The organism is Pseudomonas sp. FP1762 (assembly GCF_030687105.1).
GTDB lineage: Bacteria > Pseudomonadota > Gammaproteobacteria > Pseudomonadales > Pseudomonadaceae > Aquipseudomonas > Aquipseudomonas siliginis.
In genome coordinates this window covers 517,506-978,878 of the sequence record NZ_CP117458.1, presented here as the reverse complement: position 1 = coordinate 978,878, position 461,373 = coordinate 517,506, and the positions used below count along the sequence as shown (strand labels likewise).

Below are 461,373 nucleotides of genomic sequence, written 5' to 3'. Positions count from 1 at the left end.
AGCACCTGACCATCGCCCACGACATAGATGTAGTCGGCAATGCTCGCGGTTTCCGCCAGGTCGTGCGAGACGACGATGCTGGTGATTCCCAGTGCATCGTTGAGCAGGCGGATCAGGCGCACCAGCACGCCCATGGCGATCGGGTCCTGGCCCACGAAGGGCTCGTCGTACATGAGTATTTGCGGATCGAGGGCAATCGCACGGGCCAGCGCCACGCGGCGCTTCATGCCGCCGGACAGTTCGTCCGGCATCAGGTCGATGGCGCCACGCAGCCCCACGGCCTGCAATTTCAGCAGGACGATGTCGCGAATCATGTCTTCCGGCAGTTGCGTGTGCACCCGCAGCGGAAAGGCCACGTTCTCGAACACATCGAGGTCGGTGAACAGCGCACCGCTCTGAAACAGCACGCCCATGTGCTTGCGCGCATCGAACAGATCACTGCGCGACAGCGTCGGCAGGTTCTGCCCGTTGACCCAGACTTCGCCGCCGGACGGCCGCAACTGCGCGCCCATCAGGCGCAGCAGCGTAGTCTTGCCGCAGCCGGAAGGCCCCATGATGCCGGTGACCTTGCCGCGCGGGATGCGGATATCGACGTTATTGAAAATGCTCCGCGCACCGCGCTTGAAGGAGACTCCCTTCAGCTCGACCGCGTAGGCGTTATCGGCACTCATCTAAACTCCTTGCGATGCAGCCTCTCACTGGGATGCCAGACTTTCCTCGGAAACACCTGCATCCCGGGCAGGCCGAACTGGCGGCGAACTATATCACTGCAAAGGCTGAGCGCCCAAGCGAGAACCCGGCCAAGATCGCCGACTGAAGAGGGCCTGAGCGACTTTCAGAGGGTTTTGGTAACCAGTAATGACAAAGCACGTCGAACTTGCGTGAGGCTTTGCCACATACCCGCTATAATCGCCGCCTTTTCATCGGCCCATACGATTCTGACATGAGCAAAACCCGCGACCTGATTCAATCGGCACAACGCACCATCCGCCTCGAAGTGGAAGCCGTCCAAGGCTTGATGGCCCATATCGACGCCGATTTCGTACGCGCTTGCGAGATGATTCTGGCCAGCAAGGGCCGTGTGGTCGTAGTCGGCATGGGCAAATCCGGGCACATCGGCAACAAGATCGCCGCCACCCTGGCCAGCACCGGCACTCCGGCGTTTTTTGTGCATCCGGCCGAAGCCAGCCACGGCGACATGGGCATGATCACCCGCGACGATGTGATTCTGGCCCTGTCGAACTCCGGCTCGACCAACGAAATCGTAACGCTGCTGCCATTGATCAAACGCCTGGGTATCCAGCTGATCAGCGTCACCGGCAATCCACAGTCGCCATTGGCGAAGGCTGCCGAGGTCAATCTCAATGTGCATGTCGAGCACGAAGCCTGCCCGCTGAATCTGGCACCGACCTCTTCGACCACGGCCGCGCTGGTCATGGGCGACGCCCTGGCCGTGGCCCTGCTGGAAGCGCGTGGTTTCACCGCTGAAGATTTCGCGTTCTCGCATCCGGGCGGTGCCCTTGGCCGTCGCCTGCTGCTGAAAGTCGAAAACGTCATGCACGCCGGACAGGAGCTGCCGCAGGTACAACGCGGTACCCTGCTCAAGGACGCGCTGATGGAAATGACCCGCAAGGGTCTGGGCATGACCGCTATTATTGAGGCCGATGGCAAGCTCGCCGGGATCTTCACCGACGGTGATTTGCGCCGCACGCTGGATCGCGCCATCGACATCCGCAGCGCCACCATCGACCAGGTGATGACTGCACACGGCAAGACCGCCCGGCCCGACATGCTCGCCGCCGAAGCCCTGAAAATCATGGAAGACCATCGAATCAACGCCCTGGTAGTCGTCGACGAGGAGGATCGCCCGATCGGCGCCTTCAACCTCTCCGATCTGCTGCGCGCAGGAGTCATGTAATGAGCAACGATCTGCTGCAACGCGGCAAAGCGATCAAACTGGCAGTGTTCGACGTCGACGGTGTGCTCACCGACGGGCGCCTGTACTTCCTCGAAGACGGCAGCGAGTTCAAGACCTTCAACACGCTCGACGGCCAGGGCATCAAGATGCTGATGAATGCCGGCGTGCAGACGGCGATCATCAGTGGTCGCAAGACCCCGGTGGTCGAGCGCCGCGCGAAAAACCTCGGCATCCCGCATCTGTTTCAGGGGCGCGAGGACAAACTGGTGGTACTCGACGGTCTGCTCGCGCAACTGGGCCTAAGCTATGAAGAAGTCGCCTATCTCGGTGACGATCTGCCAGACTTGCCGGTGATCCGCCGTGTAGGGCTGGGCATGGCGGTGGCCAACGCTGCCGATTTCGTCCGCGAACACGCCCACGGCGTTACCCGCGCCCGTGGCGGCGAAGGTGCCGCCCGCGAATTCTGCGAATTGATCCTGCGCGCCCAGGGCCGCCTCGAAGCGGCCAACGCCGCGTACCTGTGAGCCTGACCATGTTTAGCAAAAAGTTTCGCAATTTCCTGCTGTTCGGCTGCATCGCGGCGATTTTCGCTGCGGTGGGCTACTGGAACATCAGCCCTGAGCGCTTCCTCGACAAGCCGCCGGTCTCGGCCGCCGAGAATCCGATCGACTGGTACGCGACCAACACGCACACCATTCAATACCTGCCCGACGGCAAGGTGCAGTACGAGATGACCTCCGACAAGGCCGAGCACGTCAAGGCCACCGATGTCACTCTGGTAACCAAGCCTGATTTGAACATGTACCGCGGCACCGACTTCCCGTGGCACGTGACCAGCGAGCGCGGCGAAGTGAATTCGGGCGGCACCGAAGTTGAATTGATCGATTCGGTACGCGTACAGCGCACCGATGAGAAACAGCGCGGAACCCTGATCACCAGCACCCGCATGACCGTGTTCCCGCAGCAAGAATATGCGCAGACCGCGCAACCCGTTAGAATCGAGGGCGCTGGCGGCGTATCGACTGGCGTCGGAATGAAAGCGTACCTGAAGGACAGCAGGATACACCTGCAATCGAACGTAAGAGGACAGTATGAGGCTCGTTAAAACCCTCCCTATTTTGCTCAGTCTGGGCGCAGCACTGGGAAGCGCGAGCGCCTGGTCCCTGCCGAACGATCAGCAGCAGCCTATCCGCATTCAGGCCGACGACGCCCAACTGGACGACAAGAATGGCATCGCCACCTATAAAGGTGACGTGATCATTACCCAGGGCTCGATGATCGTTAAAGGCAACACCGTGACCATGACGCGCGCGCCCAATGGCGACATCGACGTGGTGACCTCGGTAGGCAACCTGGCTTACTTCGAGCAGTTGCAGACCCAGGGCGACGCCAACCCGGTCAAGGGCTACGGCGTGACGATTCAATACCACGCCCAGCAGAACCGGGTGGTGCTGATCGACAAGGCCAAGGTTATCGACAAGGATAACAACGTCACCCAGGGCGAAAAAATCGTCTACGACACCGTGAAGAAGCTGGCCAGCGCCGGTCGCGCCACGGGCAGCAAGGTCACCGAATCGCGTCCGCGCATCGACATGGTGATCCAGCCGAAGAAGAAAACCGAAGAGAAATCCCAGTAATGGCAACTCTGAAAGCTCAGCACCTGGCCAAGGCCTATAAAAGCCGCCAGGTCGTGCGTGACGTCAGCCTGTCGATCGACAGCGGGCAGATCGTCGGCTTGCTCGGTCCGAACGGCGCCGGCAAGACTACGTGCTTCTACATGATCGTTGGCCTGGTGCAGGCAGATCAGGGCCGTGTGCTGATCGATGATCTGGACGTCAGCCACCAGCCGATGCACGGCCGCGCCAAGGCCGGTATCGGCTATCTGCCGCAAGAAGCGTCGATCTTCCGTAAACTGTCGGTCGCCGACAACATCATGGCGATCCTCGAGACCCGCCCGGAGCTGGACAAGGCCGGTCGTCGCAAGGAGCTGGAAAGCCTGCTGCAGGAATTCCACATCAGCCACATCCGCGACAACCTCGGCATGAGCCTGTCCGGCGGTGAGCGTCGCCGGGTGGAAATCGCTCGCGCCCTGGCCACTGCACCCAAGTTCATCCTGCTCGACGAACCGTTCGCCGGTGTCGACCCGATCTCGGTCGGCGACATCAAGCAGATCATCCACCACCTCAAGGCCAAGGGCATCGGTGTGCTGATCACCGACCACAACGTGCGTGAGACGCTGGATATCTGCGAAACCGCTTACATCGTCAACGACGGTCAACTGATCGCTGAAGGCGATGCCGAGACCATCCTGGCCAACGATCTGGTCAAGGAAGTGTATCTGGGTCACGAGTTCCGCCTGTAAGCGCGACAGCGCTGTATCGATTCAAGGCGCATTATCCGCTTTAATTGTTACAGCGCTCTAGGCAAACACTTCAGTTTCAGGCATATAATTTGCTTAAGTTTGGCGCTTCGGCGCCCTGTAGTGGATGGCGCAAAGCGCCGGCGAATAAGGTGTTAAGCCCCTGCCATGAAACCATCGCTAGTCTTGAGAATGGGCCAGCAGCTGACGATGACACCGCAGCTGCAACAGGCCATCCGCCTGCTCCAATTGTCGACCCTGGACCTGCAACAGGAGATCCAGGAGGCTCTGGAATCCAATCCGATGCTCGAGCGCCAGGAAGAAGGCGACGACTTCGACAACGCCGATCCGCTGGCCGACAACGCCGAACAGAAGCCCGCCGAAATCCAGGAACCCTCCTACCAGGAAACCGCCCCGACGGTGGATAACCTCGAGGATGGCGATTGGAACGAGCGCATCCCCAACGAACTGCCAGTGGATACTGCCTGGGAAGACGTCTACCAGACCAGCGCCAGCAGCCTGCCCAGCAGCGATGACGATGAGTGGGATTTCACCACTCGCACGTCGGCCGGCGAGAGCCTGCAAAGCCATCTGCTCTGGCAACTGAACCTGGCGCCGATGTCCGACACCGATCGCCTGATCGCCGTGACCCTGATCGACTGCATCAACAATCAGGGCTATCTGGACGAAACACTCGAAGAAATTCTTGAAGCGTTCGATCCGGAACTGGACATCGAGCTCGACGAAATCGAAGCCGTCCTGCATCGCATCCAGCAATTCGAGCCCGCCGGTATCGGCGCACGCAACCTCAGCGAATGCCTGCTGCTGCAATTGCGCCAGCTGCCTGCGAAGACGCCGTGGCTGACCGAGGCCAAGCGTCTGGTCGCCGATTACATCGACCTGCTCGGCAGCCGCGATTACAGCCAGTTGATGCGGCGCATGAAGCTCAAGGAAGACGAGCTGCGTCAGGTCATCGAACTGGTGCAGAGCCTCAATCCGCGTCCCGGCTCACAGATCGAGTCGACCGAAGCCGAATACGTCATTCCCGACGTGATCGTGCGCAAGGACAACGAGCGCTGGCTGGTCGAGCTGAACCAGGAATCGGTGCCTCGCCTGCGCGTCAACGCCCAGTACGCCGGTTTTGTGAAGCGTGCCGACACCAGCGCCGACAACACTTTCATGCGCAACCAGTTGCAGGAGGCCCGCTGGTTCATCAAGAGCCTGCAGAGCCGCAACGAAACCCTGATGAAAGTGGCCACGCAGATCGTCGAACATCAGCGCGGCTTCCTCGAGTACGGCGACGAAGCAATGAAGCCGTTGGTATTGCATGACATCGCCGAAGCGGTCGGCATGCACGAATCGACGATTTCCCGGGTGACCACACAAAAATTCATGCATACCCCGCGCGGTATTTATGAGCTGAAATACTTTTTCTCCAGCCACGTCAGCACCTCCGAAGGCGGCGAATGCTCGTCCACGGCGATCCGCGCGATCATCAAGAAACTGGTCGCTGCGGAAAATCAGAAAAAGCCGTTGAGTGACAGCAAGATCGCTGGTTTACTGGAGGCACAAGGCATTCAGGTGGCTCGCCGCACCGTCGCCAAGTACCGCGAATCCCTCGGAATCGCGCCTTCGAGCGAACGCAAGCGGTTGATGTAAGCCACGTTACAGCGTTCCAGTGGCAGGCTTTTCGGCCTGCCGCTTTATGCACTGGCAACGAAGGAGAAGCTGTATGCAAGTCAACATCAGTGGACACCAACTGGAAGTGACCCAACCTCTGCGTTCCTACATCGAGGAAAAACTCCAGCGACTGGAGCGACATTTCGACAAGATCACCAACGTGCAGGTCACGATGTGCGTCGAAAAGCTGAAACAGAAGATCGAAGCCACCTTGCATATTCCCGGCAGTGAAGTGGTCGCAAACGCAGAAGATACCGACATGTACGCTGCGATCGACTCACTTACCGACAAGCTGGATCGCCAACTCAAAAAGCATAAGGAAAAGACCCAGAGCCTCCTCCAGGGCGCGACCGGTCGTTAACACCCCTATCCATGATCCGACTTGAAACCATCCTGACCCCCGGCCGTTCCCAAGTGAACGCGCCGGGCGGCAGCAAGAAAAAAGCCCTCGAACAGATTGCCAACCTGATCCACCGCGAAGTGCCGGATCTGGCGATGCAGGATGTCTTCGAGGCGCTGATCGCCCGTGAAAAACTCGGCTCCACCGGTTTTGGCAACGGCATCGCCATTCCCCACTGCCGCCTCAAGGGCTGCGCGGGGCCAGTGAGCGCCCTGCTGCACCTCGAAGCCCCGATCGATTTCGACGCCATCGACGGCGCTCCGGTGGACCTGTTGTTCGTACTGCTGGTCCCGGAAGCCGCAACCGACGCGCATCTGGAGTTGTTGCGCCAGATCGCCAGCATGCTCGACCGCAAGGAAGTGCGCGACAAATTGCGCAGCGCTCCGAGCAATGAAGCCTTGTACCAGGTTGTACTGGACGAGCAGAACGGGCACTAATCATGCGTTTGATCATTGTCAGTGGCCGTTCGGGCTCGGGTAAAAGTACCGCCCTGAATGTCCTTGAGGACAACGGCTACTACTGCATCGACAATCTGCCGGCCGGTTTGCTGCCGGAACTGGCCGAGCGAGCGCTGATTCACACAGAACTGGCGCAGCCGCTGGTCGCCGTGTCGATCGATGCGCGCAACCTGCCCAGCCATCTGTCACGTTTCCCTGAGTTGCTCGAAGACGTGCGTGCCAAGCATATCAAGTGCGATGTGCTGTACCTGGACGCCGATGAAGAAACCCTGCTCAAGCGTTTTTCCGAGACCCGTCGTCGTCACCCGCTGAGCAACGCCAATCGCTCACTGGCCGAGGCGATTCACGATGAAACCTCCCTGCTTGGTCCGATCGCCGATCTGGCCGACCTGAAAATCAACACCACCAGCCTGAATCTGTATCAACTACGCGACACCATCAAGTTGCGCCTGTTGAATCAACCGGAGCCCGGTACGGCGTTTCTGGTCGAGTCGTTCGGCTTCAAGCGCGGCATGCCGGTCGACGCCGACCTCGTGTTCGACGTGCGCTGCCTGCCCAATCCGTACTGGAAACCGGAGCTGCGCGCGCAATCCGGCCTCGATGCCCCTGTGGCCGAGTACCTGGCGCAGCAGCCGGATGTCGAAGAAATGTATCAGGACATCTACGCCTACCTGAACAAGTGGCTGCCACGCTTCGCCGCCAGCAACCGCGCCTACGTCACCATTGCCATTGGCTGCACCGGCGGGCATCACCGCTCCGTCTACCTGACCGAACGACTGGGTCAGGCCCTGCAGAAAACCCTGAAGAACGTCCAGGTTCGCCACCGCGACCTCACCTAAAGGATTTACACCGCGATGCCTGCTCGTGAAATCGAAATCATCAATAAGCTGGGCCTGCATGCCCGGGCATCGGCCAAATTTGTCGGCGTGGCGGGTCAGTATCCAGACTGCACGATCCGAGTGGGACGCACACCTGAAACGACTGTCGACGGCAAGAGCATCATGGCAATGATGATGCTCGCGGCGGGTAAAGGCACCAAGATCCATTTGAGCACCGAAGGCGAACAGGCTCAGGAAGCCATGGACGCATTGGTCGATCTGATCGAAAGGTATTTCGACGAAGGTGAATAATCCTCGAGGCGGGGACACTGTTCCTCGCCTCCATTCACCCCAACGCCGTATCCATCACCATCATCAGACAAAACCCGATCAGAAGGCCCAGACTGGCCAGCTTGTCATGCCCATGACGGCGCGATTCCGGGATCACTTCGTGGGTCACCACCAGCAACATCGCCCCCGCCGCCAGTGCCAGCCCCAACGGCAACAGCACCTGAGCCAGACTCACGAGCCACGCACACAGCAGCGCAAATACCGGTTCGACCAGCCCCGACGCCGCGCCGATCAGAAACGCTCTGACCCGCGACATTCCCGCCCCGGCCAGCACCAGAGCAATCACCAGTCCTTCCGGCACATCCTGCAACGCAATGCCCATCGCCAGACTGTCGGCGTCCGCCATCCCGCCTCCGGCAGATACGCCAACCGCCATGCCTTCCGGAATGTTGTGCGCGATGATGGCGAACACGAACAGCCAGATTCGCGGTGGAATCACCGGATGCTCCAACGTGCCGACGAGCATCTCCGGCGAGGCACCGCAAATGCGCCGATCCACCAGATACAGACCGAACGCACCGAGCAGGATGCCGAAGCAGATCAGGCCACTGGCGGCCCACGGCGTCAGGCCAAGGCTCTCAGCTGCAGCTATGCCCGGCACGATCAGCGAAAACGCCGTCGCCGCCAGCATCACCCCGGCACCAAATCCCAGCAAGGTGTCGCTGAGTGCCTGCGGCATGCGGCGGATCACCAGCACCGGCACCGCGCCAAGCGCCGTGCCCAAGGCGCAGATGGCACCGCCCTGCAAGGCACGTAACAGCCTCGGTTCCAGATTCAGCCATTGCAAAGCGTGGGCGACCAGTAAAGTCATACCCGCCAACAGCAACAGCGAACCCACCGCGTAACGAAACATGCGCCCACTGCCAATCGCCAGTGTTTCCGTGCCCATAGTCAGCCCTGATTGTTTTTATTGAAGGCTTAAACCAGTGCGGCCTGATAGCGCGCAGCAACTTCCGGCCAGTTGATCACGTTGTAGAACGCGTTGATGTATTCCGGGCGACGGTTCTGGTAACGCAGGTAGTAAGCGTGCTCCCAGACATCGAGGCCAAGGATCGGGGTGTTGCCGTTCATCAACGGGCTGTCCTGGTTGCCGCTGCTTTCCACGACCAGTTTTTTATCCGGTGTCACGCTCAGCCACGCCCAGCCGCTGCCAAAACGGGTCAGCGCGGCTTTGGTGAACGCTTCCTTGAAACTGTCGAGTCCGCCCAGTTGCTCGTCGATGGCCTTGGCCAGCGCGCCGCTGGGCTTGCCGCCACCGTTGGGCACCATCACTTCCCAGAACAGCGAATGGTTGGCGTGGCCGCCGCCCTGATTGATCACCGCCGCGCGAAGTTTTTCCGGCAGTTGCTGCACGCTGGCGACGAGTTTTTCCACCGGCCACTCGGCGAACTCGGTGCCTTCCACGGCGGCGTTGAGGTTGTTGATGTAGGTCTGGTGATGCTTGGTGTAATGGATTTCCATGGTCTGCGCATCGATGTGCGGCTCGAGGGCATCGTAGGCGTAAGGCAAGGCAGGCAAGGTAAAAGCCATTTCAATGGACTCCATACTGATGAGAAGTTGAGGCGCGGCGGGCATTGCCGGTGTCCGGATGCAGCAGGCGCTGGGTGCGTGGGTATTCGCCGTGCTCGCTGATGAAGTTCAACAGTTCGACATAGGTCTTGCTGCTCTGGCGCAGCGCCGCCTCACGCAGGGCCGGACGCAAGCGCTCGTCCTGCATGGTCTGCAACAAACGTTGATGGATGGCACAGAGATATTCGGCGCTCTCCTCCGGTTGGTTCAGGCGCAAATGCAGGTCGGCGAGGTTGTGATGAGAGACGACGCAGGCCGCCACCGCTTCGTCGGCATCCGCCCAGCGTTCGAACAACACTTGCGCCAGGGCCAGGGCTTGCAGGTAAGCCTCGCGGGCGTCGATCAGTTCGCCCAGCATGAAGCAGCGATTGGCCCGTTCGATCGTGCGTTTCCAGTGCTCCATGATGAGCCTCCAAAGCGGTTGCGGGGTTTACACGCCGCCGGCGGTGAGTTTCTCGGGGTTGAGCAACTCTTTCAGCTGGCTGCGCGACAGGCGGGTGTGTTCCAGGGCGACGTCGATCACCGCACAGCCTTCCTTGCAGGCGTTAGCGCGCAACGGATCTGGCGACTCATCCAGCGCCGGCTTTCGAGGTAGGGCTGCTCGTGCAAGGCAGAACTCATGATCCGTGACTCGTCCGGAAATGAGATTTATTATTAGATGATAATGAGAACCAAAACAAGCGTTCGAGTTTGCGCTGTTCATTTGTGGGAGCGAGCCTGCTCGCGAATGCGCCGTGTCAGCCAGCACATTTGCAACTGATCCACCGCTTTCGCGAGCAGGCTCGCTCCCACAAAGAATTTGTAGCGAAGCGAATAAAAAAGGCGCGCCATCCACAACGGATGGCGCGCCTTTTTGGCTTGGCGGATTCGCGGCTTAGCTGCCGGCGACAGTCATCCGCTCGATCAACACAGACCCGGTGCGAATGTTGCTGCGCAGTTCCAGATCATTACCCACCGCGACAATCTGCTTGAACATGTCGCGCATGTTGCCGGCGATGGTCACTTCCTGCACGGCGAACTGGATCTCGCCGTTCTCGACCCAGAAGCCCGCCGCACCGCGCGAATAGTCACCGGTGACCATGTTCAGGCCGTGGCCCATCAACTCGGTGACCAGCAGTCCTCGGCCCATGCGCTTCAACAGCGCTGCCTGATCCTCATCACCGTGGGTGACGAACAGGTTGTGCACCCCGCCCGCGTTGGCGGTGCTCGGCATGCCCAGCTTGCGCCCGGAGTAGGTACCGAGGATGTAGGAGACCAACTCGCCCTTTTCGACGAATGGTTTCGCGTAAGTCGCCAGGCCATCACCGTCGTAGGAAGCACTGCCCATGGCACGCATCAGATGCGGACGCTCATCAATGGTCAGCCATTCCGGGAACAGCTTCTGCCCCAGTGTGCCTTCCAGAAACGACGATTTGCGATACAGGCTGCCGCCGGATACTGCCGAGAGGAAGCTGCCGAACAGACCGCCCGCCAGTTCGGCGGAAAACAGCACCGGCACTTCGCAGGTCGGCACCGGCCGCGCGCCCAGACGGCTCGCCGCCCGTTGCGCGGCACGCTGGCCGATGCTCACCGGATCGGCGAGCAGACTGCCCTGGCGATTGACGTCATACCAGTAATCGCGCTGCATCTGCCCGTCAGCTTCGGCGATCATCACGCAACTCAGGCTGTGCCGGGTCGACGCGTAACCGCCGATGAAACCGTGGCTGTTGCCATAAACCCGGCAGCCCTGATGGGTGCTGAGGGTGGTGCCGTCGGCGTTCTTGATCCGCGCATCGGCATCGAACGCCGCTGCCTCGCAGAGCAAAGCCTTCTCAATGGCCTGTTCCGGGGTGATGTCCCATTCGTGGAACAGGTCGAAGTCCTGCACATCCCTGGCCATCAGTGCGGCGTCGGCCAGACCCGAGGCTTCGTCCTCGGAGGTGTGTTTGGCTATCGCGAGTGCTGCAGCGACGGTTTCACGAATCGCCTCCGGCCCGGTGGCCGAGGTGCTGGCCGAGCCTTTGCGCTGGCCGACGTACAGGGTGATGCCAAAACCCTGATCACGATTGAATTCAACGGTTTCGACCTCGCGCTGACGCACCGAGGTCGACAGCCCCTGCTCCAGCGACACCGCGACTTCACAGGCGCTGGCGCCCTGGCGCTTGGCTTCGGCGATGATCTGCTCGACCTGTTCTTGCAGTGCCGGCAATGCCTGCGGGCCGACGCTTTGAACTGCACTCATGCTCATCTCCACTCAAATTCTGCTTTCGGCTGGGGTCATCGAGCGACCGGGCCGGACAAGCGGCCCCCGACTGGTTATCATGGCGGCGTTTCTTTGCGGACTGCCACCATGGTTGATTCTTACGACGACTCCCTCGATACGGGAGAAAAAAGCAAATCTCAGGTCAAACGCGAGTTGCATGCGCTGGTTGACCTCGGCGAGCGCCTGACCACACTCAAGCCTGATCTGGTCGCCAAACTGCCGTTGACCGACGCTTTGCGCCGGGCATTGGCCGATGCGCCCAAGCACACCGCGAACATCGCGCGTAAACGGCATTTGCAGTTCATCGGCAAACTGATGCGCGACCAGGACACTGACGCGATTCTGACTCTGCTCGATCAACTCGATGCCTCCACTCGCCAGTACAACGAGCGTTTCCATAATCTGGAACGCTGGCGTGACCGCCTGATCGCGGGCGATGACGCCGTGCTGGAGAAATTCGTCATCGAGTACCCGGACGCCGATCGCCAGCAATTGCGTTCCCTGATCCGTCAGGCCCAGCATGAGGTTGCGCAAAACAAACCACCTGCTTCGAGCCGCAAGATCTTCAAATACATTCGGGAGCTGGACGAGACTCAACGCGGTCTGCGTTGATAATCGCCACCGGGTGGCCGTCCTGCGCGCCACCCGAAAGCCCCACCGTTCTTATGCGCCCGTGCCACCCACGGTGATCGCATCGATTTTCAGCGTTGGCTGGCCGACACCTACCGGCACCGACTGCCCATCCTTGCCGCACGTACCCACACCGCTGTCCAGCGCCAGATCGTTACCGACCATCGACACCCGGCTCATCGCCTCGGGACCGTTGCCGATCAATGTCGCGCCTTTGACCGGTGCGGTGATTTTGCCGTCCTCGATCAGATAAGCCTCGCTGGTCGAGAACACGAACTTGCCGCTGGTGATATCGACCTGACCGCCGCCGAGGTTGGCGCAGTAGATGCCCTTCTTCACCGAGGCGATGATTTCCGCCGGATCACTTTCGCCACCGAGCATGTAGGTGTTGGTCATCCGGGGCATCGGCAGATGCGCATAGGATTCGCGACGACCGTTACCGGTGCGCGCCACGCCCATCAGCCGCGCATTGAGCTTGTCTTGCATGTAGCCCTTGAGTACGCCGTTTTCGATCAGCGTGGTGCATTCGGTCGGCGTGCCTTCGTCATCGACGCTCAGCGAACCGCGACGGCCGCTCAAGGTGCCGTCATCGACGATGGTGCATAGCTTGGAGGCAACCATTTCACCCATGCGCCCGCTATAGGCCGAGCTGCCCTTGCGGTTGAAATCGCCTTCCAGACCGTGACCGACCGCTTCGTGCAGCAGCACCCCGGACCAGCCGGAACCCAGCACCACCGGCAAGGTACCGGCCGGCGCTGGAATTGCTTCAAGGTTGACCAGCGCCTGGCGCAGCGCTTCGCGGGCATAACCCATGGCGCGGTCTTCGGCGAGGAAGTAGCGGTAATCGGTACGCCCGCCGCCGCCATGCCCGCCGCGTTCGCGCCGGCCGTTCTGCTCAACGATGACGCTGACATTGAAGCGCACCAGCGGTCGCACGTCGGCGGCCAGGCCACCGTCGGTGGAGGCCACCAGAATTCGCTCCCAGACCCCGGCCATGCTCACGCTGACTTGCTGAATCCGTGGGTCGAGCGCGCGGGTGGCGACGTCGATGCGTTTGAGCAACTCGACTTTTTCCGCGCGGCTGAGCACTTCCAGCGGGTTATCCGGCGCGTACAGTTGCGCGACGTCCTGGCTGGTGAATGCCTGCACGGTGCCGTTCTGTCCGGCGCGGGAGATCGAACGCGCGGCGCGGGCCGCTGCGCCGAGGGCCTCGAGGGTGATCGCGTTGCTGTAGGCAAAACCGGTTTTCTCACCGGACTGTGCACGCACGCCGACACCCTGATCGAGGTTGAAGCTGCCTTCCTTGACGATGCCGTCTTCCAGCGCCCATGACTCGGAAATCTGGCCCTGGAAATACAGGTCGGCGGCATCGATGCCCGGCCCGGCCAGATCGCCGAGCACGCCTTGCAGGCTCTCGATCGTGACACCGCCGGGTGCCAACAGGTGATCACTGACTGAGGACAACAACTCGCTCATAGGTTTACGCCTTAAATTCGTGTTCTGAAGCAGGCCGCTGGGCGCCCTGCGAGAAAAACCGCCGATGACGCGTCACCGGCATGCGCGCCCGGATGGACGCTTGTTCATCGCTGTCGCGGGCGGCCAGCAACACCGCCTCGCCTTGATCCTGTTGGGCCAGTACGCGCCCCCACGGGTCGACAATCGCCGCATGCCCGAAGGTTTCACGCGGTCCGGGATGGCTGCCGCCCTGTGCGGCCGCGAGGATATAACACTGTGTTTCGATGGCCCGCGCGCGGATCAGTACATCCCAATGCGCGGCGCCGGTTACGGCCGTAAACGCCGACGGTGCGGTAATCAATTCGGCACCGGCGGCACGCAATTCACTGTACAGCTCCGGGAAACGCAAGTCGTAACACACACTCAGACCGACTCGCCCCACCGGCGTATCCGCCACCACTACATTACCGCCATAAGCATAGTCATCGGATTCACGGTATTGGCCGCGATTGTCGGCGACATCGACATCGAACAGATGCAGCTTGTCATAGCGCGCGACGATCTCACCGTTATCGTTGATCAGCAACGAGCAGGCATTGGCTTTGGCCGTGGGTTGACCCAACGGTGGCAACGGCAATGTACCGGCGACTATCCATAAGGTGAGGTCGCGGGCGGTCTGTTTCAACCAGGGCAGGATCGGCCCTTCGCCCAAGGCCTCGGCGCGGCCGATATCGGCGACGTCGCGACGGCCCATGGCGGCGAAGTTTTCCGGCAGCACCGCGAGTTTCGCCCCGCCGGCGGCGGCCTGTTCGAGCAGGCGCCGGGCCTGGGCCAGATTGGCCGGCACGTCGCTCTGGCTGACCATTTGAATCACCGCTAAAGACATGGCCGCTCCTCGGGATTTGCATATGACTGTGTAGGAGCTGCCGAAGGCTGCGATCTGTTGATTTTTTTTAAGAGCCAGATCAAAAGATCGCAGCCTTCGGCAGCTCCTACAGGGGTAGTGTCTGCTAGTTAAAAAGGCTTGTCGAAGGTGATTTTCGGCTCTTTCCATGGGCCTTTGACGGTGTACTTGACGCTGGCGAAGCGCGCGACGCGGTCGCCGATCAGCTTGTCGATGAGGAACAGCGCGCCGCCGACCGCCGGTGCGCCGACGAGCAACGCGGCGATCGGCAGGTTGTTGGTCACCGGCAAGGTCACCAGCAATTTCGCATCGACCTTGTCACCAACCAGATCCAGCGTGCCGTCCAGCTCAAGGTTGCTCGAAGGCCCGGTCAGGCGAATCGGCTCACGTGTCACGTAGACACCATTGTTCGCCACCAGCAAACCTTTGACCCGGTCGTAGCTCAGGCCTTTGCCGAACAGGTCGGAGAAGTCCAGACGCAGGCGCCGGCCGATCGAGTTGAAGTTGAGCAGGCCGAACACCCGCAGCGCCTGAGCACCGCCTTCCACTTCAACGAACTGGCCTTTGTTCAGCGAGGCATCGAGGGTGCCGGAGAAGCGCTTGGTCGCCAGCCACGCCGGCGAGCCCGGCCAACGGCCGTCGACATCCATATGGAATTCTTCGCTGGTCACGCTCGGCGCGAAGCCCCAGCCTTTGAGCACGTCGGCCAGATTCTTGCCGCCAATGCGGCCCTTGTACCAACTGCTGGTCGCCCCCGGCGCGCCTTCCCAGCCGCCGTTGCCTTGCAGCAGGATACCCTTGAGGCCCATGTCGAGGTTGTTCAGCGCGATGCCCTTGGCGGTCGGCCGCACTTTCAGCGACCAGCCACCCACCAGGTCGGGGCCGAGGAATAATTGGTTGAGGGTTATATCCAGCGCCGGGATTTTCGTCGGGTCGACCGACGCCAATGGATCCGGCGCATTCTCGTCAGCCTGCACCGCCGGGTCCGGCGCCGGCAGTTTCACGTATTGCAGATTCACCGCAATCGGTACGCCCTTGGCATCCGGCAGGCTGGCGCTGCCCTTGGCCTGTTGGCTATCCAGCGCCAGGTTCCACGCGCCTGGCTTGCGATTGATCTGCACCGAAGCCTGATCCAGCGTGGTGCCGAACGCGGTCAATTTGCCGACCTTGATGTCAGCACTGCTGAGCAGTTGTTTGGCGCTGCCGCCCGGATCCCCGCCAGCGTACTTGCTGGCCAGATCCTGCCACGGCGCGACGTCCAGTTCCGACAGCACCCCGCGTATGCGCAGGCCCTTGGCGCCCGGCAACACCGCTTCGCCAGCACCGAGAAACAGTTCGCCACGGCCGTCGGCGAAATTGCTCGGCGGCGCGGCAAAAGTGAAATTGGCCAGTTGATCGTATTTGAACCAGTACCGCCGCTCCTGCCCTTGCAAGGTCATGCGGAATACCGTGTCGCGTCCGACATCGGCGGTCATGCCGAACGGCGCCGGCAGATCCACCGCCACGCCTTTGAGGCTGGAGCTGACCAACAACTGGCTGTCGGCCCCGGAAAGATTCAGCTGCAACTGATACGGAATCGTCCCGGACACCGGCAACGGCTGGGTCACGCCCAGCCAATCGGTGAGCTTTTTCACTTCAACCTGCCCCGACGCCGCAACCCGGGTCTTGATCTGGTTGGGGCTGCCATCAGCGAAGATCTGCGCAGTGACCGGTTTGTCGAAGGCCCGTGCAGAGATGTTCTGGCCGCTGAGGCCTTTATTGCTGTCGAAGCGGAAATCGCCCTTGAGCTGGCTCAGTTCGAGCTTCGGTTCGGCCAGTTTCAGCCGCGCGTTGGCCGTTTTGAAATCGACGAGGATTTTCGGCTGCTCGCCCTTGGCCAGCGGAATATCCAGCTTGAGCTTGCCATTCAGATCACCCGCGCCCTCCCAACCGGCAAAGGTCTCACCAGTGCCGATCGGCGCATCCTGAAGAATCTTCAAGCCGTCGCCCAGGCCACCGGCAAATGCGCCATCCAGGAACAAATGCGAGTTCTGCCCGGCCGGTACATGAGGAATATTGACGAAGACATCGCTGACTTGGGTGTCGAGCAACTGGCCTTTGCTGGCCCAGATGCGCACGCCGCTGTCTTCGATGAACACATCGCCGCTGACTTTGCTCACATGCGGCCAGCCCGGCTGAAAGGCCAGCTCGGCGTCGTGCACTTTGAAGAACAGGCTGATGCTGCGATCAGCCTCGCCAGCGTTCTTGCTCAGCGAGCCCTGATACTGGAAGAAGCCCTGGTCCACTGCGCCTTTGAGGATCGCTGTGCGCAGCCACTCATCAAGCGCCGGGCTCAACACCGCCGGCAGGTATTTCGCGGTGTAGCGACCGTCGCCATCAACCAGGCCGACGCGCAGGTCCATGTAGTCTTCCTGGCTATGGTCAAAGTGCAGGCGAATGAGGAAATCGCCGGCAATCTTGCCCTCCTCGCCCAATACCTTGAGGTATGGCGCAATCAGGGTGAAGCCATCCTTGTCGAGCTTCCAGGTCAGCCGCGCATTGGCCTGCAGGTATTGCCATGGCTTGGCGAAAATCGGATCGAGGTGCAGGACGAAATCCTTGCTGTCGAGGCGCAACTCGCCGCCGTCGAGGTTGCCGCTCAGGCTGCCACTGACATTGCGCGCCGCCGGAGCGCCGTGGTAGGCATCGAAACCGACATTGTCGAGGTTGGCGGCAAAGCCGAATTTGCTGCCATCGGTGGCGGTCGGGCGGAAGTCCAGCAGCACATTACGCAGGCCGCCGGTTACCTTCAAACGCTCGACCACTGTGGCGAAGCTTTGTGGCAACGGCCCCAGCGCATTGAGCAGCGGCGTGATCGGGGTCAGATCGAGGCGATCGGCCTGCAGATGCCAGAGCTCTTCAGCCTTGGCGCTGGCGCGAGTCTGCTGCACCTGCACATGGGATTCCCAGCGGGTTTCGCCGAAGCTCATCGCCAGTGAATCGAGGGTGACTTTCACCCCTTCGGCTGTGTTGCGGTAATAGGCGTTGAGCGCCAGATTGTTGATCTGGATCGGCTTGCGCTCGGCGTAGGCACCGGTCACTTGCGGCGCATTCAGGCGCAACGCGGCGCTTTGCAAAGCGCCTTCGGACCAATCGACCCAGAGTTCGCCGCCGGCCTTGATCTCGGAAAAATTCCATTGCTGGGTCAGGCGCTCGGGAAGCCATTTCGACCAGTCGCTCTGCGGCAGGCTGGCATAACCCTCGATGGCGCTGTTCTGCCATTGATCGGGACGCAGCTGGCTGCGCAGGCTCAGCGCGACAGGCTGGCCATCGGGCAAGGTCAGACGCGCGTCGAGACGCTGGCGGCTGGCGCCGGTACGCAGATTGAGGCCGACATAGGTGAGCGTCATGGGCGGGTGATCGAGCGGTTGCAGGGTCACCTGGCTGTCGAGCACCGACAATTGTCTGATCATCTGCGAGCGCTGGAACAGTTGCGCCGCATCGAACGGCTGATCCTTCTGCACCGGCAGCCCTTCCAGCGCCCAGGTACCGTCTTCGGCTTCCTTGAGGCTGATCTTCAAACCGTTGAGTTCGATATGCGCGAGGCGTACTTCGCGGGCCAACACGCTGCCCCACATATCCGGCACCACCCGCACGCGGTCGAGGCGCAGCGCGTTGGCGCCGTCGCCGACCATCACGTCATGGGCCAGCAGGATCGGCGCGAAACCGCTCCAGTTGCCTTCCAGCTCACCGATCTGCAAGGGCATGCCGAGGGCGGCGCTGGCCTTGTCTTCGATGTCGGCGCGGTATTCGGCCACCAGTGGCGTCAGCTCGCGGCCGAGGCTGACGTACAACGCCATCAACACCAGAACCAACGCGCACAGGCCCAGCCCCCAGCGGGTGAGTGCGGCCAGAATGCGTGTCAGACGCTCCATGTCAGTTGGCTCCCATGGCAAAAAAACTGCGAAAAGCTGAGGCCAGCCGCGTTGAATGAAGGGTGATGCAGGGTTTCAGAGCAGCACCACGTCATATTGTTCCTGGGAATACATGGTTTCCACCTGGAAGCGTATGGTGCGACCGATGAAGCCTTCAAGCTCGGCGACGTTACCGGACTCTTCATCAAGCAGACGATCGACCACCTTCTGGTTGGCCAGCACCCGGTAACCCTCGGCCTGATAGGCCCGCGCCTCGCGCAGAATCTCGCGGAAGATCTCGTAACAGATGGTTTCGGCGGTCTTCAGCTTGCCGCGGCCCTGACAACTGCTGCACGGTTCGCACAGCACCTGCTCAAGGCTTTCGCGGGTGCGCTTGCGGGTCATCTGCACCAGGCCCAACTCGGTGATGCCGATGATGTTGGTCTTGGCGTGGTCGCGCTCCAGCTGTTTTTCCAGAGTGCGCAGAACCTGACGCTGGTGCTCTTCATCTTCCATGTCGATGAAGTCGATGATGATGATCCCGCCGAGATTGCGCAGGCGCATCTGCCGGGCAATCGCCGTGGCCGCTTCGAGATTGGTTTTGAAAATGGTTTCTTCGAGGTTGCGATGACCGACGAACGCCCCGGTGTTGACGTCGATGGTGGTCATGGCTTCCGCCGGATCGATCACCAGATAGCCGCCAGACTTCAGCGGCACCTTGCGCTCCAGCGCGCGCTGGATTTCGTCTTCGACACCGTACAGATCGAAGATCGGTCGTTCACCCGGGTAGTGTTCCAGACGATCAGCGATTTCCGGCATCAGTTCGGCGACAAACTGCGTGGTTTTCTGGAAGGTTTCCCGGGAATCGATGCGGATCTTCTCGATTTTCGGATTGACCAGGTCACGCAGGGTGCGCAGGGCCAGGCCGAGGTCTTCGTAAATCACGCTCGGCGCGGCGATGGTCTTGATCTGCTCGTTGATCTGGTCCCAGAGGCGCCGCAGGTAGCGGATGTCCATGAGAATTTCATCAGCGCCCGCGCCTTCCGCGGCCGTGCGCAGAATGAAACCGCCGGCCTCCTTGATGCCTTCTTTGGCCACGCAATCACTGACCACCTGCTTGAGGCGCTCGCGCTCGGCTTCGTCTTCGATCTTCAGGGAAATGCCGACGTGGGCGGTGCGCGGCATGTACACCAGATAACGCGAAGGAATCGACAGTTGCGTGGTCAGGCGTGCGCCTTTAGAGCCGATCGGGTCTTTGGTGACTTGCACCACCAGACTTTGGCCTTCGTGCACCAGCGAACTGATGCTTTCCACCGCCGGGCCTTCACGCAGGGAGATTTCGGCGGCGTGAATGAAAGCTGCACGATCGAGGCCGATGTCAACAAATGCCGCCTGCATGCCCGGCAGGACGCGAACGATCTTGCCTTTATAGATGTTGCCGACGATCCCGCGTTTCTGCGTGCGCTCGACGTGGACTTCTTGCAGCACACCGTTTTCGACCACCGCCACGCGCGATTCCATCGGCGTGATGTTGATCAGAATCTCTTCACTCATGGCAGGATCTCGTTCAGGCATGTTCACGATAGTGGCCGCATCTGGATTCGTACGACGCTCAGGGCGTGTTCAGGTTTTGCCAACAGGGTATGCCGAAATGGCCCAACACCTCGCAGGTTTCGCACAACGGCAAGCCGACCACCGCCGAGTAGCTGCCTTCGAGCCCGGCGACAAACACCGCACCCAGGCCCTGAATGCCATAGCCGCCGGCCTTGTCGCGCGGTTCGCCACTGGCCCAGTAGGCAGCGGCCTCATCGCGGCTGATGGTGCGGAAACGCACGCGACTGCGCACCACCCGCGACTCGCAGCGCTCGCCTTCAAGCACGGCGATGGCGGTCAGCACTTCGTGTTCGTTGCCGGACAACATCATCAGCATGGCGCATGCATCGGCTTCGTCCACCGGTTTGCCAAGTATTTTGCCGTCGAGCACCACTGCGGTGTCGGCGCCAAGCACGCAGAACGGCTGATCAGAGACGACCGAACAGCGACCGGCCTCAGCCTTGCCACGCGCAAGGCGTTCGACATAGGCCGAAGGGGACTCTTCAGGAAGCGGGGTTTCGTCGATGTCCGCGCTGATGGCGGAGAACTGCACGCCGATCTGCGTGAGCAATTCACGGCGACGCGGTGAGCCGGAGGCGAGGTAAAGCAGTTTCATCAAAACATCTCCCTGTTCAGTGCCCTGCTTCACCGGCTCAATAGATTCTGTAGCGTCGGCACATCCCGCGAAGGGCGAAGCTGACCCACGGCCAGAGCAAGGCACTGACCAGCGCCGGCAAGACCAGCGCCAGGGTTGGCTGACGGTTGCCGGTCAGAGCGCTCAGCCACAGTTGCGCCAACTGTGCGAGGCCGAAGATCACCAGGATCACCAGGCACTGCTGCCACATCGGGAACATGCGCAGACGCTGCTGCAACGACAACACGAGGAAAGTAATCAGGGTCAGGATCAGCGCGTTCTGCCCGAGCAGGTCGCCCTGCAGGACATCTTCGGCCAGCCCCAGACAGAACGCCGTCACCATGCCGACCGTGTGCGGCATGTACAGCGCCCAGAAGGTCACGAGCAAGGCCAGCCACAGCGGGCGAAGGATTTCCATGAAGATCGGCAACGGTGAAACGCTGAGCAGGATGCCGACGAAGAACGTCAGCCAGATCATCCAGCTGTTTCCGGATTTTTTCGCGCCGACCATTATTCTCGTCCCCCGGTAGTCGCTGGCGGTTTTGCCGGTGGTTTGCTCGCGGCCGGCGGTTTGGCAGCGGCCGGAGCGGCAGCGGGCGGTTTGCTCGCGGCAGGCTTGGCAGGCGTGGTGGCAGGCGCCGCTGCTTCAGCGGCCGGCGCTGCGGTAGCGGTCGACGGCGTGGCAGGCATGATCAACGGTTTCGGCACGCTGGCCGGCAACATCGGGCCGCCGCCGTGGGCATCGAGCTGTTCCTGCGCCTGGGCGGCGTCATTGGCGCGTTCCTCGGCGGTGCGGCTGTCGCTGAACACCAGCAGCAGGTAGCGGCTGCGGTTCAGGGCGGCGGTAGGTACCGCACGGACAATGGCAAACGGTTGGCCGGAATCGTGGATGACTTCCTTGACCGTGGCCACCGGATAACCAGCGGGGAATCGCTGGCCGAGGCCGGAGCTGACCAGCAGGTCGCCCTCTTTGATGTCCGCCGTGTCGGCGACATGACGCAATTCCAGGCGCTCAGGGTTGCCGGTGCCACTGGCAATCGCGCGCAGACCGTTACGATTCACCTGCACCGGAATGCTATGGGTGGTGTCGGTCAGCAGCAGAACGCGCGAGGTGTACGGCATCAATTCGACCACCTGGCCCATCAGCCCGCGTGCATCGAGCACCGGTTGGCCGAGCACCACGCCGTCGCGCTCACCTTTGTTGATGATGATGCGATGGGTGAAGGGGTTGGGGTCCATGCCGATCAACTCGGCCACTTCGACCTTTTCATTGACCAGTGCGGAGGAGTTGAGCAACTCGCGCAGCCGAACGTTCTGCTCGGTCAGGGCCGCGAGCTTTTGCATGCGTCCCTGCAACAGCAGGTTTTCGGTCTTGAGTTTTTCGTTTTCGGCGACGAGCTCGGTGCGGCTGCCGAACTGACTGGCGACCCCTTCCCATAAGCGGCCGGGCAGGTCAGTGATCCAGTAGGCATCCATGAGCACCAGCGACGCTTGCTTGCGCGCGGGCTTGAGCAGGTCGAAACGTGCATCGACCACCATCAGCGCGACCGCGAGCACGGCCAGCACCAACAGGCGCACGCCCAACGAAGGGCCTTTGGTGAAAAGCGGTTTAATAAGCCGCTCCTCCCAGGCAAATGTTCTGTTTATTCATACGGCATCAAACCGGCCTGGATGAAGACTGACAGAAGATAAACGCCAACAGGCAGCACTGCAAAGTGCTGCCTGTGCGCTCACCCACGTATTGCATTCGAAGCTTATTCGCTCGAAAGCAGATCCATGGTGTGCTTATCCATCATTTCCAGCGCACGGCCACCGCCGCGAGCAACGCATGTCAGCGGATCTTCGGCAACGATCACCGGCAGACCGGTTTCCTGGGCCAGCAACTTGTCGAGGTCACGCAGCAGCGCGCCACCACCGGTCAGCACCAGGCCACGCTCGGCGATGTCGGAAGCCAGTTCCGGCGGCGATTGCTCCAGCGCGCTTTTCACCGCCTGAACGATGGTTGCCAGCGACTCTTGCAGAGCCTCGAGCACTTCGTTGGAGTTCAGGGTGAATGCGCGTGGAACGCCTTCGGCCAGGTTGCGACCGCGAACATCGACTTCGCGTACTTCGCCGCCCGGGTAGGCCGTACCGATTTCCTGCTTGATGCGCTCGGCGGTGGATTCACCGATCAGGCTGCCGTAGTTACGGCGCACGTAGGTGATGATCGCTTCGTCGAAACGGTCGCCGCCGACACGTACGGATTCGGCGTAAACCACACCGTTAAGGGAGATCAGGGCGATCTCGGTGGTACCACCACCGATGTCCACGACCATCGAACCGCGTGCTTCTTCAACCGGCAGACCGGCACCGATCGCAGCAGCCATCGGCTCTTCGATCAGGAACACTTCACGGGCACCGGCGCCAAGGGCCGATTCACGGATGGCGCGACGCTCAACCTGGGTGGACTTGCATGGAACGCAGATCAGCACACGAGGGCTGGGCTGCAGGAAACTGTTTTCGTGAACCTTGTTGATAAAGTACTGCAGCATCTTTTCGCAGACGCTGAAGTCGGCGATCACGCCATCCTTCATCGGACGAATGGCAGCAATGTTGCCCGGCGTACGGCCGAGCATGCGCTTGGCCTCGGTGCCGACAGCAACGACACTTTTCTGGTTACCGTGTGTCCGAATGGCCACAACCGATGGCTCATTCAGGACGATACCGCGCTCGCGCACGTAAATAAGGGTGTTGGCAGTGCCCAGGTCAATGGAAAGATCGCTGGAAAACATGCCACGCAGTTTCTTGAACATGGGAAAGGGACCCTAGGCAACGCGTGGGTAAAAAAGTGCGGCAAACTCTAACAACGACAGGGATTTTGGGCAAGGCGCCAATATGTTAAATTGGCCGCTTTTCTGTGCACCAAGCCCCACAATCGCGGCCTTATGACCGTAGAAGTGCGGTAGTGTTCCGACAATCTAACACACGGACGCCGTCCGTTCTGTTTTCCACTGGAGAATCCCGATGGCGCTAGAACGCTCCGACGTGGAAAAAATCGCGCATCTGGCCTGCCTTGGCCTCAACGATGCCGATCTTCCGCACATTACTTCCGCCCTCAACAGCATTCTCGGGCTGGTCGACGAAATGCAGGCCGTTGATACCGACGGTATCGAGCCGCTGGCCCACCCCCTGGAAGCCAGTCAGCGCCTGCGCGCCGACGTGGTGACCGAGACGAATAATCGCGAGGCCTACCAGTCCATCGCACCAGCGGTCGAAAACGGCCTGTATCTGGTTCCGAAAGTCATCGACTAAAGGGAAAGAGCCTGCAATGCATCAAATGACTCTGGCCGAGATCGCCCGCGGTCTCGCCGATAAAAAGTTTTCCTCCGAAGAGCTGACCAAAGTCCTGCTGGCGCGTATTACCCAGCTCGACCCGCAGCTCAACAGTTTCATCAGCCTCACCGAGGATCTGGCCATCGAGCAGGCGAAAGCCGCCGATGCACGCCGGGCCAATGGTGAGAGCGGCGCCCTGCTCGGCGCGCCGATCGCCCACAAGGACCTGTTCTGCACCCTGGGCATCCGCACCAGCTGCGGCTCGAAGATGCTCGACAACTTCAAAGCCCCTTATGACGCCACTGTCGTTGCGAAACTGGCCGCTGCCGGCGCCGTGACCCTGGGCAAGACCAACATGGACGAATTCGCCATGGGTTCGGCCAACGAGTCGAGCTGGTACGGCGCGGTGAAAAACCCGTGGAACCTGGAACACGTGCCGGGCGGTTCGTCCGGTGGTTCGGCCGCCGCCGTGGCCGCTCGCCTGCTGCCTGCCGCCACCGCCACCGACACCGGCGGTTCGATCCGCCAGCCGGCAGCATTCACCAACCTCACCGGTTTGAAGCCGACCTACGGTCGCGTTTCGCGCTGGGGCATGATTGCCTACGCGTCCAGCCTTGATCAGGGCGGTCCGTTGGCGCGCACGGCCGAAGATTGCGCGATTCTGCTGCAAGGCATGGCCGGCTTCGACCCGAACGACTCCACCAGCATCGATGAGCCGGTGCCGGATTACTCCGCCGGCCTGGGCGAGTCGCTGCAAGGCCTTCGCATCGGCGTGCCGAAGGAATACTTCAGCGCCGGTCTCGACCCGCGCATTGCCGAGCTGATCCAGAACAGCATCCAGCAGTTGCAGAAGCTCGGTGCGGTGATCAAGGAAATCAGCCTGCCGAACATGCAGCACGCCATTCCTGCGTACTACGTGATCGCCCCGGCAGAAGCGTCTTCCAACCTGTCGCGTTTCGACGGCGTACGTTTCGGCCACCGCTGCGAAAACCCGGAAAACCTCATCGACCTGTACAAGCGCTCCCGTGGCGAAGGCTTCGGCGCGGAAGTACAGCGCCGGATCATGGTCGGTGCCTACGCGCTGTCCGCCGGTTACTACGACGCCTACTACCTGAAAGCGCAGAAGATTCGTCGTTTGGTGAAGAACGATTTCATGGCTGCGTTCAATGAAGTCGACATCATCCTCGGCCCGACCACGCCGAACCCGGCCTGGAAGCTTGGCGCCAAGAACAGCGACCCGGTCGCTGCCTATCTGGAAGACGTCTACACCATCACCGCCAACCTCGCCGGCCTGCCGGGCCTGTCGATGCCGGCCGGTTTTGTCGACGGTCTGCCGGTGGGCGTGCAGTTGCTCGCGCCGTACTTCCAGGAAGGCCGTTTGCTCAACGTTGCGCACCAGTATCAGTTGAACACTGACTGGCACACCCGCACCCCAACCGGCTTCTGAGGAGACAAACATGCAATGGGAAGTCGTGATCGGGCTGGAGATTCACACTCAGCTCACTACCCGGTCGAAAATCTTTTCCGGTAGTTCCACCACATTCGGTTCCGAGCCGAACACCCAGGCCAGCCTGATCGACCTGGGCATGCCCGGCGTGCTGCCGGTGCTCAACCAGGAAGCGGTGCGCATGGCGGTGATGTTCGGTCTGGCAATTGACGCCGAGATCGGCCAGCACAACGTGTTCGCCCGGAAAAACTATTTCTACCCGGATCTGCCCAAGGGCTACCAGATCAGCCAGATGGAATTGCCGATCGTTGGCAAAGGCCACCTGGACATCGCCCTGGAAGACGGCACGGTCAAACGCGTCGGCATCACCCGCGCGCACCTGGAAGAAGACGCCGGCAAGAGCCTGCACGAAGAATTCAACGGTGCCACCGGCATCGACCTGAACCGTGCCGGCACGCCGCTGCTGGAAATCGTTTCCGAGCCGGACATGCGCAGCGCCAAGGAAGCCGTGGCTTACGTCAAGGCGATCCACGCGCTGGTGCGTTACCTGGGCATCTGCGACGGCAACATGGCCGAAGGCTCGCTGCGTTGCGACTGCAACGTCTCGGTACGACCGAAAGGCCAGGTCGAGTTCGGCACTCGCTGCGAGATCAAGAACGTCAACTCGTTCCGTTTCATCGAGAAGGCGATCAACTCCGAGATCCAGCGCCAGATCGAGCTGATCGAAGACGGCGGCAAAGTGATCCAGCAGACCCGCCTGTACGATCCGAACAAGGACGAGACCCGTCCGATGCGTTCGAAAGAGGAAGCCAACGACTACCGTTACTTCCCCGATCCGGACCTGCTGCCGGTGGTCATCGAAGAGTCGTTCCTCGGTGAAGTGCGTGCCACCCTGCCGGAACTGCCACCGCAAAAGCGCGAACGCTTCCAGAGCCAGTTCGGTCTGTCGGCTTACGACGCCAACGTGCTGGCCACCAGCCGTGAACAGGCGGATTACTTCGAGAAAGTCGCAGCCATCGGCGGCGACGCGAAACTGGCGGCGAACTGGGTGATGGTCGAGTTGGGCAGCCTGCTCAACAAGCAGGGCCTGGACATCGAGGATTCGCCAGTCTCCGCCGAGCAACTGGGCGGCATGCTGCAGCGCATCAAGGACAACACCATCTCCGGCAAGATCGCCAAGGTGGTGTTCGAAGCGATGGCCAATGGTGAAGGCAGTGCTGACGAGATCATCGAGAAGCGCGGCCTCAAGCAAGTCACCGACACCGGCGCGATCTCGGCTGTGCTCGACGAAATGCTCGCGGCCAACGCCGAACAGGTCGAACAGTACCGCGCGGCAGACGAAGCCAAACGCGGCAAGATGTTCGGCTTCTTCGTCGGCCAGGCCATGAAAGCCTCGAAAGGCAAGGCCAACCCGCAGCAGGTGAACGAACTGCTGAAAAGCAAGCTCGAAGGCTGACCACCAATGGAGCCAGATCCAAAGCCTGGCTCCATTCCCTGTGGAAGGGACCTGTGGCGAGGGGATTTATCCCCGTTGGGCCGCGAAGCGGCCCTAATTGCTGAGCTTGATTTGCACCAGATAAACCGAGTTCTCAGTTTTGGGACTGCTGCGCAGTCCAACGGGGATAAATCCCCTCGCCACAGGTCCCTCCTACATTTGATCCGGGATACCTTTGAATGAAGCGTCTGTTGCTGAGCAGCGCCCTGCTCTCTCTGCTGGCCGGTTGCGCCAGTACCGACACCATCGACCCGCACGGTTATGACCAGACCGGCGTCGCCTCCTATTACGGAGCCAGGCATCACGGTAAACGCACCGCCAGCGGCGAAGCGTTCAACCAGCATTCCCTGACCGCCGCCCACCGCCAGTTGCCGTTCGGCACGCGGGTGAAGGTCACCAATCTGAGAAACGATGAATCAGTCGTGGTCCGCATCAATGACCGTGGCCCGCACACCCGTGGCCGACTGATCGATCTGTCACGCGAGGCCGCCGATGAAATCGGCATGCTGCGCAGCGGCACCGCACGGGTTCGCGTGCAGGCCCTGGACTGATGGAGCGCCGACCATTTTCGGACTAGCCGATCTGCCGCTGATCAACGTCATCGAACTGCTCAGCGGCCTGTGTCTTTTGCTCATCGGCGCCGAGCTGATGGTGCGCGCCGCCGTGCGTCTGGCCGAGCGCCTGCATGTGCGTCCGTTGATCATCGGCCTGACCATCGTCGCCCTCGGCAGCAGCGCGCCGCAGATGACCGTGAGCCTGCAAGCGGCGTTGACCGACAACCCCGACATCGCCGTCGGCAGCGTGGTCGGCAGCGGCATCTTCAATATCCTCGTAACCCTTGGCCTGTCGGCACTGATCATCCCGCTGCGCGTATCGCGGCAACTGGTACGTCTGGATATCCCGTTGATGATCGGCGCCAGCCTGCTGGTATTCATCCTCGCCTGGAATAAAGACCTCGGGCGTTTCGACGGCGTCCTGCTGCTCGGTGCTTTGGCACTGTACCTCGGCTTGCTGTTGCGTCAGTCGCGACACTCGACCCGGCCCCATGGCGCACGACCACAGGATACGCAGCAATCCTGGTTGATCAGTGTGCTGATGATTCTCGCTGGCCTTGCCATGCTGGTGTTCGCCGGGCGTTTGCTGCTCGGCGCCGCCGTGGTCGTGGCCACCGACCTGGGCCTGTCGGAACGGGTCATCGGCCTGACCGTGGTTGCGGTCGGCACTTCGTTGCCGGAACTGGCGACGTCGCTGATCGCTGCGTTGCGCGGGCAGCGCGACATTGCCGTGGGCAACGTGATCGGCGCCAATCTGTTCAACCTGCTCGGGGTACTCGGCCTGACCGCCCTACTCGCACCGACGCCGCTTTCCGTCTCTCCCAACGCGCTGGATTTTGACCTGCCGGTGATGCTCGGCGTCGCTGCGCTGTGTCTGCCAGTGTTTTACTCGGGCTACCGCGTGACTCGAGCCGAAGGCTTGCTGCTGCTCGGTTTGTATCTGGTCTACGGGCTGCATGTGGTGTCGTTCACCACGGGCATGCCGCTGGCCGGCAAACTCGAGCGCTTGATGCTGTTTTATGTCCTGCCGGCGCTGCTGACGTTTCTGTTGTTCACGTCGATCCGCGCCTGGCGTCGCCAACACCACAAGAGAGATGTGCCATGAGCGAGTCGAAGCAGTCCGGGGTTGAAATCCGTCGTCAGGTCATGGGCGATGCGTTCGTTGATCGCGCCTTGGGCAACGCCACCGAGTTCACCCAGCCGTTGCAGGATTTCGTCAATGAACACGCCTGGGGTGGCGTGTGGAATCGCGAAGGTTTGTCGCTGAAAACCCGCAGCCTGATTACCCTCGCCGCGCTAACCGCGTTGAAGTGTCCGCAGGAGTTGAAAGGCCATGTGCGCGGTGCGCTGAACAACGGCTGCACGGTGGAAGAGATTCGCGAGGCGCTGCTGCATTGCGCGGTGTATGCCGGCGTACCGGCGGCGATCGATGCGTTTCGCGCGGCGCAGGAAGTGATTGATACCTACCAGAAACCTGAGTGATTCAGTGCTGCTGAAATAGCTTTCGCGAGCAGGCTCGCTCCCACACCTGGAATGCATTTCAAATGTGGGAGCGAGCCTGCTCGCGAAGAGGCCCTGACAGACACTGCAAATCCTTGTCAGATCCACCCACCCCACTGCAACACAAAGATCCCGACATTGGTGGTAATAGCCGCCATCAACGTGGTCATCACGATAATCGCTGCTGCAAGCTCATGATTGCCCTGCGCCGCCCGGGCCATGACGAAACTCGCCGCCGCCGTCGGGCTGCCAAAGTAGAGAAACAGAATCCCCAGCTCCGCGCCGCGAAAGCCCCACAGCCATGCCCCCAGTGTCGCCAGCACCGGCAGACCGATCATCTTCACCAGGCTGGAACTGAGCGCCATGTTGCCGCTCTTGCGCAGCGCCGCCAGTGACAGCGTGCCGCCGATACAAATCAGCGCCAGTGGCAACGTGGTCTGCGCCAGATACTGGCCGGAAGTCTCCAGCCAGCCCGGCAGTCCGATCTTGAAATAGGCAAACGGCGCTGCCGAAATCACGCTGATGATCAGCGGGTTGCTGAACACGCTTTTGCAGATGCTCCACGGATCGGACTTGATCACCGGGCTGTACACCGCCAGCACAATGGTCGACAGGGTGTTGTAGAACAGGATCACCAGCGCCGCGAGAATTGCCCCGAGGGAAATGCCGTAATCGCCGTACATGCTCGCGGCGAGCGCCAGGCCTATCACGCCGTTGTTGCCGCGAAACGCACCCTGGGTGTAGATGCCGCGATCTTCGCGCGGACACCTGAAAATCGCCCACCCCCAGGCCACAGCGAAACTCACCAGCGTTGCGAGGGAAAAGTAGATCAGTAGCGAAGGTTGCAGCGCGGCGTGCAGGTCGGCGTGGAGGATGCCGAGAAACAGCAGCGCCGGCATGGTCACGTTGAACACCAGCGACGAGGCGGTGTGGATGAAGTTGTCGTTGATCCAGTCGATGCGCTTGAGCAGCACACCGAGAAACAGCATGGCAAACACCGGCGCGGTGATGTTCAGGGTTTCAAGAAAGATTGCCAGCATGCCGGAGAGCCTTGGGTGAGCTTAGTCAGGGGGGCAATGATAAAGCAAAAGCCCCTCACCCTAGCCCTCTCCCAAAGGGAGAGGGAACCGATCGGGGGATATTTAAACAATCCACCGACCTGAAATGACATCGTCGAATCCATAATCGACCCGATTTGTCAGGTCGATGTATAGCGCCAAACAACTCGGTCGGCCCCCTCTCCCTCCGGGAGAGGGCTGGGGTGAGGGGCTTTTGATCTTCCATGAAACGATCAGGTAATCGGCGCCGGGTTGAACAAGGTGATGTCGTTATGCAGCTTGTGCTTCTCCGCCCAGGTCTGTTGCTTGCCACTGGCAACGTCCAGGTAATAGTGAAACAACTCCCAGCCGAGTTCTTCGATGGTCGCGCGCCCGGTGGCAATGCGTCCGGCGTCGATGTCGATCAGGTCCGGCCAGCGCTGCGCCAGTTCAGTACGCGTCGATACCTTGACCACCGGCGCCATGGCCAGCCCGTAAGGCGTGCCGCGACCGGTGGTGAACACGTGCAGGTTCATCCCTGCTGCCAGTTGCAACGTACCGCAGACAAAATCGCTGGCCGGCGTCGCGCAGAAAATCAGGCCCTTGTGCTTGAAACGCTCGCCCGGGCCGAGCACGCCATTGATCGCGCTGCTGCCGGACTTGACGATCGAGCCCAGCGACTTCTCGACAATGTTCGACAACCCGCCCTTCTTGTTGCCCGGCGTGGTGTTGGCGCTGCGATCGGCTTCGCCCTTGGCCAGGTAACGGTCGTACCAGTCCATTTCGCGCACCAGCTCTTCGGCGACGGTTTGCGTTTGCGCCCGTGAGGTGAGCAGGTAGATCGCATCGCGCACTTCGGTGACTTCGGAAAACATCACCGTCGCCCCCGCACGCAACAGCAAGTCCGAGGCATAACCCAGCGCCGGGTTGGCGGTGATGCCGGAAAACGCATCGCTGCCGCCGCACTGCATACCGAGAATCAGCTCGGAGGCCGGCACGGTTTCGCGGCGGCGCTGGTCGAGTTTCTTCAAACGCACTTCAGCCAGTTCCATGATCTGCTCGATCATTTCGGTGAAGCCGTGACTGGAATCCTGCAAGCGGTACAGCCACGGATCGCTGAGATCCACCGAGGCATCGTCCTCGTGCATCACCTGCCCGGCCTGCAATTTCTCGCAGCCCAGACCGATCACCAGCGCCTCGCCGCCCAGGTTCGGGTTGCGCGCCAGATTGCGCACGGTACGAATCGGGATGTAGGCGTCGGTCGCGGTAATCGCCACACCGCAGCCATAACTGTGGGTCAGCGCCACCACGTCATCGACGTGCGGGTACTTCGGCAACAACTCTTCCTTGATGCGCTTGACCGCATGATCGAGCACGCCGGTGACGCACTGCACGGTGGTGGTGATGCCGAGAATGTTGCGCGTGCCGACGGTGCCGTCGGCGTTGCGATAACCCTCGAACGTGAAGCCTTCCAGCGGTGCCTGCGCGTCCGGCACATCGGTGGACAGCGGCAAGCTGTCCAGCGGCGGCGCGGTCGGCATGCGCAGTTGATCTTCCTTGACCCAACTGCCGCGACGGATCGGCTGCAAGGCATAGCCGATGATCTGCCCGTAACGAATCACCGGGCCGCCTTCAGGAATATCCTCCAGGGTGACCTTGTGGCTCTGCGGTACGAAATCCAAGGTGACCAGGCCATCGGCAAACTCGGTACCGGCCGGTACGCCCTGATCGTTGACCACCACTACAACGTTGTCCCGCTCGTGCAGGCGGATGTAGCGCGGCGAGTCGGAATGTTCAATCAACTGCATGACGCCGCTCCTCAGGAATGCGCTTGAGACAAATTGCCGGTGGCTTCATTGCCGCCCTTGGCTGGCGGCTCTTTCAAGACCACACGCTTGATCGGGCCGACGATCACCAGATAGCTGAACACCGCGACCAGTGCGTTGGCACCGACAAACACCAGCGCCCACTTGAACGAACCGGTGGAGCTGATGATGTAGCCGATGACGATCGGCGTGGTGATCGAAGCGATGTTGCCGAAGGTGTTGAACAAGCCACCGCTCAGACCGGCGATCTGTTTCGGCGAAGTGTCGGAAACCACCGCCCAGCCCAGTGCGCCAACGCCTTTGCCGAAGAATGCCAGAGCCATGAAGCCCACCACCATCCATTCCACGTCAACATAGTTGCACGCGACGATGCTGCTCGACACCAGCAGGCCGGCGATGATCGGCGCCTTGCGGGCGAAGGTCAGCGAATGGCCCTTGCGCAGCAGGTAATCGGAAATCACCCCGCCGAGCACGCCGCCGATAAAGCCGCAAATGGCCGGCAACGAAGCGATGAAACCGGCCTTGAGAATGGTCATGCCACGCTCTTGCACCAAATACACCGGGAACCAGGTCAGGAAGAAATAGGTGATGCCGTTGATGCAGTACTGGCCCAGATACACGCCGAGCATCATGCGGTTGGTCAGCAACTGACGGATGTAATCCCACTTCGGACCGTCGGACTTCTTGCCCTTCTGATCCATGTCGACCATGCCGCCGTTGTCAGCGATGTGCTTGAACTCGGCCTCGTTGACCCGTGGGTGTTCGCGCGGGCTGTAGATGACTTTCAGCCACACCAGCGAGAACACGATACCGAGGATACCCATGACGATGAACACGTGCTCCCAGCCGAAGCTGTAGACGATCCAGCCCATCAACGGCGCGAACAGCACGGTGGCAAAGTATTGCGCCGAGTTGAAGATCGCCGAAGCGGTACCGCGTTCAGCGGTCGGGAACCACGCCGCCACGATGCGCGCGTTGCCGGGGAACGATGGCGCTTCGGCCAGGCCCACGAGGAAACGCAGCATGAACAGCGCAACCACTGCCGTGGACATGCCGAATTCACCGACAAAGCCTTGCAGCACGGTGAACAGCGACCAGGTGAAAATGCTCAGGGCATAGACTTTTTTCGAGCCGAAGCGATCGAGCAGCCAGCCACCGGGAATTTGCCCGGCCACGTAAGCCCAACCGAATGCGGAGAAGATGTAGCCGAGGGTGACGGCGTCAATGCCAAGGTCCTTTTGCAGGCTGGAGCCGGCAATGGCGATCGTGGCACGGTCGGCGTAGTTGATCGTGGTCACCAGAAACAGCATGAGCAGGATCAAATAGCGGACGTGAGTCGGCTTGGAGGATTGCATGCAGATGTACTCCCACTGATTATTTTTATGCGGGGTGAAGCTTCTTTGGTCTTGCATTTATTCCCTGCAGGAGCTGCCGAAGGCTGCGATTTTTTGATCTTGATCTTGAAAAAAAAGATCAAAAGATCGCAGCCTTCGGCAGCTCCTACAGGGGTACTGCGTGTATCAGGAGCCTACATAGGCGGTTTTCACCACGGTGTAGAACTCTTGTGCATAGCGGCCTTGCTCACGGGAGCCGTAGGACGAACCTTTACGGCCACCGAACGGTACGTGGTAATCCACACCGGCGGTCGGCAGGTTGACCATCACCATCCCGGCCTGGGAGTGGCGCTTGAAGTGGTTGGCGTACTTCAGCGACGTGGTCGCGATGCCGGCCGACAAGCCGAATTCGGTGTCGTTGGCCATTGCCAGCGCAGCTTCGTAATCGGCCACACGAACAATGTTGGCCACCGGGCCGAAGATCTCTTCGCGGCTGATGCGCATCGACGCTTCGCTGTCGGCGAACAGCGTTGGCGCGAGGAAGTAGCCCTCGGTGTCGCATGTCACCACACCGCCGCCGCTGACCAGACGTGCACCTTCGGACTGGCCGATGTCGATGTACTTCATGTCCTGTTCCAGCTGCGCCTGGGAGACCACCGGACCGATGTCGGTGCCGGCCTTCAGCGCGTGGCCGACCTTGATCGACTTCATGCGCTCGGCCATCGCTTCAACGAACTTGTCGTGAATGCCGGCGGTAACGATCAGACGGCTCGACGCAGTGCAGCGCTGGCCGGTGGAGTAGAACGCGCTCTGCACCGACAGCTCGACCGCTTGCTTGAGGTCGGCGTCGTCGAGAATGATCTGCGGGTTCTTGCCGCCCATTTCCAGCTGCACCTTGGCCTGGCGCGAAACGCAGTTGACCGCGATCTGACGACCCACGCCCACCGAACCGGTGAAGCTGATGCCGTCGACTTTCGGGCTGTTGACCAACGCCTCGCCAACCACGCGACCGCTGCCCATTACCAGGTTGAACACACCGGCCGGGAAGCCCGCGCGGGAGATGATTTCGGCCAGCGCCCAGGCGCAGCCCGGCACCAGATCGGCAGGTTTGAGCACGACGCAGTTGCCGTAGGCCAGGGCCGGAGCAATTTTCCACGCCGGGATGGCGATCGGGAAGTTCCACGGAGTGATCAGACCGACCACGCCCAGCGCTTCGCGAGTGACTTCGACGTTGACGCCCGGGCGTACCGACGGCACGTAGTCACCGGACAGACGCAGGCATTCACCGGCGAAGAACTTGAAAATGTTGCCGGCGCGGGTCACTTCACCGATCGCCTCCGGCAGGGTCTTGCCTTCTTCACGGGCCAGCAGCATGCCGAGCTCTTCGCGACGGGCGAGGATCTCGCTGCCGACTTTATCCAGCGAATCGTGACGAGCCTGGATGCCCGACGTGGAGTACGCCGGGAACGCAGCGCGAGCAGCGTCGATGGCGGCGTTGACCTGGGTCAGGTCAGCCTTGGCGTAATCGCCGATGGTGTCGCTGAGTTCTGACGGGTTGATGTTGGCCGAGTAATCGGCACCGGCGACCCATTCGCCATTGATGTAGTTGTCGTAGCGTTTTGCAGTTGTCACAGGGCAGCCCTCAACTCTAAAAGCCTTCACGCAAAAAGCCGCTGATTGCTCAGCGGCCTCGCTTTTCTCGCTTATTGCGCGCCTTGCTTGTCGATCAGCGCGGCGAGCATTTCGTACTCTTCGCCGGTCAGGTCGGTCAGCGGCGCACGCACCGGACCTGCGTCATAGCCGGCGATTTTTGCACCTGCCTTGACGATACTCACGGCGTAACCGGCCTTGCGGTTGCGGATGTCCAGGTACGGCAGGAAGAAGTCGTCGATGATCTTGCCGACGGTGGCGTGATCTTCGCGAGCGATCGCGTGGTAGAAGTCCATCGCGGTTTTCGGGATGAAGTTGAACACCGCCGAGGAGTACACCGGCACGCCCAAAGCCTTGTAGGCAGCGGCGTAGACTTCAGCGGTCGGCAGACCACCCAGGTAGCTGAAGCGATCACCGAGGCGGCGACGGATCGACACCATCAACTCGATATCGCCCAAGCCATCCTTGTAGCCGATCAGGTTCGGGCAGCGCTCGGCCAGACGTTCCAGCAGCGGCGCGTTGAGGCGGCAAACGTTGCGGTTGTAGACGACCACGCCGATCTTCACCGATTTGCACACGGCTTCAACGTGGGCGGCAACACCGTCCTGGCTCGCTTCGGTCAGGTAGTGCGGCAGCAGCAGCAGACCTTTGGCGCCCAGACGCTCGGCCTCCTGAGCGTATTCGATGGCCTGGCGGGTCGAACCACCAACGCCGGCGAGGATTGGCACGCTGGTTGCGCAGGTGTCGACGGCAGTCTTGATGATTTCCGAGTATTCGCTGGCGGCCAGGGAGAAGAACTCACCGGTGCCACCGGCGGCGAACAGAGCCGAAGCGCCATACGGAGCCAGCCATTCCAGGCGTTTGATGTAGCCCGCGCGGTTGAAATCGCCCTGCGCGTTGAAATCGGTCACCGGGAAAGACAGCAGGCCGGCAGAGAGGATGGACTTCAGTTCTTGTGGATTCATTATTCGAACACCCTGGTAGCAACGTTTTATTGTGAGTGGACCGTTCAGCCTTAGCCGAAGTTGTAGGTCATCGTACAACTTAAAAAATAACCGTCAACTGCATTTCATCGTTGGCAGGGCTTTTTTGTCGGACAAGATTGGCTTTTGCGCTTTATGAAATGGCTACAAGGCTCGCGCTTGACGCGTTCGAGGGCTGAAATATCTGGTCTGGATTCGTTTAATTCTGAGGCGACCTGCGGCTCGTAAAGTACGTCGACTGCCACGAAGGATCGTGGCGGACCACACAAAGGAAGCCGCTATGTCGATGCATTTTGCCGCCCCCACCCTCACCCACGTCGCCCCTGCGCAAGACGATTGCGTGACGCTTCAGCTCTCGCAATTGCCGGACATCCTCACCGTGCAGGTCCCGGATTCCAGCGATTTCGCAGCAAACTGGAGCGTCTACGCGGTCCTCGGCAGCGATGCCGAGGAACCTGAATGGGAAGGTGATGAGGTGGACACTGGCGCCTGGGACGACGCCGAGGATGAAATGGAAAAGTTGCTCGACATCGAGGTGCAGCTGCCGAAAGAGGCATTGCAACCGTACCTGAACCGCGAGGTGGAGCTGCGTTACAAGTTTCGCGATGAGTCGAGCATGGAGCCGTATTCGCTGCCGCTGCGATTGCGCATAGAGGCGTAAGACTCAGCTTCGCTGCGCCTGCGCCTCTTCATGGGCCTGGCGCAGTCTTTCACGGCTATTGGTCAGGTGCAGACGCATCGCCGCACGCGCGGCATCGGAGTCCTGACGGGCAATCGCGTCGTAGATTTCCTCGTGCTCGCGGCTCAGGCGGCTCATGTAGTGCTGTTGATCATCGTGGGCCAGCCGCGCCGAGTTCAGCCGCGTACGTGGAATGATGCTGGTGCCCAGGTGCGTCATGATGTCGGTGAAGTAGCGGTTGCCGGTGGACAGGGCAATTTCCAGGTGGAAAGCGAAGTCCGACGACACCGCATCGCTGGCATGGGAGGCGCTTTCGTTCAAGGCGTCGAGGGCGGCGCGCATGGTTGCCAGTTGCTCGGGACTGCGGCGTTGCGCGGCTAGGCCGGCGGACTCGACTTCGAGGCTGATGCGCAATTCGAGAATCGCCAGCACGTCACGCAGGGTGACAACGGTGGCCGGATCAATGCGGAAACCGCTCGGGCTCGGCGTATCGAGAACAAAGGTGCCGATGCCATGGCGGGTTTCTACCTGGCCGGCGGCCTGCAGACGGGAAATTGCCTCGCGGACCACGGTGCGGCTGACGCCATGGGCTTCCATGATCGCCGACTCGGTGGGCAACTTGTCGCCACGCTTGAGCAGGCCATCGCGGATCTGCTCGCTCAACACCGTAACCAATTCCTGGGCGAGGCTGCGGCGCTTGCGGGGGAGGCGCGGGGTGTCGATCAGCTTTTCCATGGTCTGCATCTTGTCTCGAAAGTTCGGCTTGGCGCCATCATAGCTCAAGCGGGTTGTACGATCACCGTCAACACGACCTCCATGTAGGAGCTGCCGAAGGCTGCGATCTTTTGATCTTGATCTTAAAAACCAAAAGATCGCAGCCTTCGGCAGCTCCTACAAGGGATCCGTGGGGTCAGGCAGTTACGGGTTGCTCCACCAGGTGCCCGCTGTCGATCCGCACGTGCCGTGGATGGAATCGTTTCAAACTGCTTCGGTGACCGACGCTGACAATGCTCAACCCCGGAATCTCATCGATCAACGCCTGATACAAGGTCGCCTCGTCCTCTTCATCCATCGCCGATGTAGCCTCGTCCATGTACAGCCATTGCGGTGCGTAGAGAAGCGCGCGGGCGAAGGCCAGGCGTTGTTGCTCGCCCGGTGAAAGCATGCGCTGCCAGTGATTGGCTTCATCCAGCCGCCCGACCAGGTGTGGCAGACGGCAAGTTTCCAGCACCTGTGCATAACGTTCCGGCGCGTAGGTGTCGCCCGGTTGTGGATAACTCAACGCTTCACGCAATGTGCCGATCGGCAGATAAGGCTTCTGCGGCAGGAACAGATAACGCGCCGCCGGCAAACGAATATTGCCGTGCCCCGCCGGCCACAAATGCCCCATCGCTCGCAGCAGTGTCGACTTGCCGCTGCCGGACCGCCCGCTGAGCATAACGCGCTCACCCGGTTCAACGGTCATGTCGGCGTCGGTCAGCAGGTGACGACCATCGGCCAGATCGAGGCCGAGGTTGTGCACCTGCAACTCACTGCCCTGGTTCTGCACGTCAATGGCCGGGGTGCGTTGTTCGTTGTCGCTCATGGCCTGACGGAAACTCAGCAAACGATCACAGGTGGCGCGCCACGCGGCGAGATCCGAGTAGGCGGTGATGAACCAGCTGAAATTCTCCTGCACGTTGCCGAACGCCGAGTTGATTTGCATCAGCTCGCCCAGTTCGATCTTGCCGGACAGATAGCGCGGTGCGGCGACGACAAACGGGAAAATGATTGCGATCTGCCCGTAGCCGGAGGTGAAGAACGTCAGGCGCTTGGACACGCGCATGATGTCCCAGAAATTGTGCCAGACCAGTCCGAAGCGATTGCTCAAGCGGCGGTTTTCATTGGGTTCGCCGTTGTACAAGGCGATGCTTTCCGCATTCTCACGCACGCGCACCATGGAAAAACGCAGGTCTGCTTCGAAGCGTTGTTGCTTGTTGTTCAGACCGATCAGACGGCGACCGATCAAATGCGTCAGCCAACTGCCGACCGCCGCGTACAACAGTGCGCACCAGAACATGTAGCCGGGAATCTCGATGCCGAACACTTCGATACTGCCCGACACGCCCCACAAAATGATCGAGAACGACACCAGACTGACAATCGTGCGCAGCAGCCCGAGGCCCAGGCTCAGGGTGTTGGCGGTGTAAGTGTTGAGGTCTTCGGAAATCCGCTGGTCGGGGTTATCGGTATAACCGCCCTGCTCCAGCTGGTAGTAATTCTTGTGGTCCAGCCAGCGCTTGAAGTGCTTTTCGGTCAGCCACGCCCGCCAGCGGATCGTCAGCATCTGCGTCAGATACAACCGATACACCGCGCCGAGAATCGCCACGGTCGCGATGCCGCAGAAATACAGAATCAACTGCCAGAACGCGGCTTCATCCTTTCTCTGCAAAGCGTTGTAGAAATCCTTGTACCAACTGTTGATCCACACCGAAATCGCCACGCTGAACAGCGTCAGCGCAATTACGGCAATCAGCAACGTCCAGGCCTTGCCCTTCTCTTCGCTGCGCCAGTAAGGCGTGGTCATCGCCCAGACTTTGCGAAAAAACTGCCCGCGCACAGCATCGTTGACCGCGGAGTATTCAGCGTTCTGATTCATGGATAAGGCTCGATAGTAAAAAGAACGGACACGCGCCGATCATAGATGATCGGCGCGATTCATCGCGAGGGCTGGCGATAGTCGTTCAGCGCAGGTTCAGCGACGCACCGGGCGCTTCTGCAGTTTGCGCTGCAGGGTGCGGCGGTGCATGCCCAGCGCGCGGGCCGTGGCGGAAATATTGCCTTCGTGCTCGGTGAGCACGCGCTGGATGTGCTCCCATTGCAGACGATCGACCGACATCGGGTTTTCCGGCACCAGACTGTCGAGATCGGCGTGCTCAGACAGCAGCGCGGCCAGCACGTCGTCGGCATCGGCGGGTTTGCACAGGTAGTTGCAGGCGCCACGCTTGATCGCCTCGACTGCCGTGGCAATGCTCGAATAACCGGTGAGGATCACCACGCGCATTTCCGGATCGAGTTCCAGCAGCTTGGGCAGCAGGACCAGACCGGAGTCGCCGTCCATTTTCAGGTCCAGCGCAGCGTAATCAGGCAGATCGGCCTGGGCGATGGTCAGGCCTTCTTCAGCGGAACCGGCAGTGCTGACGCGAAAGCCACGACGGGCCATGGCGCGGGCCATGACGCGGGTGAAGGTCGCGTCGTCGTCGACCAGCAGCAGATGCGGCAGTTCTTCGCCTTCGACTTGGATTTCGTCACTCATGTTGGTCTCCTCGGGCGCCGTGGGGCAGGCGCAGCTCGGTGAGCGTGCCGCCTTCCTCATGACTATAGAGTTTCACTGAGCCGCCGGCGCGTGTCACGCTGGCCTTGCTCAAAAACAGGCCCAGGCCGAAACCTTTGCCCTTGGTGGTAAAAAACGGCTTGCCGATCTGCTCGGCGATGGCCAGCGGCACACCGGCGCCGTGGTCGCGAATGCTGATCGTCAAAGTCTCTGCGTCCCAGTCGAGGGTCACCTGGAGATTTTCCGGGCAGGCGTCGGCTGCATTGTTGAGCAGATTCAGCAATGCCTGGGTCAGATCCGGCGGCGGCGCCATGCGCGGCACCGCCCCCTGACCGAGACGCTGGAAGCGATAACTGGCTTCCGGGCGCATCAGGTGCCAGCGGTTCAGCGCTTCGTCGAGCCAGTCGGTAACGTCCTGCATCTCCACCGCCAGACGCCGATTGGCCTCGGCGGCACGGACCAGTTGCTGCAAGGTTTCCTTGCACAGCTTGACCTGATCCTGCAGCACTTTCAGATCGTCCTGCAGCAGTGCATCGGGGTGATCCTGCTGCATTTCCTTGAGCAACACGCTCATGGTCGCCAGCGGTGTGCCCAATTCATGCGCAGCACCGGCGGCCTGGGTCGCAACGGCGAGCAGCTGCTGATCACGCAGCCCTTCCTCCCGACGAATCGCCCGCAGCTCTTCCTGCCGACGCAGTTCTTCAGCCATGCGCGCGGCGAAGAAGGTGATCACCGCAGCGGCCAGGGCAAAGCTCAGCCACATGCCGTAGATCTGCAGATTCTCACGGGCGACCGGCAAGGTTTCCAGCGGATAGAAACGCGTCAGCATCAGCGTGTACAGCGCCAGCGCGATGCCCGACAGAATCACCGAATAACGCCACGGCAAGGTCACCGCCGCGATGGTCAACGGCACCAGATAATAGGAAACAAAGGGGTTGGTCGAACCGCCGGAGAAATACAGCAGCGCACTGTGAATCACCAGATCGCAAGCCAGTTGCAGCGCGTATTCGAGCTCGGTCACCGGCCACGATGTGCGCAGGCGCACGGCAGTGAACACGCAGAGCAGAATCGAGCAGCCGAGGGTCATCGCCAGTTGCACCCACGGCAACGGCAACAATTGCAGCCAGTAGGCCAAGCCAACGGAGCCGGCCTGCGCGGCGAGCACCAGGGTGCGGATGAAAGTCAGCCGCCAGAGGTTCTGGCGAGTGGCGGAAGTCAGTTGTACGGGGGCGAGCATGAGCTCTCCTGATGAGCGCTCCAGGCGGATCGCACGGAGTATAACCAAGGCGCGGGGTTCAGAGGCGAAAGTGCGGCAAACGACCACATGGCGACGATGAAGAATTCATCTGAGTTGAAGAAAATTCCGAAGGCTATTGGAGATCATTGTGGCGAGGGGATTTATCCCCGCTGGGTGGCGGAGCCGCCCCAAATCATGCGACCTCATTTAACCAGACATACCGCATCAGCCGGATTTGCGACTGCTGCGCAGCCGAACGGGGATAAATCCCCTCGCCACAGAAGCACTCCCCACTGCGCGCAGGTATCTGTATAGAAGTTGTAACTGGGCGAACCGGATCATAGAAGTTAGAGTCTGATGGTTCACGCAGGCCGCGACTCATCACCTGCGCCTCATTCAAGGAGCCTTCATGCACACATTTCGCCGCAGCGCCGCCCTCCTCGCCCTGACCGTCGGCAGCGTCGCCAGCCTCCCGGTTCTGGCCGCCGATGAGCTGCACTACAACCAGATTTCCCTGCGCGCCGAAGTCAGCCAGGAAGTGGCCCGCGACCAGATGATCGTGACGCTCTACACCGAAGAGCAGAACACCGACCCGGCCAAACTCGCCGCCGCCATCAGCACCACCATGAACAAAGCCACCGCCCAGGCCAAGCAAGTCAAAGACATCACCCTGCGTACGGGCAGCCGCAACAGCTACCCGATCTACGACACCAAAGGCCAGAAAATCACCGGCTGGCGCGAACGCGCCGAACTGCGCCTGGAAAGCACCGACTTCGCCGCCCTGTCCAAACTCACCGGCGAGCTATTGACCGACCTGAAAATGGGCGGCATGGACTTCGCCATCGCCGACCCGACACGCAAGGCCAGCGAAGACCAGTTGCTCAAAGAAGCCGTCACCGCCTTCAAGACCCGCGCCCAACTGGCCACCGATGCACTGGGCGGCAAGGGCTACAAAATCGTCAACCTGAACCTCAACAGCAACGGTTACCCACAACCGTACCTGCGCGCGCCGATGATGATGAAAGCCGCAGCCATGGATTCCGCGCCAGTCACGCCGGAAGTCGAAGCCGGCACCAGCCAGGTCAGCATGACCGCTGATGGCTCGATTGAAGTGTTGATGCAGTGATTTGAGCTTGGCTGAATGAAGGACCGGCAATCAGTCAATGGTTGCCGGTTTTTTTTGTGCCCGGGTTTTGTAGTGAATGATCCACCGCTATCGCTGGCAAGCCAGCTCCCACAGGTTGAACGCATTTGAATGTGGGAGCGAGCCTGCTCGCGAAGAACGATGACGCGATCTCAAGCGTGCGGATCAACCCGATCCAGCGCCCGATTCACCGCCAGCTCCGCCAGCATGATGATCTGCTGAATCGCCAGCGCCGTATTGCGCTGCGGCCTACCAAGCTGATCGGCGAAATCGCTGGCCAGGGTGTTGGCTGAAGCGAGGGATTCACAGGCGTGGGCCAGCAGGCTTTCAGTGTCGATGTCGGGCCGGATCAGAAACATCGTGCCGGGTGAATGGGGTTTGCCGGGTGGCGGGCAGAGATAGAAATCGAGGGCACGCTTGATGGCTTCGCGGTTCTTCGCGAGATCGTCGGCACGCAGCGCGGCTTCAAGGGGGGTTGAGGTTTCTTCGGGTGGGTCGGGGACTGGTTTGCTCATGCGCTTCACCTATGAGGTTGAGCCATCTCGATGCCGTTTCTCACACGACGAAGAGGTGGCAGCTTTGTGCGGGGTGAGAAAACCGGTCATAGGCACCCGGCCGGACATAAGCCCGCCCGCACAGAGCCGCCATAACACACTTGCAGGCAGCAAACTTGCTGGCGGCAATTATGCGGATCTGGGCACTGAATGACTATGAATGTCGGGTTCTCACACCCGATCGCTGAACAACCAGCGACGACCCACGCCTAGAGAGCGGACGTCCGACGGACAACCTGAAAACCTTGTGGGAAGGTTCTGGCTGTTTCGCAGCGGATTTAAACAGCCAAAAAGCAAACCCTCACCCTAACCCTCTCCCAGAGGGAGAGGGGACTGACCGAGGTGTTTGGGGGAGATACGCCAACGCGAAACTCCGAGTTGAACTGAGGATTTGAAAAGCACACAAATCAGCCCCCTCTCCTCGGGGAGAGGGCTGGGGTGAGGGGCAAATCCACAACAAAAATAACGCCGAACACCCGCTCTTCACCACTCAATAGGCCGAGTGTCAGCTCGCCTGCTCTTGATCTTGATCCACCGGCGACGTCGGAAGGCTGAGTGGAGGGATTGATCCGGGCGTGGGAGCGCAGCGACCGTCTGGCGCAGCCAGACACAGCGGAAGGAGGTGCAGCGAAGCAAACCGGAGCCGCTGCGCCCGGATCAGTCCCGGAGCGAAGGAACCCGAGCCTGCGAGGGCCGAACGCAGGAGCTAGCGTTTTGGGTTACCTTTTTGGCGTTTGAAAAAGGTGACTCGCCGTAAGGGCGAAACCGCCAGCCGCCATACCGCAAAAAACGGATATTCACCCAAACCAACCAACACCCTGGTCGGCCCAAAGGCCGCCAAGGTGCCACCAATCGAAACACCCAGTTGCACCAAGTAAAACTCCCCAATCCCTGCCCCAATCCACCCCACCAAAGCCCACCCCGAAAACCCCTCAACCCCGCCCATCCCCAAGGGTATAAATAAGTAACACCAAGCCCCACCCCAGCGCACCCGACACCTCCACCGCACCATTTCAGTGCCCCGAATGCACCGCAAAAACCACCCGCAAACGGTCAAATGCGTCAAAAGTTATACGGATGCGACATTAAGGTACGTTCGTGCCACCGTTTAACGCCGCCGACCGCTCTGGATCTTGCATTGGGTATGGGGCCTGCATAAGTATCCGCAGGCACGACTCACGAGGTCGTACCTCACAACTAAAAAATGACAACAAATCATGAGGCCAACATGCTTAAACACGCGGTCATTCCGTTTCTAGTCGGCGCAGGCTTGTTAGCCTCCGCACCTTTCGCCACCGCTGCGACTAACCTGGTGTTCTGCTCCGAAGGGAGCCCGGCCGGTTTTGATCCAGGCCAGTACACCACCGGAACCGACTTCGACGCCTCAGCCGAAACCATGTTCAACCGCCTGACCCAGTTCGAGCGCGGCGGCACCGCCGTGATTCCTGGTCTGGCGACCAAGTGGGACATTTCCGACGATGGCCTGACCTACACCTTCCACCTGCGTGAAGGCGTCAAGTTCCATACCACCCCGTATTTCAAGCCGACTCGTGAATTCAACGCCGACGACGTGCTGTTTACGTTCAACCGCATGATCAACAAGGACGACCCGTTCCGTAAGGCGTACCCGACCGAATTCCCGTACTTCACCGACATGGGGATGGACACCAACATCACCAAGATCGATAAAGTCGACGACCACACCGTCAAGTTCACTCTGAAAGAAGTCGACGCTGCGTTCATCCAGAACATGGCCATGAGCTTCGCTTCCGTGCAGTCCGCCGAATACGCAGCGCAACTGTTGAAAGAAGGCAAACCCGCCGACATCAACCAGAAGCCGATCGGCACTGGCCCGTTCGTATTCAAGAGCTACCAGAAAGACTCGAACATCCGTTACACCGGCAACAAGGACTACTGGAAACCTGAAGACGTGAAGATCGACAACCTGATCTTCGCCATCACCACCGACCCGTCAGTGCGTATCCAGAAGCTGAAAAAGAACGAGTGCCAGGTCACCCTGTTCCCGCGTCCGGCCGATCTGAAAGCGCTGAAAGAAGACAAGTCGCTGAAGATGCCGGATCAGGCTGGCTTCAACCTGGGCTACATCGCCTACAACGTGATGGACAAGGTCAAGGGCAGCAACGAGGCCAACCCGCTGGCTGACCTGCGCGTGCGTCAGGCGCTGGACATGGCCGTGAACAAGCCGCAAATCATCGATTCGGTTTACCAGGGCGCGGGCCAACTGGCCGTCAACGCCATGCCGCCGACCCAGTGGTCCTACGACACCACCATCAAGGATGCCAAGTACGACCCTGAGAAAGCCAAACAGCTGCTCAAGGAAGCCGGCGTCAAGGAAGGTACCGAGATCGTCCTGTGGGCGATGCCGGTGCAGCGTCCGTACAACCCGAACGCCAAACTGATGGCTGAAATGCTCCAGTCCGACTGGGCCAAGATCGGCTTGAAAGTGAAGATCACCAGCTACGAGTGGGGCGAGTACATCAAGCGCTCCAAAGGTGGCGAGAACCAGGCCATGATCATTGGCTGGAGCGGTGACAATGGTGATCCGGACAACTGGCTCAACGTTCTGTTTGGCTGCGACTCGCTGAGCGGCAACAACTTCTCCAAGTGGTGCGACAAGAAGTTCGACGGCCTGGTGAAAGAAGCCAAACGCACTACCGACCAGGGCAAGCGCACCGAGCTGTACAAACAGGCGCAACACGTCCTTAAAGATGCAGTTCCAATGACACCTATCGCTCACTCGACGGTGTATCAACCCATGCGCGCCAACGTGCAGGATTTCAAGATCAGCCCATTTGGCCTGAATTCCTTCTACGGCGTCAGCGTCAGCAAGTAAGACATTGCAACGGCGGCGTTTCTGACGTCGCCGTTGCTTTATCTACCGGGAAAAAAGGAAAAGGCCTACACCCAAATCCGCCGCAGATGATTGCTTCGGTATAGGCGCGTCGACTTTTCCTACGAGCATTAAGGCAATTACGTATTTACTGCCAGAGGCACGGTGCCTACCGTCGCGTACTGACCAGTGTCTGCGTGGGCCACCGGTTTTGCCGTACGTATTGGATTGAGCTCAATGCGACCAGAAAGTCCCGGGATCGGGATCCAGGTGCATTGCATAACACTAAAAAAAGAGGGAGCGTCATGCGCCATACCTTGGTTTTTTCCGCACTGTTGGGCGCCGGCCTGTTGGCCGCCACGTCTGCAAGCTACGCCGCCAGCGACAGCCTGGTGTTCTGCTCGGAAGGCAGCCCGGCGGGTTTCGATACCGCGCAATACACGACGGCCACCGACAACGACGCCGCCGAGCCGCTGTACAACCGCCTGGTGGAGTTCGAAAAAGGCGCGACCAATGTCGTACCCGGTCTGGCAACCAAGTGGGACATTTCCGAAGATGGCCTGAAATACACCTTTCACCTGCGTGAAGGCGTGAAATTTCACACAACCCTTTACTTCAAGCCGAGCCGCGATTTTAACGCCGACGACGTGCTGTTCACGTTCAATCGCATGCTCGATGCGCAACAGCCGTTCCGCAAGGCCTATCCCACCGAGTTTCCGTACTTCAACGGGATGAGCCTGAACAAGAACATCGCCAAGGTCGAGAAGACCGGGCCGCTGACCGTGGAGTTCACGCTCAACAGTGTTGACGCAGCGTTCATCCAGAACATCGCCATGAGCTTCGCCGCCATTCTGTCTGCCGAATACGCCGACAAGCTGCTGGCCGACGGCAAGCCGAGCGACATCAACCAGAAGCCGATCGGCACCGGGCCGTTCGTGTTCAAGAGCTATCAGAAAGACTCGAACATCCGTTACACCGGTAACCCGCAGTACTGGGATCCGAGCCGGGTCAAGCTGAAGAACCTGATTTTCGCGATCAACACCGACGCGTCGGTACGTGTGCAGAAGCTCAAGGCCAACGAGTGCCAGATCACCCTGCACCCGCGCCCCGCCGATGTTGAAGCGCTGAAGGCCGACCCGAAACTGCAACTGATTTCCAAGCCAGGCTTCAACCTCGGCTACATCGCCTACAACGTGCGCCACAAGCCGTTCGATCAACTGGAAGTGCGTCAGGCGCTGGACATGGCGGTGAATAAACAGGGAATTCTCAACGCTGTTTATCAAGGCGCCGGCCAACTGGCCGTCAACGCCATGCCACCAACCCAGTGGTCCTACGACGACACCATCAAGGACGCCGCCTACAACCCGGAAAAAGCCAAGGAACTGCTCAAGGCCGCCGGCGTGAAAGAAGGCACCGAGATCACCCTGTGGGCAATGCCGGTGCAGCGTCCGTACAACCCGAACGCCAAACTGATGGCCGAAATGCTCCAGTCCGACTGGGCCAAGATCGGTCTGAAAGTGAAGATCGTCAGTTACGAATGGGGCGAGTACATCAAGCGCACCAAGAACGGCGAGCACGACGTCAGCCTGATCGGCTGGACCGGTGACAATGGGGATCCGGACAACTGGCTGGGCACGCTGTACAGCTGTGACGCCATCGGCGGCAACAACTACTCCATGTGGTGCGATCCGGCTTACGACAAGCTGATCAAACAGGCCAAGGTCGTCACCGACCGCGACCAGCGCACCGTGCTTTATAAACAGGCCCAGCAATTGCTTAAACAGCAAGTGCCGATCACGCCTGTCGCCCACTCGACGGTCAACCAGCCGTTAAGCACCCGGGTCGAAGGATTCAAAGTCAGCCCGTTCGGCCGCAACGTGTTCTCGGGTGTCAGTATCGATTAAGCCAACCGATTAGCCGCAATGCTGAGGGGAGCCGTCTACTCCCCTCACGCAAGCGCTTTGCCTAAATTCGCCAATCCGGCTTTTTGCAAACGTTTGCGATGTGTGAACGAGTTCTAAACCAATAACCGGCATACCAAAAAAAGCCGGGATAAAAAGAAAGTAAAGGAGCTTCACCCATGAAACTGAGCAGCACCGCGATACTGGCCCTGGCCATCAGCAGCATCACCGCCACGGCTTATGCGGAAACCCAGAGCCAGGCGTTCACCCCGGTGACCGTCAACACCAAGAGCGCCCAGGCTGAGGCCACTGGGTTCGTCGAAGGACAGTCGATCACCGGTACGACACGTAACTGGTACGCCAACGAGCAACTGAAGCGCGGCGGCAAATTCTCCTATAAAAAAAATGGTTCTCCGGCCGAAACTGACCGTCGGATCAACTGGGTGCAAGGGACCATCGTCAAGTACAACTCGGGTTTCACCGAGGGCACTGTAGGTATCAGCACCGAAGTTGCGGCATATAACGCAATTGCGCTTGAACGTGATCGTGAAAATCTGGCTTCCGGAAATGGCGGCGCCCCAAAGACGGGCGTGGGATCGGGTAACAACCGCACCCTGACGCACAAGAATAACGGTGAAGCCGTAGATCAGTGGAGCAAGGTAGGCCTTGCCAACATCAAGGCGCGCGTTTCCAACACCACTCTGACTGCCGGTCGTATGAGCTTCAGCAGCCCGCAGGTCGACGTGATCGGCAACCGTGCACTGCCTTCGAGCTTCGAGGGTGTCTCCCTGCACAGTGAAGAGTTGAACAATCTGTCCTTCGACTTGGCCACTTTTGATCGCGTCTCGCCACGATCGGAACAAAGCCTGCAGAAATTCCGCGCCGAGTATGCCAACGGCCGTGTCGAATCCGACAAGGTCAACACCGCCGGTATCAGCTATCAGCCGCTCGAAAGTCTGAAAACCAGTCTATGGGGCACGCAAGTTGAAGATCTGTGGAACCAGTACTACTTCGGCGCCACCCATGAACTGGGTGACAGCAGCGTCCTCGCCCTGACTACCGGTTTCAACTACTACAAAACCGTCGACGAAGGTAAGAAGCTGCTGGGCGACATCGACAACGACACCTACTCGCTGTCGTTCGGACTGACCCACCAAGCGCATAACCTGACCTTCTCCTACCAGCAAGTAAACGGTAACGAGTACTTCGATTACCTGCACGAGACTAACGGTATCTACCTAGCCAACTCCCTGCTGTCGGACTTCAACGGCCCGAACGAGAAATCCTTCCAGGTTTCATACGCCATCAATATGGCCGAGTACGGTGTGCCGGGCCTGAAATTCAACATCTATCAAGCTCGCGGCTGGGGAATCGATGGCACGCACTACAACGGCAACAAAGGCGTTGAAGGCAAAGGCTACGACGGCATCCAGGAACAGGATGGCGAGCACCACTATGAATACGGCATCGGTGCGACCTATGCGGTACAAAGCGGTCCTCTGAAAGCCACCACGATTCGCGGCACCTACACAGCCCACCGTGCGAGCGAGTTCCAATCGGACGGCAACATCAACGAGTTCCGTCTCGTAACCACCATCCCGTTCAACATTCTGTAAAAACGCCAACCGACGGCTGACTCACGATGAGTCGGCCGTTCGGTTTTCTGTCTTCAACCGATTGCAGAGGGTTATCGATGAAAATGCTTCCCCTACGTGCGGCCATCGCGGCTGCGTTGCTGAGTGTCGCTGTCGGCGCTTCGGCCAAACCCTTGGTGGTCTGCACCGAAGCCAGCCCGGAAGGCTTCGATATGGTCCAGTACACAACTGCAGTCACGGCGGACGCTGTGGCCGAAACCATCTTCAATCGCCTGGCCGATTTCAAGCCCGGCACCACCGAAGTGATCCCGGCGCTCGCCGAGTCCTGGGACATCAGCGAAGACGGCCTGACCTACACGTTCCACCTGCGCAAAGGCGTCAAGTTTCACACCACCGAATATTTCAAGCCGACCCGCGACATGAACGCCGACGACGTGGTCTGGAGCTTCCAGCGTCAACTGGACCCGAATCACCCGTGGCACAAACTGTCGAGCGTGGGCTTCCCGTACTTTGAAAGCATGGGCTTCAAGGAACTGCTCAAAAGCGTAGAAAAAGTCGACGACAATACGGTCAAGTTCACCCTGACCCGTCGCGAAGCGCCGTTCCTGGCCGACATCGCCATGGCGTTCTCGTCGATCTACCCGGCCGAGTACGCCGACCAGTTGCTCAAGGCCAACAAGACCGGCGATCTTAACAACAAGCCGATCGGCACCGGCCCGTTTATCTTCCAGCGCTACGCCAAGGATGCGCAGGTGCGCTTCAAGGCCAACCCGGATTATTTCCGTGGCAAGCCACCGGCCGACGCGTTGATCCTGGCGATCGCCACCGACAACAACGTGCGCCTGCAAAAGCTCAAGGCCAACGAGTGCCAGGTCGCGCTGTATCCGAAACCGGATGACATCCCGAGCATCAAGAAAGACAGCAACCTGAAAGTCGACGAGCTGGACGCGATGACCGTTTCGTACATCGCCATGAACACCCAGCACAAGTACATGAGCGACGTACGCGTGCGCAAAGCCATCGACATCGCGTTCGACAAGGAAGCCTACGTCAACGCGCTGTTCGGCAAGGGTAACGCGTCGGTGGCGGTCAACCCGTACCCGCCGACCCTGCTCGGCTACAACCATGATCTGAAAAACCCGCCACGCGACCTCGACAAGGCGCGCGCCCTGCTCAAGGAAGCCGGGGTTCCGGAAGGCACTACCTTCACCCTGTTCACCCGTAACGGCGGCGGTCCGACCAACCCCAACCCGATGCTCGGTGCGCAGATGATGCAGGCTGACCTGGCGAAAGTCGGGATCAAGATCGACATCCGCGTGATGGAATGGGGCGAAATGCTCAAGCGCGCCAAGGCCGGCGAGCACGACATGGTCTCGGCCGGATGGGCGGGCGACAACGGCGACCCAGATAACTTCCTGACGCCTATGCTCAGTTGCGAGGCCGCCAAGAACGGCGAAAACTACGCACGCTGGTGCAACGAGAAATTCCAGGCACTGCTGGATGAAGCGCGGGCTAAAGTAGATCCGGCCGAACGCGCCGCGCTCTACGAACAGGCTCAAGTGCTGTTTAATCAGGACCAGCCATGGATCAGCATGGCCCATACTCGGATGTTCACTGCAATGCGCAACAATGTAGAGGGCTACCACATCAGCCCTCTCACCACTAATAACTTCGCCACCACCCAGGTGAAGTAGATAAGAAACGCCCGGTGCTCCTGACCTATGGAACACCGGGCACGCCTAACCGGCTGATGAGGTACCACACAAGATGTTTAGTTTTATTGCCCGCCGACTGGGGTTGTTGATCCCCACGTTTTTCGGCATCACCTTGCTGACTTTCGCGTTGATTCGCATGATTCCGGGCGACCCCGTGGAAGTGATGATGGGCGAACGTCGGGTCGACCCCGAAATGCACGCTCAGGCAATGGAACGCCTGGGGCTGAACAAGCCGCTGTATGCCCAGTATCTGGACTACATCGGCAAACTGGCCCAGGGCGATCTCGGTGAGTCGTTGCGTACCCGTGAAAGCGTGTGGACCGAGTTCACCTCTCTTTTCCCGGCGACCCTGGAACTGTCCATGGCCGCCCTGCTGTTCGCTGGCATCCTCGGCCTTCTGGCCGGGGTGATCGCGGCACTCAAACGAGGATCGCTGTTCGACCACGGGGTGATGGGCATCTCCCTCGCGGGCTATTCGATGCCGATCTTCTGGTGGGGCCTGATCCTGATCATGTTCTTCTCGGTGAGCCTGGGCTGGACCCCGGTGTCCGGGCGCATCGACCTGCTGTATGACATCGAGCCGAAAACCGGCTTCATGCTGATCGACACGCTGCTGGCCGATGACGTCGGCGCGTTCTTCGACGCCCTCCATCACCTGATCCTGCCGGCCATCGTGCTCGGTACCATTCCGCTGGCGGTAATCGCGCGGATGACCCGTTCGTCGATGCTCGAAGTGCTGCGCGAAGACTACATCCGCACCGCCAAGGCCAAAGGCCTGTCGCCGTCGCGCGTGGTGTTCGTGCACGGTCTGCGCAACGCACTGATTCCGGTGCTGACGGTTGTAGGTCTGCAAGTCGGTACTTTGCTGGCCGGTGCGGTCCTGACCGAAACCATCTTCTCCTGGCCCGGCATCGGTAAATGGCTGATCGAAGCCATCGGCGCCCGAGACTATCCGGTGGTGCAAAACGGCATCCTGTTAATCGCCTGCCTGGTGATTCTGGTCAACTTCGTGGTGGACATCCTCTACGGCTTTGCCAACCCACGCATCCGTCATCAGCGCTGAGGTCAATACCCATGAGCACTCCAACATCCTCAGTAGCCACCGCCACGTCCGCCGTGGATCAAAGCCTGCTGTACCCGTCGCCGTACAAAGAATTCTGGCAAGCGTTCTCGAAGAACAAGGGCGCCGTTGCCGGCCTGCTGTTCATGCTGCTGATCATCTTCTGCGCGATCTTCGCGCCGTGGGTCGCGCCGCATAATCCGAGCGAGCAATACCGTGACTTCCTGCTGACGCCGCCGGCGTGGCTCGAAGGCGGGCAGATGCAGTTCCTGCTCGGCACCGATGAACTCGGCCGTGACCTGCTGTCGCGTCTGATCCAGGGTTCGCGCCTGTCGCTGCTGATCGGCTTGTCGTCGGTGGTGATGTCGCTGATTCCGGGGATCCTGCTGGGTCTGTTTGCCGGTTTCTTCCCGAAAGTGGTCGGCCCGACCATCATGCGTCTGATGGACATCATGCTGGCCCTGCCGTCGCTGCTGCTGGCCGTGGCGATCGTCGCCATCCTCGGCCCTGGCCTGATCAACACCGTGATCGCGATTGCTGTGGTTTCCCTGCCGTCCTACGTGCGTCTGACCCGTGCCGCCGTCATGGGTGAACTGAACCGCGACTACGTCACCGCCGCGCGTCTGGCCGGTGCCGGTCTGCCGCGTCTGATGTTCATCACCGTGCTGCCCAACTGCATGGCGCCGCTGATCGTACAGGCAACCCTGAGCTTTTCTTCGGCGATTCTCGATGCCGCCGCACTGGGCTTCCTCGGCCTCGGCGTACAACCGCCAACCCCTGAGTGGGGCACCATGCTGGCCTCGGCCCGCGACTACATCGAACGCGCCTGGTGGGTGGTGAGCCTGCCTGGTCTGACCATTTTGCTCAGCGTGCTGGCAATCAACTTGATGGGCGACGGCCTGCGCGATGCGCTGGACCCGAAACTCAAGAACGCCGCCTGAGGAGATTCAAATGTCACTGCTAGAAATCAAGAATCTCAACGTCCGCTTCGGCGACAAGACCGCGACCCCGGTGGTCGACGGCCTCGACCTGAAAGTCGACAAAGGCGAAGTATTGGCCATCGTTGGCGAGTCGGGTTCGGGTAAATCTGTGACCATGATGGCGCTGATGGGCCTGATCGAGCACCCCGGCATCGTCACCGCTGACTCGCTCAGCTTCGACGGCAAGGACATGCTCAAACTGAGCAACCGTCAGCGTCGGCAGATCGTCGGCAAAGACCTGTCGATGGTCTTCCAAGACCCGATGACCGCGCTGAACCCGAGCTACACCGTCGGTTTTCAGATCGAAGAAGTGCTGCGCCTGCACCTGAAAATGTCCGGCAAGCAAGCGCGCAAGCGTGCCATCGAACTGCTGGAAAAGGTCGAGATCCCGGGCGCCGCCAGCCGCATGGACGCCTATCCGCATCAACTGTCTGGCGGTATGAGCCAGCGCGTCGCGATCGCCATGGCGATTGCCGGCGAGCCGAAACTGTTGATCGCCGACGAACCGACCACGGCGCTGGACGTAACGATTCAGGCGCAGATCATGGATCTGCTGCTGGCGTTGCAGAAAGAACAGAACATGGGCCTGGTGCTGATCACTCACGACCTCGCGGTCGTGGCGGAAACCGCCCAGCGCGTCTGCGTGATGTACGCCGGTCAAGCCGTGGAAGTCGGTCAGGTGCCGCAACTGTTCGACATCCCGGCGCACCCGTACAGCGAAGCGCTGCTCAAGGCGATTCCCGAGCACAGCCTCGGCGCCTCACGCCTGTCGACCCTGCCGGGCATCGTCCCGGGCCGTTATGACCGTCCGCAGGGTTGCCTGCTGTCGCCGCGCTGCCCGTATGTGCAGGACAACTGCCGCACCCAGCGTCCGGGCCTTGATCCGAAAGCCAACAGCCTCGCCCGCTGCTTCTACCCGCTGAACCAGGAGGTGGCGTAATGGCCGTCGTACTTACCGCCCGCGACCTGACCCGTCACTACGAAGTCTCCCGTGGCCTGTTCAAGGGCCACGCCACCGTGCGCGCGCTTAACGGCGTGTCGTTCGAACTGGAAGCCGGCAAGACCCTTGCCGTGGTAGGCGAATCGGGCTGCGGCAAATCCACCCTCGCCCGCGCCCTGACCCTGATCGAAGAGCCGTCGTCGGGTTCGCTGCAGATCGCCGGCCAGGAAGTCGCCGGCGCCGACAAGGCCGAGCGCAAGCAACTGCGCAAAGACGTGCAGATGGTGTTTCAGAGCCCGTATGCGTCGTTGAACCCACGGCAGAAAATCGGTGATCAATTGGCCGAGCCGTTGCTGATCAACACCAAGCTGTCGGCCAGCGAACGTCGCGAGAAAGTCCAGGCGATGATGAAGCAGGTCGGCTTGCGGCCCGAGCATTACCAGCGCTATCCGCACATGTTCTCCGGCGGTCAGCGCCAGCGTATCGCTCTGGCGCGGGCAATGATGCTGCAACCGAAAGTGCTGGTCGCGGACGAACCGACTTCGGCACTGGACGTATCGATTCAGGCCCAAGTGCTGAACCTGTTCATGGATTTGCAGCAGGAGTTCAACACCGCCTACGTGTTCATCTCGCACAACCTCGCGGTGGTGCAGCACGTGGCCGATGACGTGATGGTGATGTACCTCGGCCGCCCGGTGGAATTGGGTCCGAAGAACGACATCTACGAACGCCCGCTGCACCCGTACACCCAGGCGCTGTTGTCGGCGACCCCGACCATTCACCCGGACCCGAACAAGCCGAAAATCAAAATCGTCGGCGAACTGCCCAACCCGCTGAACCCGCCACCGGGCTGCGCTTTCCACAAGCGCTGCCCGTACGCGACCGAACGCTGCAGCACGGAAGAACCGCTGTTGCGTGAGCTGGATAATCGGCAGGTGGCCTGCCACTACGCCGAGCAGTTTCTCGACGGCGCGGCGTAGGCCCACGAAATATCTCATGTGGGAGCGAGCCTGCTCGCGAAGGCGTCATTTCGGTCAACATCATCGGTGACTGATTAACCGCTTTCGCGAGCAGGCTCGCTCCCACAGGGAATTCGTGTTGATTCAAGAGTTCACGCGATAACAAAACCCCTTCCACCTCCATTGCGCATCAGTCGAGGCAGAAGGGGTTTTTCTTTGGCCGGCGATCTATGTCTGGCTATCGCCTTCGTCACCCGGATCATCGGTGTCCGGCTCGTCGGTCGTCGAGTCATCATCTTCGGCGCTGCCACCCTGATTCATATCCCCCGGCTCCGACTCGGATTTGGCCAGCATCAGCCCGCTATGCCCGACCTGCCCATTGAACGCCTGAGATTCGTGATCCTCGCACTCGGCCCAGGCCGTTGCCGTGCCGAGGGACAGCATCACCATCACTTTCAACAACATCAAAACCCGTAGCAATCTGCTTTTCATGGCCGACTCCATCCTGTTGCGCTAAGACATGCTTGCCGGACTGGCTCCGTGTGAAATCTAGTTGCGATCCGACCGGCTCACCACTTAGGACGCGACCGCGCAGGCAGAAATGCCATCGACCGCCAGATTGCTTTCGAATAATCCCGATAACCGAATCAGCTAAGCGCCGCGTGTGGCCTGCCAGGTCAGTGGAATGGAAATCAGCACCAGCAGCGCGCTCATCAACCAGACACTGTGCCCGCCAAACTGGCCATACAGCTGACCGCTGAGCACCGGCGACAACAGCGCGCTGGCACTCCAGCTCATGAAGAACAGCCCGAAGTACTGACCGCTCTTGCCGCTCTGCGCAAAGTGCATCGCCAGCACATTCAGTGGCGGCATGAACAGCGCCTCGCCCAGCGTCCAGATCAGCGTCGACAGACAGACAAAAGCCAAGCCGGAACCGAACGGCAACATGCCCAGCCCACAGGCCAACAGGACACTGCCAACGAGCATCTGCCAACGCGAGCCCCAGCGTTCGACCGAGTGCGACAGCGGGATTTGTAAAGCGATCACCAACAGCGCATTGAGCCCGAACTGCCAGCCGATCGCCTCTGTGCTCAGGTGGTAGTAGTCACGCAGATAATTACCCAGCGTGCTGTAGACCGTGTCGAACGCGATGCCGAGCACGGCCGTCGCCGCCAGCAACCAGAGGAACGGCTTGTCGCGAAGCGGCACGCTCGAGCCATCGGCGGATTCGTCTCCAACCACCAGCACCGGCCGCCGCCACGTCGTGCGCGCGAACCACAGCAACGCCAGCATCGTCATCGCTGCACTGGCAAAAAACACCCAACGAAAATCCGCCTGCGCCAACACCCCACCCGCCACCCCGGCAGCGGCCATGCCGAGATTACGCGCGACCCGACTCAGGGCCTGCGCACGCGAGCGTTGCGCGACTTCGCAATACTCCATGATCAGCCGCTGATGCAACGTCCGAATCGCCCCATCGATGACACCGCTAAGCAATAGCAAACCGGCGAGCCAAGGCACCTGCGTCACCAGCCCCAACAGCATCAACACCCACACCGAAACGAAAAACAACGCCGCCGTCAGCCGCGCCGTGCGCACATGATCACTGAGCCAGCCACCGAGCATCGAACCGACCAACAACCCCGCGCCATAGGCCGAAAGCAACCAGCCAACGGTTTCAATCGCCAGCCCCAGTTCCTGACGCAGGTACAGCGCCATGAACAACTTGACCATGGCGCTGAGGCGGTTGATGAACAACAGAGCCGCGAGGACCCAGGCCATGGGGGTGAAATAGCCGTTGGGGCGCAGGAGTTGGGTCAGTCCTTTGAGCATGTAACGTCCGATGGGCGCGAGGGTTTGATGAACAGTAGACGGCTTGGATTGGAATGTCGTGGGGGTGAGGTCAGCGGAAGTAAAAGCAGAGCATGGCTACGACGTAGAGGGAAAACGCCTTACGGAAAAATCGCCGCGCCCGGATTCAACTTGATTTTTCACGCGGCGTTAAAGATCAAAAGCCCCTCACCCTAACCCTCTCCCGGAGGGAGAGGGGACTGACCGGGTCGCTTGGGCAAGGTACGCCGACCTGAAATACCGAGCCGAACTCGGGATTTGAACAGATCATCAATCGGCCCCCTCTCCCTCGGGAGAGGGCTGGGCGGGCGGCGTTCCGATGAGGGGCGAATCCAACACAGATCCAAAGCAGACCACACGCTTCTCGCCACTCAAAACAATGAGCGCAAGCTCGAGTGCTTTTGATCTTGACTCACCGGCGACGTCGGAAGGCTGAGTGGAGGGATTGATCCGGGCGTGGGAGCGCAGCGACCGTTCGACGAAGTCGAACACAGCGGAAGGAGGTGCAGCGAAGCAAACCGGAGCCGCTGCGCCCGGATCGATCCCGGAGCGAAGGAACCCGAGCCTGCGAGGGCCGAACGCAGGAGCAAGCGTTTTTTGCTTACTTTTTTAGGCGCTTGTAAAAAAGTAAGTCGCCGTAAGGGCGAAACCGCCAGCCGCAGCCCCCGCAGCAACGGATATTCACCCAAAACCCCAAGAACATGGTCGGCCCAAAGGCCGCCAAGACCAAAACCGGCAGCCCATAAAAAAGCCCCCAAGGCCTACACCTCAGGGGCTTTCAGAAAAACACCTCAAACCTTAATGATGCTCACGCGTCGCGCGGAATTTCACATCCGGCCACCGCTCTTCCATCAACGCCAGATTCACCCGCGTCGGCGCCAGGTAAGTCAGGTGACCACCGCCATCGAGCGCGAGGTTCTCCACCGCCTTGTTGGAAAACTCCTCAAGCTTCTTCTTGTCGTCGCACTCGATCCAGCGCGCCGAATACACAGTGATCGGCTCATACGAGCACTCGACCTTGTATTCCTCTTTCAAACGGCTGGCGACCACATCGAACTGCAGCACACCGACGGCGCCGAGAATGATGTCGTTGCTGCGCTCGGGGAAGAACACCTGCGTCGCGCCCTCTTCCGCCAACTGCTGCAGGCCCTGACGCAATTGCTTGGACTTCAGCGGATCACGCAGACGCACGCGACGGAACAGTTCCGGGGCGAAGTGCGGAATACCGGTGAAACCGAGGACTTCGCCTTCGCTGAAGGTGTCGCCGATCTGGATCGTGCCGTGGTTGTGCAGGCCGATGATGTCGCCAGCGTAGGCTTCTTCGAGCTGTTCACGCTCGGAAGAGAAGAACGTCAGGGCGTCGCCGATGCGCACGTCCTTGCCGGTACGCACGTGGCGCATCTTCATGCCTTTTTCGTACTTGCCGGAGCAGATACGCATGAAGGCGATGCGGTCGCGGTGTTTCGGGTCCATGTTCGCCTGGATCTTGAAGATGAAGCCCGAGAACTTCTCTTCCACCGGCTCGACGGTACGCTCATTGGCCACACGGGCCAGCGGACGCGGCGCCCAATCGACGACAGCATCGAGCACGTGGTCGACACCGAAGTTGCCCAATGCGGTACCGAAGAACACCGGGGTCAGTTGGCCGTCGAGGAATTCCTGCTGGTTGAATTCGTGACAGGCGCCCTGCACCAGTTCCAGCTGCTCGATGAAACGATCGTACTCGTCGCCCAAGTGCGCGCGCGCCTCGTCGGAGTCGAGTTTCTCGATGATCTTGGTTTCGGTGCGCTCGTGACCATGACCGGCGGTGTAAACGATGATGTAGTCGTCGGCCAGGTGATACACGCCCTTGAAATCGCGGTAGCAACCGATCGGCCAGGTGATCGGCGCAGCCTTGATCTTCAGAACGGCTTCGATCTCGTCGAGCAGTTCGATCGGGTCGCGGATGTCACGGTCGAGTTTGTTGATGAAGCTGACGATCGGCGTGTCACGCAGACGGCAGACGTCCATCAGCGCAATGGTCCGTGGCTCTACACCCTTACCGCCGTCGAGCACCATCAAGGCCGAGTCCACCGCTGTCAGGGTGCGGTAGGTGTCTTCGGAGAAGTCTTCGTGGCCCGGGGTGTCGAGCAGGTTGATCATGTGTTCGCGATAGGGGAACTGCATGACCGACGTGGTAATGGAAATACCCCGCTGCTTCTCCATCTCCATCCAGTCGGATGTCGCATGGCGATCGGATTTACGGGATTTCACCGTACCGGCCACTGCAATCGCCTTGCCCATCAACAGGAGCTTTTCGGTGATCGTGGTTTTACCGGCATCGGGGTGGGAAATAATGGCGAAAGTGCGGCGTTTCGCGACTTCGGCGGCCTGTTGGGTCATGGGAAATCGCCTGGCGGTGATTCAAAAAAGGGCCGCGATTATAGCCCAACTCGATGCAATAACCGAACCGTTGAGCACATTAAGGGTGGCCAAATGCTGCCGCAGATGGGAACCTTTTAAAGCACGGAGACGTCCATCCCCTGTTACGAACTTTCGTCAGGGGCTGAAAAATCAGCAAGTTAGCCTGACGAGGCTGCGCTCATGGCTCGCTTTCGCACCGCTTGGCCGGTGCTGGAAAACGGCTACTTTTCGCGAACGCTGACTCCGGCAGCCAGGAATGGCTTGCCACGCGGAGCAGCGCTCGCCGACTACAAAAAAAGGAGTCCGCCTGTGGCTATCCGCTATGGCAAAGGGCTGATGGGAGGTGCGGTGGTGATCGCGCTCCTGGCCCTGCTGGTCCACTGGATCGGCATCAACACGATCGAACACTACCGCGACGATTTGTTGTTTTACCTGCAAGCTCATCTGATTCTCGTCCTCGCTTCCATGCTGGCCGCCCTTGTCGTGGGCATTCCCGCCGGTATCTTCCTCAGCCGCCCGACCATGGTCGGCCGCGCCGAACGCTTCATGCAGATCTTCAATATCGGCAATACCGTGCCACCGCTGGCCGTGCTCGCGATTGCGCTGGGCATCCTCGGCATCGGCAGTGGTCCGGCAATCTTCGCGCTGTTCCTCGCCTCGCTGTTGCCGATTGTGCGCAACACCTATGAAGGCCTGAAAAATGTTCAGGGCTCGCTGAAAGAAGCCGCTGTCGGCATCGGCATGACGCCGCGCCAAGTGCTGTGGAAAGTCGAATTGCCCAACGCCGTGCCGATCATCGTCGGTGGCGTGCGTGTCGCACTGGCGATCAACGTCGGCACCGCGCCGCTGGCGTTCCTGATCGGCGCCAACAGCCTCGGCAGCCTGATCTTCCCCGGCATCGCCCTGAACAATCAGCCGCAACTGCTGCTCGGCGCCGCGTGCACCGCGCTGTTGGCGCTGTTGCTCGATGGCGTGGTCACCCTTGCCAGCCGCCTATGGCTGGAACGCGGTCTGCGCCCGTCTTAAGGCTTTGCGAAGGAATATTTATGAAACGACTTAGCTTGATCTTAGGCTGCGTCCTGCTGTTCGCAGGAATCGCGCAAGCCGCTGAAAAACCGGTCATCCGCCTCGGCGCCCGGGTCTTCACCGAGCAGACTCTGCTCGCGGAAATCACCGCGCAATACCTGCGCAGCAAAGGCTACGACGCGCAGATCACCGGTGGGCTGGGCAGCAACCTCGCCCGCAGCGCCCACGAAAGTGGCCAGCTGGACATGCTCTGGGAATACACCGGCGTGTCGCTGGTGGCCTACAACCATGTCACGGAAAAACTCGACAGCGCGCAGTCCTACGCCCGGGTGAAAGAACTCGACGCGAAAAAAGGCCTGGTCTGGCTGACCCCGTCGAAATTCAGCAACACCTATGCCCTCGCCCTGCCGAAAAAGGTCGCCGAGGAGTACCCGCAGATCGGCAACATCAGCCAGCTCAACGAAGTGCTGCGCGCCGAGGCCAAGACCAACCACCTGGTGGCGCTGGATACCGAGTTCGCAAACCGCTCCGACGGTCTCGACGGCATGGTCAAGCTCTACGACATGAACCTGACCCGCAAGAACATCCGCCAGATGGACGCCGGCCTGGTCTACACCGCGCTACGTAACGGTCAGGTGTTTGCCGGTCTGGTCTACACCACCGATGGCCGCCTCAATGCCTTCGGCCTGAAATTGCTGGAAGACGACAAGCATTACTTCCCCGACTACACCGCCGCTCCCGTGGTGCGTCAGGCCACGCTGGACGCCAACCCGAAACTGGCCGAACAACTCAAGCCGCTGGCCGAACTGTTCGACGACGAAACCATGCGCCAGCTCAACGCGCGGGTCGACGTCGACCACGAAAGCCCATCGTCCGTTGCCGCCGATTTCCTGCGCCAGCATCCACTGAATTAAGAGAGGAGAAGTCATGGAATTTCTGAACGCCTTTTCCCATCTCGACTGGCAGCAGGTGATGCACCTGACCTGGCAGCACATCACTCTGGTCGGCATCGCCGTGACCCTGGCGATCGTCATCGGCGTGCCGCTGGGCATCCTGATGACACGCTTTCCCACCCTCGCCGGCCCGCTGCAAGCCAGTGCCACGGTGCTGCTGACCGTGCCGTCGATCGCCCTGTTCGGTCTGCTGCTGCCGTTCTATTCCAAGTTCGGCCAGGGCCTGGGGCCGCTGCCGGCGATCACCGCCGTGTTCCTTTATTCGCTGCTGCCGATCATGCGCAACACCTACCTCGCCCTGACCGGCGTTGAACCGGGCATCCGCGAAGCCGCGCGCGGCATCGGCATGACCTTCGGCCAGCGCCTGCGCATGGTCGAACTGCCGATTGCGGTGCCAGTGATCCTCGCTGGCGTGCGCACCGCCGTGGTGATGAACATCGGCGTGATGACCATCGCCGCCACCATCGGCGCCGGCGGCCTCGGTGTGTTGATCCTCGCCTCCATCAGCCGCAGTGACATGTCGATGCTTATCGTCGGCGCGCTGCTGGTCAGTCTTCTGGCGATCTTCGCCGACCTGTTTCTCCAATGGCTGCAACGCTCGTTGACTCCAAAAGGACTCCTGAAATGATCGAACTTCAAAACCTCAGCAAAACTTTCCAAAGCAACGGCAAAGATGTCAAAGCCGTGGATTCGGTAAGCCTGACCGTCAATGAAGGCGAGATCTGCGTGTTCCTCGGGCCATCGGGTTGCGGCAAAAGCACCACGCTGAAAATGATCAACCGCCTGATCAAACCGACTTCGGGCAAGATCCTCATCAACGGTGAAGACACCACCGATCTCGACGAGGTGACCCTGCGCCGCAACATCGGCTACGTGATCCAGCAGATCGGTCTGTTCCCGAACATGACCATCGAAGAAAACATCGTCGTCGTGCCGAAACTGCTCGGTTGGGACAAGCAGAAATGCCACGACCGCGCCCGCGAGCTGATGAGCATGATCAAGCTTGAGCCCAAGCAGTATCTGCATCGCTACCCGCGTGAATTGTCCGGTGGTCAGCAACAGCGTATCGGTGTGATCCGCGCCTTGGCCGCTGATGCGCCGCTGCTGTTGATGGACGAGCCGTTCGGCGCGGTCGACCCGATCAACCGCGAGATGATCCAGAACGAATTCTTCGAGATGCAACGCGCGCTGAACAAGACCGTGATCATGGTCAGCCACGACATCGACGAAGCGATCAAGCTGGGCGACAAGATCGCCATTTTCCGCGCCGGCAAACTGCTGCAGATCGACCACCCGGACACCCTGCTCGCGCATCCGGCGGATGATTTCGTCAGCAATTTCGTCGGTCAGGACAGCACGCTCAAACGCCTGCTGTTGGTGAAAGCCGAAGACGCGGCGGACAACGCGCCGTCGGTCAGCCCGGAAACGCCAGTGGCCGATGCGCTGGAATTGATGGACGAGCACGACCGTCGCTACGTGGTGGTCACCTGCGCCGAGAACAAGGCGCTGGGGTACGTGCGCCGTCGCGACCTGCATCGTCAGACCGGCACCTGCGCGCAGTTCCTGCGTGAGTTCAACGCCACCGCAGCGTACGACGAGCACCTGCGCATCCTGTTGTCGCGCATGTACGAGTTCAACCGCGCCTGGCTGCCGGTGATGGATGCCGAACGGGTATTCCTCGGTGAAGTGACGCAGGAGTCGATTGCGGCATACCTGAGTTCGGGACGTTCACGGGGGATGAAGACCAGTATCGTCTCGCCGGCTGAGACCGTGGTCGCGTAAACCATCTACGCGGTTGAAACCCGATCCCTGTGGGAGCGAGCCTGCTCGCGAAAGCGCAATATCAGTCGACGCTGATGGCGGCTGTGAAAATGCCTTCGCGAGCAGGCTCGCTCCCACAGGATCTACGTAATTTTGTTGATCTTCACTGGGTGACAAAGAATCTCAACAGCCTCTCCTGCAAGAGCGTCGTCAATTCAGCTTCTTCAAGGTTCAAATCCCCCTTCAAAAGACTCTCTCGCTGCCAACGTCGCCGATGTTGCCGCCATCACACTTACCAACGATCTAGCCGACAAAAGCCACGAACGTGCAGGTATTTTTAACACTCGAAAATTCGCCGGGAACATCTGCCCGTCATCTCGGTCGGGTAGAAGGAGTGATGAACGCGACGCACGTCAGAAGCGTGCAAAAACGCGACATTTTTAGTTGATCTCGCGCCCCTCACGCCCTAAAGTTCGCGCCGAACGTCCATGCTGGAAACGATCCATCCGGCTCAAGTACTGACGACGAGACAGCAAGGCCAAGGGATAGCTGCACATCTCTGGGCCTTTTTGCTTTCGGCGGCAATGCCTTGGGAAGTAGGCGAACCAAAGTGGGGATACGGAGGGCGTTCATGCACCCATTGTTTTTACGAGTTTGCCCATAGGAGCACCCAGCATGTCGATCCAGGTCGAAGACTATTTCGCGCGCGCTACATTCGACAAAATGAAGGCGTTCGCCGACAAACAGGAAACCCCGTTCGTGGTGATCGACACCGCGATGATCGCCCAGGCCTACGATGACCTGCGCGCCGGTTTCGAATTCGCCAAGGTCTACTACGCGGTCAAGGCCAACCCGGCCGTCGAGATCATCGACCTGCTCAAAGACAAGGGTTCGAGCTTCGACATCGCCTCGATCTACGAGCTGGACAAAGTCATGGATCGCGGCGTCAGCCCGGACCGTATCAGCTACGGCAACACCATCAAGAAATCCAAGGACATCCGCTACTTCTACGAGAAAGGCGTGCGTCTGTTCTCCACCGACTCCGAAGCCGACCTGCGCAACATCGCCAAGGCTGCACCGGGTTCGAAAGTCTATGTGCGCATCCTCACTGAAGGCTCGACCACTGCTGACTGGCCGCTGTCGCGCAAGTTCGGCTGCCAGACCGACATGGCCATGGACCTGCTGATCCTCGCTCGCGACCTCGGTCTGGTGCCGTACGGCATCTCGTTCCACGTCGGCTCGCAACAGCGCGACATCAGCGTCTGGGACGCGGCGATCGCCAAGGTCAAAGTAATCTTCGAGCGTCTGAAAGAAGAAGACGGCATTCACCTGAAGCTGATCAACATGGGCGGCGGCTTCCCGGCCAACTACATCACCCGCACCAACAGCCTGGAAACCTACGCCGAAGAGATTATTCGCTTCCTCAAGGAAGATTTCGGTGACGACCTGCCGGAAATCATCCTCGAGCCGGGCCGTTCGCTGATTGCCAACGCCGGTATTCTGGTCAGCGAAGTGGTGTTGGTTGCGCGCAAGTCGCGCACTGCTGTCGAGCGTTGGGTTTACACGGATGTGGGCAAGTTCTCCGGCCTGATCGAAACCATGGACGAAGCGATCAAGTTCCCGATCTGGACCGAGAAGAAAGGCGAGATGGAAGAAGTCGTCATCGCCGGCCCGACCTGCGACAGCGCCGACATCATGTATGAGAACTACAAGTATGGCCTGCCGCTGAACCTGGCGATTGGTGATCGTCTGTACTGGCTGTCGACCGGTGCGTACACCACCAGTTACAGCGCGGTCGAGTTCAATGGCTTCCCGCCGCTGAAGTCGTTTTACGTTTAAGAGGCAGCGGCAAGTTTCTAGCTGCTAGCTGCAAGTGAAAAGCCCATGACGTGTCATGGGCTTTTTTGTGTCTGTGCGTTCGACTTGAAGTTTTGCGGGGTACTTGAAACCGAGGCCCCTCACCCCAGCCCTCTCCCAAGGGAGAGGGAGCCGACCGAGGTGTAGCGCATCATGCACCGACCAGAAGGATCGAGTCGATTATGGATTCGGCAAAGCACTTTCAGGTCGGCGTACCTCTTAAACATCCCCCAATCAGTCCCCTCTCCCTCCGGGAGAGGGTTAGGGTGAGGGCTTGCGAATTCAGACGCGCTGCAATTCTGCATAGCGAAGCGAGAACCGAGCAGCCATCCCCTGGATTTTTGGATCTGTAGCACTTAACAGCGTTTCACTCGCCACCCGCAGAAAATTCAGATTGCCCCCGGCCAAGGCTTTCTCAAGCCAAACAACCGCTTCATCAACCCGCCCCTCAGCCGCCAACACCGCCGCATAACTGAACTGCCCACGAAAATCCCCTCCCTCAGCCGAACGCCGATACCAGTCACGCGCCGCCAGCGGATCCGCCGGACACACCTGCCCTTCCTCCAGATAGCGCCCCAGCAGGTTCATCGATTTCGCATGGCCCAACTCAGCTGCACGCCGGTACAACGCCAGCGCCTGCTGATGATCAACCGTCACCCCGCGCCCGGTGGCCAGTAGATTGGCCAGGTTGTACATCGCCCAGTCCAGCCCCGCCTCGGCAGCGATCCGATAATGCTGCGCCGCGACCGAGGCATCCGCCGCACAACCCCAACCATGCTCATGACAACGCCCGAGCATGTTGCGCGCCATCAGATGCCCGCGCCCGGCGGCGATACCGAACCAGCGCAATGCAAGCGGTTGATCCTGCGCGATGCCCTGACCGTCCAGCAGGATCTGCCCAAGCAGCGCCTGCGCTTCAACCTCTCCCTCGCCTGCCGCGAGCAAAATCGCCTGCGCAGCGCGGGCGGGACTTTCTTCAAGCATTACCGCCAACCCGGCGGCGTCGAGGACTTCCTCGCGGCGCAACTGGAAACTCATACCTCGACCCAGCGCCGCAGCAGGTTGTGATAAGTGCCAGTGAGGCGGATCAGCGAAGGGTGATCAGGCATGTCCTGCGTAAGCTGCTGAATCGCCCCGTCCATTTCGAACAGCAGCGCGCGCTGGCTGTCTTCGCGCACCAGGCTCTGCGTCCAGAAAAACGAGGCATAACGCGCACCACGTGTGACCGCATTGACCTTGTGCAAACTGGTGCCCGGATACAACACCATGTCGCCGGCCGGCAGCTTCACGCGCTGGGTGCCGTAGGTGTCCTGAATCTCCAGTTCGCCGCCGTCGTAATCTTCCGGCTCGCTGAAAAACAGCGTAGCCGACAAATCGGTGCGCACCCGCTCGATGCTGCCCTTGGGCTGGCGCACGGCGTTGTCGATGTGAAAATCGAAACTGCCGCCGGCCGTGTAGCAGTTCACTAGCGGTGGGAAGACTTTGTGCGGCAGTGCGGCAGACATGAACAGCGGATTCTTCCACAGCCGCTCGAGCATCGCCGCGCCGATTTCCTTGGCCAGCGGGTGGCCTTCGGGCAGTTGCAGATTGTGCTTGGCCTTGGCCGACTGGAAGCCGGCGGTGATCTTGCCGTCGGCCCAATCCGCTTGCTCCAGGGCCTGGCGGATGCGCTGCACTTCGTCTTTTGCGAACAGCCCGGGTATGTGCAACAGCATGGCGATGTCACCTGATGGCAAGAAGGCGGCAATGGTATTGATTCTTATTGACTGTGTAAAACCCCCGAGACGAACGAACAGGCAGAGACCGTAAGAGCAAATTGTAAAGAATGTAAATTCAATGCGAATAACAATGTTTCGCAATTGATACGAATACCTGTTTACCCTATATTCCGCCGCCTCAAATCCTTGGGGAGGGGAATAAAAATGGCACGTCAACACGCACAATTACCGGTCAGTTCACCACGTCTGCTCGCCTCGGCAATCGGTGTCGCAATCACCGCCGGCTCGGCTGGGCAGATGGTCTTCGCGGCGGAAAAAACCGAGAGCAAAACTTCCGGCAACGCCATTGCCCTGGATGCCACCGCCATCACTGGTGAAGCCCAGGACTCGACCTCCTATCAGGTCGAAAAAGCCTCCTCGCCCAAGTACACCGCACCGCTGGTCGACACGCCGCGCTCGGTCACCGTCATCCCGCAGCAAGTGCTCAAGGACACCGGCGCGCTGAATATGCAGGACGCCCTGCGTACCGTGCCGGGCATTACCTTCGGTGCCGGTGAAGGCGGCAACCCGCAGGGCGACCGTCCATTCATTCGCGGCTTCGATGCTCAGGGTGACACTTACCTGGACGGCGTGCGCGACACCGGTTCGCAGAGCCGCGAAATCTTCGCCGTGGAAAACATCGAAGTCAGCAAAGGCCCGAACTCGGCGATTGGCGGTCGCGGCGCCGCCGGCGGCAGCATCAACCTGGTGAGCAAGAAAGCGCACCTGGGCAACTCGTTCGACGGCGGCTTCACCTACGGCTCCGACCAGACCCAGCGCTACACCCTCGACGGCAACTATCAGTTCAGCGACAGCGCTGCCGGCCGTCTCAACCTGATGAGCCACGAGAGCAACGTCGCCGGTCGCGACAAGGTCGATTACGACCGTTGGGGCATCGCGCCGTCGCTGGCCTTCGGCCTGGGCACCGATACCCGTGTAAACCTCGACTACTACCATCTGGAAAGCAACGACACCCCGGACTCGGGCATCCCGTACACCATCCCAACCGGTGGTTCGGCCGCACGCACCAAGTCCAACCCGGACAAGCCATACGCCGGGGGCGATCACGACAACTTCTATGGTCTGGATCGTGACTTCCGCAAGGGCCGCACCGACACCGCGACCTTCGCCATCGAGCACGACCTCAATGATGCGCTGACCATCAAGAACACCCTGCGCCACGGCAGCAGCATGCAGGATTACATCCTCACCCAGCCGGATGACAGCAAGGGCAACGTCAACAACGGCAGCGTCTGGCGTCGGGCCAACACGCGGGTGAGCAACACCGAAACCACCACCAACCAGACCGACCTGTTCGGCACCTTCTACGTGGCCGGTTTCAAGAACAGCTTCTCCACCGGTGTTGAATACACCCGTGAGCAGAGCGAGAAATCCTCGTACAACGTCAACACCGACACCACGCCGCGTACGACCAATGTGCCTTCCAGCAGCAACTGCACACCGGCGATGATTGGCGCTTCGAGCGGTTACAACTGCACCTCGCTGTCGAACCCGAACCCGAACGATCCGTGGAACGGCGCGATCTCGCGTAACTACGCCGGTACCGACACCCAGGCCGACACCTACGCGCTCTACGTGTTCGACACGCTGGAGTTGTCCGAGCAATGGCTGGTGAACATGGGCCTGCGCTACGACCACTTCGACACCGACTACAAGACCTACAACGCCGCAGGCACCACCACCTCCAAGGGTGATGACACCAGCGAATTCGTCACCGGCCAGTTCGGCGTGGTCTACAAGCCGGCGGAAAACGGCAGCATCTATGCCTCTTATGCGACCTCGGCGACACCGCCGGGGAACACCTTGGGCGAAGGTCAGGAAGGCAACCCGCTGGGCGGCACACCGGATCGCAGCGGCAACCTGCTGAGCAGCGACATGGAGCCGGAAACCACCAAGAACTACGAGATCGGCACCAAGTGGGATCTGCTCAATGATCGCCTGTCGCTGACCGCCGACATCTTCCGCACCGAGAAGGAAAACGCTCGCGTGCAAGTCGATACCAGCTCCTACGAGAACGCCGGCAAGACCCGCGTGCAAGGCTTCGAACTGTCGGCCAGCGGCAAGATCACCGACAAGTGGCAGGTGTTCGCCGGTTACGCCTTCATGGACAGCGAACAGGTTGGCGGTGGTCCGTTGGGTCGCGCCAACGACGGCAACGATCTGCCGAACACGCCGAAAAACAGCGCCAGCCTGTGGACCACGTATCAGGTCACGCCAAAGCTGACGATCGGTGGTGGCGCGTTCTACGTCGACGACGTCTACGGCAGTGTCGCCAACACGACGATGGTCGATTCGTACGTGCGTTACGACGCGATGGCGGCCTACAAGCTGACCAAGAACGTCGACCTGCAACTCAACGTGCAGAACCTGACCGACGAAACCTATTACGACAAAGCCTTCTCGACCCACTTCGCCAATCAGGCGGCGGGACGCACGGCGCTGTTGAGCACCAATTTCCACTTCTGACCAATGGGAATACCTGTGGGAGCGAGCCTGCTCGCGAAGGCAATCTTTCAGCAACATCGATGCTGACTGACACACCGCTTTCGCGAGCAGGCTCGCTCCCACAGGGAATGTGCCGCGAGGCTCGGCCCCGTTCATTCAGTTGAACGGGGCTTTTGTGTGTTACGCAAAACGCTTCTTGATAACCCACGGCATAATGCGCGCCGTGATGACAATTTCCGAACGGACGGCGAGTGACGTGTTGAAGAAAACCCTGTTCCAGTTGCACTGGTTTTTTGGCATCACCGCAGGGCTGGTGCTGGCCCTGATGGGCATCACCGGCGCGGCCTATTCGTTTCAGGACGAGATCCTGCGCGCGCTCAATCCGTCCGTTCTGCAGGTGGAAAAACAGGTAGCCGGCGTGCTGCCGCCAGTGGAACTGGTGGAGCGCATCGAAGCCGCCTCCGGCAAGAAAGTCGCGATGCTCTGGGTCGAGACCGACAGCGGTCACGCCGCACGCGTTTACTTCACCCCACCCAAAGGCGAACGGCGTGGCGAGATGCGCTACTTCGATCCGTACACCGCCGAGTTCAAGGGCGACGCCACCGGTCAGGATTTCTTCGGCCTGATGCTGCAACTGCACCGCTTCCTCGCCATGGGCGACACCGGGCGCAACATCACCGGCGCCTGCACCTTGATGCTGTTGTTCTTCTGTCTCTCTGGCCTGTATTTGCGTTGGCCACGCCAGTGGAACAGCTGGCGCGTGTGGTTGACCCTGGACTGGAAAAAGAAGGGCCGCGCGTTCAATTGGGATCTGCACTCGGTGGCCGGCACCTGGTGCCTTTTGGTCTATCTGCTGCTGGCGTTGACCGGGTTGTCATGGTCGTACGAGTGGTACAACAAGGGCCTGACCCGACTGCTTTCCGACGCGCCGCAAAACGAACGCATACGCGGCGGTCGCGGCCCGGCGCCGGAAGGTCCGGCACCGACCGCCGACTACGCAGCGATGTGGAGCAGCATCTACAGCGCTGCCGGCCCGGGTCTGGCCGCGTACAACATTCGCATGCCGGCGGTGGCCGGCCAGCCGGCGACGGTGTTCTACCTGCTCGACAGCTCGCCCCATGACCGCGCGCTGAACCAGATCACCCTCGACCCGGCCACCGGCGTGGTCAAACGCGTCGACCGCTATGCCGACAAAAGCTTCAAGGCCCAATTGCTGACCAGCATTTATGCGCTGCACGTGGGCAGCTATTTCGGCCTTGTCGGGCGCATCATCGTGACGATCGCAGCAGTGTGCATGCCGCTGTTTTTCATCACTGGCTGGCTGCTGTATCTGGACCGTCGGCGCAAGAAAAAGCAGATCAAGGATGCCCGCCAAGGCCTCGCGCAACCGTCCGCCGAGGCTTCGGCCTGGCTGATCGGTTTCGCCAGTCAAAGTGGTTTCGCCGAACAATTGGCGTGGCAGACCGCCGGGCAATTGCAGGCCGCCGGGCTGCCGGTCAACGTGCAGCCGCTGGCCAATCTGAGCGAACAGGATCTGCGTGAGTCGAACAACGCATTGTTCGTGGTCAGCACCTTCGGCGACGGCGAAGCACCGGACAGCGCCCGTGGTTTCGAGCGCAAAGTGCTGGCCAAGGCCTCGACACTCGACAGCCTCAACTACGCCGTGCTCGGCCTCGGCGATCGGCAGTACGCGCACTTCTGTGGCTTCGCCAAACGCTTGCATCAATGGCTCGGCGAGCACGGCGGCAAGACGCTGTTCGCCCCGGTGGAGGTCGACAGCGCCGATCCCTACGCGCTGCGTCACTGGCAAACGCAACTCGGCCAGCTCACCGGACAGGCGCCGAGCGAAACCTGGCAAGCACCCAGCTACGACAACTGGACGCTGGTCCGTCGCGAACTGATGAACCCCGACAGCAGCGGCGCGCCGGTCTATCTGCTCGGCCTCAAAGCCCCGGACACCCGCAGCTGGCTGGCCGGTGACCTGGTCGAAGTGCTGCCACGCAATTGCCCGTGGGCGATCGAGCATTTCCTCGACGGCCTCGGCATCCGTGGCGAAACACCGGTGAAGGTCAACGGCATCGACGAACCACTGGAAGTGGCCCTCGCCTCACGCCAACTGCCCGAACACCGCGCGCATCTGGTCGGCTTGCATGCGCAGTCGCTGGTCGACGCGATGGTGCCACTGGCGATGCGCGAATACTCGATCGCCTCGATTGCCGCTGACGGTTTGCTGGAGCTGATCGTGCGTCAGGAACAGCACAACGACGGCAGCCTCGGCATCGGCTCCGGCTGGCTCACCGAGCATGCGCCTGTGGGCGGCAGCATCAGCCTGCGCGTGCGGCGCAACAGTGGTTTCCACCTGCCGAACGAACCCGTGCCGATGATCCTGCTGGGCAACGGCACAGGTCTCGCCGGCCTGCGCAGCCTGCTCAAGGCACGCATTGCCGATGGTCAGCAACGGCAGTGGCTGCTGTTCGGCGAGCGCAACCGCGAGCACGACTTTCTCTGCCGCGCCGAGCTCGAGGAGTGGTTGGTCAATGGTGATCTGGCGCGGCTGGATCTGGCGTTTTCGCGGGATCAGGCTGAGAAGGTTTATGTGCAGGATCGCTTGCGTGAGTCGGCGGATGAACTGAAGAAGTGGTTGGCTGATGGTGCCGTCATTTATATCTGCGGCAGCCTTCAAGGGATGGCCTCAGGCGTAGACCAGGCGCTCAACGATATCCTCGGCAGCGCCGAAGTCGAACGCCTGATCGAACAGGGCCGCTATCGCCGGGATGTTTACTAACGCCTGCGAAAACCCCCTCACCCTAGCCCTCTCCCAATGGGAGAGGGGACCGATTGGGGGATGCTCGAGATCGACGCCGACCTGAGCGTTCTTCACTGAATCCATAGCCATAATCACCTCGGTCGGCTCCCTCTCCCTCTGGGAGAGGGCTGGGCGGGCGGCGTTCCGATGAGGGAAATGGGCTACTGTTAAATCTCCACTCAACTTCACAAGGACCGTGAAGCCATGCCAAGCCGCCCTACCCTCGCCCAATTCGCCCGCCACTTGCGCACCAACCAGACAGATTGCGAACACCTGCTCTGGCAGCGCCTGCGTTCCCGGCAGATAGCCAACCTGAAATTTCGCCGACAGTTTCCATGTCCGCCGTTTGTGCTGGATTTCTATTGTGTGGAGTTGAGATTGGCGATTGAGCTGGATGGTGGCCAGCATTATGAGACGGCCGGGGTGGTTCACGATCGGCGCCGGTCGAACTTCCTGTCTCAACAAGGCATCGACGTCGTGCGATTCAGCAATCTTGAGGTGCTTCAGCAGATGGATGACGTGTTGGAGCAGATCATCAGAATTGCGGCAGAGCGGAAAATGCCCTCACCCTAGCCCTCTCCCAGAGGGAGAGGGGACTGATTGGGGGATGCTCGAGATCGACGCCGACCTGAGCGTTCTTCACTGAATCCAAAGCCATAATCACCTCGGTCTTCCAGGTCGATGCTTAACGCGAGACACCTCGGTCGGCCCTCTCCCTCCCAGAGGGCGAGGTGACTGATTGGGTGATGCTTGAAATCGACGCCGACCTGAGCGTTCTTCACTGAATCCAAAGCCACAATCACCTCGGTCTTCCAGGTCGATGCATGACGCAAGACACCTCAGTCGGCCCTCTCCCTCCCAGAGGGCGAGGTGACTGATTGGGTGATGCTTGAAATCGACGCCGACCTGAGCGTTCTTCACTGAATCCAAAGCCACAATCACCTCGGTCTTCCAGGTCGATGCATGACGCAAGACACTTCGGTCGGCTCCCTCTCCCTCCGGGAGAGGGCTGGGGTGAGGGGCTTTTGATCCAGCGTGATTAAACAGGCTGCAACTTCTGCTCAAACACTGCTACACCATCCAGATCCCGCAACACCACGCTCATCTCGCCGCTCTGCCCTTCGATATTCACCTCACCAAAAAACTGAAACCCGGCAAACGGCGAAGTGTTCTGTGCGGGCGGTGCTTTCTCGAACACCACCTCTGGGCCAAACGTCTTGTCCAACGGATTCGGCCCGAAACTGCCGGCGTTCAACGGTCCGGCAACAAATTCCCAGAACGGTTCGAAATCCTGAAACGCCGCGCGGTCCGGATGATAGTGATGCGCCGCGCAGTAGTGCACGTCCGCCGTCAGAAACACGAAATTGCGCACCTGCTGCGCACGTAAAAATCCGAGCAGCTCGGCGATTTCCAGCTCTCGCCCCTGCGCCGGGCCGGGGTCGCCGTTGGCCACGGCTTCCCAACGCGCAACGCCCGCACTGACCTCGCCGTCCGGCACGCCAAGGCCGATGGGCATGTCGGCGGCGATGACTTTCCACTGCGCCGTCGATGCCTGCAACTCACGCTTGAGCCAGTCCAGCTGCTCGCGGCCGAGAAACGGTTTTGCCGCGCCCAGGTTGGCATCGTTGGCCTCGCGATAGCTGCGCATATCCAGCACGAATACGTCGAGCATCGGCCCGTAGCTGAGCTTGCGATAAATCCGCCCGCCGCCGTCCGCCGCTTGCAAACGCATCGGCGCATATTCCAGCCACGCCTGCCGCGCGCGGCCGACCAGCTTGTGGATATCTTTCTCCTGATAGCGTTCATCCAGCTGCTTGCCCGGCGACCAGTTGTTGACCACTTCGTGGTCGTCCCACTGCCAGATCTGCGGCACCTCGGCGTTGAAGCGGCGGATGTTTTCGTCCATCAGGTTGTAGCGATAGTTGCCGCGATAATCGTCGAGGGTCTGCGCGACTTTGCTTTTGGCTTCAGTGGTGACATTGCGCCAGATGCGCCCGCTTTCTGTGGTCAGTTGCGCGGGCACCGGGCCGTCGGCGTAGATGGTGTCGCCGCTGTGGATAAAGAAGTCCGGCAGACGCAGGCGCATGGCTTCGTAAATGCGCATGCCGCCGATGTCCGGGTTGATCCCGAAGCCTTGGCCGACGGTGTCACCGCTCCAGACAAAACGGATGTCGCGCCTGGCCGTCGGCACGCTGCGCAGATGGCCGAACCACGGTTCGCTGGCGACGCCGCTCTGGGCATCTTCGAAGTGCACGCGATAGAAAATCGCCTGGTTGGCCGGCAGGCCGGTGAGTTCGACGCGGGCGGTGAAATCGCTGCGCGCATCGGCCAGTGGCGAGACGAATTTGCGCGGGTTGCCGAACAGGCTGCCGGTGTCCCACTCGACCACCATGCGCGCCGGCCGATCGCTGCGGCTCCAGATCATCGCGCGGTCGCCGAGCAGGTCGCCGGACTGCACGCCGTCGGTGAGCTGCGGACGATCCTTGACCGAGGCAATCACCGCCGGCGCCAGCCCCGGCAGCAACAGCCCGGCGCCGACCGCTTGCATGACGCGACGCCGACCGAGATTGAAATCGCTCATGGTGTTCTCCCTGCAAAAGGGAAAACTTAAGCACGGGTGTATGAATCCGCTATGACAATGCAGACTCCTGTGGGAGCGAGCCTGCTCGCGAAGGCGTCCTGCCAGCTACCACATCTTCAGCTGACACTCCGCTTTCGCGAGCAGGCTCGCTCCCACAGGGTTTGGCGGGTATCAGGCGTTGACGGGTTCGACTGCCAACTCGACAGCCTCAGGCCGTTTGAGCAGCGCATACACCACCGCCGTGACCAGGCTCCCCGCAACAATCGCCAGCAGATACAGCAGCGCATGGTTGATCGCATTGGGGATCGCCAGCACGAACAAGCCACCGTGCGGCGCCATCAGTTTGCAGCCGAAGTACATCGACAAGGCACCGGTCAGCGCGCCGCCAGCGATGCTCGCTGGAATCACCCGCAGCGGATCTTTCGCGGCAAACGGAATCGCCCCTTCCGAGATAAAGCACAGGCCCAGCACGAACGCTGCTTTGCCGGCCTCGCGCTCGGTCTGCGTGAACTTGCGCCGGGCAATGAACGTGGCGATGCCCAGACCGATCGGCGGCACCATGCCGGCGGCCATGGTCGCGGCCATCGGTGCGTAACTCTGCGAGGCCAGCAGCCCCACCGAAAACGCATAGGCAGCCTTGTTGATCGGCCCACCGAGGTCGACGCACATCATGCCGCCGAGCAACACGCCGAGCAGAATCGCGTTGGTGGTGCCCATGCTGTCGAGGAACTGCGTAAGCGCGGCGAGCATGCCGGCGACCGGTTTGCCGACCACGTAAATCATCACCAGGCCGGTCACCAGACTGGCCAGCAACGGAATGATCAGAATCGGCTTCAACGCTTCCAGGCTCTGCGGCAATTTCACATAGCGGGCGATGGCTTTGGCGGCATAACCGGCGATGAAACCGGCAATGATCCCGCCGATGAATCCGGCGCCCAGAGTGCCTGCGAGCAAGCCGCCGATCATCCCCGGCGCCAGGCCCGGACGGTCGGCGATCGAGTAGGCGATGTACCCGGCGAGCAGCGGCACCATCAGCTTGAACGCGGTTTCGCCGCCGATCTGCATCAGCGCCGCCGCCAGCGTGCCTTCTTCCTTGTAAGCGGTGATGCCGAACACGAACGACAATGCGATCAGCAAACCACCCGCCACCACCATTGGCAGCATGTGCGACACACCCGTGAGCAGGTGCTTGTAGACGCCGGTTTTCTCGGACTTGGCCGGGGCCTTGCCGTCGCTTGCCGCACTTTCGACAGCGCCTTCGGCCAAGGCTTTTTTCAAAGTCGCTTCAGACTGCTTCAGCGCAACGCCCGTGCCGCAGCGATAGATCTTTTTGCCGGCGAAACGCTCGGTGGCGACGTCGATATCCGCCGCCAGCAACACCACGTCAGCCTCGGCGATGGCCGTTGCGCTGAGCGGGGTTTTCGCGCCGACCGAGCCTTGGGTTTCGACCTGCAATTCATAGCCCAGACGCTTGGCGGTCTGCTGCAACGCTTCGGCGGCCATGAAGGTGTGGGCGACGCCGGTCGGGCAGGCCGTGATGGCGACGATGCGCGGCGCACGTGGCGCATCAATGGCCGGTTCGACTGCGCTGGCCACGTAGACTTCGGCTTCTTCAGCACCGCGACGCAGTACCGCTTCGACATCCTGCAGCGCCTGCGCCGGAGCGATCTGGAACACGCGCTTGCCGACGAAGCGACTCATGTCCACCGCGCCAGTGGTGACCAGCAAGACCCACTCGGCGGCTTCGATGGTCGCCGCCGACAACTCGCGTTCCGGGTGTGCCGGATCGACCACTTCAACGCTGGTGCTCCAGCCCTGGCGCTGCGCCGCTGCATCGAGCAGGCGCGCGCACAGCACACTGGTGACCATGCCGTTCGGGCAAGCCGTAACAATGGCTAACTTCATCACAAACCCTCTTATTGTTCTGTCAGGGGACGCACGCGCACGCCCTGTTCGAGCTGCGCCAGTTGCGCAGCGTCGTTGATGCCAAAACCGATCTGGGTCACCGCCATTGCCGCAATCGCGGTGGCGGTGCGCAGGGTTTGCTCGGGGGTGTCGGCGCTAAGCAGACCGTGGAGCATGCCTGCCAGCAAGGAGTCGCCGGCACCAACCGTGCTGGCCACGCTGACCTTCGGCGGCGAGGCATGCAGGGCCGAGCCGACACTGAACCAGTTGACCCCGTCGGCGCCGTGGGAGATCACCACGTGCTCGATGCCTTGCGCATGCAAACGTGCGGCGGCTTGTGCTTCGGCGATCGGCGACACCACTTCGCAGCCGAGGGCGTGGGCCAATTCTTCGGTGTTCGGTTTGATCAGCCAGGGGCTGGCCTGCAACGCGGCGCGCAAAGCCTCACCGCTGGAATCAAGGGCGACTTTCAAGCCGAGCGCGTTCAGCCGTTCAATCAGCTCGCGCAACCATTGCGCAGTGACGCCACGCGGCAGACTGCCGGCGACCACCACCGCATCGTGCCCCGGTGCGATCTGCAGCAAGCGATCAAGCAAAGCTTGCTGCGCCATTGCATCGACCATTGGCCCCGGACCGTTGATGTCGGTGATGCGTCCGTCCTGTTCGGCGACCTTGATGTTGCTGCGCGTCTCGCCCGGCACGCGGATGAACGCGTCGACAAAACCACGCTTGGCGAACAGGGTTTCGAACGCTTGCAGATTGTCTTCGCCGAGAAAACCGCTGACGGTGACCTGATGGCCGAGATCCGCCAGCACCTGGGCGACGTTGACGCCTTTGCCCGCAGCGTGGGTGTGCATCTCCTCGCTGCGATTGACCTGACCGGCATCCAGCCGCGACAGCTCGACGGTGAGGTCGAGTGCCGGGTTGAGTGTCAGGGTGAGAATCTTGGCCATTACAGGGCCTCCACTAATGCGCGCACTTCATTCGCGCTGCCCACGGCCAGGGCCTGTTGAGCGAGGGTTTGCGCCTGGGGCAGGCTGAGTTCACGGATGCGCGCCTTGACTTCGGCAATGCTGCGCCCGGACACGCTGAGCTCGTCGACACCGAGGCCAACCAGCACCGGCACCGCCAGCGGATCCGCCGCCAGCTCGCCGCAGACACCCACCCATTTGCCATGGGCATGGGCGGCACGCACGGTGATGTCGATCAGTTGCAGGACCGCCGGGTGCAGGCCGTCCGCTTGTGCAGACAGCGTCGGATGACCACGGTCGATGGCCAGGGTGTATTGGGTCAGGTCGTTGGTGCCGACGCTGAAGAAATCCACTTCCTTGGCCAGCACTGGCGCAAGCAACGCGGCGGACGGCACCTCGATCATGATCCCCAGTTGCAGGTCGGCGACTGGAATTTCCAAACGCAAGCGTTCGGTCATGTCGCGGGCCTGGCGCCACTCTTCGACGCTGCCGACCATCGGGAACATGATCCGCAGCGGACGGTTGTCGGCCGAACGCAGCAAGGCGCGCAGTTGCGCTTCCATGATCTGCGGCCGCTGCAGGGTCAGGCGAATGCCGCGCACGCCGAGGAACGGATTTTCTTCCTTGGCGATCGGCCAATACGGCAGCGGTTTGTCGCCGCCGACGTCGAGCGTGCGCACCACCAGCGGCCGTCCGGCCAGACCATCGAGGACGCGACGGTATTCGGCTTCCTGGGTCGCCTCATCCGGCGCCTGCGGGTGGGCCATGAAAATCAGTTCGGTGCGCAGCAGGCCAATGCCTTCGGCGCCCTGCTCCACCGCGCTGGTCACCCCAGCGCTTTCGCCGATGTTGGCGAACACTTCGACGGCGTGGCCGTCGGTGGTGTGTGCCGGTTGATGGCGTTGTTCGGCGGCGATCTTCAGGCGTTGCTCGCGGGTGTCGCGCTCTTCAGCGGCACGTTTGAGGGTCGCGGCATCGGCGTCGACATGCAGACGGCCACGCTGACCGTCGAGCAATAGCGGCGTGCCCGGCTCGAGCAACAGCACCGCTGCACCCGCGCCGACCAGTGCTGGAATACCGAGCGCGCGGGCGACGATGGCGCTGTGCGCGGTAGCACCGCCGCGCGCGGTGAGAATCCCCGCAACCCGCGCAGGATCCAGACGCGCGACATCGGACGGGCCGACTTCGTCCATCACCAGAATGTACGGTTGCTCAGGTTCGTTCGCGGTCTGCACGCCACATAGCTGCGCCAGCACGCGACGGCCGATGTCGCGCAGATCGGCGGCACGCTCGGCGAGCAAAGCGTCCTGCAGCGATTCCTGCTGTTTGGCGGCGGCTTCGATCACCGCCATCCAGGCCGCTTCGGCGCTTTCGCCTTGCTTGAGGCGGGTGTCGACTTCGTCGGTCAGATCCGGGTCGTCGAGCATTTCCTGGTGAGTGATGAAAATCTCGCGGATGGCTTTGGCTTTGCTGCGCTCGATCAGGCCCTGAATGTCGCGGCGCACGTCGCTCAGGGCTTGCTTGAGGCGCTCGCGCTCGATGGCCGCCGACTCGCCGCGCAACGGGTAATCGATGGCTTGCAGCACCTGAATGTGCGCAGGGCCGATGGCGATGCCCGGTGCGGCAGGAATCGCCTGCAACAGGCTGCCGGAGGCCGGCGCGATCAGCACTTCGGCGATGTCGGCGATCACTTCGCGCTGCTGACTCACGGCCGGCAGCGGCTCGACTTCCTCACCGAGGCCTTCTTCAATCGCCGCGAGCAAGGCCGGCAAGGCATCGCTGGCGATGCTCGGTTCGGCAATCAGCTCCAGCACCTGACCGCGGCGGGCGCCGAGGCTGAGCAGTTTGCTCAGGCTTTTCACCGACACGGCGCTGTCCTGGCTGTCGACGATGCGCACGCGAATTTCGCCGTCAAAACTCTTCGCCAATTGCGCAAGAATCTTCGCTGGTCGTGCGTGCAGACCGTGGGCATTGGCCAGGGCAATACGTGCACTCGGCCAGTCGGCCGGCAGTTCACCGCCGAGCACTTCAAGGACTTTGCGGCTGCTGGTGGCGCGGCCCAGTTCGTGGCCGCGACCTTCGATCAGCAACGCGCACAAACGCTCGAGCAGCGCCTGATGCGCTTCGCCCAGACTCGCCAGGCAGAACAGTCCGCTGAGCGGCTGGCCGAGGTAGCGCATCGGTTTGTCCGGGGTGACGAACGCCAGTCCCGGACGCTTCACGGTCTGCTCGCTGTGCAGCCACCACAGGCCGTCGCCCAGTGGCAGCGCTTCAACCTGCTGCAACACGCCGGCAAAGCCGTTGCTCACACAATCGGCCTGACGCAGCAGACGGGCGCCGCGCCAGACCAGTTCTTCGAAATCGTCGGCCGACACGCCGAGGCCGATCATCTGCGCATCGAGCGCCAGTTCCTGCGGCGCGCCTTGCAGCAGCTTCAGCAGCGCTTCGGGCGAGCTGGCGCGACGCAGGGCCTGGCCCAGATCGGTCTCGCCGAGGGCGCGGGTCAGCAGTTGCAGCAGGCGCAGGTGTTCATCGGATTTCGCCGCGATGCCAATCGCCAGATAAACGGTCTGGCCATCGCCCCAATCGACGCCGTCGGGAAACTGCATCAGGCGCACGCCGGTGGCGAATACCTGATCGCGGGTTTCCGGCGTACCGTGGGGAATGGCGATGCCTTGACCGAGAAAGGTCGAGCCCTGGGCTTCCCGGGCCTGCAGGCCGGCGAGGTAGCCGTCGGCAACCAGACCATCGGCGACCAGATGACTGGCCAGCAATTGCAGGGCAGCGGGTTTATCCACGGCCGACTGGCCCATGGATATCTGCTCTATAGTGAGCTCGAGCATGCGATCTCCTTTTTGGCGCAGTTCAACGCCAGGTATTGTTTTGAATGGTTCACAGCTTAGGCGCTCTGCCGCGCTTTTCAGCGGCAGTTTTGGCGGTTTCACGGCAGGACCGGCCAAAGGCGTCTAAAACGTAGAAAATACGCTTGCTGAAACGTTTAATCTAGATTGATCGGCACGTTACTCGATAATGTCTCATCCTTGAAGTCCAACTGGTCGGATCTGCCCAGGCAATAAGTCGACTGCCCTTATCGGGTAGGATTGGCGAAAATGTCGCGGCATGCTCGAAAAAACAAGGAAATACCGGGTTGAAACTCAGTGATATCGCGCGGTTGGCCGGCGTCTCCGTCACCACCGCCAGCTACGTCATCAACGGCAAGGCCGAACAGCAACGCATCAGCAACGCGACCGTCGAGCGCGTGCGCGCGGTGGTCGATCTGCACGGCTTCACGCCCAATCCGCAAGCGGCTGGCCTGCGCAGTCGGCACACGCGCACCTTGGGCTTTATCCTGCCGGATCTGGAAAACCCCAGTTACGCGCGGATCGCCAAGTTGCTCGAACAAGGCGCGCGGGCTCGCGGTTATCAATTGCTGATCGCCAGCTCCGACGATGCGCCGGACAGCGAGCGCCAGTTGCTGCAACTGTTCCGCGCGCGCCGTTGCGATGCGCTGATCGTTGCCAGTTGCCTGCCGGCCGGTGATGACAGCTATCGCCAGTTGCAGGCCAAGGGTCTGCCGATCATCGCCATCGACCGGGTCATGGAACCGGAGCATTTCTGCTCGGTGATCAGCGACGACCGCAAGGCCAGCCTGCATCTGACCCAGAGCCTGCTCGATCCGCAGCCAAAGCAGATCGTGCTGCTCGGCGCACGCCCGGAGCTGAGCATCAGCCAGGAGCGTGCCGCCGGTTTCTGCGCAGCGCTCAAAGACTTCAAAGGTGAGGTGCTGGTCGAGCACGCCGAGTCGTTCAGCCGTGAGTGCGGCAAGCAATTGATGGAAGAACTCCTGCAGCGTCTAGGGCATTTGCCTGACGCGCTGGTGACCACTTCCTACGTGCTGCTGCAGGGCGTGTTCGATGCGCTGTATGATTTCCCGCTGAAATCGCGGCCGCTGCGCTTGGGCACGTTCGGCGACACGCAGTTGCTGGATTTCCTGCCGTTGCCGGTCAACGCCATGTCCCAGCAACACCAGTTGATCGCCGACAAGGCCCTGGAACTGGCCCTGGCCGCCGTCGAGCAGGACGACTACCAACCGGGCGTGCAAGCCATTGCGCGGACCTTCAAGCAGCGTATTCATCGGGACTGAAGCGTGGAGCTGATCGACAGCCACACCCACCTCGACTTCCCCGACTTCGAAGCCGATCGCGCAGAGTTGCTGGCCGAAAGCCGCGCCCTCGGCGTGCGGCGCATCGTCGTGCTGGGGGTGCATCAGGGCAACTGGCAACGGGTGTGGGACCTGGTGCAGAGCGATGCCGACCTGTACGCCGCGTTCGGTCTGCATCCGGTGTTCCTCGATCAGCATCGCTCCGAGGATTTGCTCGCACTGGGTGACTGGCTGACACGCCTGCGCGGGCATCGGCAGTTGTGTGCGGTGGGCGAGATAGGCCTGGATTACTTCATCGAAAACCTCGATCGCGAGCGGCAACAGTCGTTGTTCGAAGCGCAGCTGCAACTGGCGGCGGACTTCGAGCTGCCGGCGCTGATCCACGTACGCCGCAGCCACGCGGCGGTGATCGCCACGCTCAAGCGCTTCAAGCTCAAACGCGCCGGCATCATCCACGCCTTCGCCGGCAGCCGTGAGGAAGCGCGGGAATACCTCAAGCTCGGGTTCAAACTGGGTCTCGGCGGTGCTCCGACCTGGCCGCAGGCGTTGCGCATGCATCGGGTCCTGCCTGAACTGCCGCTGCAATCGGTGGTGCTGGAAACCGACTCACCGGACATGGCCCCCGCCATGTTCCCCGGCCAGCGCAACAGCCCGGCGCATCTGCCGGCGATTTGCGCGGCGCTGGCCGAGCTGATGAATATCACGCCTGAACAACTCGCCGCTGCCAGCACCGCCAACTGCTGCGAAGTCTTCGGCTGGTAACACGTACCCGGGCACTCGTCAGCTCCTACAGAGGGATGATGTGGGATTCAGACGCGAAACGCGCTGATCAGTTGTTTGAGTTCAACCACCTGCGCCGACAGCGCGCGGCTGGCATCTTCGGTCTGGTGCGCGCCTTGCGCCGTGCGTTCGCCGGCACGGTTGATCTCGACGATATTCTGGTCGATGTCGTGGGCCACGGCGGTCTGCTGTTCGACGGCGGCGGCGATCTGCTGGTTCTGATCGACGATCATGCCCACCGCGCCAAGGATGTTTTCCAGCGCCTGCTGGACCTTCTCCGATTGGCCCACCGTGCCGTTGGCCATCTGATGGCTGACGCCCATGGCCTTCACCGCCGCGCCGACGCCACCGTGCAGCTTGGCGATCATCTGCTCGATTTCTTCGGTCGATTGTTGGGTGCGTTTGGCCAAGGTGCGTACTTCGTCGGCGACCACGGCAAAACCGCGCCCCTGCTCGCCGGCTCGCGCGGCTTCGATCGCCGCATTGAGCGCCAGCAGGTTGGTCTGTTCTGCGATGCTCTTGATCACCTCAAGCACACGGCTGATCGACTGGCTGTCGCTGGCCAGTTGATTGATCACCAGCACCGACTGATCGATTTCGCTGGCCAGCGCGGCAATGCTGCCCTGCTGCGATTCCACCAGACCACGACCGCTGAGGGTTTCGTCGTTGACGCTGTGGGCGCTGCTCACCGCGGCCGCAGCACTGCGAGCGACTTCCATTGAGGTCGCCGACATCTGGTTCATCGCCGTCGCCACTTGTTCGATCTGCGAGCGCTGCCCGGCCACGGCCTGATTGCTCTGCGCCGACACGCTCTCCACCTGCCCGGCCTGGCGCTCGACCTCACCCACGGTGTGGCCCACGCGTTCGATCAAGTCGTGAATCTTCTTCACCGTACCGTTGAACACCTCGCCCAACTCGCCCAGTTCATCACGGCTGCTGGCCTTGAAGTTGACGGTCATGTCACCGGCCGCGACCTTGTCCATCATCGCGCCCAGGCTTTTCAGGGTGGTCCGGGTCGAGGCGTAGAAACCGCCATAAAGATAGAAAATCAGCACGAACACCACCGACAACGCCGAGGCTTGCAGAATCATGTGCGTGCGGTTCTGCGCCAGACGCTGCTGCAACTGGCTGTCGAGGAATTTCAGCGTGGCCTGATTGAGCTGGTAGGTGTGTTCCATCAGCCCGGTGACCTGATCGTAGAATGCCTGCCACGGCGCATCGAGGGTGTCGGCCATCACCACTTGCTCTTCGAACAGTTCGCTGGCCCGCTTGAGCGAAGCCTTGCTGGTGTCGGCCTGGGCAGTGAGGGATTCGCGTGCGGCGCTGCTGGAGCCGAGGGCGTCTTGCAGTTTCAGGGCGTACTCGGCCTGGAGTTTTTCGATCTGCACCAGCAACTCGTCGAAACGCGTGCTCGAGGAACTGTTGAGAAAGCCCTGGCCCAACGAATACGAACCCATCGCCCGGCCTTCGCCGAGGGTTTGCGTGACGCTGGGGGTGATCAGCGTAACCAGTTCGCTGAGCTGACGAATGTCGCTCTGGTTGTCGCGGCTCAACCCGGCCTGACTGGTGATGATCTGGCTGAAAATCTGCGCACTGGCCAGCAACTTGCCGATCAACGCGCTTTTGCTTTGCAGCGAGCTCTCTGCTTGCTGGGCCTTGAACGCGGCGATCATTTCATCGCGCTTGGCCTCGAATTGCTTGATCTGCTCGGGGTCTTCGGTCATCGCCGTCAGCCCTTCGAGCCGCGCGAGCAAAGCCTGCTCCAGCGTCTGGATCTGCGCTTCGACATTGCCGGCCTTGCCGGACTGGCCGAGGGTAACGTCGATCTGCACCAGATTGTTCAGGGTCTCCAGATCCCGGCGCAGGTTCAGGCTGCTGCCCAGCAGGTCGAGGCTCTGCAATTCGACGCGTGTGCCCTGAAATTCGCGATAGGAATCGCGTACCAGATAGAAATTGGTCACCAGCATCGGCACCAGGAACAGCACGCTGATCAGGCTGAACTTCATGCCGAAGCTCAGACGGTTCATCAGCGAGACGGCGGGATAGAGCAAGCTCTTCACTGGAAGTCTCCCTTGGTTTTTCTTGTTTTTATTGGCAGGCGCGGGACGAGAGCAGATAGCCACTATCGGGCGCTATCTCTGTATAGCGTAAATCGGCGGGAGGTTTTGTAACTTAAGGTTAATGGCAATGCAGTGATCGCCAAATCAAAAGCAAAAAGATCGCAGCCTTCGGCAGCTCCTACAGGGAAATGCGTTCCAAGGTAGGAGCTGCCGAAGGCTGCGATCTTTTGATCTTGCTGTAATCAGTGAACCAGAACCGTCCACAAGGCAAACCCGGCATACCACAGCACCGCCGCACGCAGCAGCAGTTCCCAAAGGCAATCGAGGGTGTTGATGCCGTCCGGGCCGACCACTGGCGGTGGAACTTCCCCGGCTGCCAGGCCGACCTTGTTGATCAACTGCGCAGCGCTGATGTTCCAGTTCAGCAGCTCATGCAGCATCACCCGGCTGACCGCAACGAAGTTGCCGACCAACGCAAGACTCGCCGCCAGCAAGCGCACCGGCACCCAATCGAAGGCATGACGCAACTGCGCAGCACGCTCGACCAGCGCCGGATTGCAGCCGTGCTCTTCGGCTAGCGCCAGCAGGCGATAGGCCAATGCCGCCACGGGGCCGAGGAGGAAGTACCAGAAGATCACCGCGAAGAAACTCTGATAGGCCTGCCACAGCAGATGCCCTTGCACCCGCTCGAGCAACTGCTCGCCGTTGTCGGCGCAGATATCCAGATCGCGCTTGGCGACGTGCGCCGCCGCTTGCAGATCCTCACGGCGCCAGGCATCGCGGAACGGGCCGAGGCCGCCGAGCAGATCGCCGCGTCCGAGGCTGTAGATCACCACCAGCAAATGCACCGGCAGCGCCAGCAAACCGTACGCCACAGGTTCCAGCACCAGCAGCAACAGCGCCAGCAACGCCACCGGGCACAGCACCAGAATCGTCAGCACCAGCCACGGTTGCCTGGCCAGCCGTTTGCTGTTTTCGAGTTTGTGCAGTTCGCGGATCCATCCGCCGTCGCGTTGAAGCCGATGGCGCAGAGCCGAAAACTTCTCGATCCACAGCGCCAGCAGTAACACCAGAAAACTCATTGTCCTTCCTCTTTTGCCAGGGCGGCGCGGTAGCGTGCCCAGTCGAATGCCGGTCCCGGATCGGTCTTGCGCCCCGGCGCGATATCGCTGTGGCCGCAGATGCGCTGATCGGTGATCGCCGGAAAGCGTTTCTGCAACTGCCGGGTCAGCGCAGTCAACGCGCGATATTGCTCGTCGGTGAACGGCAGATCATCGGTGCCTTCCAGCTCGATGCCCACGGAAAAATCGTTGCAGGTTTCACGGCCTTCGAACATCGAAACGCCGGCATGCCACGCCCGTTCCAGACAGGAGACAAACTGGGTGACGTTGCCGTCACGTTCGATCAGAAAATGCGCCGAGACGCGCAGGTCAGCGATGCCTGCAAAGTACGGGTGTTCGGTGACATCCAGACGATTCTGGAAAAATTCCTGCACCTTGCCCGTGGCGAATTGCGCCGGCGGCAGGCTGATGTTGTGGATGACCAACAGGGACACTTCGCCCGCCGGGCGCTCATTGAAGTTGGGCGACGGGCAGATCTGCACGCCATGACACCACCCGCTCGCGGGATCCAACTGCATACCGATTCCTTCAACGCCGACCATGTGGGCGCCCAGTATGCCGCGATCCGCCCTCACCGCGCGATCACTTGCCGCGATTGAGTCGCCGCAGGTCGCCCAGCACCGATTCCAGTGCGCGGTCGAACAGCAAGGTGTCATCCAGTGCGCGCGCGGCGCCACGGCTGAAAGCCAAGGCGAGGTCGGTGCGGCTGTGCTCCAGCACTTTCGTCCCGGTGCGGTCGACGAAGACATATTTGCCGGTCTCTTCGATGATCGCGGCGAGTTTGCAACGCAAGGTCTGTTCCTCGTCTGCGTCGAACACCACCCAGTTGCCCACACGCAACTGCTCGACCTGAGACAGAGCGGCAGCGTCTTGCGCCAGGCGCGGCGCCGGGGTGGCTGCTGCCTGGTCGGCAATGTGCTGCAAGACCTCGGGCGTGACTTCGATCAGCGGCATGGCGCTGTGCTCGGCATCGTCGGAACGTTCCAGCACGCGTACGTGCAGAGCCTCCAGTTCGCTGAAAAATTCGCTGGTGGCAAACGGGTCGAACGCGGTACTGCTCAGGCCATCGCGCAGCGACTTGAGCAAGCCCGGCACCAGCGCCAGCAGGCGCAGGCTGGATTCGCCGTCGTCATGGCGCTGCACGCTCCAGACCAACTGCTCCATGGTCTGCACGTCGGCGTGCCATTCGGCGGACTGATCACCGTGCTTGAGGCAGGTCAGCAACAGCACTTTGCTCCAGGCCTGCTGGACGAAACTGACCACCGTCGCCGGCAGCACCTGGCCCAGCAGAGCCTGCTGCAACGCCTGTGCAACGCGATGCTGAGCCAGTTCGGCTTTTGCCCGGCCTTCCTCGGCATCACGCAAGCGTTGTTCCAGCAGTTCAGTGCGACGACGTTCTTCCTGAGTGAAGGCGAGGAAGTCGGCGAGCAGTTCGGAGAAGATCGCCGGGTCGTCGACAAACTCGCTGAGCAAGCGCTGTACCACTTGCTCGATGCGCACATAGAGGTTGTCGCGCTCAGCGCCGTCGCAATCGCTCCAGCCCATTGCGGCCTCGGCGATTTCGTTGAGCAGGCGCCGCGCCGGGTGCGTGCTGCGGCTGAAGAAACTCTTGTCCAGCACCGCAACCTTGAGCATCGGAATCTGCAATCGGCCGATCAGCGCCTTGAGCGCATCGGGCACATTGCGATCGTCGAGGATGCAGTCGAAAACCATGGCGATCAGGTTGATCACATCTTCGTCGGCAGTCGCGACAACGCGGGACCTGCCGCTTCTGACGCTGACCCGGGTCAGCAACTGTTCGAGCTGATGACGCAGATCGAAATCTTCCTGAGCCTCCAGCGCCGGTACGTATTGCTGCAAGTGCGACAACAACCGCAGCAGGTCGCGGGTGTTGATCGGATGCGCCGGTGCGCCGGGCTCCAGGGTCGGTGTGACGCGGCCGCGGACCTGGGCGAGCAATTGCTGCATCGCGGCGAACACTTCCTCGATGCCTTCGTCCGCTGGCGGCTCGTCGAGATCTTCAATCAATGTGTCGCTGTCCGCAGGCTCGACCATGCGACGAGCCACGGCGGGTTTCAGATGTGGCAACACGCCGGTGGCGAGCAACAACTGATTGGCCTCGCCATACAACTGTTCGGTGTCAGCCAGCACATAGCGTTCGAACAGCTTGAGCAGGATCAGCTTGACCTTGATCTCGACGCCGAGGTTACGTCCGGCCTGCAGGAAATATTCGCAGAGCATCGCCGGACTCAGCGGGTTGTGCTGATCGTCCAGACGCTTGCCGAGCATCGAGCTGAAGCGTGCGGTCAGTTGGTCGAGAGCGAAGCCGTCGCGCTTGAGCACACGGCTGACCATGGTCTGCACGGCGACGGTGCGCTCCATGGCATCGGTGCGCGGCGCCGACTCTTCGACCACCGGCGTGCGTGGCAGGGTGTTGGCGGCGGGGTCGTATTGGGTAAGGCCGGCGAAGGCTTCGAAAAACAATTCGAGAAAGCCACGCTCGATGTTCTTGCGCTTGAGGCGCAGGTCGCGCATGGCTTCAAAAAAAATGTTCTGATCGACATCGTTGCGCGCCCGGTCGGCCATTTCGAACAGCGTGTCGTCAGCGTTATCGAACAATTCCTGCAAATCGTGGCGCAGCTGCTGCGCAGCCTTGTCGCGAACCTGCAGCAGAATCACCGGCAAGCGGGCAAGCGGCGAGTGGTCCGCCAGATCGGCAGTCGCCCGGTGCAAAGGCACCACTTTCCCGTCGTTGCGCATCCAAGCCTCCTGGAACGGTGATTCGGTTCGTCGCTTTCGACACTGCCCCAGCGGAGTCGTTCGTCAAAGCCATGACGTCAAATACAAGGCGGATTATCTGGCAAAAGAGGCCGACGATGCTATAGGCCTCAGGGTTTCCCCTATACACCATGCCTCTCGCACTCAGCGCAGGAAAATCGACCAGATGCGTCAGGCACGAACGTTCTCGCCTTGGGTTGGCTCGCGCCCTGCCCCTATAATCGAACCACTTTGTTTGTGGAGTCCGTTATGCCGAATCTACGTCTCGCCGATCTGACCGCCGAAATCGAAAACAACGTGCGCCGTGCGTTGCTCGAAGACATCGGCAGCGGCGACATCACCGCGCAACTGATCCCGGCCGAACGCCTGGCCAAAGCCACCATCATCACCCGTGACGACGCCGTCATCTGCGGCACCGCGTGGGTCGATGCGGTGTTTCGCCAGCTCGATCCGCGCGTGGCGGTGCATTGGCAAGTGGTCGACGGCCAGCGGGTCAAAGCCAATCAGCCGCTGTTTCACCTGGAAGGCCCGGCGCGCTCACTGCTGACCGGTGAACGCAGCGCGTTGAACTTCCTGCAGTTGCTGTCCGGCGTAGCGACGCGCGCGCAGTACCTGGCGGACTTCGTCGGCGAGACGCAGGTCAAGTTGCTCGACACGCGCAAAACCTTGCCGGGCCTGCGGATGGCGCAGAAATACGCAGTGACCTGCGGCGGCTGTCACAACCACCGGATCGGTCTCTACGATGCCTTCCTGATCAAGGAAAACCACATCGCCGCCAGTGGTGGCATCGCCGAAGCCGTGGCCGCCGCGCACAAGATCGCCCCGGGCAAACCGGTGGAAATCGAAGTGGAAAGTCTTGAGGAATTGAAGCAAGCGCTGGAAGCCGGCGCCGACATCATCATGCTCGACGAACTGAGCCTGGATGACATGCGCGAAGCCGTACGCCTGACCGCCGGCAAGGCGAAACTGGAAGCCAGCGGCGGCATCAACGAAAGCACGCTGCTGCCGATCGCCGAAACGGGCGTGGATTACATCTCGATCGGCGCGATGACCAAGGATGTCAAAGCGGTGGATCTGTCGATGCGACTAAGCCTCTAAACGCAGCGGCAAGCGGCAAGCTGCAAGCCAAGCGACTCTGCTTTGACTTGCAGCTTGTAGCTAGAAGCTCGCAGCTGCTCTTATACGACGAGATTGTTCATCTCGCAGTACTCTTCCCACTCGACACCCAATACTTCCGCCGCTTCCTTGTGCAGCACGAGGCGCTGCGCCTCGAACTCCTCTGGCGTGCTCGTGTACTTGAGGGTCAGCTCCCACGGCTGCAAGCCCTGCGCTTCGGCTTCGTCTTCGAAGGCCCACTGGATCTGGTCTTTTTGATCATCGGGACTCAGGTCCTTGATCTCATCCTTCAGGTCCGGCACATCCAGAAGGTATTTTTCCAGCGCTTGTTCGTGGCGTTGCTCTTGGGTCAATTCAGTCATGGGGTTCTCGCTGATCTTAGGAATGGAGGATGGATCTGGATCATCAAGGATCTCTCTGACGCAGGAAGCCATTGGAAGCTCGGTTTTTCCTGGCCTTCAGGACCATTCGTGGATCATATGAAAACAACGGTGCTTGCTTGTCTGGTACGAAGGAATCCTAACAGAGACGCAAGCCAGTGCAACCGGGGGAATGAAATGAAGGGTGGTATGCGCTTGGTTACAGTTTCCGGTTTCCATGCGCGAAATTCACTGCGTATAAATCCTCGCCATCGCCTTTGAGGTCAAGGCGAACGAAACCTTCACATTGACCGCCCAAAAACAGGCAACTATATTCAGTTGCAATCATAGGCCAGCATGTCAAAGACTGAAAAACTTCTCGCCAAACTTGTCAACGGCCAAAGCGCATTCACATGGTCCGAGCTTGTCACTCTGTTGGCGCGTCTTGGTTACTCTCAGCTGGAAGGATCCGGTAGCAGGATCAAATTCGACAACGGGAATCCGAGCGCAATGATCAACCTGCACAAGCCACATCCCGGAAATGAAATCAAAACATACGCAAGACGCCAGATTATCGAGCAACTGAAAACAGGAGGCCTGATTCCATGAGTTCCCAGCTGCACTACAAAGGCTATGTTGGCTCTATCGAGGCGAGCACGGAAGATAAGTGCCTGTTCGGAAAACTCCTTTTCATCAGGGCGCTGGTTAATTATGAAGGACAAACGGTGGCTGAACTGGAAGCAGCCTTTCGCGAGGCGGTAGATGACTATTTACAAACCTGTCAGCAGCTCGGGCAGAAGCCTGAAATCCCATGCAAAGGATCGTTCAATGTTCGCATAGGTCACGATCTGCATTTAGCAGCGGCTCTGGCGGCAACCCGTCAAAATGTGTCGTTGAATGATCTGACACGTCAAGCACTGAACGAATACCTCCAACACCACGCATAAAACCGAAGGCGAAAATTTTTTGCCCGAGACAGGAATCGAACCTGCGACCTTCGCGTTACGAGTGCGCTGCTCTACCGGCTGAGCTACACGGGCGGTGGGCTAAACCTAGCACCGGTCTCGAGCTCCGGCAAATTTGTGGGTTGTCTGATGGTTTTCTTTTGAGAACCACATTTGTGGCGAGGGGATAAATCCCCTCGCCACAATTTCTTTATTTCAGATAAAAAAATGCCCCCGCCGTTTGCACGGCGGGGGCATCTTCATTGCGCTAAAGCGTTGGGGCGATTAAACGCCCGAAGCCTTGGCAGCTGCCACGTCTTTGATGGACAGCTTGATACGGCCGCGGTTGTCCACGTCCAGTACCAGCACTTCCACTTCCTGGCCTTCTTTCAGGATGTCGGTCACTTTCTCAACGCGAGCGTCGCTCAGCATCGAGATGTGCACCAGACCGTCCTTGCCCGGCAGGATGTTGACGAATGCGCCGAAGTCGACGATGCGCTCAACCTTGCCGACGTAGATCTTGCCGATCTCGGCTTCTGCCGTGATGCTCAGAACGCGCTGACGCGCTGCTTCTGCGGCATCCTTGGTTTCGCCGAAGATCTTGATCGAACCGTCGTCTTCGATGTCGATCGAAGCCTTGGTTTCTTCGCAGATCGCACGGATGGTCGCGCCACCTTTACCGATAACGTCACGGATCTTGTCGGTGTCGATCTTCATCGCGATCATGGTCGGAGCGTTGGCCGACAGTTCGGTACGCGACTGGCCAATGATCTGGTTCATCTGGCCGAGGATGTTCAGGCGCGCTTCAAGGGCCTGGCCCAGAGCGATTTCCATGATCTCTTCGGTGATGCCCTTGATCTTGATGTCCATCTGCAGCGCAGTAACGCCTTTGGCGGTACCGGCTACCTTGAAGTCCATGTCGCCCAGGTGATCTTCGTCGCCGAGGATGTCGGTCAGGACGGCGAACTTCTCGCCTTCTTTAACCAGACCCATGGCGATACCGGCCACCGGTGCCTTCATCGGTACACCAGCGTCCATCAGTGCCAGGGAAGCACCGCACACGGAAGCCATCGAGCTCGAACCGTTGGATTCGGTGATTTCCGACACCACGCGGATGGTGTACGGGAACACGTCAGCGGCTGGCAGCATGGCCGAAACCGAACGACGGGCCAGACGGCCGTGACCGATTTCGCGACGACCGGCGCCACCCATGCGACCACACTCGCCTACCGAGAACGGCGGGAAGTTGTAGTGCAGCATGAACGGGTCTTTCTTTTCGCCTTCCAGGGTGTCCAGCAGTTGCGCATCACGGGCGGTGCCCAGTGTTGCAACAACCAGTGCCTGGGTCTCGCCACGGGTGAACAGAGCCGAACCGTGAGTCTTTGGCAGGACGCCGACTTCGATGTTCAGCGGACGTACAGTCTTGGTGTCGCGACCGTCGATACGTGGCTTGCCGTTAACGATGTTTTCGCGAACGGTGCGGTATTCGATTTCGCCGAAGGCTGCTTTGACTTCAGCAGCGCTTGGCTGGCCTTCCTCACCGGACAGCTTGGCGACCACTTGGTCCTTCAGCTCACCCAGGCGAGCGTAACGGTCGGCCTTGATGGTGATGGTGTAAGCCTGGGAGATCGCTTCGCCGAACTCGGCACGGATAGCGCCCAGCAGTTCGGTGGCTTCTGGCGCAGGAGCCCAGTTCCAGGTTGGCTTGGCGGCTTCGGCAGCCAGTTCCTTCACAGCGTTGATCACAACCTGGAATTCGTCGTGAGCGAACAGTACCGCGCCCAGCATCTGGTCTTCGGTCAGCTCTTTGGCTTCCGATTCAACCATCAGCACGGCGTCGGAAGTACCGGCAACGACCATGTCCAGGCTCGAAGCGGCCTGCTGCTCGTAAGTCGGGTTCAGCAGGTAGCCGGTGCTTTCGTGGAAAGCCACGCGAGCGGCGCCGATCGGGCCGTCGAATGGAATGCCGGAGATGGCCAGGGCAGCCGAGGTACCGATCATCGCAGCGATGTCCGGATCGGTCTTCTTGCTGGTGGAAACGACGGTGCAGACAACCTGCACTTCGTTCATGAAGCCTTCTGGGAACAGCGGACGGATCGGACGGTCGATCAGTCGGGAAGTCAGGGTTTCTTTCTCGGAAGGACGGCCTTCACGCTTGAAGAAACCGCCAGGGATCTTACCGGCGGCGTAAGTCTTTTCCTGGTAGTGCACGGACAGAGGGAAGAAACCCTTGCCCGGATCGGCTTGCTTTGCACCGACAACAGTCACCAACACGCTGACGTCGTCGTCAACGGTGACCAATACTGCGCCGGAGGCCTGACGGGCGATACGGCCTGTCTCGAGGGTAACGGTCGATTGACCGAACTGGAATTTTTTGATTACCGGGTTCACGGTGTCCTACCTTCTTTGTGGCTCTTGGGGGAAACGGTTTCTTGCGAATTCTTGGGCAATCTCGGGAATCGGCCCGATGGCAATTGTCCGGGTGCTACAGGTAAAGCCATGCTGCAGATAAAACTTGAGGCTGGGAGCCTGCAAGACGCCAGCGGAAAACCGCTGACGCCCGACAGACCACCAACCTCATAGCGCAATCGCTGATTAGCGACGCAGACCCAGGCGAGCGATCAGCGCGGCGTACCGGCTTACGTCCTTGCCTTTCAGGTAGTCCAGCAGCTTGCGACGCTGGTTAACCATGCGGATCAGACCACGACGGGAGTGGTGATCTTTACCGTTGGCCTTGAAGTGACCTTGCAGTTTGTTGATGTTGGCGGTCAGCAGTGCAACCTGCACTTCTGGCGAACCAGTGTCACCAACAGCTTGCTGGTAGTCAGCAACGATTTGAGCTTTTTCTTGAACGTCGAGAGCCATGAGGCAATCCTTCCTTATCAGGAAACTGTTTCAGGGAAACAGCTTCAACAGGCCAGGGACAAATCCCTGTATCTATAAATGAGTAGTGACCATGCCTGTTAACAGCCACACTCGCCGGCCCGCTTAACGCAGACCGGTTCCGGTCATTCTGACCGAATCAAGCGACGCGGCGCGATGCGCCCGTCTTCGCTCACTTCACCGATACCGATGAAGCGACCATTGTGATCCTGTACTCGTACCATGCCGAACTTCGGTGCATCCGGGGCACGTACCGGCTGGCCGTTGAGCCAGTAGAACGCACTCGCTTCCGAGAAATGCAGCAGCGGCCAATCCTGCAGGCCGCTGTCCGATGGCATCAGGAAGCGATCGACCGCTTCGTTGCCGCCTTCGGCATGTACCGCTTCCAGCTCTTCGAGGGTCACGGTCTGCGCCAGGGTGAAAGGCCCGGCCTGGGTCCGACGCAATTCTGCGACGTACGCACCACAACCGAGTTGCTCACCGATATCCTCCACCAGGGTGCGAATATAGGTGCCCTTGCTGCAGTCCACCGCAAGCCGCGCAGTATCGCCTTCGAAGGCCAGCAATTCCAAGCGCGCAATAGTAACAGAACGCGGTTCGCGCTCCACTACTTCGCCTGCACGTGCCAGTTTGTACAGCGGCTGGCCATCACGCTTGAGTGCCGAGTACATCGGCGGTATCTGACTGATTTGCCCACGAAATTTCGGCAGAACCGCCTCGACATCGGCGCGACCAACGGTCACCGGACGCTCCTGCAAAACCTCACCTTCGGCATCGGCCGTGGTGGTGGTCTTGCCCAGTTGCGCCAGGGTCTCATAGCCCTTGTCGGAATCGAGCAGGTATTGCGAGAACTTGGTCGCCTCGCCGAAGCACAGCGGCAACACGCCGGTGGCCAACGGGTCAAGGCTGCCGGTGTGTCCGGCCTTCTCGGCATTGAGCAGCCAGCGCACTTTCTGCAAGGCAGCGTTGGAGGTGAACCCCAACGGCTTGTCGAGCAGAATGATGCCGCTGACGTTACGACGGATACGTTTGACCTGAGCCACCGAATTACTCCTTGGAGTCTTCAGGTGCTGGAGCGGCAACGTGCTGATTGTCTTCAGCGACGGCGCGCTCGATCAGCGCCGACAGGTGCGCGCCACGCACGACGGATTCGTCGTAGTGGAAGTGCAGTTGCGGCACGCTGCGCAGCTTCATTTCGCGGGCCAATTGCATGCGCAGGAAGCCTGCGGCGGCATTGAGCACCTTGATGCTTTGCGCGATGTCTTCAGCGTTGTCCTGACCCATCACGGTAATGAAAATCTTCGCGTGACCGACGTCACGGGACACTTCCACAGCAGTGATGGTGACCAGACCGACGCGCGGGTCTTTGACTTCGCGACGGATCAGTTGCGCCAGCTCGCGCTGCATCTGATCGCCGATACGTTGGGTACGGCTGTATTCTTTTGCCATGATTTGTTACCTGTTACTGCCCAGCGGTGAAACCCGCAAGGTCTGAAAGCGGCAAACGCCCGGCCTGACAAAAGCCAGACCGGGCGTTGCGTTTAGAGTCCGGACGCTGTGCCGTGCATTTGCATGCGACGGCCCATCGTGGCCCTTGAAGTGCGCGAGTCAGAGGCTGCGAGCAACCTGAACCTTCTCGAAGACTTCGATCTTGTCGCCGACTTTGACGTCGTTGTAGCTCTTCACGCCGATACCGCATTCCATGCCGGCACGTACTTCGGAAGCGTCATCCTTGAAGCGGCGCAGGGATTCCAGCTCGCCTTCGAAGATAACGATGTCTTCACGCAGTACACGGATCGGACGGTTACGGTGCACGACACCTTCGATCACCATGCAACCGGCGATCGCGCCAAACTTCGGCGAACGGAACACGTCACGCACTTCGGCGACACCCAGGATGTTCTCGCGAACATCGCTGCCGAGCATGCCGGTCAGGGCTTTCTTGACGTCTTCGATGATGTCGTAGATCACGTTGTAGTAACGCATATCCAGACCTTCCTGCTCGACGATCTTGCGAGCGCCGGCATCGGCACGCACGTTGAAGCCGAACAGTACAGCGTTGGAAGCCAGTGCCAGGTTGGCGTCGGATTCGGTGATACCACCGACACCGCCACCCACGACGCGCACTTGTACTTCGTCGTTGCCCAGGCCATTCAAGGCACCGTTCAACGCTTCCAGCGAACCACGGACGTCGGATTTGAGGACGATGTTGAGCGTCTTCTTCTCGGCCTGACCCATGTTTTCGAAGATGTTTTCCAGCTTGCCGGCGTGAGCGCGAGCCAGTTTGACTTCGCGGAACTTGCCTTGACGGAACAGAGCCACTTCACGGGCTTTCTTCTCGTCGGCAACCACGCTCATCTCGTCGCCAGCGTCCGGTGTACCGTCCAGGCCGAGGATCTCGACAGGGATGGATGGACCGGCTTCCTTGATCGGCTTGCCGTTCTCGTCGAGCATGGCACGTACACGGCCGTAGTTCGAACCGACCAGAACCATGTCGCCTTGACGCAGCGTACCGTCCTGAACGAGCACGGTTGCCACCGGGCCACGACCCTTGTCGAGACGCGATTCAACCACCACACCACGGCCAGGAGCCGACGGAGTAGCTTTCAGTTCGAGAACTTCGGCCTGCAGCAGAACGGCTTCAAGCAGCTCGTCCACGCCAGTACCCATCTTCGCCGAAACCGGAACGAATGGCGTGTCGCCACCCCAGTCTTCGGAAGTCACGCCGTGAACCGACAGTTCGCTGCGGATGCGATCGAGATCGGCGCCCGGCTTGTCGATCTTGTTCACTGCTACCACCAGCGGCACGCCAGCTGCCTGAGCATGCTGAACCGCTTCGATGGTTTGCGGCATCACGCCGTCGTCCGCTGCAACCACGAGGATCACGATGTCGGTCGCCTTGGCACCACGGGCACGCATTGCGGTAAACGCAGCGTGACCCGGGGTGTCGAGGAAAGTGACCATGCCGCGATCAGTCTCAACGTGGTATGCACCGATGTGCTGGGTGATACCGCCGGCTTCGCCAGCAGCTACCTTGGCACGACGGATGTAGTCGAGCAGGGAAGTCTTACCGTGGTCAACGTGGCCCATTACGGTCACGACTGGTGCACGGGAGAACGACTCACCTTCAAATTTCAGGGACTCGGCCAGGGAATCTTCCAGAGCGGTATCGCTGACCAGGGTCACTTTGTGGCCCAGTTCTTCGGCTACCAGTTGAGCAGTTTCCTGATCAAGCACCTGGTTGATGGTCGCTGGGGTACCCAGTTTGAACATGAACTTGATGATTTCAGCCGCTTTGACCGACATCTGATTGGCCAGATCGCCAACCGTGATGGTCTCGCCGATCTGCACATCACGCACGACAGGGCCGGTCGGGCTCTGGAAACCGTGGGCGTTGCGTTTCTTCAGCTTGGCCTTGCCGCGACCACCACGACGGAAGCCATCGCTTTCTTCGTCGGTAGTGCGTGGCGCCACACGTGGTGCCGGGGCTTTTTCTTTGACCGATGCGCGATGCGGAGCGTTTTTGCGCTCGCCATCACCGCCGCCGCTGCGACGATTGTTATCGTCGGCACGTGGCTTGTCCGGACGGCGCTGTTCGTTCTGCTTGTTGCGAACGTCAGCCGATGGAGCAGGAGCAGCAGCCACCGGTGCGCTTTCGCGAACAGGTTCGGCAGCAGCCGGTGCCGCAACGGCGTCGCTGGCAGCGGTTTGCGCAGCAGCAGGCTGGCGACGCGCTTCTTCTTCGGCGCGCTGCTTGGCTTCTTCTTCAGCCTTCTGACGGGCAGCATTTTCTACTGCGCGACGCTCATCCAGTTCACGCTTGCGCTCGGCTTCGATTTCTTCCGGGCTGCGCTGTACGAAAACTTTCTTCTTGCGAACTTCAACGCTGATGCTCTTGCTACCAGCCACACGCAGGGTGCTGGTGGTTTTACGCTGCAGCGTGATCTTGCGTGGTTCTTCCACTTTCGCCTTGTGACTGCTCTTCAAGTGAGTCAGCAGGGATTGCTTCTCACTGTCAGTCACATTTTCGTCGGCGGCGGTGTGCGGCAGACCTGCCTCACGCATCTGCTGCAACAGGCGCTCTACCGGTGTTTTGACCTCATCGGCCAGTTGTTTCACCGTGACTTGCGTCATGCACTTCTCTCCTCAGGCCGCGCCTAATTACTCGAACCAGTGGGCTCGGGCGGCCATGATCAACTTGCCGGCACGATCATCGTCAATGCCGTCGATGTCGAGCAGGTCGTCAATAGACTGCTCGGCCAGGTCTTCGCGGGTAATTACGCCGCGCACCGCCAGTTCCATCGCCAAATCCTTGTCCATACCCTCAAGCGAGAGCAGGTCTTCGGCCGGATGGGCGTCTGCCAGCTTTTCCTCAGTAGCGATGGCTTTGGTCAACAAGCGATCCTTGGCGCGAGCACGAAGCTCGTTGACGATGTCCTCGTCAAAGCCGTCGATGTTGAGCATTTCCTCCACCGGTACGTAGGCAATCTCTTCCAGGCTGGTGAAGCCTTCATCTACCAGCACCTGAGCCAGTTCTTCGTCGACTTCCAGCTCGTCGATGAAGTTGCGCAGGATGTCGCCGGTTTCTGCTTGCTGCTTAGCCTGGATGTCCGATTCGGTCATCACGTTCAGGGTCCAGCCAGTCAACTGGCTCGCCAGACGCACGTTCTGACCACCGCGACCGATGGCCTGAGCCAGATTGTCTGCGCCAACGGCGATGTCCATGGCATGGGCATCTTCGTCAACGATAATTGCCGCAACCTCGGCCGGGGACATGGCGTTGATCACGAACTGGGCCGGGTTGTCGTCCCACAGCACGATATCAACACGCTCACCGCCCAACTCACCCGATACCGCCTGAACGCGCGAACCGCGCATACCGATGCAGGCACCTTGTGGGTCGATGCGTTTGTCCTTGGAACGGACGGCGATCTTGGCACGCGAACCCGGATCACGGGAGGCTGCCATGACCTCGATGAGGCCTTCGGCGATTTCCGGCACTTCAATACGGAACAGCTCGATCAGCATTTCCGGCGCGGTACGCGACAGGATCAGCTGCGGGCCGCGGTTCTCGGTGCGGATTTCCTTGAGCAGCGCACGCAAACGCACGCCGACACGGAAGGTTTCGCGAGAAATGATGTCTTCACGGGCCAGCAATGCTTCAGCATTGTTGCCCAGATCGACGATCACGTTGTCGCGGGTAACTTTTTTCACGGTGCCAGAGATGATTTCTCCCAGGCGCTCGCGATAGGCGTCAACCACTTGAGCGCGCTCGGCTTCGCGAACTTTCTGCACGATGACCTGCTTGGCAGTCTGTGCAGCGATGCGGCCGAACTCGATGGATTCGATTTTCTCTTCGACGACGTCACCGACCTTGGCACCAGGATGCGTTTCGGCAACCTTGCTTGGCCAGGTCTCGATGGCCGGATCGTCGAGATCATTCTCTTCGACGACCGTCCAGCGACGGAAGGTTTCGTAAGAACCGGTGTGGCGGTTGATTTCCACACGCAGGTCCACTTCGTCTTCAAAACGCTTTTTGGTAGCAGTGGCCAGAGCCAGCTCCAGCGCTTCAAAAATTACGCTTGCCGGTACACCCTTTTCATTGGATACCGACTCAACAACCAGCAGTACTTCTTTGCTCATCGTACGCCTCGCCTTTCGCAAGCCATTGGATCCGCGGGATCCGCGTCTCAGTCAAAACTGGGAATAATGTTGGCCTTGTCGATCATATCGATCGGCAACAGGAACTCGTGGTCTTCTACCTGCACCACGACGTCCTGCTCTTCTACACCGCGCAGAAGGCCCTGAAAGTTGCGTCGACCTTCGAAAGGCGAGCGCAGCTTGATCTTCACTTGTTCACCGGCAAATTTGGCAAACTGCTCAAGAGTGAACAGCGGGCGCTCCATGCCAGGCGAGGAAACTTCAAGGGTGTATTCAACGGAGATTGGATCTTCAACATCCAGGACACCGCTGATCTGACGGCTGACAATGGCGCAGTCGTCCACCAGCACGCCACCCTCTTTATCGATATAAACGCGCAACATCGAGTGCCGACCCTGAGCCGAAAACTCGATACCCCAGCATTCATAGCCCAGGGCCACGACCACCGGGGCCAGCAAGGCCTGCAACTCTTCTAGCTTGCTCGACACCTGAACCCCCTAGTGCATGATATGTGCATGCTTTGCAAAATAAAAAAATGGGCATAACGCCCATCCTTGAAACGCCGTCGAACAGCGGCGTTGAAAGTATCCAGCTAACAAAAAGCCCCTTAAAAGGGGCTCCTTAAACTGGTTGCGGGGGCCGGATTTGAACCGACGACCTTCGGGTTATGAGCCCGACGAGCTACCAGACTGCTCCACCCCGCGACAAAGCTGGGGCGGAAGTATACGACCGATCCCTTTTAGGGTCAATGTAACCTTCCACCTGCAAGAAAGCCCGCAACAGCGGGCTCTCCTGACTAATTGGTACCGAGAAGGGGACTCGAACCCCTACACCCTATGGGCACAACCACCTCAAGGTTGCGTGTCTACCAATTCCACCACCTCGGCAATACTACGTTTGAAACCCTTCTTACTTCTGCTCTTGAGCTGGAGGCACGTCAGTCGCTGGAGTAGCCGACTTTTGCTCTTGAAGCACCGGGACATCATCAGAAGCCGGTTGTTGCTTAGGTACTTCCAACACTGCTGGATCTGGAAGACCTGCTTGAGTCAGCTGATGAGCTTTCTCTTTAGCAAAGTAACCTAACCCCAAGCTGGTTATGAAGAAACCGGCGGCAAGTATAGCAGTAAACTTACTAAGAAAGGTAGAGGAACCTTGGCTTCCGAACACAGTATTTGAAGCACCTGCTCCGAAAGACGCGCCAGCGTCCGCACCCTTACCCTGCTGCAGCAAAACCAGAGCAACTACGCCCAATGCACCCAGCAGATGAAAAACGACTACGACTGTTTCCAGCATTTTTTCAGTTTCCCGCGGCGCGACAAATCGCACCGAACTCATCTGCATTCAGGGAAGCTCCACCAATGAGCCCCCCATCGATATCCGGCATGCCGAACAGTTCGACCGCATTGGCCGCCTTCACGCTGCCGCCGTATAGAAGCCGCACACCTCGTGCGACTTCAGAATTCTCTGCCGCCAACTGCTCGCGAATGGCCTTATGCACATCCTGAGCCTGTTGCGGCGTTGCAGTCAGCCCGGTACCAATGGCCCAGACCGGCTCGTATGCAATCACTGCCTTGGCAAAGGCACCGACACCCAGCTCCTCGATGATGCTGCCCAGCTGACGCCCGACAACTTCAAGAGTTTTTCCGGCTTCGCGCTGCTCAAGGGTTTCCCCTACACACAACACCGGAGTCAAGCCACATGCCTGTGCCGCTGCGAACTTGCGATTCAGCATCCCGTCTCGCTCGCCCATAATCTGGCGGCGTTCGGAGTGCCCGACAAGCACCAGGGAACAACCTGCATCCACCAGTTGGCTGGGAGCAATCTCACCAGTCAAGGCACCTTGCATGGCTTCCACCGCAGAATTCTGCGCGCCGACCGAAATCGACTTGCCTTTCAAGCCATCAATCACTTGATTGATATACAAGCAAGGCGGGAACACCGCGACATCAACACCGCTAGGCAAGGCCAGATGACGAAGGCCGTTGATCAGCTCAGCGACGCTGGCGCGGGTACCGTGCATCTTCCAGTTACCAGCTACCATAGGGCGACGCATGCTGTACCTCGTCGGTCAAAGTGGGCGCAGATGTTACCCAACACAATCATGGCTTGCAAGCCGTATCAGGCAGAAACTTCGGTTACCAGTTTTGCCAGCTCTTCGGCATAGCCGCGAACCTGGTTTTCGTCCTCGCCTTCGACCATTACGCGCACCAGAGGCTCTGTGCCGGACTTGCGCAGAAGCACGCGACCGCGCCCCGCCATCGCCTGAGTTACACGGGCACTGGCTTCCTTGACAGCCGGATGCTCCAGCGGGCTTTCACCGCCGCCAAAGCGAACGTTGATCAGCACCTGAGGGCACTTGCGCAACGCCTGCCGGGTTTGTGCCAAGCCTTCGTTGCGGGATTTCAGAGCCATCAACACCTGCAGAGCCGCGATGATCGCGTCGCCCGTGGTGGTGTGGTTGAAGCAGACCACATGCCCGGAGTTTTCCCCACCAACGAGCCAGTTGCGCTCTTGCAGTTCGGCAATCACGTAGCGGTCACCGACATTGGCGCGAACGAACGGGATCGACAGATCCGCAAGGGCCAGTTCCAGACCAAGATTGCTCATCAACGTACCGACGACGCCACCCTGCAACTTGCCACGCTCATGCAGATCGCGGGCAATGATAAACAGCAGGTCGTCACCATCAACAATGGCGCCGGTGTGATCGACCATCAATACCCGATCGCCATCACCGTCGAAGGCGATACCCAGGTCCGCATGCTCAGCCAGAACGGCGGCCTGCAATGGCCCCATATGCGTGGAACCGCAGTTATCGTTGATGTTCAACCCATTCGGCTGGGCAGATAGCACGACAACTTCGGCACCCAGCTCACGGAAGACGCTCGGTGCAACCTTGTAAGTCGCACCATGCGCGCAGTCGATGACGATCTTCAGGCCGGCGAAATTGGAGCCAGTAGGAACGCTGCTTTTGCAGAACTCGATGTAGCGACCCGATGCGTCATTGATTCGCGACACCTTGCCGATCTTGCTCGACTCGACGACGGTCATTGGTGTATCGAGCAACTCTTCGATCATCAACTCCAACTCATCCGGCAGCTTGGTGCCTTTACCAGAGAAGAACTTGATGCCGTTGTCATCATGCGGGTTGTGCGAGGCACTTATCACGATACCGGCTTCAGCCTGGAACGTACGCGACAGATAAGCGATGGCAGGCGTCGGCATCGGGCCGAGCAGCATCACATCGGCACCCGCCGAGGTCAGCCCGGCCTCGAGTGCCGATTCGAACATATAACCGGAGATCCGCGTGTCCTTGCCGACCAGCACCTTGCAGGCCCCCATCTTGCGGAAAGCCATACCAGCCGCCCAGCCGAGCTTGAGCATGAAGTCAGGCGTGATCGGGTATTCACCAACACGACCGCGAATGCCGTCGGTACCAAAATATTTCTTGCTCATAAGTGCTCCATCATTCTTATTCGGCTGATTCAACGGCCGCGATCATTCGCACAACATCGACGGTTTCCGCCACATCGTGGACGCGCAATATACGTGCGCCTTTAACTGACGCCAGCGCCGCCAGCGCCAGTCCGCCGTGCAGGCGCTCGCCCACGGGACGGTTCAACGCGTGGCCAATCATACTCTTGCGCGAAACACCTACCAGCAATGGCCGCCCCAGCGCATGCAGGGCCTCCATGTGTTTGAACAAGCTTAGATTGTGCTGCAGGGTCTTGGCGAAGCCGAAGCCGGGATCAAGAATGATCCGCTCGGCGGGAATACCCGCCTGCGCGCACTGTTCCATGCGCTCGGCGAGAAACTCAGCGACCTCGCGAGTAACATCCTGATACTGCGGATTATCCTGCATATCGCCCGGTTCGCCGAGCATGTGCATGAGGCAGACCGGCAATCCGGTAGCCGCCGCCGCATCCAGCGCGCCATCGCGACGCAACGAACGCACATCGTTGATCAGGCCGGCACCGAGCCGTGCGGTTTCGCGCATGACTGCCGGGGTGGAAGTATCGACCGAGATGATGACATCCAGCTCGCGATTGATCAGCTCGACAATCGGCGCGACGCGCTCAAGTTCCTCCAGAGGAGAGACCGCTCGCGCACCCGGCCGGGTCGATTCGCCGCCGACATCAATCAGCGTCGCGCCAGCCAGCACCATGGCTTCGGCATGGCGCAGCGCCGCATCAAGCTGGCTGTAGCGGCCGCCGTCGGAAAAGGAATCAGGAGTGACATTGAGAATGCCCATGACATGCGTCTGGGCCAAATCAAGAACCCGGTTGCCACAAGGCAACCGGGTCAGGGACTGTACAGAAGTCATTTCAAGCCTTAAACGTCAGCAGCCGGACCGCCAATCGGTTTTTCCGGACGCTCATCCTGCACGACAGGCGGCGGAGGCGTACCGGTGCCACCCGACCAGTCGCGAGGTTCGCGAGGTGTGCGGCCGGCCATGATGTCGTCAATCTGCTCGGCATCGATGGTTTCGTACTTCATCAGCGCATCAGCCATGGCATCCAGCTTGTCACGGTTATCCGTGAGGATCTGCTTGGCGGTGCCGTAGCACTGATCAATGATGCTGCGCACTTCGGAGTCGATCAGTTTGGCTGTCTCACCGGAGAAGCTGGCAGCCTGACCACCACCACCGCGACCGAGGAACACTTCGCCTTCTTCTTCGGCGTACATCAGCGGACCGAGTTTTTCCGACAGACCCCATTTCGTCACCATGTTCCGGGCAATCTGACTTGCACGCATGATGTCGTTGGAGGCCCCGGTAGTCACACCATCGAAGCCCAGGGTCATTTCTTCAGCGATACGGCCACCGTACAACGAGCAGATCTGGCTGATTAGCGCACGTTTGGACAGGCTGTAGCGATCTTCTTCCGGCAGGAACATGGTCACACCCAGCGCACGACCGCGCGGAATGATAGACACCTTGTAGACCGGATCATGCTCGGGAACAACGCGACCGACAATGGCATGGCCAGCTTCGTGGTAGGCCGTGTTCTGCTTTTCTTTCTCGGACATGACCATGGATTTGCGCTCGGCGCCCATCATGATCTTGTCTTTCGCCAGTTCGAACTCTTTCATCTCGACGATGCGTTTGCCGCTACGTGCAGCGAACAACGACGCTTCGTTGACCAGGTTTGCCAGGTCAGCACCCGAGAAGCCCGGAGTACCACGTGCGATCACTGCCGGAGCAACGTCGTCGCCCATTGGCACTTTGCGCATGTGCACTTTCAGAATCTGCTCGCGACCGCGAATGTCTGGCAAGCCAACCACCACCTGACGGTCGAAACGGCCCGGACGCAGCAGCGCAGGGTCGAGTACGTCCGGACGGTTGGTCGCAGCAATCACGATGATGCCGTCATTCATTTCGAAGCCGTCCATCTCTACCAGCAACTGGTTGAGAGTCTGCTCACGTTCGTCGTGACCGCCACCCATGCCGGCGCCACGATGGCGACCTACGGCATCGATTTCGTCGATGAAGATGATGCAAGGGGCGTGCTTCTTGGCCTGCTCGAACATGTCGCGGACGCGGCTCGCGCCGACACCGACGAACATTTCGACGAAGTCAGAACCGGAAATGGTGAAGAACGGCACTTTGGCTTCGCCGGCAATCGCCTTGGCCAACAAGGTCTTACCGGTACCCGGTGGGCCGACCATCAATACGCCGCGCGGAATACGACCGCCCAGACGCTGGAATTTGCCCGGATCACGCAGGAACTCAACCAGCTCGCCGACTTCTTCCTTGGCTTCGTCGCAACCGGCAACGTCGGCCAAAGTAGTTTTCACCTGATCTTCGGAGAGCAGGCGTGCCTTGCTCTTGCCGAAGCTCATCGGCCCGCCCTTGCCGCCGGCACCACCCTGCATCTGGCGCATGAAGAACATGAACACCGCGATGATCACCAGGATCGGGAAGCTGGCCACCAGGAGCTGAGTCCAGATGCTTTGCTGTTCAGGCTGCTTGCCTTCAACCACAACGTGATTGTCGACCAGATCGCCGATCAGGCCATTGTCCTGAATTGCCGGACGAATGGTCTTGAAGCTGTCGCCATCGGTGCGCTTGCCGGTAATCACATAGCCGTCAACGGCTACGCGTTCGACCTTGCCATCCTTGACCTGCTGGATGAAGTCGGAATAGTTGAGGGTCTGCGGCTCGTTAGGGCTGGAGAAGTTGTTCATCACCGTCACCAGGACTGCCGCGATGATCAACCACAGGATCAGATTCTTTGCCATATCGTTCAATTAACTACCCTCTGAAGCAAGCTCCGCTACTGGCGCGCGCTTCGCATGATATTCACCGGCCTAACTTACTACATTACCTACAACTCTGGCAGGCGCCGTCTGTAACCCTTTGTGAAACACTTTCTACACAATATTCGCTTATGCACGCAGAGCGAAATATGAAAAACCTATCGCCCCGCCGAAAAACCTCGTTTCACGCATCACCACCGCGATAACCCCAGGCCAGCATGTACTGCTCTCGGGAGCTGCCACGGGAAGAGTCTGGCTTGATCATCTGGATCTTGTCGAATTTCTTCCGAGCATCCTTCAGATAAACGTCGAAGCCCTCGCCCTGGAAAATCTTGATGACGAAGTTGCCACCGGGCTTGAGGATCCGTTCCGCCAGGTCCAGAGCCAGCTCGCACAGGAACATGGCCTTGGGCATATCCACTTCGGGCGTACCACTCATATTGGGGGCCATATCGGAAATCACAAGGTCCACCTGCGAATTACCCACAGCCTCAAGGATTTGAGCCAGCACCGAGTCCTCAGTGAAGTCACCTTGAATGAAGGTCACGTCCGGAATGCCGTCCATTTCAAGAATGTCCGAAGCGATCAGACGCCCCTGGCCACCGATCAGCCGACTGGTCACCTGCGACCAGCCACCCGGCGCCGCGCCGAGGTCGACCACGCTCATGCCCGGGCGGATCAATTTGTATTTTTCCTGGATCTCCAGCAGCTTGTAACTTGCACGCGAGCGGTAGCCATCCTTCTGCGCCTGCTTCACATAAGGATCGTTGACATGTCTTTTCAGCCAACCAAGGCTTGTCTTGGAACGCGCCATTGGGCACCTCGATGATTAGGGTCGTGATTAGTTGGGCGGATCCACGAACCCTCGGGTAAAATGGCCGCCATTTTACAGAATCCAGACGAAAGGGTCAGATTATGCCGCTCACTCCAGAGCAGAAGAAACAGTACAAATCCATCGGCCACCACCTCAAACCAGTGTTGACGGTAGCGGACAACGGTTTGACTGAAGGTGTTTTAGCCGAACTTGAACGCGCCTTGGCCGATCACGAGCTGATCAAGATCAAGCTCAATATCCTCGATCGCGAGTCGCGCCTGGCGCACATCGCCGAGCTGTGCAAGGTCGGCAAAGCGGACCTGGTTCAGGTCATCGGCAAGATGGCTCTGGTCTACCGCAAGAACTTCAGCGCCAACAAGCAGCTGTCGAACGTTCATCGCTTCAAGTGATGCGCAGGGTCAAGGGTGTGCTTCGCGCACCCTGCCACCCCATCCCGGCACCGGCTGCATGACCAGCACCAGCCCGGAAAATCCCAGCACCAGATAACTGAATACCTGCCAGCGCTGCGCATCCGGCCAGCCGACACGCACAGCGACATACATCGCGCACGCGTACAACGCCATCAACAGCACCTGCCCGCGAAAATCCCGCCATAGACTGGCAAGGCCCTCGGCCTGTACCAGCACCAAAGCCTGAAAGATCACGCACAGAGCGGCGAACCCCACCACCAGCACTTCGAATGCACTGGCGACTTCGTCGATCAACAGCGGCGCCAAGCCGATCTGGCCCAGCGCCGGCTGCAAACCGACATGAATCAACCATAGCCCACCGACCCAAAGCATCTGGGTCAGTTGCCAAAGCATGGCGCCCGCATGCAGCGGGCGCCTTCTTTCAGATGTGACGAACTTCGACAATCTCGTACTCGATCACGCCGCTTGGCGTTTTGACGGCGACAACGTCACCCTCTTCCTTGCCAATCAAGGCGCGGGCCAGCGGCGAACCGACGGAGATCTTGCCGAGTTTGAAGTCAGCCTCATCCTCACCCACGATGTGGTAAGTGACGCTTTCATCAGTCTCGACGTTGGCGATCTCGACGGTGGTACCGAAAATCACTTTGCCGGTGTGAGGAATGGTCGTGACATCGATGATGACCTGATTCTGAATCCGGCCTTCGATATCACGAATACGCGCTTCGACCATGCCTTGCTGTTCGCGGGCAGCATGGTATTCAGCGTTTTCCTTCAAGTCACCCAACTCGCGGGCCGTACCGATGTCCTGGCTGAGCTTCGGACGGACGACCTTGGTCAGGTGAGCATGCTCCTCTTCCAGGGCGCGAGCGCCCTGAACAGTCATTGGGTACTTGGTTATGCTCATGCCTTCAATCCTGCGTGTAGATCCTGCAAGCGGCGCACGGTCTTTTCCGGACCGAACTTCAGCGCTTCGCAGATCGCTTCGCCCGCAGCAATAGTGGTGGTGCAGTAGATCTTGTGCTGCAGGGCGTTGCGACGAATGGAGTACGAATCGGCGATCGACTGACGACCCTCGGTGGTGTTGATGATCAGCGTGACTTCGTCATTCTTGATCATGTCGACCACGTGCGGACGACCCTCGGTCACCTTGTTCACGCGGCGCACTTTCAGGCCTGCGGCTTCGATCAGCTTGGCAGTGCCGGCAGTGGCGACCACTTCGAAGCCCAAGTTGATCAGATCACGGGCCACGCCTGCAACCAGTGGCTTGTCGTCATCGCGCACGCTGATGAACGCGGTACCGCCGGTCGGCAGAACTTCGCTGGCACCCATCTGCGCCTTGGCGAATGCTTCGCCGAAGGTGTCGCCGACGCCCATCACTTCACCGGTCGACTTCATCTCTGGGCCGAGGATCGGGTCAACGCCAGGGAACTTGGCGAACGGGAACACCGCCTCTTTCACGCTGTAGAAGTTCGGGATGATTTCCTTGGTGAAGCCGATTTCCTTCAGGGTCTTACCGGCCATCACGCGCGCAGCGATCATGGCCAGGGAAACACCGATGCACTTGGAAACGAACGGTACGGTACGCGAGGCGCGCGGGTTGACTTCGATGACGTAGATGTCTTCGCCCTGCAAAGCCAACTGCACGTTCATCAGGCCGACAACGCCCAGTTCCAGAGCCATTTTCTTGACCTGTTCGCGCATCTCGTCCTGGATGTGTGCCGGCAGCGAGTACGGCGGCAGCGAGCAAGCGGAGTCACCGGAGTGAACGCCCGCCTGTTCGATGTGCTGCATGATCGCGCCGATCACTACATCTTTGCCGTCGCAGACCGCATCCACGTCCATTTCGATGGCGCAGTTGAGGAAGTGGTCGAGCAGCACCGGGCTGTCGTTGGACACTTGCACCGCGTCACGCAGATAGCGCTTGAGTTCGTCTTCCTTGTAAACGATTTCCATCGCACGGCCGCCCAACACGTAGGACGGGCGCACCACCAGCGGATAACCGATCTTCGCCGCAGCACGAACGGCTTCGTCTTCGCTGCGCACAGTGGCGTTTGGCGGCTGACGCAGGTTCAGACGCTCGACCATTTGCTGGAAGCGCTCACGGTCTTCGGCGCGGTCGATGGCGTCAGGGCTGGTGCCGATGATCGGCACGCCAGCAGCTTCCAGTGCGCGAGCCAGTTTCAGCGGAGTCTGGCCGCCGTACTGGACGATCACGCCTTTCGGCTTCTCGACGCGGCAGATTTCCAGTACGTCTTCCAGGGTTACCGGCTCGAAGTACAGACGGTCGGAAGTGTCGTAGTCGGTGGATACGGTTTCCGGGTTGCAGTTGACCATGATGGTTTCGTAGCCGTCTTCGCGCAGGGCGAGAGCAGCGTGAACGCAGCAGTAGTCGAACTCGATGCCCTGGCCGATACGGTTCGGACCGCCGCCCAGAATCATGATCTTGTCGCGACCCGACGGCGCGGCCTCGCACTCTTCCTCGTAGGTCGAGTACAGGTAAGCGGTGTCGGTAGCGAACTCGGCGGCGCAGGTGTCAACGCGCTTGTAGACCGGGAACACTTCCAGCTTCTGACGATGCGTACGCAGGTTTTTCTCGGTGACGCCCAGCAGTTTCGCCAGACGCTGATCGGAGAAGCCTTTGCGCTTGAGCTTGAACATCAGGTCGCGGTCGATCGAGGACAGACCGAGGGTCTTGACCTTCTCTTCGTCCTTGATCAGGTCTTCGATCTGCACCAGGAACCACGGGTCGATCATATTCATGCCGAAGATGTCTTCGACCGACAGACCGGCGCGGAAGGCGTCAGCCACGTACCAGATACGCTCGGCGCCCGGCACGGTCAGTTCGCGCTTGAGCACGCTCATGCTGTCCGGGTTGCTCAGATCGAGCTTCTCGTCCAGACCGCAAACGCCGACTTCCAGACCGCGCAGGGCTTTCTGCAGGGATTCCTGGAAGGTCCGGCCGATGGCCATGACTTCACCGACCGACTTCATTTGCGTGGTCAGGCGCGCGTCAGCCTTGGCGAATTTCTCGAAGGCGAAGCGTGGCAGCTTGGTAACGACGTAGTCGATCGACGGTTCGAAGGACGCCGGGGTCTTGCCGCCGGTGATGTCGTTCGACAGCTCATCAAGGGTGTAGCCCACAGCCAGTTTGGCCGCGACCTTGGCGATCGGGAAACCGGTGGCTTTCGAAGCCAGTGCCGAGGAACGCGAAACACGCGGGTTCATTTCGATCACGACCATACGGCCAGTGTTCGGGCAGATACCGAATTGAACGTTGGAACCACCGGTCTCGACGCCGATCTCGCGCAGTACCGCCAGCGAGGCGTTACGCAGGATCTGGTATTCCTTGTCGGTCAGCGTCTGGGCTGGAGCTACGGTGATCGAGTCGCCGGTGTGCACGCCCATCGGGTCGAAGTTTTCGATCGAGCAGACGATGATGCAGTTGTCCTTTTTGTCGCGGACAACTTCCATTTCATATTCTTTCCAGCCGATCAGCGATTCGTCGATCAGCAGCTCTTTGGTCGGCGACAGGTCCAGACCACGGGCGCAGATTTCTTCGAACTCTTCACGGTTGTAAGCGATACCGCCACCGGTGCCGCCCATGGTGAAGGACGGACGGATGATGCACGGGAAACCGAGGGTTTCGAGGACCGCGTTGGCTTCTTCCATGCTGTGGGCGATGCCGGAACGCGGGCACGCCAGGCCGATGGATTTCATCGCCTTGTCGAAACGCGAACGGTCTTCAGCCTTGTCGATGGTGTCGGCGTTGGCACCGATCATCTCTACGCCGAACTTCTCCAGAACGCCTTCGCGCTCCAGGTCCAAAGCGCAGTTCAGAGCGGTCTGGCCACCCATGGTTGGCAGCACGGCGTCCGGACGCTCTTTTTCGATGATCTTGGCCACGGTCTGCCACTTGATCGGTTCGATGTAGGTGGCGTCGGCCATGTCCGGGTCGGTCATGATGGTGGCCGGGTTGGAGTTCACCAGGATGACGCGGTAACCCTCTTCGCGCAGGGCTTTGCAGGCCTGGGCGCCGGAGTAGTCGAATTCGCAGGCCTGGCCGATCACGATCGGGCCAGCGCCGAGAATCAGGATGCTTTTAATGTCTGTACGTTTTGGCATGGTTTGTCACTCAAATCCGCAGGTCAGTCGGCAAGCCGTCTTGATCGATTTCTGAAGTCCCGAAGGGGCCGCCGGTACCGGGGCCGCCCTCGAGGCCTTCTCTCTACAGTCTCAAGGCGAACGCTTAGCGTCGCTTGGCCATCTCGTTGATGAAGCGGTCGAACAGTGGCGCGACATCGTTCGGGCCCGGGCTCGCTTCAGGGTGACCCTGGAAGCTGAACGCGCTCTTGTCGGTGCGCTCGATGCCTTGCAGGGTGCCGTCGAACAGCGATTTGTGGATCGCGCGCACGTTGGCTGGCAGGGTGGCTTCGTCTACCGCAAAACCGTGGTTCTGGCTGGTGATCATCACCACGCCTGTGTCCAGATCCTGCACCGGGTGGTTGGCACCGTGGTGGCCGTGGCCCATTTTCAGGGTCTTGGCGCCGGAGGCCAGAGCCAGCAGTTGGTGGCCGAGGCAGATGCCGAATACCGGCGTCTCGGTTTCCAGCACTTCCTTGATCGCCTGGATCGCGTAGTCGCATGGCTCCGGATCACCAGGGCCGTTGGACAGGAACACGCCGTCCGGCTTCAGCGCCAGCACATCGGCGGCTGGAGTTTGCGCAGGCACCACGGTGACGCGGCAGCCGCGCTCGACCAGCATGCGCAGGATGTTGACCTTGACGCCGTAGTCGTAGGCGACCACGTGATATGGCAGCTCGGAAGCTTCGATGGTCGCGTGGCTGTCGGTTTTCAGATCCCAGACAGTCGAGCGCCATTCGTATTGGGTCTTGGTGCTGACGACTTTCGCCAGGTCCATGCCCTTCAGGCCCGGGAAGCCCTGCGCAGCGGCGATGGCTGCTTCTTCGGAGATGTTGTCGCCGGCCATGATGCAGCCGTTCTGAGCGCCTTTTTCACGCAGGATGCGGGTCAGGCGACGGGTGTCGATACCGGCGATTGCCACTACATTGTTGGCTTTCAGGTAATCAGACAGGGACATCGTGTTGCGCCAGTTGCTCGCTACCAGCGGCAGGTCACGGATGACCAGGCCAGCGGACCAGACGCGGTCGGACTCGGCGTCTTCCGGCGTGGTGCCGGTGTTGCCGATGTGCGGGTAAGTCAGGGTAACGATCTGCTGGGCGTAGGAAGGATCGGTAAGGATTTCCTGATAGCCGGTCATTGCGGTGTTGAACACCACCTCACCAACGGTCTGACCGTCGGCTCCAATGGCTTCGCCGCGAAAAATGCTGCCATCAGCAAGGGCGAGTATGGCTGGCTTAGTCAAGAAGACCTCCCGTAAATAACGCATGAAAGGGCAATCGCAGGTTGTAAAAAAGCGGAGTGACGTATGGACACGTCACCCCGCTTCTTCACTGAAATTATTCTGCGCGCTTTTAGTGGACACACTAAAGCTGTAGCTTACAGAAAAGGGCGTTTTTGGTCCACCGCTAAAGAGCCTTAAAGGCCGGAGAATGCGACAGGTCGTCGCCAAGCGGTAAAAACCGGCGCAAAACGGGACGTTTGCGCCGGGTTCAGCAACGACTCAACGCAGGTCGAGTACGTCTTGCATGTCGTACAGGCCCGGCTCGCGACCATCCAGCCACAGCGCCGCACGCACCGCGCCCTTGGCGAAGGTCATGCGGCTCGATGCCTTGTGGGTAATCTCGACGCGCTCGCCATCGGCAGCGAACAGCACGGTGTGATCACCGACGATATCGCCAGCACGCACGGTGGCGAAACCAATGGTTTCACGCTCACGCGCACCGGTCTGGCCTTCGCGACCGTAGACCGCGACCTTCTTCAGATCACGCCCCAGCGCATCAGCAATCACTTCACCCATGCGCACCGCCGTACCGGACGGAGCATCGACCTTGTGGCGGTGATGGGCTTCCATGATCTCGATATCGACATCGTCGCCCAGCACGCGCGCAGCGGTGTCGAGCAACTTCAGGCACAGGTTGACGCCGACGCTGAAGTTGGCGGCGAAGACGATCGGAATGTCCTTGCCCGCATCGGCCAGCAATTGCTTCTCTTCAACACTGAAACCGGTGGTGCCGATGATCATCGCTTTGCCGTGTTTGCGGCAGAACGCGAGATTCTTCAGGGTCACGGTCGGGTGAGTGAAGTCGATCAACACATCGAACTCTTCAACCACACGATCCAGATCACCGGACAGCGGCACGCCGATACGGCCCAGCGCTGCCAGCTCACCGGCATCCGCGCCGACCAGCGTGCTGTCGGGACGATCGACCGCCGCCGTCAGACCGGCGCCCGGCGTCTGCTGCACCGCTTCAATCAGGGTCTTGCCCATGCGCCCGGCGGCGCCCATCACTGCAATACGTCGCATGCCGACTCCTTACAAATCGCCGAAGAAACGCTTCACACCGTCGAACCAACCGGTGGTTTTCGGCGAGTGGCTGTTGTCGTCGGCCAGGGAGCTGCGGAATTCTTCCAGCAGCTCACGCTGACGACGGTTGAGGTTGACCGGCGTTTCCACAGCGACACGGCACATCAGGTCGCCGGCACCGCCGCCACGCACTGGCGCAACGCCTTTGCCGCGTACGCGGAACTGCTTGCCGGTCTGCGTGCCTTCAGGGATTTTCAGTTTGACGCGACCGTCGAGGGTCGGAATCTCCAACTCGCCGCCCAGTGCAGCGTCGACGAAGCTGATCGGCACTTCGCAGAACAGATGCTTGCCGTCACGCTGGAAGATGTCGTGTTCGCGCACATTGATCACAACGTACAGGTCGCCAGTCGGCCCACCCTGAGTACCCGCCTCGCCTTCGCCGGACAGACGAATACGGTCGCCAGTATCAACACCGGCAGGCACTTTGACCGACAGGGTTTTGTACTCTTCGACGCGACCGTCGCCGTGGCAGGAGTCGCACGGATCGGAAATGATCTTGCCCTGGCCATGGCAGCGCGGGCAGGTCTGCTGCACCGAGAAGAAGCCCTGCTGCATGCGCACCTGGCCGATGCCGCCGCAGGTCGGGCACGTCGTCGGCGACGAGCCTTTCTTGGCCCCCGAACCATCGCATGGCTTGCAGTTGACCAGTGTCGGAACGCGGATATTCACCGACGTGCCGCGCACCGCTTCTTCCAGATTCAGCTCCAGGGTGTAGCGCAGATCGCTGCCACGCTGAGCGCCGCCACGGGCACCACCGCGACCGCCACCGAAGAAATCACTGAAGACATCGCCGAAGATATCCGAGAAGTTCTGGCCACCGAAACCGGCACCGCCGCCACCCATGCTCGGATCGACGCCGGCATGACCATACTGGTCGTATGCCGCGCGCTTGCTGGCGTCGGACAACACTTCATAGGCCTCGTTGGCCTCTTTGAATGCTTCTTCGGAAGCTTTGTCGCCGGGATTACGGTCGGGGTGGTGCTTCATAGCCAGGCGGCGATAGGCCTTCTTCAGGTCCGCTTCGCTCGTGCCCCGCTCGACACCCAATACTTCGTAATAGTCACGCTTTGCCATAAGTTCTTTGCACTCTTAAGGACGTTCGGCAAACCCCTCCTGAGCCTCGCCAAACTCGTTGAGCCCCCATTAAGGCCCGGACCCAACTCACGTCAATTCAACGATCCTGGTCTTGATTGATGCGGTATCTGCGGCGCGAAAAGCAGGAGCATTCCCGGCCATACCGCCAACATCCGAACGGTGTCGCATGCTGTAAAAATTCGCGTATTCCAGATACGCCAACGCGGGAGGCAAGCTCCCGCGCGGCGACATCCTACCAGTCACCGCCGCAAGGCAGTCAACCGGGCGACCAACAACTTACTTGTGGTCTTTGACTTCTTCGAACTCGGCGTCGACAACGTCGTCAGCCTTCTCAGCCGATTCGCCTTGCGGGGCCGCGCCATCAGCTGGCTGAGCCTGTTCGGCGTACATCTTCTGAGCAACCGGAGCGGAGACTTTCGACAGCTCTTCAACCTTGGCTTCGATGGCAGCCTTGTCGTCGCCTTTGACGGCGGCTTCCAGCGCAACCACTGCAGCTTCGATTGCAGTCTTCTCTTCGGCGGTGACCTTGTCGCCCGCGTCAGCGATCATCTTGCGAGTCGAGTGCACCAGTGCATCACCCTGGTTACGGGCAGCGGCCAGTTCTTCGAACTTGCGGTCTTCCTCGGCATTCGCCTCGGCGTCACGCACCATGCGCTCGATTTCTTCGTCGGACAGACCGGAGTTGGCCTTGATCACGATCGACTGGGTCTTGCCGGTAGCCTTGTCTTTCGCGCCGACGTGCAGGATGCCGTTGGCGTCGATGTCGAAGGTCACTTCGATCTGCGGCACGCCACGTGGAGCTGGTGGAATGTCGGCCAGGTCGAACTTGCCCAGCGATTTGTTCTGTGCGGCTTGCTTGCGCTCACCCTGCAGAACGTGAATGGTCACAGCACCCTGGTTGTCGTCGGCAGTCGAGAACACTTGCGATTTCTTGGTAGGAATCGTGGTGTTTTTCTCGATCAGCGCGGTCATCACGCCACCCATGGTTTCGATACCCAGGGTCAGCGGGCTGACGTCGAGCAGCAGCACGTCTTTCACGTCACCGGCCAGAACAGCGCCCTGGATCGCAGCACCCATGGCAACAGCTTCGTCCGGGTTGACGTCTTTACGCGCTTCTTTACCGAAGAAATCGGTAACCAGCTTCTGCACCAGCGGCATACGAGTCTGACCACCGACCAGAATCACGTCGTTGATCGCGCTGACGTCGATACCGGCGTCTTTCATGGCAATGCGGCAAGGTTCGATGGTGCGCTGAACCAGGTCTTCAACCAGTGCTTCGAGCTTGGCACGGGAGATTTTCACGTTCAGGTGCTTAGGACCGGTCGCGTCTGCAGTGATGTACGGCAGGTTGACGTCGGTCGACTGAGCGGACGACAGCTCGATCTTGGCTTTCTCAGCGGCTTCTTTCAGACGCTGCATGGCCAGCGGGTCACCTTTGAGGTTCATGCCGCTTTCTTTCTTGAATTCGTCAACGAGGTAGTCGATCAGACGAATGTCGAAGTCTTCACCGCCGAGGAAGGTGTCACCGTTGGTGGCCAACACTTCGAACTGGTGCTCACCGTCAACTTCAGCGATTTCGATTACGGAAACGTCGAAAGTACCGCCACCCAGGTCATAAACGATCACGGTGTGATCGCCCTTGGCCTTGTCCATACCGTAAGCCAGAGCGGCTGCGGTTGGTTCGTTGATGATGCGTTTTACGTCCAGACCAGCGATGCGGCCGGCGTCTTTGGTGGCTTGACGCTGGCTGTCGTTGAAGTAGGCCGGAACGGTGATCACCGCTTCGGTCACTGCCTCGCCGAGGTAGTCTTCGGCGGTCTTCTTCATCTTCTTCAGAATTTCAGCCGAGATTTGTGGCGGTGCCATTTTCTGGCCGTTCACTTCTACCCAGGCGTCGTTGTTGTCAGCCTTGACGATCTTGTAAGGGACCATCTGGATGTCTTTCTGCACGACTTCTTCGTCGAAACGACGACCGATCAGACGCTTTACCGCGTACAGGGTGTTGTGCGGGTTGGTTACAGCCTGACGCTTGGCCGACTGACCTACCAGAATTTCGCCATCGTTGGCGTAAGCGATGATCGACGGCGTGGTACGCGCGCCTTCAGCGTTTTCAATAACTTTGGCTTTGCCGTTTTCCAGCACGGAGACGCAGGAGTTGGTAGTCCCCAGGTCGATACCGATAATTTTGCCCATGTTCACTCTCCCGAAACTTTGGATTTTGTTGCCGCAGCAGTGGTGGCTGACTGCGGTAGCACTTAAACGCTTGACTTCTAAATGGGGGCCTTGCGGCTAATTTCAAGCCTGCTCGTCAATCGAAGGCGAAACCGGTGCCGGCGCCTTGCTGACCACGACCATCGCCGGGCGCAGCAGGCGACCATTGAGCTGGTAGCCCTTCTGGAAAACCTTCAACACGCTGTTCGGCTCGACGTCGGCACTTTCCTGCATGGCCATCGCCTGATGGTGAACGGCGTTGAACGGTTCGCCATGCGGATCGATCGCTTCAAGCTGGTAGCGCTTGAGGGTGTCGTGGAACATTTTCAGGGTCAGCTCGATGCCTTCGCGCATCGGGCGGATGCTTTCGTCGTCCGGGCTCGACAGCTCGAGGCCGCGCTCCAGGCTGTCGACGATCGGCAGCAGGTCGCTGGCGAATTTTTCCAGGGCAAACTTGTGCGCCTTCTCGACGTCCTGCTCGGCACGGCGGCGAACGTTCTGCAGATCGGCAGCAACACGCAGAGACTGATCCTGCGCGGCGGCCAATTGCTCTTCGAGCACTTGCACACGGGTCGCCAGGTCGTCACCCGAACCTTCGGGCGCCTGATTGGCATCTGGGTTTTGCGTATCTACTGTCTGTTCGTCAGCCATAGAATTCTCCTTTCAATTTCGTCCGCGAGCCTGACTCGCGCTTCTGCCCCGATATATGGGGCCGCAAAATCAGGCTTCAAGGGCTGAAAACAATTGTCCCTACAAAAAAGTGCTGAATACTCATTCTTGAATGCGCTAAGAAAACTTTTCGATCAAGCAAATCGAGCTAAGGGCGGGCATTGTCAGGCCTGAACAAAACACTGTATAAATAACCAGACCTCAAGCCTGGGAGCTGCCTTTATGCTGGTGCACCTGTCCGTACACAACTACGCCATCGTCGAACATCTCGATCTCGAACTTGATCGCGGGATGAGCGTGATCACAGGGGAAACCGGCGCCGGCAAGTCGATCATGCTCGATGCCCTGGGCCTCACCCTGGGTGATCGCGCCGACAGCGGCGTGGTTCGCCCGGGCGCTGATAAAGCCGACATTCTCGCCACCTTCGATCTCGCTGATATCCCTGAAGCCAGCGCCTGGCTGGCCGAGCGCGATCTGGAAAACGACGGGCCGTGCATCCTGCGCCGGGTCATCACCTCGGAAGGTCGTTCGCGCGGTTATATCAACGGCACGCCCTGCCCGCTTGGCGACCTCAAAGCCCTCGGCGAGCTGCTGATCGATATCCACAGCCAGCATGAACATCAATCGCTGCTGAAAACTGATACTCATCGCCGCCTGCTCGACGAGTACGCCGGCGCCACCGACCTGGCGCGTCAGGTGCAGCTTGCCGCGCAACGCTGGCGTCAGACCCGCCAGGAACTGGAGCGGCTGTCCAACTCCGGCGACGAACAACGCGCACGTCATCAGTTGCTCAGCTATCAGCTTGAGGAATTGGAGAACCTCGGCCTCGGCGAAAATGAACTGGAGCAACTGGAGCAGGAACACAAGAACCTGACCAACGCCGAAACCTTGCTGGGCATTTGCCGGCAAGTGGTCGAGCAATGCAGTGAAAGTGATTCAGGGAATGTCCTGAATGCACTGACCGCCAGCCTCAATCGTCTGTCCAGTGTGAACAGCTCGGTGGGGGCGCTGGGAGAAGCCAGCAGCCTGCTGACCAGTGCACAGATTCAGGTAGAAGAAGCAGTCGGCGAGCTCAACCGCTTCCTCGACAACTTTGATGCCGACCCGGCTCGCCTGCAATACCTGGAAGAGCGCCTCGACGCGATCTACACCCTGGCGCGCAAACACCGGATTCAACCGACCGAAGTCGGCGAGATGCAGCAAAAGCTGCTCGATGAAATCGAAACCCTCAACGCCAACGATGAATCCATCGAACGCCTGGGTGAAGAACTGGCGTCCTACGCCCGCCACTATCAGGAGAAAGCCCGCGAGCTGAGCGACCTTCGTCATCAAGCGGCCGGCAGCCTCGCCAGTGCGGTGGAGCAGGAAATCCAGCGCCTGGGCATGCCCGGCGGCCGATTCACCATCGAACTGAAAGCCAACAGCAGCGACGAGTTGCTGCCGAACGGGCTGGAACAGGTCGAACTGCTGGTCAGCGCCAACCCCGGCCAACCGCTCAAAGCGCTGGCGAAAGTCGCCTCCGGCGGTGAGCTGTCGCGGATCAGTCTGGCGATTCAGGTCATTACCGCCCAGACCTCCCGCGTGCCGACGCTGGTGTTCGACGAAGTGGACGTAGGTATTGGCGGTCCGACTGCCGAGATTGTCGGCCAGTTACTGCGCCGTCTCGGTGATCGCGGCCAGGTCCTGACCGTGACGCACTTGCCGCAAGTGGCGGCGCAAGGGCATCAGCATCTGTTCGTGCACAAGGTTCGCGACGAGAAGGCGACTCACACCGCTGTCGCGAAGCTGACAAAGAACGAGCGCATCGAAGAAGTCGCGCGCATGCTCGGCGGCATCGATCTGACCAAGGAATCCCTGGCTCACGCGAAAAAAATGGTGGTGACCGCCAAGGCGTAACAAATAGTAGAAAGCACGAAGGCGACCCTTGGGTCGCCTTCGCTCGTTTCGCGAATGTGAAATTCGCGCGACATGCTTACTTTTTCTTGCGCACGTACAGCACCAGGTTGTGATCAACCATTTCGAAGCCATGCTTCTCGACGATCGATTTCTGAAGTTTTTCGATTTCTTCGTCGAAGAATTCGATCACTTCACCCGATTCCACGTTGACCATATGGTCGTGGTGGCCACCGTCAGCCAGTTCGAAGACCGCGTGGCCGCCGTCGAAGTTGTGGCGGACCACGAGGCCGGCCGCTTCGAACTGGGTCAGTACACGGTAAACCGTGGCCAGACCAACGTCCTCACCAGCTTCCATCAACGCCTTGTAGACGTCCTCGGCACTCATGTGGCGCTGCTCGGTAGAGTCGAGCATTTGCAGGATCTTGACCCGTGGCAGGGTCACTTTGAGGCCGGCTTTGCGTAGTTCGCTATTTTCAACCATGGTCAGCTTTCTCGCGATGCTGCTTCGCAGCTTCTCTTAATGCGGGTATGATCGGCGTTTACGTTGTCCCAGCCAAGATAGTGGAAGTCGCCCACCGATGCAAAACACCAAGCTCTTGCTAACCAGTTTCACCTTTGTGGGACTGCTCGCACTCGCCGGTTGTTCATTCCCCGGGGTTTACAAAATCGACATCCAGCAGGGCAATGTCGTCACGCAGGACATGATAGACCAGTTACGCCCGGGAATGACCCGGCCGCAAGTACGGTTTATCATGGGCAACCCTCTGCTTGCCGACACGTTCCATGCCGATCGCTGGGATTATCTGTACAGCCTGCAACCGGGTGGCGGTGAACGCCAGCAGGAACGAATCAGCGTTATCTTCAACTCCAACGACCAGCTTGTCAGCCTGTCCGGTGACTTCATGCCCGGCGTGAGCCGTGATGAAGCCATTCTCGGCAAGGACAGCGGTACTACCGTGACCGCGCCTGCTGAAAACGCCGACAAGCCAGAAGCCGAGAAGCCAGCCAAACCAGGCTCTTTGCTGGATCAGATCCAGAAGGACGTCGATGGTGTGGAAACCGTACCGGTTCCGACACCAGAGCCGCTGGACACCTCGCCGCAGTAATAGGCGAGGCATTAAAAAACCCGGAGATTCCGGGTTTTTTATTGCCTGCCGTTTGGCTTAATCAGGAATTACGTGCCTTTGCCTCGGCAGCCTTGGCCGCACGCAGGCGTCGAACCTCTTTGGGATCAGCCAGCAGCGGTCGATAAATTTCGATCCGGTCGCCTACCTGAACAGGGCGAGAATCCGCGTCAGTCACGACCTTGCCAAAAATCCCCAGCGGGCACTGCGCCAGATTCAGCTCAGGAAACTCGGCCGCGATGCCCGATGCGTGCACCGCCGCCCGAACGCTAACGCCTTCAGCGACGCTGATCGCACGCAGAACCTGCCGATCAACCGCCGCGTACACGACTTCTATCTCGATCACCGGCTCAACCATGCATCTGCTTGGCGCGCTGGCAGAAAGCATCCACCAACTGATTGGCCGCCTGATTGAACAACGGCCCCAGAGTTGCGCGCACCAACGGCCCGGCATAATCGAACGACAGATCCAGACTGATCTTGCAGGCCTTTTCGTTCAGCGCCTTGAAGACCCAGATGCCGTGCAACTGAGTGAACGGGCCTTCTTCAAGATTCATCTCGATCGACTGCCCCGGCACCAGCGTGTTGCGCGTGACGAAATGCTGACTGAGGCCACCCTTCGCGACGCCGACACTGGCGCGCATGTGTTCCGGCGAGCTTTCCAGCACTTCAGCCTCCGAGCACCACGGCAGAAACTCCGGGTACCGCGCGACGTCGTTGACCAGGTCGTAGAGAAACTGCGCCGGGTACGGCAGAAGCGCGGATCGTTGGATATGTGTCGTCATGTAAGCGTTACTTCCAGAGCTGAGCGGCAAAGACTACAAGAATGCCGATAGGCGCCACGTAGCGCATCAAGAACAGGGACAGAGCAAACAGAACCGGGTTACGGATGGACAATTCATCCCGCACCGCCTCACGCCCCATCACCCATCCCGCGAACAGCACGAAACACAAGCCACCGAGGGGCAACATGATCCGCGAGGTGAAGAAATCGATCACGCCGAAGAAGTCGAGACCGCTCTGCGCACCCCATTGATAGAGGCTGAACGTCCCGCCTTCGTTCACGAAAAACTTGGCTTCCTTCCAGATATTGAAAGAAAACACGGTGCCCAGACCAACAAACCAGCAGGTGAACGCCAGCCAGAACGTGACCCAGATGCGGCTGATTTTAGTGCGCTCTACCAGGTAAGCCACCATTGGCTCAAGCAGCGAAATCGCCGAACTCCACGCTGCCACCGCGACCAACACGAAGAACACCACGCCCATCAACTGGCCGAAAAAGACATTACCAAAAGCAAATGGCAGGCTGACGAACATCAGCCCTGGGCCTTCGCTTGGGTTCAGGCCAGCGGCGAACACAATCGGAAACAGTGCCAGGCCGGCGACCAGCGATACGAAAGTATCCAGCAGCGCGACACCGACCACCGTGCCCGACAACGAGGTGTTCTTTGGCATGTAGGCGCCGTAGATCATGATCGAACCGACGCCGACGCTCAGCGAGAAGAACGCGTGCCCCATCGCCGGCAGCAGGCCGTCGAGGACTTTTTCCGGGTGGAAGTCGAACATGAAATGCACGCCTTCCATGAAATGCCCGGTGGTCATGCTGTAGCCCAGCAGCACCAGAATCATCACGAACAGCAGCGGCATCATGATTCGCAGGCTGCGTTCAAGCCCGGCGACCACGCCTTTGGCGATCACGAAGGCCGACAGCAGCATGAAAATCGTGTGCCAAAGTGTCAGGCGCCATGGATTGGAAATGACATTGCCGAAATAGGCGCCGACCTGATCAGCCGTCGCGCCCTGGAAATCGCCACGACCCATGTCGACGATGTAGTCCAGCGACCAGCCGCCGACCACACTGTAGAAAGACAGGATCAGCAGGGCCGTGATCATCCCGGCAAACGCGCCCCAAGACCATTTGGCCGAGTGTCCGGCTTCCAGTGCCAGCACCTTCAAGGCGTTCGCCGGACTTTGCCGGGCGCGCCGGCCGATCAGGGTTTCCGCGAGCATGACCGGCACGCCGATGAGCGCGATGCACGCCAGGAACATCAGCACGAAAGCGCCGCCGCCGTAGACCCCGACCATGTAGGGGAACTTCCAGATACTACCCAGTCCCACGGCCGAACCGGTCGCGGCGAGTATGAATACCCAGCGGCTAGCCCAACTGCCGTGGACAGAAACCTTGTCTGTCGACATCGTTTATCACGCCCAAGCGTTAGAAAAAGAGGCCGCATTGTCCGGGATTCACTCAACCTGCTCAAGCACGCAGCAACACCGTAGCCGACAGCCGAACAACTCCATATAATGCCGCCCCTATGGCTAAACAGAAGAAACACCCAACAGGGACCATCGCGCAGAACAAAAAGGCGCGACACGATTACTTCATCGAGCACAAGTTCGAGGCTGGTCTGGTCCTGGCCGGCTGGGAAGTAAAAAGTCTGCGGGCGAGCAAGTTGCAGCTGGTCGACAGCTATGTGCTGCTCAAGGACGGCGAAGCATGGTTGCTCGGCAGCCACATCACGCCGTTGATGACCGCAAGCACCCACGTCATCGCCGACCCGGTGCGCACGCGCAAACTGCTGCTCAACCGCCGCGAGCTGGACAAGCTTGCCGCCGCCGTGCAGCAAAAGGGTTACGCCTGCGTCTGCCTGTCCTGGTACTGGAGCAAGCACATGGTCAAGTGCGAGATCGCTCTGGGCAAGGGCAAGAAGGAATACGACAAGCGTGACACCGAGCGCGAGCGCGATGCCGGTCGTGAATTGCAGCGTGCGGTGCGCAACAAGGGCAAGGAAGACTGATCTTCCTCCTTTAGCGCCAATTCGCGAGCAGGCTCGCTCCCACCTTGGAATGCATTTCAAAGGTGGGAGCGAGCCTGCTCGCGAAAGCTATTTCAGCATCAACACAAACACACCTGATCACATCCCCTTGCGCCGCTCCGCCCGAGCCATGCGCTGCACCTCCTGACGCACCTCTTCCAGCACTTCCTGCACATACAGAATATGTCGGCTGGACACTTCCCTCGCCTGCTCGGCACGCCCTTCGATAATCGCCAGATACAATTCCCGGTGCTGCGAGATCAGCATGTCGCGAGTTTCCGTGCGCTGTTTGTACATGCCGCCGATGTTGGTCACGACGTTGCGCTTGAGCAGATCGAACAGTCCGCGAATCGTATGCAGCAACACCGCGTTGTGGCTGGCTTCGGCAATCGCCAGATGAAATTTTGCATCTGCCGCGCCTTCTTCCGCCCGGCTGACTTCTTCATGGCGCGAGTAGCAATCCTGCAGCTCTTCGAACGCAGCGGTCAGGCGCTCACGATCGACATCGGTGGCGCGCAAAGCGGCGTAGTAGGCACACGATGCCTCCAGGGTGTGCCGGAATTCGAGCAAATCACGCTGCGCTTCGGGATTGCTTTCAAGCAATTGCAGCAGCGGATCGCTGAACGTCGAACCCAGGCCCTCCACCACATAATTGCCGCCGCCCTGGCGACTGACCAGCAAGCCTTTGGCCGCGAGTTTCTGAATCGCCTCGCGCAACGACGGGCGTGATACGCCAAATTGTTCGGCCAGCGTGCGCTCGGCCGGCAGACGTTCGCCCGACTTCAGCGTGCCCTCGAGGATCATCCCCTCGAGGCGCTCGACAATATCGTCAGACAAACGGCGCTGACGTATCTGATCAAAGCCCATAACTCATTTCTCCACGATCCCGACCGCTCGCCGGGGTGTCTATTCTGGCCTATCCGCGCGCCGCCGACACCTGCCAGACGCCACTTCGCCAAAGCGGATCAGTTGCCCTCTGCACCGCATCTTCGACGAAAGTTTCAGAGCGGCAAATTGACACACCGCTACCAAGGCTTTTACCCTAGCCAACAGCGCTTGTAAATTGGTATTACCAATTACCCAAGATTGCTCACAGTGCCTGACCAACAACAATTAGGGGCCACCCCACCATGCAAACCTGGCAACAGCTCTACAGTCCGCTCGGCAGTCTCGGCGTCTCCGCTCTCGCGGCCGTCATTCCCATCGTGTTCTTCTTTCTCGCCCTGGCGGTGTTCCGTCTCAAAGGCCATGTGGCCGGCAGCATCACCCTCGCGCTTTCGATTGCCGTGGCGATTTTCGCCTTCCAGATGCCAGTGGACATGGCGTTCGCCGCCGCTGGTTATGGTTTCGCTTATGGTCTGTGGCCGATTGCCTGGATCATTGTCGCGGCAGTGTTCCTCTACAAGCTGACGGTGAAGAGCGGTCAGTTCGAGGTCATCCGCAGCTCGGTTCTGTCGATTACCGATGACCAGCGCTTGCAGGTATTGCTGATCGGTTTCTGCTTCGGCGCATTTCTGGAAGGTGCCGCCGGATTCGGCGCGCCGGTAGCGATTACTGCCGCACTCCTTGTAGGACTGGGCTTCAATCCGCTGTACGCCGCCGGCCTGTGCCTAATCGCCAACACCGCTCCGGTGGCGTTCGGCGCGCTGGGGATTCCGATCATCGTGGCGGGCCAGGTCACTGGCATCGACGCCTTCAAGATCGGCGCCATGACCGGTCGCCAGCTGCCACTGCTGTCACTGTTCGTGCCGTTCTGGCTGGTGTTCATGATGGACGGCCTGCGCGGTGTGCGCGAAACCTGGCCGGCCGCGCTGGTGGCAGGTCTGAGTTTCGCCATCACCCAATACTTCACCTCCAACTTCATCGGCCCGGAACTGCCAGACATTACCTCGGCACTGGCCAGCCTGATTTCCCTGACCCTGTTCCTCAAGGTCTGGCAACCACGTCGCGCCGCCGGCCAGCACATCGTTGGCGCCGTATCCGCTTCGGTGGTCAGCGCCAGCGTCGGCGGTTTCGGCCAGAAGCGCACCACCGTGGCGTCGCCCTACAGCCTCGGGGAAATTTTCAAGGCGTGGTCGCCGTTCCTGATCCTCACTGTGCTGGTGACCATCTGGACGCTGAAGCCTTTTAAAGCGATGTTCGCCGCCGGTGGTTCGATGTACAGCTGGGTGTTCAACTTCGCGATTCCGCACCTTGATCAACTGGTGATCAAGACTGCGCCAATCGTGGCCAACCCGACCGCGATTCCAGCGGTGTTCAAACTCGACCCGATTTCCGCCACCGGCACGGCGATTTTCTTCTCCGCGCTGATTTCGATGCTGGTACTGAAGATCAATTTCAAAACTGGTCTGACCACTTTGAAAGAGACCTTCTACGAACTGCGCTGGCCGATCCTGTCGATCGGCATGGTGCTGGCATTCGCCTTCGTCACCAACTACTCCGGCATGTCCTCGACAATGGCCCTGGTGCTGGCGGGTACTGGCGCGGCGTTCCCGTTCTTCTCGCCGTTCCTCGGTTGGCTGGGCGTGTTCCTCACCGGTTCGGATACTTCGTCGAACGCCCTGTTCAGTTCGTTGCAAGCGACCACCGCCCACCAGATCGGCATCAACGACACTTTGCTGGTGGCGGCCAATACCAGCGGCGGCGTGACCGGCAAGATGATCTCGCCGCAATCGATCGCCGTGGCCTGCGCCGCGACCGGTCTGGTCGGCAAGGAATCGGATCTGTTCCGCTTCACCCTCAAGCACAGCCTATTCTTTGCAACGATTGTCGGTTTGATCACCTTGGCTCAGGCCTACTGGTTCACCGGCATGCTGGTGCACTAAGACTACAAGAAGCATGGAAATAACCGACGCCGGCCCGTGATCCGGCGTCAGCAATTCACCACCGGGTCTGTAAGGCTGCTGAAAGCAATGCGCTTTATATTCGGCAGCCGCAGCAGACGGATAATCGGGCCTACCCGGAGACACGCCTGATGAGCGAGCTTTTTTACAACGCTGTGCCGAACGCGACCCGCGTGGCACCGCCACTGCCCGAACCTCGGCAATACCCCAGCGAGAAACCGTCGCGGGTCTACCTGTTCGGCACGTGTGTGGTCGACCTGTTCTACCCCGAAGCCGGGATGGACGCGATCCATCTGCTGGAGCGCGAAGGGATCCGGGTCGAGTATCCGCAAGGCCAGAGTTGCTGCGGCCAACCGGCCTACACCTCGGGTTACACCGAGCAGGCGCGGACGGTAGCGCGCTCGCAATTGGCGTTGTTTGCCGGAGATTATCCGGTGGTGGTGCCCTCGGGTTCCTGCGCCGGCATGCTGCGCGAGCATTACGCCGACTTGTTCAAGGACGAACCGGAAACGTTGAAACAGGTGCAGGCCCTTGCGGCTCGCACTTATGAGCTGGCCGAGTTTCTGCTGTTCGTCTGCAAGGTGCAGCTCAAGGACAGCGGCGAACCGGTGAAAGTCGCGCTGCACACCTCGTGTTCGGCACGCCGCGAAATGAACACCCACCTGCACGGCCGCGAGTTGTTGGCGCAGTTGAGCAATGTGGAGCGGGTCAATCACGACCACGAAAGCGAATGCTGTGGCTTCGGTGGGACATTCAGCGTCCGTATGCCAGACATTTCCGGCGCGATGGTGGCTGACAAGACCCGCGCGTTGAAAGAGTCCGGCGCACACAAGGTACTGAGTGCCGACTGCGGCTGCTTGATGAACATCAACGGCGCGCTGGAGAAACAGCAGCAAGCGTTGCGCGGGCAACATCTGGCGAGCTTCCTCTGGCAGCGAACCGGAGGTGCACAATGAGCACCTCAACGATTATTCCTACGGTCGCCGTAGAAGAAGATTTCCGCACCCGGGCACACAACGCCCTGGGTGATCAGCAGCTGCGGAACAACTTCCGCACTGCCATGGATTCACTGATGACCAAGCGGGCAGCGGCTTTCAGCGATGCCCACGAAAGAGAACACTTGCGCGCACTGGGCAATTCGATCAAGGCCCGCGCGCTGTCCAAGTTGCCCGACCTGCTCGAGCAACTGGAACAGAACCTGACCCGCAACGGTGTGACAGTGCACTGGGCGGAAACGGTGGACGAAGCCAATGGCATCGTCTTATCGATCATCCGCGCTCACGAGGCGCGGCAAGTGATCAAGGGCAAATCGATGGTCAGCGAAGAGATGGAGATGAACCATTTCCTCGAGGCTCGGGACATTGAATGTCTGGAGTCCGACATGGGGGAGTACATCGTCCAGCTCGACCACGAGAAGCCTTCACACATCATTATGCCGGCGATCCACAAGAATGCCGGTCAGGTCGCGTCCTTGTTCCACGACAAACTTGGCGTGGAATACACCAAGGACGTTGACCAACTCATTCAGATCGGTCGCAGGGTCCTGCGGCAGAAATTCTTCGAAGCCGACATCGGCGTCTCCGGCGTCAACTTCGCCGTCGCCGAAACCGGCACCCTGCTGCTGGTGGAAAACGAAGGCAACGGGCGCATGACCACCACCGTGCCGCCGGTGCATATCGCCGTCACCGGCATTGAAAAAGTCGTGGAAAACCTGCGCGACGTGGTGCCGCTGCTGTCACTGCTGACGCGCTCGGCGCTGGGCATTCCGATCACCACTTACGTCAACATGATCTCCGGCCCGCGCAAAGAACACGAACTCGATGGCCCGCAGGAAGTGCATCTGGTGTTGCTCGACAACGGTCGCAGCCAGGCCTTTGCCGACAGCGAATTGCGCCAGACCCTGAACTGCATCCGCTGCGGCGCCTGCATGAATCACTGCCCGGTGTACACCCGAGTGGGCGGCCACACTTATGGCGAGGTCTACCCGGGGCCGATCGGCAAAATCATCACCCCGCACATGGTCGGCCTGGCCAAAGTTCCGGATCACCCGAGCGCGTCCTCACTGTGCGGCGCCTGCGGTGAAGTCTGCCCGGTGAAAATTCCGATCCCCGCCATCTTGCGCCGTCTGCGCGAGGAAAACGTCAAAGCTCCGGACGCACCGAATCAGGTGATGCGCGGCCAAGGCAGCAAGTATTCGCGCAAGGAACGCTTCATCTGGAACACCTGGGCCAGACTCAACAGCTCACCGACGCTGTACCGCTTGTTCGCTTTTTTCGCCACGCGCCTGCGCGCCCTTACGCCGAGCAACGTCGGCCCGTGGACGCAAAATCACAGCGCACCAAAACCGGCCGCGCGTTCGTTGCATGACATGGCCCGCGTACATCTGGCCAAACAGGGAGAGCATCGATGAGCGCCAAGCAAAATATCCTCGGCAAGCTGCGGAAAAGTCTGGCCGGCACCACGCCAATCGCCGACAACTTCGACGTCGATCTGGTCACACAGCCCTACACCTACAGCGCCGAGCAACGCATCCCGCAACTGCGCAAACTGATGGAAGCGGTGCACACCGAAATCCACCTGACCTCGGGCGCCGAGTGGCCGGCATTACTGGCGCAACTGCTGCGTGACCGCCAGTTGCCGAGCCTGCTGATCGCTCCGACAACAACTCACGGGCAACGCATCACACAGCACTGGGCGAATAATCCCGAACTGCCAGCACTGAAGTCCTACGACCGGCCAATGGAAGAGTGGAAAGCCGAACTGTTCAACGACACCCCGGCCAGCCTCACCGGCACCCTCGGTGCGATCGCCGCGACCGGCAGCCTGATTATCTGGCCAACCCGTGAAGAACCGCGCTTGATGAGTCTGGTGCCGCCGGTGCATTTCGCCCTGCTCAAGGCCAGCGAAATCCGCGACAACTTCTATCAGGTGCAAGAGGAATTCGAATGGGCGCAAGGCATGCCGACCAACGCGCTGCTGGTCTCCGGCCCGTCGAAAACCGCCGATATTGAACAGGTGCTGGCGTATGGCGCGCATGGCCCGAAAGATCTGGTCGTGCTGATTCTGGAGGATCAATGAGTCTTCCTGCTGCTTTCCTGCGAGATGCCGAGCGACTGATTCCAGCAGACCGGCGTTTCGACGATCCGCTGTCGACCCTAGCCTTCGGCACCGACGCCAGTTTCTATCGGCTGATCCCGAAACTGGTGATCCGCGTCGAGTCTGAAGACGAAGTCGTGGCGCTGCTGCAACTGGCCCAGCGCGACAAGGTGCCGGTGACCTTCCGCGCTGCCGGCACCAGCCTGTCCGGGCAGGCGATCAGCGACTCCGTGCTGATCGTGCTCGGGGATAACTGGAATGCCCGCGAGATTCGCGGCCAAGGCGCGCAGATCCGCCTGCAACCAGGGGTGATCGGCGCGCAGGCCAATGCCTGGCTGGCACCGTTCGGGCGCAAGATCGGCCCGGACCCGGCGTCGATCAATGCCTGCAAGATCGGCGGCATCGTCGCCAACAACGCCAGCGGCATGTGCTGTGGCACCGCGCAGAATACCTATCACACCTTGGCCGGAATTCGGCTGGTGCTGGCCGACGGCACGCGCCTCGACAGCGAAGACCCTGCCAGCGTCGCGGCATTTCGTTCAAGCCACGGCGAACTGCTCGAACAACTGGCGACATTGGGACGCGAGACCCGCGCCAATGCCGAACTGGCCGCGAGAATTCGCCACAAATACCGTCTGAAAAATACCACCGGCCTGTCGCTCAACGCCCTTGTGGATTTCGACGAGCCTGTGGATATCCTGAGCCACCTGCTGGTCGGCTCCGAGGGCACCCTCGGCTTTATCAGTGCGGTGACTTACGACACCGTCATCGATCACCCGAACAAGGCCTCGGCGCTGATCGTGTTCCCCGATGTCGAGACTTGCTGCAACGCGGTGACCGTGCTGAAAAGCCAACCGGTATCCGCCGTGGAACTGCTCGACCGACGCAGTCTGCGCTCGGTGCAGGATAAAAAAGGCATGCCCGCTTTCGTACAGCTGCTGTCGGAAAATGCCTGCGCGCTGCTCATCGAATCCCGCGCGGCTTCGTCAACATTGCTGCAGGAACAACTGGCGCAAATCATGGCGTCGCTGCGCGATTTCCCCGTAGAGAAGCAGGTCGACTTCACCGAAGATCCGGTGGAAAACGCCCGCCTCTGGGCCATCCGCAAAGACACCTTCCCCGCCGTCGGCGCCGTGCGCAAAACCGGCACCACAGTAATCATCGAAGACGTGACCTTCCCGGTCGAACAACTGGCCATCGGCGTCAATCGCCTGATCGAGCTGTTCGACAAACATGCCTACGACGAAGCGATCCTTTTCGGACACGCACTGGAAGGCAATCTGCACTTCGTCTTCACCCAAGGCTTCAACAGCCCGGAAGAAATCGCACGCTACCAAGCGTTCATGGACGACGTCGCGCAACTGGTTGCAGTGGAATTCGGCGGCTCGCTGAAAGCCGAACACGGCACCGGCCGCAACATGGCGCCGTTCGTGGAACTGGAATGGGGCAGCGACGCCTATCAACTGATGTGGCAGCTCAAACGCTTGCTCGACCCCAACGGCATTCTCAATCCGGACGTGGTGCTCAGCGAAGATCCGCAGATCCACCTCAAGCACCTGAAACCGCTGCCAGCGGCGGACGAGATTGTGGACAAGTGCATCGAGTGCGGTTTCTGCGAACCGGTCTGCCCCTCGAAAGGCCTGACCCTTAGCCCGCGCCAGCGCATCGTCATCTGGCGCGATATCCAGGCGAAAAAGCGCGCCGGCGTCGACACCACCGACCTGGAAAAAGCCTTCGACTATCAAGGCATCGACACCTGCGCCGCCACCGGCCTGTGCGCGCAACGCTGCCCTGTAGGCATCAACACCGGCGAGCTGGTGAAAAAGCTCCGTGGCCGACACGCCACGCATCAGAAAACCGCTGACTGGATCGAAGGAAATTTCGCCAAGACCCTACAAGGCGCGCGCTTCACCCTGCACGTCGCCAACGGTGCACGAATGATGCTCGGCGCACCGCGTCTGGCGAAGTTGTCGGCGACGCTGACGCGCTTGTCCAAAGGCCAAGTCCCGTTGTGGACCAACGCCATGCCACAGCCGGAAAAAGCCATTCGCTTCAGCCCGAGCGTGGCCGACGAGCGCCCGCGCGTGGTTTATCTGGCAGCTTGCGTGTCGCGGGTCATGGGCCCGGCGGCGGGTGACAAAGAGCAGATGTCGCTGTACGACAAAACCCGTGGCCTGCTGGAAAAGGCCGGTTACCAGGTAGTCTTTCCCGATGATCAGGACAACCTCTGCTGCGGCCAGCCGTTCGCCTCCAAAGGCTACGCCGAACAGGCCGAGCACAAACGTCAGGAGCTGATCAGCGCCCTGCTCCACGCCAGTCGCGGCGGCCTCGATCCAATCTATTGCGACACCAGCCCGTGTACGTTGCGACTGGTTCAGGACATCGGCGAAACACGACTGGATCTGTACGATCCGGTGCGCTTCATCCGTACGCATCTGCTGGATCGTCTGGACTTCACACCCCAGGAAGCGCCGATTGCCGTGCACGTGACCTGCAGCACTCAACACTTGGGCGAAAGCCAGGCGCTGATCGATCTGGCGCGCAAATGCAGCAACACCGTGGTGATTCCTGAAGGCATACATTGCTGCGGATTTGCCGGCGACAAAGGCTTCACCACACCGGAGCTGAACAGCCATTCGCTGCGTTCGCTCAAGGACGCCGTACAGTACTGCAGCGAGGGCATTTCCACCAGCCGCACGTGTGAAATCGGCCTGACCCAGCACGGTGGCATCGACTACCACGGGCTGGTTTATCTGGTGGATCGGGTGACACGGGCGAAAGCCTGCTGAGGAAAAAATCAGAACCCTTGAGCGAGGCGGTAGTCCACTGCACATGCCCCGGACGATTCGGGGCCTGTTCAACGGTCAGCGAAGTCTGAACCCTCAGTTCAAGGAGATACACATGAACCGCTCTGTAATGTTAGGTCTGTTTGTCACTGCCTCGATGATGGCGTCCACTTCGTTCGCCGCTGAAAAACCTGCCGATTTGTGCGATGCCAATCTGCAGAGAATCGATAGCGCAAAATCCCAATACCAGACGTCGACAGACCTGAATGCGCGCGTATCGGCCAGTGTCAACAAAGCCCGCAAACTCAAGGACCAAGGCAGGATTGATGACTGTGTCGCTGAGACCCAGCAAACCCTGCTGGACATTCAAAACGCTACCGGTGACACCAAAAAATGATTTATGCGCCGACCTTTTACAGGTCGGCTGCATCGGCACCTGGCCAGACCGATCTGGCCTTTTGACATTCGTTGCAAATAAAACCGAATTCCTGCGCAGCGAAGCGGTCAACCAGACAGGTCCTATACTGACCTCGCTTGTCTTGACCTCGGCATCGCGGCCAAACCGTCCGGCAGCACCGAGCCCCCATCGTTCAAGGAGATACCCATGAAGCATTCTGCAATTGCTGGATTGTTTATCACTGGTGCACTTCTGGCCTCGCCGGTGTTCGCGGCGGACAAAGACCTCTGCGCCGGGAATCTTCAAAGCATCAAAGATTTCGTCACCAGCCAGCCGTCCCTTCCTGAAAGCTCCATGAATAACATCAAGGAAGCACAGGAAAAAGCCACTGCGGCCCAGGCGTCCGGCAACGACAAGGAATGCATCGAGGTTACCAACGGCATCATCAGCAAGATGCAGATCCGTAACCCGACGCGTAACTGATGTCCCGCAGGCCAACCTTCGGGTTGGCCTGCCAAGCGTTTTGACGTACACTGTGCACGCTTGTTGCCCGAACAGATTCACCGGGCAATGAGTTCGGGGCCGTTTAGGATTCGACGCCGGTTGCGAAACTCTAGGTGCATGCCGACTTGGTAACAGAAGTCGTAAATCCACTGTTGCAACTACTTATAGTTGCCAATGACGACCAATACGGTGTTGCTCTCGCTGCTTAATTGCAGCTGACAATGCTCCTGGTACCTTCGGGTCCAGCAATCATCAGGGGATGTCTGTAAACCCGAAATGATTGTCATATAGAACAGAATCGCCGTGCAGTACGTTGTGGACGAAGCGGCTAAAACTTACACAACTCGCCCAAAGCACCCTGCCCGTCGGGTCGCTGAGGGTTAACTTAATAGACACGGCTACGCATGTAGTACCGACAGCGGAGTACTGGCGGACGGGGGTTCAAATCCCCCCGGCTCCACCAAATAATCATCTAAAGACGTCCACGGACGTCTTTTTTTGTGCCTGAAATCCAGTAAATACGGGGGTTTCAGGGCCATTGAGCTCCACAGCGCTTCAGGCAGATCCATTTTGAACTGTATTCCAAGGCGTATTCCAAGCCCGTGACTGGTAAATTTTGGAATACACAAACAGCGTTGGAGTACCCATGGGAGCCCGAGCCACACGCCTTTCAGACCTAAAAATCAAAGCCGCCAAGCCCAAGGACAAAGACCCACCAACTCTCAACGACAAAGCCCGCCCAGTGCGGGCTTTGTCGCATCTGGGGTTAGTCGAATGGCCGCCCATTTCCTTCACATTCTCAAGCCTGCCGGTGGCTGTGAATGTTCGACGTTGTACAAAAGGACGCTGGGGCGGCACCGATTCGGCTCACTCTCCAATTAAACGAAACCAATTTGGCTGTAAGACGATTGCGCTTGTGTGATAGCAAAACCACAGCCATCCCCTTACCATTCCGCGGCTGGCTGGACGCCTCGCAGAGAAAACCGGTTCGCATGTGGAAACTCAACCTGCACAAGGAAGGCAATAAACCATGAGCTTCATCGAAACAATCCAATCCAAGGAAGTCGATATCTACATATCGGCGTTCTTCACCATCCTCGGCCTGATTCTGGGAGCCATTCTGGATCGGGTACTGAAAGGCGATTCTCCACAATCCACCAATCAGCCGGGCCATTCGGTAAACCTGACCTTCAACACGGTGGTCAATCCACCGCTGGGCGTGAACGCCGCCAGCACAAGCCAGGATATGACTCCAGTCATCTTCATGATGATGGTGATTGCCGGGCTGATTTATGTGTTTTTCCGGGCCGAGATACTCAACCTGCTTTCCTGGATCACGCTATTCACCATTTCACTATGGGCTGGCGGCACCTTGCATAGCCTTTACCGAGGCTTCTTCGCGGGCATTAAGTGGATCGTTGCGCTGTTGTTTTGCTTGGCATTTTGCGTGGCCGCGACGTATGTCACCGACGAAGCTTTTATGCCCACCCTAGCGCCGCAAAACTTTCAGTACAGCCAGCAGATCATCAATGAGCAGGGCCTGACGGGAATAAAAAAATATTTCGTCTTGCTGGACATGCACTGGTTCTTGCTACACCTGATAGGCGTACTGCTGTTTATCTATACCAGCCTTCGGATGATGCTTTTTTCAACCTACTTCATCGTTGCGGGTGCACATGCCAATAACAACGGTACTCACGAACCTTGGCTTTCCAGAAAAACCCGCAAGTACGCCAATCTGCGCAAAAACATCATCTTCATGCCTATCCTGCTGGTTCTCGCGTACCTGCTTACCTCGGGTCTTGCTTTCGACTGGTTCATCCACACGATGCCAAATCAGGTCAATGCGTTGATGAACACGGTGCTGTATGGGCGCTGATATTTTCATCGTGCGCTGGAGATCGACTGTCGGGACATCAACCCGGTCGGCAGAAGCGAGATGAACTTTTCTTCACTACGCCCACCCGACCAATCCCATAAAATCCCCCCGCTCATTCAAGAAACTACGGTTCGCCCGCGCTCCTAGCGGGCTTTTTTTCGCCTCGGCTTCTCCATATCTTGCCGCTCCCCACCATATGCGCGACTCTGCCTGCAGATCCCTCGCCAAGGAGCGCTCGATGCCGCTGTTATCCCTGCCCTGCCCGCGCCTGACCCTTGCCATCCTCTCTCCCGATCAAGCCGAGCTCGAAAGCGCGTTCTACCAGCGCAACCTCCGCCACCTGGCGCCGTGGTCGCCCATCCGCACCACCGACTACTTCTCCACCGCCAACATCCGCCGTCGCCTCGAGATCCAGGCCAGTGCTTTCGAAGCCGGGTTAGCCATGCATTTCGCGCTGCTGTCGCCGGACGGTCAGCAGATGATCGGGGCGTGCAATTTCAGCGGGATTATTCGGGGTGCGTTTCAGGCGTGTTATTTGGGTTATCACATCGATGAGGCGCATCAGGGGCAGGGTTTGATGCAGGAGGGGCTGGAGGCGGGGATTGGTTATATGTTCGATGTGCAGAATCTGCATCGGATCATGGCCAATTACATTCCGGGCAATGAGCGCAGTGCGCGGTTGCTTGAGCGCTTGGGTTTTGAGCGCGAGGGCTATGCGAAGGCGTATCTGAACATCGCCGGACGTTGGCAGGATCATGTGCTGACGGCGCTGGTCAATCCGGGGTTCGAGGCGCCGGATCAGCGCTGGTCGCGGCGCCTGGGTTGAGTTGCGCGAAACCTGTCAGACAAAAATCCTTTCAGCTCTCGGGTTTGCGGCCGATACAGACCTGCTAACACCCCTGCTGGCTCAAAAGAACAACAATCTTCCAGCTTAACTGACGACCAAGAAACCCAACGTTTCTGGAGGATTTGCATGAATAGCTGGTTCGGTAACATCAGCGTGAACATGAAACTCGGCCTGGGCTTCGGCCTGGTGCTGGCCCTGACCTGCGTTCTGGCGCTGACCGGCTGGACCAGCCTCGGCGGCCTGATCGACCGCAGCAACTGGATGAGCGACATTACCCAGCTCAACGCTGGCCTGACCAAACTGCGCGTGGTGCGCCTGCAATACATGCTGACCAACGGCGACGAAACCGCCGCGCAGAATGTGCAGACCACCCTGGAAAGCTTCGCCGCTCAGCAGCAGGCGTTGATCAGCAAATTCAAGAGTCCGGAGAACGTCAAACTGCTCAAGCAGCAGGCGGCGACCATCGCTGAATACCAGACCTCGCTGAACAAAATGCGCAACGCCTATCGCACCGGCAACAGCGCCCGCGACACCATGAGCGTCAATGCCCAGACTGCGTACAACCTGATCGAATCGATCAGCCAGCGCGTGCAGCAGATGGAGTTGAGCGATCAGCGTTTCGAGCAGTTCCAGGCGGTTACTGCAGCGAAGGAAGCCTTCATCCTCGCGCGCTATGAAGTGCGTGGTTACACCGCGACCAGCAACGCCGAGACCGAGCAGAAAGCCGTCGGCCAGATCGACGCGGCCATCGCCAGTCTCAAGCCACTGAATGCGCAATTTGCCGCGACTCAGCAGGATGCCCTGCGCCAATTGGAAACCGCGCTGACCAGCTATCGCAGTGCGTTGATGGCGTACAAGAACGCCAACACCGAGGCGGTGCAGGCGCGTAAGGAAATGACCGATCAGGGCACCACCATCGTCGCCCTGAGCGAACAGCTGTACCAGATCCAGCTTGATCGCCGTGACGCCGAAAGTGCCCAGGCGCGCACCTTCCAGTTGATCAGTACGTTGCTGGCGCTGCTGGTTGGCGTGATTGCGGCGGTAATCATCACCCGTCAGATCACCCGTCCGTTGCAGGAAACCCTCGCCGTGGTCGAGCGCATCGCCAGCGGCGACCTGACCCAGAATGTCACCGTTACCCGCCGCGACGAACTCGGCGTGTTGCAGCAAGGCATCGCGCGCATGGGCGTGACCCTGCGTGACTTGATCAGCGGCATCCGCGACGGCGTCACCCAGATTGCCAGCGCCGCTGAAGAGTTGTCGGCCGTGACCGAGCAGACCAGCGCCGGTGTGAACAGCCAGAAAGTCGAGACCGATCAGGTCGCCACGGCCATGCACGAAATGACTGCCACTGTGCAGGAAGTTGCGCGCAATGCTGAGGAAGCGTCGCAAGCCGCCGCCGCGGCAGATGGCGAAGCCCGTGAAGGCGACAAGGTTGTCAATGAAGCGATTGCGCAGATCGAGCGTCTGGCCAGTGAAGTGGTGCGCTCGACCGAAGCGATGAGCGTGTTGCAGCAGGAAAGCGACAAGATCGGCAGCGTCATGGACGTGATCAAGGCTGTTGCCGAACAGACCAACCTGCTCGCGCTCAACGCCGCGATCGAGGCGGCACGTGCCGGTGAAGCCGGGCGTGGGTTTGCCGTGGTGGCCGATGAGGTGCGCGGTCTGGCTCAGCGTACGCAGAAGTCGACTGAGGAAATCGAAGGTCTGGTCGCCGGTCTGCAGAACGGCACCCAGCAGGTTTCGGCAGTGATGAACAACAGCCGCGCGCTGACCGACAGCAGCGTCGCCCTGACGCGCAAGGCCGGCGCCTCGCTGGAAAACATCACCCGTACAGTGTCGAACATCCAGTCGATGAACCAGCAGATCGCCGCCGCTGCCGAACAGCAAAGCGCCGTGGCCGAAGAGATCAGCCGCAGCATCATCAACGTGCGCGACGTGTCCGAGCAGACCGCAGCGGCGAGTGATGAGACGGCAGCGTCGAGTGTTGAACTGGCGCGGTTGGGTGGTCAGTTGCAGCAGATGGTCAGCCACTTCCGCGTATGACGTTGGTTTTGCGCTGTAGCTGAAACCGAATCGCGGGCAAGCCCGCTCCCACAGGTTTTCGTGATCGAGCACTGTTGATGTGTTCACCTCGATAACTGTGGGAGCGGGCTTGAACGCGAAATCGGTGGATCAGCCAAATTAACAGTGCCTGACACTCCGTCTTCGCGAGCAGGCTCGCTCCCACATTTGGATTTATGTGGGTCACAGGATTTGAGCACACCGCAGATCCCTTGTGGGAGCGGGCTTGCCCGCGAAGGCGGTGGGTCAGTCAAATCAACATTGCCTGACACTCCACCTTCGCGAGCAGGCTCGCTCCCACATTGGATTTGTGTGGGTCGCTGGATTTTGAGCACACCGCAATACCCCTGTGGGAGCGGGCTTGCCCGCGATGGCGGTGGGTCAATCAAATCAACATTGCTTGACGCTGCGCCTTCGCGAGCAAGCTCGCTCCCACATTTGGATTTGTGTGACTCACCGGATTTTGAGCGCACAGCAAAATCCCTGTGGGAGCGAGCCTGCTCGCGAAGGCGGTGGATTATTCAGATCATCATTGACTGACACTCCGCCTTCGCGAGCAGGCTCGCTCCCACAGGGGTCTAGGGTGTCGGGACTATTCGGGATACCCGGTGATTTTGCGGATGCTTTGGTACAGCGGTTTGAGCTGCCGGTACATGCGCAAATACACCTCTTTATACAACTGCTCATAAACCTTCTGCGCCTCAGGCTGCGGTGTGAAAACCGCTCCAACCCGAGTCATCGCCGCAATGGCCGATGGGAAATCCCTGTGCAGTCCCAACCCCACCGCGCAGCATATCGCCGCCCCCAACCCGGACGCTTCATACACATGCGGGCGTTCTGCCGGCAGGCCGAAGATGTTGGCGGTCAGTTGCATGGCGGCGTCGCTTTGTGAGCCGCCGCCGGCGACGCGCAGGCGTTTGATCGAGACCTTTGAGCGTCGCTCGATGTTCTCCATGCCCTGGCGCAGCGCGTAGGCCAGGCCTTCGAGAATCGCGCGGTAGATGTGCGCGCGGGTGTGTACGTCGCCGAAGCCGATCATCGCGCCTTTGGCTTCCACGCCCGGTTCGCGGATGCCCGGTGACCAGTAGGGTTGCAGCATCAGGCCCATCGAGCCCGGTGGCACTTCGTTGACCAGTGCGTCGAACAGTTGCTCCGGTTCGATGCCCTGCTCTTTTGCCTGCTGCATTTCGCGCAGGCCGAATTCGTTCTTGAACCAGCTGACCATCCAGTAGCCGCGATAGATCATCACTTCGCAGTTGTACTGATCGGGCACGGCCGAGGGGTACGGCGGGATCAGCGGGACGATTTCCAGGTAGCGCGAGCGGGTGCTGGTGATGGTCGCGGTGGTGCCGTAGGACAGGCACACGGTGCGCGCATCGACCACGCCGGAGCCGATCACTTCGCAGGCCTTGTCTGCGCCTGCGGCAATCAACGGCAGGCCCTCGGGGATGCCGGTGTGGCGGGCGGCTTCGGCTGTGATGTAGCCGAGGGTTTCGCCGGGTTTGTGCAGGCTCGGCAACTGCTCCGGGCGCACCGCCAGTGCCTGCCATTTCCAGTCGCGCGGCGCCGCCCACTTTAGCCGTTTGAAGTCGAAGGGCAGATAGCCGACGCAACAGCCGATGGAGTCGACGAAGCGCCCGCACAAGCGATGGGTGAGAAAACCCGAGAGCAGCAAAAACTTGTCAGTCGCCGCCCACACTTCGGGCTGATGCCGGGCGATCCAGTTGGCCTCGGCCTGGGCGCGAAAATAATCCACCGTCGCTTGGGCGCCGATCAGTTTGAACAGCCAGCCCCACGGCCCTTTGATGCCGCCCTCGACCTCAGCCTGACGTTGATCGAGCCAGACAATTGCCGGGCGCAGCGGTTTGCCCTTGGCGTCCACGTTGATCACTGTGCCGCGCTGGGTGGTCAGGGACACGCCGGCAATCTGCGCACGGTCGATGCCGGTCTGCTGCCAGAGTTGCTGGCAGGCCTCGCCGAGTTTCGCCCAGTAATATTCCGGATCCTGCTCGGCCCAACCGGGTTGCGTCGAGTAGTACGCCTGCAAGTCGACTTTGCCTTTGCCGAGCAGATTGCCCTGCAGATCGAAGAGCAACGCGCGCACGCTCTGGGTGCCGTTGTCGATCGCCAGTAGGTATTTCATGGCGTGATCTCCGGCAAGCCGTGATCGCGCAGCCACAACAACCGATAACGCTGAGTTTCCGCATGCCAGCGCTCATCATCCCAGGCCAATCGTGGCTGGCACAGCGTGCGGATCGCAGACAAATAATCCTCGCCACCGCGCGGCAGCAACAGGCCCAAACGGGTGCGGCGTAGCAGCAAATCATCCAGGTGCAGAATCATTTCCGCCTCGCAGGCGAACGCCAGTTCTGCCCACAAAGTATCGGTGGCGCCAACCGTTTCCGGACCGAGTTCGCCGAGCAGTTGCGCCAGCCTCGGCAGGTCTCGACCGTGACGCCCGGCTATGCGTCGCCATTGATTGCCGCTCAGTCCCGCAATCGTCAGCGGCGGCACAGCGGCGAACACCGGCGCGCCGTCATCGATAAAGGAACGCCCAAGCATCGCCGCACACGCCTTGAGCACTTCGATCGCTTGCGGGCGAAATGTGGTCAGTTTGCCGCCGGCCAACGTCACGCAACCCGGCTCCTGCCACAACACATGTTCGCGGGTCTCGTTGGACGGTTTGCCCTGCTGCGCACCCGTTGCGCTGCCCACCACCGGACGCACGCCTGACCAGGTCGACAGCACGTCGTCGACGCCCACTTCGGCGCCGGGAAATTGCTGCTGGCACGCGGCGAGCAGATAGTCGAGTTCGTCGCTGGAAATGCGCGCGCTGTGGTCGAGGTCCTCGCGATGATCGAGGTCCGTGGTACCGACCACCGTCGCGCCTTCCCACGGAAACACGAACACCGGGCGCCGGTCGCGCTGATGCAGAAAAGTGAACGCCTGCGCCACTGGCAAACGCCAGCCCGGCAGCAACAGATGACTGCCGCGCAACGGTCGCAATTGCTTCGCGGACTCAACGGGACGCAAGCGCTCAGCCCAAGCGCCCGTAGCCACGGCCAGCACGCCAGAGCGCAATTGCAGCGTGGCGCCGCCCTCGCCATCTTCGATCTCAACCCCGCACACGCGCCCGCCTTCACGCAGCAGTTGCGTGACGCGCACACCATTGAGCACCACCGCGCCGTCGGCCCGGGCCTCGCGCAGTACGCGCATCACCAGCCGCGCGTCATCAGTCAGCGCATCGACAAAACAGCTGCCACCGAGCAAACCGTTTTCCTTCACCCCCGGGGCGAGAAAACGCAGTTGCTGGGCGTCATGAAAAGCATGGTTGCGCCGCCCCGCCAGCGCGTCGTACACCGAGAGCAGGCCGCCCATGACGCGCGGCCCGGGAAAGCCGCCGCGATAGTGCGGCATCATGAAACTCATCGGCTCGACCAGCCCCGGCGCTTCGTCGAGCAGGCGCTGACGCTCGCGCACCGAATCGCGGGTCAGGCGCCACTGGCCCTTGGCGATGTAACGCAAACCGCCGTGGACCATTTTCGACGATCGGCTGGAGGTGCCCCAGGCAAAATCGCGCTGCTCCAGCAGCAGACAACGCCAGCCCCGGCGCGCCGCTTCGCGGACGATCCCGGCGCCGCTGATGCCGCCGCCGATGACGATCAGGTCCCAGGTTTCATCCGCCAGCGTCGGCAGAATCTGCTCGCGCCATTGCGCGTTCCAGTCCGCATTCATGGCTTTGACTCTGGCAACAGCGTGCCGGGATTGAGGCGCCCTTCCGGGTCGAAATGTTCACTCAGCGCCTGCAACGTCTGCATCGCCAGCGGGCCTTTTTCGCGCAGCAGATACGGCGCGTGATCCTTGCCGACGCCGTGCTGATGGCTGATGGTGCCGTGGTTGTCGACGATAGTCTGGCTGGCCGCGTGTTTGAGCACCCGCCAGCGCGCCAGCGTCGCGGCATAGTCGGCGGCCGGGCGAAACACGTAAGTGGTGTAAATGCTCGAGCCTTCGCCGTAGACGTGCGAGAGATGAGTGAACACATGCACGCGCTCGCCCTCGGCGGCCAAGGCGTCGCGCAGGCTGTTTTCGATGAGGCTGAGCAAGTGGTCGACGTTGCTCCAGTCGGTGGCCGTTTCGAGGGTGTCGACCACGTAGCCGGCGTTCCACAGGTTCTCGCGCAGGTAGGGAAAACGGAAGCGGTTCTGCGCCCACTTCTTGCCCAGCAGGGTGCCGGTGAACACGCCGCCGAAGGCTTTCAGATGTTGGCGCGCGTGTTTCAGTGACAGTGCGTTTTGCTGGCGATTGCCGGTGACGCCGAAGGTCAGCAGGCATTTGCCGTCGCCGGCGCCGCGCAGCTTGAGGTACTTCTCCAGCCAGGCGATCTGTTGCGGATGGCCGGCCAGCGCCAGTTGCGTTTCGGTTTCCACCGCGTTGGACAGGCGCAGCATCGACAGCGGTACGCGCGCCTGCGCCAGTTGCCGGATCGCTTGCAGCGCCTGCGGCCAGTCGGGCAGGAACACACCGTAAAAACGTTCGTCCGCCGGCAACGCGCTGACTCGCACTTTGACTTCGGAAATGATCCCGAAACGGCCCTCGCAACCGAGCACCATTTCACGCAGATCGGGACCTGCCGCCGACGCCGGAAAGGTTGGAATCTGCAGAGGCCCGGCGAATGTTTCCAGGGTGCCGCCAGCGAACAATTGCTCGATCCGCCCATAGCGCAACGACTGCTGGCCACTGGAACGACTGGCCACCCAACCGCCCAGGGTCGACAGCTCCCACGACTGCGGGAAATGCCCCAGCGTGTAGCCGCGCGCGCGCAATTGGCTTTCGACTTGCGGCCCGCTGGCGCCGGGGCCGAATGTCGCCAGCAGGCTCTGTTCGTCGAGGTCGGTCAGGCGATTCATTCGCGCCAGCGACACCGTCAGCACCGGCCGCGCGGAGTTCGGCGGATTGATGTGCCCGGCCACCGATGTGCCGCCGCCATAGGGAATCAGGCACAGATCCTGATCATGGGCGAGGGCCAGCAATTGGCGGATTTGCTCAGCGGTTTCGGGAAACGCCACGGCATCGGGATACGTGCCGAGTGCGCCTTCGCGCAACGCCAGCCAGTCCGGCAGGCTCTGGCCGCGCGCGTGCAGCAGGCGATCGTGAGTGTCGACGCTGTACAAGCGATGCGGCACCAGGCGCGAGGTCGGCACTTGCGCCAACGCCGCTGCCAATGTCGCATCGGGCAATGCCCGGCCAGCGCCCAAGCGTTCGTGGAGAAATGTCGCGCCCTGGGCCGGCAGTTCGACCACCGTGCCTGCCTCTCCCCAGCCGTTCCAGCGTCGCATGCGTGTGTCCTTTTTCTGCCGTTGGATCAAGCTTGCATACTAGTCAGCGCTGGAGATCTGTCACGGTCGCATCCGGCCAGAACCTGTAGCCAATGGCGCCAAACGTCCGGGCATTTACTTTCGCCGGGCAATCCACTTACCTTGCGCCATTCATTCGCTCACGCGCCGTCGATCAAAGGACCGCGACCATGCCATCGCTCGGCTTCACTTCCGTTCCGCCGCTGCTCAAATACCTGCGTCATGCCGAACAGTTGGGCATGGCCATCGAGCCTGCGTTGGCGGCGGCCGGGTTGCAGGCGCAGCAGTTGAGCGACAACACCTTGCGCCTGCCGGGTGAGGTTCACGAGCGCTTGCTGGATTATTTCTGCGAGCACTCCGGCGATGGGTTGTTCGGGCTGCATGCGGCGAATTTCGTCCTGCCCAATTCGTGGAGCGTACTCGGTTACATCACCATGAATTGCGCAACGCTGGGCGATGCGATGAGCCGGATCATGCCGTTCGAAAAACTCGTCGGCGATATGGGCGTCAGCCGCGCCGAGGTGCAGGGCGAGCACGTGCATCTGATCTGGACCTGCCGCTACCAGCGGCCACGGATTCGTCGGCATCTGGTGGAAAACGTGCTCGGTTCGTGGCTGCACTACGCGCGCTGGATCGCCGACACGCAGCTGTCACCAGCCTGCGTATGGCTGGAGCATGCGCGGCCGGATGCGGTGACGCAGGCCGAGTACGAGGCGTTTTTCGGTTGCCCGGTGCTGTTCGATCAGGGGTATTCGGCGCTGGTGGTGCCGCTGGCGTATTTGCAGTTGCCGTTGCGCCAGGCCGATGCGCAATTGCTGCGAACCCTGGAAGAACACGCGATGGGCTTGCTGGCGACGCTGGAGGATGTGTCGCTGGCGCAGCAGGTGAAAAACATCCTGCGCGGTTTGCTCAAGGAGGGCTTGCCGCGCAAGGAGCAAGTGGCCGAACAGCTCAGCATCTCGGTGCGCACGTTGCAGCGGCAGTTGCAGCAGGTCGGGACGTCGTATCAGCAGATTCTCGATGAGCTGCGTCAGGAACTGGCGGAGCACTATTTGCTCAACAGCACGTTGCCGATTCAGGACATTGCGCAGTATCTGGGTTTTACCGAACCGCGCTCGTTTCATCGCACCTTCAAGAGCTGGCGCGGGATGCCGCCGGGGGAGTTTCGGCTGCGGAATCGGCGGTGATGCTGATGGCCTCTTCGCGAGCAGGCTCGCTCCCACAGTAGTTCTCGGTTGCCTGCATTTCCGAGTTCACCGCAGACCCCTTGTGGGAGCGAGCCTGCTCGCGAAGGCGTCATTCGCCACACCGATTAAACACGTCTTGGCACAACTGTTTAAAGCCGCCAGACATTCAGCGAAACCACCCACAATTCCTTGCGCCGCTGCCTACGCCTGCGCCAGAATCCGCCGGCTTGTGCGCCCCAGACCTCATCGCTACTGTGATTGCGTCACTGCCTATCAGTGATCGGGTTTAGTAGCCCGGAGTATTTGGGGTGCATCGTTCATCAGACAGTCAGGTCTCGCCTGAGCTTTATGGTGGCTGTGCGCAGGGCGCTCTCGGGCGCGCCGGTTTCCCAGATCCCCGGTCTACTAACCTGCGCACAGCTGCCTCCACTTCCTTTAGTAGGGAAGCGGTGGCCAGCCAAAATGAGGATCTGGATATGTTCAAAGTAACCCCAAACCCGCCAACCACCGGCCCGGCATCCCCCTACGAATCCGTCGACTCGAAGAAATTCCACGAAGCCGCCGACCGCGCCCTCGACCATTACCTCGGCCCATCCAGCGCCGAATTCATGGCCCCGCCCTACAAATCCAACACGCTGTACATGGCCAATCCCGAGGCCGACAACGAATCGCTGCTGGCCGATGCCTGCGAAACCCTGGGGTCGGCGACGGTGATGCTCAACGATCAGGCGGGGCTGGTGAACGGCTCGCAGCGCAAGACGTTGCAGGGCATTGCGCAGATTGTGATGGTCGCGGAGATGGCGGTGAATCGGGTGCTGGATCGGTTGGTGCCGACTGATTGAGGGTTTTTGAGGAATTTGGTGTGGGCTGGTTTTGGTGGGGTGTCAGGGATTGCCCTCACCCCAGCCCTCTCCCAGAGGGAGAGGGGGCCGACCCGGTTGTCTTGCGTTGTCCGTCGACCTGAAAGACCGAGTCGATTGTGGATTCGACGCCATGCATTCAATTCGATTATGGATTCAGCACAGCACATTCAGGTCGGCGTAACTCCCGAGCATCCCGCAATCGGTCCCCTCTCCCCCCGGGAGAGGGCTAGGGTGAGGGGCTTTTGATCTTGGGCGCCAAGCTCAAAGACTGATCGCATTGGTAAACACCAACCGATTGCCAAACGGATCGGCAATGGTCATGTCCTGACTGCCCCACGGCATCGCCTGAATCTGCGGATGCGAGAACTTGTAATCCTTGGCCATCAGTTGCTGCTGAAACGCCTCCAGCTCATCGGTCTCGATACGCAGCGCCGAACCCGGGCAGGCATCGCCGTGATGCTCGGACAGATGCAGCACACACTCGCCCCGTGACACCTGCAGATACAGCGGAAAATTCGCTTCGAAGCGATGCTGCCAGTCGATCTTGAAACCAAGAAAATCGACGTAAAACTCGACAGCCTTGGCCTCATCGAAGATCCGCAGGATCGGGGTGGTTTTGCCGAAGCTCATGGGGTGCTCCCTGACTGATTGGCCCCACAGTGTAGACGGGGAGGATGTCAGCAAATCGGCTTGTGGATGGCTTTCTTTAATTGCACAGTGCCACTATTAGACATGGATCAAAAGATCGCAGCCTTCGGCAGCTCCTGCATTGGAATGCGATCTCCTGTAGGAGCTGCCGAAGGCTGCGATCTTTTGGCGCCATCATCATCAATAAAATCCTTCGCGCAAATTACCTTCGCGAGCCAGAAACCGCCCTGCCCTGCTGCCATTCGCCTGTCCGTCGCGATAACTCAAAACGCCGTTGACCCACACCCCGTCAATCCCCTGCGCCGCCCGCTGCGGATCGTTGAAATCGGCCACGTCACGCACGGTCGCCGGATCGAACAACACCAGATCGGCCCAATGCCCTTCACGAATCTCGCCTCTTTCCTGCAAGCCAAAACGCGCCGCCGACAGGCCGGTCATTTTGTGCACGGCGGTGTGCAGCGGAAACAGGCCGACGTCGCGACTGAAGTGGCCCAGCACCCGTGGGAAAGCGCCCCACAGGCGCGGATGCGGGAACGGGTCTTCGGGCAGTCCGTCAGAGCCGACCATCGAAAGCGGATGGGCGAGGATTCTTCGTACATCCGCCTCATCCATGCCGTAATACACCGCCCCGGCCGGTTGCAGACGTTTCGCGGTTTCTTCCAGCGACAGTTTCCATTCGCCAGCAATGTCGATCAGGTCGCGCCCGCTGACTTCCGGATGCGGTGTTGACCAGGTGATGGTGATGCGATGGGCATCGGTGACTTGCTTCAAATCCAGCGTCGAGGAACTCGCCGCATAGGGATAGCAATCGCAGCCGACCGGATGGGTTTTCGCTGCCTCTTCCAGCGCTGCGAGCAATTGCGGACTGCGCCCCCAGTTACCGACGCCGGCGCATTTGAGGTGGGAAATGATCACCGGTGATTGCGCGTGGCGGCCGATCTGAAACGCTTCGTCCATCGCCTCCAACACCGGGGCGAATTCGCTGCGCAGATGGGTGGTGTACACCGCGCCGAACGCCGTCAGTTCTTCGGTCAGTTGCATGACTTCATCAGTGGACGCGTTGAAGGCGCTGGCGTAGGCCAAGCCTGTGGATAAGCCCAACGCGCCAGCCTCGAGACTGTCGCGCAGTTGCTCGCGCATGGCGGCGATTTCGCCGGGTGTCGCGGTGCGGAACAAGTCGTCGAGGTGATTGCTGCGCAGCGCCGTGTGGCCGACCAGTGCGGCGACGTTCAACGTGGGGTTGGCCGCTTCGACGGCGGCTCGGTAGTCGCTGAAACGCGGGTAAACGAACGCCGCTGCGCTGCCGAGCAGGTTCATCGGGTCCGGCGGATTGCCCTTCAAGGTGACCGGCGAAGCGCTGATGCCGCAGTTGCCGACAATCACCGTGGTCACGCCTTGGCTGAGCTTGGGCAGCATCTCGGGTTGGCGAATGACCACGGTGTCGTCGTGGGTGTGCACGTCGATGAAACCCGGCGCCAGCACCCGGCCGGCGGCGTCGATTTCTTCGCTGGCGCGGGCGTCAGACAGGTCACCAATGCGCTCGATGCGGCCATTGAGAATTGCCACGTCTGCGCGGTAGCCCGGCGTGTTGTTGCCGTCGATAACCAGCGCGTTGCGGATCAGGGTGTCGTACTGCATGTCAGTCTCCCAGCGGCAGGTGATCGTCGCCGCCACGGTATTCGTCGAGGGCGAGTTTGATTCGCCGCAGACGTTCTTGATTGTCTTCAGGGCTGGCCAGCGCCAGTTCGGTGGCGAGCACGTCGATGGCCAACAGCATGCCGTAGCGCGCCGCCGTCGGTTTGTAGATGAACGAGGTTTCCGCGCCTTGCAGCGGCAGGACGACGTCGGCCAGTTCGGCCAACGGTGAATCGCCGCGAGTGATGGCGAGGATGCGCGCGCCGTAGTTGCGCGCCAGCTCCACGGTTTCCAAAAGCTCCGGAGTGATGCCGGTCAGCGAGCAGGCGATCAGCACTTGCTCGGCGTTCAAACTGGCGGCGGTCACGCGCATCATCACCGCGTCATGACACACCGCAATCGGGTAACCGAGGCGCACCAGGCGCACCTGCAATTCATCGCTGCACAGGGTTGAGCAACCGCCCATGCCGAACGCGTGAATCATCCGCGCCTGGCTGAGCAATTTCACTGCGTCGGCGAAGCGCGATTCGTCAAATCCGGCCAGATGCTGGCGCAGGGTGGTTTCGATGTCGCCGACGATCTGCCCGTAGAACGCCGACTGCTCGGGCGTGCCCGCCGGGTCGAGAAACCGGCTGCCAACGCCGCTGGCCTGGGCCAGTTGCAGGCGCAGATCACGCAGGTCGCGGCAGCCGACCGTGCGGGCAAAGCGCGACAGCGTGGCGGTGCTGACCTCGGCGCGTTGTGCGAGGTCTTCGAGGCTGGCGCTGGCGGCAAAGCCGACATCGTCGAGCATCAACCGCGCAATGCGCCCCTCGCCGGCGCTGAAGGAATCCTGGCGGGCGCGGATCTGGTAGAGGATGTCCATGGGCGGCGGGCTCCGGTTACAGCAGGTAGGAAAGGCCGACGGTCAGCGCGAAAGCGACCAGCGAAATCAGCGTCTCGAGCACCGTCCAGGTCTTGAACGTCTGCGCGACTGTCATGTTGAAGTATTCCTTGATCAACCAGAAGCCGCCGTCGTTGACGTGGGAAAAGATAACCGAGCCTGCGCCGGTCGCCAGCACCAAAAGCTCAGGGTGTGGATAACCCAGACCGATGGCCACCGGCGCAACGACGCCTGATGCGGTGGTCATCGCCACGGTTGCAGAACCGGTGGCGATACGCATCAGCGCGGCGAACAGCCAGCCCATGATCAGCGGCGACAGGTGGAATTCGTGAGCGAGGCCGACGATCTGATCGGTGACGCCGGCATCCACCAGAATCCGGTTCAAGCCGCCACCCGCGCCGACCAGCAAGGTGATGCTGGCGGTGGGCGCGAGGCATTCGTTGGTGAACTTGAGGATCGATTCGCGGTTGAAACCCTGAGCAATGCCCAGCGTCCAGAAGCTCAGCAAAGTCGCCAGCAACAGCGCGATCACCGAATTGCCGATGAACAGCAGGAACTGGTTGAACGCGCTGCCGGGGGTGGAAATCAGGTTAGCCCAGCCGCCGATCAGCATCAGCACCACCGGCAGCAGAATGGTTGCCATGGTGATGCCGAAACCCGGCAATCTGTCGCGCGGCTCGCGCTCGAGAAATTGCTTTTCCAACGGATTGTCCGCCGGCAATTGAATGCGCGGCACGATGAACTTGGCGTACAGCGGCCCGGCGATGATCGCGGTCGGAATGCCGATCGCGATCGCGTACAACAAGGTCTGCCCGACCGACGCCTGATAGGCCTGCACCGCGAGCATCGCCGCCGGGTGCGGCGGCACCAGCGCATGCACCACCGAGAGCCCGGCAACCATCGGCAGACCGACCATCAGAATCGACACGCCAACGCGGCGGGCGACGGTGAAGGCGATTGGCACCAGCAGGACGAAACCGACTTCGAAGAACAGCGGCAGACCGACCAGAAACGCGATGCAGACCATCGCCCAGTGCGCGTTCCTCTCACCGAATCTGTCGATCAGCGTGCGCGCCATCTGCTCGGCACCGCCGGACTCGGCCATCATCTTGCCGAGCATCGTCCCCAACGCCACCACCAGCGCAATATGCCCCAGCGTCTTGCCGACGCCCGCCTCATACGCACCGACCACCGCCGACGGCGGCATCCCGGCCACCAGCGCCAGGCCCAGGGAAATCAGGGTGATGACAATGAACGGATTGAGCCGGTAACGGGCGATCAACACGATCAGCGCGATGATGGCCACAGCGGCGTAGACCAGCAGCCAATAGCCGAAGGAAGGCGTCATGCGGTACTCCTCGAAAGGGTCACGTTCGAATGGGTTGTGAAACTCATAAATCATTTCGAGATCGAGATTTCAAACCGCATGAAAGTAATTTTCGTGGAGAGACAAGGTGTGTCGCTGGTGGGTATGGGGTGTCGTGATTAATGAAAATCGGAGGGCGGGATTTTCATGGCTTCCTGGCCACCACAAAGTCCCTGTGGGAGCTGGCTTGCCAGCGATGACGGCGCCACGTTCAACATGGGTGGCGACTGATCCACCGCTATCGCTGGCAAGCCAGCTCCCACAGGAATTACATTTTTCCAGGCAGAACGCGGTCACCTGTGGGAGCGAGCCTGCTCGCGAATGGCTTCACTCGGTGCGCGCTGGACTCACACCATTTCGTTACGAATCCATTCCACCACCGACGTGCGCTTCGGCGTCCAGCCCAGCAGTTCCCGGGCGTGTTTGCCGCGTACGCGGCTGTTGGAGCCGAGGCCGTAGTTGGCCATTTCGTAGCCCCATTCGGCTTCGGCGTCAGGCAATGGCCAGTCTTGCGGTTTGCCCAGATCGAGGGCTTCGGCCATGGCGGTGGTCATGTCGATGAACGAGGCTTCACCGCTTTCAACGAAGTAGAAAGTGCCCGGCACATTCCTAGTCAGCGCCAGCCGATACAAGGCGACGACGTCTTCGATGTGCACGTTGGACCAGATGTTCTGCCCTGTCCCGACGTGGCGCACCACGCCGCTCTTGCGCGCCTGTTTCAGCAGTCGCGGCAATTGCACGCTGTCGCGTTTGACGCCCAGGCTGTGGCCGTAAATCAAGGTATTGCAGATCACCGCCGAGTTCACTCCATCCTTCGACGCAGCGAGCACCAGGTTGTCGATGGCTACGCGATCGGCCTTATCGACAGTCGGTTCCGGCAGGTGGTCTTCGTAGTAAATGACATCGCTGGATTTGCCGCCGGAGGCATCGCCAACGATGCTCGAACCGCTGGTGTGCAGAAAGACTTTATTAGAACCGCGCAAAGCGTCGAGCAACGCTTCAACCGCACCGCGATGATCGCTGCTGGCAGCGTTGATCACCGCATCGGCGGCACGCGCCTGTTGCGCCAGCAATTGGCTGTCATCGAGGGTGCCGATTACCGCGTTCATGCCTAATGCTTTCAGCTCATCAGCCTGCTCCGCGCTGCGCACCAGACCAGTAACTGTGTGCCCGGCCTGCAACAGGCCGGTGGCGATGGAACCGCCGATAAAACCAGCCGCGCCGGTAACGAATACGTTCATGGAGAAACTCCCTGCGTGAATAAGTGATGCAGCGAGTATCGGCCGATGAAACCCGGCGAAAAACCCGCCCTCGGCCAATTCACTCTTGCGCAGGGATCACGAATCAGCCCTTGAATTCGGCGCTGGCGTAGGCGGCAAGTTTGCCCTGGATAAAGTCGAGGAAGCACTGGATACGCAACGCCAGTTGCGAGTTGCGGTAGTACACGGCGTTGATCGGCTGGCGGTAGCCACTGTTGAATTCGCCGAGCAGGACTTTCAGGCGCCCGGCACGGATGTCGTCGATAGTCATAAAGTGCGACAGGCAGGCGATGCCCTGCCCCTCCAGCGCCAAATGGCGCACGGTCTCACCACTGGAGGCGCTGATTGCCGGAGTGATCGGCCAACGGTCGCCATGCACATAGCGCAGCGGCCACTGGTTGAGGCCTTCGTTCTGGGTAAAGCCGAGCAACGTGTGTTCGCTCAAATCCGCCACTTGTCGTGGTGCACCGTGCTTCTTCAAATAGGCGGGGCTGGCAACAATCATCAACGGACTGCAACCGAGCGAACGCGCATGCAGCGTCGAGTCGGCGAGAGTGCCGATGCGGATGGCGACGTCGGTGCTTTGTTCCAGCAGGTCAATGATCAGGTCATTGCTGTTGAGTTCGAGTTGGATGTCCGGGTACAGCTGCCGGAATTCGTCGATGTAGGGGACGATGGCGTGGAGCATGAACGGCGAGGCGGCGTTGATGCGCAGGCGCCCGGAGGGAGTTTGCTGGCGCGAAGACAGACGCTCTTCGAGTTGATCCATCTGGTCGAGAATCAGCTTGGCCTGTTCGAAGAAATACTTGCCCTCCTCGGTCAGGTCCATGCGTCGCGTGGTGCGGTTGATCAGCGTGGTGTCGAGCTTGGCTTCGAGCTTCGACAGCGTGCGACTGACGGCCGACGGCGTCTGGCCGACCTGCTCGGCGGCGGCGGAGATCGAACCGCACTCGATCACGCAGACGAAAATCTGCAACTCATCGGATCTGGCTTTCACGGGTTCCCTCTTTGAAATCGCCAAGATCGCAGCCTGCGGCACCCCTACATTGGAATGCATTCCCCCTGTAGGAGCTGCCGAAGGCTGCGATCTTTTGCTGTGACCCCGATATTAGCCTGAAAGCCTCAAGCCTTGAGGCCAAACACCTCAGTCAGATGCTGCTCATAGCGCACCACATCATTCTCGATATTCGGACGCTTCATCACGTCGACGCAGAGGAAGGTCGGCAACGCGGTCATGCCCAGAAACTCGTTGGCCTTGTGGAACGGGAAGTACACCGCGTCCACGCCTTTGGCTTCGAAGAAATCCGTCGGGTCATCGAAGGCTTGCTGCGGCGCGTTCCAGGTCAGCGACAGCATGTATTGCTTGCCCTGAATCAGACCGCCACTGCCGTACTTCTGCGAGGCATCGGAACGGGTGCGGCCGTCGCTGGCGTAGAGGCTGCCGTGCCCTTCGGTGAAGACTTCGTCGAGGTACTTTTTCACCGTCCACGGCGCGCCCATCCACCAGCCCGGCATCTGATAAATGATGACGTCGGCCCAGAGGAATTTCGCCACTTCTTCGGCAACGTCATAGCCCTCGTCGATAAACGTGGTCTTGACGTCGACACCGCCGCGATCGAGCACGCTCAGCGCGGTTTCGTGCAGGGTGGTGTTATAGCGGCCATCGGAATGGGCGAATTTTTTACCGCCATTGAGCAACAGCACTTTCTTCATCGGAAAACCTCGGCGCAGCCTTCAAGGCTGGATTGAAACAGGAATTGGAATGGCGGCAGATTAACCATCGATCTCGCGCGGAAACAGCCACATCGACGCAAAATACATTTGATCAAAACGCACGAATCGATCGCCAATTGTTGCCGTAGCATCGCCGCTTTCTGCTTTTGAGGAAGTTGTGATGAGTGAACGCCAGGGTTTTATCCTGCACGCCAAGACCCGCCCGGAAAAAGCCGCCGAGTTCGAAGCGCTGTTCCGTGCTTACGTGGAGCCGAGCCGCGCCGAACCGGGCTGCATCGAGTACCACATGCTGCGCGACAAGGAAGATCCGACGCTGTTTATCTTCTACGAGATCTGGGCCAGCCAGGCGCATCTGGATGTGCACTCGGCGTTGCCGCACATGAAAGCGTTTTTCGCCAGGCGCATGGACTATCTGGAGCGCGATTTCGATATCCGCCCGATCGACATGCTCAGCGAATCGTCGGCTAGCCGCTGATCAGCAAATGGGCGCCGAGCGTGCCCAGTCCGATAAAGAAGACCCGCTTGAACAGCACCGCACTGATGCGCTGACGCAGCCACTGACCGAGCAACATGCCAAGCATGGCCGGGATCAGCGCCAGCAGCGAGGCGCTCAATTCGCCACCGCCGAGTGCGCCGTGCCAGAGCAGCCCAGCGGCCAGCGCCAGGGTCGAGACGGTGAAGGACAGGCCGAGCGCCTGCACCAGCTCATCGCGGCTCAGCCCCAGCGCTTGCAGGTACGGCACCGCCGGAATCACGAAGACGCCGGTGGCGGAGGTGATGACGCCGGTGATAAGGCCACACAGCGGGCCGAGCCAGCGTTCATGTCGCGGGTTGACGTGCAAAGTCGGCAGAAACAGTCCGCTCAATGCATACAGCAACAGCGCCGCGCCAAGTCCGCGCACCACCCAATGGCCGCCGGCCATCCCGATCCACAGGGTGCCGATGCCGGTGCCGAGGAAGATCATCAGCAGCATGGGCCAGAGGCGTTTGATCAATCCTTGCAGATGACCGCCGAAGGCCAGTTGCCAGAGGTTGGTCAGGGTCGCCGGAACGATCAACAGCGCGGCTGCCTGCGCCGGCGCCATAGCCAGACCGAGCAGGCCCATGGCAACAGTGGGCAGGCCGAGGCCGATCACGCCTTTGACCGTGCCCGCAAGCAGGAAGGTGGCGATGACCAGTAGCGACAGGGTCAGGCCGAGGGTTTGGTAGAAGTCGGTCAGTGTGTGCATTGGGGTAATGTGCACTGATCCGGGCTGGGGGAAAATCTGCCATATACTTAGGCAGCCTCTTCCTTTGCAAGAGGCTGATCTTTGTAGTGAGGCATCTGGCCTCATCGCTGGCAAGCCAGCTCCCACAGAATCTCGGTTGTTCATCCATTTAGAGATCAACAAGAAACCTGTGGGAGCTGGCTTGCCAGCGAAAGGGCCAGCCCACACACCATAAAAATCAGAGGCAAACTCCATGCATTTCGACCTCACCGACCTGCGCCTCTACCTGCACATTCTCGACACCGGCAACATCACCGCCGGCGCCGCCCGCAGCCACTTGTCCCTCGCCGCCGCCAGCGCCCGAATCCGCGCGATGGAAGCCTCGCTGGGCGCCGAATTCCTCGAGCGTGGTCGGCGCGGCGTCACCCCGACGCCTGCCGGCAAAGCCCTCGCCCGCCACGCCCGCATTCTTTTGCAACAGGCCGAACGCATGCAGCAGGATCTGGCCGATTACGCGCATGGCGTCAAAGGCCAGGTGCGGCTGTTGTGCAACACCACGGCGATCACCGAGTACCTGCCAGAAGTGCTCGCGGATTTCCTGCGCAGCCATCCCAATCTCGACATCGATCTACAGGAACTGCCCAGTGCGCGAATTACCCATGCCTTGCGCGAAGGCGCAGCGGACTTGGGCATCGTCTCCGACGCGGTCGACACCAACGGCCTGCAGACCCAGGCGTTTCGTGATGATCCGCTGGTGCTGATTCTGCCGCTTGATCACCCGTTGTCTGACGTTGCCGAGGTCAGTTTCAGCGACGCGTTGCAGCACGATTTTGTCGGATTGAGCGCCGACAGCGCATTGGCGATTTATCTGGAAGAACAGGCGCTGCACAGCGGCGCGCGGATGCAGGTGCGCATTCGCGCCGATGGCTTTGATGGCGCGATGCGTATGGTCGCAAGAGGGGCGGGACTGGCCATCGTGCCCTTGGCCGCTGTCGAACGTACGGCGCTCAAACGGTTCCAGTGCGTGACCCTGAATGAGCCGTGGGCGCGCCGCGCGTTATTGCTCTGCGCGAAAGACTTCGCCGCGCTGCCGGGTTATGCCCAAGCGCTGTTACAAGCACTTATTGCTGCGCGCGTTTCTGAGCACTCCGATGTCGACCCCAGACAACTGAGCGGCGACCGGCCGCTATAGGGTGCGACTTCAATTCTCAAGTCCACCTGCCCGGAGTCCCCATGACCGCGACCGCCCCTATCACCGTTCTGCGCGACACCCACCCGCTGCCAGTGCTCGACGCCTGCAAATGGGAAAAACTCGAAGGCGACCCGCACACCGTCAACCTCAATGCCTACACCAGCGAAGACGGCAGCAAGATCATGGGCACCTGGATCTGCACACCGGGCAAGTGGCGCGTCGATTATGTGAAATGGGAGTACTGCCATTTCCAGGAAGGCTACTGCGTGATCACCCCGGACGGCATGGCGCCGATTCATCTGCGTGCTGGCGATATCTTCGTGGTTGAGCCGGGCATGAAAGGCACGTGGGAAGTGGTCGAGACCGTGCGCAAGTATTTCGTCTTCGCCTGATGCAAAAAAGCCGGGAAATCACCCGACGTGATTTCCCGGCAAATATCCCGGCGTTGCTAAAACCTGTGGCGAGGGGATTTATCCCCGCTCGACTGCGCAGCAGTCGCAAACCCTGAGCACTCGGTTTACCTGACACACTCCAGGGGGCTGCTGCGCAACCCAACGGGGATAAACCCCCTCCCCACAAAGGGCTGATCGCGATTACTGCGGCTTGCGATAGCTGTTGATGATCGCCGAGAAGTCTTTCCCACCGTCACCGCGCTGACTCATCGCCTGATACAACTGCTGCGCCACCGCGCCGAGCACCACCGGCTGGTGCGCCTGCCGCGCCGCTTCCGTGGCCAGCCCGAGATCCTTGAGCATCAGTTCTGCACCGAACCCGCCGGTATAACCGCGCGAGGCCGGCGCCGTTTCGACGATGCCCGGCCAGGGGTTGTACATCTCCGAACTCCAGCAACGCCCGGTCGAGCTGTTGATGATCCCGGCCAGCACACCGGTGTCTATCCCCAGCGCATCGCCCAACGCCATCGCTTCACTGACGCCGACCATCGAAATCGCCAGCAGCAGGTTGTTGCAGATCTTGGCGATCTGGCCGGTGCCGACTTCACCGCAATGCACGATGTTGCGGCCCATCTGCGCCAGCACCGGTTGCAGGGTGGCGAACAGTTCCGAGGTGGCGCCAACCATAAAGGTCAACGTGCCGGCAGTCGCTCCACCGGTGCCACCGGACACCGGCGCATCGGCCATGGACACGCCTTGTTTGGTCGCCGCCGCTGCCACATCGCGGGCGGTCTGTGGATCGATAGTGCTGCAATCCACCGCCGGCACACCTTTGCCGATACCAGCAAGTACGCCGTCTTCACCCAGCCAGACACTGCGCACGTGCACAGCCGCCGGGAGCATGGTGATCACCAGTTCGGCATCCTCCGCCGCCTCGCGGGCTGAAGCGCGGATGGTGCCGCCCAGTTGCTCGAGTTCCGCCAGCACGGTTTTGTTCAGGTCGACCAGATTCAGCGAGTGGCCGGCCTTGATCAGGTTGCGCGCCATCGGCGCGCCCATGTTGCCCAGCCCGATAAATGCGATTTTCATGATCGAATCCTCAGCGCAGGTTGATGGTGGTGTTCACGCCGTCGTTGACGCTGTCATCATCGAACCAGCGCGCCGTGACCGTTTTGGTCTGCGTGTAGAACTGCACCACTTGCTTGCCGTACGGGCCGAGGTCGCCGAGTTTCGAACCGCGCGAGCCGGTGAAGCTGAAGAACGGTACCGGTACCGGAATCGGGATGTTGATACCGACCTGACCGACGTCGATTTCCGTCTGGAATTTACGCGCCGCCGCACCGCTCTGGGTGAACAGGCCAGTGCCGTTGCCGAAAGGATTGGCGTTGACCAGCGCAATCGCCTGGTCGAGGGTGTCGACTTCCAGCACCACCAGCACCGGGCCGAAGATTTCCTGGGTGTAAATCTGCATGTCGGTGGTCACACCGGAGAACAGGGTCGGGCCGACAAAATTGCCTTGTTCATAACCCGGCACGCTGATGTCACGACCATCGAGTTCAAGCTTGGCGCCTTCCTTGATGCCGCTTTCGATCAGTTCGAGGATCCGCGCCTTGGCTTTTTTCGAAATCACCGGGCCGACATCGGTACCCGGCTCGCTGCCGGCGTTGACCTTGAGCTTCTGCGCCAGCGCTTTCAGGTCTGGCAGCCACTGTTTTGCGGCACCGACCAGCACCACCACCGACGTGGCCATGCAACGTTGCCCGGCGGCACCGAAACCGGCACCGACCAAGGCATTCAGCGCTTGCTCGCGATTGGCGTCCGGCAGTACCACGGCGTGGTTTTTTGCGCCCATCATCGACTGCACGCGTTTGCCGTGTTTGCCGGCCAGGTCATAAACGTGGGTGCCGACAGCGGTCGAACCGACGAACGACACGGCTTTGATGTCCTTGTGCGTGCACAGGCCATCGACCACATCCTTGCCGCCGTGAACCACGTTGAGCACGCCAGCAGGGACGCCCGCTTCGATCGCCAGCTCCACCAGCAACATGGTCGACAGCGGATCCTGCTCCGAAGGCTTCAGGACAAAGGTGTTGCCGCAGGCGATCGCCATCGGGAACATCCACAGCGGAATCATCGCCGGGAAGTTGAACGGCGTGATGCCGGCGCACACACCGATCGGCTGGCGCAGGGTGTAAGTGTCGACGCCGCCGGCGACGTTCTCGGCGAATTCACCCATTTGCAGGGTGCCGATCGAGCACGCGTGCTCGACCACTTCCAGGCCACGGAAAATATCGCCCTCGGCGTCGGCAATGGTCTTGCCCTGCTCGGCGCTGAGGACCACGGCGATGCGCTTGGAGTGCTCGCGGATCAGCGCTTGCAGCTTGAGCATGACGCGCATCCGCGCGCCGATCGGAGTCAGTTTCCAGGTCTGGAACGCGCGCTGCGCGGCGCTGACAGCGGCATCGACCTCAGCGGCGGTGGCGAACGGAACCTTGGCCAGCACTTGCTGGGTGGCCGGGTTGACGATGTCGTGCCACTCGGTGGTCCGCGACTCGACCCACTCGCCGTCGATCAGCAGTTTGACCTTTTGCAGCGTGGTGTCGTTGGGCGTAAGCGATGCGTTCATGCTGGTCTCCAGAACTTGTTTTTATCGTAGGAGCCAAGGCGAAAGGTTCGCCTTGAGATGAGGCGTGTGTCGCGAATTGGTTGTCGGACTGTTTTTGGAGTATAGATGTGCAAACTTCTAATAAGAACGCACATATAAGCCCGACCATCATGCAAAAAAACATCACCTCGCTAGGCTCGCTGAACTGGGACGACCTGAAGTTTTTCCTCGAAGTCGCCCGCACCCGCAAGGCCAGTACCGCCGCCAAACGCCTGGCCGTCGACTACACCACAGTGTCGCGACGGATCAGCTCGCTGGAAGCGGCGCTGGGCACATTACTGTTCGAAAAGTCCCGCACCAGCGGCTTCGTCCTGACCACCGAAGGCCAGCGCTTGCTTGGTTATGCCGAGTCGATCGAAAGCACATTGCACATGGCTTGCGAGCAGGTTTCTGGCTCGGGCGTGGCCCTGTCCGGCCATGTGCGCATGGGCTGCACCGAAGGCTTCGGCAGTTTTTTCATCACTCCGCAACTGAGCCATTTCGTCGACGCCTACCCGGCAATCTCGGTGGACATCCTGCCGCTGCCGCACTTCATCAGCCTGTCCAAGCGCGAGGCCGACATCGTCATCGCCCTCGAGCGGCCGGAGCACGGGCCGTACGTCTGCTGCAAACTCTGCGACTACCATTTGCAGCTGTACGCAACCCAGGACTATCTGGACAAACACCCACCGATCCGCCGCCCGGCCGACTTGAGCAAGCATCAATTCATCAGTTATGTGGATGATCTGGCGTTCAGCTCGGAGCTGCTCTACCTGGCCAACGTGCTGCCCGGCGCCAGCGCGCATTTGCGCAGCACCAGCGTGATCGCGCAATACGTCGCCGCACAGCAGGGGCGCTCGCTGGCGATCCTGCCGTGCTTCCTCGCCGCACAAGACCCGCGATTGCTGCCGGTGCTGCCGGAGGAAATCGACATCACCCGGCAGTTCTGGATGTACTGCAGGGAGGATTTGCGCAAGCTCAAAAGAATCACTCTGTTATGGGATTACATAAGAGAGGTGACTGAGCTCAATGGCCCGCTACTGCTGGGCGAAACGCGTGTCCTACTGTTCGCAGACGGAGAATCTACAAGGAGTAAGGGAGACCTATCCTAACGGCCTCATCAGGCTCTTGGCAACGACTTGTGACAGGGGTTGTGACACCGTTTATGACAGTCGAAAGGGTTCTGACAGTGGCGCACACAGGCGCGATAAGGACCCCACGCGGGCATCTGCGAGCACCTACGCGAGGGCCACACGGGGGAAGCTGAGCCTGTCAATGCAATGAGGTGGTCTCTCAGATTTTTCTGTCAGATTCTCGTTAAGGTCCCTTGAGGTGCCCGAACAGCCAAAAGGCCAGATGGACAGCCACGCAGACCAGATAGGCAGCCTGTAGGGTGTCCATGAGGTTCTCCTTTGGGATTCGATTAGATGGCCTTGAGGCCAAGCTGAGCTGCTCGTGCCGGTGTCAGGTTGCCCTTTGCTACAGCAGCGTGCAGACCCTACTGGGTGTTCTTGTGGGGAACCTTAAGGGCCTTCCAGTCACAGCGGTCATTGAATACATGACGCTCAAAGACGGCAGCGCTATGGTGATTGCCCATACTGCGCATCTTGTCGGCAACAATGAGAGCGACCTCAGGCATCTCAAGGATGGCCTCGAAGGCGTCATAAACCATGTCCTTAAATTCATCGGAGACCCAGCCAGCGAACTCAATGGTTGCTCGTTTGGTCGCGAGGGTCTGAGCAGCACGGCCTTGGATGACCTGCAAATTTTGCATGTCTAAAAACCGCTGAGCTTGCTTGGTTCGCCACTGTGCTGGTGCTTTACCCTTGGGTAGCTTCAAGGTCTGCCAGATGTCAGTCAAATCCCACATACCGAAGTCGTTAGCCTTGAAGGCCTGACCCTCGATGATGATGACGTGGGAGGCGTGCTTGTGTTGGATGTCGATTGTCATTTCATGATTTCCTTTTGTTTGCTCTCTGAGTTCGCTCCCACAGACCAGCACACAGGCCCCATGACGGGCTCTGATCGGTGGCTTAGAGAGCAAACAGAAAGACTGTGTTTGATGGATGCCCAGCGACGGGCGAAGGTTTGAAGCGAGGTTGACTGGCTTTGATACGGATTACGGTTGCCCGTCCCCGAGGGTGAGGGTTCTTGATTGCTGTGAAGCGGTGCCCCTGCCAATCCCTCTCGGGTCGGTCTTACGGGGCTTCCAAAGGATATTTCTCAGGTCAGCTTGATGTTGGTAATCATCGGGAAGGCCACAGCTTCGGTCTGGAGACCATCAGCGGTCAGCTTCACGCGGACCTTGCCGTTAGCCACGATGTCTACGGTGGTCATGATCTCAACGTCCCAGCACTGATGGGCACCATTACGGGTCGCTTGGATCTTCCAGATGTCTCCGTTACCACCTTCGCGATAACTCAGCGAGGTGAACATCTTAGGCAGCAAGAACAGCCCGTAGTCAGTGCCGCTATAAGGTTGCACAGAGGCACCGATCAGAGACTCGATGTCTTCAACACCTGCACGCTGAGCAGCACGCTCAAGAACCGCGAGCAACGACACCGGCAGCAGAACCACAAAGTCCGACAGGGAGCTACCTACGGTCTGGTTGATGTTCATCGTCAAGATGTCGATCAGATCCTCAGCGACCTCCACAGGCTTACCGGTTGGCTTAGTCTCGGAGACGCTTTCGGTGCTCGGAGCTGTAGCCAGAATGCCAGCGATCTTGCCAGCGGCCTCATGCTCAATGTCTCGTAACAGCTTCTCACCGGTCTGGTGCAAGGAGCCCTCAGTGAAGCCCGCCATTAGGTTGTGGTCGAGGATGGTGAAGCGCTTGCTGATTACCAGAGCTTTATCGGTGGGCTCGGTGAAGATCACAGACCCGGCCTGGACTTCGCCCTTCGAGATGGTTTCGTTATCCCAGTTCTTACGAGGGTCGAAAGTGACGGAGCGATCAGCCATCGTGATGATTTGCTGACCGGTAGCCTCGGAGCCAGCCGGGCGGAATTCACAAGGCGTATGTTCGATTGCCGCTTGGCGCCACTCGTCACCGTTGAGGTAATCGTCGAGGGCCTCTGTAAGGGCTTCAACATAGACGGACACATCGGTAGCCGCTTGGGTCTCCACACGGACATCAGCCGTATTGAAGCGGATCGACCCGTTTTGACTATCGGTGAGAGCAGTGCTGTAAGTCGATGGTTTGACGTATTGGTTAGGCTGTTTCATTGGAATAGGTCTCCTGAAGAAAAGTAGGGAAGTGATTGGTGCAGGTCTGGAGCTATCAACCGTTATTACGGGAGCGTGCTGCCAAAACCCTTTGAGCTTGTTCACGGATGGCAGCAGCACGGGCCTCTCTTTCAGCTTTCGCTTGGGCCAGTTCGCGGGGAGTTCGCTCGCGTAAACGCTCAGCACGCTCATCAGCTTCTCGCTGGAGTTGCTCACGGGTCTCTTTCTGCTCCCGCTTGGTCATGAAGTAGACCTGAGCGTCCTCTTGGATGGCCTTGAGGGACAAACCGGCTTCCTCGAAAGCTTTGATAACGCCGAACTTGGTGCCGTTGTTCCGGCCACACTGGGCCATCAACAAGGGCAACATGACGCTTTCGACGTACTCACGATTGAGGGTCTGCCCCGACACAGTTACTTCGTTCTTCAGGACTTTGGTGATGGTGATATTCATGGGTTTGGATCTCCTGTGAGGTGACCCTTTGATCGACCTTGGCGCCATAGACGCGCACGACAAGACGGCAAGGAGGGAGCCGCATGGGCATCTTCCAAGGTCGATCAAAAGGTTCTTGGTTTGGGTTATGTGGCTAATGCTGGATCAGGACATGGCAAGCCTGAAGGCATCTGAAGGGACAACCGTGGCGACGGCTGGGAGCTGCTGCTATCGATGAGAATTATTTTTGAGAGTATTTCTACCGGGTAGCCATAGTGAGGGTTTTTAAACGTCACTGGACGGAATGCTCATTACCTGAGTGAGATTCGCTCAGTTCCACCCATGGGAATCTTCAAGGGTGTCGTTGCGACAGCTTGGAGGCAGACCCCTCGATTTATGAGAAGGGACACCCGCTCAGCCGTCTTTAAGGAACACTTCAAGCGAACCTCAGTGAGCATTGCTTCTTGTTCGATAGAGACCAGACCATGAGCGTAGGCTCTCCAAGAGGCCCTTCCATTGTTCAGGACACCACGAAGCGCTATCAGGTGAGACCGAGTTGGAGTTGGAAAGAGTTCAGAAAGGATCTCAGCGTCCGCTTCGGTGAGCTTGGAGATGGCTGGGTAAGACAGGATGGGCATAATTGATGAGCCTCCTTTGCGTTGCTCTTTAAGATTTCTTGAAGGGAGGGGTGATTAATATCACTACCCCTCTCTCATTGAGGCGGGTCGATGAGCTGAAACGTGGTCATTGAGATGTTTTTATTAACATACGACGTTAAGTCGGAGACGCCCGATATAGAGCCTCTACAGCCAGCTCAGCCTCCAGCGCTGCCTTAATCTTCGGGTGTCTCTCCACATACGACGAGATCCCGTGGGCGGCATGTCGGGCAGCCTTGGCGATGCGCTGGGCGGTGCGTAGGGTGTACTCGCTGGTCCGGCAGGATTCCGCTGAGATCTCCGAGAGGAACAAGGCGGCGACCACACAGAGAGACTTGACATTTACCTTGCCGCTGGTGGTGTTGGTCTCCGCGCTTGTGTAGATCGACCCGGTGATGATGTCGTCTGCCCAGTTCGGCAGATGCGGCGTCGCAAGGAAAGGCATGAAGGCAGCCGCTGGGTTTGTAAATACGGTCTTTGGTCGGCCACGCTTGATAGGCTCAGCCTCGACAACTGGGACAATAGCCTCAGACTTCTTAGCGGCAACTTGGAGTGTGGCGTAGTCGGCACTCAGGTCTTCGCTTCGGCGCTGGGCAGCCCATGCTTCAAACTCAGCTCTTGGGTCCTTGCGTCGAACTATCTCCTTACGAGCGACGATTGCGCCTGTGACTGGATCAACGTGGAGGATGTGCCCCGTCTCCTGATCGACGTGGCGGTGTGGCAGGTTGGCGGTGAAGCTGGTCATAGTGTCGTTCTCCTGTGTAATGGGTAGCCACAGTGAGGGGTTTTGCGACAACGAACTTTGGACCAGCAAACACAGGCCTTCAGGGCATCTTTAGGATTCTACGAACACGCTCCTACGCTCAAGTAGCAAGGCCAGGACCCAGCGAGTCGATTAGATTTCACGTAGGAGCTCCCTAAATTTGAATCTGGAGTAATCGCTTCAACCGACGAGCTTATATGCCATCCAGATTTTAGCCGTCACATATAGGACGAATCCTAAAGCTATCAAAGAGTTTCTTACGTGACGGTGGAGAATTGTTGACTCAGCATAGTCATTAGCGAGGCGACGACCCTCTAAAAATTTCGCCTCATTTCTATTTTCAAACCCCTCCAGAAACATCGCATTGTACTTTATGACCTGCACAGCATTTTCTACTCGTCGATATGCAAAGAATGCCGCAAGGCCCAGCACAATTAAGTCGATCAAAAAAAGGGTTTGGGGATTCATTCCTAATGGAGCATACGGATTGCTCTGTGCCAGATAAGCGCAGGCCGCGACGATTGCACCCAGTAAAAAATGGTCCGCTTTTGAATTGGCGTCTAAATACTGCTTGTGCATCTCATTGCTGGGTGTGCTCATTAGCTTCCCTCTAAATCGATTAACGATGCCCGATAGTCTCCTTTGTTGGAGAGACCCAGGCCAATCGAGTGCTTACTGTTGAACCGGACACACCTGTGAAAACGCTTTGACGAGTGCCTCAGCCATCCGCCCAATCTCCACAGCACTCCCCGCCCCGTAAAGATCAAAGCTGATTGATCCCGACGAATGCCCCAAGATTAACTCAGCGGCTCTCAAGGTGCTCACAAAGCAACCTATTGAGCATCTCAGCGACAACCTCTACCGGGACACCTGAGCCGTAAATATCAAATGTTACCGTTCCCGAGGCGTGCCCCATGACAGCTTGGGCATGAGTCGTAGGAACACCTTTGGCCTGCATGAGGGAAGCCAATGAGTGGCGCAATGAGTGGAACACTAAGCCCCTTACATAGGACTCCCCAAGAGCCTGAGGGATTGCCTGCTGGTTGACCCATTCGCCTGCTGGTCTGTAGCCGATCTGTGCCAACGAATCGTTCCCGCTCTGTTTGCAGGTCTCGACATACCGCAGGAAGGCTTGAAGGTCGAACCCATAGGCACCATCAGTCAATGGCACCAGCCTCTCACTACGCTTGTTCTTGATGGATTTACCCTCACCAACCTCATTGATGTGGATAACGACGATGCCTGATGTGAGGGTCTGAATGTCGCTGACGCTCAACTGAGAGATTTCATTGAGTCGGCCACCAGTGATGATGCCAAGGCTCAGCAGCCAGCGTTTCCATGACGCCTCAGGGAGCTTATTCGCATAGGCCATGAGGCTGCCTATCTGGTCCTGAGAGAACGCCTTACGGGTGGACTCAGTGCCTTTAGTGAACTTGAGTTTCTTGTCGAATGACTTTTCGAGATGACCATTCTCAACCGACCAGTTCAGTACAGCAGAGAGCTTCATCAGCATCTGGTTTACCGTTGATGGTTTCCGCGTGGTCGCAAGCCTATCCCTCAGGGCCACAAGATCCGCCCTTGTGTGCTTCCTCAGGTCCAAAGCTCCTAACTCGGCACATAGGACGCCATGAGTGAACTTGGTTGAGCTGAGGGTGCTGGCTTTCTGTTCTCCTGCCCGGTCAGCCATGTAGAGCCCAGAGAGGACCTCAAAGGTTAGTGGAGGAGCGAAAACAGATAGGGACAGAGGCACGTCATTGGCATGCTTCAATGCATCGTGAGAGCCTCCTTCGAGATCCCTAATGATCTTGACCAATGGCACTGAGTCACCTTGTAGTCGAATCTGAGCAGCAGCCATCACATCCTTAGCTTTAGACACATGCTCATGCTGATCGACGTTAAGCGGCATCGTTGCGGCGATCTCCGTCAGGTTCGTCCTAACGTCCTCATACAGGTCGCCCCAGTCACGCAGCGAGTGAACATCATGGGAACAGGACAAGAGACCCTCAGCGACCCACAGCAAATGCTCGCGAAGCTCACTCCAAGTTGCCTCAGGGTGATCCAGATGGAAAGACTTGATGGTCTCGGCAAGTCGTCTTGAAGCGTCCATAGCGGCCTTTCTATCGGTAGTCTTAAGGGATACGGAGGTAGCCTGCGTGGTGCTGCCGGTCTCTCTGAGGCGTAGATAGTAGATGCCGTTGCGCCTGTAGTGATAGGGCTTAGCGAGCCTCGTGGTCGGCCTGAGAGTTAGAGCAGAGTTTGTGACAGCACTTGTAACAGGATAGGGCTTGGAAGTGGTCATCATGGCGTTAGGGTCCCGTGATCATTGGGTGGAACCCCTACGTCCTGTAGTTCTGGATGTACTGCAGGGAGGATCTGCGCAAGTTGAAGCGGATCACCTTGTTGTGGGATTACATCCGTGAGATGACTGAACGCAATCAGGCGTTGTTGATGGGTGAAACGCGGGAGATGCGCTTTGCCGATTAGTCGGCGCTGACCACGATCGACACCCGGCGATTTTCCGTGCGCCCCGCTGCGGTGTCGTTGGAAGCCACCGGTTCGCTGCTGCCCAGGCCTTGCAGCTGGATGTTTTCCTGCTTCATGCCGACCGTGCCGAGGACGTTGCCGACGCTCTTGGCCCGACGCAGCGACAGTTGCTGATTGTAGGTTTCCTTGCCCGACGCATCGGTGTGGCCATCGACGCGCACCCGCTCGATTCCCACGCCGAGCAACGCCTTGCCGATGCGTTCGACGATTTCCGTGCTGGCTGCATTCAGGCTTTCGACATCGCTGCCAAACAACACTTTGCCCGACAGGCCGAACTCCCAGCCGTCGTCGGTCAACTCGAAACCCTGCTGTTTGAGCACGGCGACCTGCGCCGGTGTCAGGCCCTTTTGCGGGGCGGTCTGGCAACCGCTCAGGGTCAGCGCGGCCATCAGCAGCAATGCGGAAAACAGTCGAAAGGGAAGTGTGAACACGGGCATCAGCTCCTGGTGTGAACGGAATCGACCGGGCGCTCCGACCCGGCGGTGAATTGCGCGCCACGCGACAGGCGCTTGGCCTGGTACATTGCCGCGTCGGCTGCGTTGAGCAAGGCACCCGGCGTGGCGCCATGATCGGGGTAAACGGCGATGCCGATACTCAGCGAGGTCACCACACTGCTGTCGCCGGGCAGGGTGATCGGCATGTCCATGCTGGCGAGAATCTTGTCAGCGATGTGCTCAGCGTCTTCGACCGTGTGCAGTGGCGCGAGCAGCACGGCGAACTCGTCGCCACCCAGCCGCGCGACCAGATCATCCTCGCGCAATTGCGCTCGCACGCGATTGGCGATGGCCACCAGCACTGCGTCGCCCGAGGCGTGGCCGAAGTTATCGTTGATGCCTTTGAAGCGGTCGCTGTCGAGAAACAGCACGGCGACCCGCTCATCGTGTTTTTTGCCGTTGCGCAAGGCGCGGATCAAGCGGCCTTCGAAAAACGCGCGGTTGGGCAAACCGGTGAGGCTGTCATGGGTCGCTTGGTGAGCGAGAGTTTCGTTTTCGTTTTGCAGATGGGTTTGCCACGACTCGAGTTCGCCGAGCAAGGCATTGAAGTCGTTGCCCAGATTGTCCAGTTCGGCGATTTGCGCCGGCGGCACGCGCCGATCCAGCGCTCGCTCACTGCGCGCGGCGTGGGCGACGGAGGCGAGGCTGTGCAATGGGCCAATGATCGCGCGCAACTGCCGCCGCGCCAGATAGAGCGCGACCCAGGCGCTGATCGCGGTGCACAGCACAATCCCGGCGAGGCCGCTAAGCAGGAAGCGCATCAGGCTGCCGCCGTGACCGATGAGCAGGACGCGACCGATTTCGCGGTCCTGATGCTCAATCGGCAGGCTCACCGGTTTTTCCAGAAGAGCGCGGGTGATCTGCATTTCCAGCTCGGAGAACAAGCCGGTTTCAGCGCGCTGCCATTGCGCGATCAATTGGCCTTGCGCGTCGAGCACTCGGGCATCCGCTACTTCCTCGGTGGCGGCGATGATCGCCAGCGCCTCGGTTGCCGCCGCTTTGTCATTGAACACGACGGCCGCTTCGACGGTGTAGCTGATCGAACGGGCGATCAAATGCAGGTTGTGATCGGCATACACCCGCAGCGCGAGCACGCCCAGCAAGGTCAGCGAAACACTGGCCATCGCTACCGCCACCAGCGCGACAATCAAATGCCCACGGCCAATGACCGAACCAAGGGTGGGGCGAGCCTTCCAACTGAACAGCTTCATGGCGCCGCCGCTTTGCGACGGGACAACTGCAGGACGCTGGGGTGTATGCGCACACCACTGCGAGCCACGGAGTCGAGATTGACCTCGAACGACACTTGTTCATCGCCAACGCGCAGGCAGAACAGACTGCCGACGGTGCATTGATCGTCTGCTTCGCTGATGCTCAGCACCGGATGCCCGATCAACGATGCGAACAGGCGACTGCGTTCATCGGCGGTCAGCTTGCCGATGTACACCGCGTCGCATTCGCTGACGATGGCCGGGTTGTCCGCCAGCAGACGCCGCACAGCCACCGGCCGACCCGTGGCTTGGGTGGTGCCTTTGACCAGGTCATCGGTGTATTCGGTGGGGCCGACGATGCACAGACGCAATTGCGCTGGTTCCACCGGCCAGCGTGCATAACTGAGGATGCCAAGAACCACTTGTGTGACCGCTTTGGCCCGTTGCTCGGCCGGCCCGGTTTGCGCTTGGGCGATGGCGCTGCCCGTCAAAAACCAGAGCAAAACGATCAGCAATGCGTGCTGGCAGGCCACCACACGCTGTGTCGCCCAGACGGCCACCTTCATGGAGGGATTCTCTTGGAGCGTAACGAAATGATGCCGCAACGATAGCACAGCGCTAGAACACCAGCGAGGCGCCTGCCTCTGACCGGTTGGTCAGTATTCGTTGTCGGTCATTCAGCACTTCATCCCTGAGACTCGGCACCCTCCTCCAGCTCCAGCATCAGCCCGCTCAGCCGCTTCACCTTGCGCAGCACCGCCTCTTCAAACACGCCGGCACGCGGCTCGATCAAGGTGAACCAGTGCCGGGCGCGAGTAATCCCGGTGTAGATCAACTCTTTGGTCAGTACCGGATTCAGCGCATCCGGCAGGATCAGCGCCGTGTGGGCGAACTCCGAACCCTGGGACTTGTGCACCGTCATGGCGTACACGGTTTCGACATCATTGAGTCGACTCGGCAACACGAAGCGCACGCCGCCCTGACCATCGTTACGCGGGAAGGCCACGCGCAGAACCGTTTTGCCGATTTCTGCGCCTTCACGCTCGGGCAGTTTCAGGGCGATACCGATGTCACCGTTCATCAGGCCCAGACCATAGTCGTTGCGTGTCATCAGCACCGGCCGACCTTCATACCACTGCTGATCGCTCTCGATCAGACGCGCCTTGAGCAACGCAGCGGTGATGCGCTGGTTCAGACCTTCAACGCCCCATGGCCCTTTGCGCACGGCGCACAGCAACTGGAACGTGTCGAACGCCTGCAAGACTTCCCGCGCCCAATCGGTCCAGGCCGCATGCTCAAGGGGCCGCGTCGACGGTGGACGCTGATCGCGCAGTACGCTCAGGTAATGGCGGTAACCTTGCGGGCCGTTGCCGTGACCTTCGAGCAGCAGACGTTCGAGCTTGAGATCGTGCTCGCCTTTGAGCGGCAGCGAATACACGTCGTCGTAGCCGCCAGCGGCGAGCAACTGTCGCGCCTCGTCGGCCAATTGCTGATTGACCCGGCGCGCAAGCTGACCGATACCGCTGCCCTCGCCGAAGCGGCGCGAGTGACGCAGCATCACCACTTGTTGCGCCAACGGATGGGTGCCGTCGCGATCTTCATGCAAACCGCTGCCCTGCAACGACTCGCCACTGACAGACTCCAGCCATTGTCGCGTTTGCGGGCTGTACCAACCGCCCTCGGCGTCACGGCACAGATCGCCCAGTACCGCACCGGCCTCGACCGAGGCCAACTGATCCTTGTCGCCCAGCAGCACCAGCCGAGCATGGGCCGGCATGGCGTCGAGCAAGTTCGCCATCATTTCCAGGTCGATCATCGACGCTTCATCGACCACCAGCACATCCAGCGGCAGGCGGTTGCCGGCATGGTGACGGAAATGCCGGGTGCCCGGTCGACTGCCGAGCAGACGGTGCACGGTGGTCACATCGCTGGGGATCGCCGCGCGCACCGCTTCGGCGACTTGCAGTGATTGCACTTGCTGACTGATCGACTCGGTCAAACGCGCAGCGGCCTTGCCGGTCGGTGCGGCCAGACGAATGCGCAGCGGATGGCCAGCCTCGACGGCCGGTGCCTGCAGCAACGCGAGCAAGCGCACCACCGTAGTGGTTTTCCCGGTGCCCGGGCCGCCAGTGATGATGCTGAAGGCGCTGCGCGTTGCGATGGCGCAGGCGAGTTTTTGCCAATCGATGACAGCTGCGGATTCCGCGCCGCCGAACAATTCGTTCAGACGCTGCGGCAGATCATCCGGCGTCGGCTCCTGCTGCATCAAGCGTTGGCGCAACGCTGCATCGATGCGGCGTTCGTAGGTCCAGTAGCGGCGCAGGTACAAGCGTTTCGAGGACAGCACCAGCGGACGTGTCTGCGCTGTTTCACTCGGGTCAGCGGCCAGGGCCACCAATGGACTGCTTGCCAGCACTTTGCACCAATGGGCTCCATCGAGCGTTTCGAGCAATTGCGAGGGCAGCAACAACACACCGCCCTGCACGTCGCCTTCGGGCGGCAATGACAGTGCAAAATCCGGCGCCTTGAGGGTTTCAAACAGGTCCAGACACACATGACCATGGCCGAGTTGGTGACTGGTCAACGCCGCCGCGAGCAACACCAGCGGATCGGTCTCGGGCTCGAGTTCATGCAGGAACGCGACAAAGGCGCGGTCCAGCGCGCGCAGCCAGCCGCGCTCGACCCAACGGCTCAGCAACAACAGCAAATCATCGGCGCGGGTCAGCGGCGAGAGTTTCGACAGGCTGTCCGCTTCCAGCGGCGTCGGCAGCAGATCGGCGAATGTGCGGCTCATAGCAGGACTCCCTGTTCCCAGGCGGGTTCGGACTTGGGTTCGGGTTTGCCCTGGAACATCCGGTCGAGGCGTTCGATCAATTCCCGTGGCGGACGCACGAAGTACATGCCACGACTTTCCGCACGCGTACCGCGCAGAAACAGATACAGCGCCCCGCCGATGTGACGGTCGTAATCGTAATCCGCCAGCCGCGCCTTCAACTGGCGATGCAGTGCCAGCAGATACAGCACGTATTGCAGGTCATAACGGTTGTCGAGGATCGACTGCTCCATCGCCTGCACCGTGTAGGCCTGATCATCCACGCCGAGCCAATTGGATTTGTAATCGGCGACGTAATAGCGGCCAGCGTGCTCGAAGGTCAGGTCGATAAAGCCCTTGAACATGCCGTTGAGTTGTACCGGCTCCGCCGACACCCGGGCGACGCCATTGTGGGTGTGCTGGCGCACCTGTTCGTCGAGTTTGAGCACGTCGACTTTGTGACTGGCGAACCAGAACTCCATCTCGACGCGGTATTGCGTCAGCTGCTCAAGAACCACCGGCGGTTGCCCGCCAGCGATCGGCAACGGTGACTTGAGCAAATGCTGCAGCCAGTCAGTCAGCGTGGTGATCCAGCCTTGCCAGCCGCGCAGGTTGCAGCGCCGGGCAATTGCATCTTCCAGCGCTTCGCGGGTAACCGAAAAACCTTCAGCGCCCGCCCATTCGAGCAAGCCATGCAAAAACGTGCCGGGATTCGGTCCGCGAGGAAAACGGTGGATATCGGCGCCACCGCTGCTGATTTCATGTGGCGCGTCGGGATCGAGGCGCTCGTCGTCGAAGAGCTTTTGCGCCTGCGGACTGTCCGGTGCTTCATCGCTGCCGACGCTCAATATGTCGCTGATGCGCAAAGCGCTATAGGAAGCGATCCACCAGTTTTCACTGGCTTTGCGCTTGGGCCGTAGCGTGGCTCGCAGGACTGCTTCATTGAGCGGCGGCTGGTAATGCTCCTCAGTGGGATGAGGCATTTCGCCGATGCCGATGGCCGGGCAGTCCTGCTGCAGATCCCGCAGCCAGCGATTCAATTCGCTGGACTCGCCCAAAGCGGCACCGCCACCGAGCAAGTAACCCAGCGCAGACAGGTGCAACACCGAGCTGTTGTTATTGCCGCGCTTGAGATCAGTAACGCCCAGCCAACAGGCATGCTGCGCGCGGGTTAACGCGACATACAGAAGACGCAGATCTTCGGCCAGACGCTCATCGTCAGCCAGGGCGATCAACTCGGGGGTCGGCTTGAGGCTGATCTGCGCCTTGCCCGCAGCGTCGTGGTAATGCAGCGGCAAACGGCTGCCATCCACCGGTTTCGCCGAGCAAATGAATGGCAGGAACACCAGCGGATATTCCAGCCCCTTGGATTTGTGGATGGTCACCACTTTGACCAGTTGCTCGTCGCTTTCCAGACGCAGAATCTGCTCTTCACCGGCCTGACCGGACAGTGCCAGCAGCTCGGCCAGATGGCGGATCAGCGCTTGCTCGCCGTCCAGTTCAGCAGCGGCTTGCTGCATCAGCTCCGACAGGTGCAAAAGGTTGGTCAGCACGCGTTCGCCGTCACTGCGCTGCATCAGGGTTTGCGGCAGGTGGAAGTCGTGAAGCAGGCGGCGCAACATCGGCAACACGCCCTGTTTGCGCCAGAGCTCTCGATAGCCGCGGAACTGCATGACCCGGGCTTCCCAGACCATTTCATCCTGGTTCAGGCGCTCCAGCTCGATCAGCGGCAGGTTCAGGGTGGTGCAGGCCAGCGCAGCCTTGAGCGAGCGTTCGACATCGGGTTCGGCGCAAGCCTTCAGCCAGGCCAGCAGATCGTGCGCCTCTTGGGCGGCAAACACCGAATCCTTGTCCGAGAGATAAACACTGCGCACACCTCTGGCGGCGAGTTCGGCGCGTACGGCTTGGGCTTCCTTACCGTCGCGGACGAGGATCGCGATGTCCGAAGGGCGTAAACCTTTGAAGTCGTCTGCTTGAAAGAAACCAGCGCTGCCGGTTTGCCCGCCATTGAGCAGTGCGGTGATTTGACTGGCGCAGGCGGCGGCCATTTGCTGGCGATAGACCGCGCCGGACAGCGGCTGATCGCTGGGCAGTAGCCAGACATTCAGTGCTGCGACGTCTTGCCCGGCAATCCGCAGCGTTTCCTTGCGTCCCTGAGACTCGACCGGCAGGAACGGTACCGGGTTCTCGCCGGTTTTCTCCCGAAACAAAAACGCGCCGCGCCCCTGCTCTCGGGACTCGGCGCGTTCGAATACGTGATTAACCGCTGTCACCATGCCGTGGCTGGAGCGGAAGTTGGTGCCTAGTGTATGCAAACGGCCGGTAGTGGCCTGACGTGCGCGCAGATAGGTGTAGATGTCGGCACCACGAAAGGCATAGATCGCCTGCTTGGGGTCGCCGATCAGGAACAGGCCGGTGTCAGGGTGATTGTCTTCGATGCGGTAAATGCTCTCGAAGATGCGGTACTGAACCGGGTCGGTGTCCTGGAATTCGTCGATCAGCGCGACCGGGAACTGCTCGCGGATCAGCGTTGCCAGACGCTCGCCGCCCTCCGATTGCAGCGCGGCATCCAGACGTAGCAACATGTCGTCGAACCCCATTTCTGCGCGACGGCGCTTCTCTTCTTCAAAACGCGCGCCGACCCACTTGGCAGCGTGTTGCAGAACAGCAGCATCGGGCGTCGGCAAGGTATCCAGGCTCGACTTGAGTCCGGACATGGCGTCCAGCCCCGGATGACTGGGAGCCTGGCCTTTCCAGGCCTCGGCCATGCCATCGGGCGTCAATCGGGTGAAGCCGGTGCCAATGTCCAGTTGTTCAAGCGTCTCGTCTTCGGCCCAGGTCTTGAGTTTCTCGAACCAGGGCTCGAAATAACGCGCCTGCATTTTGCGGCCATCGACGGTTTTGCTGGCGACGCCTTCATGGCAGAGAGCAAGCAGCTCGTCTGCCCAGTCACGCCAAGGCATTTTCAGTTCGACCAACGCCGCTCGCCGCTCCAGCAAACACTCCTCGATCAGCTCCGCGGGCGCCTTGCCTTCATCGGTGTCACGCTCGCTGGCAAACAAGCCGCGCACCCGAGGCAACAACGCGGCGGGGCCACCCCAATTGCTGCGCACCCAGTTCAGCGCATCGCCCTGCATCGGGTAGCAGAACAGTCGCCAGTAATCGCGCAACACTTCGCCAAGCAGATCGCTGTGATCGGTTTCCAGGGATTGCGTGAACAGGCTGCCGCTGTCGAACGCATGCTCGCGCAGCATGCGCTGACACCAGCTGTGAATGGTCGAGACGGCGGCTTCGTCCATCCACTGCGCGGCGATATCGAGGCGGTTGGCGCAGCCCGGCCATTGCTGCGGATCGAACTGATCGCGCAGCTCGGCAATCAGTCCGTCCGGGGCAACAATTTCGTCGCGGAAGAACCGCGCGGCCTCAGCCAAGCGTGTCCGAATGCGTTCACGCAGCTCTTTGGTAGCAGCGTCGGTAAACGTCACTACGAGGATTTGCGGCGGCAGTAATTCTCGTGCAAAACCGCTTGTCTCGCCGCCATGGCCGAGAATCAGCCGCAGATAAAGTGCCGAAATCGTAAAGGTTTTACCGGTGCCGGCGCTTGCTTCGATCAACTGACTGCCGCGCAGCGGGAAGGCCAGAGCCAACGGTGTTTTGGTATTCATGCGCGCGCACCTTCGCTGGACAAGGAACGCCACGGCGCTTCGAATAATGGGCGGTACAACGCGTCGCACCAGCCGGTGAAGGTTTCGTCTGCCAACAATGCATCGAAGTCGGGATATTGCCGGAGCAGTGCCGGGCTTTCACGCCGCTCGCCGTTGCTGGTCTGGCCGTCACCGTCATAGGCTTTTCGCGCAGCTGCTTCGGCTTTGACCGGGTCAGTTTGAGACAACCAGGCGAACGCGGTTTTTATCGCAATCGGCAGGGGTTGGCGCATGCCTGATTGCCAGGCAAGAAGCAGGTCACCGAGCAAACGCAACGCTCGGTCTCGCTCCATTGGCTCCAGCAACAACGTGTCGTCACTGGCGACCAATGCCGTGGTCAGCGCATGCTCGCTGGCGCAGGCGACCAGATGGGTAACCCACGATTTGGTCAGCCGATGCCACTTGCGAGTTTTGATCGAGCCGATGCTGTTGGGAATGGTCGTGACCGACAGCAGGCCGCCATCTTCACGTCGGTGCAGGCTCGAGAGCCAGCCTTCCAACCGCAAACCCTGCAAGTCGAGACTGACCGGGATTGCACTACTCAATGGCGTCGGCCATAACGTCAGCAACTGTTGATAACGCTGCAGAAGATCCGGTAGCGGTTCGATCAACTCTCGCTGCAGACACTCGCCAAAACCGGCCATCGGCAACAAACCACTGTTTTGCAGGCGCAGCGCCCGGGCGTGCAGTGCCTGATCGACATCGTCCGGCTGACTGAGTGCGGCCTCCAGCAAACTGTCGCTCAGCGTGTAGCGCTGTAGGGCGTCCAGCACGAAAGGTTCTTCATCTGCCAACGGCGCTTGCGCCGCCTCGAAATAGACCTTGAGACGCTGGGTGAAAAAATGCCGAACCGGATTACGCAGAAAATCCTGCAGCAATGCCAGCGTCAACGGTTCCTCTTGAACATATGGCGCGAGTAACGGCGCTTCGCTTTGCTGCGTTTTCTCTTGATGCAACACCTGCCACTCGCTGGCGTAGCTGAACAGTTGCTCGCCTTCGTGGAAATAGCGGGCACTGAAAGGTTGCAGGGGGTGTTCTTCGGTCAGCGCTTCCAATAGATCCTGGGTAGGGTCGATTGAACGCCAGCCGCTGGCGAGGTGATCGCGCAACTGGCCGATGAGCACCGAGGCGGGTCGTTCGCTGTTGTCACGGATGCTGCGGCCAACCCAACTGATGTAGAGCTGAGAGCGCGCGGACAACAGCGCTTCAAGTAACAGATAGCGGTCGTCCTCACGTCGTGAGCGGTCGCCAGGCCGGTAATCGCTGCCCATCAAGTCGAAGTCCAGCGGTGGCTGGGCGCGCGGATAATCGCCGTCGTTCATGCCCAGCAGACATACCAGTTTGAAAGGAATGGCACGCATCGGCATCAAGGTGCAGAAATTCACCGCACCGGCGAGGAATCGTTGTGACAAACGGCCCTGATCGAGCCCGGCGAGCCAGGCTTCGCGCACGACAGTCAGCGGCAGTTCGTCAGTCAGGCCGACCGCCTCGCAGGTCTCCAGCCAGGTCTCGCGAAGCTCTTCGAGCTGAGTCAGCAGGTAGTCGTCGTGCTCGTTGCTCGCCTGAAAGAACACTTGCATCAGCGCCTGCAAGCGCAGCCCCCACTCTTTCGGTTGAGCCGGTTGCGTGAGTTGCTGATGAGCGATTTCCAAGGCATCCAGCAGCGCCACCAATGGCCCGATCAGGGCAGCGTCAAGTCCACCAATTTCGTCGTAAGGCTCGATACCTGCACATGCATCGGCACTGCCGACGGCGTAGCCCAGCAGCATTCGGCGTAGACCGAAATGCCAGCTGTTCTGCTCCAGTTCCTCAGGCAATCCGAGACCGGCCCGTTGTTCCGCGCTCATGCCCCAACGCACGCCGGCACCCTCGATCCAGCGGTGCAGGGTTGGCAGGTCACGTTCCTCTACGCCAAAGCGAGCACGCAGAGCTGGAACATCGAGCAGGTCGAGAATCTCGCTGACCGGGAAACGGCTGTCCGGCAGCTTGAGCAGGTGCTCGACGGCGATCAGTAATGGATCACGTCCTCGCTGGCCCTGGTCCGCCAAAGTGAACGGAATGAAGCGCGGGTCAAATCGATCGAGCTGACCGAAAACCGCGCGGATATGCGGGGCGTAGCTGTCGATATCAGGGACCATCACGATCACGTCCCGTGGGCGTAGAGCCGGGTCGGCGCTGAAACGCGCCAGGAGTTGATCGTGCAGGATTTCGACTTCACGCTGGGCACTGTGGGCGATGTGAAACCGGATCGATTGGTCCTGCGTCAGGTCGACAGCGGGCCAGAGCGCACGAGTCTCGTTGAGGGGGCGCAATTCGAGGATGTCGTCCTGAAGCTGGTTAAGCATGTTGTGCGGCTGGGCTTCGCTGAACAGGTCGATGCGGCCGTCACGAAAGGCTGCGCGGTAGCTGTTGGGATCGTCGTAGCTGTCGAGCAGGTTGATATAGTCGCGACCTTGTTTGCCCCAAGCGGCCAGCAACGGATGTGCGTGCTGATGCAGGGTCTCGGCATCAAGTACAACGGGCATCCCGCTTTTGCGTTGTTGCCGCTTGTATTGATGTCGCAGCAGGTCCTTGTCGGCGACGATATCGGCCCAGTGATGGCGACAGGGGTTGTGTACGCAAAGCAGAACCTGACTGAAGCGCGCCAGACCGGCGAGCGCTTCAAGAACTTGTGCGGGCAATGAAGAAATGCCAAAGACGATCACGCGCGGCGGCAGCGCAGCCGGGGCCTTGTCGAGTATGTTGATGCGTTCCATGAAGCGTTGATGCACGCCGGCACGACTCTGCGCCATGCCCTGTTCGCCGACGTCATCCAGCAGCGCTCGCCACAACTCTGCCTGCCAGCAACTGGTCGGTGGCAGCGGCTTTATTTCACCTCTGACATTGCGCAGTTGATGACGCCCTTCAGCCCAGTCCTCGAGCCAGTCGGCCCGATAAACTTGATATTGGTCGAACAGATCGGCCAGACGCTCTGACAATTGATAGCGCTTGCGCAGATCGCTGTCATGGGTGAGGAAGCGTTGCAGCGGCTCGAAATGGGGGCGATCGATTACCTGTGGCAAGAGGCGCATCAGACGCCAGGTCAGCGGAGCTTTATCGAGCAGGGATTTCGCCGGAATCTCTTCTCGTCCCAATACCATGCGATACAGCTGCCACATGAAACTGCCGGGTAGTTGAACGTCAATCGCCGCAGCGATCCCGCAACCGCCAAGGTCATCGTCTTCAGGATCTTCGGCCAATGCGAGTTTGAGCCATTGGGCGATGCCGTTGCTTTGCACCAAAGCGATTTCGTTTTCCAAGGGTGCCAGTGGGTAGCGCCGCATGATGCTGACCACAAGACTGCGCAGCTCATCGAGACTGTTGCTCTGAACCACCATGAATGCAGCGTTGAGGGACTGGGCGTCCGACATATGGATTCCTTGGAAAATCGCTAAAGCCGAGGCAGAACCTTAGCATTGTCGGCCGGCTGTGACAGCCGGACGAGGTCTGCGAAGCCTGTAAGAACTTTCTCGCAGGCAAAACAAAACCCCAACTGCTTTCGCAATTGGGGTTTCGGAATTTAATCTTGACGATGACCTACTCTCACATGGGGAAACCCCACACTACCATCGGCGATGCATCGTTTCACTGCTGAGTTCGGGATGGGATCAGGTGGTTCCAACGCTCTATGGTCGTCAAGAAATTCGGGTACTGACTCGGGACCGGATGGCCTCGCTTCAGCAAATTGGGTATGTGACAGCTGGTGTTTGTGCGTTTCGAACTTTCGGTTCGTTTCGTCTTCACACACCGCAATCTGGTGCCTTTTCAGGTCAGCAAATTGCTTGGGTGTTATATGGTCAAGCCTCACGGGCAATTAGTATTGGTTAGCTCAACGCCTCACAGCGCTTACACACCCAACCTATCAACGTCGTAGTCTTCGACGGCCCTTCAGGGAACTCAAGGTTCCAGTGAGATCTCATCTTGAGGCAAGTTTCCCGCTTAGATGCTTTCAGCGGTTATCTTTCCCGAACATAGCTACCCGGCAATGCCACTGGCGTGACAACCGGAACACCAGAGGTTCGTCCACTCCGGTCCTCTCGTACTAGGAGCAGCCCCTCTCAAATCTCAAACGTCCACGGCAGATAGGGACCGAACTGTCTCACGACGTTCTAAACCCAGCTCGCGTACCACTTTAAATGGCGAACAGCCATACCCTTGGGACCGGCTTCAGCCCCAGGATGTGATGAGCCGACATCGAGGTGCCAAACACCGCCGTCGATATGAACTCTTGGGCGGTATCAGCCTGTTATCCCCGGAGTACCTTTTATCCGTTGAGCGATGGCCCTTCCATACAGAACCACCGGATCACTAAGACCTACTTTCGTACCTGCTCGACGTGTCTGTCTCGCAGTCAAGCGCGCTTTTGCCTTTATACTCTACGACCGATTTCCGACCGGTCTGAGCGCACCTTCGTACTCTCCGTTACTCTTTAGGAGGAGACCGCCCCAGTCAAACTACCCACCATACACTGTCCTCGATCCGGATAACGGACCTGAGTTAGAACCTCAAAGTTGCCAGGGTGGTATTTCAAGGATGGCTCCACGCGAACTGGCGTCCACGCTTCAAAGCCTCCCACCTATCCTACACAAGCAAATTCAAAGTCCAGTGCAAAGCTATAGTAAAGGTTCACGGGGTCTTTCCGTCTAGCCGCGGATACACTGCATCTTCACAGCGATTTCAATTTCACTGAGTCTCGGGTGGAGACAGCGCCGCCATCGTTACGCCATTCGTGCAGGTCGGAACTTACCCGACAAGGAATTTCGCTACCTTAGGACCGTTATAGTTACGGCCGCCGTTTACCGGGGCTTCGATCAAGAGCTTCGCGTTAGCTAACCCCATCAATTAACCTTCCGGCACCGGGCAGGCGTCACACCCTATACGTCCACTTTCGTGTTTGCAGAGTGCTGTGTTTTTAATAAACAGTCGCAGCGGCCTGGTATCTTCGACCGGCATGAGCTTACGGAGCAAGTCCTTCACCCTCACCGGCGCACCTTCTCCCGAAGTTACGGTGCCATTTTGCCTAGTTCCTTCACCCGAGTTCTCTCAAGCGCCTTGGTATTCTCTACCCAACCACCTGTGTCGGTTTGGGGTACGGTTCCTGGTTACCTGAAGCTTAGAAGCTTTTCTTGGAAGCATGGCATCAACCACTTCGTGTTCTAAAAGAACACTCGTCATCAGCTCTCGGCCTTAAGATCCCGGATTTACCTAAGATCTCAGCCTACCACCTTAAACTTGGACAACCAACGCCAAGCTGGCCTAGCCTTCTCCGTCCCTCCATCGCAATAACCAGAAGTACAGGAATATTAACCTGTTTTCCATCGACTACGCTTTTCAGCCTCGCCTTAGGGACCGACTAACCCTGCGTCGATTAACGTTGCGCAGGAAACCTTGGTCTTTCGGCGTGGGTGTTTTTCACACCCATTGTCGTTACTCATGTCAGCATTCGCACTTCTGATACCTCCAGCAAGCTTCTCAACTCACCTTCACAGGCTTACAGAACGCTCCTCTACCGCATCATCCGAAGATGATACCCGTAGCTTCGGTGTATGGTTTGAGCCCCGTTACATCTTCCGCGCAGGCCGACTCGACTAGTGAGCTATTACGCTTTCTTTAAAGGGTGGCTGCTTCTAAGCCAACCTCCTAGCTGTCTAAGCCTTCCCACATCGTTTCCCACTTAACCATAACTTTGGGACCTTAGCTGACGGTCTGGGTTGTTTCCCTTTTCACGACGGACGTTAGCACCCGCCGTGTGCTCCCATGCTCGGCACTTGTAGGTATTCGGAGTTTGCATCGGTTTGGTAAGTCGGGATGACCCCCTAGCCGAAACAGTGCTCTACCCCCTACAGTGATACATGAGGCGCTACCTAAATAGCTTTCGAGGAGAACCAGCTATCTCCGAGCTTGATTAGCCTTTCACTCCGATCCACAGGTCATCCGCTAACTTTTCAACGGTAGTCGGTTCGGTCCTCCAGTCAGTGTTACCTAACCTTCAACCTGCCCATGGATAGATCGCCCGGTTTCGGGTCTATTCCCAGCGACTAGACGCCCTATTAAGACTCGCTTTCGCTACGCCTCCCCTATTCGGTTAAGCTCGCCACTGAAAATAAGTCGCTGACCCATTATACAAAAGGTACGCAGTCACAGAACAAAGTCTGCTCCCACTGCTTGTACGCATACGGTTTCAGGATCTATTTCACTCCCCTCTCCGGGGTTCTTTTCGCCTTTCCCTCACGGTACTAGTTCACTATCGGTCAGTCAGTAGTATTTAGCCTTGGAGGATGGTCCCCCCATATTCAGACAAAGTTTCTCGTGCTCCGTCCTACTCGATTTCATGACTAAGAGATTTTCGCGTACAGGGCTATCACCCACTATGGCCGCACTTTCCAGAGCGTTCCGCTAATCTCAAAGCCACTTAAGGGCTAGTCCCCGTTCGCTCGCCACTACTAAGGGAATCTCGGTTGATTTCTTTTCCTCAGGGTACTTAGATGTTTCAGTTCCCCTGGTTCGCCTCTTGCACCTATGTATTCAGTACAAGATAACCATCTTATGATGGCTGGGTTCCCCCATTCAGACATCTCCGGATCAAAGTCTGTTTGCCGACTCCCCGAAGCTTTTCGCAGGCTACCACGTCTTTCATCGCCTCTGACTGCCAAGGCATCCACCGTATGCGCTTCTTCACTTGACCATATAACCCCAAGCAATCTGGTTATACTGTGAAGACGACATTCGCCGAAAATTCGAATTTCTCAACTAAGAGAACTCACAAATTTTACCTTAGCCTGATCCGTTACCAGTGAAAGTAACGTTCAGTCTATCTTTCTATCACATACCCAAATTTTTAAAGAACGATCTAATCAAAAGACTAGAAATCAATATTCAGTACGAATATTCATTTCTAAACTCTCAAACTTCGAAGCAGTTTATGGTGGAGCCAAGCGGGATCGAACCGCTGACCTCCTGCGTGCAAGGCAGGCGCTCTCCCAGCTGAGCTATGGCCCCATAACAAAATTGGTGGGTCTGGGCAGATTCGAACTGCCGACCTCACCCTTATCAGGGGTGCGCTCTAACCAACTGAGCTACAGACCCAATTTCGAGCTTGTAACTGTTAGCTCAGAGCTATCAGCTTGGAGCTTAAAGCTGCTTCTATCGTCTTCTTCAATGAATCAAGCAATTCGTGTGGGAGCTCATGCAGCAGCTGATGTCGTCGATTAAGGAGGTGATCCAGCCGCAGGTTCCCCTACGGCTACCTTGTTACGACTTCACCCCAGTCATGAATCACACCGTGGTAACCGTCCCCCCGAAGGTTAGACTAGCTACTTCTGGTGCAACCCACTCCCATGGTGTGACGGGCGGTGTGTACAAGGCCCGGGAACGTATTCACCGCGACATTCTGATTCGCGATTACTAGCGATTCCGACTTCACGCAGTCGAGTTGCAGACTGCGATCCGGACTACGATCGGTTTTATGGGATTAGCTCCACCTCGCGGCTTGGCAACCCTTTGTACCGACCATTGTAGCACGTGTGTAGCCCAGGCCGTAAGGGCCATGATGACTTGACGTCATCCCCACCTTCCTCCGGTTTGTCACCGGCAGTCTCCTTAGAGTGCCCACCATTACGTGCTGGTAACTAAGGACAAGGGTTGCGCTCGTTACGGGACTTAACCCAACATCTCACGACACGAGCTGACGACAGCCATGCAGCACCTGTCTCAATGTTCCCGAAGGCACCAATCCATCTCTGGAAAGTTCATTGGATGTCAAGGCCTGGTAAGGTTCTTCGCGTTGCTTCGAATTAAACCACATGCTCCACCGCTTGTGCGGGCCCCCGTCAATTCATTTGAGTTTTAACCTTGCGGCCGTACTCCCCAGGCGGTCAACTTAATGCGTTAGCTGCGCCACTAAGAGCTCAAGGCTCCCAACGGCTAGTTGACATCGTTTACGGCGTGGACTACCAGGGTATCTAATCCTGTTTGCTCCCCACGCTTTCGCACCTCAGTGTCAGTATCAGTCCAGGTGGTCGCCTTCGCCACTGGTGTTCCTTCCTATATCTACGCATTTCACCGCTACACAGGAAATTCCACCACCCTCTACCATACTCTAGCTTGCCAGTTTTGGATGCAGTTCCCAGGTTGAGCCCGGGGATTTCACATCCAACTTAACAAACCACCTACGCGCGCTTTACGCCCAGTAATTCCGATTAACGCTTGCACCCTCTGTATTACCGCGGCTGCTGGCACAGAGTTAGCCGGTGCTTATTCTGTCGGTAACGTCAAAATTGCAGAGTATTAATCTACAACCCTTCCTCCCAACTTAAAGTGCTTTACAATCCGAAGACCTTCTTCACACACGCGGCATGGCTGGATCAGGCTTTCGCCCATTGTCCAATATTCCCCACTGCTGCCTCCCGTAGGAGTCTGGACCGTGTCTCAGTTCCAGTGTGACTGATCATCCTCTCAGACCAGTTACGGATCGTCGCCTTGGTGAGCCATTACCTCACCAACTAGCTAATCCGACCTAGGCTCATCTGATAGCGCAAGGCCCGAAGGTCCCCTGCTTTCTCCCGTAGGACGTATGCGGTATTAGCGTTCCTTTCGAAACGTTGTCCCCCACTACCAGGCAGATTCCTAGGCATTACTCACCCGTCCGCCGCTGAATCCAGGAGCAAGCTCCTCTCATCCGCTCGACTTGCATGTGTTAGGCCTGCCGCCAGCGTTCAATCTGAGCCATGATCAAACTCTTCAGTTCAAACATCTTTGGGTTTTTAAGAAACCCTAAACTTGGCTCAGCAATCGTTGGTTACATCTTTGATTTCTCGCGGAGTAACTTGTGATGCTGACAATCTTGTTGACTATCAGTCTGACTGCACAAGCACCCACACGAATTGCTTGATTCAGTTGTTAAAGAGCGTTTGGTTAAGATCTTTCGTCTCAACCGAGGCGCGCATTCTACAGCAGCCTCATTTGCTGTCAAGTGATTCTTTTCAGAAGTTTTCGAAGAATTCTTCAACAACTTCAACCACTTGCGCTTCCGATCTCTCGTTAGCGGGAGGCGAATTCTACAGCGTTAATCGCTGCTGTCAACACCTCTTTTTCTCCGCTTTCGACCGAGAAGATCGAACCGTTAAAAGATCTACACATCACTGCTCTTTCAACTCCTTCCAGGCTTCGATAATCTGAAGCAAGCCACTGTCGAGAACCGCGTAACTCTTTGAATATCAAGGAGTTTTCCGTTTCGACTGCGCCGGAAGTGGGGCGAATTATAGACCTCTGGAATTTGCCGTCAACACCTATTTTCATATTTCTGTCATATCGGTCAAAAAGCCCCGAAAACGCGAAGGCCGACCTGAAAGGTCGGCCTTCTGCACATCCAGCTACTTATAAGCTAGGGAATGCGAACTGCGAAGCTTCATGGCTTGCACGCTGCGGCCAACGCTGGGTGATCGCCTTGCGACGAGTGTAGAAGCGCACGCCATCCGGACCATAGGCGTGCAGGTCGCCAAACAGCGAACGCTTCCAGCCGCCGAAGCTGTGATAAGCCACCGGCACCGGCAGCGGCACGTTGACGCCGACCATGCCGACTTCGATCTCGTCGCAGAACAGCCGCGCCGCTTCGCCGTCACGGGTGAAGATGCAGGTGCCGTTGCCGTATTCGTGATCATTGATCAGTTGCATCGCCTCTTCCAGGCTGTTCACCCGCACCACGCACAGCACCGGCCCGAAGATCTCTTCTTTATAGATGCGCATCTCAGGGGTGACGTTGTCGAACAGGCAGCCACCGAGGAAGAAGCCGTCTTCATGACCGGCGACGCTCAGACCGCGACCATCGACCACCAGGGTCGCGCCCGCCGCCACACCGTCATCCACATAACCGCTGACCTTGTCACGCGCCTGACCGGTAACCAACGGCCCCATGTCCAGACCGCACGAGGTACCCGCGCCGATTTTCAGCGCTTTGATCTGTGGAACCAGTTTCGCCACCAGCGCGTCCGCGACCTGATCGCCAACACACACGGCCACCGAGATGGCCATGCAGCGTTCGCCGCAGGAACCGTAAGCCGCGCCCATCAGTGCACTCACCGCATTGTCCAGATCGGCATCCGGCATCAGTACCGCGTGGTTCTTCGCGCCGCCCAGTGCCTGAACGCGTTTGCCGCGCTTGGTGCCTTCGGCGTAGATGTATTCGGCAATCGGTGTCGAACCGACGAAGCTCAGCGCTTTGACTTCCGGCGCTTCGATCAACGCGTCCACCGCTGTCTTGTCACCATGGACCACACTCATCACGCCTTTCGGCAATCCTGCTTCCAGCAGCAACTGGGCGATCAGCAGCGTCGAGCTTGGATCGCGCTCGGATGGCTTGAGGATGAAGCAGTTGCCGCAGACGATCGCCAGCGGGTACATCCACAGCGGGACCATGGCCGGGAAGTTAAACGGAGTGATGCCGGCAACAATCCCCAACGGCTGGAAGTCCGACCAGGCATCGATGTTCGGGCCGACGTTGCGGCTGTACTCGCCCTTGAGGATTTCCGGGGCGGCGCAGGCGAACTCGACGTTCTCGATACCGCGCTTCAATTCACCGGCGGCGTCTTCCAGGGTCTTGCCGTGCTCTTCGCTGATCAGTTGCGAGATGCGTGCTTCGTTCTGCTCCAGCAGCTGTTTGAAACGGAACATCACCTGGGCGCGCTTGGCTGGCGGCGTGTTGCGCCAGGCCGGGAACGCGGCCTTGGCGGCATCGATGGCTTTCTGAATGGTGGCCTGGCTGGCCAATGGCAGTTTATGGATCGCCTGGCCGGTAGACGGGTTGAACACATCCACCGCGCGACCGTTCTCGGTCACCAGTTCGCCATTGATCAAATGCGGGATAACACTCATCGAACACTCCTGAATTCTTGTGCGCAGACGCCCGCTACAGACACCTGCTAATTGCATAGCTATATAGAAGGAAAAATCAGTCGAGCTTGTTCAGCACTTCGCCGACCGCGTCGAACAGACGATCAAGGTCTTGCGGCTTGCTGTTGAAGGTTGGGCCGAACTGCAGGGTGTCGCCGCCGAAGCGTACGTAGAACCCGGCTTTCCACAAGGCCATGCCCGCTTCGAAAGGACGCACGATGGCATCACCGTCGCGCCCGGCAATCTGGATCGCGCCGGCCAGGCCGTAGTTGCGGATGTCGATGACGTTCTTCGAGCCTTTCAGGCCGTGCAGCGCGTTTTCGAAATGCGGCGCGACTTCGGCGACGCTCTGCACCAGGTTTTCCTTTTGCAGCAGGTCGAGTGCGGCAAGGCCAGCGGCACAGGCCACCGGGTGTGCCGAATAGGTGTAGCCGTGAGGGAATTCCACGGCGTATTCCGGCGTCGGCTGGTTCATGAAAGTCTGGTAGATCTCGGAGCTGGCAATCACCGCGCCCATCGGGATCGCACCGTTGGTGACTTGCTTGGCGATACACATCAGGTCCGGGGTTACGCCGAAGCTCTCGGCGCCGAACATCGAACCGGTGCGGCCGAAACCGGTGATCACTTCATCGAACACCAGCAGGATGTTGTGCTGATCGCAGATTTCGCGCAAACGCTTGAGGTAACCCTGTGGCGGAACCAGTACCCCGGCGGACCCTGCCATCGGTTCAACGAACACCGCAGCGATATTGGAAGCGTCGTGCAGCTCGATCAACTTCAGCAGATCATCGGCCAAAGCAATACCGCCCTGCTCCGGCATGCCGCGGGAAAACGCATTGCTCGCCAGCAGTGTGTGCGGCAGGTGATCGACATCCATCATCGCCTGACCGAACAGCTTGCGGTTGCCGTTGACGCCGCCGAGGCTGGTGCCGGCGATGTTCACGCCGTGGTAGCCACGGGCGCGGCCGATCATCTTGGTCTTGGTCGCCTGGCCTTTCAGGCGCCAGTAGGCACGGACCATTTTCACCGCAGTATCGGCGCACTCGGAACCAGAGTCGGTGAAGAACACGTGGTTCAGATTGCCCGGGGTCAGTTCAGTGATTTTCTCTGCCAACTGGAAAGACAACGGATGGCCGTACTGGAAACCCGGCGAGTAATCGAGAGTGCCCAGCTGTTTCGCAACGGCTTCCTGAATTTCCTTGCGGGTGTGCCCGGCGCCGCAGGTCCACAGACCGGACAGCGAGTCGTAGATCTTGCGGCCCTTGTCATCGAACAGCCAGCTGCCCTCAGCGCCGACGATCAGACGCGGGTCGCGCTGAAAGTTGCGGTTGGCGGTGTACGGCATCCAGTGCGCGTCCAGCTTCAGTTGACTGGCCAGTGGCGACGGCGCGTTTTCAGGCATGTTCATCGGGCAAAACCTCGCAGGGCATAAGCGTCAGGGAGATGGAAAGCGTTGTTGCAGCTAAATTGCCACGGCGATAAAGTCGGTGAAATCCAACTCTTCTAACCTTCAGTTAGATCATCGCTAAACAAAGAGAACAAAAAATGAGCAGCCGCCGCGCCGATCCACTGGCTCAGGTCAGTGACTTTGATATCCGTCTGCTGCGGATTTTTCGCAGCGTCGTGGAATGTGGCGGCTTCTCCGCAGCGGAAACCGTGCTCGGCATCGGGCGTTCGGCGATCAGCCAGCAGATGAGCGATCTGGAACAGCGCCTCGGCTTGCGCTTGTGTCAGCGTGGCCGGGCCGGATTTTCCCTGACCGAGGAAGGTCGTGAGGTGTATCAATCGGCACTACAGCTGTTGAGTGCACTGGAGAGTTTTCGCACCGAGGTCAACGGTCTGCACCAACACCTGCGCGGCGAGCTGATCATCGGCCTGACCGATAACCTCGTCACCCTGCCGCACATGCGCATCACCCATGCCCTCGCGCAGTTGAAGGAGCGCGGGCCGGACGTACAGATCCAGATCCGTATGATTGCACCGAACGAAGTTGAACAAGGTGTGCTCGACGGGCGCCTGCACGTTGGCGTGGTGCCGCAGGCCAGCGCCTTGTCAGGACTGGAATATCAGCCGTTATACAGCGAGCGTTCGCTGCTGTATTGCGCGGTGGGTCATCCGCTGTTTTATGTCGACGACAAGCAACTCGACGATCAACGCCTCGACAGTCAGGACGCGATTGCGCCGACCTTTCGTTTGCCGGCGGAGATTCAGGCGCATTATCAGGCGCTCAACTGCACCGCCAGTGCCTCTGACCGTGAGGGCATGGCATTTCTGATTCTGACCGGGCGCTACATCGGTTATCTGCCGGATCACTACGCCAGCCTTTGGGTGCAGCAGGGGCGTTTGCGTGCGCTCAAGGCCGGCACGCGTTTTTACGATTTGAGTCTGGCATCGGTCACGCGCAAGGGGCGGCGCCCTCATTTGGTGCTGGAAAGTTTCCTCGAGAGTCTGGCCGCGACGCGATAGATAAGCGCGCAGAGCCCAGCCCGGCAGGGCCTCATCGACAGAATCCAGGAATAACCTGAGCAAGTGGACAGGTTTTTGCAGTGAAGGGCTGACTCGTCCTTCAACAAGAAGCCAAAACCATGCAGCCAGATTCCGATTCGTCCAGTGAACTGATCTACGGCCTCAACGATCGCCCCAAACCACTCGCCGCCATTCTCGCCGCACTGCAACACGTGCTCGCCAGTTTCGTCGGCATCATCACCCCGCCACTGGTGATTGGTTCGGCGCTCGGGCTGACCGCGCATCTACCGTACCTGATCAGTATGGCGTTGATGGTCTCGGGCGTCGGCACCTTTATCCAGGCGCGACGACCGTTCGGCATCGGCGCGGGGATGATCTGTCTGCAAGGCACCAGTTTCGCGTTTCTCGGTGCGGTGCTGTCGGCCGGGTTTCTGGTCAAGCAGCGCGGCGGCAGCCCGGAAGATATCCTGGCGATGATTTTCGGCGTGTGCTTTTTCGGCGCAATCGTGCAGATCGTGCTCAGCCGTTTCATCGGTCAGTTGCGCCGAGTGGTCACACCGCTGGTGACCGGCATTGTCATCACGCTGATCGGCATCAGCCTGATCAAGGTCGGCATCACCGATCTGGGTGGCGGCTTCAACGCGCCGGACTTCGGCGCGCCGGGCAATCTGGCCTTGGGCGTGTTCGTGCTGCTGACGATCATTCTGCTCAACCGTTCGAACACGCCTTGGGTACGACTGTCGGCGATCATCATCGGACTGGTGCTAGGCAGTCTCGCTGCGTGGTTCAGCGGAAAATTAGTGCCACAGCCGTTGCCTGACTTGCCGCTGGTGAGTTTTCCTACGCCGTTCAAGTTCGGATTCAACTTCGACTGGACCGCTTTCCTGCCGGTCGCGCTGATTTATCTGATTAGCACCATCGAAACCGTCGGCGACCTCACCGCCAATTGCATGCTCGCCCGCCAACCGATCAGCGGCCCTTCTTATATAAGCCGCTTGCGCGGTGGCGTGCTCGGTGACGGCGTGAGCTGCATGATTGCGGCGACCTTCAGCGCTTTCCCCAACACAACGTTCGCGCAGAACAACGGCGTGATCCAATTGACCGGCGTTGCCAGCCGCTACGTCGGTCTGTACATCGGCGCGATCCTGTTCTGCCTCGGCCTGTTCCCGATGATCGGTGCGGTGCTGCAACAGATCCCGAAACCGGTGCTCGGCGGTGCGACGCTGGTGATGTTCGGCGCAGTGGCGGCGGCGGGCGTACGCATTCTCGCGCAGTCACCGCTGGACCGGCGCAGCATGTTGATCATCGCCACTTCGTTCGGCGTCGGCCTTGGCATCGCCGCGCAACCGAACCTGCTGCACCTGTTGCCGAAACTGGTGCAGAACCTGTTCGACTCGGCGATCACCAGCGGCGGGTTGACGGCAATCTTCCTTTGTCTGTTGTTGCCGGAAGGCAAAACCGCCGAGACAAAAAGCCCCGCGTCATTGAACAAGATCGAACAGGCGTAACTGTTTTTCCGCGCAAGGACTTGTCGGATGCCTGTGGGTGCGCTATCAACGCAACTGGTTGCACCCACAGACAATCCCGGAAGTGCCTATGACCTTTGAAGTCCCAGCCCACGGCGGCAAACCCGCCAGCCGCATTCGTCAGAAGAACGAAGAGACCATTCTCAAAGCCGCCGAAGACGAGTTCGCCCGTCACGGGTTCAAAGGCACCAGCATGAACACCATCGCGCAGAATGCCGGGCTGCCCAAGGCCAACCTGCATTACTACTTCACCAACAAGCTCGGTTTGTATGTGGCGGTGCTGAGCAACATCATCGAGTTGTGGGACAGCACCTTCAACACCCTCACTGCCGAGGATGACCCGGCCGAAGCGCTGACCCGCTACATCCGCGCGAAGATGGAATTCTCCCGGCGCCAGCCACAGGCTTCGCGAATCTTCGCCATGGAAGTGATCAGCGGCGGCGAATGCCTGAGCGAATATTTCAATCAGGATTACCGCACCTGGTTCACCGGGCGCGCGGCGGTGTTTCAGGCGTGGATCGATGCGGGCAAGATGGATCCGGTCGATCCGGTGCACCTGATCTTCCTGCTGTGGGGCAGCACCCAGCATTACGCCGACTTCGCCACGCAGATCTGCCGCGTCACCGGGCGCAGCAAGTTGACCAAGCAGGACATGGAAGACGCCGGCAACAACCTGATCCGCATCATTCTCAAAGGCTGCGGCCTCACTCCTTCTCTATAAGACGTTTATGCCTTTCACCCTCAGCGGTTTTTGCGAGTACCGCGAAGAGATTCGCAAAAGCCGCTTCATCACTCTGGCGACGCCGATCAGCAGCCCCGCCGACGCGCAGGCATTTTTCGAGCAGCACAGCGATTTGAATGCCACGCACAATTGCTGGGCGTGGAAACTCGGCGCGCAATACCGCAGCACTGACGACGGCGAACCTGGCGGCACCGCAGGGCGCCCTATTCTCGCGGCGATCGAAGCGCAGGACTGCGATCAGGTCGCGGTGCTGGTGATCCGCTGGTACGGCGGCATTCAACTGGGCACCGGCGGCCTGGCCCGGGCCTACGGCGGTGGCGCCAACAAGTGCCTGCAAGCGGCGGAAAAAATCGAGCTGATCAGCCGCGTGCCGCTCAGTTGCGCCTGCGGATTTGCCGAGTTGGCGCTGGTGAAGTTGCGCGTGGCGGATCTCGGTGGATTGGTGGTGGAGGAAAACTTCACGGCCAATGGGGTTGAGTTGAAATTGGCGGTAGGAGAAGCGCAGATCGAAGTGCTGCAAAGTCAGTTGGCGGATCTGAGCCGTGGGCGGATTTTGTTGCAGCGCTAATCCAAGATCAAAAGATCGCAGCCTTCGGCAGCTCCTACAGGGGGATCGCATTCCACCTGTAGGAGCTGCCGAAGGCTGCGATCTTTTTGGGGCATTACATGCATTCCATTTTCTGCCGACTTGCCCACATCGGCTGTGCACCCGACTGTGGATAACCTGAGCACACACCGCTGTAACCCTTCTGTCATGCGGCTTTGCGCGATTTGTTCACTTTTCGTTCAATTGATCCGACGAAACGAAAAATCGGCGTAAAAACAGATAGTTAACATCGTTTATCACCATTAGAAGAAAGCATCGCAGTGCTTATGCCCGACCTCGGCGCTTGCGCACAATTACTGTGGAACAACCTGTGGATAAGCCGTTCATGACCGTCGCTGTCGCTGGATCTGCCTAGGCCCCAAGTGATTGCTCGTTTTTTAACCAGCGTAGCGCGAGCAAAACTGGAGCCTGTTCAATAGCTTTGCGCTGAATTGGTGCTCGATAGAAAGACAAAACGCCCGCCGATGCGCTGCTGTCGGCACTTGCGGACTGGCTATGCAAGCGTTCCTGACTCAATGGCCAGGAAATTGCTTCATCCACAGGCACAACTCCAAGTCAGTCGAGCCTGTCATGTCCATCGCCCCTTCCCCGCCGCGCCTGCAACTGCGCCAGATCAGCAAACGCTACCCCGGTTGTCTGGCCAACGACGCCATCGACCTGAGCATCGCGCCGGGTGAGATCCATGCCCTGCTCGGTGAAAACGGCGCAGGCAAAAGTACGTTGATGAAAATCATCTACGGGGTTACCCAGTGCGACAGCGGTGAAATGCTCTGGCAGGGGCAGCGCGTGCAGATCCGCAACCCGGCACAGGCGCGGCAGTTGGGCATTGGCATGGTGTTCCAGCATTTCTCGCTGTTCGAAACCCTCAGCGTCGCGCAGAACATTGCCCTGGCGATGGGCGCGGCGGCCGGCACGCCGAAACAACTGGAGCCGAAGATTCGCGAAGTATCGCGGCGTTACGGCATGGCGCTGGAGCCGGAGCGACTTGTCCACAGCCTGTCGATCGGCGAGCGGCAGCGGGTGGAAATCATTCGTTGCCTGATGCAGGACATCCGCCTGCTGATTCTCGATGAGCCGACCTCGGTGCTGACCCCGCAAGAGGCTGACGAATTGTTCATCACCTTGCGACGCCTTGCCGACGAGGGCTGCAGCATTCTGTTTATCAGCCACAAGCTCGGTGAAGTGCGCGCCTTGTGCCATAGCGCCACGGTGCTGCGCGGCGGTCGGGTAGCCGGGCATTGCCTGCCGGCGCAATGTACGGATCAGCAACTGGCACAACTGATGGTCGGCGAAGCGGCGGGATTGATTGGCGAGTATCCGAAGGTCAGCGGTGGCGCGGCGTTTCTGCAGGTGCAGGGTTTGAGCTGGCACAACCCGGATCCGTTCGGTTGCTCGCTGACAGACATCGACCTGCAAGTGCGCAGCGGTGAAATCGTCGGCATCGCCGGGGTCGCGGGCAATGGTCAGGATGAGCTGCTCGCCCTGCTCAGTGGCGAACAAACCTTGCCCCGGGCGCAAGCGGCGACCCTGCGCTTCGCCGAGCGAAACGTCGCTGACCTGCGCCCGGACGCGCGGCGCAAACTCGGTCTGGCCTTCGTGCCGGCCGAACGCCTCGGCCACGGCGCGGTGCCGGAGTTGAGTCTGGCCGATAACGCCCTGCTCAGTGCTTTCCAGCAAGGACTGGTCAGCCACGGGTTGATCCAACGCGGCAAAGTCGAAACCCTCGCGCAGCAGATCATCCAGCGTTTCGGCGTGAAGACCCCGGACACGCAAACCGCTGCGCGCAGCTTGTCCGGCGGCAACTTGCAGAAATTCATCCTCGGCCGGGAAATTCTTCAGCAACCGAAACTGCTGATCGCCGCGCACCCGACCTGGGGCGTCGACGTCGGTGCCGCCGCCACCATCCATCGCGCCTTGATTGCCCTGCGCGATGCCGGCGCGGCGATTCTGGTGATTTCCGAAGACCTCGATGAGCTGTTCCAGATCAGCGATCGCCTTGGCGCGCTGTGCGGCGGGCGTCTGTCGGCACTGCAAGACACCGGCCTTACACAACTGAGCGATGTCGGCGCGTGGATGGCCGGCCAGTTCGATCACTCACCTGGCGCCGCCTCGGTTTAACGGAGTTCCAACCATGCTGCTTTCTCTCGAACCCCGTGGCCAGCAATCGCGCCTGATGCTGTGGTGCTCGCCGTTATTGGCGGCGGCCCTGACCCTCGGCTGCGGCTCGCTGTTATTCATCGCTCTGGGCCACGACCCACTGCAAACCTTGCACACGCTACTGATCGCGCCGGTCAGCGATTTGTATGGCGTGTCCGAATTGCTGGTCAAGGCGCTGCCGATTCTGCTCTGCGCACTCGGCCTGGCCGTGGCCTATCAGGCGCGGATCTGGAACATAGGCGCCGAAGGCCAACTTCTACTTGGCGCCTTGGCCGGCAGTGCTCTGGCAGTGAACGTTATCGACATGCAAAGTCGCTGGGCGCTGGTGCTGATTCTGCTGACTGGCACGCTGGCCGGCGCCGCATGGGCCGGGCTCACCGCATGGCTGCGCACGCGCTTCAATGCCAATGAAATCCTTACCAGCATCATGCTCAATTACATCGCGCTGAACCTGCTGCTGTTCTGCGTGCACGGGCCGTTGAAGGATCCGGCGGGCTTCAATTTTCCCGAGTCGGCGATGTTCGGCGACGCCAGTCGTTTGCCGCTGCTGCTGGAGGACGGCCGCGTGCATGCCGGCGTGTATTTCGCCCTGCTCGCGCTGGTTGCGGTGTGGGTGCTGTTGCAGAAAAGCTTCATCGGCTTCCAGATCAAAGTGCTCGGGCTGGACAAACGTGCGGCAGGTTTCGTCGGCTTTCGCGAGAAGCGCCTGATCTGGCTGGCGCTGTTGATCAGCGGTGCTCTGGCCGGACTCGCCGGAGTCTGCGAAGTGACCGGGCCGATCGGCCAACTGGTGCCGCAGGTGTCGCCGGGCTATGGCTACGCGGCGATCACCGTGGCGTTTCTGGGACGGTTGAATCCGCTCGGCATTCTGTTCTCCAGTCTGCTCATGGCGCTGCTGTACATCGGCGGCGAGAGCGCGCAGATGTCGCTCAATCTGCCGCAAGCGATCACCCAATTGTTCCAGGGCATGATGCTGTTTTTCCTGCTCGCCTGTGACGTGCTGATTCTCTATCGGCCACGCCTGAAACTGCGCTGGAGCCGGCGCGCCTCGACCCCTGCCGTAACCGCCGGAGCGCTGTGATGGATATCGATCTACTGAGCAATATTTTCTACGCCATGGTCCGCTGCGGCACGCCGCTGTTGCTGGTGGCATTGGGTGAGTTGATCTGCGAGAAAAGCGGCGTCCTCAACCTCGGCCAGGAAGGCATGATGCTGTTCGGTGCGGTGATCGGTTTTATCGTCGCGCTGAACAGCGGCAACCTGTGGCTGGGTGTGCTGTTGGCGATGTTAGCCGGGATGTTGTTGTCGTCACTGTTTGCCCTGGTCGCGCTGGTGTTCAACGCCAATCAGGTGGCCACCGGGTTGGCGCTGACGATCTTTGGTGTCGGACTTTCGACGTTTGTCGGCGCGGCATGGGTGGGTAAGCCGCTGGCGGGTTTCGAGCCTCTGGCGATTCCGTATCTGAGTGAGATCCCGCTGATCGGGCGGATGCTGTTTGCCCAGGATCTGCTGGTGTATCTATCGTTCGCGCTGTTTGCGCTGGTGGCGTGGGTGATCATCAAAAGTCGTGTCGGCCTGATCATTCAAGCGGTCGGTGAAAACCCGGATGCGGCCAGCGCGATGGGCTTGCCAGTGCTGACCGTGCGTACCTTGGCGGTGTTGTTCGGCGGAGCAATGGCCGGGCTGGCCGGGGCCTATCTGTCGCTGGCCTACACGCCGATGTGGGCGGAAAACATGACCGCCGGGCGCGGCTGGATTGCCCTGGCACTGGTGGTGTTTGCCAGTTGGCGGGTGTGGCGGTTGTTGCTCGGGGCGTATCTGTTTGGCCTCGCCAGCATCCTGCACCTGGTGGCACAGGGATTGGGACTGGCGATACCTTCGAGCCTGCTGGCGATGCTGCCGTATTTGGCGACGATCTTGGTGCTGGTGTTGCTGTCCCGCGATGCCGTACGCACTCGGTTGTATGCGCCGGTTTCGTTGGGGCAGCCGTGGCAATCGGGACATTAGTTGATGTCAGAGCGGGCCTCTTCGCGAGCAGGCTCGCTCCCACAGGGGATCTGAGTGAACGCGGGCATATGTGGGAGCGAGCCTGCTCGCGAAAGCGTCCGCACAGGCAACACTTGAACCACGCCTCATGATTGTTTCTGATTAAACACCCTCGAGAAACTCAAGAAGCCTGGAGTATGCTCCGGGGTCAAAGCCTGTTTTCGCCAAGCGCTGCAACTGTGGCGCGGTCAGGCGTGTCCATTGAATCCTGAATGCTGACTTTCAAGGAAACCCATCATGTCTCAGGCAAAAAACGCACTGATCATCGGCGCCTCCCGGGGCTTGGGCCTCGGTCTGGTGAAGACCCTGCTGGGCGATGGCTGGCAAGTGACCGCGACAGTGCGCAATCCGCAGAAGGCCGAGGCGCTGCAAGCGCTGGGTGACGTGCGCATCGAGAAGCTCGACATGGACGATCAGCAAGCGGTGATCGCTCTGAGCCAGAAGCTCAAGGGCGAAACCTTCGATCTGTTGTTCGTCAACGCCGGGGTCAAAGGCCCGGACGTGCAGACGCCCGGCGGCGCGACCCTGGCCGAGGTCGGGCAACTGTTTTTCACCAACGCGGTGGCGCCGATCAATCTGGCCCAGCGTTTCGTCGGGCAGATTCGCGACGGCAGCGGCGTGCTGGCGTTCATGAGTTCGGTACTCGGCAGCGTGACCATGCCCGACGCGCCGGAACTGGCGCTGTACAAGGCGAGCAAGGCGGCGCTGAATTCGATGACCAACAGTTTCGTCACGCAACTGGGCGAGCAGAAACTGACCGTACTTTCGCTGCACCCGGGCTGGGTGAAGACCGACATGGGCGGCGAAGGCGCCGATCTCGACGTCGAGACCAGCACCCGCGGGCTGATCGATCAGGTCAATGCGTTTACCGGCAAGGGCGGGCATCACTTCGTCAATTACAAGGGTGAAACCATTCCCTGGTAAGCACTGATAATCCCGATGTGGGAGCGAGCCTGCTCGCGAATACGATCTGTCAGGTAAATCTGTATCGACTGACATGACGCCTTCGCGAGCAGGCTCGCTCCCACAGGGGGATGATGGTGAATGGTCGGGTGGCGCTTGCCCGATGGGGCGATTTGTTTGAAACTGCGCGCCTCGTCCTTCGCGGCGACCCTGGATCAGCAGACAGGGCAACACTGAGCTGGCAACCCTGAACCCAACTTTCAGAGGAGCCGGCCACAATGCCTGCGACCCGTACCTGGTTAAAAAATCCCCTCGCCATTTTCACCTCCAACGAGCTTGATGCCCGTGGCGGCCTTGTCGTGCAAGACGGTGTCATCGTCGAAGTCCTCGCTGCCGGTCAGCAGCCGTCGGCGCCGTGCAATGAAGTGTTCGATGCCCGCGAGCATGTGATCCTGCCGGGCCTGATCAACACTCACCATCACTTCTATCAAACCCTGACCCGCGCCTGGGCGCCGGTGGTCAATCAGCCGCTGTTCCCGTGGCTGAAAACCCTGTACCCGGTATGGGCGCGGCTGACCCCGGAAAAACTCGCCCTCGCCACCAAAGTGGCGCTGGCCGAATTGCTGCTCTCGGGTTGCACCACGGCTGCCGACCATCACTATCTGTTCCCGGACGGTCTGGAAAACGCCATCGACGTGCAGGTCGAAACGGTGCGCGAACTGGGCATGCGCGCCATGCTCACACGCGGCTCGATGAGCCTTGGCGAGAAGGACGGCGGTCTGCCTCCACAACAAACGGTGCAGGAAGGTCAGGTGATTCTCGACGACAGCCAGCGGCTGATTCACGAGTATCACGAGCGTGGCGATGGCGCACAGATCCAGATCGCTCTGGCGCCATGCTCGCCATTCTCGGTGACCCCGGAAATCATGTCGGCCAGCGCTGATCTGGCGAACAAGCTCGATGTGCGTCTGCACACCCACCTCGCTGAAACTCTCGATGAAGAAGACTTCTGTCTGCAACGCTTCGGCCTGCGCACCGTCGATTATCTGGATAGCGTCGGCTGGCTCGGCCCGCGTACCTGGCTGGCCCACGGCATCCATTTCAACCCCGACGAAATCGCCCGCCTCGGCCAGGCCGGCACGGGCATCTGCCACTGCCCAAGCTCGAACATGCGCCTGGCGTCCGGCATCTGCCCGAGCATCGAGCTGACCGACGCCGGCGCGCTGTTCGGTCTTGGCGTCGACGGTTCGGCGTCCAACGATGCCTCGAACATGATCCTCGAAGCGCGTCAGGCTCTGTACATCCAGCGCCTGCGTTACGGCGCCGAAAAGATCACCCCGGAGCGCGTGCTGGGCTGGGCGACCAAGGGTTCGGCGAGCCTGCTCGGCCGCACTGACATCGGCGAAATCGCCGTGGGCAAACAGGCGGATCTGGCGTTGTTCAAGCTCAATGAACTGCGCTTCTCCGGTAGCCATGATCCGATTTCGGCGTTGCTGCTGTGCGGCGCCGATCGGGCGGATCGGGTGATGATCGGGGGCAAGTGGCGTGTGGTTGATGGGCAGGTCGAAGGGTTGGATCTGAAAGGTTTGATTGCCGATCACAGCCAGGCGGCTCGGCAGTTGATTGCCGGCACCTGAGTCACCGCCGTTCAAAACTGTGGGAGCGAGCCTGCTCGCGAAGAGGGAGTGTCAGACAACATGTTTGTTGGATGACACACCGCTTTCGCGAGCAGGCTCGCTCCCACATGGGTATCAGCCAGCCCTAAAGGCCCAGTAGCGACAGCATGATAAAGGTCGCAAACAGCACAAAGTGCGTCATGCCCTCAATGGCGTTGGTCTCGCCGTCATTGAGGTTGATTGCGCTGACGATCAGGGTGATGAAGATCATCACCGTTTGCACCGGGGTCATCGCCATTTGAAACGGCTGGCCGGTGTACAGCGCCATCGCTTCCATCACCGGTACGGTCAGAATCACCGTCGACAGTGACGCCCCCATCGCAATGTTGACCACCGACTGCATGCGATTGGCCAGCGCCGCTCGTAATGCGGTGAGAATCTCCGGCGCGGCGGAAATCGCTGCCACCAGAATCGCCGTGATTACCGGCGGCGCGCCCGTGCCTTCCAGGCCCAGATCGAGGGTCTTGGACATCACCTCGGCCAGTGCGCCGATGATCACCACCCCCGACACCAGAATGCCGATCGACAGCGCCAGGCTGACCGGTTTCGGCTCCTGCTCGACCGGCTCTTTCTTGCGACGTTTGTCCGGGTAGCTGTAGCTGAAAAAGTAACTGTGCGGGCCGACCTGCATGCGCAGGAACAGCGCGTAGAGCACCATCATTGCGCCGATGGTGAACGCCGAATACATCTTCCAGTTGGCCTCGGGAATGAACTCCGGGACCACCATCGACACCCCCATCGCGGTGAGGATCATGACGCTGTAGCTGCGCGCCGAATCGTCGTTGTAGGACTGTTCGCCGTGTTTGATCCCGCCCATCAAAGCGGCGAGGCCGAGGATGCCGTTGATGTCGAGCATCACCGCTGAATAAATCGTGTCGCGCACCAGTGTTGCCGAGGCTTCGTTGCTCATCATGATCGCCAGGATCACCACTTCGACCAGCACTGCCGAGAGTGTGAGGATCATCGTGCCGTAGGGATCACCGACTTTTTCCGCCAGCAGTTCGGCGTGATGAGCGACGCGCATTGACGCGGCGACGATGAAGGCAATCAGCAGCAGACCGCCGCCCAGCGCGACGATCTGGCCGCTGTGCAGCAGCCAGTGTTCCAGTGGATAAGCGACGCACGCGGCAAGGACTGCCAGCAGCAGGAAGCTTTCTTGTTTGAGGATCGAGAGCATGACGGGCCTTTTGCCGAAAAGAGCTGATGAAGCTACTGACTGCCGCGCGCCGCTAACGTTTCGTTACATCTTTACGCACCACGCGATGGCAGCTGGATTCAGGCATGCACTTTTATTGGCCTTGCCGGCCTCTTCGCGAGCAGGCTCGCTCCCACATTGAAATGCGTCCCTGTGGGAGCGAGCCTGCTCGCGAAGGCCGCACCGCGTTTTCAAATGAGTTTGTTGTCCTGTTGGTCAGCAGTTTGCATTGGCCCTGAGCACACACAACAAAATGGAGTTCGGGTTCATGCCAATACGTCCGCTGCACAAACTGCTGTACGCCGCCATCGGTCTGGGAATCAGCCTGAGCGCCAGCGCTGCCGATCCGCTGAAGGTCGGTTTCGTCTACATCGGCCCGATCGGTGACCACGGCTGGACGTATCAGCACGAACAGGGGCGCAAGGCCCTGGCGGAAAAACTCGGCACGCAGATCACCACCAACTACGTGGAAAACGTCGCCGAGGGCGCCGACGCCGAGCGGGTGATCCGCAACATGGCCAAGGACAAATATGACCTGATCTTCACCACGTCTTTCGGCTACATGAACCCGACAGTGAAAGTCGCCAAGCAATTTCCCAAGGTGACGTTCGAACACGCCACCGGTTACAAGCAGGACAAGAACCTCGGCACCTACCTGGCGCGCACTTACGAGGGCCGTTACGTCGGCGGTTTCCTCGCGGCGAAGATGACCAAGACCAAGAAGATCGGCTACGTCGCCTCGTTCCCGATTCCGGAAGTGATCCGCGACATCAACGCCATCCAGCTGGCCTTGAACAAGTACAACCCTGGCACCGAAATCAAAGTGGTGTGGGTCAACTCCTGGTTTGATCCGGGCAAGGAAGCCGACGCCGCCAACGCGCTGATCGATCAGGGCGTCGACGTGGTGTTCCAGCACACCGACAGCCCGGCGCCGATCCAGGCTGCCGAACGGCGCGGCGTGTATGCCGTGGGCTACGCCTCGGACATGGCCCACTTCGGCCCGAAAGCGGTGCTGACCTCTATCGTCAACGACTGGGCGCCGCACTACATTCAGACGACGCAGAGCGTGATCGATCACACCTGGAAATCCCAGGATTACTGGGGTGGGTTGAAGGAAGGCACGGTGGAACTGCCGATCAGCGACCTGGTGCCGGCGCCGGTGAAAGCCGAAGCCGAGCAGTTGATAGCCGACATCAAGAGCGGCGCATTGCAGCCGTTTACCGGGCCGATCAAGGATCAGGCCGGTGTAGAAAAAATCCCGGCGGGCGTGAGCGCGACCAATGCGGAACTGGCTTCGATGAATTATTACGTTGAGGGCATGAAGGCCGAGATGCCGAAGTAGTCCCCCGATTCACCACACAAAACCCTGTGGGAGCGAGCCTGCTCGCGAAAGCGGTGTGTCATTAAACAAAAATGTTGTCTGACACTCCCTCTTCGCGAGCAGGCTCGCTCCCACATTGGAAACACAGCGTATTCAAGGATTGTGTATGGATCAGCTTCCGATCATTGATATCAGCCCGCTCTACAGCACCGATGAAAATGCCTGGCCCGCCGTGGCCGAGCAGATCGACCAAGCCTGCCGCGAGTGGGGCTTTTTCTATATCAAGGGCCATCCGATCTCGGCGCAACGCATCGACGATCTGCTCGGTCACGCCCAGCGCTTCTTCGCCTTGCCCGCCGCAGAAAAACTCAAGATCGACATCACCCAGACCCGCCATCATCGCGGCTACGGTGCGATTGCCACAGAGCAACTGGACCCGGACAAACCCAGCGATCTCAAAGAAACTTTCGACATGGGCCTGCATCTGCCGGACGAACATCCCGAGGTGCTCGCGGAAAAACCCTTGCGCGGCCCCAATCGGCACCCGGCGCAACCCGGCTGGGAAACGCTGATGGAGCAGCATTACCTCGACATGCAGGCGCTGGCGCAAACCCTGCTTCGAGCGATGACCGTTGCGCTGGGCATCGAGCGCGACTTCTTCGATACGCGTTTTGTCGAACCGGTCAGCGTGTTGCGCATGATCCATTATCCGCCGCGTCACACCGCCAGTTCCGCCGAGCAACAAGGTGCCGGCGCCCATACCGATTACGGCTGCATCACCCTGCTCTATCAGGACAGCGCCGGCGGTTTGCAGGTGAAGAACGTCAAAGGTGAATGGATCGACGCGCCACCGATTGACGGCACGTTCGTGGTCAACCTCGGCGACATGATGGCGCGCTGGAGCAACGACCGTTATCGCTCGACGCCGCACCGGGTGATCAGCCCGCTGGGCGTGGATCGTTATTCGATGCCGTTCTTCGCCGAACCGCACCCGGACACGCGCATCGAATGCCTGCCCGGCTGCCAGGACGCGCAGCATCCGGCGAAATATCCGACCACCACCTGCGCGCAATTCCTGCTGTCGCGTTTCGCCGATACCTACGCCTATCGTCGCGAGCAAGAGGCGGTTTGATCGATCACCTGGTCAGGTTTTGCCAATTGTTGCGGCCAGCCTCTGTAGAATGCCGGCATTGCACCTGATGAGAAAAGACTATGTACGACTGGCTCAACGCCCTGCCCAAAGCCGAACTGCACCTGCATCTGGAAGGTTCGCTGGAGCCTGAACTGCTGTTCGCCCTGGCCGAACGCAACAAGATCGCCCTGCCGTGGAGCGACGTCGAAACCCTGCGCAAGGCCTACGCCTTCAACAATCTGCAGGAATTTCTCGACCTGTATTACCAGGGCGCCGATGTGCTGCGCACCTCGCAGGATTTCTACGACCTGACCTGGGCCTACCTGCTGCGCTGCAAAGCACAGAACGTGATCCACACCGAACCGTTCTTCGATCCACAGACCCACACCGACCGGGGCATCCCGTTCGAAGTGGTGCTCAACGGCATCGCCGCCGCACTCAAGGATGGCGAGACGCAACTGGGCATCAGCAGCGGTTTGATCCTCAGCTTCCTGCGCCACCTCAGCGAAGACGAAGCACAGAAAACCCTCGATCAGGCGCTGCCGTTCCGTGATGCGTTTGTCGCGGTCGGGCTCGACAGTTCCGAGATGGGCCACCCGCCGAGCAAGTTCAAACGCGTCTTCGATCGCGCCCGCGACGAAGGCTTCCTCACCGTCGCCCACGCTGGTGAAGAAGGCCCGCCGGAGTACATCTGGGAAGCCATCGACCTGCTGAAAATCCAGCGCATCGACCATGGCGTGCGCGCCATCGAAGACGAGCGCCTGATGCAGCGGATCATCGACGAGCAGATCCCGCTGACCGTGTGCCCGCTGTCGAACACCAAGCTCTGCGTGTTCGATCACATGTCACAGCACAACATCCTCGACATGCTCGAGCGCGGCGTTAAGGTCACGGTCAACTCCGATGACCCGGCGTATTTCGGTGGGTACGTGACCGAGAACTTCCATGCGCTGCACGAGCATCTGGGCATGACCCAGGATCAGGCCAAGCGTCTGGCGCAGAACAGCCTGGATGCGCGGTTGGTAAAACCGTAAGCAACACCGCAAAACCAATGTGGGAGCGAGCCTGCTCGCGAAGAGGGAGAGTCAGTCAACATTTACGTTGAATGACACACCGCTTTCGCGAGCAGGCTCGCTCCCACATTCATATCGATGTTCACTCGGTAAGCTCTTCCAGGGTCTTGCCCCGCGTTTCCATCCCGAACAGCCACACCACGCCCGCCGCGATCGCAAAGCACGCCGCGCCCAGCGCGAACACCCCGCCCTGCCCGGTAATCGGGAACACCAGCCCGGTCACCAATGGCCCGAGCAGAGAGCCGACGCGGCCGATGGCCGAGGCGAATCCCGAGCCGGTTGCCCGTGCGGACGTCGGGTACAGCTCCGGCGTGTAGGTGTAGAGCACCGCCCACATGCCGAACAGGAAAAACTGCATCAACAGCCCGGTGCCGATCAGCAACGCCACGTTGCCGCCGAACACCGCACTCTGCCCATACAGAAACGCCATCACCCCGCCGCCCAGCAGGGTGACGATGCACACCGGTTTGCGCCCCCAACGCTCGACCAGCCACGCCGCCATGAGGAAGCCGGGAATCCCGCCGAGCGAGATCAGCACCGTGTAGTACACCGACTGCGTCACGGCGAAACCCGACTGCTGCAGCAATGCACTGAGCCAAGAGGTCAGCCCGTAGAAACCCAGCAATGCGAAGAACCACAGACTCCAGATCATCGTCGTGCGCTGGCGATATTGCGGCGACCAGATCTGCTTGAGTGCCGAGAAGAAATTACCCGGCGGCGTCACCGTGCGTGGCAAACGAACCGGTTCCGGCAAGCCTGCACCGCCCAGCGAAGCACGCACTCGCGCTTCGATGCCGTTCAACACCTTGTCCGCGTCGACGTCGCGCCCGGCCTGTTCCAGCCAGCGCGGCGACTCAGGGATGAAAAAGCGGATCGCCAGAACGAACACCGCCGGCACCGCCAGTACCAGGAAGATATCGCGCCAGCCAATCAGCGGCAGCAGGAAGTACGAGAGTACGCCCGCCGCGACAAACCCCAGCGGCCAGAAGCCGTCCATCAGGGCGATATAGCGCCCGCGCCGTTGTGCTGGAATCAGCTCCGAGAGCATCGATTGCGCGATGGGAAACTCCATACCCATGCCGATTCCGAGCAGGATGCGGAACAGCGTCAGCGTCTCCACCGTCTGCGCCGTCGAACACAGGTAACTGGCCACGCCCCACAACACGATGCTCCACTGAAACACCGGTTTGCGCCCGAAGCGGTCGGCGAGCATCCCAGACAACGACGCCCCGAGCACCATGCCGAAAAAGCTCGAGCTGGCCAGCAACCCCGCTTGCGCACTGCTCAGGCCGAACTCGGCTTTGATCGAGCCGAGCAGGAAAGTCATCATCGCCAGATCCATGGAATCGAAGAAAAACGCCAAGGCGATGATGATGAAAATGACGCGGTGATAGCCGCTGAGCGGCAGCCGTTCCAGGCGTTCAGCCGCACTAAAGCGTTGTGTATTCATGTTGTGCTCCCCCATCCGGAAAATCCCCGGATCGAGTGTGCGCGATGGTCATGCAGAGGTCGTACTGGATGCGACCTGTTCACAGCCGTGGACGACGTCAGCCTTCAGCTCATCGCCGAGCAACGCTCTAGAACGCTGTTTCCAGCTCGGTTTCCTTGGCAAAGCGATGGATTTCGCGCTGGCCCGTCGCGGTCAACTGCAAGGCGCGGGAATCGTTGGGCAAGGTCAGCCAGCCGGACTGCATGAATAACTGCAACAGCGCCGCGCCCAGTGAGCCGCCCATGTGCGGACGGCGCTCGCTCCAGTCCGGGCAGGCGCAGGCGACCTGCACGTTGCGGTGGGCCAGGGCCTGGATGAACACGCCGCGCTGCGCCAGTCGGGTGGAGCCCTTGTGCGTCACCACCACCCGCTGCTCAAGCTGTTCGATCCAGCCGGCGTCGAGCAGGCGCTGATACAGGTCGGCCGCCAGGGTGCCGCCCAGATGATCGTCGCAGAACCGCGCGCGCAACAGCGAAGACGGCGCCGCCTGCGGCCTGACCATGGGAGTCGTGCGTTTCAGCGCATCAGGGATTTGCCGTGGCGCGCTGGCAATGGTGGCGCTGGCCAGTGCTTCGATTGCCGCGCCGATTTCCGGCGCCGCCAGGCGAAAGAAGCGTTTGCGCCCACGCATTTCGATGTTCAACAGCCCCCCTGCGGACAGGCGTCCCAGATGCGCACTGGCCGACGACGGCGAGAGCCCGGCCAGCAGCGCCAGCTCTTCGGCTTGCCGGGCCGAGCCATCCATCAACGCCCACATCATCGCGCTGCGCTTGGGGTCGGCCAGCAATGTCGCGATCTGGCTGATGCACGGTGCATGTTCCATATGTTCACTCCCTGTTGAATCGTATCGTCTACCGCTCGGAGACATCCTGGCCGGTTATGGGGCATCGGCCAACACGCGAAAATCGCCCGGGATCGGTGGCAAGGGATGCCACCGACACCAGCTGCTCCGGCACACAACCTGGCAGCAGAAGTAGCAACCGTCACCAAAAGCCGGCAACGCGTTACGGGGTCTGCGCGCCGGGTGTCAGTGCAGGCATGAGGCGGGCGCTAGTATAAGCGGGTTAAGCCAGACGTCCTGCGCCTGGGCCTGGGCAGGTGGCGATTGTTCCTGACAGAAATTTCTCTAATTGCCTGCGACTAATGATCAACTTTGAGGAAACCGGGAAATTGGCTACTCAATTCGGCGCATCGGCTGGCGAGCATCTCTCTCAGAAGGTTCACCGGCTTACTCAACTGTGCGCGATGGGCGCACAACAGATTCAGCGGTGCGCGCTCACAGAGCAGTTCCGGCATCAGCACTTTGAGGCGTCCGGCGAGCACATCGGCGCCGACGTCGAGCCAGGATTTGTAGGCAATACCGGCACCGGCCAACGCCCATAGCCGCACGACGTCGGCGTCATCGCTGAAGCGGTCGCCGCTGACGGTCAGGCCGACTTCGCGCTTGCCATCGTGAAAACTCCAGTGGTCGTGGACGCGGCTGCCGAGCATGTACAAAAGGCAATTGTGCTGGGCCAATTGCTCGAGATGGCGCGGCTCGCCCTGCCGGGCCAGGTAATCGGGGGATGCGCACAACACCCGGCGATTGTGTGGGGCGATGGGCAAGGCGATCAGGCTGGAATCCTCCGGCTCGCCGTAGCGCAGGGCGATGTCCACCGGTTGCCGGAACAGGTCGGCGATGCGGTCGCCAAGCAGCAGGCGCACCGTCAATTTCGGGTGTTCACGCTGGAACGCGTCGAGCCACGGCAGCAGCAGATTGCGACCGAAGTCCGAGGGCGCCGACAACTGCAGAATTCCGCTGACCTGGTCCTGACCGCTGGCGAGCAGGCGACGCCCTTCGTCGAGATTGCTCAGGGCGGCGCGGGCATACTCAAGGAAGCCTTCGCCCTCGGCGGTCAGGCGCAGGCTGCGGGTCGAACGCGCCAGCAGCCGCGCACCGAGTTGCTGCTCTATGCGCTTCAACGCTGCGCTGGCCACCGCCGCAGACATGTCCATCACCCGTGCCGCCGCCGACAGGCTGCCCAGATCCGCCGCGCGGACAAACAACTGCAGGTCATCAAAACGCAGCATGCGCAGCCTCGATTATCAAAAAAATATTGAAAGAGACTGCTCTTTTAGCCGGTTTTATCGCGCAGAGAAATAGCCAATGATGGCCTCCATCGAATTCATCCCGATTCTGGAGTCCGCGCATGTCCCAGCCCTTTACCGCTATCGCCACCCTGACCGCCAAACCCGGTCAGCAGGACGTTCTCGAACAGGCGCTGCGCGCCCTCGTCGAACCGAGCCGCGCCGAGCCCGGTTGTGGCCAGTACGACCTGCACCGCGACCTTGCCGATCCGCAGGTTTTTTATGTCATCGAACAGTGGGCCAGTGACGAGATTCTTGAGGCGCACAACGCCAGCGCGCATTTTCAGAAGTTTCAGGCCAGCGCCGGCCACACCATCGAACACTTCCAGCTCAAACGCCTCGGCAAGATTGCCTGAATCCTTCTTCTATCAACTGTACGGAGCCATTTATGAAAGCCATTGCCTATTACGCTTCCCTGCCGATCAGCGACGCCAAGTCCCTGCAAGACATTGAACTGCCAGAACCGGTCGCCGGCCCGCGCGACCTCTTGGTGGAAGTCAAAGCCATCTCGGTCAACCCGGTCGACACCAAAGTGCGGCAGAACATGGCGCCGGAAAACGGCGCGGCGAAAGTGCTGGGCTGGGACGTTGCCGGTGTGGTCAAGGCTGTCGGCAGCGAAGTCACCCTGTTCAAGGCGGGCGACAAGGTGTTTTACGCCGGTTCGATTGCCCGGGCCGGTGGCAACAGCGAGTTGCACGTGGTCGATGAGCGCATCGTCGGTCACATGCCCAAGTCCCTCGGTTTTGCCGAAGCCGCCGCGCTACCGCTGACCGCCATCACTGCGTGGGAATTGCTCTTCGAGCGCCTGCAAATCAGCGAAGGCAGCAATGATGAGGGTCAGAGCCTGCTGATCGTTGGCGCGGCGGGCGGAGTGGGCTCGATCCTTACCCAATTGGCCAAGCAGTTGACCGGCCTGAAGGTGATCGGCACCGCTTCCCGCCCACAGACCCGTGACTGGGTCAGCGAACTCGGTGCCGATCTGGTCATCGATCACAGCCAGCCACTGAGCGAAGAATTGAAGCGCGCCGGCATCGACAGCGTGACCCACGTCGCCAGCCTGACCCAGACCGATCAGCATCTGGCGCAACTGGTCGAAGCCCTCGCGCCGCAAGGCAAGCTGGCGCTGATCGACGATCCGAAGTCCCTCGACATCAGCCTGCTCAAGCGCAAGAGCCTGTCGCTGCACTGGGAGTTCATGTACACCCGCTCGCTGTTCGAAACGCCGGACATGATCGAACAGCACAAGCTGCTCAACCGCGTCGCCGAACTGATCGACGCCGGCACTTTGAAGACGACTTTGGGCGAGCACTTCGGTGTGATCAACGCAGCCAACCTGCGACGTGCCCATGAGCTGCTGGAAAGCGGCAAGGCCAAGGGGAAAATTGTTTTAGAAGGTTTCTAAAAAAATAAAGCCCCGCAACCGCTCGTGATGCCAGAGCGGTTGCGGGGCTTTTTGCCGTCAGTCGGTTGCTTGACCCTTGTCACAATTACGCGGGTATCGAGGTCTACAATCGAAGCCTCTGCGATACATCTTTTACGCAAGGGAGGTCAGCAATGAAGATCCTGATAAAAGAAGTGGCAAAGTCTCAATGGCAGGTGCGCCTGGACCAGCACGTCGTAACCTTTCGCAGTGAAGCCGAGGCTCTGGCCTTCACTCGCACCCTCGAAGCGCGACTCTGCGCGCCCCACCGAATCCCCGAACCCAGCCAGCAGCGCGCCGCCGGCTGAGCTCCAAAGTCGAGCGTTCAGACCTGGGCTTGCGCCAACGCCCGGGCATTCTGCAAACGCCGGGTGAGCAGCGCGACGCTCACCACCAGCAAACCGCACAGGCTGATGACCATCGCCATCGGCACGGCGCTGCCATCGTGCAACACCCCCACCAACGCGGCGGCACCGGCGGCGATGCTGAATTGCAGGCAACCGAGCATTGCCGATGCACTGCCGGCACGGGCGCCCTGACCGTTCATTGCGCAAGCTGAGGCGTTGGGAATGATGCAGCCGAGGCTGGCAATGCAGATGAACAGCGGAATCAGCAACGGCCACAACGCCTCTGGACGCATCGCGCTGACCGCCAACAGCGTCAGCCCGGCGAGGAAATACACCCACACCGCGCGCACCAGCAAGAACGCCGGGCCACGCTTGGCCAGCAGACGCGCATTGACCTGCGCCACCAGAATGAACCCCGCCGCGTTGGTGCCGAACAGCCAGCCAAAATGCTCGGCGGGTACACCGTAGAGCTTGATGAACACAAACGGTGAGCCAGCGATGTAGGCGAACATGCCGGCGATCGCGATGCCGCCGGTCAGGGCGTGGCCGAGGTAGACCGAATCCTTGACCAGTCGCGCGTACTGGCGCAACGCACCGGACAACGGCTGGCGCGGCACATGGGCCGGCATGCTTTCCGGCAGCCCCAACGCCACCGCCAGACCCGCCGCCGCACTGAACCCGGTGAGCACCAGAAAGATCGACTGCCAACCCGTGGTATTGACCAGCAGCCCACCGAGCATCGGCGCCAGAATCGGCGCCAGGCCCATCACCAGCATCAATTGGGAAAACACCTTCGCCGAGCCCACCGCGTCGCACTTGTCGGCAACCACCGCGCGGGAAATCACCATCCCCGCACAGCCACCGAGTGCCTGGACGAAACGCGCGCCGATCAGCCATTCCAGGCTCGGCGCGTAGGCGCAGGCCAATGACGCCAGGGTGAACAGAGCAACGCCGCTGAGCAGCGGAAGTCGCCGGCCGAAACGATCGGAAATCGGCCCGTAAGCCAGTTGGCCCAGCGACAGACCGAGGAAGTACGCCGCCAGCGTCAGCTGGACATGCTGCTCATCGGTGCCGAACGCCAGCGCCATGGCCGGGAAGGCAGGCAAATAGAAGTCGATCGCCAAAGGACCGAAGGCGCTCAAGGCGCCGAGTATCAAAATCGTGCGGAAATTCATCAGGCATCCAGGTGGGCAAGTCGCAGCCCGACAGTCTAGCCGCGCCCGGACGCCTTGAACATTCCGATAGCTCGCTAACGATCAATTTCAGACGAGCTTCACCTCATAACCCTCTTCGCGGATCGCTGCGATGACCTGATCGGCACTCAGCGCACTTTCGACGCCGACTTCCTTGGCCGCCAGATCGACGCGCACACTGGCCGCCGGATCCAGCGCCTGTACCGCAGTGGTGATGGCTTTGACGCAATGACCGCAGGACATGCCTTGAACGTTGAACACTTGCATGGGAAGACTCCTTTGAGTGAGGTTGCCGGCAGTCTCGAGCTTGCCACGATGGCAAGGTCAAGTTCTGCGAAAAACTGCCGGGCTGGCAATCGGCGCCGCGCTCGGCCAAGCTGCGTGTATCAATGACTGGAATTCAGGAGATTCAGCCATGCGCTGGTCAGCTTTGGGCCTGTTTGGCTTGCTCAGCCTTTTCGCCGCCGTCCCGCAGGTGCAAGCCGCCGGCGAGGATTACGCGGTACTGATCATTTCCCGCGAGCGCCTCGAAGTGGCGACCTCGTGCGAGATCGGCGTGTACATCCAGGATCAGCTCTCGGCACGCCTGTTCCAGGAGCAGAGCACTTCGTTCAACCTGCCGCCGGGCAAGGTTTCGCTGCGCTTGAAGCTGCTGCCGGGCCAGGCGCCGGGTTGTAATCCCGGCATGCTCGCACCGGGTTCGCAGGAAGTCGTGCTGCACGCCGGGGATGTGCTGAAGTTCCGCCTGGCAATGAATGCCGAAGGCGTGTACCTGAAGCCGGCTGGCCTGGGTTACTGAGCCAAGCGCCGACCCGTTGCCGATCGTTCCCACGCTCCCGCGTGGGAATGCAGCCATGGGCGCTCTGCGTCCCGAAGCGTGACGCGGAGCGTCACAGGAGGCATTCCCACGCGGAGCGTGGGAACGATCAAGCAGGCTCGCTCCCACAAGAATGGTGCTTGACCTTGCCCGCATGGCAAGGTTGATCCTGTAGACATCCACTACAGGGAGCGCGACCGATGTCCGAATCCACCACTTTCGATCTGCCAATTGCCGGCATGACCTGTGCCAGTTGCGCCGGGCGTGTCGAGCGAGCCCTGCGCAAGGTCAGCGGCGCCAGCACCGTCAGCGTCAACCTCGCCACCGAACAGGCTCGGGTGCAGGCGCCCGGCGACAGCCTGCCGGCGCTGATGCAAGCCGTGGAGCGCGCCGGTTACAGCGTGCCCCGGCAAACCGTCGAATTGAGCATCGACGGCATGACCTGCGCGTCCTGCGTCGGTCGCGTCGAACGTGCCCTGAGCAAAGTCCCAAGCGTGAGCAGCGTCAGCGTCAATCTGGCCAACGAACGTGCGCACCTCGAATTACTCGGCCAGGTCGATACGCAAACCCTGCTCGACGCGGTGAGCAAGGCCGGTTACTCGGCCAGCGTCTGGCAAGCTGAACGGCCACAGTCCGATGACCAGCAAAAACGCCTGCATCGCGAGCGCTGGGCATTGATCTGCGCGATCGCCCTCGCTCTGCCGCTGGTGTTGCCGATGTTGCTGCAGCCGTTCGGCATTCATTGGATGCTCCCGGCCTGGGCGCAATTCGCCCTCGCCACACCGGTGCAATTCATCTTCGGCGCACGCTTTTATGTTGCGGCGTGGAAAGCCGTGCGCGCCGGTGCCGGCAACATGGACCTGCTCGTCGCCCTCGGCACCAGCGCCGGTTATGGCCTGAGTGTCTATGAATGGGCCAGCGCCGCCGGACGCATGCCGCATCTGTATTTCGAGGCCTCGGCGGTGGTCATCGCTTTGGTGTTGCTCGGCAAATATCTCGAAAGCCGCGCCAAACGCCAGACCGCCAGCGCCATCCGCGCTCTTGAAGCGTTGCGGCCGGAGCGGGCGATTCAAGTCATCGACGGGCGTGAGCAGGACGTTGCGATCAGCGCCCTGCGCCTCGACGATCTGGTGCTGGTCAAACCCGGCGAACGCTTCCCGGTGGATGGCGAAGTCGTTGAAGGCCAGAGCCACGCCGACGAAGCGCTGATCAGTGGCGAAAGCCTGCCAGTGCCGAAACAGCCGGGCGACAAGGTCACCGGCGGCGCGATCAATGGCGAAGGTCGTTTGCTGGTGCGCACCCAGGCGCTCGGCGCGGAAACCGTGCTGGCGCGGATCATTCGTTTGGTCGAGGACGCGCAAGCGGCGAAAGCGCCGATCCAGAAACTGGTGGACAAGGTCAGCCAGATCTTCGTGCCGACCGTATTGCTGATCGCCCTGGCCACGCTGATCGGCTGGTGGCTGTACGGCGCACCGCTGGAAACTGCGCTGATCAATGCCGTCGCCGTGCTGGTGATTGCCTGCCCGTGCGCCCTCGGCCTCGCCACCCCGACGGCGCTCATGGCCGGCACCGGCGTCGCCGCACGCCACGGCATTCTGATCAAGGACGCCGAAGCGCTGGAGCGCGCCCATGAAGTCAGCAGTGTGGTGTTCGACAAGACCGGCACGCTGACCTCGGGTACGCCGCGTATCGCGCACTTCAGCGCGGTCGATGGCGACGAAAACAATCTGCTGGCCTTGGCCGGTGCGTTGCAGCGCGGCAGCGAGCATCCTTTGGCCAAAGCGGTGCTGGATGCCGCCGCCGAACGCAGCTTGAACGTGCCCGACGTCAGCGACAGCCAGTCGCTGACCGGACGCGGCATTGCCGGCACGCTGGATGGCCGGCGCCTGGCGCTGGGCAACCGGCGGATGCTCGACGAAAGCGCCTTGAATGCCGGTGAATTGAGCACATCCGCCGAAGCGTGGGAACGCGAAGGTCGGACACTGTCGTGGCTGATCGAACAAAGTCCTGAGCCGAAGGTGCTGGGCCTGTTCGCCTTCGGTGACACGCTGAAACCCGGCGCACTGCAAGCGGTGCAACAACTCGCCGCGCGGGATATCCAGAGCCACCTGCTGACCGGCGACAATCGCGGCAGCGCACGGGTGGTGGCCGAGGCCTTGGGCATCCGCAATGTTCACGCCGAAGTGCTGCCTGCCGACAAAGCCGCGACGGTGGCCGAGCTGAAGAAAACCGGCGTGGTTGCCATGGTCGGCGATGGTATCAACGATGCCCCGGCCCTCGCCGCCGCAGACATCGGCATCGCCATGGGCGGCGGCACCGACGTCGCCATGCACGCGGCCGGCATCACGTTGATGCGCGGCGATCCGCGACTGGTGCCGGCAGCGCTGGAGATCAGTCGCAAGACCTATGCGAAGATTCGCCAGAACCTGTTCTGGGCCTTTGTCTACAACCTGATCGGCATTCCGCTGGCGGTGTTCGGCTTCCTCAATCCGGTGCTGGCCGGTGCGGCGATGGCGCTGTCGAGCGTCAGCGTGGTGAGCAATGCGCTACTGTTGAAAACCTGGAAACCCAAGGACCTGGAGGAACACCGATGAACATCGGCCAAGCGGCCCGACAAAGTGGCCTGAGTGCAAAAATGATCCGCTATTACGAATCGATCGGCCTGCTCAAAGCGGCCAATCGCACCGACAGCGGTTACCGCGTGTACGGCAGCGATGACCTGCACACGCTGGCGTTCATCAAGCGCTCGCGGGATCTGGGCTTTTCCCTGGAAGAGGTCGGCAAGCTGCTGACCCTCTGGCAGGATCGCCAGCGTGCCAGCGCCGATGTGAAAGCACTGGCGCGCCAGCACATCGATGAGCTGAATCAGAAGATCCGCGAGCTCGGCGAGTTGCGTGACACCCTGCAGGATCTGGTCGAGCATTGCAGCGGCGACCATCGCCCGGACTGCCCGATCCTCAAGGAACTGGCGTCGGGCTGCTGCGCGCAACCCGCCCGCGCCTGATCCGCAACAGCGTCACCACGCACAACGTACCCAGGGGAATGCCGTGGAACAGCATGACCACGGCCCCCGGCGTCCACCACGCATAGAACGGCGCAGCGACCAGCATGCCGATACCGAAACCGCTCATCTGCAGCAAGGTCAGCACGCTGAAAATCGGCAGGCGCAACGCCGCAGGTTCCCGTTGCAAACGTGACATCAGGCTGACTTCGGAAACCCCGTCGCCAAGCCCCGCCGGCAAGGCGAACAGCAGCAGACCGTAGAGGCTGTGCTGCTGGAACATCAGAATGAAACCGCACGACATCAGCGCCACGCCGCAGAAAAATCTTCTTTCGAGGTGGCTGTTCTCCGAGCCCTTGAGGTGACTGGCGATGCGTGCGCCGAGCAGTTTGCCGCTGGCCCATACCGCAAGCGCCAGGCCCAAGGTCGTACTCGCCGCCTCCGGCGTGAGCAGTTTCGAAATGATCGGGAAGCCGACGTTATGCGCAGCGCTGCCCAAGGTGTCGGCCATGGTCACCGCGAGCATGGCCGCGACCACTGGCGCCGAACGCAGGCCCTGCCGCAGCGCAAACCATTCACCGCGCTCCGGCTGTTCGCTGACATCGGTTTTTTCGAAACGCAGCGGTACGATCAGCAGCGCCGCAAGCAAATAGGTCAGCGCGTTGAGGGCGAAGACCGTTTCGAAACCAAAAGCAGCCACCAGCAACCCCGACACCAGACTGCCGCCGACCATCGCCGCAGAAGAAGCTGAAGTGATCCAGGCATTGGCCCTGAGCAATTGCGCCGGCGCGATCAAACGCGGCAACTGGCTGTTGAGGCCGATGGCGAACATCGAATTGCCCAGGCCGAGGCCGAAGGCAATCAACGGCAACAGCCATGCCTGCTGACTCGCCGGTGTGATCAACAGCAGCCCCAGCACTGCCGCACGCAACAGATCGAACGCAATCAGCGGCGCGCGGCCCTGCCAGCGTCGGTAGAAGCGTGTGCCGATCAGGCTGGCGAAAATTCCGCCACTGACACGGCTGGCGAGGAAGATGCCGACGCTCATGGCGCTGTTGCTCAGCAAATAAACGTAAGTGGCCAGCGCGACCATGTTGAGGAAGGCGCCGAAATCGGAGATCAGCCGGGCGGTTACGATCAGGTGGGTGTTGCGTAGGGTGGTCACATTCAGTTCTTGAGTGTGGTTGGAGCGCTGGACAGTAGACGCGAATAAGCCAGGATCCGAAAGCCCCCTCACCCTAGCCCTCTCCCAAAGGGAGAGGGGACCGATTGGGGGATATTTGGGAGATACACCGACCTGAACGTTTTTCTTTGAATCCATAATCGACTCGGTTTTTTCAGGTCGATGTATGGCTAAAGACACCTCGGTCGGCCCCCTCTCCCTCCGGGAGAGGGCTGGGGTGAGGGTGCTTTTTGACTCAAACAAAAAACCCGGCCGAAGCCGGGTTTTTCATCACGCGATCACTGCATCCACGGCGGTGGAGGCGGTTCTTCGGGTTTGCCTTTCGGCGCGTCGTCCGCCGCGCGAATGGCCTGCTTGCGTTCCTCGTCGAGGCGCGCCGCTTCGATTTCGCGCAGCACCCCGCCGACATCCGCCAGGTCCTCCGGATCGTCGAACTCGCCGGTCAGCACACTGTTCGGGTGCAAGGTGCCGGCTTCGTACAACGCCCACATTTCCTTGGCATATTTGGTCTTCTTCAATTCCGGCGCGAAGCGACCGAAGTACGAAGCCATGTTGCCAACGTCACGCTCGAGCATGCTGAACGCGTGGTTGTTGCCCGCAGCGTCGACTGCCTGGGGCAAGTCGATGATGACCGGGCCGGTTGGGGTCAGCAGCACGTTGAACTCGGAGAGGTCACCGTGCACCAGACCGGTACACAACATCAGCACGATCTGCGAAATCAGGAACGCGTGATACTCGCGCGCCTGATCAGGCTCCAGCACCACATCGTTCAGACGCGGCGCAGCGTCGCCGAATTCGTCAGCCACCAGTTCCATCAACAGCACGCCGTCGAGGAAGTCATAGGGTTTGGGCACTCGCACGCCGGCGCCGGCCAGACGGAACAGCGCCGCCACTTCGGCGTTCTGCCAGGCGTCTTCGGTCTCTTTGCGACCGAACTTGGACCCCTTCGCCATGGCCCGCGCCTGACGACTGTTACGAACCTTGCGGCCTTCCTGATACTCGGCCGCCTGGCGGAAACTGCGTTTATTCGCCTCCTTGTAGACCTTGGCGCAACGTAACTGATTGCCGCAGCGCACTACATAAACAGCTGCCTCTTTGCCACTCATCAGTGGACGCAGCACTTCGTCGACCAGACCGTCCTCGATCAGGGGTTCAATGCGTTTTGGAGTCTTCATCAGCTTTTATTGTGGGTCCTTTATTACCAAACACGCGAATGTCACTCGTTATACGGCAATCCTCGCCCGACGGGGAGGGGTTGCCGACCTGTGAACCTTGAGGATGCACACACTGTGCCGGATCAATCGCAGCGACCCGGGCGAATCATAGCCGAGACCGTGGCATTGATTGGTATCGGTCGGCAAGGGCATTTGCGACAGAATCTGACATGCACATGCACCGGAGCACCTGTGGGAGCGAGCCTGCTCGCGAAAGCGCTCTGTCAGCAGAGAATGATGGCGACTGACACGGCGCCTTCGCGAGCAGGCTCGCTCCCACATTGGAATACTGCTTAGCGTTCAATGATCGCGGTGACACCCTGCCCGCCCGCCGCACAGATCGAAATCAACCCTCGCCCCTTACCCGCCGCATCCAGCAGCTTGGCCAGATTCGCGACAATGCGCCCGCCCGTTGCGGCGAACGGATGCCCCGCCGCCAGCGAACTGCCTTTTACATTGAGCCGACTGCGATCAATCGAACCCAGCGGTGCCTCGAGCCCCAGGCGGGTTTTGCAATATTCGGGATCTTCCCAGGCCTTGAGCGTGCACAGCACTTGCGCGGCGAAGGCTTCGTGAATTTCGTAGTAATCAAAATCCTGCAAGGTCAGGCCGTTGCGCGCCAGCAAGCGTGGCACGGCATACACCGGCGCCATCAGCAGGCCCTCGGCACCGTTGACGAAATCCACCGCCGCCGCTTCACCGTCGCGCAAGTAGGCAAGAATCGGCAAACCGCGCTCTCTGGCCCATTCTTCACTGCCGAGCAACACCACCGAAGCGCCATCGGTGAGCGGCGTGGAATTGCCCGCCGTCAGCGTGCCCTTGGCGCTTTTCTCGAAGGCCGGTTTCAGCGCGGCGAGTTTTTCCAGGGTCAGGTCCGGGCGCAGATTGTTATCGCGGGTCAGGCCGAGGAATGGCGTCATCAGATCGTTGTGCCAGCCTTCGCCGTAGGAAGCGGCGAGCTTGTGGTGGCTTTCGAGGGCCAGTTGATCCTGTTCTTCGCGGGGGATATTCCAGGTCTGCGCCATCAGTTCGCAGTGCTCGCCCATCGACAGGCCAGTGCGTGGCTCGCCGTTGCGCGGGAATTCGGGGATCAGGTGCTGGGGGCGCAACTGAAAAAGGGTTTTCAGTTTGTCGCCGGTGCTCTTGGCGCGGTTGGCCTGCAGAAGAATTCTGCGCAGGCCTTCGCTGACGCTGATCGGCGCATCGGAAGTGGTGTCGACGCCGCCGGCAATGCCGCAGTCGATCTGGCCGAGGGCGATCTTGTTCGCCACCAGCAACGCCGCCTCCAGACCGGTGCCGCAGGCTTGCTGAATGTCATAGGCCGGTGTCGTCGGAGACAAGCGCGAGCCGAGCACGCATTCGCGGGTCAGGTTCATATCCCGTGACAATTTAAGCACAGCGCCCGCCACTACCTCGCCGATGCGCTGGCCGTGCAGGTTGTAGCGTTCGATCAGGCCTTCCAGCGCAGCGGTGAGCATCGCCTGATTGCTGGCCGTGGCGTACGGCCCGTTGGAGCGGGCGAAAGGGATGCGGTTACCGCCGATGATCGCGACGCGGCGCAGCTGGGTCATGAAAAGCTCCTGTTCCAAATGGTCGAAATTTGCCCAATCCCTGTGGGAGCGAGCCTGCTCGCGAAGAGGCCGGCACATTCAGCCTCTTCAGCGCCTGATACAGCGCCTTCGCGAGCAGGCTCGCTCCCACATGAACCGCATTTATCTGCAAGACCTGCTAAACCTGAGTGTTCAAGCGTAGGCCTTATTGCGCCGATCGAACGATTGATTACCGTAGGCAGTCCACACTTTGAACCCCAACTTCTGGAGAGCGTTCCATGTCTGACCGCTATATCGACTTCGCCAACTCATCCTTCGGCCATCGTCTGGTCGGGGCCTTGGGCCTGCCGTCGCCGGTGCGGCTGGAACGCTGTCAGGCGGGGCGTCTGCGGCCGATCGAGGGCGCCCTGTTGATCGGTGGCGGGCCGCTGGCCGAACGGATCAGCGTGTTTGCCAATCGCTTGACCGACGCGATCTACAGCTACGGCACCGAGCCCTCGCTGGCAACTGCATGGATCCCCGGCCACGGGCCGAAACTCAAAGCGGTGGTGTTCGACGCCAGCGCTCTGCAACACACCGACCAGCTCAAGCAGTTGCGCGAGTTCTTTCAGCCATTGATGAAGAACCTCGACCATAGCGCGCACCTGGTGATTCTCGGCCGCGCGCCGGAAACCTTGGGTGATCCGTTCGCCTCCAGCGCACAGCGAGCACTTGAAGGCTTCTCGCGCTCGCTGGCCAAAGAGCTGCGCGGCGGTGGCACCTTGCAGTTGATCTACGTCGGCGAAGGTGCCGAGGATCAATTGGAAGGCCCGCTGCGATTTTTCCTCTCGCCGAAAAGTGCATTCGTTTCCGGCCAGGTGATTCGCCTGACCGCGTGCGCCACGCCAGTCACTGACTGGACCCGACCGCTGGCCGGGCGCAAGGCGCTAGTCACCGGTGCTGCGCGCGGAATCGGCGCGTCGATTGCCGAAACCCTCGCCCGCGATGGCGCCGAGGTGATTCTGCTCGATGTACCGCCGGCCAAGACCGACCTCGAGGCCCTCGCCGCGCGCCTCGGCGGCCGTGCGATTACCCTCGATATCTGCGCCGATGACGCCGCCGCGCACTTGATCGAACAGCTGCCCGACGGGCTCGACATCCTCGTGCACAACGCCGGCATCACCCGCGACAAAACCTTGGCCAACATGACCCCGGAATTCTGGGACGCGGTGCTGGCCGTCAATCTCAACGCGCCGCAAGTGCTGACCAAGGCGCTGCTCGACAGCGGCACCCTGCGCGACAACGCACGGGTGGTCCTGCTCGCCTCGATCAGCGGCATCGCCGGCAATCGCGGGCAAACCAACTACGCGGCGAGCAAGGCTGGCCTGATCGGTCTGGCCCAGGCCTGGGCGCCGACGCTGCTGGAACGTGGCATCAGCATCAACGCCGTCGCCCCCGGTTTTATCGAAACGCAAATGACCGCGCACATCCCGTTCGGCCTGCGCGAGGCCGGGCGGCGCATGAGTTCGCTGGGCCAGGGCGGCTTGCCGCAGGACGTCGCCGAAGCCGTGGCGTGGCTGGCGCAACCGGGCACGGGCGCGTTCACCGGGCAGGCGCTGCGGGTCTGTGGGCAAAGTGTTCTGGGGGCATAAAGATGAGCATCGAATGGCACACGCTGGATCGCGAACCGAGTCTGCCCGCGCTGTACTCGCGGGCGGCGACGCGACGCAAAATCACCGGTACGCAACTGCCCGACAGCGGCCTGCGCTGCTGGGTCGATATCGACAGCAAACGGCTGGCGGCCTATCGCAGGGTCTGCGGTTTCGTCGATGACGGCCTGCTGCCGCCGACCTATCCACACATCCTCGCCTTCGCCTTGCAGATGCAATTGCTCACGGCCAGGGATTTTCCGTTCCCGCTGCTGGGGCTGATTCACCTGAGCAACCGCATCCGCGTGCTGCGGCCGATGGGCGCGATCAGTCGCGGGCAAGTCAGCGTGCGTGTGCACAACCTGCAACCACATGCCAAGGGCGCGACGTTCGATCTGTTGACCACCCTCGACGATCAGCTCGGGCCGCTGTGGGAAGCCGAGAGCCGCATGCTCTGTCGCGGGGTAAAGCTCGAGGGCGAGGCGCTGGCTCACGACTGGCAGCCGTCGCAGGATTTGCTTGAGGTGACGCGCTGGACTGCACCTGCTGATATCGGTCGCCAGTATGCGAAAGTCTCCGGCGACTACAACCCGATTCACCTCAGTGCGGCGAGCGCCAAACTGTTCGGGTTTCCCACCGCGATCGCCCATGGACTGTGGAACAAGGCACGCACACTGGCGGCACTCTCTGATCACCTGCCCAAAGCCAACCTGGAAATCGCCGTGCACTTTCGCAAACCGGTGCGCCTGCCCAGTGAAGTGATATTGCTGGCCAGTGCCGCGGGCTCCAGCGGTGAGTTGCGTCTGATCGGCGCCGGCGACCTGGAACATATGGTCGGTCAGTGGCAACCGATCGCCTGATCTGGCGGGGCGGAAAAACCCGTTAATTGTGTATATATCACTTAAGTTTTTCCGCGCCCTGCCCGCTGCTTTGCAAAAAACCGAGCCTTGAATTTCAAGGCTTTTTTTTGCCCGTTTATTACCGGGGTATTAGTCCTTCGGCATAGCGCCGAGCCCTCTATATAAAGGGGTTAATACCAACTTGAGAATGGTGAAAAACCTGCCCTCGACTGAGATTACAGCCACGGACGAGGCATCGCCGACGACAGATCGGCGAGCCATCGAAGGCAACGTAACGTTGTGACAGGTGCAGGAATCTCAATCATGAAAACTCAAGTGATGTGGTCCAAATCGGCAATCGCGCTGGCACTGATTCTTTCGGTCGGCCTCGTCGGCTGCAGCAGCGGCGGTGGCGGTCATCGCAGCAGTTCGGGCAGCTCGACGGCGGACGGCACGGCGGGCACCGATGGCAGCGGTGGCGCGGGCGGCGGGACCGGCGGCGATACTGCCGGCACTGGCGGCACTGGCGGCGGAACCGGTGGTACTGGCGGAACCGGCGGCGGCACCGATCCGACCAATCCAACCAATCCGACAGACCCGACCGATCCCACCAACCCGACCAATCCCGCTGCACCTTCGCTGGTGACCACAACACTTGTTCAGGATGTCGGCAAAACCGTCAGCGGTGTCGGCGATGGCGTCGGCCAGATCGGCGATTCGCTGAGCACTGTTCCGGTCGCTGGCGGCATCGTGCAAAGCCTGGCCAACACCACCGGCAACGTGGTCAGCACCTTGGGCGATGGCGTCACTGATGGCATCGGCAAACTGGCCACTGACCCCAATGGCCTGACCACCACCGTCGCCTCGGTTGGCGGCGTGGTTTCCGATGTTGGCGGCGGCGTGTCGGACCTCAGCGTCAAACTCAACACCGCGACCCGTAGCGTTCCTGTCGTTGGCGGTGTAGTCACCCGTGTGGCGCCGCTGGTCGATGGCATCGGCGAAAAAGTCACCATGCTTGGCGACACCCTCAACACCTCACTGACCAGCGGCCCGACCCGCCAGTTGACCGACAAGGTCGGCAGCGGCCTGGTACCGGTGATCGCCATGGTCGAAAGCACCACCGACAAACTCGGCGATGCCACCGGTCTGGGTGATCCGCTCAAAGGGGTGATCTCCAAGGTGGGCGGCACGGTGAACAGCCTTGGCGGCAAAGTCACCGACGCAGGCAGCGGCAATGCCCTGACCAACACCCTCGGCGGCGCCCTGAGCAACACCGGCACGGCGGTCGGCAAAGCGGGTGGTCTGGTGTCCAATGGCACTGGCTCGGGCAGTGGCGGCATCGGTGGCGGGCTGGGCGGCACCGGTCTGCTGCAAACTGTCGGTGGTGCGGTGGTCAACGTCGGCAGCGGTCTGAATGCCGGCAGCACCAGCGGCGTGGTCAGTGCCGGCGGCGTCACCGCCGGCGGGCTGGGCAACACGATTGCTTCGATCAACACCGTACTCGGTGGTTCGGGCACACCGATTACTGCATCCACCTCGCCGCTGGCCAGCGTCGGCGCCGCAGTCGGAGCCGGCCTCAATCCGGTCACCAGCGCGGTGACCACTGTCACTCAACAGGTCGGCGCCGCTACCGGTCTCGGCACTCCGGTGGCGGGTATCACAAGTCAGGTCGGCGCTGCGGTGGGCAATCTCGGCGGGGCGATCGCCGCAACCAACAACCCGGTCACCACAGCGGTCGGCGGTCTGGTTACCAACGTCGGCGGCACCGTGGCAGCGGTCGGTGGTCTGGTCAACAGCGGCACTGCCACTGGCGGCGGCACGGCAACCGGTGGCCTGGGCGGGGTACTCGGCGGCCTGACCGGCGCGCTGGGCGGCAACAAACGCTAAATTGCACCTGGCCGATTCGACGGCCTTACCTACAGCGCCTACGCTTGGTTGAGGGCGGAAGATTCCCACGAGTCTTCCGCCTTTTTTCTAAGGAAAAATCTGCCCTGTGCTGTGTTCTGACCATGGAGTGTCCTATGCGCGTACTGGCATCCCTGCTGTGCCTGAGCCTCAGTTCCGCTGCCCTCGCCGACACCTTGCCCAGCTTTCTCAACAGCAACGAAACCATCCGCAACCTGCCCGTTCCCAACCTGCCCGCCGACGCCTATCGCCCGAGCGCGGCGCCGCTGCAAGTGCCGGACCCGGGTGCGACCGCCGCGCAGCCACTGCTGATGGAAACCAAGGTCAACCTGAAGACCGTGCAGATCGAAGGCGGCACGATCTACCCGCTCAACGAACTCGCGGAAATCTACAAGCCCCTGATCGGCCGTCAGGCCAGCCTTGCCGAACTGATCGAAGCCACGCGCAACATCACCCGTCGCTATCAGCAGGACGGCTATCTGTTGTCCTACGCGTTCCTGCCGCAACAGAACTTCGATGACGGCGTGGCCCGCGTGGTGCTGGTCGAGGGCTATGTGCGCGATATCCAGATGCAGGGCGACATCGGTCGGGTCAAAGGCCTGCTCGATAAACTCGCCGCGAAAATCCAGGCCGAACGCCCGCTGACGCGCAAGACCTTCGAGCGCTACACCACGCTGATGAGCCGTATTCCTGGCGTTACCATCCAAGCGCAAGTGCCGCCACCGGGCACCACCGATGGCGCGACCACCCTGGTTGCCCAGGCCAGTCGCAAACCGTTCACCAGCACCCTGAGCACCACCGAAGACAACCGTAACGGCCCGCAAGCGTTGCTCGGTGTCAGCAGCAATTCGCAGACGTCGATGGGCGAACAGTTGAGCCTCAGCGGCCTGTTCCCACCGGGCGACGACAAAGAGCATTACTACCGTCTCGACTACAGCCAGTTCCTCGATACCGAAGGCACGCAACTCAACGTCTCGGCCTCGCGTTACCGCGCCGACCCGGACACCGAAGTGCTGGTGGGCGGTGGCGGACGCCTGAGTACCCACCGCGAGAACGATCGCTACTCGATCGGCTTCAGCACGCCCTTGATCGCCTCCGCCAACGAACTGCTGACCGCCGGCTCACGCCTGTATGCGGTCGACGACAAGACGCGCTACGACGGCATCAACTTTCCCTTCAGCACCGAACTGCGCACCGACGTCCGCGCCCTGGCTTTCGAAGGCGACTGGCGCAAGGCCGACGCCCGCCAACTGCGCATCCTCAGTGCCGGCGTCTACCAAGGCTTCGACAGCCTCGGCGCACACACCAACTACGACGACATCGACCTGGATTTTTTCCGCGTGCGCTTGTCCGGCGTGCAGAGCGACAAGTTCCTCGACAACTGGCAAGGCGTGCTCTCGGCGGCGCTGTACTGGAGCGACGACACCTTGCCCGACAGCGAACGCGCCGTGTTCGGCGGGCAGAACTTCGGCCGTGGCTACCCCGACGACCAGGCCTCGGGCGACAAGGGTTGGGGCGTGGCTTACGAGGTCAACTACAGCTTCAACCGCGACGGCAACTGGGTGCGCATCCTGCAACCCTACGTAGTTGTCGACCGCTCGCGCAGCTGGTTCAACCAACTGCCGGTGCAGGCCAACAACCTGTCATCGACCGCCGTCGGGCTGCGCTTTGGTGATGCCAAGTATTACAACGTGGCGCTGGAAGTGGCGAAGGCGATGTCGGATGAAGCACTGGATACGTTCAATCGCAAGCCTCGGTACAGCATCAGTTTCAGTTATCAGTTGTGATGGTCGAGCGGTGTGTCAATCAGGATTTTTTTGACTGACGCACCGCCTTCGCGAGCAGGCTCGCTCCCACAGATTCGGCGGTGTTCATGGTTGCTGAGTACAACCGCCGTCCCTGTGTGAACGAGCCTGCTCGCGAAAGCGTTCGGCTATTCAACCGATTTATCGCAGCGCTTAAACCAGCCGTTTAAACACACGCCCCGTTACCTCGCAACAGCCCACAAATCCTTGCGCCATTGCCTACGGCTACGCCAGAATCCGCCGGCTTGTGCGCCTGGGGCGCGGGTTCTATCGTTTGCCTGCCACTGCTCATCAGTGGTCGGGTTTAGCAGCTCGCCGATACCACGTTGCACCAGTTCTATCAGTCTGGAATACATTCCTGTGCTTGATGGCGGCTGTGCGCAGGGCGCCCTCGGGCGCGCCGATTTCGTGGCTCATCGGTCTGCTAACCTGCGTCCAGCTGCCACCCTTATCGTTTAGCAGCGAGAGGTTGCGGCCCTTACTCCACAAGGAGACTGAGCCCGTGAAAAAGATAACGCCCGATCCACCCCTTGCCGATCCGACTTTCGCCGACCCGCTCGTCGAAGCGCAAAAGCTCAAGGAAGCCGCCGACCGCGCCATCGATTACTACCTCAACCCCCGCCTCATCAAAGACCCCGCCGCACCGCGCAAACCCAGCACCCTGTTCATCGTCGACCCGGCCGCGGACAACGAAACCCTGCTGGTGCATGCCTGCGAATCACTGGCCTCGGCGAGCATCATGGCCAGCGACCTCGCCGGATTTATCGATGGACCACAGCGCAACTCCCTGTTGGGGATACAACAGGTGATCATGCTGGGCGAACTGGCGGTCAACCGCGTACTGGACAGGCTTGTGCCGGAGTGACAAGAGCTAGAGGTTGATTGCGCAGGTGGTGAGTCAGGCAGAGCGTTGTTGGCTGACTGGCCGCCATCGCTGGCAAGCCAGCTCCCACAGGATTCATGTACATCAGGCAGGAATGGGTTGGCTGCCAGGGCGCTATCGCGAGCAGGCTCACTCCTACAGTTTTGATCGCGGGTGTTCAGTGAGAAACAGGTCGGCTGGCAGGGCGCCTTCGCGAGCAGGCTCGCTCCTACAGTTTGAATCGAGTACATCAGCGAGAAACAGGTCGGCAGGCAGACCGCCTTCGCTGGCAAGCCAGCTCCCACAGGATTGATGTACATCAGGCAGGAATGGGTTGGCTGGCAGGGCGCTATCGCGAGCAGGCTCACTCCTACAGTTTTGATCGTGGGTGTTCAGTGAGAAACAGGTCGGCTGGCAGGGCGCTTTCGCGAGCAGGCTCGCTCCCACAGGATTGATGTACATCAGGAAGAAATTGGTCGGCTGGCAGGCCGCCTTCGCGAGCAGGCTCGCTCCCACAGTTTGAATCGAGTACATCAGTGAGAAACAGGTCGGCAGGCAGACCGCCTTCGCTGGCAAGCCAGCTCCCACAGGATTGATGTAAATCAGGAAGAAATGGGTCGGCTGCCAGGCCGCCTTCGCGAGCAGGCTCGCTCCCACAAAAGCAAAAGCAAAAGCAAAGCAGCGCAGCTGCCCGCGGCGAAGCCGCACCACTCAACAATGAGCGCAAGCTCGAGTGCTCTTGATCTTGATCCACCGGCGACGTCGGAAGGCTGAGTGGAGGGATTGATCCGGGCGTGGGAGCGCAGCGACCGTTCGACGAAGTCGAACACAGCGAGTGTAGGTGCAGCGAAGCAAACCGGAGCCGCTGCGCCCGGATCAGTCCCGGAGCGAAGGAACCCGAGCCTGCGAGGGCCGAACGCAGGAGCTAGCGTTTTTTGCTTACTTTTTTAGGCGCTTGTAAAAAAGTAAGTCGCCGTCAGGCGAAACCGCCAGCCGCAGCACCCGAAGCAACGGATACTCACCCAAACCCCCACCAACACGGTCGGCCCAAAGGCCGCCGAGTTCACCCACCCTGAACCTTAGGCTTGGGAAAAAGATTATCGAGAGTCTCCAACAACCTCACGTGATAAATCGGCTTGCGAAACAGATCCAGCACCTGCAACCGCAACATATCGCTGACATCCTCCATATCCGCATGCCCCGACATCACAATCACCGGCAAATGCGCCCGCGACGTATGCTCACGCAACCGCCTGATCAGCGACATGCCCGACTCCTCCGGCATACGCAGATCAGTAATCACCAAAGCAATATCCGGATGCCGGGTCAGATGATGCAGCGCGAGCTTCACCGACGTCGCGGTATGACAGACAAACCCCTCCCCCTCCAGCAACTCCGCCAACTCCAGCAACGCGTCTTCTTCATCATCAACCAGAAGCAGTTGTTGGCGGGGCGACGAAGACGCGTTCATAGGCAATACCTGAATACTGAAAGGTAAATCCAGTGTAGTGCGATATCAGCCAGGTGCAGTGTTCACAAGATCAGGGCGTTGGCCGAGTCACAGCCGTACCATCGAGCGAGGTCAGAATATTGTTGAAGATCGCCAATACCCTGTCTCCAAGCGGAGTGACGAACGCCACAACCACCACAGCCACCATCGCCACCACAATCGCATACTCGATCGCCGAAGCACCCTCTTCACTGCGGGCAAACGCGCGAGCCTTGGCGATCACATAATCAAAAGTCATACGAAACATAGGTCCACTCCTTCGCGCCTCTGGCGCCGACATCACCACCGCGGCAAGGTTCCACCGTGCCACCTGAGCATTGTCAACAAACCCCCGCCCAACAACTGTAAGAACGCATTAATCACAAAGCATTAATCCCAACGTGTCTCGGCCATTTCCGGCTGTTAACCGGCCAGACTCACACTTTGGTTCGGTTATTTTGCCTGTCACTAATGGCGCTTTTGCTTGGATCAGCTAGCTTGGAAATAGCGAAATAGTTGCATGTTCATAGCTGCCGAATCAGTACGCCTTTCACAAGCAAATGCAGTCGGTTGTGCAGCAGGAAAGGGAGAGCCGTCATGAACAGTCGCGTCACCATGGGCCTTGCCGCGTTGCTGTTGCTCGGCGCGGTTGTTGTCGGTTACTGGGGGCTGGTGCTCAGTCGTCAGCCGGCCCCGGTCGCCGAGGCGCCCGTCGCCCCAGCGGTCAGCATTGAACAGACTGTCGCGATTGCCGAAGACCAGACCCGCCAACCGGTGGTGGTGCTGCTCCACGATGTACCGCCGTTCACGCCGTTGACCGCCGCCGATGTAACCGTGGAAAAACTGCGCAGCGCACCGGCCGGCAGCCTGACCAGCATCGAACAAGCAGTCGGCCGCACGCCTTGGCGCCACCTCAGCGCTGGCACCTGGCTCAATGAAGAAAGCTTCCAGGCCGGCGGCGCGCTGGCGCGGATGATTCGCCGCGACGAGCGCGCGCTCACCGTGGCCGTCGATGAAGTGATCGGTGGTGCCGGGCAATTGCTGCCAGGCGATTACGTTGATGTGCTGCTGTATCTGCGCGAGGACGCGAGCAATCTGCAGCAGTCGGCGCAGATCGCCGTTCCGGCCTTGCGCGTGCTCGGGGTCGGCGATCAGTACGGCCTGACCAACGACGGCCAACCGGCATCGCCGAGCCTCAGCGCCGAAGAAAAACTCAAACAGGACCAGCGCCGCATCGCCGCACGCACCGTGGTGCTGGCGGTGCCGGAACAACTGCTCAGCCGCCTGATGCTCGCCACTCAAGTCGGCACCTTGCGCCTCGCGGTGCGCAGCAGCGAAGAACAGCGGCTGGCCAAATATTGGGCCGGCGAAGCGCAATCGCCCGCGCATCTGGATCGCGCCAACAGCCAGCTCTTCCAGTTCACTCAACTCGCCCTGGGCAGCGCGCAAAAAGCACCTGCCACCGCCAGTGCCGGCGCGGCGCCCAGGCCTGCGGTGGAAATCATTCGCGGCAACCAGATCAGCCAACAAACCCCATGACTGCGCAAGGATTCACGTGCATGCAGAGTCGACTCAGACCGACATTGAAACCCGCGCTCCGGGCCTTGCTGTTGTTGGGATTGACGATGGACAGCGCCCTCGCGGCGGTGGGCAATTGCTCGGCACTGCCGCGCCTGCCCTCGGTGATCGAGATCGGTGAAGGCTTCCAGCAGGACATGCAGTCACCGGTGGCAATCACTCGGCTGGCAGTGGGCGATCCGAAAATTGCCGACGTGCATGCCAATGGCGGTTCGTCCTTTCTGCTCACGGGCGTCGGCCCCGGCGCGACCAGCCTGATGGTCTGGACGGCCTGCTCGGCGCAGCCGCAGCAAGCCATGGTCTTCGTCCAGGGTGCGGCGACCACGGCGCTGACCAGCAGCGTGCCGTCGGACGATCCGACCCTGCCGTCGCAGGTGCAGACCGACATCCGCTTCGTCGAAGTCAGCCGCACCAAACTCAAGGAAGCCACGGCGTCGCTGATCGGCACGCGCGGCAATTTCCTGTTCGGTTCGCCCGGCACGCTGCCACCGATCGACGGCGTGCCGCAGCCGCGCCTGCCGGTGGATAACTCGCTGTTCAATTTCTCCTGGGTCGGCGGCAAGACCATGGCGATCATCAACGCCCTGGAAACCAGCGGCTTCGCCTACACCCTGGCGCGGCCGAGTCTGGTGGCGTTGAACGGGCAGAGTGCGAGCTTCCTGGCCGGCGGAGAAATCCCGATTCCAGTGCCCAGTTCCGGCAGCGACAGCGTGTCGATCGAGTACAAGGAATTCGGCATCCGCCTGACCCTGACGCCAACCATCATCGGCCGCGACCGAATCGCCTTGAAAGTCGCCCCGGAGGTCAGCGAACTGGATTTTGCCAACGCGGTGAATATCGCCGGCACCACCGTTCCGGCGCTGACCATCCGCCGCACCGATACCAGCGTGTCGCTGGGTGATGGCGAAAGTTTTGTCATCAGCGGTTTGATCAGCACCACCAACAGCTCGCAAGTGAACAAGTTTCCAGGCCTGGGCGACATTCCCATCCTCGGGGCGTTTTTCAAGGGTTCGCAAATCAAACGCGAAGAGCGCGAACTGCTGATGATCGTCACCCCGCACCTGGTCCAGCCATTGGCGGTGGACGCGCGACTGCCGTCGTTGCCGGGGGAGAAACTGCGCAATTACGACCCGAATTTCTATCGCATGTTCTTCCTCGAGAACGGTAACTTCGACAAGCGCAGCGGGTTGTCGCAATGAGCCAGAATCTCAGTCAGACCTTCCTCGCCATCACCCGCAACAGCACCGATCTGGAATGGCTGCAAAGCGCACTCGCGCCACTGGGCCAGGTGGTCAGCGCCGGTGCCGGCAGCCTCGACGAACTGCTCGCACTGGTCGATGTGACGTTCGCCAATCTGGTCTTCGTCGGTCTCGATCGCGAGCATGTCGTGGCGCAAAGTGCGCTGATCGAAGGTGCGCTGGAAGCCAAGCCGATGCTGGCAATCGTCGCCCTCGGCGACGGCATGGACAATCAGCTCGTACTCAATGCGATGCGCGCCGGTGCACGGGATTTCGTCGCCTATGGCTCACGTTCAAGCGAAGTCGCCGGGCTGGTGCGGCGCTTGGGCAAACGCCTGCCCGCCGTCACTCCCAACACGCAGCTGGGCGGGCTTACCGTGATGTACGGCGTGCAGAGCAGTTCCGACGGTGCCTTGCTCGCCAATCACATGGCCATGGTGGTGCAGAAGAGCGGCCAGCAAACCTTGCTGCTCGACCTTGGCCTGCCCCGTGGCGACAGCCTCGCGCTGTTGGGGCTGGAGAGCTCGTTTCACTTCGGCGACGCCCTGCGCCATCTGCGCCGGCTCGACGCTACGCTGATCGACAGCGCTTTCACCAGCGCCGACCACGGCCTGCGCATTCTTGCCTACGCCAACACTGACGAGCCGCTGGAAACCACCAGTGCCGCCGAGCTGTACATGCTGCTCAGCGCCTTGCGCCAGCACTTCCAGCACATTGTCGTGAACCTCACCGGGCAGGCCGACAGTGAGGCATTGCGTACCTTCGTCAGCCATTGCGACAAACTGCTGTGGTACACCGACCAGAACGTACTCAACTGCCGACGCAACCTCGCCGTGCTCAACCAATGGCGTGAGAAAGGCATGAAACTCGAGCACGGGCGCTTGCTGATCGATCGCTACCTGAGCAACGTCGCGCCGGATGCCGAGACCCTGGGCAAGACCTTCAATCTGGAAGTCATCGCCGTGCTGGCCTTTAGTCCCGATGTGCGCCTGAACGCGAAAAACCAGGGCGTCAGCCTGTTCGAACTGGCGCCCCGGGAGAAACTCACCCAGAGCCTGCGCACCCTCGGCGAGCGCTTGGCGAAACGCTCCGAAGGCCTGAGCAAACCGAAAGTCACCTGGCTCGACCGTCTGCGAGGCCACTCATGAGCGCAGAAAAACTCTTTGGCGCAACGTCTCACGGAGCGATCGGCAACAGCGATCACGAAGGCCTGAAACTGGTCCTGCACCGCTACATCATCGACGCCATCGAGGAGTCGGGGAAAAACCTGCTGGAAGGTTCGCGCCAGCAACTGGCGCAGTTCGTCACCGACAAGGTCGCCGAATACATCGCGCGTTTGCACTTGGCGATCTCGCGCTACGAAATGGAGCGCCTCGGCGAAGAAATCGTCGACGAACTCACCGGATTCGGCCCACTGGAAGTCCTGCTGCGTGACCCGTCGGTGACGGAAATTCTGGTCAACGGCCCGCACCGGGTGTTCATCGAGCGCGACGGCGTATTGCATCAAAGCGATCTGCGTTTTATCGATGCGCATCACGTCGAGCGGGTCATGCAACGCATCCTTGCGCCGCTCGGGCGCCGCCTCGATGAGTCCTCGCCGATGGTCGATGCGCGCCTGCCGGACGGCAGCCGGGTCAACGCGATCATCCCGCCGATTGCCCTCGACGGCCCGTGCCTGTCGATCCGCAAGTTCCGCAAGGACATGCTCAAGAGCACCGACCTGATGGCGATGCAGACCATCGATCTGGCGATTTTCGAATTCCTGCAGAACGCCGTGGGCAAGCGCTGCAACATCCTGATCAGCGGCGGCACCGGCACCGGCAAGACCACGCTGCTGAACATCCTCAGCCAGTTGATCAACCCGCACGAACGGCTGGTGACCATCGAAGACGTCGCCGAACTGCAACTCGGCCATCCGCATGTGGTGCGTCTGGAAACCCGTCCGCCCAACGCTGAGGGGCATGGCGAGGTCAAGGCCAGCGACCTGATTCGCAACGCCCTGCGCATGCGTCCTGACCGGATCATCCTCGGCGAGATCCGAGGCGTCGAAGTGGTCGACGTGCTCACCGCGATGAACACCGGTCACGACGGTTCGATGAGCACCGTGCACGCCAACAACGCCCAGGACGCGTTGCTGCGCCTGGAGACTCTGGTCGGCCTGACCGGACGCTCGATTGCCGAACGCACCTTGCGTCAGATGATCTGCGCCGCCCTCGACGTGATCATTCAACTGACACGCATGCCCGATGGCCGGCGCTGCGTCAGTGAAGTGGTGGAAGTGGTCGGCATTCGCGAGGACGTCTACGTCACCAATACCCTGTTCCGCCTCGACCGCCGCACGGGGTTCGGCTTTGTGCGCGAAGCGGTCAACCCGGCCGGCGACAAGCTGCGCCACGACGCTCACCTGGGCTGACGGCGAGGAGCACGCAGATGCTGGGACCGATCATTCTCATCGCCATTTGCCTGATGCTGCTGGGGCTGTCGATCTATCTGTTCCTGCAAGGGCTGCGCAAGACCGCGACGGAAAAAGTCCTCAATCGACTCGCCGCCGGACAACCGCAGCTGGCCGTCGAGCAGGCCAGGTGGGTGGGACTGGAACGGATGTTTTTACGTGCTGGACTGGGTCGGCCGAGCGAGCGTTTCGGTCTGTGGCTGAGCCTGTGGGCAGCGGCAATGGGCCTGGGATTTCTGCTCGCCAGCTGGGTCGGTCTGCTGATCATGTTGCTCGTCCCGCCCGTGGCGTTGCGGTTGTACATCGCCATTCGCTACCGGCAACGGATCCGTCGCATGATCGAACAACTGCCGCAACTGCTCGACCACACCGTGCGCAGCCTCAAATCCGGCCGCACCCTCAGCGATGCAGTCCTGGGCGCCATCGAAGCCAGTGAAGACCCTTTGAAAGCGGCCATGGGCCGGGTACAGCGCAACGTGCAACTGGGGGTGAACTTGCCTGACGCCGTCAGCGATTTTGCCGAACTCTACGAGCAGGACGAACTGCGTATGTTCGCCCTCGGCCTGAAGGTCAACCACCGCTACGGCGGCAACGCCAGTGAGCTGCTGGAGAACCTGATCAAACTGATCCGCGAGCGCGACCAGGGCGCGCGGCAGTTGCGCGCGCTGACCGGGGAAACGCGCATGACCGCTTGGGTTTTGGGTTTGCTACCGTTGATTCTGGTGAGCTACTTCATGCTGACCAACCCCGGCTACATGCTCGGCATGTGGCACGACGAAAGCGGCCAGACCATGCTGCTCAGCGCCGCCGCGTTGCAGGTGCTGGGCAGTCTGGCGCTGTGGCGCATGTTGCGGAGCGTTTGAAATGGTCTGGCTCGCCGCGCTGTTATTGTTCCTCGGTTCGCTGCTATTGCTGGGCAATCACCTGCTCACCGAGCGCCGCCGCGTGCGTCAGGTGCATCAGCGCTTGCATGGCCAATTGGTCCGGGAAAACCGTTTCGGCCATTGGCTGCGCGCACTGGGCAACAGCCGTTTCGGCCGGGGCTCGGTGAGCATCGACAGCGAAACCCAGACCCTGCTCGGCCGCCTCGGCTGGCGCCGCGCCAACGAACGCGCGCTCTTCGCCGCCTGCCAGATCGGCACGCCGCTGCTCGCTCTGGGGCTGGCGATCTTTTTGCAGGAAGTGTTTTTCCCGCAGACCAGCCACCGCTGGATGGCGCCGATGTTCGCTGCGGGCGGCGGCTATTTACTGCCCAAACGCCTGCTCGCCTACGCCGCCGCCCGCCGACAGAAAACCATCGCCGTGGAAATCTCCACGTTCATTCCGCTGCTGCGCATCCTCTTTGAATCCGGCATGGCCGTGGAACAAGCGCTGCGTGTGCTCAGCGTCGAAGCGCAGAAACTGCTGCCGGAGCTGACCAGCGAACTGCGCCTGATCCTCAGCCGCGTCGACTCGGGTCTGGAGCTGGGTCAGGAGCTGAACAAGACCGCGGTGATGCTCGCGGTGGACGAATTCACCGACACCTGCGTGATCCTCCAGCAACTGATCCACCAGGGCGGCGGTGCGATGAAATCACTGCTGGCGCTCAAGCAATTACTGGACGACCGACGCCTGACCCGGCTGCAGGAATACATCTCGAAAATGTCGGCGAAGATGTCGGTGGTGATGATGCTGTTTCTGTTTCCCGCCCTGCTGATCGTACTGGCCGGCCCGGGCTTCACCGCCATTGCCCGCGCGTTCGCAAACTGACCTTGGCTCATGGAGAGCGTTTGATGAAAGTACTGATAGTCATGGCAAGTCTGTTGCTGCTCAGCGGCTGCGCCACGGATGGCCAGGCGCCGTGGACCTCGCTGCTGTCGCCGTCCAGTTGCAGCAAACTGACCTCGGAGCAGGAATTGTCGCTGAACCTCGCCGATGATCTGGCCAGCGACGGCAAGCTCCACGCCAGCCTCGCCAACCTGCAAAGCCTGCCGGACAACCTCAGCGAAGTGCGCCTGCGCAAAGCCAAGGTTTATCGCCTGCTCGCCCGCAGCGAAGCCGAGCCGCTCTACCGCAGCCTGCTCGGCGGCTGCCTCACCGCCCAGGCCGAACACGGCCTCGGCCAGGTCTACGCCGCCCGCGGCGACAACGGCCAGGCCCAGGCCCACCTGCAACGCGCCGCACGCCTGGCACCCACTGACGAGAAAATCCGCAATGACCTCGGCGTGGTCTACCTCAACCAACTGCGCCTCAACGAAGCGAAATTCGAATTCCTCACCGCCATCGAACTGAGCCAGAACAATCAACTGGCGACGCTGAACATGGTCACCCTGCTGCTCTACCAGAACGACTGGCCGCAAGCCGCGGAAATCGTCAGCCGCTCGAAACTGACCCCGGAGCAATTCACCGAAGCGCAGCAACGCGCAGAAAAACTCAAAGCCCCGACCAACACCAAAGCCGCCCCCGGCGACCGCGTCGCCGCCTTCATCGACCCGTTACCTCCGACGCTCGAATAGGAGACAGCCATGAACCTGCGCAAAGGCCTGTGCTACCTGACACTGCTTGCCCTGCCCCTCAGCGCCCAAGCCATCGACGCCGGCCCTGCTTCTGCGCAGCAGCAGGAAACCGAAGGCTGGCTGGTCCTGCAAAGCCGCAACAAAGCCGCCTCCCCCAAACCCCAAAGCGCCACCGCCACCGAACGCGAACTGGCGATGCAGCGCTGGCTGAAGAAATACCAGTACGAGATCCCGGATTTTTATGATCCGGATGCGGGCGGGAAGATCGAGAGCAAGAATTAGTTTGGTGGTGCCCTTGAAGGCCCCTTCGCGAGCAGGCTCGCTCCCACAGTCGACCGCGTGCTTTCGGTGGGAGCGAGCCTGCTCGCGAAGAACGATAACGCGGTTTCAACGCTGCGGATCAACCCGATCCAGCGCCCGATTCACGGCTAGCTCGGCCAACATGACAATCTGCTGAATCGCCAACGCCGTGCTGCGCTGAAACCCGCTCAACTCGCCAGCGAAATTACTCGCCATCGCACTCGCTGACGCCAGCGACTCACAGGCATGCGCCGACAGGCTTTCGGTATCGACATTGGGCACCACCATGAACAGCGTGCTGGGCGGGTGCGGTTTTGCGGGTTCGGGGCAGAGATAGAAATCGAGCGCGCGTTTTATCGCTTCGCGGTTTTTCACAAGATCGTCGGCGCGCATGGCGTCTTCGAGCGGGGTGGTGGGGGATGGGGGTGGGTCTGGGATCAGTTTGTCCATTGAAACGGCTCTCCAAAATCTGCGGTGCGACCCAATGCCATTCTCACGGGGCAAAAGGTGGCAACTGTATGCGGGGTGAGAATACCGGTTATGGACACCCGGCCAGACCGAAGTCTGCCCGCACACAGCCGCCATGACACATTGCAGACAGCGGACAAGCTGGCGGCGATTATGCGTGCACAGATACTGGATGACCATAAGTAGCAGGGTTCTCACACCCGATCGCCGAAGATTCGACGACAGCCAGAGACTAGTGACCCGACGTCCGACGGACAACCTGAAAACCTTGTGGGAAGGTTCTGGCAAATCAGACACAGATTTAAACAATCAAAACCAAAAGCACCCTCACCCTAGCCCTCTCCCAGAGGGAGAGGGGACCGACCGAGTTGTTTGGGCGAAGTACACCGACCTGAAATACCAAGTCGAACACAGATTTTGAAGCAGATCAAAAGCACCCTCACCCTAGCCCTCTCCCAGAGGGAGAGGGGACCGACCGAGTTGTTTGGGCGAAGTACACCGACCTGAAATACCGAGTCGAATGCAGATTTTGAACCAGATCAAAAGCACCCTCACCCTAGCCCTCTCCCAGAGGGAGAGGGGACCGACCGAGTTGTTTGGGCGAAGTACACCGACCTGAAATACCGAGTCGAATACAGATTTTGAAGCAGATCAAAAGCACCCTCACCCTAGCCCTCTCCCAGAGGGAGAGGGGACCGACCGAGTTGTTTGGGCGAAGTACACCGACCTGAAATACCGAGTCGAATGCAGATTTTGAAGCAGATCAAAAGCACCCTCACCCTAGCCCTCTCCCAGAGGGAGAGGGGACCGACCGAGTTGTTTGGGCGAAGTACACCGACCTGAAAAACCGAGTCGAACACAAATTTTGAACAACCCACAAATCGGCTCCCTCTCCCTCGGGAGAGGGCTGGGGTGAGGGGCGAATCCAGCGCAAAACAAAAGCCAGACACCGCATGCTTTTCACCACTCAAAACAATGAGCGCAAGCTCGAGTAGCTTTTGATCTTGATCTGGGAGCCCGTCGGCAGGCTGAGTGGAGGGATTGATCCGGGCGTGGGAGCGCAGCGACCGTACGACGCAGTCGTACACAGCGGAAGGAGGTGCAGCGAAGCAAACCGGAGCCGCTGCGCCAGGATCGATCCCGGAGCGAAGGAACCCCGAGCCCCAGCGAGCGGGCCGAACGTCAGGGCGAAGACCTTTTGGTTACTTTTGGGGCGTTTGCCAAAAGTGACCCGCCGTAAGGGCGGAACCGTAATCAGCGACACCAAAAAAAACGGATATTCACCCCAACCACCCAAAGCATGGTCGGCCCAAAGGCCGCCAAGTCAATGCGCAGTAACCCGCTGCCGCCCAGCAGATCCAACGGGCGAAAGGGCCAAAGCCAACTGCGTCCGATTATGCATATGCGTCAACCGCAACACCTGCGACACATACAGCTTCACCGTGTTCTCGGTAATCCCCAACTCACAGGCAATCTGATAATTGGTCTGCCCCTTGCCCACCAACCGCGCCACGTCCAACTGCCGGGGCGACAACTGACTGAACACCGCCGGCATCTCCACGGACTCAGGCTCACCATCACTCACCACCGGCACGGGCGAGCGCCGCACCTTGTCCAGATCCTGATAAAGGTCATCGATCGACTCGGACAAGAACTGCAACTTCTGATTCAGATGACCCAGATGCAGATTCTTCTGCCGTTCCTGCAAAGCCAGCTCCTGACGCTGCACCCCCTCGAGCAACTCAGCCAGATCAATCGGCTTCTGATAGTAATCGGCAATCCCCGCACGCAACGCCTTGATCACATCCTGCTTGTCAGCGCGCCCGGTGAGCATGATCGCCTCGAACACCCGCTGCTTGCCGGCCAGCCGCTGCAAAGCCTGGATCAACTCGATGCCGTCCATGTCCGGCATGTGCAAATCACTCAGCACCAGACCGATGTCCGGGTCCGCCCGGAACAGCTCGATGGCTTCAAGACTTGAGTCGCACGGCACGCAACGGTAGCCACTGCTCTCGAGAAACTCACAGAGTTCTTCGACGATCAGCGGCTGATCATCGACCACGAGGATTTTTACCGAATTAGGCTTGTTCACGAACCACTCCATTTGCTCGGCCAACGCTGACGATTCCTGCACTTTGGTGGCGTATTCGCCTGAATTGAAAGTAGACCGACTTTCCGACTATGTACATAGGACTAGTGGCACCCCGCGATCAGGTGATCCAGTACAGCGAAAGCACCACCCCTACCCACACGAACGGCGCAAATGGCAGCTTTTTTGACTTGTCCGGGGCCAGATGACGCAGATGCGCTCTAAGCCCTTGACGCATATGAGGCCAGAGTTTTGGCGCGAGCAGCAGCCACAGCACGCTGGCCACGCCCGCGCCGATAAACGCGCCAAGAACGAATATGCCGTTCGTCGCAAGACCCAGGGCTGTCATTAATTTCACATCACCAGCGCCCATGCGGCCGAGGAAATAACCCGGCAACGTCAGCAGCAAGGCGATCAGGCAGGCCCAGCCGCCCTGCCCCGCGTCGGCGCCCAGCCAAGTAGTGCCAGTCGCCAACAACCAGACCAACGCCAGCGCGCCCACGCCTAACGTCAATGCGTTGGAAATGCGCCGCTGTCGGGCATCTTGCGCGGCGCAGATCGCCAGCCAGATCAGAACAAGGGAAATCTGCATCCGCTGAAAGCCGTCCGTTTTGCCTGATTGATTCTATGCTGATACTACGCAGTGACTGTCAGGGTAGACGCACGCATGAAAAACGGCTTTCGCAGGTCGCAAAAAGGTGCGGTGGCGATCGAATTCGCCTTGGTGTTCATCATCTTTTTCGCAGTGTTTTACGGGCTGGTCAGCTACGGCCTGCCCTTCGTGATGATGCAATCGTTCAACCAGGCCACCGCTGAGGCGGTGCGCCGCAGCGTTGCGGTGGACCCGACCACGCCGAACTATTCGACGGTAGTGGTCAACACCGCCAATGCTGCGCTGACCCAACAACTGCAATGGCTGCCCTCGGCCTTGAATCTGGTGGTCGGGACCGACACCAGTGCGGCTTACGACGCGGGGACCGGCACCCTGACCGTCAGCGTCAATTACCCGGTGAGCAAGCTCAATCAGATCATGCCGTTTCTGGTGCTGCCCGGGATCGGCACGGTGCCTAATCTGCCCACGCACCTCATCGCCCGCTCGAGCCTGCAATTTTGACCGCCGGCGATAAGCTTTTCGGGCGCTTGCTCAAGCGCGCCCCCGCCGCAGCCCACGAATTGCCGGACCACCTCGGCGCGCCGCCGATCGGCCTGCATTTTTATCTGGATGGCAACGGCGATGTGTTGCAGATCGCCGGCCCGCTGCGGCATTTGCTCGCCCAGCACAAACCTCAGGGTCAGCCGCTGCCGCTTCGCGCCTATCTGCTGCCGCATAGCCTGCTGAGCGTCGAAGGCCAGCCGCGGGACTGGCACGGGCAATTGCTCGATCTGGATTTCACCGGCCTGAATGATCAGCCGCTGCACCTTCGCGGCTGGGTGCAGCCACTAAACGATGGCTGGCAACTGCAGCTGCTCGACATCGCCGACCTGTTGCTCGAACGTCAGCAAGCGCGCGACCGCGACGCCTGCCAGGCCCTCGCCGCGCAAGTCAGCGATCGCCTGCGCACCTGCAGCCTGACGCGTTTGCCGATGGTGCTCGGCGAACAATTGCAGGCCATCGCCCAGCGCTGGCACATCCCCTGCCTCGCCGTGGCGCTGCTCGATGAACAGGCCCAGGGCTGGCAGATTCATCAACAGTTTCGTGCCCACGACGCCCCGCAACTGTGGGAGGACGGCCAGCCATTGGGCACGCCGCTGGACAGCCTCAACGGCAGCGCGCCGCAACGCCTCGCCGGCCCGCAGGGCCGCTATGAACATTCGCGATTGCAGGCCACGTTCGGCAACGCCAACGGGTTCGCTGTGCCCTACAGCAATGATCAAGGCGTGGTCGCATGGCTGCTTTGCGGGTTTTACACGGTCGACAACGTGGCGCCATGGCTGACCGATCGCGACTGGCTGACCTTGGCCGGTGCGCTGGCCGGACCGCTGCTCAGCCGCTTGCGCGAGCAGCGCCATGTGCAATCGATGGAGCGTCTTGATTCCCTGCAAAACCTGCTCGGCACTGGCTGGTGGGAAATCACTGCCGAAGAGCAGATTGCGCTGGCGCCGACGCTGGCCTCGGCACTGAATCTCAGCGATCGCCTGCTGCCGGTAGAAGACTGGCTGTCGCTGTTTCATCCCGCCGATCGCGACGAATTGCGCAGCCGTTTGCGCGCCCTGCAACTGCAAGGAGAAGCGCTGACCCTGAGCGTGCGTCTGCACCGCGCGGAGGTCGGCGCAGCAGCGACGTGGTATCGGATTCAGGGTCAGGTCAGCGGCACCGGTGAGCATCGGCGTCTGGTCGGATTCATGCTCGACATCAGCGACATCCAGAATCAACAACAGCGCGCCGCTGCCGCCCATGCGCGGCTGGACAATCTGATCGCCAGTTCGCCGGCGGTGATCTACGTGCAGCGCTACGCAGAAGGCGCGCTGATCCCGGCGTTTTTCAGCGCCAGCCTGCAACCCTTGCTGGGCTGGACGCTGGAAGATTGCGACACGACAGCGCTGGTCGAGCGCGTGCACCCCGACGACCGCGAACTGTATTTCCAGCGCAACCGCCAGTTGCTGCGCGAAGGCTCGGTGCGTGCGCGTTATCGCCTGCGCGACAGCCGTGGCGAGTACCACTGGCTGCTCGATGAGGCGAAACTGCTGCGCAATGATCTCGGGCTGCCGGTCGAGGCGGTGGGCCTGTGGCTGGATGTCACCGACGCGACGCTTGCCGCCGAGCAGGTGCGGCAGAGCGAGGAGCGCTACCGGATTCTGGTAGAGGATTCGCCGGCGATGATCTGCCGTTATCGCCCGGACCTGACGCTGATCTTTGGAAACCGACCCTTGGCGACTTATCTGGAATGCACCCCGGAACAACTGCCCGGCGTTGATCTGGGTGGCTGGATGTCCGAAGAACAGCGCGGCGCGTTTGTGCAGCGCCTGAGCCAACTGACCCCGGAACAGCCAGTGAGCACCGCCGAAATCAGCCTGCAATTGCCCGGACGCGAACACGCCTGGTGGGTCTGGTCGGATCGCGGCGTGTTCGATGAGCATGGGCAGTTGATCGAAGTGCAAGCGGTGGGCCGCGACAACACCGAGGTGCGCCGCTCACAACAGCAACTCACGCAAAGCGCGAAAATGGCTACCCTCGGCGAAATGGCCACCGGCCTCGCCCACGAAATCAACCAGCCGCTCAACGTGATGCGCATGGCCATCGTCAACGTGCTCAAGCGCCTCGGCAACGGTGATGTGCAGGTCGATTATCTGACCGACAAACTCAACCGTATCGACGCTCAGGTTCAACGCGCAGCGAAGGTGGTCGACCACATGCGTGTGTTCGGTCGCCGCTCGGAAATCGAACAACAATTGTTCAACCCGGCCCAAGCCATCGAAGGCACCCTGTCACTGCTGGCCGAGGGCATGCGAGGCAAAGGTGTCGATCTGCGCATCAGCGAAACTGCCTTCGAGGCGCAGGTGCGCGGCTACGTCGATCAACTGGAGCAGGTGCTGATCAACCTGATGGTCAACGCCCGTGACGCCCTGCTCGGCAAGCGCGAGCACGACCCGGCATTCAAACCGTGGATTTCAATCTACGCCGAACGTGACGAGGAAAGCGTGCGCTTGTGGGTCGAGGACAATGGCGGCGGCATCGATCCGCGTTTGCTGGAGCGGATCTTCGAGCCGTTCTTCACCACCAAGCCGATTGGCGTCGGCACCGGCCTGGGCCTGTCGGTGAGCTACGGCATCATCGCCAACATGGGCGGCCAGTTGAGCGTGCGCAACTCCACGGAGGGCGCACGGTTCTGCATCGAATTGCCGATCGCCAGCGACGATCAGATCACCAGCGACGATCAGATCACCAGATAGGCCTTGCCGGTCTGCCCGCAGGTCATGTTGGCGCCCACCTCGGTGTTCATCAGATTGATTCCCAGACCCTTGAGCAGATTGTTCAACAGCGGATCAAGCAATGGGCTGATCAACCCGGTGACCACCGGCAACAAGCGGTTGCTGACATCGCTGATCAATGAAGCCACACCCGTGACGATGGCGCCCAGCGGATTGCTGCCCACGGGTTTGTAGACGATCAGGTTGATGCCGGACAGCGTGTTTGCCAGGCTGCCGACGATGTTGCTGGTCGGCGCGGCCGGCAGCAGGCTGGGCGGCAGTTTCAGATTGGCCGGGGTGGCGAAGGGAGTGGTGCTGGAAAACAGCAGATTCTGCGTGGTCTGCGCGACGCTGGTGTCGAGTTTGAGGGCGATGCCGCCCGCGCCGTACTGGACCCGGGAGGCGGCATCGCAACTGCCGATGCCGAGAATCTTGTGGCAGGTAATGATGCCGAGATCGACCAGCGGCAGCGGCGCCACCGTTGGTTCGGCGACTGAAGAGAACGCCGCGACAGGATCGATCTTGCCGAGTTTGAGATCTGCCAGAGAGGTTGTGGTGGCGGCAGTCAGGCTTTTGCTGTCGGTATCGCCGGTCGGGCAGCGGTAATCGGTGACATAGCTTTTCGCCCCGCCGGCATCCAGCGCGATGTCGATTTGCGGTGAGGGCAGCAGCTTCGGATCGAGCTGTTGGCAGCCGGCACCCAACAGGCAGAACACTGAATTGAGCGTGTCCACCAGATTCAGGCTCAACAGTGCATTGAGCGTCGGCGTCAGCGTACCGACCAGGCCCAGCACCGCATTGGTCAGCCCCGTCACCCCCGAGAGCACCGGCAGATTCACCGACAACAACGTGCGCACCTGCGCCGTGCGCACATAAATCCGGTCCGGCCCCAACGGATCGGCCTTGGCCCGCGCAGGGTCGCCAATCGCCGAGAACTGCGGCGGCTCGATCACCTTCACCCGCACCGTGACACCGGCCAGCCCCAGCACGTTGACCGGCAAGGTCGCCGCCACCGCGCTCTTGCTGTTGGCCAGTTGCACCACGCCTTGCACCAGTTGCAGCAATTGCAGATTGGCATCCAGCCCCGCCGCCGTAGTGCCGGTCTGCAGTTGCAGGATCTCGCCGAGTCTGACCGGCGCCGCGTTGATCGCGGCGACCTGCAACTGGCCCAGCGCGGTGACCACGTGCGCGGTCGCGCCGTTGAGCTGCACCACCGTCGCCGCTGCCTGAATCAGTTGCGTCACCGTCGCTTGGGTGTTGAGCAATTGCGTGTAGTTGCCGGCGCCGACGTTGAGGTCGATGGCCAGTTGATCGAGGTATTTGAGCAGGTTGATATCGGTGTGCAGCAAACCGTCCCAGCCCACCGCCGTGAGGTTGACGTTGCCGCCGAGCAGCCCGGAAAACAACGGATTGAGGATGTTCGACTGCGCCGTGTCGATGCTTGCGAGGGTGCTGCGAATATTCAGTTGGGCGACGGTCGGCTGCGGTTTCGCGGCAACTGCCGAAGCATTGAGCGTGGTATTGAGGCTGACCGGCGTGGCGCTGAACAACGCCTGCACACCGCCAGCAAAACTGCTGGTGACCGTACGACTGGCAGCGACTTTGACTGCGCTTGATTGCGTGGCATCGACAGTGAAACTGCGCAAACCGCTGGCAGCGGTGGCCAGCGTGCCGCAAGTGGTGACGAGCGTATTGGCGGCATCCACCACGTAACCATTGCGCAGCGCACTTTGCCCGGCATAACTGGCGGCGCTCAGCCCGGGCAGGCAATTGCCGCCGCGACTGACCGCTTCGAGGGCGGCGGTATCGACCACCCGCTGCAATTTGCGCTGTTCCATGTACAAGCGACCGCTGTCGACCACCAGCAACATCATCACCAGCGCCAGACTCAGGGTGGCGGCTGCCATCAAGCCGATCGCCCCGCGTTGCCGGGCCGGGCCGTTGCCTTGCGATCCTCGCGACATGGCGCACTCCTTTGCCGGCGCAGTGCCGAGCGCTACCTCCGTTAATGAAAAAGAGTGTAGACGCGGTCGGTCGAGAGTGCTGGCGTGGCGCCATTCCTGTCACCACCGCCACGGTGGGAGCGAGCCTGCTCGCGAAAGCGTCGTGCCAGAGGATTCAATGCTGAATGACACACCGCCTTCGCGAGCAGGCTCGCTCCCACAGGGACGGTTCAGAGCGGTTCAACGCGGTGGATAGTTGGCCAGAATCCGTGCGACGGTCTCGCGAATGGCATTGCTGCGGTCAGCCGGATTCGGGCGGTTGCTGAGCATTTGCTCATCGCTGCCGCGCCAGACCAGTTTGCCGTCCTTGCCGTCGAGCAGGTCGATCTGAATGGTCGCGACCTTGTAGGTGATGTTGCGCGTTTCGTTGTACATCGGCGCGCCCCAGTAGCCGTTCCACGGGCCACCCCAACCGCCGCCGTAATTGGTCGTCACTTGCTGCTGCCGGTCCTCGACGATCAGGTAGGTCTGCACGCTCAGATCACCCTTGCCACCGCCAGCGGCCGGGCGCAAACCGCGCTGATCGAGTTGATCGGACACCGCCTGGCGGATGCGCTGTTCGGTCAGGTCACTTTTGATGCGCGGATCATCGGGGCGATATTGCAGGGCCGGGTCTTTCCAGCTCCAGCTGCGATAAGCGGCAAAGTCGCGGCTGGCGTCGAAATCGTGATTGACCTGGTTGGCAGCGCAGGCACTGAGCAGCGCGGCAACAGCCAGTAGAGCGAGACGGCGGAACATGATTTTTCTCCGGGTGAAGACATGAACCTGCTGACACGACGTCAGCTGGGAGGATACGCCGCCATGGCTTTTTCCACAGCCTCGCGGATCGCATCGGCGCGTTCGATCTGATTGCCCTGGGTGCCGGTCTCGGCGCTGGCGCTCCACACTGGCTGACCATTGCCGGCATCGAACAGATCGACCCGCACCACCACGACCTGCTCTTGATAGGTGCGCATGACCGGCACGCTGTTGTACATGCCGTAACCGCGACCATAACGATCATAGCCGCCGTATCCGCCGTAGTAGCCGTAATCATCGCGCACCTGACGCAAACGGGTTTCCAGACGCAGGTCGGCGCTGACCAGCAGGTCGGCCGGGCGGTTGTCGCGCATCGGCCGCAAGCCGCGCTGGTCGAGGGCGTTGCTGACCGCCTCGGCCACCTGCGCCGAGTCAGCCCACGCCGTGCCCGGCGGCAACTGCCCGTCGCGCCAGGCCCAATTGCGGTAGCGCCCGTAATCACGCGGCGGCGCCGGGTAGGCGCTGCGGTCGATGGTGGTGGCGGCTTGCGGCGGTGCCGGCGGCAACGGCCGCGACTGCGCCACGTAGGGGTTGCTGCCTTGGCAAGCGGCCAACCCCAGACTTATCAGCAATAACCCGCATTGAGCTTTCATGTCGCGCTCCGCTCAGATCGGCCGGCAGATCCAGTGCAAGTAACGCCCAAGCCCGGCGAAGCCTGGGTGACGACGGTGCGCGAGTTCCATTTCCAGCAAGTCCGCCAGTTCGGCGCGGGCCTGGAATTCCACCGGCATGTAATCGTGAAATACCCGTACGCCGCTCTGACTTTCGACCTGCCACATACCGGCGAGTTGCGTTGCCAATTCCCGTGGGTCGAGAGGCTGCTGCGGGGTCAGGCTCTGCTTCTCGCCGGCCATGACGTTCTTGCGCATTTTCTTGAAATGGCCCTTGAGCAGATTGCGATAAATCAGCGCATCACGGTTGTAGAACGCCAGCGACAGCCAGCCGCCAGGGTTGGTCAACTGATGCAGCACCGGCAGGATCGCGTGGGGTTCGGCGAGCCATTCCAGCACGGCGTGGCAGATCACCAGATCGTAGGGCTCGGTGAGCTGACCGGGCAGTTCCTGCCACGGCGCCTGTATGAATGTCGCGGTGTGTCCGGCTTCGGCAAAACGCTGGCGCGCACCCTCGAGCATCGGCTCAGCCGGCTCGGTGAAGGTGACGTCATGGCCGCGCTCGGCCAGCCACAGCGACATGTGCCCAAGGCCCCCGCCGATATCCAGCACGCGCAGCGGACGATCCGGCAAAGCCTCGGTCAGATCGGCCTGCAATACCGCGAGGCGAATCGCGCCTTTGGCGCCGCCGTAGATTTTTTCGGCGAAGCGCGTGGCCAACTGGTCGAAATGACGGTCGCTCATCAGCTGAACCGCCGTTCGCTGTCGGCGAGCTTGGCGCGCACCACTTCATTCATGTCCAGACCCAGTTCGCTGCACAGCAGCAACAGATACAGGACGATATCGCCGACTTCCTGCCCGGCGTGGGCGAGCTTGTCCGCCGGCAACTGGCGCGACTGGTCTTCTGTCAGCCACTGGAAGATTTCCACCAGCTCGGCCATTTCCACGCTGGCGGCCATGGCGAGGTTTTTCGGGCTGTGAAATTGCCGCCAGTCATTGCGGTCGCGAATGGCATGCAGGCGTTCGGTCAGTTCAACAAGGTTCATCGGGCTCTCCTGAAGACGCATAGCTTCGGGGGGATGCGGGCTGAAGGCAAGCAGCGCAGATGATCTATTGTGGGAGCGAGCCTGCTCGCGAAAGCGATGGATCATCCAGACCGGATTTGCCTGACACGCCCCCTTCGCGAGCAGGCTCGCTCCCACACATGATCCGGGCAAACCTTCTATCATGCAGGGAACTCGGCCGCCCTCGGCGTGGCCCAAGGCTCAGCTCTTTCATCAGGGATGCACACATGCGTGTAGAAAGCTTTTTCGAATGGCTAGGCCAGGCACTCGGTTCGGTCATCCGCTTTATCGTCGATGGCCTCAGCGGCCTGTTCAATATGCTCAGCAATGCCGGCGGCAACTTTGTCGACGGCCTGGCGCAAACGCTGGGGATGGACACCTCGATCATCAGCATCATCGCCCTGATCGTTGGCCTGATGCTGCTGTGGTCGGCGATCCGGGCGTTGATGAACGCGTCGATCATTGCCGGGATCATCTGGTTGCTGCTGGGGTTGTGGTTGTTGAGCTGGATTATTCACTAGCGCTTCAAAAGCCCCTCACCCCAGCCCTCTCCCAGAGGGAGAGGGAGCTGACCGCGTTGCTTTGAAATTCTCCACCGACCTGGAATATCGAGTCGAACTCACGCTTGAGAGCGACGAAGATCGGCTCCATCTCCCATTCCCGGAGAGAGAGGGAGCTGACCGCGTTGCTTTGAAATTCTCCACCGACCTGCAATATCGAGTCGAACTCACGCTTGAGAGCGACGAAGATCGGCTCACTCTCCCATTCCCGGAGAGAGAGGGAGCTGACCGCGTTGCTTTGAAATTCTCCACCGACCTGCAATATCGAGTCGAACTCACGCTTGAGAGCGACGAAGATCGGCTCCCTCTCCCATTCCCGGAGAGAGGGGGAGCTGACCGCGTTGCTTTGAAATTCTCCACCGACCTGGAATATCGAGTCGAACTCACGCTTGAGAACGACGAAGATCGGCCCCCTCTCCCTCTGGGAGAGGGCTGGGGTGAGGGTGTTTCTGCCGCTACAATCCCCGCTCCCCCAAGGAGCCTGCATGTCCTCACTGATTACCGACTGGCGCGACCGCCCGACTCACCGCAAGGTCTGGGCGCTCGCCGCGCCGATGATTCTTTCCAATATTTCCGTGCCGCTGGTGGCGCTGGTCGACAGCACTGTCATCGGTCACTTGCCCCATGCCCATCAATTGGGCGCGGTGGCGGTCGGCGCCAGTCTGTACACGTTTCTTGCCTGGGCGATGGGTTTTCTGCGCATGGGCACCACCGGATTTGCCGCCCAGGCTGCCGGGCGCAGCGATGGCGCGGCGTTGCGGCAGATTCTCTTGCAGGGCCTGCTGCTGGCAATGGGGCTGGCCGTCGTGCTCGGCACTCTTGGCGTGCCGCTCAGCGGCGTCGCTCTGCACTTCATGCAGCCGTCGGCGGAGCTGGATCAGCTGACCCGGGAGTTTTTCCACACGCGCCTGTTTGGCCTGCCCGCCGCGCTGGCGACGTATGCGCTGGTCGGCTGGTTCCTCGGCACGCAGAACGCCCGAGCGCCGCTGGCGATTCTGCTGAGCACCAACCTGATCAACATCGTGCTCAACCTGTGGTTTGTGATTGGCCTGGACTGGGGCGTGGTCGGCTCGGCGCGGGCTTCGGTAATCGCCGAATGGAGCGGCGCCCTGCTCGGCCTGTGGCTGACGCGCACGGCATTGCGCGCCTATCCGGGGCAGATCATCTGGTCGGCGCTGAGAGTCTGGCAGAGCTGGCGGCCGCTGCTGGCTGTCAACCGTGACATTTTCATCCGCAGCCTCGCCCTGCAATCGGTGTTTTTCCTGATCACCGTGCAGGGCGCACGGCTCGGCGATGCGACCGTAGCGGCCAACGCGCTGCTGCTCAACGGCCTGCTGCTGACGGCCCACGCACTGGATGGCCTGGCCCACGCAGTCGAAGCCTTGTGCGGCCATGCCATTGGCGCGCGGGATCGCCTGGCATTGCGTCGATCGCTGGTGGTGGCCGGCGGCTGGTCGCTGATCGCCAGCCTCGGGTTTGCCGTGCTGTTTCTGCTGGCGGGGCACCTGTTCATCGAGATGCAGACCGATATTCAGAGCGTGCGCGAGACGGCGTTCCTCTACCTGCCCTACCTCGCCGTGCTGCCGCTGATTGCGGTGTGGAGTTACCTGCTCGACGGCCTGTTCATCGGCGCCACCCGTGCGCGGGAAATGCGCAACGGCATGCTGCTGACGGTGCTGCTGTTGCTGCCGTTCGCCTGGTTTTTGCAGACATTGGGCAATCACGGCCTGTGGATATCTTTTCTGCTGTTCATGGTCTTGCGCAGCGTGACCCTTGGCGCGCAAGCCCTGTGGCTGAAACGCCGCGATGGCTGGTTCAGCGGCAAGGCTCACTGACGGACAGTCAGCCCGCGCCCCACTGCCGACGCAGGAAGTCGAGCCGTTCCGGCTGCGTCAATCCGGCCGGCGGCACAACCAGCACGGCGCGCGGATTGAGCAGGCGCAGCCACAGCCAGCCATCCAGCACAGCACGATCGCTGAAACCCAGCGCCAGACCTTGTTGCACATGCACAGCGATCGTCTGGTAATCAACGCTCAGAGACTGGCACCAGCGCCAGATGTGCTGCTCCAGCAGACAGGTTTGCAAGCGCTCGCGCTGGCGCCGGGTCAGGCTTTCTTCGATGCCCAAAGGTTCGACGAGCAGGCCGGGATTGCGCAGCTGTTGCCAGCCCTGACTGCCGATGGCGCGGTCGGCCCAGGTGCCGCCAAACCAGCGCAACTGGCGGATTGGCCCGAGCCAGCGACTCAGTTGCGCGGCGTCGCAGGCGTCGAAGAAATAGCTGGCGGTCTGACGGTTGTAATAGCTGAGCAAGGCCCGGTGATTCAAACCGAACGAGACGGTAAGCATGCGCTGCAAGTGGCTGAGCAGCTGCTGCGCCGGTATCTCGCAGCTCAGCAACAGGCCACGCCAGGTGTCCGGATCGCGCAGGCACAAGGCGGTCAATGCCGGACTCTCGCGCAAGTCGACGAGGACCGGACCGTGCTCACTGACCGGCTGAAATTCGGTGCCGTCAAACAATCGGTGACGCTGCACATCGGCAAAGCCCTGGCGCAAGGTCAGCAGGGCGCGTGCCGCGTCCGGGGTATCGAGCAACAGCCATTGCGCCATGGGCTCAAGCGCCGCGCCGCTCATCGTGCGCTGCTCTGATCGAGCGCGGTGAGCAGCCGGCAACTGCACACGGACTCGGCGCAGTGGTTGAAGCTGCCACCGCCCGGCATCAGGCACAGCAGCAGCAACGGCTCGCCAGACTGCAACAGTTGCTGCAACCCATCGCTCACCAGCAGTTCTGGGAGCGATACCGGATCATCGTCCTCGACCGCAGCCTCTGGCAACACTGAGGGCTGGAGCACGCCACTGACCACCGGCTGATCGGGATCGCCCTCAAGAAAACTCACCACCACTTCCACACCATCAGCGAGTGCCGCCGAGGGCAGCTCGTTCAAGTCAGGCGCGAGGGGCAGCCAGCAATGACTTGGCGAAGCCCCTTCGCCCTGATAGAGCCAGTCGAATTGCACCGCCACCGGCCGCGAGCAATCCGGCTGCGGCTCATCGACGGTGACCACCCAGGCTCGCTGCAGGCTGTGCATGCGCTGCTTGGACTGCGCAGCGGCGGGCGCACAGACGGGTACCCGCGCGGCCGCGAACAGGCGATTGCAATAGGGCGGTTCGAGAGACTGATCGGCACGGTGCTCGATGCGGGTCAGCAACCATGGGCGGTTGCATTCGATGAAAGGATGGTCGTCCAGGGGCAACCACTGACCGCTGCGCAAGGCGGGCAGATCGCTGTGGCCTTCGGCACTGGGGCCTCGCTGGCTGGCCTGCGAGTCTTCGTGCAGTTGCCATTGGCGGACGGCTGGAGCGACGCCACGCTGGTCATGCTCGCCCTGATAGGGCGCGACGTCTGCATGGGGCATTCGCGTCGGATCGTCGCCGAACACCAGGCAGTGCCTGTCGCGGTGATGCTCGAAGTAATAGTGAATGCGCGCCTCTGCGCACAGGCGCTGGAGCAGTTGCAGATCGGATTCGCGGTATTGCGTGCAGAAGGTGCGGGTCGGGTAGTCGCTATGCAGGTCGAAACGTCGTTGCAAGCCGACGATGCCATGCTCGCGCAGAACCTGTTCGATGATCTGCGGCACGCAGCGGCCACTGAAAATGCGCTGGCTCAAACGCAGGTCGAGGCAGTCGAGCCTCGGCCCGAGACGCACTCGACACAAACGCAAGCCATGGCCATGCTCGTGCTGGACAAGGCTGTGCAACTGCCCGTGCACACCCTGGCCGGGCGCGCCGAAGCACAGGAACGCAGAACGATGCAGCAGGCTGGCAAGATCCAGATGCGGATCGTCGATCACCACATCGATCTCGAAGGCAAAGGGTTCGCTGAGCGCTTCCCTTCCGGTAAAGGCGAGAACTTCGAAGGGGTCGGACAGGCCCGCTACATCGAGACGAAACGACGGCTCGTTGACTGGATCGAACATGGGCGGATCTCTACAGGAGGGGCGGCCGGGGATTCTCGCCGAGAGGCATGGCCGAGTAGAGAGGCGAAGTACAACTTAGGAAATGACCTACGCGAAAAGCAGACCAGATGAGTTTGCTGACCGTGATCGCACAGGTTTTCGTGAAAAAATCAGGAGATGTCCCACCGGGTTGTCCGAATTTTCCACAGCTTGCGGAAAAAAATCGGACAACCCGGGCGGAACGCTATCGGGTCTCAGGAAGACAGATAGGAGGAGCGGGTCAGGCCCAGTCGCAAGGCATCGAGGAACTGCGTGCGCTCGCTGGCACTGATGCGGGCACTGGCGCACTTGTCGCGGTAGTGCGTCATCAGTTCTTCCGGCGACAAGTGCACGTAACGCAGCATGTCTTCGATGGTGTCGTGGGTCTCGATACCGGCGTGGTACACGCTGCCATCGGCGTTCTGGTAGATGTTCACCGAGTCGGTGTCACCGAACAGGTTATGCATGTCGCCAAGGATTTCCTGATAGGCGCCGACCAGGAACACGCCCAGCAGGTAATCTTCGCCTTCATTCAACGCGTGCACCGGCAGGCTGGTTTCGATGCTCTGCTCGTCGACGTACTGGTTGATCTTGCCATCGGAGTCGCAGGTCAGATCCTGCAGCACCGCGCGGCGCAGCGGCTCTTCGTCGAGGCGATGCAGCGGGATGATCGGCAACACCTGATCGATCGCCCAGGTGTCCGGCAGGCTCTGGAATACCGAGAAGTTGCAGATGTACTTGTCGGCCAGCTTGTCGTTGAGTTCGTCGAGCACCTGGCGGTGCGAACGCTGACGCGCTTTCAGCGAGTTGTGCAAGCGACGGCACACGGCGAAGTAGCACTGCTCGGCGAGGGCTTTTTCCGCCAGGGTCAGCTTGCCGTCGGCGTACTGCGCGGCCACGTCGCTCATGTAGTGGGTGGCGCGCCAGTAGGTTTCGGTGACCATTTCGATGTCGGTCGGGCCGAGCAGATCGACCAGCCACTGCACGGTTTCCGGCAGGCTTTCCTTGTTTTCGATCAGCGGGATTTCGTCGTTGTGTTTCTCGACGTCGGTGACCTGCACAACCAGCATTGCGTGGTGCGCAGTCAGCGAACGGCCACTCTCGGAGAAGATGTGCGGATGCGGCAGACTCTGCGCGTCGCAGAATTCCTTGAGCATGCCGACCACGACACCGGCGTAATCGTCCATGTCGTAGTTGATCGAACTGGCGTTGCGCGAATGCGTGCCGTCGTAGTCGACACCGAGGCCGCCGCCGACGTCGATGTGATCGACCGGCAGACCGAGGTTGCGCAATTCGCCGTAATAACGGATCGCTTCCTTGAAGCCGTGCTGATAGTCAGCGAGGTTGGCGATCTGCGACCCCATGTGGAAGTGCAGCAGGCGGATGCCCTGATCCAGACCGGCGCCACGGAAGCGCTCGACCACCGACAGCAGTTGCGCCGCCGACAGACCGAATTTGGATTTTTCGCCACCGGTGTCCGCCCATTTCGACGAGGCCAGCGACGACAGGCGCACGCGCAGACCCACCTGCGGCTTGACCTTCAGCGAGGCGGCTTCTTCGATCACCAGGCCGACTTCGGACTCTTTCTCGATGACGATGAACACGTTATGGCCGAGCTTCTGGCCCATCAGCGCCAGACGGATGAACTCGCGGTCCTTGTAACCGTTGCAGACGATGGTGCCGCCCTTCGGCGCCAGCGCCAGCACCGCCAGCAGCTCAGGCTTGGAGCCGGCTTCCAGACCGATGGAAACGTTCTGGGTGGCGATGATGTTCTCGATCACCGCTTCCTGCTGGTTGACCTTGATCGGGTACAGCGCGGTGTATTTGCTCTGGTATTCCAGGCGCTCGATGTTCGAATCGAAAGCACCGGTCAACTGACGGACACGGTCTTGCAGGATGTCGGGGAACCGCACCAGCAGCGGCAAGGACAAACCGCTCTTGCGCAGTTGGTCGACTTGCTCGAACAGATCGATAGGCGAGCTGCTCGGGCCGTTCGGACGTACTTCGACGCGACCGGCTTCATTGATCGCGAAATACCCGGCCCCCCAATGGCGAATCCCGTAAACGCTGCGGCTGTCCGCAACTGTCCATTGGCTGCCATCGTCTTTACGTGTGCGTCGTACGGACATCGAAGTCCCCTATAAAGAAGTCAGAGTGCGTCGCCTGAAGTGCAGGCCGGCGCAGTCTAAAGAATGAAAATGACGGTTCGTCAGTGCGGCGGTAGACCGCACTGACTGCGTGGAGTTTAGAAACCGGTCATGAACAGGCTCTGTGAAAACCATGGCGACGACGCCGGATCCGAGAACACTCGAAGCCGGATCAAGCCGCCGGAGGGTTTCACAGAGGCTGCTAGCCGCCGGACTTCTTCGCTTTGAAACCGTGCTTGATCAGCTCTGCCAAGAGTAGCTCGACGTGATCGCCCTGGATTTCGATGATGCCGTCCTTCAACGCCCCGCCGGTGCCACAACGTTTCTTCAACGTCGTCGCCAGCTCCTTGAGCGCGTCTTCGGCCAGGGGCACGCCGGTGATGGTGGTCACCGTCTTGCCGCCACGCCCTTTGCTTTCGCGACGCACGCGGGCAATGCCGTCACCGGCCGGGATCACGGTTTGTTTGCAGATACAGGCGTCCACCGGCTTGCTGCATTCCGGGCAATGACGACCTGCGTCGGTGGAAAATACCAGGCCGCCCAGGGCGGCGAAGGATGCGGCTTTCTTGGCCACCGGCAATCCTCTCGGGAGGACAAAGACTGATCGCAACCTTGGGCAAGGTCAGCGACCGCGAAGCCCCACTCAGGCAGGGGCAGCGCTACTGCATCGGAAAACTTTGAACGCTGGACTGAATCTGTAGGAGCTGACTCGTGCAACGAGGCTGCGATCTTTTGATCCTGATCTTTGGAAGCAAGATCAGAAGATCGCAGCCTTCGGCAGCTCCTACGGCAAATCTGCAGGCCAACCTCAAGCTATCCGGTGCAGCTTGAAAAGGTCGCGCAGTGTAACGGCAAAAATCGCGATTGCTAAGTGCCAATCGGCGCCAATTCATGTGTTCTTTGCGACGTTGCTTTGCTGCGCCTTGAGATAGCGCCTTAACGCGGCCAGAGAGTCCGGGCAATAAGGCTTTTCGCTGATTTCGCGCATGACCTGTTCGACAGGGATGAATCGCGCTTCGAGGACTTCTTCCGGCTGCAGTTTCAGCGGCCCGTCCCATACAGCGGAAAATGCCGAACACCACAGACGATTGCCGGTGTCTTCGAAATAGAAGTGATCGTGAGCGGTGAGTTCGACGCCGCTGACGCCCAGCTCTTCTTCCAGCTCGCGCGCCGCCGACTCGGCATAACTTTCGTCGGCCTGGACCATGCCGCCTGCGGCAACATCCCAGTAACCAGGATAAATCGCCTTGCTCAACGTACGGCGGTGCACGCACAGCTCACCGGCGGAGTTGAACAGCATGATGTAAGTGCCACGGCCAATCAGCCCGCGCTCACGCAAATCGGAGCGCACCAGAGCGCCGAGCAGGTTGTCCTGTTCGTCGACCCAGGCGATCTGTTCAGCGTCCGAGGCGGCGCGATGGGCCGCCTCTCTTGTAGTCTGGCTCACGTATCAGCCCTGATTGAGCAGTTGACGCAAATCGATCACCGCAGCGTTGGCCCGGGAAATATAGTTGGCCATGACCAGCGAGTGGTTGGCCAACACGCCGAAACCGCTGCCGTTGAGAATCATCGGGCTCCACACCGGCTCTTGCGAAGCCTCCAGCTCACGGATGATCTGGCGCACGCTGACGGTGGCGTTCTTCTTCGCCAGCACATCGGCGAAGTCGACTTCGATGGCGCGCAGCAGATGCGACAGCGCCCAGGCCTGGCCGCGTGCTTCGTAGAACACGTTGTCGATCTGCATCCACGGGGTTTCCACGACCTCTTCGTCAACCTGCGGCACTTCGCCGACTGCCGGAACTTCGGTCTTCAGCGCAGTGTTGAGCTTGACCCGGCCGACACTGGCCGACAGGCGTTGCGACAGCGAACCGAGACGGGTACCGACATCGCCCAGCCAGTTGTTGAGGTTGTCGGCGCGCGCGTAGAACAGCGCGTTTTTCTGGTTCGGATCAGACAAGCGCGACTGATAGCGGCTCAGGGAGTTGATGCCTTCCTGGTATTCCGACTCGCTGGACGGCAGCACCCAGCTCTTGTTGTCGAAGTTGAAACGCGGTTCGGCCTTGGCCAGATCGGCGTCTTCGGCGGACTGCGATTGCGAACGGGCAAAATCCTTGCGCAGGGCGCGGGTCAGGTCACGCACCTGCACCAGCACGCCGTATTCCCAGCTCGGCGTGTTGTCCATCCACAGGCCCGGCGGGAAACGGTCATTGGAAATGTAACCGCCCGGCTTGTTGAGCAAGGTGCCGGCAACGGTCTTCAGGGTTTCGACCGTGGTGTAGCCGACCACCATTTGCTTGCCTTCTTTCTCGGCAGCGACCTGGGCGTTCTGCGCCACCGGAAACAGTTCCGGCTCCTGGCTCCAGTACCAGCCCAGCGCGATGGTGACCAGCAAATACAGACCGATCACTGTGGCCAGCGCCCGGCTGAACAGCAGCCCGCCGACATAGCTGCGGGTGGCCGACTTGGGCTCGGCGGCACGTTCAGGCGCGCTGCCCGCGCGGTTTTTCCAGTCCAGCATGGCGATATCCTTTCAATCACTTGGGTTCAACGGTTCGACCACAACCATACAACAACGTGCCAAGGCCTAGCACCCGCTATCGCGGTACTGGCGCAAAACAAGCGAAGGGTGTCGCGAACGAAAGGATAGACGCAGATTTCAGACGTTGAAGATGCGCAGCGAAAGCTGCCGCACTTGGTCGTCGGTAAACAGATGTGCAATGCCTTGGGCATCAGTTCGGCGCTGACTGGGTATTCCATCGATCATGGCGATGTAGGCCTGCGCGGGCAACGGCTGACCGGTCACGCTGTCGACCAGACGAAAGATTCGTGCGGTGCGCGTGGGCTGCTCGGGCGGGTTGTTCATCAGATCGAGCACGGCCTGGTGGAACACCGCTTCGGCGCCCTGCCAGTAGCCATAGTCGGCCTCGGCTTTGATCAGGCACCATTCACCCTGTTTGATCTGCGCCAGGACTTCGCTGTCCAGATTGATCATCAAACCGGCCCGCAGTTGATCCAGACCTTCGAGCGGTTGGCGCATGCTCAACAGACTGCTGACGTGCGCCAGCGCCTCCTCCACGCAGCAGACATGCTGGCGCTCGTGGTCGGTCAGGCTCAGTTCACGGACCAGCCTCATCGAAGTCCCTCGCCTTGCCACTCGTCCGAACCCATCGTCCGGCTGATTTCGTGGCGCCAGTAGATGCGCCGGTAGCTGAAGTGGATTTTCTCCAGTTGCGTAAGGTGCGACGTGCCGCTGTCGAGACAGTGCGGCATCAATAGTTCGCTGCCGACGACCAACGCACCCTCCAGTTCCACCGTGTAGAAGTGCTCCTGCACGCCGCTGGCCGAAGTGCGATAGAACTCCACGCGGCATTCGCTCAGCAACTCGCCGCTGGACAGCGCCATATTCAGCAAGGGCGAAGCCTTGTCGAGGGTTTTGGTGATGATCAATGGCCTGTGCATCCGCCGCCCGGCGCCCTGATCCTTGGGGATGTACATGCCATGGCTGAGGGCCTGCACCATGATCTTGTCTTCGCGCCCGCTCTGGTAGGTATTGCCCACCGAGGCTTCAGTGAAAGCGCCGGCGGTGATCAGGCCCTGGCGGCTGCCGTGGATGGTCATGAAGGCTGGGATGGGCATGAGATGGCTCCTTTTTCGGGTAGAGGTGGGAGGAAGTGATGGGATTCGATGCGGCGATCTTCGATTTCGTCGAAAGGAATCCAGGGTTTCGCCACGGCGAGAGTGATGAGGTAGCGCTCCTGATCGAGATGTCTGGAATCTCTGAAGCGTCCTAGAATCAGCATTGCCTGGTATTTGTCGCCGGCCTGCCAAAATGACCGCCCAGAAAGCACTCCTTGTCTGACGTATGCGCGCCATTCGGGGGTGTCCGTAATTGTCGGGTCGCCCTGCGTACCCATCGGTTTCCAGCCTTTTGCGCACCATTGGCTCTGCAGATCGGTAACAACCTTCATGGCGTCCTCAATCAGCAGAGGTTCGATTTGCGGAGACATGCGGATGCTCACGGTCAGATTGTTGACGAACGTCACGGTGAAAAACCGAGCCAGCGGTGTCTCGAACCCGTACTGCGGATCAACGAAGCGCAGACGTGCATCCGTCTTCGGAATGCCACCGGAAACAGTCTTGCTGCCGCGATCCCACACACTGAACGGAGCGGTTGAATGTGCCTCCATGTACTCGTAGGTTTCGCCGATCCTCAAGGTAATGACTGGATCATTCCATAGCGGCTGCATCAATTGCCGCAAGGCGGCCAGTGCAGCAGCGGAACAAACAACCATCCACACCCACCGACGTAGGCCGATTTGCCCAAGGCGCAAGCTCATCAGCCCTCCTCACGCACCGCAATCTCGCGAATTGACTGCGCCAACAATTCTCTGTTGCTGTCGTTGAGCAACAGATCAAAACGACTTGCCGCCCGCAGCACAAACTTCATTCGCTGGTCGATATCGGACAAATCCGCCAGCGGGCTGCTATCAAAATCAATGGTCCGGCCATCATCGACACGTTGGCATTGGCTGGTCAGCGTCAGCTCGATGGCCTGAGCGACGCCGGAAGGGAAGTTGGTGACATAAGAAAAATGATTGCCGCGCAAAAGCGCAACCAGGTGGCTGTTTTCGTAAATGGTCGGCTGGAGAATATTTTGCTGCTCGTGCCACGCCAAATGCTTCACGCTTTCGGCGATTTTCCCAGCCTCTATTGCTTCAAAGGCCACCTCTATCTCGGGGTATGCATCCCCGAACCTGAGGGTGTCTTGCCCGACCGGCCAAAGCACCGGCCACTTCGCATGCCCTTGAATCTTCTCCCGGTCGCGAAGACATTTCTTCAACTCCGCCAATCCCCGCACCGCATAAAACTGATGCAACGGATAAACATCCAGAAACAGCGTGGTATTGCCCATCGCCATCATTTTGTAGACATGCCGGAACTGTTGCTCGGCCACCGACAGCTCTTCACCTGGCACCCGGGCATCCATGACAGACAGCGGATTACGCGCCTGAGCCTGTTGATATTCACGCAGGTCTTCGGCCTGTCCCGGCATTTTTTCCGGCGTGAGCAATCCGGATTCGCGTCGGCTGTCTCGCAGCCGCTGCCGCGCTTCGTATTCCTCGCGGATGCGTTCGATACTCTGTGCCGCATGCAGCAAGCCACAGCCGACCTGCTTGGAGGCAAACGCCGCCAGGCCCGCCCATTGAAAACGTGAGTCGTGCAACCACAACCGGGCATAAGCCGCGTTGATCGCCCGGTTGCGCGCGACCGGATCGGCAATCAGCACGCCGTTCGGGGCGACAATTGCCTCGGCGGCGCGCTGATAGCGCCGCCAGAGGCATTGGCAGGTCAGCACTGGCACCTCTGTCACCTGCACCCGCTCGCCGTACAACAGCTCTTCGTCGCAAGCGCAGTCGTCGATGGGCCTGATGTTGTGATTGAGGCGCTGGGCATCACTGGCGAGTTCGGTGAAACATTGGCTCATGATGGAAGGGCGGCAGCTAGGGGAATCCCTGAACCGTACCAGCCAATCTGGCCGGTGAAAGCGCGTAGAAGAAAAATCAGAAAGCGCTGTCAGACGCCGCCTATCAAGACCGGTGAAATGTCGACAGCGCTGGCCGGATTGCTCGCAAAATCCCAGCATGCGGGCACTTGGTCGAAATCAGAGGTAAAAACAAAACCACCCGGTCAGAAACTGAATCGTGTCGTCCAGCAGATTATTGACGTACGACACTCGTCTAAGGGAAAAGAGGTGCTAGCATAGAGCCACCAGTCGATCTCAGCATGCACCCTAACTAGTAGTCAGGATATGACCGAGCCAGAAGACCCCAGCCGTGAGCGTCTCAAGCACCACTTTGCCCAGCGGGTAATTCATCAGGCACGTCAGATTCTTGAGATATGGCAGCGCCTGCAACGCAGTGAGTGGTCCACCGTCGATCTTGCCGAACTGAGCGAGGCGAATCTGCGTCTGCTGCGTTTTGCCGAGCGCTTTGAACAGCCGGAACACACTCAGTTGGCGCATCACATCAGCCAGTCGCTGCAAGCGGTGGATGCCAACCGTGGGCGCCTCAGCAGCGGCCTGATCACTGATCTGAATCGGTTGATGCAGCGCCTGTCGCGTACCGGCCTGCGCCATGGTGATCAGCTCGACCAGACGTTCCTGCCGCCGCTGCGCAAGCCGATCTACGTAATGTTGCAGGATCACGACCGCGCCGAACGCCTGGCCAAGCAGCTCGAATTCTTTGGCCTCAGCGCGCAGGCACTGGACAGTGTCGCGGCGTTTCGCTCGTCGATGGTTGAGCGCTTGCCCGCGGCGATTGTCATGGACGTGGATTTCAGTGGCCCCGGCATCGGCCTGAAACTCGCCGCCGAAGCTCAGGTCGGCCTCGAAGAACCGCTGCCGCTGCTGTTCTTCAGCCTGCACGAAACCGACACCCCGACCCGCCTCGCCGCCGTGCGCGCCGGTGGCCAGGAATTCCTCACCGGCACCCTTGAAGCATCGAGCCTGCTGGAAAAAATCGAAGTGCTGACCTGCGTCGCCCAGTACGAGCCCTATAAGGTGCTGATCATCGACGACTCGCGCGCCCAGGCCTTGCACACCGAGCGCCTGCTCAACAGCGCCGGGATTGTCACCCGCACCTTGATCGAACCGATTCAGGCGATGGCCGAACTGGCGGATTTCCAGCCGGACCTGATCATCCTCGACATGTACATGCCGGCCTGCACCGGCACCGAGCTGGCCAAAGTCATCCGTCACAACGACCGCTACGTCAGCGTGCCGATCATTTACCTGTCGGCCGAGGACGATCTGGACAAGCAGCTCGACGCCATGAGCGAGGGCGGCGATGACTTCCTGACCAAGCCGATCAAACCGCGACACCTGATCACCACCGTGCGCAACCGCGCCGCGCGGGCACGTAACCTGAAAGCGCGGATGGTCCGCGACAGCCTCACCGGCCTGTACAACCACACGCACATCCTGCAATTGCTCGAAGACTGCTCGTTCCGCGCCCGCCGCGAGAACAAGCCGCTGAGCTTTGCCATGCTCGATATCGATCACTTCAAACGGGTCAACGACAGCCACGGCCACCCCATGGGCGACCGGGTGATCAAGAGCCTGGCGCTGTTTCTCAAACAGCGTTTGCGCAAGACCGACTTCATCGGCCGTTACGGCGGCGAAGAGTTCGCCATCGTCATGCCCGACACCGATATCGACGCGGCGCATAAAGTCCTCGACGAGATTCGCCAGCGCTTCGCCGAGATTCATTACCCGGCGCAGCCGCAGGATCTGTGGTGCACCTTCAGTGCCGGCGTGGTGGAAATGTGCGATGACTCCGACAGCCTGATGATGGCCAGCCAGGCCGACGAAGCGCTGTACCGTGCCAAAGGTGCCGGACGCAATCGGGTGCAGACCGCGCGGCAGTCAAAGCAAAGTGCCACTTTTTCATCGGAATCCACTGATTCGGTCATAACCTTGTAATAGAACCGCAATAAATTCAGGCGCTTACCATTCCTGCCGTTGGTAGCCGTCATGCGCCTGAAGTTGCTCACCAATCTCAACACTCTGCTGCTGGTCGCCGTCTGCGTGGCCCTTGGCGCCACGCTGTGGTGGTCGCAAAAAGCCCTCGAACGCCCCTATCTGTTGATGGAGCGTTACCTGGGGCTGTCGCAACAATTTCAGAATGAAGTGGCGCGCAACGTCGAGGATTATCTGGCCAGCGGTGACGCGCTGCGCCTGAGCAGTGCCGCCCAGGCTATCGACAGCGTGCAAAAGCAACTGGGTGACCTGCCCCCGGCGCTGGCCGACACGGTACGGCCAAGCCTGTCGAGCCTCGATGAATTCAGCAAAACCGACCTGCTCGCCGCCGGCAAACTGGCTGGCGATCCGCAGGCGCTGCTGTTGCAGGCCGAACGCGAACTCAGCGCCAGCCTCGACCAGCTCAATACCTACGCCAATGGCAACGCCGCCTACCTCGCGCCACTGCTTGCCGCGTCGCAGCATCTGGGCAGACTGTCGCTGGCGCGGGACAAACTGGTGAGCAGCGGGCGCAGTGAACTGGCTGCCGATGTCGAGCGCGAAGTGAGCAACATGCGCGCTCAGGCCGAGGCCATCGATGCCCTGCCCTTGCTCGGTGTGGTCGCCAGCAACGAATCGAGCAGTGACGATTTCGCCGCGCTGATGGGCATCGAAACCACTGATAAAGCCGCCGCCGAAGATGCCGGTGTCGGCCTAAAACGCGAACTCAACAGCTTGCTCGGCCGCTATCCGGCGGAACTGACGCGCACCCGCGAGCAGATCCAGAAACGCGCCGAGCTCAGCGCCGCGACTCACGAAAAAATCGCCAGCGTGCAACACGCCATCGCCGGCCTCGAACCGGTGGTACGCGCGCAACATGGGCAGATCCAGGGCGAAGTGCGGCTGATGCAAGGCGTGATGATCGGCCTGATTCTGCTGATCGCCCTCCTCATCGATACCTTGCAGCGGCGCCTGGCCCGCACCCTGACCAACCTCGCCCCAGCGCTGTCGACCTGGGCCGAAGGCGATTTCAGTCGCGACATCCAACTGGGCAAGACCAATCGCGAATTGCATGACATCGAAGCGTCGCTCAACCGCTTGCGCGCCTATCTGGTGGATCTGGTCGGCACCATTCGCGGCAACGCCGAGCAGGTCGCGGGCAGCAGCCGCACCCTCGCCGAACTGAGCAATGACCTGCACAGCGGCGCCGAACATCAGGCCGGCGATACCGCGCTGATTCGCGATTCGCTGGGGGAACTTGAGGCGACCATTCAGCAAGTGGCCGGCGATGCCCGTCAGGCTGCCGACGCCAGTCGTCATGCCGGTCTCGCCGTCGAGCATGGGCAGGCTGTAATCGGCCAGAGCCTGACCGGACTGCATGCGCTGGTCGGTGAGGTTCAAGGCAATGCGCAGATGATCGAACATCTGGCAGAAGAATCAGCAACCATCGGCGGCGTGCTGACAGTGATTCGTTCGATTGCTGACCAGACCAATCTGCTCGCCCTGAACGCCGCGATCGAGGCGGCCCGCGCTGGAGAGATGGGCCGTGGTTTTGCCGTGGTCGCCGAGGAAGTGCGCTCGCTGGCACAACGCACCGCCGGGGCCACGGCGGAAATCCAGACACTGATCGCCGGCCTGCAGACCGCCGCGCGACAATCGGTCGAAGGCATGCGCGCGCAGGTCGAACACGCCGAAGCCACGGCCAGTCAGGCGCAAGCGGCGGACGGTGCACTGGACAAAATCGTTGGCGCGATCCAGACCATCGCCGACACCGCCGTGCGCATCGCCGATGTCACCGCGCAGCAAAGTGGCGCGGTCAGCGAGATCCGCGATCACAGCGAGCGCATTCATCAATTGGGTGGGGATAACCTGCTGCGCATCGGCCAAGGCCGCGAACAGGGCGAGAACCTGTTGGTTCTCGGCGGCCAATTGCATACGGCCGTTCAGGCCTTCCGCGTCTGACATACCACCTTCGCGAGCAGGCTCGCTCCCACATTGGAATGCATACCCCTGTGGGAGCGAGCCTGCTCGCGAAGGCGCCAGCCCAGTCACTACAAATGACCGGATCCTGATCCTCGGTCACAAATTTCGCGCAAACATCGCCCATCGTGCCGCCTATTGCATGGAACTGGACAGTCACAAAGGCTTTGCGGCATAGTCGCCGGGTTCTGACGACTGCTCATTGATAACAAGGACAACGCAGATGGCGACGCTACTGGTGCTGCACGGCCCCAACCTGAACCTGCTCGGCACCCGGGAACCGGGGACCTACGGGTCGACGACCCTGGCGCAGATCAATCAGGATCTGGAGCGGCGCGCCCGTGAAGCCGGCCATCATCTGCTGCACCTGCAAAGCAACGCCGAGTACGAATTGATCGATCGCATCCACGCTGCACGCGGTGAAGGCGTGGACTTCATTCTGATCAATCCGGCGGCTTTTACGCACACAAGTGTCGCATTACGTGACGCGCTGCTGGGAGTGAGCATCCCATTCATCGAAGTGCATTTGTCCAACGTGCACAAGCGCGAACCTTTCCGCCATCACTCCTACTTCTCCGATGTAGCGGTAGGAGTGATCTGCGGCCTTGGCGCCAGCGGTTACCGACTGGCCCTGGAGGCCGCACTAGAGCAGCTTGAACACCAAGCTATACGCCCCTGACCGACCCTTGGGAGTTGATGATTCATGGATATCCGTAAAGTTAAGAAACTGATCGAATTGCTGGAAGAGTCCGGCATCGACGAGCTCGAGATCAAGGAAGGCGAAGAGTCCGTACGCATCAGCCGCCACAGCAAGACCCCGGCGCAGCAGTACTACGCGCCAGCCCCGATGCAGGCTCCGGCCGCTGCCCCTGCTGCCGCGCCAGTCGCTGCCGCTGCTCCGGCCGCCGCTGCTGCACCCGCGCTGAACGGCACCGTGGCCCGTTCGCCGATGGTCGGCACCTTCTACCGTAAATCTTCGCCAACCTCGCCTGCCTTCGTTGAAGTCGGCCAGACCGTGAAGAAAGGCGACACCCTGTGCATCGTCGAAGCCATGAAGATGATGAACCACATCGAAGCTGAAACCAGCGGTGTGATCGAATCCATCCTCGTCGAAGACGGCCAGCCGGTTGAGTACGACCAACCGCTGTTCACCATCGTTTGAACCGCGGAGAGCCTTTGATGACTGCGAAGTTGGAAAAAGTTCTGATCGCTAACCGCGGTGAGATCGCCCTGCGGATTCTGCGTGCCTGCAAAGAGATGGGCATCAAGACCGTCGCCGTTTACTCCAAGGCCGACAAAGAGCTGATGCACCTGGGTCTGGCAGACGAATCCGTCTGCATCGGCCCGGCGTCCGCCGCTCAGTCTTACCTGCACATTCCGGCCATCATCGCTGCCGCTGAAGTGACCGGCGCTACCGCCATTCACCCAGGCTACGGTTTCCTCGCGGAAAACGCCGATTTTGCCGAGCAGGTCGAGAACTCCGGCTTCGCCTTCATCGGCCCGAAAGCCGACACCATCCGCCTGATGGGCGACAAGGTATCGGCCAAGCACGCGATGATCGAAGCCGGCGTACCGACCGTTCCTGGCTCTGACGGCCCGCTGCCGGAAGACGAAGAAACGGCGCTGCGCATCGGTCGTGAAGTCGGCTACCCGGTGATCATCAAGGCCGCCGGTGGCGGTGGTGGTCGCGGCATGCGCGTGGTGCACAAGGAAGAAGACCTGATCGCCTCGGCAAAACTGACCCGCTCCGAAGCAGGCGCGGCGTTCGGCAACCCGATGGTCTATCTGGAAAAATTCCTCACCAACCCGCGCCACGTCGAAGTGCAGGTTCTGTCCGACGGCCAGGGCCACGCCATCCACCTGGGCGACCGCGACTGCTCGCTGCAGCGTCGTCACCAGAAGGTTCTCGAAGAAGCACCGGCACCGGGCATCGACGAGAAGGCGCGCCAGGAAGTACTGGCTCGCTGCGTCAAGGCATGCATCGACATCGGCTACCGTGGCGCCGGTACTTTCGAGTTCCTCTACGAGAACGGTCGTTTCTACTTCATCGAAATGAACACCCGTGTTCAGGTGGAGCACCCGGTTTCGGAGATGGTCACCGGTATCGACATCGTCAAGGAGATGCTCAGCATCGCCGCTGGCAACAAGCTGTCGTTCACTCAGGATGACGTGGTCATCCGCGGTCACTCGCTGGAGTGCCGGATCAACGCTGAAGATCCGAAGACCTTCATGCCGAGCCCGGGCACGGTCAAGCATTTCCACGCCCCAGGCGGCAACGGCGTTCGCGTCGACTCGCACCTGTACAGCGGTTATGCCGTGCCACCGAACTACGACTCGCTGATCGGCAAGCTGATCACTTACGGCGCAACCCGCGACGAAGCCATGGCACGCATGCGCAATGCCCTGGACGAAATCGTGGTCGACGGGATCAAGACCAACATCCCGCTGCACCGTGATCTGGTTCGTGACGAAGGCTTCTGCAAGGGCGGTGTGAACATTCACTACCTCGAGCACAAGCTGGCCAAACAGTCGTAAGGCTGAAGCGGCATGAAAAACCCGATCCCTGCGGATCGGGTTTTTTTATGCCTGCAACAAGCAGATCAGACCATTACCGTGGAGAACGCCTGCTGCTCGACCATTGTGGCAGATGCCCCCAGGCCAGCCTCATCGACCACCGCTCCTGCTGCGTTTTCATGTAACGGTCTGCGGGTGAACCGCCTCGTAAAGTTTCGGGCACGTATCGAGAGCCCGTCCGTGGCATAACTCGATCTGGCGATAAGCGGGTTGTACAGCCTGCCAATCTGACCAGCGGAATGCTTGAACACTCTCGAGACTCCATTGTTCAGATTCAGCACCACGCCATAGCTGTTGCCCAGGCACGACGAGTATGACCAGTAATCCCAGGTCGGCTGCAGGCCCTGTTCGCGCAACACGCGCCTGACCGGACCGCCGATGTCGGCGCCCGCCGACAGCCAGTCGCCACCCACCAGCGTGGCGCGAATGTTCTGCGGTGTTCCCCCCAGACGCTCCAGCACCTGCGTGACACTTCGCTCGATCAACGGGCGAATATTGTGATCAAAATGAATGACCGCCCCCACTCTCGTCGTCGGGTTATACAGCGAGGCGATGACGCAACTCTGCGCATTCAGGGAAAACAGGTAGTTATCTGGCGATCCCGGACGAAAATGCGCCACCACGGCCTCGCCCTGCAGCGCGCCGCGGTTCAGCACGGGCTCGACACCTCCAGGAAAAGCATCATTCAAATTGTTCACGCGCCCAAGGTTGCGCACGTTGCCACCTGTTAGTCCGACCCTGGCGTGTGTCCACTTGCCCCCCGGAGCAAGCTGAATCGGTTGCTGATAGATGGCGGTCGGGCGACGGGCATCGATCAGGCTCAGCCCACCGAAATGCGGATTTTCCCTGACCAGAAAGTACTTGCCTCTGTTGCGAATGTAATAGGCCGGTTGCGGCTGTGCAGCGCTGGGCGGGCTGCGCCAGGTGCCGAAAAAGACGCCTTCTTCGCTCACCCTTTGCAAATGTTCGGGCGTCTTGCTGACGGCCTGCCTGGCATGAAAGCGTACTTCCCGGATCGCCGGCAGCGCGTCCCTGCGTAGCGGAGCCACGGTATTCAGACGCTCTGACAACAACGAGACCGGCCTCATGGTGTGCTTCAGACTTCTGGCCGCACCGCCCAGCCACTTGATCGCACTGCCGGCGCCGACCATGGCAAACAGCGCCCCCCACGACGCCTCCAGCCAGTGGCCGAGCGCGCCATCGATGTCGCCCTCCAGATGCGCCGCGACCGCCTGACCAGCGCTGACGGCAATCAACACAACGTCAACCAGCAAGGCAAACGGAGGAAACACCATGCAAAACGGTGCAGCTGCAAACATCAGCCCCTTGACCACTTGGCGTTCGATCATTTGCGCGCGGCTGGTGGTGATGTCCTGCACATCCGTGACCGCGCGCTCGATGTACGCGTTGAACTCGCTACGGGCGTCAATCAGGCGCTGCGCTTCGTGCAGCGTATCGACGCGTTGTTTTTTTGCCGCAATCGCATACAGGGTGCGTGACACGATGCTGCGCGCAGCAACCGGCGTACGCGCCATCAAGTAGTCATGCAAAGCGCCGGCGATGTCGCCGAACAGTGACTGATATGCACGTACCACAATGCCGTCGGGGGCATCAGGCGTGTACAGCCACCAGGACGGCTCGGGGTCGAACGAGGTCAGCACATACACCCCGAGCACGACGTGATGGCGCACGGTGAACCTGAACACGCCGTCACTTTCAACCATGCTCGCGCCCGGAAAATGCGTACCCGGTGCTGGCACCTCGCTCAACAGAGAGACCTGACGGACCAGCGCCGAATACACCGCGTCGCTCAATCGCGCCTGACTTCTGGCCACGCGTAAATCCCGGTCCATCTTTGACAGCAGTACGTTGCGGTAGGCAAAGCGACGCGGTTCGTAGGCAGCATCACGCGGGTCGAGATATTTGCCACGAATCTCGCTGGCGTATTTTTCACCCAGCCACGCCCGGCGCAGATACAGCGCCAGATCGGCGCTGCGCACCTGGCTCAGATCCTGGCCAACCGACGATCGCACGCCTTTTTTCGGATGTTCGATGCCGGAGTTGTCATCGTAGCCGTGAATGGCCAGGTCGAGCAGCGTGGCCACCTGCTGCTTCCTGCGGTCGGCGACGCCAGGGTTGTAATCGATCAACACAGTGGCCGGATCGACCGGTTCCAGCACGTTCTTGCTGCGCATATAGGGCGTGATCGCTGCGGCAACCGAGCGCCTGGCGAAATCGACAAAAACCTCGAAACCGCCCAGCAGCTCGTTGAAAACCTGCTGATGAACGATCAGTTCCTGATTCAGACTGCTGATGCGCCGGCGAGCCTCGAGCGCGAGCGTCGTGTACCAGCGCAGCGAGTTGTCCTGCTCGACCCGCTGCAGGTTGTTTGCCAGGGCCATTTTTGCAGCGGCTTCGACGCACTCGTCGAACGGCAAGGGCGTTCGTCGAAGGTCACTCTGCATGCCCCAGAGAGCAGGACTGGCCGCCGCAGCCACAAGATAATCACGTGCCGGGTGATGTGCAGCCGGCGAAAGCTGCTGCAACAGATACTCGCGACCGGATTCGCTCTGCGTCCAGCTCCATACTTCGCCGGTCAACGCCGCAATCGAAGGCAACCGGACCCACTCCTGACCGTCGGGTTTGTTGGGCGCGTACAGCACCAGGTTATTCACCGCTTGCTCAGTCTCTGCCTGGTAGAACACCAGAAGATCGGCGCATTGCATGCCGTTGGGCAGCGTCAATGCGGCCACTTGCAACGGTTTCATTGCCGCTTGCCCAGACCACATCTGCTCCAGACGCTCATGGTCGGAATCCGCCAGATGAGCTGCGCAGCGCGCGACGAATGCGCTCTGCCTGAGCCGTACGGTGAACCAGTCGATGAGTGCCTTTTGCACGTCGGTGCGCTGGTACTGCTCGGCGAGGGCGCGCAGGTAGTCCGCCGGATAATCCTGTTCCGCCAGCATGTCGGCAATGAATGCCGGCTTGAGTGACTGGTTGCGCAATGGCGCAGGACTGGTGATCTCCAATACCGCTGCGAAGTCCTGACCGATCGGCCCGCATGCCAGCAGGTCACTGAGGCTGCGATTGTGGGTCGGCTCACCGACCGCCGAGCGCCATCTGAGCCGCACGTCGATCCGGTCTGGTTCAACCGCCATGTCGAGCTTGAGCTGAATGTATTCGATGGCCTGCTGGCGGGCAAAGTCGCGCAACGAGCCGTGGCCCTGCAGCAGGTCATCGAGAGCTGCCTGCGCCAGTGACGTCTGCTCCTGATAATCGCGCAACAGGGCGCGATCCGGCTCCTTCAGCGCTTTGATCCATGACGGCAGTTGCGCGAAGGAATGCGCCTCGAGAATCTTTTTCTCTGCGCCGGTTGCCAGGGCAGTCAACCGGTACCGACGCGTGCTGCGGGCGTGAACCCGGTCGATTTTGCTGCGCAATTGATCCAGTGTCAGGCCCGCCAGTTGGTCACGGCGCAACAGCAACTCGATGTCCTTGATATAGCGCCGCAGCTTGCGTTTGATCAGACGATCGAACAACGCCTCCTGCCCCTTTGTCGCCCAATGTTCTCGCAGGTATTTTTTGTACTGGTCGAGGAAGTGCAGCGAAACGCTATCCACCGTCCGGATCACATGCTCATGACGGCTGGACGGTAAACCGGGGTCAGCGCCCCCCGGCCAGCGAAATGGCGCGTCCTGGAGCGCCAGGAACATGACTGGCCGGCCGTCGATAAGCTTTTGCAGAATGGCGTCAAGCAGCGCAACCACAAAGCCCGGGGCGAAATGGCCGTTCGGGTAATGCCTGCGCAGTTCAGTCAAAGCGAAATGCTCCAGCGCCTCGAGCAACGTCATCTGGCTGTTCAAGCGCTTGTCGATCATCACCTGCCAGCGCGTGATGCGCAGCAGGATCTCCTGCACCGACCCCGTAGACGCAGCGGCTATCGGTGGTTTTTCTTCTACAGTTCCTTGTTGATCCGCCATGTCGTCCAGCCTTTTGTTGCGTAGAGATGAGCGCTCACTCTATTTGCCGACAAAAGTGCTCAGGCCATAAATATGTATATCGCGGCCGCGAATGTGTAACAGCCAAGCGGTGTGTCCACTTTGCCGGCGACCTGGCGTAAACTGCGCGCTTTTGCAGCTTCGGGCTGCCCCACAGATTTTCAAAGGTGCCCGCCATGCCTTGGCTGCAAGTCCGTCTCGCCATCACCCCGGAACAAGCCGAAACCTACGAGGACGCATTCCTCGAAGTCGGCGCCGTGTCGGTGACTTTCATGGACGCCGAAGACCAGCCGATCTTCGAACCGGAACTCAACACCACGCCGCTGTGGTCGCACACCCACTTGCTGGCGCTGTTCGAAGGCGGTACCGAACCGGAGCCGGTTCTGGCCCATCTGGAATTGCTGACCGGCAGCCCGTTGCCCGAACATCACAGCGAAGTCATCGAAGACCAGGACTGGGAACGCAGCTGGATGGACGGTTTCGAGCCGATGCGTTTCGGCCAGCGTCTGTGGATCGTGCCAAGCTGGCACGCCGCGCCCGAGCCTGATGCGGTCAACCTGCTGCTGGACCCGGGCCTGGCGTTCGGCACCGGCACCCACCCGACCACCGCACTGTGCCTGGAATGGCTCGACGGTCAGGATCTGAAAGGCTGTCACGTGCTCGACTTCGGCTGTGGCTCGGGGATTCTGGCGATTGCCGCCCTGTTGCTCGGCGCCAAGGAAGCTGTGGGCACCGACATCGACGTACAGGCACTGGAAGCCTCGCGCGACAACGCTGGGCGCAACAACATTGCCGATGAGCTGTTCCCGCTGTACCTGCCCGAAGATCTGCCGCAGGTTCCGGCCGACGTGCTGGTCGCCAACATTCTCGCCGGCCCGCTGGTGTCGCTGGCGCCGCAGCTGTCCAGCCTGGTCAAGAGCGGTGGGCGCCTGGCGCTGTCGGGCATCCTCGCCGAGCAGGGCGAAGAAGTAGCGGCAGCTTATGCGCAGGACTTCGAACTCGACCCGATCGCCAATCGCGATGGCTGGGTGCGCATCACCGGGCGTCGGCGCTAAAATGACCGCTTGCCTGAACCGGATCGCCGCATGACCGACAGTTTCGTCACCCAATGCCCGCATTGCCAGACCAGTTTCCGCGTCAACCATGCTCAATTGAGCGTGGCGCGCGGGGTGGTTCGTTGCGGCTCCTGCCTGCAAGTGTTCAATGCCGCCAAGCAGCTGCTCGAACAACATTCCGGCAAGGACACGGTGACGCCGGTCGCACCAGCGCTGCCTGAAGCGCCCGCGCCTGTCAGCGATTCTGCGGTCGTCGAACAGATCCCCGCACCGCGCGCCATCAGCCAGAAGCAATGGAGCGCGTCGGAACTGGATCTGGACAGCCTCGATCTGGACGAAGAACTCGCCCGCCTCGAACAGCGCGAAATCCAGCCGGCCGCCGAATTCGGCCGTACCCGCGAAGAATCCTTGAGCGCCCGACGCGACAGCCCGGAGCCGGACGAAGGCACATGGCCCGACAGCCTGTTCAGCGAGCCTGCGGATGAGCGCAGCGTAGCGCCGGATATCGAACCGGATATCGACGGCATCGAAACCCTCGAACCCGAGCGCACCGAACCTTCGCTGTCGCTGGAGCCGGTGGATCTGGATGACGAGCCGCCGATCCCGCAACTGCGCCTGCACGATCCGATCGATCCCAACGCCCGCCGCGAACGCCTGTCAGCCAGCGACGACAACGATGACGACGATCTGCCATTGATCACTTCGCCGCGCAAAAAACGCGAACGGGCCGAGCCCGGGGTGCGCGCCGAGGTCCTGCAGGATCTGACCGACGACCCGCTGCAACTGGACTGGCAGCAGCGCCGCTCGCCCTGGGGCCGGCGCCTGCTCTGGCTGGTGCTGGTGGTGTTGGCGGCCGGCGGCCTTGCCGCCCAGTACATCGCCTATCACTTCGAGGAACTGGCGCGGCAGGATCAATACCGACCGTGGTTCCAGCAGATCTGCCCGCAGATCGGCTGCACCGTGCCGTCGAAAGTCGATATCGGCAAAATCAAGAGCAGCAATCTGGTGGTGCGCAGCCATCCCGATTTCAGCGGGGCGCTGGTGGTCGACGCGATCATTTACAACCGGGCGACGTTTTCCCAGCCGTTCCCTTTGCTCGAACTGCGCTTCGCCGACCTCAACGGTCATCTGATCGCCAGTCGTCGCTTCAAACCCGGCGAGTATCTGAGCGGCGATCTCGAAGGCCTCGCGGAAATGCCGCCGCAGACGCCGATCCACATCGCCCTGGATATTCTCGATCCGGGGCCGAAAGCGGTGAATTACAGCCTGAACTTCCACTCACCGGAGTGAACCGCTTCAGCGTTTCTCGATTGACGGCATTTTTCTGACTGGATCGCGGCCAACCAAACCGTTGGCGATAACAGAATAACTGTTCAGATTTTGTTCAATTCAGCCTTTAACCAGTCATCGAGAGCGGGTATCATGCCCACCCTTTTTCGAACTCTCATGATCCGGCCCCACTTCAGGGAAGTCCTATGTCGGCGGTACGCATCGGCCCATATACATTGCAGAACGGTTTGATTCTCGCCCCGATGGCGGGCGTCACCGACCAGCCTTTTCGTCAGCTGTGCAAGCGTCTGGGCGCAGGGCTTGTAGTCTCGGAAATGGTCACCAGTGACATGAGCCTGTGGAATACCCGCAAGTCGCGCATGCGCATGATCCACGAAGGCGATCCCGAGCCGCGCTCGGTGCAGATCGCCGGTGGCGACGCGCAGATGCTGGCCGATGCGGCACGGGCCAACGTCGAACTGGGCGCACAGATTATCGATATCAACATGGGCTGTCCGGCCAAAAAGGTCTGCAACAAGGCCGCCGGCTCCGCGTTGCTGAAAGACGAAGCACTGGTGACCGAGATCCTCCAGGCCGTAGTGGCCGCGGTTGATGTGCCGGTCACCCTGAAGATCCGCACCGGCTGGGATCGCGAAAACAAGAACGGTCTGAACGTGGCGAAGATCGCCGAACAGGCCGGGATCACAGCGCTGGCCGTGCATGGCCGCACCCGCGCCGATCTGTACACAGGGGAAGCCGAGTACGACACGATTGCCGCGATCAAGCAGGCCGTGTCGATCCCGGTGTTTGCCAACGGCGATATCGATTCGCCGGAAAAGGCCCGATACGTGCTTGATGCGACCGGTGCCGATGGCCTGCTGATAGGCCGGGCCGCTCAAGGGCGGCCATGGATTTTTCGCGAGATCGATCATTTCCTGCGTACCGGCGAGAAATTGCCGGCGCCGGAACTGAGCGAAGTGGAACGCATCCTGCTGGAGCATCTGGCTGCCCTTCACGCCTTTTATGGTGACGTGATGGGCGTGCGCATTGCCCGCAAGCATGTGGGCTGGTATCTCGCAACCTTGCCGGGCGCCAGGGAGTTTCGCGCCCGTTTCAATCGTTTGGATGGTACGGAAACACAATGCGCCGACGTTCGGGAGTTCTTCGCCGAGCGTTACAAGAGCCTGACAGGGGACGAAGAAGGGGTGGCCGCATGACGATGATGACCGAGACTTTAGTGAGTGGAACAACACCCGTGAGCGACAACGTGAATTTGAAACAGCACCTCAACACGCCGAGCGAAGAAGGCCAGACCCTTCGCGGGAGTGTCGAGAAGGCGCTGCACAATTATTTCGCCCACCTTGAGGGCGCGTCCGTCACGGATGTGTACAACCTGGTGCTGTCCGAAGTCGAGGCGCCCCTGCTCGAAAGCGTGATGAACTACGTCAAGGGCAACCAGACCAAGGCCAGTGAGCTGCTGGGACTGAACCGCGGCACGCTGCGCAAGAAACTCAAGCAGTACGATCTGCTGTAAGCATTCAATCAAACCAGAAAGGCGCCCGCGTAAAAAACGGTCGCCTTTTTTGCTGACTTCCTTTGCTTTTGATGGAAATTGAGATGACCGACCAGACTACCCGCCTGCCGATCCGCCGCGCCTTGATCAGCGTTTCCGACAAGACCGGGATCCTCGAATTCGCCAAGGAGCTCGAAGCTTTGGGCGTCGAGATCCTCTCCACCGGCGGAACGTTCAAGCTGCTGCGTGACAACGGCGTTGCCGCAGTGGAAGTCGCGGATTACACCGGTTTCGCCGAGATGATGGACGGTCGGGTGAAAACCCTGCACCCGAAAATCCACGGCGGCATCCTCGGTCGTCGCGGTACTGACGACGCGATCATGAACGAGCACGGCATCAAGCCGATCGATCTGGTAGCGGTCAACCTGTACCCGTTCGAAGCGACCATCAACAAGCCAGGCTGCGACCTGCCGACCGCCATCGAGAACATCGATATCGGCGGCCCGACCATGGTCCGTTCGGCAGCGAAAAACCACAAAGACGTGGCCATCGTGGTGAATGCCAGCGATTACGCCAACGTTCTGGAAAATCTCAAGGCCGGCGGCCTGACCTACGCTCAGCGTTTCGACCTGATGCTCAAGGCCTTCGAACACACCGCCGCCTACGACGGCATGATCGCCAACTACATGGGCACCGTGAACCAGGCCGCTGAAACCCTGAGCACTGAAGGTCGCAGCGAATTCCCGCGCACGTTCAACAGCCAGTTCATCAAGGCTCAGGAAATGCGCTACGGCGAGAACCCGCACCAGAGCGCGGCGTTCTACGTGGAAGCCAGGCCGGCCGAAGTCGGCATCGCCACCGCCACCCAGTTGCAAGGCAAGGAACTGTCGTACAACAACGTCGCTGACACCGATGCCGCGCTGGAATGCGTGAAGAGCTTCGTCAAGCCAGCCTGCGTGATCGTCAAGCACGCCAACCCGTGCGGCGTGGCGGTCAGCCCGGATGCCGAAGGCGGCATCCGCCAGGCTTACGAACTGGCCTACGCCACCGACACCGAGTCGGCGTTCGGCGGCATCATCGCCTTCAACCGTGAACTGGATGCCGAGACCGCCAAAGCGATCGTCGAGCGCCAGTTCGTTGAAGTGATCATCGCCCCATCGGTCAGCGAAGAAGCCCGCGCCATCGTCGCGGCCAAAGCCAACGTACGCCTGCTGGCCTGCGGCGAGTGGTCGGCTGAGCGCGCCGCTGCCTGGGATTACAAGCGCGTCAACGGTGGCCTGCTGGTGCAGAGCCGTGATATCGGCATGATCAGCGCCGATGACCTGAAAGTGGTGACCAAGCGCGCGCCGACCGAACAGGAAATCCACGACCTGATCTTCGCCTGGAAAGTCGCCAAGTACGTCAAATCCAACGCCATCGTTTACGCCAAGAACCGCCAGACCATCGGTGTCGGCGCCGGCCAGATGAGCCGCGTCAACTCGGCACGCATCGCCGCGATCAAGGCTGAGCACGCCGGTTTGCAGGTGGCCGGTTCGGTCATGGCGTCCGACGCGTTTTTCCCGTTCCGCGACGGTCTGGACAATGCGGCCAAGGTCGGCATCACTGCGGTGATCCAGCCGGGCGGCTCGATGCGTGACAACGAAGTGATTGCTGCTGCTGATGAAGCCGGCATCGCAATGGTCTTCACCGGCATGCGCCACTTCCGTCACTGATACACCGATTCAAATGTGGGAGCGAGCCTGCTCGCGAATGCAATCTGCCAGCGACGTTGACGTTGACTGACACACCGCTTTCGCGAGCAGGCTCGCTCCCACATAAAGCGCTCCAGCAGCGCCTGACAGATTTTTGAGGTTTTTGAAATGAATGTTTTGATCATTGGCAGCGGTGGCCGTGAACACGCTCTGGCCTGGAAAGTGGCTCAGGATCCGCGTGTGCAGAAGGTTTTCGTTGCACCGGGCAACGCTGGCACCGCCATTGAAGCCAAGTGCGAGAACGTTGCCATCGACGTGTTGGCGCTGGAGCAACTGGCCGACTTCGCGGAAAAGAACGTTTCCCTGACCATCGTCGGCCCGGAAGTGCCGCTGGTGGCCGGCGTGGTCGATCTGTTCCGCTCCCGTGGCCTGGACTGCTTCGGTCCGACTGCCGGTGCTGCGCAACTGGAAGGCTCGAAAGCCTTCACCAAGGATTTCCTCGCCCGCCACAAGATCCCGACCGCCGATTACCAGAATTTCACCGAGATCGAGCCGGCCCTGGCTTATCTGCGTGAGAAAGGCGCGCCGATCGTGATCAAGGCCGATGGCCTGGCTGCCGGCAAAGGCGTGATCGTCGCCATGACCCTGGCCGAAGCCGAAGACGCCGTGCGTGACATGCTCGCTGGCAACTCGTTTGGCGACGCCGGTTCACGCGTGGTGATCGAAGAATTCCTCGACGGCGAAGAAGCTTCGTTCATCGTCATGGTCGACGGCAAGAACGTGCTGCCGATGGCCACCAGCCAGGATCACAAACGCGTCGGCGACGGCGACAGCGGCCCGAATACTGGCGGCATGGGTGCTTATTCCCCTGCCCCGGTGGTCACCGCCGACGTGCACCAGCGCGTGATGGATCAGGTGATCTGGCCGACCGTGCGCGGCATGGCCGAGGAAGGCAACGTCTACACTGGCTTCCTATATGCCGGTCTGATGATCGACAAGGCCGGTAACCCGAAAGTCATCGAGTTCAACTGCCGCTTCGGCGATCCGGAAACCCAACCGGTGATGCTGCGTCTGCAATCGAGCCTGGTGCTGCTGGTTGAAGCCGCGTTGGCGCAGGCACTGGACAAAATTGAAGCACAGTGGGATCCGCGTCCGAGCGTTGGCATCGTTCTGGCTGCTGGCGGCTACCCGGGCGACTACGCCAAAGGCGCAGCGATCAACGGTCTGGACGCGGCGGCAGCTCTGGAAGGTAAAGTCTTCCACGCCGGCACCGCGTTGAAGGACGGTCAGGTCGTCACTGCCGGTGGTCGTGTACTGTGTGCCACTGCCATGGGCGCCACCGTGGGTGAAGCTCAGCAGCAGGCCTACAAACTTGCCTCGGCAATCGACTGGGAAGGCTGCTTCTACCGCAAGGACATCGGCTACCGCGCCATTGCCCGTGAACGCGGCGAAACCCAGGAGTAAGCGATCCATCAGGCCCGGCGCGGGATGCCATTCCTCGCCGGGCTGTTCGGTCGTCGCGCATCGTTATATTCTGGCATCAACCTACGAAGGGATTTCGCCGTGCGCTGGCTCAGGATTGCCATAAGCTTCACCGTCACGCTGATGACCTTGCTCTGCATGCTTCCGGCCCAGGCCGCGCAAGGCAGTGGCTGGTCGGTATTGCTTGACGATCAGGGCATCCTGCAACTGAGCGACATCCGCTCCGCTCGCTATACCAATCAATTCAGCCCCATCGAGCTTGACCGTCTGACCGCGGCCGAACCCGAGGGCGCCCTGTGGCTGCGCTTCAAACTGGCGCCGGGCAAGCACGAACAAGTGCTGCGCATCTTTGCCCCCGACCTGTCCCAACTCAATCTCTACGTGCTCGACGGCGACCGGCTGATCGAGCAACGCAATACCGGCAACGAACGGCCGCAGGCCGAACATCCTTTGCCAAGCAGCGATTTCATGCTGCCCCTGCCCCAGGCCGACAAGCCGCTGGACGTCTACGTGCGCATGGTCTCCGGCCATCAGTTGCGCCCGCACATCACCCTGCAAGCGGCGGTCGAAGGCGCAGCCGATCAGAAGCAGACGCTGATTTTCGGCCTGCTATTCGGCTGCCTCGCCATGCTCCTGCTGCACAACCTGGTGCGCTACGCCTACTCGCGCTCGCGCAGCAGTCTGTGGCTGGCGATCTGTGAAGGCCTGCTCGGACTGAGTCTGTTCCTGTTGCTCAATCTCGCCGGTCCGTGGTTGCCGAACTGGCAAGCCATTCAGACGCCGGGCGCTTATCTGGCATTGCTGCTGACGGCTCCAGCCGGATTGATGTACGCCCTGCGCTTCTTTGCACCACTGGGCCAGCATCCGCTGAACAAACTGCTGTGGGGCGACATTCTGTTGATCGTCACGTGCAGCCTGTTGCTGCTGTTCGTCAACACCTTGCCGCTGAACATCATCACCTACGCATTGGTCGCATTGGCCGGTCTGAGCATGTTGCTGGTGGGTTTCTATCACTGGCAGAAGGGCTATCGCCCGGCGCGTCTGTTCGTCGCCGCCATGATCGTGTTCAACATCGGCACCCTGGTTATCCTGCCGGCGCTACTGGGGCTGACCCTGGTCACGCCGCAAGGCCTGATCATGACGTTGATGTTGTTCATCTGCATCAGCGGTCTGCTGATGAGCGTCGCCTTGGGCGAGCGACAGCGCAGCATCACTGAAAGTCGTTTCAGCATCAGCCGCGACCTGGCGGCAAGCAACGCCGAAATCAACGCCAAAGCCGAATTCCTCGCCAAGATCAGCCACGAAATCCGCACACCGATGAACGGCGTACTGGGCATGACCGAGCTGCTGCTGGGCACGCCGCTGTCGGTCAAGCAACGCGATTACGTGCAGACCATCCACAGCGCCGGCAACGAACTGCTGACCCTGATCAACGAGATCCTCGACATCTCCAAGCTCGAATCCGGGCAGATCGAACTTGATGACGTGCAGTTCGACCTCAACGCCTTGATCGATGATTGCCTGAGCATCTACCGGGCCAAGGCCGAACAACAGAACGTCGAGCTGATCAGCTTCATCCAGCCGCAAGTGCCACGGGTGATCAGCGGCGATCCGACGCGCCTGCGCCAGACCTTGCTGAGCCTGCTGGAAAACGCCCTGAAGAAAACCGAAGAAGGCGAAGTGCTGATCGTCGTTGCACTGGACGAGCGCAGCAGCAAGCCGCGCCTGCGCATTGCCGTGCAGGACAGCGGCGTGCCGATGGAGTCGGAAGAGCGCGAAGCGCTGTTGCACGCCGAATTGCACAGCAAGCACTTCCTCTCGGCCAATCGTCTGGGCGGCAATCTCGGCCTGGTGATTGCGCGCCAACTGATCCGCCTGATGCAAGGCGAGTTCGGCATCAAGAGCGGCGCCACCCAGGGCAGCACTTTGTGGCTGACCTTGCCACTGGACCCGGATCGCCTCGAACATCCGACCTCCGACCTCGACAGCCCGCTGCAAGGCGCGCGGGTATTGGTGGTCGACGACAACGACACTTGCCGCAAAGTGCTGGTGCAGCAGTGCAGCGCCTGGGGCCTGAATGTCAGCGCCGTGCCGTCGGGCAAGGAAGCGCTGGCGCTGCTGCGCACCAAGGCGCATCTGCGCGATTACTTCGACGTGGTCCTGCTCGACCAGAACATGCCCGGCATGACCGGCATGCAACTGGCAGCGAAGATCAAGGAAGACCCGAGCCTGAACCACGACATTCTGCTGATCATGCTCACCGGCATCAGCAACGCGCCGAGCAAGATCATTGCGCGCAATTCGGGGATCAAACGAATACTGGCCAAACCGGTGGCCGGCTATACGCTCAAGACCACGCTGGCTGACGAGCTCAATCAACGCAACAAGGGCCAGGTCGCGTTCCAGCCGCAGGTCGTTACGGCGGCCACAGCGGCCAAAGTGCCCAGCGACTTCCGCATCCTTGTCGCCGAAGACAACACCATTTCGACCAAAGTGATCCGTGGCATGCTCGGCAAGCTCAACCTGCAACCGGACACCGCGAGCAATGGTGAAGAAGCGCTGCAAGCGATGAAGGCCCAGCGTTACGACCTGGTGCTGATGGACTGCGAAATGCCGATCCTTGATGGCTTCTCCGCCACTCAGCAACTGCGCGCCTGGGAAGTCAGCAATCAGCGCATCCGCACACCGGTTGTAGCCCTCACCGCGCACATCCTCGCCGAACACAAGGAGCGCGCCCGGCAGGCCGGCATGGACGGGCACATGTCCAAACCGGTCGAGCTCTCCCAGTTGCGCGAGTTGATCGAACACTGGGTTGCCCAGCGCGATCAGCAGAACCGGGCCACGACCCAGCCGTCGTAAACCGACAGAATCTGCGGTGCCTGATAGACTCCCCCCCGACTCCATCGCCAGTGAGCTTGCATCATGCTCCATGTGTTGTTCAGCGTTTATCTGAAGATGCTGGTGCTCTACAGCCCGTTCTTCGTGTTGTCGTGCTTTATCAGCCTGACCCGTGGCTATTCGCGCAAGGAACAGCGGCGTCTGGCGTGGAAGGTCGCCCTCGCCACACTGATTTCCAGTGTGCTGCTCTATTTGTTCGGGCGGGTGATTTTCGATGTCTTCGGCATCACCGTAGACGCCTTCCGCATCGGTGCCGGCAGCGTGTTGTTCATTTCCGCGCTGGGCATGGCTCAGGGCAAACCGGCGGTGCAGGCCGACAATGTGCAGCAGGACGTGACCATCGTGCCGCTGACCATCCCGCTGACGGTCGGCCCCGGCACCATCGGCGCCTTGCTGGTAATGGGTGTCAGCCAGCCGCACTGGGACGACAAGCTCACTGCAATCATGAGCATCGCCCTGGCCAGTTTTACTGTCGGAGTGGTGCTGTATCTGTCCAATCGCATCGAGCGGATTCTCGGCGATCAGGGCTTGCAGATTGTCAGCCGCTTGATGGGGTTGTTTGTTTGCGCACTGGCCGCGCAGATCATTTTTACCGGCGTGAAAGGTTATCTGGTGCCTTGAGTATTGTTGCCGCGCAACCGCCACAACGAAACGCCGCGTACGGTCACCGTTCGCGGCGTTTTGCTGTGCGGAGCGACCTCAGCGCAGCGCTGCGATCACCGCTGTCAGGCTGACCGTGGCCTCTGCGCCGCGCACAGTGGCAAACGCTTCCAGCCCTTGAGCCAGCGTGAACGTGTGTGGCCGCCCGGCAATGGGCAGCATCAGTAGCAGTGGGCGTTGTCCGTCGAAATTACGCAAGATCAGACTGTGCCCGGAGTCCGGATCGGTCAGTACCACACCGTCATCGACCCGTGACATCCACCAATGCCCGCACTCGTCCAGATCCAGATCCAGCAGGCAAGGTTCTGCCGTTTCAGCATCCGAAGCCTGTCGTCCATCGACCACGATGCAGTCCAACCGCTGGAAGGACGCTTGCGCCAGCCGATAACCCGAGGTCTGCGCACCGAAAGTCAGCAGCAGCCTGGCAACGCCATCGGGCAACAATGTTTCGATCTCTGTGATGTCATCACCTACCTCAAGCACCATGACCTCGGCGTCGCGATGGGCAAAACTGTCGGGCAGCCAGACGCCGTCGTTCGGGCCGGCGCTGAAAATCAACTGGTCGACCGGGTCGAACAGCATCGGCTGCTTCGACCCGCGCGTACCGAGGAATGCCGACCACTGTCCGTCACTGCGCCCGGACAGATCAAACAGCCGGTCAAGTTGCGGCAGGTAATACAGATAGCGTCCGGTTGCGCTTGCCACTTGTATGACAGGCGCGTGGGCATGCCCGTGCAACAATGCTCGCAGGCGTGCACGTAACTGTTGATCGCTCTGCCCCGGCACATGAGACCAGCGATTTTCCACGCCAACGATCATTGCCGGCTGGTTATCCAGCAATTGCAGATGCACCCCATCAAGGGTCTGCGCAACCAGCCCTTCACCCTGGCGCCGCACCTCAGCAAAAGTCCATGACGTCCAGACCTTTTCAGGCCTGTCGAGCACCTCCGGTTTCAGCAAACGATGGCCAGCGGCAAACACTCCCCGCAATGCTTCGATCGCCACCAGCGGCTGGCGATAAAGTTGTCCGGCGCTGACCTCAAGCAACCAGACAGCGCTTTGATCCGGGGTCAGACCGAGCAGCGCCAGCTCCTTGCCCTGACCGATATCGGCCACAGCGACTTTGCCATCGACACACCACACAGTCAGGAACGCCTGACCTGCCCCATCTCGTAAACCGAAGACCGGGAACGGCAGCAACGCTGCGACCGTGGCCAGCGAGGGCAATGCGCTCAACCAATCGGGATTTCGCTGCAGCCAGCGCTGCCCAACGCCGGCGAACCGGAGAATCGAGGGTTTATCGGCCTGATCGAGCCATGCCTCATCGCTTCTGTGCGCAAGGGAAGGTACCCCGTACTGAAACACAATCACCTCGTCGATCGCTGCCGCTGCCGGCACGTCGACGATATCGACCTCGAACAGACGGCCGTCGTCCTTGGTGGCGATGAAACGCTGATTGATCTGAGTGACCTCCACCACATCGCGCTCGATCACCACATTCTGCCCATGACCGACACGGGGTTCGATGCCGCGGCTGATCGTCCGCTCCTGCTGGCTATAGAACAGCACCGCGTTGTTTTCAGGGCTGGACGGCATCAGCATCAACAAGTCTTCGGGCCAGGACAGGTCTTGCCTGGCCTCAATGCACTTGCCCGTCGTCTTGTTCAGCCAAGCCCTGTCGCGCAACTGCGACCCGGCATAGCCCTCGACAACAATGAACGGAGCACAAGACCAATCACTGCTGCTGGCGGCCATGTCTGACGAGACGCTCATGTCCGGGGCATCGGCTTGTCGAAGCGCTTCACGCGGCTCGAACCGATAGTCCTCGGCGGCAAAAGCGATCTGGCAAGCGGTCAGTTCTACATGCTGCCCGCTAATCCGGTACTCGACCGTGGTGGTGCCATGCAACGCTTCTGCCGTCAGCTTCTGCGCAATCCGCAGCGCTCCATCGGCTTGTTGTCGGCAGCCGATGATGGTCGAACCTGTACGTGGATTTTTCAGACGGTAGCGATGCTGGACAGTGCCGGTCAGCACATCGACCCGCCATACCGATGGATGATCGGGATGGTAGAACCACGCATGGCCGGCGTTGACGCCTGCCAGAACCACACCCTCGTTCACCTCCTGCGGCAGGTTACGCGCGAACAGCACCCGATCCCGCGCAGTGTCGTAATAGCCGGTAGTCACCACTGGCCGGTTCGGCGAATCGAACGGCACTCTGAAGTTACGCAACGGCAAATAGGCTGCGGTCAGTTGCCCGCTTGCGACCTGAGCGCGCAAATAGCGCTGCACCGGCGCAGGGATGCCGCTGGCGGTCATGTTGGCGCTACGCAGTTGAGTCGCAGCGTTGTTTTCGTAGTCGAGGACAACGGCGATCAGATGCAGGCTGCGGCCCGTCCAGTCGATCCGGAACAGCCCCTCGGCCAGCTCGATGACGCCGTCAAAACGATTCAACAAGAGGCCATCGACCAGCATGTCAGGTGCGCTGTCGATGCTGTCCCGTGGTTTTGCACGAAAGCTGACCTGTTCGACCCGGGCCCAGGACGCTTGCACCGTCCAGGTCACCCGTTCCCAGCCCTGTGCTTGTTCGAAATTCACCGCCAGCAGGCCTGGCACCAACCGAATCCGGAATTGCCCCTGCGGTGCGGTGATCCGGTAGGCAATCTTCTCGCGCCACTCTGGTGGCAGGTCCGGAACCACCAGTTGGCTGACCTCTGCGCTCAACTGCACCTTGATCGTCGTGACCATGAATACCGGATGCAGCTTGTAGAGGATGTGTGGCGCAAACGGCGTGCTGAACAGGTAAAACACCCGGTTACCGAGCGCGTCATATTCCAGCTGATGTGCCAGGCGGTCGTGCAACCGCGGGTAGCGGGTTGTTGAAAAGGGCACGGTTCCGGCGCTGCCGAGTTGATATTCGTAGCCGTAGTAACAGATTGGCGAACAAGGCAGCACCACCATCGTGGGCAAAGTACCCCAGACGCTGCCGACAGCAGGACGTTGAAAGGCTATGGGGATGTTGATCGCAGCATGCCGCCTGGCAGGATCATCGTCGTATTGCGGCAATTCCAGTGCACTGCCCTTCCAGGGGTAAAACTTCTGCCCTTCGAACGCCACCCTTCTGCTGCGCAGATCCACCTCGGTAATCACTGCCAGTGCGGGGAACTGCAAGACCGCACCAACGCTTTCGTAAGACTGCTGATAAGCGTCGTGAATCTGCGAGAGGTGCTCGCCGATGGCCGCAGCCTTGTCCATGATCTGCCCGAGATTGCTGGCAATCGCGGTCACCCCGATACCGACGCCCAGTAGCGGCACGGACAGCGCTGCGGCGAACGCGCCCACCGTTCCGCCCGCCGCCAGGGCGACAATATCCAGACCCAGCGCCGCTGTGTTGAACGCCAGGGACGTGGAAAACCGCGCCCGCTGCTCATGATTCTCTGCCTGCGTCAGGTTGTAGATGTCGAAGCCGATATTGGCCGCGGAAAATGCCACTCCGACACCCGTGGCGGCCTGCCCGGCCAGACGTGCGGAGAACGAGGTCTGCTGCAACGCCCGCTCGGCCACCGCTAAATGGCGCACCAACTGGATGACCTGCACCGCATCGCTGGCCACACCAAAGCCCAGCTGTGCATAACTGACGTACACCTGAAGTTGCAGGGCGACGGTCAGTGTCGGCGCTGTATCGCCAGCGCGGTACTCGCGCTGGCGCATTTCACTGATCAGCGTCTGGATCGCAAAGGCGAAACTGAGTCGGCTGCCACCGTCGTGATCAGCCGTCTGACCGGGCCTGGCCGCACCGCCCTGCACGAGTCGTTCGACGTATTGCCTGATTTTCTGAAAGCGCGAATCCCGGGTGCTGACCGTCCGGGCATTTTGCGCATTGCGCAGATCCATCAGCGTAATGCTGTGGCCGCCGTCGGCGTTTTTGCTGTGGGTATCGAGCAACGGCACGTAATCACGCGCCAGGTTGTGCTCACGGCGCAAACGCTCGGTCGCCTGCTCAAGCTCGCTGGCCCAGTAGCGCGCATCCAGTTGCGCCAGGCTGGTGCCCAGTCGAGCGTTTTCCCCAAGAGATCGGGTACGGGCCAGCGCTTGTTTGTGCCAGATCGAGGCTCCCTGCGGATCGGCCAGCGCAACGTTGTGCAGAAAACTGTCCACACGCAGAGCCGATGACAGCTTGCGTTCGGCGATCGCCGCAGTGTCCAGCTCAGTGACGGTGAACTGCGCCGTGGCCATCTCACCCAGACCATAAAGCTTCGCCAGCGCGTTATCGTCTGCGCTCAGATAACGCTCTACGCCACGTTGCAACTGCGCGCCATCGGCAAATCCGTAGAGGGCGAAGTTGGGATCGTAGAAGCGATAGGCCGCGTGCTCACCGGTTCGCACTTTCGCCAGCAGCAGGGCGTGGTCGCCAGTGTCGAGCAGCAGCACCGCAGGCGCCGCACTGGCGTTCAGCGCGGCGATGATGCTGTCCAGGCGTTGCACGCCGCGAACGCTGCCGACCTCGCCGGTGGGCAAGGCGCGCAGTTCGTCCAGCGCACTGCGCAACGCCCGCGAGCCAAGTTCGTCCGGACTCGCGCTGGCGCTGGCGACATGCCCGACCAACGCCCGTTCCGCCGGCTCGCCGGCTGCCACTGCGGCGCCCATCAGCAGCGCCAGCGGATAACAGCGGCGCCCCGGGTCGCCCGCGTTGCGCTGCAACAGATCCTGCGGCAACTGCTTGACTGACACCGCGCCAGCCTTGAAAAAGACGTCACGCACTTGCCCGCTGCGCTGCAGGATCTGCGTGCGAAACTCCCGCTGCGCGCTGTGCTTGATCTGGCCGATACGTTCGCCCCACTGGCGCAGCGTCAGCGGCTCGGACATGGCTTGCACCTTGAGCTCGCGGGTCGTCGATGTGGCCGTCGGCAGCTCGCGTTCAAGTCCGTTTTCGAACGCCGCCGAGCGGCGCTGGCGCACGGCTTTTTCAATCGCATCGTAGCGCGCAAAAGTGCCGTCGCGGTCGGTGGCGATGGCCAGGTCGCGCACCTGTTGCCAGGTATCGGCGAACCCGACATCGTCCACGCTCGTTGCGCCGAAAATCCCCCCGAGCACGACTCGCATCGCGGGGCTCAGTTGTTCCAGCGGCAGCGTACCGTGGGCGATCCGGCTGAACAGTTCGTTGAGATGGCTGACCGATTCCGCACCATGGGAGGTCGGCACAACCACAGGTCCTTGCGCCAGCACTTGCTGACGGGCGTCGAAGTCGATGACCACGGCTTGAGCGAAATTGACCTCCCCGCTCAACTTGTCTCGCATCGCTCGAATGAACGGCTCGCCCAGATCATCCATCAAGCGTTGCAGCACCGCGGTCACCAGCACCGGTTTGCCCTCGACAACGGGCCAGCCGCGCTCGAAGGTCAGGCTTCGATCGCTGAGCAGGTTGGACAAGCGTCCGGCATAACGAGACTTGAGCTTTCCCTCGGCCCACCGGGCGTGTTCCTTCTCCAGCCAGTCTTTTTCCGTGCCCCTGACGATCCAGCCGGAAATGGTTTCCTCTTCGGTATTGACGTTGTAGCCCTCGCGCAGACGCTGTTGCGCCAGCACCTGACGAGTGAAAAACGGATCGCAATTGGCTTCGATATATTCATGTAATCCAGCGAGTGCCGCGCCCGGGCCGGTGAGCGTTACCGTACCCGCCGCGTCATTGCGGATACCGTCCCGATAATAGGTGACAACCGCTTTAAGCAATTGGTAGGCATAAGCTTCATTCCAGCTGGTGAAGTTCGACCTGACCAACATCTCTTCAATGACTGTCGCCGCGACCGTGGTCAGGTTTTCACCGTCGGCCCAACCGGATGCCGAGTTGGCCATGCGCTTTTCAACTTCAGCGAGCACGTCGTAATTGAGCCGAATGACTTGCATGATCGACATCGTCATGCCGCTGCCCGGCTGGGCGATGAAATGAGCGTTCATTTCTTCATTGATTTGCAGCCCCATGCGAAAGCCGTTCTCCGCAGCCTCCACGACTTTTGGCGCTATGAACAGTTCAAGGACGTCGGGTTTGCTGCGAGCAAAATCCTCGAGAAGTTGTTTATGTTGCTCTGGAAGACTGTCGGTCCTGTCGGGGTAATGCTGCGGATCGCGCCCCGGCATCAACTGCGGATTGTTGTTCAACAGAAGTTGCAGGACTGCGATTTTCTGCGTCTGGCTGTAATCGCTGATATCGACACCGCCCAACTTGTCGAGCAGCGGCGGCAGATAATCCATGTCGGTATAACGCCCGCCTTCACGAAATTCCGCCTGCAAGCGCACCACATCGCTCGCTGCAGCGAAGTTGCCGCGCATCGACACTTCGCGGTGGTAGACGTCCGCCAACAAGTCATCGGCAAAGGCGTGAGTGACATCGCGTAATTGCAGATCCGGCCCCACCATCGCCAGATGGCTGTCGAGGCAGCGCTGACGAAAAGCCTGCAGCGACGCGCGGTCCTTGCCATAAGCACGCACCATCAGATCGATGCGTGCTTCATCGGTCCGCCCCTTCCACCTCGGCTGGCTGAGGTAGTCGAACATCTGCTGTTTCAACACCCGTGCACGCTCTTCAATCATCGTCGCCAGTTGCCCGGCATGCTTGAGTGCTGCACCACCGGATGCCATCGCATCAGCCCTGGCGCTGTCGAGAATGACCCGGTTCATCTCGAAAGCCAGCAACGCATCGCTGTCGTACCAAAGGTTGAAGCGGTAACCCTCCGCCGCCATCACCTGGCGCCAGATATTCATGTAATCGCGCTGATTGACCCCGACTTCGCTGCCGCCAACCCAGACGAAATGGATGACTTTCGGCACCGGCCGGGTCGGCCCCGACAACATTTCCACGGTCGTCGAAAGCCGTGACAGATAACGTTGCAGCCCTCGCGCAATGTCATCGACAGCCACCGGAACAGGGGTTTTATTGCGTTTCAACAGCGCTGCAAGTTGCTCTTGAAACAGGCTCGCCAGGTTCAGCAACGACACCGGGTCAGTCGTTTGACCGGCTTGCTGGTAATAGTCGTTCAGCGCTTGATATTGGGGGGTAGCAGAAAGCTCCCGCAATGCTTTTGAGAGTACGGAATACTCTTGCGCAGAAATGAATGCTCGCCCGAACGAGTAATCGTTTTTTAAAGCCATCACACACTCCTTGTTTATTTAATGGCCCATTGACGCGCGCACTCTTGCGCCGCTGCAGAGCGGTAAATTGATTTGAACGACACTCGACAAGTGCTATGAACACAGCACCCTAGTGGGCGAATACGCGCCACACAAACAACAAGGAATACAAAGCTTGTCCCCGGCAATATCTGATAACACCGAAGCATTACGCTGTAACGGCTGCGAAATAATTAGCGGACCGGCGCGACCGTCGGGCAAAAAAAATGGCCCTGCCCTGTGGGACATGACCATTGTTTATTGCTGGTGGAAAACAATTGAAACTTCAATCGGACTTACAACCGCTCAAACTTTCCCAAAGCTGAATATTGAATGAGCGGAGGGTTTTTCAGGACAGCGGTTTTTCACCATACCAACGCGGCGTATACACCCATTCACCGCCCCCGGCACGGGCGAAGGTGCAGGTGGTCGAAGAGCCGATCAACACCATGGTGCGCATGTCCACCTGTTCCGGTGTCAATGCGCCCAGGGTCATGGTGCGCAGCGTCTGCCCCGGCCGGCCGATGTCCCGGCCGAGCACCACCGGTGTTTCAGGCGAGCGGTGCTGCGCAACGATCTCCAGCGCCCGGCCCAGTTGCCACGGGCGCGCCCGGGAAATCGGGTTGTAGAACGCCAGGGCCAGATCCGCTTGGGCGGCCAGATCCAGACGTTTCTCGATGATCGCCCAGGGCTTGAGGTTGTCCGACAGCGACATCACGCAGAAGTCGTGGCCCAGCGGCGCACCGGCCTGAGCCGCAGTGGCCAGCGAGGCGGAGACGCCGGGGAGGATTTCCAGATCAACGCTGTGCCACGCCGGATCGTCCGATTCGTGCAGGGCTTCGAGCACCGCAGCGGCCATGGCGAATACGCCCGGGTCGCCCGAGGAAACCACGATCACCGAGCGGCCTGCGGCGGCGAGCCTGAAGGCATGGCGGGCACGCTGCATTTCTTCACGATTGTCGGTGCAGTGCTGCACCTGATCGTCGCGGAACGGGCCGGCCATGCGCACGTAGGTTTCGTAGCCCAGCACATCGGTGGCGCGGGCCAGTTCGGTTTTCACCGCTGGCACCATCAGTTCGGCGGCGCCGGGGCCAAGACCAATGACCGCGAGGCGACCGCGCGGGCGGCCGATCTGCGCGACGTCCAGCGGTTGCTCGGCAATCGCGATCGCCAGATGTTCTGCGCTGATCACCTTCGCCGCAGGCACTGCCACGCGGACCAACGCCTGAAGATCGTTTTGCGCCGCGACGAAGCGCAGTGGCACGCCCAACTCGAGCGCAGCTTCGCGCAAACTCGATGCGGCCATTTCAGCGTCTGCTGCCACCAGACACGCCAGTGCCGGCACGGCGACACTGGCCTGTTGCAACGCAGCGCGAACAGCGTTCGGCAGATCCGCCACGTCAGCGCTCACTGCCACCGCCACACTGCGCGGGTAAATCAGCAATTCATCGGCGCTGGCCACCCGCTGCACACTGCTCACATGAATCGACCGCTGCGCCTGCGGATCCTGCGGCAACTGCGCCTGATCGAGCCATGGCGCCGCGCCTTCGATCCGCACGCTGTGCCCGGCGAGCAGGTCGGAAACGAAGCGTTTGCCCGATTTCAGATCCGCCAGTGCGTAGCCGCTTGGCGGATTGAGCAGGCAGGTACCAAAGCGCAATTCGCCGCTGGTGGTGATCGCCGGCGCCACTTGCAACGCCGCCGCGATGTCCCGGGCCATGACGTTGACCCCACCGAGTCCACCCAGCAATGGCACCACCGCGCTGCCGTCTTCGGCCACCGCCAGCACCGCCGGTTCGGCGCCTTTCTCCAGCAACAGCGGCGCCAAGGTGCGAATGACAATGCCGGCCGCGCACAGGGCAATGATCGGCGTGTCCTGTTGATACAAAGCGCGCAGAGTCGCGCCGAATTCCTGATAGCTGCTGTCGGCGCCTTCGACCCGTCCGGCAAGGCCATGAACCTGCGCCGCCGGATAGACCTGCTGAATGCGCCGCGCCGTGGTGAGGCTGCCCTGGCCGAGAATGACGATGGCGGGAGTCGCTTGGCTCATCAACCTTGCCACCGTTCGCCCGGGACGATGATCAGCGAGAAGTACGGCGAGGACATCGGCTCGACCTGATCCATCGGCACGATCTTCTGGTTGGCCATGGTCGCGCGCTCGACATACAACGCACGCTCGGCGAGGCCGAGTTCTTCCAGCACCTGACGGACCTTGGGAAAGTTGCGCCCCAGTTTCATGATCACCGCCGCATCGGCATCGGCCAGACGCCGTTTCAGTTCTTCGTGGGGCAGCACGCCGGAAAGCACCGACAGGCTCTGATTGCGATACACCAGCGGCGCGCCGAGCACCGAAGCGCCGCCGAGCATCGAGCACACCCCGGGCACGACTTCGGCCTCGTAACGGCTGGCGAGACGATCATGCAAATACATGTAGGAGCCGTAGAAGAACGGGTCGCCTTCGCAGATCACCGCCACGTCGCGGCCGGCGTCCAGATGCTCGGCGACCGCCACAGCGGCTTCGTCGTAGAAATCGCTGATGACCTGCTCATACGACAGCGGCGCCGGCAACGCCTCGGTGGTCACCGGATAGACCAGCGGCAGCAGGTTCTGCGCCTCGACCAGATGCGCCTCGATGATGCCGAACGCATTGCCCTTCTTGCCCTTGGCCACGAAATACGCGACCACCGGCGATTCGCGCAGCAGGCGCAAGGCTTTGACAGTGATCAGTTCCGGATCACCGGGGCCGACACCGAGGCCGATCAGACGTCCTTTGGCCTGCATCATTCGATCTCCGTGGCGAGGGCATTGACGGCGGCGGCGGCCATGGCACTGCCGCCCAGCCGGCCTTGCATGATCACGAACGGCACGCCGCGACTGTCGGCCGCCAGCGCCGCTTTCGATTCGGCAGCGCCGACGAAGCCGACCGGGAAGCCAAGGATCAGTGCCGGTTTCGGCGCGCCGGCGTCGAGCATTTCCAGCAAGTAGAACAGCGCGGTCGGTGCGTTGCCGATCACCACCACACTGCCTTCGAGGTGCGGGCGCCACAGTTCCAGCGCGGCAGCCGAGCGGGTGTTGCCCAACTCGCGGGCGAGCTCCGGCACGCTGTCGTCGCGCAAAGTGCAGATCACTTGGTTATTGGCCGGCAGGCGCGTGCGGGTCACGCCTTCGGAGACCATCCGCGCGTCGCAGAGAATCGGCGCACCGGCCGCCAGTGCATCGCGCCCGGCCTTGCCCGCGCCCTCGGAGAATTGCAGACCGTCGATGGCCTCGACCATGCCGCAGGCGTGGATCACTCGCACCGCAAGTTTTTCCAGATCGGCGGGAATGCGCGCCAGATTGGCCTCGCGGCGAATGATCGCGAAGGAGTTGCGATAGATCTCCTGACCGTCGCGGATGTAATCAAGCATCAAGGGGGCTCCGGGAGCGGGCGTCGAGCAGGGTCGCGGCCGCTTCAATAGTAAGATTGCAGGCGTGCAGCGTGCCGAATCCGGGCTGTGCTGCATCGCGAAAATAGAGGTCGTAATGACCGGGGGCAACGGCCAGCAGCGTCGCTGGCGCGCAGTGGGCGGCGGCGCAGGAGCGCGAGCACCCCGACAGGTGCACGCTGAGGCCTGCGGGCAGCAGAGGTGCCAGTTGCCGGGCATCCTGCTTGGTGTCGGCAAGGCCTTTGCCGCAGCCATCGGCGCCGGTGCAGGCGATCAGGCGAGCCAGTGGTTCGGCCTCGGCCGTCAACAGGCCCAACGCCCGCAACTGCTCAAGCACGTTGTCGGTATCAGTGGCTTTCACGTTCGGCAGCAGCAGGCTCTGCCACGGCGTGAAGCGCAGACTGCCATCGCCAAATTGACGGGCCAGTTGTGCCGCGCCACGCAGCATCGCCGGATCAAGTCGGCCCAGTGGCGGCACCGCGCCGACGTAGCAGAGACCTTGCGTGTTTTGCTGATGAGCGCCGATGTGCAGCGCGTCTGCCGACGTCGGGCGCTGCCAATTGCTGATCGCCTTGAGCGATACGCGCTCGCGCAACGACTCAAGGAACGCGAGCCTGGGCAACTCGTCGAGCAGATGGCGCATCCGTGTTTGCTCTGGCCGGGCCAGGTCGAGGAACAACTCCAGCGCGGCGACCACCAGTGCGTGAGCATTGTCCAGGCTCACAGCGCCGAGAGGGCGATCGGTCGGGCAACCGGCCAGACCGAATGCCCAGAGGATTTCGCCGTCACGCTCGAATGCCGACAGCCACAGATCATGCGGATGTTCGAGCATCACCAGGGCTTCGCCGCCATCGAGCTGCACGGCGAACTTGGCGCTCAACTCATGGAAGCGCGGATGACTTTGCAAGGTGTCGAGGATTTGCCCTGCGAGCGGGCGCGTGTCGAACAGCATCTGCCGATCGATGCCGGCAGCCGGGCTGAGCATCAGATTGCGCACATCGTCGCCGGCGGCGTGCTTCGGCCCAAGGCCGGCGGCCAGCAAACACTCGATCAGCGCTGCCGATTGCGCACCGATGCCGCGAATCTGCAGGTTGCCGCGATTGGTCGCTTCGATCGCTCCGCTCGCAAACGCTTCGGCGGCAGCGGCCACCGCATCGGCCTGATCGGCACTGATCGAACCGCCATCAAGCTTGATCCGGCAGATACCGCCGTCCAGTGCCTGGACGATACGCAGCAACCCCGGGCAGGCCGAGGGGCGTAAGGCAGTGGACATCGGGCGTTCGTTCAAGGGGCTGACCGGTTGTGTGGCAGAAGCGCTTCGCGGGCGGAGCGCGCGGTATTATGCCTGCTTTGCCCACCGGTATGAAAAGTCTGCCCTCTGTCTCGACCGGTGGGGCAGGCAGGCTTCAGTTGTTGCCTCTGCCGCGCGCTCAGGTCAGGGCGATAATCTGCTTTTCGCGCCGCTCACCCAATAACGCAATAATCCTGGCTCTCGAGAAACAGTAATCATCGGCATCTATAAGAGCCTTGTAGCAATCAACAGCAACGTTGCCCACTATCTGCTCGGCATTGAAGCGTCGCTCAAGCACATTGCCCGGAACAGGCTCTTTGACGGCAAACGAAATGACGACCATCGTAATTGTTGATCCCTTAGATACGCTGCCAAGCATGAAGCGAATCGACTTGCCCTCTTGCAGAGTATTTCGCTGAAGCAACTCAAGGGCCGCACCGTTGCTCTCCAGTTGCGAGGTCAGATTGGCAATTACCTGTTGGTTCAAAACTGCCGGCGCCCAACCTTGCAAGAGTTCTTGAGTCAACTCCAGCAGAGTAAAAGTATCGGGCGTAGTGACAGGCGCGCTGATAACCGGATCGTCGAAAAACAAAGCACCGGTGACTTTCAAAGCCGTTTTATTGGCGTCATTCCATGCCTTGCATGCAACAGCATCGGGAACTTTATGCGAGGCGACCGTTTGTGAATAAAGCAGCGCATCGAGACTGTCGTCAATGTCAGATGCCGACAGCTCTTTACTCACCAGCACTAATGCCCCTGCGCATACGAAAACCTTCGAAATCGCGAACATTTGCATCTCCCACAAAAAAACCAGAGGCTTGCGCCTCTGGCATTAATCACTTTCAGACCGACTGGCCAAATTCGTAGCTGAGCGCTTTCTCACGTTGCTCAGTCAGAGCCTTGACAATCAATGGTTCTACCATTGCATAGTCTTCCTCATCCATATACATCGTGGCGCCGGCGTTATAAATCTCCACAGCAGATGTTGCCCATTCTACAAACAGTACTTTGGTAGGTTGAGCCGAAGCCAGATATTGCACAGCAGCGATTGCCAGGGTGATACCACCCTCATCATCCTGCGAAGCCGCACTCATGCAAAAGTTGCCACCTTCGGCTTTCTTCGAGTTGTTCTCGAACAGCGTCAGGGCCTGTGGTTCATTTTTCAGTGCATCCATGGTCGCATCTGCCACAGAGGACAATACTTTAAGGGCTGCCTGGCCCTGTCCTACTGCTGCACCAACAGCGGTATGCAGAACAGACAGGACAACATTATCCATGGTCAATTTTTGCGAAGTAGCGGTATATCGATTATAAGGCTGGCTGAAAGCAAACCAGCCAGCCAGTTTCATCAATCGCATAAACTCGTTATAGCGCTGTTCCTTTTGGTTGGACGCCGGATATTTGAGCAAGGCAACCAGATCGGCATACATGTAGGTGTTTTTAACGATTCGCTTGCTGCGCTTGGACATGCTTGCATCAAAGCCTGCAATACCCGAGCCCATGACTGCAGCATTCAGTTCATCTTTATCAACCGGAAAGCTACTGCCAACACTTGCCGAACGCGAGCGCAGCACTGGCTGCGCAGCGATAAACTCATTGGTTTGTGCAATCAAACTAAACCGTTCAACAGCGGAGATTACATCTTTATTCAGCTCAGTCATAAATGGATTCCTTTCTTGGTTAAAACACCGACTTGGTGTGGAAAACAAACTAACCACAGCACCGGAGTTAATCAAATCGAAAATCCATGCATTTAATTTCAGACCGTCATACAAACCATCAAACAAAGCTGAACAACTAACATCAAGCGCCCCGAGCCAACTCAATTTCACGCGTGCGCATATCAAGCACTGCAGCAGCCAACTGAAGCCGATTTTCATTTATCGCGGCAGACCTGATCAAAAAGCGCCTGGAGCGGATATCAAGCTCCGACCCCGTATGCTGAATAGTCCAGAACAAATAGGTAGAGGACCACTTCGCATCAAGCAAGCGAACGTTACTAACGACAATCTCCAACTCACTATTGAAATTGTACTGAGCAGGAGAAAAACGAAAATCGCTCCATTCCCGAGCGCTGCCTCTAAATACGTCTATGGCGTCCGAATGTGTCTCAAGCATATGGAACGCTTCCTTCATTAGCCCGACTTTCTCCCGACTTAGTTGTTGCGACAAGGATCGCGCCCAGACGTCCAGCGCATTGCCGGTAAAGTTCTTGTCAACATGGATTACCGGAGCTTGCTCCAGGCTCCAGCCGACAGACCAAAGCACCCCGGAATAATATTCGAACCAAGCAGCTGGCTCACTGTTTCTGTCATGACGCAAATCGGCTCTGTATTCTGCCCAGCGCATACTGTCCTTGACGAATCGTTTATCTTCCGCAGTCAACCCGGAAAAGTAGGACAACAGATTATTCCCCATCACCGTCGCACTGCCTTGGTCGGGCAGTGCTGAGATACTGTTCAAAACATCGCTCATTTCAATTATCCATTCGATTATTCAATTTACTAAAAAAGTACCTTCCGGATAGCCACAAGCACTTCCAGCGGAACGCCAATTCAATACTTGCGAAGAACTCGAAAAATCACAAAAGACAATGTAAACATTCAATGTCGGCGCTCCTGAAAAAAGGACAGCAGCCAGTTATCGATTGTCGCGTTATCATGTCGCCCGCTTCGCTGGACGCAGGATCTGGAGTATGAAATGGGCGATTGGCTGACCGTTGTGGGTATTGGTGAAGACGGCTTCAAAGGCCTGGGCAAGAACGCCCGGCGTGCTCTGATGGGCGCCTCGCGGATCGTCGGCGGCCAGCGTCAGCTGGATCTGCTGCCGCCGTGCATCGGCGGCGAGCGGCAATTGTGGCCGAGTCCGTTTTCCCTCGCGCCGGTGCTCGAGTCGCGTGGCGAGCCGGTCTGCGTGCTGGCCAGCGGTGATCCGATGTTCTACGGCGTCGGTGCCAGCCTGGCGCGTCAGGTGCCGAGCGCCGAGATGGCGATCATCCCCGCCCCTTCGTCCTGCGCACTGGCGGCGGCGCGCCTGGGCTGGCCGTTGCAGGAGGTGACGATTGTGTCGCTGGTGGCGCGTCCGTTGGCGGCGCTCAATGCGCATCTGTTCAGCGGCGTGCGTCTGTTGTTGCTGAGCAATGACGGCAGCAGCCCGGCCGCCGTTGCGCAATTGCTCTGCGAACGTGGTTTCGGCCCAAGTCGCATGACAATTCTGGAGCATTTGGGCGGCGACGCCGAGCGGCGGATCGATCGCAGCGCCAGTGACTGGGAAAATGCGCCGATTGCCGATCTCAACGTTATCGCTGTCGAGTGTCTGGCCGAACCCGGTGTTACCGGCCTGTCACGCCTCGCCGGTCTGCCCGATTCGGCGTTCCGTCACGACGGCCAACTGACCAAGCGCGACGTACGCGCCATCACCCTCGCCCGCCTGGCGCCGAAGCCCGGCGAACTGCTCTGGGATGTCGGCGCCGGCAGCGGTTCGATCGGCATCGAGTGGATGCGTGCGCACCCGAGCTGTCGTGCCATCGCGGTCGAGGCCGACGAGGGCCGTCAGCAATTGATCGAACACAACCGCGATGCGCTGGGCGTACCCGGCTTGCACCTGATTCGCGGCAAGGCGCCGCAAGCGCTCAATGGCCTTGAACGTCCAGACGCTGTTTTCATCGGCGGCGGCGTCACCCGTGAGGGTGTATTCGAAACCTGCTGGGACCAGCTCAAGCCCGGCGGCCGATTGGTGGCCAACGCCGTGACCCTGCAAAGCGAAGTCACCCTGATGCACTGGCGCGAACAATACGGCGGTGAGCTGACGCGCATTCATGTCGCCCAGGCGCAACCGCTCGGCGAGTTCGATACCTGGCGTCAGGCCTTGCCGATCACCCTGCTGGAACTGGTCAAACCCCTCGATGCGTGACGAAACCGCCGAACAGCCCGCGCCCCTGCGCAGCGGCCTCACCACCGGCAGCTGCGCCACCGCCACCAGCCTCGCCGCCGCGCGCCTGTTGCTCACCAGCATCAGCGCCGACGCGGTGCAGATCACGCTGCCCAAGGGCAAACAGGTGCAGATGCGCCTGGAGTTCTGCCGCTTGAGCGAGGGCGGCGCCGAGGCCGGTACGATCAAGGATGCTGGCGATGACCCTGACGTCACTCACGGCGCCCTGCTCTATTCACAGGTGCGACTGTCTGCCGAACCGGGAATCCACTTCAACGCCGGTGTCGGCGTCGGCACGGTGACCCGACCCGGTCTGGTATTGGCCGTCGGCGAGCCGGCGATCAATCCGGTGCCGCGCAAAATGATCAGCGATCACCTGGCCTTGCTCGCCGCCGAAACCGATTACGGCGGCGGCTTCGAAGTCACAGTCAATGTCGAGGGCGGCGCAGAACTGGCGCTGAAAACCATGAACCCACGGCTGGGCATTCTTGGCGGCCTGTCGATCCTCGGCACCAGCGGCATCGTCCGGCCATTTTCCTGCGCCGCTTACATCGCCTCTATTCATCAGGGCATCGACGTGGCGAAAACCAATGGTTATCTGCACATCGCCGCGTGCACCGGCAACGCCAGCGAAGACACCATGCGCCGGGTCTATGAGCTGCCGGAAATCGCCCTGATCGAAATGGGTGACTTTGTCGGTGCGGTGCTAAAGCATCTGCGCAAAGTGCCTGTGGATAAACTCAGCCTGTGCGGCGGCTTCGGCAAGATCAGCAAACTCGCCGCCGGGCATATGGATCTGCACTCACGGCATTCGAGCATCGACTTGCCGCAACTGGCCGAGTGGGCGGCGGTGATTGGCGCGGATGCGGCATTGCAACAAGGCATTCGCGAAGCCAATACCAGCCAACAAGCCCTGGCCATGGCCAGTGCGGCGGGCATCGCTTTAGGGGATGAGGTTTGTCGCCATGCGCTGAATTTCGCCCGTAGCGTGGTGCCGGCACAGGTGCAGGTCGAGGTGTTTGCCATTGATCGTCAGGGCGGGATTGTCGGGCACGCCGGAGGTTTTGCATGAAACGGATCTTGCTGCTCGGCGGCGTGACTGAAGCGCTGGCGATTGCCCGCACGCTCGGCCCACAACATATCTACAGCCTCGCCGGCGTTGGCCGGGTGCCGAGCGATTTGCGCTGCCAGGTTCGGGTCGGCGGCTATGGCGGCGCTGAGGGTCTGGCGCAGTTCATCGCCGATGAAGGCGTCGATCTGCTGCTCGACGCCACGCATCCGTACGCCGCACAAATCAGCGCCAACGCCGCCCGCGCGGCACAGCTCGCCGGCATTCCCTGCTGGGCCTTGCGCCGGCCCGCCTGGCAACCGCAAGCAGGCGATGACTGGCGCGAGGTCAGTGACTGGGCCGAACTCATCGCCGCCCTGGAACCGTTCCACCGCCCGCTGTTCACCCTCGGCCGTGAACCGCTGCAACACCTCGACGAAATCCCCGCCCACCAGTTCTGGACTCTGCGCGCTCTCGACGTTTATCCCGGCAACGCGCGCTGCGAAGTGATCGGCGCCCGTGGGCCGTTTCTGCTGGAAGACGAGCGAGCGCTGTTCGAGCGCCGGCAGATCGACGTATTGATCAGCAAGAACAGCGGCAGCACCGCGACTGAGCCGAAGCTTGAAGTGGCGCGCGAGCGTGGCGTGCCGGTGCTGGTGTTGAAGCGCCCGGGGTTGCCGGGGGTTGATCGGGAGTTTGAATCAGTCGCTGAAGTCCTCGCTGCCCTTTCCCACTGAATCGGCACGGCCCTTTGTGGGAGCGAGCCTGCTCGCGAAGACGTCAGCACCGGCAGCCCATCAGTGTCTGACAAATCGCTTTCGCGAGCAGGCTCGCTCCCACAGGAACCGTGGATGTTGCTGATATCTGTGCACACTCACAAAATTTGTGGGAGCGGGCTTGCCCGCGAAGGCGTCAGGTCTGGCACTGCAAATTCAAGTAGCTACACTCCTTTAACAGCTCAATGCGACACCAAACCGCACGACGCTTTTTTACTTATCGGCCCTGATCAGGCTAAATGGGCCGCGCCTGATCGCCCACCCAACGGACCTGTCCCATGAACCGACGCCGGTTAGCATTTGCCTGGATCGCCTGCTTTGCAGTGCTGTTCAACATGCTCGCCATGCCGCTGAGCGGGGCGATGGCGCAGGCGGCCAGTTCACCGGCCGAGCAGATACTCTGGAGCAGTTTCTGCACCGGCGGCGGCATGAAGATGGTGGCGATCGACATCGGTGCCACGGATCAGAAGGCCCCGCAAAACGACAACCATTCGAATATGCAGCACTGCTGGTGTTGCTCAGGTGGGGCGCCATTGCTGGCACTGCCGGGGCATTCGCCGCAGCTGTATTTCGCGCAATTTGAAAGCAACCGCAGCGTTGCGCCCGTCCCCCTGCAAACCCCGACGCCGCGCCAGCAATGGCCGAGTCTCAATCCCCGTGCCTCCCCTCTGGTCTGATTGGTTCGCGCCCTGAATCCGCGTTTCAAATCGTTCTGGAGAACTGCCATGTTGAAGAAACTCTTCGTCCTCGCTGCGCTGCTTTTGCCGGCGTGCTTCGCCCATGCCCACGAATACAAGGTGGGTGCGCTGGAAATCGCCCATCCGTGGTCGCAGGAACTGCCGCCGAATGCGCCGACCGTCGCCGCCTACTTCATCATTCACAACACCGGCAAGAACGCCGATCGCCTGCTCAGTGTCGACTCGCCCATCGCTGCACAAGCGCAGTTGCACGAGCACGTCATGCAGGGCGATCTGATGAAGATGCAGCAGGTGCCAAGCGTGCAAATCCCCGCCGGCGGCACCGTGACCTTCGCGCCGATGGCTTATCACGTGATGCTGCTCAACCCGAGCGATCGCAGCCTGCTCAGTGACGGCAAGCGCTTCCCGATGACCCTGCATTTCGAAAAGGCAGGTGACGTCAGCGTTGAAGTTGCCGTGCAGAAGAAAGCGCCGGAATCCGCCCAGGGCCACGTGCACGCTCAGTAACTGCTTCGGCTGACTTCGCCCATGCGTCCGTTGCGCGCCAGGCCCGTCCCGCATCACCGTCAGACTCAAGCCCTGACGCGTGGCAGCTGGATCGCCCTGTTCGCCATGTTGATGATCTTCATCGGTCCACTGATTTCTCAGTCGATGCCGATGGATCAGCACGCCTCGACGTCGATGCCAATGAGCATGGACATGTCGATGGACATGCCCGGCATGGATCACAGCGGCCATGACGCCCAGCCTGCTGCCGAGCATTGCCCGCCGCAATCTTCGCACCACGTGCTGTGGGAAAAGTGCGGCTATTGCAGCTTGCTGTTCAATTGCCCGGCGCTGACCGGCGGCGGCGATTTCGTCGCTTTCAACATCCCGCCACCCAACACCTTCACCACACCCTCCCCGCGTCTGGGCCATGCCCGCCAACCCTTCTTCCCCGGGGCCCGCACCCGCGCCCCGCCCATCGCCGCGTAAACACACACCTCTGATTGCACACGGTTGAGAAGACAGCGCCAGGCTGCCGACCGTGGTGTTTACGACTGTTCGATGGAAATTGTCATGTCCAGGTTTACTGCTGTCCCCTGCGCGGAATCTGCCCGCGCGCACTTTGCCCTGAATGAATCGCCGATTCGTTGCAGGCACGCTATTGCCGTCCTTTGCGGCGTACTGCTGACACCGCTGGCGCTGGCCGACGCTCACGCCGGCCATGAACATGAACTGAGCCCGACGGTGATCACTGCCATCGCTCCAAGCTCACCATTGACGATCGTCACCAACCCCAAGGATCCGCGCCAACCGGTGCCGGCCAGTGACGGCGGCGATTACCTGAAGACCATTCCCGGCTTCGCTCTGGTGCGCAATGGCGGCACCAACGGCGATCCGGTGCTGCGCGGCATGTTCGGTTCGCGGCTGAACATCCTCACCAACGGCAGCATGATGCTCGGCGCTTGCCCTGGCCGGATGGATGCGCCGACCTCGTACATTTCGCCGGAAACCTACGACAAACTCACCGTGATCAAAGGTCCGCAGACTGTCCTGTGGGGGCCGGGCGCATCGGCCGGTACGGTGCTGTTCGACCGTGAGCCGGAGAACTTCGGCGAACTCGGCACGCGCGTCAACGCCAGCCTCCTGGCCGGCTCGCATGGGCGTTTCGACAAGGTTGTCGACGCCGCTGCCGGCGGTCCTCTGGGTTACGTGCGGGTGATCGGCAACACTGCGCATTCCGATGACTATCGCGACGGCAACAACGACATCGTCGCCTCGCGCTACGACAAGTGGAACGGCGATGTCGCACTGGGCTGGACGCCGGATGCCGACACCCTGATCGAACTCACCGCCGGCAAGGGCGATGGCGAGGCGCGGTATGCCGGGCGCGGCATGGACGGTTCGCAATTCCTGCGCGAGAGCCTCGGTCTGCGCTTGGAAAAATCCAACATCAGCGAGGTGCTGGAAAAACTGGAAGCGCAGGTCTACTTCAACTACGCCGACCATGTGATGGACAACTACACCCTGCGCACGCCGTCCGGCACCGGCATGATGGCGGGACCGATGGCGTCCAACGTCGACCGTCGTACCCTCGGTGCACGGATCAAAGCAACCTGGCGCTGGGCTGATGTTCAGCTGATCACCGGCCTCGACGCACAGACCAACGAGCACCGTCAGCGCAGCTCAATGGGCATCGATACCTACAAGGACCTGCCTTACAGCAAGGACGCCGATTTCCACAATTACGGTGTGTTCAGCGAAATGACCTGGTACGCCGCCGAGCGTGATCGCTTGATCACTGGCGCCCGTGTCGACCGTGCTTCGGCGAAGGATTACCGGCAAACCACAGGGTCGGGGATGATGTCCCGCCCCAACCCGACCGCCGACGACACCCGCGCCGACACGCTGCCCAGTGGCTTCGTGCGCTATGAACACGATCTGACCGACAGCCCGACCACGCTTTATGCAGGCCTCGGCCACGCGCAACGCTTCCCGGATTACTGGGAGTTGTTTTCGCCCAAGTCCGGCCCGGCAGGATCGGTCAACGCGTTCGACTCGATCAAACCGGAAAAGACCACGCAGTTCGACTTCGGCGTGAACTACAAGAGCGCCGACCTCGAAGCCTGGGCCTCGGGTTACATCGGTGTGGTACGCGATTACATCCTGTTCGACTACACGCCGGGAATGATGGGCATGAGCACCTCGCGCGCCGAGAACATCGACGCGCGGATCATGGGTGGCGAACTCGGAGCTGCCTACAACCTGACCGACAACTGGAAAGCCGATGCGACCCTGGCCTATGCCTGGGGCAAGAACAGCAGTGACGGCTCGGCATTACCGCAGATGCCGCCGCTGGATGCGCGCTTCGGCCTGACCTACAGCGAGGCCAAGTGGAGCGCCGGCGCATTGTGGCGAGTGGTCGCCGCGCAGCACCGCATCGACGCGAACAAGGGCAACGTGGTCGGCAAGGATTACGCCCAGAGCTCGGGCTTCGGCGTGTTCTCGCTCAACGGCGCGTACCGCATTAACCAGCACTGGAAAGTCAGCAGCGGCGTCGACAACCTGTTCGGCAAAGCCTACGCCGAACACCTGAATCTGGCCGGCAATGCCGGCTTCGGCTATCCGGCCAACGACCCGCAAGCGCTCAATGAACCGGGGCGCACGCTCTGGACCAAAGTGGATATGAGTTTCTGACACCCACCCATGTGGGAGCGAGCCTGCTCGCGAAGACGGCGCCACGGTCGGCATTGATATCGACTGAACAACCGCTTCGCGAGCAGGCTCGCTCCCACAGGTAAACAGACAACGAAAAGAACCAAGCCCAGCGGAGCACACGTGATGCAAAAGCCTCAACCCAATTTCTACAACCTGGCCTGGCGCTGGCATTTCTATGCCGGGCTGTTCGTCGCGCCGTTCATGGTGATGCTGGCCCTGACCGGGATCATTTATCTGTTCAAACCGCAGCTCGATTCGCTGATGTACAGCAGCCTGCTCGAGGTACCGGCCGGGCACCACACGGTGCCGGCCGATGACTTGCTGCAACGGGTGAAAAGCGCTTACCCGCAAGGTCAGGTCACCCAGTACCTGCCGCCGGTGAATGCTGAGCGCAGCGCGCAATTCGTGGTGAAGAACGCCGGTCATGAACTCAACGTGTTCGTCGATCCGTACCACGGCGACATCCTCGGCGAGCAGGATGCCAAGCAGAATCTGCAAGCCATCGCCCGTGCGATCCACGGCGAATTGATGATCGGCACAGTCGGCGATCGCCTGATCGAAATGGCCGCTGGCTGGGGCGTGGTGCTGGTGGTCTCGGGGCTGTTCCTGTGGTGGCCGCGCGGTCAGGCGGCGGGCATTCTATGGCCGCGTTTGAACAGCCGCGGTCGAGTGTTGTGGCGCGATCTGCATGCCGTCACCGGTTTCTGGGGCGCGACATTGCTGTTGGTGATGTTGCTCAGTGGCATGACCTGGACCGGTTTCTGGGGCAAGCAATACGCGCAGGTGTGGAACGTGTTTCCGGCAGCGATGTGGGACAACGTGCCGACCTCCGACATCGAGGCACGCAGCCTCAACAGCGCGACCCGCCAGACCGTGCCATGGGCTATGGAAAATACGCCGATGCCGATGTCCGGCGACCACGCCGAACACATGAATCACGGCAATGCCCATGCCGGCCCCGCAGCACCCGCGATCAGCCTGCAGGACGTGCAGAACATCGCCAGTGAACGCAAGGTTGAACCCGGCTACAGCATCACCCTGCCGACCACCGCCACCGGCGTGTTCACCATTGCCGTGTTCGCTGATGACCCGCGCAACGACGCCACCCTGCACGTCGATCAGTACACCGGCAAGGTCCTCGCCGATGTCCGCTTCGAGCACTACGGCACCGTCGCGCGCGCCACGGAAATCGGCGTGATGCTGCACGAAGGCAAGATGTTCGGCACCTTCAACCAGATTGTCGTGCTGCTGATCTGCCTGATGATTCTGCTCAGCGCCGTCAGCGGCGTGGTGATCTGGTGGAAGCGTCGGCCTGAAGGCAAATTCGGTGTGCCGCCGCTGCGCCATGACCTGCCGAAGTGGAAAACCGGCGTGGCGATCATGCTGGTGCTGGCGGTGGTGTTTCCACTGGTGGGGGCGTCGCTGGTGGTGGTCTGGTTGCTCGACCGGTTTCTCGTGCCCCGACTTGGCGAGCGTTCCGCGCAGGTGCAGCGTTGATGTGACGGGCGCGGGCCGTTGCGGCGGCCCACGCCTGTTCATTCATTTCACTTACAACTCGTCGCGCAAGCGCACGGTTCCGGGTGTCGGGGTCTGCTGACGACGGCTTCGCCAGGTAGTGTTCATGCGGCCGGTCTGGCGCCAGTAATAACCGCCGATCAGCACCCGAAACTCACCCAGCGCCATAAGCCGCGAAAGAAACTCTCCAGGGCTCAGCCGGCTGATCCAGCGTCCGCCCTCGAAAGTAGCTGAGCGGGTCAGCAACAGATCTCTTTCCGCCCTTGAATACACAGGTGTGTACTTGAGCAGCACATCGTGCGGCGTTGAATAGTAGTAGTGCAGGATATGCAGGCCTTTTTCCGTGGGTGCATGGGTGTGCGCATGCACCAGCGAAGGCGCAGCGTAATTGGCATAGACCTGATCCACGTCCGCCGCCAGCGTGGTGTTGCCCGAGACATGCAATTGATGGGTGGCCATCACCGAGTAACCCTCGGGATAGCGCGGCGCCGGATCGCGCCAACTGACAGCCGGATCCGCGACGGTACGCAGTATGCGCAACAGCGGATTGTCCTCGTTGGCCAAATACACGATCGGCTCAAGCGGAACGAAGCGACGGCTGGACGGGTTCGCCAGAATCGCACTCTCATAACCGGTGCCTATTACCGCCTGGCCGGCTACCCGCCCATGAACATGGCAGGCGGCATCATCGGGATGATGAAAGACAGGTCCCAGCGCTGGCGCCGGATGCTCGCGCCAGCGTTGCTCACTGGACATCTCGGTCAGCCGTGGCTGCCAGTGTTCATCCACCTGACCATGCCGCGACCAGTATTCACTGGTTTCAATTACCTCAAGTCGGCCGGCATGAGCCATCCGTTGGACATAGTCGACAAATCTGAACGTACCACTGGCAATGCCCCGCTCATCGACCGCCGCTTCCACCTTCGACACAAAGGCATTGGGGCGCAGTTGCACTTGCCCGAACTCATCGTAGAAAGTGCCGGGCTCGAATGCATGCAGTTGCAATTTCAACAACGCGCCATCGGCGCAGGAGAAGTAGATCGGCCGGTACCCCTGGGGCGTGTTGGCCCATGCGCAGGCTGCCTGGACATCGTTGGGCAGCAGAAAAAAGTGCCGCATATCGTCCGCCCGCGCGCCCAGCGGTGGCAGCGCTGCTCGCAAATAAATGGCGCTCAGACTGCAGCCTGGCGGCAGCTTGCCCTGTTCGAAAACCCGATCCAGCGCCAACCCCGAACGCTGCACCGCAACTGGCAGAGTGGACACGAACAGACCCTCCGGGCCGTTCAAAACGTAGCCGAAGGTCTGCGTATCTCTGCTCGAGGAGAATTGATGAGCGTACCGCGCGGCAGCGTCTGCCTGGATGAACAGCGGGCTGCCGACCGGGCTGCTCAACGCCTTGTCATAATCTGCGGCCGGCAACAGATCCCCGGAGTATGGTGCCCACTGGATAATCTGGCGCGGTTGCCCCCAGATCGCGCTTGCGGCGACCACCCACAGACGTCCGGCCCTGGCCAGCTCGTTCACCCATTCGACGGGTTTCAATTGCCGATTGCGCAGGCGCTGTCTTATCGCTTTTGCATCGACGACGGACAGCCGCTCGCCCTGATCAAGCAGCTGCGAAAGCAGTTCGGCTTGCGGCCGATAGCCAATCACCGCGCCATCCGGACAGAACAGGTATTCATCCCGTGGGGCGGGTGTGTAGCGAACCAGCGAACCGTCCGCCGCCACCCGGTATTCCTCTTTGATGCCGCGTTTGTTGAACGCCGACTCCAGCACCTCGACCGAAAACACGTTCTGGTACACCTGCTTTTGCACAGGCGCCAAGACCAATGACACCTCTTGGGCGACGCGCGAGCGGTACCGCGCCACGACGCGACAACCCGCAGGAAACAATCCGGCGGCGCGACTTTCCTCAGGGCAGATATCGGTGAAATCAAAATCCTCATGGCTGACTTCAACAGGCACTGTGGCGACGTAGCGCTTATCGACCGTCTCCAGAATCAGCCCGCCATGCACCCTGTCGGTCACCAGAGGCACGAGTGTCCTGGCGTGGACGGCCGCGTCGTCAGCCGTCAGAAAGACCGGACCGAGCCGGCGCCGTTCGAGATTTGCGTACGGTTGCCAGGTGGCTGGCACCAGCCCCGCCCGGTCCCAGCACAGACCGGTGCGCATGACGGACAGCTCGCCGCTGCTGGCGACCTCATGGATAAAGTCGGTCGGTAGACGGTTGCCAGCGGCCAGATCGCTTTTGATCTGTTCAAGCGTGCGCTGGGACGAGGCGTCATGAAACAGTTTGCTGGACTTGCTCCACACATATTTGAGCAAAGCACCATCGCGCACGGCGATATAAAGCGCTGCGGGAGCGTCCGACACCATGACCGGGCGCCGGCCGCCGTAATACATCGAGGCTGTCAGGTGGTCCGGCGAGATGAAGTAATGCGCCAGCCATTCATCCGGGCTTTTCGTCGGATCACCGGCACGTTGCGATGCGTAGAAATTGCCGTGCAGTTCGAAGCCCTCGGGCAACGCATGCCAGGGCTCTGAGGGCAGGTCGGCGAAAACCGAATCGAGCCTGAACAGATTTTTGCCTTGATCACTGACGGGCACCAGCTCGGTAGCCACATACTCTGGCCGGCTCTTGTGCCTGAGAATGAAGCCGAAGTACGCGCGCGTTTCGCCCTGTGGACGAAAGTCCCCCATGCATCGGTCCCGTGCAGCCTCATCCGCCGAGGGGAAAATCGCGCCGAATGCCACACCTTCCAGGCGTTTCCAGGGCAACGGCAACGTCAGCGGCGGCAACGGTATTTGCGGCTGCGGGAGTGGCGTGGGTTTGGGCAGGATCGGCTTGTCTCTGTCCGGCTGGGGATACAGAAGCGGCGGCAGTTGCACCACCGGCAACTGCGGCACGGGCAAAGGCGCGGGCGTGGTGCGCAGCGACCAGGTAGCCGGCACCCGCCCGCGATAGCCCCACAGTTCATTATCGATCAGAACCGTTAAACGTCCGGCCGCTGCCTGTTCACGTATGAAGTCCTGCGGGCGTTTACGGCCGCTGTCCAGTTCCAGCGCCAGGGCGCCCGGATGCTGGCGCGTGCCCAGGCGCCGGGCCAATTCCGTGGAGCCCGCAGATCCGATGACCTCATACCTGACGAGGCTGTCCGGCGCCGCGCTGACATACAAGGCAATCTCGTCGAGCAGGACTTGCCTGACCTCCGCCACACTCAACATCTGCAAGCTCACAGCCGCTTCCTGATACGCCCAGCCAAAAAGCTCCGTATCCACCGGCAAAAGTTGCGACATGGCAATGTGAGAGACGTAACGGGCGTGCAGCGCATGGTCGTCGGGAAAGACCGGACGCCCATGATTGTCCATCGGATAAAGCCTGCCCTGACTGAGCGTGTCGATATCTCCCGGCAACGGTTCGGTCACCACGAAACGCTTGTCGCTGCGCTGAAAAACATACCCGGCGTACGGTTTGTCACGGCGCAGGCCGGCGAGTTCATGGGCATGACGAGCGGCATCATCGGCGCACAGAAAAGCGCCGCTCAATCGCGGCCAGGGGAAGTTCGCGAAGGGTTGCCATTGCAGATCCACCGGCCCCAGATGCGCCCACAGCGCACTGCCGCGCACGACCTCCAGGGTGCCAGCCAGTACCAGCATCGAGACAAATGCCCGGGTATCCAGTGTGCCGGCCGCCAGCCTTGCCTGCACCCCATTGTCACCGACCGTGCCGTCCGACTGCGTAACGCTCAGTGCCGCTTCGATCGAATCGCCGCTGAAGCGGTACTTCAACATCGCATGATCCTGCGCCCGCATGTACAGCGACAACGCATGTCCCGCTTTCGCCAGATGTTTGCTGCGGGCATTCGCTTCGATAGCGACGGCGATCTCCCGGGGCGTGAAGAAGTTCTCGTAGAGCCACGGCTGAGCGGGTGGAAACTGCGCAGGGTCGGGCCGCGAGGCGAAGTAGAAGCCCTCCAGCAAATACCCCCTCGGCAGCTGCAATTGCCCTTGGGCATCAACCGGAAATATTCGCTCAGGATCCCATGCAGCCAGTCCGGCCGGGCGCGCATGGGTGGCGACATACTCCTCGCCAATCAATTTTTTCAATATCAGGCCCGTCGTCTGTGCGCCTCTGGATTTCAAGGCGGCAAGCACGGCGCGTTCGGCATTGACGCATACCCGGGTCATCAGCGGCAGTTCGGTGACCACACCCGCGGAGAACGACGCGCCGGCCTTCCAGTCCGCAGGTACGCGCCCCACCGAGTAGCCCCAGTCGGCATTCGAAACAATGACTTTGAGTTCACCCACGGTCGCCAGCCTGTTGATCACCGCCATCACGTCATAGGCCCCCGCCGGATGCCCGGCCGGCCCGCCGGATTGCTGCCAGAGGAAGTAGTCGCGCTCCTCGGGCGAGCCGCTCGAGACGTATTTGAGCAAGCTGCCATCCGGGCCTGAAAGGTAAGCGCTGCGGAAAAAATCCCGCGCCGACACATCGCCAATGAAATCGCCGCCTGAATAGAAGCTCATGAACAGCCTGAGCAGGGTTTCATCCTGACGCCGATTACCATTGCGGAACTGGTCATGTAGCGGCGGATGGCTGTGTACGCTGGCAATACATCGGTAGCCCAACGGATGGAGCATGCCGCCAAGCGCATCGGTCTGCACAATCGTGCCGAAGTCGAAGCGCGTGGCTTCACCTGCGATGGGAGAGGTGGCGAGGAATTTCCCGTCCGGTCGCAGCAGGATCACGCTGCCGTACTCTTTGTCCGGGTTGAGTGGAATTCGTGTGTGCACCCAATAGGCGGCGTCTTCTTCAGTCAGAAAAGCCGGGCTCAGTGGGGGCAGCTTGAACGTTGCTGAAGAACTTGCGGTACGACCGGATCGGCCTGAGACATGACTCATAAAAACCTGCGCTGAGAATCGGATGAGCAACTGAGTGTGGCCCGTCGGTTTTCTCGAGCTGTGGTACAGGGTTATCGCTTTTGTATCCGCATCTGAGTGCCAGCGGGCGCCCCAATCTGGCGCAACTCGACGCACCATCGCCCGCCTGCCGTCCCCTCCTGGTGCACGCATTCAGCACGCAAGCGCTCTGGCACGACATTTTCTTGCCTGAACGCGACCGGGCACAGCCTTTGCAAAACACAGCTTCAGTCGTCCGCATCTGCCAACCAGAAAAAATCGAATGTTCATGGAGATCGCACAATGAAGCGTCGCAGTTTGATCAAGGCTTTCACACTCACGGCATCCATTGCCGCGATGGGCATGACCTGGACTGTCCAGGCCGCCGAGACCATCAAGGTCGGGATTCTGCATTCGTTGTCCGGGACCATGGCGATCTCCGAAACGTCGCTCAAGGACATGGCGCTGATGACCATCGACGAGATCAACGCCAAGGGCGGTGTGAACGGCAAGATGCTCGAGCCGGTGGTGGTCGACCCCGCTTCCAACTGGCCGCTGTTCGCTGAAAAGGGCCGACAGCTGCTGACCCAGGACAAGGTCGCGGTGGTGTTCGGTTGCTGGACGTCGGTATCGCGCAAATCGGTATTGCCGGTGTTCGAAGAACTCAACGGTCTGCTGTTCTACCCGGTGCAGTACGAAGGCGAAGAGATGTCGCCGAACGTCTTCTACACCGGCGCCGCGCCGAATCAGCAAGCGATCCCCGCCGTTGAATACCTGATGAGCGAAGAAGGCGGCAGCGCCAAGCGCTACTTCCTGCTCGGCACCGACTACGTCTACCCGCGCACCACCAACAAGATCCTGCGCGCGTTCCTGCATTCCAAAGGCGTGGCCGACAAAGACATCGAAGAGGTCTACACGCCGTTCGGTCACAGCGATTACCAGACCATCGTTGCCAACATCAAAAAATTCTCCGCCGGCGGCAAGACTGCGGTCATCTCCACCGTCAACGGCGACTCCAACGTGCCGTTCTATAAAGAGCTGGCCAACCAGGGCCTGAAAGCCACCGACGTACCGGTGGTGGCGTTCTCGGTCGGCGAAGAAGAACTGCGCGGCATCGACACCAAACCGCTGGTGGGCAACCTCGCGGCGTGGAACTACTTCGAGTCGGTGGAGAATCCTGCGAACAAGAAATTCGTCGCGGACTGGAAAGCCTATGCGAAGAAACACAACCTGCCGGGCGCCGATAAAGCCGTGACCAACGACCCGATGGAAGCCACCTACGTCGGCATCCACATGTGGGCACAGGCGGTCGAGAAAGCCAAATCCACTGACGTCGACAAGGTTCGTGAAGCACTGGCCGGGCAGACCTTTGCTGCGCCGTCCGGTTACACGTTGACCATGGACAAGACCAATCACCACCTGCACAAGCCCGTGATGATCGGCGAAATCCAGAGCGACGGGCAGTTCAACGTCGTGTGGCAGACCGAAGGCCCGATCCGCGCGCAACCATGGAGCCCGTTCATTCAGGGCAACGACAAGAAGCCGGATTATGCGGTGAAGAGCAACTGAGGCGAATTCAGTTTTTGAGGCGAGCATGAGACTTCCCCCTCACCCCAGCCCTCTCCCTCAGGGAGAGGGGGAAAGGGAGCCGATCTTCATGCTCTTCAAACCCTGAGTTCGACTCAAGTTCGCAGGTCGCAGCACATCGTCCAGACACCTCGGTCAGTCCCCTCTCCCTCCGGGAGAGGGTTAGGGTGAGGGGGCGGTTGAACAGGACACCACTAATGCCCACTGCCATACACCGCGTACTTCTCGCCATCGCACTGTTGCTGCCACTCCTGGCCCACGCCGGCGATGCCGAAGACTTCGTCGCGGCCAATCCGATGCAACAGGCCAAACTGCTGGAAGCCTGGGCCGCGCAGCCCGATCCGGCGCGTATCGAATTGCTCAACGCCCTGCAGCAAGGCGAGCTGACGATCGACGGCCAAGCGAAAACCCTGCGCTTGAACAATCGCCTGCGGGGTCTGATCGACACCGCGATGGCCAGCCATCAATTGCTCGCCGCTGACAGCAAGATCCGTCTGGGCGCCGCGCAGCAATTGCAGAAAAGCGCGAAACCCGCGCAGCTGAAATTTCTCGACCGGCAACTCGCTGGGGAAAAAGATGAAAGCGTGCATGCCGCCTTGAGCCTGGCGCTGGCCAATCTGCAACTGGTCGACAGCGACCCGGCGGTGCGCCTCGCGGCGGTACGTCTGCTCGGTGAAACCGGCGACCCGCTGGCACGCACACGCCTCGAAGGCCTGCTCGAGCCCGGGGTGGAAAGCGATGCCGGCGTGCGCACCGCCGCCGAAACCAGCCTCGCTCAGGTCAAGCGCAAGCTGCTGATCGGCGAAGTGCTCGGCCAGGCCTTCAGCGGCATGTCGCTGGGCTCGATTCTGCTGCTCGCGGCCCTCGGCCTGGCGATCACCTTCGGCCTGCTCGGGGTGATCAACATGGCCCACGGCGAGATGCTGATGCTCGGTGCCTACTCGACCTACGTCGTGCAGTTGATGTTCCAGCGTTACGCGCCGCAAGCCATCGAGTTCTATCCGCTGATCGCGCTGCCGGTGGCGTTTTTCGTCACCGCCGCCATCGGCATGGCGCTGGAGCGCACGGTCATCCGCCACCTTTACGGTCGGCCACTGGAAACCCTGCTGGCAACCTGGGGCATCAGCCTGATGCTGATTCAGCTTGTACGTTTGTTGTTCGGCGCGCAGAACGTTGAAGTCGCCAACCCGGCGTGGCTGTCCGGCGGCATCCAAGTGCTGCCCAATCTGGTGCTGCCGTACAACCGCATCGTCATCATCGCTTTCGCATTGTTCGTGGTGGTGCTGACCTGGCTGTTGCTGAACAAAACCCGCCTCGGCCTCAACGTGCGCGCCGTCACCCAGAACCGCAACATGGCCGCCTGCTGCGGCGTGCCGACCGGGCGCGTCGACATGCTCGCCTTCGGCCTCGGCTCGGGCATCGCCGGGTTGGGCGGCGTGGCGCTGAGCCAGATCGGCAACGTCGGTCCCGACCTTGGCCAGAGCTACATCATCGACTCGTTCCTGGTGGTGGTGCTCGGCGGAGTCGGCCAATTGGCCGGTAGCGTGCTCGCCGCATTTGGCTTAGGGATCGCCAACAAGATTCTCGAACCGCAGATCGGTGCGGTGCTCGGCAAGATCCTGATCCTCGCGCTGATCATTCTGTTCATTCAGAAACGTCCGCAAGGCCTCTTCGCACTGAAAGGACGGGTGATCGACTGATGAACCAGCCTCTGTTAGTCACGGCCACACAAAAGGCCGGGCCGAAAGTCACGCTCGCGGTCGGCGGGGTGATCCTCGCGCTGCTGATCGTTCTGCCGCTGCTCTCGTTGTTGTCGCCGGACAACGCCCTGCACGTCTCGGCCTACACGCTGACGCTGGTCGGCAAAATCCTCTGCTACGCCATCGTTGCTCTGGCGCTGGATCTGGTCTGGGGCTATGCCGGCCTGCTGTCGCTGGGCCACGGCCTGTTCTTCGCCCTCGGCGGTTATGCGATGGGCATGTACCTGATGCGTCAGGCCGCCGGCGATGGCTTGCCAGCGTTCATGACTTTCCTGTCGTGGAGCGAATTGCCGTGGTATTGGACCGGCACCAGCAGCTTCCTCTGGGCCATGTGTCTGGTGGTGCTGGCGCCGGGGTTGCTGGCGCTGGTGTTCGGCTTCTTCGCCTTCCGTTCGCGGATCAAAGGCGTGTATTTCTCGATCATGACCCAGGCCCTGACCTTCGCCGGCATGCTCCTGTTTTTCCGCAACGAAACCGGTTTCGGTGGCAACAACGGCTTCACCAATTTCCGCACGATCCTCGGTTTCGGCATCACCGAACCGGGCACTCGCGCGGTGCTGTTTCTGGCCACGGTGTTGCTGCTGGTGGCGAGCCTGTTCATCGGCTGGCGCCTGGCGCAGAGCAAGTTCGGTCGGGTGCTGACGGCGTTGCGCGATGCGGAAAACCGTTTGATGTTCTGCGGCTACGACCCGCGCGGTTTCAAGCTGTTCGTCTGGGTGCTGAGTGCGGTGCTGTGCGGTCTGGCCGGAGCGCTTTATGTGCCGCAGGTCGGCATCATCAACCCCAGCGAAATGTCGCCGACCAACTCGATCGAAGCGGCGGTGTGGGTCGCCCTTGGCGGGCGCGGCACGCTGATCGGACCGCTGCTCGGCGCCGGCGTGGTCAACGGCATGAAGAGCTGGTTCACCGTGGCCTTCCCGGAATACTGGCTGTTCTTCCTCGGCGCGCTGTTCATCGTCGTGACGTTGTACCTGCCCAAGGGCGTGATCGGTCTGCTGAAGAAACGAGGTGAACAATGAGAGTCACGGCGAGTGCTGAATTCATGCTGGAGCCGGCGTTTTTCCCCGTCGAACCGAACAAGGACGAAGGCACCAGCCGCGACTCGATCGGCCTCGGCCAGCGCGTCGGCCCCGGCCTCGATACGCGTCACGGCACGATCCTCACCCTGGAAGACATCAGCGTCAGCTTCGACGGCTTTCGTGCGCTGAACAATCTCAACCTGTACATCGGCGTCGGCGAACTGCGCTGCATCATCGGCCCCAACGGCGCGGGCAAGACCACGCTGATGGACGTGATCACCGGCAAGACCCGGCCCAGTCACGGCAAGGCCTGGTTCGGCGAAACCCTGGACCTGACGCAGATGAGCGAAGTGCAGATTGCCCAGTCCGGCATCGGCCGCAAGTTTCAGAAACCGACGGTGTTCGAAGCCTTGAGCGTGTTCGAAAACCTTGAGCTGGCGCAGAAGACCGACAAGTCGGTGTGGGCGAGTTTGCGTGCACGCCTGAGCGGCGAACAGAAGGACCGCATCAGCGAAGTGCTTGAGACGATTCGCCTGACCACCTCGGTCAATCGCCAGGCCGGCCTACTGTCCCACGGCCAGAAGCAGTTCCTCGAGATCGGCATGCTGCTGATGCAGGACCCACAACTGCTCCTGCTCGACGAACCGGTGGCGGGCATGACCGACGCCGAAACCGAGTTCACTGCCGAGCTGTTCAAATCGCTGGCGGGCAAGCATTCGTTGATGGTGGTCGAGCACGACATGGGTTTTGTCGGCTCGATTGCCGACCACGTCACGGTGCTGCATCAGGGCAGCGTTCTGGCCGAGGGCTCGCTTGAGCAAGTGCAGGACAACGAGCGGGTGATCGAGGTCTACCTCGGCCGATGAATCGGCCAGCTGCAAGCGACAAGCTTCAAGCAGCAAATAAAAGCAAAGTCATAAACAGCACTGCTCTTGCTTGCAGCTTGCGGCTTGCGGCTTGAAGCCCAACTAACGGAGTTCCGATGCTACAAGTCCAACAACTTCATCAGTACTACGGCGGTAGCCACATCCTGCGCGGCCTCAGCTTCGAGGTGAAAGTCGGCGAAGTCACGTGCCTGCTCGGGCGTAACGGCGTGGGCAAGACCACTCTGCTCAAATGCCTGATGGGCCTGCTGCCGGCCAAGGAAGGCGCGGTCAACTGGGAAGGCAAACCGATCACCACGTTCAAACCGCATCAGCGCGTGCATGCTGGTATCGCCTACGTGCCGCAGGGCCGTGAGATCTTCGGGCGCCTGACGGTGGAAGAGAATCTGTTGATGGGCCTGTCGCGTTTTCCCGGCAGCGAAGCCAAAGAAGTCCCGGGTTTCATCTACGAATTGTTCCCGGTGCTGCTACAAATGAAGCAGCGCCGTGGCGGCGATCTGTCCGGTGGTCAGCAACAGCAACTGGCGATCGGCCGGGCATTGGCCAGCCGCCCGCGCCTGCTGATTCTTGATGAGCCCACCGAAGGCATTCAACCGTCGGTGATCAAGGAAATCGGCGCGGTGATCAAGCAGCTCGCGGCGCGCGGTGACATGGCGATTCTGCTGGTCGAGCAGTTCTACGACTTTGCTGCAGAATTGGCCGATCAATACCTGGTGATGTCGCGGGGCGAGATCGTTCAGCAGGGTCGCGGTGAAAATATGGAGGCCGAGGGTGTACGCGGGCTGGTCACGATCTAACGCGCCGGTCTAATCTGTAGCTTCCTAACGATAATCACAAACCATGAATTCGATTGTTGCACCTGCCCTGTTTACCCCGAGCTGGCACGCCGAGCTGGAACTGGCCTACGCGCGTTTCGGCGATTGCACGCGTCCGGTCATGCGCCGCCACCTCGGCCCGCTGCGCGTGCAAAAGCATCTGTACGCCGAAGGCCCGCAAGTCTGCCAGCACATCATCGTCCATCCGCCGGGCGGAATTGCCGGTGGTGATCGGCTGGACATCAAGGCCCGCGTCGAACACAACGCCTGGGCGCAAATCACCAGCCCCGGCGCCGCCAAGTGGTATCGCGCGGGTGGGCCGGCGTATCAACAGCTCGACTTGAAAGTCGCTGCCGGTGCGACACTGGAATGGCTGCCGCAGGAAACCATCGTCTACAGCGCCGCGCAGGCCGAGTTGACCACAACGATCGAGCTTGAAGGCGATGCGCGGCTGTTCTACTGGGACGTGGTGGCGCTCGGTCGGCCGGCCAGCGGCGAGCGTTTTGACCTCGGGCATTTTCAGGCGCACCTGGACATCCGCCGCGACGGTCGGTTGCTCTGGCACGAACGGCAGCGCATTGTCGGCAACGATGGTTTGCTCGACTCGCCAATCGGGCTGGATGGGCAACCGGTGTTCGCGACGATGCTGGTGACCGGTGAGATAGACGCCGAGCTGCTGGAGCGATGCCGCTCGCTGGGGCATGAGGTGCGCGGGGATCTGACGCAATTGCCGGGACTGCTGGTGGCTCGTTGCCTGGCCAGTGAGGCGTTGCTCGCCCGCGCCTGGCTCATCGATTTGTGGCGATTGCTCAGACCTGCGCTGCTGGGGCGCGAGGCTATCGCGCCAAGAATATGGAGCACCTGAAACCCCGACCCTCACCCCCCGCCCTCTCCCGGAGGGAGAGGGAGCCTGACCGAGTCGTCTGAAATAAATTTATCTGCCTGAACGAATATTGCTGACTGAATTGGCCATTGAAAACAACCAAGATCAGTCCCCTCTCCCTCGGGAGAGGGCTAGGGTGAGGGGCTGCTCCAACTGGCACCCCACACTTCTCGAGAGCCACCCGAATCTGCCCTGATGGAACCCGAACCATGGACCTGACCCCACGCGAAAAAGACAAGCTGCTGATCTTCACCGCCGGCCTCGTCGCCGAGCGGCGGCTGGCCCGTGGCGTAAAACTCAACTACCCGGAAGCCATGGCCTACATCTCCGCCGCGCTGCTGGAGGGTGCCCGCGACGGCCAGACCGTGGCCGAGCTGATGCACTACGGCACCACCCTGCTCAGCCGCGAACAAGTGATGGAAGGCATCCCGGAAATGATCCCGGAAATCCAGGTCGAGGCGACGTTCCCCGACGGCACCAAACTGGTCACCGTTCACCAGCCGATCGTCTGAGGCCGCGCCATGACTTACGCCATTCGCGATGCAACCCGGGCCGACCTGCCGGCGATCCGCGACATCTACAACGACGCCGTGCTCAACACCACGGCGATCTGGAACGAACAAGCGGTCGACCTCGGCAATCGCCAGGCATGGTTCGACGCGCGTCAGTTGCAGGCGTACCCGATTCTGGTGATCGTCGACAGCCACAACGCGGTGCTGGGTTACGCCTCGTTCGGCGACTGGCGGCCGTTCGACGGTTTCCGCCACACCGTCGAGCACTCGGTGTACGTGCGCAGCGATCAACGCGGCAACGGCCTCGGCCCGCAACTGATGACCGCGTTGATCGAACGCGCCCGCGCCTGCGGTAAACACGTCATGGTCGCTGCCATCGAGAGTGGCAACGCCGCGTCGATCGGCCTGCACGAGCGCGCCGGTTTCAGCGTCACCGGGCAGATGCCGCAAGTCGGCACCAAGTTCGGCCGCTGGCTCGATCTGACCTTCATGCAGTTGACCCTCAGTCCCGGCGCACAGCCGCCGGATACTCACAAGGAGTGATGTCGATGAACGCCGCCCAGTTGCGCCGCGTCAACGCTGAAAGCTTTGCCCACTATCGCCAGGGCCTGATCGATCTGCTGCTCGACGCCGTCGGTTACGGCGCCAGCGTCGGTTTTATGGCCGACCTCGATGAGGTGCAGGCGCGCGCATATTTCGATGAGGTGCAGGACAACATCAACAAGGGCAGCACGCTGCTGTGGGTGGTGGTGAAGGACGAGCAGGTGCTGGCCAGTGTGCAATTGGGTCTGTGCCAAAAGGCCAACGGTCTGAACCGCGCCGAAGTGCAGAAGCTGCTGGTACGCGAAGACGCCCGGCGGCGCGGCCTCGGTCAGCAACTGATGCAGGCGCTGGAACTCGAAGCGCCCAAGCACAAGCGCGGCATGCTCTATCTCGACACCGAAGCCGGCTCGCCGGCGGAAGATTTCTACAAGGCGCTGGGCTACGTGCGCGCCGGCGAAATCCCTGATTACGCCTGCGACCCCAACGGCACCTATCGCCCGACCGCGCTCTATTACAAAGTCCTGCAAGGAGCCCAGCGATGATTCCTGGCCAATACCAGATCCAGCCCGGCGACATCGAACTCAACGTCGGCCGTCGCACCCTCAGCCTGAAAGTCGCCAACAGCGGCGACCGGCCGATTCAGGTCGGCTCGCATTTCCACTTTTTTGAAACCAACGACGCGCTGACCTTCGATCGCGCCGCCAGTCGCGGCATGCGCCTGAATATTCCCGCCGGCACGGCGGTGCGCTTCGAGCCGGGCCAGAGTCGTGAAGTCGAACTGGTGGATTACGCCGGGCATCGCCGGGTGTTCGGCTTTGCCGGCCGCATCATGGGTGATCTCTAAACAACACGGTGCCCGCTCTGGCCCCTTCGCGAGCAGGCTCGCTCCCACATGAGAACGCGATCAAATGTGGGAGCGAGCCTGCTCGCGAAAGCGAGTAATGCGAGCGATTTCAGACCCAATTGAATCTCAAGGCATGCCCATGAAAATCTCCAGACAAGCCTACGCCGACATGTTCGGCCCCACCGTCGGCGACAAGGTGCGCCTGGCCGACACCGAGCTGTGGATCGAAGTCGAAAAGGACTTCACCACCTACGGCGAAGAAGTGAAATTCGGTGGCGGCAAAGTCATCCGCGACGGCCAGGGCCAGAGCCAATTGCTCGCCGCCGAAGTGGTCGACACGCTGATCACCAACGCACTGATCATCGACCACTGGGGCATCGTCAAGGCCGACGTCGGCCTCAAAGACGGGCGCATCGCCGCGATCGGCAAGGCCGGCAACCCTGACGTGCAGCCCAACGTGACCATCGCCATTGGCGCCGGCACCGAAGTGATTGCCGGCGAAGGCATGATCCTCACCGCTGGCGGCATCGACACGCATATCCACTTCATTTGCCCACAGCAGATCGAAGAAGCGTTGATGAGCGGCGTCACCACCATGATCGGCGGCGGCACCGGGCCTGCCACCGGCACCAACGCCACCACCTGCACCTCCGGCCCGTGGCATCTGGCGCGCATGCTCCAGGCCGCCGATGCTTTTCCGATGAACATCGGCCTGACCGGCAAGGGCAACGCCAGCCTGCCGGAGCCGTTGATCGAACAGGTCAAGGTCGGTGCCATCGGTCTCAAGCTGCACGAGGACTGGGGCACCACTCCGGCGAGCATCGACAACTGCCTCAACGTCGCCGACCAGTACGATGTGCAGGTGGCGATCCACACCGATACCCTCAACGAATCCGGCTTCGTCGAAACCACCCTTGGCGCGTTCAAGGGCCGCACCATCCACACCTATCACACCGAAGGTGCCGGTGGCGGCCACGCGCCAGACATCATCAAGGCCTGCGGCTTCCCCAACGTGCTGCCAAGCTCGACCAACCCGACCCGGCCGTTCACCCGCAACACCATCGACGAACACCTCGACATGCTGATGGTCTGCCATCACCTCGACCCGAGCATTGCCGAAGACGTCGCCTTCGCCGAAAGCCGGATCCGCCGCGAAACCATTGCCGCCGAAGACATCCTCCACGACCTCGGCGCGTTCTCGATGATCAGCTCCGACAGTCAGGCCATGGGCCGCGTCGGCGAAGTCATCACGCGCACCTGGCAGACCGCCGACAAGATGAAAAAACAGCGCGGCCCGCTGCCACAGGACGGCGCAGGCAACGACAACTTCCGCGCCAAGCGTTACATCGCCAAGTACACGATCAACCCGGCAATCACCCATGGCATCAGCCATGAGGTCGGCTCGATCGAAGTCGGCAAGTGGGCCGATCTGGTGCTCTGGCGCCCGGCGTTCTTTGGTGTGAAGCCGACGCTGATTCTCAAGGGCGGTGCGATTGCCGCCAGCCTGATGGGCGACGCCAACGCTTCGATTCCAACACCGCAACCGGTGCATTACCGCCCGATGTTCGCCAGCTACGGCGGCTCGCTGCACGCCACCAGCCTGACCTTTATCAGCCAGGCGGCGCAGGAGGCCGGATTGCCGGAAGCCTTGGGATTGAAGAAGCAGATCGCTGTGGTGAAGGGCTGCCGAGACGTGCAGAAAACCGACCTGATCCACAACGACTATCTGCCGAACATCGATGTCGATCCACAGACCTATCAGGTCAAGGCCGATGGCGTGTTGCTGTGGTGCGAACCGGCGGAAACGCTGCCGATGGCGCAGCGCTACTTTCTGTTCTGATGAAGGCGTGCGCTGAATACGGACGCGCAGGTCCGTATTCAGTCGCGATCGCTCAGGCAATCACGGGAACAGTTTCGCGATGTCCGCATCGCTGTAGTTGTAATCGATGCGTAACTCGGTTCCCGCCGGAATGTCTTCGGTAGCGAAGATGGCGTTGAGAATGAAGTCCCGGGTGACCAATTCCTTGCCTATCCACTGTTGCGCTTCGACATCGAACGGGACGAACTCGACGTTGTAACCCTCCGTAGCCTGACGAACTGGTTTGCCCGTGGCGTCATACCAAAAGCGCGTGTTGATCCGGGAAATGATCGTGTCACCGACCAGCGCGAATTCGTAGGGGATCAAATATCCAGGTCCCGGCTGATAACGGACGCCGACCTTCATGGTGTATGACTGCTGGGGCAGCGGCACAAGACGTCCCGGCATGATCGCGCCAGCATAGACACCGACCACCTCGCCTCGGGTGATGCGCCGGTTGGCGACCACCATTGACTGGCCGACCAGGGCCCGCTCTCCGGGCACCGTCATGTCGGCCTCGGTGAACAATCGCCATTGCAGCTTTTCTTCATACAACCGCGCGACATGCTCGTAGGCGCCAAACTTGATGTAAGGCTTGATCTGCTCGGAGGTATAACGGCTGCCGTCTTCGAAACGCGCCAGGGTCTGGAGCTTCTTTATCCTGACAGGCCGGCCGGCCATGTCCCGGAAAGGGTATTTGCCGTTATTGGCACGGTCGTAGACCCCGGGCCGATTGGTGAGGAACGAAAACCGTGTTTCGCTGCGCATTGCACGCAATTCCTCAGCGGTGAAGGGTTTGACGGGCATCGACTCGGACGCCAGATAGAAGTATTCCTGCGTTGCACCGCCGTCGTCGGGCAGCTCCTCAACGGCAGACTCATAGTCTTCATCACTCTGGCGCGCCACCCTGCGGCTTTTACCCGGGACAGCGGCAGCGTCCGGCGACGCGCCGGACTCTTCAAGCGCGTACCAGTGCTTGGTCAACGGATCGTAGGCAAGCACAGGGCCGGACGGCTGCAGCTCGCTGGACAATCTGGCCCGATGCAGACCGGTCTCGGCATCGACGCCGATCAGCACCGTACCACCGCCCTGCAGGTCCGCGTATTGGCGTCCTTTGAATACGCGAAACCCGTCAACGTCCGCTTGCGGTAGAGGGGCTGTCGAGGCAATCAGGTAACGCTCCAGAGCCGAGGTTTTAAGCTTCGGGACGGGACCAGATGTAGACGGCGTCGGGTCGACGTGCACGCTGTGCGGGGCAACTGCAGTTTCCATTTGCTGCGTGTTGCTGCCGGGCTCACTGGCATCGGGCGGGGTCTTGCGAATGAACGGACCGAGGGTCAGGTGCGACGACTCGATCCCGTGCGCGGCGGGATCCCGGGATGTGCGCCCAGGGGTGGTGATATCGACTGCGCCCGGCTTGGGCGGCTTGGGTCTGACTGGCATTGACAGGCTTCCTTGCAAAGATTGCGCAGCGCTGGCCGGCATGGCTGGCGCTACGACAGTCGGCATCCATTGCCAACATGTGCCCGGAAAACTATCAGACCATCCTGCCGGTTCATACCGGACGAAACACCCGCAAACATTAATCAGGCGGGAGCGGGCCGGCACGCGATGAGGCCAGCTAGGACCTCACGGCCTCAAACAATTTATTCGACCACCAACCGCCCCAAACGCTGGCGCAACATGCGGTTCTCGGCGCGCAACTGCTTCACCTCGTCCAGCAAATCCAGCGCCAGCGCCACGCCTTCCCACTCCAGTTCCAGATCACGGCGCAGCTTCGCCGCACGCTTGGCCAAGGCCAATTCGTAATCGGTGAAGCGCCATTCCCGGGGCTGCGCGCCCTGAGGTTCGAGGATGCCGTGCTCGACGATTTCGATCACGTAGACGTCCGACAAATCGGCCGCCTCACAGAATTCTGCCAGGTCCAGTTGAACGATCAGGGGGCTGCTCATGATGGGCTACTCCGTCGTCGGGTTCAGAAGTTCTCTCGCGGATTGAAGGCGGCTTTCTTCGCCAGTTCCTGCCACAGCGCCTTGACCTCATCGTCGGAGGCTTTGGGCATCACGGCCTTGAGCTGCACGAACAGATAACCGCGTTCGCCGGCCTTGTTCAGCAGGCCATGGCCCTTGGCGCGCATGCGCTGGCCATTCTGGCTGCCGGCCGGGACCTTGAGGTTGATCTTGCCGGTCAGGGTCGGCACGGCCACTTCAGTGCCCAATGCCAATTCCCACGGAGCCAGGGGCAAGGTGATGATCAGGTTTTCGCCTTCGACATCGAATTTCGGGTGCGGCGCAAAACGAATGGTCAGGTACAGGTCGCCATTCGCCCCGCCACCGATGCCCGGTGCGCCCTGGCCCTTCAGGCGAATTCGCTCGCCATCGGTCACGCCGGCCGGAATCTTCACGTTCAGGCTCTTGCTGGTGTTGCTGACATGCTGGCCGTGCGCGTTGTATTGCGGCACCTGAAAGGTGACTTTCTTCGATTCGTTCGACAGGGTTTCTTCGAGGAAGACCGGCAGTTCCATTTCCACGTCTTGCCCTCGGCGTCCGCGTGATTGGCGGCTCTCGGCGCCACCGAAACCGGGGCCGCGATTACCGAAGATCGAACTGAAGAAGTCCGAGAAGTCGCCCGTGTCGCCACCGCCGCCACCGAAGCCGCCACGGCTCTGCCAGCCCGGTGGGCCCTGAAACGGCTGACCGTGCTGGCCATAACGGCGCAGTTCGTCGTATTCGGCGCGCTTGTCGGCGCTTTTCAGCGCTTCATAGGCTTCCGAGGCATCCTTGAACTTGGCCTCGGCGTCTTTTTCCTTGCTGACATCGGGGTGGTATTTGCGCGCCAGCTTGCGATAGGCCGCCTTGATGGCCTTGTCGTCGGCTGTCGGCTCCACGCCGAGTATCTTGTAATAGTCTTTGAAGTCCATGGAAGGATCACCATCCGTTATCGATTTCGCGCCGAGACCAGCATGCGCCGATTGGCACGTGCCGGGTTGACCGATCTCAAGTTTGTGACCGGGTGGCGCCGCAGAAGTTTATCGGCAGTGGACGACGGTTCTTGCGACCGCCGGTGTGTCTGCCGGCCCATGCCAGCAAGTTTGGGGCGATGCGGTGGTTTTCAACTGTCTGGGGGCGAAATAGCGGATGACCGGCCTTCGAATCTGCCGCGCACTGACATACACTGCGCGGCCGTTTTTTTGACCGGAAACCGAAAGACATGAAAGACGCCTCTCCAGCCCGTGCCTGCGGCATCGACTTCGGCACGTCCAACTCCACCGTCGGCTGGCTGCGCCCCGGCATGGACACCATGATTGCGCTGGAAGACGACAAGATCACCCTGCCGTCGGTGGTCTTCTTCAACATCGAGGAACGTCGCCCGGTCTACGGTCGCCTGGCCCTGCACGAGTATCTGGAAGGCTACGAAGGCCGGCTGATGCGCTCGTTGAAAAGCCTGCTCGGCTCCAAGCTGATCAAGCACGACACCAGCGTCCTCGGCACGGCGATGCCGTTCAAGGATCTGCTCGGGCTGTTCATCGGCCAGCTCAAGAGCCGCGCCGAAACCGCCGCTGGTCGGGAATTCGAGCAAGTGGTGCTGGGTCGCCCGGTGTTCTTCGTCGACGACGATCCGCTCGCCGACCAGGAGGCCGAAGACACCCTGGTCGAAGTGGCGCGCAAAATCGGCTTCAAGGACGTGTCGTTCCAGTACGAGCCGATTGCGGCAGCGTTCGACTACGAGTCGACCATCGAGAAAGAAGAGCTGGTACTGATCGTCGACATCGGCGGTGGTACCTCCGACTTCTCGCTGGTGCGCCTGTCGCCCGAGCGTCGTGGTCTCGACAACCGTCACGATGACATCCTCGCCACCGGTGGTGTGCACATCGGTGGTACCGACTTCGACAAACAGCTCAGCCTGCAAGGCCTGATGCCGCTTTTCGGCTACGGCAGCCGCATGAAGAGCGGCGCGTACATGCCAACCAGCCACCACATGAACCTGGCGACCTGGCACACGATCAACTCGGTGTACTCGCAGAAATCCACGCTGGCACTGGGCAGCATGCGTTACGACATCGAAGACACCGGCGGCATCGATCGCCTGTTCAAGCTGATCGAACAGCGCGCCGGGCACTGGCTGGCGATGGAAGTGGAAGAAACCAAGATCCAGCTGACCCACGCCGACAGCCGCCACGTGCCGCTGGACCGCATCGAAGCCGGGCTGAGCGTAGAGCTGAGCCGCGCGCTGTTCGAATCGGCGATCGAAGCCTTGCTCGAGCGCGTGCGCGGCAGCGTTACGCAATTGCTCAATGATGCCGGCGTGGCGGTCGATCAGGTCGACACGGTGTTCTTCACTGGTGGTTCGAGCGGCATCCCGGCCCTGCGCAACAGCGTCTCGGCAATGCTGCCGAACGCCCGGCATGTCGAAGGCAACATCTTTGGCAGCATTGGTAGCGGTTTGGCGATTGAAGCGATGAAGCGTTACGGTTCGATGGCCTGATCACAATCTGTGGCGAAGAGCCTTTGTGGCGAGGGGATTTATCCTGTGGCGAGGGGATTTATCCCCGTTGGGCCGCGAAGCGGCCCCGCTCCTGAGCTTGAAAGCAGGGGCCTGCTGCGCAGGCCAACGGGGATAAATCCCCTCGCCACAGATGCATTCAATTTAGTTGCCTGGCCTTAGACCATCCCGCCCAGCTTCAGCTCACTCTTCAGATACGCGTAATAAATCGGCCCTGCCACCACCCCCGGCAAACCGAACGCGGCTTCGAACACCAGCATCGCCAGGAGCAACTCCCACGACTTGGCACTGATCTGCCCGCCGACGATGCGCGCGTTGAGGAAGTATTCGAGCTTGTGGATAACGATCAGATAGCCCAGCGCTGCGATCGCCACCCAGATCGACAGCGACAGACCGACGATGGTGATCAGCGTGTTCGACATCAGGTTGCCGATCACCGGCAGCAGGCCGAGCAGGAAGGTCAGCACGATCAGGGTTTTGGTCAGCGGCAGCTTGATGCCGAACATCGGCAGGATCACCGCGAGGAAGATCCCGGTGAACACGGTGTTGAGCAGGGAAATCTTGATCTGCGCGAAGACGATATTGCGGAACGCCTGCACCAGCAGATGCAAACGGTCGAACAAAGCGGCGGCCAGCGGCTTGCGCTTGGTCACGTCGGGAATGCGCTGCAGGGCGATGATCGCGCCGAGCACCATGCCGATCAGCAGGGTGACGAACATGTGCGCGGCGTCCTTGCCGACCAGTTGCAGGTCGGCCAGATGCTTGCTCGCCCACTCGCCGATCGCCACGCGAAATTCCGCCGCGCTGGCCGGCAGGTAGGCATCGATGAACGGCGGCAACTGCCCGCGCGCGCGATCGACCACGCCCATGAATTTATCGAGCGAGGCGCCGGGGTTTTCCGCTTCATGCAGGAGGAAACTGATGGCCCCGGCGAAGATCAGCGCCAGCGCACTCACCACCAGCGTGCCGAGCAGCGCCACCGCCAACCAGCGCGCACGCCGCCCTTCGATCAGCCGTTGCAGTTGCGGGGTGAGCATGTTGACCAGCTCGAACACCAGCAACCCGGCCAGCAGGCTCGGCAACAGGCGCAGCGGCAGCACCAGCAACAGGCCGCCAAAAATGATGATGCAACTGACCCAGAACACAACATGACGCTGAGAAAACGTTGGCATACAGCCTCAAAACGAACGGCGTGAAAGGATGGGCAGTCTGCCAGCGATCCTGGGTTAGCACTAGGGATATGCGGGGTTTCGGATTTTCGTGCAAGGCTTGCGAATTTCCCCCTCACCCTAGCCCTCTCCCAGAGGGAGAGGGGACCGATTGGGGGTTGCTCAAAAAATTTTCCGACCTGAACGTGCAGTGCCGAATCCGCAATCGACCCGGTATTTCAGACCCCAGTTCCTGTCGGCATCAATGCGGTCGGTCCCCTCTCCCTCCGGGAGAGGGTTAGGGTGAGGGAAAATCTCAAGCCGACCGAGTCAATCGGACACCCATGGCGCCCCCTTATTTTTTCTTCAGACACTCACTCATGAACGCCTTGCGCGCATCGCCGGTCAGCGCCTTGGTTTTCGCATCGGAATTGCAGGTGGTCATCTTCTGCTGCTGCGGGGTCAGCTCCTTGCCATCGTTGGCCGCTGGTGCCGCTTTCAGGCAGGTGCTCATGAACGCCTTGCGCTCGTCGCCCTTCAGGCTTTTGGCGGTCGCATCGGCATTGCAGGTGGTCATCTTGTTCTGTTGCGCCGTGGCGGCGAAACCCTGGGAACACACAAGCAGCCCGATCATCAACAACGGCACACGCAACATCTTCATGGAGTTTTCTCCTTGTTGCCGCACCGATGGATGCGGCCTCTGTCGCAGTGTAGTCAAAGCTTGTTACACCTTCCTGCCCTCGAGGTGGCTGCGCCGATACTGCTCCGGCGTACAACCCGCCTGACGGGCGAACATGGCGATGAATGCCGAGCCGCTGCTGTAGCCGAGGTCGAAAGCGATTTCCTGCACCGAACGCGAGGTCTCAAGCGCCTCGATCGCCGCCAGATAACGCAAGCGCTGACGCCACTCGCCAAAACTCATGCCCAGCTCACGAACGAACTGCCGCGCCAGAGTGCGCTCGCTGACATGCACTTGCGCGGCCCAATGCGCCAACGGTTGGTTGTCACCCGGCGCGGCCTGCAAGGCGTCGAGAATCGTCAGCAAGCCCGGGCTGCTCGCGTACGGCAGATAACATTCCTGCACCGGTGCCTGTTGCAGTTGATCGACCAGTACCTGGGCCAGACGCTGATCGGCTTCATGCTCGGGGATCTTCACATCGCGGGCGGCGAAGTCCTTGAGAATCGCCTTGAGAATGTCACTGATCGCCAAGGTGCAGGCCCGCGCCGGCAACCGTGTGCAAACGCTTGGATCAAGACACACCGCGCGATAGTTGACCGGTTGATGGCTGTAGAAACTGTGCTCGACCTCTGGCGGCACCCACACCGCGTATTGCGGCGGCGACATGAAGCGGCTGCCGTCGACATCCATGTGCAGCACGCCACGGGCCGCGTATTCCAGCGTGCCCCAAGGATGCCGGTGTGGCGCGGCATATTCGTGGGCATTGAAATCGGCGTAGCGGAAATACACCGCTGACGGCAGTTCACGGAAATCGAGCAGATCGATGTGTTTGCTGTTCATGCTGTCCGGATGCAGAGGCAGGTTGTCTGGATCGCAGTATAGGCCTGCATCCAGACAGGCGATAATCGCGCTTCATCAACGTTCTGGTTTTGTCCCATGCAATACGCGTTTCCCCTGCTGGCGATTTTCATCTGGGCCGGCAACACCGTGATCAACAAACTGGCGGTCGGCGCGATCTTCCCCGCCGAGATCGGTTTCTATCGCTGGCTGCTGGCCGGCGTGCTGTTCACGCCATTCATGCTGAAGAAAGTCATCGCGCACTGGCCGCAGATTCGGCCGAACCTGGGGCGGATTTTCGTCCTCGGCGTGCTCGGCATGGCGGTGTATCAGAGCCTCGCCTATTTCGCTGCAACACTGACCACCGCGACCAACATGGGCATCATCCTGTCGTTGATGCCATTGATGTCGCTGGCCATGGCGATCATCAGCCTCGGCCAGCGCCTGACCGCTGGTGCGCTGGTCGGTGCGGTGCTGTCGTTCGCTGGCGTGCTGGTGGTGGTGTCATCCGGCAGCCTCGGAGCGCTGCTGCAACACGGGGTCAATCTGGGCGATGCGATGATGCTGATCGCCACGCTGGCCTACGCGGTTTACAGCACGCTGCTGAAAAAGTGGCAACTGCGCCTGCCGCCGCTGGTGCTGCTGTACTTGCAGGTGCTGGTGGCGATTGTGGTGTTGTTTCCGCTGTTCGCGGTGTCGCCGAAGATCGGTTTGAATCTGCAGAACGTGCCGCTGGTGCTCTATGCATGCCTGCTGGCTTCGATGGTCGCGCCGCTGGCGTGGATGCAGGCGGTGCAGCGACTGGGGCCGAGCCGGACGACGTTGTTCTTCAATCTGCTGCCATTGATTACTGCGTTGATTGCGGCGCTGGTGTTGAAGGAACAGTTGGCGATGTATCACCTGGTGGGCGGATTGCTGACCTTGGGTGGGGTGGTTTTGTCGGAGCGCTGGACCACCGTTTTGGGCCGCCGGGTCAGCGTTGCCTGATAAGACCCCTTCGCGAGCAGGCTCGCTCCCACATTGAAATGCAGACACCTGTGGGAGCGAGCCTGCTCGCGAAGAACGATGACGCGGTCTGTTTGGCTATAACCCAGCCGCCTCCAGCCGCGCCGCATGCTCGACAAACAGCCTTACCGGATCCGCGCCCTTGCCCACCAGTCCCAGCGACTGATTGACGATGTCGAAATGATCCAGCGGATAGTCATCACCGATCACCGTGCCCAGATGCGAGCTGTAACGGCCGACCATGCCATCGCACTGCCCCGGCTCACGGACGAAGGTCTTGGCAAACAAGCGACAACTGCGGTTGGTGCCGTCAAAAAGATTGCCGCCACGATCAGTCTTGCCCGGTTGCAGCGTCCCTGACCAGGAGTAATAGCGCACACCGTTGACCTCTTCCGACCCCTGGCCGCCCCAGACTTCCGGCAACCCTTGTGGATAACGCTGATTGAATAATGCAACGCCCGCCGTCGTCAGCGATTGGTGAGAAGCGTGGATATCCACCGGCAGTTTCGGCCCGTGGTAACCCGTGTCGAGCAATGCCATGACCCAGCCGATCAAGCGCAGCAACGCTTCGAGCAAGCGGCCCTTGGCACTGCTACCGGGGTAGTGCTTTTCCAGATAATCAGCCAGCTCGGAACCATGATTCGGCCCGGCGACCGATGTTACCGAGGCGACCAGATCCGGACGCTTCGCCGCCGCATACCGTGCGGTCAACGCGCCTTGGCTGTGGCCGAACAGATTGACCTTTTGCGCCCCGCTCTCGCGCAGGATTTCCTCGATCCGCGCCAGCAACTGCTCGCCGCGCACTTCAGTAGAGTTGAGCGGCGAGACCTGCACCGCGACCACCGTCGCACCACCACGGCGCAAGGCCTTGATGATGCCGAACCAATACGGGTAAAGCACCAGCCGGATAAAGCCGAGCATGCCCGGCACCAGCACCAGTGGATAACGTGTCGACATGGGGTACATCCTTGTGCGCGGTGAGTGGATGCCAGACTTGCAAGACGCCCGCCAAGCATCCAACGTGACGATGACAACTGAACGATGAGCCTACTTCAGCCCGCCACGATCCGCTCCACCGAAACCGGACTGACCAGCGTCAGGCCCTCCCGACATAGCAGTCTTCAGCAGTTCCTGCAGCGCGTCCGGCGTAAATCGCATAAAACTTTTCGCTTCGCTCAAGACTCACAACCTGGGTAGCGACCGCGTCTTCAGAACGTGGCGCCTATCGGATTAGCCTCCAGGAGAATGAAATGAGTGACGTGCATTTGTCTGATGTTCAAACCCTGCGCGAACGCGCGCGGCAACACGTGGAAAACGGCGCGGTCACCGAGGGCTACAACGCCAACCGTGAAGAAATACTGCGTTTGCTCAACGAGTCGCTGGCCACCGAACTGGTGTGCACCTTGCGCTACAAGCGCCACTACTTCATGGCCAGCGGCCTGAAAGCCAACGTCGCCGCCGACGAATTCCTCGAACACGCCAACCAGGAAGCCGAGCACGCCGATCGCCTCGCCGAGCGGATCGTGCAACTGGGCGGTGAGCCTGAGTTCAACCCTGACCTGCTCAGCAAGATGTCCCACGCGCAATACGTGGCCGGCAACACGCTCAAGGAAATGGTTTACGAAGATCTGGTGGCCGAGCGCATTGCTATCGACAGCTATCGCGAAATCATCCAGTACATCGGTGACAAAGACCCGACCACCCGCCGCATCTTCGAAGACATCCTCGCCCAGGAAGAAGAACACGCCGACGACATGGCGGACATCCTCAACGATCTGTAACCCTTAACAGCAAAAGATCGCAGCCTTCAGCAGCTCCTACAGGGGGAACGCATTCCAAATGTAGGAGCTGCCGAAGGCTGCGATCTTTTGATCTGCCCTGCTTACTTGCTGGGTTTAACGGTCACCGGCGCCTTGCCCTGCTTCATCTGCTCGAGCAACGGCGCGCACTGATTCGGCTCGCCCCCGCTCGGCGCCACCAGCGCCAGCAATCCCGCCGCCGGTGCGGCAATCACGCCCAGCGCAACCATCCCCGCCCCGCGCAGCATCAACGGTACGGCTTTGACGCCGGCATCCGGTTTGATGAACTTGCCGCGCACATACAGCGGCGAGCGCAGCGAGATCAGACGCCAGCCCTTGGATTCCGGGGTCACGGTCAGATCGAGTTGTTCGGTGGCCATGTTCGCCGTGCCATCGATGTAGATGATTGCGTTCTCGGTATCGAAGACAAACAGCCGTGTGGTCGCCAGGCCGGTCTTGATGTCGAAGTCCGCCGCCGCGCAGTTGATCTTCACTTCCTTGTCGCCAAAGATCTTGCCGACCACGTAGTTACCGACGTTGAGCCCGGCCAGCTCCATCAACTCACGGCTGATTGCACCGTCGTTGATCAGCATCTTCAGATTACCGTTGGCACCACCGAGCAGCTTGGCCACGGAGTTGCCCCGGCCACTGATGTCGGCATCGCCATTGAGCTCACCGAAACTGGTCTTCATCGGCTCGAAGGTCGGGAACAGCTCTTTGAGTTTGAATTTGCGTGCGGTCAAACGCGCCCGGCCTTCCAGCGGCTCGGTGCGGCCATTGAGGCGAATCAGCGCATCCAGCGTGCCGCCGGCGACACCAAAGCGCAGCGGTTCCAGGCTGAGCTCGCCGTCGTTGAGTTTCAGATGGGTATAGAGGTCGTTGAACGGCAGCTTCTCGCTGTGGACGATGCGTTTGCCGGTGAACTCGACATCGGCGTCCATGGCCCGCCAGCGATCGGTTTTGAATTCTTCGACCGGCAGGACTTTGTCCGCCGGTTGCTTGCTCGCGCCGCCACGGGCCTTTTGCTCGGTGTTGGAGTCGGCGCCGATCAGTGGCGCGAGGTCGGCAAACAGCAGTTGATTGGAGAGCAGCGCACCGCTGAGTTTCGGCCGTGGCTGGCTGGCGACGTAGGTGAGGTCGCCGTGGATGTCGCTGTCGCCGATCTTGCCGTTGAATTTCTCGTAAGTGAATCTCGCCCCGGCCTCGTCATGCAGCTTGGCGATAAGGTGACCGTCGGTGGAATACGGTGGCGTGTCCGGCAGGGTCACGCCGGTCAGCGGGTAAAGATTGCCGAGGCTGTCGCCAGCGAGCTTCAGGCGCAGATCAAGGGCGCCGAGATTCAGCGGGTCAGTCAAGGTGCCGGCCAGTTCGATACGGGTGTCGCCGATCTTCGCCTGGGCCTGCAACGGGAACGGCTTGCTCGCGTCCTGCAACGCCAGCAACCCGCCGATCTTGCCCTGCCCGGTGAGGTTCTGCCCGTGGTACTGGCCTTTGACCTTGAGCGCAAAGGCGTAATCCTGCGGTGCGCCGCCCTTGTCCTGAGCAGTTTTCGCCGCTTTGTCGCCGACGATCTCGCTGAATGGAATCGGCTTGCCGAGCGGGTCGATCAGCACATCGAGGTTGGTCTTCAAGGTCTGGTCGTCGAGGGTCACGTGGCCCTTGTCGAAACCGATCGCGCCGATGTCGACCACCCAGCTCGAAGGCTCGGCGTTCGGGTCCTTGGGATCGAATTTGAACGTCCAGTTGGCGCGGCCATCGGCCAGACGTTGCAGCTCGGCATTCGGCTCGGTCAGGTCGATGCGCGGAATCACCACGCGCTGGGCCAGCAGGGCCAGCGGCGAAATGCGCAGTTCAACGCGTTTGAGCGTGACCATCTGCGCCTGCTTCGACCAGTCCGGGTTGCCCAAGCTCAAGTCCTCGGCGACCACGTGCGGCCACGGCACCCAGGCACGCCAGCCGCCTTCTTCCGGCTCGCGCTGCCAGATCACCGCGAGGTTGCCATTGATGGCAAACGCCCGGTGCAGTTCTTCCGAAACTTTGGCATTGATCGTCGGTTTGATCCGGTTCCAGTCGAAGAACACGATGATCAGAATCAAGGCTGCCAGCAGCAGCACGAGGATGGCGAAGGTCCAGCTGAAGATTTTTCCAGTGCGCGTCATGCACAAAGCTCCTGATCACGACCGCACGCCGATTACCCGACGCACAGCTGAAACGGCAGACCTAAGCGGCCCCTATGCAGTCTGTGACTGGCGAAAGGCCCGCAGGTTTAATCGAAAGGCAGTTTAAGCCATAAAAAGCGCAGCAAAACTGACCGATCGGTCGAGCAGTGTTACCGCGACCCGCACTTTTGCGAGGCACGAGTGAGTCGAAAATACCCACGACGGTGCAAAACCGTCGCCCGCAAAGGCCCGATCTAGAGCCTTCGCGCCGAACAATCAATTCCGTTGATTATTACCATTGCGTTTATGAACTTTTATATCGACATATCGAGAGTAGCATTGCCCTCGTACCCACTTTATCGCCCTCCCAAGGAGCCACTATCATGAAACGCCAATTACTGCTCAGCCTTACCCTGTCGATGCTAGCCAGCACTGCTTTTGCCCTGCCCGCTGCCGATCAGGCCACTCCGCAAGTCAAAGACAGCCACTCGGTGTTCAGCCAGACGCTCGCTGAAGACGGCTACGACAAAACCCCACAAGGCCAGACTCTGGCTGAAGACGGCTATGACAAGACCCCTCAAGGTCAGACTCTGGCTGAAGACGGCTATGACAAAACCCCACAGGGCCAGACCCTGGCTGAAAACGGCCGCAATCGTCTCGAAGAAAAAGGTCTGGTGGAAGACGGCTACGACAAGACTCCCCAAGGTCAAGCCCTCGCCGAAGGTGGTGGTGATCGTGTAATCGAACGCAACAGCGCCGTGAGCTGAGCCTATGACGGCCCAGCGAAAAAGCCCAATCAGCGGATTGGGCTTTTGACTTTTCAGCTTCTGTGAATCCCTCGCTGCATGACTCCCCGTTCGACGCCGACAAAGCCGATTTGCTAGAGTGCGGCGCTTGTCCTGCCGAAGAACACACCCTGCGATGCTGCCCCGCGCCGAACAGAAACAACAGACCCGCAACGCCCTGATGGACGCTGCCCGCCACCTGATGGAAAGCGGCCGAGGATTCGGCAGCCTGAGCCTGCGCGAAGTGAGCAAGACCGCCGGCATCGTGCCCACCGGTTTCTACCGGCACTTCGCCGATATGGACGAGTTGGGGCTGGTGCTGGTCAGCGAAGTCGGCCAGACCTTCCGCGAAACCATCCGCCTGGTGCGGCACAACGAATTCGTCATGGGCGGCATCATCGACGCTTCGGTGCGCATCTTCCTTGATGTGGTCAACGCCAACCGCTCGCAATTCCTGTTTCTCGCCCGCGAACAATACGGCGGCTCGCTGCCGGTACGCCAGGCGATCGGACGCCTGCGGGAGAACATCAGCGCCGACCTCGCGGCGGACCTGGCGCTGATGCCCAAGCTGCAACATCTGGACATCGCCGGTCTGAGCGTGATCGCCGACCTGATCGTCAAATCGGTGTTCGCCACCCTCCCCGACATCATCGACCCGCCCGCCGAGGCCTTGCCGGAGCATCTGACGCCGCAAGCGAAGATCACCCAGCAACTGCGCTTCATCTTTATCGGCCTCAAGCACTGGCAAGGGCTGGGCAGTACCGAGTAATCCCCTTCTCTATCTGACACAGCGCAAAGCCCCTGTGGGAGCGAGCCTGCTCGCGAAAGCGCTGGGTCAGCTGAATACATCTGTCTGACACGGCGCATTCGCAAGCAGGCTCGCTCCCACATTGAACATCCGTCACGGCATCGAATTGGTGCATGACAAATCCTTCATGCACCAAAACCTTCCAGAATCGCCGCGCCTGTTGAAAGATCAGGCAAGCGCCGACAGCTATTTCCTACAGATCACCCGATTGGCGCGGCGCTTGCTCTAGCCCATTCAACGTTCATTGCTGGAAGCTTTCCGATGCTGGTGATTCATCGCAGAATCGACCCTCAACCCGTCTGGGCCGCCGAGCTGCACCTGACCTTCGAAGCGCGCAGCAAAAGCCGTTTGCGCTGTTTCAGTGCCGAAGGCGAAGACGTCGGGTTGTTTTTGGAGCGCGGCCAGCCACCGCTGTATGACGGCGAATGCCTGCAGGCTGAAGACGGCCGTGTCGTGCGCGTCTGCGCCCGCCCTGAACAACTGCTCCATGTCACTTGCGCCAATGCGTTCGAACTGACCCGCGCGGCCTATCACCTCGGCAACCGCCATGTCGCCCTGCAAGTCGGCGGTGGCTGGCTGCGCCTGCTCGACGATTACGTGCTCAAGGCGATGCTCGAACAGCTCGGCGCGCAGGTCGAGGCTATCGAAGCGCCGTTCCAGCCGGAACACGGCGCTTACGGCGGCGGCCATCATCATTCCCGCCACGGCGACGAAGACTTCAACTACGCGCCGAAACTCCACCAGTTCGGCGTGCGCCTGTGAATCCGGCCTGGGCGCTGCTGCGTCTGGCCAGTCCGCAATTGCCGATTGGCGGCTACAGCTATTCCCAGGGTCTGGAAATGGCGGTGGATAATGGCCGGGTCCACAACCCGGACGGCGCCCGCCGCTGGATCAGCGATCAACTGCTGCTCAACCTCGCGCGCTTCGAAGCGCCGCTGCTGTTGGCGCATTGCCAGGCCGCAGCAGATGAAAACTGGGCCGAATTACGACAACTCTGCGAGAGCCACCGCGCCAGTCGCGAAACCCGCGAGTTGCATCTGGAGAGCCGGCAGATGGGCTACTCCCTGCAGCAGTTGTTGAACGGTTTGCCAGAACTCGATGCGCCCGCCCGCGACTTTCTTGAACAGACCACAGAACCGCATCTCGCCCTGTGCTGGGCACTGGCGGCACGCGCCTGGGGCATCACCCCGCAGGACGCTCTTGCCGCGTGGCTGTGGAGCTGGCTGGAAAACCAGCTCGCCGTGTTGATGAAAACCCTGCCGCTGGGCCAGCAAGCCGCCCAGCGCCTGACCAGCGAACTGCTGCCGCTGCTGCAACAGGCGCAGCACGACGCGACCCACCTCAACCCCGAACACATCGGCAGCGCCGCGTTTGGCCTGTCTCTGGCGTGCATGGCCCACGAGCGCCAGTACAGCCGTCTCTTCCGCTCTTAGGGCTGTTTATTTTGGAGAATGAAATGGATACACAACCTCTGCGCGTCGGCATCGGCGGCCCGGTCGGTTCCGGCAAAACCGCACTGACCCTGGCCCTGTGCCTGGCCCTGCGCGAGCGCTACAACCTCGCCGTGGTCACCAACGATATCTACACCCGCGAAGACGCCGATTTCCTGGTGCGCAACGAAGCCCTCGCGCCGGAGCGGATCATCGGCGTGGAAACCGGCGGCTGCCCGCACACGGCAATCCGCGAAGACGCCTCGATCAACCTCGAGGCGGTCGATCAACTGAACCGGCGTTTTCCCGGGCTGGATCTGATTCTGGTGGAATCCGGCGGCGACAACCTCTCGGCGACCTTCAGCCCGGAGCTGTCCGACCTGACCATCTACGTGATCGACGTCTCCGCCGGCGACAAGCTGCCGCGCAAGGGCGGCCCGGGGATCTGCAAGTCCGACCTGCTGGTGATCAACAAGATCGACCTCGCGCCACTGGTGGGCGCCTCGCTGGAAATGATGGACAGCGACACCAAACGCATGCGCAACGGCAAGCCGTTCGTTTTCAGCAACCAGAAAACCGGTCAGGGCCTTGAAGAAATCATCGCCTTCATCGAACGCCAGGGCCTGCTGACCGCCGCCTGATCCACTTATCAACAAGGAAGCTTATCCATGACACTCAAACGCATTCTTGGCGCTCTGGCGTTGCTGCTGACACCGGCACTGGCCTTCGCTCACCCGGGGCATGGCGACAGCGGCCTCGTCGCGGGCATCAGCCACCCGATCGGCGGTCTCGATCACTTGCTGGCAATGCTCGCCGTCGGTTTGTGGGCCGCGCAGCAACAAGGCGCGGCGCGCTGGGCGCTGCCGTGCACGTTTGTCGGCACCATGCTGCTGGGCGGCCTGCTCGGTTTTGAAGGGCTGGAGTTGCCGGCGCTGGAAAGCGGGATTGCTGCTTCGGTATTGGCGCTGGGCCTGGCCGTGGCACTGGCCGTGCGTCCGCCGCTGGTGATGGCGGTGGCAGCGACGGCGCTGTTTGCGCTGTTCCATGGCGTGGCGCATGGGCTGGAGCTGCCGGAAATGAGCAGCCCGTGGGCGTATGCGGCCGGGTTTGTCGCGGCGACAGCGGTTTTGCATGCGCTCGGTTATGGCGTGGTGCGAGTTCTTCCGCAGGCAGCGGCGCCGCTGGTGCGGTTGGCGGGTGCGGCTTCGGCGGCGACTGGGGTCTGGTTGCTCGCAGGCTAATCTCTATCGCCTGAGCCGGCCTCATCGCTGGCAAGCCAGCTCCCACAGGTTATTGGGTAAGTCCACAATTGTGTGAACACTCAATTTCCTTGTGGGAGCTGGCTTGCCAGCGATGACGGCCGATCAGACACCAAACCTTTAAAGGCTGCCTCTCTGCTACCATGTCGCGCAATCGCCCCAGCCCGTGACGCCCGCCCATGCCCCACGCTTCCCGCTCCACCGCCCTGCCCGAATTGACCGCCCTGTTTGGCCAAGTGCAGCAGCACTTCCTCGACGTGATCGTGCCGCTGTGGCAAGGCCCGGGCTGGAATGCCGACATGGCGTTGCCGTACGAGGCGCTGGACGCTACACACCAGCCGTTGCCAGTGCAGCGCTATCGGGCGATGGCCTGCGCACGGCAGCTGTATCTGTTCTCCAGCCTGATCGGGATTGTGGATAACGCCGAAGTCCGCGCCGCCGCGTTGTTCCGTTCGCTGCAACGGCATTTCCATGATGCCGAGCACGGCGGCTGGTTCTACAGCATCGATGCGCAAGGCAAGCCGCTGGATCAACGCAAGGATCTCTACACCCACGCCTTCATCCTGTTCGCCTGCGCGCATTACTGGGACAAGTCCCGGGATTCGCTGGCCGAGTCGACATTGAACGCCGCGCTGGAAATCATCGGCCGCCGGTTCGCCACCGGCGACGGTTTGTACGAAGCCTGCCTGGAGCGTGACTGGCTCACCCTGCAAACCGGGCCACTGCAAAATCCGCTGATGCACTTGGCCGAAGCCTTTCTGGCCACTCTGGCGGTGCGCGAAGACCCGCAAACGCAGAAGGCCCTGCTTGAGTTATGCACAGCCATGCACAAGCAGTTCGTCGATCCGCAATACGGCGTTTTGATGGAGAAGCCACTGGGTGCTGTGGATAACTGGTACGAGCCGGGGCACCAGTTCGAATGGTATTTCCTGCTCGAATCGTCGGCGCTGTTGCGCGATTCGAAACTGCACCGGGCGCTGGATCGGGCGTTTGTTTTTACCGAGCAGTACGGCGTGCTGGAGTCCTGCGGCGCGGTGCGGGCGATGCTTGATCTGGAAAACAATGGACGGCCAAGGGATTCGACCCAACGGATCTGGGCTCAAGCCGAATACCTGCGCGCGCTGACCTTGCGGGCGGACAGCGAAGCGGTGGTGCTGCGCCAGTTGCAGGCGTTGCAGCAGCGGTTTCTGCATGCCGGCGGCTGGCATGAGTGTCGCGATGAGAATGGAGAGGTCAGCCGTAAGGACATGCCTTCGACCACGCCTTATCATTTGGCGACTTGCTATCACGGTTTGGCTGCGTATCTTCGCTGACCGACCAATTGCTATCGCGAGCAGGCTCGCTCCCACATCTTGGAATGCATTCCCCTGTGGGAGCGAGCCTGCTCGCGAATGGCCTCAGCGCGGTATCAAGCCTTGTTACGCTCGATGGCAAACCCGGCCCAGGTCTGGCTCACCGGCATCAGTTCGAGGCTATTGATGTTGATGTGCGCGGGGGTGTTCATCACCCAGAAAATCGTCTCGGCGATGTCCTGCGGCTGGATCGGCTCGGCGCCGGCGTAAGTGGCGTTGTAGCGTTCCTGGTCACCGGCAAAACGTACCAGCGAGAACTCGCTTTCGCACAGGCCGGGTTCGATGTTGCTGACCCGCACGCCAGTACCTTGCAGGTCGCAACGCAGGTTCAGCGAGAACTGTTTGACGAAGGCTTTGCTCGCGCCGTACACGTGGCTGCCCGGGTACGGGTAGTTACCGGCGATGGAACCGAGGTTGACGATACCGGCGCCACGGCCGTGGGCAATCAGCCGTGGCAGCAGCAGGCGAGTGGCGTACATCAGGCCTTTGACGTTGGTGTCGACCATGGTGTCCCAGTCATCCAGATCGCACTTGGGCGCCGGATCGACGCCGAGCGCCAGGCCGGCGTTGTTGATCAGGCCACGGAGTTTGGCGAACGACGGCGGCAGGTTGGCGATAGCCTCCTCCATCGCTTTGCGATCGCGCACATCGAGAACCAGACCATGCACTTCGGTCTGCTTCGACAGTTCGGCGCACAGGGCATTGAGGCGTTCTTCACGACGGCCGGTCAGTACCAGCTTCCAGCCAGCCTCGGCAAAACGCCGGGCACAGGCTTCACCAAAACCGGACGTCGCGCCGGTGATAAACAGGGTGTCGGACATCGTGTTCTCCTTGCTTCGGCCGCCACGGCAGCCCTTGGAATAGAAAATCAGCAGGCAGCATGCCCGCCCTCGCGAATACGGGCAACACTTGCCAGCTGTACAAAAATCAACCAAGTTCGCCAAGACCTTAGCCTGCGTGGCCTGCAGCCATGTGCACGCATGTTATCCACAATCTGCTCCACAGTTTCCGGGGGCAAGTGCAAACGTGCAAAGCCGCGCCACACAAGGCTTTGCGGGCGAAATGGAAAGTTTTTTGCTTGACCGTGAGGCGGGGGATGTGCGGGACAGGGCATTTTGCACGACGGACGGTATCACCGGGTGATTGCGCGAGGCCAGCAATTACGGTGCTCCGCGAGGTCTTTCCAGAGTTTAGTCACAGACTTATCCACAGGCTTGCGCACATGGAATTGCCATGTCTCTGCTCCCCAGAAAAAGGTTGACAACGACGCCGCGCGCTCCAGCAAAAATGCCTGATCAAAAAACAAACACATCCCTGCAAGCCACGTTTCATAAGGCTTGCAGCCAGATACACCCACGTTATTCACAGCCAGCTCCACAGTAACCGGGGACAAGTCAAAACTGTGGAAAAACAGCCATTTGCAGCGTCTATATGTCGCGCTTTGGCAGCTTGGGGAATTTGTTTTCCACAATTCTGAATTCCGCTTGATGTCATGCCTTGATTCCATGTAGAAGCTGCCGAAGGCTGCGATCTTCTGATTTTTTTAAGATCAAAAGATCGCAACCTTCGGCAGCTCCTACACAGTGAGTTTGAGGAATAAAAACAGCCCCGGGACTCTCGTCGCCGGGGCTGTGTACAACCGCGAGAAGAATCAGTGCCCGCCCAGATAGGCGTTACGCACCTCCTCATTCACCAAAAGCTCTTTGCCGGTGCCGGTCAGACGGATTTCGCCGTTGACCATCACATATGCCCGGTCCGACAGCTTCAGCGCATGGTTGGCGTTCTGCTCGACGAGGAAAATCGTCATCCCGGTTTTTGCCAACTCACGCAGCGTGGCGAAGATCTGCTTCACCACAATCGGCGACAACCCGAGGCTCGGTTCATCGAGCAGCAACAGCTTCGGCCGGCTCATCAGCGCACGGGCGATGGCGAGCATCTGCTGTTCACCGCCAGACATGGTCATCGCCCGCTGATTGCGTCTCTCCTCAAGCCGTGGAAACAGCTCGAACATGCGCTGCATGTCCTCTTTGGCGTACTTGTCGCCAATCGGGATGGTGCCCATCAGCAGGTTTTCCTCGACGGTCATGTCGGGGAAAACCCGCCGCCCTTCCGGCGACTGCGCGATACCGTTGGAGGCGATGTAGTGCGAGGACTTCTGCGTGATGTCGACGCCCTGATAGAGAATCTGCCCGCCCGCCGCTCTGGGCTGGCCGAAGATCGACATCAGCAAGGTCGACTTGCCGGCGCCGTTGGAGCCGATCAGGCTGACGGTCTCGCCTTCGTTGATCTGCAATGAAACGCCCTTGAGCGCCTGAATCGGGCCGTAGAACACGTCCAGATTGCGCAGTTCGAGGATCGGTTGGCTCATACCAGCTCCTCTTCGTCGGCGCCCAGGTAAGCCGCAATCACTTTTGGATCATTGCGGATCGCTTCCGGTCCGCCTTCGGCGATGACGATGCCGTGGTCAAGAACCACGATGTGATCGGAAATGCTCATGACCATGCCCATGTCGTGTTCGATCAGCACCACGGTCAGATCGTGCTCGTCGCGCAGCAGCCGGATCATCGCGCTGAGCGCTTCGGTTTCCTGAGGATTGAGGCCGGCGGCCGGTTCGTCGAGGCAGATGATCTGCGGCCGCGTGCACATGGCCCGGGCAATTTCCAGACGCCGTTGCTGGCCGTAGGACAGCTCACCGGCCAGACGGTTGGCGCAGTCGACCAGATCGACCACTTCGAGCCAGTAGAACGCGACATCCAGCGCATCGCTCTCGGCCTTGCGATAGCCCTTGGTGTTGAGGATGCCGGCGAGCATGTTGCGGTTGACCCACATGTGCTGCGCCACCAGCAGGTTTTCCAGCACCGACATTTCCTTGAACAGGCGAATGTTCTGGAACGTACGGGCGAGACCGGCACGGTTCACCAGGTGAGTACCGCCGAACATTTTGTAGTACATGCGGCTGAGGAAGGATTTCGGCGAGACGAAATCGGTCGGTTTGAATGACTCGCCCAGCAACTGGATGACGTTCGTCTGCTGGCCACGCACATTGAGTTCGATCTTGCCGCCCGTGGCCTTGTAGAAACCGGTCAGGCAGTTGAACACCGTGGTCTTGCCAGCACCGTTGGGGCCGATCAGGGCGAAGATCGAATTGCGTTTGACCTTCAGGCTGACATCGCTCAAAGCCTTGATGCCACCGAAATGCATCATCAGTTTTTCAACAGAGAGTACGACTTCACTCATGGCGCAGTCCTCTCGTAGTGAATGGCACCTTTGCGTGGTTTGACCCCGGTGCGGCTGATGCGGATCAACCCGCGTGGTCGCCAGATCATCATCAACACCATCAGGATGCCGAACAGCAGCACGCGGTATTCAGCGAAGCCGCGCAGCAGTTCCGGGGCGACGGTGAGCACGAATGCGGCGATGACCACGCCGATGGTCGAACCCATGCCGCCGAGCACGACGATGGCGAGGATCAGCGCCGACTCGAAGAAGGTGAACGAGGTCGGGTTGACGAAGCCTTGATAGGTGGCGAAGAACACCCCGGCCAGACCCGCCGTCGACGCACCGATGGTGAACGCCGAGAGCTTGACCAGTACGTGGTTCAGGCCCATCGAACGGCAGGCGATTTCATCTTCACGCAGGGCTTCCCAGGCGCGACCGACCGGCATCTTCACCAGCCGATGCTTGACGTACAACACCGCCAGCACCACCAGGAACAGCACCGCGTAAATGAAGTAATACTTTACGTCGGGGTTGTAGGTCAGACCGAAGAACTCATGGAACGGCACCCCGCCATCCTTCGCCCGCTTGCCGAACTCCAGACCGAAGAACGTCGGCAGTGGCGCCGGCATGCCGTTCGGGCCGCCGGTCAGCGACAGCCAGTTGTTCAGCACCAGACGAATGATTTCACCAAAACCCAGGGTCACGATCGCCAGATAGTCACCGTGCAGACGCAACACCGGGAAACCGAGAATGCAGCCAGCCAGGCCTGCGGTGATTGCCGCCAGCGGCAGCACGGTCCAGAAACCCAGACCGAGATACTGGTAACCCAATGCCAGACCGTAGGCGCCGATGGCGTAGAACGCCACGTAACCGAGATCGAGCAGCCCGGCCAGACCGACCACAATGTTCAGCCCCAGCCCCAGCAGCACGTAGATCAAACCAAGGATGACCACCCCCAGCAGATAGGAGTTGGAGACAAACGGCACGATGATCGCCAGCACGATAATCAGCGGGATGATCCAGCGCAGCCGTGATTTGTAATCCGCCGGCAGCACGTGCACACCGGAACCGCTGCTCTCGAATCCGTCGAGGATCTTCAAGCCTTTGGGTGTTTGCAGGAACAGGCTGAGGGCAAAGCGACCGGCCATGACGATGGCAATGATCCACGCCACGCGGGTTGCTTCGAGGTTGAAGCTGTAGCCGTCGAGGACCACGCCGACAATCGGCCCGAACACGATCAGCGCAATCAGGCCGGCAAGAATCGCCTCGACCAGACTTTTTTTGATATCGATGGATTTTTCAGTGGTTGCAGACATCGCTTACACCTTCGACACAAGAGGACGGCCCAACAGGCCCTGCGGCCGGAAGACCAGTACGAGGACGAGCAGCGAGAAACTGAACACGTCTTTGTAGTCGGAGTTGACCAGACCGGAGAACAGCGACTCGGAGATGCCGAGGATGATCCCGCCGAGCATCGCGCCGGGCAGTGAACCGATGCCGCCCAGAACCGCTGCGGTGAACGCCTTGATGCCGATGATGAAGCCGGCATAGAAGTCGAACGTGCCGTAGTTCATTGTGATCAGCACACCGGCCAGTGCCGCCATGGCTGCACCGATGATGAACACGTAGGAAATCACCCGGTCGGTGTTGATCCCCAGGATCGAGGCCATCTTGCGGTCTTGCTGGGTCGCACGGCACATGCGGCCGAGCTTGGTGTATTTGATGATGTAGGTCAGCAGCCCCATGCCGAGAAACGCGGCGATCAGGATGAAGACTTTGGTGTAGGTCAGTTGCACGAAGCCGGTGCCGACTTCAACACGCCAGGCACCGGTCAGCAGCGTAGGCACGCCCTGTTGTTTGGCGCCCTGAGCGATCTGTGCGTAGTTCTGCAAAATCAGCGAAATACCGATAGCGCTGATCAGCGGCGCCAGGCGGGTCGAGTTACGCAGGGGTTTGTAGGCGACACGCTCGATGACCCAGCCATACACCGCCGTGACGACGATGGTGAAGATCAGCGTACCGAGCATCAGCAGCGGGAAGGATTCGATACCGAAGTAAGCCAGCAGAGCCAGACTGATTGCCGCCAGGTAAGCGGAAATCATGTAAACCTCGCCGTGGGCGAAGTTGATCATGCCGATGATGCCGTAGACCATTGTGTAGCCGATGGCGATCAGGCCATAGACCGACCCGAGGGTCAGGCCATTGACCAGTTGCTGCAGGAAAATACCATCCATAACGCAATCTCACGCAGTGAGAACCTGCGCGCCATCGGCGCGCGGTTCTTCTAGGAAAAATACAGATGTACGTCGGAGCAATGTCGGAGCGTGATCAGCCCGATCGCCACTGAATCCTGTGGGAGCTGGCTTGCCAGCGATAGCGGTGGATCAGCCAACTCGTGTGTCGATTGACCTGACGCCATCGCGGGCAAGCCCGCTCCCACAGGGTTTCAAGTGAGCCGAGTGATCGCTTCAGCCCTTACTTCTGCTTTTCCAGCTGGTGGTATTTGCCGTCCTTGTCCCACTGGTAAACCACGTAGTCGGAGACTTTCAGGTCGCCTTTGGCGTCCCAGGTCTTCTCGCCCATCACGGTTTTCACCGGGTTGGCCTTCAGCCACTTGGCAGCGGCTTCGCCGTCGTTTTTCTTCGCGCCATTGAACGCTGCCGCCAAGGTCTGAACCGAGGCGTAGGCGTACAGGGTGTAGCCTTCAGGCTCAGTGCCGGCCTTGCGGAACGCGTCCACTACGGTCTTGCTTTCCGGCAACAGGCGCGGGTCGGCGCCGAAAGTCATCAGTACGCCATCGGTGAATTGCGGGCCGCCAGCGGTGGTCACCAGTTCGTCGGTCACGATACCGTCGTCGGACATGAACTTGACGTCTTTCAGACCTTGTTCACGCAGCTGACGAACCAGCGGACCGGCTTCCGGGTGCAGGCCGCCGAAATAGACGACATCGGCGCCGGCGCCACGGATCTTGGTGACGATGGTGCTGAAGTCTTTCTCGCCACGGGTCAGGCCTTCGTACAGCACAGGCTTGACGCCGCGTTTTTCCAGCTGAGCCTTGGTGGCGTCCGCCAGGCCTTGGCCGTAGGTGTCCTTGTCGTGCAGCACGACGACTTTCTTGCCCTTGAGCATGTCGACGATGTAGTCGCCGGCAACGATGCCTTGCTGGTCGTCACGTCCGCACATACGGAACATGGCGCTGAGGCCGCGTTCGGTAACTTGCGGGTTGGTCGAGCCCGGAGTGATCGCGATGATCCCGGCTTCGTCGTAGATTTCCGACGCTGGAATGGTCGAAGAGGAGCAGAAGTGACCGACCACGCCGGCGACTTTCTGGTTGGTGAGGTCCTTGGCGACCGTCACTGCCTGCTTCGGTTCGCAGGCGTCGTCGCCTTTGACCAGGACGATTTTTTCCCCGTTGACGCCACCCGCCGCGTTGACCGCATCGGCCGCCGCCTGTGCACCCTTCATGTACTGCTCGCCGAATGCCGCGTTGGCACCGGTCATAGGACCCGCTACACCGATCTTGATATCAGCTTGAGCAAACGCAGAAACACCCAGCGCAGTAGCGACTGCGAGGGCCAGAAAGCCTTTCTTGTAAAACGTCTGGGACATGAGGTGGTGCTCCAAGGTTTTTTTTAGTTGGCACTGCGACTTCACTTCACTCAAAGCTCAGAGCAAGGCCCGTGCCATCGGTTTTTTATTCTTCAAAAAGTCGCTGCGTTGTTGTTATTTCGACTGTTTCGGTCCCATTTTCATTGGGCGTGCAACCGTCTAAACCGCGGAAGGTGAAACCATTTGTTTTTTCAGGCGCAACCCGCACGCGCCATCATTGCAACCGCAGCGGCAAACGACGTGCAACCAGCCTGTAACAGCCCGCGTCACCGAACTGCACACTGCTGGTGCGGGACTGCTACAACCCGCACCATTACAGGCTAGTCGCTGGATGCAAAAGCGCCGCTTGCGGCAACAAATTTCAACACTCAAATAACGATGCGCAGGCACTGGCCCGCGTGATACAGGGAAAACCCGGCCTCGTACAGGCAACTGCGCAAGCCCACACCGGCCAGGGGCTGCATCGGTGCGAAGGGAATCGGCAGTGCCTGCGGATTGCCGTTGCACAGGTAATCGGCAAAAGCTTTGCCGACCACCGTGCCGGTGGTGACGCCGCGACCGTTATAACCGGTGACGGCCACCAGTCCCGGCGCCGGTTCGAACAGGCGCATCAGGTGATCAGGGGTAAACGCAATGCGCCCGGTCCAGGTGCACTGCCACTCGACCGGCTTCAGATTGGGGAAGTAATGCTGCTGCACCCGATCGGCCCAGGCTTTGAGAAACCAGGTCGGTTTCTGGTTGCCATTGCCGAGGCTGCCGAGCAACAGGCGCCCGTCCTTGTCACGGCGGATGCTGCTCAATACCTGACGGGTGTCCCACGAGCCCTGCCCGCCCGGGAGAATTTCTTGCGCAGCGTCTTCGGTAAGTGGCACCGAGGCGACCTGGTAGTAATAACCGGGAAAGAAATTGCGCTTGAGTTCGGTCCAGTCGCCTTCGGTGTAGGCGTTGGAGGCGATGACCACTTGTTCGGCGAGTACCGAACCCTGGGCGGTTTGCACCGACCAGTTCTGCCCGATGCGCTCGAGGCGAGTCACCGGCGAATGATCGAACATCTGCCCGCCGAGCCCGCGCACGGCATTGGCCAGCCCGGTGACATAGGCCATCGGATTGAGCGTGCCGGCGCGGCGGTCAAGCAACGCGGCGGCGATTTTCTTCGTGCCGGTGGCTTGCTCGCAGGCCTTGCCGGTCAGCAGTTCGACCGGCGCGCCACGACGTTTCCATTGCTGCTCGCGACTGCGCAGATCCGCCTCGCCCTTGGCGTTATGGGCCATGTGCAAAGTGCCTTCGCGGCGCAACTGGCAATCGATGTTGTATTTATCCACAAGGCTGAACACCAGCGCCGGCGCCGCACCAAGCATGCGGTTGAGCTGACTTCCGACCGCCTCGCCGAACCCCGCTTCGATCTCGTCCGGAGGAATCCACATGCCGGCGTTGACCAGCCCGACGTTGCGCCCGGACCCACCATGCCCTGCGCGATGCGCTTCCAGCACGCAGACGCTTTTGCCTTTTTCCAACAGATGCAGCGCCGCTGACAACCCGGTGAACCCGGCGCCGATCACGCAGACATCGACCTTGACCTCGCCACTGAGCGCGGCGTTATCCGGGCGTTGTGGCGTGAGCGTTTCCCACAGACATTCTTCGCGTAACGGCATTGCCAGACTCCAACAGAAACCCAACAAACACACAAACCTGAGTGAGCCCCCTGTGGCGAGGGGATTTAGCGAAACGTCGCACCGCCCCGCTGGGTCGCGGAGCGGCCCAAAATTTCAAAAGCGACGACTGCTTCGCAGCCGAACGGGGATAAATCCCCTCGCCACAGTGCTCACTCCTACAGAGGATCTCCACCTGTCAGTCGAATGTAATGCCCTGCGCCAACGGCAATTCCAGCGAATAGTTGACGGTGTTGGTCTGCCGGCGCATGTACGCGCGCCAGGCATCGGAGCCAGATTCACGGCCGCCGCCAGTCTCTTTCTCGCCACCAAACGCGCCGCCGATTTCCGCGCCGCTCGGGCCGATATTGACGTTGGCGATGCCGCAGTCACTGCCGACCGCCGACATGAACCGCTCGGCCTCACGCACATCGGTGGTGAAGATGCACGATGACAAGCCTTGCGGCACGGCGTTGTTCAGGCGCAGCGCTTCCTCGAAATCGCTGTAGCCGACCACGTAGAGAATCGGCGCGAAGGTTTCGCTGCAGACCACATCGCTCTGCTCGGGCATTTCCACGATGGCCGGCGACACGTAATAAGCATTGGGGAATTGCTCTTCCAGTTGGCGCTTGCCACCGAACACCCGGCCGCCTTCGCTCAGCGCCTGTTCCAGCGCATCCTGCATGTTTTCGAAGCTGTGCTTGTCGATCAGCGGGCCGACCAGATTGCCTTCCAGCGGATGGCCGATGCGTACTTTCGAATAGGCCGCCTTGAGGCGGGTGACGATTTCTTCCTTGACCGATTCATGGGCGATCAGACGGCGCAAAGTCGTGCAGCGTTGCCCGGCGGTGCCGACGGCGCTGAACAGAATCGCGCGCACTGCCATGTCCAGATCGGCGCTCGGGCCGAGGATCATCGCGTTGTTGCCACCCAGTTCAAGAATGCTGCGGGCGAAACGCGCGGCGACTTTCGGCGCCACTTCGCGGCCCATGCGCGTGCTGCCGGTGGCGCTGATCAGCGCAACACGCGGATCATCGACCAGCGCTTCGCCGGCATCGCGACCGCCGATCACCACCTGGCACAGGCTCGCCGGGGCATCGCTGAAATTCTTCACTACGCGATCAAACAGCGCCTGACAGGCCAGCGCGGTCAGCGGGGTTTTCTCTGATGGCTTCCACACCACCGGGTTGCCGCAGACCAGCGCCAGGGTGGTGTTCCACGCCCACACTGCGACCGGGAAGTTGAACGCGCTGATGACGCCGACCACGCCGAGCGGATGCCAGGTTTCACGCATATGGTGGCCCGGACGCTCGGAGGCGATGGTCAGACCGTACAACTGGCGCGACAGGCCAACGGCGAAGTCGCAGATGTCGATCATCTCCTGTACTTCACCCAGGCCTTCCTGAGTGATCTTGCCAGCCTCCCACGACACCAGCTCGCCGAGATCGGCCTTGTACTCGCGCAACACTTCGCCGAACTGACGCACCAGCTCACCGCGACGCGGTGCCGGCACCTTGCGCCATTGCTCGAATGCATGATCTGCGCGACTGATGTGTTGCTCGACTTCGGCAGCGCCCTCCCAGTTCACCGAGGCAATTTCACCGCCATCGATGGGCGAATGCACCGGCACCTTGCCGTTCTGGTACAGGGCCGGGTTGACTCCCAGACGATCAAGCAATGCGGCTACCATCGGTCTCTCCTCAAGCAAAAACAGAATGTGTGCGGCCATCCTTTGCATGGCCGGGCAGGCCTTTAGTTGTAGCCTCACTGCGGCGATGCAACAAACGACCTTTACGCCAGATATCATTCCGTTTATTCATGCTGCCTAGCGAAAGACAAGAAAAAGGACTGGCCATGCTGAACAGACGCCACTTGCCCTCGATCACCGCGCTGCAATGCTTCGAGGCCGTGACCCGGCACCTGAGTTTTACCCGCGCCGCCGAAGAGCTGAACCTGACCCAGAGTGCGGTGAGCAAACAGGTCGCACAGCTTGAAGAACTGTTACAGCACTTGCTGTTCCGCCGCGTGCGTCGGCGCTTGCAGATGACGCCGGCCGGGGATTTGTATCTGGTCGAGGTCAGAAAAATCCTCAGCCAAGTGGAGATGTCGACGCATTACCTGCGTTCCTACGGCGGCGAGACCGAAGTCCTGCGAGTCTCTACCCCTTCCACCTTCGGCGCCCGTTGGCTGGTGCCGCGCCTGAAAGGCTGGCGCCTGCGCCATCCGTCGATTCATCTGGATCTGTGTAACGAGCAGGAAGCCGACGATCTGTTGCAGGGGCGCAGCGATCTAGCCTTCTATTTCGGCCAGGCTTCGCGTCCGGGCACCGAATGCCTGAAATTGTTCGGCGAACAACTGGTGCCGGTCTGCGCCCCGGGCAGCCTGCCGGACACGCCATTCACTGACCCGACGCAACTCACCGACCTGGTACTGCTGCAAAATGCCTCGCGACCGCAGGCCTGGCACGACTGGTTCGACAGTCAGGGCTACCACACCGAACACAGCTACCACGGGCCGCGTTTCGAAACCTTTTACATGTGCATCCGCGCCGCCCAGGTCGGCTGTGGCGTGGCGCTGCTGCCGCGGTTTCTGGTGGAAGAGGAATTGGCCGAAGGCAAACTGGTCATACCCTGGCAGCATGCGATGCCCAGCAGCGATGCCTATTACCTGGCCTACCCGGAGCACGCGGCGGAAGTGCCGAAGGTGCGGGATTTTGTGAAATGGATGCTTGAACAAATCGATAGCCCGGTGTGAGGTCAACCGGGATCCCTGTGGGAGCGAGCCTGCTCGCGAAAGCGTCGGGTCAGCCACATCATCTTTAACTGACACACCGCATTCGCGAGCAGGCTCGCTCCCACAGTGGATCTGCGGCGCTCTGAAAAAATGCTGGCAATCCCCACCGCCGATATGCGCCACTAGCGCCATCGATATAGACCGCGCCAGGCGCGGCGCAACTGGAGACCCGTTTATGAGCGAGAGTGTGTTTGCCGATCGCATCGTGCAGAACCTGCTCGACACCGACTTCTACAAGCTGACGATGATGCAGGCGGTGCTGCACAACTACCCCAACGTCGAAGTCGAATGGGAGTTCCGCTGCCGCAACGCCGAGGATCTGCGTCCGTATCTGGCCGAGATCCGCCACCAGATCGAGCGTCTGGCCGAGCTGAGCCTGAGTGCCGATCAGTTGAGTTTCCTTGAGCGCATCAGTTTTCTGAAACCAGATTTTCTGCGCTTCCTCGGCCTGTTCCGCTTCAACCTGCGCTACCTGCACACCGGCATCGAGAACGGAGAGTTGTTCATCCGCCTGCGCGGGCCGTGGCTGCATGTGATCCTCTACGAAGTGCCGCTGCTGGCGATCGTCAGCGAAGTGCGCAATCGCTATCGCTACCGGGAGACTTCGCTGGAGCAGGCACGCGAACAGCTGTATCGCAAGTTCGACTGGCTGACCGCCAATGCTTCGGCCGATGAGCTGTCGCAATTGCAGGTCGCCGATTTCGGCACGCGCCGGCGCTTTTCCTTTGGCGTGCAGGCCGAAGTGGTCAACGTGCTCAAGCATGATTTTCCCGGGCGTTTCGTCGGTACCAGCAACGTGCATCTGTCCCGCGAGCTGGACATGAAACCGCTGGGCACCATGGCCCACGAGTGGATCATGGCCCATCAGCAACTCGGCCCGCGCCTGATCGACAGCCAGATCGCCGCGCTCGATTGCTGGGTTCGCGAATACCGTGGCCTGCTCGGTATCGCCCTCACCGACTGCATTACCACCGATGCGTTTCTTGGCGATTTCGATCTGTTCTTTGCCAAGCTCTTCGACGGTCTGCGCCACGATTCCGGGGACCCGGTAGCGTGGGGTGAAAAGTGCATCGCGCACTACCACAAGCTCGGCATCGACCCGATGAGCAAGACCCTGGTGTTTTCCGACAGTCTGACCCTGCCCAAATCGCTGGAGATTTTCCGCGCGCTGCACGGTCGCATCAATGTGAGCTTCGGCATCGGTACCAACCTCACTTGTGATATCCCGGGTGTCGAACCGATGAGCATCGTGCTTAAAATGACCGCCTGCAACGGCCAGCCGGTGGCGAAGATCTCCGACGAGCCTGGCAAGACCCACTGCAAAGATCCGAATTTCGTCGCCTATTTGCGACATGTGTTCAAGGTTCCTGCCGAATCCAGTCTATCTAACAAGGAGTGAATTCATGCAAGCCGTACAGCGTGAGATTGCTGAGCAGCTCAAGGTGCAACCACCGTTCGCCGACGATCAGGCCCTGCAGGCCGAAGTCGCCCGGCGCCTGACGTTCATCCAGGAATGTCTGGTCAATTCCGGGCTCAAGACCCTGGTGCTGGGCATCAGCGGCGGCGTCGACTCACTGACCGCCGGCCTCCTGGCCCAGCGCGCGGTACGTGAACTGCGCGAAAAAACCGGCGACGACCGCTACAAATTCATCGCCGTGCGCCTGCCGTATGAAACCCAGTTCGACGAGCACGACGCCAAGGCCTCGCTCGACTGCATCGCCCCTGACGAAATCCACACCGTGAACATCGGCCCGGCGGTCAAGGCGCTGGCAGCTCAGGTGTCGGCGTTCGAAGGCAAACCGGCGGCGTCGGTGGACTTCGTGCTGGGTAATACCAAGGCGCGGATGCGCATGGTGGCGCAGTACACGATTGCCGGAGTGGCGGGCGGTCTGGTGATTGGCACCGACCATGCGGCAGAAGCGGTGATGGGCTTCTTCACCAAATTCGGCGATGGCGCCTGCGACCTCGCCCCGCTCAGCGGCCTGGTGAAAAATCAGGTGCGTGCGATTGCCCGCAGCTTTGGCGCGCCGGAATCGCTGGTCGAAAAAGTCCCGACCGCCGACCTCGAAGATCTTTCGCCAGGCAAACCGGACGAAGCGGCGCACGGCGTGACCTATGCCGAGATCGATGCGTTTCTGCACGGTGAAGCGGTGCGGGACGAGGCGGCGAAGATCATTGTCGACACGTACAACAAGACCCATCACAAGCGCGTGATGCCGTTTGCGCCTTGAGGTATGGAAATGCCTGCACGAGCCTGTAGGAGCTGACGAGTGCAACGAGGCTGCGATCTTTTGATCTTGCTTTGAAGATCAAGATCAAAAGATCGCAGCCTTCGGCAGCTCCTACACAAAAAAAGCGTCCCGGGGGGACGCTTTTTTTGTGCCTGGTTTACTTGACGACGATAGTGCCTTTCATCATCGAGATGTGCCCAGGGAACGAGCAGAAGAAGCCGTAGCTACCGTCAGCCACCTTGGCCACATCAAAGGTCACCGAATCGGTTTCCTTGGCGCCGATGATCTTGGTGTGGGCGATGATGCGGGCGTCGCCATCTTTCAGGTAGTTCTTGTCGATACCGGCTGCCAGGCCGTCGGTAGCGATTGGCTGCATGTCAGCTTCTTTGCTGATCACCAGGTTATGGCCCATGACGTTCTTCGGCAGGCTGCCGGAGTGGGTCAGTTCGACGGTGAAGGTCTTGCAGCTCTTGTCGATCACGATTTCCTTGGTGTTGAAGGTCATCTGATCGGTGGAATCAACGGTGGTTTTGCACTCGGCAGCCATCAATTGGCTGCTGGCCAGCGCCAGCAGGGATACCGCAACAACTTTGGAAAACATGGTGAATCTCCAAGGCAGGGTTAACAAAAACACTAGTGGTGGAAAGACTGCCTGAAATCATCGCAAGTTCATATGACTTGAGTCAAAAATTGTATACAACTTTCAGGCTATGACACCCATCGACACAATCTAACGGCCATTTCGTACGGCCAGCCCTATGATCGGCCCACCTACTGAAACGGAGTGCCAGTCATGTTCTTTAACGGTCTGTTGTGCAGCTTGCTCGCCGCCTACGCCTGTGGCGCCAGCGGTACTTTTGAATCACCCGAACGCGAAGTCTAGTCCTTGGAGCGCAGCGTGCCAGCCGTTACCCTGTGCGCCTGATCGACTCAGGAGTAACGCATGTCGCTGAAATCCGTCTGTGTGTTTTGCGGTGCCAATGCCGGTACCGTGCCGGCCTACACTGAAGCTGCCGTGGCCCTTGGCCGGGCATTGGCCGAGCGAAATCTGACGCTGGTCTACGGCGGCGGCGCGGTCGGCTTGATGGGCATTGTGGCTGATGCCGCGCTGGCCGCTGGCGGCGAAGTGATCGGTATCATTCCGCAAAGCCTGATGGACAAGGAGATCGGCCACAAAAGCCTGACGCGCCTGGAAGTGGTCGACGGCATGCATGCGCGCAAGGCGCGGATGGCCGAACTCAGCGATGCATTCATCGCCCTGCCCGGCGGCCTTGGCACGCTGGAAGAGCTGTTCGAAGTCTGGACCTGGGGCCAACTCGGCTACCACGGCAAGCCTTTGGGGCTGCTGGAAGTGAACGGTTTCTACAGCAAACTCACGGCTTTTCTCGATCATATCGTCGGCGAAGGCTTCGTTCGCGCGCCACACCGTGACATGCTGCAAGTGAGCGAATCGCCAGATTCCCTGCTCGATGCCCTCGATCAGTGGCAGCCGACCGTCACGCCCAAGTGGGTCGACCAAAAACCCGGTTAACCCCCGGACACCGATACAGGGCAGAATACGCGCCGCTCAACCTCACCTTCGACCCCAGAGGATCGCCCATGGCCAAACCCAATTACTCCTTCGCCAAACGTCAACGAGACCTGGCAAAGGAACAGAAGAAAGAGGAAAAGCTTCAGCGCAAGAAGCAAACCGCTGAAGAAGCGGCACTGAACCCTGACGGTGAAGTGGCGACCGATGATGATGTTGATGCATCCGATGCACCGAAAGATCAGACGCCCGACGCCTGAGCCCCACCGGGTTTGATGATCGAATCAGACCCTGCGGATTTGTGACGGGGCTGGCAGTTCTGCTGCCGGCCCTCACAGCCCTGCTTTCCCTGAAACACCAAAATCCCCTGTGGGAGCGAGCCTGCTCGCGAATGCGATATATCTGTTACAAATCTATTGGCTGACCTGACGCTTTCGCGAGCAGGCTCGCTCCCACATTTGAAGACTCATCAATTCTGAGGCATCACCGTAACCCGCACTTCCGGGTCGTGATTACCGCCACCGAGAATCACTCCGCGCAGCGGCGACACATCGGAGAAATCCCTTCCCCACGCCAACGTGATGTGTTCCAGCGCCGGCCGCACATTGTTGGTCGGATCGAAATCCACCCAGCCCGATACCGGACAGAACACCGATACCCACGCATGCGAGGCGTCGGCGCCGATCAGGCGTGGCTGCCCCGGCGGCGGCTGGGTCAGCAGGTAGCCGCTGACATAACGCGCCGCCAGACCGCGCGAGCGCACACAGGCCAGCATCAGATGAGCGAAGTCCTGACACACGCCGCGTCGACGCTCCAGCACTTCCACCAGCGGCGTCGCCACCTGGGTGGCTTCGGCATCGAAGGTGAATTCGCTGAAGATCTTCTGCATCAGCGCCTGCACGCCGAGCAGCAACGGTCGCCCTGGCGGAAAACAGCTTTGCGAGAACTCGACGAAGCTGCGCTTCAAATGCACATAAGGTGACTGGAACCGGTAGCGACAGGCTTCGAGCAAGTCGGCGGACAACGGCTGACTGCTGTAGGTCAGCGCATCGCGGGTCTGCTCCCACGCCGGCGACTGATTAAAATCCAGCGCCGGTCGCGCCAGTACCTCGACCGTCAGCCGGGCGTTGACCTGCAATTGGTCATGGGGCCGCTCAAAGGCCAACCGCGTCAGCGGATTGCCGAAAACATCCAGCTCATCCCGGCGCATGGTCGGTTCGGGGCTGATCAGCAACTGCTGCTCGGTGCAGCGCTGCCAGCTGCATTCGCGCGGCCACAGGTGCGCCAGTTGCTGCGCGAGGGAGACCGGGCTGTCGTAGTGATAACAGGTGTCGTGAAAGATCTGGTACTGAGCGCTCATCACACGGACACCGTTCGCTGGCTGACATCATCGACATGGGCGAAATGGCGCAGGGCCAGACGATCCGATACCTGGCCGCTGGCTTCGGCGATTTCCTGCAACAGATCGGCCAGACCATCCAGCGCGGCACGTACGCTGGATTTGCCGAACAGCGGGTTCTCCAGACAACCGAGATCAAACCGCGAGAGGCGTTCGACCAGCTGCGGCAGCGCGGTTTCGCGAGGTGCGCCGAAGTCGTCGTTCAAGCGTTTCAGCGTGCGGGTGACCAGTTTCAGCTGAAACAGCACCGCGTGGGGGTTCTGCTCATCCAGCAACAGCAGATCGAGCACCGGAATCAATTGCGCCACCGCCAGATAGCGTGAGCGGTAGGTGATGCTGCTGTTACCCAACTCCAGCAACCACTCCAGCCCCGCCTGATCGAACGCACCCGCGCCGCGCAGAAACGCCGCCAGACTGCTGCTGAGAAATTGCAGGCGTTCGATGCGCCGGCCAATCATCAGAAAGCGCCAGCCTTCATCGCGGGTCATGTCATCCAGCGCAAACCCCGACAGCGCCGCCAGCGACATCACCAGACGGTTGAGGAAATCCAGCAGTTCGCCGAAGTCCGGTTCATCGACTTCCAGCTCCAGCGCCTCGCGCTGCAATTCGACCAGCGCCTGCCAGTTCTCCCGGGACAGCTTGCCGCGCACTTGCGAGGCGGCCCATTGCAGGCGTTGCAAGTTGGAGCGCAGGCTGAACGACCAATCCTCGCCCAGCAACGCAGCGAGCAGGCGCTCCGGCAGTTCGCCTTCATCGGGCAGCAAGGCCAGCCGCTCGCCGAGATCGACCGCTGCTTGCAGCGCCTGCGGATCATCGCCATCGACGTAACGCGTGAGCATGATGCGCAGCAGCCGCGCGCTGTCGTCGCAGCGTTCGCAGTAGCGGCCGAACCAGAACAGATTCTCCACTACCCGCGATGGCAGGTAAGGATCGCGCCGCACCAGATCGTGCACGCCGACATTGCGCTGCGCCTTCCACTGCTCGCCACTCGGCGCACGGTCGCTGAGCACCCAGGTGTCCTTGCTCGCCCCGCCGCGCTGCATCGACACCACTTCGGCATCAGCCTCGGCCGCCACTCGGGTCAGACCGCCCGGCAACACGCGGTAGCCATCGTGGCTGGCCACCGCATACATGCGCATGCCGATCGCGCGGGGTTGCAGATGACCGTCTTCGGCTTGCCACACCGGCGCCTGCGACAGTTGCGCAAGCTCTTGCGCGACGTAGGCATAAGGCCGTGCCTGCATACGCTGCGCCAGCTCGAGGCGCTGGCTTTCACTCAAATCACGGCCGAAAACAGGCGCGAAGCTCTGCGACGGGAACGCCGGTTTGATCAACAGCTCCGGAAGTTTTTCCAGCGCCTGCGCCAGCACCGGCGCTTCACCGCACCACCAGGTGGCGATCGACGGCAGGATCAGTTCCTCGCCGAACAGGTACTGATTGATCTTCGGCAAAAAACCCAGCAGGCCCGGCGATTCAAGCACGCCGCTGCCGAGCGCATTAGCCACCAGCACCCGCCCCTGCCGCACCGCCTCAAGCAGACCGGGGACGCCAAGCGCCGAGTCGGTACGCAGTTCCAGCGGGTCGCAGAAATCATCGTCGAGGCGGCGCATGATCGCGTGCACCCGGCGCAGGCCACTGAGGGTTTTCAGGTAAACGGTGGCATTGCGCACCGTCAGATCGCCGCCCTCGACCAGCGGATAGCCGAGCTGGCGCGCCAGATACAGATGTTCGAAATAACTTTCATTGAACCGCCCCGGTGTCAGCAGCACCACCAGCGGTGCGTCATCGCCCTCCGGTGCCTGACGGGCCAAAGTTTCCTGCAAGGTGCGGAAGAAACCGGCCAGATGCTGGACCTTAAGATCCCGGTACAAATCGGGAAAGGCGCGGGAGACGATGGTGCGGTTTTCCAGCGCATAGCCGGCCCCGGACGGCGCTTGGGTGCGATCGGCAGTGACCCACCAGCGACCATCCGGTGTGCGCGCCAGATCCACGGCATACAAATGCAAAAAGGCTGACTCGGGCGGGGCAATGCCCTGACAGGGCCAGAGAAAATTGTTGTGTCCGAATACCAGCTCGGCGGGCAGCAGGCCTTCGCTGATCAACCGCTGCGGACCGTACAGATCCGCCAGCACTGCATTGAGCAAGCGCGCACGCTGAGCGATGCCGGCGGACAATTGCTGCCATTCATCTGCCGCGATCACATGGGGCAGCAGATCCAGCTCCCACGGCCGGTCAGCGCCCTTGGGATCGGCATAGACGTTGTAGGTGACGCCGTTTTCCTGAATCTGCCGCGCCAGCAAGGCTTGGCGCTGCACCAGTTGCGCCGGACTGCTGCGCTGCAACTGATCGAACAGGCGCTGCCAATGCGAGCGCACCGCGCCGCTGCCGTCGAGCAGTTCGTGATAGGTGCCCGCGGTCAGCGGGTAGCGGTCTAGCAGGTCAGGCATGGAAAGCTCGGCAGACAGCAGGGAACGGTCAGACTAACGCAGGCACATGACACGCGGATATACGAAAAATCCGCGTGTTGCGTAGGCTCTAGAAACGGCGCAGATCGATGGTCATCGGTAGCTCGTCATTGATTTCTACTTTGGGTACGGGAAGTTTCCCCGGCGTGTGTCCGAGGCGGAAAAACCGCGCCATGCGCCGGCTCTCCGCTTCATTGGCGTTGACCGGCAAGGTTTCGTAATTGCGCCCGCCGGGATGGGCCACGTGATACTGGCAACCGCCCAGCGAACGCCCCATCCAGGTATCGAGCAGGTCGAATACCAACGGCGCGTGCACCGCTATGGTCGGATGCAGACAGTTGGCTGGTTGCCAGGCCCGAAAGCGCACCCCAGCGACAAACTCACCCACCCGCCCAGTCGAGTGCAACGGTACCGCGACGCCATTGCAAGTCAGCAGATAACGTTGTGGCGGCAAGCCGTTGAGTTTGACCTGCAAGCGCTCCAGCGAAGAATCGACGTAGCGCACCGTGCCGCCCGCCGAGCCCTCCTCGCCCAGCACATGCCAGGGTTCAAGCGCCTGACGCAGCTCCAGCTCGATGCCATTGACGGCGTAGTCGCCGACCTTGGGAAAACGAAATTCCAGATGCGCCGCGAACCACTCGGCGCGCAACGGGTAGCCAGCGTTGTTGAGTTCGACGATAACGTCGGCGAAATCCTCTTCGATAAAGTGCGGCAGCAGAAAGCGGTCGTGCAGCTCGGTGCCCCAGCGCGCCAGTTTCGCCGGCGCATAAGGCTCGCGCCAGAACCGCGCGACCAGCGCCCGCAGCAACAACTGCTGAGCCAGACTCATGCGAGCATGGGGCGGCATTTCAAAAGCGCGCAGTTCCAGCAAGCCAAGACGCCCGGTGGCGCCGTCCGGTGAATACAGTTTGTCGATGCAGAATTCGGCGCGATGGGTATTGCCGGTGACGTCGATCAGCAAATTGCGCAGCAGTCGATCGACCAGCCACGGTGCACATTCCTCGCCCGGTTCCGGCATTTGCGCAAAGGCGATTTCCAGTTCGTACAAGGCGTCATTGCGCGCCTCATCAACCCGTGGAGCCTGGGACGTCGGACCAATGAACAGCCCGGAAAACAGGTACGACAGCGAAGGATGGTTGTGCCAGTAACTGATCAGGCTGCGCAGCAGATCCGGCCGCCGCAGAAACGGTGAGTCCGCCGGTGTCGCGCCGCCGAGGACGAAATGGTTGCCGCCGCCGGTGCCGGTGTGGCGCCCGTCGATCATGAACTTCTCGGTGGTCAGGCGGGTTTGCCGTGCCTGTTCATAGAGAAACTCGGTGCGCTCGACCAACTCGTCCCAGGTCGCCGATGGCTGCACGTTGACCTCGATCACGCCCGGGTCCGGAGTGACACGGAAGTTGCTCAGGCGCGGATCACTTGGTGGTTCATAGCCCTCCAGCAGCACCGGGCAGTGCAGTTCTTCGGCGGTGGCCTCAATGGCCGAGACCAGTTCCAGATAATCCTCGACCCGCTCCAGCGGCGGCATGAACAGATACAGCCGGCCTTCGCGGGCCTCGGCGCAGAATGCGGTTCGGGTCAGCCAGTCAGCGGACTCATCGATTTTCGGCACCCGCTCATCCAGCGCAGCAGGTTCGCCGTGCACACCGAGCTGCGCCGGATCCGGCAGTTCAGCGAAGTCCTGATTCGGATCGTTGGGATGGATGAACGGATATTCCGCCGCTTTCACCCACGGCTGCGAGGCCAGCGGCAAGCGGTAACCCAGCGGCGAATCCCCCGGCACCAGGCGACAGTGCTCGTCACGCAGATACCAGCGCCCGCTCTGCCATTGATCGCCCTTGGCCGTGCGCGCCAGCGGCAGCACCTGGCCGATCACCTTGTTCAGGCCCTGACTGAAGACCTTGCGCAATCGCGCGCGCTCCAATGGCTCTTCCAGACGCGAATCTTCGGCGCTGACGTTGCCGGGCAACGCACCCTCGCGCCACAGGTAGTAGAGATGATCCTCGTAGGCCGGGAACACAAAGCGCGCAGGCAACTTCAGCCGCTCGGCGACGCTGGCGAGAAAGCGTCCGGCCAGTGCGCCGTCGGCGCCATAGCCCTGCTGTTCGTCGGCGATCAATGCGTCGTTGTGCCAGATCGGCTGACCGTCGCGGCGCCAGTAACAATTGAGCGACCAGCGCGGCAACTGCTCGCCGGGATACCACTTGCCCTGGCCGAAATGCACCAGCCCCTGTGGTGCGTATTGCTTGCGCAGGCGCTGAAACAGTTCGGCGGACAGCCGGCGCTTGTCCGGCCCCAGCGCGGCGGTGTTCCATTCGGCGCCGTCCGGATCGTCGATGGAGACGAAGGTCGGCTCGCCGCCCATGGTCAGGCGCACATCGCCTTCGAGCAGGTCGGCATCGATCTGCCGGCCCAGTGCCTGGATCGCCCGCCACTGTTCATCGGTGTAAGGCTTGGTGACGCGCGGCGCTTCCCAGATTCGCTCGACCGACATTTCATGGCTGAACTGTGTCTCGCAAGGTTCGACCAGACCACTGATCGGCGCCGCCGAGGACGGATCGGGACTGCAGGCCAACGGAATATGCCCTTCCCCGGCGAACAGCCCGGACGTGGCATCGAGGCCGATCCAGCCGGCCCCCGGCAGATACACCTCGCACCAGGCGTGCAGGTCGGTGAAGTCGACGTCGGTGCCGGACGGGCCGTCGAGGCTTTTCACGTCGGCGGTCAGTTGAATCAGGTAGCCGGAAACAAACCGCGCCGCCAGACCGAGATTGCGCAACAGCTGCACCAGCAACCATGCCGAATCACGGCAGGAACCGGAGGCGTGTTGCAGTGTGTGCTCCGGAGTCTGCACCCCGGGCTCCATGCGGATCAGGTAGCCGATGTCTTCACTGAGGCGCTGATTGAGCGCCACCAGAAAATCCACCGCAGGCAGCGGCGTGCGGTCGATGCTGTCCAGGTAAGCCTTGAACGTTGGCGTCAGCGGCAGGGTTTCGAGGTACGGCGCCAGCTCCTTGCGTTCATCGGCGGCGTAGCTGAACGGAATTCTCTCGGCGTACGGTTCGAGGAAGAAGTCGAACGGATTGAACACCGCCATTTCCGCGACCAGATCGACTTCGATCCGCAGCTCTGCGGTTTTTTCGGGGAACACCAGACGTGCCAGGTAATTGCCCTGGGGGTCCTGCTGCCAGTTGATGAAATGCTGCTCGGGCGAGACTTTCAGCGCATAGGAAAGAATTCGCGTGCGGCTGTGGGGCGCCGGGCGCAGGCGGACGATCTGCGGGCCGAGTTCGACAGCGCGGTCGTAGCGATAATGCGTGACGTGATGCAATGCGACATGAATCGACACGGCGTGCCTCCTGCGAGCCTTGGGCGTATGGGAAAGCGCGCAAGACTTATGCCATGCACAGGCTTGCGCGCTTTCGCGAAATGCTCAAGGCAGTACAGCACCAAAACCGGGCGATGCGAGGAAATGCTTGGACTCAGTTGCACGCAAATGTTGCGGACGCTGATTCTTGCGGTGTTTGATCGGACGCTTTCGCGAGCAGGCTCGCTCCCACATTTGGAATGCGTTCCCCTGTGGGAGCGAGCCTGCTCGCGAAGAGGCCAGTGGCAACAACTTGATCATTCCCACGCTCTGCGTGGGAATGCAGCCCGTGACGCTCCGCGTCACAACCATGTTCGACAATACTGCGAGTAACGGCTGGAACGCGGAGCGTCCCGAGAGGCATTCCCACGCGGAGCGTGGGAACGATCAGCAAAACGCCAACCCGAAGGTTGGCGTTCTGTTCAGCTCAAGCAGTGTTTAGCGCGGCACGACCGGCTTGCGTGTCGGCTTCGGCCCTTTGCCTTTGGCCGCATCCTTGCGCTCCTTGGCCGCCTGCTGGTTGCGGGCGAATGCCGCAGCCTTGGCCTGTTCACGCTTGTCCCACGGATTACCGCCATCACTGGCACGCGGCGGCAGACCGGTGTGCTGAGTGAGAATCTTGGTGGTCTTCTCTTTGGCGACCTTGTGGCTGCCGGCCGGCGTCGAGTTCTTGCGACGGGCGCTCTGGTAGCTGTCGGTGGCCGGCTGATGCGCCGGAATCAGTTGATCCTTGCCCGGGCCGATCAGATCGGCGCGGCCCATGCGGATCAGCGCTTCACGCAGCATCGGCCAGCCTTTCGGGTCGTGATAACGCAAGAACGCCTTGTGCAGACGACGCTGATCTTCGCTCTTGACGATGGTCACGCCGTCGCTCTTGTACGTCACCTTGCGCAGCGGGTTCTTGCCCGAGTGGTACATCGCCGTGGCGGTGGCCATCGGCGACGGGTAGAACGCCTGCACCTGATCGGCGCGGAAGCCATTGCCCTTGAGCCACAGAGCAAGGTTCATCATGTCTTCGTCGGTGGTGCCCGGGTGGGCAGCGATGAAGTACGGAATCAGGTACTGCTCCTTGCCCGCTTCCTTGGTGTACTTCTCGAACATGCGCTTGAACTTGTCATAGCTGCCGATGCCCGGCTTCATCATCTGGTTGAGCGGACCTTCCTCGGTGTGCTCCGGGGCGATCTTCAGATAACCGCCGACATGGTGAGTCACCAGCTCCTTGACGTATTCCGGCGACTCGACGGCGAGGTCGTAACGCAAACCGGAGGCGATCAGGATCTTCTTCACACCCGGCAGGGCGCGGGCGCTGCGATACAGCTGGATCAGCGACGAGTGGTCGGTGTTCAGGTTCGGGCAGATACCGGGGAACACGCACGAAGGCTTGCGGCAGGCGGATTCGATTTCCGGGCTCTTGCAGGCGATGCGGTACATGTTCGCAGTCGGGCCGCCGAGGTCGGAAATCACGCCGGTGAAACCCGGCACCTTGTCGCGGATCTCTTCGATTTCGCGAATGATCGACTCTTCGGAACGGTTCTGGATGATGCGGCCTTCGTGCTCGGTGATCGAGCAGAAGGTGCAGCCACCAAAGCAGCCACGCATGATGTTCACCGAGAAACGGATCATGTCGTAGGCCGGGATCTTCTCCTTGCCGTACGCCGGGTGCGGCACACGGGCGTAAGGCATGCCGAACACGTAGTCCATTTCTTCGGTGGTCATCGGAATCGGCGGCGGGTTGAACCAGACATCGAGCTCGCCATGCTTCTGCACCAGCGCACGGGCGTTGCCCGGGTTGGTTTCCAGGTGCAACACGCGGTTGGCGTGGGCGTAAAGAACCGGGTCGTTGCGCACCTTCTCCATCGACGGCAGACGAATCACGGTCTTGTCACGGGTCATGCGCGGGCTGGCCAGGATCTGCACGACCTTGGCTTCCTGCGGATCTTCGACCGGGCCTTTTTCCTGCTCGATGGCGCAGGCCTGGGTGTCCTGGGTATTCACGTACGGGTTGATGATCTTGTCGACCTTGCCCGGACGGTCGATGCGCGTGGAGTCGACTTCGTACCAGCCCTGCGGCGTGTCGCGACGGATGAACGCGGTGCCGCGCACATCGGTGATGTCTTCGATCTTGTGGCCCCACGACAGGCGCTGGGCAACTTCGACAATCGCCCGCTCGGCGTTGCCGTACAGCAGAATGTCAGCGCTGGCGTCGATCAGGATCGAGTTGCGCACGCGATCCTGCCAATAGTCATAGTGGGCGATGCGGCGCAAAGAGGCTTCGATGCCGCCGAGCACGATCGGCACATGCTTGTAGGCTTCCTTGCAGCGCTGGCTGTAAACCAGACTGGCGCGATCCGGACGCTTGCCGGCCATGCCGCCGGGCGTATACGCGTCATCGGAACGGATTTTCTTGTCCGCGGTGTAACGATTGATCATCGAGTCCATGTTGCCCGCCGCGACGCCGAAGAACAGGTTCGGCTCGCCGAGCTTCATGAAGTCGTCTTTGGACTGCCAGTTCGGCTGCGCGATGATCCCGACGCGGAAGCCTTGCGACTCCAGCAGCCGGCCGATGATCGCCATGCCGAACGACGGATGATCGACGTAGGCATCACCGGTAACAATGATGATGTCGCACGAATCCCAGCCGAGCTGATCCATCTCCTCCCTGCTCATCGGCAGGAATGGCGCTGGCCCGAAACATTCGGCCCAATATTTTGGATAGTCAAATAACGGCTTGGCTGCTTGCATGTCGACGACCGGTGCTGAAGTGAAAAATCGCGGGCGCGGAATATAGCACAAATTTTGACCAATTCCGACGACGGTGGTCGGTTTCTCTGCGAGCTGGTCTCGCGCAGCCAGCCCGCGACACATCACGAGTTTTCGCTGAGCGTACGACGCACCAAAACGGCAAGGAAGCCGCCCGCCCGCAGCACTCCCCCGGGAGTAACGGGGCATTCAACGTAAAGGAAGACAGGCAATGTCACCCAAACCGCCAATCAGAGGCATCACTACCGTCTCGATCCATAATCCGCGACCCGATTATTCGCTAACCCGGCCTGGTTTCCCCCTGTCCTTCGATGGCGCGTCGGGGCTCAGGATTCCCACGCGCCCGACGACAACGATCGCAACAGCGATCGATCACGTGCTCAACCACATTATCCCCATGCCTGCGCGGGCGGCGGTCAGAACGGCGGCGGTAGCGCAATCTGTTGCCTTTGTGCACGACCGCCCTTTGAAGGATTACTGGATCACTTCGCTGGTTGTGCTGCCGGCGGCCGATGCCGAAGGCATGTCGACGCTCAATGGACGCCAGTATGTTCAGGTACCGGAGGGTGGCACCGTACAGGTGAGTCTGGACTCGGCCAGCGGTTTCTACCGGGCAAAATTGCCCAGCGAATTGCACGCGTCGGGACCGCTATTGCGCTTCGATACCGACAGCCGTCTCTGGCAGCCCATCGACACCTCGGCGCCCTCCACCTACCCCTTGTCCACGACCCGGCTGGAGGCGTTTCGCACCGATCTGGATTTCAGCACGGTCGAGCCGGACGGCGATGGCCTGTTGCGCTTCAACGGCAAACTCTATGTGCAGATCGAGAGCTACGCCTATCAGGTTCTGCATGATCTCGACGCCTCGACACCGCACAGAGCGGTGATGCGCATCGTTCGCCCTGAAGATCCGATCGCCGCCGATGCGACAAACGTTTACGTCGCATCACGTCCCGGCAGGTCGGAAGCAATTACTTTCAACGCTCAATCCGGCTGGCGCGGAACCTCCTTGACAGGTGTAGCCGGAATGCCGAGAGGCGCAGCGGCGCGACCCTCAGACTTATGGCTGCATCTGGAGGTGACAGTCGCACTCGAGGGTATCAACAAGCGGATCAAGCAGGATCAGGATAAACGTGAACAGCTGATAAACGCCTGGCTGGAGGCGAGTAACGCGCAGGGAGAGCATGCGCAAACCGTTCGACGCGAAACAATGGCGCTGCTTGATCGCGAGGTTCACTGCCACAAAGAACTGAAACACCTTGGAAAGGCGCTGAAATACTACGAGGAGCAAAAATCCTCGATCAAGCGCTTCATGAAGCAGGACGCTTACCTGAACAACATAATCAGGCTGCAAAAAAAACAGATGCTCGCCTATCAGCAACTGATCGAATGCGGCTTGACGCGCCACGCCCTGGAGGGTCCGATGATCGACCTCGACCCGGAGCGGCTGCCGCGAACAGTCAACGTTCTGGGCAGGATGCTGAGTCATCTGAAAGAGCGCCAGCAAATCGCCGACAATCTGGTGAACAAATGGCGGGTCTCTCCAGACGAGTTCAGCGCGGATGTTCTTTCACCAATGGACACCCATAACGTTGTTGCCTCCTGGGTCCTGACCAAAAGTCTGATGCTGGATACCCCACAATCGGCCGGCAACGCCCCTCTGGCATCGGAACTGGCCACCCGCTTTGGTCAGGTGACCTTTGTTTACGGAGCGCTTGGCGCAGTTCCCGAGGTTTCCCACCCTGCCGTATTGAATAACCTGTTCCAGGAATGCACAGCCATCCGCCACTGGTTCGAACGCCTTGATCTGGCACCGGGGGAGCAGCACGCCACTTCACGCAGGGAGATCACTGCGGAAATCGAAATATTCGAGCAGACGCTGGTAGGCCGCTTGAACCAGTTTCTCCATCAGGCTGACCGTCCGGTGCTGACGTTCGACCAGCAGAACATTGATTTCGAGTTCATTCCGGCCCAGGACAGAAGCGGTCTCCAACCGCCGCCCAAGCTCATCTTTCGGGCAAAGAAAAACGGCGTCTACAAGCTCAATGTCGGCGAGTCTCGACGCACCGCGCAAAACGAAGAGGTGATTGAGGTCCGCAACCTCCACAATCCCAGGCAGCCGTCACAGACCTATGACCGAGGACGCGGTGAATGGCGTTCGCCGCGGACAACGCCGCAGAGGAGCTTGCCGTCATTGGTTGCCGAAGCCACTCGGCACCTTGACCGTGTCGACGCGCATGTCCGCGCTGCCCTCCACGAAGAACGGCAAAGAAACCATCCGGACAACATTGTCGAGATGCTCGAAAGCAGCGCCGGGGCAATGGATGACACCGTATTGCAGTTGCAGCGGGCGGAACTGGCCCATGATGAGACCACCGCGCTGATTCGGCGCCTACAGGACGCCAGTGAACGTCTGCGCAATGAGGGCGAAACCATCCGCCTGCGAATCTATAAGGACAAGCATGTTCTGAACGTCGACCGACTGCTGTACCTGATCGACAAGGGCCACGTGAACGCCCGGAAAATCGAGAGCCGATTGAAACGTGGCAAGGGTTCGGACCGGCAATATCTCGACATCTATCTAGTCACCGATGCACATACCCACGATCCCCTCTGGCACGCACATTTTCATTATGCGAGACAGGATTCCCCGGACTTGAATTTCAACGTGCGCGGCGCGCATTTGAAAACCCTTGAACAAAGCAGCAGGGGTATTCAATCGCAGCGCAGGGAAGAACTGGCGCAGCGGCCGCATCAACCTGTCTGGCGCGAATATCTCGATGGACGCACAGCGCAGAAAATCTTCGACCTGGCCGCCGCCTCCGCTCACCCGATGACACAGCCTCAGGCAATGACGCCGAACAGGCCGGCAGCTTCCGCTGAAGAAGCTACCGTGCAACGACTACAAGGAATGTAAGACATGCCAAGCAAACCGCCGTCGAAAGTGACGCTTCCCGGTCATTCACATATTCGACCGGACACATCCATGGATACGCCCCCGCCACGCCTCAACCTGACCCCGCGCCCCGGCCTGGATCCGACCACGTTGAGCGGCCCGTCAATCCGCGCGAACAGGCCCACAGACGGTATCGATCCTGATGCAATCGTTCCTGCTCCCAACGTCACAGTGCAGGCGATTGCTTCAATGCATGACGCCTTCGCTCATGTGGGCCACCCGCCTGAGCATTACCGGCTCAGTGCAACGATCGGCTTGCCCGATGCCGACGCTGAAGGCCTGAGAACATTCAAGGGCCGCCATTACGTGGAAATGACCGATGGTGGCTTCGTGCAGGTGGGCAAGGATGCGCAGAGCGGCCTCTGGCGCGCCAGGCTGGCCAGTGAATCGATTCCCTCCGGACCGCTGATGCTGCACGACCCCGAGAGTGGTCGATGGCATGCGCTGGAATTTTCGCAACCAAGCACCTTCGCTTTATCGGGGGCGCGTCTGCAGGCGTTTCGCACGCCGCTCGACTTCAGCACCAGCTCACCCGACAGCGACGGGCTGCACCGCCATGACGGCAAGCTCTATGCAGTGATCGATAATCACGGCTATCAGGTCCTGTACGATTCCGATGCATCGACGCCTCTGGCCGAAGTGATGCGCATCGTTCGCCCGCAAGATCCTGTCGCCGCCGACATCGACAACATCTACAGCGCTACGCGCCCTGGCAGATCCGAGCCTGTGGTGTTCGATGCCCGTCAGGGCTGGCAAGGCATCGTAGTCGGCGGAGCCGGCGGAATGCAGCGTGGCAGTCCCGACCAACCGGCTTCACCGGGGCTGCGGGAACGGCTCAACACCGCGTTCAACCGACTGCGCACGCCACAATCGCGACTGCGAAAACTTTATCCCTCTCTGGACAGCGAGCAGATCCGCACGCTGCTGAGCCCCCACAGCGACGATGTACAAGGCTTCTTGACCCGCGTCGAGACTGAATACAAGACCTTGAAGCTGGAACTCGCGACGTGGCTGAAGACCAGTACGCTGGCCGGCGGGGCGGCCCATCCCTCGGTGGAGCGCGCCGCGCAAGAGATCAAGCGTTGCTGGAAACGGCAGACGGGAACAACGCTGCAGCTGGATCTTGACGGCGTTGGCATCGCTGCGCTCTCGGCAGATTTCAGCCATGTACGCACGCTGCACTTGCAGGCGGTGGCATGGTCGGCGGGCTCCGAAACTTTTCTCAAGCGGTTCACAGCCCTTGAGCGCTTGAAAATCAACGCTTCGGCGCTCGATACACCGCCGGCGAACCTCACGCAGATGCCCGGCCTGAAGGAACTGGACCTGCGAGCGAACCGCATTGAACTGAGCGAGCAAACCGCCGGCGAGCTGGCTTCGCTCAGCCAACTGGAAAACCTTGATCTGTCGGACAACCCGCTGGGCAAGACCCTGGACTTCAGCGGCATGCTCCAGCTCAAGACCGTGAGTCTGCGCAACACCGGGCTGGATGAATGGCCAACCGGGCTGCGAGATCAGCTAGCGATAGAGTCAATCGATCTGCGCAACAACCGATTGCGCGAAATTCCGCAGGCGATCATCAATCCGGCGAGTGATCAGTTGCTCGACATCGCCAACATCAACCGCGTCACCCTGATCGAAGGCAATCCCTTCGCCAGCGGTTATTGGCGGCGGCTGGAAGTCTATTGGCAGCGGGTTACGGCGCAATACCCGGCACTGATTACCAGCGCACGCACGGATGCATTCCGGATTGATGGCGACATTCCAGAAGTCGCCATGCTGCTGCGGATGCATCCAGAGAGAACCCCGCAAACTGCCCGGGAATACCTGATCGGTCTGGGGGATGATGCAGAAGCCACGATCAGCCGGCGTTTCGAGGAGTTCAAGGTGCTCGACGCACAGCTGCAGGCTTACGTCGCCGACAGCACGTCGGCAGCATCCAGCGCCGCCGGCCAGGAAAAGCTTCGGGCAGAATACATTGCCCGGACTATCAAGGACTGCTGGCTCCAGGAATCGACGTCGCTCATGCTGCCAGCAGTGAACGGACCGCTACCGTCACTGACGGCCGACTTCAGTCGGTTGAAAATGCTCATCCTCAATAACGTCGTCTGGTCCGACACTGCCGACACGTTCCTGTCGCGGTTGCCTGATCTGGACATTCTGACGATCACCCGCTCCGGCCTGAAAAAATTGCCCGCAGCCATCAGCGGGATGAGCCGGCTCGCCCACCTCAATCTGACTGAAAACCAGATAAAACTCGATGAGCACAGCGCTGGTGCATTGAGTGCATTGCATCAGCTGGTTACCGTCAAGCTCTCTGACAACCCACTGCAGATACCGCCCGATTTCAGCGCGATGTCCGGACTGCAGACACTGGAGCTGAGGAACACCGGAATCAGCGAGTGGCCCCTCGGGCTGGCTGACAAGACCACCTTGACCGGCGTCGACCTCAGCAACAATAAACTGCGCATCGTCCCCGACGCGCATATCAACCCGCCTGCCGATCAATTGGCCGTGGTCGCGCGGATCAACAACCGCACGCTGATTGAGGGCAACGACTTCCCTTCGCCTTACTGGAGAAAGTTCGATGGCTACTGGCGAAGACTCAATGAACTGCATCCCGAGTTGATGACTCCAGCCCACCCCGCCGTATTCGATACTGAGAACTCGCGAGCGCAACGCTACCGAAGACTGTTTCCGGGCAAAAGCATCAAGGCCTGCCGGGATTTTATCTGGAGCCAAGACAAGGGCACTGTCGCGACCAGGCTGTTGGCGCTCGAGCAGGATTTCGCCGTGCTGAAAAACCAGTTGGATGACTGGGTTTTTTCCGGAGGCAGCAATCGTCTGCGCTATATCCGCGTCAATCAATTGCACGCCAACACTCAAACCCGCAATGAGCGCATCGAGGCACGTGACCGGATCATCAGTTGCTGGCGACGTGAAACGCCCGAGCAACACGCCTTCGACGGCACGCCGATAGGTCTTGAACTGGATTTGAGCGGTTTGACACTGCCAACCCTGCCGGATCTGAGCAGCGACTTCAGCCATGTCGGCTCACTCAAACTCAACAACATGAATCTCACCGAATCCCCGGAAGGTTTCCTGACCCGCTTCCGGCATTTGCGCTGGCTGAACATGGCGAACAATCGACTCAGGGATCTCCCTCCGGCGATCGGCGAGATGCACGGGATGACGCGGTTGTTCCTGCAGGGTAATCAACTGGAACTCACCGCCGAGACCGCGCAGATACTGGCCGGGAGAACCACTCTGAGGGCCTTGTGGATTCACGACAACCCGCACTTGAGCGTGAGCCCGGATTTCAGTGCGATCACTGACATGCGCGAGGTCGACATGTCCAATACGGGCATCGAAAGCTGGCCAACCGGACTGTTCGATCAGCCCCTGCTGGGCAAGGTCCATCTGAACGACAACCGGATCACGAGTCTGCCCGACTTTGTCGTCGCACCGGCAGCGGATCGCCTGACGCATTCGATTCAGGTCAACAGTGGCACTCAGATAAGCGGTAATCCCCTGAGCGCATACACACGAGAACGCCTGGCCGGCTACGGTGAATGGCTGAACCGCTCCGCAGCATCGCTCTACAATCCATTGAACCTGCTGACGACTTCTCTTTCGGCAGCCCACCCGCAAGCAGTGGCAACGAACTCTGTTTCGGTCTATCCGCAGTTGACCGTCGGCATGACGGCAGACGAGGCGATGATTCGCGCCGAGCAATTGAACAGGCTCAAAGCACAGGTGGGCTCAGATGGCTTTTTCAACATCATTTCCAAACTCGCCCACCATGCCGATTTCCGCCGACAGATCTGGGACGTGGTCGATGCGATCAGCGAGAACAGCGTGCAGACACGTGCTCTGCGCAGAGACGTTTTTGATCGCGCCTGCGAGGCTGGCTGCACTGACCTTGCCGCTGCCACGTTTACAGACATGCAAGTACTGACCATGACGCACAAGGCGCGAATGCAGGCGAGGCAAGACGGCGATGGTGCTCGATTGGTGGACCTGTCCAGAAGCCTGTTCAGACTCAGACAGGTCGATGATCTGGCCGCAGCCGAAATCGCTGCGAGCAGGGCAATCGTCGACGATCCGCAAACTTCAGCGAGGGAGCGCAATATCCATCAGCTGCGCTTGCGCGACCCGCACGAGATGACGATGGCCTACCGCTTTGGGCTCAAGGATCGGCTGCAGTTACCGTTTCAGCCGCAGACACTGTCCTTTATCGGCATGGCCGGCGTCACATCGCCGATGCTGGAAGTGGCCTACCGAAAGGTCATCGCCTTGAACGACTCCCCCGATGAGTTTCAGGCTCTGGTATCGATGGATTTCTGGCAGGACTTCATCACGCACAAATACTCATCCCGGTTCGACGCCGCACGTCAGCCCTATCAACAGAAACAGGCCGCACTGGACGCGCAGTCCGCGACAAATGCCCTGACCGAAACCGAATATCAGGCGCAAACCAATGACGTCACAGCACAGCTGGCCATCAGCGAAGCGACGCTGATCCAGGCACTGACCCGCGAGGAAATTCGCCCCGGTGACGGAGTCGAAACAACTGCAAGCAGCGAGACGGCAGCTTCGGCCGATTGAAACCGACCACGACAGCAGGCCGGATGATCCGGTCTGCTGTTACTCGTCGTCGTCGAAGTTGTAACTGCCCGGCGCGAGGTTTTCGAAGCGCGTGTACTTGCCGATGAACGCCAGCCGAATAAACCCGATCGGGCCGTTACGCTGTTTGCCGATGATGATTTCGGCAATGCCCTTGTGCTCGGTTTCCGGGTGATACACCTCGTCGCGATAAACGAACATGATCACGTCGGCGTCCTGCTCGATCGCTCCGGATTCGCGCAAGTCGGAGTTGACCGGGCGTTTGTTGGGGCGTTGTTCGAGGGAGCGGTTGAGCTGCGACAGGGCGACTACCGGGCAGTTGAATTCCTTGGCCAGCGCTTTCAGCGATCGCGAAATCTCGGAAATTTCGTTGGTGCGGTTGTCACCGCTGGAACCGGGGATCTGCATCAGTTGCAGGTAGTCGATCATGATCAAGCCGACATCGCCGTGCTCACGCACCAGACGCCGGGTCCGCGCGCGCATTTCCGAAGGGCTGATACCGGCGGTGTCATCGATGAACAGTTTGCGATCGTTGAGCAGGTTCACCGCTGACGTCAGGCGCGGCCAGTCGTCATCTTCGAGCTGGCCGGAACGCACCTTGGTCTGGTCGATTCGGCCGAGCGAAGACAGCATACGCATGATCAGCGATTCGCCTGGCATCTCGAGGGAGTAAACCAGGACAGCCTTTTCGCTGCGCAACACGGCGTTTTCCACCAGGTTCATCGCGAAGGTGGTTTTACCCATCGACGGACGGCCGGCGACGATAATCAGGTCGGACGGCTGCAAGCCGCTGGTCTTTTCATCGAGGTCGGTGTAACCCGTAGACAGACCGGTGATGGCGTCGGCGGTGTTGAACAGGGTATCGATCCGGTCGATAGCCTTGGTCAGCAACTCATTGACGCCGACCGGGCCGCCGGTCTTCGGCCGCGCTTCGGCGATCTGGAAGATCTGCCGTTCGGCTTCATCGAGGATCTCTTCGGCGGTGCGGCCTTCGGGGTTGAAGGCGCTGTCGGCAATCTCGGTACTGATGCCGATCAGTTGGCGCAACGTCGCACGCTGGCGGACGATCTGCGCATAGGCCTTGATGTTGGCGACGGACGGGGTGTTTTTCGCCAGTTCGCCCAGATAGCCGAGGCCGCCGACTTGCGAAGTCTGACCTTCCTTGTCCAGCTGTTCGGCAAGGGTCACGACGTCGATCGGCGAGTTCTGATCAGCCAGTTTGGCGATCGCTCGGAAGATCAGACGGTGGTCATGTCGATAGAAATCGCCATCGGAGACTTGATCGAGCACGCGTTCCCAAGCGTTGTTGTCCAGCATCAGACCACCGAGTACGGCCTGTTCGGCCTCGATGGAATGCGGCGGCACCTTCAGGGCAGCGGTTTGCAGATCGTATTGCTCGGGAGCGGAGATATCGTTCATGGCCACTTGAGTATTAGTGAAAAGCAGGGAATTCAGAAAGACAAAGGGCACGACCTGTAAACAGGATCGTGCCCGATGTTAACCGTCTGACGGACAAGCCGCCAGCCGATCCGTGTTGCTTAAGCTGCTACCACGACAACGCGTACGGTGGCTTCAACTTCGGCGTGCAGGTGCACGGCCACGTCGAATTCACCCACGTTGCGGATGGTGCCGTTCGGCAGACGAACTTCGCTCTTCTGCACTTCAACGCCGGAGGCGGTCAGTGCGTCAGCGATGTCGTGAGTACCGATCGAACCGAACAGCTTGCCTTCGTCGCCAGCGGTGGCAGTGATGGTCACTTCCAGCTCGGCCAGTTGGGCAGCACGGCTTTCAGCCGATGCCTTACGGTCTGCGGCGGCTTTTTCCAGCTCGGCGCGACGCTCTTCGAACGCAGCCAGGTTGGCAGCGGTCGCAGCGGTAGCCTTGCCGAAAGGCAGCAGGTAGTTACGGCCGTAACCGGCCTTAACGTTTACTTTGTCGCCCAGGTTGCCCAGGTTGGCGATTTTTTCCAGAAGGATCAGTTGCATGTGAAAATCCTCTAACTTTTAACCTTCACCGTTCGCGCTGTCGGTGTCTTTCGACACGTGACGACCGCGAAAATCAATCAGGCTGTCGACAATGGCCAGAACCACGAGCAACGGATAGATCAGCTGCATGAACAACAGCAGCGTGACGTACAACCCCACCAGCCAGAAACCGGCCAGTCGCTTCTGCCCGACCAGCCCGTGAATCAGGGCCAGCCCGGCGAACACCAGCGGTACACTGCACAACGGCGTCAACATGGCCATCTGTGCGCCGAGATTCGGGCCCAGAAGCATCAACGCCAGCAGTAACATCGCCGGCCCCAGCGGGATGCGGATGGCGCGAAACTCGCGACCGAAACCACCCGGGTTGTACAACAACGCCTGCCAATGCCGCCCGACAATCAGGCTCAGCACGCTGACGATCTGCAACAAGGCCGCAATCAGTCCGGTCAGGACCGGTGCAATCAGGGACGCGAAACGCGCTTGCTCATCGACCGACAATTGCTTGTAGGTCTCACCGAGAAGTGCCGGCATGACCTTTATAAGGGCCTGTGCAAGCATCTCGATCTGAGCCGCAAACGCGACCCCGAGCACCACTGAAAACACCACGCCGATCACTACGCTGACCAGCAGCGTGCGGACCCAGGATTCGCTTGCGCGCAAAACCAACGCAAGCCCCGAAGACCCCAGCAGCACCAGAAGTGCCCGTGGGTCGTCGGCATACAGCCACCAGATCAAGGCCGGCAGCAGTCCCAGCGACAGAACGCCAAGGGCGTCCGCCAATCCGCGCCGCAGCAGCACAAGGCTCCCGGCGGCAGCACCCAACCAATACAACAACGGCAATGTTGCACATCCGGCCACCACGAGAGTGGCCTGCATTCGGCCTCGCATGATGAACTCAGCTAAGGCGCGCATGCATTCAATCCTTTGCTACTTGTCGACTGCCCGGTCTCAGCGGCCGTGGCTGTCGGTGTAGGCCAGCAGGGCCAGGAAGCGGGCGCGCTTGATAGCGGTGGCCAGCTGACGCTGATAACGAGCTTTGGTACCGGTGATGCGGCTTGGAACGATTTTGCCGGTCTCGGATACGTAAGCTTTCAGAGTGTTGAGATCTTTGTAGTCGATCTCTTTCACGTCTTCAGCGGTGAAGCGGCAGAATTTACGACGACGGAAGAAACGTGCCATTTGATAGGCTCCTTAATAAGGTCCGTGGATTACTCGTCAGCGTTATCGCTGTTGTCGCTGTCATCACTGTCGGTGCCTTCGGCGCCTTCGTGCTCAGGACGGTCGCGACGCTCACGGCGCTCACTGCGGTTTTCTTCAGCCTTGAGCATCTCGGACTGGCCGGTAACGGCTTCGTCGCGACGGATGACCAGGTTACGGATCACTGCATCGTTGTAGCGGAAGTTGTCTTCCAGCTCGGCCAGGGCCTTGCCAGTGCACTCAACGTTCAGCATCACGTAGTGAGCCTTGTGAACATTGTTGATTGCGTAGGCCAGTTGACGACGGCCCCAGTCTTCCAGACGGTGGATTTTGCCGCCGTCTTCTTCGATCAGCTTGGTGTAACGCTCAACCATGCCGCCGACTTGCTCGCTCTGATCCGGGTGGACCAGAAAGATGATTTCGTAATGACGCATGAATGCTCCTTACGGGTTGTAGCCTGCCGCTCAAAAACGGTCAGACAAGGAGTGAATGACACTTATGGACTTGCTGGCGCGGGGCACATGCGTGCCTGCCGTCACAGCAAGGGGCGCAATTGTAGAGAAGGGACTGCGGGCGCGCAAGGCAATTGGTGAATATTTGAACAACCACCGATCTTCCAGACACCGTAAACGAATGTGGGAGCGAGCCTGCTCGCGAATGCGGCCTGCCAGGCAACAATGACGTCGACTGACACTCCCTCTTCGCGAGCAGGCTCGCTCCCACAGTTGATTGCGTTAAGCTTATTTCTTCGCGGCAGCCTTGGCCTTCGCACCGCGCTGGCGCTGGGCCTCGAACAGGCACACGCCGGTGGCGACCGAGACGTTGAGGCTGCTGACGCTGCCGGCCATCGGCAGGTTCACCAGATAGTCGCAGTGCTCGCGGGTCAGGCGACGCATGCCTTTGCCTTCGGCGCCCATGATCAGAATGGTCGGGCCGGTCAGGTCCTGGTCATAGATGCTGACCTCGGCTTCACCAGCGGTGCCGACTACCCACAAACCGCGCTGCTGAAGTTTTTCCAACGTGCGCGCCAGGTTGGTCACGGCCACCAGCGGGATCACTTCCGCCGCGCCGCAGGCAACTTTACGCACCACCGGGGTCAGCGTGGCCGACTTGTCTTTCGGCACGATCACCGCCAGCGCACCGGCCGCATCGGCCGAACGCAGGCAGGCGCCGAGGTTGTGCGGATCGGTCACGCCGTCGAGCACCAGCAACAGCGGCGCGCCTTCGGTGCGATCGAGCAACTCGTCGAGCATCGCCTCGCCCCAGACCTGACTCGGGCTGACTTCAGCGACAACACCCTGATGCACGCCTTCAACCCAGGCGTCCATTTCGCGACGCTCGGCCTGGCCGACCTGAACACGGTTTTCATTGGCCAGCTCGACCAGCGTCTGCACGCGCGGATCATTGCGGCTTTCCGCCAGCCAGATCTGCTTGACGCGCTTGGGGTGGTGACGCAGCAACGCTTCTACCGCGTGAACGCCGTAGATTTTTTCCAACTGACTCATGACTTCGCCTTCGGTTTACGCGCCCCGCCACTTTTGGCTGGAGCGGAACCCGCTTTTGGCGGGCCCTTACGGTGTTTGCTCGGTTTGGCTGGCTTGCCGTCGGTCGCCCTGTCAGGCGCCGACCGTCCGGTCTTTCCCCCGGACGCCGCTTTACCACCGTTTTTCGCATCGGCCAGCAAGGCCTTCTTCAATTCACGGCTTTTGCGCAGCTCGGCGTTTTTCGCCACGGCATCGCTCGGACGATAGGCTTCGGCAACCTTTTCCTTGGCCGGACGACGGCTGGCGGTTTTCGCTGGAGCCTTTTCTTCCGCAGCCTTGGCAGCAGGCGCAGCGGTTTCGGCGCCACGTTTCTTGCGACCGATCGGCGCGCTGATGGTTTTCTCGGCCATCTCGAAGTCAATCTTGCGCTCATCAAGGTCGACGCGCATGACGCGTACTTCAACGGTGTCGCCAAGACGGAAACTGCGACCGGTGCGCTCGCCCGCCAAGCGGTGATGCACAGGATCGAAGTGGTAGTAATCGCCCGGCAGCGCGGTGACATGCACCAGGCCTTCGACGTAGATATCGGTCAGCTCGACGAACAGACCAAAACCGGTAACAGCGGTGATTACGCCCGGGAACGATTCGCCCACGCGATCCTTCATGAACTCGCACTTGAGCCAGTTCACCACGTCACGGGTCGCCTCGTCGGCACGGCGCTCGCTCATCGAGCACTGCTCGCCAAGCTGCTCCAGCGCCGCTTCGTCGTACGGATAGATGCGCGCTTTCGGAATGGTCATCGCACCGGCACGACGAACGTGCGGGGTGTCCTGTTTCGAATGGATCACGCTGCGAATCGCGCGGTGCGTGAGCAGGTCCGGGTAACGACGGATCGGCGAAGTGAAGTGGGTATAGGCTTCGTAATTCAGGCCGAAGTGGCCGTCGTTTTCAGCGCTGTACACCGCCTGACTCAACGAACGCAGCATCACAGTCTGGATCAGGTGGAAATCCGGACGATCCTTGATGCTCGCGAGCAAAGCCTGATAATCCTTCGGCGACGGACCGTCCTTGCCCTTGTGCAGGGACAGGCCGAGCTCACCAAGGAACGCGCGCAGCTTTTCCAGACGCTCTGGCGGCGGACCGGCGTGAACGCGATACAGCGCAGGGATTTCGTGCTTCTTGAGGAATTCGGCAGTGGCCACGTTGGCGGCCAGCATGCACTCCTCGATCAGCTTGTGCGCATCGTTGCGCACGGTCGGACGGATTTCCGCGATCTTGCGCTCGGAGCCGAAGATGATCCGTGTTTCCTGGGTTTCGAAATCGATCGCGCCACGCACATGACGGGCGGCGAGCAATACCTTGTACAACGCGTAGAGCTGCTTGAGGTGCGGGACGACGTCGGTGTACTCGCCGCGCAATTTGCGCGCTTCGGTAGCCTTCGGCGTTTCCAGCATCGCGCTGACCTTGTTGTAGGTCAGACGGGCGTGGGAATGGATCACCGCCTCATAGAAGCAGTAGTCGGTCATTTCGCCGGACTTGGAGATGGTCATCTCGCAAACCATGGCCAGACGATCGACTTGCGGGTTCAGCGAGCACAGGCCGTTGGACAGTTGCTCGGGCAGCATCGGGATCACGCGCTCGGGGAAGTACACCGAGTTGCCGCGAACCTGAGCTTCGTTGTCCAGCGCCGAGCCAATCTTCACGTAACTGGAAACGTCGGCAATCGCCACGTACAACTTCCAGCCACCGGAGAACAGACGCAGCTTGCCCGGTTTGGCTTCGCAGTAGACCGCATCGTCGAAGTCGCGGGCGTCTTCGCCGTCGATGGTGACGAACGGCAGATGACGCAGGTCGATGCGCTTTTCTTTGTCTTTTTCTTCGACTTCCGGCTTGAGCTTGGCGGCTTCTTTCACAACCGCCTCAGGCCAGACGTGCGGAATATCGTACGTGCGCAGAGCAACGTCGATTTCCATGCCCGGCGCCATATAGTTGCCGACCACTTCGACCACATCGCCTTGCGGCTGGAAACGCGGCGTTGGCCAGTGGGTGATTTTCACCTCGACGAATTGACCGATCTGCGCATTGGCGTTGCGGCCCGGGGTGACCAGCACTTCCTGCTGAATCTTCGGATTGTCGGCAACGACAAAACCGATGCCGCCTTCTTCGAAGTAGCGACCAACGATGGTTTCGTGAGCGCGGGACACCACTTCGACGATCACGCCTTCACGGCGACCACGACGATCGAGCCCGGAAACCCGGGCCAGCGCGCGGTCACCGTCGAACACCAGACGCATTTGCGCCGGGCTCATGAACAGGTCGTCGCTGCCGTCGTCCGGCACCAGGAAGCCGAAACCGTCACGGTGACCGCTGATGCGGCCGAGGATCAGGTCGAGCTTGTCCACCGGCGCGTAAGTGCCACGGCGGGTGTAGATCAGTTGAGCGTCGCGCTCCATGGCGCGCAAGCGGCGGCGCAGGGCCTCGATCTGGTCTTCGGTGGTCAGACCAAACTCTTCGACCAGTTGCTCGCGGGCAGCAGGCGAACCCCGATCGGCGAGGTGCGCCAGGATCAGTTCGCGGCTGGGAATAGGGTTTTCGTATTTTTCCGCTTCACGAGCGGCCTCGGGATCGAGGGACTGCCAATCGGCCATTAGAGAGTTTTCACCTTGTCTATATGCGGGTTAGTTTGGCATAGGCGCCGGGAAACGGGAAATTTCCGCTTCTATAAGGCTTTGCATGGCCCTGTATCGACGCTCTGATAGGGTTTTGAACGCCGCTGGTAAAAAAATTCAGTTTTTTCTGCAGCAGGGGTTTACAGTTAAAAAGGCGCTCCGTATAGTGCGCGCCATCGACGACGCACAAGCGCTTTCGATGATGCCCAGGTGGTGAAATTGGTAGACACGCCAGCTTCAGGTGCTGGTGACCTTACGGTCGTGGAAGTTCGAGTCTTCTCCTGGGCACCAATTTCGAGTTTGAGACTAGATCAGTTTCAAGACTCACACAAAACCCGCGAAAGCGGGTTTTTTGCATTTGCGGGAAAGCTTTTGTTCACACTGATTTATTAAAACCAAATCAGGGGTTTACAGATCAAAAAGGCCTCCGTATAGTGCGCCACATCAACAGCGGCAACGCTTGCGATGATTGCCCAGATGGTGAAATTGGTAGACACGCCAGCTTCAGGTGCTGGTGACCTTACGGTCGTGGAAGTTCGAGTCTTCTTCTGGGCACCAATTCAAATTCAAGGTTCACGCCTTGGATTTCACAAAAACCCGCGAAAGCGGGTTTTTGCGTTTCTGGCTTCCTGAATTTCCGCAGGTCTTGTAGGAGCCGACGAGTGCAACGAGGCTGCGATCTCTTGATCTTGCTTTTCCCCGCAACTCGCAGGAGGCAGATCAAAAGATCGTCCGAACGCGGCCCGAGCCTTCGGCAGCTCCTACCCGATCCCCTTGTCCCGCACAAGGCGCACTTGAGAAACAATATCGTTTATCATTGTTGCAAGTTTTTGCAATGCGACAGTGAGGAACCCTGCGAATGACGTTTCGAAATACCCTGCGCCGAGGCCTGACCTTCACCCTCCTCGGCCTGGCACTCGCCACTCCCCTCACCCAGGCTGCCGATGCGGTTTCCCTGACTCTCTACAACGGCCAGCACAAGGAAGTCGGCGACGCGATTGCCAAGGCTTTCGAAGCCAAGACCGGCATCCACGTCAACGTGCGCAAAGGCAGCAGCAACCAGCTCGCCAGCCAGATCATCGAAGAAGGCGACCGCTCCCCCGCCGATGTGATCTACACCGAAGAGTCGCCGCCGCTGAATAACCTCGGCGAACAGGGTCTGCTGGCCAAGGCCGATGACGCCACGCTGGCAGTTCTGCCGGAAAAATACGTCGCCGCCAACGGCACATGGATCGGCGTTACCGCCCGCGTACGCGTGGTCGCGTTCAATCCGAAACTGATCGATGAAAAAGACCTGCCGAAATCGGTGATGGAATTTTCCGAGCCGCAGTGGCAGGGCAAGGTCGGCTTCGTTCCGACCAGCGGCGCCTTCCAGGAGCAGGCCGTAGCGATCATCAAGCTGCACGGTCGTGACGCCGCCGAAGAATGGCTGACCGGCCTGCGCGCATTCGGCAAGACCTACAGCAACAACATGGTCGCGCTCAAAGCGGTGGAAAACGGTGAAGTCGCCACCGTACTGGTGAACAACTACTACTGGTTCGCCCTGCAACGCGAGAAAGGCAAGCTCGATTCCAAATTGCATTACTTCACCGGCGGCGACGCTGGCGGCTTGATCACCGTGTCCAGTGCTGCCGTGCTGAAATCCAGCAAACATCCAAAAGAAGCCCAGCAATTCCTCGCCTTCATGGCCAGCGAAGAAGGTCAGCGCGTGATCACTCAGACCACCGCCGAATACCCGCTGCACAAAGGCATGGAATCGGATCGCGGTCTCAAGCCGTTCAGCGAACTGGAAGCGCCGAACGTTACCCCGGCGGACCTGGGCAACGCTGAAGAAGCGCTGGAACTGGAACGCGAAGTTGGCCTGAACTGATGGCAGCATCGTTATCGGCCCCCGCCGCGTGCGGGGGTTACGTACCAAGACGCAAACGGCCGTCGATCTGGCTGGTGCTGCCGGTATTGCTACTGGTGTTACTGAGCCTGTTGCCACTGGCCTACGTCGGGGTGAAAGCCTGGCAGGCCGGCTGGGCCGAGGCGCTGCATTTGCTGTGGCGCCCGTATGTGTTTGGCCTGTTGCGCAACACCTTGGCACTGATGGTCGGCGTGACGATCACCTGCGCCGTGATCGGCCTGTCGCTGGCATGGCTACTGGAACGCAGCAATCTGCCGGGTCGACGCCTGTGGGGCGTGATCCTGTGCCTGCCGTTTGCGGTGCCGGCGTTTGTCAGCAGCTTCACCTGGGTGTCGCTGAGTGCACAGTTCGAAGGCCTCGGCGGAGCGATTCTGGTGATGAGCCTGTCGAAGTATCCGCTGATCTTCCTGCCAGTCGCGGCGACCCTGCGCAATCTCGATCCCTCTCTCGAAGAATCCGCCCGCACGCTGGGACAGAATCGCTGGGGCGTGTTTTTCCGCGTCACCCTGCCGCTGTTGTGGCCATCGCTGTTGGCCGGCTCGCTGCTGATTGCCCTGCACATGCTGGTAGAATTCGGCGCGCTGTCGATCATCGGTTTGCATACCTTTACCACGGCGATCTACCAGCAATTCGAACTGGAATTCAGTAACGCCAACGCAGCGATGCTTTCGGCGGTGTTGCTGGCGCTGTGCCTGCTGCTGTTGTGGCTGGAACTGAGGGTGCGCGGCAAGGGCCGGCATGTGCGCACCGGCCAAGGTGCAGCGCGACAGGCTGAGCAAGTAAAGCTTGGGCCATGGGCTGCGGCAGGTCAGTTGTATTGCCTGTTGCTGGCGATTATCGGCAGCGGCGTTCCGCTGGGGATGTTGGCCTACTGGCTGGCGGTCGGTTCGTCGGCAGCGTTCCCGGTAGCAGCAATCACTGAGGCGCTGTTGTCATCGCTGGCATTGTCGTTGGGCGGCGCGGCGTTGTGCCTGGCGCTGGCAGTGCCGGTCGGGCTGCTGGTGGTGCGCTACAAAGGCCAATTGGCAATCTGGGCCGAACGTCTGCCTTATCTGCTGCACGCGCTGCCGGGCCTGGTGATTGCGTTGACGCTGGTGTATTTCGCCCTGCATTACGTGCCGGTGCTGTATCAGACGTCGGGCTTGCTGCTGATCGCCTATGCGCTGCTGTTTCTGCCATTGGCGCAGGCGCCGATTCGTACGGCACTGAACAAGGCTGCACCGCAGCTGGAAGAAGCGGCGCGGACCTTGGGCGCATCGTCGTTCACGGCGTTTTGCCGGGTGACATTACCGATCATTTTCCCGGCACTGGGCGCGGCGTTTGCGCTGGTGTTTCTCGATGCGATGAAGGAACTGACGGCAACGTTGCTGCTCAGCCCAACCGGACTCAATACATTGGCGACCGAGGTCTGGGCGCATACGGCGAATGTCGAGTTTGCGGCGGCGGCGCCTTATGCGGCGTTGTTGATTGTGGTCTCGGGGCTGCCGGTTTATCTGCTGACGACGCGGATGTATCTGAGCCGCTGATACCGCTTTCGCGAGCAGGCTCGCTCCCACAATGGATTGAGTTTCCCTGTGGGAGCGAGCCTGCTCGCGAAGATGCCAGCCCGGATAACATCAAGCGCGAAACTGCCCCAGGCTAGCCTTCAACTGCGCCGCCAGACCATCCAGCACCTTGCCACTGGCCGTGGTTTCCACCACTGCCTGCGCCGCTTTCTCGGCTTGGGCGTGAATCGTTTCGACGCGCCCACGCACTGCCTGTGCACCCTGCGCCTGATGCGCTGCTGCTTGCGTCGCCAGACCGATCGCCGCATGCACCTGCTCGACCGAAGCCTGCACCGATTGCTGCAAGCGCGCACTGTCGCGCAAGACCAGCAAACCTTCGCTGGCCTGCCGTCCGGCCTGGCCAATCGCCTCGACTGCCTCACGTGCGCCCTGTTGCAGAGCGACGATGTGCGCTTGAATATCACCCGTGGAGCTTTGCGTCTTGCTCGCCAGCGCACGAACTTCATCCGCCACCACGGCAAACCCACGCCCAGTTTCACCGGCCCGCGCCGCCTCGATCGCAGCGTTCAATGCCAGCAGATTGGTCTGTTCGGCGATGCCGTGAATCACCGTCAGCACCACCTCAATCTGCTCGCTCTGCTGCGCCAGTCGCTCGATAACCTTCGCCCCGGTATCGACCTGCCCGGCCAGCGCTTCGATCAGGCTGCCAACCTTCGCCGAAGTCCGGGTGTTCTCATCGGTGGCCTGACGAATATCGACAACCTGCTTGAGCGCCGCCTGCATTGCCTGACTTTCCGACTGCGCCTCGTCTGCCATTTGCGACAGCGCGCGCAGGCTTTCTGCAACTTCATCGCGCTGCATTCCGGCAGCGGCATCGGCACCAGCGTTGCGCAAAGTCATCGCGCCGATTTCCACGCCAGTGCGCTGAGCGACGTCGCCCGCCTCGCGCACGATCGGCTGCAATTTATCCACGAAGCGATTGACCGCTGAGGCCATGTCGCCGATTTCATCCTTGCTGTTGATCTGCACACGCTTGGTGAGGTCGCCCTCGCCTGCTGCCAGATCGTCCATTGCCGCATTGAGCATTTTCAGGCGATTGACCACGCGATGACCGAGCACCATGGCCAGCAACAGCAGCACGCCGCAACCGACCAGCGCCAGGCCAAGGCCAATGCGCCAGCGAAGAGTGGCGGCAGCTTCCTGAACGGTTTGTGCGGTGTTGGCTTTCATTTCACCAGCGGTGGCTTGCGCCGATTGCAGGCGCGCCTGCATCGCTTTGGCGCTGTCCGCCGCTGCGCCTTTGAGGCTGTCGCCGACCAGTTGATCGCTGCTGGCAATCAGCGCCAGGAAGCGCTTGTCGAGCTCGGCCAGATCGGTTTCCACCGAGGCTGTGGAAACGCCCATCAGCACTTTGCCGATCTCCACGCCATTAGGATTGATCGAGGCTTCGAGGTAATAGACTGAGGGATCGTTCTTCGCCGCATCCAGCACTTTATCCAGCGCACGCTCACCCTGACCTTTTTCCAGCAAGGCCTTGTTGATCGGGTTTTCACGATTGAGATAACGGGTCAGATGCTGGCCGGTGGCGTCGTCATACACCACGAACAGCACGTTGGGATTGCGCTGGGCGCGGCGGGCGAACTCCGAGAGCGTCGGCACGTCGCTGTCCCACATGGCACGCGGCGCTACGGATGCAAGCAACTGCGCCATGTCGTTGGCCGAATCCTTCAGATCCTTTTCCAGCGTCGCTCGCAGCTGCGCCTGCTCTTCTTTCAGACGCGCGGACAGGCCGACCGTCAGGCGCTGACGAGTGCTGGCCGATAACGCATCAAGACTTGAAGTGACTTCACGCCCGGCCTGCTCCAGTTCACCGGAGAGTTTCTGGCTGTCGGCACCCAGGCGCACAGCCAGATCGGCTTCCAGCGCGGTCACCGTGCTCCGCGTCAGGGCAACCGCCACCAACACCTGCACCAAAAGGGCGATACCAAGGGTAACGAACACTGGCCGCAACAAACGGCTTTGTAACAGTGAGAGAACGGCTGACACTTTAAATCCCTCTACTTCTGACGCCATTAATTTGATGGCACTCTTGTAGACAGATTCACAGCAAAGGTCATGCCGTCCAACAGGCATAAACGACAAAGGCCCCGATTAAGGGGCCTTTGTTTTTTACATCAACGACTTATCAAGCAAACGGATGACGCAGAACGATGGTTTCGTTGCGGTCCGGGCCCGTCGAAATAATGTCGATCGGCGCGCCGATCAACTCTTCAACGCGTTTGATGTAGGCACGAGCATTGGCCGGCAGCTCTTCCAGGGTTTTTGCACCCACGGTCGATTCGCTCCAGCCTGGCACTTCTTCGTACACAGGCTGCAGGCCTACGTAGCTGTCAGCATCGGTCGGGGCAACAGCATTGCCTTGCGCGTCTTTGTAGCCGACGCAGATGTTGATGGTTTCCAGACCGTCGAGTACGTCCAGCTTGGTCAGGCAGATGCCCGAGATGCTGTTCACATCGATAGCGCGACGCAGGATGACGGCGTCAAACCAGCCGCAGCGACGGGCGCGACCAGTGGTGGCGCCGAACTCGTGACCCTGCTTGGCCAGGTGTGCACCGACTTCGTCAAACAACTCGGTCGGGAACGGGCCGGAACCGACGCGAGTGGTGTAAGCCTTGGTGATGCCCAGGATGTAGTCGAGGAACATCGGACCAACGCCCGAACCGGTCGCCACGCCACCCGCAGTGGTGTTGGAGCTGGTCACGTACGGGTAGGTGCCGTGGTCGATGTCGAGCAACGAACCTTGCGCGCCTTCGAACATGATGTCCTTGCCGGCACGACGCAGGTCGTGCAGCTCGGCAGTCACGTCGAGCATCAGCGGCTTGAGCAGCTCAGCGTATTCCTTGCACTCGGCCAGGGTCTTTTCGAATTCGATGGCTGGCTCTTTGTAGTAACCGACCAGCATGAAGTTGTGGTAATCCACCAGTTCACGCAGCTTGTCTTCGAAGCGTGGCATGTTCAGCAAGTCGCCGACACGCAGGCCACGACGGGCAACTTTATCTTCGTACGCCGGGCCGATGCCGCGACCGGTAGTACCGATCTTCAGCTCGCCACGGGCCTTTTCACGGGCCTGGTCCAGCGCGACGTGGAAGGACAGGATCAGCGGGCAGGACGGGCTGATACGCAAGCGCTCGCGCACCGGTACGCCTTTCTCTTCCAGCTTGGTGATCTCGCGCAGCAGGGCGTCAGGTGCAACCACCACGCCGTTGCCGATCAGGCATTGCACGCCTTCGCGCAGCACGCCCGACGGAATCAGGTGCAAGACGGTTTTCTCGCCGTCGATCACCAGCGTGTGACCCGCGTTGTGGCCACCCTGGTAGCGCACTACGGCGGCAGCATGTTCGGTCAGCAGATCAACGATCTTGCCTTTGCCCTCATCACCCCACTGGGTGCCCAGGACTACGACATTCTTACCCATAACACTTGTCCTCATTCGCGCAAACTTGGTGCCGGCGATGGCCGGCAGGAAAACTCAAGAAGCCAGTGGCGATACTTGCCAAAGCCCGTTCTGCTGAATCAATTGCCGGTCGCAGTCCGCATCACGGGCGGCGGCCAAAGGTTGTCCAGGCAAGGCCTGAACGACACGCTGACCCTCACTGCGCAACTGGCAAACCTGCTGCCAGAGTGCCGCATCCGTACTGTCAGGCATCCAGATACCGCCAGACGGTAGCTCGATCTCAGCACGCCCCAGGGTCACCAGGGTTTTCAAATCGGTAGAGAAACCGGTCGCCGGACGGGCGCGGCCGAAGTCAGCGCCGATGTCATCGTAACGACCGCCCTGAGCGATGGACTGGCCAACGCCCGGCACGAACACCGCGAACACCACACCGGTGTGGTAGTGGTAGCCGCGCAACTCGCCGAGGTCGAAATACAGCGGCAGCTGCGGGAAGCGCACGGAAAGACGTTCGGCGATCGCCAGCAGATCTTCCAGCGCCGCCAGCACCGGCGCCGGCGCATTGGCCAGACGCTCGCGGGCAGCGCTCAATACTTCACGGCCGCCGCACAGATCAACCAAGGCACGCAGCATCCCCGACAGATCGGCCGGGAGACCTTCGGTCAGGGTAATCACTTCATCGATGGCCTTGCGCTGCAGGGCATCGAACAACTGCTGCTCGACTTCACCGGACAGACCGGCGGCGCGCGCCAGACCACGGTAGATGCCAACATGGCCGAGGTCCATGTGCACGTCCGGCACATCGGCCAGTTGCAGCATGGCCAGCATCAGACTGATGACTTCGACGTCACTGCTCGGGCTGGCGTCGCCGTACAGCTCGGCGCCCAGCTGGATCGGGCTGCGCGAGGACGACAATGCACGCGGCTGGGCATGCAGGACGCTGCCGGCGTAGCACAGACGGCTAGGGCCTTCACGACGCAGGGTGTGCGCATCGATGCGCGCCACCTGCGGCGTGATGTCGGCGCGGAAACCCATCTGCCGGCCCGATTGCGGGTCGATGACCTTGAAGGTACGCAGATCCAGGTCCTGGCCCGCGCCGGTCAGCAGGGATTCCAGGTACTCGATATGGGGAGTCACGACGAACTCGTAACCCCAGCTCTGGAACAGATCCAACACCTGACGACGCGCGACTTCAATGCGCGCCGCCTCCGGTGGCAGTACTTCTTCGATGCCATCTGGCAGCAGCCAGCGGTCTACCGTTGCCATTACGCCATTCCCCTTTGATCCGGGCGGCCAGCACTAGGCGAGCCTTGAGTGAAGCAGAAAATGATCGGGGCGTTCAAAACGCACGCGCATGAACGACGCAGCGAAAGGCCGGCTGGCGGCTTCGCCCATCACTTTCCTCGAAAAACGCTCGGGCTATTCAAACCCGATGCCTGCAACAAAAACAGCAATCAAACGTGCAGACGCAAAAAAGCCGGGAATTTCCCGGCTGCCGCATCATACACACGTTTTCCGAAAGGATCACCCCGCCCGAGGTTTTAGCCGCCGGGCGGAATGATTCAGGTCAACGTCGTATCAAGGTTTGGCTTTTTCCAGGTAACGGAAGAAGTCGCTGCTTGGGTCGAGGACCAGGACGTCGGATTTGTTCGCGAAGCTTTCACGGTAGGCACGCAGGCTACGGTAGAAACCGTAGAACTCCTGATCCTGACCGTAGGCCTTGGAGTAGATCGCAGCCGCCTGGGCGTCACCGTCACCGCGAACCTCTTCGGATTCACGATAGGCTTCGGCCAGCAGCACGCGGCGTTGACGATCGGCGTCGGCACGGATGCCTTCGGCCAGTTCGTTACCCTTGGCGCGGTGCTCGCGAGCTTCACGCTCACGCTCGGTGCTCATACGCTCGAACACACTGCGGTTCACTTCCTTCGGCAGATCAATGGCCTTGACCCGGACATCAACCACTTCGATACCCAGCTCTTTTTCCGCCATCTTGTTCAGCGATGCAGTGATGTCAGCCATCAGCGCATCACGCTCACCCGACACCACTTCGTGCAGGGTGCGCTTGCCGAACTGGTCACGCAGCCCCGATTCGAGACGACGGGACAGACGTTCGTCGGCGATCTGCTTCAGACCCGAAGTCGCGGTGTAGAAGCGCTCGGCATCTTTCACCCGCCACTTGGCGTAGGCATCGACCATCACGGCTTTCTTTTCCAGGGTCAGGAAGCGCTGCGTCGGTGCATCCAGCGTCAGCAGACGCGCATCGAATTTGCGCACCTGGTTGACGTAAGGCACTTTCACATGCAGACCCGGCTGGACATCCGCCTGAACCACACGACCGAATTGCAGCAGCACCGCGCGCTCGGTCTGAGCGACGATGTAGAAGCAATTCCAGCCCACCAGTACCACAACGACGCCAACGATCAGGGCGATCAGCGATTTATTGCTCATCAGCGGGTCTCCCTTGTACGCGTCTGCGGCACGTCAGTGACATGCGGCGTGACGTCCGTGTTGTTGCTGGCGGCCGAACCGGTCACCGGTGCGTTGCCCGAGCTGTTCTGGATCATTTTGTCCAACGGCAGGTAAAGCAGATTGCTCTGGCCGTTCTTGTTGCCGGTCACGAGTACCTTGCTGGTGTTGCTGAAGACTTCCTGCATGGTGTCCAGGTACAGACGTTCGCGGGTGACTTCAGGTGCCTTGCGATACTCGGCGACCAGCTTGGTGAAGCGATCGGCCTCACCCTTGGCGCGCGAGATGGTCTCGTCGCGATAACCGTTGGCATCTTCGATGATGCGCTGGGCCTGACCACGGGCTTCCGGCACCACACCGTTGGCGTAGGTTTCAGCCTGGTTGCGCGAACGCTGCTCGTCTTCACGGGCGCGGATCACGTCATCGAAGGCTTCCTGTACTTCACGCGGTGCCGCTGCGCTCTGTACGTTGACCTGGGTGACGGTGATACCGGTGCGATAGGTATCGAGGAAACGTTGCAGACGCTCCTTGATTTCGCTGGCCATCAATTCACGACCTTCGGTCAGCACCTGGTCCATGGCGGTGGAACCGACCACGTGACGCAGCGCACTTTCAGTCGCGTGCTGCAGGCTGATTTCCGGCTGATCGACGTTCAGCACGAAGTCCTGCAGGTTGCTGATCTTGTACTGCACGGTCAGCGGCACTTCGACGATGTTCTCGTCTTCAGTCAGCATCTGGCCCTGCTTGGTGTACGCACGCTCACGCGTCACGTTCTCCATGTACTTCTTGTCGATCGGCGGGAAGTAGATGTTCAGGCCCGGGCCGACAGTCTCGTAGTACTTGCCGAAGCGCAGCACAACGGCTTGCTCCTGCTCGTCCACCACGTAGACCGCGCTGTACAGCCAGACAGCCGCCAGCACGACCAGGCCGATGCCGAGCAGACCGCCGAAGCCGCCACTGCTGCGCCCCGACCCGCCGCCGTCATCACCGCGTTTCTTACCACCACCGAACAACCCGTTCAGGCTTTCCTGCAGCTTTCGGAAGGCCTCGTCGAGATCCGGTGGTCCCTTGCGGTCGCCGTTATTGCGGCGCTTGCCACCCCAGGGATCCTGATTATTCGAGTTGCCACCCGGCTCATTCCAAGCCATAGCGCTCTCCATCTGATAAAGCAAAGACGCACCCACGGCGCGCCGACCAATGCTACAGAATGCCTGCCGTTGCGGCACAACCGCTTTGTCAGGCTTTTATTGCAAAGTGTGTTGCTCGATGAATTCCATCGGCTGCAATCCTTCGCGGCTTACCAATCGATTCAGCTCGATCCGGGGCAAACGAACGGCCAGCAGGCTGACACCTTCATCATCGTATTCTTCTTTCTGCACCGCCCCGAGTTCGAAGAACTGCGCACGCAGCCGAGCGAATCGTTGCGGCAAGCGCAAGGTACCGACGAACAGATCACTGCCGAGCAACTCGGCGATGGCCTGTTCAAGCAATTCCAGACCGCTGCCATCACGCGCCGAGAGCCAGACCCGTTGCGGCTTGCCATCGGCATCGCGCTGGATCTGCGGCTCGACGCCTTCAAGCAAATCGAGTTTGTTATAGACCTCGAGGATCGGCAAGTCCTGGGCACCAATCTCGCCCAGCACCACCATCACCTGCTCGATCTGCAACATGCGATCCGGTTCAGCCGCATCGATCACGTGCAACAGCAGGTCGGAATTGCTCGACTCTTCGAGCGTAGACCGAAATGCCTCGACCAGCTTGTGTGGCAGGTGACGAATGAACCCCACGGTGTCGGCGAGGACGATGGGACCGAGGTCGTCAAGCTCCAGCCGGCGCAGGGTCGGGTCGAGCGTGGCGAACAGTTGATCGGCCGCGTACACCTCGGACTTCGTCACGTTGTTGAAGAGTGTCGATTTGCCGGCGTTGGTGTATCCCACCAGCGAAACGGTAGGGATGTCCGCACGGGATCGGCCACGGCGCGACTGCTCGCGCTGACTGCGCACCTTCTCCAGCCGCCCCTTGATCTGACGCAGGCGAACCCGCAGCAGACGGCGGTCGGTTTCCAGCTGGGTTTCACCCGGACCGCGCATACCGATACCGCCACCCTGACGCTCAAGGTGAGTCCAGCCGCGAACCAGCCGCGTGCTCATGTGGTCAAGCTGGGCCAGTTCGACCTGAAGCTTGCCCTCATGGGTGCGTGCGCGTTGGGCGAAAATATCGAGAATCAGCCCGGTGCGGTCGATCACGCGACACTCGAAGACACGTTCAAGGTTGCGTTCCTGACTGGGCGTGAGGATGTGATTGAAAATCACCAGATCGGCTTCTTCAGCCTTGACCAGGTCGCGCAGTTCCTCGACCTTGCCGCTGCCGATCAGATATTTGGCGGTTGGCCGATGACGCGGCACGTTAAAAAACGCGACGGTCTCGGCACCAGCCGAATTTGCCAACTCCTGAAACTCCTGCGGATCTTCGCGCGCCTCAGGGTCCTGTCCATCCAAGTGAACGAGGATGACTCGTTCACCACCACCGTGGCGCTCAAAGAACAAAGGAGACTCCTATCAGGCGTTACCCGGCGCTGCATCGGCATCGCCCTGTTCGTTTTCGGTTGCGCTAGGCAGACGAATTGGACGAACCGGCACGACGGTCGAGATAGCGTGTTTGTAGACCATCTGGCTTACGGTGTTTTTCAGCAGGATCACGAACTGGTCGAACGACTCGATCGTCCCTTGCAGCTTGATACCGTTGACCAGATAGATGGAAACCCCGACTTTCTCTTTACGTAAAGTGTTCAGGTAAGGGTCTTGTAGCGAATGCCCTTTTGACATGTGCCGCACTCCTTTAAGGATTCAATAATAAAAACAGGTAAATTCAGATGGCTTCGGCCGTCACACCCCCAAGGATAGACGGCAATTGCAAGGACTCAGCTCAATATGGAGATGGTCCCGAGGTATTTCAAGGCGCGTGGCAGATTGTCGCAATCAAGACTGTCCAGCCAATGCAAATCGTCCCAGCTGCGCAGCCAGGTAAACTGGCGTTTGGCCAATTGGCGCGTGGCGATGATGCCCCGCTCCTGCATCTGGGCCAATGTCAGCTTGCCGTCCAGGTAATCCCAGACTTGGCGGTAGCCTACCGCACGTATAGACGGCAACCCCGAATGCAGGTCACTTATTTTACGCAGGGCTACGACCTCGTCGATGAATCCCTGTTCCAACATATTTGTGAATCTTTGTTCAATTCGCTGGTGCAGAACCTGACGATTCGCCGGAGCAATGGCCAGGTTCGCGACAGTATAGGGCAATTGTTGCCGTCCCGAAGCGGCTGCTTCAGTACTTTGCACAGATTGTTGCTCGCGCAGAGCGGTCATGCTCTGCCCGCTGACTCGATACACTTCCAGTGCCCGACTCAAGCGTTGCGGATCATTGGGATGGATGCGCGCCGCCGACACCGGATCGATCTGCGCCAACTGTTCGTGCAGGGCTTGCCAGCCGAGGCGTGCAGCTTCTTCCTCGATCTGCGCGCGGACCTCGGGATCGGCTGCCGGCATGTCCGCCAGACCTTCGACCAGAGCCTTGTAATAGAGCATGGTGCCGCCGACCAGCAGCGGGATCTTTCCTCGCCCAGTGATTTCGGCCATGGCCTGCAACGCGTCGCGACGGAAATCGGCAGCGGAATACGCTTCAGCGGGGTCGAGAATGTCGATCAGCCGGTGCGGGTATTCGGCCAACAACTCTTTCGAAGGCTTGGCCGTGCCGATGTCCATGCCGCGGTAGACCAGCGCCGAATCGACACTGATCAATTCGCACGGCAGCACCTTGGTCAGCTCGATGGCCAGATCGGTCTTGCCCGCAGCGGTCGGGCCCATCAGGAAAATCGCTGGAGGCAGCTGGCTCATCAACGACCGCGCAGGAACAGTTTGTCCAGATCGTCCAGGCCCAATTGGGTCCAGGTCGGTCGGCCATGGTTGCATTGACCGCTGCGCTCGGTGTTTTCCATATCGCGCAGCAGACCGTTCATTTCCGGCAGGGCCAGACGCCGGTTGGCGCGGATCGCGCCGTGGCAGGCCATGGTGCCGAGCAGTTCGTTGAGGTGCGCCTGGATACGGTCACTGGTGCCGTATTCCATCAGGTCAGAGAGCACGTCGCCGACCAGTCGATTGGCTTCGGCCTGCTTGAGCAAAGCGGGAATCTGCCGGATCGCCAGGGTTTCCGGCCCCAGTCGCTGCAATTCAAAACCAAGACGCTGAAACCAAGCGGCGTGTTCTTCAGCGCAATCGGCCTCGCGCTGACTGACCGCCAGCGATTCCGGCACCAGCAACGGCTGGCCACTGAGACCTTCGCTGGCCATGGCGATTTTCAGGCGCTCGTACATGATTCGCTCGTGGGCGGCATGCATGTCCACCAGCACCAGGCCATGGGCGTTTTCGGACAAAATATAGATGCCCTTGAGCTGCGCCAGTGCATAGCCGAGCGGCGGGATATCTTCCTGACCGGTTGGCAGCGCGCTGGCATTGGCTTCAGGCAGCGGCGCGAAAAATTCCTTGTATGCGGCTTGCGCCTCGGCAGCGGGCAGCGCCGATTGCGGACGCGGCGTGTATTGATACTGATAAGCGCCGCCAGCGCTAGCCCCGGACGGAGTATTGAACACCGGCTGCGCCTGAGGCTGCTCCAGCAGCGCATTGGCGGCTAGACGCATCTCGCCCTGTGGGCCAAACTCGCCCGCCTCGATCCCGCTCGGCCGAACGATCGCCGTGGTGACCGAGCCGGCCAATTGATCTTCCGGACGCACATCGCCCAGCGCACGGTGCAGCGTGCCATACAGGAAATCGTGGACCATGCGCCCGTCACGGAAGCGTACTTCGTGCTTGGTCGGGTGCACGTTGACGTCTACCGCTGCGGGATCGACCTCGAAAAACAGCGCGAAGGTCGGGTGCCGACCATTGAACAGCACGTCGCGATAAGCCTGGCGTACCGCGTGGGCCACCAGTTTGTCGCGCACCGCACGGCCGTTTACGAAGAAATACTGCAAATCCGCCTGACTGCGGTTGAAGGTCGGCAAACCGACCCAGCCCCACAGGTGCAAGCCATTGCGTTCGATCTCGATCGGCAACGCTTGCTCAAGGAAACCCGAACCGCAGATCGCCGCCACACGCCGGGCGCGGGCTGCATCATCGTGGGCCTCGTGCAGGCTGAGGATGGTCTTGCCGTTGTGGCGCAGATGAAAAGCCACGTCGAAGCGCGCCAGCGCCAGACGCTTGATCACTTCCTGCAGGTGATCGAATTCGGTTTTTTCGGTCTTGAGAAATTTGCGCCGGGCCGGGGTGTTGAAGAACAGGTCGCGAACTTCCACCGAGGTGCCCACCGGATGCGCCGCCGGCTGCACGCGCGGCGCCATGTCCCGGCCTTCGGTCTCGACCTGCCAGGCCTGATCGGCATCGCGGGTGCGCGAGGTGAGGGTCAGACGCGCCACGGAGCTGATCGACGCCAGCGCCTCGCCACGGAAACCCAGGCTCATCACCTGTTCGAGGTCTTCGAGGTTGCGAATCTTGCTGGTGGCGTGACGGGCCAGGGCGAGCGGCAGGTCATCGGCGGAAATACCGCTGCCGTCATCGCGCACGCGCAGCAACTTGACGCCGCCCTGCTCGACATCGACGTCAATACGCTTGGCGCCGGAGTCGAGGCTGTTTTCCAGCAACTCCTTGATCACCGAAGCCGGGCGCTCAACCACCTCACCAGCGGCGATCTGGTTCGCCAGTCGTGGGCTGAGCAGCTCGATGCGCGCAGTGTTCAATACCTGGTTCATTCTTTCGACGCCAGTTCGGTGCCAGGAATCGTCAGGTGCTGACCGACTTTCAGCTCATCGCTTTTCAGATTGTTGGCGGCGCGCAAGGTGGCCGGCGAAACCTGATAGCGCACTCCGATCATCGCCAGGGTTTCCCCCGGGCCGACACGGTGGTCGCGCGGGCCTTGGGCAATCTTGCCGGAATCACGCAGCCAGGCGATGTAGGTGCCCGGCGGCGGATTCTGCTGGAAGAACTGGCGCACGCCGCTGCTGATCGAACGGGCCAGCGCTTGCTGATGGCTCGACGCGGACAGCTTGTTCGCTTCGTTGGCATTGGAAATGAAGCCGGTTTCAACCAGGATCGACGGAATGTCCGGCGACTTCAGCACCATGAACCCGGCTTGTTCCACACGCTGTTTGTGCAGCGGCGTAACGCGACCGATATTGGTCAGCACCTTCTGGCCGACGTTGAGGCTGGAAGTCAGCGACGCAGTCATCGACAGGTCGAGCAACACGCCGGCGAGCATGCGGTCCTTGTCGTCGAGGCTGACATTGCCGGCACCACCGATCAGGTCGGATCGGTTTTCACTGTCGGCCAGCCAGCGGGCGGTCTCGGAGGTAGCGCCACGATCGGACAGGGCGAACACCGAAGCACCGAAAGCGGCCGCGGACGGCGCAGCGTCGGCGTGGATCGAGACGAAAAGGTCGGCGCCCTTCTTGCGGGCGATTTCGGTACGCCCGCGCAATGGAATGAAGTAGTCGCCGGTACGGGTCAGCTCGGCGCGGAAGCCTTTCATGCCGTTGACCTGACGCTGCAGTTCGCGGGCGATCTGCAGCACCACATCTTTCTCACGCTGGCCGCGCGAGCCGGACGCGCCCGGGTCTTCCCCTCCGTGGCCGGCATCGATCACGACGATAATGTCGCGCTTGCCAGCAGGGGCTGGCGGCAGCTTGATCGCCGGTTCGGTCGGAGTCACCGGCACCGCCGGCACGGTCGCCACCGATGGCGTCGGGGCTGGCGGCGGCGCGGCATCGGCCGGGTTGTCGAACAGATCGACCACCAGACGGTTGCCGTATTGCGCGTTCGGCGCCAGCGAGAAGCTTTTCGGGGTGACGGCTTTTTTCAGGTCGATGACCACCCGCAGGTCGGTCGGCGTGCGCTGGGCTGAGCGCATCGCGGTGATAGGCGTGTTCGCGGTCTGCACGTTCAACGGCGCGCCGAGGGTGGCGCCGTTGATGTCGATCACCAGCCGATCAGGGGCTGTCAGGGTGAAAACGCTGTGCTGCACCGGGCCGCTGAGGTCAAAGACCAGTCGCGTATTGTCCGGCGCACGCCACAGGCGCACGCTGTTGACCTTTGAATCGGCCACAGCGTTGACGGTTACTGCCATCAACATCAGTCCAGCGGCAGCCACCAACGCGCGAAAGCGCATACCAAACCCCATCATTTAATTGGATTCCAATGCCAAAGCGGCACACCAGACCTCGCCACGCGAGCCCTGGGCTAAAATTTTCAGCGAACGCCCGCTGTCTTGCGGGCTAATGGTAATGGTCAGGTCGGGCTTTGGCAAAAAGCCTGCACCTTTATCGGGCCACTCGATCAGGCACAGGGCATCGTCTTCGAAGTAGTCACGGATGCCGAGAAACTCCAGCTCCTCGGGATCGACCAGACGATAGAGGTCGAAGTGGAAGGCACGTATGTCACCGATCTCGTAGGGCTCGACCAGAGTGAAGGTGGGACTTTTTACCGCGCCAACATGGCCCAAACCGCGAATGATGCCCCGTGACAGGGTGGTTTTGCCCATACCCAGATTACCTTCAAGAAAAATCAGGCCATGGCCCTGGGTGACGCGGGCGATTCGTGCGCCAAAGTCGCTCATCGCCTGTTCATCGGCCAGGTACAGGGTTACTTCAGACACGGTGCTTGCTCCTCCAACAACTGACGAATGGCTGGAATCAGATCACTGGCCGCCAGCCCACGGCCGAATTTGCCTTGTTGCATACCCGCGTTGGCGTGCAGCCAGACGGCCAGGCATGCCGCATCGAACGCGTCCATGCCCTGGGCCAGCAATGCGCCGGTCAGACCGGCCAGCACATCCCCCAACCCGCCCGTGGCCATCGCCGGATGGCCCTGATGACATAGGGCCAGACGCCCATCGGGATGGGCGATCAGACTGCCGGCCCCTTTCAGAACCACTACCGCTGAATACTTTTTGCTCAACGCCAGAGCAGCGGCCGGGCGATCGGCCTGCACTTCGGCGGTACTGATGCCAAGCAAGCGCGCCGCTTCACCCGGATGCGGGGTGATCACGCAATCCTTGGGCAACTGGACAAAATCGCTGGCCAGCAGGTTCAACGCGTCGGCGTCCCACACTTGCGGCAACGCAGCATTGGCGGCCGCCGACGACAGGGCACGGCCCCAACTGGCCTGACCGAGACCCGGTCCGACCACCAGCACCGAAACCTTTTCCAGCAGCCCCATCAGTTGATTGGCTGACGAAGTGCCGAGCGCCATCGCCTCCGGGACCCGAGTCAGCGCCGCCGGCACATGCTCTGGGCGAGTCGCCAGCGAGACCATGCCCGCGCCGCCGCGCAAGGCCATTTCCGTGCTGAGCAGAATCGCTCCGCCGAAACCGTGATCGCCGCCGATCAGCAACACATGGCCAAAGCGGCCCTTGTGCGAGGTCGGCGCGCGCGGCGCAAGTGCTGGAAGATTAGGGGCGCTCAGGCGCTGAGCGCAGACAGGAATGTCACTGAAAATTTCGTCGGGGGCTTGCAGGTCGCTGAAGACCAGCTCACCGATATGATCCGCAGCATCACCGGTCAACAGTCCGACCTTCATACCAATGAAGGTCACCGTTAGATCGGCGCATACCGCGACACCCAGTTCACACCCGGTATCGGCACACAGCCCGGAAGGAATATCGACCGCTGCTACCGGCAAACCGCAGGCGTTGATCGCCTTGATCGCCGAGGCATAGGGCTCACGCACTTCGCCGCTCAGGCCAGTGCCGAGCAAGGCATCGAGGACGACACCGCACAGCTCGCTTTGAGCCTGCCAGCCTTGCACCACAACACCAGCAGCCACGGATTCGGCATGGGCCAGTGCGGCATCGCCCTGCAAACGTTGCGGATCGCCGACGGCGAGAACGCGCACGGTCCAGCCGGCCCGCAGCGCCAACCCGGCCACCAGATAACCGTCACCGGCATTGTTGCCATGGCCGGCGAGCACGGTCAGCTCGTTCGCGCCCGGCCATTTGCGCACCAGTGCGCGCCACGTCGCGCGGGCGGCGCGTTGCATCAATTCGAAGCCCGGCGTGCCGGCGGCGATCAGCCGCGCGTCGAGTTCGCGCACCTGCGCGGCGCGGTACAGCGCGTCGGGTAATTCATCTTTCGTCTGCGGCATGCGTCTTCGGGCTCCGATGTCTGGCAGAATTATACGCACCTCAGCTCCGGTTTCTCTCGCCTCATGTCCGCCATCACCACAGACCTGCCCGCCCTCGCCCAATCGATCAAGGATTGGGGCCGCGAGCTGGGCTTCCAGCAAGTCGGCATCAGCGGTCTGGACCTGGCCGAACACGAGCAGCATCTGCAGCGCTGGCTCGAGGCCGGCTACCACGGCGACATGGACTACATGGGCACCCATGGCAGCAAACGTTCGCACCCGGAAGAGCTGGTGCCGGGCACGTTGCGCGTGGTTTCCCTGCGCATGGACTACTTGCCAGGCGATACCGAAATGGCCAAACGCCTGGCTGAGCCGGAGAAGGCTTACGTGTCGCGTTATGCCTTGGGCCGCGATTACCACAAATTGATCCGTAAACGTGTTCAACAATTGGCCGACAAGATCCAGGCGGAGATCGGCCCGTTCGGCTTTCGTGCGTTTGTCGACAGCGCACCGGTGCTGGAAAAAGCCATCGCCGAACAGGCTGGACTGGGCTGGATCGGTAAAAACACCTTGGTGTTGAACCGCAAGGCCGGCAGTTATTTCTTCCTGAGCGAACTGTTCGTCGACCTGCCGCTACCGGTGGACGAACCGCACAGCACTGAACATTGCGGGCGTTGCACCGCATGCCTGGATATCTGCCCGACCAACGCCTTTGTCGGCCCGTACGTGCTGGACGCCCGGCGCTGCATTTCCTATTTGACCATTGAGCTGAAAACCGCGATTCCCGAAGAATTGCGGCCATTGATAGGCAATCGGGTATTTGGCTGCGATGACTGCCAGATCGTCTGCCCATGGAACCGCTTCGCCCGGCCGACTGGAGAAAGCGATTTCAAACCACGGCACAATCTCGATAATGCCGAGCTGGCTGAACTGTTCATGTGGGATGAAGAAAAGTTCTTGAACAGCACCGAAGGTTCACCGTTGCGGCGTGCCGGGTACGAGCGCTGGTTACGCAATCTGGCGGTGGGGCTGGGGAATGCGCCTTCATCGATTCCTGTGCTGGAAGCGTTGAAGGCGCGACGTGATTATCCGTCAGAGTTGGTCAGGGAACATGTCGAGTGGGCACTGGAACAGCACGCCCACCGCGCGCTCGCAAAACCGGCAAGCGCACTGTTCAAATCGTAGCCGGACCTTGAGTGTTCCTGCTTTCGCCTTGTATCGTTTCGTTGCGTGCTCCGACTTACTTTTTTTCCTTTAAATGACCACCCAGCTGGTTGATGACCGCGATCCGCTCCTTGGCGTTTTCGGTCATATATATTCGGTCTCCTTGCGACAGATAGAGATGCATCGGCTTTGATGCTGAGCCGGATGGACCATGCATCGGCGTGTATTTGGCATGAATCAGCGCTGCAGAGGACGTCGGGGAGTTACCCGCCTCAATGTGCTGCATGAAGGTTTCGGCCTTTTCAAGCAAGCCGGTAAGGCCCTCTTTCTCAAGGATGTTCTTTTTGGGGTCGACCCTGACGAGTGACCATGGTTTCTCGGCCTCTTCCTGAACGGCCGCGCTGGCCTTCGCCTTCGCCTTGGCCGCCGCCTTGTTTCCCTTACCCTTGATCATGCCTCGGGCCATCTCTTGACCCGCTGCCTTGGAGCCTTTACTACTCAGGCCCTGCTTGAAGGCGCCAGCCAGTTTCCTGCCAGCATTGATGCCCGCTTTGGCACCAGCTGCCAGCCCTGCCCCCACCGAAGCCAGCCCAAGACCAAAACTGATCCAGCCCAATATCTCGCCCGCTTGAGAACCCGGTGCGAGTTCATTGACCACCTCGCTGGCAATACCCGCCAGGCCTGAAGCAACCGCCAGCCCCAATGCCGCCACTGCCCATGGCGTCGCCGCGCCCATCGTCACCACGCTGGCAACAATTCCGAGAACACTGAGGCCGATGCCCAGGATCGATTGCCAGGAGATATGCCCGGTAGGGTCGACACGATTGACAGGGTCGCCCAGGCAATAACTGTAGGCATTCAATCCGCCCGCGCCAAATGGACTCATGCTGTCGGGGGCGAGAAAGCGCATCAGTGTCGGACTATAAGCCCTGTAACCGTTGCCCAGCAGATACAGCCCGGTAACCGGATCCAGCTGTTCGCCGTTGAACCCTGCCACGCTGAACAATCCACCTTCGGCGGGACGATGCCCATAAGGGCTGTAGGCGCAATCGGTGAGCTGCTCCTTGCCCAGCGTTGCCAGCACACTTTGCTGCTGATCGGTGGCGTATAGCTGCGCGTCGGGGTTCAACCCCGATTGCTGTTGCCCCACGAGCGCTCCACCGTGACGCACAACACTGGTTGAACTTTCACCACGCACCTCGTTGGCAACCCGGCCTGCGTAGTAGTAACGCTGCACAATTGTTTTTTCGGCTTGCGACAGCTCCACCAGATCATCGAAACCGTCGTAATGGTAGCCACGAATCACTGATCCCCCTGCGCTGGACAACTGCTCGAGACGTCCGAACGCGTCATAGGCCAGCGTTCGCGCCTGGTCGTCCTTGATCATCCTGCCGTTGGCGTCGTATTCCAGCGTCACTGCCGAGGGATAGTCGACGTGGGAATGTTTGACGGCGCTGAGCTGTGCAGGATCAGGATTGTCGTAACTGAAGGTGGTCAGATTCACCCCCAGCGGGAACTTCGTCTGCACGGTGAGGATGTTATCCAATGCATCGAAGGTGAATGTCTGGCGGATAATTTCCTTGCCATACGGATCGCGCGGCTTTTGCGTGCCGGCACAGTCGTACTGGATCAAGCGCCCGCGCACATCGTAGGTGAACTGTTCATCACGTAACACTTGAGTGCCACGTCTGGACACTTTCTGCGCCAATTTGCCAGCCAGCGTGTAAGTCGATTCCAGGGTCTGGTCTGGCTGCCCTTGAGTCTCGAATGTGCGGCGGGTTTCACGCCCGATATCGTCATAGGCAAACCGGGTGATCATTTGACGCTTGATGGACGTTTCTTCGGTTTGCGTCCAGTCCAGCATCCCCGTCTGCGCGTTGTAGTGGAATTCGGTTTTAAGCGAGCCTTGAGAGGTGGATAGCAGGCGGCCGTGCTTATCGTATTCGGATGTGCTTTCGACTCCGAGCACATTGACATGGTTGATCGGTCGCCCCTGCAGGGACCAGCTACTGGAGGTTGCTTTGGTGATAGCGCCGAGGGTCATCGTTTCGGTTTTCACACGCCCGGAGGGGTGATAGGCGAAATTGCGCTCTCTGCCGTTTTCGGTACAGGTCAAGGGATTGCCACTGAGGGGGTCATACGTCATGGTCGTGACCAGATCCCCTGCCTTGCGCTCAGTCAGCAGGCCGCCCAGTTCCCGCAAATAAGTGAATTCGGTTTTTTTGCCATCAGCACTCCTGTACCACTGCGGCTGGGTGAAGCCCGCTTCATAACCAGCCTCGGACTTACGTCCGCCAACGGTACTTCGGATCAAGCGACCCAGACCGTCATAAGTTTGCTGCCCCAACACTTTGTCAGCGACCTTGATGTTGATCGGCAGACCTTCATCACTATGCCCGGCGTAGTCGGTCACGACCGCAGTGGCGTCGGGCAGGACACTGCGGGTTATCCGGTCAAAAACGTCGTACTCATATCGGCTGGTATTGCCGACAGGGTCTGTCTGACTGGTTGTGCGCCCGTAGCCGTCATAGGTGTACACGGTTTTGCCGAGACTTTTGTTCTTCAGATTGAAGCTCTCGACACTCAGCGGTTTACCGAAATCATTGACGAGGGTGAACGTCTTGCCCATCCCCTGGAGCCAATGGGTCTGCCGGCGAAGAACCGGGTCCGCCTCGCTGTGTTCGATCCGCCCATCATCGTGCAGCGTTTTGCTGACCTGGCCCCAGGAATCGAATTCGTAGCCGGTGCTGACTGGATAAGGCTTGCCATCACGCCAATCAGTCAGCGTCACTTTGACCTTGTGGCCGACCGAATCATGCAGCGCAGAATAAAGCGTGCGTGTCTGAATCAGACCGTCCTTGTCGGGATGGTCGCAGTCCTTTTCCTGAACGGTGATCACCCGTTCCATCCCGTCATAAGTCACTTTTTGCTCGCCGCCAGCAGGATCCGTGGTCACCATTGTCGCCGGATGCTGTTTGCTGGCAGCCAGATAGGTCCACCGGGTAACGGCCGCATATGGGGTGCCGCCAGCAACCGTTTTGCCCACTGCCCGACCGATTGCGTCGTACTCATGCTCGATGTGCTCGCCATCGACACCGACTTCAGAGACCTGTAATCCGGTCAGCGTCGACAGCACTTTCTCACTGGTCTGCAGCGTGCCGTCAAATCCGCGCGTGCTGGACCTGACTCGCAAACTGTCACCCTCAAGCTCATAGGAAAATTCGATAGCGGTTTTTTTTTCATTCAGGATGACACTCTGCTCTTTCGTGGCTCCATGCTTGAGTGGATCCTCGGGCGTATTCAAATAACTGCGTGCGGTTTTCGAACGCAATACCTCAACGCCTTCCAACACTTCACAAAAACGCTCCTCGACCGGTAACACGGATGCCAGTTCCGCACCGTCCAGCGCCGGATGCAGCGCGTAGTCGTAGTAGGTGACTGTCGAAGCACCATCGGATGCGGCAGCAGTCACCGTCCTTTTTTTCGGGAATCTGGAAAAGCCCAGCGGATCCTCTGGGCAGTTATCTCCACCACTGGCCGGATAAAATTCCGTGGTCGTCGTCACCCCTGTGGGCTCGACCTGCTTGAGCAAGTTACCTTCGTCATCGAACTCCGTGACGGTGGTTTCCACACGCTGCTGTTGAGTACGCCGATCGAGGTACGTCACCGTGTGGACTTTAGGCATGCGGAACTGAGCCACCTGCTCACTGAATGGCTTGGTAACGGAACAGTGATACTCCGTGGTGGTGGCGATCTGAGCGTCACCACAGGTTGTAACCTCAGCCACCAACAGATGGAATTTGTTGTAGGTGCGTTTGATGCGGGTATGTACTTTGCCGCTGACCAGCAAGTGCTCGTCCGAGGTGTAGACGTAGTGGCCGGGCGCAAGATAGAGAGGATCCAGGTCACTATCCTTGGCAGGAAGGAGGCCCTGCCCAAGGAAGTTATGGTCGGAGTACGTGTAGGTCTTGCAAAGTCGGGGCTGGCCGCGCCCTGGGTAGACATCGTGAGCAATCACAAACGGCAGTGTCCGTTCCACACCGCTGATGAAGCGGTGGCCGTGCCGCTTGTAGCGAATGATTTCGACCCCGCGCAGCGGATTGACGATGCGATGAACATAGCTGGCTCCAGCGATGACTTCATACTCAAGGTCCCAACCCTTACCAACCGGCAGCTCGATGGCCGTCACTCGAGAGTTTTTCAAGATCAGCTTGTAGTTGGAACTGGAAGTAGTATCGGGATGCCGGGACAGCGTCACCTGACCTGCCGCGCGGGTGATTTTCAACAGGCAGCGCTTGGCATCACGGACTTCGGCCAATCGGGGAAACTGGTTGAACAACTCATGCTTCAGGGTAATGCTCACACCGTTCGCCGCTATTATTTTTTCCGCGACGGCGACCTGAGTGCCGGCCAGGACTTTGAGCAGTTCACGCCGGCCATCCTTGTATCGAACTTCATAGCGTCCTGCTCCAGCGACTGACACTTTCGCCGTTTGCAGTTTCATTTCCTTGAACTTAAGGCCGGTAGACGTCTCGACAGCCTTGTAGCGCTCACCGTTGGACAAGGTCATCACTTTGCTGCGCAAGTCATAATTGGTCAGTGTCAAAGACCAGCCAACGCCGAAACCACTATCCGCCTGATTGAGCGGATTAAAGCCCACTGAAAGTGCAAGCTCCGGACCATTGAGATCCGCCGAGTGCAACTTGCCAAGCGAAAATGCGCAAGTGTACATGCCCGTGCGGGGATCAACTCCTCCTGAAACAAATTCACCAAAGTTGAAAGCGTTTGAATGAACAGAGGGAGAGAAATTACTTTCCATTGGTAAACCGTCCTTTTATTTCCAGACTTAGGTTGAGCAGTTAAAACTGGCCAGCAAAAAGCGCCGACCACACAACGAAGTCAGCTAAGCTGCTTCATTGACCGCCTGGATTGATCCAGAATAAAAGTGAGCCGCTCTTTATCACCATCGATACAAAGGCGGTGCTCCGTACCGAACTCATCGAACACGGCAAACTCGAATGCGCTTTCATTTTCCCGTGCTGCTTGCGGGTCAGCGGAAAGATACTGAACAAGGGTTAATTGCCCAGGCACCTTATTGATAGGGACGGTAACGTAGCTCAGGGGACTGCGGAATGTTGCTTGCACGCCATATATCGGTGCCATATAGCCATAAAAAACTTTGCGACTACCTTGTATTCCGGGGATATTACCGGACACATAGACTTGCACCGCCTCTTCGGAATCATAAGGATCAAGTTTCACCTCACTGCTGTACCAGTCAAGGAGGTGAATCTGCCGGCCGTCAGCGCGCAGGGCAATATGATAATGCTGAATCGAATCGTATCGACCCCTCTGCCGTTTCTCATCATACTTGCTCAATGAAAAGCTGCTCAGCGAGTACTCTTTCGGAGGAATCGCCTCCAGCGTGACACTGCTGTCGAAACCAACCCCATTACTTCGCAATACCACGCCATTCAAAGAGATCTCGGCAGCCACTTCCATAATTCCAGGTCGGGAAGCCGAGACCCAGAACTGGAAAATCTGTACCGGATCTGCGGCGTTGCTTATCTGGTTGTCACTGACCCGAGGGAGTTCTGTCAGGCGCGTTGCACCACCCGACATTTCGTGAGCGTAACGATTTTCCTGAATCGAAACACTCCAGTCTCCCTCCAGAGGCCGAGCACCGTTGTAGGCAATCAGCCGCAATGACGGCAATGCAGGATGTCCATGCAGCGATACGCCGTCGCCATTGTTATCGATACCGTGCAGAAGCACCAATACACGCACCTGCATGCGACCGTTGGCATAAAGCACTTTGTGCTGACCATGATTTGTGGCGTCGAGTTTTACCTCGATACGGGAAATACCAACTTCCTCATCAAACATTTGATAACACCTCAGCCGATTAATATATTTCGCCCCTCAAGGGCTCGGCAAAGTATTAACGTCGAATTTAAATATAAACAGCCGCGACATTTGACATTTTGTGAAAAAGCAAACTTTCAACATTATCTTTAATAATTCACACAGATGCTAATAACTTCAAAAAATGCGATCTGCATGTTACGAGATTCAACACTAAGCCTTTCGCCCCTTTGATTCTGGCCCACGATGGCCTGTCACCCCTTCCGAATTCAATCAACCCGAACCGGAAGGGGAGTCAGCGAGTAGCTTATGTTTGCCAAATCATGTTGGCAGCGTGATCGATCCGTTACTTTCGACAACACTCAGTCGCTATCTGGACCTGTCGAAAATCCGCTCTCCGATGACTCACTATCGGAATCAACGTCTGAAACTGTTTCTTCCGTTTGGATTTCCACTTTCCGGTCCATACTGGAATTTTCAAGATATTGATTAATCCGCCGCATCGACTCGTCACTCAGCGGATTGTTCAATAAACCAACATATAGATCTTGAGTATCCGGAATATCGAACAGATCGCCCCCTACGTCTGAGATATTATTATCCTGTAACGCCATGACCCGAAGATCTCCGAGCCTGTCTATACCGGAAGGAAGGCTGGAGAGATTGGCGTTATATAACATCAACTCGGTCAAACCTGTCATGAAGCCTACATGCGGAGCAACTGTCAGAGGGTTGTTGGCCAGATTCAACAAAGTGAGCGTCTCGATCCTGGACACACCTTCAGCCGTCGCTTCAGATAATTCAAGCGAGCAATCGTCCAGCACCAGTTGACGCAACTGGCGCATTTGGAATATCCCTGACGGGAAGTCCTCCATTTTTATGCCAGTGACCATCAAATATTGAACATTGGGAAAACTGTCAAAAAAAGCGCCGATGCGTGCGCCTGGCGTTTCCACAGTCAATATCAACTCTGTTACATAGTCGAACCTGGCGGATAATCTTGGTAACTCACCAGTAAAATCGACATGATGGGAAAAATGATAGTCACCGTAACCCCATCTCGAAACCGACTTGCGTCGCCAGATATCTTGCAGTTTTGCGCTAAATTGCTCGCGAGCCGGGCGCTGTTCTGCGATCTGCATTGCGTCCTGCGAAGAGTCCGCTTGGGTCGATAATCCTTCCGCACTCCAGATCGCCAATTCATTGCGCAATATTGCGAGGTCTGTCTCCAGGCGCGCTAAAACTGTGGACGGCTCAGATCCCAGGCGCTCGGAAACGAACGCGGCCAACTCCTTGTCATCAAGTTGCGGATAGAGGCTACGGACACGTTCCACAACGGATCCTGTCAACATCGGGTTGACATCGCCGCCGCCTCGCAGCCCCGCTTGCGCGTATTGGGCGCTGGCCGGAACAGCCGTTACCTGCACCGGTGCCAGTCCCAACAATTCGCTCACGCGTTGGCGCGACGGCAATGGCTGTGCGCGTACCAGTTGCCGCAGCGCCGCACCACCGCCCTGCGCTACACCGAGCAACTGGCGCTGCCCGGGCAGTAAAAGGCGCCAGACGGCGGCATACAGATCCATCCGATCCTGGGGGGACGCGATGCCGCTGCGTTGGATAACGTAGCCTTCATGCTGACGAATCAATATGTGACGCACTGGCGATCGAGCATCGCCAATAGCACTCAATGACTCACCCTCTGACGCTTGCAGACGAATCTCGATACGAATCTGTCGCGGCCACTGATCAAGCTGCCCGAGCATCTGCAAAGCCAGTTGGTCACTGTCCAGACTGGCTACCGCATCCAGATAGATTCCTTCGCACGCCCTGGCGAGACGCACCTCGCGTAGCGCCACCAGCGTTTTTTCTGCCATGTGCCTCGGCATTCCCGGCCGCAGGCGCAAATGCCTATGGTCGGCGGCACTGGCCTCTCGCCACAATGCCTGAGCAATCGTCTTGGGCAGATGAGGAAAAATCCGTCGCATCTGCAATGTGTTGTCATCGCAATCGAGTTCGAACGCCCGCTCGCTCTGCTCAAAGAGCAAAGCGCGGGACTGTTCGATAACGCGCTCGCTCAGATCAGTTGCCTGTAGCGTTAACAAAGCCTGCAGTTGTGAATCGGCCTGCGCACGCACGGTCGGATCGGAATGTTGCACTTGGGTGATGAACTGGCGGATCTTTTGATCGAGGGCGAAGCGTCTCGCTGTGTCCTGCAGCAATGCCAGCGAAGCGGGATGAATGTCGGACCTGTGCGCCATCATCGCGTCGACGCCGCTCACGGCAAATATGCGTTGGGTCATCAGTGGAGGGAAATCCTTTATTGAATACTCCGTGCCGGGAAGCTCTGTCGTGCGATTTCGTCCGGTAAAGACAGTTGCAACTGGATTGGCCGACTCAGGATCATCCAGCGGATGCCACAAACGGCCCTCGCTGTCAGGCCTCAACAGCGGACCGGAAGGATGCAGTTCTCTGGCATGTGTGGCGCGAAACAGGCCGCTCTCGGGGTCTCGGACCACTTGTACGATGTGATTGTCAGCGACGGCAACATACTGACGCTGCTTCATGATTGCGATGCCCCATGCATCGGTCTCGTCGAGACGCTCTTGCGTGGGTATCCAGTAGTTCTCCAGCGAATTCCTTGCGGACACACTTGCGAACTCGTCGATCGTGGAATATTTCGGCCTCGTGCTCACACTGATGACAGGCAACACTGCAAGCGAATCTGAAGAAGATGGCGAAGGCAAGGGTCCCTGATGATGTGCAACAGTCGAATGCGGCATTGTCGAAGACGGGTTCAGAGCCCGGGGCAGGCCATACCCGCTGGACTCGATGGGTCTGGTTGGGGCAGATACAGGTTTGATTTTCGGCGGTTTGCCAGTCATGAATGCTCATCCTTGAGGAGTGGTGACGCTGGCCACACATCGCTGCGGGGCCAGCGCAAGACATCAGATAAAGCACTTTCGTGCATATGCCTGATCATCGAACATGGCAGCTTATCTGCAGCCGCGATGCCAAACGCATATACAGCTACTACATCCCAAGACATTGCATCAATGGATGATGAAACTCAGCCTCGCTGAAGAGACAAATTGCGCTCATAAAAACTCACGCGAATCGCCAACTTATGCCCGGTACCATATTCATCGATAGCGATAAAGTAGAGGACACTTCCATATTTTTGCGCACCGGTATTTTCCGAGTATTCGGATAACGCCTGCACAATAGTGAGTTCTCCGTCGCTTTGCGTATTTACTTTGTAATGCTTGTGATTCCATGTTTGCGCATCGCCGGTGAAAGCATATACAAACGGATCACCCCTATCAGGCAAGGTGACGGTCACACTGGTTTTTTCGGGACGGACGAAAATGCACTTCATATAATTGGTTTTGATTTCGTTAAGCCTGTTCCCGCCCGCAAAATCGAGGTTTTCGCCCTCTTCAGCCCCCTCGACCATCCAATCGACCAGGCGGATTTGCTTCCCGTCCGGGTACAGCCCCAGATGGTACTTCCAGATACGATTACCAGGCGACTCATTACCAATCCTGTTCTGATACAACTGAAAGACTCCATATGTCGCAGGCTTTTCAGCCTCCAGAGTCACGCTGCTGTAATGAACACTGACAGGGGTGGTTCCGTTGCTCAAAATCCTCTCCCCGTTGAGAGACAGGCGCGCACCGACCTCAGTCGTTCCGGCGCTCGACGAGGAAACCCAGAACGTACGCACCTGTGGATGTACGCTGTCATTCTCAAGATCATCATCGTGCCTGTCCAAGGCATCCGGTGCAGGCCGTGCCTCACGCGTAAACCGCCCTTGGACTGCGCTCGCGACCCAACCATCGCGCAAGGTCTTGCCGGTCGCGTAATGAATAAGCTGGATGCTTTCCATTACATCTTCCGGTACATGCACAGCGTTGCCGTCGGCGTCTACTCCGGCAACCAGCACCTGAACTTTGACTTGCATCCGGCCATTAGCAAAAAGTGCCCTGCTTTGAGTGTTATCACTGGCGTCAAACTTGACCTTCAGACTGGACAACCCCACAAGAACGGGCGAAGTGCTTTGTTGATTACCTGTAGCGTCCATGCTTTCACTCATAATACAGTTCCTCCGTGAGAATATAACTTGATAGTGACATCGAAAACATGTCAGCAAAAAAAGTTACATACCCACCGAGAAAATATCAAAGTGAAAAGTGTAAGAAATATGCGCGCACCAGCCGCCGGCAACTCATTTGCCTTTAAACCAGCCTCCAATACACCAACGCAAGAATGATCAATGTTCGTCGTTATAGACGAACTTCGGCATTTCCCAATGGAAACGGATGGCCAGCAGACGTAACAGGAACCCGCCAAATAAAGTGATCAGAATGGCTTGTTCGCCCGGCACATTTATATAGAGACAAAACATGTAGCACCATGCCGCAGCGAATGAAACACTGGCATAAAGTTCGCGGCGAAATATCAGCGGAATGTCATTGCAGAAAATGTCGCGCAGGATGCCGCCGAACACACCGGTGATGACGCCGCTGACCGAGGCCACCAGCATGCCGTGGCCCATTTCCAGCGCTGTCATGCAACCGATCAAGGTAAATGCCACCAGCCCCACCGCGTCGAGCACCAGAAACAGCGAGCGCAGGTGGCGCATCCAGCGCGCAGCGAATACGGTGAACATCGCTGCCACCGAGGTCAGCACCAGATATTCCGGATGTTTGACCCAGGTCAGCGGGTAGTGCCCGAGCAACACGTCGCGCACCGAACCGCCACCGAGCGCGGTGATGCAGGCGATCAGCACCACGCCGAACCAGTCCATGCCTCGTCGTCCGGCGGACAGCGCGCCAGTCATGGCTTCGGCGGTAATGGCGATCAGATAGAGCATCAGCAACATGATGGCAGTCCAGGCAGGAAGGCGCGCAGTCTAGCCATTTCGGCGCCGCACCAGAAGAGGGCGCGCCTCTCGCGAGCAGGCTCGCGAAGGCGGAAAGCCGCTCCCTCAGAACTTGATGAAGTGCTTGCGGTAATGCTGCAACTCGGCGATCGATTCGCGAATGTCGTCCAGCGCCAGGTGCGTGCTGCCCTTCTTGAAGCTGTCGCGCACATCCGGAGCCCAGCGCGCGGCCAGTTCCTTGAGCGTGGAGACGTCGAGGTTGCGATAGTGGAAGTAGCTTTCCAGCGCCTTCATGTGGGTATAAAGGAAGCGACGATCCTGGCAGATGCTATTGCCGCAGATCGGCGACTTGCCCTTCGGCACCCACTTTTCCAGAAAGGCGATGGTCTCAGCTTCTGCCTCAGCCATGCTGATGCGGCTGTCGCGCACACGCTGGGTCAGACCGGAGTTGCCGTGGGTGCGGGTATTCCACTCGTCCATGCGCGCGAGCACTTCGTCGCTATGGTGGATGGCAATCACCGGACCTTCAGCCAATGTGTTCAGCTCACTGTCGGTAACGATAGTGGCCATTTCGATGATGACATCGTTGTCCGGGTCCAGACCGGTCATTTCCAGGTCGATCCAGATCAGGTTCTGCGGGTTTTGCATATTCGGGCTCCTAGGCAATGCTGCGCAGTTTAGCCTAGGCCGATGGCCGGGCGTGCTAAACTCGCGGCCGTTTTACCTAATCGCTGCATTCTTCAGACGGAACACCCATGGCCAAACGCCAACTCAATCGTCGTCAAAACTGGCGCATCGAAAAGATCCAGGGCGAGCGCGCCGCACGCGCCGCCAAACGCGAGTCCTCGGCGGTCGAAGCCCTCGAGGGCGGCGACCTTGGCCCAGAGCAACACGGCCTGGTGATCGCCCACTTCGGCGTGCAGGTCGAAGTCGAAGCCGTCGACGGCGAACTCGCCGGTCAAGTGTTCCGTTGCCACTTGCGCGCCAACCTGCCAGCGCTGGTCACTGGCGACAAAGTGGTCTGGCGCGCCGGCAACCAAGGCATTGGCGTGATCGTCGCGCAACTGCCGCGCAGCACCGAACTGTGCCGCCCCGACAGTCGTGGCCAGCTCAAGCCGGTTGCCGCCAACGTCGACATGATCGTCATCGTTTTCGCGCCGCTGCCCGAGCCTCACGCCAACCTGATCGACCGCTATCTGGTCGCCGCCGAACATGCCGGTATCCGCCCGCTTCTGCTGCTGAACAAATTCGACCTGATCGACGAGCAGAACGCCCCGGCGCTGAACGCGTTGCTGGCGGTGTACCGCACGCTGGGTTATCCGGTGCTGGAAGTCTCGGCCCACCACGGCGACGGCATGGAGCAACTGCAAAAGCAGCTCGACGGGCGCATCAGCGTGTTCGTAGGCCAGTCCGGCGTCGGCAAGTCGTCGCTGGTCAACAGCCTGCTGCCGGAAGTCGAAACCCGCGTCGGGCCGTTGTCGGAATTGTCCGGTCAGGGCACGCACACCACCACCACCGCGCGCCTGTTCCACTTCCCTGGCGGCGGCGAACTGATCGACTCCCCGGGCATCCGTGAATTCGGTCTGGGCCACGTCAGCCGCGCCGATGTCGAAGCCGGTTTCATCGAGTTCGATGACCTGCTCGGCACTTGCCGTTTCCGCGACTGCAAGCACGACCGCGAACCGGGTTGCGCGCTGCTCAAGGCGCTGGAAGATGGGCGCATCCAGCAGCAACGGATGAACAGCTATCGCTCGATCATCGCCAGCCTGCCCGAAAACGGTTATTAAACAGTCGCGCCGGCAGCCCCGCACCACGGGCTGCCGGTTGTCGGACCGCATCTGAATCAGTTCTCCCCCACTTAAACATAAGCCTCTGCCGTAGGCTTTTGCGCGGCTGCTTGCAGGACTTTTCTGTTTTGCCGCGCAGCCCTTGTAGGTCTCTGCCAGCGGCCTACATTCCTTTCCTCCTTCGCTCACAGCGACCTTCGAGGAAAGCCATGCCAACCTGTGTTTTATTCATCCGCCATTCGTCTCGCTACATCCACGCGTGCAGTGCCCACAGCATCGTCGGCGCGATCCGCCTGCACACGGTGGTATAAGCATGCGCAAGGCACTGTTCATCGGCATCAACGATTACACGCATATCGGCGGCCTGAGCGGCTGTTGCAACGACGCCATGGCCATGGCTTCGGTGCTGAAAACCAATGCCAACGGCGACCCCAACTTCAAGAATGTCGTGTTGACGTCCGCCGAGGATTATTTGAGCCGGCAAAAACTCGAAGACCAGATCCGCGAGTTGTTTTCCGGGGACTGCAACGTGGCTCTGCTGTATTTCGCCGGCCATGGCGGTTTCGACGCCGACACTGACGAAGGCATGTTGATCGCGCAGGACTACCGCAACGCCAAGGACGGCATCCGCATCAGCGACATCCTCAACTGGGCGGACAAAGCCACGCGGATCAAAAACAAAGTGATCATCCTCGACTGCTGCGAGAGCGGTTCGGCCGGCGAAGTGCGCGCCTTGCGCAGCGAGAGCAGCATGGTCAGCGAGGGTATGACGATCCTCACCGCCTGCAAAAAAGCCGAGCCGGCAATGGAGGGCGCGCAGCACGGCGTGTTCACCGGCCTGCTCCTGCAAGCGCTGCACGGCGGCGCGGCGAATATCCTCGGCAAAATCACCCCCGGCAGTCTGTATTCCTTTGTCGACAACGCCCTCGGCGCCTGGGAACAGCGTCCGGTGTTCAAGACCAATGTGTCGCAGTTCATTTCCCTGCGCGAAGTCTCGCCGCTGATCCCCAAGGAGATCCTGCGCAAATTGCCGGACTGGTTCGCCGAAGCCGAATCGGTCTACCCGCTCGACCCCAGCCATGAGCCCACCGAAAAGGCGTTCGTGCCTGAGCACGGCGAGGTCTTCGCCCAGTTGCAGAAGTGCAACCGCCACAGCCTGATCGAGCCGGTCGACGCCGAGCACATGTACTACGCCGCCCTCAACTCCACCGGCTGCCGCCTGACGGCACTCGGCGCCTATTACCGCGAACTCGCCCTCAAAGGACATTTCTGATGCCAGTCTTTATCAGCTACCGCCATATGGATCGCGCTCATGCGATTGCCATCAATACCCGTCTGACCCAGGCGAAGATCAGGACTTACCTCGACGTGCTGGATCCGGAATCGCAGACCACCGATGACATCACCGGGGTCATTACCCGCAACATCACCGAGTGCACGCATCTGCTGGCGGTGGTGTCGGAGACAACAGCACTGTCGTGGTGGGTGCCTTTCGAAATTGGCGAGGCGACGATCAGCAATCGGCGGATCTGTACGTTCAAGACCGGGCCGGCGCAATTGCCGATCTATCTGGACAAATGGCCGAAGCTGAGCACGGCCAGCGATCTGGATTTCTTCATCGATGCGTATCGGGATGAGGTGTCGAACCAGCGCTCGATAACCCTGGACTCGTTCAGCGACTCGGTGAAAGGGGCGTACAAGCGCGATGCAGAGATGTTTCATGAACAGCTGAAGAACCGGATTCGTCGGGGATTCTGAGACTGTGCCGGCCTGTGATAGCCACAAAAAAGCCGACATCACTGTCGGCTTTTTTTAACTCACTGCTTCGGCGCAGGCGCCGCCCCACCCGGCTCAGCCGGTTTCGGCGCCGCATCGTCAAACAGATTCAACCGCTCGCGCAACTCGTGAGCCGGCACTGGCTGTTTGTCCGCCGGCAACGCATTCGGATCAACCGGGGCTGCCGGAGCAGCACCGTTCTGCCCCTGATCCGCCGGTTTCGCTGCCTCAGGCCCCTGCGCACCTTCGATGGCGGCCTGGGCTTTCTTGGTCAGCACGACAATATCGATCCGGCGGTTGACCGGGTTGAACGGATTTTCCCGATCGAACAACGCCGATGAGGCATAACCGACCACCCGCGCCACCTGCGCATCCGGATAGCTGCCCGCGACCAAGGCACGGCGAGCCGCGTTGGCGCGGTTGGCCGAGAGCTCCCAGTTGCCGTAGTCGCCAGTGCCAATGTACGGCTTGGCGTCGGTGTGGCCGCTGATGCTGATCTTGTTCGGCACCGCTTTGATGGTGTCGGCCATGGCCAGCAGGATGTCTTCGAAGTACGGTTTCAGGCGTGCGGAACCTGAGTCGAACATCGGCCGGTTCTCGGCGTCCATGATCTGGATGCGCAAGCCGTTCGGGGTGATTTCGAAGAGGATCTGATCCTTGAACTTCTGCAGTTGCGGGTTCTCGTCGACCTTGTTCTGCAGTTCTTGCAGGAGCAGTTCGAGACGCTCCTTCTCGACCTGCTCGGCCATGCCTTCAACCTGATCGGTGTCGACCGTGACCTTGTCCGGTTGCGGTTGCGACTTCACTTCCGGGTTGAGAGTGTTTTCCGGCGCCAGGGTCGGCGTGCCACCCAAGTCGATGATGTACGGCGTGCCGCTTTCGGAGAAGCCGACCGGGTCCTTGAAATAACCGGCGATGGCGATCTTCTGTTCCGGCGTAGCGGTGGACAGCAGCCACAGCACGAGGAAGAACGCCATCATCGCCGTGGCAAAGTCGGCGAAGGCGATTTTCCACGCCCCGCCGTGGTGCCCGGCGGCAATGCGCTTGACGCGCTTGACGATGATCGGCTGATTATTTTCCATGACTTAGCGACCGCGAACCGCTTGTTCCAGCTCGGCGAAGCTTGGACGGTGCGCCGGGTACAGAACCTTGCGCCCGAACTCGACCGCCAGGGACGGCGGCATGCCGGACGCCGAAGCCACCAGCGAGGCCTTGATGGCTTCGTAGACGTTGAGCTCTTCCTTGGCATCGTGGGCCAGGGAATGCGCCAGCGGACCGAAGAAACCGTATGCCGCGAGAATACCGAAGAAGGTACCGACCAGTGCCGCACCCACGTGCAGACCGATCGACGCCTGGTCGCCCTCGCCCAGCGAGGCCATGGTCACCACGATACCGAGTACCGCCGCAACGATACCGAAACCGGGCATGCCGTCGGCGATGCCGTTGACTGCGTGCGATGGGTGCTCGAGGTCTTCCTTGAGGCTGTACAGTTCCATGTCGAACAGGCCTTCCAGTTCGTGCGGAGCCATGTTGCCGGAGGACATGATGCGCAGGTAATCGCAGACGAACGCGGTCATGCGTTCATCCTTGAGCACCGCCGGGTACTTGGCGAAGATCGGGCTCGCGGCGGCATCTTCGATGTCGCCTTCGATCGCCATCATGCCTTCACGGCGGCTCTTGTTGAGGATTTCGTAGATCAGCCCAAGCACTTCCAGGTAGAAGGTGTGGGTGAAGCGCGAACCGAACATGCTCAGGGATTTCTTGAGCACGTGCATCGTCATGTAACCGGGGTTGGCCTGGAGAAATGCGCCGAGGGCCGCACCGCCGATGATCATCACCTCGAAGGGCTGGATCAGAGCGGCAATCTTGCCGTGGGAGAGCACGTATCCGCCGAGCACGCTCGCGAATACGACGATGATGCCGATAATTTTAGCCATAGGTAGAAGGTACTTGTTTAAGTCGGGTTCAAGGTCATATTCGGAAGTTAAAAAATCTCTTCTTCTACTTATCGGCAAAACTGCGCCAGACTATAGCCAGTTCAGGCGAAAAGCCAATTTAGCCCATGCCGGGCGCGTCTACAGTCAGTGAAGATCTCGTCCAGACATGGCTAATGAAACGAACATTCCATCGGTAATACCGACCACGCTCCAGGCTTGGGTCAAGCTGCTCGACAGCGTCCGCCTGCCCGTACCACAAGAGGCTCACGACAAAGTCTGCCGGGCGATCCGCGACAATCGCAGCTCGCTGCGCGACATCGCCGATCTGATGCAGGACAGCCCGGCGCTGGCCTTGAGCGTCATCCGTGAGGCGAATCGTCACACCCACGGCACCATGGCCGCGCCGGCGGAAAATCTTGAGGTGGCAATCAATCGCCTGGGCCTTGCCCGCACCGAAGAATTGCTCGCGCGCCTGCCCGCCGAACCGCACCGGCAAATCCCCAAGGGTTTGCGCCAATTGCAACTGATCAGCCAACACGCGACACAACAGGCCAACGGTTTTTTTGCCAGTCGCCTCGCGCGGCTGTGGCAGGACATTCATTGGGGCAGCTTGCTGTTTTTGTCGCCGCTGTGGCCCTTGGCACTGACGTATCCGCAGTTGCTCGAGGAGTGGGAACTGCGCGTGATCCACAAGGGCGAGTCGGCACGTGTGGTCGAAAAGCAATTGTTCGGCGTGCGCCTGTTGAAGATCGCCGAGGCACTGGTCCACGCCTGGCATCTGCCGATCTGGGTCGAGCAAGGCTACAAATTGCTGCTCAGCGAACAACGCGAACTGGTCAAAGTGCTGCGCATCGCCCGTGACAGCGAGCACCCGCTGCGCCAGCAGAATCGCCTCGACGATGATCCGACGCTACGCCGCTGGCTCAACCAGCCGGCCAATACCGTGCTGCTGGCCAACGGCCTGGCGCTGTCGGCGCAACAGGCCTGGGACAGTCTGCACAGCAAGCGCTGGCAGTACCTGACCAGCCTCTATCTGCAGATTTCCATGGACGAAGTGCAGCAACAGTTGCACCAGCAAGCGGCGAACAGCGCGCGTCAGCATGCGATGCCCGATTTGTGGCACCCGGCGGTTTCGCTGATCTGGCCGTGGGGCACTCGTCGCTTGCCGGCCGGCATGCTCCCGGCAGCAGCGCCGAATGCGGATGACTTGGGCCAGTGGCGTCGGCAATGCGCCGAACTGCTCGCCGAACCCAGCCGCTTCACCAATGCCATGAGCCTGACCGTCGCCGCCCGCGAGGCACTGGTGGCCAGCGGCATGCGCCGGGTGATGATTCTGATGGCCGACCGCACGCACTCGACCCTGCGCGTACACCAGACCGCCGGTTTGCCGAAGGATGCGGCGGCGCTGAGTTTTGTCGTCAGCCAGAGCAAAGTCCTGCAACGCCTGCTCGCTCAGCAGGCACAGGTGCGGATCACGCCGGAGAACAACGCACAATTCTCGGCCTTGTTACCGGCGAGCCTGCGCACGCTGTTTCGTGGCGAACATCTGTTTCTGCGTTCATTGGTCAACAATGGTCGGGTGATCATGATCGTCGTTGCCGATCAGGGCGGCGGCCCCTTCGCCGACATCACTGTGCAAGCCTTCGGCAAAACCGCGCAGTGCATCGAAAAAGCCCTGCACAGCTTTAGCAGCCGTGGCCAATGAGCCTGCGCTACAATCCTCCCCTTTGTGCTCTGGAGACCTCACATGTCTGACTTCTCTGGCTTGCCGCTTGTCATCGAGCCGAGCGACCTGCTGCCGCGTCTGGAGTCCCCGGAACTGATCCTGGTGGACCTGACCAGCCCTGCCCGGTATGCCGAAGGTCACTTGCCCGGCGCACGTTTTGTCGACCCGAAACGCACCCAGCTCGGCCAGCCACCGGCCCCCGGGCTGATGCCGGCGAAGGCCGATCTGGAAGCGTTGTTTGGTGAGCTCGGTCATCGCAAAGACGCGGTCTACGTGGTGTATGACGATGAGGGCGGCGGCTGGGCCGGGCGTTTCATCTGGCTGCTCGATGTCATTGGCCACGACAAGTACCACTATATAGACGGTGGTCTTCCGGCCTGGCTGGCGGACGGCATGCCCATGTCGATTCAGGTGCCGGCCGCCGTCGGTGGCCCAGTGTCGCTGACCCTGCACGACGAACCGACCGCCACCCGCGAATACCTGCAAAGCCGTCTCGGCGCGGCCGATCTGGCGATCTGGGACGCGCGTGGGCCGCTGGAATATTCCGGCGAGAAAGTCCTCGCCGCCAAGGGTGGCCACATCCCCGGTGCGGTCAATTTCGAATGGACTGCCGGCATGGACCAGACGCGTCAGTTGCGTATCCGCAGCGACATGCCGCAGATCCTCGAAAACCTCGGGATCACCAAGGACAAGGAAATCATTACCCACTGCCAGACCCATCACCGGTCGGGCTTCACTTATCTGGTGGCCAAAGCCCTCGGTTATCCGCGGGTCAAGGGCTACGCCGGTTCCTGGGGCGAATGGGGCAACCACCCTGACACGCCAGTCGAGATTTAAGGTTTTTAAGGACAACTAATGAAAGAGCGTCTGTTTATCCTCAGCCAGTACCTGCTGCCGCATCACCTGCTGTCGCGCCTGGCCGGCTGCATCGCCGAATGCCGCGTGCGCTGGTTCAAGAATGCCTTCACGCAATGGTTTGCCAAGCGTTATCAAGTGGACATGTCGCAAGCACTGGTCGAAGACCTGACCGCTTACGAGCACTTCAACGCCTTCTTCACGCGTGCTCTGAAAGACGGCGCGCGTCCACTGGACGAGACGCCGGGCGCGATCCTCAGCCCGGCCGACGGTGCGGTCAGCCAGCTCGGCCCGATCGAGCACGGTCGTGTGTTCCAGGCCAAGGGCCACAGCTTCAGCGTGCTGGAGTTGCTCGGCGGGGATGCGGCCAACGCAGCGCCGTTCATGGGCGGCGACTTCGCTACCATTTACCTGTCGCCTAAGGACTACCACCGCGTGCACATGCCGCTGGCCGGCACCCTGCGCGAAATGGTCTACATCCCGGGCCGCATTTTCTCGGTGAACCAGACCACTGCCGAAAACGTCCCGGAGCTGTTCGCCCGCAACGAGCGCGTGGCGTGCATTTTCGACACCGAACGCGGGCCGATGGCCGTGGTGCTGGTCGGTGCGATGATTGTCGCTTCGATCGAAACCGTGTGGGCCGGTCTGGTCACGCCACCGAAGCGCGAGCTGAAAACCTTCCGCTACGACGAAGCCGCACGCGCACCGATTCATCTGGAAAAAGGCGCGGAACTTGGGCGCTTCAAGCTCGGTTCGACGGCGATCGTGCTGTTTGGCCCGGATCAGGTGAAGTGGGCGGAAGAGCTGGTGGCCGGTTCACCCGTGCAGATGGGCCAAGGTCTGGCACTGCCAAAAGCGTGACTCTGTTCGCGGAAGCAGCCGAGGCTGCTTCCGCAAACTGCGGCATTTGCTGCTATGGTTTTGCTCATGAGCCAGACCAACTTTTCTCCCAAGCTGCGCGCTCCGACTCCCACGCAAACACGCCTGTCGTTCTGCGACGCCAGCCCGCGCGACCTCAAGCGCTGGATCGCCAGCCTGCCCAAAGCCAACATCGGCGAAACCGCCCGCCTGCTGTATCAAGGCCTCGGCGAACTGAACCTGTTGCTCACTCCCAGCGACAATCGCCTGCAATTGCTTGAGCTGCTGCGGCCCGAGGTGTATTTCGTCTGCCAGCATCTGGAACGGCATTTTCTGCATCAGGCGATCATGCTCGATGAGCGCTCGCGCAAAGTCAGCAACCTGTGTCAGGCGCTGCAAGGTCAGTTGGCCATCGGCTATAAACAGATCGTTCTGCGCATCCTGCCCAAATACAGCAAGGATCGCGCGACGTTGGTCGGCACCGCCTTGCAACGCGCCGCGCATGCCCTCAAGGCGCAACTGGTGCGCGCCACGCAGCTGTACAGTTCACCGCCGGAACACGTGTGGTTCGAATTGCATCAGCTGTATCGCAGCGCTGCGCAATTACAGCTGCAACAACGGCGGCTGCGCGATGATCTGGCGTTTTTGACCAGCGAACTGAGCGTCGAACAGACCTACATCGCCGCGCTGCTATTGGGCAGTGCCCGTTGCAATCAATTACGCCAGAGTCAGATTGCTCGGCTGGCCGAGGTGATCGAGCCGTGGAGCGCCCTGCTCAAACTGCATCCCGGCCGCGCCGACGACGGTTTGTTCGCCATCAGCCCGGAACTGGATGTTGGTCCACGCTACCGCAAGATGTTTCGCAGCGAACAACAGAGCGGGCTGCTGGGCTTCGACCCGCAGCCCTTGGTCAAGCAGCTCGAAACGCACCTGCTGCAGCAGCCGACTTCACCCCCCCTGCCTGTTTCCGCCGGTCTCAGCATCGATACCCTGCAACATCTGCACGCGACCTGGGGCCAGGCTGCCGAACGCAGTTTTCAGCGCAGCGCCGGCCAGGGCACATTGACCGTGTGCGTCGGCATGAGCGCCCTGCACTTCTACCTCGGCGGCGAGCGCACCTTCAGCGAGTTGCTCAAACATCCCGGTGCCCGCGCGGCAAATTTCAGCAGCGTCGTGGCCAACGGCGAAAAGGACAGCTGGAGTCAGGCGTTCGACGCTGCCCCGCAAAGTAACGATGAGCTGTTGCCGTACGAGGAAATCCAGTACGACCAGCTGAGCGAGGATGAAGGCCCCGGCAACGCGCCGAATTATCCGACTTACGCCTTGCCGGTGATCAACCACAGCCCCGGCGGCTATTGCCTGGCCTGGCCGAGCGAGGTGCCGGCGGAATTGCAGGCCGGGGAAATGCTCGGCATTCAGGACAGCGAGAGCAACGGCTGGAGCATTGCGGTGATTCGCTGGATCCGCCAGGTGCGCGGCAGCGGCACACAGATGGGCATTGAACTGGTTGCGCCACACGCGCAGCCGTGCGGGCTGCAACTGGTTCGTTCCAAGGACGATCACAGCCATTATCTGCGCGGTTTGCTGTTGCCGGAGATCAGCGCGATCGATGTGCCGGCCACCGTGCTTGCACCGCGCCTGCCGTTTCAGGAAGGCAACAAGGTATTGATCAACACCCAGGGCGAAGAACACCGCGCCGGGCTGGATCGGCGGGTGGCGAGTACGCACAGCTTCAACCAGTTCGCCTATCGCTCGCTGGATCCTGCGCAGAATGGCGGGGGTGAGGAGGATTTTGATTCGTTGTGGAATTCGCTTTAGAGCAAAAGATCGCAGCCTTCGGCAGCTCCTACAGGGAAATGCATTCCAAATGTAGGAGCTGCCGAAGGCTGCGATCTTTGTGCTTTGTCAGTTACAACTGCCCGTCACGATCCCGGAAACCCAGCAGATACAACACACCATCCAGCCCCAGCGTTGAAATCGCCTGCTTCGCCGACTGCTTGACCAACGGTTTGGCGCGGAACGCCACGCCCAGCCCGGCAATCGCCAGCATCGGCAAGTCGTTGGCGCCGTCGCCGACAGCAATGGTCTGCTCCAGACGCAGCCCTTCCTTGTGCGCCAGCTCCTTGAGCAGATCAGCCTTGCGCTGCGCATCGACAATCGGCTCGATCGCCACGCCGGTGCACTTGCCGTCGACCACTTCCAGCTCGTTGGCGAACACGTAGTCGATGCCAAGCCTGGCTTGCAGTTGCTTGGCGAAATAAGTGAAGCCGCCGGACAGGATGGCGGTTTTGTAGCCAAGGCGCTTGAGTTCGGCGAACAGGGTTTCAGCGCCTTCGGTCAGGCGCAGCGAGGCGCCGATCGAGTCGAGCACGCTGACGTCGAGGCCCTTGAGCAGCGCCAGACGCTCCTTGAAGCTGGCGCGGAAATCCAGTTCACCGGCCATGGCGCGCTCGGTGATTTCCGAAACCCGGTCACCCACGCCGGCCGCTTTGGCCAGCTCATCGATGACTTCCGCTTCGATCAGCGTCGAGTCCATGTCGAACACCGCCAGACGCCGGTTGCGACGGAACAGCGAGTCTTCCTGGAAGGCGATGTCGACGTTCAATTCCTGGGCAACGCTGAGGAATTCGGCGCGCAAAGCCTGCGGATCGGCGGCTTCGCCGCGCACGGAAAACTCGATGCAACCCTTGCCCTTGTCGGCCGGCGTGTCCAGCGGCATGCGCCCCGACAGACGGTCGATATGGTCGATGTTCAAGCCATATTTGGCGGTGATCGCGCTGACCGCCTGCAACTGGCCGGCTGTGACTTTGCGCGTCAGCAGGGTAACGATATGGCGTTTCTTGCCCTGATTGCCCACCCACTGCTGGTAATCCTCTTCGGACACCGGGGTGAAACGCACTTGCTGATCCAGTTCGTAGCCCTTGAACAGGATGTCCTTGAGCACTGACTTGCCCTGTTCGGAATCGGGAATTTCAACCAGGATGCCGAACGACAGGGTGTCGTGGATCACCGCCTGACCGATGTCGAGAATGTTCACACCACCTTGTGCCAGAACACCGGTGATGGCCGCTGTCAGACCGGGACGGTCGACTCCCGTGATGTTAATCAGGACGATTTCGCGCAACGCGCACCCCCGCAACTGGAAAAAAACCGCATTCTACCCACTTTCAGTGACCATCGGGCACCGCGAGCGCTTTGCCGGTCTGGGGCCTGTCGCTATACTGCGCGTCAACTTCACGGACAAAGAGCCGAGCTCAAGTGAACCGGCCCACGCCAGTCAAAACCGATAACTTCTTCCTGCTGATCTTCCGTGCACTGCGCCATCGCCGTGTACCGATTGCATTGCGCATTGCCAGCCACAACGTGATCCTGGTCGCTCTGGCCCTGGTGATCTATGCCGGGGTGATGGGGCTGCAATTCAAGCAGGCCATGCACGAGCAGGCCGATGCGCTGGGCGAAAGCCTGACCACGCAGACCGCCACCTCCGCCACCGAGCTGCTGGTGTCCAACGACATCCTCAGCCTCAACGTGCTGCTCAACAACCTGACCAAGAACAAACTGGTCGCCCACGCGGCAATCTACAGTGTGGACAACCGCATCCTCGCCGAGTCCGGTCAGCGTCCCAAGCACAGCCTGCTGGGCGAAGCCGAGGGCATGTACGAGAGCAAGATCACTTTCCAGGACGTGACTGCCGGGCAACTGCGCATCAGCCTGGACATGGATCAGTTCCAGCAGCCGATGACCATCAGCCTGCAAAGCATGGGCATTCTGAGCGCAATTCTGCTGGCGCTGTCATTGGCTCTGAGTCTGCGCATGGGCCGCTATCTGTCGACGCCGTTGCTGCAATTGCGCGTGTGGCTGCGCCGGATCGACGCGCACACCCCGGGCATCGATCGCCAGGATGAAATCGGCGATCTGGCGCGCCAGCTGCATGCCAGCTACGCCCCGGAACCGGAGCCTGAGCCCGAACCCGAGCCGGAATTCGCCGAGGAAGAAGACGAGCCTGAATTCGAGGTGCGTAACCTGCGCGATCCGAGCTTCGACGAAAGCCGCCCGCTGGCCGCGAAGAAACCGGCACCGCGTCACCTGGTCAGCACCGTCGAAGACGATGATGACGATGACGCTTTCGCCGACCTGCGCGACGAATCGCTGAACGGCGCCGCCCAACCGCTGACGCGCAAACCGAGCCCTGACGTGCCACAGCACACCGCCGTACTGGCCGTGCAACTGGGTTCGCAGGAACAATTGCGTCGTTTGCCTCGCGCACGTCTGGAAGAATTGCAGGAACGCTATCGCGACTGCCTCGAGCAGGCCGCGTCGCTGTATCAGGGCGAAATCGAAACCCTCAACGATGGCAGCACGCTGTTGCTGTTCCATACCGAAGATTGCGGCGACGACTACCTGACCAATGCCATCTGCTGCGGCGAATTGCTGCGTGCTCTGGGTCATCAGTTGCAGATCGAGGTCGCAGACAGCGGCATCACCCTGCAATTGCAGCTGGGCCTGACCTTGGGCGACGAGTTGTTCGGTCTGAGCCAGATTGATCTGCTGCTGACCGATTCGGCCCAGGATGCACTGGCCTTGTCGCAACACAGCCGCAATCTGCTGCTGGTCGAGCGCAAGATCAGCGATGACACGCTGATCCGCCAGCGTGCGCGGATCCGGCCGATCGCCAGCCCTGAAGGCGCTTGCTGTGTGGAGCGGTTGATGGAGCCGTATCCGTCGATGCTCGAACGGCAACTGGCGCGGATGCATGAGCGCCGGGCGTAAGGCTTAGGCCCGATACGCAAAAGCCCGCAGACGAGTGATTGTCTGCGGGCTTTTTGTTGCCTGCGCTGGCCCCTTCGCGAGCAGGCTCGCTCCCACCAGGTCTGCTCGCCGCCGATCAAATGTGGGAGCGAGCCTGCTCGCGAAGTGGCCAGCGTTGAAGACGAATAATCTCTGCCCCCCAGATACAACAAAGCCCGCACAAGGCGGGCTCTGTTCTGACTCGTTCCAGCCTCAGAAGCGAAACACTTCCATATCGGTACGAATCGGCGAGGCCATTGGAATCTTCGGCTGTTTCTCGGCATCCGCCGCTGGCGCTGCGGGTTTCGGCGCGGCTTTACGCGGTGCCTCGGCCACGGGCGGCTGGTTGGCCAGTGGCTTGAGCGCCACCGACAACTGCTCGGCCAGACGCTGCAACAGAACCCCTTGTGCCTGCACCTGGGACGCGGTGCTGCCGGCGTGCGTTTCCTGCAGGTGAATGATGCGGTTATCGCGCACCTTGCCGCGACGATCGATCAAACGCCATTGCGCATCGAGAATCGCCGGTTGTTTCGCCCCGGAATCCAGACGGGTGATGGTCAGCAGAACCTGCACATCCGGCGTGAATCCGGCAGTAGCAGGCGCCAGCACCACACGCTGACTGTCCAGGTGACCGGCGACCTGACGCATCAGCAGTTGATCGATATCCGACGAAAGGCTGCCAGCCCAACGACCGTCGGTCGCCGCTTGCAGGCTGCCGTCGGGTTGACGTTGCAGCAGGGTTTCGCGTTGCAGGTAATCGGCAACAACTACCGGCCCCAGCAAAACCGCCATGCCTGCGCTTTGCGCAGGCTGAACCGGACTTCCGCTGTCCAGTTGGTACAGCGACACCGGCTGGTGAACGCTGCAACCCGCCAGGCCAAGAACGCCGGCGAGCAACAAAATAAGGGGGCGTAGAGCAGTCATCATCCCGTCCAGGTGGCCGCCACAAGGCTGACCACAGTGAAAATACTCAATAAATATGAAGAACGCTCGGCCACGCCGGCGCTTGAAAGGCCATATCATCCGTGAATATGCGTTCCGACTCCAGCGCCAAAGCGTCGATCTACGCGTTTAATCGCAGATCGAACGCTCTAGGAAGGCGTTCTCGCCTAATTGAGGTTTTCGACGAGCAGCGCATCCACTCTCTGGAAGCCCCGCGGAAGTTTGTTTCCGCGCCGTCCACGCTCACCTTTGTAGTGCTCGAGGTCGTCGGCTTTCAGCGACAGGGTCCGTTTGCCAGCCTGCAATACCAGGGTGGCGCCTTCCGGCAGGACGGCGATGTCCGTGACATATTCTTCGCGACTGGCCACGCGTTCACCGGATATACCGATGATCTTGTTGCCTTTGCCCTTACCTAATTGTGGCAGATCGCTGATTTTGAAGATCAGCAGGCGACCTTCGGTCGTGACCGAGGCCAGCCAGTTCTGCTCACGATCGGCCACAGGGCGCGGCGCGATGACCTTGGCGTTGTTCGGCAGGCTCAACAGGGCCTTGCCGGCCTTGTTCTTCGCTTGCAGGTCTTCGCCTTTGACCACGAAGCCGTAACCGGCATCGGACGCAATCACGTACAGCGCATCGTCTTCGGGCATCAGCACGCATTCGAACGAAGCGCCCGGTGGCGGCGTCAGACGGCCGGTCAAGGGTTCGCCCTGGCCACGGGCCGACGGCAAGGTATGCGCGGCAACCGAGTAGCTGCGACCGGTGGAATCGATGAACACGGCAAACTGGTTGGAGCGCCCCGCCGCCGAGGTCTTGAAGCCATCGCCGGCCTTGTACGACAGACCGGTAGCGTCGATGTCGTGGCCCTTGGCCGAACGCACCCAGCCTTTTTCCGACAGCACGACGGTGACTTTCTCGTTCGGCAGCAGATCGTGTTCGCTCAGCGCCTTGGCTTCGGCGCGCTCGACGATTGGCGAGCGACGGTCGTCGCCGTAGGTTTCGGCGTCTTTGAGCAGCTCGGTGCGCACCAGTTTCTTCAGCTTCGCTTCGCTGCCCAGCAGGGCTTGCAGCTTGGCTTGCTCCTTGAGCAGTTCGTCCTGCTCGTCGCGCAGCTTCATTTCTTCCAGTCGCGCCAACTGACGCAGACGGGTGTCGAGAATGTAGTCGGCCTGGATCTCGCTGAGGGCGAAACGCTCGATGAGCTTGGCTTTCGGGTGTTCCTCGGTGCGGATGATGTGGATCACTTCATCCAGGTTGAGGTAGGCGATCAGCAAACCGTCCAACAGGTGCAGGCGACGCTCGACCTTGTCGAGGCGGAATTGCAGGCGGCGACGCACGGTCAGCACGCGGAATTCCAGCCATTCGACCAGCAGCGCACGGAGGTTTTTCAGCTGCGGCTTGCCGTCCAGACCGATGATGTTGACGTTGACCCGGTAGGTCGACTCCAGCTCGGTGCTGGCGAACAGGTGCTGCATCAGCGCTTCGTGATCGACGCGGCTGTTGACCGGGATGATCACGATGCGGCACGGGTTTTCATGGTCGGATTCGTCACGTAGATCGGCGATCTGCGGCGCTTTCGACGGTTTGGCCTGCATCAGCGCGGCGATCTGCTCCAGCACCTTGGCGCCGGAGACCTGATGCGGCAGCGCGGTGACGATGATGTCGCCGTCCTCGACGTGGTACACGGCGCGCATACGCACCGAGCCCTTGCCAGTTTCGTACATCTTCAGCAGGTCGGCGCGCGGCGTGATGATTTCCGCTTCGGTCGGATAATCCGGACCCTGAATGTGTTCGCAGAGCTGTTCGACCGTGACTTTCGGCTCATCCAGCAAGCGCACGCAGGCGGTGGCGACTTCACGCAGGTTGTGCGGCGGCACATCGGTGGCCATGCCCACGGCGATACCGGTGGTGCCGTTGAGCAGAATGTTCGGCAGGCGCGCCGGCAACACCAGCGGCTCCTGCAGGGTGCCGTCGAAGTTCGGCCCCCAGTCCGCGGTGCCCTGGCCCAGTTCGCTGAGCAGCACTTCGGAATAGCGCGACAGCCGCGCTTCGGTGTAACGCATGGCCGCGAAGGACTTCGGATCGTCCGGCGCACCCCAGTTGCCCTGGCCGTCGACCAGCGTGTAGCGATAGCTGAACGGCTGCGCCATCAGCACCATCGCTTCGTAGCACGCCGAATCGCCGTGGGGGTGGAACTTGCCGAGCACGTCACCGACGGTACGCGCCGATTTCTTGTGCTTGGAATCGGCGTCCAGCCCCAGTTCGCTCATGGCGTAGACGATACGCCGCTGTACCGGCTTCAGGCCGTCGCCGATATGCGGCAAGGCGCGGTCCATGATCACGTACATGGAGTAGTTGAGGTAGGCATTTTCGGTGAAGTCAGCCAGCGAGCGGCGTTCTACACCATCCAGGCTGAGATCAAGGGAGTCGCTCATGCGGGCCTCATCGGTTCGTTGTCTGGCGCAGCAGCATGGTGCCACCGCGCTGGGTAAATTCAAGTTTGTTCAGGGCGCTCATGCCGAGCAGCACCTGGTCGCCATGCAGCCCCGGCGCCACCAGTGCACGGACATCCCGCAGCACGATGTCGCCCAGTTGCAGGCGGGCAATCTTCGTTCGATAGCCCTGGCTCAGGCCATTGGCCGTGCTCAGGGTCACGCCGAAACCTTCTTGCAGCTTCAAACGCTTGGCCAGATCCGCCGGGATCGCCACATCGGTCGCGCCGGTGTCGAGCATGAACTCCACCGGCTCGCCGTTGATCTGGCCGCTGGCGACAAAATGCCCTTGGGCATTGCTCGCCAGTTTCACTTCGATAAAACCTTCGCCCTGCTCCGACGTAACCACGATGTTCGGATTCTGCTGGCGCTGCTCCCACTGACCGAAAAACCGCGTCGCGAGAAACAGCGCCGCGCACCAGGCGAGGATCATCAACACCCGACCGGCACGCTTGTCCGGTGGCTGCTGACTCATGGCCTGGCGCTCCAGCCACCGTCCGGCGCGGCGAAGCGCCAGACCACCGGGCGGACTTCGCCATCAGCACGCGGGCCAAAATTGTTGTCGACGCCGATCCACGCACCCTCGACGTCGATGATCAGCGCTTCCTCCAGTCCGTAGTTCTGCGAGTAACGGCGATTTTCCTGCAACAGTTCGCCAGCATACGACCAGCATTGCTCGACCTTGGCCGTCTGTGCATCGCGACGGCAGATCTCGAAAGCGTTGCGCTCAAGGGTAAACAGCTTGCCGTTGAACAAGGAAATGTCGGAAAAGTCGCGATGAACCGCTTTCGCCTTGGGAAACTGTGGCGGCTGCATCTCCTTGCCGCCCTCACTGAGCAGCACGCAGCGACCGTCACAATCCCACACCGTCTGCTGGCGCTTGATCAGCAGCAGGCCGCGCTTTTGCCGTTCGGCGGCCAGCCATATCTGATCACCGGCCGGGTTGATCGCCAGGCCTTCGAAGATCGAATTGAACTTGAGCAGCAGGCCGCTCGCCCGCGCTTCGCGAACCAGCAGCGGCGAGATTTTCAGCCAGTTCGCCGGGCCACTGACCGGCACCTGCAACACCGCCGCATGGGCTTCGCTGACGATGTAGCGATTGCCCACGCTGTCGCAACTGATGCCTTCGAAATCCAGTTCGCCCCCGCGAATGAACGACGCCGCCCAGGTACGCGAGCTCAAGCCCCACGGCAAGCCGCTCTCCGGCACAGGCGGCACGTCGATGTGCACGGTTTGCGCCTGCCAGACCGGATCGCGGGTATCGAGCCGATAGATCTGCTCGTCATCGCGATCGGAAACCGTCCACAGCTCATTGCCGCACATGGCCAGACCCGACAGGTTACCGCCGCGCATGCCTTCGACCGGGTGTTCGGAAAGCAGCCGCAATTGTTGCAGCGGCTCGGCCGACACGCTCAGCGCACTCAGCAGCAACGCACCCGCCAAGGCCCAGCCAAACTGCATCAGGCCAGCACCTCGGCGAGGTTGCCTTTGGATTCGAGCCAGGTCTTGCGGTCACCGGCGCGTTTCTTCGCCAGCAGCATATCCATCATTTCCGAGGTTTCGGCGAAGTCTTCGCCCAGCGTCAACTGCACCAGACGCCGGGTGTTCGGGTCCATGGTGGTTTCACGCAACTGCGGCGGGTTCATTTCACCCAGACCTTTGAATCGGGTGACCTGCGGCTTGCCGCGTTTCTTTTCGGCCACCAGGCGATCGAGAATGCCGTCGCGCTCGGCTTCGTCGAGGGCGTAGTAGATCTCTTTGCCGAGGTCGATGCGGTACAGCGGCGGCATCGCCACGTAGACGTGACCGGCATCCACCAACGGGCGGAAATGCTGGACGAACAGCGCACACAGCAAAGTCGCAATGTGCAGACCGTCGGAGTCGGCGTCGGCGAGGATGCAGATCTTGCCGTAGCGCAGCTGGCTCATGTCCGCCGCGCCCGGATCGACGCCGATGGCCACGGCGATGTTATGCACTTCCTGGCTGGCGAGCACTTCGCTGCCGTCGACTTCCCAGGTGTTGAGGATCTTGCCGCGCAACGGCAGGATCGCCTGGAACTCCTTGTCCCGCGCCTGTTTGGCCGAACCGCCGGCGGAGTCACCCTCGACCAGGAACAGCTCGGAACGCATCGGGTCCTGCCCGGCGCAGTCAGCCAGTTTGCCCGGCAGCGCCGGACCTTGGGTGACGCGTTTGCGCTCGACTTTCTTGCTCGCCTTGAGACGGCGACCGGCGTTGTTGATCGCCAATTCGGCCAGGGCCAGACCGGTTTCCGGGTTGGCGTTGAGCCACAGGCTGAAAGCGTCTTTCACCACACCGGAGACGAACGCCGCTGCCTCACGGGAAGACAGACGCTCTTTGGTCTGGCCGGAGAATTGCGGCTCCTGCATTTTCATCGACAAGACAAAAGCGATGCGCTCCCAGACGTCTTCCGGCGCGAGTTTCACGCCGCGTGGCAGCAGGCTGCGGAACTCGCAGAACTCGCGCATCGCGTCGAGCAGACCCTGACGCAGGCCGTTGACGTGCGTACCGCCCTGGGCGGTCGGGATCAGGTTGACGTAGCTTTCCTGCACCGCGTCGCCACCTTCCGGCAGCCACAACAGTGCCCAGTCGACCGCTTCCTTATTACCGGCGAAAGCGCCGCAGAACGGCTCGTTCGGCAGACGTTCGAATTCGCTGACCGCATCGACCAGGTAGGAGCGCAGGCCATCTTCGTAATGCCACTCGACTTTCTCGCCGGTGCCTTTGTCTTCGAAGCTGACCAGCAAGCCCGGGCACAACACAGCCTTGGCCTTGAGCACATGCTTGAGGCGGCTGATGGAGAATTTCGGTGAGTCGAAGTATTTCGGGTCCGGCGCGAAGTACACGCTGGTGCCGGTGTTGCGCTTGCCGACGGTGCCGACGATTTCCAGCTCGGAGGCCTTGAAGCCGTCCTTGAAGGTCATCTGGTATTCGTTGCCGTCACGTTTGACCCGTACGCGCACTTCGGTCGACAGCGCGTTGACCACGGAAATACCCACACCGTGCAAGCCGCCGGAGAACTGGTAGTTCTTGTTGGAGAACTTGCCGCCCGCATGCAGCTTGGTGAGGATCAGCTCGACGCCGGACACACCCTCTTCCGGGTGAATGTCGACCGGCATGCCACGGCCGTCGTCGCTGACTTCCAGCGAATGGTCGGCGTGCAGGATGACCTGCACCGATTTGGCGTGGCCGGCCAGGGCTTCGTCGACGCTGTTGTCGATGACTTCCTGGGCGAGGTGGTTCGGCCGACTGGTGTCGGTGTACATGCCGGGGCGTTTGCGCACCGGGTCGAGGCCCGAGAGGACTTCGATGGCGTCGGCGTTATAAGAACTAGCGCTGGGAGTGGCCATAAGGTCTCGTCGTCAGTCATTCATGAAAGAGGGGCAAGACTTCACAGCGTGGTGAAATCGATTGCCTGATACATATCGGCAGCCATGCCGGCAAAACTCAGCAACGCCGGCAATTGCCCGGCAAAGCCCTGGAAACTGTGGTCGCCGCCGGCCTGGATGCGCAAGGCACAGGCGCGGTAATACTGTTGGGCGAGGCGATAATCCAGCGTTTCGTCGCCGGTTTGCAACCAGACCTGATAACGCTGCGGATCCTGCGGTGGTGGCACTTCCAGTTCGGCCAGCGCCGTGACGTGGTCGTGGGTCAGTTCCCAGGTTTCATCGGTGTAGAGGTTCTGCTGCGTGCCCAGATAACCATCGAACATCCGGTGCGGGCTGACCGCCGGGTTGACCAGCAGGGCTTTCAGGCCATGGCGCTCGGCCAGGTGAGTCGCATAGTAGCCGCCGAGCGAACTTCCCACCAGCAACGGCCGGCCCAGCTCGGCGATTGCCTGCTCGAGCTGACCGATGGCTTCACGCGGATGGTGATGCAGCGCCGGCACGCGCAATTGCCCGCTCAAACCCAGCTGCTCCATGACCGCGACCAGCTGACAGGCCTTCTTCGAGGCCGGCGCGCTGTTGAAACCGTGGATATAGAGGATCGAACCGGACATTTGAGCTCCCTGGCTGTCGGCGAAAGATAGCGGAGTTTACAGGGAGAAGGACCGGGATTGGGGGTGGGTTCAATAAATTGGTGTGACAGCACAAGCTGCCCTCACCCTAACCCTCTCCCGGAGGGAGAGGGAACCGACTGGGGGATATTCGAGAGCTACACCGACCTGAGCGTTTTGCTGCGAATCCATAATCGATATCGCTGTTTCAGGTCGATGCACAGCCAAAGACACCGCGGTCGGCCCCCTCTCCCTCTGGGAGAGGGCTGGGGTGAGGGTCTTTGATTGTCAGTTCAGTAACCGTTGGAGCCGTAATCGACTGTGAACTCGAAGTCGGTGACTCTTTCGACGCCCGTTTCCAATTTCCCGTCCGGCAACAACCGCAGCCAGCGATACCCCGGCGCCTGCTCACCGACCTTGAAATCCGCACTCCCCGGCTCGAACTGGATACACGTCGAAGGCGAGGCCATCAAACGCACGCCATTGCGTTCTCGATCGATTTCCTGATGCACATGCCCCCATAACACCGCGCGAACCTGCGGGAAGCGATCCAGCACTTCAAAGAACGCTTCCGGGTTGCGCAAGCCGATCGGCTCCATCCACGCGCAGCCGATCGACACCGGATGATGATGCAGGCACACCAGATGATGGCGCTCAGGCGCCTCGCTCAGCGCGCGGGCGAGCAGTTGCAATTGATCATCCTGCAGATAGCCCGGCACCGAACCCGGCACCGCCGAATCCAGCATCGTCACCCGCCAATTGCCAATATCGACCACCGGCTCCAGCAGCGTGCTTTGCACCGCCGCCTCGGCCATGACCATCGGCTCGTCGTGATTGCCGGGAATCCAGCGCGCGGGTGCACTGATCTGCGCGCTCAGTTGGCGGAATGCCTGATACGACTGCAGCGTGCCGTCCTGGGAAATATCGCCGGTCGCCAGCACCAGGTCGATCTGCGCCTGTTGCGCCAACACCAGGTCGATGACCTGTTGCAGGCTCTCGCGGGTCTTCATGCCCAGCAGCTTGCTGTGCGCTTCAGCGAACAGGTGGCTGTCGGACAACTGCACCAGCAGCGCCGGGTCGGCGCTGGTCAATGTCGATACGCTGGGCAAGGCGCTCTCCCGGGGCTAAGCACGCAATGGATGGGTGCGGCAATTATGCTGGGGGATGACAAAAAGGGGAAACCGCCGAAGCGGACGCAGTTCACAACTAGCGAACGACTTCGTACTCGTGCCCCAACGCCAGGCAATGACTCAGCCATTCGCCCAGAAACACATTGAGCTGGGCCTTTTCATCGGGCTGGTGCATGGCGGCGTTCGGATAAGGATAGATGCCGCGAAAGCGTCGTGCATGCTCGGCGCTGACCACTTCGGCCATGCGCGCGTCGTGGTAGACCTGCACTTCCAGTTGCGGCACCGGCAACCACGGCAGACTGTGCTCCTGGCGCACCTGCAAGGTCGTGGTGTACGGGCAGGTCTGCAGCACCTCGAGGGCAAGCACGCCGAGCATCTGCTCGCCCTGGGTCACGGCGATACGCCGCGCTTCGGGTTCGTTGCGCATGTCCGGCAGCAGTCGCATCAGGCGCGCGTAGTTGGCCTCGCAGGCGGCTTGCAGCCCTACGAGGTCAACCCGATAACGATCGCGCAGCTTGTTTACGACCATAGCCCCCTCACTTCGGCGCGGTTGAGCGCCAGCCACTGCAAGGCGATGATGCTCGCCGCGTTGGCAATACGTCCGTCACGCACGGCCTGCAAGGCATCTTCAAATGCCCAGACCGTTACGCGAATGTCTTCGGCCTCTTCTTCCAGCCCGTGCAGACCGCCGACACCGTCGGTGCTGCAACGCCCCAGATACAAATGCACGAATTCGTTGCTGCCACCCGGCGAGGGGAAGTACTTGGTCATCGGCCACAACGCCTTGATGTCCAGCCCAGCTTCCTCCTGCGCCTCGCGGTGAGCAACTTCTTCCGGTTGCTCATCCTTGTCGATCAGACCGGCGACCAGTTCGACCAGCCACGGGTTGTCGGCCTTGCCCATGGCGCCGACACGAAACTGCTCGATCAACACCACTTCATCGCGCTGCGGATCGTAAGGCAGGACGCACACGGCATCGTGGCGCACGAAGATTTCACGATTGATCTCGCGACTCATGCCACCGGCGAACAGCTCATGGCGCAAGTGCACACGGTCTAGCTTGTAAAAGCCCTCGTAGCATTTTTCGCGCCGCACGATATCGACGGCGGTCGGTATGGCGTTGGCAAAGTCAGTCATAATCTTCCTCTTTACTGCACATCCATTACGAGGTTGCTGTGTACAACCGGCAACCTCGACTTCGCGCCATCCTAACGCGCCCGCACCGTTTGATGCAGCCCCTTTACCGTCAGCGGGATGGACGGTGAAGCTGAAACACACTCTAATCAGCTTAGTGGCGAACTGACTGCTCCGTTGAGAGTCGAAGCGGTAACTTTTTCGCCTTCCCCTGCTTTCGAAAGGACGCCCATGTCGCTTTTCAAAATTGCCTCTGTGGCCGCTATTGCCCTGACTCTGGGCGCTTGTGCCAGCCTGTTCCAGCCCAACTATCGCACGCCGCTGGAAACCACCCGCGACGCCTCGGAACAACTCAAACCCGGCTGTTCCAACCCCGATTGCCCGTTGGTGAACATCGACACCCTGCGCTTCCCGGACGAGCCGGCGCTGGATGGCATCATCGAAAAACGTCTGCTGCAAATGACCCGCACCGAGAAGAACGCACCGGTGGCGCCAACCCTGGCCGCCTACCGCGAGCAGTTCCTCGCCAGCGCCGGCCCGCGCAACAGCAGCTATCTGCAAGCGAAAGTACGCGAGCAGCATGACGGACTGGTGATCATCGAGCTGTCGAGCTACCTCGACACCGGCGGCGCCCACGGCACGCCGGGTCGCGGTTTCATCAACTATTCGCGCCAGCAGCACAAGGTGCTGAACCTGTCCGACATGTTGCTGCCGGGGCAGGAAGAGGCGTTCTGGAAAGCCGCGCAAGTGGCGCACAACAGTTGGCTGATCAGTACCAAGCTCGATCAGGAGGCGGAATTCGTCGCGAACTGGCCGTTCGTGAAAACCCCACACGTGGCGCTGACCTACGGCGGCGTGATCCTCAAGTACGACGTGACCACCATCGCGCCTTATGCGCTGGGCCACGTCGAACTGAAGATCCCTTACCCGCGCCTGAACGGCATTCTCAAGCCTGAGCTGTTTCCCGGCCGTAACTGAAGGCCCGGCCCAGCACCAGTTGAAGCAATCCTGCCAGCACCAGCGCCGGCAGGGTTGCGCCGACATCCGGATACAGATTCGCCAGCAAGTGGTAGGTGCTCACACCACCCAGCCACGCCAGCAACGCCGGCCAGCGCAATGCGGCTGACGCGACCTGAGCACTGCGTTTGCGCAGAATGAAGTGATCCACCAGCACCACGCCGAACAGCGGCGCGAACACCGAGCCGATCAACAGCAGGAAATTCTGGTACTGCGCCAATGGCGCCAGCAGTGCGATCAGCGTGCAGATCACGCCGATGGCCAAGGCCAGATGCTCGACTTTCAGACGCAACAGAATCCCGCTCGATACCGCCGCCGAGTGAATGTCGGCAAAAGCGTTTTCCGACTCGTCGAGCAGAATCAGCAACAGCGGAATGCCCAGACCGGCGCCTGCCAAGGCCAGCAGCAACGCATTGACTTCACCGCTCGGCGCGAACGCCAGGGTGTAGGCCACCCCAAGGCTCATCAGCCAGAAGTTACCGATGAAGAAACCGACAGCCGTGCCACCGAAAACGTTCTTTGCGCGTTTGCCGAAACGCGAGTAGTCGGCAATCAGCGGCAGCCATGACAGCGGCATGGCGATGGCAATGTCGAAGCCCACGGCAAACGGCATAGAACCGTCACCGGCGCGCGCCCACAGCGCCGCGAGGTCGGCTTTGGCGAACAGGTTCCAGGTCAGCCACAGGCACGCGGCGAGCAACAGCCAGATGCCCCACTTGCGCAGAATCTGCCGCACGAACGTCAACGGCCCGCTCACCGCGAGCAAGGTCGCCAGCGCACCGAAGAACAGCGTCCACAGAATCGGATTGGCCCACAGCGAACCTTCGCTGAAGGCGCGGCCGCCGAGCAGACTGGCGGCGTCGCGCATGACGATGATTTCGAACGAGCCCCAGCCGATCAGTTGCAGCAGATTGAGCAGCGCCGGCAGGCTCGCGCCTTTGCTGCCGAGGCTGAGCTTCAGCGCCGCCATCGATGACAGGCCGGTGTCGCTGCCGATCACGCCGACAGCAGCGAGCAACAGCACGCCGACCAGCGTGCCGAGGAAGATGGCCAGCAAAGAACCGGACAGACCCAGACCCGGCGCGAGCAATGCGCCGGTCTGCAAAACCATCAGGCCGATGCCGAGGGAGAACCACAGGGAAAACAGATCGCGCCCGCCGAACACACGCTTTGCAGCGGGGACGGCGAGATCGGGAGAATAGGTGCCGGGTTGAATGCTCAAGGGTGTTATCTCAAAGGGACATTTGTTGTGATCGTTCCCACGCTCTGCGTGGGAATGCCTCTCGGGACGCTCCGCGTCCAGTGACGCGGAGCGTCACGGGCTGCATTCCCACGCGGAGCGTGGGAACGATCAGTACGGGGTCAAACTTTCTTGTACAGCTGACTGCCTTCCTGTTTGAACCGCTCGGCCTGCTCAGCTAGCCCCTTGGCGACGTCCACATCGACCGCGTCGATGCGTTGGTTGGCTGCGTATTCACGGACTTCCTGGGTGATCTTCATCGAGCAGAATTTCGGCCCGCACATCGAGCAGAAGTGCGCGACCTTGGCCGAGTCCTTCGGCAGGGTTTCGTCGTGATAGGAACGTGCGGTGTCCGGATCCAGACCGAGGTTGAACTGGTCTTCCCAGCGGAATTCGAAACGCGCCTTGCTCAGTGCGTTGTCGCGAATCTGCGCGCCCGGGTGTCCCTTGGCCAGGTCCGCTGCGTGCGCGGCGATCTTGTAAGTGATGATCCCGGTTTTCACGTCATCCTTGTTCGGCAGGCCCAAGTGCTCCTTGGGCGTCACGTAGCAGAGCATCGCGCAACCGAACCAGCCGATCATCGCCGCGCCGATACCCGAGGTGATGTGGTCATAGCCCGGAGCAATGTCGGTAGTCAGCGGGCCGAGGGTGTAGAACGGCGCCTCGTCGCAACATTCGAGCTGCTTGTCCATGTTCTCTTTGATCAATTGCATCGGCACGTGGCCCGGGCCTTCGATCATGCATTGCACGTCGTGTTTCCAGGCGATCTTGGTCAGCTCGCCGAGGGTTTCCAGTTCGCCGAATTGCGCTTCGTCGTTGGCGTCGGCAATCGAGCCCGGACGCAGGCCATCGCCCAGCGAGAAGCTGACGTCGTAGGCCTTCATGATTTCGCAGATTTCGTCGAAGTGGGTGTAGAGGAAGTTCTCTTTGTGGTGCGCCAGGCACCACTTGGCCATGATCGAACCGCCACGGGAGACGATGCCGGTGACGCGTTTGGCGGTCAGCGGCACGTAGCGCAGGAGCACGCCGGCGTGAATGGTGAAGTAGTCGACGCCCTGCTCGGCCTGTTCGATCAACGTGTCGCGGAACAGCTCCCAGGTCAGGTCTTCAGCGACGCCGTTGACCTTTTCCAGCGCCTGATAGATCGGCACGGTACCGATCGGCACCGGCGAGTTGCGGATGATCCACTCGCGGGTTTCGTGAATGTGTTTGCCGGTGGACAGGTCCATCACCGTGTCCGAGCCCCAGCGAATTCCCCAGGTCAGTTTCGCCACTTCTTCTTCGATCGAAGAACCCAGGGCGCTGTTGCCGATGTTGCCGTTGATCTTCACCAGGAAGTTACGGCCGATGATCATCGGTTCCAGTTCGACGTGGTTGATGTTGGCGGGAATGATCGCGCGGCCACGGGCGATTTCTTCGCGGACGAATTCAGGGGTGATTTCTTGCGGAATGCTTGCGCCGAAGCTGTGGCCGGCATGTTGCTGCTTGAGCAAACCGGCCGCACGGGCTTCTTGCAGTTTCATGTTTTCGCGGATGGCAACGTATTCCATCTCGGCGGTGATGATGCCTTTGCGCGCGTAGTGCATCTGGCTGACGTTGGCCCCGGCCTTGGCGCGGCGCGGGTTGTTGACGTGGGCGAAGCGCAGTTTGGTCAGCTCGGCATCGGCCAGACGCTGCTGGCCGAAGTTCGAGCTCAGGCCCGGCAGGCGCTCGGTATCGCCACGGTCATCGATCCACGCTGAACGCACATCGGCCAGACCTTTGCGCACATCGATGACCACGTTCGGGTCAGTGTACGGGCCGGAAGTGTCGTAGACCGTGACCGGCGCATTGATCTCGCCGCCGAAATCGGTCGGGGTTACATCGAGGCTGATTTCGCGCATCGGCACGCGGATGTCCGGGCGCGAGCCCTGAACGTAGATTTTTTGCGAACGGGTGAACGGCTTGACCGATTGCTCGTCGACCTTGGCCGAGTCACTCAGGTTGATCGCGTTTTTTTCTTTTGTTGTCATCACGGGCTCTCCAGACAGCATCCAGCAGTGGATTGTCGGAGCAGAACCTGAAAGGCACGGACGCACCAGGACCGGTGCTGTGCATTCGTCATGAGCGTTCGATTGTCGAACAATATCCCGGACGAAGCACAAGAGGACTCGCCGGGTGACGAGAAATCTTGTTCCCTACGCAGGCGCTAACCTGATCAGGTTCAACGGGATCCGAAATTATTCGATCTCAGCCTCATAGCAAGGCACCCCGACAAGAACCCGGCCAGTCTAGACACAACCATCAAGGAACGCCAACACCGCAGCGAACGCCATGATGAATGGCGTAAATACCCAGGCTGGCCGATTGTTGCCGGAGCAATGCGCAACTACACTCGCTTGGCCTGCCCAGCCTTGACGCTGTGTGGGCTGCGCCTTACCTTTGGCGCCCGGATTACTTCCATAATATTCATGCTAGGGATCGCCTCATGCTGCGCAAACTTTCATTGGCTGTTGCCGTGTCCTGTGCGTCCAACACAATGGCCTGGGCAGCGGAAGCACCCTTGTCGACCAAAACCGATCTGGTCAGCGTCTATCAGGAAGCGGTCGACAATAACGCCGACCTCGCCGCGGCCCGCGCCCAGTATGGCGCGCAGAAAGAAGTGGTGCCGCAAGCCCGCGCCGGTCTGCTGCCGAACCTGTCCGGTGGCGCCGAAGTTGCTGACGTGCGCACCTCGATCGACCAGCCTTCGGCCATCGCCAACCGCAGCGCGCATTCCTACCAGGCGACACTCGCGCAGCCGCTGTTCCGCGCCGATCGCTGGTTCCAGTATCAAGCAGCCAAAGACGTCAACGAACAGGCCGCGCTGCAGCTCTCGGCCACCGAGCAGAACCTGATCCTGCAGAGCGCCGAAAGCTACTTCAACGTGCTGCGCAGCCAGGACAATCTGGCCTCGACCAAGGCTGAAGAAGCGGCGTTCAAACGTCAGCTCGATCAGTCCAACGAGCGCTTCGATGTCGGCCTTTCGGACAAGACCGACGTGCTGCAATCGCAAGCCAGTTACGACACCGCGCGAGCCAACCGCATCGTCGCCCAGCGTCAGGTCGATGATGCGTTCCAGGCGCTGATCACCCTGACCAACCGTCAGTACAACTCGATTCAGGGCATCGTCCACACGCTGCCGATTCTGCCGCCTTCGCCCAACGATGCGAAATCCTGGGTCGACACGGCGGCGCGGCAGAACCTCAATCTGCTCGCCAGCAACTACGCGGTCAGCTCCGCCGAGCAGACGCTCAGGCAGCGCAAGGCCGGCCATTTGCCGACCCTCGATGCCGTGGCGAAATACGAGAAAGGCGACAACGACGCCCTCGGCTTCGCCAACCCCAACTCGTTCGGCGCACCTTATGGCGGCAACGTCGAGCAGAGCACGCTGGGCCTGCAACTGAACATCCCGATCTACAGCGGCGGGCTGACCAGTTCGCAAGTGCGTCAGTCCTATGCGCAACTGGATCAGAGCGAACAGCAGCGCGAATCGCTGCGCCGGCAAGTAGTTGAAAACACCCGCAATCTGCACCGCGCGGTGAACACCGACGTCGAGCAGGTGCAGGCGCGCCGCCAGTCGATCATCTCCAACCAGAGTGCGGTGGAAGCCACGGAAATCGGTTATCAGGTCGGCACGCGCAACATCGTCGACGTGCTCGACGCGCAGCGCCAGCTGTACACCTCGGTGCGCAACTACAACAACACCCGCTACGACTACATCCTCGACAACCTGCGCCTGAAGCAGGCGGCGGGGACGCTGAACCCGGGTGATCTGGAAGATCTGCGGCGCTATCTGAAAGCCGATTACAACCCGGACAAGGACTTCCTGCCGCCGGATCTGGCGTCGGCGGCGGAAGCGCAGCTCAAGGCCCGGCCTTAAGCGTTAAAACAAAAGATCGCAGCCTTCGGCAGCTCCTACAGGGAAATGCATTCCAACTGTAGGAGCTGCCGAAGGCTGCGATCTTTTTGCTTACTTGATCAATCTGCCCAAGCTATCCAGCAGCCGCTGCAACGCGCCCTGATTGCGCCGCATCACCGCCAGCCCGGCCTCGGCCATGCGCTGCGCATCACGTGGCAGTTCGAACAAGCGCTGCACCTCGACTGCGAGCCCTTCGGCATCATCCACTTCGGCCAACGCCCCGGCTTCGCGCAATTGCGCGCCGATGTCGAGGAAGTTGAACAGGTGTGGGCCGCTGAGTACCGGTTTCGCCAGCGCGGCGGGTTCGAGCAGGTTGTGCCCGCCGTTCGGCACCAGACTGCCGCCGACAAATGCGCTGTCGGCCAGGGCATAGAGAAACAGCAACTCACCCATGGTGTCGCCGAGCAGCACGCTCGTTTGCGCATCGACATTGGCCCCGGTCGAGCGACGTACCGTGGCGAAACCTTCGCGCTGGCACAAGTCGAACACCGAATTGAAACGCTCGGGATGACGCGGCACCAGAATCAGCAACGCATCGGGATGACTGCCCAGCAAACGACGATGGGCGTCGAGCACCACTTCGTCTTCGCCTTCGTGGGTGCTCGCAGCGATCCATACCGGGCGATCCTGCGCCTGCCACCGGCTGCGCAGTTCGGCTGCACGCTGCAACAGTTGCGGGTCGATGGTCAGGTCGAACTTGATCGAACCGGTGACCTCGACAGTTTCCGGACGTGCGCCAAGATCGCGGAAGCGCTGGGCCTCGGCTGCGGTCTGCACGGCCAGCAAACTCATCTCGGCGAGCATCGGCGCAGTGAGTTTGCTGAAGCGGCCATAGCCTTTGGCGGAACGCTGCGACAACCGCCCATTGGCCAACGCCACCGGAATCCCGCGCTTGGCACATTGATGAATATGGTTAGGCCACAGCTCGGTCTCCATGATCACTGCAAGCCTGGGCTGTACGCGATCAAGAAAACGCGCCGCCGCACAAGGCAAGTCATACGGCAGATAGCAGTGTTGAATGCGCGCCTCGTTGGCGAACAGTGCCTGAATCCGCTCCGAACCGGTCGGGGTCATGCAGGTCACGGTGATCGGCAGCGTCGGGTAGCGTTCCAGCAGCGCGCGGATCATCGGCGCGGCGGCAATGCTTTCGCCGACCGACACCGCGTGCACCCAGATGCCACCGGGCTGCAACGTCGGCATGCCATAAGTAAAGCGCTCGCCAATGCGTTTGGCATACGCCGGCGCCTTGCGCGCACGCAGCCATAGTCGAATCGCCACCAATGGCAGCCCCAAGTAAAACAGCGCGGTGTAGAGAGTTCTATTCATGGCGGCGGAGTTTATCGGCTTTTGTCGCCGATCGCCCGCAAGTGCACGGCAAAACGTTCCGCCAGCCAGCGCGCGGCCGGGCCGAGCGGTTCGTCGCGGCGCCAGACCAGTTCCACCACCAGCGCTGGCGGCGTCCATTCGCTGTCGAGCTCAATCATCTGGCCTTGATACGCCGAGTACTGCACAACGTGGCGCGGCAACCAGGCCCAGCCGAGATCGCGCACCAGCCATTCGGACATTACGTAAAAGCTGTCGGCGCGCCACACCTGTGGGCTGGCCGGCTCGTTGCCGGGATAGACGCTGGTCTGCGTCGACATCAGCAATTGCCGGTGCTGCGCCAGTTGCTGGCAGGTCACATAGGAATGCTGCGCCAGCGGATGATTGACGCCACAGACCGTGACCATTTCCACTCGACCCAGTACGCGGCGCTCAAGGGCTTCGGGGATTTCATCGTGATAGAACAGCAGGCCGAGGTCGGCGCGACGTTCGACCAGTTTGCGCGCGACTTCGCCTTGGGCGGCGCTGGTCAGTTGCACTTCCAGGCTGGGAAACTGCTCGGCCAGTTCGCCGAAACTTTCCACCAGCGCCTGATAGGGCATCGCCTCGTCCTGAGCCACCCGCAACTGCGCCTCCTGGCCGCGCAGCATGGCCATCGCGCGGCCGTTGAGGCGCTCGCACTGGCGCAACACTTCCCGCGCCTCTTCCAGCAATGCCTCGCCCGCCTCGGTGAGACTGGGCTGACGGCCACTGCTGCGCTCGAACAGGCTCACGCGCAAATCCTCTTCGAGCATCGCGACAGCACTGCTGATCGCCGATTGCGCCTTGCGTTGTCGACGTGCCACGGCGGAGAACGATCGCTGTTCGGCGACGTCGACAAATACCCGCAGGTGCTCAAGATTCCATTGCATACGATTTTTCAACCTATCTACTGAACAGATAGGTAATGACTTTACCCCATCTGAGCAATCCCTAGAATGTCACTCCAGCAAGCAATGATTTATTTGAGGATCAAACCATGAACGCCTACGTCTATCTGGCCATCGCCATCTGCGCCGAAGTGATCGCCACCGTTTCGATGAAAGCGGTCAGGGGCTTCAGCACTCCTCTACCGCTGATTCTGGTGATTGTCGGCTACGGGATTGCATTCTGGATGCTGACGCTGGTAGTGCGCACCGTTCCGGTCGGCGTGGCCTACGCGGTCTGGGCCGGTATGGGCATTGTGATGGTCAGCGTGGCGGCACTGTTTATCTATGGGCAGAAGCTGGATATCCCGGCGATGCTGGGGATGGCGTTGATCGTGCTGGGCGTGGTGGTGATTCAATTGTTCTCGAAAACCGCCGGCCATTAACTGCCAGACACAATCCCCTGTGGGAGCGAGCCTGCTCGCGAATGCGGTACATCAGTCAACACATATGTCGACTGGCATTCCCTCTTCGCGAGCAGGCTCGCTCCCACATTGGCCCATATGTTCGGCATGTTGATCATCGACAAATCCGCCCCTTTCCCGAGTCTGTATACTGCGCCCTCGTCTTGAGCACTGAGGTCGTTGCATGCCATCCGTTATTTCCACCGACGTTCTGATTGTCGGCGCTGGTGTCGCCGGCCTCTGGCTGAATGCGCGCCTGCGCGGTCAGGGTTTCTCGACCGTGCTGGTGGAAAGCGCCAGCCTCGGTGGCGGGCAGAGCGTGAAGTCCCAGGGCATCATCCACGGCGGTGCCAAGTACGCGCTGCACGGCGCGCTGACCGGGGCCTCGGAAGCCATCGCCGACATGCCGCGCCGCTGGCGCGAGGCGCTGGCCGGTAATGGTGAGCTGGATCTGTCCAGCGTGCGCCTGCTGTCCGAAGCCCATTACCTGTGGTCGCCAGGCACTTTGGCCGGCAACCTGACCAGTTTCTTCGCCAGCAAAGCCGTGCGTGGCCGGGTCGATCAGGTCAAGGGCGATGAACTGCCGCTGGCCCTGCAGGACAAGCGCTTCAAGGGCAAGGTCTATCGCCTCGCCGAATTGGTAGTGGATGTCCCGAGCCTGATCCAGCGCCTGGCCGAGCTGGCCGGTGACGGTCTGCTCGCCGGGCAGGTCATCGAACCGTTGCTGGAAGCCGGCGTGCTGGTCGGCCTGAAAGTCGATGGCCGTGAGATCCGCCCTCAGCGCATCGTCCTCAGCGCCGGCGCCGGCACGGCCGAACTGCTTGAAGCCCTGGGCCTGAGCCGTCCGGCCATGCAGCGCCGCCCCCTGCACATGATCCTCGCCAAAGGCCCCGGTTTGAAACCGCTGTACGCGCACTGCCTGGGCGGCGGGACCAAGCCGCGCATTACCGTGACCACGCATCCGGCGGCTGATGGCCAGTGGGTCTGGTACATGGGCGGCGACATCGCCGAAAGCGAAGGCGTGGCCCGCGAGCCAGCCGAACAGATCGCCACCGCGCAAAAGGAAATCGCCCAATTGCTGCCGTGGATCGACCTCAGCACCACGCAATGGGCCACCCTGCGCGTCGACCGCGCGGAGCCGCTGCAAACCGGCCTGACCCGTCCGGACAACGCATTCCTCGCCGAGGAAGGTCGCTTGCTCGTCGGCTGGCCGACCAAACTGGCACTGGCGCCAGACTTCGCCGACCGCGTTATCGCCTCGCTGCAACGCGACGGCATCCAGCCGCAGGCGACCGAGCCGCTGCCGCCGCTGCCGAAACCGCCGCTCGGCGTCCCCGCATGGGAGCAACTGCTGCCATGAGCATTGCCACTCTGCACGAACTGCATCGCCCACTGGGCAGCACCGGCCTGACGGTTTCGCCGCTGGGCCTGGGCACGGTCAAACTCGGCCGCGATCAAGGGGTGAAATACCCCAACGGCTTTCAGATTCCCGGTGATGACGAGGCGCGCATGCTGCTGCGCCAGGCGCGCGATCTGGGCATCAACCTGATCGACACCGCACCGGCCTATGGTCGCAGCGAAGAACGCCTCGGCCCGCTGCTGCGCGGTCAGCGTCAGGACTGGGTGATCGTCAGCAAGGTCGGTGAAGAGTTTGCCGATGGCCTGTCGCGTCACGATTTCAGCGCCGCGCACACGCGAATGTCGGTCGAGCGCAGCCTGCAACGTCTGGAAACGGATTTTATCGATCTGGTCCTCGTGCACTCGGACGGCAACGACATGGCCATCCTCGAGCACGAAGAGGTCTACGCCACCCTCGCGGCGCTGAAGGCCGAGGGCAAGATTCGCGGCTTCGGTTTTTCCGGGAAAACCGTCGAAGGTGGGCTGAAAGCGCTGGAGCAAGGCGACTGCGCGATGGTCACCTACAATCTGAACGAACAAAACGAAAAGGCGGTCATTGACTATGCTGCTGCCCACGGCAAAGCCATTCTGGTGAAAAAAGCCCTGGCCAGCGGTCATGTCTGTCTGAGTCCGGGAGTCGATCCGGTGCGCGCCAGCTTCGAGTTGCTGTTCACTCATCCCGGCGTTGCCAGTGCTATTGTCGGCACGATCAATCCGCTGCACCTCGCCCATAACGTAGCGACCGTTGCCCAGGTCCTGCGTAGTCACTGACGCCGCCCCGCGGCCTTAAGCCAGGAGCCGATATGCCGCGCACGCTCATCCGCAAGAACCCGAGCAACTTCAAAACACTGCCGCTGTTCGTCGAAGCCACGCCCGAAGGCCTGAGCTATCAGAGCGTCGGCATGCCGCTGAACTTCGCCCAGACCCTGCAACGGCGCAAACCGGTCAGTGTTGCCGACAGCGAGCGCTTTGCCCTGGAGCTGGCCAACCTCGGCGTGTCCGTGCGCCTGACCCTGCACTGGCAGAATCGCGATTACTGGGTGCTGGTGCGCCAGCGTCGGCAGGATCGCGGCGACGTGGTATTGAAGCTGATTTCCGGCTACGTGCCGGCCCATGAGCTGAATATTCCGCTGCACACGGCGATTCAGGAGATTGCCGAAGAGTGTCTGCTGGAAACCCCGGAAGGCTGGCTCGGCGGGCGTTTCAACGAGACTTGGTTGCCGGCGCCCTACTCCGCTGCGCTGCATTACCGTGAGGCGTTGCCGTTTCGCCTGACGCCGTTGTCCGGTTCGGCGCGTCCGGTGCGCTGCGCCAACCTGCAATTGCTGGAGCGACCACGGGCGTACGTGCATCTGCCGACGGCGTCCCTGCAATTGATCTATGACTTGCGCCTGGACGTGCCCAAGGAGGCGAAGTCCTTGAGCCTGTTTCATGTCGACGAGCGTCTGGAAGGCGATCAACTGGTGGCGCGGCTCGATCGCAAACGGCCAGACCTGTACTTGATGCCATTGCACGACGGCCAGCCGCTGCCTGAGTTGTACACCCTGAAAAAGGATCAACTGTATCCGGCGAGTACCCGCGGTCTGTATCTGGCCGAAAGCTTCGCGCGACAGGATGGCTGGTTGGTGCGTGATGAGCGGATTCGCTGGAAGGACTGGTTGCGCCAACAGGGTCTGACGCCACCCGAGAAGGCTACTGGACTGGCACGCCTGCGCGGCAAGGCCAGGCAGCTGCTGAAGAAAATCGTACCGCGCAAGAAAGTGAATTCCTGAAAGCAAAAAATCGCAGCCTTCGACGACTCCTGCATTGGAATGTATTCCCGTGTAGGAGCTGCCGCAGGCTGCGATCTTTTGATCTTATTGGCCGCGGATCTTTTCCACGATCGCTGTCGTCGAGCTGTTTTCCACCAGCCCCAGCACTTTCACGGTGCCGCCGTAAGCGGTGACGATATCCGCGCCGACCACCTGATCAATGCCGTAATCGCCGCCCTTGACCAGCACGTCCGGCTTGACCTCGCGCAGCAGGTTTTCCGGTGTGCCTTCAGAGAAGCTGATCACCCAGTCCACCGCGCCAAGACCGGCGAGTACCGCCATGCGGCGATCCACGCTGTTGATCGGCCGGCCCGGGCCTTTCAGGCGGCTGACCGAGGCGTCATCGTTGACCGCCACGATCAGACGGTCGCCCTGAGCGCGGGCCTGTTCCAGATAGGTCACGTGGCCGGCATGCAGGATATCGAAGCAGCCATTGGTGAAGACAATCCGCTCGTTGTGCGCACGGGCATCGTCAACCGCCAGCAGCAGCTGCTCAAGTCCCAGCACGCCTCGCTCCGAACCTTCTTCGCGCTGAATGGCGCGGCGCAGTTCCGGGGCGCTGATCGCGGCGGTACCCAACTTGCCGACGACGATGCCTGCTGCCAGATTGGCCAGCGCCACGGCGTGCGGCAGTTCTTCGCCAGCGGCAATGGCCGCGGCCAGGGTCGAAATCACCGTATCGCCGGCACCGGTCACGTCGAACACTTCGCGGGCGCGGGCCGGCAGATGCAACGCCGGATGATCCGGACGCAGCAAGGTCATGCCGTGTTCACCACGGGTCACCAGCAGCGCGCCGAGGTCGAGCTCCTGCATCAGGACGGCGCCCTTGCTCACCAGTTCGTGCTCATCGGCGCAACCACCGACGATGGTTTCGAACTCGCTGAGATTCGGTGTGATCAGGCTGGCACCGCGGTAGATCGAAAAGTCCTTGCCCTTCGGATCAGCCAATACCGGTATACCTTTGGCACGGGCGGCCTGGATCAGGGCCTGGTGATTTTTCAGTGCGCCTTTACCGTAATCCGACAACACCAGCACCTTGATGCCTTCAAGCAACCCGTCAACCTGCGCGGCCAGTGCCAGAGCATCGGTGGCGAACACTTCTTCGAAATCGATACGCAGCAACTGCTGGTGCCGGCTCATGACCCGCAGCTTGACGATGGTCGGCTGGTGCGCGATGCGCTGAAACAAGGCGCGCACGCCCGCGCCCTTGAGACTGTTGCTCAGGCTGTCGGCGGCTTCGTCATCGCCGGTCACGCCCACCAGCGATGCCGGTGCACCCAGCGCGGCAATGTTCAGCGCCACGTTGGCGGCACCGCCCGGGCGATCTTCGATCTGCTCGACCTTGACCACCGGCACCGGTGCCTCAGGGGAAATCCGTGAGGTTCCGCCATGCCAGTAACGGTCGAGCATGACATCGCCGACCACCAAGACAGGGGCTTGATCGAATCGCGGCATCGACAATTTCATGGAGCAACCCACATACAAAATGAACAGGGGCGCGATATTAACAGGATCGCGCGCGCCGGGAATACACGAGGGTGAGGCTGGCCCACCCTCATCTGCAGATCAGGCAATGTCTTCAGCCGGGGCATCCAGCCCCATCGCATGCAGACGCGCGTAGTAGCCATTATGAGCAAGCAGTTGGGCATGAGTGCCGCGTTCGACGATCTCGCCCTGATCCATGACGAGGATCAGATCGGCCTTCTCGATGGTCGACAAACGGTGGGCAATCACCAGCGTGGTGCGGCCTTTCATGACATGGTCGAGTGCCGCCTGAATGTGCCGCTCGGACTCGGTATCAAGGGCCGACGTCGCTTCGTCGAGGATCAGCAGCGGGGCGTTTTTCAGCAAGGCCCGGGCAATCGCCAGGCGCTGACGCTGTCCGCCAGACAACAGCACACCGTTCTCGCCGACCTGGGTATCCAGGCCTTGAGGCATCTGCGCGATGAAGTCCATGGCAAATGCATCCCTGGCGGCTTTCTCGATATCTTCGCGAGGCGCGCCTGCCAGATCGCCGTAAGCGATGTTGTTGGCGATGGTGTCGTTGAACAGCGTCACGTGCTGGGTCACTTGCGCTACATGGCGACGCAGATTGCGCAGACGATAGTCCTCGATTTCGACATCATCGAGCAGGATTTCGCCGGTCTCGTGGTGATAGAAGCGCGGAATGAGACTGGCCAGCGTCGATTTGCCGCTGCCGGAACGCCCGACCAGGGCGATCATCTGACCTGGCGACGCGGTGAAGCTGATGTTTTTCAGCACTTCCCGTTCAGTGCCCGGGTAAGTGAAGCTGAGGTTGTTCACCGCCAGATGGCCACTGACCCGATCACGCTCGATCGTACCGGTGTCGATTTCCGGCTCGACATCGAGCTGCTCGAAAATGCTTTCGGCGCCGGCCACACCTTTCTGAATGGTCGAGCTGACTTCAGACAATTGCCGGATCGGTTTGGGCAGCAAACCGGCAGCCGTGATGTAGGCGACCAGATCACCGGCCGTTGCATCACCCCTCAGGAACAACACCAGGAACATCAACACCGCCATGGCGGTGTAGATCACCAGCTGCAGCATCGGCGTATACACCGCGCCAGTCTTGGTCATACGCAACTGTTTGTCGGTGTTGCTCTGGCTGGCCGCCGCAAAACGCTGCTGCTCATAAGCTTCGCCACCAAAACTGCGCACGACGCGATAGCCTTGAATGGTTTCGGAAGCCACATGGGTGACGTCGCCCATGGCCACTTGAATCTTCTTGCTCTGCTTGCGGAATTTCTTGCTGGTGTTGCCGACCATGAACGCGATCACCGGCAGAATGGCCAGCATCACCAGAGTCAGTTTCCAGTTCATCCACAGCAGATAGGCGAACAGGAAAACCACGGTCAGGCCTTCGCGGATCACCACTTTGATGGCATCCGTGGCGGCGCCGGTGACCATGGTCACGTTGAAAGTGATGCGCGAGATCAGATGACCCGAGTTATGGGTATCGAAATAGCGATTGGGCAGTACCAACAGCTTGTTGAACAGTTCGATACGCAGGTCATGCACCAGCCCCAACGAAACCCTCGCCAGGTAATAGTTGCCGAGAAACGAGCCGAGGCCTTGCCACGCTGCGATCAGGATGATCAGCAACGGCACAGCCATCAGCAATTGCACGTCTCGCAGATAGGGAACGTTGGGGAAGAGCACCGCTTCCGGGTTGCTCAGGCCATCGACAAAATACTTGAGAATCCCGGCCAGCATTGGTTGCGTGGAAGCAAAGATCACGAAGCCCACGATACTCAGCAGGAAAAGACCGATATAGGGTTTTACGTACCCCAACAGCCGAAAGTAGATTTTCAGGCTGGATTCCTGTTCCGCTTTGGGCGGTGCGTCAGTCATCGTAGAGCTCACTGGTTAAGAAGAACGCGAAATTTTATCACAAGCGCTGCCATTGGCCCGCGCCCATACCAAAACGCTGGCAAGCCCCAACGGCAGCCAGCTGATGAACCACTCGGCGCGCGGGGTGCCGGTGAGGCTGGCAGCGTCGAACTGCATCGCCAGTGTCGAGAACAGCCAGATACCGATGATCCCCCGGGCATACAGCGTTTCCCGAACTTTCCACGCCTGGAAAATAACGGCGAACCAGACGGCAGACCACAACAGCAGTCCCGGCAGACCCAGCACGATCGCAACGTGGGTGAACAGATTGTGGGCGTGATCGAAGGTCATGCCCGACCAGAAAACCCTGTAGTCCCCACCCAGGCCCAACCCACCCCAGGGATGTTGGGCAATCATATCCAGAGAGGCCATCAGAATCTGCGGACGAAAGGAAACTCCGCGCGCCAGCACCAACGGTTCGAACAGCCACAGCGCCACAATCGCCACCACCAGGGCCACGGCTGCGACGATTCGGCTGTGGCGGTCACGACACCAGATCGGCATGGCCAGGATGGTCAGAAACAACGCCAGCGCCGCGCCTCGACTCTGACTCATCAGTACAAAGATACCCAGCACCGCCAACGCCAGTGTCCAGACCCCTTGCCACATCACGCCACGCGGCGCCCACAGGGCCAGCCACACCGCCGCCAGGCCGATGACATAGCCGCCGAGGATCGGATGCGCCAGCTCACCCAGCCCTTCCACCCGGGCAGACCAGGCGTTACCTTCGATGACGTAAAACCTGACGATGGCCACCAGCGCAGTTACTGCCAATCCCAGCCCGCCCCACTGCATGAGACGAATCAATCGCTCTGGGCGTCCGCTGGCGAACACCGGAAAAAACAGCAGGAACACCACGATATACAACAGACGCTTGGCCTCGCGGCCCGTTTCCGGTGCGTTTGTCCATGCCAGACTGATCAGCGACCAGACCAGCAATCCGAGCAATGGCAGGTAGAGCCAGCGTTGTTCATGGAGCACTTCTCTGACGCGGTGCCGCGCGGCCCAGCCCAGCACTAGCGCCGGCAACCAGACGAGAGCCACCAGCCCCTGCTGGTAGACCTTGTTGGTGGGCGCTACGGCAATAGCCAGTAAAAACCACAAGAGCCCCATCGCCATCCATAGTTGCGCCCAGCGTGTTTCCTGCATCAATCTGCTCCTGACAAGGGTTCGCCCATGCGACGCGGCATGGTTAAAATCGAAACTTTTCGGCATCATTGCCCGCTACTACACCCCGCACTTTCGACAAGGCTTCCTACGATGCGATGCTCCCGGCTCTCACAAGCCGCTCTAGACCAAATGATCGACGCCGCCAAAGTTCTGGAAGCGGACAGCTATGGGCCGAAAGTCTACCTGCTGCAGGATGGGAAAATTCTCAAACTGTTTCGTCGCAAAAGGTTTTTTTCATCCGCCTTGTTTCGCCCCTACTCGAAGCGATTCATCGACAACGCCGTCGAGCTGCACAAACTCGGCGTGCCGACCTTGCAGATCCTCCAGTTCTTTCGCCTTGAGAAACCAGGCATGACCGCCGTGCTGTATGAGCCTCTGCCCGGGCAAACGCTGCGCCAGATCGCCGCAAAACAAGGTTTCAACTGGACTCAGGCATTGCCGGATCTGGCCGAGCTGATACGCAGCCTGCACCGCTCGGGCATCTATTTCCGCTCCCTGCATCTTGGCAACATCGTGGTCACACCAGACAACCGCATGGGCCTGATCGATGTCGCCGACATGCGCTTCACCCGCGGACCGTTGCCAAAGCGCTTGATCAAACGCAACCTGCAACACTTCGCACGCTATATTGCGCGCGAAAAGCTGAACGACAGCTTTCCGATGCAGGCACTTGAGCGCGCGGTCTTGTCGTCATGAAAACAATGCGCGGGCAGCCTGGCTGAAGCTCGACCAGGCCTCGTCCGGAGCGAGCATCCGGTACTGCTCGGCATTGATCGCTTGAGATGAGGCACTGAAGGCGCGGTCGATGGCCTCGGACCAGGCTTTCGTGTCATTGACCGGCGCATACCAGCCGGCACTGCCCAGCTGTTCGCTGAACACCTCCAGATCGCTGCACAACACCGGTACGCCGGCCATCACCGCTTCCTGCATGACCAGACCGAGGCCCTCTTCCAGCGAAGGGATCGCAACCCAGTCGAACGCACGATAAAGCTGCGCTGCTTCGTTCAGATGCCCGGTCAGCAAGACCTTGTCGTGCAAGCCAAGCGCGTCGATGCGCTGCTCCAGCGCCGCGCGTTTGGAGCCTTCGCCGATAATGACCAGGCGCAAGTCCGGGCGGCTGTCGAGTGCTGCGGCAAAGGCATCCAGCAAATAACCGAACCCCTTCTCGGAGACCAGCCGCCCTACCGCGCCCAATACCGGCGTATCGCCTTGCGGCAACCCCAACCGTGTCCGGGCTTGCTCGCGGGTGAACAGGTCAGCACGAAACGCTTCCGGATCGAACGCACTTCGCAACGGGGTGACAGGCATCTGCAGATCGCGGGCCAGTGAATCGGCGAGAGTGCTGGAAACGGCAACCAGTTTCAGCTGGGACGCAGGGATTGCCTGGAATAGAGCCTGGTCGCCGGCATTCAATCGCGCCGAACCGTGGAAAATCACTACCGCGCGGATATGCGGCAGCTTCTTGAGGACCGGCAATAACGTGCGGGCAACGCCCATGCCGTCCAGCAGCAGCAATCGAGCGTCACTGTCCACGAGCGCCTGGCGAAACCTCGCCCGCATCACGGGTTTGGCAAAACGCCAGAAATGCCGGCCCTTCAGGCGCGCTGACGATAACTGCCACTCCCGGACCTCACCGACATCCACGCCGCACTCGGCTCCCTGCCCCTGGAGGAGCCAGGTTTTGACCACCGCCGACGGCGCAGCCTGAGAGAGTATTTGCTGGTGCACTTTGTGAATTGATGCGAACGGAGCGCCACCGGCCCACATGATATTGAGAATATTCATAGGGCAGAAAGCCGTTGCACGGATTTGCGGGGACAAGCTGCGGCGTACTCGAACTCAGTTGATGAACCAGCCAATGCAGACTCCCAGCAACAGAAACAAGGCAAATTTGATCTGTTCGCGGCGATTGCGGCGCGCTTTGCGTTCACGCTCGACATCCGTTTGCACGTGCAGACCGAAACCGGTGTGCATGACCGCGTCTGCCTCGAGTATCAAGGCGTCCCTGTTCAGTTGTGAGTAGCGCTGTGACAAGGCCTTCTCGCCACCATGGCCGGCGAAAGGCGCACACAACCGATAATCCTCGAGCCGGCGCAACCCCGGGTTCAGCGAGAACCCTTGCCACTCCGGCTTGTCGGAAATCAGCGGATAACAGGCGACGCCATCGACAATCTCGCGCGCGCCCAAGTGGATGTATGGGCTGTGAACCCGCAGATCGTGATTATAGCTGCGCAACCAGATCTGCAGAATTTCCGGCCGCGCTTGCAGAATGGTCATCGAGTCTTCGACGAACCCCGGACGATAGAACTCCCAATCATCTTCGCAATGAAAAATGTAGGGGGTGCTGACGTGTCCGTAGGCCAGGTCGATCGAAGCCAACTGGCCCAGCTTCGGACGATTGACGAAAACCGTGCAATGCTCTTTCCAGTGGGCGGGCAGAATCCCGGCAACGCCTTCGTCGCCGGCATCTTCGGTGATGAACACTTCACGAATGGGTGCCGTGTTGTACCGGTCGAAGCTATCGAGAGTGGCCTTGAGCAGATCGAGTCGACCGCAGCTGGTAACCACCAATGTAATCTGGCTTTCTTTGGAAAATTGCACCGATATCTCGTTAATCAGAAGTCGCCAGCAATATCACTGGCTATATGACACTTGTCAAATGCCCACTTTCAGGCGGATTTTTTCCAGCAGGCTCAGCGGCGCCCGATCACGCAACGGCGGCTCAAGTTCTTCAACGATGCGCTGACCGATCCGCGCGAAGCTGAACTGCTCCACCGCCAGTTCGCGACCGTTGTCAGCGATGCGTTGCGCCAGTTGCGGATCCTCGCGCAGCGTGGCCAGCTTTTCCTGCAACTGCGCGATCGTCTGATAGAACACCACGTTGTGCATGTCCTGCAAACCCAGCGCCGCAGCTTCGGCGGCGCCTTGATCATAGGCCAGCAGGACGCAGCCGCAAGCCATGGCTTCGAAGTTCTTGATCATGAACTCGCCCATGCCCACGTCCGCGCTGACAAAAAAACGGATACGGTTGAGCGTGTCAACGTACTCGCCGCCGGACTTGGTCCGCGTCACCAGCAGCGGCTCGACCTGGCCCAGTTCATCCAGCAGCGCCTTGCGGCCACTGTAGGCCACACTGTTGGTGCTGCCGACGAAGGCGAGTTCGATATCCCGCTCGCGCCCCTGGTCCTGCAATTGCGTCTGATCGTAGCCCTTGGGCACGAACACGGCGTCGAAGCCCTCCGAGCGCAGGCGCTCGGCCACCACGAAACCGGAACTGATCACCCGTGCCCACGGCAAACGCCGATAGTGCGCACTGAACTTGCCGGTGTACTTGCAGGGGATGTAATTCTGATAGGCATCGTGCTCCAGAATCACCAGATTGGGGATAGTGCGGATAAACCCGACCTGCCGGATCTCCTGCTTGAAGCGCAGGAAAAACACGATGCGGTCATAGCGGGTAACATCGACTTCGCGGCGGAAATATCGCCGCAGATTGCGCTGCTCGTCACCGCTCAACCAGCGCAGATCGCACTCACAATGGGCGGCGACACCCTCGTACAAACGATCGAGAATGGCCCGTTGATCTTTCTGCACCAGAAATAGAACTTTCATTGTCTTCCTTGCCGCAACAGCAACCCGAGCAAACCTGAACATGCCCGCCCGCAAGAAAGTCTTGCGCGGGCGCCTGTGTCGCTACAAACGCCAGAACAGTTCGTGTCGCCGAACCGCCTTGCGGAAAAATTCGTTCTCGCCATAAGGCGAACCCGCGCGCCCAGCCAGCAATCGCTGCAAGCTTCGACGCAAGCGACGCTTGAACGGCGCGGGCGGCTGCAGGTCATGCATCATGCCCAGGGCCATTGCCTTGTCACGCTGCTGTTGCAGAGACAATGCCAGGCAAACCGGCTGCACCGGCACGCCAGCATCAAAGGCTGGCGGCAGCGCCACGCCATCGCCACTATTGCCCATCGGCCACCGGTCGTTATCGTGCAGATGGTTGGCATAACCGAGCAGCGTCGGCTGCCAGTCCAGCCCCCCCAACACTTCAAGTACAGCCTGCTGCGCACAGATGTGGTCGGGGTGCGGGTCCAGCGTCGGATGCGGCAGCACGATAACGTCCGGACGCGCGCGCAGCATTGTTTCGCGCAGATCAGCCAGCAGATTGCTCCAGGTCGGCGCGCCATCGGCGTCACTTGGCAGAACAAACCGATTGAATTGACGGAACAGACGGGTATCGCTCAAATCCGCTTCGCGCGAACCCACCGGTTGCTCCGGCTTGTCCCGCATCGCGGCCAGTTGCAGGCAGAAATAGCCCAACTGCACGCAGCGTTCCTGGGGGACACCGGCCCATTGCGGTACGGTGAGGCTGTCCCAGGCGCGCAAGCGTCCCTTCAGCCGCGCGGCGTCGACCTTGCTCATGCCCATCTGCTGATAATGTTCGGCCTCGATTTCGCCAGCGGTCAGGGTGACGATCCAGGCTTCATCGGCCTGACTGTACAACCCGAATGCCGCCAGCTCCGCATCATCCGCGTGAGGGGCAATGACCATGACCCGCTGGCGACGATAATCAGCGTGTTCCAGCGCCCACAGTACCGGCTCGCCCGACACTCGACAGAAACGGCCGCGCAGACGCAATACTCCTTCGGACAACGCTTGCGCCTGACCGCTCAGGTTCAGATAGCGCAGGCCGCCGACACCGCGTTCAAAGGTCTGGACGTCAGGATTGGCGCCACCCGACAACTCGATGAAAGGATCAAGAAAACGTCCCAGCCAAGTACTTTTGACCTGTACAGCCAGAATCAGCACGGCTTCGTCAGCCAGCATCACCCCTTCATCCAGACGCAACTGCTCGCCGTTCAGATGCACCTTAGGCTGCGGCGTATACGCCGGGAAGCTGTATTGGTAATCGTCGCCGGGCGCGTAGAAAAGATGATCGGCAAACCACGCCTCATGGGCGATCCAGCCGCCAATCAGCAACACCGGCGCCAGCCACCAGGCGACCAGCACGCTCAGCGCGATGATGGCGGCCAGCGCGACCAACATGGCCACGCGCTTGTTGCGTCGATGGCGTCTGAGCAATTGCTGTTTGCGGCTCATGGTCTGACTCATACGGTGAACACCGGCACAGGGTTGCACCAGCGGTCCTTGTATTCACGGTCAGCGCGACCGAACGAAAAACGCAACGGCTTGCCGAGTGCCCGTGCGTGTTCCCAGGCGCTTTGCGTATTGAGAAAACTCAGCACGCTGCCGGGGCTGAACTCGCGGGTTTCGGGATCCACGCCGCCATTCACGTATTCGACACTGATCCATTCTGCCGCCTCAACGCGGTAGACCAATTGAATCGCAATCGGCGCATCGTTGAGGAAAATGACCGAGCCGATCAGCAACTCGCGCAGCAACTCGATGACCTCGGCCATGCGCGCCGCGCCCGTCGCCGGAAAGCCCCAGCGGCGCTGAAACAGATCGCAGTACATCGCGGCCAGCTCAACGCTGGAAAACTCGCTGACCGCTCGCACCACACCGCCCGCTTCTTCCAGCAGACGCAATTCGCGACGCTGGTTATAGCGGAATTTTTTCGACAATTCTTCCGGGGTGCGGGCCATGGCCAGTTGTTCAGCTTGCAACTTCAGACCACTGAAACGGCCTTCGTTGAGTGCCGACAGATAGCGCGCCCGATGCCGCAGCGGTGCCTGAGCATCGACGGCGGCCGGCAAGATCAGTTCGGCATTGCCGAGGTCGAACAGGCCTTTCTTGCCGTTGCGTTTGAGTACGTCCTTGGACAGAGCCAGGTCGCGCCCCCAGGTAGCGATGGCGGCTTTAACCTCGCCCTGCTGCTGCCAGGCCAGATAACGCACCGGGATCCCGGCCAGGTCCGCCAGGCGCTCGATGACCAGCGGATGTGTCGCGACACTGCCGCCATAACGTTGCCAGGCAGTGGCGTAGGTCGAGGCGTCAACGGGCGACCAGCCACGTTCGCGCCAGCCTTGAAATCGGTTGAGCATCAGCCCCTCGTTGCCAGATCGGTAACTGGCGGCAGGCGCCAGAAGGTCTCGCGCACCGCACGGTCGGAGAAACGCTCATGTAGTCGCTCGAGCATCATCTGCGCACATTGACGACGCTGCGGCTCATCCATCGCGGCCAGATGTTGCAGCCCCTGAGCCAGATGTTCGGCATCGCCCAATGGAAACAGGATGCCCACACCCTCCACCACTTCCTTCGCCCCGCCGCACGCGGTGGCCAGCAACGGTAAGCCGGCGGCCATGGCCTCCAGCAAGACCATGCCGAACGGTTCATGATCGGAGCTCAAGGCGAACACATCGAAGGCGCGGAAATAATTGCGCGCATCAGGCACCTGACCGAGAAACAGCACTCGGTCGGCAATGCCCAGCTCACGGGCCAGCACCTTGAGATCCTGCTCCAGGCGACCACTGCCGAGAATGACCAGCTGACTGTTGGCCGGCAGGCCTGGCAGCGCTTGGGCAAACCCGCGCAGCAACGTGGCCTGATCCTTGTCCGGGTGCAGGCGGCCGACGTTGCCGACAATCCAGGCATCCGGCGACAGCCCGAGGATCTGCCGCGCTTCTTCGGAAGGTACCTGACGGGCTTGCAGTGCAGGCACATCGATGCGGTTGTACAACGTCTGGATTCGGCTTGCCGGCCATTTCGGCAGGCAGCGCCGCATGTCGTCACGCACTGCATCCGACACGCCGAGAAGGCTCAGGCGCTGGCGGAAAATATGCGCGAACAACTTGCGCGTCCCTCGCTGGTAATCGCCGAACGCGTGGTGCACACCAATGACCGGTAGCGATGTGCCGAGCAAGGCGATATAGATCGGCTTGAAGCGATGGGCGATGCAAAGACTGAAATTGCGTGAGGCGACGATCTTGCGCAGATCGCCGATAGCCCCCAGTTTCAGGCCACGAATGGCCTTGGAGCTGTACTCCATGAACAACACTTCATCGGAAGCACACGCTGCGGCCACCTCGCTATCGGCGGCCCCGGTGAGAAACACCGTGGTCACCCGATAGCCGGTGCCGGCAAACAGGCTGGCGTACTGCCGCGCGCAGTCCAGGAACGGCCCGTCATAGCCGTGACAGAACTGCAGCACATGGCGTTCAGCCGAGCGAGTCATAAGCGTTGGCGCCCTCTTTGACCACCAGAATGTCTTCCATGATCAGGTACTGCAGATCCGAGCCGAAAAACATGTTCAGCGCGTCGGTCGGCGAGCAGATCATCGGTTCGCCACGACGGTTGAGCGAAGTGTTCAGCGACACGCCGTTACCGGTGAGGTTTTCCAGCGCCTTCATCATGTCGTAGTAGCGCGGGTTGTATTCGCGCTTGAGCACCTGGGCACGGGAAGTACCGTCCTCATGGACGACTTCCGGCACGCGGGTTTTCCATTCTTCGGCGACTTCGAAGGTGAAGGTCATGAACGGCGCCGGGTGATCGATCTTGATCATCTGTGGAGCGACTGTGTCGAGCATCGACGGGCAGAAAGGCCTCCAGCGCTCGCGGAATTTGATCTGGTGGTTGATGCGGTCGGCGACACCGGCCACGCTCGGGCAACCGATGATCGAACGACCACCCAACGCACGCGGACCGAACTCCATACGGCCCTGGAACCAGGCGACCGGGTTGCCGTCGACCATGATTTGGGCGATCTGCTCCGGCATGTTGTCGAGCTTGCGCCAGGTCGGCTTGTTCTCGTGACGGGCACACGCAGCAATCACGTCCTCGTTGCTGTACGACGGGCCGAGATAGACGTGTTCCATCTTCTCGACCGGTACGCCACGGGCGTGCGACACGTAAGCGGCAGCGCCGACTGCGGTGCCGGCATCGCCGGACGCAGGCTGTACGAACAGCTCTTTGATGTCGTCGCGAGCGATGATTTTCTGGTTCAGCTTGACGTTCAACGCACAGCCACCAGCGAAAGCCAGTTTGCCGGTTTCCTTGAGCACGTCGCCCAGATAGTGGTCGATCATCTGCAACGCGAGCTTCTCGAACAGTGCTTGCATGCTCGCGGCGTAGTGGATGTACGGCTCGTCGGCAATGTCGCCTTCGCGCTTCGGACCCAGCCACTCGATCAGCTTCGGCGAGAAGTAGAAACCCTTGCCCTTCTCTTTATAGCGACGCAGGCCGATCACGTTGGCGTAGTCGGTGTTGATCACCAGCTCGCCATTTTCGAACGAGGCCAGACGCGAGAAATCGTACTTGCTGGCATCGCCGTATGGCGCCATGCCCATGACCTTGAACTCGCCGTCGAGCATCTCGAAACCGAGGAATTCGGTGATCGCACCGTACAAACCACCGAGGGAATCCGGATCGAAGAATTCCTTGATCTTGTGGATCTTGCCGTTTTCGCCGTAACCGAAGAAGGTCGTGGCGTATTCGCCTTTACCGTCGATGCCGAGGATCGCGGTTTTCTCTTTGAAACCGGAGCAGTGATAAGCACTGGAGGCGTGAGCCAGGTGATGCTCGACCGGCTCGATCTTGATTTTCTTCGGATCGAAGCCCAGTTGCTCGAGGCACCAGACGATCTTGTTGCGATAGCGCTTGTAGCGACGGTTGCCCATCAGGATGGCATCGAGTGCGCGATCAGGGGCATACCAGTAGCGCTTGGCGTAATGCCAGCGGGCCTTGCCGAACAGGCTGATCGGGGCGAATGGAATCGCCACCACGTCAACGTCGGAAGGTTTGATGCCGGCCTGCTCGAGGCAGAATTTCGCCGATTCGTAGGGCATGCGGTTCTTTGCATGTTTATCGCGTACGAAGCGCTCTTCCTCAGCCGCCGCGACCAGCTTGCCGTCGATGTACAAGGCTGCGGAAGGATCATGGCTAAGGGCGCCGGACAGGCCAAGAATCGTCAATGCCACAGGGGTCTAGCCTCTTTAGTCTGCATGCAGGCGCGATGCGCCTTGAAAATTGATGTGCCCTCGCACAGGGCGAGTGGCAGCTAAAGGGCGGGATTATAGCGTAAACATGACGGGAATTACCTTGTACGAATTGCCACCTGCGCGATTGATCCGATTCAACGAGTCCAACGACTCAATAGCCGTCTCTGCGCCAGTAAATACTCAGATTTGAATCGGTAATCTGCCGATAGACCGTGTAAGGCAACGAAAGCGTATCGAACACGGCGGACAGCGGAAGATCAAGCAACACAAAGGGCGCCAGCATGCCCGTAGGATCAGGCGGCGCATTCAGAGTGCAAAAATCGAAGGCCAGGCCACTGTAGATGCGCGGAATCGACTGGCAGTAGGTCTTCTTTTTGCGCAGGTCACGGGCAGCATCGGCGTCGCCCTGCAAAACGGTCGAGACACTGCCACAGCCTGAGAGAACTGCAGACATTACGCCCAGCGTCAGAATTTTTTTCATGCTCAAGATTCGCCCTCCGAGATCGTCAGGCAAATTAGCATCGAGCCCGAGCAGGGCACAGTTCATGGCTTCTGGAGAAGTTGTAGGACAGATCGCTGTATTTTGTCCGCTACTGCCCACAGACTCCGTTTCGCAGTGGACCAGGTCCTTTGCAAGAACGAGTCTGCTCGTGAGAAGAACTCACCCTGCGCTGGAGACTTCTTTCGGCAACCGCTGATCAATGACCTGGTACAACGCGCTGCTTTCAGGCCAGTTGCGCATGAACCGCGCGCGATCGCGGGCGTAGGCCGGGGCGAAGCTGGCGACCGATGCGTGCTGACGCATCGAGTCGAGATCGATCAGCGCCCAGCGATCCGCCTGCCAAAACAGGTTGTGGCCCTTGAAATCGCCATGACTGATGCGCTCGGCGATCAATCGGGCAAACAATTGATCAAGCGCCAGCAACTCGGCTTCCGGCGCCTGGCCATTTTCCACGTACGGCGCAAAGCGCTCGATGATGTCCGGCCCGGGCAGGTATTCGGTGACCAGATAGGCACTGCGGCGCAGCCACAAAAAACGCTTTTCCAGTACCGCCAGCGGTTTCGGCGTGGCGATGCCCAGGAACGCCAAGCGATTGCCTTCACGCCACGAATGCCAGGCCCGGCTCGGGCGCCAGAAGCGCTTGAGCCAATGGGCGAAATTCTTGATGTTGTAGCGCTTGATAACCAGAGCTCGCCCGGCCACCTCGACTCTGCCGACGCTGGCCGCGCCGCCGGTCTTGTACAGATGCCCCTGATCAAGCAAGGCGTCGGCCTGCTCAAGCACCGGCAGCATGGCCGCTGCTTCTTCACGGCGAACGGCGCGCAGGGCAAATGCACCGCGCTGCACGGCAAACAGCGTGCATTCACGGCCGACCTTGTTCAGGTAGTCCCTGAGCCGCCAACTGCGCACCTTGTCGATCTGTTTCTGCAGAGCCTCCAGCGGCAAAGCATGTTCGCTGTTGCTCAACAAGTAATAGACCAGCAACTCTTCGGTGAACGGCTCGAGTGACTTCGGAAGCTGAGCGAAAAACACCGCGAGATTTTCCAGCACTTTTTGTCGGGACAGTGGCTGGCCCGCAGCTTCCGCACGAACTCCGGCGCCATCGATCAGGTACAACTGACCGCCGTGACGCAGCAGATTGTCCAGGTGCAGATCCTCCTGCCAGAGTCCTTTGCCATGCATCCGACCGATAGCGTCAAGCGCTTCGGCCAGAACGGCGGTCTGCTCATCGGCCAGTGCCGGCAGAGACTCGACCTCGGCCCAGGCATCACCGAGGCTCTCGGCACCCTCGAGGAATTCGAACAGCAGCCAGCCACCCTCACCGTCTTTCAGTCCATCGGCCAACAGCAGCGGCGTGGTCAGGCCTTGCGCCGCGAGCAGGCGCACACCGTCCAGCTCACGCTGAAAATGCCGGGCGGCCTTGCTGCCGACCAGCAACTTGGCCAATACCGGCCGACCGCGCCAGACGCCGGCGCCAACATAGCGCTGCCCGGGCAACACCCGCAGCAGGCTCAGCAACTGCAAATCCGCAACACCGGCGGCGTCCGCCAGGGTCACGGTCAGCGGCAGTGAGGGGGTACGCCCGGAGCGGGCCAGCTCGGACAATTGCATCAGCGGGTCTCCTTGTGGCTGCGCCGCGCTGTCAGTCGGCTCAACCAGCTGTCGAGCAGCGAGCTGTCAGTCGGCTGATCGAGATAAGCCGCGAGCAACTGGCGCAAGTCTGCCTCACTCCATTGCGGCGCTCGCCGTTGCAACGGTTCCAGATCCTTGACCCGATCACGCATGCCGAACAGCAACGGCCGGGTTTTCTCCAGATCGATCAGCTGCGCCTCATAGCCGTCGCCGGTGGCGCGCAGGAAAATATGTTTGGGATAGAAACAGCCATGCACCTGACGCGCGCCGTGCAGCCGCCGCGCCAGCAGCCCGCAAGCCTTGAGAATCGCCGAATGCTGAGCGGCACTGAGCTGCGTCCAGCGCGCCAGCAACGAATCCAGGTCGCTCCAGCCGTCCAGTGCACGGGTGAGCAGAATGGCGCGCACTTCCCCGGCGACCTTGCGCTCACCGAAAAAGGCTGCCTGCAACGCCGGAATGCCTAGCTTGCGGTAACGGCTGATGTTGCGAAATTCGCGGGCAAAGCTCGGTTCGCCAAACGGCGCCTGCAAGGTGCGGGTCAGATAATTGCTCTGGCGCTTGAGGTAATAGCCCTGGCCTTCAAGATCGAGACGGAACACGCTGCTCCAGCCGCCACCGGCAGTGTTGGGCTCATCCACAGCTTCAAGCTGTTTGGCCCACAGTGCATCGAAATTGCCGAGACCGTGGCGCTCCAGCAGTGCGCGGTCCTGTTCGGCAAGAAAATCAGTCATTCGCGCCCCTCAAAAAATCTCACCACATGGCGGATCCGTTTCTTGTCGGCGACATCGAGCCGATCACACTGGCGATACTGCTTGTAGAAGCGCAGGCGCTGGGTGTTGGACAGGTGATATTTGGCCAGTTTGTCGAGACAGGCGAGGTCCTTGGTGATCCGGTACTTGAGCCAGAAGCCGCGCCAGAATTCGCCGTTGGGGCAGTCGATGAGGAAGATGCGCGCCTGATCGTCGATCAGCAGGTTGCGCCATTTCAAATCGTTATGCGTAAACCGATGGTCGTGCATGGTCCGGGTGTAACCGGCCAATTGCTGGCTGACACCGTCGACCCAGGCGCGATCCTTGAGCCTGGGATCCTTGCGCTCGGCCAGCGCCGAGAGGTCTTCGGTATTGGGCAGTTCACGGGTGATCATCGCGCCCCGATCGTAGGCCGCGCCCCGCCGCTCCAGCCCCCAGGCCACCACCTCGGCAGTGGGGATGCCCCACTTGGCGAAGCGCTTGAGGTTCTGCCATTCCATTTTTACGCGCGGCTTGCCGAGGTAACGGCGCAGGCCCTTACCGGCGCCGACGTAGCGTTTGACGTAATAATTGACGCCGTCGCGCTGCACCCGAACCACCTCCGACAGCGGATCGCGGGTCAGGCGTTCGCCCTGCAAGGCAAATACGGCTTCGAGGCTGCCGAAATCTTCGGCGAGTTCGCCGTACTGCGGCTCAAGTGTCCAACCCGCCATCAGAGCGCATCCCCGTAACGCTGTTTACGCTCGTAGAGCTTGTCGGCCTTGCCTTGCAGCCAGCTCAGCAATGGCGCTTCTTCTGCCAGAATCTGCCGCAGCGGTTGCTGGAAATAGCCTTTGAGGAAACGCAGTTTGTCGCGGCGGGTCAGGCCGATGTCCAGCGCCGAGAAGTACAGCGCCGCCAGATCCTTGTTGCGCCAGCGCTGAGTGATCTTTGCGCGGGTCTGGGCTCGATGCAGGTCAATCACCGAGAGTTTGAAATCCTGCGGTGTGACCGGTTTGTCGGTGTGCAGCAGAAAATGGCAAATGTAGCAGTCACGGTGATTGACCCCGGCGCGGTGCATCATCCCGGTCATCCGCGCGACTTCGGCAATCAGCGCGCGCTTGAGTGTTGGCTCCGGCGGCTGCTTGACCCAGTCAATGCTGAAGTCTTCGAGGCTGATGGTCGGCGCGAGTTCTTCGGTGACGATGAACGAATGCTGATCCGCCGGGTTGCTGCCTTTCTCGCCGTAGGCGACGGCAGTCATGGTCGGCACGCCGGCTTCCTGCAGACGCTGAATGGCTTTCCACTCCTGACCCGCGCCGAGCACCGGCAGCTTGGCGGTCAGCAGGTTCTTGAAGATCTCGCCCCAGCCGATGCCACGGTGGATTTTCACAAAAAACCCGTTGCCGTCGACTTCCGTGCGCAATGTCCGGCGCGCTTCCAGCTCGCGGTACACCTCGCCCTGCAAGCCTTCGACTTCGGCGAACGGGTCGCGTCCGGCCCAAAGGCTTTTGAACGGTTCAGCCAGCATCAACTTCATTAAGCGTGCTCCGCCAGAATCACATCCGCCGCGTGCTGCGGCATACTGTAGAGGTCGGCCGTCTCGGCGAAGGCCACACCGTTGCGGCTCCAGTCCGCCCGTGCAGCGTCGTCGCTCAACATCTCGGTCAGGTATCGGGTCAGCTGCGCCTGCTCGAACGGCTCGTCCAGCACTCGCCCGGCATCAGCCTCGGCGATGTAATGGGCGTAACCGCAGACCGCACTGACCAGCACCGGCAAACCGGCCACCAGTGCTTCAAGCAGCACGGTGCCAGTGTTTTCGTTGTAGGCCGGGTGAATCAACAGGTCGGCGCCGAGCAGGAAACGCGGGATATCGCTGCGCCCTTTGAGGAAGGTCACATTGTCGCCCAGGCCCAGCGTCGCACTCTGCATCTGGAACAATTTGGGGTCATCCTGGCCGATTACAAACAGCCGGGTGCGTTTGCGCAATTCGGCCGGCAGGGCGGCCAGCGCCTTGAGGCTGCGATCAACACCCTTGGTCTTGAAGCCGGAGCCGATCTGCACCAGCAGCAACTCGTCGTCCTTGAGATTGAATTCAGCGCGGAAACCGGCGCGAATCTCATTGGCATCCGCCGGCCGCCGACGATCCTGGGCAATGCCCGGCGGCAGCAGGTGGAAGCGCTCGAGCGGCGTGTCGTAATACTTGATGAACAGCGGCTGCTGCACTTCGGAAATCATCAGCACTTCGGTCTTCGCGTCTTTGGCGAACACCGCGCGCTCGTACTCGGCGAAGTGGCGATAGCGACCCCAGCGGCGATAAAGCGAGTTGCGCAGATTTTGCGCCTTGTCTTCGAAGCAGCCGTCGGCGGCGTAGTAGACGTCCAGGCCCGGCATCTTGTTGAAGCCGATCAAGCGATCGACCGGACGCTTGGCCAGATCCGCTGCCATCCACGCGCTGAGCTTTTCGTTGCGACGGTGGTTGAAGAACGCCTTGACCGGCGCCACCAGCACTTCGAAACCGGGCGGCACGTCGCCTTCCCAGATCAGCGTGTAGACGCGAATCTGATGGCCGCGTTTCTGGCATTCGAGAGCGATGCGCATGAAGTCGCGCTGCAAGCCACCGAACGGGAAATATTTGTACAGGACAAATGCCAATTGCATCAGCGCAGCTCCTCAGCCATTAACAACGTGCTCAGTCGGCTGGCGACACGCTCGGGGTTCACACGCGTGAAGCACAAAGGCTGCTCGCGTTTCAGGTCAAACTGACGGGCATCCTGCGCGGTCGGTTGATAGGTACATTTTTTCTGCATGCAGGGCGCGCACGGGAAGTCGCTGGCCAGATGAATCTGCAGCTTGCCGTAGGCGCCGGTGAGGCCCGGGTTGGTCGGGCCGAACAACGAAATCGTCGGTACATCCAGCGCAGCGGCCAGATGGCCGAGCCCGGTGTCCACCGCCACGCAGGCTTGCGCGCCGGCGAGGACTTTGCCGACGCCGGCCAGATTGAGTTTCGGCAGCACTTCGGCGTGTTTGAAGCCGGCAGCGATGCGTTCGGCGCGGGCCTTTTCCTGCGGGTTGCCCCACGGCAGCTTCACGCCAACGCCGAGGTAGCCGACCCGCTCGGTCAGCTCGCGCCAGTAGATTTCCGGCCAGTGCTTGGTGTCCCAAGTGGTGCCGTGGAGGAACACCACGTAGGCGTTCTTGCGCGGCAACTCGACCAGTCGTTCAACGTTGAGGCCGTAATCGCCGAGGCCTTTGGGCAGGTCGTAACCCAAGGCAATGGCGAACAACTGGCGCACGCGTTCGACGGCGTGCTGACCACGGGCGACGGCGAGCTTGCGATCGTAGAAGCGCGCAGCCATCGGCTCGCGGGCCGAGGTTTTATCGAGGCCGGCCACCGGGGCTTTGACGTAGCGGGTCAGCCAGGCACTTTTCAGCAGGCCTTGGGCATCGATCACCAGATCGTATTTATTGGCGCGCACGCTTTGCTTGAAGCGTTTCCACTCGCCGCTGGTGATGGTTTTCCAAAGATTCGTGCGCCAGCGGCGGATCGCCACCGGAATCACTTTATCGACCGCCGGGTGCCAGCTCGGAATCTCGGCGAAGCCCTCTTCCACCACCCAGTCGAACTTGATCCCCGGGATCGCGCGTGCAGCATCGGTCAGCGCCGGCAACGCGTGAATCACGTCGCCCAGCGATGAGGTCTTGATCAACAATACCCGCAAGTTAATGAACCTCGACCACGGAGCCCTGCAACTTCTGCAAGGCATCGTTGACCGCTTCCGGCATCAACTGACGCAGGCAGTTGTAATGGCCGAACCGGCAAGTGCGATCAAAGCACGGGCTGCATTCGATGCCCAGGCGCACGATCTCGACCTGCTCAGCCAGCGGCGGGGTGAAGCCCGGCGAGGTCGAGCCGTATACCGCGACCAGCGGACGATTCAATGCCGCAGCGACGTGCATCAGGCCGGAGTCATTGGACACAACGGAATCGGCGCAGGACAGCAGGTCAATGGCCTCGGCCAGCGAGGTGCCGCCGCTGAGGTTGACCGATTCTTCGCGCAGGCCCGGGATCAAACGTGCGCGGATATCTTCACCGACAGCGTGATCGTTTTTCGAGCCGAACAGCCACACCTGCCAGCCTTCGCGGATGCGCGCTTCGGCGACCTTGGCGTAATGCTCGGACGGCCAGCGCTTGGATTCGCCAAACTCGGCGCCGGGGCACAGGGCCAGGACCGGGCGATCAAGGCTCAGGCCGAACTTGACCAGTGCCGCCTCGCGGGTCACCGGGTCGATTTGCAGACTCGGGCGCGGGTAGGGCTTCGGCAGCTCGGCGTTGGCTTCATAGGCCAAGGCCATGAAGCGCTCGATCATCAGCGGGTAGCGTTCTTTGTCGAGAGTGCGCACGTCGTTGAGCAGGCCATAGCGGAATTCGCCGCGCCAGCCAGTGCGTTTCGGGATGCCGGCGAAAAACGGCACCAGCGCCGACTTCAGCGAGTTGGGCAGCAGGATCGCCTGATCGTACTGACCGCGCAGGGACTTGCCGATGCGTCGGCGTGTCGCCAGTTCCAGCGCGCCGTGGCCGAGCGGGAAGCTCAAGGCCTTGCGCACTTCGGGCATGCGCTCAAGGATCGGCCGGCTCCATTCGGGGGCCAGCACGTCGATTGCGCATTGCGGGTGGCGCTGTTTGAGACACTGAAACAGTGTCTGCGCCATCACCATGTCACCGACCCAACTGGGCCCAACGATCAGAATATTCATGTGGTTTCCAAAAACGAACCGGGGAGGCATTTACGCCTCCCCGCCTCGAGAATTCTACAAACACTGTAGATCTACTGTGGGAGCGGGCTTGCCCGCGATGGGGTCTTCACATTCAACATTATTGTCGTCTGATACTCCGCTATCGCTGGCAAGCCAGCTCCCACAGGGTTTTGCATCTGTTTCAACATCTGCATTTCAGCGCAGATCACTGTGGGAGCGAGCTTGCTCGCGAAGGGGCCATCACATCCGACATCGGTGTCGTCTGACACTCCGCCTTCGCGAGCAAGCTCGCTCCCACAGGGTATTGGGTGCTGCATAAACCGCTTTCAGCTTAGCCCCATCTCTTTCCATATCCGCAAAACCTGCCGGCGTTCGTCGGCAAACTGGTCGCCCGGTATTACCCCGGCGTCCTTCTGCAAGGCCTGCCGGTGGGCGGCGGAGCGGTAGGCTTTGTAGGCCTCGCGCAACAGACTGGCATCTTCTGCGGGCATCAGCCCTTCGTGTTCCAGCTCTTCCAGAATGCGGATGTTATCGGTCCAGCGCAGCAGCGGCGGATGGCTGTGCGACCACGCCAGGGCCGCGTATTGCACCATAAATTCAATATCGACGATACCTCCGGCGTCCTGCTTGAGGTCAAACGGCACGCCCGCGTCGAACGCATTCGCCGCCGTGCCGGCTGCGGTGCTGCGGGTACCAAGGTTGTCGCGCATCTTGGCGCGCATCTCGCTGACTTCCTGTTGCAGTTTGGCCAGATCCCGTGGTTTGCCCAATACTTGCGCACGGACTTTCTCGAAGGCCTGGCCGACATCCTGACTGCCCACCAGCACCCGCGCGCGCACCAAGGCCTGATGCTCCCACGTCCAGGCTTCGTTTTCCTGATAGCGGGCGAATGCGCCGAGTGAGCTCACCAACAGCCCGGAAGCACCGGACGGCCGCAGGCGCATATCCACTTCATACAGCTGACCTGAGTTGGTCTGCGCCGTGAGCAGATGAATGATCCGCTGCCCCAGGCGCGTGAAGAACTGCGCGCCGTCGATGGATTTCGGCCCGTCGGTTTCCGCCTGCGGATCGCCGTCATGGATGAACACCAGATCCAGATCGGAACCATGCCCCAATTCAATACCGCCGACTTTGCCATAACCGACAATGATGAAGCCGGGATCGCACAGCGTGCCGTCGGTGCGCAGCGGCGTGCCGTACTTGGCCACGGTCTGCCGCCAGGCCAGGGCCAGCACCTGTTCGAGAATCGCCTCGGCCAGCCAGGTCAGGTAATCGCTGACTTTCATCAGCGGCAGGCTGCCTGCAATTTCCGAGGCGGCGACGCGCAAGCGGTGCGCCAGTTTGAAATGGCGCAGGGCTTCCATTTGCTGCTCGAGGTCGTCCTCGGGAATTCGCGTCAGGCGTT

Annotated in this window: 376 protein-coding genes, 7 tRNA genes, 3 rRNA genes, 1 other RNA gene, 3 pseudogenes and 1 riboswitch (2 of these 391 running past the window's edge); of the genes and pseudogenes, 169 read left to right on the top strand and 221 right to left on the bottom strand. The window is 60.5% G+C overall.

The features are described from left to right. Positions 1 to 671 carry the 5' portion of an ATP-binding cassette domain-containing protein gene (locus PSH90_RS04160; protein ID WP_056782943.1) on the bottom strand. 139 nt of this gene lie to the left of the window's left edge, so 671 of the gene's 810 nt are visible here — the first part of the coding sequence; the start codon lies at positions 669 to 671; its stop codon lies beyond the left edge, outside the window. A 272-nt stretch (positions 672 to 943) separates the two neighbouring features. Here PSH90_RS04160 and PSH90_RS04155 point away from each other — a divergent pair, with 272 nt between their 5' ends. From PSH90_RS04155 to PSH90_RS04110, 10 genes are all read left to right on the top strand, one after another. Beyond that, positions 944 to 1,918, top strand: a complete 975-nt coding sequence (locus PSH90_RS04155; RefSeq protein ID WP_024011623.1) for a KpsF/GutQ family sugar-phosphate isomerase — start codon at positions 944 to 946, stop codon at positions 1,916 to 1,918. Continuing rightward, complete coding sequence (locus PSH90_RS04150) at positions 1,918 to 2,442, top strand: HAD family hydrolase (RefSeq protein WP_016771677.1); 525 nt, start codon at positions 1,918 to 1,920, stop codon at positions 2,440 to 2,442. The genes PSH90_RS04155 and PSH90_RS04150 overlap by 1 nt, the downstream gene beginning before the upstream one ends. Before the next feature lie 8 nt (positions 2,443 to 2,450). Next, the gene (gene lptC, locus PSH90_RS04145) at positions 2,451 to 3,023 is read left to right on the top strand and encodes an LPS export ABC transporter periplasmic protein LptC (protein WP_024011622.1); all 573 of its coding nucleotides are present in this window, start codon (positions 2,451 to 2,453) and stop codon (positions 3,021 to 3,023) included. Then, a complete protein-coding gene (gene lptA, locus PSH90_RS04140; protein ID WP_016771679.1) occupies positions 3,010 to 3,555 on the top strand; it encodes a lipopolysaccharide transport periplasmic protein LptA in 546 nt (181 codons plus the stop codon). The genes lptC and lptA overlap by 14 nt, the downstream gene beginning before the upstream one ends. After that, a complete protein-coding gene (lptB, locus tag PSH90_RS04135) occupies positions 3,555 to 4,280 on the top strand; it encodes an LPS export ABC transporter ATP-binding protein (RefSeq protein WP_024011621.1) in 726 nt (241 codons plus the stop codon). The genes lptA and lptB overlap by 1 nt, the downstream gene beginning before the upstream one ends. Before the next feature lie 165 nt (positions 4,281 to 4,445). Then, the gene (locus PSH90_RS04130; protein WP_041477979.1) at positions 4,446 to 5,936 is read left to right on the top strand and encodes an RNA polymerase factor sigma-54; all 1,491 of its coding nucleotides are present in this window, start codon (positions 4,446 to 4,448) and stop codon (positions 5,934 to 5,936) included. Positions 5,937 to 6,009: 73 nt separating this feature from the next. Beyond that, positions 6,010 to 6,318 carry a ribosome hibernation-promoting factor, HPF/YfiA family gene (gene hpf / locus PSH90_RS04125; protein WP_007912419.1) on the top strand — a complete coding sequence of 103 codons (309 nt, stop codon included), beginning with the start codon at positions 6,010 to 6,012 and terminating at the stop codon, positions 6,316 to 6,318. Between the two features lie 11 nt (positions 6,319 to 6,329). Then, the gene (gene ptsN / locus PSH90_RS04120) at positions 6,330 to 6,794 is read left to right on the top strand and encodes a PTS IIA-like nitrogen regulatory protein PtsN (RefSeq protein WP_041477978.1); all 465 of its coding nucleotides are present in this window, start codon (positions 6,330 to 6,332) and stop codon (positions 6,792 to 6,794) included. A 2-nt stretch (positions 6,795 to 6,796) separates the two neighbouring features. Further along, positions 6,797 to 7,654: an RNase adapter RapZ gene (gene rapZ / locus PSH90_RS04115; RefSeq protein ID WP_095180376.1), complete on the top strand. Its 858-nt coding sequence runs from the start codon at positions 6,797 to 6,799 to the stop codon at positions 7,652 to 7,654. 15 nt (positions 7,655 to 7,669) lie between these two features. Continuing rightward, a complete protein-coding gene (locus tag PSH90_RS04110) occupies positions 7,670 to 7,945 on the top strand; it encodes an HPr family phosphocarrier protein (RefSeq protein ID WP_016771685.1) in 276 nt (91 codons plus the stop codon). Positions 7,946 to 7,979: 34 nt separating this feature from the next. On the opposite strand, the gene PSH90_RS04105 is transcribed toward PSH90_RS04110, so the two are convergent. From PSH90_RS04105 to pmbA, 5 genes and pseudogenes are all read right to left on the bottom strand, one after another. Then, positions 7,980 to 8,873 carry a ZIP family metal transporter gene (locus PSH90_RS04105; RefSeq protein ID WP_305382220.1) on the bottom strand — a complete coding sequence of 298 codons (894 nt, stop codon included), beginning with the start codon at positions 8,871 to 8,873 and terminating at the stop codon, positions 7,980 to 7,982. Between the two features lie 29 nt (positions 8,874 to 8,902). Next, positions 8,903 to 9,514: a superoxide dismutase gene (locus PSH90_RS04100; RefSeq protein ID WP_095180375.1), complete on the bottom strand. Its 612-nt coding sequence runs from the start codon at positions 9,512 to 9,514 to the stop codon at positions 8,903 to 8,905. A gap of 1 nt (position 9,515) precedes the next feature. Beyond that, positions 9,516 to 9,956, bottom strand: coding sequence for a hypothetical protein (locus PSH90_RS04095; protein WP_042608764.1), 441 nt, complete (start codon positions 9,954 to 9,956; stop codon positions 9,516 to 9,518). A gap of 137 nt (positions 9,957 to 10,093) precedes the next feature. Further along, positions 10,094 to 10,174 (bottom strand): annotated as a pseudogene (locus PSH90_RS04090) (FagA protein); the annotation flags it as partial. Positions 10,175 to 10,427: 253 nt separating this feature from the next. Next, positions 10,428 to 11,774, bottom strand: coding sequence for a metalloprotease PmbA (gene pmbA / locus PSH90_RS04085; RefSeq protein WP_024011613.1), 1,347 nt, complete (start codon positions 11,772 to 11,774; stop codon positions 10,428 to 10,430). Between the two features lie 108 nt (positions 11,775 to 11,882). Here pmbA and yjgA point away from each other — a divergent pair, with 108 nt between their 5' ends. Then, positions 11,883 to 12,407: a ribosome biogenesis factor YjgA gene (yjgA, locus tag PSH90_RS04080; RefSeq protein WP_016771692.1), complete on the top strand. Its 525-nt coding sequence runs from the start codon at positions 11,883 to 11,885 to the stop codon at positions 12,405 to 12,407. A gap of 51 nt (positions 12,408 to 12,458) precedes the next feature. Here yjgA and tldD read toward each other — a convergent pair whose 3' ends face one another. The 8 genes from tldD to mreB form a co-directional block, all read right to left on the bottom strand. After that, complete coding sequence (gene tldD, locus PSH90_RS04075; protein ID WP_016771693.1) at positions 12,459 to 13,901, bottom strand: metalloprotease TldD; 1,443 nt, start codon at positions 13,899 to 13,901, stop codon at positions 12,459 to 12,461. 4 nt (positions 13,902 to 13,905) lie between these two features. Beyond that, positions 13,906 to 14,766, bottom strand: a complete 861-nt coding sequence (locus PSH90_RS04070) for a carbon-nitrogen hydrolase family protein (RefSeq protein WP_236169664.1) — start codon at positions 14,764 to 14,766, stop codon at positions 13,906 to 13,908. A gap of 128 nt (positions 14,767 to 14,894) precedes the next feature. Then, complete coding sequence (locus PSH90_RS04065; RefSeq protein WP_305382219.1) at positions 14,895 to 18,698, bottom strand: YhdP family protein; 3,804 nt, start codon at positions 18,696 to 18,698, stop codon at positions 14,895 to 14,897. A 75-nt stretch (positions 18,699 to 18,773) separates the two neighbouring features. After that, positions 18,774 to 20,231 (bottom strand): ribonuclease G, encoded by a 1,458-nt coding sequence (gene rng / locus PSH90_RS04060; protein ID WP_016771696.1) that lies wholly within the window; start codon positions 20,229 to 20,231, stop codon positions 18,774 to 18,776. Positions 20,232 to 20,289: 58 nt separating this feature from the next. Further along, the gene (locus tag PSH90_RS04055) at positions 20,290 to 20,886 is read right to left on the bottom strand and encodes a nucleoside triphosphate pyrophosphatase (protein WP_150636098.1); all 597 of its coding nucleotides are present in this window, start codon (positions 20,884 to 20,886) and stop codon (positions 20,290 to 20,292) included. A 37-nt stretch (positions 20,887 to 20,923) separates the two neighbouring features. Next, positions 20,924 to 21,415 (bottom strand): rod shape-determining protein MreD, encoded by a 492-nt coding sequence (mreD, locus tag PSH90_RS04050; protein ID WP_056782930.1) that lies wholly within the window; start codon positions 21,413 to 21,415, stop codon positions 20,924 to 20,926. After that, on the bottom strand, positions 21,415 to 22,482 hold the full coding sequence (mreC, locus tag PSH90_RS04045; protein WP_231507578.1) for a rod shape-determining protein MreC: 1,068 nt from the start codon (positions 22,480 to 22,482) through the stop codon (positions 21,415 to 21,417). Before mreC ends, mreD begins: the two co-directional genes overlap by 1 nt. Positions 22,483 to 22,658: 176 nt before the next feature. Beyond that, entirely contained in the window at positions 22,659 to 23,696 is a 1,038-nt protein-coding gene (gene mreB, locus PSH90_RS04040; RefSeq protein ID WP_002555108.1) for a rod shape-determining protein MreB, read from the bottom strand. Positions 23,697 to 23,907: 211 nt separating this feature from the next. Between mreB and gatC the strand changes: the two genes are divergently transcribed. The 6 genes from gatC to PSH90_RS04010 all read left to right on the top strand — a co-directional run bounded on the left by gatC (position 23,908) and on the right by PSH90_RS04010 (position 29,194). Beyond that, positions 23,908 to 24,195: an Asp-tRNA(Asn)/Glu-tRNA(Gln) amidotransferase subunit GatC gene (gatC, locus tag PSH90_RS04035; RefSeq protein ID WP_024011606.1), complete on the top strand. Its 288-nt coding sequence runs from the start codon at positions 23,908 to 23,910 to the stop codon at positions 24,193 to 24,195. Positions 24,196 to 24,211: 16 nt separating this feature from the next. Continuing rightward, positions 24,212 to 25,663 carry an Asp-tRNA(Asn)/Glu-tRNA(Gln) amidotransferase subunit GatA gene (gene gatA / locus PSH90_RS04030; RefSeq protein WP_056782927.1) on the top strand — a complete coding sequence of 484 codons (1,452 nt, stop codon included), beginning with the start codon at positions 24,212 to 24,214 and terminating at the stop codon, positions 25,661 to 25,663. A gap of 10 nt (positions 25,664 to 25,673) precedes the next feature. Further along, positions 25,674 to 27,119: an Asp-tRNA(Asn)/Glu-tRNA(Gln) amidotransferase subunit GatB gene (gene gatB / locus PSH90_RS04025; protein WP_016771702.1), complete on the top strand. Its 1,446-nt coding sequence runs from the start codon at positions 25,674 to 25,676 to the stop codon at positions 27,117 to 27,119. A gap of 218 nt (positions 27,120 to 27,337) precedes the next feature. Further along, the gene (locus tag PSH90_RS04020; RefSeq protein WP_095180369.1) at positions 27,338 to 27,709 is read left to right on the top strand and encodes a septal ring lytic transglycosylase RlpA family protein; all 372 of its coding nucleotides are present in this window, start codon (positions 27,338 to 27,340) and stop codon (positions 27,707 to 27,709) included. 97 nt (positions 27,710 to 27,806) lie between these two features. Continuing rightward, complete coding sequence (locus PSH90_RS04015; RefSeq protein WP_231991050.1) at positions 27,807 to 28,817, top strand: calcium/sodium antiporter; 1,011 nt, start codon at positions 27,807 to 27,809, stop codon at positions 28,815 to 28,817. Further along, the gene (locus PSH90_RS04010; protein WP_150742784.1) at positions 28,814 to 29,194 is read left to right on the top strand and encodes a carboxymuconolactone decarboxylase family protein; all 381 of its coding nucleotides are present in this window, start codon (positions 28,814 to 28,816) and stop codon (positions 29,192 to 29,194) included. The genes PSH90_RS04015 and PSH90_RS04010 overlap by 4 nt, the downstream gene beginning before the upstream one ends. Positions 29,195 to 29,310: 116 nt before the next feature. Here PSH90_RS04010 and PSH90_RS04005 read toward each other — a convergent pair whose 3' ends face one another. The 5 genes from PSH90_RS04005 to kdgD form a co-directional block, all read right to left on the bottom strand. After that, complete coding sequence (locus tag PSH90_RS04005; RefSeq protein WP_056782923.1) at positions 29,311 to 30,252, bottom strand: AEC family transporter; 942 nt, start codon at positions 30,250 to 30,252, stop codon at positions 29,311 to 29,313. 251 nt (positions 30,253 to 30,503) lie between these two features. Continuing rightward, positions 30,504 to 32,057: a galactarate dehydratase gene (garD, locus tag PSH90_RS04000; protein ID WP_016771706.1), complete on the bottom strand. Its 1,554-nt coding sequence runs from the start codon at positions 32,055 to 32,057 to the stop codon at positions 30,504 to 30,506. A gap of 11 nt (positions 32,058 to 32,068) precedes the next feature. Then, positions 32,069 to 33,430 carry an MFS transporter gene (locus PSH90_RS03995; protein ID WP_041477964.1) on the bottom strand — a complete coding sequence of 454 codons (1,362 nt, stop codon included), beginning with the start codon at positions 33,428 to 33,430 and terminating at the stop codon, positions 32,069 to 32,071. 165 nt (positions 33,431 to 33,595) lie between these two features. Continuing rightward, the gene (locus PSH90_RS03990) at positions 33,596 to 35,041 is read right to left on the bottom strand and encodes an aldehyde dehydrogenase family protein (RefSeq protein WP_056782921.1); all 1,446 of its coding nucleotides are present in this window, start codon (positions 35,039 to 35,041) and stop codon (positions 33,596 to 33,598) included. A gap of 71 nt (positions 35,042 to 35,112) precedes the next feature. Next, a complete protein-coding gene (gene kdgD / locus PSH90_RS03985; protein WP_016771708.1) occupies positions 35,113 to 36,024 on the bottom strand; it encodes a 5-dehydro-4-deoxyglucarate dehydratase in 912 nt (303 codons plus the stop codon). 298 nt (positions 36,025 to 36,322) lie between these two features. Here kdgD and PSH90_RS03980 point away from each other — a divergent pair, with 298 nt between their 5' ends. After that, a complete protein-coding gene (locus PSH90_RS03980) occupies positions 36,323 to 36,703 on the top strand; it encodes a hypothetical protein (RefSeq protein WP_150636096.1) in 381 nt (126 codons plus the stop codon). A 3-nt stretch (positions 36,704 to 36,706) separates the two neighbouring features. Here PSH90_RS03980 and PSH90_RS03975 read toward each other — a convergent pair whose 3' ends face one another. From PSH90_RS03975 to PSH90_RS03960, 4 genes are all read right to left on the bottom strand, one after another. After that, complete coding sequence (locus PSH90_RS03975) at positions 36,707 to 37,456, bottom strand: FadR/GntR family transcriptional regulator (protein ID WP_177327011.1); 750 nt, start codon at positions 37,454 to 37,456, stop codon at positions 36,707 to 36,709. 175 nt (positions 37,457 to 37,631) lie between these two features. Continuing rightward, positions 37,632 to 39,359 carry an ABC transporter ATP-binding protein/permease gene (locus PSH90_RS03970; RefSeq protein WP_041477961.1) on the bottom strand — a complete coding sequence of 576 codons (1,728 nt, stop codon included), beginning with the start codon at positions 39,357 to 39,359 and terminating at the stop codon, positions 37,632 to 37,634. A 96-nt stretch (positions 39,360 to 39,455) separates the two neighbouring features. Continuing rightward, positions 39,456 to 40,016 (bottom strand): response regulator transcription factor, encoded by a 561-nt coding sequence (locus tag PSH90_RS03965; RefSeq protein ID WP_003221630.1) that lies wholly within the window; start codon positions 40,014 to 40,016, stop codon positions 39,456 to 39,458. Then, positions 40,009 to 41,271, bottom strand: coding sequence for an ATP-binding protein (locus PSH90_RS03960; protein ID WP_016771713.1), 1,263 nt, complete (start codon positions 41,269 to 41,271; stop codon positions 40,009 to 40,011). The genes PSH90_RS03965 and PSH90_RS03960 overlap by 8 nt, the downstream gene beginning before the upstream one ends. A gap of 409 nt (positions 41,272 to 41,680) precedes the next feature. Between PSH90_RS03960 and PSH90_RS03955 the strand changes: the two genes are divergently transcribed. Then, entirely contained in the window at positions 41,681 to 42,397 is a 717-nt protein-coding gene (locus PSH90_RS03955; protein ID WP_122707553.1) for an SIMPL domain-containing protein, read from the top strand. Between the two features lie 170 nt (positions 42,398 to 42,567). Here PSH90_RS03955 and PSH90_RS03950 read toward each other — a convergent pair whose 3' ends face one another. Next, on the bottom strand, positions 42,568 to 42,930 hold the full coding sequence (locus PSH90_RS03950; protein WP_305382217.1) for a DUF6124 family protein: 363 nt from the start codon (positions 42,928 to 42,930) through the stop codon (positions 42,568 to 42,570). A gap of 1,267 nt (positions 42,931 to 44,197) precedes the next feature. On the opposite strand from PSH90_RS03950, the gene PSH90_RS03945 reads away from it, so the two are divergent. From PSH90_RS03945 to PSH90_RS03910, 8 genes are all read left to right on the top strand, one after another. Then, positions 44,198 to 45,823 carry an ABC transporter substrate-binding protein gene (locus PSH90_RS03945; RefSeq protein WP_041477957.1) on the top strand — a complete coding sequence of 542 codons (1,626 nt, stop codon included), beginning with the start codon at positions 44,198 to 44,200 and terminating at the stop codon, positions 45,821 to 45,823. A gap of 302 nt (positions 45,824 to 46,125) precedes the next feature. Next, positions 46,126 to 47,724 carry an ABC transporter substrate-binding protein gene (locus PSH90_RS03940; protein WP_305382216.1) on the top strand — a complete coding sequence of 533 codons (1,599 nt, stop codon included), beginning with the start codon at positions 46,126 to 46,128 and terminating at the stop codon, positions 47,722 to 47,724. Positions 47,725 to 47,900: 176 nt separating this feature from the next. Then, complete coding sequence (locus tag PSH90_RS03935) at positions 47,901 to 49,337, top strand: OprD family porin (RefSeq protein WP_305382215.1); 1,437 nt, start codon at positions 47,901 to 47,903, stop codon at positions 49,335 to 49,337. A gap of 77 nt (positions 49,338 to 49,414) precedes the next feature. After that, entirely contained in the window at positions 49,415 to 51,010 is a 1,596-nt protein-coding gene (locus PSH90_RS03930) for an ABC transporter substrate-binding protein (protein ID WP_136491939.1), read from the top strand. Positions 51,011 to 51,083: 73 nt separating this feature from the next. After that, complete coding sequence (locus PSH90_RS03925; RefSeq protein ID WP_016771720.1) at positions 51,084 to 52,094, top strand: ABC transporter permease subunit; 1,011 nt, start codon at positions 51,084 to 51,086, stop codon at positions 52,092 to 52,094. Positions 52,095 to 52,105: 11 nt separating this feature from the next. Next, complete coding sequence (locus PSH90_RS03920) at positions 52,106 to 53,032, top strand: ABC transporter permease subunit (RefSeq protein WP_016771721.1); 927 nt, start codon at positions 52,106 to 52,108, stop codon at positions 53,030 to 53,032. Positions 53,033 to 53,042: 10 nt separating this feature from the next. Then, positions 53,043 to 54,011 carry an ABC transporter ATP-binding protein gene (locus tag PSH90_RS03915; protein ID WP_016771722.1) on the top strand — a complete coding sequence of 323 codons (969 nt, stop codon included), beginning with the start codon at positions 53,043 to 53,045 and terminating at the stop codon, positions 54,009 to 54,011. Beyond that, positions 54,011 to 54,991: a peptide ABC transporter ATP-binding protein gene (locus tag PSH90_RS03910; protein WP_041477953.1), complete on the top strand. Its 981-nt coding sequence runs from the start codon at positions 54,011 to 54,013 to the stop codon at positions 54,989 to 54,991. The genes PSH90_RS03915 and PSH90_RS03910 overlap by 1 nt, the downstream gene beginning before the upstream one ends. Before the next feature lie 207 nt (positions 54,992 to 55,198). On the opposite strand, the gene PSH90_RS03905 is transcribed toward PSH90_RS03910, so the two are convergent. The 3 genes from PSH90_RS03905 to PSH90_RS03895 all read right to left on the bottom strand — a co-directional run bounded on the left by PSH90_RS03905 (position 55,199) and on the right by PSH90_RS03895 (position 59,203). Further along, positions 55,199 to 55,462: a hypothetical protein gene (locus PSH90_RS03905; protein WP_056782908.1), complete on the bottom strand. Its 264-nt coding sequence runs from the start codon at positions 55,460 to 55,462 to the stop codon at positions 55,199 to 55,201. Between the two features lie 159 nt (positions 55,463 to 55,621). Then, a complete protein-coding gene (locus tag PSH90_RS03900) occupies positions 55,622 to 56,803 on the bottom strand; it encodes an MFS transporter (protein ID WP_305382213.1) in 1,182 nt (393 codons plus the stop codon). An 816-nt stretch (positions 56,804 to 57,619) separates the two neighbouring features. Next, a complete protein-coding gene (locus PSH90_RS03895; RefSeq protein ID WP_039759481.1) occupies positions 57,620 to 59,203 on the bottom strand; it encodes a peptide chain release factor 3 in 1,584 nt (527 codons plus the stop codon). A gap of 357 nt (positions 59,204 to 59,560) precedes the next feature. On the opposite strand from PSH90_RS03895, the gene PSH90_RS03890 reads away from it, so the two are divergent. The 5 genes from PSH90_RS03890 to PSH90_RS03870 all read left to right on the top strand — a co-directional run bounded on the left by PSH90_RS03890 (position 59,561) and on the right by PSH90_RS03870 (position 64,803). Further along, positions 59,561 to 60,250, top strand: coding sequence for an ABC transporter permease (locus PSH90_RS03890; protein WP_172667905.1), 690 nt, complete (start codon positions 59,561 to 59,563; stop codon positions 60,248 to 60,250). Positions 60,251 to 60,270: 20 nt separating this feature from the next. Then, positions 60,271 to 61,164 carry a glycine betaine ABC transporter substrate-binding protein gene (locus PSH90_RS03885; RefSeq protein WP_305382212.1) on the top strand — a complete coding sequence of 298 codons (894 nt, stop codon included), beginning with the start codon at positions 60,271 to 60,273 and terminating at the stop codon, positions 61,162 to 61,164. Positions 61,165 to 61,177: 13 nt separating this feature from the next. Beyond that, positions 61,178 to 61,831, top strand: a complete 654-nt coding sequence (locus PSH90_RS03880; RefSeq protein WP_039759484.1) for an ABC transporter permease — start codon at positions 61,178 to 61,180, stop codon at positions 61,829 to 61,831. After that, the gene (locus PSH90_RS03875) at positions 61,828 to 62,985 is read left to right on the top strand and encodes a betaine/proline/choline family ABC transporter ATP-binding protein (RefSeq protein ID WP_016771732.1); all 1,158 of its coding nucleotides are present in this window, start codon (positions 61,828 to 61,830) and stop codon (positions 62,983 to 62,985) included. The genes PSH90_RS03880 and PSH90_RS03875 overlap by 4 nt, the downstream gene beginning before the upstream one ends. A gap of 654 nt (positions 62,986 to 63,639) precedes the next feature. Then, entirely contained in the window at positions 63,640 to 64,803 is a 1,164-nt protein-coding gene (locus PSH90_RS03870) for a type III PLP-dependent enzyme (RefSeq protein WP_016771733.1), read from the top strand. Positions 64,804 to 65,103: 300 nt separating this feature from the next. Here the strand turns inward: PSH90_RS03870 and PSH90_RS03865 are convergent, their stop codons facing one another. Together PSH90_RS03865 and PSH90_RS03860 are read right to left on the bottom strand one after the other, a co-directional pair. Continuing rightward, the gene (locus tag PSH90_RS03865; RefSeq protein WP_305382210.1) at positions 65,104 to 65,859 is read right to left on the bottom strand and encodes a tetratricopeptide repeat protein; all 756 of its coding nucleotides are present in this window, start codon (positions 65,857 to 65,859) and stop codon (positions 65,104 to 65,106) included. Further along, positions 65,856 to 66,536: a Fe2+-dependent dioxygenase gene (locus PSH90_RS03860; protein WP_130928102.1), complete on the bottom strand. Its 681-nt coding sequence runs from the start codon at positions 66,534 to 66,536 to the stop codon at positions 65,856 to 65,858. Before PSH90_RS03860 ends, PSH90_RS03865 begins: the two co-directional genes overlap by 4 nt. A gap of 207 nt (positions 66,537 to 66,743) precedes the next feature. On the opposite strand from PSH90_RS03860, the gene PSH90_RS03855 reads away from it, so the two are divergent. The 3 genes from PSH90_RS03855 to PSH90_RS03845 all read left to right on the top strand — a co-directional run bounded on the left by PSH90_RS03855 (position 66,744) and on the right by PSH90_RS03845 (position 72,423). Continuing rightward, on the top strand, positions 66,744 to 69,065 hold the full coding sequence (locus PSH90_RS03855; RefSeq protein WP_305382208.1) for a TonB-dependent siderophore receptor: 2,322 nt from the start codon (positions 66,744 to 66,746) through the stop codon (positions 69,063 to 69,065). Positions 69,066 to 69,300: 235 nt separating this feature from the next. Beyond that, the gene (locus PSH90_RS03850) at positions 69,301 to 71,829 is read left to right on the top strand and encodes a sulfite reductase flavoprotein subunit alpha (RefSeq protein WP_305383106.1); all 2,529 of its coding nucleotides are present in this window, start codon (positions 69,301 to 69,303) and stop codon (positions 71,827 to 71,829) included. A gap of 225 nt (positions 71,830 to 72,054) precedes the next feature. Beyond that, positions 72,055 to 72,423, top strand: coding sequence for an endonuclease domain-containing protein (locus PSH90_RS03845; protein ID WP_056782898.1), 369 nt, complete (start codon positions 72,055 to 72,057; stop codon positions 72,421 to 72,423). Between the two features lie 466 nt (positions 72,424 to 72,889). Here PSH90_RS03845 and PSH90_RS03840 read toward each other — a convergent pair whose 3' ends face one another. The 4 genes from PSH90_RS03840 to ptsP form a co-directional block, all read right to left on the bottom strand. Next, the gene (locus PSH90_RS03840; RefSeq protein WP_305382207.1) at positions 72,890 to 74,431 is read right to left on the bottom strand and encodes an alkaline phosphatase; all 1,542 of its coding nucleotides are present in this window, start codon (positions 74,429 to 74,431) and stop codon (positions 72,890 to 72,892) included. A 171-nt stretch (positions 74,432 to 74,602) separates the two neighbouring features. Beyond that, positions 74,603 to 76,336, bottom strand: coding sequence for a PTS fructose-like transporter subunit IIB (locus PSH90_RS03835; RefSeq protein ID WP_305382205.1), 1,734 nt, complete (start codon positions 76,334 to 76,336; stop codon positions 74,603 to 74,605). An 11-nt stretch (positions 76,337 to 76,347) separates the two neighbouring features. Next, positions 76,348 to 77,289 carry a 1-phosphofructokinase gene (pfkB, locus tag PSH90_RS03830; RefSeq protein WP_256809566.1) on the bottom strand — a complete coding sequence of 314 codons (942 nt, stop codon included), beginning with the start codon at positions 77,287 to 77,289 and terminating at the stop codon, positions 76,348 to 76,350. Then, a complete protein-coding gene (gene ptsP / locus PSH90_RS03825; RefSeq protein WP_305382204.1) occupies positions 77,289 to 80,150 on the bottom strand; it encodes a phosphoenolpyruvate--protein phosphotransferase in 2,862 nt (953 codons plus the stop codon). The genes pfkB and ptsP overlap by 1 nt, the downstream gene beginning before the upstream one ends. 305 nt (positions 80,151 to 80,455) lie before the next feature. Between ptsP and cra the strand changes: the two genes are divergently transcribed. Together cra and PSH90_RS03815 are read left to right on the top strand one after the other, a co-directional pair. Beyond that, positions 80,456 to 81,451, top strand: a complete 996-nt coding sequence (cra, locus tag PSH90_RS03820) for a catabolite repressor/activator (protein WP_305382202.1) — start codon at positions 80,456 to 80,458, stop codon at positions 81,449 to 81,451. A 3-nt stretch (positions 81,452 to 81,454) separates the two neighbouring features. Then, positions 81,455 to 82,231 carry a TatD family hydrolase gene (locus tag PSH90_RS03815; protein ID WP_305382201.1) on the top strand — a complete coding sequence of 259 codons (777 nt, stop codon included), beginning with the start codon at positions 81,455 to 81,457 and terminating at the stop codon, positions 82,229 to 82,231. A 47-nt stretch (positions 82,232 to 82,278) separates the two neighbouring features. Here the strand turns inward: PSH90_RS03815 and PSH90_RS27465 are convergent, their stop codons facing one another. The 4 genes from PSH90_RS27465 to PSH90_RS03795 form a co-directional block, all read right to left on the bottom strand. Next, positions 82,279 to 82,968: a methyl-accepting chemotaxis protein gene (locus PSH90_RS27465; protein WP_370695133.1), complete on the bottom strand. Its 690-nt coding sequence runs from the start codon at positions 82,966 to 82,968 to the stop codon at positions 82,279 to 82,281. A gap of 1,583 nt (positions 82,969 to 84,551) precedes the next feature. Further along, entirely contained in the window at positions 84,552 to 85,391 is an 840-nt protein-coding gene (gene ampE, locus PSH90_RS03805; protein WP_056782885.1) for a regulatory signaling modulator protein AmpE, read from the bottom strand. Further along, the gene (gene ampD / locus PSH90_RS03800; RefSeq protein WP_095180353.1) at positions 85,388 to 85,948 is read right to left on the bottom strand and encodes a 1,6-anhydro-N-acetylmuramyl-L-alanine amidase AmpD; all 561 of its coding nucleotides are present in this window, start codon (positions 85,946 to 85,948) and stop codon (positions 85,388 to 85,390) included. Before ampD ends, ampE begins: the two co-directional genes overlap by 4 nt. Positions 85,949 to 86,012: 64 nt before the next feature. After that, positions 86,013 to 88,190 (bottom strand): DUF1631 domain-containing protein, encoded by a 2,178-nt coding sequence (locus PSH90_RS03795; protein ID WP_305382198.1) that lies wholly within the window; start codon positions 88,188 to 88,190, stop codon positions 86,013 to 86,015. Between the two features lie 267 nt (positions 88,191 to 88,457). Between PSH90_RS03795 and nadC the strand changes: the two genes are divergently transcribed. After that, positions 88,458 to 89,306, top strand: a complete 849-nt coding sequence (gene nadC / locus PSH90_RS03790; protein ID WP_305382197.1) for a carboxylating nicotinate-nucleotide diphosphorylase — start codon at positions 88,458 to 88,460, stop codon at positions 89,304 to 89,306. 80 nt (positions 89,307 to 89,386) lie between these two features. Here the strand turns inward: nadC and PSH90_RS03785 are convergent, their stop codons facing one another. Continuing rightward, on the bottom strand, positions 89,387 to 89,686 hold the full coding sequence (locus PSH90_RS03785; protein ID WP_076565788.1) for a DUF6388 family protein: 300 nt from the start codon (positions 89,684 to 89,686) through the stop codon (positions 89,387 to 89,389). A gap of 354 nt (positions 89,687 to 90,040) precedes the next feature. On the opposite strand from PSH90_RS03785, the gene PSH90_RS03780 reads away from it, so the two are divergent. Both PSH90_RS03780 and PSH90_RS03775 read left to right on the top strand, forming a co-directional pair. After that, positions 90,041 to 90,292, top strand: coding sequence for a type II toxin-antitoxin system HicA family toxin (locus PSH90_RS03780; protein ID WP_056782877.1), 252 nt, complete (start codon positions 90,041 to 90,043; stop codon positions 90,290 to 90,292). Further along, positions 90,289 to 90,630: a type II toxin-antitoxin system HicB family antitoxin gene (locus PSH90_RS03775; RefSeq protein ID WP_056782875.1), complete on the top strand. Its 342-nt coding sequence runs from the start codon at positions 90,289 to 90,291 to the stop codon at positions 90,628 to 90,630. Before PSH90_RS03780 ends, PSH90_RS03775 begins: the two co-directional genes overlap by 4 nt. A gap of 20 nt (positions 90,631 to 90,650) precedes the next feature. Here PSH90_RS03775 and PSH90_RS03770 read toward each other — a convergent pair. The 16 genes from PSH90_RS03770 to rlmE all read right to left on the bottom strand — a co-directional run bounded on the left by PSH90_RS03770 (position 90,651) and on the right by rlmE (position 106,243). Beyond that, positions 90,651 to 90,723: transfer RNA gene (locus tag PSH90_RS03770), tRNA-Thr, on the bottom strand. A 189-nt stretch (positions 90,724 to 90,912) separates the two neighbouring features. After that, on the bottom strand, positions 90,913 to 93,018 hold the full coding sequence (gene pnp / locus PSH90_RS03765) for a polyribonucleotide nucleotidyltransferase (RefSeq protein ID WP_024011572.1): 2,106 nt from the start codon (positions 93,016 to 93,018) through the stop codon (positions 90,913 to 90,915). A gap of 204 nt (positions 93,019 to 93,222) precedes the next feature. Then, complete coding sequence (gene rpsO / locus PSH90_RS03760; RefSeq protein WP_016771751.1) at positions 93,223 to 93,492, bottom strand: 30S ribosomal protein S15; 270 nt, start codon at positions 93,490 to 93,492, stop codon at positions 93,223 to 93,225. 143 nt (positions 93,493 to 93,635) lie between these two features. Continuing rightward, the gene (truB, locus tag PSH90_RS03755; RefSeq protein WP_024011571.1) at positions 93,636 to 94,553 is read right to left on the bottom strand and encodes a tRNA pseudouridine(55) synthase TruB; all 918 of its coding nucleotides are present in this window, start codon (positions 94,551 to 94,553) and stop codon (positions 93,636 to 93,638) included. A 4-nt stretch (positions 94,554 to 94,557) separates the two neighbouring features. Beyond that, the gene (rbfA, locus tag PSH90_RS03750; RefSeq protein WP_252887304.1) at positions 94,558 to 94,959 is read right to left on the bottom strand and encodes a 30S ribosome-binding factor RbfA; all 402 of its coding nucleotides are present in this window, start codon (positions 94,957 to 94,959) and stop codon (positions 94,558 to 94,560) included. A gap of 159 nt (positions 94,960 to 95,118) precedes the next feature. After that, positions 95,119 to 97,644, bottom strand: coding sequence for a translation initiation factor IF-2 (gene infB, locus PSH90_RS03745; protein ID WP_041477933.1), 2,526 nt, complete (start codon positions 97,642 to 97,644; stop codon positions 95,119 to 95,121). Positions 97,645 to 97,671: 27 nt separating this feature from the next. After that, the gene (gene nusA, locus PSH90_RS03740; protein ID WP_024011569.1) at positions 97,672 to 99,153 is read right to left on the bottom strand and encodes a transcription termination factor NusA; all 1,482 of its coding nucleotides are present in this window, start codon (positions 99,151 to 99,153) and stop codon (positions 97,672 to 97,674) included. Positions 99,154 to 99,200: 47 nt separating this feature from the next. Continuing rightward, positions 99,201 to 99,659: a ribosome maturation factor RimP gene (gene rimP / locus PSH90_RS03735; protein WP_007973115.1), complete on the bottom strand. Its 459-nt coding sequence runs from the start codon at positions 99,657 to 99,659 to the stop codon at positions 99,201 to 99,203. A gap of 139 nt (positions 99,660 to 99,798) precedes the next feature. Beyond that, positions 99,799 to 99,875 (bottom strand) — tRNA-Met (locus PSH90_RS03730). A 97-nt stretch (positions 99,876 to 99,972) separates the two neighbouring features. Beyond that, positions 99,973 to 100,058, bottom strand: a tRNA-Leu gene (locus tag PSH90_RS03725). A 22-nt stretch (positions 100,059 to 100,080) separates the two neighbouring features. Further along, a complete protein-coding gene (secG, locus tag PSH90_RS03720; protein ID WP_016771756.1) occupies positions 100,081 to 100,464 on the bottom strand; it encodes a preprotein translocase subunit SecG in 384 nt (127 codons plus the stop codon). A 4-nt stretch (positions 100,465 to 100,468) separates the two neighbouring features. Then, positions 100,469 to 101,224, bottom strand: coding sequence for a triose-phosphate isomerase (gene tpiA / locus PSH90_RS03715; RefSeq protein ID WP_056782873.1), 756 nt, complete (start codon positions 101,222 to 101,224; stop codon positions 100,469 to 100,471). Positions 101,225 to 101,289: 65 nt separating this feature from the next. After that, positions 101,290 to 102,627, bottom strand: coding sequence for a phosphoglucosamine mutase (gene glmM, locus PSH90_RS03710; protein ID WP_041477931.1), 1,338 nt, complete (start codon positions 102,625 to 102,627; stop codon positions 101,290 to 101,292). A 16-nt stretch (positions 102,628 to 102,643) separates the two neighbouring features. Further along, on the bottom strand, positions 102,644 to 103,495 hold the full coding sequence (gene folP / locus PSH90_RS03705) for a dihydropteroate synthase (RefSeq protein WP_150743386.1): 852 nt from the start codon (positions 103,493 to 103,495) through the stop codon (positions 102,644 to 102,646). 8 nt (positions 103,496 to 103,503) lie between these two features. Beyond that, positions 103,504 to 105,411 (bottom strand): ATP-dependent zinc metalloprotease FtsH, encoded by a 1,908-nt coding sequence (gene ftsH / locus PSH90_RS03700; protein WP_016771759.1) that lies wholly within the window; start codon positions 105,409 to 105,411, stop codon positions 103,504 to 103,506. Positions 105,412 to 105,613: 202 nt separating this feature from the next. Continuing rightward, positions 105,614 to 106,243, bottom strand: coding sequence for a 23S rRNA (uridine(2552)-2'-O)-methyltransferase RlmE (gene rlmE, locus PSH90_RS03695; RefSeq protein ID WP_056782866.1), 630 nt, complete (start codon positions 106,241 to 106,243; stop codon positions 105,614 to 105,616). Between the two features lie 101 nt (positions 106,244 to 106,344). Between rlmE and PSH90_RS03690 the strand changes: the two genes are divergently transcribed. Then, the gene (locus PSH90_RS03690; RefSeq protein ID WP_016771761.1) at positions 106,345 to 106,653 is read left to right on the top strand and encodes a YhbY family RNA-binding protein; all 309 of its coding nucleotides are present in this window, start codon (positions 106,345 to 106,347) and stop codon (positions 106,651 to 106,653) included. Between the two features lie 9 nt (positions 106,654 to 106,662). Here PSH90_RS03690 and PSH90_RS03685 read toward each other — a convergent pair whose 3' ends face one another. From PSH90_RS03685 to grpE, 8 genes are all read right to left on the bottom strand, one after another. Then, the gene (locus tag PSH90_RS03685; protein ID WP_056782864.1) at positions 106,663 to 107,067 is read right to left on the bottom strand and encodes a hypothetical protein; all 405 of its coding nucleotides are present in this window, start codon (positions 107,065 to 107,067) and stop codon (positions 106,663 to 106,665) included. A 28-nt stretch (positions 107,068 to 107,095) separates the two neighbouring features. Further along, positions 107,096 to 107,572: a transcription elongation factor GreA gene (greA, locus tag PSH90_RS03680; protein WP_038861135.1), complete on the bottom strand. Its 477-nt coding sequence runs from the start codon at positions 107,570 to 107,572 to the stop codon at positions 107,096 to 107,098. Between the two features lie 2 nt (positions 107,573 to 107,574). Continuing rightward, entirely contained in the window at positions 107,575 to 110,796 is a 3,222-nt protein-coding gene (gene carB / locus PSH90_RS03675) for a carbamoyl-phosphate synthase large subunit (RefSeq protein WP_016771764.1), read from the bottom strand. Positions 110,797 to 110,920: 124 nt separating this feature from the next. Then, a complete protein-coding gene (carA, locus tag PSH90_RS03670) occupies positions 110,921 to 112,057 on the bottom strand; it encodes a glutamine-hydrolyzing carbamoyl-phosphate synthase small subunit (RefSeq protein ID WP_016771765.1) in 1,137 nt (378 codons plus the stop codon). Between the two features lie 258 nt (positions 112,058 to 112,315). Then, a complete protein-coding gene (gene dapB / locus PSH90_RS03665) occupies positions 112,316 to 113,119 on the bottom strand; it encodes a 4-hydroxy-tetrahydrodipicolinate reductase (protein ID WP_041477928.1) in 804 nt (267 codons plus the stop codon). Positions 113,120 to 113,128: 9 nt separating this feature from the next. Next, the gene (gene dnaJ, locus PSH90_RS03660; RefSeq protein WP_016771767.1) at positions 113,129 to 114,253 is read right to left on the bottom strand and encodes a molecular chaperone DnaJ; all 1,125 of its coding nucleotides are present in this window, start codon (positions 114,251 to 114,253) and stop codon (positions 113,129 to 113,131) included. A 297-nt stretch (positions 114,254 to 114,550) separates the two neighbouring features. Continuing rightward, positions 114,551 to 116,467: a molecular chaperone DnaK gene (gene dnaK, locus PSH90_RS03655; RefSeq protein WP_042608859.1), complete on the bottom strand. Its 1,917-nt coding sequence runs from the start codon at positions 116,465 to 116,467 to the stop codon at positions 114,551 to 114,553. Positions 116,468 to 116,569: 102 nt separating this feature from the next. Then, positions 116,570 to 117,136 (bottom strand): nucleotide exchange factor GrpE, encoded by a 567-nt coding sequence (grpE, locus tag PSH90_RS03650; RefSeq protein ID WP_039759570.1) that lies wholly within the window; start codon positions 117,134 to 117,136, stop codon positions 116,570 to 116,572. Between the two features lie 240 nt (positions 117,137 to 117,376). On the opposite strand from grpE, the gene recN reads away from it, so the two are divergent. Next, a complete protein-coding gene (gene recN / locus PSH90_RS03645; RefSeq protein WP_016771769.1) occupies positions 117,377 to 119,050 on the top strand; it encodes a DNA repair protein RecN in 1,674 nt (557 codons plus the stop codon). Positions 119,051 to 119,126: 76 nt separating this feature from the next. Here recN and fur read toward each other — a convergent pair whose 3' ends face one another. Beyond that, the gene (gene fur, locus PSH90_RS03640) at positions 119,127 to 119,531 is read right to left on the bottom strand and encodes a ferric iron uptake transcriptional regulator (protein WP_016771770.1); all 405 of its coding nucleotides are present in this window, start codon (positions 119,529 to 119,531) and stop codon (positions 119,127 to 119,129) included. Between the two features lie 97 nt (positions 119,532 to 119,628). Here fur and PSH90_RS03635 point away from each other — a divergent pair, with 97 nt between their 5' ends. Beyond that, the gene (locus PSH90_RS03635) at positions 119,629 to 120,156 is read left to right on the top strand and encodes an outer membrane protein assembly factor BamE (protein ID WP_016771771.1); all 528 of its coding nucleotides are present in this window, start codon (positions 119,629 to 119,631) and stop codon (positions 120,154 to 120,156) included. Between the two features lie 61 nt (positions 120,157 to 120,217). Here PSH90_RS03635 and PSH90_RS03630 read toward each other — a convergent pair whose 3' ends face one another. From PSH90_RS03630 to PSH90_RS03620, 3 genes are read right to left on the bottom strand one after another with little or no spacing between them, the layout of a single operon-like run. Continuing rightward, a complete protein-coding gene (locus tag PSH90_RS03630; protein ID WP_305382195.1) occupies positions 120,218 to 120,532 on the bottom strand; it encodes an RnfH family protein in 315 nt (104 codons plus the stop codon). Further along, entirely contained in the window at positions 120,525 to 120,959 is a 435-nt protein-coding gene (locus PSH90_RS03625) for a type II toxin-antitoxin system RatA family toxin (RefSeq protein ID WP_016771773.1), read from the bottom strand. Before PSH90_RS03625 ends, PSH90_RS03630 begins: the two co-directional genes overlap by 8 nt. 7 nt (positions 120,960 to 120,966) lie before the next feature. Further along, entirely contained in the window at positions 120,967 to 122,370 is a 1,404-nt protein-coding gene (locus PSH90_RS03620; RefSeq protein WP_305382194.1) for a sodium-dependent transporter, read from the bottom strand. A gap of 119 nt (positions 122,371 to 122,489) precedes the next feature. Between PSH90_RS03620 and smpB the strand changes: the two genes are divergently transcribed. Beyond that, complete coding sequence (smpB, locus tag PSH90_RS03615) at positions 122,490 to 122,972, top strand: SsrA-binding protein SmpB (RefSeq protein WP_007953781.1); 483 nt, start codon at positions 122,490 to 122,492, stop codon at positions 122,970 to 122,972. Positions 122,973 to 123,089: 117 nt separating this feature from the next. Here smpB and PSH90_RS03610 read toward each other — a convergent pair whose 3' ends face one another. Continuing rightward, positions 123,090 to 123,857, bottom strand: coding sequence for an FCD domain-containing protein (locus PSH90_RS03610; RefSeq protein WP_016771775.1), 768 nt, complete (start codon positions 123,855 to 123,857; stop codon positions 123,090 to 123,092). A 263-nt stretch (positions 123,858 to 124,120) separates the two neighbouring features. Here PSH90_RS03610 and PSH90_RS03605 point away from each other — a divergent pair, with 263 nt between their 5' ends. The 13 genes and pseudogenes from PSH90_RS03605 to PSH90_RS27455 all read left to right on the top strand — a co-directional run bounded on the left by PSH90_RS03605 (position 124,121) and on the right by PSH90_RS27455 (position 137,388). Then, positions 124,121 to 125,815, top strand: coding sequence for a lactate permease LctP family transporter (locus PSH90_RS03605; protein WP_305382193.1), 1,695 nt, complete (start codon positions 124,121 to 124,123; stop codon positions 125,813 to 125,815). Between the two features lie 149 nt (positions 125,816 to 125,964). Then, entirely contained in the window at positions 125,965 to 126,789 is an 825-nt protein-coding gene (locus PSH90_RS03600; RefSeq protein ID WP_016771777.1) for a (Fe-S)-binding protein, read from the top strand. Then, the gene (locus PSH90_RS03595) at positions 126,786 to 128,243 is read left to right on the top strand and encodes a LutB/LldF family L-lactate oxidation iron-sulfur protein (RefSeq protein WP_305382192.1); all 1,458 of its coding nucleotides are present in this window, start codon (positions 126,786 to 126,788) and stop codon (positions 128,241 to 128,243) included. Before PSH90_RS03600 ends, PSH90_RS03595 begins: the two co-directional genes overlap by 4 nt. Further along, positions 128,240 to 128,911, top strand: coding sequence for a lactate utilization protein (locus tag PSH90_RS03590; RefSeq protein WP_305382191.1), 672 nt, complete (start codon positions 128,240 to 128,242; stop codon positions 128,909 to 128,911). The genes PSH90_RS03595 and PSH90_RS03590 overlap by 4 nt, the downstream gene beginning before the upstream one ends. Further along, a complete protein-coding gene (locus PSH90_RS03585; RefSeq protein ID WP_305382189.1) occupies positions 128,908 to 131,718 on the top strand; it encodes an FAD-binding and (Fe-S)-binding domain-containing protein in 2,811 nt (936 codons plus the stop codon). The genes PSH90_RS03590 and PSH90_RS03585 overlap by 4 nt, the downstream gene beginning before the upstream one ends. A gap of 112 nt (positions 131,719 to 131,830) precedes the next feature. Beyond that, positions 131,831 to 132,112, top strand: coding sequence for a hypothetical protein (locus tag PSH90_RS03580; RefSeq protein WP_056782851.1), 282 nt, complete (start codon positions 131,831 to 131,833; stop codon positions 132,110 to 132,112). Positions 132,113 to 132,319: 207 nt separating this feature from the next. Next, entirely contained in the window at positions 132,320 to 132,595 is a 276-nt protein-coding gene (locus tag PSH90_RS03575) for a hypothetical protein (protein ID WP_016771781.1), read from the top strand. A gap of 95 nt (positions 132,596 to 132,690) precedes the next feature. Continuing rightward, positions 132,691 to 133,079, top strand: a transfer-messenger RNA (tmRNA) gene (ssrA, locus tag PSH90_RS03570). 358 nt (positions 133,080 to 133,437) lie between these two features. Continuing rightward, positions 133,438 to 133,650 carry a hypothetical protein gene (locus tag PSH90_RS03565; protein ID WP_156388155.1) on the top strand — a complete coding sequence of 71 codons (213 nt, stop codon included), beginning with the start codon at positions 133,438 to 133,440 and terminating at the stop codon, positions 133,648 to 133,650. Next, on the top strand, positions 133,647 to 134,495 hold the full coding sequence (locus tag PSH90_RS03560; RefSeq protein WP_056782848.1) for a hypothetical protein: 849 nt from the start codon (positions 133,647 to 133,649) through the stop codon (positions 134,493 to 134,495). The genes PSH90_RS03565 and PSH90_RS03560 overlap by 4 nt, the downstream gene beginning before the upstream one ends. A gap of 238 nt (positions 134,496 to 134,733) precedes the next feature. Continuing rightward, complete coding sequence (gene rimJ / locus PSH90_RS03555) at positions 134,734 to 135,321, top strand: ribosomal protein S5-alanine N-acetyltransferase (RefSeq protein ID WP_122508189.1); 588 nt, start codon at positions 134,734 to 134,736, stop codon at positions 135,319 to 135,321. 282 nt (positions 135,322 to 135,603) lie between these two features. After that, a pseudogene (locus PSH90_RS27460) lies at positions 135,604 to 136,482 on the top strand (methyl-accepting chemotaxis protein); the annotation flags it as partial. A 42-nt stretch (positions 136,483 to 136,524) separates the two neighbouring features. Beyond that, entirely contained in the window at positions 136,525 to 137,388 is an 864-nt protein-coding gene (locus PSH90_RS27455; protein WP_370593494.1) for a methyl-accepting chemotaxis protein, read from the top strand. Positions 137,389 to 137,998: 610 nt separating this feature from the next. Here PSH90_RS27455 and PSH90_RS03545 read toward each other — a convergent pair. The 3 genes from PSH90_RS03545 to PSH90_RS03535 are packed head-to-tail and all read right to left on the bottom strand — an operon-like array spanning position 137,999 to position 142,742. Next, positions 137,999 to 139,549: an FGGY-family carbohydrate kinase gene (locus PSH90_RS03545; RefSeq protein ID WP_305382186.1), complete on the bottom strand. Its 1,551-nt coding sequence runs from the start codon at positions 139,547 to 139,549 to the stop codon at positions 137,999 to 138,001. Beyond that, a complete protein-coding gene (locus tag PSH90_RS03540; RefSeq protein WP_305382184.1) occupies positions 139,546 to 141,141 on the bottom strand; it encodes a glycerol-3-phosphate dehydrogenase/oxidase in 1,596 nt (531 codons plus the stop codon). The genes PSH90_RS03545 and PSH90_RS03540 overlap by 4 nt, the downstream gene beginning before the upstream one ends. Next, positions 141,138 to 142,742 carry an FAD-binding oxidoreductase gene (locus tag PSH90_RS03535; protein ID WP_305382183.1) on the bottom strand — a complete coding sequence of 535 codons (1,605 nt, stop codon included), beginning with the start codon at positions 142,740 to 142,742 and terminating at the stop codon, positions 141,138 to 141,140. Before PSH90_RS03535 ends, PSH90_RS03540 begins: the two co-directional genes overlap by 4 nt. Positions 142,743 to 142,930: 188 nt before the next feature. On the opposite strand from PSH90_RS03535, the gene PSH90_RS03530 reads away from it, so the two are divergent. Further along, the gene (locus tag PSH90_RS03530; RefSeq protein ID WP_305382182.1) at positions 142,931 to 143,947 is read left to right on the top strand and encodes an AraC family transcriptional regulator; all 1,017 of its coding nucleotides are present in this window, start codon (positions 142,931 to 142,933) and stop codon (positions 143,945 to 143,947) included. Positions 143,948 to 144,423: 476 nt separating this feature from the next. Continuing rightward, a complete protein-coding gene (locus tag PSH90_RS03525; RefSeq protein ID WP_236169267.1) occupies positions 144,424 to 144,789 on the top strand; it encodes a DUF6124 family protein in 366 nt (121 codons plus the stop codon). A 282-nt stretch (positions 144,790 to 145,071) separates the two neighbouring features. On the opposite strand, the gene PSH90_RS03520 is transcribed toward PSH90_RS03525, so the two are convergent. From PSH90_RS03520 to PSH90_RS03490, 7 genes are all read right to left on the bottom strand, one after another. After that, positions 145,072 to 145,440: a glyoxalase superfamily protein gene (locus tag PSH90_RS03520; protein WP_016771789.1), complete on the bottom strand. Its 369-nt coding sequence runs from the start codon at positions 145,438 to 145,440 to the stop codon at positions 145,072 to 145,074. 198 nt (positions 145,441 to 145,638) lie between these two features. Continuing rightward, positions 145,639 to 147,096, bottom strand: coding sequence for an amidohydrolase family protein (locus tag PSH90_RS03515; RefSeq protein WP_305382181.1), 1,458 nt, complete (start codon positions 147,094 to 147,096; stop codon positions 145,639 to 145,641). A 1-nt stretch (position 147,097) separates the two neighbouring features. After that, positions 147,098 to 147,958 (bottom strand): MurR/RpiR family transcriptional regulator, encoded by an 861-nt coding sequence (locus PSH90_RS03510; RefSeq protein ID WP_024011492.1) that lies wholly within the window; start codon positions 147,956 to 147,958, stop codon positions 147,098 to 147,100. 16 nt (positions 147,959 to 147,974) lie between these two features. Continuing rightward, a complete protein-coding gene (locus tag PSH90_RS03505; RefSeq protein WP_305382180.1) occupies positions 147,975 to 149,324 on the bottom strand; it encodes a GntP family permease in 1,350 nt (449 codons plus the stop codon). 365 nt (positions 149,325 to 149,689) lie between these two features. Further along, positions 149,690 to 150,583 (bottom strand): NAD-dependent epimerase/dehydratase family protein, encoded by an 894-nt coding sequence (locus tag PSH90_RS03500; protein WP_305382179.1) that lies wholly within the window; start codon positions 150,581 to 150,583, stop codon positions 149,690 to 149,692. Between the two features lie 103 nt (positions 150,584 to 150,686). Further along, positions 150,687 to 151,598 carry a LysR family transcriptional regulator gene (locus PSH90_RS03495; protein ID WP_305382178.1) on the bottom strand — a complete coding sequence of 304 codons (912 nt, stop codon included), beginning with the start codon at positions 151,596 to 151,598 and terminating at the stop codon, positions 150,687 to 150,689. A gap of 125 nt (positions 151,599 to 151,723) precedes the next feature. Then, positions 151,724 to 152,314 carry an NAD(P)H-dependent oxidoreductase gene (locus tag PSH90_RS03490; RefSeq protein WP_110646653.1) on the bottom strand — a complete coding sequence of 197 codons (591 nt, stop codon included), beginning with the start codon at positions 152,312 to 152,314 and terminating at the stop codon, positions 151,724 to 151,726. A gap of 181 nt (positions 152,315 to 152,495) precedes the next feature. Here PSH90_RS03490 and PSH90_RS03485 point away from each other — a divergent pair, with 181 nt between their 5' ends. Further along, positions 152,496 to 152,810 carry a putative quinol monooxygenase gene (locus tag PSH90_RS03485; protein WP_039759648.1) on the top strand — a complete coding sequence of 105 codons (315 nt, stop codon included), beginning with the start codon at positions 152,496 to 152,498 and terminating at the stop codon, positions 152,808 to 152,810. Here PSH90_RS03485 and PSH90_RS03480 read toward each other — a convergent pair. After that, positions 152,800 to 153,564 carry a sulfite exporter TauE/SafE family protein gene (locus PSH90_RS03480; RefSeq protein ID WP_305382177.1) on the bottom strand — a complete coding sequence of 255 codons (765 nt, stop codon included), beginning with the start codon at positions 153,562 to 153,564 and terminating at the stop codon, positions 152,800 to 152,802. The genes PSH90_RS03485 and PSH90_RS03480 overlap by 11 nt on opposite strands. A gap of 232 nt (positions 153,565 to 153,796) precedes the next feature. On the opposite strand from PSH90_RS03480, the gene PSH90_RS03475 reads away from it, so the two are divergent. After that, positions 153,797 to 154,735, top strand: coding sequence for a LysR substrate-binding domain-containing protein (locus PSH90_RS03475; RefSeq protein ID WP_236169259.1), 939 nt, complete (start codon positions 153,797 to 153,799; stop codon positions 154,733 to 154,735). Between the two features lie 41 nt (positions 154,736 to 154,776). After that, positions 154,777 to 155,127 carry a cupin domain-containing protein gene (locus tag PSH90_RS03470; protein ID WP_016770579.1) on the top strand — a complete coding sequence of 117 codons (351 nt, stop codon included), beginning with the start codon at positions 154,777 to 154,779 and terminating at the stop codon, positions 155,125 to 155,127. A gap of 201 nt (positions 155,128 to 155,328) precedes the next feature. Here PSH90_RS03470 and mmsB read toward each other — a convergent pair whose 3' ends face one another. Both mmsB and PSH90_RS03460 read right to left on the bottom strand, forming a co-directional pair. After that, positions 155,329 to 156,216, bottom strand: a complete 888-nt coding sequence (mmsB, locus tag PSH90_RS03465) for a 3-hydroxyisobutyrate dehydrogenase (RefSeq protein WP_305382176.1) — start codon at positions 156,214 to 156,216, stop codon at positions 155,329 to 155,331. A 10-nt stretch (positions 156,217 to 156,226) separates the two neighbouring features. Beyond that, positions 156,227 to 157,753 carry a CoA-acylating methylmalonate-semialdehyde dehydrogenase gene (locus PSH90_RS03460; protein ID WP_305382175.1) on the bottom strand — a complete coding sequence of 509 codons (1,527 nt, stop codon included), beginning with the start codon at positions 157,751 to 157,753 and terminating at the stop codon, positions 156,227 to 156,229. Between the two features lie 149 nt (positions 157,754 to 157,902). Between PSH90_RS03460 and PSH90_RS03455 the strand changes: the two genes are divergently transcribed. Next, positions 157,903 to 158,883, top strand: a complete 981-nt coding sequence (locus PSH90_RS03455; protein ID WP_305383104.1) for a LysR family transcriptional regulator — start codon at positions 157,903 to 157,905, stop codon at positions 158,881 to 158,883. A 386-nt stretch (positions 158,884 to 159,269) separates the two neighbouring features. Here PSH90_RS03455 and PSH90_RS03450 read toward each other — a convergent pair whose 3' ends face one another. The 6 genes from PSH90_RS03450 to PSH90_RS03425 form a co-directional block, all read right to left on the bottom strand. Then, on the bottom strand, positions 159,270 to 159,722 hold the full coding sequence (locus tag PSH90_RS03450) for a hypothetical protein (protein ID WP_305382173.1): 453 nt from the start codon (positions 159,720 to 159,722) through the stop codon (positions 159,270 to 159,272). A 272-nt stretch (positions 159,723 to 159,994) separates the two neighbouring features. Continuing rightward, entirely contained in the window at positions 159,995 to 160,996 is a 1,002-nt protein-coding gene (locus PSH90_RS03445) for a hypothetical protein (RefSeq protein WP_305382172.1), read from the bottom strand. A 55-nt stretch (positions 160,997 to 161,051) separates the two neighbouring features. Continuing rightward, positions 161,052 to 161,447 carry a hypothetical protein gene (locus PSH90_RS03440; protein ID WP_093438344.1) on the bottom strand — a complete coding sequence of 132 codons (396 nt, stop codon included), beginning with the start codon at positions 161,445 to 161,447 and terminating at the stop codon, positions 161,052 to 161,054. A 753-nt stretch (positions 161,448 to 162,200) separates the two neighbouring features. Further along, positions 162,201 to 162,827, bottom strand: a complete 627-nt coding sequence (locus PSH90_RS03435; RefSeq protein WP_305382171.1) for a hypothetical protein — start codon at positions 162,825 to 162,827, stop codon at positions 162,201 to 162,203. A gap of 198 nt (positions 162,828 to 163,025) precedes the next feature. Next, the gene (locus PSH90_RS03430; RefSeq protein ID WP_305382170.1) at positions 163,026 to 163,445 is read right to left on the bottom strand and encodes a hypothetical protein; all 420 of its coding nucleotides are present in this window, start codon (positions 163,443 to 163,445) and stop codon (positions 163,026 to 163,028) included. Positions 163,446 to 163,647: 202 nt separating this feature from the next. Beyond that, on the bottom strand, positions 163,648 to 164,952 hold the full coding sequence (locus tag PSH90_RS03425; RefSeq protein ID WP_305382169.1) for a tyrosine-type recombinase/integrase: 1,305 nt from the start codon (positions 164,950 to 164,952) through the stop codon (positions 163,648 to 163,650). 242 nt (positions 164,953 to 165,194) lie between these two features. On the opposite strand from PSH90_RS03425, the pseudogene PSH90_RS03420 reads away from it, so the two are divergent. Beyond that, positions 165,195 to 165,329: pseudogene (locus PSH90_RS03420) on the top strand (LysR family transcriptional regulator); the annotation flags it as partial. Here the strand turns inward: PSH90_RS03420 and PSH90_RS03415 are convergent. From PSH90_RS03415 to PSH90_RS03355, 13 genes are all read right to left on the bottom strand, one after another. After that, positions 165,326 to 165,826 (bottom strand): OmpA family protein, encoded by a 501-nt coding sequence (locus PSH90_RS03415; protein ID WP_305382168.1) that lies wholly within the window; start codon positions 165,824 to 165,826, stop codon positions 165,326 to 165,328. The pseudogene PSH90_RS03420 and the gene PSH90_RS03415 sit on opposite strands and share 4 nt — an antisense overlap. After that, positions 165,826 to 167,094, bottom strand: coding sequence for a diguanylate cyclase domain-containing protein (locus PSH90_RS03410; RefSeq protein ID WP_252887284.1), 1,269 nt, complete (start codon positions 167,092 to 167,094; stop codon positions 165,826 to 165,828). Before PSH90_RS03410 ends, PSH90_RS03415 begins: the two co-directional genes overlap by 1 nt. After that, positions 167,091 to 167,660 carry a YfiR family protein gene (locus PSH90_RS03405; protein WP_305382167.1) on the bottom strand — a complete coding sequence of 190 codons (570 nt, stop codon included), beginning with the start codon at positions 167,658 to 167,660 and terminating at the stop codon, positions 167,091 to 167,093. Before PSH90_RS03405 ends, PSH90_RS03410 begins: the two co-directional genes overlap by 4 nt. 119 nt (positions 167,661 to 167,779) lie before the next feature. After that, on the bottom strand, positions 167,780 to 169,888 hold the full coding sequence (gene recD / locus PSH90_RS03400; RefSeq protein ID WP_252887282.1) for an exodeoxyribonuclease V subunit alpha: 2,109 nt from the start codon (positions 169,886 to 169,888) through the stop codon (positions 167,780 to 167,782). Continuing rightward, on the bottom strand, positions 169,885 to 173,571 hold the full coding sequence (recB, locus tag PSH90_RS03395; RefSeq protein ID WP_305382166.1) for an exodeoxyribonuclease V subunit beta: 3,687 nt from the start codon (positions 173,569 to 173,571) through the stop codon (positions 169,885 to 169,887). Before recB ends, recD begins: the two co-directional genes overlap by 4 nt. Continuing rightward, complete coding sequence (gene recC / locus PSH90_RS03390) at positions 173,568 to 177,020, bottom strand: exodeoxyribonuclease V subunit gamma (RefSeq protein WP_305382165.1); 3,453 nt, start codon at positions 177,018 to 177,020, stop codon at positions 173,568 to 173,570. Before recC ends, recB begins: the two co-directional genes overlap by 4 nt. Positions 177,021 to 177,173: 153 nt before the next feature. Next, a 5S ribosomal RNA gene (gene rrf, locus PSH90_RS03385) occupies positions 177,174 to 177,289 on the bottom strand. A gap of 153 nt (positions 177,290 to 177,442) precedes the next feature. After that, positions 177,443 to 180,334: ribosomal RNA gene (locus PSH90_RS03380) — 23S ribosomal RNA — on the bottom strand. A gap of 238 nt (positions 180,335 to 180,572) precedes the next feature. Further along, positions 180,573 to 180,648 (bottom strand) — tRNA-Ala (locus tag PSH90_RS03375). Positions 180,649 to 180,658: 10 nt separating this feature from the next. Then, positions 180,659 to 180,735, bottom strand: a tRNA-Ile gene (locus PSH90_RS03370). Between the two features lie 123 nt (positions 180,736 to 180,858). Further along, positions 180,859 to 182,395, bottom strand: a 16S ribosomal RNA gene (locus PSH90_RS03365). The 16S, 23S and 5S rRNA genes sit together here with 2 tRNA genes alongside, the layout of an rRNA operon. Before the next feature lie 629 nt (positions 182,396 to 183,024). After that, positions 183,025 to 184,518 carry a CoA-acylating methylmalonate-semialdehyde dehydrogenase gene (locus PSH90_RS03360; protein ID WP_041479657.1) on the bottom strand — a complete coding sequence of 498 codons (1,494 nt, stop codon included), beginning with the start codon at positions 184,516 to 184,518 and terminating at the stop codon, positions 183,025 to 183,027. A 76-nt stretch (positions 184,519 to 184,594) separates the two neighbouring features. Continuing rightward, positions 184,595 to 185,944, bottom strand: a complete 1,350-nt coding sequence (locus PSH90_RS03355) for an aspartate aminotransferase family protein (protein WP_305382164.1) — start codon at positions 185,942 to 185,944, stop codon at positions 184,595 to 184,597. 137 nt (positions 185,945 to 186,081) lie between these two features. On the opposite strand from PSH90_RS03355, the gene PSH90_RS03350 reads away from it, so the two are divergent. The 9 genes from PSH90_RS03350 (at position 186,082) to PSH90_RS03310 (ending at position 196,620) form a co-directional block, all read left to right on the top strand. Beyond that, the gene (locus tag PSH90_RS03350; protein ID WP_056787796.1) at positions 186,082 to 187,002 is read left to right on the top strand and encodes a LysR family transcriptional regulator; all 921 of its coding nucleotides are present in this window, start codon (positions 186,082 to 186,084) and stop codon (positions 187,000 to 187,002) included. A 119-nt stretch (positions 187,003 to 187,121) separates the two neighbouring features. After that, entirely contained in the window at positions 187,122 to 188,510 is a 1,389-nt protein-coding gene (locus PSH90_RS03345; RefSeq protein ID WP_305382163.1) for a uracil-xanthine permease family protein, read from the top strand. A gap of 88 nt (positions 188,511 to 188,598) precedes the next feature. Further along, positions 188,599 to 189,249, top strand: coding sequence for a TetR/AcrR family transcriptional regulator (locus PSH90_RS03340; RefSeq protein ID WP_016771809.1), 651 nt, complete (start codon positions 188,599 to 188,601; stop codon positions 189,247 to 189,249). Positions 189,250 to 189,256: 7 nt separating this feature from the next. Next, entirely contained in the window at positions 189,257 to 189,838 is a 582-nt protein-coding gene (locus tag PSH90_RS03335; protein ID WP_125917571.1) for a YigZ family protein, read from the top strand. Positions 189,839 to 190,447: 609 nt separating this feature from the next. Then, complete coding sequence (locus PSH90_RS03330) at positions 190,448 to 191,995, top strand: ABC transporter ATP-binding protein (protein WP_305382162.1); 1,548 nt, start codon at positions 190,448 to 190,450, stop codon at positions 191,993 to 191,995. A 13-nt stretch (positions 191,996 to 192,008) separates the two neighbouring features. Continuing rightward, a complete protein-coding gene (locus PSH90_RS03325; protein WP_056787784.1) occupies positions 192,009 to 193,115 on the top strand; it encodes an ABC transporter permease in 1,107 nt (368 codons plus the stop codon). Then, positions 193,115 to 194,041 carry an ABC transporter permease gene (locus tag PSH90_RS03320; protein ID WP_150638115.1) on the top strand — a complete coding sequence of 309 codons (927 nt, stop codon included), beginning with the start codon at positions 193,115 to 193,117 and terminating at the stop codon, positions 194,039 to 194,041. The genes PSH90_RS03325 and PSH90_RS03320 overlap by 1 nt, the downstream gene beginning before the upstream one ends. Positions 194,042 to 194,317: 276 nt before the next feature. After that, positions 194,318 to 195,004 carry an SDR family oxidoreductase gene (locus PSH90_RS03315; RefSeq protein ID WP_016771812.1) on the top strand — a complete coding sequence of 229 codons (687 nt, stop codon included), beginning with the start codon at positions 194,318 to 194,320 and terminating at the stop codon, positions 195,002 to 195,004. A gap of 257 nt (positions 195,005 to 195,261) precedes the next feature. Next, on the top strand, positions 195,262 to 196,620 hold the full coding sequence (locus tag PSH90_RS03310; protein WP_305382161.1) for an 8-oxoguanine deaminase: 1,359 nt from the start codon (positions 195,262 to 195,264) through the stop codon (positions 196,618 to 196,620). Positions 196,621 to 196,744: 124 nt separating this feature from the next. Here the strand turns inward: PSH90_RS03310 and PSH90_RS03305 are convergent, their stop codons facing one another. Beyond that, positions 196,745 to 197,836: a calcium:proton antiporter gene (locus PSH90_RS03305; RefSeq protein ID WP_056787779.1), complete on the bottom strand. Its 1,092-nt coding sequence runs from the start codon at positions 197,834 to 197,836 to the stop codon at positions 196,745 to 196,747. Positions 197,837 to 198,122: 286 nt separating this feature from the next. On the opposite strand from PSH90_RS03305, the gene PSH90_RS03300 reads away from it, so the two are divergent. The 3 genes from PSH90_RS03300 to PSH90_RS03290 all read left to right on the top strand — a co-directional run bounded on the left by PSH90_RS03300 (position 198,123) and on the right by PSH90_RS03290 (position 201,341). After that, a complete protein-coding gene (locus PSH90_RS03300) occupies positions 198,123 to 199,196 on the top strand; it encodes a BMP family ABC transporter substrate-binding protein (RefSeq protein ID WP_305382160.1) in 1,074 nt (357 codons plus the stop codon). A 145-nt stretch (positions 199,197 to 199,341) separates the two neighbouring features. Then, the gene (locus PSH90_RS03295; protein WP_150638123.1) at positions 199,342 to 200,307 is read left to right on the top strand and encodes a 2-oxoglutarate and iron-dependent oxygenase domain-containing protein; all 966 of its coding nucleotides are present in this window, start codon (positions 199,342 to 199,344) and stop codon (positions 200,305 to 200,307) included. Positions 200,308 to 200,387: 80 nt separating this feature from the next. Then, positions 200,388 to 201,341, top strand: a complete 954-nt coding sequence (locus tag PSH90_RS03290; protein WP_024011466.1) for an adenosine deaminase — start codon at positions 200,388 to 200,390, stop codon at positions 201,339 to 201,341. Positions 201,342 to 201,462: 121 nt separating this feature from the next. On the opposite strand, the gene PSH90_RS03285 is transcribed toward PSH90_RS03290, so the two are convergent. From PSH90_RS03285 to PSH90_RS03275, 3 genes are all read right to left on the bottom strand, one after another. Next, on the bottom strand, positions 201,463 to 202,830 hold the full coding sequence (locus tag PSH90_RS03285; RefSeq protein WP_150638125.1) for an MFS transporter: 1,368 nt from the start codon (positions 202,828 to 202,830) through the stop codon (positions 201,463 to 201,465). Positions 202,831 to 202,957: 127 nt separating this feature from the next. Then, positions 202,958 to 203,692 carry a helix-turn-helix transcriptional regulator gene (locus tag PSH90_RS03280; RefSeq protein WP_041479646.1) on the bottom strand — a complete coding sequence of 245 codons (735 nt, stop codon included), beginning with the start codon at positions 203,690 to 203,692 and terminating at the stop codon, positions 202,958 to 202,960. 317 nt (positions 203,693 to 204,009) lie between these two features. Further along, on the bottom strand, positions 204,010 to 204,939 hold the full coding sequence (locus PSH90_RS03275) for a LysR family transcriptional regulator (RefSeq protein ID WP_056787769.1): 930 nt from the start codon (positions 204,937 to 204,939) through the stop codon (positions 204,010 to 204,012). Positions 204,940 to 205,058: 119 nt separating this feature from the next. Between PSH90_RS03275 and PSH90_RS03270 the strand changes: the two genes are divergently transcribed. The 3 genes from PSH90_RS03270 (at position 205,059) to PSH90_RS03260 (ending at position 206,724) form a co-directional block, all read left to right on the top strand. Further along, a complete protein-coding gene (locus PSH90_RS03270; RefSeq protein WP_125917567.1) occupies positions 205,059 to 205,352 on the top strand; it encodes a putative quinol monooxygenase in 294 nt (97 codons plus the stop codon). Between the two features lie 32 nt (positions 205,353 to 205,384). Next, complete coding sequence (locus PSH90_RS03265) at positions 205,385 to 206,398, top strand: zinc-binding alcohol dehydrogenase family protein (RefSeq protein WP_252887275.1); 1,014 nt, start codon at positions 205,385 to 205,387, stop codon at positions 206,396 to 206,398. Positions 206,399 to 206,550: 152 nt separating this feature from the next. Then, a complete protein-coding gene (locus tag PSH90_RS03260; protein WP_016771823.1) occupies positions 206,551 to 206,724 on the top strand; it encodes a hypothetical protein in 174 nt (57 codons plus the stop codon). Positions 206,725 to 206,741: 17 nt separating this feature from the next. Here the strand turns inward: PSH90_RS03260 and PSH90_RS03255 are convergent, their stop codons facing one another. Both PSH90_RS03255 and PSH90_RS03250 read right to left on the bottom strand, forming a co-directional pair. Further along, positions 206,742 to 207,938: a multidrug effflux MFS transporter gene (locus tag PSH90_RS03255; RefSeq protein WP_024011460.1), complete on the bottom strand. Its 1,197-nt coding sequence runs from the start codon at positions 207,936 to 207,938 to the stop codon at positions 206,742 to 206,744. A gap of 87 nt (positions 207,939 to 208,025) precedes the next feature. Continuing rightward, positions 208,026 to 208,223: a cation transporter gene (locus tag PSH90_RS03250; RefSeq protein ID WP_041479643.1), complete on the bottom strand. Its 198-nt coding sequence runs from the start codon at positions 208,221 to 208,223 to the stop codon at positions 208,026 to 208,028. A gap of 148 nt (positions 208,224 to 208,371) precedes the next feature. Between PSH90_RS03250 and PSH90_RS03245 the strand changes: the two genes are divergently transcribed. The 3 genes from PSH90_RS03245 to cueR all read left to right on the top strand — a co-directional run bounded on the left by PSH90_RS03245 (position 208,372) and on the right by cueR (position 211,777). Then, on the top strand, positions 208,372 to 208,755 hold the full coding sequence (locus PSH90_RS03245) for a hypothetical protein (protein WP_024011458.1): 384 nt from the start codon (positions 208,372 to 208,374) through the stop codon (positions 208,753 to 208,755). Between the two features lie 218 nt (positions 208,756 to 208,973). Further along, positions 208,974 to 211,367, top strand: coding sequence for a copper resistance metal-translocating P1-type ATPase CueA (gene cueA / locus PSH90_RS03240; RefSeq protein ID WP_305382158.1), 2,394 nt, complete (start codon positions 208,974 to 208,976; stop codon positions 211,365 to 211,367). Next, positions 211,364 to 211,777: a Cu(I)-responsive transcriptional regulator gene (cueR, locus tag PSH90_RS03235; protein ID WP_016771827.1), complete on the top strand. Its 414-nt coding sequence runs from the start codon at positions 211,364 to 211,366 to the stop codon at positions 211,775 to 211,777. Before cueA ends, cueR begins: the two co-directional genes overlap by 4 nt. Here cueR and PSH90_RS03230 read toward each other — a convergent pair. The 3 genes from PSH90_RS03230 to PSH90_RS03220 all read right to left on the bottom strand — a co-directional run bounded on the left by PSH90_RS03230 (position 211,731) and on the right by PSH90_RS03220 (position 215,742). Continuing rightward, on the bottom strand, positions 211,731 to 212,939 hold the full coding sequence (locus PSH90_RS03230; RefSeq protein ID WP_056787758.1) for an MFS transporter: 1,209 nt from the start codon (positions 212,937 to 212,939) through the stop codon (positions 211,731 to 211,733). The genes cueR and PSH90_RS03230 overlap by 47 nt on opposite strands. 296 nt (positions 212,940 to 213,235) lie before the next feature. Beyond that, positions 213,236 to 214,132: a PA4780 family RIO1-like protein kinase gene (locus PSH90_RS03225; RefSeq protein WP_016771829.1), complete on the bottom strand. Its 897-nt coding sequence runs from the start codon at positions 214,130 to 214,132 to the stop codon at positions 213,236 to 213,238. Positions 214,133 to 214,464: 332 nt separating this feature from the next. Continuing rightward, on the bottom strand, positions 214,465 to 215,742 hold the full coding sequence (locus PSH90_RS03220; RefSeq protein ID WP_305382157.1) for an acetyl-CoA C-acetyltransferase: 1,278 nt from the start codon (positions 215,740 to 215,742) through the stop codon (positions 214,465 to 214,467). Between the two features lie 257 nt (positions 215,743 to 215,999). Here PSH90_RS03220 and PSH90_RS03215 point away from each other — a divergent pair, with 257 nt between their 5' ends. From PSH90_RS03215 to PSH90_RS03195, 5 genes are all read left to right on the top strand, one after another. Then, positions 216,000 to 217,352 carry a 3-oxoacyl-ACP reductase gene (locus PSH90_RS03215; protein ID WP_305382156.1) on the top strand — a complete coding sequence of 451 codons (1,353 nt, stop codon included), beginning with the start codon at positions 216,000 to 216,002 and terminating at the stop codon, positions 217,350 to 217,352. Positions 217,353 to 217,354: 2 nt separating this feature from the next. Beyond that, on the top strand, positions 217,355 to 218,209 hold the full coding sequence (locus PSH90_RS03210) for a MaoC/PaaZ C-terminal domain-containing protein (protein WP_305382155.1): 855 nt from the start codon (positions 217,355 to 217,357) through the stop codon (positions 218,207 to 218,209). Between the two features lie 303 nt (positions 218,210 to 218,512). Continuing rightward, positions 218,513 to 220,075: a collagen-like triple helix repeat-containing protein gene (locus tag PSH90_RS03205; protein WP_305382154.1), complete on the top strand. Its 1,563-nt coding sequence runs from the start codon at positions 218,513 to 218,515 to the stop codon at positions 220,073 to 220,075. A gap of 134 nt (positions 220,076 to 220,209) precedes the next feature. Then, positions 220,210 to 221,880 (top strand): ShlB/FhaC/HecB family hemolysin secretion/activation protein, encoded by a 1,671-nt coding sequence (locus PSH90_RS03200; protein WP_056787743.1) that lies wholly within the window; start codon positions 220,210 to 220,212, stop codon positions 221,878 to 221,880. A 520-nt stretch (positions 221,881 to 222,400) separates the two neighbouring features. After that, the gene (locus PSH90_RS03195) at positions 222,401 to 222,763 is read left to right on the top strand and encodes a DUF6124 family protein (RefSeq protein ID WP_016771835.1); all 363 of its coding nucleotides are present in this window, start codon (positions 222,401 to 222,403) and stop codon (positions 222,761 to 222,763) included. A 153-nt stretch (positions 222,764 to 222,916) separates the two neighbouring features. Here the strand turns inward: PSH90_RS03195 and PSH90_RS03190 are convergent, their stop codons facing one another. The 3 genes from PSH90_RS03190 to PSH90_RS03180 all read right to left on the bottom strand — a co-directional run bounded on the left by PSH90_RS03190 (position 222,917) and on the right by PSH90_RS03180 (position 224,517). Beyond that, a complete protein-coding gene (locus PSH90_RS03190; RefSeq protein WP_305382153.1) occupies positions 222,917 to 223,468 on the bottom strand; it encodes a hypothetical protein in 552 nt (183 codons plus the stop codon). Positions 223,469 to 223,823: 355 nt separating this feature from the next. Beyond that, the gene (locus tag PSH90_RS03185) at positions 223,824 to 224,231 is read right to left on the bottom strand and encodes a response regulator (RefSeq protein WP_041480644.1); all 408 of its coding nucleotides are present in this window, start codon (positions 224,229 to 224,231) and stop codon (positions 223,824 to 223,826) included. 70 nt (positions 224,232 to 224,301) lie between these two features. Further along, positions 224,302 to 224,517 carry a Flp family type IVb pilin gene (locus tag PSH90_RS03180; protein ID WP_370593582.1) on the bottom strand — a complete coding sequence of 72 codons (216 nt, stop codon included), beginning with the start codon at positions 224,515 to 224,517 and terminating at the stop codon, positions 224,302 to 224,304. Positions 224,518 to 224,846: 329 nt separating this feature from the next. On the opposite strand from PSH90_RS03180, the gene cpaB reads away from it, so the two are divergent. From cpaB to PSH90_RS03140, 8 genes are read left to right on the top strand one after another with little or no spacing between them, the layout of a single operon-like run. Then, complete coding sequence (cpaB, locus tag PSH90_RS03175; RefSeq protein WP_305382152.1) at positions 224,847 to 225,788, top strand: Flp pilus assembly protein CpaB; 942 nt, start codon at positions 224,847 to 224,849, stop codon at positions 225,786 to 225,788. A 20-nt stretch (positions 225,789 to 225,808) separates the two neighbouring features. Further along, a complete protein-coding gene (locus tag PSH90_RS03170) occupies positions 225,809 to 227,026 on the top strand; it encodes a type II and III secretion system protein family protein (RefSeq protein WP_305382151.1) in 1,218 nt (405 codons plus the stop codon). Then, positions 227,023 to 228,213, top strand: coding sequence for a pilus assembly protein (locus PSH90_RS03165; RefSeq protein WP_305382150.1), 1,191 nt, complete (start codon positions 227,023 to 227,025; stop codon positions 228,211 to 228,213). The genes PSH90_RS03170 and PSH90_RS03165 overlap by 4 nt, the downstream gene beginning before the upstream one ends. Continuing rightward, positions 228,210 to 229,478, top strand: coding sequence for a CpaF family protein (locus PSH90_RS03160; protein ID WP_041480648.1), 1,269 nt, complete (start codon positions 228,210 to 228,212; stop codon positions 229,476 to 229,478). The genes PSH90_RS03165 and PSH90_RS03160 overlap by 4 nt, the downstream gene beginning before the upstream one ends. A gap of 17 nt (positions 229,479 to 229,495) precedes the next feature. Next, positions 229,496 to 230,380 carry a type II secretion system F family protein gene (locus PSH90_RS03155; RefSeq protein ID WP_305382149.1) on the top strand — a complete coding sequence of 295 codons (885 nt, stop codon included), beginning with the start codon at positions 229,496 to 229,498 and terminating at the stop codon, positions 230,378 to 230,380. 1 nt (position 230,381) lies between these two features. After that, on the top strand, positions 230,382 to 231,266 hold the full coding sequence (locus PSH90_RS03150) for a type II secretion system F family protein (RefSeq protein ID WP_024011441.1): 885 nt from the start codon (positions 230,382 to 230,384) through the stop codon (positions 231,264 to 231,266). A gap of 23 nt (positions 231,267 to 231,289) precedes the next feature. Then, positions 231,290 to 232,012: a lipopolysaccharide assembly protein LapB gene (locus PSH90_RS03145; RefSeq protein WP_305382147.1), complete on the top strand. Its 723-nt coding sequence runs from the start codon at positions 231,290 to 231,292 to the stop codon at positions 232,010 to 232,012. 9 nt (positions 232,013 to 232,021) lie between these two features. Then, positions 232,022 to 232,294, top strand: a complete 273-nt coding sequence (locus PSH90_RS03140; RefSeq protein WP_305382146.1) for a DUF3613 domain-containing protein — start codon at positions 232,022 to 232,024, stop codon at positions 232,292 to 232,294. Positions 232,295 to 232,399: 105 nt separating this feature from the next. Here the strand turns inward: PSH90_RS03140 and PSH90_RS03135 are convergent, their stop codons facing one another. From PSH90_RS03135 to PSH90_RS03125, 3 genes are all read right to left on the bottom strand, one after another. Continuing rightward, a complete protein-coding gene (locus PSH90_RS03135; RefSeq protein WP_305382144.1) occupies positions 232,400 to 232,762 on the bottom strand; it encodes a DUF6124 family protein in 363 nt (120 codons plus the stop codon). A 1,342-nt stretch (positions 232,763 to 234,104) separates the two neighbouring features. Continuing rightward, on the bottom strand, positions 234,105 to 234,884 hold the full coding sequence (locus tag PSH90_RS03130) for a response regulator (protein WP_370695132.1): 780 nt from the start codon (positions 234,882 to 234,884) through the stop codon (positions 234,105 to 234,107). Positions 234,885 to 234,990: 106 nt separating this feature from the next. After that, positions 234,991 to 235,461: a prepilin peptidase gene (locus PSH90_RS03125; protein ID WP_305382143.1), complete on the bottom strand. Its 471-nt coding sequence runs from the start codon at positions 235,459 to 235,461 to the stop codon at positions 234,991 to 234,993. A gap of 75 nt (positions 235,462 to 235,536) precedes the next feature. Between PSH90_RS03125 and PSH90_RS03120 the strand changes: the two genes are divergently transcribed. Both PSH90_RS03120 and PSH90_RS03115 read left to right on the top strand, forming a co-directional pair. Continuing rightward, a complete protein-coding gene (locus PSH90_RS03120; RefSeq protein WP_258707552.1) occupies positions 235,537 to 235,983 on the top strand; it encodes a TadE/TadG family type IV pilus assembly protein in 447 nt (148 codons plus the stop codon). Beyond that, positions 235,980 to 238,760: an ATP-binding protein gene (locus PSH90_RS03115; RefSeq protein ID WP_305382142.1), complete on the top strand. Its 2,781-nt coding sequence runs from the start codon at positions 235,980 to 235,982 to the stop codon at positions 238,758 to 238,760. The genes PSH90_RS03120 and PSH90_RS03115 overlap by 4 nt, the downstream gene beginning before the upstream one ends. Here PSH90_RS03115 and PSH90_RS03110 read toward each other — a convergent pair. The 5 genes from PSH90_RS03110 to PSH90_RS03090 all read right to left on the bottom strand — a co-directional run bounded on the left by PSH90_RS03110 (position 238,745) and on the right by PSH90_RS03090 (position 243,236). Then, a complete protein-coding gene (locus tag PSH90_RS03110) occupies positions 238,745 to 240,742 on the bottom strand; it encodes a pilus assembly protein TadG-related protein (RefSeq protein WP_305382141.1) in 1,998 nt (665 codons plus the stop codon). The two genes, PSH90_RS03115 and PSH90_RS03110, sit on opposite strands and share 16 nt — an antisense overlap. A 219-nt stretch (positions 240,743 to 240,961) precedes the next feature. Further along, on the bottom strand, positions 240,962 to 241,519 hold the full coding sequence (locus tag PSH90_RS03105; protein ID WP_041480657.1) for a DUF4136 domain-containing protein: 558 nt from the start codon (positions 241,517 to 241,519) through the stop codon (positions 240,962 to 240,964). Positions 241,520 to 241,560: 41 nt separating this feature from the next. Beyond that, positions 241,561 to 242,172, bottom strand: a complete 612-nt coding sequence (locus PSH90_RS03100) for a DUF4136 domain-containing protein (protein WP_305382140.1) — start codon at positions 242,170 to 242,172, stop codon at positions 241,561 to 241,563. Positions 242,173 to 242,184: 12 nt separating this feature from the next. Continuing rightward, positions 242,185 to 242,934 carry a methyltransferase gene (locus tag PSH90_RS03095; protein ID WP_095180904.1) on the bottom strand — a complete coding sequence of 250 codons (750 nt, stop codon included), beginning with the start codon at positions 242,932 to 242,934 and terminating at the stop codon, positions 242,185 to 242,187. Further along, positions 242,934 to 243,236, bottom strand: coding sequence for a MazG-like family protein (locus PSH90_RS03090; protein WP_016771852.1), 303 nt, complete (start codon positions 243,234 to 243,236; stop codon positions 242,934 to 242,936). The genes PSH90_RS03095 and PSH90_RS03090 overlap by 1 nt, the downstream gene beginning before the upstream one ends. A gap of 245 nt (positions 243,237 to 243,481) precedes the next feature. Between PSH90_RS03090 and PSH90_RS03085 the strand changes: the two genes are divergently transcribed. Continuing rightward, a complete protein-coding gene (locus PSH90_RS03085; protein WP_305382139.1) occupies positions 243,482 to 243,775 on the top strand; it encodes a hypothetical protein in 294 nt (97 codons plus the stop codon). A 4-nt stretch (positions 243,776 to 243,779) separates the two neighbouring features. On the opposite strand, the gene PSH90_RS03080 is transcribed toward PSH90_RS03085, so the two are convergent. Continuing rightward, a complete protein-coding gene (locus PSH90_RS03080; RefSeq protein WP_305382138.1) occupies positions 243,780 to 244,301 on the bottom strand; it encodes a hypothetical protein in 522 nt (173 codons plus the stop codon). Between PSH90_RS03080 and PSH90_RS03075 the strand changes: the two genes are divergently transcribed. Beyond that, positions 244,300 to 245,649, top strand: coding sequence for an MATE family efflux transporter (locus tag PSH90_RS03075; RefSeq protein WP_305382137.1), 1,350 nt, complete (start codon positions 244,300 to 244,302; stop codon positions 245,647 to 245,649). The two genes, PSH90_RS03080 and PSH90_RS03075, sit on opposite strands and share 2 nt — an antisense overlap. Before the next feature lie 7 nt (positions 245,650 to 245,656). Here PSH90_RS03075 and PSH90_RS03070 read toward each other — a convergent pair whose 3' ends face one another. The 10 genes from PSH90_RS03070 to PSH90_RS03025 all read right to left on the bottom strand — a co-directional run bounded on the left by PSH90_RS03070 (position 245,657) and on the right by PSH90_RS03025 (position 255,438). Then, positions 245,657 to 246,445, bottom strand: coding sequence for a DUF4123 domain-containing protein (locus PSH90_RS03070; RefSeq protein ID WP_252868741.1), 789 nt, complete (start codon positions 246,443 to 246,445; stop codon positions 245,657 to 245,659). Beyond that, on the bottom strand, positions 246,442 to 247,788 hold the full coding sequence (locus PSH90_RS03065; RefSeq protein WP_305382136.1) for a type VI secretion system Vgr family protein: 1,347 nt from the start codon (positions 247,786 to 247,788) through the stop codon (positions 246,442 to 246,444). Before PSH90_RS03065 ends, PSH90_RS03070 begins: the two co-directional genes overlap by 4 nt. Positions 247,789 to 248,021: 233 nt before the next feature. Further along, the gene (speA, locus tag PSH90_RS03060; protein WP_016771856.1) at positions 248,022 to 249,935 is read right to left on the bottom strand and encodes an arginine decarboxylase; all 1,914 of its coding nucleotides are present in this window, start codon (positions 249,933 to 249,935) and stop codon (positions 248,022 to 248,024) included. 220 nt (positions 249,936 to 250,155) lie between these two features. Beyond that, positions 250,156 to 250,527, bottom strand: a complete 372-nt coding sequence (locus tag PSH90_RS03055) for a translation initiation factor Sui1 (protein ID WP_007914613.1) — start codon at positions 250,525 to 250,527, stop codon at positions 250,156 to 250,158. Positions 250,528 to 250,842: 315 nt separating this feature from the next. Continuing rightward, positions 250,843 to 251,400, bottom strand: coding sequence for an NUDIX hydrolase (locus PSH90_RS03050; protein WP_041480663.1), 558 nt, complete (start codon positions 251,398 to 251,400; stop codon positions 250,843 to 250,845). A 3-nt stretch (positions 251,401 to 251,403) separates the two neighbouring features. Next, positions 251,404 to 252,471: a DUF2333 family protein gene (locus PSH90_RS03045; RefSeq protein WP_041480664.1), complete on the bottom strand. Its 1,068-nt coding sequence runs from the start codon at positions 252,469 to 252,471 to the stop codon at positions 251,404 to 251,406. A gap of 138 nt (positions 252,472 to 252,609) precedes the next feature. Next, a complete protein-coding gene (locus PSH90_RS03040; RefSeq protein ID WP_041480665.1) occupies positions 252,610 to 253,086 on the bottom strand; it encodes a hypothetical protein in 477 nt (158 codons plus the stop codon). Next, positions 253,083 to 253,589, bottom strand: coding sequence for an Hcp family type VI secretion system effector (locus PSH90_RS03035; RefSeq protein WP_305382135.1), 507 nt, complete (start codon positions 253,587 to 253,589; stop codon positions 253,083 to 253,085). Before PSH90_RS03035 ends, PSH90_RS03040 begins: the two co-directional genes overlap by 4 nt. Next, positions 253,568 to 254,290 carry a hypothetical protein gene (locus PSH90_RS03030; protein WP_256808188.1) on the bottom strand — a complete coding sequence of 241 codons (723 nt, stop codon included), beginning with the start codon at positions 254,288 to 254,290 and terminating at the stop codon, positions 253,568 to 253,570. Before PSH90_RS03030 ends, PSH90_RS03035 begins: the two co-directional genes overlap by 22 nt. Next, a complete protein-coding gene (locus PSH90_RS03025; protein ID WP_305382133.1) occupies positions 254,290 to 255,438 on the bottom strand; it encodes a hypothetical protein in 1,149 nt (382 codons plus the stop codon). Before PSH90_RS03025 ends, PSH90_RS03030 begins: the two co-directional genes overlap by 1 nt. Before the next feature lie 324 nt (positions 255,439 to 255,762). Here PSH90_RS03025 and gcbA point away from each other — a divergent pair, with 324 nt between their 5' ends. From gcbA to accC, 5 genes are all read left to right on the top strand, one after another. Then, positions 255,763 to 257,433, top strand: coding sequence for a diguanylate cyclase GcbA (gcbA, locus tag PSH90_RS03020; protein WP_016771860.1), 1,671 nt, complete (start codon positions 255,763 to 255,765; stop codon positions 257,431 to 257,433). Between the two features lie 1,449 nt (positions 257,434 to 258,882). Beyond that, on the top strand, positions 258,883 to 259,431 hold the full coding sequence (locus tag PSH90_RS27450) for a methyl-accepting chemotaxis protein (protein ID WP_370593508.1): 549 nt from the start codon (positions 258,883 to 258,885) through the stop codon (positions 259,429 to 259,431). Positions 259,432 to 259,672: 241 nt separating this feature from the next. Further along, a complete protein-coding gene (aroQ, locus tag PSH90_RS03010; protein ID WP_016771861.1) occupies positions 259,673 to 260,128 on the top strand; it encodes a type II 3-dehydroquinate dehydratase in 456 nt (151 codons plus the stop codon). Positions 260,129 to 260,152: 24 nt separating this feature from the next. Next, positions 260,153 to 260,611 carry an acetyl-CoA carboxylase biotin carboxyl carrier protein gene (accB, locus tag PSH90_RS03005; RefSeq protein ID WP_016771862.1) on the top strand — a complete coding sequence of 153 codons (459 nt, stop codon included), beginning with the start codon at positions 260,153 to 260,155 and terminating at the stop codon, positions 260,609 to 260,611. A gap of 17 nt (positions 260,612 to 260,628) precedes the next feature. Then, positions 260,629 to 261,984, top strand: a complete 1,356-nt coding sequence (gene accC, locus PSH90_RS03000) for an acetyl-CoA carboxylase biotin carboxylase subunit (protein WP_024011424.1) — start codon at positions 260,629 to 260,631, stop codon at positions 261,982 to 261,984. Between the two features lie 65 nt (positions 261,985 to 262,049). On the opposite strand, the gene PSH90_RS02995 is transcribed toward accC, so the two are convergent. After that, positions 262,050 to 266,003, bottom strand: coding sequence for a type III effector 1 (locus tag PSH90_RS02995; RefSeq protein WP_305382131.1), 3,954 nt, complete (start codon positions 266,001 to 266,003; stop codon positions 262,050 to 262,052). Positions 266,004 to 266,197: 194 nt separating this feature from the next. Here PSH90_RS02995 and prmA point away from each other — a divergent pair, with 194 nt between their 5' ends. The 8 genes from prmA to PSH90_RS02955 all read left to right on the top strand — a co-directional run bounded on the left by prmA (position 266,198) and on the right by PSH90_RS02955 (position 276,550). Then, on the top strand, positions 266,198 to 267,076 hold the full coding sequence (prmA, locus tag PSH90_RS02990) for a 50S ribosomal protein L11 methyltransferase (RefSeq protein ID WP_305382130.1): 879 nt from the start codon (positions 266,198 to 266,200) through the stop codon (positions 267,074 to 267,076). 30 nt (positions 267,077 to 267,106) lie between these two features. After that, the gene (locus tag PSH90_RS02985; protein ID WP_305382129.1) at positions 267,107 to 268,366 is read left to right on the top strand and encodes a DUF3426 domain-containing protein; all 1,260 of its coding nucleotides are present in this window, start codon (positions 267,107 to 267,109) and stop codon (positions 268,364 to 268,366) included. Positions 268,367 to 268,551: 185 nt separating this feature from the next. Continuing rightward, on the top strand, positions 268,552 to 269,562 hold the full coding sequence (dusB, locus tag PSH90_RS02980) for a tRNA dihydrouridine synthase DusB (protein ID WP_016771866.1): 1,011 nt from the start codon (positions 268,552 to 268,554) through the stop codon (positions 269,560 to 269,562). Beyond that, positions 269,559 to 269,879, top strand: coding sequence for a DNA-binding transcriptional regulator Fis (fis, locus tag PSH90_RS02975; protein WP_002555375.1), 321 nt, complete (start codon positions 269,559 to 269,561; stop codon positions 269,877 to 269,879). The genes dusB and fis overlap by 4 nt, the downstream gene beginning before the upstream one ends. A gap of 83 nt (positions 269,880 to 269,962) precedes the next feature. Next, complete coding sequence (purH, locus tag PSH90_RS02970) at positions 269,963 to 271,570, top strand: bifunctional phosphoribosylaminoimidazolecarboxamide formyltransferase/IMP cyclohydrolase (protein ID WP_095180917.1); 1,608 nt, start codon at positions 269,963 to 269,965, stop codon at positions 271,568 to 271,570. Positions 271,571 to 271,717: 147 nt separating this feature from the next. Continuing rightward, positions 271,718 to 273,013: a phosphoribosylamine--glycine ligase gene (gene purD, locus PSH90_RS02965; protein ID WP_095180918.1), complete on the top strand. Its 1,296-nt coding sequence runs from the start codon at positions 271,718 to 271,720 to the stop codon at positions 273,011 to 273,013. Between the two features lie 99 nt (positions 273,014 to 273,112). Beyond that, positions 273,113 to 275,890 carry a hybrid sensor histidine kinase/response regulator gene (locus tag PSH90_RS02960; RefSeq protein WP_305382128.1) on the top strand — a complete coding sequence of 926 codons (2,778 nt, stop codon included), beginning with the start codon at positions 273,113 to 273,115 and terminating at the stop codon, positions 275,888 to 275,890. Between the two features lie 63 nt (positions 275,891 to 275,953). Continuing rightward, a complete protein-coding gene (locus PSH90_RS02955) occupies positions 275,954 to 276,550 on the top strand; it encodes a MarC family protein (protein ID WP_016771870.1) in 597 nt (198 codons plus the stop codon). A gap of 78 nt (positions 276,551 to 276,628) precedes the next feature. Here the strand turns inward: PSH90_RS02955 and PSH90_RS02950 are convergent, their stop codons facing one another. From PSH90_RS02950 to PSH90_RS02915, 8 genes are all read right to left on the bottom strand, one after another. Then, positions 276,629 to 283,735, bottom strand: coding sequence for a TcdA/TcdB pore-forming domain-containing protein (locus tag PSH90_RS02950; protein ID WP_305382126.1), 7,107 nt, complete (start codon positions 283,733 to 283,735; stop codon positions 276,629 to 276,631). Between the two features lie 367 nt (positions 283,736 to 284,102). Next, positions 284,103 to 285,803 carry a precorrin-3B C(17)-methyltransferase gene (gene cobJ / locus PSH90_RS02945; protein ID WP_305382125.1) on the bottom strand — a complete coding sequence of 567 codons (1,701 nt, stop codon included), beginning with the start codon at positions 285,801 to 285,803 and terminating at the stop codon, positions 284,103 to 284,105. Beyond that, positions 285,803 to 286,537 (bottom strand): precorrin-2 C(20)-methyltransferase, encoded by a 735-nt coding sequence (locus PSH90_RS02940; RefSeq protein WP_370695113.1) that lies wholly within the window; start codon positions 286,535 to 286,537, stop codon positions 285,803 to 285,805. Before PSH90_RS02940 ends, cobJ begins: the two co-directional genes overlap by 1 nt. Continuing rightward, positions 286,534 to 287,160, bottom strand: coding sequence for a precorrin-8X methylmutase (locus tag PSH90_RS02935; protein ID WP_056787678.1), 627 nt, complete (start codon positions 287,158 to 287,160; stop codon positions 286,534 to 286,536). Before PSH90_RS02935 ends, PSH90_RS02940 begins: the two co-directional genes overlap by 4 nt. Further along, positions 287,153 to 288,451: a precorrin-3B synthase gene (cobG, locus tag PSH90_RS02930; protein ID WP_150741630.1), complete on the bottom strand. Its 1,299-nt coding sequence runs from the start codon at positions 288,449 to 288,451 to the stop codon at positions 287,153 to 287,155. The genes PSH90_RS02935 and cobG overlap by 8 nt, the downstream gene beginning before the upstream one ends. Positions 288,452 to 288,608: 157 nt before the next feature. Continuing rightward, the gene (locus tag PSH90_RS02925; protein WP_305382124.1) at positions 288,609 to 289,259 is read right to left on the bottom strand and encodes a hypothetical protein; all 651 of its coding nucleotides are present in this window, start codon (positions 289,257 to 289,259) and stop codon (positions 288,609 to 288,611) included. A 52-nt stretch (positions 289,260 to 289,311) separates the two neighbouring features. Further along, entirely contained in the window at positions 289,312 to 290,349 is a 1,038-nt protein-coding gene (locus PSH90_RS02920) for a hypothetical protein (RefSeq protein WP_305382123.1), read from the bottom strand. Then, on the bottom strand, positions 290,273 to 290,944 hold the full coding sequence (locus tag PSH90_RS02915; RefSeq protein ID WP_252879361.1) for a hypothetical protein: 672 nt from the start codon (positions 290,942 to 290,944) through the stop codon (positions 290,273 to 290,275). Before PSH90_RS02915 ends, PSH90_RS02920 begins: the two co-directional genes overlap by 77 nt. Before the next feature lie 225 nt (positions 290,945 to 291,169). On the opposite strand from PSH90_RS02915, the gene cbiE reads away from it, so the two are divergent. The 8 genes from cbiE (at position 291,170) to PSH90_RS02875 (ending at position 299,619) form a co-directional block, all read left to right on the top strand. After that, positions 291,170 to 292,381, top strand: coding sequence for a precorrin-6y C5,15-methyltransferase (decarboxylating) subunit CbiE (cbiE, locus tag PSH90_RS02910; protein WP_252883104.1), 1,212 nt, complete (start codon positions 291,170 to 291,172; stop codon positions 292,379 to 292,381). Beyond that, positions 292,374 to 293,471 carry a cobalt-precorrin-5B (C(1))-methyltransferase gene (locus tag PSH90_RS02905; protein WP_252883103.1) on the top strand — a complete coding sequence of 366 codons (1,098 nt, stop codon included), beginning with the start codon at positions 292,374 to 292,376 and terminating at the stop codon, positions 293,469 to 293,471. Before cbiE ends, PSH90_RS02905 begins: the two co-directional genes overlap by 8 nt. Next, on the top strand, positions 293,468 to 294,184 hold the full coding sequence (locus PSH90_RS02900) for a cobalt-precorrin-6A reductase (protein ID WP_305382121.1): 717 nt from the start codon (positions 293,468 to 293,470) through the stop codon (positions 294,182 to 294,184). The genes PSH90_RS02905 and PSH90_RS02900 overlap by 4 nt, the downstream gene beginning before the upstream one ends. Before the next feature lie 317 nt (positions 294,185 to 294,501). Next, on the top strand, positions 294,502 to 294,900 hold the full coding sequence (locus tag PSH90_RS02895) for a DUF2946 domain-containing protein (RefSeq protein WP_252883101.1): 399 nt from the start codon (positions 294,502 to 294,504) through the stop codon (positions 294,898 to 294,900). Positions 294,901 to 294,948: 48 nt separating this feature from the next. Continuing rightward, positions 294,949 to 295,428, top strand: a complete 480-nt coding sequence (locus tag PSH90_RS02890; RefSeq protein ID WP_252883100.1) for a copper chaperone PCu(A)C — start codon at positions 294,949 to 294,951, stop codon at positions 295,426 to 295,428. Between the two features lie 21 nt (positions 295,429 to 295,449). Beyond that, complete coding sequence (locus PSH90_RS02885) at positions 295,450 to 295,896, top strand: DUF2946 domain-containing protein (protein ID WP_150741639.1); 447 nt, start codon at positions 295,450 to 295,452, stop codon at positions 295,894 to 295,896. An 84-nt stretch (positions 295,897 to 295,980) separates the two neighbouring features. After that, positions 295,981 to 298,101, top strand: a complete 2,121-nt coding sequence (locus PSH90_RS02880; RefSeq protein WP_305382120.1) for a TonB-dependent copper receptor — start codon at positions 295,981 to 295,983, stop codon at positions 298,099 to 298,101. Between the two features lie 144 nt (positions 298,102 to 298,245). After that, on the top strand, positions 298,246 to 299,619 hold the full coding sequence (locus tag PSH90_RS02875; RefSeq protein ID WP_305382119.1) for a PepSY domain-containing protein: 1,374 nt from the start codon (positions 298,246 to 298,248) through the stop codon (positions 299,617 to 299,619). A 51-nt stretch (positions 299,620 to 299,670) separates the two neighbouring features. On the opposite strand, the gene PSH90_RS02870 is transcribed toward PSH90_RS02875, so the two are convergent. Next, on the bottom strand, positions 299,671 to 304,539 hold the full coding sequence (locus PSH90_RS02870; protein WP_305382117.1) for a DUF4329 domain-containing protein: 4,869 nt from the start codon (positions 304,537 to 304,539) through the stop codon (positions 299,671 to 299,673). A gap of 300 nt (positions 304,540 to 304,839) precedes the next feature. Here PSH90_RS02870 and urtA point away from each other — a divergent pair, with 300 nt between their 5' ends. The 11 genes from urtA (at position 304,840) to ureC (ending at position 315,223) form a co-directional block, all read left to right on the top strand. Next, positions 304,840 to 306,105: an urea ABC transporter substrate-binding protein gene (gene urtA, locus PSH90_RS02865; protein ID WP_056787644.1), complete on the top strand. Its 1,266-nt coding sequence runs from the start codon at positions 304,840 to 304,842 to the stop codon at positions 306,103 to 306,105. A gap of 215 nt (positions 306,106 to 306,320) precedes the next feature. After that, positions 306,321 to 307,823, top strand: a complete 1,503-nt coding sequence (gene urtB / locus PSH90_RS02860) for an urea ABC transporter permease subunit UrtB (RefSeq protein WP_122707780.1) — start codon at positions 306,321 to 306,323, stop codon at positions 307,821 to 307,823. Next, complete coding sequence (gene urtC, locus PSH90_RS02855) at positions 307,823 to 308,902, top strand: urea ABC transporter permease subunit UrtC (protein ID WP_056787639.1); 1,080 nt, start codon at positions 307,823 to 307,825, stop codon at positions 308,900 to 308,902. The genes urtB and urtC overlap by 1 nt, the downstream gene beginning before the upstream one ends. Next, positions 308,899 to 309,768 (top strand): urea ABC transporter ATP-binding protein UrtD, encoded by an 870-nt coding sequence (urtD, locus tag PSH90_RS02850; RefSeq protein ID WP_370695112.1) that lies wholly within the window; start codon positions 308,899 to 308,901, stop codon positions 309,766 to 309,768. The genes urtC and urtD overlap by 4 nt, the downstream gene beginning before the upstream one ends. A gap of 116 nt (positions 309,769 to 309,884) precedes the next feature. After that, the gene (gene urtE / locus PSH90_RS02845; protein ID WP_041480692.1) at positions 309,885 to 310,583 is read left to right on the top strand and encodes an urea ABC transporter ATP-binding subunit UrtE; all 699 of its coding nucleotides are present in this window, start codon (positions 309,885 to 309,887) and stop codon (positions 310,581 to 310,583) included. A gap of 43 nt (positions 310,584 to 310,626) precedes the next feature. Continuing rightward, positions 310,627 to 311,466 (top strand): urease accessory protein UreD, encoded by an 840-nt coding sequence (locus PSH90_RS02840; protein ID WP_258707529.1) that lies wholly within the window; start codon positions 310,627 to 310,629, stop codon positions 311,464 to 311,466. Between the two features lie 227 nt (positions 311,467 to 311,693). Next, entirely contained in the window at positions 311,694 to 311,996 is a 303-nt protein-coding gene (ureA, locus tag PSH90_RS02835) for an urease subunit gamma (RefSeq protein ID WP_003221215.1), read from the top strand. A gap of 9 nt (positions 311,997 to 312,005) precedes the next feature. Beyond that, positions 312,006 to 312,539: a GNAT family N-acetyltransferase gene (locus PSH90_RS02830; protein ID WP_305382115.1), complete on the top strand. Its 534-nt coding sequence runs from the start codon at positions 312,006 to 312,008 to the stop codon at positions 312,537 to 312,539. 5 nt (positions 312,540 to 312,544) lie between these two features. Then, on the top strand, positions 312,545 to 313,081 hold the full coding sequence (locus tag PSH90_RS02825) for a GNAT family N-acetyltransferase (RefSeq protein WP_236169796.1): 537 nt from the start codon (positions 312,545 to 312,547) through the stop codon (positions 313,079 to 313,081). Beyond that, positions 313,078 to 313,383, top strand: coding sequence for an urease subunit beta (locus PSH90_RS02820; protein ID WP_095180936.1), 306 nt, complete (start codon positions 313,078 to 313,080; stop codon positions 313,381 to 313,383). Before PSH90_RS02825 ends, PSH90_RS02820 begins: the two co-directional genes overlap by 4 nt. 139 nt (positions 313,384 to 313,522) lie before the next feature. Continuing rightward, entirely contained in the window at positions 313,523 to 315,223 is a 1,701-nt protein-coding gene (gene ureC, locus PSH90_RS02815) for an urease subunit alpha (RefSeq protein ID WP_305382113.1), read from the top strand. Between the two features lie 60 nt (positions 315,224 to 315,283). On the opposite strand, the gene PSH90_RS02810 is transcribed toward ureC, so the two are convergent. The 3 genes from PSH90_RS02810 to PSH90_RS02800 all read right to left on the bottom strand — a co-directional run bounded on the left by PSH90_RS02810 (position 315,284) and on the right by PSH90_RS02800 (position 318,161). Then, entirely contained in the window at positions 315,284 to 316,684 is a 1,401-nt protein-coding gene (locus PSH90_RS02810) for an SET domain-containing protein (protein ID WP_305382111.1), read from the bottom strand. Positions 316,685 to 316,887: 203 nt separating this feature from the next. Continuing rightward, positions 316,888 to 317,193 (bottom strand): chaperone modulator CbpM, encoded by a 306-nt coding sequence (locus PSH90_RS02805; protein ID WP_016771896.1) that lies wholly within the window; start codon positions 317,191 to 317,193, stop codon positions 316,888 to 316,890. 23 nt (positions 317,194 to 317,216) lie between these two features. Then, positions 317,217 to 318,161 carry a DnaJ C-terminal domain-containing protein gene (locus PSH90_RS02800; RefSeq protein WP_024011397.1) on the bottom strand — a complete coding sequence of 315 codons (945 nt, stop codon included), beginning with the start codon at positions 318,159 to 318,161 and terminating at the stop codon, positions 317,217 to 317,219. 290 nt (positions 318,162 to 318,451) lie between these two features. On the opposite strand from PSH90_RS02800, the gene PSH90_RS02795 reads away from it, so the two are divergent. Further along, positions 318,452 to 319,726, top strand: coding sequence for an Hsp70 family protein (locus tag PSH90_RS02795; RefSeq protein ID WP_016771898.1), 1,275 nt, complete (start codon positions 318,452 to 318,454; stop codon positions 319,724 to 319,726). 176 nt (positions 319,727 to 319,902) lie between these two features. On the opposite strand, the gene PSH90_RS02790 is transcribed toward PSH90_RS02795, so the two are convergent. The 3 genes from PSH90_RS02790 to PSH90_RS02780 form a co-directional block, all read right to left on the bottom strand. Beyond that, the gene (locus PSH90_RS02790; protein ID WP_016771899.1) at positions 319,903 to 320,916 is read right to left on the bottom strand and encodes an AI-2E family transporter; all 1,014 of its coding nucleotides are present in this window, start codon (positions 320,914 to 320,916) and stop codon (positions 319,903 to 319,905) included. Positions 320,917 to 321,247: 331 nt separating this feature from the next. Then, positions 321,248 to 321,553, bottom strand: coding sequence for a PsiF family protein (locus PSH90_RS02785; protein WP_305382110.1), 306 nt, complete (start codon positions 321,551 to 321,553; stop codon positions 321,248 to 321,250). A gap of 63 nt (positions 321,554 to 321,616) precedes the next feature. After that, positions 321,617 to 322,411, bottom strand: coding sequence for a helix-turn-helix transcriptional regulator (locus PSH90_RS02780; protein ID WP_305382109.1), 795 nt, complete (start codon positions 322,409 to 322,411; stop codon positions 321,617 to 321,619). Between the two features lie 96 nt (positions 322,412 to 322,507). Here PSH90_RS02780 and PSH90_RS02775 point away from each other — a divergent pair, with 96 nt between their 5' ends. Beyond that, the gene (locus PSH90_RS02775) at positions 322,508 to 323,395 is read left to right on the top strand and encodes a DMT family transporter (protein ID WP_305382108.1); all 888 of its coding nucleotides are present in this window, start codon (positions 322,508 to 322,510) and stop codon (positions 323,393 to 323,395) included. 96 nt (positions 323,396 to 323,491) lie between these two features. On the opposite strand, the gene PSH90_RS02770 is transcribed toward PSH90_RS02775, so the two are convergent. Continuing rightward, positions 323,492 to 324,370 (bottom strand): triacylglycerol lipase, encoded by an 879-nt coding sequence (locus PSH90_RS02770; protein ID WP_305382106.1) that lies wholly within the window; start codon positions 324,368 to 324,370, stop codon positions 323,492 to 323,494. A gap of 293 nt (positions 324,371 to 324,663) precedes the next feature. Between PSH90_RS02770 and PSH90_RS02765 the strand changes: the two genes are divergently transcribed. Next, positions 324,664 to 325,194, top strand: a complete 531-nt coding sequence (locus tag PSH90_RS02765; RefSeq protein ID WP_041480703.1) for a bacterioferritin — start codon at positions 324,664 to 324,666, stop codon at positions 325,192 to 325,194. A gap of 101 nt (positions 325,195 to 325,295) precedes the next feature. On the opposite strand, the gene PSH90_RS02760 is transcribed toward PSH90_RS02765, so the two are convergent. Then, positions 325,296 to 327,371: an AsmA family protein gene (locus PSH90_RS02760; protein ID WP_305382105.1), complete on the bottom strand. Its 2,076-nt coding sequence runs from the start codon at positions 327,369 to 327,371 to the stop codon at positions 325,296 to 325,298. A gap of 383 nt (positions 327,372 to 327,754) precedes the next feature. Here PSH90_RS02760 and PSH90_RS02755 point away from each other — a divergent pair, with 383 nt between their 5' ends. From PSH90_RS02755 to PSH90_RS02725, 7 genes are all read left to right on the top strand, one after another. Further along, on the top strand, positions 327,755 to 328,138 hold the full coding sequence (locus tag PSH90_RS02755) for a hypothetical protein (protein WP_041480705.1): 384 nt from the start codon (positions 327,755 to 327,757) through the stop codon (positions 328,136 to 328,138). 154 nt (positions 328,139 to 328,292) lie between these two features. Continuing rightward, positions 328,293 to 328,925 carry a TetR family transcriptional regulator gene (locus PSH90_RS02750; RefSeq protein ID WP_056787610.1) on the top strand — a complete coding sequence of 211 codons (633 nt, stop codon included), beginning with the start codon at positions 328,293 to 328,295 and terminating at the stop codon, positions 328,923 to 328,925. Positions 328,926 to 329,225: 300 nt separating this feature from the next. Then, positions 329,226 to 329,726, top strand: a complete 501-nt coding sequence (ureE, locus tag PSH90_RS02745; RefSeq protein WP_056787607.1) for an urease accessory protein UreE — start codon at positions 329,226 to 329,228, stop codon at positions 329,724 to 329,726. Then, entirely contained in the window at positions 329,723 to 330,397 is a 675-nt protein-coding gene (locus PSH90_RS02740) for an urease accessory protein UreF (RefSeq protein ID WP_150638248.1), read from the top strand. The genes ureE and PSH90_RS02740 overlap by 4 nt, the downstream gene beginning before the upstream one ends. Before the next feature lie 23 nt (positions 330,398 to 330,420). Then, the gene (gene ureG / locus PSH90_RS02735) at positions 330,421 to 331,035 is read left to right on the top strand and encodes an urease accessory protein UreG (protein WP_016771910.1); all 615 of its coding nucleotides are present in this window, start codon (positions 330,421 to 330,423) and stop codon (positions 331,033 to 331,035) included. Positions 331,036 to 331,062: 27 nt separating this feature from the next. Beyond that, the gene (locus PSH90_RS02730) at positions 331,063 to 331,635 is read left to right on the top strand and encodes a HupE/UreJ family protein (RefSeq protein WP_123443929.1); all 573 of its coding nucleotides are present in this window, start codon (positions 331,063 to 331,065) and stop codon (positions 331,633 to 331,635) included. 197 nt (positions 331,636 to 331,832) lie between these two features. Beyond that, on the top strand, positions 331,833 to 332,966 hold the full coding sequence (locus PSH90_RS02725) for an AGE family epimerase/isomerase (protein WP_305382104.1): 1,134 nt from the start codon (positions 331,833 to 331,835) through the stop codon (positions 332,964 to 332,966). A 95-nt stretch (positions 332,967 to 333,061) separates the two neighbouring features. On the opposite strand, the gene PSH90_RS02720 is transcribed toward PSH90_RS02725, so the two are convergent. The 8 genes from PSH90_RS02720 to PSH90_RS02685 all read right to left on the bottom strand — a co-directional run bounded on the left by PSH90_RS02720 (position 333,062) and on the right by PSH90_RS02685 (position 343,172). Next, complete coding sequence (locus tag PSH90_RS02720; RefSeq protein ID WP_016771914.1) at positions 333,062 to 333,826, bottom strand: SDR family oxidoreductase; 765 nt, start codon at positions 333,824 to 333,826, stop codon at positions 333,062 to 333,064. 830 nt (positions 333,827 to 334,656) lie between these two features. Beyond that, positions 334,657 to 335,373 carry an ABC transporter ATP-binding protein gene (locus tag PSH90_RS02715; protein WP_305382103.1) on the bottom strand — a complete coding sequence of 239 codons (717 nt, stop codon included), beginning with the start codon at positions 335,371 to 335,373 and terminating at the stop codon, positions 334,657 to 334,659. Further along, the gene (locus PSH90_RS02710) at positions 335,370 to 336,242 is read right to left on the bottom strand and encodes an ABC transporter ATP-binding protein (protein WP_016771916.1); all 873 of its coding nucleotides are present in this window, start codon (positions 336,240 to 336,242) and stop codon (positions 335,370 to 335,372) included. The genes PSH90_RS02715 and PSH90_RS02710 overlap by 4 nt, the downstream gene beginning before the upstream one ends. Beyond that, positions 336,239 to 337,540 (bottom strand): high-affinity branched-chain amino acid ABC transporter permease LivM, encoded by a 1,302-nt coding sequence (gene livM / locus PSH90_RS02705; protein WP_016771917.1) that lies wholly within the window; start codon positions 337,538 to 337,540, stop codon positions 336,239 to 336,241. The genes PSH90_RS02710 and livM overlap by 4 nt, the downstream gene beginning before the upstream one ends. 3 nt (positions 337,541 to 337,543) lie before the next feature. Further along, positions 337,544 to 338,458 carry a branched-chain amino acid ABC transporter permease LivH gene (locus tag PSH90_RS02700; protein ID WP_305382101.1) on the bottom strand — a complete coding sequence of 305 codons (915 nt, stop codon included), beginning with the start codon at positions 338,456 to 338,458 and terminating at the stop codon, positions 337,544 to 337,546. 241 nt (positions 338,459 to 338,699) lie between these two features. Beyond that, entirely contained in the window at positions 338,700 to 339,833 is a 1,134-nt protein-coding gene (locus PSH90_RS02695; RefSeq protein WP_041480713.1) for an ABC transporter substrate-binding protein, read from the bottom strand. A 368-nt stretch (positions 339,834 to 340,201) separates the two neighbouring features. Continuing rightward, on the bottom strand, positions 340,202 to 341,485 hold the full coding sequence (locus PSH90_RS02690; RefSeq protein WP_305382099.1) for an FAD-binding oxidoreductase: 1,284 nt from the start codon (positions 341,483 to 341,485) through the stop codon (positions 340,202 to 340,204). Positions 341,486 to 341,681: 196 nt separating this feature from the next. Then, positions 341,682 to 343,172 (bottom strand): aldehyde dehydrogenase family protein, encoded by a 1,491-nt coding sequence (locus tag PSH90_RS02685; protein WP_305382098.1) that lies wholly within the window; start codon positions 343,170 to 343,172, stop codon positions 341,682 to 341,684. Between the two features lie 164 nt (positions 343,173 to 343,336). On the opposite strand from PSH90_RS02685, the gene PSH90_RS02680 reads away from it, so the two are divergent. From PSH90_RS02680 to nadE, 3 genes are all read left to right on the top strand, one after another. Further along, a complete protein-coding gene (locus tag PSH90_RS02680; protein WP_041480716.1) occupies positions 343,337 to 344,236 on the top strand; it encodes a LysR family transcriptional regulator in 900 nt (299 codons plus the stop codon). A 214-nt stretch (positions 344,237 to 344,450) separates the two neighbouring features. Then, positions 344,451 to 345,674, top strand: coding sequence for a nicotinate phosphoribosyltransferase (gene pncB, locus PSH90_RS02675; RefSeq protein ID WP_056787585.1), 1,224 nt, complete (start codon positions 344,451 to 344,453; stop codon positions 345,672 to 345,674). A 4-nt stretch (positions 345,675 to 345,678) separates the two neighbouring features. After that, positions 345,679 to 346,506: an ammonia-dependent NAD(+) synthetase gene (nadE, locus tag PSH90_RS02670; RefSeq protein WP_056787583.1), complete on the top strand. Its 828-nt coding sequence runs from the start codon at positions 345,679 to 345,681 to the stop codon at positions 346,504 to 346,506. Between the two features lie 157 nt (positions 346,507 to 346,663). Here the strand turns inward: nadE and azu are convergent, their stop codons facing one another. Next, positions 346,664 to 347,107 carry an azurin gene (azu, locus tag PSH90_RS02665; protein WP_305382097.1) on the bottom strand — a complete coding sequence of 148 codons (444 nt, stop codon included), beginning with the start codon at positions 347,105 to 347,107 and terminating at the stop codon, positions 346,664 to 346,666. Positions 347,108 to 347,449: 342 nt separating this feature from the next. Between azu and PSH90_RS02660 the strand changes: the two genes are divergently transcribed. Next, positions 347,450 to 348,037: a TIGR00730 family Rossman fold protein gene (locus PSH90_RS02660; RefSeq protein WP_024011379.1), complete on the top strand. Its 588-nt coding sequence runs from the start codon at positions 347,450 to 347,452 to the stop codon at positions 348,035 to 348,037. A gap of 68 nt (positions 348,038 to 348,105) precedes the next feature. Beyond that, positions 348,106 to 348,294, top strand: coding sequence for a hypothetical protein (locus PSH90_RS02655; RefSeq protein WP_016771927.1), 189 nt, complete (start codon positions 348,106 to 348,108; stop codon positions 348,292 to 348,294). 209 nt (positions 348,295 to 348,503) lie between these two features. Here PSH90_RS02655 and PSH90_RS02650 read toward each other — a convergent pair whose 3' ends face one another. The 4 genes from PSH90_RS02650 to PSH90_RS02635 form a co-directional block, all read right to left on the bottom strand. Continuing rightward, entirely contained in the window at positions 348,504 to 349,394 is an 891-nt protein-coding gene (locus tag PSH90_RS02650) for a transglutaminase family protein (protein WP_110602754.1), read from the bottom strand. Further along, complete coding sequence (locus tag PSH90_RS02645; protein WP_150638260.1) at positions 349,394 to 351,880, bottom strand: circularly permuted type 2 ATP-grasp protein; 2,487 nt, start codon at positions 351,878 to 351,880, stop codon at positions 349,394 to 349,396. The genes PSH90_RS02650 and PSH90_RS02645 overlap by 1 nt, the downstream gene beginning before the upstream one ends. Before the next feature lie 88 nt (positions 351,881 to 351,968). After that, positions 351,969 to 355,244 carry a DUF2126 domain-containing protein gene (locus PSH90_RS02640; RefSeq protein ID WP_305382095.1) on the bottom strand — a complete coding sequence of 1,092 codons (3,276 nt, stop codon included), beginning with the start codon at positions 355,242 to 355,244 and terminating at the stop codon, positions 351,969 to 351,971. A 456-nt stretch (positions 355,245 to 355,700) separates the two neighbouring features. Then, positions 355,701 to 358,004, bottom strand: a complete 2,304-nt coding sequence (locus PSH90_RS02635; protein WP_016771932.1) for a YgiQ family radical SAM protein — start codon at positions 358,002 to 358,004, stop codon at positions 355,701 to 355,703. Between the two features lie 229 nt (positions 358,005 to 358,233). On the opposite strand from PSH90_RS02635, the gene PSH90_RS02630 reads away from it, so the two are divergent. After that, the gene (locus tag PSH90_RS02630) at positions 358,234 to 360,939 is read left to right on the top strand and encodes a hypothetical protein (protein ID WP_305382094.1); all 2,706 of its coding nucleotides are present in this window, start codon (positions 358,234 to 358,236) and stop codon (positions 360,937 to 360,939) included. Positions 360,940 to 360,942: 3 nt separating this feature from the next. Next, positions 360,943 to 365,583 (top strand): NEL-type E3 ubiquitin ligase domain-containing protein, encoded by a 4,641-nt coding sequence (locus PSH90_RS02625; protein WP_305382093.1) that lies wholly within the window; start codon positions 360,943 to 360,945, stop codon positions 365,581 to 365,583. A 39-nt stretch (positions 365,584 to 365,622) separates the two neighbouring features. Here PSH90_RS02625 and dnaB read toward each other — a convergent pair whose 3' ends face one another. The 7 genes from dnaB to rnr form a co-directional block, all read right to left on the bottom strand. After that, positions 365,623 to 367,020, bottom strand: a complete 1,398-nt coding sequence (gene dnaB, locus PSH90_RS02620; protein WP_016771936.1) for a replicative DNA helicase — start codon at positions 367,018 to 367,020, stop codon at positions 365,623 to 365,625. 119 nt (positions 367,021 to 367,139) lie between these two features. Next, complete coding sequence (gene rplI, locus PSH90_RS02615; protein WP_003221136.1) at positions 367,140 to 367,586, bottom strand: 50S ribosomal protein L9; 447 nt, start codon at positions 367,584 to 367,586, stop codon at positions 367,140 to 367,142. An 18-nt stretch (positions 367,587 to 367,604) separates the two neighbouring features. Next, the gene (locus PSH90_RS02610) at positions 367,605 to 368,498 is read right to left on the bottom strand and encodes a hypothetical protein (protein ID WP_252868708.1); all 894 of its coding nucleotides are present in this window, start codon (positions 368,496 to 368,498) and stop codon (positions 367,605 to 367,607) included. Positions 368,499 to 368,534: 36 nt separating this feature from the next. Next, positions 368,535 to 368,765, bottom strand: coding sequence for a 30S ribosomal protein S18 (rpsR, locus tag PSH90_RS02605; RefSeq protein WP_002551829.1), 231 nt, complete (start codon positions 368,763 to 368,765; stop codon positions 368,535 to 368,537). Positions 368,766 to 368,794: 29 nt separating this feature from the next. After that, positions 368,795 to 369,217 (bottom strand): 30S ribosomal protein S6, encoded by a 423-nt coding sequence (gene rpsF / locus PSH90_RS02600; RefSeq protein ID WP_016771938.1) that lies wholly within the window; start codon positions 369,215 to 369,217, stop codon positions 368,795 to 368,797. Between the two features lie 306 nt (positions 369,218 to 369,523). Next, entirely contained in the window at positions 369,524 to 370,288 is a 765-nt protein-coding gene (rlmB, locus tag PSH90_RS02595; RefSeq protein WP_024011372.1) for a 23S rRNA (guanosine(2251)-2'-O)-methyltransferase RlmB, read from the bottom strand. Continuing rightward, positions 370,285 to 372,915, bottom strand: a complete 2,631-nt coding sequence (gene rnr / locus PSH90_RS02590) for a ribonuclease R (RefSeq protein WP_024011371.1) — start codon at positions 372,913 to 372,915, stop codon at positions 370,285 to 370,287. Before rnr ends, rlmB begins: the two co-directional genes overlap by 4 nt. A 225-nt stretch (positions 372,916 to 373,140) precedes the next feature. Here rnr and PSH90_RS02585 point away from each other — a divergent pair. The 4 genes from PSH90_RS02585 (at position 373,141) to PSH90_RS02570 (ending at position 376,371) form a co-directional block, all read left to right on the top strand. Further along, positions 373,141 to 373,227: transfer RNA gene (locus tag PSH90_RS02585), tRNA-Leu, on the top strand. Between the two features lie 180 nt (positions 373,228 to 373,407). After that, a tRNA-Leu gene (locus PSH90_RS02580) sits at positions 373,408 to 373,494 on the top strand. 301 nt (positions 373,495 to 373,795) lie between these two features. Continuing rightward, the gene (locus PSH90_RS02575) at positions 373,796 to 374,806 is read left to right on the top strand and encodes an extracellular solute-binding protein (RefSeq protein ID WP_016771941.1); all 1,011 of its coding nucleotides are present in this window, start codon (positions 373,796 to 373,798) and stop codon (positions 374,804 to 374,806) included. Next, positions 374,806 to 376,371: an iron ABC transporter permease gene (locus PSH90_RS02570; protein WP_305382092.1), complete on the top strand. Its 1,566-nt coding sequence runs from the start codon at positions 374,806 to 374,808 to the stop codon at positions 376,369 to 376,371. Before PSH90_RS02575 ends, PSH90_RS02570 begins: the two co-directional genes overlap by 1 nt. Positions 376,372 to 376,461: 90 nt before the next feature. On the opposite strand, the gene PSH90_RS02565 is transcribed toward PSH90_RS02570, so the two are convergent. The 3 genes from PSH90_RS02565 to PSH90_RS02555 all read right to left on the bottom strand — a co-directional run bounded on the left by PSH90_RS02565 (position 376,462) and on the right by PSH90_RS02555 (position 381,067). Next, positions 376,462 to 378,396, bottom strand: a complete 1,935-nt coding sequence (locus PSH90_RS02565; RefSeq protein WP_305382090.1) for a methyl-accepting chemotaxis protein — start codon at positions 378,394 to 378,396, stop codon at positions 376,462 to 376,464. A gap of 139 nt (positions 378,397 to 378,535) precedes the next feature. Continuing rightward, the gene (locus PSH90_RS02560; protein ID WP_016771943.1) at positions 378,536 to 379,825 is read right to left on the bottom strand and encodes an adenylosuccinate synthase; all 1,290 of its coding nucleotides are present in this window, start codon (positions 379,823 to 379,825) and stop codon (positions 378,536 to 378,538) included. 54 nt (positions 379,826 to 379,879) lie between these two features. Continuing rightward, complete coding sequence (locus PSH90_RS02555; protein WP_016771944.1) at positions 379,880 to 381,067, bottom strand: ATP phosphoribosyltransferase regulatory subunit; 1,188 nt, start codon at positions 381,065 to 381,067, stop codon at positions 379,880 to 379,882. Between the two features lie 88 nt (positions 381,068 to 381,155). On the opposite strand from PSH90_RS02555, the gene PSH90_RS02550 reads away from it, so the two are divergent. Continuing rightward, entirely contained in the window at positions 381,156 to 381,362 is a 207-nt protein-coding gene (locus PSH90_RS02550; protein WP_143497950.1) for a hypothetical protein, read from the top strand. A 17-nt stretch (positions 381,363 to 381,379) separates the two neighbouring features. On the opposite strand, the gene hflC is transcribed toward PSH90_RS02550, so the two are convergent. From hflC to PSH90_RS02505, 9 genes are all read right to left on the bottom strand, one after another. Next, positions 381,380 to 382,249, bottom strand: coding sequence for a protease modulator HflC (hflC, locus tag PSH90_RS02545; RefSeq protein ID WP_016771945.1), 870 nt, complete (start codon positions 382,247 to 382,249; stop codon positions 381,380 to 381,382). After that, positions 382,249 to 383,415 carry an FtsH protease activity modulator HflK gene (gene hflK / locus PSH90_RS02540; RefSeq protein WP_024011368.1) on the bottom strand — a complete coding sequence of 389 codons (1,167 nt, stop codon included), beginning with the start codon at positions 383,413 to 383,415 and terminating at the stop codon, positions 382,249 to 382,251. Before hflK ends, hflC begins: the two co-directional genes overlap by 1 nt. A 96-nt stretch (positions 383,416 to 383,511) precedes the next feature. Continuing rightward, positions 383,512 to 384,813: a ribosome rescue GTPase HflX gene (gene hflX, locus PSH90_RS02535; RefSeq protein WP_041480728.1), complete on the bottom strand. Its 1,302-nt coding sequence runs from the start codon at positions 384,811 to 384,813 to the stop codon at positions 383,512 to 383,514. A 12-nt stretch (positions 384,814 to 384,825) separates the two neighbouring features. Further along, complete coding sequence (gene hfq, locus PSH90_RS02530) at positions 384,826 to 385,092, bottom strand: RNA chaperone Hfq (protein ID WP_016771947.1); 267 nt, start codon at positions 385,090 to 385,092, stop codon at positions 384,826 to 384,828. 95 nt (positions 385,093 to 385,187) lie between these two features. Continuing rightward, complete coding sequence (gene miaA / locus PSH90_RS02525; RefSeq protein ID WP_305382089.1) at positions 385,188 to 386,159, bottom strand: tRNA (adenosine(37)-N6)-dimethylallyltransferase MiaA; 972 nt, start codon at positions 386,157 to 386,159, stop codon at positions 385,188 to 385,190. After that, positions 386,159 to 388,066 (bottom strand): DNA mismatch repair endonuclease MutL, encoded by a 1,908-nt coding sequence (gene mutL, locus PSH90_RS02520; RefSeq protein ID WP_305382088.1) that lies wholly within the window; start codon positions 388,064 to 388,066, stop codon positions 386,159 to 386,161. Before mutL ends, miaA begins: the two co-directional genes overlap by 1 nt. Continuing rightward, positions 388,063 to 389,442: an N-acetylmuramoyl-L-alanine amidase gene (locus tag PSH90_RS02515; RefSeq protein ID WP_370593506.1), complete on the bottom strand. Its 1,380-nt coding sequence runs from the start codon at positions 389,440 to 389,442 to the stop codon at positions 388,063 to 388,065. The genes mutL and PSH90_RS02515 overlap by 4 nt, the downstream gene beginning before the upstream one ends. A 51-nt stretch (positions 389,443 to 389,493) precedes the next feature. After that, complete coding sequence (gene tsaE, locus PSH90_RS02510; protein WP_150638276.1) at positions 389,494 to 389,964, bottom strand: tRNA (adenosine(37)-N6)-threonylcarbamoyltransferase complex ATPase subunit type 1 TsaE; 471 nt, start codon at positions 389,962 to 389,964, stop codon at positions 389,494 to 389,496. Continuing rightward, positions 389,952 to 391,451: an NAD(P)H-hydrate dehydratase gene (locus PSH90_RS02505; protein WP_305382087.1), complete on the bottom strand. Its 1,500-nt coding sequence runs from the start codon at positions 391,449 to 391,451 to the stop codon at positions 389,952 to 389,954. The genes tsaE and PSH90_RS02505 overlap by 13 nt, the downstream gene beginning before the upstream one ends. A gap of 63 nt (positions 391,452 to 391,514) precedes the next feature. Here PSH90_RS02505 and queG point away from each other — a divergent pair, with 63 nt between their 5' ends. After that, positions 391,515 to 392,615: a tRNA epoxyqueuosine(34) reductase QueG gene (gene queG, locus PSH90_RS02500; protein WP_305382086.1), complete on the top strand. Its 1,101-nt coding sequence runs from the start codon at positions 391,515 to 391,517 to the stop codon at positions 392,613 to 392,615. Positions 392,616 to 392,670: 55 nt separating this feature from the next. Here the strand turns inward: queG and PSH90_RS02495 are convergent, their stop codons facing one another. The 6 genes from PSH90_RS02495 to orn form a co-directional block, all read right to left on the bottom strand. Continuing rightward, positions 392,671 to 397,413 (bottom strand): RHS repeat domain-containing protein, encoded by a 4,743-nt coding sequence (locus PSH90_RS02495; protein ID WP_305382085.1) that lies wholly within the window; start codon positions 397,411 to 397,413, stop codon positions 392,671 to 392,673. A gap of 80 nt (positions 397,414 to 397,493) precedes the next feature. Beyond that, on the bottom strand, positions 397,494 to 398,480 hold the full coding sequence (locus tag PSH90_RS02490) for a hypothetical protein (protein WP_305382084.1): 987 nt from the start codon (positions 398,478 to 398,480) through the stop codon (positions 397,494 to 397,496). Between the two features lie 341 nt (positions 398,481 to 398,821). Further along, positions 398,822 to 401,341 (bottom strand): hypothetical protein, encoded by a 2,520-nt coding sequence (locus PSH90_RS02485; RefSeq protein ID WP_305382083.1) that lies wholly within the window; start codon positions 401,339 to 401,341, stop codon positions 398,822 to 398,824. Between the two features lie 185 nt (positions 401,342 to 401,526). After that, entirely contained in the window at positions 401,527 to 402,552 is a 1,026-nt protein-coding gene (locus PSH90_RS02480; protein ID WP_150741669.1) for a hypothetical protein, read from the bottom strand. A gap of 177 nt (positions 402,553 to 402,729) precedes the next feature. Next, positions 402,730 to 403,344, bottom strand: coding sequence for a trimeric intracellular cation channel family protein (locus PSH90_RS02475; RefSeq protein WP_177342722.1), 615 nt, complete (start codon positions 403,342 to 403,344; stop codon positions 402,730 to 402,732). 102 nt (positions 403,345 to 403,446) lie between these two features. Then, on the bottom strand, positions 403,447 to 403,989 hold the full coding sequence (orn, locus tag PSH90_RS02470; protein ID WP_016771957.1) for an oligoribonuclease: 543 nt from the start codon (positions 403,987 to 403,989) through the stop codon (positions 403,447 to 403,449). 107 nt (positions 403,990 to 404,096) lie between these two features. Between orn and rsgA the strand changes: the two genes are divergently transcribed. The 3 genes from rsgA to PSH90_RS02455 all read left to right on the top strand — a co-directional run bounded on the left by rsgA (position 404,097) and on the right by PSH90_RS02455 (position 406,886). Then, positions 404,097 to 405,128, top strand: coding sequence for a small ribosomal subunit biogenesis GTPase RsgA (gene rsgA / locus PSH90_RS02465; protein WP_024011360.1), 1,032 nt, complete (start codon positions 404,097 to 404,099; stop codon positions 405,126 to 405,128). A gap of 313 nt (positions 405,129 to 405,441) precedes the next feature. Continuing rightward, complete coding sequence (locus tag PSH90_RS02460; protein ID WP_056787534.1) at positions 405,442 to 406,401, top strand: caspase family protein; 960 nt, start codon at positions 405,442 to 405,444, stop codon at positions 406,399 to 406,401. Further along, positions 406,401 to 406,886, top strand: coding sequence for a toll/interleukin-1 receptor domain-containing protein (locus tag PSH90_RS02455; RefSeq protein ID WP_122748035.1), 486 nt, complete (start codon positions 406,401 to 406,403; stop codon positions 406,884 to 406,886). The genes PSH90_RS02460 and PSH90_RS02455 overlap by 1 nt, the downstream gene beginning before the upstream one ends. Before the next feature lie 59 nt (positions 406,887 to 406,945). Here PSH90_RS02455 and motB read toward each other — a convergent pair whose 3' ends face one another. Next, positions 406,946 to 407,986, bottom strand: coding sequence for a flagellar motor protein MotB (motB, locus tag PSH90_RS02450; protein ID WP_073471668.1), 1,041 nt, complete (start codon positions 407,984 to 407,986; stop codon positions 406,946 to 406,948). Positions 407,987 to 407,989: 3 nt separating this feature from the next. After that, entirely contained in the window at positions 407,990 to 408,841 is an 852-nt protein-coding gene (gene motA, locus PSH90_RS02445; protein WP_024011357.1) for a flagellar motor stator protein MotA, read from the bottom strand. A 166-nt stretch (positions 408,842 to 409,007) separates the two neighbouring features. Between motA and PSH90_RS02440 the strand changes: the two genes are divergently transcribed. The 4 genes from PSH90_RS02440 to PSH90_RS02425 all read left to right on the top strand — a co-directional run bounded on the left by PSH90_RS02440 (position 409,008) and on the right by PSH90_RS02425 (position 414,098). Continuing rightward, positions 409,008 to 410,546 (top strand): HDOD domain-containing protein, encoded by a 1,539-nt coding sequence (locus tag PSH90_RS02440; RefSeq protein WP_305382082.1) that lies wholly within the window; start codon positions 409,008 to 409,010, stop codon positions 410,544 to 410,546. A gap of 42 nt (positions 410,547 to 410,588) precedes the next feature. Then, the gene (gene rhdA, locus PSH90_RS02435; protein WP_076565369.1) at positions 410,589 to 411,404 is read left to right on the top strand and encodes a thiosulfate sulfurtransferase; all 816 of its coding nucleotides are present in this window, start codon (positions 410,589 to 410,591) and stop codon (positions 411,402 to 411,404) included. 18 nt (positions 411,405 to 411,422) lie between these two features. Further along, positions 411,423 to 412,283: an archaetidylserine decarboxylase gene (gene asd, locus PSH90_RS02430; RefSeq protein ID WP_024011354.1), complete on the top strand. Its 861-nt coding sequence runs from the start codon at positions 411,423 to 411,425 to the stop codon at positions 412,281 to 412,283. 66 nt (positions 412,284 to 412,349) lie between these two features. After that, positions 412,350 to 414,098 carry a molecular chaperone gene (locus PSH90_RS02425; RefSeq protein WP_305382081.1) on the top strand — a complete coding sequence of 583 codons (1,749 nt, stop codon included), beginning with the start codon at positions 412,350 to 412,352 and terminating at the stop codon, positions 414,096 to 414,098. Positions 414,099 to 414,189: 91 nt separating this feature from the next. On the opposite strand, the gene serB is transcribed toward PSH90_RS02425, so the two are convergent. Beyond that, positions 414,190 to 415,404 (bottom strand): phosphoserine phosphatase SerB, encoded by a 1,215-nt coding sequence (serB, locus tag PSH90_RS02420; RefSeq protein WP_041477650.1) that lies wholly within the window; start codon positions 415,402 to 415,404, stop codon positions 414,190 to 414,192. A 134-nt stretch (positions 415,405 to 415,538) separates the two neighbouring features. Between serB and PSH90_RS02415 the strand changes: the two genes are divergently transcribed. Next, the gene (locus tag PSH90_RS02415) at positions 415,539 to 417,050 is read left to right on the top strand and encodes an AhpA/YtjB family protein (RefSeq protein ID WP_095180973.1); all 1,512 of its coding nucleotides are present in this window, start codon (positions 415,539 to 415,541) and stop codon (positions 417,048 to 417,050) included. Between the two features lie 231 nt (positions 417,051 to 417,281). On the opposite strand, the gene PSH90_RS02410 is transcribed toward PSH90_RS02415, so the two are convergent. The 9 genes from PSH90_RS02410 to PSH90_RS02370 form a co-directional block, all read right to left on the bottom strand. Then, complete coding sequence (locus tag PSH90_RS02410; RefSeq protein WP_024011350.1) at positions 417,282 to 417,992, bottom strand: membrane integrity-associated transporter subunit PqiC; 711 nt, start codon at positions 417,990 to 417,992, stop codon at positions 417,282 to 417,284. Positions 417,993 to 418,177: 185 nt separating this feature from the next. After that, on the bottom strand, positions 418,178 to 420,442 hold the full coding sequence (gene parC, locus PSH90_RS02405; protein WP_305382080.1) for a DNA topoisomerase IV subunit A: 2,265 nt from the start codon (positions 420,440 to 420,442) through the stop codon (positions 418,178 to 418,180). A gap of 7 nt (positions 420,443 to 420,449) precedes the next feature. After that, entirely contained in the window at positions 420,450 to 420,974 is a 525-nt protein-coding gene (locus tag PSH90_RS02400) for a TIGR02281 family clan AA aspartic protease (protein WP_305382079.1), read from the bottom strand. Continuing rightward, positions 420,971 to 421,960, bottom strand: a complete 990-nt coding sequence (locus tag PSH90_RS02395; RefSeq protein ID WP_150638298.1) for an esterase-like activity of phytase family protein — start codon at positions 421,958 to 421,960, stop codon at positions 420,971 to 420,973. The genes PSH90_RS02400 and PSH90_RS02395 overlap by 4 nt, the downstream gene beginning before the upstream one ends. Then, a complete protein-coding gene (gene parE, locus PSH90_RS02390; RefSeq protein WP_095180975.1) occupies positions 421,960 to 423,867 on the bottom strand; it encodes a DNA topoisomerase IV subunit B in 1,908 nt (635 codons plus the stop codon). The genes PSH90_RS02395 and parE overlap by 1 nt, the downstream gene beginning before the upstream one ends. A gap of 41 nt (positions 423,868 to 423,908) precedes the next feature. Continuing rightward, complete coding sequence (locus tag PSH90_RS02385; protein ID WP_095180976.1) at positions 423,909 to 424,517, bottom strand: YqiA/YcfP family alpha/beta fold hydrolase; 609 nt, start codon at positions 424,515 to 424,517, stop codon at positions 423,909 to 423,911. A 290-nt stretch (positions 424,518 to 424,807) separates the two neighbouring features. Beyond that, positions 424,808 to 425,623: a 3',5'-cyclic-AMP phosphodiesterase gene (cpdA, locus tag PSH90_RS02380; protein ID WP_305382078.1), complete on the bottom strand. Its 816-nt coding sequence runs from the start codon at positions 425,621 to 425,623 to the stop codon at positions 424,808 to 424,810. A gap of 97 nt (positions 425,624 to 425,720) precedes the next feature. Next, the gene (locus PSH90_RS02375; protein ID WP_016771972.1) at positions 425,721 to 426,173 is read right to left on the bottom strand and encodes a DUF1249 domain-containing protein; all 453 of its coding nucleotides are present in this window, start codon (positions 426,171 to 426,173) and stop codon (positions 425,721 to 425,723) included. Continuing rightward, positions 426,164 to 426,781, bottom strand: a complete 618-nt coding sequence (locus tag PSH90_RS02370) for an NUDIX domain-containing protein (RefSeq protein ID WP_024011344.1) — start codon at positions 426,779 to 426,781, stop codon at positions 426,164 to 426,166. Before PSH90_RS02370 ends, PSH90_RS02375 begins: the two co-directional genes overlap by 10 nt. 228 nt (positions 426,782 to 427,009) lie before the next feature. On the opposite strand from PSH90_RS02370, the gene PSH90_RS02365 reads away from it, so the two are divergent. Next, entirely contained in the window at positions 427,010 to 427,756 is a 747-nt protein-coding gene (locus PSH90_RS02365) for an RsiV family protein (RefSeq protein WP_016771974.1), read from the top strand. On the opposite strand, the gene cytX is transcribed toward PSH90_RS02365, so the two are convergent. Together cytX and thiC are read right to left on the bottom strand one after the other, a co-directional pair. Further along, a complete protein-coding gene (cytX, locus tag PSH90_RS02360; protein ID WP_305382077.1) occupies positions 427,725 to 429,017 on the bottom strand; it encodes a putative hydroxymethylpyrimidine transporter CytX in 1,293 nt (430 codons plus the stop codon). The two genes, PSH90_RS02365 and cytX, sit on opposite strands and share 32 nt — an antisense overlap. Before the next feature lie 140 nt (positions 429,018 to 429,157). Further along, on the bottom strand, positions 429,158 to 431,047 hold the full coding sequence (gene thiC, locus PSH90_RS02355; RefSeq protein ID WP_130902885.1) for a phosphomethylpyrimidine synthase ThiC: 1,890 nt from the start codon (positions 431,045 to 431,047) through the stop codon (positions 429,158 to 429,160). 145 nt (positions 431,048 to 431,192) lie between these two features. Next, positions 431,193 to 431,298: riboswitch (TPP riboswitch) on the bottom strand. Positions 431,299 to 431,502: 204 nt separating this feature from the next. Between thiC and PSH90_RS02350 the strand changes: the two genes are divergently transcribed. After that, complete coding sequence (locus PSH90_RS02350; RefSeq protein WP_041477642.1) at positions 431,503 to 432,936, top strand: TolC family outer membrane protein; 1,434 nt, start codon at positions 431,503 to 431,505, stop codon at positions 432,934 to 432,936. A 90-nt stretch (positions 432,937 to 433,026) separates the two neighbouring features. Here PSH90_RS02350 and waaA read toward each other — a convergent pair whose 3' ends face one another. Together waaA and PSH90_RS02340 are read right to left on the bottom strand one after the other, a co-directional pair. Continuing rightward, the gene (gene waaA / locus PSH90_RS02345) at positions 433,027 to 434,301 is read right to left on the bottom strand and encodes a lipid IV(A) 3-deoxy-D-manno-octulosonic acid transferase (protein ID WP_305382075.1); all 1,275 of its coding nucleotides are present in this window, start codon (positions 434,299 to 434,301) and stop codon (positions 433,027 to 433,029) included. Positions 434,302 to 434,312: 11 nt separating this feature from the next. Continuing rightward, the gene (locus PSH90_RS02340; RefSeq protein ID WP_095180982.1) at positions 434,313 to 435,209 is read right to left on the bottom strand and encodes a LysR family transcriptional regulator; all 897 of its coding nucleotides are present in this window, start codon (positions 435,207 to 435,209) and stop codon (positions 434,313 to 434,315) included. 107 nt (positions 435,210 to 435,316) lie between these two features. Here PSH90_RS02340 and PSH90_RS02335 point away from each other — a divergent pair, with 107 nt between their 5' ends. From PSH90_RS02335 to PSH90_RS02320, 4 genes are all read left to right on the top strand, one after another. Then, positions 435,317 to 435,649, top strand: a complete 333-nt coding sequence (locus PSH90_RS02335) for a multidrug efflux SMR transporter (protein ID WP_252887216.1) — start codon at positions 435,317 to 435,319, stop codon at positions 435,647 to 435,649. A gap of 202 nt (positions 435,650 to 435,851) precedes the next feature. Then, complete coding sequence (locus tag PSH90_RS02330; RefSeq protein WP_305382073.1) at positions 435,852 to 437,027, top strand: FAD-dependent oxidoreductase; 1,176 nt, start codon at positions 435,852 to 435,854, stop codon at positions 437,025 to 437,027. Then, complete coding sequence (locus PSH90_RS02325; RefSeq protein ID WP_095180984.1) at positions 437,024 to 437,836, top strand: aldo/keto reductase; 813 nt, start codon at positions 437,024 to 437,026, stop codon at positions 437,834 to 437,836. The genes PSH90_RS02330 and PSH90_RS02325 overlap by 4 nt, the downstream gene beginning before the upstream one ends. A gap of 32 nt (positions 437,837 to 437,868) precedes the next feature. Then, positions 437,869 to 438,837 (top strand): hypothetical protein, encoded by a 969-nt coding sequence (locus PSH90_RS02320; protein ID WP_041477637.1) that lies wholly within the window; start codon positions 437,869 to 437,871, stop codon positions 438,835 to 438,837. An 84-nt stretch (positions 438,838 to 438,921) separates the two neighbouring features. Here the strand turns inward: PSH90_RS02320 and hldE are convergent, their stop codons facing one another. The 3 genes from hldE to PSH90_RS02305 form a co-directional block, all read right to left on the bottom strand. After that, a complete protein-coding gene (gene hldE, locus PSH90_RS02315) occupies positions 438,922 to 440,343 on the bottom strand; it encodes a bifunctional D-glycero-beta-D-manno-heptose-7-phosphate kinase/D-glycero-beta-D-manno-heptose 1-phosphate adenylyltransferase HldE (RefSeq protein ID WP_041477636.1) in 1,422 nt (473 codons plus the stop codon). Positions 440,344 to 440,442: 99 nt separating this feature from the next. After that, on the bottom strand, positions 440,443 to 442,248 hold the full coding sequence (gene msbA / locus PSH90_RS02310) for a lipid A export permease/ATP-binding protein MsbA (RefSeq protein WP_016771984.1): 1,806 nt from the start codon (positions 442,246 to 442,248) through the stop codon (positions 440,443 to 440,445). A 15-nt stretch (positions 442,249 to 442,263) separates the two neighbouring features. Beyond that, positions 442,264 to 443,436, bottom strand: coding sequence for an O-antigen ligase (locus PSH90_RS02305; protein ID WP_305382071.1), 1,173 nt, complete (start codon positions 443,434 to 443,436; stop codon positions 442,264 to 442,266). A gap of 150 nt (positions 443,437 to 443,586) precedes the next feature. On the opposite strand from PSH90_RS02305, the gene PSH90_RS02300 reads away from it, so the two are divergent. After that, positions 443,587 to 444,153 carry a lipopolysaccharide kinase InaA family protein gene (locus PSH90_RS02300; protein WP_224787295.1) on the top strand — a complete coding sequence of 189 codons (567 nt, stop codon included), beginning with the start codon at positions 443,587 to 443,589 and terminating at the stop codon, positions 444,151 to 444,153. Here the strand turns inward: PSH90_RS02300 and PSH90_RS02295 are convergent. The 16 genes from PSH90_RS02295 to glnE all read right to left on the bottom strand — a co-directional run. After that, the gene (locus PSH90_RS02295; protein ID WP_305382069.1) at positions 444,148 to 445,242 is read right to left on the bottom strand and encodes a glycosyltransferase; all 1,095 of its coding nucleotides are present in this window, start codon (positions 445,240 to 445,242) and stop codon (positions 444,148 to 444,150) included. The two genes, PSH90_RS02300 and PSH90_RS02295, sit on opposite strands and share 6 nt — an antisense overlap. A 54-nt stretch (positions 445,243 to 445,296) precedes the next feature. Beyond that, positions 445,297 to 446,058: a glycosyltransferase family 2 protein gene (locus PSH90_RS02290; RefSeq protein WP_252887212.1), complete on the bottom strand. Its 762-nt coding sequence runs from the start codon at positions 446,056 to 446,058 to the stop codon at positions 445,297 to 445,299. Positions 446,059 to 446,112: 54 nt separating this feature from the next. Then, entirely contained in the window at positions 446,113 to 447,069 is a 957-nt protein-coding gene (locus PSH90_RS02285) for a glycosyltransferase (protein WP_305382068.1), read from the bottom strand. Positions 447,070 to 447,150: 81 nt separating this feature from the next. Beyond that, complete coding sequence (locus PSH90_RS02280) at positions 447,151 to 448,551, bottom strand: PIG-L deacetylase family protein (protein ID WP_305383102.1); 1,401 nt, start codon at positions 448,549 to 448,551, stop codon at positions 447,151 to 447,153. Between the two features lie 8 nt (positions 448,552 to 448,559). Further along, positions 448,560 to 449,456: an antimicrobial resistance protein Mig-14 gene (locus tag PSH90_RS02275; protein ID WP_252879313.1), complete on the bottom strand. Its 897-nt coding sequence runs from the start codon at positions 449,454 to 449,456 to the stop codon at positions 448,560 to 448,562. Further along, positions 449,456 to 450,586, bottom strand: a complete 1,131-nt coding sequence (locus PSH90_RS02270) for a glycosyltransferase (RefSeq protein WP_236168150.1) — start codon at positions 450,584 to 450,586, stop codon at positions 449,456 to 449,458. The genes PSH90_RS02275 and PSH90_RS02270 overlap by 1 nt, the downstream gene beginning before the upstream one ends. Continuing rightward, positions 450,570 to 452,327, bottom strand: coding sequence for a carbamoyltransferase (locus PSH90_RS02265; RefSeq protein ID WP_024011327.1), 1,758 nt, complete (start codon positions 452,325 to 452,327; stop codon positions 450,570 to 450,572). Before PSH90_RS02265 ends, PSH90_RS02270 begins: the two co-directional genes overlap by 17 nt. A gap of 172 nt (positions 452,328 to 452,499) precedes the next feature. After that, entirely contained in the window at positions 452,500 to 452,829 is a 330-nt protein-coding gene (locus PSH90_RS02260; protein WP_370695111.1) for a YceK/YidQ family lipoprotein, read from the bottom strand. A 180-nt stretch (positions 452,830 to 453,009) separates the two neighbouring features. Then, entirely contained in the window at positions 453,010 to 454,461 is a 1,452-nt protein-coding gene (locus PSH90_RS02255) for a lipopolysaccharide kinase InaA family protein (protein ID WP_305382067.1), read from the bottom strand. Next, positions 454,461 to 455,213, bottom strand: coding sequence for a lipopolysaccharide kinase InaA family protein (locus tag PSH90_RS02250; RefSeq protein WP_041477624.1), 753 nt, complete (start codon positions 455,211 to 455,213; stop codon positions 454,461 to 454,463). Before PSH90_RS02250 ends, PSH90_RS02255 begins: the two co-directional genes overlap by 1 nt. Then, a complete protein-coding gene (locus tag PSH90_RS02245) occupies positions 455,210 to 455,944 on the bottom strand; it encodes a lipopolysaccharide kinase InaA family protein (RefSeq protein WP_041477623.1) in 735 nt (244 codons plus the stop codon). Before PSH90_RS02245 ends, PSH90_RS02250 begins: the two co-directional genes overlap by 4 nt. Beyond that, a complete protein-coding gene (rfaP, locus tag PSH90_RS02240; RefSeq protein WP_056787471.1) occupies positions 455,944 to 456,750 on the bottom strand; it encodes a lipopolysaccharide core heptose(I) kinase RfaP in 807 nt (268 codons plus the stop codon). Before rfaP ends, PSH90_RS02245 begins: the two co-directional genes overlap by 1 nt. After that, positions 456,750 to 457,871 (bottom strand): glycosyltransferase family 4 protein, encoded by a 1,122-nt coding sequence (locus PSH90_RS02235; protein WP_305382066.1) that lies wholly within the window; start codon positions 457,869 to 457,871, stop codon positions 456,750 to 456,752. Before PSH90_RS02235 ends, rfaP begins: the two co-directional genes overlap by 1 nt. Beyond that, the gene (waaC, locus tag PSH90_RS02230; protein WP_305382065.1) at positions 457,871 to 458,932 is read right to left on the bottom strand and encodes a lipopolysaccharide heptosyltransferase I; all 1,062 of its coding nucleotides are present in this window, start codon (positions 458,930 to 458,932) and stop codon (positions 457,871 to 457,873) included. Before waaC ends, PSH90_RS02235 begins: the two co-directional genes overlap by 1 nt. A gap of 1 nt (position 458,933) precedes the next feature. Next, positions 458,934 to 459,968: a lipopolysaccharide heptosyltransferase II gene (waaF, locus tag PSH90_RS02225; RefSeq protein WP_095180992.1), complete on the bottom strand. Its 1,035-nt coding sequence runs from the start codon at positions 459,966 to 459,968 to the stop codon at positions 458,934 to 458,936. Positions 459,969 to 460,294: 326 nt separating this feature from the next. Further along, a protein-coding gene (gene glnE, locus PSH90_RS02220; RefSeq protein WP_305382064.1) for a bifunctional [glutamate--ammonia ligase]-adenylyl-L-tyrosine phosphorylase/[glutamate--ammonia-ligase] adenylyltransferase crosses the window boundary here: on the bottom strand, positions 460,295 to 461,373 show its final stretch. Its footprint extends 1,861 nt past the window's final position; only the last 1,079 of its 2,940 coding nucleotides appear in the window; its start codon lies off the right edge, out of view; its stop codon occupies positions 460,295 to 460,297.

What these genes read in the sequence shown, in the direction of transcription:
- PSH90_RS04155 (WP_024011623.1), top strand. Translation starts at nt 944, where the DNA reads ATGAGCAAAACCCGCGACCTGATTCAATCGGCACAACGCACCATCCGC.
- PSH90_RS04150 (WP_016771677.1), top strand. Translation starts at nt 1,918, where the DNA reads ATGAGCAACGATCTGCTGCAACGCGGCAAAGCGATCAAACTGGCAGTG.
- lptC (WP_024011622.1), top strand. Translation starts at nt 2,451, where the DNA reads ATGTTTAGCAAAAAGTTTCGCAATTTCCTGCTGTTCGGCTGCATCGCG.
- lptA (WP_016771679.1), top strand. Translation starts at nt 3,010, where the DNA reads ATGAGGCTCGTTAAAACCCTCCCTATTTTGCTCAGTCTGGGCGCAGCA.
- lptB (WP_024011621.1), top strand. Translation starts at nt 3,555, where the DNA reads ATGGCAACTCTGAAAGCTCAGCACCTGGCCAAGGCCTATAAAAGCCGC.
- PSH90_RS04130 (WP_041477979.1), top strand. Translation starts at nt 4,446, where the DNA reads ATGAAACCATCGCTAGTCTTGAGAATGGGCCAGCAGCTGACGATGACA.
- hpf (WP_007912419.1), top strand. Translation starts at nt 6,010, where the DNA reads ATGCAAGTCAACATCAGTGGACACCAACTGGAAGTGACCCAACCTCTG.
- ptsN (WP_041477978.1), top strand. Translation starts at nt 6,330, where the DNA reads ATGATCCGACTTGAAACCATCCTGACCCCCGGCCGTTCCCAAGTGAAC.
- rapZ (WP_095180376.1), top strand. Translation starts at nt 6,797, where the DNA reads ATGCGTTTGATCATTGTCAGTGGCCGTTCGGGCTCGGGTAAAAGTACC.
- PSH90_RS04110 (WP_016771685.1), top strand. Translation starts at nt 7,670, where the DNA reads ATGCCTGCTCGTGAAATCGAAATCATCAATAAGCTGGGCCTGCATGCC.
- PSH90_RS04105 (WP_305382220.1), bottom strand. Translation starts at nt 8,873, where the DNA reads ATGGGCACGGAAACACTGGCGATTGGCAGTGGGCGCATGTTTCGTTAC.
- PSH90_RS04100 (WP_095180375.1), bottom strand. Translation starts at nt 9,514, where the DNA reads ATGGCTTTTACCTTGCCTGCCTTGCCTTACGCCTACGATGCCCTCGAG.
- PSH90_RS04095 (WP_042608764.1), bottom strand. Translation starts at nt 9,956, where the DNA reads ATGGAGCACTGGAAACGCACGATCGAACGGGCCAATCGCTGCTTCATG.
- pmbA (WP_024011613.1), bottom strand. Translation starts at nt 11,774, where the DNA reads ATGAGTGCAGTTCAAAGCGTCGGCCCGCAGGCATTGCCGGCACTGCAA.
- yjgA (WP_016771692.1), top strand. Translation starts at nt 11,883, where the DNA reads ATGGTTGATTCTTACGACGACTCCCTCGATACGGGAGAAAAAAGCAAA.
- tldD (WP_016771693.1), bottom strand. Translation starts at nt 13,901, where the DNA reads ATGAGCGAGTTGTTGTCCTCAGTCAGTGATCACCTGTTGGCACCCGGC.
- PSH90_RS04070 (WP_236169664.1), bottom strand. Translation starts at nt 14,766, where the DNA reads ATGTCTTTAGCGGTGATTCAAATGGTCAGCCAGAGCGACGTGCCGGCC.
- PSH90_RS04065 (WP_305382219.1), bottom strand. Translation starts at nt 18,698, where the DNA reads ATGGAGCGTCTGACACGCATTCTGGCCGCACTCACCCGCTGGGGGCTG.
- rng (WP_016771696.1), bottom strand. Translation starts at nt 20,231, where the DNA reads ATGAGTGAAGAGATTCTGATCAACATCACGCCGATGGAATCGCGCGTG.
- PSH90_RS04055 (WP_150636098.1), bottom strand. Translation starts at nt 20,886, where the DNA reads ATGAAACTGCTTTACCTCGCCTCCGGCTCACCGCGTCGCCGTGAATTG.
- mreD (WP_056782930.1), bottom strand. Translation starts at nt 21,415, where the DNA reads ATGGTCGGCGCGAAAAAATCCGGAAACAGCTGGATGATCTGGCTGACG.
- mreB (WP_002555108.1), bottom strand. Translation starts at nt 23,696, where the DNA reads ATGTTCAAGAAACTGCGTGGCATGTTTTCCAGCGATCTTTCCATTGAC.
- gatC (WP_024011606.1), top strand. Translation starts at nt 23,908, where the DNA reads ATGGCGCTAGAACGCTCCGACGTGGAAAAAATCGCGCATCTGGCCTGC.
- gatA (WP_056782927.1), top strand. Translation starts at nt 24,212, where the DNA reads ATGCATCAAATGACTCTGGCCGAGATCGCCCGCGGTCTCGCCGATAAA.
- gatB (WP_016771702.1), top strand. Translation starts at nt 25,674, where the DNA reads ATGCAATGGGAAGTCGTGATCGGGCTGGAGATTCACACTCAGCTCACT.
- PSH90_RS04020 (WP_095180369.1), top strand. Translation starts at nt 27,338, where the DNA reads ATGAAGCGTCTGTTGCTGAGCAGCGCCCTGCTCTCTCTGCTGGCCGGT.
- PSH90_RS04015 (WP_231991050.1), top strand. Translation starts at nt 27,807, where the DNA reads ATGGTGCGCGCCGCCGTGCGTCTGGCCGAGCGCCTGCATGTGCGTCCG.
- PSH90_RS04010 (WP_150742784.1), top strand. Translation starts at nt 28,814, where the DNA reads ATGAGCGAGTCGAAGCAGTCCGGGGTTGAAATCCGTCGTCAGGTCATG.
- PSH90_RS04005 (WP_056782923.1), bottom strand. Translation starts at nt 30,252, where the DNA reads ATGCTGGCAATCTTTCTTGAAACCCTGAACATCACCGCGCCGGTGTTT.
- garD (WP_016771706.1), bottom strand. Translation starts at nt 32,057, where the DNA reads ATGCAGTTGATTGAACATTCCGACTCGCCGCGCTACATCCGCCTGCAC.
- PSH90_RS03995 (WP_041477964.1), bottom strand. Translation starts at nt 33,430, where the DNA reads ATGCAATCCTCCAAGCCGACTCACGTCCGCTATTTGATCCTGCTCATG.
- kdgD (WP_016771708.1), bottom strand. Translation starts at nt 36,024, where the DNA reads ATGAATCCACAAGAACTGAAGTCCATCCTCTCTGCCGGCCTGCTGTCT.
- PSH90_RS03980 (WP_150636096.1), top strand. Translation starts at nt 36,323, where the DNA reads ATGTCGATGCATTTTGCCGCCCCCACCCTCACCCACGTCGCCCCTGCG.
- PSH90_RS03975 (WP_177327011.1), bottom strand. Translation starts at nt 37,456, where the DNA reads ATGGAAAAGCTGATCGACACCCCGCGCCTCCCCCGCAAGCGCCGCAGC.
- PSH90_RS03970 (WP_041477961.1), bottom strand. Translation starts at nt 39,359, where the DNA reads ATGAATCAGAACGCTGAATACTCCGCGGTCAACGATGCTGTGCGCGGG.
- PSH90_RS03965 (WP_003221630.1), bottom strand. Translation starts at nt 40,016, where the DNA reads ATGAGTGACGAAATCCAAGTCGAAGGCGAAGAACTGCCGCATCTGCTG.
- PSH90_RS03960 (WP_016771713.1), bottom strand. Translation starts at nt 41,271, where the DNA reads ATGCTCGCCCCCGTACAACTGACTTCCGCCACTCGCCAGAACCTCTGG.
- PSH90_RS03955 (WP_122707553.1), top strand. Translation starts at nt 41,681, where the DNA reads ATGCACACATTTCGCCGCAGCGCCGCCCTCCTCGCCCTGACCGTCGGC.
- PSH90_RS03950 (WP_305382217.1), bottom strand. Translation starts at nt 42,930, where the DNA reads ATGAGCAAACCAGTCCCCGACCCACCCGAAGAAACCTCAACCCCCCTT.
- PSH90_RS03945 (WP_041477957.1), top strand. Translation starts at nt 44,198, where the DNA reads ATGCTTAAACACGCGGTCATTCCGTTTCTAGTCGGCGCAGGCTTGTTA.
- PSH90_RS03940 (WP_305382216.1), top strand. Translation starts at nt 46,126, where the DNA reads ATGCGCCATACCTTGGTTTTTTCCGCACTGTTGGGCGCCGGCCTGTTG.
- PSH90_RS03935 (WP_305382215.1), top strand. Translation starts at nt 47,901, where the DNA reads ATGAAACTGAGCAGCACCGCGATACTGGCCCTGGCCATCAGCAGCATC.
- PSH90_RS03930 (WP_136491939.1), top strand. Translation starts at nt 49,415, where the DNA reads ATGAAAATGCTTCCCCTACGTGCGGCCATCGCGGCTGCGTTGCTGAGT.
- PSH90_RS03925 (WP_016771720.1), top strand. Translation starts at nt 51,084, where the DNA reads ATGTTTAGTTTTATTGCCCGCCGACTGGGGTTGTTGATCCCCACGTTT.
- PSH90_RS03920 (WP_016771721.1), top strand. Translation starts at nt 52,106, where the DNA reads ATGAGCACTCCAACATCCTCAGTAGCCACCGCCACGTCCGCCGTGGAT.
- PSH90_RS03915 (WP_016771722.1), top strand. Translation starts at nt 53,043, where the DNA reads ATGTCACTGCTAGAAATCAAGAATCTCAACGTCCGCTTCGGCGACAAG.
- PSH90_RS03910 (WP_041477953.1), top strand. Translation starts at nt 54,011, where the DNA reads ATGGCCGTCGTACTTACCGCCCGCGACCTGACCCGTCACTACGAAGTC.
- PSH90_RS03905 (WP_056782908.1), bottom strand. Translation starts at nt 55,462, where the DNA reads ATGAAAAGCAGATTGCTACGGGTTTTGATGTTGTTGAAAGTGATGGTG.
- PSH90_RS03900 (WP_305382213.1), bottom strand. Translation starts at nt 56,803, where the DNA reads ATGCTCAAAGGACTGACCCAACTCCTGCGCCCCAACGGCTATTTCACC.
- PSH90_RS03895 (WP_039759481.1), bottom strand. Translation starts at nt 59,203, where the DNA reads ATGACCCAACAGGCCGCCGAAGTCGCGAAACGCCGCACTTTCGCCATT.
- PSH90_RS03890 (WP_172667905.1), top strand. Translation starts at nt 59,561, where the DNA reads ATGGGAGGTGCGGTGGTGATCGCGCTCCTGGCCCTGCTGGTCCACTGG.
- PSH90_RS03885 (WP_305382212.1), top strand. Translation starts at nt 60,271, where the DNA reads ATGAAACGACTTAGCTTGATCTTAGGCTGCGTCCTGCTGTTCGCAGGA.
- PSH90_RS03880 (WP_039759484.1), top strand. Translation starts at nt 61,178, where the DNA reads ATGGAATTTCTGAACGCCTTTTCCCATCTCGACTGGCAGCAGGTGATG.
- PSH90_RS03875 (WP_016771732.1), top strand. Translation starts at nt 61,828, where the DNA reads ATGATCGAACTTCAAAACCTCAGCAAAACTTTCCAAAGCAACGGCAAA.
- PSH90_RS03870 (WP_016771733.1), top strand. Translation starts at nt 63,640, where the DNA reads ATGTCGATCCAGGTCGAAGACTATTTCGCGCGCGCTACATTCGACAAA.
- PSH90_RS03865 (WP_305382210.1), bottom strand. Translation starts at nt 65,859, where the DNA reads ATGAGTTTCCAGTTGCGCCGCGAGGAAGTCCTCGACGCCGCCGGGTTG.
- PSH90_RS03860 (WP_130928102.1), bottom strand. Translation starts at nt 66,536, where the DNA reads ATGCTGTTGCACATACCCGGGCTGTTCGCAAAAGACGAAGTGCAGCGC.
- PSH90_RS03855 (WP_305382208.1), top strand. Translation starts at nt 66,744, where the DNA reads ATGGCACGTCAACACGCACAATTACCGGTCAGTTCACCACGTCTGCTC.
- PSH90_RS03845 (WP_056782898.1), top strand. Translation starts at nt 72,055, where the DNA reads ATGCCAAGCCGCCCTACCCTCGCCCAATTCGCCCGCCACTTGCGCACC.
- PSH90_RS03840 (WP_305382207.1), bottom strand. Translation starts at nt 74,431, where the DNA reads ATGAGCGATTTCAATCTCGGTCGGCGTCGCGTCATGCAAGCGGTCGGC.
- PSH90_RS03835 (WP_305382205.1), bottom strand. Translation starts at nt 76,336, where the DNA reads ATGAAGTTAGCCATTGTTACGGCTTGCCCGAACGGCATGGTCACCAGT.
- pfkB (WP_256809566.1), bottom strand. Translation starts at nt 77,289, where the DNA reads ATGGCCAAGATTCTCACCCTGACACTCAACCCGGCACTCGACCTCACC.
- ptsP (WP_305382204.1), bottom strand. Translation starts at nt 80,150, where the DNA reads ATGCTCGAGCTCACTATAGAGCAGATATCCATGGGCCAGTCGGCCGTG.
- PSH90_RS27465 (WP_370695133.1), bottom strand. Translation starts at nt 82,968, where the DNA reads ATGGAAGTCGCTCGCAGTGCTGCGGCCGCGGTGAGCAGCGCCCACAGC.
- ampE (WP_056782885.1), bottom strand. Translation starts at nt 85,391, where the DNA reads ATGAGTTTTCTGGTGTTACTGCTGGCGCTGTGGATCGAGAAGTTTTCG.
- ampD (WP_095180353.1), bottom strand. Translation starts at nt 85,948, where the DNA reads ATGCAGTTGGATCCCGCGAGCGGGTGGTGTCATGGCGTGCAGATCTGC.
- PSH90_RS03795 (WP_305382198.1), bottom strand. Translation starts at nt 88,190, where the DNA reads ATGCGCAACGACGGGAAAGTGGTGCCTTTGCACCGGGCGACTGCCGAT.
- nadC (WP_305382197.1), top strand. Translation starts at nt 88,458, where the DNA reads ATGCCGAATCTACGTCTCGCCGATCTGACCGCCGAAATCGAAAACAAC.
- PSH90_RS03785 (WP_076565788.1), bottom strand. Translation starts at nt 89,686, where the DNA reads ATGACTGAATTGACCCAAGAGCAACGCCACGAACAAGCGCTGGAAAAA.
- PSH90_RS03780 (WP_056782877.1), top strand. Translation starts at nt 90,041, where the DNA reads ATGTCAAAGACTGAAAAACTTCTCGCCAAACTTGTCAACGGCCAAAGC.
- PSH90_RS03775 (WP_056782875.1), top strand. Translation starts at nt 90,289, where the DNA reads ATGAGTTCCCAGCTGCACTACAAAGGCTATGTTGGCTCTATCGAGGCG.
- rpsO (WP_016771751.1), bottom strand. Translation starts at nt 93,492, where the DNA reads ATGGCTCTCGACGTTCAAGAAAAAGCTCAAATCGTTGCTGACTACCAG.
- rbfA (WP_252887304.1), bottom strand. Translation starts at nt 94,959, where the DNA reads ATGGCAAAAGAATACAGCCGTACCCAACGTATCGGCGATCAGATGCAG.
- infB (WP_041477933.1), bottom strand. Translation starts at nt 97,644, where the DNA reads ATGACGCAAGTCACGGTGAAACAACTGGCCGATGAGGTCAAAACACCG.
- nusA (WP_024011569.1), bottom strand. Translation starts at nt 99,153, where the DNA reads ATGAGCAAAGAAGTACTGCTGGTTGTTGAGTCGGTATCCAATGAAAAG.
- secG (WP_016771756.1), bottom strand. Translation starts at nt 100,464, where the DNA reads ATGCTGGAAACAGTCGTAGTCGTTTTTCATCTGCTGGGTGCATTGGGC.
- tpiA (WP_056782873.1), bottom strand. Translation starts at nt 101,224, where the DNA reads ATGCGTCGCCCTATGGTAGCTGGTAACTGGAAGATGCACGGTACCCGC.
- glmM (WP_041477931.1), bottom strand. Translation starts at nt 102,627, where the DNA reads ATGAGCAAGAAATATTTTGGTACCGACGGCATTCGCGGTCGTGTTGGT.
- folP (WP_150743386.1), bottom strand. Translation starts at nt 103,495, where the DNA reads ATGACTTCTGTACAGTCCCTGACCCGGTTGCCTTGTGGCAACCGGGTT.
- ftsH (WP_016771759.1), bottom strand. Translation starts at nt 105,411, where the DNA reads ATGGCAAAGAATCTGATCCTGTGGTTGATCATCGCGGCAGTCCTGGTG.
- rlmE (WP_056782866.1), bottom strand. Translation starts at nt 106,243, where the DNA reads ATGGCGCGTTCCAAGACAAGCCTTGGTTGGCTGAAAAGACATGTCAAC.
- PSH90_RS03690 (WP_016771761.1), top strand. Translation starts at nt 106,345, where the DNA reads ATGCCGCTCACTCCAGAGCAGAAGAAACAGTACAAATCCATCGGCCAC.
- PSH90_RS03685 (WP_056782864.1), bottom strand. Translation starts at nt 107,067, where the DNA reads ATGCTTTGGCAACTGACCCAGATGCTTTGGGTCGGTGGGCTATGGTTG.
- carB (WP_016771764.1), bottom strand. Translation starts at nt 110,796, where the DNA reads ATGCCAAAACGTACAGACATTAAAAGCATCCTGATTCTCGGCGCTGGC.
- dapB (WP_041477928.1), bottom strand. Translation starts at nt 113,119, where the DNA reads ATGCGACGTATTGCAGTGATGGGCGCCGCCGGGCGCATGGGCAAGACC.
- dnaJ (WP_016771767.1), bottom strand. Translation starts at nt 114,253, where the DNA reads ATGGCAAAGCGTGACTATTACGAAGTATTGGGTGTCGAGCGGGGCACG.
- dnaK (WP_042608859.1), bottom strand. Translation starts at nt 116,467, where the DNA reads ATGGGCAAAATTATCGGTATCGACCTGGGGACTACCAACTCCTGCGTC.
- grpE (WP_039759570.1), bottom strand. Translation starts at nt 117,136, where the DNA reads ATGGCTGACGAACAGACAGTAGATACGCAAAACCCAGATGCCAATCAG.
- recN (WP_016771769.1), top strand. Translation starts at nt 117,377, where the DNA reads ATGCTGGTGCACCTGTCCGTACACAACTACGCCATCGTCGAACATCTC.
- fur (WP_016771770.1), bottom strand. Translation starts at nt 119,531, where the DNA reads ATGGTTGAAAATAGCGAACTACGCAAAGCCGGCCTCAAAGTGACCCTG.
- PSH90_RS03635 (WP_016771771.1), top strand. Translation starts at nt 119,629, where the DNA reads ATGCAAAACACCAAGCTCTTGCTAACCAGTTTCACCTTTGTGGGACTG.
- PSH90_RS03630 (WP_305382195.1), bottom strand. Translation starts at nt 120,532, where the DNA reads ATGGTTGAGCCGGTGATCGAGATAGAAGTCGTGTACGCGGCGGTTGAT.
- PSH90_RS03625 (WP_016771773.1), bottom strand. Translation starts at nt 120,959, where the DNA reads ATGACGACACATATCCAACGATCCGCGCTTCTGCCGTACCCGGCGCAG.
- PSH90_RS03620 (WP_305382194.1), bottom strand. Translation starts at nt 122,370, where the DNA reads ATGTCGACAGACAAGGTTTCTGTCCACGGCAGTTGGGCTAGCCGCTGG.
- smpB (WP_007953781.1), top strand. Translation starts at nt 122,490, where the DNA reads ATGGCTAAACAGAAGAAACACCCAACAGGGACCATCGCGCAGAACAAA.
- PSH90_RS03610 (WP_016771775.1), bottom strand. Translation starts at nt 123,857, where the DNA reads ATGGGCTTTGATCAGATACGTCAGCGCCGTTTGTCTGACGATATTGTC.
- PSH90_RS03605 (WP_305382193.1), top strand. Translation starts at nt 124,121, where the DNA reads ATGCAAACCTGGCAACAGCTCTACAGTCCGCTCGGCAGTCTCGGCGTC.
- PSH90_RS03600 (WP_016771777.1), top strand. Translation starts at nt 125,965, where the DNA reads ATGAGCGAGCTTTTTTACAACGCTGTGCCGAACGCGACCCGCGTGGCA.
- PSH90_RS03595 (WP_305382192.1), top strand. Translation starts at nt 126,786, where the DNA reads ATGAGCACCTCAACGATTATTCCTACGGTCGCCGTAGAAGAAGATTTC.
- PSH90_RS03590 (WP_305382191.1), top strand. Translation starts at nt 128,240, where the DNA reads ATGAGCGCCAAGCAAAATATCCTCGGCAAGCTGCGGAAAAGTCTGGCC.
- PSH90_RS03585 (WP_305382189.1), top strand. Translation starts at nt 128,908, where the DNA reads ATGAGTCTTCCTGCTGCTTTCCTGCGAGATGCCGAGCGACTGATTCCA.
- PSH90_RS03580 (WP_056782851.1), top strand. Translation starts at nt 131,831, where the DNA reads ATGAACCGCTCTGTAATGTTAGGTCTGTTTGTCACTGCCTCGATGATG.
- PSH90_RS03575 (WP_016771781.1), top strand. Translation starts at nt 132,320, where the DNA reads ATGAAGCATTCTGCAATTGCTGGATTGTTTATCACTGGTGCACTTCTG.
- PSH90_RS03565 (WP_156388155.1), top strand. Translation starts at nt 133,438, where the DNA reads ATGTTCGACGTTGTACAAAAGGACGCTGGGGCGGCACCGATTCGGCTC.
- PSH90_RS03560 (WP_056782848.1), top strand. Translation starts at nt 133,647, where the DNA reads ATGAGCTTCATCGAAACAATCCAATCCAAGGAAGTCGATATCTACATA.
- rimJ (WP_122508189.1), top strand. Translation starts at nt 134,734, where the DNA reads ATGCCGCTGTTATCCCTGCCCTGCCCGCGCCTGACCCTTGCCATCCTC.
- PSH90_RS27455 (WP_370593494.1), top strand. Translation starts at nt 136,525, where the DNA reads ATGGGCGTGACCCTGCGTGACTTGATCAGCGGCATCCGCGACGGCGTC.
- PSH90_RS03545 (WP_305382186.1), bottom strand. Translation starts at nt 139,549, where the DNA reads ATGAAATACCTACTGGCGATCGACAACGGCACCCAGAGCGTGCGCGCG.
- PSH90_RS03540 (WP_305382184.1), bottom strand. Translation starts at nt 141,141, where the DNA reads ATGAATGCGGACTGGAACGCGCAATGGCGCGAGCAGATTCTGCCGACG.
- PSH90_RS03535 (WP_305382183.1), bottom strand. Translation starts at nt 142,742, where the DNA reads ATGCGACGCTGGAACGGCTGGGGAGAGGCAGGCACGGTGGTCGAACTG.
- PSH90_RS03530 (WP_305382182.1), top strand. Translation starts at nt 142,931, where the DNA reads ATGCCATCGCTCGGCTTCACTTCCGTTCCGCCGCTGCTCAAATACCTG.
- PSH90_RS03525 (WP_236169267.1), top strand. Translation starts at nt 144,424, where the DNA reads ATGTTCAAAGTAACCCCAAACCCGCCAACCACCGGCCCGGCATCCCCC.
- PSH90_RS03520 (WP_016771789.1), bottom strand. Translation starts at nt 145,440, where the DNA reads ATGAGCTTCGGCAAAACCACCCCGATCCTGCGGATCTTCGATGAGGCC.
- PSH90_RS03515 (WP_305382181.1), bottom strand. Translation starts at nt 147,096, where the DNA reads ATGCAGTACGACACCCTGATCCGCAACGCGCTGGTTATCGACGGCAAC.
- PSH90_RS03510 (WP_024011492.1), bottom strand. Translation starts at nt 147,958, where the DNA reads ATGGACATCCTCTACCAGATCCGCGCCCGCCAGGATTCCTTCAGCGCC.
- PSH90_RS03505 (WP_305382180.1), bottom strand. Translation starts at nt 149,324, where the DNA reads ATGACGCCTTCCTTCGGCTATTGGCTGCTGGTCTACGCCGCTGTGGCC.
- PSH90_RS03500 (WP_305382179.1), bottom strand. Translation starts at nt 150,583, where the DNA reads ATGAACGTATTCGTTACCGGCGCGGCTGGTTTTATCGGCGGTTCCATC.
- PSH90_RS03490 (WP_110646653.1), bottom strand. Translation starts at nt 152,314, where the DNA reads ATGAAGAAAGTGCTGTTGCTCAATGGCGGTAAAAAATTCGCCCATTCC.
- PSH90_RS03485 (WP_039759648.1), top strand. Translation starts at nt 152,496, where the DNA reads ATGAGTGAACGCCAGGGTTTTATCCTGCACGCCAAGACCCGCCCGGAA.
- PSH90_RS03480 (WP_305382177.1), bottom strand. Translation starts at nt 153,564, where the DNA reads ATGCACACACTGACCGACTTCTACCAAACCCTCGGCCTGACCCTGTCG.
- PSH90_RS03475 (WP_236169259.1), top strand. Translation starts at nt 153,797, where the DNA reads ATGCATTTCGACCTCACCGACCTGCGCCTCTACCTGCACATTCTCGAC.
- PSH90_RS03470 (WP_016770579.1), top strand. Translation starts at nt 154,777, where the DNA reads ATGACCGCGACCGCCCCTATCACCGTTCTGCGCGACACCCACCCGCTG.
- mmsB (WP_305382176.1), bottom strand. Translation starts at nt 156,216, where the DNA reads ATGAAAATCGCATTTATCGGGCTGGGCAACATGGGCGCGCCGATGGCG.
- PSH90_RS03460 (WP_305382175.1), bottom strand. Translation starts at nt 157,753, where the DNA reads ATGAACGCATCGCTTACGCCCAACGACACCACGCTGCAAAAGGTCAAA.
- PSH90_RS03455 (WP_305383104.1), top strand. Translation starts at nt 157,903, where the DNA reads ATGCAAAAAAACATCACCTCGCTAGGCTCGCTGAACTGGGACGACCTG.
- PSH90_RS03450 (WP_305382173.1), bottom strand. Translation starts at nt 159,722, where the DNA reads ATGACAATCGACATCCAACACAAGCACGCCTCCCACGTCATCATCATC.
- PSH90_RS03445 (WP_305382172.1), bottom strand. Translation starts at nt 160,996, where the DNA reads ATGAAACAGCCTAACCAATACGTCAAACCATCGACTTACAGCACTGCT.
- PSH90_RS03440 (WP_093438344.1), bottom strand. Translation starts at nt 161,447, where the DNA reads ATGAATATCACCATCACCAAAGTCCTGAAGAACGAAGTAACTGTGTCG.
- PSH90_RS03435 (WP_305382171.1), bottom strand. Translation starts at nt 162,827, where the DNA reads ATGACCAGCTTCACCGCCAACCTGCCACACCGCCACGTCGATCAGGAG.
- PSH90_RS03430 (WP_305382170.1), bottom strand. Translation starts at nt 163,445, where the DNA reads ATGAGCACACCCAGCAATGAGATGCACAAGCAGTATTTAGACGCCAAT.
- PSH90_RS03425 (WP_305382169.1), bottom strand. Translation starts at nt 164,952, where the DNA reads ATGGACGCTTCAAGACGACTTGCCGAGACCATCAAGTCTTTCCATCTG.
- PSH90_RS03415 (WP_305382168.1), bottom strand. Translation starts at nt 165,826, where the DNA reads ATGCCCGTGTTCACACTTCCCTTTCGACTGTTTTCCGCATTGCTGCTG.
- PSH90_RS03410 (WP_252887284.1), bottom strand. Translation starts at nt 167,094, where the DNA reads ATGAAGCTGTTCAGTTGGAAGGCTCGCCCCACCCTTGGTTCGGTCATT.
- PSH90_RS03405 (WP_305382167.1), bottom strand. Translation starts at nt 167,660, where the DNA reads ATGAAGGTGGCCGTCTGGGCGACACAGCGTGTGGTGGCCTGCCAGCAC.
- recD (WP_252887282.1), bottom strand. Translation starts at nt 169,888, where the DNA reads ATGAGCCGCACATTCGCCGATCTGCTGCCGACGCCGCTGGAAGCGGAC.
- recB (WP_305382166.1), bottom strand. Translation starts at nt 173,571, where the DNA reads ATGAATACCAAAACACCGTTGGCTCTGGCCTTCCCGCTGCGCGGCAGT.
- recC (WP_305382165.1), bottom strand. Translation starts at nt 177,020, where the DNA reads ATGTCGGACGCCCAGTCCCTCAACGCTGCATTCATGGTGGTTCAGAGC.
- PSH90_RS03360 (WP_041479657.1), bottom strand. Translation starts at nt 184,518, where the DNA reads ATGAGTGTTATCCCGCATTTGATCAATGGCGAACTGGTGACCGAGAAC.
- PSH90_RS03355 (WP_305382164.1), bottom strand. Translation starts at nt 185,944, where the DNA reads ATGAACATGCCTGAAAACGCGCCGTCGCCACTGGCCAGTCAACTGAAG.
- PSH90_RS03350 (WP_056787796.1), top strand. Translation starts at nt 186,082, where the DNA reads ATGAGCAGCCGCCGCGCCGATCCACTGGCTCAGGTCAGTGACTTTGAT.
- PSH90_RS03345 (WP_305382163.1), top strand. Translation starts at nt 187,122, where the DNA reads ATGCAGCCAGATTCCGATTCGTCCAGTGAACTGATCTACGGCCTCAAC.
- PSH90_RS03340 (WP_016771809.1), top strand. Translation starts at nt 188,599, where the DNA reads ATGACCTTTGAAGTCCCAGCCCACGGCGGCAAACCCGCCAGCCGCATT.
- PSH90_RS03335 (WP_125917571.1), top strand. Translation starts at nt 189,257, where the DNA reads ATGCCTTTCACCCTCAGCGGTTTTTGCGAGTACCGCGAAGAGATTCGC.
- PSH90_RS03330 (WP_305382162.1), top strand. Translation starts at nt 190,448, where the DNA reads ATGTCCATCGCCCCTTCCCCGCCGCGCCTGCAACTGCGCCAGATCAGC.
- PSH90_RS03325 (WP_056787784.1), top strand. Translation starts at nt 192,009, where the DNA reads ATGCTGCTTTCTCTCGAACCCCGTGGCCAGCAATCGCGCCTGATGCTG.
- PSH90_RS03320 (WP_150638115.1), top strand. Translation starts at nt 193,115, where the DNA reads ATGGATATCGATCTACTGAGCAATATTTTCTACGCCATGGTCCGCTGC.
- PSH90_RS03315 (WP_016771812.1), top strand. Translation starts at nt 194,318, where the DNA reads ATGTCTCAGGCAAAAAACGCACTGATCATCGGCGCCTCCCGGGGCTTG.
- PSH90_RS03310 (WP_305382161.1), top strand. Translation starts at nt 195,262, where the DNA reads ATGCCTGCGACCCGTACCTGGTTAAAAAATCCCCTCGCCATTTTCACC.
- PSH90_RS03305 (WP_056787779.1), bottom strand. Translation starts at nt 197,836, where the DNA reads ATGCTCTCGATCCTCAAACAAGAAAGCTTCCTGCTGCTGGCAGTCCTT.
- PSH90_RS03300 (WP_305382160.1), top strand. Translation starts at nt 198,123, where the DNA reads ATGCCAATACGTCCGCTGCACAAACTGCTGTACGCCGCCATCGGTCTG.
- PSH90_RS03295 (WP_150638123.1), top strand. Translation starts at nt 199,342, where the DNA reads ATGGATCAGCTTCCGATCATTGATATCAGCCCGCTCTACAGCACCGAT.
- PSH90_RS03290 (WP_024011466.1), top strand. Translation starts at nt 200,388, where the DNA reads ATGTACGACTGGCTCAACGCCCTGCCCAAAGCCGAACTGCACCTGCAT.
- PSH90_RS03285 (WP_150638125.1), bottom strand. Translation starts at nt 202,830, where the DNA reads ATGAATACACAACGCTTTAGTGCGGCTGAACGCCTGGAACGGCTGCCG.
- PSH90_RS03280 (WP_041479646.1), bottom strand. Translation starts at nt 203,692, where the DNA reads ATGGAACATGCACCGTGCATCAGCCAGATCGCGACATTGCTGGCCGAC.
- PSH90_RS03275 (WP_056787769.1), bottom strand. Translation starts at nt 204,939, where the DNA reads ATGCTGCGTTTTGATGACCTGCAGTTGTTTGTCCGCGCGGCGGATCTG.
- PSH90_RS03270 (WP_125917567.1), top strand. Translation starts at nt 205,059, where the DNA reads ATGTCCCAGCCCTTTACCGCTATCGCCACCCTGACCGCCAAACCCGGT.
- PSH90_RS03265 (WP_252887275.1), top strand. Translation starts at nt 205,385, where the DNA reads ATGAAAGCCATTGCCTATTACGCTTCCCTGCCGATCAGCGACGCCAAG.
- PSH90_RS03260 (WP_016771823.1), top strand. Translation starts at nt 206,551, where the DNA reads ATGAAGATCCTGATAAAAGAAGTGGCAAAGTCTCAATGGCAGGTGCGC.
- PSH90_RS03255 (WP_024011460.1), bottom strand. Translation starts at nt 207,938, where the DNA reads ATGAATTTCCGCACGATTTTGATACTCGGCGCCTTGAGCGCCTTCGGT.
- PSH90_RS03250 (WP_041479643.1), bottom strand. Translation starts at nt 208,223, where the DNA reads ATGCAAGTGTTCAACGTTCAAGGCATGTCCTGCGGTCATTGCGTCAAA.
- PSH90_RS03245 (WP_024011458.1), top strand. Translation starts at nt 208,372, where the DNA reads ATGCGCTGGTCAGCTTTGGGCCTGTTTGGCTTGCTCAGCCTTTTCGCC.
- cueA (WP_305382158.1), top strand. Translation starts at nt 208,974, where the DNA reads ATGTCCGAATCCACCACTTTCGATCTGCCAATTGCCGGCATGACCTGT.
- cueR (WP_016771827.1), top strand. Translation starts at nt 211,364, where the DNA reads ATGAACATCGGCCAAGCGGCCCGACAAAGTGGCCTGAGTGCAAAAATG.
- PSH90_RS03225 (WP_016771829.1), bottom strand. Translation starts at nt 214,132, where the DNA reads ATGAAGACTCCAAAACGCATTGAACCCCTGATCGAGGACGGTCTGGTC.
- PSH90_RS03220 (WP_305382157.1), bottom strand. Translation starts at nt 215,742, where the DNA reads ATGACCCAGCTGCGCCGCGTCGCGATCATCGGCGGTAACCGCATCCCT.
- PSH90_RS03215 (WP_305382156.1), top strand. Translation starts at nt 216,000, where the DNA reads ATGTCTGACCGCTATATCGACTTCGCCAACTCATCCTTCGGCCATCGT.
- PSH90_RS03210 (WP_305382155.1), top strand. Translation starts at nt 217,355, where the DNA reads ATGAGCATCGAATGGCACACGCTGGATCGCGAACCGAGTCTGCCCGCG.
- PSH90_RS03205 (WP_305382154.1), top strand. Translation starts at nt 218,513, where the DNA reads ATGAAAACTCAAGTGATGTGGTCCAAATCGGCAATCGCGCTGGCACTG.
- PSH90_RS03200 (WP_056787743.1), top strand. Translation starts at nt 220,210, where the DNA reads ATGCGCGTACTGGCATCCCTGCTGTGCCTGAGCCTCAGTTCCGCTGCC.
- PSH90_RS03185 (WP_041480644.1), bottom strand. Translation starts at nt 224,231, where the DNA reads ATGAACGCGTCTTCGTCGCCCCGCCAACAACTGCTTCTGGTTGATGAT.
- PSH90_RS03180 (WP_370593582.1), bottom strand. Translation starts at nt 224,517, where the DNA reads ATGTTTCGTATGACTTTTGATTATGTGATCGCCAAGGCTCGCGCGTTT.
- cpaB (WP_305382152.1), top strand. Translation starts at nt 224,847, where the DNA reads ATGAACAGTCGCGTCACCATGGGCCTTGCCGCGTTGCTGTTGCTCGGC.
- PSH90_RS03170 (WP_305382151.1), top strand. Translation starts at nt 225,809, where the DNA reads ATGCAGAGTCGACTCAGACCGACATTGAAACCCGCGCTCCGGGCCTTG.
- PSH90_RS03165 (WP_305382150.1), top strand. Translation starts at nt 227,023, where the DNA reads ATGAGCCAGAATCTCAGTCAGACCTTCCTCGCCATCACCCGCAACAGC.
- PSH90_RS03160 (WP_041480648.1), top strand. Translation starts at nt 228,210, where the DNA reads ATGAGCGCAGAAAAACTCTTTGGCGCAACGTCTCACGGAGCGATCGGC.
- PSH90_RS03155 (WP_305382149.1), top strand. Translation starts at nt 229,496, where the DNA reads ATGCTGGGACCGATCATTCTCATCGCCATTTGCCTGATGCTGCTGGGG.
- PSH90_RS03150 (WP_024011441.1), top strand. Translation starts at nt 230,382, where the DNA reads ATGGTCTGGCTCGCCGCGCTGTTATTGTTCCTCGGTTCGCTGCTATTG.
- PSH90_RS03145 (WP_305382147.1), top strand. Translation starts at nt 231,290, where the DNA reads ATGAAAGTACTGATAGTCATGGCAAGTCTGTTGCTGCTCAGCGGCTGC.
- PSH90_RS03140 (WP_305382146.1), top strand. Translation starts at nt 232,022, where the DNA reads ATGAACCTGCGCAAAGGCCTGTGCTACCTGACACTGCTTGCCCTGCCC.
- PSH90_RS03135 (WP_305382144.1), bottom strand. Translation starts at nt 232,762, where the DNA reads ATGGACAAACTGATCCCAGACCCACCCCCATCCCCCACCACCCCGCTC.
- PSH90_RS03130 (WP_370695132.1), bottom strand. Translation starts at nt 234,884, where the DNA reads ATGGAGTGGTTCGTGAACAAGCCTAATTCGGTAAAAATCCTCGTGGTC.
- PSH90_RS03125 (WP_305382143.1), bottom strand. Translation starts at nt 235,461, where the DNA reads ATGCAGATTTCCCTTGTTCTGATCTGGCTGGCGATCTGCGCCGCGCAA.
- PSH90_RS03120 (WP_258707552.1), top strand. Translation starts at nt 235,537, where the DNA reads ATGAAAAACGGCTTTCGCAGGTCGCAAAAAGGTGCGGTGGCGATCGAA.
- PSH90_RS03110 (WP_305382141.1), bottom strand. Translation starts at nt 240,742, where the DNA reads ATGTCGCGAGGATCGCAAGGCAACGGCCCGGCCCGGCAACGCGGGGCG.
- PSH90_RS03105 (WP_041480657.1), bottom strand. Translation starts at nt 241,519, where the DNA reads ATGTTCCGCCGTCTCGCTCTACTGGCTGTTGCCGCGCTGCTCAGTGCC.
- PSH90_RS03100 (WP_305382140.1), bottom strand. Translation starts at nt 242,172, where the DNA reads ATGAAAGCTCAATGCGGGTTATTGCTGATAAGTCTGGGGTTGGCCGCT.
- PSH90_RS03095 (WP_095180904.1), bottom strand. Translation starts at nt 242,934, where the DNA reads ATGAGCGACCGTCATTTCGACCAGTTGGCCACGCGCTTCGCCGAAAAA.
- PSH90_RS03090 (WP_016771852.1), bottom strand. Translation starts at nt 243,236, where the DNA reads ATGAACCTTGTTGAACTGACCGAACGCCTGCATGCCATTCGCGACCGC.
- PSH90_RS03085 (WP_305382139.1), top strand. Translation starts at nt 243,482, where the DNA reads ATGCGTGTAGAAAGCTTTTTCGAATGGCTAGGCCAGGCACTCGGTTCG.
- PSH90_RS03075 (WP_305382137.1), top strand. Translation starts at nt 244,300, where the DNA reads ATGTCCTCACTGATTACCGACTGGCGCGACCGCCCGACTCACCGCAAG.
- PSH90_RS03080 (WP_305382138.1), bottom strand. Translation starts at nt 244,301, where the DNA reads ATGCAGGCTCCTTGGGGGAGCGGGGATTGTAGCGGCAGAAACACCCTC.
- PSH90_RS03070 (WP_252868741.1), bottom strand. Translation starts at nt 246,445, where the DNA reads ATGAGCGGCGCGGCGCTTGAGCCCATGGCGCAATGGCTGTTGCTCGAT.
- PSH90_RS03065 (WP_305382136.1), bottom strand. Translation starts at nt 247,788, where the DNA reads ATGTTCGATCCAGTCAACGAGCCGTCGTTTCGTCTCGATGTAGCGGGC.
- speA (WP_016771856.1), bottom strand. Translation starts at nt 249,935, where the DNA reads ATGTCCGTACGACGCACACGTAAAGACGATGGCAGCCAATGGACAGTT.
- PSH90_RS03045 (WP_041480664.1), bottom strand. Translation starts at nt 252,471, where the DNA reads ATGCTGGACTGGAAAAACCGCGCGGGCAGCGCGCCTGAACGTGCCGCC.
- PSH90_RS03040 (WP_041480665.1), bottom strand. Translation starts at nt 253,086, where the DNA reads ATGAGGCTGGTCCGTGAACTGAGCCTGACCGACCACGAGCGCCAGCAT.
- PSH90_RS03035 (WP_305382135.1), bottom strand. Translation starts at nt 253,589, where the DNA reads ATGCCCATCCCAGCCTTCATGACCATCCACGGCAGCCGCCAGGGCCTG.
- PSH90_RS03030 (WP_256808188.1), bottom strand. Translation starts at nt 254,290, where the DNA reads ATGAGCTTGCGCCTTGGGCAAATCGGCCTACGTCGGTGGGTGTGGATG.
- PSH90_RS03025 (WP_305382133.1), bottom strand. Translation starts at nt 255,438, where the DNA reads ATGAGCCAATGTTTCACCGAACTCGCCAGTGATGCCCAGCGCCTCAAT.
- gcbA (WP_016771860.1), top strand. Translation starts at nt 255,763, where the DNA reads ATGACCGAGCCAGAAGACCCCAGCCGTGAGCGTCTCAAGCACCACTTT.
- PSH90_RS27450 (WP_370593508.1), top strand. Translation starts at nt 258,883, where the DNA reads ATGATCGAACATCTGGCAGAAGAATCAGCAACCATCGGCGGCGTGCTG.
- aroQ (WP_016771861.1), top strand. Translation starts at nt 259,673, where the DNA reads ATGGCGACGCTACTGGTGCTGCACGGCCCCAACCTGAACCTGCTCGGC.
- accB (WP_016771862.1), top strand. Translation starts at nt 260,153, where the DNA reads ATGGATATCCGTAAAGTTAAGAAACTGATCGAATTGCTGGAAGAGTCC.
- accC (WP_024011424.1), top strand. Translation starts at nt 260,629, where the DNA reads ATGACTGCGAAGTTGGAAAAAGTTCTGATCGCTAACCGCGGTGAGATC.
- PSH90_RS02995 (WP_305382131.1), bottom strand. Translation starts at nt 266,003, where the DNA reads ATGGCGGATCAACAAGGAACTGTAGAAGAAAAACCACCGATAGCCGCT.
- prmA (WP_305382130.1), top strand. Translation starts at nt 266,198, where the DNA reads ATGCCTTGGCTGCAAGTCCGTCTCGCCATCACCCCGGAACAAGCCGAA.
- PSH90_RS02985 (WP_305382129.1), top strand. Translation starts at nt 267,107, where the DNA reads ATGACCGACAGTTTCGTCACCCAATGCCCGCATTGCCAGACCAGTTTC.
- dusB (WP_016771866.1), top strand. Translation starts at nt 268,552, where the DNA reads ATGTCGGCGGTACGCATCGGCCCATATACATTGCAGAACGGTTTGATT.
- fis (WP_002555375.1), top strand. Translation starts at nt 269,559, where the DNA reads ATGACGATGATGACCGAGACTTTAGTGAGTGGAACAACACCCGTGAGC.
- purH (WP_095180917.1), top strand. Translation starts at nt 269,963, where the DNA reads ATGACCGACCAGACTACCCGCCTGCCGATCCGCCGCGCCTTGATCAGC.
- purD (WP_095180918.1), top strand. Translation starts at nt 271,718, where the DNA reads ATGAATGTTTTGATCATTGGCAGCGGTGGCCGTGAACACGCTCTGGCC.
- PSH90_RS02955 (WP_016771870.1), top strand. Translation starts at nt 275,954, where the DNA reads ATGCTCCATGTGTTGTTCAGCGTTTATCTGAAGATGCTGGTGCTCTAC.
- PSH90_RS02950 (WP_305382126.1), bottom strand. Translation starts at nt 283,735, where the DNA reads ATGGCTTTAAAAAACGATTACTCGTTCGGGCGAGCATTCATTTCTGCG.
- cobJ (WP_305382125.1), bottom strand. Translation starts at nt 285,803, where the DNA reads ATGAGCCAAGCGACTCCCGCCATCGTCATTCTCGGCCAGGGCAGCCTC.
- PSH90_RS02940 (WP_370695113.1), bottom strand. Translation starts at nt 286,537, where the DNA reads ATGATGCAGGCCAAAGGACGTCTGATCGGCCTCGGTGTCGGCCCCGGT.
- PSH90_RS02935 (WP_056787678.1), bottom strand. Translation starts at nt 287,160, where the DNA reads ATGCTTGATTACATCCGCGACGGTCAGGAGATCTATCGCAACTCCTTC.
- cobG (WP_150741630.1), bottom strand. Translation starts at nt 288,451, where the DNA reads ATGTCCACTGCCTTACGCCCCTCGGCCTGCCCGGGGTTGCTGCGTATC.
- PSH90_RS02925 (WP_305382124.1), bottom strand. Translation starts at nt 289,259, where the DNA reads ATGTTCGCGATTTCGAAGGTTTTCGTATGCGCAGGGGCATTAGTGCTG.
- PSH90_RS02920 (WP_305382123.1), bottom strand. Translation starts at nt 290,349, where the DNA reads ATGAAAATCGGCTTCAGTTGGCTGCTGCAGTGCTTGATATGCGCACGC.
- PSH90_RS02915 (WP_252879361.1), bottom strand. Translation starts at nt 290,944, where the DNA reads ATGAGCGATGTTTTGAACAGTATCTCAGCACTGCCCGACCAAGGCAGT.
- cbiE (WP_252883104.1), top strand. Translation starts at nt 291,170, where the DNA reads ATGGGCGATTGGCTGACCGTTGTGGGTATTGGTGAAGACGGCTTCAAA.
- PSH90_RS02905 (WP_252883103.1), top strand. Translation starts at nt 292,374, where the DNA reads ATGCGTGACGAAACCGCCGAACAGCCCGCGCCCCTGCGCAGCGGCCTC.
- PSH90_RS02900 (WP_305382121.1), top strand. Translation starts at nt 293,468, where the DNA reads ATGAAACGGATCTTGCTGCTCGGCGGCGTGACTGAAGCGCTGGCGATT.
- PSH90_RS02895 (WP_252883101.1), top strand. Translation starts at nt 294,502, where the DNA reads ATGAACCGACGCCGGTTAGCATTTGCCTGGATCGCCTGCTTTGCAGTG.
- PSH90_RS02890 (WP_252883100.1), top strand. Translation starts at nt 294,949, where the DNA reads ATGTTGAAGAAACTCTTCGTCCTCGCTGCGCTGCTTTTGCCGGCGTGC.
- PSH90_RS02885 (WP_150741639.1), top strand. Translation starts at nt 295,450, where the DNA reads ATGCGTCCGTTGCGCGCCAGGCCCGTCCCGCATCACCGTCAGACTCAA.
- PSH90_RS02880 (WP_305382120.1), top strand. Translation starts at nt 295,981, where the DNA reads ATGTCCAGGTTTACTGCTGTCCCCTGCGCGGAATCTGCCCGCGCGCAC.
- PSH90_RS02875 (WP_305382119.1), top strand. Translation starts at nt 298,246, where the DNA reads ATGCAAAAGCCTCAACCCAATTTCTACAACCTGGCCTGGCGCTGGCAT.
- PSH90_RS02870 (WP_305382117.1), bottom strand. Translation starts at nt 304,539, where the DNA reads ATGAGTCATGTCTCAGGCCGATCCGGTCGTACCGCAAGTTCTTCAGCA.
- urtA (WP_056787644.1), top strand. Translation starts at nt 304,840, where the DNA reads ATGAAGCGTCGCAGTTTGATCAAGGCTTTCACACTCACGGCATCCATT.
- urtB (WP_122707780.1), top strand. Translation starts at nt 306,321, where the DNA reads ATGCCCACTGCCATACACCGCGTACTTCTCGCCATCGCACTGTTGCTG.
- urtC (WP_056787639.1), top strand. Translation starts at nt 307,823, where the DNA reads ATGAACCAGCCTCTGTTAGTCACGGCCACACAAAAGGCCGGGCCGAAA.
- urtD (WP_370695112.1), top strand. Translation starts at nt 308,899, where the DNA reads ATGAGAGTCACGGCGAGTGCTGAATTCATGCTGGAGCCGGCGTTTTTC.
- urtE (WP_041480692.1), top strand. Translation starts at nt 309,885, where the DNA reads ATGCTACAAGTCCAACAACTTCATCAGTACTACGGCGGTAGCCACATC.
- PSH90_RS02840 (WP_258707529.1), top strand. Translation starts at nt 310,627, where the DNA reads ATGAATTCGATTGTTGCACCTGCCCTGTTTACCCCGAGCTGGCACGCC.
- ureA (WP_003221215.1), top strand. Translation starts at nt 311,694, where the DNA reads ATGGACCTGACCCCACGCGAAAAAGACAAGCTGCTGATCTTCACCGCC.
- PSH90_RS02830 (WP_305382115.1), top strand. Translation starts at nt 312,006, where the DNA reads ATGACTTACGCCATTCGCGATGCAACCCGGGCCGACCTGCCGGCGATC.
- PSH90_RS02825 (WP_236169796.1), top strand. Translation starts at nt 312,545, where the DNA reads ATGAACGCCGCCCAGTTGCGCCGCGTCAACGCTGAAAGCTTTGCCCAC.
- PSH90_RS02820 (WP_095180936.1), top strand. Translation starts at nt 313,078, where the DNA reads ATGATTCCTGGCCAATACCAGATCCAGCCCGGCGACATCGAACTCAAC.
- ureC (WP_305382113.1), top strand. Translation starts at nt 313,523, where the DNA reads ATGAAAATCTCCAGACAAGCCTACGCCGACATGTTCGGCCCCACCGTC.
- PSH90_RS02810 (WP_305382111.1), bottom strand. Translation starts at nt 316,684, where the DNA reads ATGCCAGTCAGACCCAAGCCGCCCAAGCCGGGCGCAGTCGATATCACC.
- PSH90_RS02805 (WP_016771896.1), bottom strand. Translation starts at nt 317,193, where the DNA reads ATGAGCAGCCCCCTGATCGTTCAACTGGACCTGGCAGAATTCTGTGAG.
- PSH90_RS02800 (WP_024011397.1), bottom strand. Translation starts at nt 318,161, where the DNA reads ATGGACTTCAAAGACTATTACAAGATACTCGGCGTGGAGCCGACAGCC.
- PSH90_RS02795 (WP_016771898.1), top strand. Translation starts at nt 318,452, where the DNA reads ATGAAAGACGCCTCTCCAGCCCGTGCCTGCGGCATCGACTTCGGCACG.
- PSH90_RS02790 (WP_016771899.1), bottom strand. Translation starts at nt 320,916, where the DNA reads ATGCCAACGTTTTCTCAGCGTCATGTTGTGTTCTGGGTCAGTTGCATC.
- PSH90_RS02785 (WP_305382110.1), bottom strand. Translation starts at nt 321,553, where the DNA reads ATGAAGATGTTGCGTGTGCCGTTGTTGATGATCGGGCTGCTTGTGTGT.
- PSH90_RS02780 (WP_305382109.1), bottom strand. Translation starts at nt 322,411, where the DNA reads ATGAACAGCAAACACATCGATCTGCTCGATTTCCGTGAACTGCCGTCA.
- PSH90_RS02775 (WP_305382108.1), top strand. Translation starts at nt 322,508, where the DNA reads ATGCAATACGCGTTTCCCCTGCTGGCGATTTTCATCTGGGCCGGCAAC.
- PSH90_RS02770 (WP_305382106.1), bottom strand. Translation starts at nt 324,370, where the DNA reads ATGTCGACACGTTATCCACTGGTGCTGGTGCCGGGCATGCTCGGCTTT.
- PSH90_RS02765 (WP_041480703.1), top strand. Translation starts at nt 324,664, where the DNA reads ATGAGTGACGTGCATTTGTCTGATGTTCAAACCCTGCGCGAACGCGCG.
- PSH90_RS02760 (WP_305382105.1), bottom strand. Translation starts at nt 327,371, where the DNA reads ATGACGCGCACTGGAAAAATCTTCAGCTGGACCTTCGCCATCCTCGTG.
- PSH90_RS02755 (WP_041480705.1), top strand. Translation starts at nt 327,755, where the DNA reads ATGAAACGCCAATTACTGCTCAGCCTTACCCTGTCGATGCTAGCCAGC.
- PSH90_RS02750 (WP_056787610.1), top strand. Translation starts at nt 328,293, where the DNA reads ATGCTGCCCCGCGCCGAACAGAAACAACAGACCCGCAACGCCCTGATG.
- ureE (WP_056787607.1), top strand. Translation starts at nt 329,226, where the DNA reads ATGCTGGTGATTCATCGCAGAATCGACCCTCAACCCGTCTGGGCCGCC.
- ureG (WP_016771910.1), top strand. Translation starts at nt 330,421, where the DNA reads ATGGATACACAACCTCTGCGCGTCGGCATCGGCGGCCCGGTCGGTTCC.
- PSH90_RS02730 (WP_123443929.1), top strand. Translation starts at nt 331,063, where the DNA reads ATGACACTCAAACGCATTCTTGGCGCTCTGGCGTTGCTGCTGACACCG.
- PSH90_RS02725 (WP_305382104.1), top strand. Translation starts at nt 331,833, where the DNA reads ATGCCCCACGCTTCCCGCTCCACCGCCCTGCCCGAATTGACCGCCCTG.
- PSH90_RS02720 (WP_016771914.1), bottom strand. Translation starts at nt 333,826, where the DNA reads ATGTCCGACACCCTGTTTATCACCGGCGCGACGTCCGGTTTTGGTGAA.
- PSH90_RS02715 (WP_305382103.1), bottom strand. Translation starts at nt 335,373, where the DNA reads ATGAGCCAACCGATCCTCGAACTGCGCAATCTGGACGTGTTCTACGGC.
- PSH90_RS02710 (WP_016771916.1), bottom strand. Translation starts at nt 336,242, where the DNA reads ATGAGTGAAGTCGTACTCTCTGTTGAAAAACTGATGATGCATTTCGGT.
- livM (WP_016771917.1), bottom strand. Translation starts at nt 337,540, where the DNA reads ATGTCTGCAACCACTGAAAAATCCATCGATATCAAAAAAAGTCTGGTC.
- PSH90_RS02700 (WP_305382101.1), bottom strand. Translation starts at nt 338,458, where the DNA reads ATGGATGGTATTTTCCTGCAGCAACTGGTCAATGGCCTGACCCTCGGG.
- PSH90_RS02695 (WP_041480713.1), bottom strand. Translation starts at nt 339,833, where the DNA reads ATGTCCCAGACGTTTTACAAGAAAGGCTTTCTGGCCCTCGCAGTCGCT.
- PSH90_RS02690 (WP_305382099.1), bottom strand. Translation starts at nt 341,485, where the DNA reads ATGCCGTTACGCGAAGAATGTCTGTGGGAAACGCTCACGCCACAACGC.
- PSH90_RS02685 (WP_305382098.1), bottom strand. Translation starts at nt 343,172, where the DNA reads ATGGTAGCCGCATTGCTTGATCGTCTGGGAGTCAACCCGGCCCTGTAC.
- PSH90_RS02680 (WP_041480716.1), top strand. Translation starts at nt 343,337, where the DNA reads ATGCTGAACAGACGCCACTTGCCCTCGATCACCGCGCTGCAATGCTTC.
- pncB (WP_056787585.1), top strand. Translation starts at nt 344,451, where the DNA reads ATGAGCGAGAGTGTGTTTGCCGATCGCATCGTGCAGAACCTGCTCGAC.
- nadE (WP_056787583.1), top strand. Translation starts at nt 345,679, where the DNA reads ATGCAAGCCGTACAGCGTGAGATTGCTGAGCAGCTCAAGGTGCAACCA.
- azu (WP_305382097.1), bottom strand. Translation starts at nt 347,107, where the DNA reads ATGTTTTCCAAAGTTGTTGCGGTATCCCTGCTGGCGCTGGCCAGCAGC.
- PSH90_RS02660 (WP_024011379.1), top strand. Translation starts at nt 347,450, where the DNA reads ATGTCGCTGAAATCCGTCTGTGTGTTTTGCGGTGCCAATGCCGGTACC.
- PSH90_RS02655 (WP_016771927.1), top strand. Translation starts at nt 348,106, where the DNA reads ATGGCCAAACCCAATTACTCCTTCGCCAAACGTCAACGAGACCTGGCA.
- PSH90_RS02650 (WP_110602754.1), bottom strand. Translation starts at nt 349,394, where the DNA reads ATGAGCGCTCAGTACCAGATCTTTCACGACACCTGTTATCACTACGAC.
- PSH90_RS02645 (WP_150638260.1), bottom strand. Translation starts at nt 351,880, where the DNA reads ATGCCTGACCTGCTAGACCGCTACCCGCTGACCGCGGGCACCTATCAC.
- PSH90_RS02635 (WP_016771932.1), bottom strand. Translation starts at nt 358,004, where the DNA reads ATGCAAGCAGCCAAGCCGTTATTTGACTATCCAAAATATTGGGCCGAA.
- PSH90_RS02630 (WP_305382094.1), top strand. Translation starts at nt 358,234, where the DNA reads ATGTCACCCAAACCGCCAATCAGAGGCATCACTACCGTCTCGATCCAT.
- PSH90_RS02625 (WP_305382093.1), top strand. Translation starts at nt 360,943, where the DNA reads ATGCCAAGCAAACCGCCGTCGAAAGTGACGCTTCCCGGTCATTCACAT.
- dnaB (WP_016771936.1), bottom strand. Translation starts at nt 367,020, where the DNA reads ATGAACGATATCTCCGCTCCCGAGCAATACGATCTGCAAACCGCTGCC.
- rplI (WP_003221136.1), bottom strand. Translation starts at nt 367,586, where the DNA reads ATGCAACTGATCCTTCTGGAAAAAATCGCCAACCTGGGCAACCTGGGC.
- PSH90_RS02610 (WP_252868708.1), bottom strand. Translation starts at nt 368,498, where the DNA reads ATGCGCGCCTTAGCTGAGTTCATCATGCGAGGCCGAATGCAGGCCACT.
- rpsR (WP_002551829.1), bottom strand. Translation starts at nt 368,765, where the DNA reads ATGGCACGTTTCTTCCGTCGTCGTAAATTCTGCCGCTTCACCGCTGAA.
- rpsF (WP_016771938.1), bottom strand. Translation starts at nt 369,217, where the DNA reads ATGCGTCATTACGAAATCATCTTTCTGGTCCACCCGGATCAGAGCGAG.
- rlmB (WP_024011372.1), bottom strand. Translation starts at nt 370,288, where the DNA reads ATGAGTCAGTTGGAAAAAATCTACGGCGTTCACGCGGTAGAAGCGTTG.
- rnr (WP_024011371.1), bottom strand. Translation starts at nt 372,915, where the DNA reads ATGGCCGATTGGCAGTCCCTCGATCCCGAGGCCGCTCGTGAAGCGGAA.
- PSH90_RS02575 (WP_016771941.1), top strand. Translation starts at nt 373,796, where the DNA reads ATGACGTTTCGAAATACCCTGCGCCGAGGCCTGACCTTCACCCTCCTC.
- PSH90_RS02570 (WP_305382092.1), top strand. Translation starts at nt 374,806, where the DNA reads ATGGCAGCATCGTTATCGGCCCCCGCCGCGTGCGGGGGTTACGTACCA.
- PSH90_RS02560 (WP_016771943.1), bottom strand. Translation starts at nt 379,825, where the DNA reads ATGGGTAAGAATGTCGTAGTCCTGGGCACCCAGTGGGGTGATGAGGGC.
- PSH90_RS02555 (WP_016771944.1), bottom strand. Translation starts at nt 381,067, where the DNA reads ATGGCAACGGTAGACCGCTGGCTGCTGCCAGATGGCATCGAAGAAGTA.
- PSH90_RS02550 (WP_143497950.1), top strand. Translation starts at nt 381,156, where the DNA reads ATGAACGACGCAGCGAAAGGCCGGCTGGCGGCTTCGCCCATCACTTTC.
- hflC (WP_016771945.1), bottom strand. Translation starts at nt 382,249, where the DNA reads ATGAGCAATAAATCGCTGATCGCCCTGATCGTTGGCGTCGTTGTGGTA.
- hflK (WP_024011368.1), bottom strand. Translation starts at nt 383,415, where the DNA reads ATGGCTTGGAATGAGCCGGGTGGCAACTCGAATAATCAGGATCCCTGG.
- hfq (WP_016771947.1), bottom strand. Translation starts at nt 385,092, where the DNA reads ATGTCAAAAGGGCATTCGCTACAAGACCCTTACCTGAACACTTTACGT.
- miaA (WP_305382089.1), bottom strand. Translation starts at nt 386,159, where the DNA reads ATGAGCCAGCTGCCTCCAGCGATTTTCCTGATGGGCCCGACCGCTGCG.
- mutL (WP_305382088.1), bottom strand. Translation starts at nt 388,066, where the DNA reads ATGAACCAGGTATTGAACACTGCGCGCATCGAGCTGCTCAGCCCACGA.
- PSH90_RS02515 (WP_370593506.1), bottom strand. Translation starts at nt 389,442, where the DNA reads ATGTTGATGGCAGTAACCGTCAACGCTGTGGCCGATTCAAAGGTCAAC.
- PSH90_RS02505 (WP_305382087.1), bottom strand. Translation starts at nt 391,451, where the DNA reads ATGCCGCAGACGAAAGATGAATTACCCGACGCGCTGTACCGCGCCGCG.
- queG (WP_305382086.1), top strand. Translation starts at nt 391,515, where the DNA reads ATGTCCGCCATCACCACAGACCTGCCCGCCCTCGCCCAATCGATCAAG.
- PSH90_RS02495 (WP_305382085.1), bottom strand. Translation starts at nt 397,413, where the DNA reads ATGGAAAGTAATTTCTCTCCCTCTGTTCATTCAAACGCTTTCAACTTT.
- PSH90_RS02490 (WP_305382084.1), bottom strand. Translation starts at nt 398,480, where the DNA reads ATGTTTGATGAGGAAGTTGGTATTTCCCGTATCGAGGTAAAACTCGAC.
- PSH90_RS02485 (WP_305382083.1), bottom strand. Translation starts at nt 401,341, where the DNA reads ATGACTGGCAAACCGCCGAAAATCAAACCTGTATCTGCCCCAACCAGA.
- PSH90_RS02480 (WP_150741669.1), bottom strand. Translation starts at nt 402,552, where the DNA reads ATGAGTGAAAGCATGGACGCTACAGGTAATCAACAAAGCACTTCGCCC.
- orn (WP_016771957.1), bottom strand. Translation starts at nt 403,989, where the DNA reads ATGCAAAACCCGCAGAACCTGATCTGGATCGACCTGGAAATGACCGGT.
- rsgA (WP_024011360.1), top strand. Translation starts at nt 404,097, where the DNA reads ATGGCCAAACGCCAACTCAATCGTCGTCAAAACTGGCGCATCGAAAAG.
- PSH90_RS02460 (WP_056787534.1), top strand. Translation starts at nt 405,442, where the DNA reads ATGCGCAAGGCACTGTTCATCGGCATCAACGATTACACGCATATCGGC.
- PSH90_RS02455 (WP_122748035.1), top strand. Translation starts at nt 406,401, where the DNA reads ATGCCAGTCTTTATCAGCTACCGCCATATGGATCGCGCTCATGCGATT.
- motB (WP_073471668.1), bottom strand. Translation starts at nt 407,986, where the DNA reads ATGGAAAATAATCAGCCGATCATCGTCAAGCGCGTCAAGCGCATTGCC.
- motA (WP_024011357.1), bottom strand. Translation starts at nt 408,841, where the DNA reads ATGGCTAAAATTATCGGCATCATCGTCGTATTCGCGAGCGTGCTCGGC.
- PSH90_RS02440 (WP_305382082.1), top strand. Translation starts at nt 409,008, where the DNA reads ATGGCTAATGAAACGAACATTCCATCGGTAATACCGACCACGCTCCAG.
- rhdA (WP_076565369.1), top strand. Translation starts at nt 410,589, where the DNA reads ATGTCTGACTTCTCTGGCTTGCCGCTTGTCATCGAGCCGAGCGACCTG.
- asd (WP_024011354.1), top strand. Translation starts at nt 411,423, where the DNA reads ATGAAAGAGCGTCTGTTTATCCTCAGCCAGTACCTGCTGCCGCATCAC.
- PSH90_RS02425 (WP_305382081.1), top strand. Translation starts at nt 412,350, where the DNA reads ATGAGCCAGACCAACTTTTCTCCCAAGCTGCGCGCTCCGACTCCCACG.
- PSH90_RS02410 (WP_024011350.1), bottom strand. Translation starts at nt 417,992, where the DNA reads ATGACTGCTCTACGCCCCCTTATTTTGTTGCTCGCCGGCGTTCTTGGC.
- parC (WP_305382080.1), bottom strand. Translation starts at nt 420,442, where the DNA reads ATGAGCGACTCCCTTGATCTCAGCCTGGATGGTGTAGAACGCCGCTCG.
- PSH90_RS02400 (WP_305382079.1), bottom strand. Translation starts at nt 420,974, where the DNA reads ATGAGTCAGCAGCCACCGGACAAGCGTGCCGGTCGGGTGTTGATGATC.
- PSH90_RS02395 (WP_150638298.1), bottom strand. Translation starts at nt 421,960, where the DNA reads ATGCAGTTTGGCTGGGCCTTGGCGGGTGCGTTGCTGCTGAGTGCGCTG.
- parE (WP_095180975.1), bottom strand. Translation starts at nt 423,867, where the DNA reads ATGGCCACTCCCAGCGCTAGTTCTTATAACGCCGACGCCATCGAAGTC.
- PSH90_RS02385 (WP_095180976.1), bottom strand. Translation starts at nt 424,517, where the DNA reads ATGTCCGGTTCGATCCTCTATATCCACGGTTTCAACAGCGCGCCGGCC.
- PSH90_RS02375 (WP_016771972.1), bottom strand. Translation starts at nt 426,173, where the DNA reads ATGGTCGTAAACAAGCTGCGCGATCGTTATCGGGTTGACCTCGTAGGG.
- PSH90_RS02370 (WP_024011344.1), bottom strand. Translation starts at nt 426,781, where the DNA reads ATGACTGACTTTGCCAACGCCATACCGACCGCCGTCGATATCGTGCGG.
- PSH90_RS02365 (WP_016771974.1), top strand. Translation starts at nt 427,010, where the DNA reads ATGTCGCTTTTCAAAATTGCCTCTGTGGCCGCTATTGCCCTGACTCTG.
- thiC (WP_130902885.1), bottom strand. Translation starts at nt 431,047, where the DNA reads ATGACAACAAAAGAAAAAAACGCGATCAACCTGAGTGACTCGGCCAAG.
- PSH90_RS02350 (WP_041477642.1), top strand. Translation starts at nt 431,503, where the DNA reads ATGCTGCGCAAACTTTCATTGGCTGTTGCCGTGTCCTGTGCGTCCAAC.
- waaA (WP_305382075.1), bottom strand. Translation starts at nt 434,301, where the DNA reads ATGAATAGAACTCTCTACACCGCGCTGTTTTACTTGGGGCTGCCATTG.
- PSH90_RS02340 (WP_095180982.1), bottom strand. Translation starts at nt 435,209, where the DNA reads ATGCAATGGAATCTTGAGCACCTGCGGGTATTTGTCGACGTCGCCGAA.
- PSH90_RS02335 (WP_252887216.1), top strand. Translation starts at nt 435,317, where the DNA reads ATGAACGCCTACGTCTATCTGGCCATCGCCATCTGCGCCGAAGTGATC.
- PSH90_RS02330 (WP_305382073.1), top strand. Translation starts at nt 435,852, where the DNA reads ATGCCATCCGTTATTTCCACCGACGTTCTGATTGTCGGCGCTGGTGTC.
- PSH90_RS02325 (WP_095180984.1), top strand. Translation starts at nt 437,024, where the DNA reads ATGAGCATTGCCACTCTGCACGAACTGCATCGCCCACTGGGCAGCACC.
- PSH90_RS02320 (WP_041477637.1), top strand. Translation starts at nt 437,869, where the DNA reads ATGCCGCGCACGCTCATCCGCAAGAACCCGAGCAACTTCAAAACACTG.
- hldE (WP_041477636.1), bottom strand. Translation starts at nt 440,343, where the DNA reads ATGAAATTGTCGATGCCGCGATTCGATCAAGCCCCTGTCTTGGTGGTC.
- msbA (WP_016771984.1), bottom strand. Translation starts at nt 442,248, where the DNA reads ATGACTGACGCACCGCCCAAAGCGGAACAGGAATCCAGCCTGAAAATC.
- PSH90_RS02305 (WP_305382071.1), bottom strand. Translation starts at nt 443,436, where the DNA reads ATGCAGGAAACACGCTGGGCGCAACTATGGATGGCGATGGGGCTCTTG.
- PSH90_RS02300 (WP_224787295.1), top strand. Translation starts at nt 443,587, where the DNA reads ATGATCGACGCCGCCAAAGTTCTGGAAGCGGACAGCTATGGGCCGAAA.
- PSH90_RS02295 (WP_305382069.1), bottom strand. Translation starts at nt 445,242, where the DNA reads ATGAATATTCTCAATATCATGTGGGCCGGTGGCGCTCCGTTCGCATCA.
- PSH90_RS02285 (WP_305382068.1), bottom strand. Translation starts at nt 447,069, where the DNA reads ATGAAAGTTCTATTTCTGGTGCAGAAAGATCAACGGGCCATTCTCGAT.
- PSH90_RS02280 (WP_305383102.1), bottom strand. Translation starts at nt 448,551, where the DNA reads ATGAGCCGCAAACAGCAATTGCTCAGACGCCATCGACGCAACAAGCGC.
- PSH90_RS02275 (WP_252879313.1), bottom strand. Translation starts at nt 449,456, where the DNA reads ATGCTCAACCGATTTCAAGGCTGGCGCGAACGTGGCTGGTCGCCCGTT.
- PSH90_RS02270 (WP_236168150.1), bottom strand. Translation starts at nt 450,586, where the DNA reads ATGACTCGCTCGGCTGAACGCCATGTGCTGCAGTTCTGTCACGGCTAT.
- PSH90_RS02260 (WP_370695111.1), bottom strand. Translation starts at nt 452,829, where the DNA reads ATGAAAAAAATTCTGACGCTGGGCGTAATGTCTGCAGTTCTCTCAGGC.
- PSH90_RS02255 (WP_305382067.1), bottom strand. Translation starts at nt 454,461, where the DNA reads ATGCAATTGTCCGAGCTGGCCCGCTCCGGGCGTACCCCCTCACTGCCG.
- PSH90_RS02250 (WP_041477624.1), bottom strand. Translation starts at nt 455,213, where the DNA reads ATGACTGATTTTCTTGCCGAACAGGACCGCGCACTGCTGGAGCGCCAC.
- PSH90_RS02245 (WP_041477623.1), bottom strand. Translation starts at nt 455,944, where the DNA reads ATGGCGGGTTGGACACTTGAGCCGCAGTACGGCGAACTCGCCGAAGAT.
- rfaP (WP_056787471.1), bottom strand. Translation starts at nt 456,750, where the DNA reads ATGAAGTTGATGCTGGCTGAACCGTTCAAAAGCCTTTGGGCCGGACGC.
- PSH90_RS02235 (WP_305382066.1), bottom strand. Translation starts at nt 457,871, where the DNA reads ATGCAATTGGCATTTGTCCTGTACAAATATTTCCCGTTCGGTGGCTTG.
- waaF (WP_095180992.1), bottom strand. Translation starts at nt 459,968, where the DNA reads ATGAATATTCTGATCGTTGGGCCCAGTTGGGTCGGTGACATGGTGATG.